The 461,373-nt window shown below is 40.6% G+C and carries 401 protein-coding genes, 17 tRNA genes, 3 rRNA genes, 1 other RNA gene, 6 pseudogenes, 2 CRISPR repeat arrays and 4 other annotated features (2 of these 434 running past the window's edge); of the genes and pseudogenes, 71 read left to right on the forward strand and 357 right to left on the reverse strand.

Features of this window, described 5'->3' with window-relative positions; all coding sequences use genetic code 11:
• Positions 1-209, reverse strand: partial view of a helix-turn-helix domain-containing protein gene (locus tag LPB68_RS04845; RefSeq protein WP_068659661.1) — the 5' portion only. The gene continues 25 nt to the left of window position 1, outside the view; 209 of the gene's 234 nt are visible here — the first part of the coding sequence; its start codon is at positions 207-209; the stop codon falls past the left edge of the window.
• 220 nt (positions 210-429) lie between these two features.
• On the opposite strand from LPB68_RS04845, the gene LPB68_RS22215 reads away from it, so the two are divergent.
• The 3 genes from LPB68_RS22215 (at position 430) to LPB68_RS04860 (ending at position 2,901) form a co-directional block, all read left to right on the forward strand.
• The gene (locus tag LPB68_RS22215) at positions 430-1,332 is read left to right on the forward strand and encodes a helix-turn-helix domain-containing protein (protein WP_082865763.1); all 903 of its coding nucleotides are present in this window, start codon (positions 430-432) and stop codon (positions 1,330-1,332) included.
• Positions 1,333-1,549: 217 nt separating this feature from the next.
• On the forward strand, positions 1,550-1,789 hold the full coding sequence (locus LPB68_RS04855) for a helix-turn-helix transcriptional regulator (protein WP_068659659.1): 240 nt from the start codon (positions 1,550-1,552) through the stop codon (positions 1,787-1,789).
• 509 nt (positions 1,790-2,298) lie between these two features.
• A complete protein-coding gene (locus LPB68_RS04860) occupies positions 2,299-2,901 on the forward strand; it encodes an Ltp family lipoprotein (protein ID WP_232510259.1) in 603 nt (200 codons plus the stop codon).
• Between the two features lie 137 nt (positions 2,902-3,038).
• On the opposite strand, the gene LPB68_RS04865 is transcribed toward LPB68_RS04860, so the two are convergent.
• Positions 3,039-3,371 carry a YolD-like family protein gene (locus LPB68_RS04865; RefSeq protein ID WP_068659656.1) on the reverse strand — a complete coding sequence of 111 codons (333 nt, stop codon included), beginning with the start codon at positions 3,369-3,371 and terminating at the stop codon, positions 3,039-3,041.
• Positions 3,372-3,508: 137 nt separating this feature from the next.
• On the opposite strand from LPB68_RS04865, the gene LPB68_RS04870 reads away from it, so the two are divergent.
• Positions 3,509-3,712 (forward strand): hypothetical protein, encoded by a 204-nt coding sequence (locus tag LPB68_RS04870; protein ID WP_068659654.1) that lies wholly within the window; start codon positions 3,509-3,511, stop codon positions 3,710-3,712.
• A 93-nt stretch (positions 3,713-3,805) separates the two neighbouring features.
• Here the strand turns inward: LPB68_RS04870 and LPB68_RS04875 are convergent, their stop codons facing one another.
• From LPB68_RS04875 to LPB68_RS05025, 35 genes are all read right to left on the reverse strand, one after another.
• Positions 3,806-4,864, reverse strand: a complete 1,059-nt coding sequence (locus tag LPB68_RS04875) for a hypothetical protein (RefSeq protein ID WP_068659652.1) — start codon at positions 4,862-4,864, stop codon at positions 3,806-3,808.
• Positions 4,864-5,394 (reverse strand): DUF6932 family protein, encoded by a 531-nt coding sequence (locus LPB68_RS04880; RefSeq protein ID WP_068659651.1) that lies wholly within the window; start codon positions 5,392-5,394, stop codon positions 4,864-4,866. The genes LPB68_RS04875 and LPB68_RS04880 overlap by 1 nt, the downstream gene beginning before the upstream one ends.
• Before the next feature lie 176 nt (positions 5,395-5,570).
• Positions 5,571-6,176 carry a lysozyme gene (locus LPB68_RS04885; protein ID WP_068659649.1) on the reverse strand — a complete coding sequence of 202 codons (606 nt, stop codon included), beginning with the start codon at positions 6,174-6,176 and terminating at the stop codon, positions 5,571-5,573.
• Positions 6,173-6,580: a phage holin family protein gene (locus tag LPB68_RS04890; RefSeq protein ID WP_068659647.1), complete on the reverse strand. Its 408-nt coding sequence runs from the start codon at positions 6,578-6,580 to the stop codon at positions 6,173-6,175. Before LPB68_RS04890 ends, LPB68_RS04885 begins: the two co-directional genes overlap by 4 nt.
• Positions 6,581-6,663: 83 nt before the next feature.
• A complete protein-coding gene (locus LPB68_RS23085) occupies positions 6,664-6,804 on the reverse strand; it encodes a CD1375 family protein (RefSeq protein ID WP_198402171.1) in 141 nt (46 codons plus the stop codon).
• A 55-nt stretch (positions 6,805-6,859) separates the two neighbouring features.
• Entirely contained in the window at positions 6,860-6,991 is a 132-nt protein-coding gene (locus LPB68_RS23650) for a CD1375 family protein (protein WP_252100556.1), read from the reverse strand.
• 1 nt (position 6,992) lies between these two features.
• Positions 6,993-7,394, reverse strand: a complete 402-nt coding sequence (locus tag LPB68_RS04895; protein WP_068659645.1) for a hypothetical protein — start codon at positions 7,392-7,394, stop codon at positions 6,993-6,995.
• Positions 7,395-7,415: 21 nt separating this feature from the next.
• Positions 7,416-8,957, reverse strand: coding sequence for a tail fiber protein (locus LPB68_RS04900; RefSeq protein ID WP_068659643.1), 1,542 nt, complete (start codon positions 8,955-8,957; stop codon positions 7,416-7,418).
• 8 nt (positions 8,958-8,965) lie between these two features.
• Positions 8,966-9,517, reverse strand: coding sequence for a phage tail protein I (locus LPB68_RS04905; RefSeq protein ID WP_068659641.1), 552 nt, complete (start codon positions 9,515-9,517; stop codon positions 8,966-8,968).
• Positions 9,517-10,635, reverse strand: coding sequence for a baseplate assembly protein (locus LPB68_RS04910; RefSeq protein ID WP_068659639.1), 1,119 nt, complete (start codon positions 10,633-10,635; stop codon positions 9,517-9,519). Before LPB68_RS04910 ends, LPB68_RS04905 begins: the two co-directional genes overlap by 1 nt.
• Entirely contained in the window at positions 10,632-10,937 is a 306-nt protein-coding gene (locus LPB68_RS04915; protein ID WP_068659637.1) for a hypothetical protein, read from the reverse strand. The genes LPB68_RS04910 and LPB68_RS04915 overlap by 4 nt, the downstream gene beginning before the upstream one ends.
• A 2-nt stretch (positions 10,938-10,939) precedes the next feature.
• Positions 10,940-11,536, reverse strand: a complete 597-nt coding sequence (locus LPB68_RS04920) for a phage tail protein (protein ID WP_068659636.1) — start codon at positions 11,534-11,536, stop codon at positions 10,940-10,942.
• Positions 11,537-11,740: a hypothetical protein gene (locus LPB68_RS04925; RefSeq protein ID WP_068659634.1), complete on the reverse strand. Its 204-nt coding sequence runs from the start codon at positions 11,738-11,740 to the stop codon at positions 11,537-11,539.
• Entirely contained in the window at positions 11,740-12,669 is a 930-nt protein-coding gene (locus LPB68_RS04930) for a phage late control D family protein (RefSeq protein ID WP_068659632.1), read from the reverse strand. Before LPB68_RS04930 ends, LPB68_RS04925 begins: the two co-directional genes overlap by 1 nt.
• Positions 12,670-12,894 (reverse strand): LysM peptidoglycan-binding domain-containing protein, encoded by a 225-nt coding sequence (locus LPB68_RS04935; protein WP_198402170.1) that lies wholly within the window; start codon positions 12,892-12,894, stop codon positions 12,670-12,672.
• Positions 12,887-14,794: a phage tail tape measure protein gene (locus tag LPB68_RS04940; RefSeq protein ID WP_068659630.1), complete on the reverse strand. Its 1,908-nt coding sequence runs from the start codon at positions 14,792-14,794 to the stop codon at positions 12,887-12,889. Before LPB68_RS04940 ends, LPB68_RS04935 begins: the two co-directional genes overlap by 8 nt.
• A 120-nt stretch (positions 14,795-14,914) precedes the next feature.
• Positions 14,915-15,259, reverse strand: coding sequence for a hypothetical protein (locus LPB68_RS04945; protein WP_068659628.1), 345 nt, complete (start codon positions 15,257-15,259; stop codon positions 14,915-14,917).
• A gap of 36 nt (positions 15,260-15,295) precedes the next feature.
• Complete coding sequence (locus LPB68_RS04950; protein ID WP_068659626.1) at positions 15,296-15,823, reverse strand: phage major tail tube protein; 528 nt, start codon at positions 15,821-15,823, stop codon at positions 15,296-15,298.
• Positions 15,820-17,262, reverse strand: a complete 1,443-nt coding sequence (locus LPB68_RS04955) for a phage tail sheath family protein (protein ID WP_068659624.1) — start codon at positions 17,260-17,262, stop codon at positions 15,820-15,822. The genes LPB68_RS04950 and LPB68_RS04955 overlap by 4 nt, the downstream gene beginning before the upstream one ends.
• Before the next feature lie 17 nt (positions 17,263-17,279).
• Positions 17,280-17,828 (reverse strand): hypothetical protein, encoded by a 549-nt coding sequence (locus LPB68_RS04960; protein WP_068659621.1) that lies wholly within the window; start codon positions 17,826-17,828, stop codon positions 17,280-17,282.
• The gene (locus tag LPB68_RS04965) at positions 17,825-18,397 is read right to left on the reverse strand and encodes a phage tail protein (RefSeq protein ID WP_068659619.1); all 573 of its coding nucleotides are present in this window, start codon (positions 18,395-18,397) and stop codon (positions 17,825-17,827) included. Before LPB68_RS04965 ends, LPB68_RS04960 begins: the two co-directional genes overlap by 4 nt.
• 1 nt (position 18,398) lies before the next feature.
• A complete protein-coding gene (locus tag LPB68_RS04970; protein ID WP_068659617.1) occupies positions 18,399-18,722 on the reverse strand; it encodes a hypothetical protein in 324 nt (107 codons plus the stop codon).
• On the reverse strand, positions 18,712-18,876 hold the full coding sequence (locus LPB68_RS22670) for a hypothetical protein (protein WP_157756215.1): 165 nt from the start codon (positions 18,874-18,876) through the stop codon (positions 18,712-18,714). Before LPB68_RS22670 ends, LPB68_RS04970 begins: the two co-directional genes overlap by 11 nt.
• Positions 18,860-19,192 carry a DUF7210 family protein gene (locus tag LPB68_RS04975; protein WP_157756214.1) on the reverse strand — a complete coding sequence of 111 codons (333 nt, stop codon included), beginning with the start codon at positions 19,190-19,192 and terminating at the stop codon, positions 18,860-18,862. Before LPB68_RS04975 ends, LPB68_RS22670 begins: the two co-directional genes overlap by 17 nt.
• 15 nt (positions 19,193-19,207) lie before the next feature.
• Positions 19,208-20,242: a major capsid protein gene (locus LPB68_RS04980; RefSeq protein WP_068659613.1), complete on the reverse strand. Its 1,035-nt coding sequence runs from the start codon at positions 20,240-20,242 to the stop codon at positions 19,208-19,210.
• 14 nt (positions 20,243-20,256) lie between these two features.
• The gene (locus LPB68_RS04985; protein WP_068659611.1) at positions 20,257-20,640 is read right to left on the reverse strand and encodes a hypothetical protein; all 384 of its coding nucleotides are present in this window, start codon (positions 20,638-20,640) and stop codon (positions 20,257-20,259) included.
• Positions 20,640-21,734, reverse strand: a complete 1,095-nt coding sequence (locus LPB68_RS04990) for a head maturation protease, ClpP-related (RefSeq protein ID WP_068659609.1) — start codon at positions 21,732-21,734, stop codon at positions 20,640-20,642. Before LPB68_RS04990 ends, LPB68_RS04985 begins: the two co-directional genes overlap by 1 nt.
• 16 nt (positions 21,735-21,750) lie before the next feature.
• Positions 21,751-23,289 (reverse strand): phage portal protein, encoded by a 1,539-nt coding sequence (locus LPB68_RS04995; protein WP_198402173.1) that lies wholly within the window; start codon positions 23,287-23,289, stop codon positions 21,751-21,753.
• Positions 23,290-23,354: 65 nt separating this feature from the next.
• Complete coding sequence (locus LPB68_RS05000; RefSeq protein WP_068659605.1) at positions 23,355-23,588, reverse strand: DUF6148 family protein; 234 nt, start codon at positions 23,586-23,588, stop codon at positions 23,355-23,357.
• A 24-nt stretch (positions 23,589-23,612) separates the two neighbouring features.
• Positions 23,613-25,481, reverse strand: coding sequence for a phage terminase large subunit family protein (locus LPB68_RS05005; RefSeq protein ID WP_068659603.1), 1,869 nt, complete (start codon positions 25,479-25,481; stop codon positions 23,613-23,615).
• Positions 25,453-25,986: a hypothetical protein gene (locus tag LPB68_RS05010; protein WP_068659601.1), complete on the reverse strand. Its 534-nt coding sequence runs from the start codon at positions 25,984-25,986 to the stop codon at positions 25,453-25,455. Before LPB68_RS05010 ends, LPB68_RS05005 begins: the two co-directional genes overlap by 29 nt.
• 302 nt (positions 25,987-26,288) lie before the next feature.
• Positions 26,289-26,465 carry a hypothetical protein gene (locus LPB68_RS22675; protein ID WP_157756213.1) on the reverse strand — a complete coding sequence of 59 codons (177 nt, stop codon included), beginning with the start codon at positions 26,463-26,465 and terminating at the stop codon, positions 26,289-26,291.
• Positions 26,458-26,739: a hypothetical protein gene (locus tag LPB68_RS05015; protein ID WP_068659599.1), complete on the reverse strand. Its 282-nt coding sequence runs from the start codon at positions 26,737-26,739 to the stop codon at positions 26,458-26,460. Before LPB68_RS05015 ends, LPB68_RS22675 begins: the two co-directional genes overlap by 8 nt.
• A 740-nt stretch (positions 26,740-27,479) precedes the next feature.
• On the reverse strand, positions 27,480-27,713 hold the full coding sequence (locus LPB68_RS05020; RefSeq protein WP_068659597.1) for a hypothetical protein: 234 nt from the start codon (positions 27,711-27,713) through the stop codon (positions 27,480-27,482).
• A 29-nt stretch (positions 27,714-27,742) separates the two neighbouring features.
• Positions 27,743-27,813: transfer RNA gene (locus tag LPB68_RS05025), tRNA-Gly, on the reverse strand.
• 407 nt (positions 27,814-28,220) lie between these two features.
• Between LPB68_RS05025 and LPB68_RS05030 the strand changes: the two genes are divergently transcribed.
• Complete coding sequence (locus LPB68_RS05030; protein ID WP_068659595.1) at positions 28,221-29,369, forward strand: site-specific integrase; 1,149 nt, start codon at positions 28,221-28,223, stop codon at positions 29,367-29,369.
• Positions 29,370-29,697: 328 nt separating this feature from the next.
• Here the strand turns inward: LPB68_RS05030 and LPB68_RS05035 are convergent, their stop codons facing one another.
• The 3 genes from LPB68_RS05035 to LPB68_RS05040 all read right to left on the reverse strand — a co-directional run bounded on the left by LPB68_RS05035 (position 29,698) and on the right by LPB68_RS05040 (position 31,316).
• Positions 29,698-30,099 (reverse strand): NucA/NucB deoxyribonuclease domain-containing protein, encoded by a 402-nt coding sequence (locus LPB68_RS05035; protein WP_232510267.1) that lies wholly within the window; start codon positions 30,097-30,099, stop codon positions 29,698-29,700.
• A 329-nt stretch (positions 30,100-30,428) separates the two neighbouring features.
• The gene (locus tag LPB68_RS23090; RefSeq protein WP_198402169.1) at positions 30,429-30,575 is read right to left on the reverse strand and encodes a hypothetical protein; all 147 of its coding nucleotides are present in this window, start codon (positions 30,573-30,575) and stop codon (positions 30,429-30,431) included.
• Between the two features lie 72 nt (positions 30,576-30,647).
• The gene (locus tag LPB68_RS05040) at positions 30,648-31,316 is read right to left on the reverse strand and encodes a uracil-DNA glycosylase (RefSeq protein WP_068659591.1); all 669 of its coding nucleotides are present in this window, start codon (positions 31,314-31,316) and stop codon (positions 30,648-30,650) included.
• A 222-nt stretch (positions 31,317-31,538) separates the two neighbouring features.
• Here LPB68_RS05040 and LPB68_RS05045 point away from each other — a divergent pair, with 222 nt between their 5' ends.
• The gene (locus LPB68_RS05045; protein ID WP_237087918.1) at positions 31,539-32,324 is read left to right on the forward strand and encodes an ABC transporter substrate-binding protein; all 786 of its coding nucleotides are present in this window, start codon (positions 31,539-31,541) and stop codon (positions 32,322-32,324) included.
• 147 nt (positions 32,325-32,471) lie between these two features.
• Here LPB68_RS05045 and LPB68_RS05050 read toward each other — a convergent pair.
• A tRNA-Leu gene (locus LPB68_RS05050) sits at positions 32,472-32,557 on the reverse strand.
• Positions 32,558-32,759: 202 nt separating this feature from the next.
• On the opposite strand from LPB68_RS05050, the gene LPB68_RS05055 reads away from it, so the two are divergent.
• Positions 32,760-33,518, forward strand: coding sequence for a spore coat protein (locus LPB68_RS05055; protein ID WP_068659589.1), 759 nt, complete (start codon positions 32,760-32,762; stop codon positions 33,516-33,518).
• A 115-nt stretch (positions 33,519-33,633) separates the two neighbouring features.
• On the opposite strand, the gene LPB68_RS05060 is transcribed toward LPB68_RS05055, so the two are convergent.
• The 14 genes from LPB68_RS05060 to lspA form a co-directional block, all read right to left on the reverse strand.
• A complete protein-coding gene (locus LPB68_RS05060; protein WP_257786625.1) occupies positions 33,634-35,091 on the reverse strand; it encodes a SulP family inorganic anion transporter in 1,458 nt (485 codons plus the stop codon).
• An 84-nt stretch (positions 35,092-35,175) separates the two neighbouring features.
• Positions 35,176-35,249: transfer RNA gene (locus tag LPB68_RS05065), tRNA-Ile, on the reverse strand.
• Positions 35,250-35,292: 43 nt separating this feature from the next.
• A tRNA-Met gene (locus tag LPB68_RS05070) sits at positions 35,293-35,366 on the reverse strand.
• A gap of 70 nt (positions 35,367-35,436) precedes the next feature.
• Positions 35,437-35,601, reverse strand: a complete 165-nt coding sequence (locus tag LPB68_RS23095; protein ID WP_198402168.1) for a hypothetical protein — start codon at positions 35,599-35,601, stop codon at positions 35,437-35,439.
• A 157-nt stretch (positions 35,602-35,758) separates the two neighbouring features.
• Entirely contained in the window at positions 35,759-36,400 is a 642-nt protein-coding gene (gene pyrE, locus LPB68_RS05075; RefSeq protein ID WP_068659585.1) for an orotate phosphoribosyltransferase, read from the reverse strand.
• Positions 36,397-37,134 (reverse strand): orotidine-5'-phosphate decarboxylase, encoded by a 738-nt coding sequence (gene pyrF / locus LPB68_RS05080; protein ID WP_068659583.1) that lies wholly within the window; start codon positions 37,132-37,134, stop codon positions 36,397-36,399. The genes pyrE and pyrF overlap by 4 nt, the downstream gene beginning before the upstream one ends.
• 11 nt (positions 37,135-37,145) lie before the next feature.
• Positions 37,146-40,367, reverse strand: coding sequence for a carbamoyl-phosphate synthase large subunit (gene carB / locus LPB68_RS05085; protein WP_068659581.1), 3,222 nt, complete (start codon positions 40,365-40,367; stop codon positions 37,146-37,148).
• Complete coding sequence (gene carA, locus LPB68_RS05090; RefSeq protein WP_068659579.1) at positions 40,360-41,499, reverse strand: glutamine-hydrolyzing carbamoyl-phosphate synthase small subunit; 1,140 nt, start codon at positions 41,497-41,499, stop codon at positions 40,360-40,362. The genes carB and carA overlap by 8 nt, the downstream gene beginning before the upstream one ends.
• Positions 41,500-41,582: 83 nt before the next feature.
• Entirely contained in the window at positions 41,583-42,872 is a 1,290-nt protein-coding gene (locus tag LPB68_RS05095) for a dihydroorotase (RefSeq protein WP_068659577.1), read from the reverse strand.
• Positions 42,873-42,975: 103 nt separating this feature from the next.
• Positions 42,976-43,887 carry an aspartate carbamoyltransferase catalytic subunit gene (locus tag LPB68_RS05100; RefSeq protein ID WP_068659575.1) on the reverse strand — a complete coding sequence of 304 codons (912 nt, stop codon included), beginning with the start codon at positions 43,885-43,887 and terminating at the stop codon, positions 42,976-42,978.
• A 2-nt stretch (positions 43,888-43,889) separates the two neighbouring features.
• Positions 43,890-44,468, reverse strand: coding sequence for a bifunctional pyr operon transcriptional regulator/uracil phosphoribosyltransferase PyrR (gene pyrR / locus LPB68_RS05105; protein ID WP_068659573.1), 579 nt, complete (start codon positions 44,466-44,468; stop codon positions 43,890-43,892).
• Between the two features lie 430 nt (positions 44,469-44,898).
• The gene (locus LPB68_RS05110) at positions 44,899-46,152 is read right to left on the reverse strand and encodes an LL-diaminopimelate aminotransferase (RefSeq protein ID WP_068659572.1); all 1,254 of its coding nucleotides are present in this window, start codon (positions 46,150-46,152) and stop codon (positions 44,899-44,901) included.
• 95 nt (positions 46,153-46,247) lie between these two features.
• Positions 46,248-47,156 (reverse strand): RluA family pseudouridine synthase, encoded by a 909-nt coding sequence (locus LPB68_RS05115; protein ID WP_332455193.1) that lies wholly within the window; start codon positions 47,154-47,156, stop codon positions 46,248-46,250.
• A gap of 47 nt (positions 47,157-47,203) precedes the next feature.
• Positions 47,204-47,695 carry a signal peptidase II gene (gene lspA, locus LPB68_RS05120; RefSeq protein WP_068659566.1) on the reverse strand — a complete coding sequence of 164 codons (492 nt, stop codon included), beginning with the start codon at positions 47,693-47,695 and terminating at the stop codon, positions 47,204-47,206.
• A gap of 225 nt (positions 47,696-47,920) precedes the next feature.
• Here lspA and LPB68_RS05125 point away from each other — a divergent pair, with 225 nt between their 5' ends.
• Positions 47,921-48,652: a TraR/DksA C4-type zinc finger protein gene (locus LPB68_RS05125; protein WP_068659564.1), complete on the forward strand. Its 732-nt coding sequence runs from the start codon at positions 47,921-47,923 to the stop codon at positions 48,650-48,652.
• 2 nt (positions 48,653-48,654) lie between these two features.
• On the opposite strand, the gene LPB68_RS05130 is transcribed toward LPB68_RS05125, so the two are convergent.
• The 38 genes from LPB68_RS05130 to LPB68_RS05315 form a co-directional block, all read right to left on the reverse strand.
• Positions 48,655-48,951: a DUF5665 domain-containing protein gene (locus LPB68_RS05130; protein ID WP_232510265.1), complete on the reverse strand. Its 297-nt coding sequence runs from the start codon at positions 48,949-48,951 to the stop codon at positions 48,655-48,657.
• A 159-nt stretch (positions 48,952-49,110) separates the two neighbouring features.
• On the reverse strand, positions 49,111-52,200 hold the full coding sequence (gene ileS / locus LPB68_RS05135; RefSeq protein WP_068659560.1) for an isoleucine--tRNA ligase: 3,090 nt from the start codon (positions 52,198-52,200) through the stop codon (positions 49,111-49,113).
• A 923-nt stretch (positions 52,201-53,123) separates the two neighbouring features.
• Positions 53,124-53,391 (reverse strand) — a binding site (T-box leader).
• Between the two features lie 76 nt (positions 53,392-53,467).
• Positions 53,468-53,953, reverse strand: coding sequence for a DivIVA domain-containing protein (locus tag LPB68_RS05140; RefSeq protein ID WP_068659557.1), 486 nt, complete (start codon positions 53,951-53,953; stop codon positions 53,468-53,470).
• Between the two features lie 152 nt (positions 53,954-54,105).
• Positions 54,106-54,888, reverse strand: coding sequence for a YlmH family RNA-binding protein (locus LPB68_RS05145; protein ID WP_068659556.1), 783 nt, complete (start codon positions 54,886-54,888; stop codon positions 54,106-54,108).
• A 7-nt stretch (positions 54,889-54,895) separates the two neighbouring features.
• Complete coding sequence (locus LPB68_RS05150; RefSeq protein ID WP_082865760.1) at positions 54,896-55,168, reverse strand: YggT family protein; 273 nt, start codon at positions 55,166-55,168, stop codon at positions 54,896-54,898.
• Positions 55,169-55,172: 4 nt separating this feature from the next.
• The gene (locus LPB68_RS05155) at positions 55,173-55,616 is read right to left on the reverse strand and encodes a cell division protein SepF (RefSeq protein ID WP_068659555.1); all 444 of its coding nucleotides are present in this window, start codon (positions 55,614-55,616) and stop codon (positions 55,173-55,175) included.
• A 2-nt stretch (positions 55,617-55,618) separates the two neighbouring features.
• Positions 55,619-56,308: a YggS family pyridoxal phosphate-dependent enzyme gene (locus LPB68_RS05160; protein WP_068659550.1), complete on the reverse strand. Its 690-nt coding sequence runs from the start codon at positions 56,306-56,308 to the stop codon at positions 55,619-55,621.
• Positions 56,309-56,321: 13 nt separating this feature from the next.
• Positions 56,322-57,167, reverse strand: coding sequence for a peptidoglycan editing factor PgeF (pgeF, locus tag LPB68_RS05165; protein ID WP_068659548.1), 846 nt, complete (start codon positions 57,165-57,167; stop codon positions 56,322-56,324).
• A 48-nt stretch (positions 57,168-57,215) separates the two neighbouring features.
• Entirely contained in the window at positions 57,216-57,512 is a 297-nt protein-coding gene (locus LPB68_RS05170) for a YlmC/YmxH family sporulation protein (RefSeq protein WP_068659547.1), read from the reverse strand.
• 220 nt (positions 57,513-57,732) lie between these two features.
• Positions 57,733-58,515, reverse strand: a complete 783-nt coding sequence (gene sigG, locus LPB68_RS05175) for an RNA polymerase sporulation sigma factor SigG (RefSeq protein WP_068659546.1) — start codon at positions 58,513-58,515, stop codon at positions 57,733-57,735.
• A gap of 79 nt (positions 58,516-58,594) precedes the next feature.
• Positions 58,595-59,320: an RNA polymerase sporulation sigma factor SigE gene (gene sigE, locus LPB68_RS05180; RefSeq protein WP_068659544.1), complete on the reverse strand. Its 726-nt coding sequence runs from the start codon at positions 59,318-59,320 to the stop codon at positions 58,595-58,597.
• Positions 59,321-59,380: 60 nt separating this feature from the next.
• The gene (spoIIGA, locus tag LPB68_RS05185) at positions 59,381-60,358 is read right to left on the reverse strand and encodes a sigma-E processing peptidase SpoIIGA (protein WP_068659542.1); all 978 of its coding nucleotides are present in this window, start codon (positions 60,356-60,358) and stop codon (positions 59,381-59,383) included.
• Positions 60,359-60,587: 229 nt separating this feature from the next.
• On the reverse strand, positions 60,588-61,703 hold the full coding sequence (gene ftsZ / locus LPB68_RS05190; RefSeq protein WP_068659540.1) for a cell division protein FtsZ: 1,116 nt from the start codon (positions 61,701-61,703) through the stop codon (positions 60,588-60,590).
• Positions 61,704-61,761: 58 nt separating this feature from the next.
• Positions 61,762-63,027 (reverse strand): cell division protein FtsA, encoded by a 1,266-nt coding sequence (gene ftsA / locus LPB68_RS05195; RefSeq protein ID WP_068659534.1) that lies wholly within the window; start codon positions 63,025-63,027, stop codon positions 61,762-61,764.
• Between the two features lie 205 nt (positions 63,028-63,232).
• Positions 63,233-64,003 (reverse strand): cell division protein FtsQ/DivIB, encoded by a 771-nt coding sequence (locus tag LPB68_RS05200; protein ID WP_068659533.1) that lies wholly within the window; start codon positions 64,001-64,003, stop codon positions 63,233-63,235.
• A 58-nt stretch (positions 64,004-64,061) separates the two neighbouring features.
• Positions 64,062-65,372, reverse strand: a complete 1,311-nt coding sequence (gene murA, locus LPB68_RS05205; RefSeq protein ID WP_232510257.1) for a UDP-N-acetylglucosamine 1-carboxyvinyltransferase — start codon at positions 65,370-65,372, stop codon at positions 64,062-64,064.
• Positions 65,362-66,267 carry a UDP-N-acetylmuramate dehydrogenase gene (gene murB, locus LPB68_RS05210; RefSeq protein WP_068659531.1) on the reverse strand — a complete coding sequence of 302 codons (906 nt, stop codon included), beginning with the start codon at positions 66,265-66,267 and terminating at the stop codon, positions 65,362-65,364. Before murB ends, murA begins: the two co-directional genes overlap by 11 nt.
• Before the next feature lie 159 nt (positions 66,268-66,426).
• A complete protein-coding gene (gene murG / locus LPB68_RS05215; protein ID WP_068659530.1) occupies positions 66,427-67,536 on the reverse strand; it encodes an undecaprenyldiphospho-muramoylpentapeptide beta-N-acetylglucosaminyltransferase in 1,110 nt (369 codons plus the stop codon).
• A gap of 5 nt (positions 67,537-67,541) precedes the next feature.
• Positions 67,542-68,639 (reverse strand): stage V sporulation protein E, encoded by a 1,098-nt coding sequence (spoVE, locus tag LPB68_RS05220; protein WP_068659529.1) that lies wholly within the window; start codon positions 68,637-68,639, stop codon positions 67,542-67,544.
• A 48-nt stretch (positions 68,640-68,687) separates the two neighbouring features.
• On the reverse strand, positions 68,688-70,112 hold the full coding sequence (gene murD, locus LPB68_RS05225) for a UDP-N-acetylmuramoyl-L-alanine--D-glutamate ligase (protein ID WP_068659526.1): 1,425 nt from the start codon (positions 70,110-70,112) through the stop codon (positions 68,688-68,690).
• A 2-nt stretch (positions 70,113-70,114) separates the two neighbouring features.
• On the reverse strand, positions 70,115-71,080 hold the full coding sequence (gene mraY / locus LPB68_RS05230) for a phospho-N-acetylmuramoyl-pentapeptide-transferase (protein ID WP_068659525.1): 966 nt from the start codon (positions 71,078-71,080) through the stop codon (positions 70,115-70,117).
• A gap of 35 nt (positions 71,081-71,115) precedes the next feature.
• The gene (locus LPB68_RS05235) at positions 71,116-72,501 is read right to left on the reverse strand and encodes a UDP-N-acetylmuramoyl-tripeptide--D-alanyl-D-alanine ligase (RefSeq protein ID WP_332455192.1); all 1,386 of its coding nucleotides are present in this window, start codon (positions 72,499-72,501) and stop codon (positions 71,116-71,118) included.
• A gap of 2 nt (positions 72,502-72,503) precedes the next feature.
• Complete coding sequence (locus tag LPB68_RS05240) at positions 72,504-73,988, reverse strand: UDP-N-acetylmuramoyl-L-alanyl-D-glutamate--2,6-diaminopimelate ligase (protein WP_068659518.1); 1,485 nt, start codon at positions 73,986-73,988, stop codon at positions 72,504-72,506.
• An 82-nt stretch (positions 73,989-74,070) separates the two neighbouring features.
• Positions 74,071-76,002 carry a stage V sporulation protein D gene (locus tag LPB68_RS05245; RefSeq protein ID WP_068659513.1) on the reverse strand — a complete coding sequence of 644 codons (1,932 nt, stop codon included), beginning with the start codon at positions 76,000-76,002 and terminating at the stop codon, positions 74,071-74,073.
• Positions 76,003-76,098: 96 nt separating this feature from the next.
• A complete protein-coding gene (locus LPB68_RS05250; protein WP_068659512.1) occupies positions 76,099-78,390 on the reverse strand; it encodes a penicillin-binding transpeptidase domain-containing protein in 2,292 nt (763 codons plus the stop codon).
• A gap of 17 nt (positions 78,391-78,407) precedes the next feature.
• Positions 78,408-78,833, reverse strand: coding sequence for a hypothetical protein (locus LPB68_RS05255; RefSeq protein WP_068659510.1), 426 nt, complete (start codon positions 78,831-78,833; stop codon positions 78,408-78,410).
• 50 nt (positions 78,834-78,883) lie between these two features.
• Entirely contained in the window at positions 78,884-79,834 is a 951-nt protein-coding gene (gene rsmH, locus LPB68_RS05260) for a 16S rRNA (cytosine(1402)-N(4))-methyltransferase RsmH (RefSeq protein WP_068659509.1), read from the reverse strand.
• Between the two features lie 19 nt (positions 79,835-79,853).
• Complete coding sequence (mraZ, locus tag LPB68_RS05265; RefSeq protein WP_068659507.1) at positions 79,854-80,291, reverse strand: division/cell wall cluster transcriptional repressor MraZ; 438 nt, start codon at positions 80,289-80,291, stop codon at positions 79,854-79,856.
• Between the two features lie 166 nt (positions 80,292-80,457).
• Entirely contained in the window at positions 80,458-81,726 is a 1,269-nt protein-coding gene (locus LPB68_RS05270) for an adenosylhomocysteinase (protein WP_068659505.1), read from the reverse strand.
• Positions 81,727-81,749: 23 nt separating this feature from the next.
• Entirely contained in the window at positions 81,750-83,384 is a 1,635-nt protein-coding gene (bshC, locus tag LPB68_RS05275; protein WP_068659503.1) for a bacillithiol biosynthesis cysteine-adding enzyme BshC, read from the reverse strand.
• Positions 83,385-83,613: 229 nt separating this feature from the next.
• Positions 83,614-84,549, reverse strand: coding sequence for an ABC transporter ATP-binding protein (locus tag LPB68_RS05280; RefSeq protein WP_068659501.1), 936 nt, complete (start codon positions 84,547-84,549; stop codon positions 83,614-83,616).
• Positions 84,546-85,541 carry an ABC transporter ATP-binding protein gene (locus LPB68_RS05285; RefSeq protein WP_068659499.1) on the reverse strand — a complete coding sequence of 332 codons (996 nt, stop codon included), beginning with the start codon at positions 85,539-85,541 and terminating at the stop codon, positions 84,546-84,548. The genes LPB68_RS05280 and LPB68_RS05285 overlap by 4 nt, the downstream gene beginning before the upstream one ends.
• A gap of 11 nt (positions 85,542-85,552) precedes the next feature.
• Positions 85,553-86,503: an ABC transporter permease gene (locus LPB68_RS05290; protein ID WP_068659498.1), complete on the reverse strand. Its 951-nt coding sequence runs from the start codon at positions 86,501-86,503 to the stop codon at positions 85,553-85,555.
• A gap of 3 nt (positions 86,504-86,506) precedes the next feature.
• Complete coding sequence (locus LPB68_RS05295; RefSeq protein WP_068659497.1) at positions 86,507-87,439, reverse strand: ABC transporter permease; 933 nt, start codon at positions 87,437-87,439, stop codon at positions 86,507-86,509.
• A gap of 195 nt (positions 87,440-87,634) precedes the next feature.
• Complete coding sequence (locus LPB68_RS05300) at positions 87,635-89,317, reverse strand: peptide ABC transporter substrate-binding protein (RefSeq protein ID WP_068659495.1); 1,683 nt, start codon at positions 89,315-89,317, stop codon at positions 87,635-87,637.
• A gap of 146 nt (positions 89,318-89,463) precedes the next feature.
• On the reverse strand, positions 89,464-89,853 hold the full coding sequence (locus LPB68_RS05305; protein ID WP_068659491.1) for a DUF3397 domain-containing protein: 390 nt from the start codon (positions 89,851-89,853) through the stop codon (positions 89,464-89,466).
• Between the two features lie 4 nt (positions 89,854-89,857).
• Positions 89,858-90,838 (reverse strand): ketopantoate reductase family protein, encoded by a 981-nt coding sequence (locus tag LPB68_RS05310; protein WP_068659488.1) that lies wholly within the window; start codon positions 90,836-90,838, stop codon positions 89,858-89,860.
• Positions 90,839-91,093: 255 nt separating this feature from the next.
• On the reverse strand, positions 91,094-91,744 hold the full coding sequence (locus tag LPB68_RS05315; RefSeq protein ID WP_068659486.1) for an RsfA family transcriptional regulator: 651 nt from the start codon (positions 91,742-91,744) through the stop codon (positions 91,094-91,096).
• Positions 91,745-92,069: 325 nt separating this feature from the next.
• Here LPB68_RS05315 and LPB68_RS05320 point away from each other — a divergent pair, with 325 nt between their 5' ends.
• Together LPB68_RS05320 and LPB68_RS05325 are read left to right on the forward strand one after the other, a co-directional pair.
• On the forward strand, positions 92,070-92,306 hold the full coding sequence (locus tag LPB68_RS05320) for a DUF2626 family protein (protein WP_068659484.1): 237 nt from the start codon (positions 92,070-92,072) through the stop codon (positions 92,304-92,306).
• 177 nt (positions 92,307-92,483) lie between these two features.
• Entirely contained in the window at positions 92,484-93,584 is a 1,101-nt protein-coding gene (locus LPB68_RS05325; protein ID WP_068659482.1) for a coiled-coil domain-containing protein, read from the forward strand.
• 12 nt (positions 93,585-93,596) lie between these two features.
• Here LPB68_RS05325 and LPB68_RS05330 read toward each other — a convergent pair whose 3' ends face one another.
• Together LPB68_RS05330 and LPB68_RS05335 are read right to left on the reverse strand one after the other, a co-directional pair.
• Positions 93,597-94,853 (reverse strand): extracellular solute-binding protein, encoded by a 1,257-nt coding sequence (locus LPB68_RS05330; protein WP_068659481.1) that lies wholly within the window; start codon positions 94,851-94,853, stop codon positions 93,597-93,599.
• A gap of 200 nt (positions 94,854-95,053) precedes the next feature.
• On the reverse strand, positions 95,054-96,385 hold the full coding sequence (locus LPB68_RS05335) for a PhoH family protein (RefSeq protein ID WP_068659480.1): 1,332 nt from the start codon (positions 96,383-96,385) through the stop codon (positions 95,054-95,056).
• A 116-nt stretch (positions 96,386-96,501) separates the two neighbouring features.
• Between LPB68_RS05335 and LPB68_RS05340 the strand changes: the two genes are divergently transcribed.
• On the forward strand, positions 96,502-97,062 hold the full coding sequence (locus LPB68_RS05340; protein WP_068659479.1) for a YhcN/YlaJ family sporulation lipoprotein: 561 nt from the start codon (positions 96,502-96,504) through the stop codon (positions 97,060-97,062).
• 95 nt (positions 97,063-97,157) lie between these two features.
• Here LPB68_RS05340 and LPB68_RS05345 read toward each other — a convergent pair whose 3' ends face one another.
• The 12 genes from LPB68_RS05345 to LPB68_RS05400 all read right to left on the reverse strand — a co-directional run bounded on the left by LPB68_RS05345 (position 97,158) and on the right by LPB68_RS05400 (position 107,422).
• Positions 97,158-97,610, reverse strand: a complete 453-nt coding sequence (locus tag LPB68_RS05345) for a pyridoxamine 5'-phosphate oxidase family protein (RefSeq protein ID WP_068659478.1) — start codon at positions 97,608-97,610, stop codon at positions 97,158-97,160.
• Positions 97,611-97,684: 74 nt separating this feature from the next.
• Complete coding sequence (locus LPB68_RS05350; RefSeq protein WP_068659477.1) at positions 97,685-98,788, reverse strand: LCP family protein; 1,104 nt, start codon at positions 98,786-98,788, stop codon at positions 97,685-97,687.
• Between the two features lie 55 nt (positions 98,789-98,843).
• Positions 98,844-99,140, reverse strand: coding sequence for a YlaH-like family protein (locus LPB68_RS05355; protein ID WP_068659476.1), 297 nt, complete (start codon positions 99,138-99,140; stop codon positions 98,844-98,846).
• Positions 99,141-99,183: 43 nt separating this feature from the next.
• A complete protein-coding gene (gene typA / locus LPB68_RS05360) occupies positions 99,184-101,025 on the reverse strand; it encodes a translational GTPase TypA (protein WP_068659475.1) in 1,842 nt (613 codons plus the stop codon).
• 174 nt (positions 101,026-101,199) lie between these two features.
• A complete protein-coding gene (locus LPB68_RS05365; RefSeq protein ID WP_068659474.1) occupies positions 101,200-101,694 on the reverse strand; it encodes a hypothetical protein in 495 nt (164 codons plus the stop codon).
• A gap of 191 nt (positions 101,695-101,885) precedes the next feature.
• Complete coding sequence (locus LPB68_RS05370; RefSeq protein ID WP_068659468.1) at positions 101,886-102,545, reverse strand: TerC family protein; 660 nt, start codon at positions 102,543-102,545, stop codon at positions 101,886-101,888.
• Positions 102,546-102,637: 92 nt separating this feature from the next.
• The gene (gene thiI, locus LPB68_RS05375; RefSeq protein WP_068659839.1) at positions 102,638-103,864 is read right to left on the reverse strand and encodes a tRNA uracil 4-sulfurtransferase ThiI; all 1,227 of its coding nucleotides are present in this window, start codon (positions 103,862-103,864) and stop codon (positions 102,638-102,640) included.
• The gene (locus LPB68_RS05380; RefSeq protein WP_068659466.1) at positions 103,864-105,021 is read right to left on the reverse strand and encodes a cysteine desulfurase family protein; all 1,158 of its coding nucleotides are present in this window, start codon (positions 105,019-105,021) and stop codon (positions 103,864-103,866) included. The genes thiI and LPB68_RS05380 overlap by 1 nt, the downstream gene beginning before the upstream one ends.
• A 128-nt stretch (positions 105,022-105,149) precedes the next feature.
• Positions 105,150-105,863 carry a lytic transglycosylase domain-containing protein gene (locus LPB68_RS05385; RefSeq protein ID WP_068659837.1) on the reverse strand — a complete coding sequence of 238 codons (714 nt, stop codon included), beginning with the start codon at positions 105,861-105,863 and terminating at the stop codon, positions 105,150-105,152.
• Between the two features lie 154 nt (positions 105,864-106,017).
• Positions 106,018-106,449, reverse strand: coding sequence for a protein-disulfide reductase DsbD (locus tag LPB68_RS05390; protein WP_232510256.1), 432 nt, complete (start codon positions 106,447-106,449; stop codon positions 106,018-106,020).
• A 55-nt stretch (positions 106,450-106,504) separates the two neighbouring features.
• Complete coding sequence (locus LPB68_RS05395; RefSeq protein ID WP_068659463.1) at positions 106,505-106,726, reverse strand: DUF1540 domain-containing protein; 222 nt, start codon at positions 106,724-106,726, stop codon at positions 106,505-106,507.
• Between the two features lie 192 nt (positions 106,727-106,918).
• Entirely contained in the window at positions 106,919-107,422 is a 504-nt protein-coding gene (locus LPB68_RS05400; RefSeq protein ID WP_068659461.1) for a YpuI family protein, read from the reverse strand.
• Between the two features lie 223 nt (positions 107,423-107,645).
• Between LPB68_RS05400 and LPB68_RS05405 the strand changes: the two genes are divergently transcribed.
• Positions 107,646-109,568: a S8 family peptidase gene (locus tag LPB68_RS05405; RefSeq protein ID WP_068659460.1), complete on the forward strand. Its 1,923-nt coding sequence runs from the start codon at positions 107,646-107,648 to the stop codon at positions 109,566-109,568.
• A gap of 76 nt (positions 109,569-109,644) precedes the next feature.
• Here LPB68_RS05405 and rnpB read toward each other — a convergent pair.
• The 31 genes from rnpB to LPB68_RS05555 form a co-directional block, all read right to left on the reverse strand.
• Positions 109,645-110,055, reverse strand: an RNA gene (gene rnpB / locus LPB68_RS05410) — RNase P RNA component class A.
• 80 nt (positions 110,056-110,135) lie between these two features.
• Entirely contained in the window at positions 110,136-111,251 is a 1,116-nt protein-coding gene (locus tag LPB68_RS05415; protein WP_068659459.1) for a Nif3-like dinuclear metal center hexameric protein, read from the reverse strand.
• Positions 111,227-112,000, reverse strand: coding sequence for a tRNA (adenine(22)-N(1))-methyltransferase (locus tag LPB68_RS05420; protein WP_068659456.1), 774 nt, complete (start codon positions 111,998-112,000; stop codon positions 111,227-111,229). The genes LPB68_RS05415 and LPB68_RS05420 overlap by 25 nt, the downstream gene beginning before the upstream one ends.
• Positions 111,997-112,818 carry a hypothetical protein gene (locus tag LPB68_RS05425; protein WP_068659834.1) on the reverse strand — a complete coding sequence of 274 codons (822 nt, stop codon included), beginning with the start codon at positions 112,816-112,818 and terminating at the stop codon, positions 111,997-111,999. The genes LPB68_RS05420 and LPB68_RS05425 overlap by 4 nt, the downstream gene beginning before the upstream one ends.
• 160 nt (positions 112,819-112,978) lie before the next feature.
• Positions 112,979-114,115, reverse strand: a complete 1,137-nt coding sequence (gene rpoD / locus LPB68_RS05430) for an RNA polymerase sigma factor RpoD (protein ID WP_068659455.1) — start codon at positions 114,113-114,115, stop codon at positions 112,979-112,981.
• 46 nt (positions 114,116-114,161) lie between these two features.
• Positions 114,162-115,982, reverse strand: a complete 1,821-nt coding sequence (gene dnaG / locus LPB68_RS05435) for a DNA primase (RefSeq protein ID WP_068659454.1) — start codon at positions 115,980-115,982, stop codon at positions 114,162-114,164.
• A gap of 41 nt (positions 115,983-116,023) precedes the next feature.
• Entirely contained in the window at positions 116,024-116,518 is a 495-nt protein-coding gene (locus LPB68_RS05440; RefSeq protein ID WP_232510255.1) for a YaiI/YqxD family protein, read from the reverse strand.
• Positions 116,519-116,679: 161 nt separating this feature from the next.
• Positions 116,680-118,755 carry a glycine--tRNA ligase subunit beta gene (glyS, locus tag LPB68_RS05445; RefSeq protein WP_068659452.1) on the reverse strand — a complete coding sequence of 692 codons (2,076 nt, stop codon included), beginning with the start codon at positions 118,753-118,755 and terminating at the stop codon, positions 116,680-116,682.
• On the reverse strand, positions 118,748-119,635 hold the full coding sequence (gene glyQ, locus LPB68_RS05450; RefSeq protein ID WP_068659451.1) for a glycine--tRNA ligase subunit alpha: 888 nt from the start codon (positions 119,633-119,635) through the stop codon (positions 118,748-118,750). The genes glyS and glyQ overlap by 8 nt, the downstream gene beginning before the upstream one ends.
• Before the next feature lie 346 nt (positions 119,636-119,981).
• The gene (recO, locus tag LPB68_RS05455; protein WP_068659450.1) at positions 119,982-120,737 is read right to left on the reverse strand and encodes a DNA repair protein RecO; all 756 of its coding nucleotides are present in this window, start codon (positions 120,735-120,737) and stop codon (positions 119,982-119,984) included.
• Positions 120,738-120,770: 33 nt separating this feature from the next.
• Positions 120,771-120,920: a YqzL family protein gene (locus LPB68_RS22220; protein WP_082865758.1), complete on the reverse strand. Its 150-nt coding sequence runs from the start codon at positions 120,918-120,920 to the stop codon at positions 120,771-120,773.
• A 105-nt stretch (positions 120,921-121,025) separates the two neighbouring features.
• The gene (gene era / locus LPB68_RS05460) at positions 121,026-121,922 is read right to left on the reverse strand and encodes a GTPase Era (protein WP_068659448.1); all 897 of its coding nucleotides are present in this window, start codon (positions 121,920-121,922) and stop codon (positions 121,026-121,028) included.
• A 59-nt stretch (positions 121,923-121,981) separates the two neighbouring features.
• Positions 121,982-122,392, reverse strand: coding sequence for a cytidine deaminase (locus tag LPB68_RS05465; protein ID WP_068659446.1), 411 nt, complete (start codon positions 122,390-122,392; stop codon positions 121,982-121,984).
• Positions 122,393-122,544: 152 nt separating this feature from the next.
• Positions 122,545-122,913 carry a diacylglycerol kinase family protein gene (locus LPB68_RS05470; protein ID WP_068659444.1) on the reverse strand — a complete coding sequence of 123 codons (369 nt, stop codon included), beginning with the start codon at positions 122,911-122,913 and terminating at the stop codon, positions 122,545-122,547.
• Positions 122,913-123,410, reverse strand: coding sequence for an rRNA maturation RNase YbeY (gene ybeY, locus LPB68_RS05475; RefSeq protein ID WP_068659442.1), 498 nt, complete (start codon positions 123,408-123,410; stop codon positions 122,913-122,915). Before ybeY ends, LPB68_RS05470 begins: the two co-directional genes overlap by 1 nt.
• A gap of 3 nt (positions 123,411-123,413) precedes the next feature.
• Entirely contained in the window at positions 123,414-125,675 is a 2,262-nt protein-coding gene (locus LPB68_RS05480) for an HD family phosphohydrolase (RefSeq protein ID WP_068659440.1), read from the reverse strand.
• Positions 125,676-125,689: 14 nt separating this feature from the next.
• The gene (locus LPB68_RS05485; protein WP_068659439.1) at positions 125,690-126,661 is read right to left on the reverse strand and encodes a PhoH family protein; all 972 of its coding nucleotides are present in this window, start codon (positions 126,659-126,661) and stop codon (positions 125,690-125,692) included.
• Between the two features lie 6 nt (positions 126,662-126,667).
• Positions 126,668-127,861: a sporulation protein YqfD gene (gene yqfD / locus LPB68_RS05490; protein WP_068659437.1), complete on the reverse strand. Its 1,194-nt coding sequence runs from the start codon at positions 127,859-127,861 to the stop codon at positions 126,668-126,670.
• Positions 127,858-128,151 (reverse strand): sporulation protein YqfC, encoded by a 294-nt coding sequence (yqfC, locus tag LPB68_RS05495; protein ID WP_068659435.1) that lies wholly within the window; start codon positions 128,149-128,151, stop codon positions 127,858-127,860. The genes yqfD and yqfC overlap by 4 nt, the downstream gene beginning before the upstream one ends.
• Positions 128,152-128,506: 355 nt before the next feature.
• On the reverse strand, positions 128,507-128,932 hold the full coding sequence (locus LPB68_RS05500; protein WP_068659434.1) for a hypothetical protein: 426 nt from the start codon (positions 128,930-128,932) through the stop codon (positions 128,507-128,509).
• Between the two features lie 22 nt (positions 128,933-128,954).
• Entirely contained in the window at positions 128,955-129,950 is a 996-nt protein-coding gene (floA, locus tag LPB68_RS05505; RefSeq protein ID WP_162274306.1) for a flotillin-like protein FloA, read from the reverse strand.
• Between the two features lie 31 nt (positions 129,951-129,981).
• Positions 129,982-131,352 carry an NfeD family protein gene (locus LPB68_RS05510; RefSeq protein ID WP_068659432.1) on the reverse strand — a complete coding sequence of 457 codons (1,371 nt, stop codon included), beginning with the start codon at positions 131,350-131,352 and terminating at the stop codon, positions 129,982-129,984.
• A gap of 138 nt (positions 131,353-131,490) precedes the next feature.
• Positions 131,491-131,934 (reverse strand): GatB/YqeY domain-containing protein, encoded by a 444-nt coding sequence (locus tag LPB68_RS05515; RefSeq protein WP_068659426.1) that lies wholly within the window; start codon positions 131,932-131,934, stop codon positions 131,491-131,493.
• 15 nt (positions 131,935-131,949) lie between these two features.
• Positions 131,950-132,123 (reverse strand): 30S ribosomal protein S21, encoded by a 174-nt coding sequence (rpsU, locus tag LPB68_RS05520; RefSeq protein WP_044876085.1) that lies wholly within the window; start codon positions 132,121-132,123, stop codon positions 131,950-131,952.
• A gap of 139 nt (positions 132,124-132,262) precedes the next feature.
• Complete coding sequence (locus LPB68_RS05525; RefSeq protein ID WP_068659830.1) at positions 132,263-132,622, reverse strand: histidine triad nucleotide-binding protein; 360 nt, start codon at positions 132,620-132,622, stop codon at positions 132,263-132,265.
• A gap of 242 nt (positions 132,623-132,864) precedes the next feature.
• Positions 132,865-133,404 carry a hypothetical protein gene (locus LPB68_RS05530; protein WP_068659424.1) on the reverse strand — a complete coding sequence of 180 codons (540 nt, stop codon included), beginning with the start codon at positions 133,402-133,404 and terminating at the stop codon, positions 132,865-132,867.
• 250 nt (positions 133,405-133,654) lie between these two features.
• Positions 133,655-137,077 (reverse strand): AAA family ATPase, encoded by a 3,423-nt coding sequence (locus LPB68_RS05535; RefSeq protein WP_068659422.1) that lies wholly within the window; start codon positions 137,075-137,077, stop codon positions 133,655-133,657.
• Positions 137,074-138,255, reverse strand: a complete 1,182-nt coding sequence (locus LPB68_RS05540) for an exonuclease SbcCD subunit D (protein ID WP_068659420.1) — start codon at positions 138,253-138,255, stop codon at positions 137,074-137,076. The genes LPB68_RS05535 and LPB68_RS05540 overlap by 4 nt, the downstream gene beginning before the upstream one ends.
• 26 nt (positions 138,256-138,281) lie before the next feature.
• Positions 138,282-142,235 carry a helicase-exonuclease AddAB subunit AddA gene (addA, locus tag LPB68_RS05545; protein ID WP_068659418.1) on the reverse strand — a complete coding sequence of 1,318 codons (3,954 nt, stop codon included), beginning with the start codon at positions 142,233-142,235 and terminating at the stop codon, positions 138,282-138,284.
• The gene (gene addB, locus LPB68_RS05550) at positions 142,232-145,756 is read right to left on the reverse strand and encodes a helicase-exonuclease AddAB subunit AddB (RefSeq protein WP_068659416.1); all 3,525 of its coding nucleotides are present in this window, start codon (positions 145,754-145,756) and stop codon (positions 142,232-142,234) included. Before addB ends, addA begins: the two co-directional genes overlap by 4 nt.
• A gap of 219 nt (positions 145,757-145,975) precedes the next feature.
• Entirely contained in the window at positions 145,976-147,349 is a 1,374-nt protein-coding gene (locus tag LPB68_RS05555; RefSeq protein WP_068659414.1) for a class I SAM-dependent rRNA methyltransferase, read from the reverse strand.
• Between the two features lie 131 nt (positions 147,350-147,480).
• On the opposite strand from LPB68_RS05555, the gene LPB68_RS05560 reads away from it, so the two are divergent.
• Positions 147,481-148,458, forward strand: a complete 978-nt coding sequence (locus tag LPB68_RS05560) for a Na/Pi cotransporter family protein (RefSeq protein ID WP_068659412.1) — start codon at positions 147,481-147,483, stop codon at positions 148,456-148,458.
• A gap of 9 nt (positions 148,459-148,467) precedes the next feature.
• Here the strand turns inward: LPB68_RS05560 and LPB68_RS05565 are convergent, their stop codons facing one another.
• The 18 genes from LPB68_RS05565 to gpr all read right to left on the reverse strand — a co-directional run bounded on the left by LPB68_RS05565 (position 148,468) and on the right by gpr (position 167,302).
• Positions 148,468-148,899, reverse strand: a complete 432-nt coding sequence (locus LPB68_RS05565; protein ID WP_068659410.1) for an NUDIX hydrolase — start codon at positions 148,897-148,899, stop codon at positions 148,468-148,470.
• Between the two features lie 164 nt (positions 148,900-149,063).
• Positions 149,064-149,828 carry an RsmE family RNA methyltransferase gene (locus tag LPB68_RS05570; protein WP_068659408.1) on the reverse strand — a complete coding sequence of 255 codons (765 nt, stop codon included), beginning with the start codon at positions 149,826-149,828 and terminating at the stop codon, positions 149,064-149,066.
• A 28-nt stretch (positions 149,829-149,856) separates the two neighbouring features.
• The gene (locus LPB68_RS05575; protein WP_068659407.1) at positions 149,857-150,540 is read right to left on the reverse strand and encodes a site-2 protease family protein; all 684 of its coding nucleotides are present in this window, start codon (positions 150,538-150,540) and stop codon (positions 149,857-149,859) included.
• 2 nt (positions 150,541-150,542) lie between these two features.
• Positions 150,543-151,514, reverse strand: coding sequence for a 50S ribosomal protein L11 methyltransferase (gene prmA / locus LPB68_RS05580; protein ID WP_068659406.1), 972 nt, complete (start codon positions 151,512-151,514; stop codon positions 150,543-150,545).
• Positions 151,515-151,671: 157 nt separating this feature from the next.
• Positions 151,672-151,857, reverse strand: coding sequence for a YfhD family protein (locus LPB68_RS05585; protein WP_068659404.1), 186 nt, complete (start codon positions 151,855-151,857; stop codon positions 151,672-151,674).
• A 31-nt stretch (positions 151,858-151,888) separates the two neighbouring features.
• Complete coding sequence (locus tag LPB68_RS05590; RefSeq protein ID WP_068659402.1) at positions 151,889-152,257, reverse strand: hypothetical protein; 369 nt, start codon at positions 152,255-152,257, stop codon at positions 151,889-151,891.
• 89 nt (positions 152,258-152,346) lie between these two features.
• Complete coding sequence (locus LPB68_RS05595; RefSeq protein WP_068659400.1) at positions 152,347-153,822, reverse strand: amidase family protein; 1,476 nt, start codon at positions 153,820-153,822, stop codon at positions 152,347-152,349.
• A gap of 190 nt (positions 153,823-154,012) precedes the next feature.
• Positions 154,013-155,131: a molecular chaperone DnaJ gene (dnaJ, locus tag LPB68_RS05600; RefSeq protein ID WP_068659399.1), complete on the reverse strand. Its 1,119-nt coding sequence runs from the start codon at positions 155,129-155,131 to the stop codon at positions 154,013-154,015.
• Positions 155,132-155,350: 219 nt separating this feature from the next.
• Positions 155,351-157,201: a molecular chaperone DnaK gene (gene dnaK, locus LPB68_RS05605; protein WP_068659397.1), complete on the reverse strand. Its 1,851-nt coding sequence runs from the start codon at positions 157,199-157,201 to the stop codon at positions 155,351-155,353.
• A gap of 70 nt (positions 157,202-157,271) precedes the next feature.
• Positions 157,272-157,838, reverse strand: coding sequence for a nucleotide exchange factor GrpE (gene grpE, locus LPB68_RS05610; protein WP_068659395.1), 567 nt, complete (start codon positions 157,836-157,838; stop codon positions 157,272-157,274).
• A gap of 80 nt (positions 157,839-157,918) precedes the next feature.
• Positions 157,919-159,475, reverse strand: a complete 1,557-nt coding sequence (locus LPB68_RS05615) for a TCP-1/cpn60 chaperonin family protein (protein WP_068659393.1) — start codon at positions 159,473-159,475, stop codon at positions 157,919-157,921.
• A gap of 12 nt (positions 159,476-159,487) precedes the next feature.
• Positions 159,488-160,519, reverse strand: a complete 1,032-nt coding sequence (gene hrcA / locus LPB68_RS05620; protein WP_068659391.1) for a heat-inducible transcriptional repressor HrcA — start codon at positions 160,517-160,519, stop codon at positions 159,488-159,490.
• Between the two features lie 108 nt (positions 160,520-160,627).
• Complete coding sequence (locus LPB68_RS05625) at positions 160,628-161,089, reverse strand: N-acetyltransferase (protein WP_068659389.1); 462 nt, start codon at positions 161,087-161,089, stop codon at positions 160,628-160,630.
• A gap of 74 nt (positions 161,090-161,163) precedes the next feature.
• A complete protein-coding gene (gene hemW, locus LPB68_RS05630) occupies positions 161,164-162,363 on the reverse strand; it encodes a radical SAM family heme chaperone HemW (RefSeq protein WP_068659387.1) in 1,200 nt (399 codons plus the stop codon).
• A gap of 158 nt (positions 162,364-162,521) precedes the next feature.
• Positions 162,522-164,336, reverse strand: coding sequence for a translation elongation factor 4 (gene lepA, locus LPB68_RS05635; protein ID WP_068659385.1), 1,815 nt, complete (start codon positions 164,334-164,336; stop codon positions 162,522-162,524).
• A 110-nt stretch (positions 164,337-164,446) separates the two neighbouring features.
• A complete protein-coding gene (locus LPB68_RS05640) occupies positions 164,447-164,872 on the reverse strand; it encodes a hypothetical protein (protein ID WP_068659383.1) in 426 nt (141 codons plus the stop codon).
• Between the two features lie 29 nt (positions 164,873-164,901).
• Entirely contained in the window at positions 164,902-166,176 is a 1,275-nt protein-coding gene (locus LPB68_RS05645) for a stage II sporulation protein P (RefSeq protein ID WP_068659381.1), read from the reverse strand.
• Positions 166,177-166,300: 124 nt separating this feature from the next.
• A complete protein-coding gene (gene gpr / locus LPB68_RS05650; RefSeq protein WP_068659379.1) occupies positions 166,301-167,302 on the reverse strand; it encodes a GPR endopeptidase in 1,002 nt (333 codons plus the stop codon).
• Between the two features lie 158 nt (positions 167,303-167,460).
• On the opposite strand from gpr, the gene rpsT reads away from it, so the two are divergent.
• Positions 167,461-167,733 carry a 30S ribosomal protein S20 gene (gene rpsT / locus LPB68_RS05655; RefSeq protein ID WP_068659377.1) on the forward strand — a complete coding sequence of 91 codons (273 nt, stop codon included), beginning with the start codon at positions 167,461-167,463 and terminating at the stop codon, positions 167,731-167,733.
• Positions 167,734-167,817: 84 nt separating this feature from the next.
• On the opposite strand, the gene holA is transcribed toward rpsT, so the two are convergent.
• The 6 genes from holA to LPB68_RS23345 all read right to left on the reverse strand — a co-directional run bounded on the left by holA (position 167,818) and on the right by LPB68_RS23345 (position 174,793).
• Positions 167,818-168,837 (reverse strand): DNA polymerase III subunit delta, encoded by a 1,020-nt coding sequence (gene holA / locus LPB68_RS05660; RefSeq protein WP_068659375.1) that lies wholly within the window; start codon positions 168,835-168,837, stop codon positions 167,818-167,820.
• Between the two features lie 293 nt (positions 168,838-169,130).
• Positions 169,131-170,369 (reverse strand): anti-sigma factor family protein, encoded by a 1,239-nt coding sequence (locus tag LPB68_RS05665; protein WP_068659373.1) that lies wholly within the window; start codon positions 170,367-170,369, stop codon positions 169,131-169,133.
• Positions 170,366-170,914 (reverse strand): RNA polymerase sigma factor, encoded by a 549-nt coding sequence (locus tag LPB68_RS05670; RefSeq protein WP_068659371.1) that lies wholly within the window; start codon positions 170,912-170,914, stop codon positions 170,366-170,368. The genes LPB68_RS05665 and LPB68_RS05670 overlap by 4 nt, the downstream gene beginning before the upstream one ends.
• A gap of 109 nt (positions 170,915-171,023) precedes the next feature.
• Positions 171,024-173,561 carry a DNA internalization-related competence protein ComEC/Rec2 gene (locus tag LPB68_RS05675; RefSeq protein WP_232510254.1) on the reverse strand — a complete coding sequence of 846 codons (2,538 nt, stop codon included), beginning with the start codon at positions 173,559-173,561 and terminating at the stop codon, positions 171,024-171,026.
• 139 nt (positions 173,562-173,700) lie between these two features.
• Complete coding sequence (locus tag LPB68_RS05680) at positions 173,701-174,219, reverse strand: deoxycytidylate deaminase (protein WP_099458701.1); 519 nt, start codon at positions 174,217-174,219, stop codon at positions 173,701-173,703.
• A gap of 37 nt (positions 174,220-174,256) precedes the next feature.
• A complete protein-coding gene (locus LPB68_RS23345) occupies positions 174,257-174,793 on the reverse strand; it encodes a ComEA family DNA-binding protein (protein WP_068659366.1) in 537 nt (178 codons plus the stop codon).
• Positions 174,794-174,971: 178 nt separating this feature from the next.
• Between LPB68_RS23345 and comER the strand changes: the two genes are divergently transcribed.
• Entirely contained in the window at positions 174,972-175,817 is an 846-nt protein-coding gene (gene comER, locus LPB68_RS05690; RefSeq protein ID WP_068659363.1) for a late competence protein ComER, read from the forward strand.
• On the opposite strand, the gene leuS is transcribed toward comER, so the two are convergent.
• Positions 175,798-178,233: a leucine--tRNA ligase gene (gene leuS / locus LPB68_RS05695; protein WP_068659361.1), complete on the reverse strand. Its 2,436-nt coding sequence runs from the start codon at positions 178,231-178,233 to the stop codon at positions 175,798-175,800. The two genes, comER and leuS, sit on opposite strands and share 20 nt — an antisense overlap.
• Positions 178,234-178,321: 88 nt before the next feature.
• Positions 178,322-178,543 (reverse strand) — a binding site (T-box leader).
• Positions 178,544-178,701: 158 nt separating this feature from the next.
• Here leuS and LPB68_RS05700 point away from each other — a divergent pair.
• Both LPB68_RS05700 and LPB68_RS05705 read left to right on the forward strand, forming a co-directional pair.
• Positions 178,702-178,860, forward strand: a complete 159-nt coding sequence (locus LPB68_RS05700) for an asparagine synthase (protein WP_068659360.1) — start codon at positions 178,702-178,704, stop codon at positions 178,858-178,860.
• A 193-nt stretch (positions 178,861-179,053) separates the two neighbouring features.
• Positions 179,054-179,566, forward strand: coding sequence for a DUF3231 family protein (locus LPB68_RS05705; RefSeq protein ID WP_068659358.1), 513 nt, complete (start codon positions 179,054-179,056; stop codon positions 179,564-179,566).
• 103 nt (positions 179,567-179,669) lie between these two features.
• On the opposite strand, the gene LPB68_RS05710 is transcribed toward LPB68_RS05705, so the two are convergent.
• From LPB68_RS05710 to LPB68_RS05765, 12 genes are all read right to left on the reverse strand, one after another.
• Complete coding sequence (locus LPB68_RS05710) at positions 179,670-180,440, reverse strand: class I SAM-dependent DNA methyltransferase (protein ID WP_068659355.1); 771 nt, start codon at positions 180,438-180,440, stop codon at positions 179,670-179,672.
• 43 nt (positions 180,441-180,483) lie between these two features.
• The gene (locus tag LPB68_RS05715) at positions 180,484-181,392 is read right to left on the reverse strand and encodes a CvfB family protein (RefSeq protein WP_068659353.1); all 909 of its coding nucleotides are present in this window, start codon (positions 181,390-181,392) and stop codon (positions 180,484-180,486) included.
• Positions 181,389-181,745, reverse strand: a complete 357-nt coding sequence (gene rsfS, locus LPB68_RS05720; RefSeq protein ID WP_068659351.1) for a ribosome silencing factor — start codon at positions 181,743-181,745, stop codon at positions 181,389-181,391. Before rsfS ends, LPB68_RS05715 begins: the two co-directional genes overlap by 4 nt.
• Positions 181,742-182,320, reverse strand: coding sequence for a bis(5'-nucleosyl)-tetraphosphatase (symmetrical) YqeK (gene yqeK / locus LPB68_RS05725; RefSeq protein WP_068659349.1), 579 nt, complete (start codon positions 182,318-182,320; stop codon positions 181,742-181,744). The genes rsfS and yqeK overlap by 4 nt, the downstream gene beginning before the upstream one ends.
• The gene (locus LPB68_RS05730) at positions 182,304-182,894 is read right to left on the reverse strand and encodes a nicotinate-nucleotide adenylyltransferase (RefSeq protein ID WP_068659347.1); all 591 of its coding nucleotides are present in this window, start codon (positions 182,892-182,894) and stop codon (positions 182,304-182,306) included. Before LPB68_RS05730 ends, yqeK begins: the two co-directional genes overlap by 17 nt.
• Positions 182,895-182,911: 17 nt before the next feature.
• On the reverse strand, positions 182,912-183,202 hold the full coding sequence (gene yhbY / locus LPB68_RS05735) for a ribosome assembly RNA-binding protein YhbY (RefSeq protein ID WP_068659345.1): 291 nt from the start codon (positions 183,200-183,202) through the stop codon (positions 182,912-182,914).
• A 22-nt stretch (positions 183,203-183,224) separates the two neighbouring features.
• On the reverse strand, positions 183,225-184,118 hold the full coding sequence (gene aroE / locus LPB68_RS05740) for a shikimate dehydrogenase (protein WP_068659343.1): 894 nt from the start codon (positions 184,116-184,118) through the stop codon (positions 183,225-183,227).
• Positions 184,119-184,195: 77 nt separating this feature from the next.
• Positions 184,196-185,323 (reverse strand): ribosome biogenesis GTPase YqeH, encoded by a 1,128-nt coding sequence (yqeH, locus tag LPB68_RS05745; protein ID WP_068659341.1) that lies wholly within the window; start codon positions 185,321-185,323, stop codon positions 184,196-184,198.
• A 2-nt stretch (positions 185,324-185,325) separates the two neighbouring features.
• A complete protein-coding gene (locus LPB68_RS05750) occupies positions 185,326-185,847 on the reverse strand; it encodes a YqeG family HAD IIIA-type phosphatase (protein WP_068659339.1) in 522 nt (173 codons plus the stop codon).
• Between the two features lie 102 nt (positions 185,848-185,949).
• Positions 185,950-188,157, reverse strand: a complete 2,208-nt coding sequence (locus LPB68_RS05755) for a DUF4129 domain-containing transglutaminase family protein (protein ID WP_068659337.1) — start codon at positions 188,155-188,157, stop codon at positions 185,950-185,952.
• A complete protein-coding gene (locus LPB68_RS05760) occupies positions 188,144-189,400 on the reverse strand; it encodes a DUF58 domain-containing protein (protein ID WP_418303818.1) in 1,257 nt (418 codons plus the stop codon). Before LPB68_RS05760 ends, LPB68_RS05755 begins: the two co-directional genes overlap by 14 nt.
• Before the next feature lie 5 nt (positions 189,401-189,405).
• Positions 189,406-190,365: an AAA family ATPase gene (locus LPB68_RS05765; protein WP_068659333.1), complete on the reverse strand. Its 960-nt coding sequence runs from the start codon at positions 190,363-190,365 to the stop codon at positions 189,406-189,408.
• 421 nt (positions 190,366-190,786) lie between these two features.
• On the opposite strand from LPB68_RS05765, the gene LPB68_RS05770 reads away from it, so the two are divergent.
• The gene (locus LPB68_RS05770; RefSeq protein ID WP_068659331.1) at positions 190,787-191,860 is read left to right on the forward strand and encodes a M42 family metallopeptidase; all 1,074 of its coding nucleotides are present in this window, start codon (positions 190,787-190,789) and stop codon (positions 191,858-191,860) included.
• Between the two features lie 123 nt (positions 191,861-191,983).
• Here the strand turns inward: LPB68_RS05770 and LPB68_RS05775 are convergent, their stop codons facing one another.
• The 3 genes from LPB68_RS05775 to sigK form a co-directional block, all read right to left on the reverse strand.
• On the reverse strand, positions 191,984-192,703 hold the full coding sequence (locus tag LPB68_RS05775) for a hypothetical protein (protein WP_068659329.1): 720 nt from the start codon (positions 192,701-192,703) through the stop codon (positions 191,984-191,986).
• Positions 192,700-193,548, reverse strand: a complete 849-nt coding sequence (locus tag LPB68_RS05780) for an ATP-binding cassette domain-containing protein (RefSeq protein ID WP_068659327.1) — start codon at positions 193,546-193,548, stop codon at positions 192,700-192,702. The genes LPB68_RS05775 and LPB68_RS05780 overlap by 4 nt, the downstream gene beginning before the upstream one ends.
• A 147-nt stretch (positions 193,549-193,695) precedes the next feature.
• Positions 193,696-194,397 (reverse strand): RNA polymerase sporulation sigma factor SigK, encoded by a 702-nt coding sequence (gene sigK, locus LPB68_RS05785; protein WP_071193205.1) that lies wholly within the window; start codon positions 194,395-194,397, stop codon positions 193,696-193,698.
• 288 nt (positions 194,398-194,685) lie between these two features.
• Between sigK and LPB68_RS05790 the strand changes: the two genes are divergently transcribed.
• Both LPB68_RS05790 and LPB68_RS05800 read left to right on the forward strand, forming a co-directional pair.
• A complete protein-coding gene (locus tag LPB68_RS05790) occupies positions 194,686-194,919 on the forward strand; it encodes a hypothetical protein (protein WP_068658888.1) in 234 nt (77 codons plus the stop codon).
• A 124-nt stretch (positions 194,920-195,043) separates the two neighbouring features.
• Positions 195,044-196,167, forward strand: a pseudogene (locus LPB68_RS05800) (IS3 family transposase).
• A 42-nt stretch (positions 196,168-196,209) separates the two neighbouring features.
• Here LPB68_RS05800 and LPB68_RS23850 read toward each other — a convergent pair.
• From LPB68_RS23850 to LPB68_RS05830, 7 genes and pseudogenes are all read right to left on the reverse strand, one after another.
• A pseudogene (locus LPB68_RS23850) lies at positions 196,210-196,305 on the reverse strand (transposase-like zinc-binding domain-containing protein); the annotation flags it as partial.
• 368 nt (positions 196,306-196,673) lie between these two features.
• Positions 196,674-199,250, reverse strand: coding sequence for an AraC family transcriptional regulator (locus LPB68_RS05805; RefSeq protein WP_068658893.1), 2,577 nt, complete (start codon positions 199,248-199,250; stop codon positions 196,674-196,676).
• Positions 199,251-199,397: 147 nt separating this feature from the next.
• Positions 199,398-200,912 carry an extracellular solute-binding protein gene (locus LPB68_RS05810; RefSeq protein ID WP_232510239.1) on the reverse strand — a complete coding sequence of 505 codons (1,515 nt, stop codon included), beginning with the start codon at positions 200,910-200,912 and terminating at the stop codon, positions 199,398-199,400.
• 52 nt (positions 200,913-200,964) lie between these two features.
• Positions 200,965-201,843, reverse strand: coding sequence for a carbohydrate ABC transporter permease (locus LPB68_RS05815; RefSeq protein ID WP_068658895.1), 879 nt, complete (start codon positions 201,841-201,843; stop codon positions 200,965-200,967).
• A gap of 60 nt (positions 201,844-201,903) precedes the next feature.
• A complete protein-coding gene (locus LPB68_RS05820; RefSeq protein WP_068658898.1) occupies positions 201,904-202,884 on the reverse strand; it encodes an ABC transporter permease in 981 nt (326 codons plus the stop codon).
• A gap of 1,022 nt (positions 202,885-203,906) precedes the next feature.
• Entirely contained in the window at positions 203,907-205,022 is a 1,116-nt protein-coding gene (locus tag LPB68_RS05825) for a glycoside hydrolase family 88 protein (protein WP_068658899.1), read from the reverse strand.
• Positions 205,023-205,058: 36 nt separating this feature from the next.
• Positions 205,059-206,198, reverse strand: coding sequence for a DUF2264 domain-containing protein (locus LPB68_RS05830; RefSeq protein ID WP_068658908.1), 1,140 nt, complete (start codon positions 206,196-206,198; stop codon positions 205,059-205,061).
• A gap of 111 nt (positions 206,199-206,309) precedes the next feature.
• On the opposite strand from LPB68_RS05830, the gene LPB68_RS05835 reads away from it, so the two are divergent.
• Entirely contained in the window at positions 206,310-207,131 is an 822-nt protein-coding gene (locus LPB68_RS05835; RefSeq protein WP_068658902.1) for a helix-turn-helix domain-containing protein, read from the forward strand.
• Positions 207,132-207,964: 833 nt separating this feature from the next.
• Here the strand turns inward: LPB68_RS05835 and LPB68_RS05845 are convergent.
• A pseudogene (locus tag LPB68_RS05845) lies at positions 207,965-208,165 on the reverse strand (RNA polymerase subunit sigma-70); the annotation flags it as partial.
• A 583-nt stretch (positions 208,166-208,748) separates the two neighbouring features.
• On the opposite strand from LPB68_RS05845, the gene LPB68_RS05850 reads away from it, so the two are divergent.
• Positions 208,749-210,683 (forward strand): amidase family protein, encoded by a 1,935-nt coding sequence (locus LPB68_RS05850; protein WP_232510252.1) that lies wholly within the window; start codon positions 208,749-208,751, stop codon positions 210,681-210,683.
• Positions 210,684-211,011: 328 nt separating this feature from the next.
• Here the strand turns inward: LPB68_RS05850 and LPB68_RS05855 are convergent, their stop codons facing one another.
• Complete coding sequence (locus LPB68_RS05855; RefSeq protein WP_068659317.1) at positions 211,012-211,998, reverse strand: glycoside hydrolase family 43 protein; 987 nt, start codon at positions 211,996-211,998, stop codon at positions 211,012-211,014.
• A gap of 144 nt (positions 211,999-212,142) precedes the next feature.
• Positions 212,143-213,741 carry a helix-turn-helix domain-containing protein gene (locus LPB68_RS05860; RefSeq protein ID WP_068659315.1) on the reverse strand — a complete coding sequence of 533 codons (1,599 nt, stop codon included), beginning with the start codon at positions 213,739-213,741 and terminating at the stop codon, positions 212,143-212,145.
• 151 nt (positions 213,742-213,892) lie between these two features.
• On the opposite strand from LPB68_RS05860, the gene LPB68_RS05865 reads away from it, so the two are divergent.
• Together LPB68_RS05865 and LPB68_RS05870 are read left to right on the forward strand one after the other, a co-directional pair.
• On the forward strand, positions 213,893-215,137 hold the full coding sequence (locus tag LPB68_RS05865; RefSeq protein WP_068659313.1) for an outer membrane protein assembly factor BamB family protein: 1,245 nt from the start codon (positions 213,893-213,895) through the stop codon (positions 215,135-215,137).
• On the forward strand, positions 215,130-216,071 hold the full coding sequence (locus LPB68_RS05870) for an alpha/beta hydrolase (RefSeq protein WP_157891906.1): 942 nt from the start codon (positions 215,130-215,132) through the stop codon (positions 216,069-216,071). The genes LPB68_RS05865 and LPB68_RS05870 overlap by 8 nt, the downstream gene beginning before the upstream one ends.
• Before the next feature lie 85 nt (positions 216,072-216,156).
• Here LPB68_RS05870 and LPB68_RS05875 read toward each other — a convergent pair whose 3' ends face one another.
• From LPB68_RS05875 to LPB68_RS05905, 7 genes are all read right to left on the reverse strand, one after another.
• Complete coding sequence (locus tag LPB68_RS05875) at positions 216,157-217,350, reverse strand: sugar ABC transporter permease (protein WP_082865757.1); 1,194 nt, start codon at positions 217,348-217,350, stop codon at positions 216,157-216,159.
• 2 nt (positions 217,351-217,352) lie between these two features.
• Positions 217,353-218,864, reverse strand: coding sequence for a xylose ABC transporter ATP-binding protein (locus tag LPB68_RS05880; RefSeq protein WP_068659311.1), 1,512 nt, complete (start codon positions 218,862-218,864; stop codon positions 217,353-217,355).
• Positions 218,865-218,939: 75 nt separating this feature from the next.
• Complete coding sequence (xylF, locus tag LPB68_RS05885) at positions 218,940-220,022, reverse strand: D-xylose ABC transporter substrate-binding protein (RefSeq protein WP_068659309.1); 1,083 nt, start codon at positions 220,020-220,022, stop codon at positions 218,940-218,942.
• 204 nt (positions 220,023-220,226) lie between these two features.
• Positions 220,227-221,807, reverse strand: coding sequence for a response regulator (locus tag LPB68_RS05890; RefSeq protein ID WP_068659307.1), 1,581 nt, complete (start codon positions 221,805-221,807; stop codon positions 220,227-220,229).
• Positions 221,808-221,823: 16 nt separating this feature from the next.
• On the reverse strand, positions 221,824-223,269 hold the full coding sequence (locus LPB68_RS05895; protein WP_068659305.1) for a sensor histidine kinase: 1,446 nt from the start codon (positions 223,267-223,269) through the stop codon (positions 221,824-221,826).
• A complete protein-coding gene (locus tag LPB68_RS05900; protein WP_232510251.1) occupies positions 223,266-224,255 on the reverse strand; it encodes a sugar-binding protein in 990 nt (329 codons plus the stop codon). The genes LPB68_RS05895 and LPB68_RS05900 overlap by 4 nt, the downstream gene beginning before the upstream one ends.
• Positions 224,256-224,378: 123 nt before the next feature.
• A complete protein-coding gene (locus LPB68_RS05905) occupies positions 224,379-225,122 on the reverse strand; it encodes a glycoside hydrolase family 16 protein (RefSeq protein WP_068659301.1) in 744 nt (247 codons plus the stop codon).
• Between the two features lie 147 nt (positions 225,123-225,269).
• On the opposite strand from LPB68_RS05905, the gene LPB68_RS05910 reads away from it, so the two are divergent.
• From LPB68_RS05910 to LPB68_RS05930, 5 genes are all read left to right on the forward strand, one after another.
• On the forward strand, positions 225,270-226,190 hold the full coding sequence (locus LPB68_RS05910) for an ABC transporter permease (protein WP_068659299.1): 921 nt from the start codon (positions 225,270-225,272) through the stop codon (positions 226,188-226,190).
• Positions 226,191-226,211: 21 nt separating this feature from the next.
• A complete protein-coding gene (locus LPB68_RS05915; protein WP_068659297.1) occupies positions 226,212-227,096 on the forward strand; it encodes a carbohydrate ABC transporter permease in 885 nt (294 codons plus the stop codon).
• A 92-nt stretch (positions 227,097-227,188) separates the two neighbouring features.
• On the forward strand, positions 227,189-228,853 hold the full coding sequence (locus tag LPB68_RS05920; RefSeq protein ID WP_068659295.1) for an extracellular solute-binding protein: 1,665 nt from the start codon (positions 227,189-227,191) through the stop codon (positions 228,851-228,853).
• Between the two features lie 119 nt (positions 228,854-228,972).
• Positions 228,973-230,811, forward strand: a complete 1,839-nt coding sequence (locus LPB68_RS05925; RefSeq protein ID WP_068659293.1) for a sensor histidine kinase — start codon at positions 228,973-228,975, stop codon at positions 230,809-230,811.
• Between the two features lie 3 nt (positions 230,812-230,814).
• On the forward strand, positions 230,815-232,386 hold the full coding sequence (locus LPB68_RS05930) for a response regulator (RefSeq protein WP_068659291.1): 1,572 nt from the start codon (positions 230,815-230,817) through the stop codon (positions 232,384-232,386).
• A gap of 253 nt (positions 232,387-232,639) precedes the next feature.
• Here LPB68_RS05930 and LPB68_RS05935 read toward each other — a convergent pair whose 3' ends face one another.
• The 11 genes from LPB68_RS05935 to LPB68_RS05985 form a co-directional block, all read right to left on the reverse strand.
• Positions 232,640-234,667: a serine hydrolase domain-containing protein gene (locus LPB68_RS05935; protein ID WP_068659289.1), complete on the reverse strand. Its 2,028-nt coding sequence runs from the start codon at positions 234,665-234,667 to the stop codon at positions 232,640-232,642.
• 385 nt (positions 234,668-235,052) lie between these two features.
• A CRISPR array of direct repeats spans positions 235,053-236,567; the repeat unit is 33 nt; unit sequence ATTTCAATCCACGCACTCCATACAGAGTGCGAC.
• 159 nt (positions 236,568-236,726) lie between these two features.
• Positions 236,727-237,017, reverse strand: coding sequence for a CRISPR-associated endonuclease Cas2 (gene cas2 / locus LPB68_RS05940; RefSeq protein ID WP_068659287.1), 291 nt, complete (start codon positions 237,015-237,017; stop codon positions 236,727-236,729).
• A 10-nt stretch (positions 237,018-237,027) separates the two neighbouring features.
• Positions 237,028-238,059 carry a type I-C CRISPR-associated endonuclease Cas1c gene (gene cas1c, locus LPB68_RS05945; protein WP_068659285.1) on the reverse strand — a complete coding sequence of 344 codons (1,032 nt, stop codon included), beginning with the start codon at positions 238,057-238,059 and terminating at the stop codon, positions 237,028-237,030.
• Entirely contained in the window at positions 238,056-238,715 is a 660-nt protein-coding gene (gene cas4 / locus LPB68_RS05950; RefSeq protein ID WP_068659283.1) for a CRISPR-associated protein Cas4, read from the reverse strand. Before cas4 ends, cas1c begins: the two co-directional genes overlap by 4 nt.
• Positions 238,702-239,580 (reverse strand): type I-C CRISPR-associated protein Cas7/Csd2, encoded by an 879-nt coding sequence (gene cas7c, locus LPB68_RS05955; protein WP_068659281.1) that lies wholly within the window; start codon positions 239,578-239,580, stop codon positions 238,702-238,704. The genes cas4 and cas7c overlap by 14 nt, the downstream gene beginning before the upstream one ends.
• Positions 239,561-241,594 carry a type I-C CRISPR-associated protein Cas8c/Csd1 gene (cas8c, locus tag LPB68_RS05960; RefSeq protein ID WP_068659279.1) on the reverse strand — a complete coding sequence of 678 codons (2,034 nt, stop codon included), beginning with the start codon at positions 241,592-241,594 and terminating at the stop codon, positions 239,561-239,563. The genes cas7c and cas8c overlap by 20 nt, the downstream gene beginning before the upstream one ends.
• Positions 241,591-242,319, reverse strand: coding sequence for a type I-C CRISPR-associated protein Cas5c (gene cas5c, locus LPB68_RS05965; RefSeq protein ID WP_068659277.1), 729 nt, complete (start codon positions 242,317-242,319; stop codon positions 241,591-241,593). The genes cas8c and cas5c overlap by 4 nt, the downstream gene beginning before the upstream one ends.
• Positions 242,320-242,334: 15 nt before the next feature.
• Positions 242,335-244,770: a CRISPR-associated helicase/endonuclease Cas3 gene (locus LPB68_RS05970; protein ID WP_068659275.1), complete on the reverse strand. Its 2,436-nt coding sequence runs from the start codon at positions 244,768-244,770 to the stop codon at positions 242,335-242,337.
• Between the two features lie 802 nt (positions 244,771-245,572).
• Positions 245,573-254,191: a CRISPR direct-repeat array (repeat unit 32 nt; unit sequence ATTTCAATCCACGCACTCATATAGAGTGCGAC).
• 496 nt (positions 254,192-254,687) lie between these two features.
• Positions 254,688-256,985, reverse strand: a complete 2,298-nt coding sequence (locus tag LPB68_RS05975) for an MMPL family transporter (RefSeq protein ID WP_068659266.1) — start codon at positions 256,983-256,985, stop codon at positions 254,688-254,690.
• 41 nt (positions 256,986-257,026) lie between these two features.
• Positions 257,027-257,587, reverse strand: a complete 561-nt coding sequence (locus tag LPB68_RS05980) for a TetR/AcrR family transcriptional regulator (protein ID WP_232510249.1) — start codon at positions 257,585-257,587, stop codon at positions 257,027-257,029.
• 219 nt (positions 257,588-257,806) lie between these two features.
• The gene (locus LPB68_RS05985; protein ID WP_068659264.1) at positions 257,807-258,562 is read right to left on the reverse strand and encodes a YheC/YheD family protein; all 756 of its coding nucleotides are present in this window, start codon (positions 258,560-258,562) and stop codon (positions 257,807-257,809) included.
• A gap of 148 nt (positions 258,563-258,710) precedes the next feature.
• On the opposite strand from LPB68_RS05985, the gene LPB68_RS05990 reads away from it, so the two are divergent.
• Positions 258,711-259,580, forward strand: coding sequence for an aldose epimerase family protein (locus LPB68_RS05990; RefSeq protein WP_068659262.1), 870 nt, complete (start codon positions 258,711-258,713; stop codon positions 259,578-259,580).
• Positions 259,581-259,671: 91 nt separating this feature from the next.
• Here LPB68_RS05990 and LPB68_RS05995 read toward each other — a convergent pair whose 3' ends face one another.
• The 6 genes from LPB68_RS05995 to LPB68_RS06020 all read right to left on the reverse strand — a co-directional run bounded on the left by LPB68_RS05995 (position 259,672) and on the right by LPB68_RS06020 (position 269,476).
• Positions 259,672-260,097, reverse strand: coding sequence for a PaaI family thioesterase (locus LPB68_RS05995; protein ID WP_068659260.1), 426 nt, complete (start codon positions 260,095-260,097; stop codon positions 259,672-259,674).
• Positions 260,098-260,170: 73 nt separating this feature from the next.
• Complete coding sequence (locus tag LPB68_RS06000) at positions 260,171-261,841, reverse strand: AMP-binding protein (RefSeq protein WP_198402166.1); 1,671 nt, start codon at positions 261,839-261,841, stop codon at positions 260,171-260,173.
• 27 nt (positions 261,842-261,868) lie between these two features.
• Positions 261,869-263,650 carry an acyl-CoA dehydrogenase family protein gene (locus LPB68_RS06005; protein ID WP_068659257.1) on the reverse strand — a complete coding sequence of 594 codons (1,782 nt, stop codon included), beginning with the start codon at positions 263,648-263,650 and terminating at the stop codon, positions 261,869-261,871.
• 33 nt (positions 263,651-263,683) lie between these two features.
• Positions 263,684-264,868 (reverse strand): acetyl-CoA C-acyltransferase, encoded by a 1,185-nt coding sequence (locus tag LPB68_RS06010; protein WP_068659255.1) that lies wholly within the window; start codon positions 264,866-264,868, stop codon positions 263,684-263,686.
• A gap of 25 nt (positions 264,869-264,893) precedes the next feature.
• On the reverse strand, positions 264,894-267,293 hold the full coding sequence (locus LPB68_RS06015; RefSeq protein WP_068659253.1) for a 3-hydroxyacyl-CoA dehydrogenase/enoyl-CoA hydratase family protein: 2,400 nt from the start codon (positions 267,291-267,293) through the stop codon (positions 264,894-264,896).
• Positions 267,290-269,476, reverse strand: coding sequence for a (Fe-S)-binding protein (locus tag LPB68_RS06020; RefSeq protein ID WP_068659251.1), 2,187 nt, complete (start codon positions 269,474-269,476; stop codon positions 267,290-267,292). The genes LPB68_RS06015 and LPB68_RS06020 overlap by 4 nt, the downstream gene beginning before the upstream one ends.
• Positions 269,477-269,671: 195 nt before the next feature.
• Between LPB68_RS06020 and LPB68_RS06025 the strand changes: the two genes are divergently transcribed.
• From LPB68_RS06025 to LPB68_RS06040, 4 genes are all read left to right on the forward strand, one after another.
• Complete coding sequence (locus tag LPB68_RS06025) at positions 269,672-270,253, forward strand: fatty acid metabolism transcriptional regulator FadR (protein ID WP_068659249.1); 582 nt, start codon at positions 269,672-269,674, stop codon at positions 270,251-270,253.
• A gap of 24 nt (positions 270,254-270,277) precedes the next feature.
• The gene (locus LPB68_RS06030; protein WP_068659247.1) at positions 270,278-271,048 is read left to right on the forward strand and encodes an electron transfer flavoprotein subunit beta/FixA family protein; all 771 of its coding nucleotides are present in this window, start codon (positions 270,278-270,280) and stop codon (positions 271,046-271,048) included.
• 22 nt (positions 271,049-271,070) lie between these two features.
• Positions 271,071-272,045, forward strand: a complete 975-nt coding sequence (locus LPB68_RS06035) for an electron transfer flavoprotein subunit alpha/FixB family protein (protein ID WP_068659245.1) — start codon at positions 271,071-271,073, stop codon at positions 272,043-272,045.
• A gap of 167 nt (positions 272,046-272,212) precedes the next feature.
• A complete protein-coding gene (locus tag LPB68_RS06040; protein WP_068659243.1) occupies positions 272,213-272,848 on the forward strand; it encodes a 3'-5' exonuclease in 636 nt (211 codons plus the stop codon).
• Positions 272,849-272,905: 57 nt separating this feature from the next.
• Here the strand turns inward: LPB68_RS06040 and LPB68_RS06045 are convergent, their stop codons facing one another.
• Both LPB68_RS06045 and LPB68_RS06050 read right to left on the reverse strand, forming a co-directional pair.
• Positions 272,906-273,283, reverse strand: a complete 378-nt coding sequence (locus LPB68_RS06045) for a PH domain-containing protein (RefSeq protein WP_068659241.1) — start codon at positions 273,281-273,283, stop codon at positions 272,906-272,908.
• Between the two features lie 56 nt (positions 273,284-273,339).
• Positions 273,340-273,798 carry a hypothetical protein gene (locus LPB68_RS06050; protein ID WP_157891907.1) on the reverse strand — a complete coding sequence of 153 codons (459 nt, stop codon included), beginning with the start codon at positions 273,796-273,798 and terminating at the stop codon, positions 273,340-273,342.
• 195 nt (positions 273,799-273,993) lie between these two features.
• Here LPB68_RS06050 and trhO point away from each other — a divergent pair, with 195 nt between their 5' ends.
• The gene (gene trhO, locus LPB68_RS06055; protein ID WP_068659237.1) at positions 273,994-274,899 is read left to right on the forward strand and encodes an oxygen-dependent tRNA uridine(34) hydroxylase TrhO; all 906 of its coding nucleotides are present in this window, start codon (positions 273,994-273,996) and stop codon (positions 274,897-274,899) included.
• A gap of 14 nt (positions 274,900-274,913) precedes the next feature.
• Positions 274,914-275,555: a helix-turn-helix transcriptional regulator gene (locus tag LPB68_RS06060; protein WP_068659236.1), complete on the forward strand. Its 642-nt coding sequence runs from the start codon at positions 274,914-274,916 to the stop codon at positions 275,553-275,555.
• A gap of 240 nt (positions 275,556-275,795) precedes the next feature.
• Here the strand turns inward: LPB68_RS06060 and LPB68_RS06065 are convergent, their stop codons facing one another.
• Positions 275,796-276,770: a diaminopimelate dehydrogenase gene (locus tag LPB68_RS06065; protein WP_068659235.1), complete on the reverse strand. Its 975-nt coding sequence runs from the start codon at positions 276,768-276,770 to the stop codon at positions 275,796-275,798.
• Positions 276,771-277,185: 415 nt separating this feature from the next.
• Between LPB68_RS06065 and abc-f the strand changes: the two genes are divergently transcribed.
• A complete protein-coding gene (gene abc-f, locus LPB68_RS06070; RefSeq protein WP_068659233.1) occupies positions 277,186-279,120 on the forward strand; it encodes a ribosomal protection-like ABC-F family protein in 1,935 nt (644 codons plus the stop codon).
• 63 nt (positions 279,121-279,183) lie between these two features.
• On the opposite strand, the gene LPB68_RS06075 is transcribed toward abc-f, so the two are convergent.
• Positions 279,184-279,801 (reverse strand): 50S ribosomal protein L25, encoded by a 618-nt coding sequence (locus LPB68_RS06075; RefSeq protein WP_068659232.1) that lies wholly within the window; start codon positions 279,799-279,801, stop codon positions 279,184-279,186.
• Between the two features lie 200 nt (positions 279,802-280,001).
• On the opposite strand from LPB68_RS06075, the gene LPB68_RS06080 reads away from it, so the two are divergent.
• Entirely contained in the window at positions 280,002-280,619 is a 618-nt protein-coding gene (locus tag LPB68_RS06080; protein ID WP_068659231.1) for an acetate uptake transporter, read from the forward strand.
• A 101-nt stretch (positions 280,620-280,720) separates the two neighbouring features.
• On the opposite strand, the gene ptsP is transcribed toward LPB68_RS06080, so the two are convergent.
• The 10 genes from ptsP to LPB68_RS06130 all read right to left on the reverse strand — a co-directional run bounded on the left by ptsP (position 280,721) and on the right by LPB68_RS06130 (position 293,379).
• Positions 280,721-282,436, reverse strand: a complete 1,716-nt coding sequence (gene ptsP, locus LPB68_RS06085; RefSeq protein ID WP_068659229.1) for a phosphoenolpyruvate--protein phosphotransferase — start codon at positions 282,434-282,436, stop codon at positions 280,721-280,723.
• Positions 282,429-282,704 (reverse strand): HPr family phosphocarrier protein, encoded by a 276-nt coding sequence (locus tag LPB68_RS06090; RefSeq protein ID WP_068659228.1) that lies wholly within the window; start codon positions 282,702-282,704, stop codon positions 282,429-282,431. The genes ptsP and LPB68_RS06090 overlap by 8 nt, the downstream gene beginning before the upstream one ends.
• A gap of 92 nt (positions 282,705-282,796) precedes the next feature.
• Positions 282,797-284,842 carry a glucose-specific PTS transporter subunit IIBC gene (gene ptsG, locus LPB68_RS06095; protein WP_068659227.1) on the reverse strand — a complete coding sequence of 682 codons (2,046 nt, stop codon included), beginning with the start codon at positions 284,840-284,842 and terminating at the stop codon, positions 282,797-282,799.
• A gap of 240 nt (positions 284,843-285,082) precedes the next feature.
• Positions 285,083-285,937, reverse strand: coding sequence for a glucose PTS transporter transcription antiterminator GlcT (gene glcT, locus LPB68_RS06100; RefSeq protein WP_068659225.1), 855 nt, complete (start codon positions 285,935-285,937; stop codon positions 285,083-285,085).
• 174 nt (positions 285,938-286,111) lie between these two features.
• On the reverse strand, positions 286,112-287,626 hold the full coding sequence (locus LPB68_RS06105) for a flotillin lipid rafts scaffold protein FloT (protein WP_068659272.1): 1,515 nt from the start codon (positions 287,624-287,626) through the stop codon (positions 286,112-286,114).
• A gap of 8 nt (positions 287,627-287,634) precedes the next feature.
• A complete protein-coding gene (locus LPB68_RS06110) occupies positions 287,635-288,171 on the reverse strand; it encodes an NfeD family membrane protein (protein WP_068659223.1) in 537 nt (178 codons plus the stop codon).
• 163 nt (positions 288,172-288,334) lie between these two features.
• Positions 288,335-289,498 carry an iron-containing alcohol dehydrogenase gene (locus LPB68_RS06115; RefSeq protein ID WP_068659220.1) on the reverse strand — a complete coding sequence of 388 codons (1,164 nt, stop codon included), beginning with the start codon at positions 289,496-289,498 and terminating at the stop codon, positions 288,335-288,337.
• A gap of 113 nt (positions 289,499-289,611) precedes the next feature.
• Positions 289,612-291,201, reverse strand: a complete 1,590-nt coding sequence (locus LPB68_RS06120; RefSeq protein ID WP_418303819.1) for a UDP-glucose--hexose-1-phosphate uridylyltransferase — start codon at positions 291,199-291,201, stop codon at positions 289,612-289,614.
• A gap of 11 nt (positions 291,202-291,212) precedes the next feature.
• On the reverse strand, positions 291,213-292,199 hold the full coding sequence (gene galE, locus LPB68_RS06125; RefSeq protein ID WP_068659217.1) for a UDP-glucose 4-epimerase GalE: 987 nt from the start codon (positions 292,197-292,199) through the stop codon (positions 291,213-291,215).
• A gap of 1 nt (position 292,200) precedes the next feature.
• The gene (locus LPB68_RS06130; protein WP_068659215.1) at positions 292,201-293,379 is read right to left on the reverse strand and encodes a galactokinase; all 1,179 of its coding nucleotides are present in this window, start codon (positions 293,377-293,379) and stop codon (positions 292,201-292,203) included.
• Between the two features lie 171 nt (positions 293,380-293,550).
• Between LPB68_RS06130 and LPB68_RS06135 the strand changes: the two genes are divergently transcribed.
• Positions 293,551-294,414: an AraC family transcriptional regulator gene (locus LPB68_RS06135; RefSeq protein WP_068659213.1), complete on the forward strand. Its 864-nt coding sequence runs from the start codon at positions 293,551-293,553 to the stop codon at positions 294,412-294,414.
• An 84-nt stretch (positions 294,415-294,498) separates the two neighbouring features.
• On the opposite strand, the gene LPB68_RS06140 is transcribed toward LPB68_RS06135, so the two are convergent.
• Entirely contained in the window at positions 294,499-295,236 is a 738-nt protein-coding gene (locus LPB68_RS06140) for an NAD-dependent protein deacylase (RefSeq protein WP_068659211.1), read from the reverse strand.
• 50 nt (positions 295,237-295,286) lie between these two features.
• Positions 295,287-295,952, reverse strand: coding sequence for a bifunctional 2-keto-4-hydroxyglutarate aldolase/2-keto-3-deoxy-6-phosphogluconate aldolase (locus LPB68_RS06145; RefSeq protein ID WP_068659209.1), 666 nt, complete (start codon positions 295,950-295,952; stop codon positions 295,287-295,289).
• Positions 295,953-296,282: 330 nt separating this feature from the next.
• Between LPB68_RS06145 and ilvD the strand changes: the two genes are divergently transcribed.
• A complete protein-coding gene (gene ilvD / locus LPB68_RS06150) occupies positions 296,283-297,968 on the forward strand; it encodes a dihydroxy-acid dehydratase (RefSeq protein WP_068659207.1) in 1,686 nt (561 codons plus the stop codon).
• 146 nt (positions 297,969-298,114) lie between these two features.
• Here the strand turns inward: ilvD and LPB68_RS06155 are convergent, their stop codons facing one another.
• Positions 298,115-299,485, reverse strand: coding sequence for a polysaccharide deacetylase family protein (locus LPB68_RS06155; RefSeq protein ID WP_068659205.1), 1,371 nt, complete (start codon positions 299,483-299,485; stop codon positions 298,115-298,117).
• Positions 299,486-299,657: 172 nt separating this feature from the next.
• On the opposite strand from LPB68_RS06155, the gene LPB68_RS06160 reads away from it, so the two are divergent.
• The gene (locus LPB68_RS06160; RefSeq protein ID WP_068659203.1) at positions 299,658-300,818 is read left to right on the forward strand and encodes an AI-2E family transporter; all 1,161 of its coding nucleotides are present in this window, start codon (positions 299,658-299,660) and stop codon (positions 300,816-300,818) included.
• On the opposite strand, the gene LPB68_RS06165 is transcribed toward LPB68_RS06160, so the two are convergent.
• From LPB68_RS06165 to cymR, 15 genes are all read right to left on the reverse strand, one after another.
• Entirely contained in the window at positions 300,764-302,563 is a 1,800-nt protein-coding gene (locus tag LPB68_RS06165) for a peptidoglycan D,D-transpeptidase FtsI family protein (protein ID WP_068659202.1), read from the reverse strand. The genes LPB68_RS06160 and LPB68_RS06165 overlap by 55 nt on opposite strands.
• Positions 302,564-302,698: 135 nt before the next feature.
• Complete coding sequence (locus LPB68_RS06170; protein WP_068659200.1) at positions 302,699-304,858, reverse strand: methyl-accepting chemotaxis protein; 2,160 nt, start codon at positions 304,856-304,858, stop codon at positions 302,699-302,701.
• Between the two features lie 195 nt (positions 304,859-305,053).
• On the reverse strand, positions 305,054-306,313 hold the full coding sequence (locus LPB68_RS06175; RefSeq protein WP_068659198.1) for a peptidase U32 family protein: 1,260 nt from the start codon (positions 306,311-306,313) through the stop codon (positions 305,054-305,056).
• Between the two features lie 29 nt (positions 306,314-306,342).
• On the reverse strand, positions 306,343-307,275 hold the full coding sequence (locus LPB68_RS06180; protein ID WP_068659196.1) for a peptidase U32 family protein: 933 nt from the start codon (positions 307,273-307,275) through the stop codon (positions 306,343-306,345).
• 14 nt (positions 307,276-307,289) lie between these two features.
• A complete protein-coding gene (mltG, locus tag LPB68_RS06185; RefSeq protein ID WP_068659194.1) occupies positions 307,290-308,327 on the reverse strand; it encodes an endolytic transglycosylase MltG in 1,038 nt (345 codons plus the stop codon).
• 105 nt (positions 308,328-308,432) lie between these two features.
• The gene (locus LPB68_RS06190) at positions 308,433-308,744 is read right to left on the reverse strand and encodes a DUF1292 domain-containing protein (RefSeq protein WP_068659192.1); all 312 of its coding nucleotides are present in this window, start codon (positions 308,742-308,744) and stop codon (positions 308,433-308,435) included.
• Between the two features lie 4 nt (positions 308,745-308,748).
• Positions 308,749-309,054 carry a DUF1292 domain-containing protein gene (locus LPB68_RS06195; RefSeq protein WP_068659190.1) on the reverse strand — a complete coding sequence of 102 codons (306 nt, stop codon included), beginning with the start codon at positions 309,052-309,054 and terminating at the stop codon, positions 308,749-308,751.
• Between the two features lie 11 nt (positions 309,055-309,065).
• Positions 309,066-309,482 carry a Holliday junction resolvase RuvX gene (gene ruvX / locus LPB68_RS06200; protein ID WP_068659188.1) on the reverse strand — a complete coding sequence of 139 codons (417 nt, stop codon included), beginning with the start codon at positions 309,480-309,482 and terminating at the stop codon, positions 309,066-309,068.
• A 9-nt stretch (positions 309,483-309,491) separates the two neighbouring features.
• Positions 309,492-309,752 carry an IreB family regulatory phosphoprotein gene (locus LPB68_RS06205; RefSeq protein ID WP_068659186.1) on the reverse strand — a complete coding sequence of 87 codons (261 nt, stop codon included), beginning with the start codon at positions 309,750-309,752 and terminating at the stop codon, positions 309,492-309,494.
• A 151-nt stretch (positions 309,753-309,903) separates the two neighbouring features.
• A complete protein-coding gene (gene alaS, locus LPB68_RS06210; protein ID WP_068659184.1) occupies positions 309,904-312,537 on the reverse strand; it encodes an alanine--tRNA ligase in 2,634 nt (877 codons plus the stop codon).
• A gap of 385 nt (positions 312,538-312,922) precedes the next feature.
• Complete coding sequence (locus tag LPB68_RS06215; RefSeq protein ID WP_418303831.1) at positions 312,923-313,981, reverse strand: AI-2E family transporter; 1,059 nt, start codon at positions 313,979-313,981, stop codon at positions 312,923-312,925.
• A 199-nt stretch (positions 313,982-314,180) separates the two neighbouring features.
• Complete coding sequence (locus LPB68_RS06220; protein WP_068659180.1) at positions 314,181-314,390, reverse strand: hypothetical protein; 210 nt, start codon at positions 314,388-314,390, stop codon at positions 314,181-314,183.
• A gap of 12 nt (positions 314,391-314,402) precedes the next feature.
• Positions 314,403-314,924, reverse strand: coding sequence for a PRC-barrel domain-containing protein (locus LPB68_RS06225; protein ID WP_068659178.1), 522 nt, complete (start codon positions 314,922-314,924; stop codon positions 314,403-314,405).
• 36 nt (positions 314,925-314,960) lie between these two features.
• Positions 314,961-316,112, reverse strand: a complete 1,152-nt coding sequence (locus tag LPB68_RS06230; RefSeq protein ID WP_068659176.1) for a cysteine desulfurase family protein — start codon at positions 316,110-316,112, stop codon at positions 314,961-314,963.
• A gap of 17 nt (positions 316,113-316,129) precedes the next feature.
• Positions 316,130-316,549 (reverse strand): cysteine metabolism transcriptional regulator CymR, encoded by a 420-nt coding sequence (gene cymR, locus LPB68_RS06235; protein ID WP_068659174.1) that lies wholly within the window; start codon positions 316,547-316,549, stop codon positions 316,130-316,132.
• Positions 316,550-316,834: 285 nt separating this feature from the next.
• On the opposite strand from cymR, the gene mnmA reads away from it, so the two are divergent.
• Positions 316,835-317,971, forward strand: coding sequence for a tRNA 2-thiouridine(34) synthase MnmA (gene mnmA / locus LPB68_RS06240; protein WP_068659172.1), 1,137 nt, complete (start codon positions 316,835-316,837; stop codon positions 317,969-317,971).
• 88 nt (positions 317,972-318,059) lie between these two features.
• Here mnmA and LPB68_RS06245 read toward each other — a convergent pair whose 3' ends face one another.
• The 10 genes from LPB68_RS06245 to LPB68_RS06290 form a co-directional block, all read right to left on the reverse strand.
• A complete protein-coding gene (locus LPB68_RS06245) occupies positions 318,060-319,367 on the reverse strand; it encodes a replication-associated recombination protein A (RefSeq protein WP_068659170.1) in 1,308 nt (435 codons plus the stop codon).
• A gap of 135 nt (positions 319,368-319,502) precedes the next feature.
• Positions 319,503-319,802 carry a CD3324 family protein gene (locus LPB68_RS06250; protein WP_232510250.1) on the reverse strand — a complete coding sequence of 100 codons (300 nt, stop codon included), beginning with the start codon at positions 319,800-319,802 and terminating at the stop codon, positions 319,503-319,505.
• Positions 319,803-320,130: 328 nt separating this feature from the next.
• The gene (locus LPB68_RS06255; RefSeq protein ID WP_068659165.1) at positions 320,131-322,302 is read right to left on the reverse strand and encodes a HelD family protein; all 2,172 of its coding nucleotides are present in this window, start codon (positions 322,300-322,302) and stop codon (positions 320,131-320,133) included.
• 127 nt (positions 322,303-322,429) lie between these two features.
• Positions 322,430-323,728: an NCS2 family permease gene (locus LPB68_RS06260; protein WP_068659163.1), complete on the reverse strand. Its 1,299-nt coding sequence runs from the start codon at positions 323,726-323,728 to the stop codon at positions 322,430-322,432.
• Positions 323,729-323,852: 124 nt separating this feature from the next.
• Positions 323,853-324,608, reverse strand: a complete 756-nt coding sequence (locus LPB68_RS06265; RefSeq protein WP_068659161.1) for a tRNA threonylcarbamoyladenosine dehydratase — start codon at positions 324,606-324,608, stop codon at positions 323,853-323,855.
• A 19-nt stretch (positions 324,609-324,627) separates the two neighbouring features.
• Complete coding sequence (aspS, locus tag LPB68_RS06270; protein WP_068659159.1) at positions 324,628-326,406, reverse strand: aspartate--tRNA ligase; 1,779 nt, start codon at positions 326,404-326,406, stop codon at positions 324,628-324,630.
• A gap of 42 nt (positions 326,407-326,448) precedes the next feature.
• A complete protein-coding gene (gene hisS, locus LPB68_RS06275) occupies positions 326,449-327,693 on the reverse strand; it encodes a histidine--tRNA ligase (RefSeq protein WP_068659157.1) in 1,245 nt (414 codons plus the stop codon).
• A gap of 550 nt (positions 327,694-328,243) precedes the next feature.
• Complete coding sequence (locus tag LPB68_RS06280; protein WP_068659155.1) at positions 328,244-328,693, reverse strand: hypothetical protein; 450 nt, start codon at positions 328,691-328,693, stop codon at positions 328,244-328,246.
• Between the two features lie 407 nt (positions 328,694-329,100).
• Entirely contained in the window at positions 329,101-329,550 is a 450-nt protein-coding gene (gene dtd / locus LPB68_RS06285; protein WP_068659153.1) for a D-aminoacyl-tRNA deacylase, read from the reverse strand.
• Between the two features lie 47 nt (positions 329,551-329,597).
• Positions 329,598-331,778: a RelA/SpoT family protein gene (locus LPB68_RS06290; RefSeq protein WP_068659150.1), complete on the reverse strand. Its 2,181-nt coding sequence runs from the start codon at positions 331,776-331,778 to the stop codon at positions 329,598-329,600.
• Between the two features lie 285 nt (positions 331,779-332,063).
• Here LPB68_RS06290 and uraA point away from each other — a divergent pair, with 285 nt between their 5' ends.
• Complete coding sequence (uraA, locus tag LPB68_RS06295) at positions 332,064-333,371, forward strand: uracil permease (protein WP_068659147.1); 1,308 nt, start codon at positions 332,064-332,066, stop codon at positions 333,369-333,371.
• A gap of 222 nt (positions 333,372-333,593) precedes the next feature.
• Here uraA and LPB68_RS06300 read toward each other — a convergent pair whose 3' ends face one another.
• The 6 genes from LPB68_RS06300 to LPB68_RS06325 form a co-directional block, all read right to left on the reverse strand.
• Positions 333,594-334,112 (reverse strand): adenine phosphoribosyltransferase, encoded by a 519-nt coding sequence (locus LPB68_RS06300; RefSeq protein ID WP_068659145.1) that lies wholly within the window; start codon positions 334,110-334,112, stop codon positions 333,594-333,596.
• Positions 334,113-334,289: 177 nt separating this feature from the next.
• A complete protein-coding gene (gene recJ, locus LPB68_RS06305) occupies positions 334,290-336,695 on the reverse strand; it encodes a single-stranded-DNA-specific exonuclease RecJ (protein ID WP_068659141.1) in 2,406 nt (801 codons plus the stop codon).
• A 54-nt stretch (positions 336,696-336,749) separates the two neighbouring features.
• Positions 336,750-337,700 (reverse strand): cation diffusion facilitator family transporter, encoded by a 951-nt coding sequence (locus tag LPB68_RS06310; protein ID WP_068659139.1) that lies wholly within the window; start codon positions 337,698-337,700, stop codon positions 336,750-336,752.
• A gap of 173 nt (positions 337,701-337,873) precedes the next feature.
• Positions 337,874-338,770, reverse strand: coding sequence for a protein translocase subunit SecF (gene secF, locus LPB68_RS06315; RefSeq protein WP_082865753.1), 897 nt, complete (start codon positions 338,768-338,770; stop codon positions 337,874-337,876).
• A complete protein-coding gene (gene secD, locus LPB68_RS06320; RefSeq protein ID WP_068659137.1) occupies positions 338,760-340,013 on the reverse strand; it encodes a protein translocase subunit SecD in 1,254 nt (417 codons plus the stop codon). The genes secF and secD overlap by 11 nt, the downstream gene beginning before the upstream one ends.
• Before the next feature lie 147 nt (positions 340,014-340,160).
• Positions 340,161-340,418, reverse strand: a complete 258-nt coding sequence (locus LPB68_RS06325; protein WP_068659135.1) for a post-transcriptional regulator — start codon at positions 340,416-340,418, stop codon at positions 340,161-340,163.
• A gap of 200 nt (positions 340,419-340,618) precedes the next feature.
• Here LPB68_RS06325 and spoVB point away from each other — a divergent pair, with 200 nt between their 5' ends.
• Positions 340,619-342,199 (forward strand): stage V sporulation protein B, encoded by a 1,581-nt coding sequence (spoVB, locus tag LPB68_RS06330; RefSeq protein ID WP_068659133.1) that lies wholly within the window; start codon positions 340,619-340,621, stop codon positions 342,197-342,199.
• Between the two features lie 7 nt (positions 342,200-342,206).
• On the opposite strand, the gene LPB68_RS06335 is transcribed toward spoVB, so the two are convergent.
• The gene (locus LPB68_RS06335; RefSeq protein ID WP_418303820.1) at positions 342,207-342,968 is read right to left on the reverse strand and encodes a YetF domain-containing protein; all 762 of its coding nucleotides are present in this window, start codon (positions 342,966-342,968) and stop codon (positions 342,207-342,209) included.
• A gap of 196 nt (positions 342,969-343,164) precedes the next feature.
• Between LPB68_RS06335 and LPB68_RS06340 the strand changes: the two genes are divergently transcribed.
• Positions 343,165-343,554, forward strand: a complete 390-nt coding sequence (locus tag LPB68_RS06340) for a TIGR04086 family membrane protein (protein WP_068659129.1) — start codon at positions 343,165-343,167, stop codon at positions 343,552-343,554.
• Between the two features lie 101 nt (positions 343,555-343,655).
• Here LPB68_RS06340 and yajC read toward each other — a convergent pair whose 3' ends face one another.
• Genes yajC through ruvC form a run of 7 tightly spaced genes read right to left on the reverse strand, consistent with a single transcriptional unit; the run spans position 343,656 to position 350,483 of the window.
• On the reverse strand, positions 343,656-343,958 hold the full coding sequence (yajC, locus tag LPB68_RS06345) for a preprotein translocase subunit YajC (protein ID WP_068659126.1): 303 nt from the start codon (positions 343,956-343,958) through the stop codon (positions 343,656-343,658).
• 31 nt (positions 343,959-343,989) lie between these two features.
• A complete protein-coding gene (tgt, locus tag LPB68_RS06350; protein WP_068659124.1) occupies positions 343,990-345,129 on the reverse strand; it encodes a tRNA guanosine(34) transglycosylase Tgt in 1,140 nt (379 codons plus the stop codon).
• A 41-nt stretch (positions 345,130-345,170) separates the two neighbouring features.
• Complete coding sequence (queA, locus tag LPB68_RS06355; protein WP_068659122.1) at positions 345,171-346,199, reverse strand: tRNA preQ1(34) S-adenosylmethionine ribosyltransferase-isomerase QueA; 1,029 nt, start codon at positions 346,197-346,199, stop codon at positions 345,171-345,173.
• Positions 346,200-346,206: 7 nt separating this feature from the next.
• Complete coding sequence (locus LPB68_RS06360) at positions 346,207-348,315, reverse strand: SpoIID/LytB domain-containing protein (protein ID WP_068659119.1); 2,109 nt, start codon at positions 348,313-348,315, stop codon at positions 346,207-346,209.
• Between the two features lie 26 nt (positions 348,316-348,341).
• Entirely contained in the window at positions 348,342-349,349 is a 1,008-nt protein-coding gene (ruvB, locus tag LPB68_RS06365) for a Holliday junction branch migration DNA helicase RuvB (RefSeq protein ID WP_068659117.1), read from the reverse strand.
• 19 nt (positions 349,350-349,368) lie between these two features.
• On the reverse strand, positions 349,369-349,983 hold the full coding sequence (gene ruvA / locus LPB68_RS06370; protein ID WP_068659115.1) for a Holliday junction branch migration protein RuvA: 615 nt from the start codon (positions 349,981-349,983) through the stop codon (positions 349,369-349,371).
• Positions 349,980-350,483 carry a crossover junction endodeoxyribonuclease RuvC gene (ruvC, locus tag LPB68_RS06375; protein WP_068659113.1) on the reverse strand — a complete coding sequence of 168 codons (504 nt, stop codon included), beginning with the start codon at positions 350,481-350,483 and terminating at the stop codon, positions 349,980-349,982. The genes ruvA and ruvC overlap by 4 nt, the downstream gene beginning before the upstream one ends.
• Positions 350,484-350,713: 230 nt before the next feature.
• Here ruvC and LPB68_RS06380 point away from each other — a divergent pair, with 230 nt between their 5' ends.
• A complete protein-coding gene (locus LPB68_RS06380) occupies positions 350,714-351,778 on the forward strand; it encodes a branched-chain amino acid aminotransferase (protein WP_068659111.1) in 1,065 nt (354 codons plus the stop codon).
• 63 nt (positions 351,779-351,841) lie between these two features.
• Here the strand turns inward: LPB68_RS06380 and LPB68_RS06385 are convergent, their stop codons facing one another.
• The 39 genes from LPB68_RS06385 to LPB68_RS06575 form a co-directional block, all read right to left on the reverse strand.
• Positions 351,842-352,537 carry a BofC C-terminal domain-containing protein gene (locus tag LPB68_RS06385; protein ID WP_068659109.1) on the reverse strand — a complete coding sequence of 232 codons (696 nt, stop codon included), beginning with the start codon at positions 352,535-352,537 and terminating at the stop codon, positions 351,842-351,844.
• A 179-nt stretch (positions 352,538-352,716) separates the two neighbouring features.
• Positions 352,717-352,790, reverse strand: a tRNA-Pro gene (locus tag LPB68_RS06390).
• Between the two features lie 5 nt (positions 352,791-352,795).
• Positions 352,796-352,875, reverse strand: a tRNA-Leu gene (locus LPB68_RS06395).
• Positions 352,876-352,898: 23 nt separating this feature from the next.
• Positions 352,899-352,975: transfer RNA gene (locus LPB68_RS06400), tRNA-Arg, on the reverse strand.
• Positions 352,976-352,989: 14 nt separating this feature from the next.
• A tRNA-Gly gene (locus tag LPB68_RS06405) sits at positions 352,990-353,064 on the reverse strand.
• Positions 353,065-353,070: 6 nt separating this feature from the next.
• Positions 353,071-353,155 (reverse strand) — tRNA-Leu (locus tag LPB68_RS06410).
• Positions 353,156-353,171: 16 nt separating this feature from the next.
• Positions 353,172-353,247, reverse strand: a tRNA-Lys gene (locus tag LPB68_RS06415).
• A 17-nt stretch (positions 353,248-353,264) separates the two neighbouring features.
• Positions 353,265-353,342 (reverse strand) — tRNA-Asp (locus LPB68_RS06420).
• 13 nt (positions 353,343-353,355) lie between these two features.
• Positions 353,356-353,432, reverse strand: a tRNA-Met gene (locus tag LPB68_RS06425).
• 15 nt (positions 353,433-353,447) lie between these two features.
• Positions 353,448-353,523, reverse strand: a tRNA-Val gene (locus LPB68_RS06430).
• Between the two features lie 31 nt (positions 353,524-353,554).
• Positions 353,555-353,629, reverse strand: a tRNA-Glu gene (locus tag LPB68_RS06435).
• A gap of 4 nt (positions 353,630-353,633) precedes the next feature.
• Positions 353,634-353,709: transfer RNA gene (locus tag LPB68_RS06440), tRNA-Asn, on the reverse strand.
• 65 nt (positions 353,710-353,774) lie between these two features.
• Positions 353,775-353,891, reverse strand: a 5S ribosomal RNA gene (gene rrf, locus LPB68_RS06445).
• A gap of 163 nt (positions 353,892-354,054) precedes the next feature.
• Positions 354,055-356,983, reverse strand: a 23S ribosomal RNA gene (locus LPB68_RS06450).
• A 380-nt stretch (positions 356,984-357,363) separates the two neighbouring features.
• A 16S ribosomal RNA gene (locus LPB68_RS06455) occupies positions 357,364-358,919 on the reverse strand.
• Together the 16S, 23S and 5S rRNA genes with 11 tRNA genes alongside form the textbook arrangement of a ribosomal RNA operon.
• Positions 358,920-359,394: 475 nt before the next feature.
• Positions 359,395-360,804 carry a LysM peptidoglycan-binding domain-containing protein gene (locus LPB68_RS06460; RefSeq protein WP_068657290.1) on the reverse strand — a complete coding sequence of 470 codons (1,410 nt, stop codon included), beginning with the start codon at positions 360,802-360,804 and terminating at the stop codon, positions 359,395-359,397.
• Positions 360,805-360,979: 175 nt separating this feature from the next.
• Positions 360,980-361,861 carry a prephenate dehydratase gene (gene pheA, locus LPB68_RS06465; RefSeq protein WP_068657288.1) on the reverse strand — a complete coding sequence of 294 codons (882 nt, stop codon included), beginning with the start codon at positions 361,859-361,861 and terminating at the stop codon, positions 360,980-360,982.
• Positions 361,858-362,826, reverse strand: a complete 969-nt coding sequence (gene thrB / locus LPB68_RS06470; protein WP_068657286.1) for a homoserine kinase — start codon at positions 362,824-362,826, stop codon at positions 361,858-361,860. The genes pheA and thrB overlap by 4 nt, the downstream gene beginning before the upstream one ends.
• Before the next feature lie 100 nt (positions 362,827-362,926).
• Positions 362,927-364,213: a homoserine dehydrogenase gene (locus tag LPB68_RS06475; RefSeq protein WP_068657284.1), complete on the reverse strand. Its 1,287-nt coding sequence runs from the start codon at positions 364,211-364,213 to the stop codon at positions 362,927-362,929.
• Between the two features lie 42 nt (positions 364,214-364,255).
• On the reverse strand, positions 364,256-364,693 hold the full coding sequence (locus LPB68_RS06480) for an ACT domain-containing protein (protein ID WP_068657282.1): 438 nt from the start codon (positions 364,691-364,693) through the stop codon (positions 364,256-364,258).
• 194 nt (positions 364,694-364,887) lie between these two features.
• On the reverse strand, positions 364,888-366,198 hold the full coding sequence (gene obgE, locus LPB68_RS06485) for a GTPase ObgE (RefSeq protein WP_068657280.1): 1,311 nt from the start codon (positions 366,196-366,198) through the stop codon (positions 364,888-364,890).
• A gap of 13 nt (positions 366,199-366,211) precedes the next feature.
• A complete protein-coding gene (locus LPB68_RS06490; RefSeq protein ID WP_068657279.1) occupies positions 366,212-366,952 on the reverse strand; it encodes a Spo0B domain-containing protein in 741 nt (246 codons plus the stop codon).
• A 184-nt stretch (positions 366,953-367,136) separates the two neighbouring features.
• Positions 367,137-367,448 carry a 50S ribosomal protein L27 gene (gene rpmA, locus LPB68_RS06495; protein WP_068657277.1) on the reverse strand — a complete coding sequence of 104 codons (312 nt, stop codon included), beginning with the start codon at positions 367,446-367,448 and terminating at the stop codon, positions 367,137-367,139.
• 17 nt (positions 367,449-367,465) lie between these two features.
• On the reverse strand, positions 367,466-367,798 hold the full coding sequence (locus LPB68_RS06500) for a ribosomal-processing cysteine protease Prp (RefSeq protein ID WP_068657275.1): 333 nt from the start codon (positions 367,796-367,798) through the stop codon (positions 367,466-367,468).
• A 14-nt stretch (positions 367,799-367,812) separates the two neighbouring features.
• A complete protein-coding gene (rplU, locus tag LPB68_RS06505; protein ID WP_068657273.1) occupies positions 367,813-368,124 on the reverse strand; it encodes a 50S ribosomal protein L21 in 312 nt (103 codons plus the stop codon).
• 12 nt (positions 368,125-368,136) lie between these two features.
• Positions 368,137-368,222 (reverse strand) — a sequence feature (ribosomal protein L21 leader region).
• A gap of 58 nt (positions 368,223-368,280) precedes the next feature.
• On the reverse strand, positions 368,281-369,525 hold the full coding sequence (locus LPB68_RS06510; protein WP_068657271.1) for an Rne/Rng family ribonuclease: 1,245 nt from the start codon (positions 369,523-369,525) through the stop codon (positions 368,281-368,283).
• An 86-nt stretch (positions 369,526-369,611) separates the two neighbouring features.
• Positions 369,612-370,472 (reverse strand): site-2 protease family protein, encoded by an 861-nt coding sequence (locus LPB68_RS06515; RefSeq protein WP_068657269.1) that lies wholly within the window; start codon positions 370,470-370,472, stop codon positions 369,612-369,614.
• On the reverse strand, positions 370,465-371,235 hold the full coding sequence (locus LPB68_RS06520; protein WP_068657267.1) for a M23 family metallopeptidase: 771 nt from the start codon (positions 371,233-371,235) through the stop codon (positions 370,465-370,467). Before LPB68_RS06520 ends, LPB68_RS06515 begins: the two co-directional genes overlap by 8 nt.
• A gap of 168 nt (positions 371,236-371,403) precedes the next feature.
• Positions 371,404-372,198 (reverse strand): septum site-determining protein MinD, encoded by a 795-nt coding sequence (minD, locus tag LPB68_RS06525; protein WP_068657265.1) that lies wholly within the window; start codon positions 372,196-372,198, stop codon positions 371,404-371,406.
• A 3-nt stretch (positions 372,199-372,201) separates the two neighbouring features.
• Positions 372,202-372,864: a septum site-determining protein MinC gene (gene minC / locus LPB68_RS06530; protein WP_068657264.1), complete on the reverse strand. Its 663-nt coding sequence runs from the start codon at positions 372,862-372,864 to the stop codon at positions 372,202-372,204.
• An 83-nt stretch (positions 372,865-372,947) separates the two neighbouring features.
• Complete coding sequence (gene mreD, locus LPB68_RS06535) at positions 372,948-373,478, reverse strand: rod shape-determining protein MreD (protein WP_068657262.1); 531 nt, start codon at positions 373,476-373,478, stop codon at positions 372,948-372,950.
• Complete coding sequence (gene mreC, locus LPB68_RS06540; protein ID WP_068657260.1) at positions 373,478-374,353, reverse strand: rod shape-determining protein MreC; 876 nt, start codon at positions 374,351-374,353, stop codon at positions 373,478-373,480. The genes mreD and mreC overlap by 1 nt, the downstream gene beginning before the upstream one ends.
• Positions 374,354-374,407: 54 nt before the next feature.
• Positions 374,408-375,430 (reverse strand): rod shape-determining protein, encoded by a 1,023-nt coding sequence (locus tag LPB68_RS06545; RefSeq protein ID WP_068657258.1) that lies wholly within the window; start codon positions 375,428-375,430, stop codon positions 374,408-374,410.
• Positions 375,431-375,469: 39 nt separating this feature from the next.
• Positions 375,470-376,159: a RadC family protein gene (radC, locus tag LPB68_RS06550; protein WP_068657257.1), complete on the reverse strand. Its 690-nt coding sequence runs from the start codon at positions 376,157-376,159 to the stop codon at positions 375,470-375,472.
• A gap of 41 nt (positions 376,160-376,200) precedes the next feature.
• Positions 376,201-376,803, reverse strand: coding sequence for a Maf family protein (locus LPB68_RS06555; RefSeq protein WP_068657255.1), 603 nt, complete (start codon positions 376,801-376,803; stop codon positions 376,201-376,203).
• 22 nt (positions 376,804-376,825) lie between these two features.
• On the reverse strand, positions 376,826-377,068 hold the full coding sequence (locus LPB68_RS06560) for a DUF4321 domain-containing protein (protein ID WP_068657253.1): 243 nt from the start codon (positions 377,066-377,068) through the stop codon (positions 376,826-376,828).
• 117 nt (positions 377,069-377,185) lie between these two features.
• Positions 377,186-378,364 carry an SPOR domain-containing protein gene (locus LPB68_RS06565; protein ID WP_068657251.1) on the reverse strand — a complete coding sequence of 393 codons (1,179 nt, stop codon included), beginning with the start codon at positions 378,362-378,364 and terminating at the stop codon, positions 377,186-377,188.
• Positions 378,365-378,567: 203 nt separating this feature from the next.
• Positions 378,568-379,662, reverse strand: coding sequence for a TIGR04053 family radical SAM/SPASM domain-containing protein (locus LPB68_RS06570; RefSeq protein WP_068657250.1), 1,095 nt, complete (start codon positions 379,660-379,662; stop codon positions 378,568-378,570).
• A 21-nt stretch (positions 379,663-379,683) separates the two neighbouring features.
• Positions 379,684-379,962, reverse strand: coding sequence for a hypothetical protein (locus LPB68_RS06575; RefSeq protein WP_068657248.1), 279 nt, complete (start codon positions 379,960-379,962; stop codon positions 379,684-379,686).
• 215 nt (positions 379,963-380,177) lie between these two features.
• On the opposite strand from LPB68_RS06575, the gene LPB68_RS06580 reads away from it, so the two are divergent.
• Entirely contained in the window at positions 380,178-380,606 is a 429-nt protein-coding gene (locus LPB68_RS06580; RefSeq protein WP_068657246.1) for a YlbF/YmcA family competence regulator, read from the forward strand.
• Positions 380,607-380,680: 74 nt separating this feature from the next.
• Here the strand turns inward: LPB68_RS06580 and LPB68_RS06585 are convergent, their stop codons facing one another.
• Positions 380,681-381,217, reverse strand: coding sequence for a hemerythrin domain-containing protein (locus tag LPB68_RS06585; protein ID WP_068657244.1), 537 nt, complete (start codon positions 381,215-381,217; stop codon positions 380,681-380,683).
• Positions 381,218-381,350: 133 nt separating this feature from the next.
• The gene (locus LPB68_RS06590) at positions 381,351-382,688 is read right to left on the reverse strand and encodes a radical SAM/SPASM domain-containing protein (protein ID WP_232510200.1); all 1,338 of its coding nucleotides are present in this window, start codon (positions 382,686-382,688) and stop codon (positions 381,351-381,353) included.
• A 283-nt stretch (positions 382,689-382,971) separates the two neighbouring features.
• Between LPB68_RS06590 and LPB68_RS06595 the strand changes: the two genes are divergently transcribed.
• Together LPB68_RS06595 and LPB68_RS06600 are read left to right on the forward strand one after the other, a co-directional pair.
• Positions 382,972-383,205 carry a DUF2249 domain-containing protein gene (locus LPB68_RS06595; RefSeq protein ID WP_068657241.1) on the forward strand — a complete coding sequence of 78 codons (234 nt, stop codon included), beginning with the start codon at positions 382,972-382,974 and terminating at the stop codon, positions 383,203-383,205.
• Positions 383,206-383,220: 15 nt separating this feature from the next.
• Positions 383,221-384,264, forward strand: a complete 1,044-nt coding sequence (locus tag LPB68_RS06600; RefSeq protein ID WP_232510199.1) for a tellurite resistance/C4-dicarboxylate transporter family protein — start codon at positions 383,221-383,223, stop codon at positions 384,262-384,264.
• Positions 384,265-384,440: 176 nt separating this feature from the next.
• On the opposite strand, the gene murC is transcribed toward LPB68_RS06600, so the two are convergent.
• From murC to LPB68_RS06700, 21 genes and pseudogenes are all read right to left on the reverse strand, one after another.
• Positions 384,441-385,814 carry a UDP-N-acetylmuramate--L-alanine ligase gene (gene murC / locus LPB68_RS06605; protein ID WP_068657239.1) on the reverse strand — a complete coding sequence of 458 codons (1,374 nt, stop codon included), beginning with the start codon at positions 385,812-385,814 and terminating at the stop codon, positions 384,441-384,443.
• Positions 385,815-385,821: 7 nt separating this feature from the next.
• Positions 385,822-387,198: a bifunctional folylpolyglutamate synthase/dihydrofolate synthase gene (locus LPB68_RS06610; RefSeq protein ID WP_082865677.1), complete on the reverse strand. Its 1,377-nt coding sequence runs from the start codon at positions 387,196-387,198 to the stop codon at positions 385,822-385,824.
• A gap of 40 nt (positions 387,199-387,238) precedes the next feature.
• Positions 387,239-389,905 (reverse strand): valine--tRNA ligase, encoded by a 2,667-nt coding sequence (locus LPB68_RS06615; RefSeq protein ID WP_068657236.1) that lies wholly within the window; start codon positions 389,903-389,905, stop codon positions 387,239-387,241.
• Between the two features lie 60 nt (positions 389,906-389,965).
• Positions 389,966-390,246, reverse strand: a binding site (T-box leader).
• A gap of 141 nt (positions 390,247-390,387) precedes the next feature.
• Positions 390,388-391,590, reverse strand: a complete 1,203-nt coding sequence (locus LPB68_RS23350; protein WP_082865676.1) for a LysM peptidoglycan-binding domain-containing protein — start codon at positions 391,588-391,590, stop codon at positions 390,388-390,390.
• Between the two features lie 234 nt (positions 391,591-391,824).
• Positions 391,825-392,733 (reverse strand): RluA family pseudouridine synthase, encoded by a 909-nt coding sequence (locus LPB68_RS06625; RefSeq protein ID WP_068657232.1) that lies wholly within the window; start codon positions 392,731-392,733, stop codon positions 391,825-391,827.
• Positions 392,730-394,031 (reverse strand): glutamate-1-semialdehyde 2,1-aminomutase, encoded by a 1,302-nt coding sequence (gene hemL, locus LPB68_RS06630; RefSeq protein WP_232510198.1) that lies wholly within the window; start codon positions 394,029-394,031, stop codon positions 392,730-392,732. Before hemL ends, LPB68_RS06625 begins: the two co-directional genes overlap by 4 nt.
• 69 nt (positions 394,032-394,100) lie before the next feature.
• Positions 394,101-395,102, reverse strand: a complete 1,002-nt coding sequence (hemB, locus tag LPB68_RS06635; RefSeq protein WP_068657230.1) for a porphobilinogen synthase — start codon at positions 395,100-395,102, stop codon at positions 394,101-394,103.
• A gap of 178 nt (positions 395,103-395,280) precedes the next feature.
• Complete coding sequence (gene cobA, locus LPB68_RS06640; RefSeq protein WP_068657228.1) at positions 395,281-396,831, reverse strand: uroporphyrinogen-III C-methyltransferase; 1,551 nt, start codon at positions 396,829-396,831, stop codon at positions 395,281-395,283.
• A 4-nt stretch (positions 396,832-396,835) separates the two neighbouring features.
• Positions 396,836-397,792, reverse strand: a complete 957-nt coding sequence (gene hemC, locus LPB68_RS23355) for a hydroxymethylbilane synthase (RefSeq protein ID WP_068657295.1) — start codon at positions 397,790-397,792, stop codon at positions 396,836-396,838.
• A gap of 66 nt (positions 397,793-397,858) precedes the next feature.
• Positions 397,859-398,443 (reverse strand): annotated as a pseudogene (locus LPB68_RS23360) (precorrin-2 dehydrogenase/sirohydrochlorin ferrochelatase family protein); the annotation flags it as partial.
• 8 nt (positions 398,444-398,451) lie between these two features.
• Positions 398,452-399,279, reverse strand: coding sequence for a cytochrome c biogenesis protein CcsA (ccsA, locus tag LPB68_RS06650; protein ID WP_068657226.1), 828 nt, complete (start codon positions 399,277-399,279; stop codon positions 398,452-398,454).
• A gap of 16 nt (positions 399,280-399,295) precedes the next feature.
• Positions 399,296-400,690 carry a glutamyl-tRNA reductase gene (gene hemA, locus LPB68_RS06655; protein WP_068657224.1) on the reverse strand — a complete coding sequence of 465 codons (1,395 nt, stop codon included), beginning with the start codon at positions 400,688-400,690 and terminating at the stop codon, positions 399,296-399,298.
• Positions 400,691-400,849: 159 nt separating this feature from the next.
• Positions 400,850-401,371 (reverse strand): hypothetical protein, encoded by a 522-nt coding sequence (locus LPB68_RS06660; protein ID WP_068657222.1) that lies wholly within the window; start codon positions 401,369-401,371, stop codon positions 400,850-400,852.
• A 126-nt stretch (positions 401,372-401,497) separates the two neighbouring features.
• Complete coding sequence (yihA, locus tag LPB68_RS06665) at positions 401,498-402,163, reverse strand: ribosome biogenesis GTP-binding protein YihA/YsxC (protein ID WP_068657220.1); 666 nt, start codon at positions 402,161-402,163, stop codon at positions 401,498-401,500.
• A 15-nt stretch (positions 402,164-402,178) separates the two neighbouring features.
• Positions 402,179-404,515 carry an endopeptidase La gene (gene lon / locus LPB68_RS06670; protein ID WP_068657218.1) on the reverse strand — a complete coding sequence of 779 codons (2,337 nt, stop codon included), beginning with the start codon at positions 404,513-404,515 and terminating at the stop codon, positions 402,179-402,181.
• An 84-nt stretch (positions 404,516-404,599) separates the two neighbouring features.
• Positions 404,600-406,336 (reverse strand): ATP-dependent protease LonB, encoded by a 1,737-nt coding sequence (lonB, locus tag LPB68_RS06675; protein ID WP_068657215.1) that lies wholly within the window; start codon positions 406,334-406,336, stop codon positions 404,600-404,602.
• Between the two features lie 198 nt (positions 406,337-406,534).
• Entirely contained in the window at positions 406,535-407,650 is a 1,116-nt protein-coding gene (gene ispG, locus LPB68_RS06680) for a flavodoxin-dependent (E)-4-hydroxy-3-methylbut-2-enyl-diphosphate synthase (RefSeq protein WP_068657214.1), read from the reverse strand.
• Between the two features lie 122 nt (positions 407,651-407,772).
• Positions 407,773-409,047: an ATP-dependent protease ATP-binding subunit ClpX gene (clpX, locus tag LPB68_RS06685; protein WP_068657211.1), complete on the reverse strand. Its 1,275-nt coding sequence runs from the start codon at positions 409,045-409,047 to the stop codon at positions 407,773-407,775.
• Positions 409,048-409,058: 11 nt separating this feature from the next.
• Positions 409,059-409,649, reverse strand: coding sequence for an ATP-dependent Clp endopeptidase proteolytic subunit ClpP (gene clpP / locus LPB68_RS06690; RefSeq protein ID WP_068657209.1), 591 nt, complete (start codon positions 409,647-409,649; stop codon positions 409,059-409,061).
• A 246-nt stretch (positions 409,650-409,895) separates the two neighbouring features.
• Positions 409,896-411,227 carry a trigger factor gene (gene tig / locus LPB68_RS06695; protein ID WP_068657207.1) on the reverse strand — a complete coding sequence of 444 codons (1,332 nt, stop codon included), beginning with the start codon at positions 411,225-411,227 and terminating at the stop codon, positions 409,896-409,898.
• Positions 411,228-411,471: 244 nt separating this feature from the next.
• On the reverse strand, positions 411,472-412,362 hold the full coding sequence (locus LPB68_RS06700; RefSeq protein ID WP_418303821.1) for a hypothetical protein: 891 nt from the start codon (positions 412,360-412,362) through the stop codon (positions 411,472-411,474).
• Positions 412,363-412,568: 206 nt separating this feature from the next.
• On the opposite strand from LPB68_RS06700, the gene LPB68_RS06705 reads away from it, so the two are divergent.
• Positions 412,569-412,642: transfer RNA gene (locus LPB68_RS06705), tRNA-Arg, on the forward strand.
• A gap of 427 nt (positions 412,643-413,069) precedes the next feature.
• On the opposite strand, the gene LPB68_RS06710 is transcribed toward LPB68_RS06705, so the two are convergent.
• The gene (locus LPB68_RS06710) at positions 413,070-413,258 is read right to left on the reverse strand and encodes a sporulation protein Cse60 (protein ID WP_068657203.1); all 189 of its coding nucleotides are present in this window, start codon (positions 413,256-413,258) and stop codon (positions 413,070-413,072) included.
• A gap of 66 nt (positions 413,259-413,324) precedes the next feature.
• Positions 413,325-413,774 carry a GreA/GreB family elongation factor gene (locus LPB68_RS06715; protein ID WP_068657201.1) on the reverse strand — a complete coding sequence of 150 codons (450 nt, stop codon included), beginning with the start codon at positions 413,772-413,774 and terminating at the stop codon, positions 413,325-413,327.
• Between the two features lie 262 nt (positions 413,775-414,036).
• On the opposite strand from LPB68_RS06715, the gene LPB68_RS06720 reads away from it, so the two are divergent.
• A complete protein-coding gene (locus LPB68_RS06720; protein ID WP_068657199.1) occupies positions 414,037-415,650 on the forward strand; it encodes a GMC family oxidoreductase in 1,614 nt (537 codons plus the stop codon).
• Positions 415,651-415,706: 56 nt separating this feature from the next.
• Here LPB68_RS06720 and LPB68_RS06725 read toward each other — a convergent pair.
• A tRNA-Arg gene (locus tag LPB68_RS06725) sits at positions 415,707-415,780 on the reverse strand.
• A gap of 207 nt (positions 415,781-415,987) precedes the next feature.
• Positions 415,988-416,119, reverse strand: a complete 132-nt coding sequence (locus LPB68_RS23660) for a hypothetical protein (RefSeq protein ID WP_257786627.1) — start codon at positions 416,117-416,119, stop codon at positions 415,988-415,990.
• 311 nt (positions 416,120-416,430) lie between these two features.
• On the opposite strand from LPB68_RS23660, the gene asnB reads away from it, so the two are divergent.
• Positions 416,431-418,275 carry an asparagine synthase (glutamine-hydrolyzing) gene (asnB, locus tag LPB68_RS06730; RefSeq protein ID WP_068657197.1) on the forward strand — a complete coding sequence of 615 codons (1,845 nt, stop codon included), beginning with the start codon at positions 416,431-416,433 and terminating at the stop codon, positions 418,273-418,275.
• 104 nt (positions 418,276-418,379) lie between these two features.
• Here asnB and LPB68_RS06735 read toward each other — a convergent pair whose 3' ends face one another.
• The 3 genes from LPB68_RS06735 to LPB68_RS06745 all read right to left on the reverse strand — a co-directional run bounded on the left by LPB68_RS06735 (position 418,380) and on the right by LPB68_RS06745 (position 420,924).
• Positions 418,380-419,003 (reverse strand): XTP/dITP diphosphatase, encoded by a 624-nt coding sequence (locus LPB68_RS06735; protein WP_068657195.1) that lies wholly within the window; start codon positions 419,001-419,003, stop codon positions 418,380-418,382.
• A gap of 1 nt (position 419,004) precedes the next feature.
• Positions 419,005-419,763, reverse strand: coding sequence for a ribonuclease PH (rph, locus tag LPB68_RS06740; RefSeq protein ID WP_099458667.1), 759 nt, complete (start codon positions 419,761-419,763; stop codon positions 419,005-419,007).
• Between the two features lie 93 nt (positions 419,764-419,856).
• Entirely contained in the window at positions 419,857-420,924 is a 1,068-nt protein-coding gene (locus LPB68_RS06745) for a GerMN domain-containing protein (protein ID WP_068657191.1), read from the reverse strand.
• Positions 420,925-421,062: 138 nt separating this feature from the next.
• Here LPB68_RS06745 and LPB68_RS06750 point away from each other — a divergent pair, with 138 nt between their 5' ends.
• Positions 421,063-421,641 carry a phosphatidylglycerophosphatase A family protein gene (locus tag LPB68_RS06750; protein ID WP_068657189.1) on the forward strand — a complete coding sequence of 193 codons (579 nt, stop codon included), beginning with the start codon at positions 421,063-421,065 and terminating at the stop codon, positions 421,639-421,641.
• A 91-nt stretch (positions 421,642-421,732) separates the two neighbouring features.
• Here LPB68_RS06750 and LPB68_RS06755 read toward each other — a convergent pair whose 3' ends face one another.
• A complete protein-coding gene (locus LPB68_RS06755; protein WP_068657187.1) occupies positions 421,733-422,722 on the reverse strand; it encodes an MBL fold metallo-hydrolase in 990 nt (329 codons plus the stop codon).
• Between the two features lie 430 nt (positions 422,723-423,152).
• Between LPB68_RS06755 and LPB68_RS06760 the strand changes: the two genes are divergently transcribed.
• Entirely contained in the window at positions 423,153-423,962 is an 810-nt protein-coding gene (locus LPB68_RS06760; RefSeq protein ID WP_068657185.1) for a TerC family protein, read from the forward strand.
• 53 nt (positions 423,963-424,015) lie between these two features.
• Here the strand turns inward: LPB68_RS06760 and LPB68_RS06765 are convergent, their stop codons facing one another.
• From LPB68_RS06765 to LPB68_RS06785, 5 genes are all read right to left on the reverse strand, one after another.
• The gene (locus LPB68_RS06765) at positions 424,016-424,768 is read right to left on the reverse strand and encodes an ABC transporter permease (protein ID WP_068657183.1); all 753 of its coding nucleotides are present in this window, start codon (positions 424,766-424,768) and stop codon (positions 424,016-424,018) included.
• A complete protein-coding gene (locus tag LPB68_RS06770; RefSeq protein ID WP_068657181.1) occupies positions 424,762-425,535 on the reverse strand; it encodes an ABC transporter ATP-binding protein in 774 nt (257 codons plus the stop codon). Before LPB68_RS06770 ends, LPB68_RS06765 begins: the two co-directional genes overlap by 7 nt.
• Positions 425,519-426,484 carry an ABC transporter substrate-binding protein gene (locus LPB68_RS06775; RefSeq protein ID WP_082865674.1) on the reverse strand — a complete coding sequence of 322 codons (966 nt, stop codon included), beginning with the start codon at positions 426,482-426,484 and terminating at the stop codon, positions 425,519-425,521. The genes LPB68_RS06770 and LPB68_RS06775 overlap by 17 nt, the downstream gene beginning before the upstream one ends.
• Before the next feature lie 230 nt (positions 426,485-426,714).
• Positions 426,715-426,939: a helix-turn-helix domain-containing protein gene (locus LPB68_RS06780; RefSeq protein WP_068657179.1), complete on the reverse strand. Its 225-nt coding sequence runs from the start codon at positions 426,937-426,939 to the stop codon at positions 426,715-426,717.
• A gap of 184 nt (positions 426,940-427,123) precedes the next feature.
• The gene (locus LPB68_RS06785) at positions 427,124-427,975 is read right to left on the reverse strand and encodes a YhcN/YlaJ family sporulation lipoprotein (protein ID WP_068657177.1); all 852 of its coding nucleotides are present in this window, start codon (positions 427,973-427,975) and stop codon (positions 427,124-427,126) included.
• Positions 427,976-428,387: 412 nt separating this feature from the next.
• Here LPB68_RS06785 and LPB68_RS06790 point away from each other — a divergent pair, with 412 nt between their 5' ends.
• Positions 428,388-429,461: a glucose-1-phosphate thymidylyltransferase gene (locus LPB68_RS06790; RefSeq protein ID WP_068657175.1), complete on the forward strand. Its 1,074-nt coding sequence runs from the start codon at positions 428,388-428,390 to the stop codon at positions 429,459-429,461.
• Positions 429,462-429,572: 111 nt separating this feature from the next.
• Here the strand turns inward: LPB68_RS06790 and LPB68_RS06795 are convergent, their stop codons facing one another.
• Both LPB68_RS06795 and LPB68_RS06800 read right to left on the reverse strand, forming a co-directional pair.
• On the reverse strand, positions 429,573-430,652 hold the full coding sequence (locus LPB68_RS06795; protein ID WP_068657173.1) for a glycosyltransferase: 1,080 nt from the start codon (positions 430,650-430,652) through the stop codon (positions 429,573-429,575).
• A 31-nt stretch (positions 430,653-430,683) separates the two neighbouring features.
• Positions 430,684-432,492, reverse strand: coding sequence for a glycosyltransferase (locus LPB68_RS06800; protein ID WP_068657172.1), 1,809 nt, complete (start codon positions 432,490-432,492; stop codon positions 430,684-430,686).
• A 184-nt stretch (positions 432,493-432,676) separates the two neighbouring features.
• Here LPB68_RS06800 and LPB68_RS06805 point away from each other — a divergent pair, with 184 nt between their 5' ends.
• The 9 genes and pseudogenes from LPB68_RS06805 to LPB68_RS06845 all read left to right on the forward strand — a co-directional run.
• Positions 432,677-433,693 carry a CotS family spore coat protein gene (locus LPB68_RS06805; protein ID WP_157891908.1) on the forward strand — a complete coding sequence of 339 codons (1,017 nt, stop codon included), beginning with the start codon at positions 432,677-432,679 and terminating at the stop codon, positions 433,691-433,693.
• Positions 433,686-434,759: a glycosyltransferase gene (locus LPB68_RS06810; RefSeq protein WP_068657167.1), complete on the forward strand. Its 1,074-nt coding sequence runs from the start codon at positions 433,686-433,688 to the stop codon at positions 434,757-434,759. The genes LPB68_RS06805 and LPB68_RS06810 overlap by 8 nt, the downstream gene beginning before the upstream one ends.
• A 5-nt stretch (positions 434,760-434,764) precedes the next feature.
• A complete protein-coding gene (locus LPB68_RS06815) occupies positions 434,765-435,610 on the forward strand; it encodes a glycosyltransferase family 2 protein (RefSeq protein ID WP_082865671.1) in 846 nt (281 codons plus the stop codon).
• 20 nt (positions 435,611-435,630) lie between these two features.
• The gene (locus LPB68_RS06820; protein ID WP_068657165.1) at positions 435,631-436,416 is read left to right on the forward strand and encodes a GT-D fold domain-containing protein; all 786 of its coding nucleotides are present in this window, start codon (positions 435,631-435,633) and stop codon (positions 436,414-436,416) included.
• A gap of 2 nt (positions 436,417-436,418) precedes the next feature.
• Positions 436,419-437,750: a UDP-glucose dehydrogenase family protein gene (locus LPB68_RS06825; protein WP_068657163.1), complete on the forward strand. Its 1,332-nt coding sequence runs from the start codon at positions 436,419-436,421 to the stop codon at positions 437,748-437,750.
• A complete protein-coding gene (locus tag LPB68_RS06830; protein WP_068657161.1) occupies positions 437,747-438,712 on the forward strand; it encodes an NAD-dependent epimerase/dehydratase family protein in 966 nt (321 codons plus the stop codon). Before LPB68_RS06825 ends, LPB68_RS06830 begins: the two co-directional genes overlap by 4 nt.
• A gap of 78 nt (positions 438,713-438,790) precedes the next feature.
• Entirely contained in the window at positions 438,791-439,966 is a 1,176-nt protein-coding gene (locus tag LPB68_RS06835; protein ID WP_068657159.1) for a YheC/YheD family endospore coat-associated protein, read from the forward strand.
• Between the two features lie 117 nt (positions 439,967-440,083).
• The gene (locus LPB68_RS06840; RefSeq protein ID WP_068659106.1) at positions 440,084-440,425 is read left to right on the forward strand and encodes a transposase; all 342 of its coding nucleotides are present in this window, start codon (positions 440,084-440,086) and stop codon (positions 440,423-440,425) included.
• Positions 440,419-441,261: pseudogene (locus tag LPB68_RS06845) on the forward strand (IS3 family transposase); the annotation flags it as partial. The gene LPB68_RS06840 and the pseudogene LPB68_RS06845, both read left to right, overlap by 7 nt.
• Before the next feature lie 79 nt (positions 441,262-441,340).
• Here the strand turns inward: LPB68_RS06845 and LPB68_RS06850 are convergent.
• The 4 genes from LPB68_RS06850 to LPB68_RS06865 all read right to left on the reverse strand — a co-directional run bounded on the left by LPB68_RS06850 (position 441,341) and on the right by LPB68_RS06865 (position 447,458).
• Positions 441,341-441,646 (reverse strand): hypothetical protein, encoded by a 306-nt coding sequence (locus LPB68_RS06850; RefSeq protein ID WP_068654598.1) that lies wholly within the window; start codon positions 441,644-441,646, stop codon positions 441,341-441,343.
• Complete coding sequence (locus LPB68_RS06855) at positions 441,643-441,987, reverse strand: alpha-helical endospore appendage domain-containing protein (protein ID WP_068654596.1); 345 nt, start codon at positions 441,985-441,987, stop codon at positions 441,643-441,645. Before LPB68_RS06855 ends, LPB68_RS06850 begins: the two co-directional genes overlap by 4 nt.
• Positions 441,988-442,014: 27 nt before the next feature.
• Complete coding sequence (locus tag LPB68_RS06860; RefSeq protein ID WP_068654595.1) at positions 442,015-442,311, reverse strand: nucleoside-diphosphate sugar epimerase; 297 nt, start codon at positions 442,309-442,311, stop codon at positions 442,015-442,017.
• A 323-nt stretch (positions 442,312-442,634) separates the two neighbouring features.
• Complete coding sequence (locus LPB68_RS06865) at positions 442,635-447,458, reverse strand: WIAG-tail domain (protein ID WP_068654593.1); 4,824 nt, start codon at positions 447,456-447,458, stop codon at positions 442,635-442,637.
• A gap of 224 nt (positions 447,459-447,682) precedes the next feature.
• On the opposite strand from LPB68_RS06865, the gene asd reads away from it, so the two are divergent.
• Positions 447,683-448,489, forward strand: coding sequence for an archaetidylserine decarboxylase (gene asd / locus LPB68_RS06870; RefSeq protein WP_068654591.1), 807 nt, complete (start codon positions 447,683-447,685; stop codon positions 448,487-448,489).
• A 46-nt stretch (positions 448,490-448,535) separates the two neighbouring features.
• Here the strand turns inward: asd and LPB68_RS06875 are convergent, their stop codons facing one another.
• From LPB68_RS06875 to pdxR, 3 genes are read right to left on the reverse strand one after another with little or no spacing between them, the layout of a single operon-like run.
• Positions 448,536-449,384 (reverse strand): SDR family oxidoreductase, encoded by an 849-nt coding sequence (locus LPB68_RS06875; RefSeq protein ID WP_068654589.1) that lies wholly within the window; start codon positions 449,382-449,384, stop codon positions 448,536-448,538.
• 38 nt (positions 449,385-449,422) lie between these two features.
• A complete protein-coding gene (locus tag LPB68_RS06880) occupies positions 449,423-450,214 on the reverse strand; it encodes a helix-turn-helix domain-containing protein (RefSeq protein WP_068654588.1) in 792 nt (263 codons plus the stop codon).
• Positions 450,215-450,266: 52 nt separating this feature from the next.
• Positions 450,267-451,727 carry a MocR-like pyridoxine biosynthesis transcription factor PdxR gene (pdxR, locus tag LPB68_RS06885; RefSeq protein ID WP_068654586.1) on the reverse strand — a complete coding sequence of 487 codons (1,461 nt, stop codon included), beginning with the start codon at positions 451,725-451,727 and terminating at the stop codon, positions 450,267-450,269.
• Positions 451,728-451,872: 145 nt separating this feature from the next.
• Between pdxR and LPB68_RS06890 the strand changes: the two genes are divergently transcribed.
• The 3 genes from LPB68_RS06890 (at position 451,873) to LPB68_RS23365 (ending at position 454,129) form a co-directional block, all read left to right on the forward strand.
• Complete coding sequence (locus LPB68_RS06890; protein ID WP_068654584.1) at positions 451,873-452,487, forward strand: pyridoxamine 5'-phosphate oxidase family protein; 615 nt, start codon at positions 451,873-451,875, stop codon at positions 452,485-452,487.
• 98 nt (positions 452,488-452,585) lie between these two features.
• On the forward strand, positions 452,586-453,881 hold the full coding sequence (locus tag LPB68_RS06895; RefSeq protein WP_068654600.1) for an aminotransferase class I/II-fold pyridoxal phosphate-dependent enzyme: 1,296 nt from the start codon (positions 452,586-452,588) through the stop codon (positions 453,879-453,881).
• A 131-nt stretch (positions 453,882-454,012) separates the two neighbouring features.
• Positions 454,013-454,129, forward strand: coding sequence for a YjcZ family sporulation protein (locus LPB68_RS23365; RefSeq protein ID WP_232510129.1), 117 nt, complete (start codon positions 454,013-454,015; stop codon positions 454,127-454,129).
• A gap of 66 nt (positions 454,130-454,195) precedes the next feature.
• Here LPB68_RS23365 and LPB68_RS06900 read toward each other — a convergent pair whose 3' ends face one another.
• From LPB68_RS06900 to LPB68_RS06910, 3 genes are read right to left on the reverse strand one after another with little or no spacing between them, the layout of a single operon-like run.
• Complete coding sequence (locus LPB68_RS06900) at positions 454,196-455,413, reverse strand: ABC transporter permease (protein ID WP_068654582.1); 1,218 nt, start codon at positions 455,411-455,413, stop codon at positions 454,196-454,198.
• 2 nt (positions 455,414-455,415) lie between these two features.
• Complete coding sequence (locus tag LPB68_RS06905) at positions 455,416-456,162, reverse strand: ABC transporter ATP-binding protein (RefSeq protein ID WP_068654580.1); 747 nt, start codon at positions 456,160-456,162, stop codon at positions 455,416-455,418.
• A gap of 56 nt (positions 456,163-456,218) precedes the next feature.
• Positions 456,219-457,598, reverse strand: coding sequence for a DEAD/DEAH box helicase (locus tag LPB68_RS06910; RefSeq protein WP_068654578.1), 1,380 nt, complete (start codon positions 457,596-457,598; stop codon positions 456,219-456,221).
• A 217-nt stretch (positions 457,599-457,815) separates the two neighbouring features.
• Between LPB68_RS06910 and LPB68_RS06915 the strand changes: the two genes are divergently transcribed.
• Positions 457,816-458,157: a transposase gene (locus tag LPB68_RS06915; protein WP_068659106.1), complete on the forward strand. Its 342-nt coding sequence runs from the start codon at positions 457,816-457,818 to the stop codon at positions 458,155-458,157.
• Positions 458,151-458,993 (forward strand): annotated as a pseudogene (locus tag LPB68_RS06920) (IS3 family transposase); the annotation flags it as partial. The gene LPB68_RS06915 and the pseudogene LPB68_RS06920, both read left to right, overlap by 7 nt.
• A 53-nt stretch (positions 458,994-459,046) precedes the next feature.
• Here the strand turns inward: LPB68_RS06920 and LPB68_RS06925 are convergent.
• Both LPB68_RS06925 and LPB68_RS06930 read right to left on the reverse strand, forming a co-directional pair.
• Entirely contained in the window at positions 459,047-459,820 is a 774-nt protein-coding gene (locus tag LPB68_RS06925) for an SDR family NAD(P)-dependent oxidoreductase (protein ID WP_082865522.1), read from the reverse strand.
• 41 nt (positions 459,821-459,861) lie between these two features.
• Positions 459,862-460,320: a chemotaxis protein CheX gene (locus tag LPB68_RS06930; protein WP_068653967.1), complete on the reverse strand. Its 459-nt coding sequence runs from the start codon at positions 460,318-460,320 to the stop codon at positions 459,862-459,864.
• A gap of 356 nt (positions 460,321-460,676) precedes the next feature.
• Between LPB68_RS06930 and LPB68_RS06935 the strand changes: the two genes are divergently transcribed.
• On the forward strand, positions 460,677-461,373 hold the 5' portion of the coding sequence (locus LPB68_RS06935; RefSeq protein ID WP_068653968.1) for a LysR family transcriptional regulator. 206 nt of this gene lie beyond the right edge of the window; only the first 697 of its 903 coding nucleotides appear in the window; the start codon lies at positions 460,677-460,679; its stop codon lies off the right edge, out of view.

The raw sequence follows: 461,373 nt of genomic DNA on the forward strand, positions 1-461,373 counted from the left end.
TGTATTTCCGACATCAATAACGTGTTTAAGTCGATACTAAGACATACGGCTAACTTAGATAGAGAATCAACGCTTGGCATATATCTTCCGTTTTCGATGTCGGAGATATAATTGCGGGATAATCCAGTCTCTTCAGACAGTTCGTACTGTTTCATCTTTCTTTCTTTTCGCTTTTTCCTGATAGCTTCACCGAGAAGTTTTTTATCCATCGTGTTCTCCTCCTTCCTATGCCTGTATTGTATTGTATTTCCGACATAGCAGTAAAGGACCATTTTCCAGTAAATTCAAGCATTTCAAAGATAAAAGCACTATAATACTTGTATTTCCGTCTATATCCTTATATTTACTTGTATTTCCGTCATTATTGAACTTGTATTACCGACATAGCAAGGATAGAATAAGGTGAATCCATTGTGAAGGAGTTTCTTTATGTCTATTGGTAAGAATATTAAGGAATTTAGAAAACAAAATAAGCTAACTCAAGTCGAGCTAGCTAAGAAAGCTAATATGTCCAGATCTTACCTAGCTGACATTGAGGGAGATCGGTATAACCCAAGTTTAGAAACATTGAGAACTGTGGCTGATGCTTTAGGGGTGAGTACTTCAAATATACTTGATGGGAAGGAATCTCTAGGGCATTTCATTAAAAGTAATCGTGAAGCTTTAGGGCTTTCTGCTTCTAACGTAGCAGAAAGAGTAGGCATAAATGAAACCCAACTTTTACGAATTGAAAATGAAGAGAGAGATTACTTTCTTAACTCACAGATAATTAGAAGATTAGCTGGGGTCCTTGATATTTCCTATACTCAGCTGTTCGAAATTTCTGGTTTTTTGTCTGATTTCTCCGAACAGGAGAAGAATGAGTTTTTATCAGGCTTATACAAGCAAGACTACTTAAACGAGCAGCTTCGCAGTACTTTTGAATTGTTTGACTTTTCCGGAGGAGAAACCGAAGAGTTGATGCAGGAATTTATTGACGAGCTATCCAAAATTATTACATCATCAAAGAAGAAGATCACCTTTAGTTTTCATCTGACTGAACAAAAGAACTATCAGGAACTCATCAATAAGATTTCTGACATCGATGATATCCCATTCAAATCAAATATAATAGAATTGTTATCTTCCCTTGCAAGCAAATACCATATAGCATATTCAGCAAACCCCCTCCCTTTTAAAAGCGAGAGAGAGTTTGTTGGAAATATAGACTTGTCTGATAAACAATTAACTGAGAAGTACACTATAGTTGTTGACGGACGGGAATTGACTGAAAAGGAAATGCGGAAAGTAATTGGTCTTGTTCGGATGGAACGGGAGTTTGAAGAAGAATAGCAATTTCTTTCTTAAACTTTACAGGGTCTTCACCTAAAACAATTGCTAGATCGCACAGACTGAGTATTGTCTTCTTGATAGGCATAAGCCATCACTCCTAGTTGTATTATGTACCGTGGTGAGACGTTGAAATGATAATACCATAAACAAGAACAAAAAACGAGAACAAATGTTCCTTTATACCACAATATATATTTTCTGAGGAAAGGAGAAACAAATGGCATATCTCCTCGGGGAGTGCCTGTTACTAGATCGGTTAAAAGAAAGAAATATGACCCAGTCTAAATTCGCTCGGTTCATGGGATGTTCGCGTCAGTTCGTTAGTCAGCTCGTTGCCGGAGAAGCTTTCATGACTCTGGAGTTTGCTATAAACGCCGCTTATATTCTTGAGTGTAAGACAACTGACTTCTACATATTAAAGACGGGCAAACCGAAAAGACGTAACAGGAAAGAGTAGACTTCTCTACTCACCCTCGGAGAATTTGTCCAGTTAAACTTGACAACCATTGCCACTATTGTAATTCCTAACGATGGAAAATGATACCGTATTCCTCCAATTTTAAACTTGTAATTATATCCAAACCACCCCCTTTCATGTGAACACAAAAAAAAGCCGCTACATATCAAGATAAGAAAAGTTATCTCCAGTCAATCCATTGCGTTCTATTGACTAAAATCAATAGACCAGGATTTTTTTAAAAAAAGAGATAGTACTTCTTAAACTTGAATGTAGCGGCTTTGACATATATTCATAAGCTCGCTTTAACTCAACAATTATAACTCATAGAATGATCCCTTGTGCGCATGCTAGGGATTAAGTGGTTAGAAAGTAACTAATATAGTATTTTCATATACTACCAGATAGATCCTCCATTTGTAAAGTATCTCTTAAAAATGGTGGTAGTATTTACCTAGTTCTGATAGACTAGGTTTGTCATATATTATCATAATTTAGGGGGAAATACATTGAAGAAACCAGTTTATAAAAAATGGTGGTTTTGGGTCGGTATCTTTATTGTGATCGGAATTATAGGGAACATGGGCGAAAAATCAGATACTACAGCAAGCGAACCAACGACTACCCAAGCCAAAAACACCGTTGTTGATGAAGCGGAGAAAAAGGCTGATGACACTGCTAAACTAGAAGCAGATCAAGCGGCCAAAGATAAGGCAGATCAAGAAGCTAAAGATAAAGCCGATGCCGAAGCCAAGGTTGCTGCTGAAGAATTAGCTGAAAAGGAAGCCCAGGCAAAAGAGGATAGTATCCCTAGGGAACATAAATCAGCTTTAATCAAAGCGGAATTATATGCAGAAACTATGCACATGTCAAAGGCAGGTACTTACGATCAGTTGACTTCTGAATATGGAGAGAATTTCCCTCCAGAAGCCGCTCAATATGCTATTGATAACATTGTATTCGATTGGAAAGAAAGTGCATTAAAAAAGGCGCAAACATATGCAGAATCTATGAGTATGTCAGACTCGGCTATTTACGATCAATTAATTTCGGAATACGGGGAAAAATTCACTGCGGAAGAAGCACAATACGCGATAGATAATTTAGAATAAGATAAAAAAGCGACCTATCGTCGTGATTGTGATATGCTCCCATCATTGTAAACAGTAGAAAATCAAATGTTAATAAAAACAATCCCACTAACCTATATGGCTGAGGGATTGTTTTTATTGATTTCAGACGAAAGACTTTACACCTCAGCTGATATGATATTTTCGAATTTAATCCATTCCCACTCACCATCGAATATGAACTTGATCTCTTGGCGGTATATATTAGCCGATTCAACTATCCCTCTTAGCTCCTTATTCTCGAACGGTCCATATACCTGGAGCGTAATAGTTGCATGCTCATTTAAAGATTCGCCAATCGCTCGTTCTACTGTTTCCCATTGTTGTTCATCTAAGTTTGGTTTCTTCCTTCTGTGAATCTCCTGCGCTTGCTTTATAACTGCTTCTTTGTGCTGTGGGATAATCATCCGCATTGATTCATACAGTCCATTTCCCTCAAGTCTTTTACTCATCTCATACACTCCCTTAATAAGAACGTTTGTTTGCATTATAACCAAACAGGCGTTCGTTTATCAATGTCAGAATATCCTAAGAAGGGTTTTAAAGTTATAGGAAAATAAGTTATCTTAATTATTTGGAGGTGCGTCGAATGGATGTGAAGGGTGAGTTACATAAAGCTGTAGAAAAGAATCAGAGCGTGTCCTTGAGGCTTGCTAGTGGCGAGTTTATAACAGGAGTGGCAGAAGTGTCCAATGATCCCGAACGTGTCAAGGTGCGAGCGTCAGAAGGTCCTATGTGGGTGCCGTACGTGGATGTGGAGAAGGTATCGAGGGTTATAGATATGTTTCATTGAACGTACAAGGACCCTGCCAGTGAGCGACCAGCAGGGTCTTTACTTAACTGATAAAGGTTTGGGTTAATCTCTGACACTAGTATAAATGATAATTTAATTATGAATGTTCGTTTCAGTAATTTCCTCTATCTCCAACCTTAATAATTTGTTATTACTTGAATAGATAATAAACCCAGTTAAATCCACTCTTTTATTTAAAAACATTTCTAAATCCTGATCTTCTTTAACATTTGTGAAATAACATTTTATCTCGTCGTGGGTAGTTTCTTCGTAAACTAAGGGGCGAATAATCAGACTCCTATCGTCCAAATCCATTCCACGAACTGTTCCACTTCCGGTAATGTATTCTTTATCAGGAACAAGCCGCTTTGCTTGTTTAGATAAAAGTTTTCGAGTCTCTTTGGTTGTGTTGATATAGCGCTGACTAACGTTTAAGTTTTGAATCTCAAATGAGACGGTTTCAATATTCGACTGAGCACTTGGTACAACTTGTTTCGCGTAATGAATTATCTTAAGAAGATCTTTTTCCTCATACTTTTCAGTTAATTCATTAAATATTTCTTCATTTTCTGCAGAAGCAATTGCCGACAACAATAGATTCATGGATTCAGTAATAATTTCATTTTGAGCGGCACTCTCTTTAAATTTTTCCCAAGGATCTTCTGCAAATGTAAAGATATCAAGTTGACCCTCTTCAGCCTTTAACTTCATTTCTGGTTTTTTAAGCCCTAATTTCAAACTACCTGTAGCAGTCGCTGTTAAATCGAAAGAATCAGAGAACCCATTAAACTGAGATTTGAAATCAATTTTCCGCACTTTAGAAATAACATTGATCGCTTGTCTATTAGCGCTAGCTAGTTTATTTAGAAAATTACCAACTGAACCAATAGGGCCTTTACCATTATGAAACTGCTCCCCATCTATCCTAATCCAAAGGTCAACCTCCTTGTCATCTGGATATAGTTTACAAGCTACTTCATCCTGAAGGATCTCGCTTAGTTGTTTCTCTAAACTCCCTACTAGATATTTCGCAGATGGCTCATAAAAATTCAAAAGATCGTTATTGTCCTGATACGATGCTTTAATCCTATTTAGATTCTCCCTAGCCTTTTTCAAACTCTCCATGATTTCTGACAAGGAGTTTTTAACCATTAGATATCACCTCCATCAAGATATACTTTAAGTATACCCTTACTCTGAGGAACTATTACCCAGTCAGGATCCCTTTCTGGATCCCTGTCTCTAAGTTTTCCGTTAGCCCCACCTGTTCTAAAAAAATCCACCCAATGGTTCAAGGAATCCTCTGTATCTGCCAGCAATAAATGTGTGCCAAATAGCGACCGAATTGCTGTTTGATTTTCAGGAGACATAAATAAAAAAATTGCATGTTTATCATGTTCATCTAATGTTTTTAGAGCTTCTTCAATTACTGGAGGGGGGATTAAAGCTGCAAAATCTACATCCCCAGGCTCTTCTCTACCAGTAACAAAACTACCGTCTATAAGGAGAGCTTTTGGTTTTAATCCAAGTCCAATCAATCTGTTAATCAGATTTTTGAATAGTCCCCATAAATATATTCTTTTCTCAGAAAACAAGAACCTTTGTTCGATTTCCTCTATTGTACACTCATACAGCCCGTCTGGTAAATGATAATTATCGAAGAAGTCAGGTATATTTTTCAAACAAAACAGCCCTTCTCTGAATATTAGCTATGTACTTAGGATTATTTTCCTATTCACCAAGTTTCCATCAGATTAGAGAATATGTCAATTGTATTATGCAGACTTAATAAAAAATTCCCACCGACCGAAGTCAGCAGGGTTATAGCATTCAAAATCCCAAGCGCTTGCTAATTTACCTATCCATTTTGTTTAGCTTGTCCAGAAGCCACTCGCAACACATCTGCCAATCTACCAATCTCTTTTTTATCTGCTACTGTCTTAGCCACTCCATAAGCTGGCTTAAGATATTTATCAATAATTGCATCAGCATCTACCTTTTTCACTTCTTTGTCCTCCTTAATATCATCCTTATTAAATAGGTCTAATTCCGCTTTACGCCTCCGCACCAAGCCAGCTAGTACATTTCCACCAGCCTTGTCATACTTGGTGATACTGTCGGCTATTTGTGCGATCGTCCGACCTTTGCATAAGCTCCGCAAATTGCCTGCACCGCAGTTGTAACAAAAGCTAGTTAACGCATCAAACTGATTTTGCGTGAGTTTGTCTGTAACTGGCACGTAAGACACGTTATTAACATATGCCTCATATTTGGCAAGGTCAATTACAAGCATCTTATCCGCTTGTGCTTGTGTGATCGTCTGCCATTGCTTTACGTCGGCACCATAATGCCCCCATCCGATTGTGTAATATGTTTCGGTCGCAACTGGCTTGTACGCTGTGAGTCGACACCCTTCAAACGATTTGATTAGACTTATTCCTGTTTGCGATATTTTGCGACTCATTGCCCTACCCCCTTATCGCCTGACTTACCTTTAAGGACCTCAACCGCCTGTTTAAGTCCTGGTGGGATTGGTGCATCCAATCTTCCGGCATTTTCGATTAGGCTCAACAATTCGTTAGCCAAGTAAAAAAATATGGCTGCATCTCGGAATAAGTGCGACCCACCTAGAGCCTGATCCGTAAGATGCGCCACGGCCACAATCGCAAAGATAACCATCTTACGTGCAATGCCCCACAACCCAATATTACTTTTAAGCTTGCCCTCTTTAGCTGCAGCTGCAACCCCTGTAATATAATCTAAAACGACAAACACCAATAAAATAGTAAGCAATGCTGACCAACCCCCAAAAAAAAATGATGCTACTACGCTGGCTACAGGTATAACAGCCTTTAAAAAATTATCCATTCTAATCCCCCTATCTTTGTATAAAAATAGCCCCCGAGGATCCGAGGGCAAAATAAAAACACACTGCATAAGTGTGTTAGAGTTTAAACTGTTTCAGATTCAAAGTCATAACCTAGTGCTACAAGGTCTGCTCTCACCATTTCTTTAACTGTACCTGGTACTTGGCTAAATGTGCGACGCCCAGCAACGATTAGCGATACATATGTCGATGCGATTACTTGCATGATATCACCTCCCCTCACAAAGATTAGGCAAAATAAAAGAAGCTGTTCCTTTAGCCTATTGAGCAAGGAGATCAGCTTCTTTCAATAACTCATATTCAGTTCTAATGCTATCCGGTACACTTTCCTCTGTCCGCCTTCCGGCTTTAACTAACTCAAAGTAGGCTTTTGCGATGGCTGTTTTATCCATGTCACATCTCCATTCCTGACAACATCATTTCGTAAAGCGTAGTAATTGCTTCTTTATTATCTAAATCAGCAGATTTCAATAATTCAACTTCTTCAGTTAGTGGTTTACGATATATTGGTACTTCCGGCACTGGATTGTTTGGGTCGGGATATGAAAATTCTAATTTTAATGTTTCAGGGTTAATTTTACACCTAGTAGCCTGTTCAAAATCTTCTGAATATTGACCATATTCTAATTCGATAACCCCGACGGAATCAATAGTTCTTTCTTTCAATAGAGTATATCTATCAAAATCACTTTCTATTGTCGCTTCTACTTCATATCCGATTCGTTCCCTTGTATCAATAATTATTTCACCCGTCGACTTGTCATAATATAATCTACGTCCTACATATTGTTCCATAAAAATCCCGCCCTCCTTTATTTAACTAACGAATAATATCTGAATACCAGTATAAAAAGTTGCACCATTTTTACTCAGTACGGATAGGATACACCCATCATTAAGTACATCACTCGCACTAGCAATGTATGCATTGTCACTAGTCCCCCCGGCATTACCCAATGTCCATACTCCGAATTCCTTACTAATTGAACTCAATCTAGGGGTAGCGCCATAAGTTGCTGTAACAATGATACTAGTCGGAACAAAAGGAACACCATGGAATTCTAGTCTGTCACTTCCGTACCCCGCGGCCACGGTTTGATAAGAACCGACATTTATAATATGTGTTTTTCTACCCTCCACCAAAGTACCAACCGTACCGAATATATCTTTACCACTCCTAATATTGCCAGGAACAAAGTCAGGGTCTACTAGGTATACTGTAGAGTCTCCCCCGTTATAGTACCCTTCGGGTGCGTACAGGTATAAAGCACCGCCACCACTTACGGGGCTTTTTAAAGTAGCATTGTTACCGCTCCTAATAGGGATACTACCCTGTACACCGAATATATTTTTGTCAGCTCTGAAACTTGAAGGAACATATTCGGGATCGACTGCGATTATCGCACCATACCCGTTTGTATTTATACCTTCTTTGTAATACCCCGTATTAGGTTCGAATACCAAACTACCTTGACCGTCACCCTTCACGCTTTTAGCGTTAGCATACCCACCGTTGCCCGGATACCCTGAGTAATCAGGCATTGTTCCTACACGGTTATTACCTGATTCGTTACTAAATGTTTTACCTGCTAACACATCCACTAAGACTGCGTTACCAGTTGCTTTAATAAGAGCCGTTAATTTTGCAATCAATGAATCCCATGATTCGCTTGTAGTAGCCGATACCCCTTTGGCAACAAGCACGGCTACTACTTCCGCTTTTCGCTCATTGCCAGCTGTTTTTCCCGCGGTGGCTTCAGCCATGACAAGCCCCAAGGCTTTCTCGGTAGGGGCTATGTTTTCTCGTATTCCATCTGTCGCGTTAGAGAGCTGGACAATACCAGGTTGCGTTAGAGAAGCATCATTAATGACTATGCCTGCGAGAGCTTCATCCAATTCCTGCTGTGTAACATAAACGAGAGATTGGTCAATTGTCGCAGTGACTGTCGTAGCATCACCAACGAGTACATTCACATTGAAACTCTTCTCGATCACTCCGTCACCATTTGGTGGCAAGTAATCGGCGGTGTCCCCTGCGTTACCGTAGAAGTAAAGAATTTCTCCCTCGTCCGGATCTAAAGCAAACACACCAAATTCTCTAAAATCAAATCCCGTAACGATATCAGTATTTCTTATTACCGTACCGATCACCGCTCGAATTGAACCAATTGGTCGATTCAACGTTGTGATATCCAGTGTCTTTTTTTGACTTACCAATGCGGTCAGTGTTGCTATGGATTGACCCCCTAATGCTCCGTCACCTATAGCGATTCGTGTATAGTTTAACGCTTCTCCAGCTTGGGCTTTAGCTTGTAAAGCCCGTCCTTTGTTTGTCATTGCTGTTGCCCATGATGACATTTCCTCACCTACCCCACTAAGATATATTCTCCAACATGTACTGCTCCACCGATGTATAAGTTCAGAGGTGTTGACTCTTCCAATATCACAACTTCCAGCCATGCGCTTTTTCGTTTCACTGAATTTACAGACTTAATAAACTGTGTCGCTTTTTCATTTGTCGCTTCAGGATTGTTCGTGATCACTCTGAAATAGCCAGGTTCTCCACCGTATTCAAACCATTCTTCTACTCTTCCATCACCAAAGTAGATTTCAACAATGCGTTGAACAGCTGCTGGTGTACCTCTGATCTGAGCGAGATAAAGTACGTTGTCGATAGCCTCTCGCTTTGTCTCGATACTGGCATTAGCATCATACCAATCAGCCCCGAATTGCCAAGCCAAGACATCCAGTGCTTCTTCGGGTAGTTGATCGGTTTGGCTATAAATCATCACCTTAACGATCTCACTTGCAATCCGTTTGAATTGGCCACCTAATGCCGCAGACAATCCAATCACAGTTTCATCATCCCGCATGTATTTAGTTTGTAACTTAAGCAAATCTAAGGTTTGAAGATCCATTAGATCAGCCCCCCATAGGTCACTGCACGTACCCCAGTGCGCTTAGCGACTTCGTTCTCTGCGATCTCTGTATAGACTGGTGATGTCGGTACTACACGGTAAGCACCTGCAGCGTAAATCCGTGAAATCTGATCATCCGGAGTGATCGCTCGACCTAGCTTGCTATACTGCCAAATCTCGTATAAATCAGCCGCCCCACCTACGCCCTCTACAGCGGCTCTTATACTTGATTCTTCGGCTGATTTATCCTTGGCAATGTAATACGTTAGGTCGGTTGTGTATGTTACCTCAGTGGGCACTAGGGCGCTCACCTGATCATTTAACGGCCGTCTATTCTTAGGGCTAACTTGAGCTAGCACTTTATCAAGCACAGCTTGAGTTGGTAACGCTCCGCCTTTCATGAGCGGATAAATATTGATCACATTCGGACTGGGTGAAGTGACAGCAACATCAATAATATTCACATCAGCTGACTTGGCAAAAAAGATATAAGCATCTTCAGGACCTGCAACGCTAAATGATGCAGGAGCTAGTCTCTGACGCTCTCTATACGCTTCGTCCGTTTCTTCATCTGAACCACCTAAACTCGTATCTATGTTTGAGACACTTACAACGAATGGAACAGGATCAACCAAAAGGTTTATTTGTCCAGCAACGAAACCATTGTATTTTTCACCGCCCAGTGTGGATGTCGTTTCTACCATTCCTTCTGTCGTTCCTGCCGGTATAGTGAGTACTGAAGATGTGGAGAAGTATATTTCTCCATCCGGTGTAACTCTTGTACCAACTGGAATACTTACTGGTGTTGGCTGAATAGCTGATAAAATGAATTTCATTGTTACTGTTGCAAACTGTGCTAATAGTCTTTCAGCATTAATACGAGATCCAAGAGCATCTAAAATTTCATCAAAAGCGAAAGGTAAAAGATTCGAGTTACCTGTAAAATTAATATCATTCTTCAATGCCACAACCACCGGAAGCATTTGCAATAAAAAGAAACGTCTAGGATCTCCTGGATAAAGTGCTTGTCCAGTAGCCCGTTGATAATCTACGATGAGCTCCTGTTCAATACGCTGCGCATCCGTATCGACAAATTGGACTGGTTTAAAATCCGTCATACATCTATCACCACCTCGAAAATTAAAGTTCCATCCTCTGATAATCCTGCAAAGATCACATCTTCCACGGTTGCTCTTGGCTCACACTCATCAATCAAAGTGTATATCCGCTCGACTACAATGGGCACAGCTTCAGGAGTGGGCATATCTATAAAACTACCAGGGATACCGATTGTTCTGTCATAGGCGACTTCATAGGTAAATGTATTGATGAGTGTAAATACATTTTGGACGATCTCAGCTGCACCTGTAGCCGCCCAGTCAATGTTCTGAGTATCTGTTGTGTTAATCGTGACTAACATATCTATCCCCCCATCGAATAAATCCTTGCTTCAGATGCATTCAGACGAGCTTGTGCAACATTTATGTTAGTACGCTTCGCCGTTGGTTTATCGATATACGTAGTAGGTACAACGTTAAGTTTTGCACCACCAGAACTGGAAATTGATGTTCTTGATGAACCTGAAGAGTTTGAAGCCGCTTTTGCTGCTTGTGCTGATCCTGCCCGAACATATTCTTCGAAACTGAGGTTTATCTTAGCTGAAATGATTGTCCCTTTGTTATCGATCACTGTGTCACTCGTAGCAACGGATTTTAGGAGCCATTTATTTTTGCCAAGTGGCTTGGTCCCCAAAACAAAAAAGCCTGGGGATTGTTTATCACGTATCGCTTCCCATGCTTCTATTTGTTTTCTAACATCCGTCTTCATATCTGCTCTCAACGGAATATCAAAACTCATCGTATTAAGCGCCTGACCTTTGATATAAGTACTAGGCTTACTCTTTAATTTTTCTTGCGATTCGGTATTAAGCGATCCCGACCATTCAAGACCATCTAAAGTATAAACTTTGGTCGAGCTCACCATAAATATCTTCCCTTGAAATGATGCGATAGCCATCATCTACACCTCCCTGCGAACAGCTATAATCATTCCGTCAACAAGTATGTTTGAGAATAGGGCAACGATTGCGATATCGTTGATTTGTGGTGCCACATGATCTGCATATGGTAACTCTGCAGTTACTACACTGTCCAAATTCTTAAAAGTCACCCTCGCCTTACGCGTGACAGTATCCATGGAGCTGATCTCGCCCTTTCTGATCATCAATAACCCTCCAATGGCTTTCGTAGCTTTACTTTGGTTTTGTTATTTATTAAATCGTGGACTAATCTATCGGTAAAATATACTCCATCAAACATGCCGACATCAGTAACTTGAATAGTTGTCCCTGCTGCATAATTAGTATTTAAATTTACCGCTAGCGATCCGGTAAGCATGTGCTTGTTAAAACTTCGGATAATGCCTTTAGCCCAACGGTTAGCTTCCGCTTGATTACTTGCAAAAATATTGCGTTTAAGTGTAGGTCCGTTAGTTCCTGAAGCTGTATATTCACCTTCGATATAACCACTCAGTGCCTGACTACTGACTATGCATTTACCGTAGATATCCGTTGATTTGTCTATAAACTCAAAGTCACCGTTGATGTTCGATTCTCGAATGATGGACAGTTCAGGATCCGGAACTATCTTCTCTTGCGTGGCTTCATCATAAATCACGATAGATTTGTTATTAATCTTTAGAGCGTAGCCTTCAAGTGAGCACCGATCAGCAAGGAAAGAAAAGTCAGCTTGCTCGATCTGATCAACTCTCTCATATAGATGATTAGTAACTCCGTAAGTTTTAATAGTAAATCCGTGCCGAGCTGCTATTTGCGTGACAATTTCCAAGAAGCGGACGCTTTCCCATCCTTGCGATCGTGCTGATTTACTAGTCTGAGGTATAGATAACGCAGCAAGTCCAAAGCTACCAGCTGTTTGCATGATCTGATCGATGTACATTAATCCAGTATCATAACCGCTTTCCTTAACTTGTAGAGTATCGTTCTTAGCGGGTTTCCACTTACCCCAAATCCCCTCGGTATCTGAAAATTTGAGCGTCAGACTATCAGGGATACCGCCGGAATTGTCGATCATTTGAATGGATGTAGGGTGAACGGAAGAGGTGATATCCGTACCGTTATAGATTATCTGCACCTAATCACCCTGTTTCCAAGGCGGTAAGGTGGATGCAGCTGCATCCTCGATGATCGGGATAAACAACTCCTCACCACCTGCAAATGAAATGATTGAGCGATACCTTAGATTTGCTTGAATGATTTTCGAAGAATGTCGTTCGTCATTATAGAAATCTAAAGAAATAGCGTCGAAAGTATCTCCCGCCATAGTTGTATAAAGATGTCCTTTCACTAAATCATCCAAAGCTTACCCTCCTTTTCGACTCCCACCATGCATCAGCACGATCGAAGAAGTCATCCCCTGCTTCTTCCAAATCTTTAGATACATCACCTGAACCAGAGCCACTATATACTGGTGCAAAGACGAAAGTCGGCCTTTCACCGCCTCCTGTGTCAGCACCGATTGCTTTGGCTGTCTGATTTAACAAACTTAAGCTTCGTGGTGTACGTTTCAGTGGTATAGCTGCTTCCGGTCCTGCTTCACCGAATATAGAAGGTTGATTCGTAAATCCACCTTTTGCAAAGGCGGGAATCATCGGGATATTAATACCGAACTCTTGTCCACCAGCCCATTCAGGGAGTTGGAATTGGATTTTGTTCAGTCCGGCAATCAATTTATTTATTCCACCAATAGCCATATTGATGAAACCCTTAAATGCTGCAGTTGCTCCATCCCATAGTGTGCTAAAAAAAGAACCAACCATTTGGAAAACTGGCAACACTTTGTTCTGCCATACATCAACCATCCAAGTTGATACCTGATCCCAGTTCTGCCATAGTAGGATGATTCCAGCAACAAGTGCTGCGACCGCTAATATAACAAGCCCAATTGGTGACGTAAGGAATGCAACGGCTGAAGCAAGTGCAGTAGTAACAGTAGCTCCGATTCCAGCAGCAACATTCCACGCGGATCCTGCTGCAACCATAGCCCATGTTGCAACTGTGCTCGTACCTTTCACGACTGCATCCTTGAGATACAATGCATTAAGATATAATGTTATTGCTTTATCCTTAGATTTTGCAATTCCGAGAAATTCGTAAGCCTTGGTAATGCTTTTGATCCCAGCAGCTATTCCAGAACCAATCTTCCATAATGCCATCGCCCCCACAATTCCAAGTATTATCGGTTTAATGAGAGACCAATTGCTAGATATAAATTGACCTACATCTGTAGCCTTGTTATATACCTGACCCAATATTGCAATAAACTTGCCCACACCACTTACTATTCCTGGTATCGAATTGATGATAGTATCTGAGACTTTGGCAATAATATCTTGCAGTTTACCCATTTTCTCAGGGCTACTCGCAAAACTATCGATTAGCTGATTGCCTTTTTCATATAGCTTAGTGAATGCAGGGAGGGCTGCTTTCATGATGTTTGCAGATAGCTGCTTAAAACCTTCCCCGAATAACCTTTGTTGGTTAGCATAACCGTCCTGCGTTCTAGCGAAGTCACCCTGCGCATCCGCACTCTGCTGTAGCAAGTAGTTGTACCGGAGCATGACTTGATCACCTTGGCTCATCTTATCCCAGCTTGTCTTTATCCCTTGTGCGAGAGCGTAGGCTTCTAGGTTAGCTACACTCATGTTGATGCCAAGAGCCCTCAGTGGTTCTGTTTCACCCGATATACCAGACTTAATCTTCTCGAATGCTTCAGCAGGATCTAAGTTGTAGAAGGATGCAAAGTCCCCTGATAGTCCGGTGAGATTTTCAGACATTTGAATCAAGTGGTCGCTTGATATCCCCGAGCTTTTCATCAGTGCCCCCAAGGTCCCGGTATACTGTTTGGCTGATAGTTCGGATAGTCCAAAACTCTTTAGAGCTGTATTGGCAAAAGCATTTATTTGTTCTGCTCCTTTGCCAAAGGTCACATCCACCACGTTCTGTACTTCTGTGAGATCAGATGCGAGGTCGAGACCTTGTTTCGCTACTGCTACAAGACCGACCCCAATAGCGGCTGCTCCAATTGTTGCTGCCTTAGTAGCGATACCGAAAGCTTTACTAGCTATATTTCCAAATTTTGCAGTACTATTACCGAGACCATTAACCTTCTTGTCTGTATCCTTAATTGCCTTCGCCAAGGATGGATCGATCTTCCCAGCCAAAACGATTAAAGCTTGTAGATCACGTTTACTTGCCACGAGTCCTTTCCGCCTCCTTTTGTTGGCGTTCTGCTTCATCCGCTAATGATTCGTAAAACTCATGTAACTCAATCATGCTCATCTGCATGCACTCCGTACGAGTGGCGAAGTGATTAAAAACTAATTGAGTAATGCATCCTGAGATGTATCCGTCGCTGATGAGTCCTCCGAATCGATAAAGAAAAAATCTCGCACCAGAGCCTCCGCTTTCACAGAATCTTTTGCACTCATTCGGAGTACATCATCTGCTTCGATGGAAGGATTCTCTTTTTTAACAGCAGCCGCAAACAAGTACAAATGGTAATCTGAATCTAGTTCCTGAACCATGACCATGTTCCCGGCCTTTTTATATCCTTTCGTCGCTTCTGCCTTTTCCCTAGCTGTCATATCCTCAAGGTTGTAAGATAACTCCGTTACAGACTCACCATTAATATTTATAGCCTTGCTCAATTTAAATTTTGGCAATGTAATCCCTCCTCGAATTGTAAAAAAACAGCCCTCCTATTGGAGAGCTGTTCGAATGTTGGCCATATAGTCAACGCCATTTACTGCATACTTATAATTGAATTTATCGATTAGAAGAACTTCTTTCCCATCGATGATTTTACGTAGATAGTAGACTTCATACTCACTCGATCCGTCCGCTCCAGCGTTGACCTCAATCTTACCCATGTCGTATGTCTTATTTACTGCTGACATAAACACTTTATTCTGTTGAATACCTATCTTCGAGTTACTGGAATCAAATAGATCAACTACCCAAATGACCTCGAATTTGATTTCTCCCGGTCTAGACAACATCGGATATTGAGCAGTATCAGCCCGATTATTTACGGTAAACGTCATGGATCCAATCTGTCCGTAAGTCGGCATGTCGATCTCGCCCATAATGCCAGCACCTTTGATCGTATCAGTTAACTTTTCAATACTCGGTAGCTGCAGGTCGGAGTTGTCATCAATTACTACGAGATTTCCAGTTGTGTCAGTCGCCTTTAATTTGTACTGGATCGTTTTGTTGGTTATTTTCATTCGCTCTCACCTCCGAACAGTGCTGTTATCCCTGCGGTTGTATAACAGATACGGAATGTGAGTGACTTAGCAACTGGTGTAGTAGTGGTTAGGATGTCAAAGATAAAATCACCCTCCACAATAGAACTTGTTGGATTACTAGTCTCATTGAAGCTGATCGCACCAGCTAGAAGCTTACCGTCTGCAATTAGTCCACTCAACCATACGCCTGAGTCGTTTAAGATTGTATCCACCTTACTGCGATTTAGAGGACCATCCACATCAGCGCCATAACGACGTTGGAACGAATTGGTCAAGTATCGCAACATCCGGATGGAAGCATCAAACATGTTTTCAGGATCAGTTTCTACTCCGTATGCAAAGTTCGCATTGTGAGGACCCCACAACACCCATATACCGTCGCGGAAGTTGAATGTTGTAATCCCCTTGGTGTTGAGTTCGTTAGCTTGTAGCTCGTCAAATGCGATTACTGATCCATCACCCAAGACGGTTGCAGTTACATCAACTCGTTTATTGGAAGGTGACTCAAATGGCACATTGTCATTGGCGAAATCCGTTTGTTGCATCCGCACACCCATGATTGTAGAGGACCAAAATGTTCTCCCTGCCATACTGACCTTTGGCCAACCAACTTTCAGAGGAATATCCGTGTAACCGTTAGTTTCTTTCCAAGTGATTGCTTCAGCGATCGTGGTTGAAGTTGCTCCTACATCTAAATCAGCAAGTACAACAGCGTCCCAGTGACCGTTTATCTTTTGAGATTTAGTAATTAGTGCTTCTTTGATCTCTTTCGTCTGTGACCAACCAGGAGCCGCTAGAAGCGTTGGAATTTGATTAAGTGTCTGATAAATAAGATCGATCGTTGAAATGCCAGATCGAACGCCATCGAGATTACCGCCGATGACATCAGCAGGCAATACTTTAGTAATATCCATCTTGTTGTACGTGGTAGGTGTCGGATTAACAAGTGTCATGGTTGGGAGTGCTGTTAACTTAACGCGTCCATCTGCCAAATATTCTGCCTTGTAATCCGTTCCTTGCACCTTGCCAATGATTTCAATAGTGCTCAACACTGCTTGTCCAGTCAGATAACCCACTCCGTTAACGATGGCTACATCTTCTGTTTCTACAGTCGAGTGTACAGTCGGATCCATAACGTTAATAACGATGATCGGGCCAATAGGCTGAATACGATTTTTGAAGTGAGCATATACAGCTTCAGATAATGTAAAAGTGGACCAGTCATCTGAATATCCGATCTTTGCAACTGCATCATCGTAGTTGTTAAGTACCAATGGTACGTTTACTGCGCCTGCAGGATTGGCCAGTCGTTGAATAGGAGCTGTACCGATATAGACTGGTAATGTTCCAACCCCTGAAGGTGGTAATGTGTCCGTGCTAGGCTCGATTGAACCGTATACACCATGTTTATAAGACATTTAGCTCACATCCTTTCTTAATCTATTAAATAGTTTGGTACGTTCACGAATGGTAAAGTGACTGTTGTTGCTCTAAAGGTTAGCCAACCGACCCAATATCCAACAGGCTGTTGTTGATACATTCCCCATCTAAAAGGCTTCTGTGCGGATGTTTCGCCACCACCAATGAGGTAGTTTGATGATAATTCACGTCTGCAGATGGTCATTAAGTTGAGAAGGTCCTGATATCCCTTGTAATTCGGAATGATTACACCGGACTCAGGATATAGACCGGGGTTATAAACAACGAACGTGATCCGGATGTTAATGCCTGCATCGGATCCATCATCTTCACCATCATCCATGCCGACTACCATAGCTGGGATAGCACTCTTTACCCCATCAGGTAATTGCAAAGGTACATCTTCAAGTTGGTTAGGCGGAGGCAACCAGCCAATAAACGCATTAGGGTGCATCAGTTGATACTCTCTGATGTCATCATCGTTTGGCACCATGAGCTTGATCTTGGGGCTGACATTCACTTCACAAAAGGTTTTTATAGCTTCAAGTATCGTGTTGTCGATCATTTCGCTTTCACCTTCTTCAACCTATATTCGATCTCATGCTCAATCCGTTTTGCCAATATCTCATTAGCATCCTTTTGAATCTGATTCGACACATTTAAAGAGTCAATCATCTGTGGCACTGACAATGTACGTAGTACCTCGACCGGATATCGATCTTTACCCATCCGTTTTAAAACTTGATTTTTCCCATTAAGAGTCTGAACAAATGCTCTAGGATCAGTGTTTATCTGCTTTAATCCAGCTGATTTTTTCACCTTCACTTTTACCTTCCTCACCTTTTTGCCTGATTGGCTGATGCGAAAATGAGAAAAGGAAAGTGTGCGCCCCTCTGATTTTAAGAACGCCCTTAAGTTACCTTTTCTAGCTTTATTCTTGGTGATGGTTTTCTTCACATCAGATACTTTGATGTTGTATTCTTTTGTAACGATTCGACCCAGTTTCGTGTTGATTTGATCTAGTGTCCGATTAACTGCTGACATTGCAGCTGCAGGCATCTGCTTCTCAAAATCTTTCAGACCTACAACGACCCTGTTCAATTGTGTAGTATCGATCACGATTTTACTTCCCAAGTTACTCCCCTCGGTTCTGAGTCAACATAATCTCAAACACCCCAGTGTCTTCACCTTTTACATCATCGATCCAATACTGTTTTTTACCAAATATTTGAGAGTTGCCAACCTTGGGTTTTTGGTCACCGTATGCAGCTACTGGAATAAAGTAAAGGAGCATCCCGGTTGTTATACCGAAATACTCCTTGTCAGAACGTTTCTTTAATTGATCGTCGTCGATCATGACTGGTTTAGTTACTCCGTCAATCTCGACTTCTTCGCTAAATTCATCCACATTGAAAAAGGCCTGCGTAACGTCCAGAGCGGCTTGCTCTTTAAAGTTCACGGGAAGCCTTCTTCTTTGTCTCAGCAACGACAATAATACCCTTACGAATCTCAGCCTTTACACTCACTGGGTCAGCATCAAAAGAGGAGCCCTCACGATAAAGGACTCCTTCAATCTCAGCGTATCCGCGCACTACATTATAGGTTGTCTTCATCGACATTCACCTGCAATTCGAACCACTCAGAGTATTGCTTTATACGATCTTCTGCTTTTGTAGATGGTTCAATCTCTAGAGTTTCGAGCAGTTCTTTTTGCTCATCGGCTTTCAGCTTGGTGAAATCTTCAATGGTAGCGAGATCATCTGAAATCGGTAAATCAAGAGCTCCCATTCCTTCTTCACTAGCCATGAATTCACCGACTTTGAGATTGATCAGACGCTCACCTTCTTTTTTTGTTAGGTCCGTTAAAATATCTCCCGGACTGTAACTCTCCCCGTTGTGACGAATCTTTCCAATCGCTTTAATATCCAATACAATCATTCCTCCTTAAAGTACTTTCGCAACAACCCAGCCAGCTACGTTAGCAGGGACAGCAAGTGGACGAGACATCATTTGTAACCAACGTTGAGCAGGTTCTACAGTCACCCATGATTGTGGTGTGATCTTACCCAATACCCGCACAAACTGTTCTGACTTAGGATCCATGATCACGTTCGCTCCATAGTGGAAAGTGAACTTATCACGACTAGAGAGTATCGCTAATGTGCCTGCAGGAATGAATGGAACGTCTGCTCCTGCATCATTGGTGTACGTCCCTACGTAACTGTAGACATCCAAACCGACGTCACGAAGACGACCGTGGAAGGTAACTCCGTCAGGAAGTAAGGTTGTGTCGATAGTTCCGACATCAACACCTCTATTTTCTGCAAGCTTTAAAACTTTAGGATGACGCATGATAGAAACAGCTACATCATAATCAGCCAGTACGATGTCCGGTGTTGGTGCATTCGCATCCATAATAACTCTACGTTGCGAAGCCAAGAAAGCGATTGGATCAGAAGTCGGATCACTAAACAAATCAGTGCCGGACAGTGTCACGATGTTTTCAAAATCATATTCAATAACCTGGCTCACACCTTCGCCAACCTGCGTAACTTTACCAGTAAACATCAGTTCTGATGCTTGCTGGACTAAACGACGAGTAATAGCATCTTGGAGTTCGATGATATCCTTTGCTAGTAACTTACGAGCCCGAACTTCTGGCTGATCTGGATTAAACAAATCCTCACCTGCAGATCGTGTCTTGAGATCAATAGCCGTGATCGGTCTAGATGGTTTAATCAGAGCAGGCTTGTATTGATTCGCTGTATAACCAGTGCGTAGAATAACTTTACCTGGTTGTAATTCAGATACGTAAGGGGCAATTGGTTTGCTACCCTTCATTGTCTGCACTTCAACAGTTTCTGTTTCGAAATTCTCACCATCTTGGAAGAACTTATCCAAAATGTACGTGCTAGGCGATGGTAATTGTCCAATAACTTTCAATAGCGTTGGTAGTGCATAAATATCTTTAATGGCCATCTCTTAGTTCCCCCTTATTTCACTACTCGTTTAGTATGGATCTTAGCGTTGTTCAATGCTGCTTCATGCGTTGTGATTGTATCGGCACCGCCAAATTTCAGAGCTTCACGATTAAACTCGCCAGATACGTAGATCGTCGCGCGTTGCTGATTAACAGTCGCATCAACTTCCACATCCGCTAATACACCTACTGGAATTTTATCATCTGCTCCTACTGCTGCTGAATCTACAATCGTGCAAATCCAAGTTCCATCAGTGTGGAATCCTGTGCGGGCCATTACAGTACCGCGATCAAATAGAGCACCTACTGCGGTATTAATAATTATCGATTGAGTGACGATCGGTTGGACCATCCCAGCAATCAGATCGTCGTAACCATCAATTTCGTATGCTGCCATTATTTACGACCTCCTCTTAAGTTTTTGATTTCTTCAATCATGGCGTCAGCTTCGGCTTTTTGCACAGCTTCGGCGCTTGGATTTTCAGGTGCTTCATCAGGTTCAACATTAGTCACTCCACTATTCTTGGAATCATTCAATCGGCGTTTGCCTTCATCAGTCAGACGTTCAGCGGATGCTTTAACGATTTCCAGCGCAGTTTCTCCCGCCGTCTTTCCATCTTTGATAGCATTAGCAACAATCTCCGCTGCACCTGGTGCATTTGCTAGCGCGTTAAGGGCAGTAATACGACCTCGTTCCTTTTCTTCGCCTTGCTTAACTCCTTCATTCATAATGGAGTTGTATAGATCAGAGTGTTCAGCTTTTAATTTTTCTAAATCCATTGATCGATCATTCCCTTCATTGGTTGATTGAGCTAGATTGATAGGTTCAATTGATGCTGTAGATTGCAAATCAATGATCCCACCGTCTTTAATCATGTTCTTTAATAGCTCATTTTTGAGTTTGTCTAGCACATCTTGTGGCAGCTCCATACCACTAGGATCGCTGTTGGAAACCTCGATTTCATCATCAAACAAAATCCCATCAGCAAAACCTAATTGAACTGCTTTTTCAGCAGACATCCACGTAGTCTTGTTCATGAGATCTAACACTTCTTGTTCAGACAGCTTTGTTTTTGATTGATAGACTTTAGCGATTGATTTATCTATACCTTCCAACAATTCCAAACTGGAGCTATGGTCGCCTTTATCGCCTGAGGTATTAATTGATGCGTTATGAACCATTACTGTACCTAGTGGAGAAATCAAAACTTCATCAGAAGCAGAAATAAAAAAAGTTGCCGCGGAAGCTGCAACACCTGTGATTTTTGATGTTTTCTTACCTTTGTATTCCTTTAATGCCGCATAAATTTCACCTGCTGCATACACGGATCCGCCACCACTATTGATGTACAACTCAACATCATCACCACCAGCCTTATCAAGCTCGCTTATGACACGCTTTGGCGATATAGTCTCTATCCCTAGCCAATCGTAAATAAATGAATTGCCACCACTTACAACAGGCCCGTTAAGCTTAATTTTCTTCGCCAATATCTTTCACCCCCCTTCATTCATCGTCGTCACTATCATCTTCATTATCTAGTTGTCCACCCCCTTCCACGAGTCCGTATTGCTCGCGTATTCTCTTCTCATATGCAAGTTGGCGGATGTTACTTTCGTACTCGGTACCAGTCAATTCAGCCGCTTCACGCTGGTTGGTGCTGTATCCGTTAGTGACTCTAATAACAGCAGCGTTCGCTTCTTTGACAGGATCTAGTTGGCCTTGTGATGGTCCATGCCAATCTGCACGAGTGTATGATTTGAATAATAATGGATCATCAAAGACACCAGGTGCATTGATTCGACCTTTTATCACAGCTTCAGCGAACCACTCTTCATAGATAGGTTGGCAAAAATCAGCGGCCATCCAAGATCGACGCATCCTAAACATCTTCCAAGCTTCCAGCATGGCCGCTCTAGATGCTGAATAAGATGCTGTAAAGTGTTTCAACAACAGTTCATATGGAATCTCTAGCGACGCCCCTACTTGGCGTAAGATAGATGTGACGAACGGATCGAATAATGCATTCGGTCGTCCAGGGTTAGCTATATTAGCCTTTTCGCCCGGCCGAAGGAATTGAACAGCTCCGTTGCCTAGTTGTAAGTCGCCTTCATCAATTTGTGGTACCGGTTCACCCGTTGGGTTATCTTCCAAGTTGGTTGATGATCCAAGTCCAAACTCATCTGGGTCCTCACTCTCTGATTCAATAAACACCGTGAACATTCCACTGATTACAGCTGCCATTAACTCCGCTTCAGTGTACCTCTCCAATTGCTTCAAGGACTCGATCACCGGTGCGAGTATCGGTACACCTCGACGTTGTTCAGGTCGTTCAGCTTCCATGAGATGAAGAACGTTTCTGCGCCCACTCTCAACTCCAACTACATCAACTTTTTGCCAATCCATCGCTGTTGCAATTGATGAACCTGGGTGCTTATTAGAAAACCAGTATGAAACGATCATGCCATCTTCATCCACCTCAACACCACTACTCAGCTTGTTATTCATCGAAGCGCTCTTTGTAGTTGGCGAGCTGCACCGATCCGCTTCGAGCAGTCGAATGCGCAAATCATAAGTAGCATGTTTACGTGGCAACAATGGGAGCAAAGCAAAAGTATCACCGCTCATCATCCACGAAAGGAAAGCAAGTTGTTGAAGTTCGTAGAAATTATGAAGTCCAGTCGCATCGCAGTCTTTAGAATCAGCCCAAAGAGCAAATTCCCGCTCGATCTGTCGCTTCAAATTACCCGCTTCTTCTTCTGATAGGCGCAAAAAATCGGCATCAAAGTTAGGTTTAAGTCTTAACCCTGTGCCGATTATATTAGTTCGTAATGTTTTAATAGACCCATTCGCGAGTGAACCGCCCATAAACAGATCTCTTGCTCTTGGTCTTAGTGCTTCAAGGTTATCCTGGATGTCCTCTTCTGCATCCCCTGCTACTGGATTCCATGAAACTAGAGATTTCTTTCTTCGACTCGCTCCATGGTCGCCGTATCCTTGGTTAAATACTTCTCTTACAGCGCGTTGCCGAGTTATTTCTGTCATAGCCTTTTCTCGCTTGAGCGCCGTTGAAGGAGATATCATTTCAACCAAGCGATCCAAGCGGCCCATTAATCGATAGGAACATACCGACGGACCCTACTAGGTAGTTTAGAACCGTTTTGTTTCTTACCGAGGGTATCCGCTTCTTTTCTCCAGAAGTTTATTCGTTCACGAATTTGCATAAGGTTAGCTCTAGTTAACTCGCGACTACCTATCTTATAACTTTGTCCAGTAGTCACAGCTAATTCGGCTGCTAGCCACGCATTAAGATGCTCATTTGCTGTTTCAAGTGTTATCGACATTTCCTTTTCACCTCCTCTCAGGTATTAGACACTGCTTTTCGTCCCTCTTCTACGTGGTTTTGATGGTACTGATCCACTAGTTGATACAACCCCAATTACAGGTAGATCAGCATCAAGATTCGGATTCAATATTTCGATAGCAGCTCTATTGTAAACAGCTAGATCCAGCGGTTCATTCCTTGTCCGGACCTTAACCCAAACATAATAAGGAACACCATTCTTAACTCTTTTCTGCATTGCTTCAGCTGTTAATCCATCAAAATAATCTTGATTATATCCGCGGTTATTATCTTTCGTTGTAAGAGGGAAGTGACAGTAACCTTGTGGCTTGTCACCATACTCGTCAACCAGCGGAATTTTAAGAGCACTCATTACTTTTGATTTACCCTCGTCAACACCAAGTCGTACAACAGTCGCTCGGTACCTGTTATTTGTCGATGTCCCATTAATAAGTGGCTTGTACGTTCCATCGCCCGAAGCTTCCCCTTTGATTGCAAAAACCCTTCTTGATGATCGTGCTTTACAAAACTTGTACACCTCACCAGTAAAGTGACCACCTGAGTCCATGCAGGTTAGTGCAATTTTGAATTTACGACCCTCTGCATCTTCCCAAGTCCTTTTTAGGAACTCATCGAGATCGTTCCACACTTGCGACTGTTTTAGATCACCGTAGATAACCTGGTATTGAATTCTCCATGACTCGTGATCTTTTCCCCATCCTTGGACTTCTACTTCAAAGCGATTATCTTGAGTATCCACTGCTGCAGTCAGAACCTTTACTCCTTCTGGTATATCGGAATGATACATTTCACGGCGATTGAGAAGTATCTCTGAATCCATCTGTTCGCCTTTTTCTTCCCATGACTCAGCCATAGAGGTGTTGAAGAAGGTTTTAAGCATCTCTTTACCACCACGGTCTGCCTTTTTGAAGTCTTCGACGATACTGAACCAGTTAGAAAATGTACTTGCGAGCTCATTCAGATGGAATCCACGGGTACTTTTGTGTTCGCGCTGTGCAATCCACTTCGCTCTCTTGGCATAATCCTTTTTCCATTCATTTTCTGCATGCAAGGCTCCACAACTCTTGCAAGCATGTTCAACTTTGGTTGCCGTGTTCGTTTCTTTGTTGTATTCGAATTTAATCTGTGCCCATTTGAATGGTTGATATTCTTCACAGCTCGGACAAGGTACACACCATTCCTCCATAGAGCTGTCTTGATATGCGCTCTCGATTCGAGATGCTCCTTTGATTGTTGGAGTGGATACGAGAATGATCTTTCTGTTTGGAAAAGTCTTAGTACGAACTGTAGCTAAGTTAACCGGATCTCCTTCAACTCCTGCCGAAACTGGGTATCTATCTATCTCATCGCATAACAGAATTCGAATAGGTTTGGAAGCCAAAGAAGCAGGGCTATTAGCGCCAGCTAAGTTGATACGGCCACCAGGGAAAGACTTATAAAGTAATGTATTGCTAGAATCCTTCGTCTTTCTACTGGTGACCAGCTTGTTCAACTGCTTTGAATCCCGGTACATTGGAGCTAGCCTATCCTTCGAGAACTCTTTAGCAAGTACCAATGTAGGCTGGACCATCATAATAGGTGCTGGCTCATGCCCTGTGTAATAACCAGCCACGTTATTTTGAAAATCGCTCTTTCCTGTTTGACTCGCCCACATCATAACGATCGTATTTATTTCAAGATCGCTCGTCGCTTCCATTGGAACGCGTTGATAAGGTGCGCGATCAGTTCTCCACTGACCCGGCTCACTTGATGACTCAGGAGATAGGATTCTATGTTTATCAGCCCAATCAGCAACACTCATTGGTTCAGGTGGCGCGACCAATCTCACAACTTTCTGTAATAACCTAAGAGTCTGCTTCTTCTGCTCCTTCATCGTTACGATCACCACCATTCAACGGGTCGTAATCTGACAGGTTAAGTAATGCCGACGTTATTTCCTCACTCATAAGGAGCCGAATTTCTTTGGGATCTGTCAAATATGAAAGCTCTGAAGATAATCTTGTAGGAAGTGCTGAGAGTCTCTTTCTGAATTCGACAATCAGATCGCCCCAAGCTTCCTGTACATCTTCTGTGGTGTGGAGATTCCCGCGCATTTCATCTAAATCTAGTTGAGCCATTTCCATCTTGATCCGTTCATGCTCCGTCTTATGATCGACTAGGCGGGGCTTGCCGTCATTTTCTTTACCACCTGATGAATACTCAACGTACGTTTTAATAGAATCTCCAAGAATGTACTTCCCTCTAGCTACCTGTTTCAAAGTTCCATCACTGGTTAATTGCCTGATCCAGCGAGCAGATTTACCGACGATGGCAGCCAACTCTCCGGTTGAAATCTCTCTTTCATTTAATGGTATTACTTCCGCTTTGGTTTTCGCCATCGTCCTCTCCTCACTTCCGCTTTTCATGCGAATTTTATTAGTTTTATTTTTCAAGTCATTTAATGAAGAAATAATCTAAAAACACATCAATTAGGCAATTTTGAAATGGAAGCGGAAGTGAAATTCAAAATTAAAATCTAGGGCTGTTTCGGGCTCGCAAGCACCCGTGATCGTTTTTATATGCTCAGAGGGACCCATTGATCTATTTCAGGCATCATTAAAGCATAATTAATCCGTAATCACCGTCATATTCAGCATGATTGATCTATTTAATAGAACAATCACATCAGACACGAAGAACTTTATTCATTGCCATTCATATCGTTGTATTCAACAGGCTGATCTATGAACAATACTTCTCTAATGATCCCCATAAATAGTACACGTTCTTCATCTGCTAACTCACTGAACTTATCGATCTCAATGATCTTCTCACTCTCTCGTTCACCCATACGTAATGTAGATTGAATTCTAATCATTATCAATCACCCCTCTCATACGTTCCACCGATAACTCATTAGCGATTTCCATTGTAGGCAGGACGATCATGGTAGGCACCACATTGCCATATGTTCCTCTCTTCCGATCTATCTTTTTCTTATCTATATACAACGTGCAGTACATGAGCACACTCACCAACCAGTTCGCGATCGGCGCAACCTTCTTATATATTTCATCCTTGATGGGCTCGAATGCCATCTTTACCTCATGGATCGATTCTTCATATGATTGTTCTTTAGGCGTTCTCACCATCTCTTTATCTCTCCTCTCTATACCTTCCTTGTATAAATGGACAAAGAAAAAGCCACTCCTCTTTAGAAGTGACTTGTGTATTCATATCTACTTTATAGCACTAAAGTTACATAGACGTGTTAAAAGATTTAAGTTCGAAAGAATGTAAAGAAGGCGACATTGCCCCGCCCTGCCTATCGGCATTCCCCACGCTAGCCCCGATCTAAAACCGCTTCGCATCGGTGCCCATATTTTTTTTAATTCTCTTTCTCCACGACACTTAAGTTCAAGTGCACACGTAACGCTACGCTCCGTGTTTAAGATCTCTATACTTAGTTACTATGGTGTAAGTACAAGATCATTATAACGAGATTTGAGAAAAGTGCCTAATTCGATATTCAGCGATTTACACGTGATAATAAGGCGAACGCTAGTTCTTGCGAATGTATGCTCTATTTTCTATTGTTTCTTACAACTGCACTTGGTTTACACTGACTACCTCGCTTATCGTAATACCAACCCCTAATAGGACGTGCATCGCAATGTTGGCAGTTCCTATGACCTTGTGACTTCTCCTTGCAATGAGAGCAGATAAAGACGTCCTTCGGTTCCGTAAACACTTCTCTAATAAAGTTAAATAGTCCCACCAAATCACATCCTCACAAGCGTACTAGGACAAAAGAAAAAGCCACATAAGCGAGTGGCCAACGCAGACGATTAGATCACCATACCCTTCTGTTAAAACGGATATTAAAAGGCTACTACATAACAGTTACTGAGATTAAATCAATTTCATCGCCACCGCAATTCATTTCAGGGAACGTTGGGTCACAATACTTCCGAATACCGTTAGCACGGTTGCAATCACATGAACCATTCCCATCTTCCCAATAAAATTCTGCAGTCTCTCCTGTAATCTCCTCTGGGCCATATTCTGATTCGTCCACAAATCTATACGTGGTCTCTTTATACTTTAAAACAATCTCAACTGACATGATTACACCTCCTGGTATTAAAACATTAAAGCGATCTACGAGACTCGAACTCGTATCATCAGATTGGAAGTCTGAGGCACAACCTTTATACCAAGACCGCATAGACGCGCCTTCCAGCATTTAACCTTCAGGCGCTACATTCATCCCCTTCAACGTATTAGCACAATATATTGATGGGTAGAAAATCAAAAGAGAACAGTTACCCCGCTTTTACTACCCTTGCGACTTTGTAGGACTTGCCTCTATTCGCCTACAGCCGTCAAACAGGTACATGATTGTGTCGGGTGCTGCTCTCTTTCTTGATTTCCTATGCTATAAATATAACACCCCAAAAGCCTAGCGTTTCATAGTCTTTCCACAATATTAACTATTTTTTTTAACAATTGTTTCCGCGACTCTATCAGTTACCAATAAGATTTATATTAACTTTACTGTGAATATGATGTACCCTTTAGGAGAATGATATAAAACCATATGTAGCTGATCTATAAGAGGAGCGTGCAGTCATTGGCGATTAATAAAGATAAAAATATAAAGAGTAAACCTTGGTATTTCACAATTGAGGTCCCAGAGAATGGTGAACGTAAGCGTAAAAAGTTCCGCGGATTCAAAACAAAGAAAGAGGCTGAAATAGCACAGAGAGAGCTACTTGCAGAGCTAGGAAAGGGACTCGACTTGGATGCCTCTAAGACTCTTTATAGAGATTTCATGAGAGATTACCTTAATGACAAGAAAACTAGCGTTAAGTCAAGCACATTAGCCACCTATTCAGCATTAGTCAACAATCACATAATACCTGCTCTTGGAAACCTTCCACTTTCAGACATTAAACCAAGACACATCCAAAACCTTTATAACGATTTATTTGAGTCCGGTCATCTTGCTGATGAAAACATACAAAAGGTTCATTCGATTATTAATGAATCTTTGAACAAAGCTGCCGGCTGGGACATGATTATAAAAAATCCTACTGCAATAGTGGACAGGCCAAAAGCTAGAAAAAAAGAAATGCTCTACTGGTCTGAAGAGGAATCACACAAATTCTTAGCAGTTGCCCGCAATGATAGATACTACCACGCCTTTTTGTTAGCACTCACTACTGGCATGCGTCAGGGAGAGATACTTGGCCTTCGTTGGAAAGATGTGGACTTTGAGAGAAGGACCATATCCATCGTTCAGATTCTTAGTCACAATGGTAAAGAATTTCAAACTGGAGCTAAAACGGATTCTGGTTCTCGCTCTATTGGTGTTGATCGAAGTACGATTGCTGAGCTTCGAGGTCTTCAAAAAAGATGTCGTGAAGAAAAAATTAATGATAAACGTATCTACCAAGATAACGATCTAGTGATATGCACTACGGTCGGAACTCCTCTCTCTCCTCGCAACTTGAATAGATCATTTTCTCGTCTAATCGAAAACAATGTTGATATTAAAAAGATTAGATTCCACGATCTTCGACATACGCATGTAGTTATGCTTCTTAAAGCTAGAGAAAATAATAAACGAATTGCAGACCGGATGGGCTGGTCAAGTGTTAAAATGATTGATCGTTACGCTCATATCATGCCAGACATGCAACAAGAGACAGCCGACCTATTTGGAGCAGTGTTTTATAAAAGTGGTGCCGAAACTGGTGCCGCAAAAGAGGTAAACTGAGGATTTTAGAGGAAGATAGGAACGGAATACGAACACCCTAAAACCGCATAATAGTAGGGTATTGGAGGTCATCGGAAGAAACAGGAAGAATGTGCCGATATCTTGACAGGGTAGGGGTCAATGGTTCGAATCCATTACAGATCATCACTTTAAAACGCTAAAACTCCTTATATCATAAGGAGTTTTTCTTTTTGTCGGTTATCGGAGAAGTTGAAAAAAATCGAAGAAAATTGAAATTGGGGACGGATTGGGGACGGGATTTTCCTTGAGATTGCTTACAATAGAATTGACCATCTGAAATATTGATAATAAAAAGAAAAACTAGACGTTAATCTGTCGTTAAATCGCGGTTTATCTTATCAGGAAAAATAAATTCCACGCGACTTCCATCTGGATAATTCTCAAGCTGATTACCAACCCAGCTTCCCGCCCCTCGATTGTCACTCGGCGTTATGTATGCAATATCAGCACCTGCTCCGCCTTCCTTACACATGGCCATTGGCCACTCATCCCGGTCATAACCTTTCTTAGTAGGGATACCCTTCAACGATTCGTCACGATTATCTTCCGCTCCTGCCCGATCAATGGTACAGATCGCAGAATATCCAGCTTCAATAGCTTCCTGTATGTGGGCTGCCGTTTTGGGATAACGATCAACTGGAAACTCTATGTAATAATCAGCTTCCGTTTCAACTACAATAACATCTTTAGCCTTAGGTATCTCAATGATATCGAAATAATATAATCCTACTAAAACTACTAATACAAGAAATAGACGCGATAATGAACGTTTTAACTTCCTCAATCTGTGAACTCCTCTCATGTAAAAAAGCCTCTGTGTAATTTATTAATATATCATATTTCTAGTTTTGTTTCCATGCATGTGCCTTGCCTATTTCTTATTTCTATGTCTTTTGTTATGTTGATCAGCTCAAATCCCAGCTATAATAAAATTACATCATGCAGTTTGTTGGAGGAGTTATAAAACTCTATTAACATCAAAACAACCTTCAACCCACTACTAAAAGTGGAATTGAAGGTTGTTTCTCATACTCATTCCTAATCTTGACTCTTCTCATACGCAATCAATGTCACTTCTTTACCCGTTAGATCGTATAGGCGTGCTTCCGCTTCTTGGATCGCCTTCAACGTCTGATCATCCCCGTTTAATGGTGCAATTTGATACTGATCACTTTGAATATTCATATTTTCCCCTGCCTCACTAATCATTTTCTCCTAGGTTTCCCAAGTTGATTTCGACTATTCATTTTCACTCTATTATCTTTTAGGGATACGCCAGTTAATCGGCAATACTCCAACAGATTCTAGAAATGCATTACTCTGCGAGAAAGGTTTACTTCCGAAAAATCCACGATAGGCAGCCAACGGACTCGGATGACTTGATTTTATCACCTTATGTTTACTCATATCGATCAGCGACGTTTTCTTCTGCGCATGACTTCCCCATAGAATAAACACCACGGGTTGCACACGTTCATTTAATTTCTGAATAATAGCATCCGTAAAGTTCTCCCACCCCATGCCCTGGTGAGAAGCTGGTTGCCCCTCCTGCACGGTGAGTACGGTATTTAACAAAAGAACCCCTTCATTCGCCCAATCCTCAAGAGAACCATGATTAGGAGGCCCCACCTGCAAATCTGTCGCTAATTCTTTATGAATATTTCTCAGAGAAGGTGGAATAGGTACTCCGTGCATAACCGAGAAACTTAGTCCATGAGCTTGTCCAACACCATGGTAAGGGTCTTGACCTAATATTACAGCTTTCGTCGTGTGATATGACGTCAGTTTAAGCGCTTGAAACAGATAATCTCTGGGAGGAAGTATTGTATGATGTTCATATTGATCACTTATTTTTTGCTGTAATTCAATGAAATAAGTCTTTCTTATTTCGTCTTGCAATTGTGTATCCCAATCATTACCAAACAATCTAAATATCCCCTTTCACATTCTTCTTCATTACTAAAAAACAAGCCAACTCCTGCATTTAATCAATCTAAACTCTACGCACCTGACAAAGGATCGTCAATAGTTTAAAAAACTGCTATATTGTAATTGATAATGATTATCAAATACGAAAGAGTGATAGAGATGATGCATACCCTGCTTTCCAGCGGTTCCTTCCCGCATCCCCATAGCTTCCATATTCCCATGAATGAAATCCCAGTTGAGCCAAAACGCATCGTTGCCGAGGAATACCTAGGAAGCCTGATTGCTCTGGATGCTATTCCTGTAGGTGCTCCCGGACTGACTTTGGAGAATATGTACTTCAAAGAAGCGCTTACTAGCGTAACCGATACCGGAACCTATGGGCAAATGTCGCCCGAGAATATCATCGCACTTGAGCCCGATCTTATTATTTCCGGCATGGCCGACAGCTACGATACCTTAAGCCGAATTGCCCCTACCATCATCGTGCCTTACGGAAATTTAAAAGATGCACATGAAGAGTTAACCTATTTCGGAGAACTACTGGGCAAAGAACAGGAAGCCAAGGACTGGCTGGTTCAATACGACGAACGTATTGCTGCAGCCAAGGCCAAGGTGGAAGCATCCATCCCTGCTGATGCCACTTTCAGCATCCTTGAACGTGCCGACAAGTCCATTCGGGCCTATGGAGACAACTTTGGACGCGGAGGACAACCTGTCTATCAGGCGTTTGGATTCAAGCCTCCCGCTGATGTTGCAGAGGAAATCATGGACAAACAGTGGGCGGAAATTTCAAACGAGGTGCTTCATGAATATGCCGGGGATTACCTCATCGTGACCGACAACGTCCTAACCCTGCAGGACTACAAGGATGATCCGATCTGGGGCAGCCTGCCCGCGGTCAAAAACAATCATATTTATGTTTGGAAAGAAGAAAGATCCTGGTATTATGATCCAATTGCTGTTCTTTCCCAAACGGAGGAACTCGCAGCTTGGCTCACTGCCTGACAATAATTATCATAAGCGGGTTAATCGTCTGTAATTGACGATGTAGCCCATTTTTAACCAATGAAAAAAGGAGAGAACTCGTTAAGAGTCCTCTCCTCTGCTGTTTCAAACACAAGGATTTTCGAAAAAAACCTTATCAATCAAGGATGCCGAGGACGGGGGTCGAACCCGTACGGTACTCACGTACCGCAGGATTTTAAGTCCTGTGCGTCTGCCTGTTCCGCCACCCCGGCATATATATTCGAATGTCTAACTTTTTTTAAAAGTAACGTTCGAATTCAACTTTTTTATTATACGTTATATTATTGTTAATTTCAACTTTTTTCTCAGAAAAATTTATACAGCATCAAGATCATCCATAAATCATCATACATCACACCTTCATACCTCCCATCATACATTATGGATAATCACCTATGTAAAGGAGCAGATTTAATGATCGAACAGAAATATAATGCCCCTCGTTTCAGCTCAATTCTCGAAGAACAATCCTTACGACAAGAACTTATTCTTGATCACACCATTGCAGATGTTACTGGAGATCGTCTTCGCGATCAAATATGGTTAACAGGCATGAAGAAAGAACCCGAAAGTCCACATATAACTAATATTGCTATTATCATTCAAGATGCTGCTACTTCACAAACGTATCGAATACAACCGAAAGAGAACTCGGGATATAATCCCCGCTTATTCGTAGGCGATTTTACAGGAGATGGCGTCTCAGATATCCTAGTAACGATAGATAGTGGTGGATCAGGAGCAACGACATATGACTATTTATACACTTTCGTTCAAGGAAAACCTCAACTTCTATTCAGCTCTGATGCATATAACGAGTATTGGAAGTATACTGTATCCTTTCTAGATGGATATCGTCTCCGAATAATCAATAGCAACACATCACGAGTATATACGTTAGACATCACCTCTCGAGGTAAAGAATACTTGGATGAAATCTATAATACTGATGGAACGTTAAAGTCGCCCATTGAAGGCTGGGTAGACCCGCTCAGTGGCTTATATCCAGTTGACTTCGACGGTAACGGGGTATATGAGTTACTGGCATTCCAAGGTGTAAGCGGACGATATCATGCCGACAGCTTTGGTTATATACAGAATGCTCTGAAATGGCAAAAGAACGGCTGGATATTACAAAATCAATGGTTAGCGATCTACGGGGCACCTGAATAGATTCAAGCAAGTAGAAACGGATATAACGTCCTTTTCAAGGACGAAATCCGTATCTGCGGAAATATAAGAAAAAAGAAGAGGAACTTGTTAACCAAGTTCCTCTTCTTTGCTCGTATCAATGTCCACTCGGAACTGATAAGCCTATCTTATCTATGAGAATTCGACTTTCCTCATTCAGTCCCACTATTTTAACGTGTTTACCCATCTGCTCATATTTCGTTATCACTTTTACTATCGCTGTTACCGCGGATTGATCCCATATATGTGAACGACTGAAATTAATAATGATATGATCAGGATCTTCTATATAGTTGAATAGACTAACAAAGTCTGTCATCGTCCCAAAGAACATTTGACCTCTAACCTTATATTCCTTATGTCCATCCTGCCCGATTGATTGTTCCAGCGTAATCCTCCCTATTTTCCAAGCAAAAAATAAAGCACTTAGCAATACACCTGCAAAGACCCCATAAGATAAATTATTCGTCATTACAACGATGACTACTGTAACAATCATAACCAGTGCATCTGTTCGAGGTATGCGATTTAACTCCTTCAGTGAATCCCAATTAAAAGTACCAATACAGACCATGATCATCACCCCAACAAGTGCAGCCATTGGAATCTTGGTAACTACAGGACCTAGTACGATAATGAGGAATAACAGAAATACTCCTGCAACCAAAGTGGATAAGCGCTTACGCCCACCAGACTTCACATTAATAACTGATTGACCAATCATCGCACAGCCCGCCATACCACCGAAGAAGCCTGTAACGACATTGGCTATACCTTGTCCCTTAACTTCTCTGTTCTTATTACTGGATGTATCCGTCAATTCATCTAGAAGCGTCGCAGTTAGGAGTGACTCCAGAATACCCACAATAGCTAAAGAGATTGAATAAGGCAGGATAATAAGTAACGTATCCAGTGAAAAAAGAACCTGTGGGATATGAAGGAGGGGTAATGCGTTCGTAATAGCTCCCATATCTCCAACCGTACTAATATTTAGTCCCAAACTGATCGAAATAATAGAGACCACAATGATTGCAACTAACGCAGAGGGAACTGCTTTGGTGAAGAGAGGAAATATGTAGATAATGGCTAACGTTAAAGCTACCAATCCATACATGACCCAATTTTGTCCTTTAAAATGTGTCAGTTGAGCAATGAAGATCAGAATGGCTAGTGCATTCACGAATCCATTCATAACTGAATGTGGGATGAATTTGACCAAATGACCTATTTTCAATAAGCCTAGGACATATTGGATGATCCCCGTAAGGATTGTTGCTGCGAATAAATACTCAAGCCCGTGATCCTTAACCAAAGTTACCATCAGTAGTGCCATCGCACCGGTAGCTGCTGAGATCATACCTGGTCTTCCGCCTACAAAAGAAATCACAACAGCCATACAGAACGAGGCGTACAGTCCTACCATTGGGCTAACACCTGCAATGATAGAGAATGCGATCGCTTCTGGTATTAGTGCTAATGCAACTGTCATCCCAGATAACACATCTCTTCGTGTATTTCCAAACCAGGTTGAACTATTTAATTGTATTGTTGTCAAAGTCATAACCTCCACACAATGAATTACATTTCTCAAAAAAAAGACAAACAAAAAATCCTTACAATAGCAAGGATTTCTTAAAAGTGGGCCTTGAGGGACTCGAACCCCCGACCAATCGGTTATGAGCCGACCGCTCTAACCAACTGAGCTAAAGGCCCTTAATAATGTATAATCCCGTATGAACAATGGCAATTTATTTAATTGCGGGGGCAGGATTTGAACCTGCGGCCTTCGGGTTATGAGCCCGACGAGCTACCGTGCTGCTCCACCCCGCGTCAGTAAATTATTCAAACAGCGACAAGAATTAATATACAACATTAACACCACATATGTCAAGTTTTTTATTCAAAGAATGAAGCGAACACCAAATCTCCCTTTGCGTGAACGGAATATTTCTACAGAATTTGGTTCTTCATATCCATAAATCCAACCATCTTGTTCTAACCTTTGGGCAAGACAACTCGCTTGAAATTCACTCCGATATAACTTTGCGAAATAGATCCACTTCATTTCTTCTCTCCTCTTTCCCCTAAAGATTGAAAAATGATGTTGGAGATATTGTTACCTAGTTCATTCAGATCAATGCACTTCATCGGAACTTATCATAATAAAAAGGATACCAACCCAATGATTGGGTGATATCCTTTTCTGCAAACCATAATAATTACTATACACCGAAGGACGAGGGATCTTCTCTCCAAGCCTTCAACACCGTAATATCTCCTGCTTCAATCTTTCCTTGTTCAAGAGCAACTTCCATTAATGCTCCGTAGTTAGACAGACTCTGAAGTGGAATGCCAGCTTCTGCAAAAGCATCTACAGCTTGATCCAACTGGTAGCTAAAAATCGCTAGAACAGCCATTGGTTGGCCCCCTGCTTCCTTAACCGCTAATGCAGCTTTCAATGAACTACCTCCAGTGGAGATCAGATCCTCAATAACAACCACCTTCTGGTTAGGCTTGATATGCCCCTCGATCTGATTCTGTTTACCATGCCCTTTAGCCTTATCACGAATATAAGCCATTGGAAGATTTAGCTTCTGAGCTACCCAAGCAGCATGAGGGATACCCGCTGTTGCTGTTCCAGCAATAACTTCTGCTTCCGGATACTGCTCACGAATCACTGTTGCGAATGATTCTGCAATATAGTCACGAATCACTGGATATGACATCGTTAGGCGATTGTCACAATAGATCGGTGATTTGATACCAGAGGTCCATGTGAATGGTTGTTTGGGACTTAAAGCAACTGCTTCAATCTGTAGTAAATAACTTGCAATGGAACCAGGGATTTCCGCTACTTTACTCATGCTTCCATCATCTCCTTAATGATTTGTTCTGCTGCTTCACGGGGATTATTAGCCGCTGTAATAGGTCGTCCAACAACGATATAGTGACTTCCTTGCTGGATTGCTTCACCAGGTGTTAACACTCTTGATTGATCTCCTATTGCACTTCCTGCTGGACGAATGCCAGGGGTCACAGTAATAAATTCTTTACCACATGTTTTACTAATCAATGGTACTTCTTGGGCAGAAGCTACGACTCCATTCAATCCCGCTGAAGCTGTAAGTTTTGCATATTTAACAACAGCATCTTGTATAGTACCTTCTATACCAATCTGTTCATTTAGTACGGTTTGACTTGTGCTAGTCAATTGAGTAACAGCAATAATGATGGGCTTCGATAAAGTATCATCACTTACTAATGCTGCCGTCATTCCCTCATAAGCTGCCTGCAACATTTGTGTTCCACCAGCTGCATGAACATTGAACATATCCACACCAAGCCGGGTGATGCTCTCGGCACCACCCTTAACGGTGTTAGGAATATCATGCATTTTCAAATCCAAGAAAACAGAGTACCCTCTATCCTTTAATTCGCGTACAAAATCCGGGCCTGCAGCATAAAACAGCTGCATCCCGACCTTCATATAACATGGAATTCCTTGAAGTTGCTCTACTAAACCAAGTGCCTGAGTAGCATCTGGATAATCCAGTGCTACGATCAGACGACCAGCCATTTCCTTATATGCTTGATTCATTCGTATTCTCCTTATTGCCCAATAAATGATGGCATAGCTTGGGATGAGAAATTAATGGTATCTAGCATGATTAGTAATGCTCTAACAGTATCTAGAGAAGTCATACACACAATGCCATTCTCTACAGCTTCACGGCGAATTCGGAATCCATCACGTTGTGGTAGTTTACCCTTCGTAAGTGTATTAAAGACAAAGGATGCTTCTCCAGTACGGATTAGATCAAGAATGTTTGGTGTTCCTTCACTCAACTTATGAACGGTAGTTACATCAAGTCCAGCTGCATTTAGAGCGTCTGCTGTTCCACCTGTTGCATATATTTTGTAGCCTAATCTCTTGAACCCAGTCATCAATTCTACTGCTTCATCTTTATCTTTATCAGCTACAGTGACAATGATTGACCCAGTGGATGGTATCTTCATACCAGCTCCAATCAAGCCTTTGTATAATGCCTTCGCATATTGAAGATCACGACCCATAACTTCTCCTGTTGATTTCATCTCAGGCCCAAGCGTGGTATCAACTCTACGTAGTTTGGCGAATGAGAATACCGGTACCTTCACCGACACATATTTACTTTCAGGCCACAGACCTTCTTGATAGCCCAAATCTTTCAGCTTCTTACCAAGAATAGCTTGCATAGCTAGGTTAGCCATCGGAATTGTCGTTACCTTGCTCAAGAATGGAACGGTACGTGATGAACGTGGGTTCACTTCGATCACATATACTTCATCTTTGTAAATAACAAACTGTATGTTGACAAGTCCAATCGTCTTCAATTCTTTGGCTACTTTTATCGTGATGTTCACGATTTTCTCTTTCAGATGCTCTTCTAAATGTTGCGGTGGATAGACAGCAATCGAATCTCCTGAGTGAACCCCAGCGCGTTCGATATGCTCCATTATTCCTGGAATTAATACCGTCTCACCATCACAGATCGCATCAACTTCTACTTCTTTACCAAGCATATATCTATCAATAAGTACGGGATGTTCTGGATTAATCTTCACTGCATACTCCATGTAATTCAACAGTTCTTCATCAGAATATACAATTTCCATTGCACGTCCACCTAGTACATAAGAAGGACGAACTAATACAGGGTATCCAATCTTATCTGCAGTTGCAACGGCTTCATCGACAGAAATTACTGTTTTACCATTCGGTTGAGCTACATCCAGACGGGTAAGTAACGCTTCAAATTTCTTACGATCTTCGGCTTCATCAATGCTTGCTAGACTAGTACCCAAGATATTCACACCAGCGGCACTCAATGGTGCTGCTAAGTTAATTGCCGTCTGTCCTCCGAATTGTACAATTACACCAACTGGCTTCTCCTGCTCAATAACATTCATAACATCTTCGAAGAATAAAGGTTCAAAATATAGTCGATCCGATGTATTGAAGTCCGTGGATACCGTTTCAGGGTTATTGTTGATAATAACAGCCTCGTAGCCTGCCTTTTGAATAGCCCATACAGCATGCACAGTTGAATAGTCGAATTCAATCCCTTGCCCGATACGAATCGGTCCTGATCCTAAGACCAGAATTTTTTCCTTCGATGATTGAATAACTTCATTCTCGGTCTCATAAGTGGAGTAGTAATAAGGTGTGGACGCTTCGAATTCTGCCGCGCAAGTATCCACCATTTTGTACACTGGACGAAGGTTATGATTTAATCTAAAATCACGTACTTCTACTTCAGATGTATGATGTTTAGTTGACGTATTCTGTTTACGAATCTCAGCGATAGATTTGTCAGTAAATCCAAGTCTTTTCGCTTGATACAAAGTCTCATAAGTAAGTGTTTCTTCTTCTTGAATACGAGTCTCAAACTTAATGATCCCCTCAAGTTTGTCAAGGAACCACCAATCCACTTGTGTTAAATCTTGAATTTGTTGCAGTGTATAACCACGACGGAAAGCTTCGGCGATGAGGAAGATACGCTCGTCATCTGGTTTCTCAAGACGCTCATTCAGAACATCTTCAGTTAGTAACTCTGTTCCCTCTAGATTAAAGCGGTGAACACCGATCTCTAATGAACGAACAGCTTTATGAATGGACTCCTCGAAAGTACGGCCGATAGCCATAATTTCTCCAGTTGCCTTCATTTGTGTTCCTAACTTACGGTTCGCATGAACGAATTTATCGAAAGGCCAACGTGGAATTTTACTTACGATATAATCCAATGCAGGTTCAAAGCAAGCATATGTTTGTCCTGTTACAGGGTTAATAATTTCATCTAAGGTGTATCCCATCGCAATTTTTGCTGCCATTTTGGCAATAGGATACCCTGTCGCTTTGGAAGCCAGTGCAGATGAACGACTCACACGTGGGTTTACTTCAATGACATAATATTGAAAACTATGAGGATCTAATGCAAATTGTACGTTACATCCACCTTCAATATTCAGTGCACGAATAATTTTGAGTGAAGCCGATCTTAGCATTTGATATTCACGGTCAGATAATGTCTGGCTAGGTGCTACAACAATACTATCACCAGTATGCACGCCTACAGGATCGAAATTCTCCATGTTACATACCACGATACAGTTATCATTGGCATCACGCATAACTTCGTATTCTACTTCTTTAAGTCCTGCAATACTCTTCTCAATCAGACATTGTCCGATAGGACTATAGCGAATACCAGATACGACGGTCTCACGAAGTTCTTCTTCTGTTGCACAGATTCCTCCTCCTGTACCACCAAGTGTATATGCAGGACGAACGATTAGTGGATATCCGATCTCAGTTGCGAACTCAAGCGCCTCTTCTAAAGTAGTTACAATAGAACTCTCAGGTACAGGTTGTTCAAGCTCATTCATTAAGTCTCTGAATAGATCACGATCCTCAGCTTTTTCAATCGATTCTAGCTGTGTTCCTAACAACTTCACATTCTCTTGTTCAAGAACACCTGCGCGTGCTAATTCAACTGCCATGTTAAGCCCCGTCTGACCACCAAGTGTTGGCAGCAACCCATCTGGACGTTCTTGACGAATAATCTGTGTAACAAATTCTAATGTAATAGGTTCGATATACACTTTATCAGCCATATTCGTATCCGTCATAATCGTTGCCGGGTTACTATTGATCAGAATAACCTCGATACCTTCTTCTTTCAAAGCTTGACAAGCTTGTGTTCCTGCATAGTCAAATTCAGCTGCTTGACCAATGACGATTGGGCCTGATCCGATCACAAGTATTTTCTTTAGTTCATTATTTTTAGGCATGTTGTAGAGCTCCTTTCACGCTTGCAGCTAATTCAGCTTGACGCGGTTTAGCAGGGTGATTTAATTTATGATCCGCGATCATTTTGAGAAATTGGTCGAACAAATAGCTACTTTCTTCTGGCCCAGGTGACGCTTCCGGATGATACTGTACAGAAAATGCCGGATGAATACGATGTTTCAATCCTTCAACTGTCTTATCATTATTGTTGATATGTGTGATTTCTAAATCTGTTCCTTTTATTGATTCTTCATTTACGGCATAACCATGATTCTGTGATGTTATGAAGCAACGATTTGTCGCTAAATCCTTCACAGGATGATTCCCCCCGCGGTGTCCGAATTTCAATTTCTCCGTATCCGCACCTGATGCTAAAGCAAATAGTTGATGTCCAAGACAGATTCCAAAGATCGGATATTCTCCAATCAACTGGGACACAGTACGTATCGCTTCTGGAACATCCTTCGGATCCCCAGGTCCATTAGATAACAGCACTCCATCAGGACGCAAATGACGGATTTGTTCAGCTGTAGTGTCATGTGGTACCACGATCACATCACAATGACGAGTATTAAGTTCACGCAGTATCCCATTTTTCGCTCCGAAATCCACTAATACGATCCGCTCTTTCGTCCCAGGACTAGTGTAAATATTCTTAGTTGAGGTAATAGCTACCTGATTTCTTAAAATTTCACTACCAATTAATCTTTCTTGCAATTCCTCAACGGAAGCTGCCGAAGTGGTTAGAATCCCTCTCATTGTACCGTGGCTACGAATCATTCGAGTTAACATACGAGTATCAATATCACTGATTCCAACAATTCCATGTTCTTTCAAAAGTGCATCTAAGCTATACTCTGCACGCCAGTTACTTGGAATTGGTTCATGGCGACGTACAACGAATCCATGAATAAAAGGTGCATAAGATTCGAAATCATCGCGTGTAATTCCATAATTACCAATCAAGGGTTGTGTCATCGTTACAATCTGTCCACAGTATGACGGATCAGATAGTACTTCTTGATACCCTGTAATACCTGTATTAAAAACAACCTCACCTGTAGATTCACCATCTGCACCAAATGCCAACCCGGTAAATAGTGTACCATTCTCTAATAATAATCTTGCCTGCATTCTATTCCACTCCTTCTGTCATTTGCTCAAGTTCTATATATATCAGCTAATCTTATCGATTCACGTTGTGTAATACTTCAATCTTACTCTGACCAGACAAGCTTTCCATCAACCCAAGTCTTCACTGGCCATCCCTTTAGATTCCAGCCTGCAAAAGGAGTATTATGACCCTTAGATAGAAATTGTTCTGGATCAACACTCTTCTCAGCATCTAGATCAATCATCGTTAGGTCAGCTGGTCTACCCGCTTCAAGTAATCCTGAATTCAGACCAAAGACTTTTGCAGGATCAGCAGTCATTCTTTGTACTAAGAAAGATAAATCCCATAACCCAGTTTCTACAAATTTCGTATATAGAAGAGGGAAGGCAGTCTCAAATCCGACAATACCAAACGGTGCAAGTTCCATCCCTTTAGCTTTCTCTTCAGCGCTATGAGGTGCATGATCTGTCACGATGATATCAAGTGTTCCATCAAGCAACCCTTCAATACAAGCCTCAACATCTCGTTTCGAACGAAGAGGAGGATTCATTTTCCAATTGGCGTCCAATCCAGGGATATCTTCTTCTGAGAGAACCAAATGATGTGGACATACTTCGGCAGTCACATGAATTCCTATTGATTTCGCTTGCCGGATTAATCGAACTGATTGTTCTGTACTCACATGGCAGACATGATAATGAACACCTGTTGCTTCTGCTAGCAGAATGTCGCGACCCACATGAATGGCTTCCGATTCATTCGGGATCCCTTTTAGACCATGTTTCTTCGCAAACTCACCTTCTGCAACACAAGCTCCAACAACGAGTGAATCGTCTTCACAATGGGCAATAACAGGCATTTGTAGACCTGCCGCAATTTTCATAGCATCCTTCATCATTTGCGCATTTTGTACACCTACACCATCATCTGTAAAACCAATGGCACCCGCTTCTTTTAATGCTGCGAAATCCGTTAGTTCACGTCCAAGTTCGTTCTTAGTTATAGCTGCATAAGGTAGGACTTTAACAATTCCTGCCTGATTGGCCTTTTCAAGAATAAGCTTAATGACATCAGGATGATCCGTTACTGGTCTTGTATTAGGCATACAAGCAATCGTTGTAAATCCACCCTTGGCAGCTGAACGACTTCCACTTTCAATTGTTTCTTTATGTTCGAAGCCTGGTTCACGTAAATGCACATGCATATCGATAAAACCTGGAGTAATTAGTTTTCCTTCTGCATCAATGATGTCTGATGCACCATCCTGAATATCCGACAATTTCACCTGAGCATCGACTAGAGATTTAATGACGCCATCCTGTAGTAGAATATGTTTTTTTTCTAAATTCCCTTGATGATCAAGAACACTCGCATTTGCAATAATGGTTAACATGACTACCTCCGCTCATTGATTGCGCACTTTGGCTTCAATCTATTGTATAATAAAAATTCATATTTGTGTATATTTATTAATAAAATCGTGATATTTTATCAGCCTAACCCCTTATAGCCCGCTCCATAACCGCCATCCTAATCGGTACGCCGTTACTCATTTGCGGGAATATCATCGATTGAGCACTTTCCACAACCGCATCATCTATCTCTACATTCCGATTCACCGGAGCTGGATGCATAATAATCGTATCCTTAGAGAGCTTGGCTGCTCTTGCTTCAGTAAGGCCATACTGTTCTCTATAGTTTTCTGCTGACTTCAGCAATCCAGTGGCATGGCGCTCTAATTGTACTCTTAGCATCATTACAACATCGGAGTGCATAGCTTCATCCATCGTGACATATGGAGCATATTGTGCAAGCTCAGGTGCTGCCATACTTTCTGGTGCACAGAAGTTAACATGAGCCCCAAACTTCTGTAACGCCCACAGATTTGATCTTGCGACACGACTATGGCGAATATCGCCGATAATAGATACTTTCAATCCTTTTAGTTCACCGAACTTCTTACGCATTGTATATATATCAAGTAAAGCTTGGGTTGGGTGTTCGTTACTTCCATCTCCAGCATTGATTAATGGAACCTTTACTGTTTCCGCTAACTTCTGTAGAACTCCATCTGGCTTCATGCGTATGACACCTGCATCAATCCCCATCGATTCAAGTGTTCGCACCGTATCATAGATGGATTCTCCTTTTTCCACACTAGAGGCTGCGGCAGAAAAGTTCAGTACTTGTGCTCCAAGACGTTTCTCCGCCATTTCAAAGGAAAACCTTGTTCTTGTACTATTCTCAAAAAACATATTAGCTACAAAATACGAGCTTAGAATCGGAGTAACCTTCTCTTCCTGTGCTTCCCAGTATGCCGCTCTATCCAGAATCGAGCCAATTTCATTTCTGCTGATATCTTTAAGTCCAAGTAAGCTGCGGTCCTTGAGATTAATAGTGCTCATCATGTCTACCGCTCCTCCCTATTCTGCGAGATTGTTACTTGATCTTTTCCATCAAACTCTATTAGTGCAACTTCAATCTCTTCCTGATTAGAAGTCGGTACGTTCTTACCAATATAATCCGGCCTTATCGGAAGTTCGCGATGTCCACGATCTGCTAATACCGCTAGTTGAATCATCCGTGGACGACCACAATCCATTAGAGCATCCATCGCAGCACGAATTGTACGTCCTGTATAGAGGACATCATCGAACAATATAATGGTTTTATCCTGAATGCTTACATTACCTAAACTGCTCTTTAATTGATTCAGTGCTAGATTTCCATCTTGCACCACATGGGCCTGTTCTTCTAAACGATCATCCCGATATGCCGTTACATCCAACTCACCACAGATGATTGGAGTTCCTTCAATTTCCTCAATTCGTTGAGCGATGCGTTGTGCTAAGTAAATTCCACGTGTGCGAATTCCAATCAGAATACAATTCTCAATTCCTTTGTTCTTCTCTATAATCTCATGGGCAATTCTTGATAATGCTCGTCTAATTGCTGTCTCATCCATAATCACATGTACTTCTTTAGCCATTATTCATTACCCCTTTACAGGAATTCCTTCATTAGTTCCCGTGACATACAAAAAAACTCCTTGCCCTAAAGGCAAGGAGTTTACTTCGTTATTCAATCCAATAGCTATTGGATTGAATAAGAGGACGCCCATCAACGACACGTATACGAATATACGAGTGTCATGCGGTGAACCTCGGTTCACGTAACCTTGCCAGTCTCACGGGACTGAATTAAAGGTGCTATTCATCTACGAGAATTATGACAGAACCAATGAATGATGTCAACCGCAGTCCGCAAAAGTCGAATAGGACAAGTAGAAACGGCAATGCCGTCCTTTTTCAAAGACGGCACCCGTTTCAGCGGAAATATAAGGAATAGAGTATCAAGTGAAACTTATACTTTCTTATATTTCAAAAAAAGGGTATCTACCAATGGCAGACACCCTTCTATTAAAATTCAAATTCAACCTGGCTTAAGCGACGTTTAATTTCACTGATTACTCTCTTCTCATCCTCTTCACCATTCGCAATAAAGGTAACTGAGAAACGAACAAAGTGGCCAGCATCATCCCACGGTACTGTCGAAATGAGTTGTTCACGAATAAGAAATTGTGAGAAATCTTCACCCGATGTAAATCGTTGCCCACCTTTGACACCCTTTGGTGCTTCTACATATAAGAAAAATGAGCCTTTAGGTTTCTCGGCTGAGAATCCTAATTCATTCAAAGCGTCCACCAATAAGTTATGACGGCGAGAGTATTTAAGTGCAATTTGTTCAGTGATCTCAGGGCGAGAAAGACCATATGCTGCCGCCTTTTGGATGGCTATGAACTGACCAGAATCATTGTTATCTTTCACATCACTGAAAGCTTTAACAATAAGGGGATTTCCAGCTACAAAACCAATTCGCCAGCCCGTCATATTATATGACTTAGAAAGGGAATGAAGTTCAATCCCTACATCCTTAGCCCCTTCAACAGAAAGAAAACTGAGTGGTTTCATGCCATCATAAGTTAAGGCAGCATAGGGTGCGTCATGTACAACAACTACATCATATTTTCTAGCCCATTCTACCACTTCAGTGAAGAACTCCACGGTCGCACTAGCCCCAGTTGGGTTATTAGGGTAATTCAAATATAAAAGTTTGGCACGACGTGCAATATCTGCAGGAATATCGTTTAAATTCGGTAGGAATTTGTTTTCCTTCTTCAATTCAACTGTAAATACTTCTCCACCCAAATACTTCGTATGTGTTCCCAGTACCGGATAACCTGGTACTGTCATTATCGTGATATCACCTGGATTGATAAAGCAAGAAGGCAACATAGCTAATGCTGGCTTCGATCCAATCGAGTGTACGATTTCGTTAACTGGATCAATACCATCTACACAGAATACTTCCTGTAAATATTTCGCAGCGGCCTCCTTAAATTCCGAAATACCATTATCAGCATAGCCTCTATTCTCCGATTTAGCCGCTTCTTCAGCTAATTTCGTAACAATCGATGCATCCGCCATCTCATCGGGTTCTCCCACTCCCATATCAATTAATTCTATGTTGGGGAAATCTTTCTTGGCAGATGCTTTAGCACGCTTTATCTTTTCGAATTTATAGATTTCTGTACCTTTACCATAGTTGGAACCACCGATTCGATCGGCAAAATTCGTTTGTATATACGTTTGCTGATATTGTTCAATACTCATGTTAATTCATCTCCTATTTAGGCGAAATTCTATCCCTAAATATGAAGGAATCCATGGCAATATGCCATGGATTAATCTTCTTATCATTTGCACTTTTAGCGACTACGTAGACTAGCAAGTAGATCTTGTAGGTCTTGTGGTATATCAGCATTGAATTCTAGATATTCACCACTTGAAGGATGATTAAATCCTAATACAGCTGCATGTAACGCTTGTCCACCAAATTTGATTCCTTTTCCTCGTCCATATATGGGGTCCCCAACCAAAGAATGACCAATAAACTTCATATGGACACGAATCTGATGAGTTCGTCCTGTTTCAAGCTTAAGTTCTAGCAATGTATAATCACCTAGACGTTCCTGTACTGTAAAATGTGTCACGGCTTGTTTACTATTCTTCTCCTTAACCGTGTACATTTTGCGATCTAGAGGATCTCGTCCAATAGGTGCATCAACGGTCCCTTGATCATGACCAATACTTCCTTGTACCAACGCAATATAGCGTCGAGTCACTGTATGTTCCTTTAATTGTGCTGCTAGAGAGGCATGTGACTTGTCATTCTTCGCAGCCATAATCAATCCGGATGTATCTTTATCTATACGATGGACGATGCCTGGACGTAATTCACCATTAATACCCGATAAATCCTTACAATGATACATTAGAGCATTAACTAACGTACCTGAAGAATGACCTGGTGCTGGATGTACAACCATCCCTCTTGGCTTATTCACAACGATAAGATCTTGATCTTCATATACAACTTCAAGCGGAATATCCTGTGCTATGATTTCGACTAATGTTGGTTCAGGAACAATAACTTCAATTTGATCCCCCACAGATAGCTTATAATTCGCCTTAACCGTATTTCCATTCACTTTCACATGGTCACCATTGATCCATAATTGAACCTGTGAACGGGAAACATCTTCACCCCATACTTCAGTAATATACTTATCAATACGCTCTTTACCAGAACCTTCTTCAACTATAAATTCTCTGATATCTAAATCAGGATTAAATACATCATCTTCGTTGGTCTTGTTGTCATTCACGCTTCTTCATTTCCTTCCGTATTCGGATTCGATGGATTTCTTTTCATATCAAGGAAGGAGTCCAGAATAATCAATCCAACACCTACAACAATACATGAATCCGCTACATTAAAAATAGGGAATGTATAGTTGCCAAAGTTGAACATCAAGAAATCTACCACTTCACCTGCAATGACACGGTCAATAAAATTACCTATCGCCCCACCTAGTACCAAACTAAGTGCTAAAGGCAATAATTTATTACTTGTTTTCATCACTTTTTGTAAATACCAAATAATAGCTATAACGACGATACTCGTAATCAAGATAAAAAACCAGCGTTGATCCTGAAGGATTCCAAAAGCAGCACCACGATTACGATGTGATGTTATCAGAAAGAAATTGCCAATCACCGGTATTTGTTCGGACAATTCCATCCGGCTGGCAACCAAATATTTCGTTCCTTGATCCACTAAAAAAGCAACTAACGCGATTATGTAATATACCACAGCTACAAGTCACTCCAATCCTATGATTTCCACCATTCACACGAATCATAAAATTCATTATTATAAACCGAATGACAGACATGTTCATTGTAGCACAGGCGGTCTAAAATCGTCCATAAAGGACCAAAGGCGAGAACATTTTCCTAATTAAAACAGCATCGATACGCACACTCTATAGCAAGAGAAAAAATGAGCCTCTCCCAAGATTATAGAAAGGAGCTACCTATGACACAGTCGCTATCATCAGCACAAATAAATCATCTACGTCAAATGCTCGAACTTGAAAAAGAGGATATCACAAACCGTACGAAAAATAATGAACATAATGGACTTGAAGATTCCTTACGTTATCAAACAGGTGAACTATCCAGTATAGACAACCATCCAGGTGACGTTGCAACAGAACTCTATTACCGTAGTATGGATATTTCACTTCTAGAACACGATGACTTACAATTAGATCGAATTGAGAATGCATTGACTCAAATGAATGAAGGTACCTATGGAACTTGTACAATTTGTGGTCAATCCATACCCTATGATCGACTACTCGCTGTTCCTGCTACGCGATACTGTAAAGAACATTCACCAAGACAACAAGTATCAGATGACCGTCCGGTTGAGGAAGAAATTCTAATGCCTCCTTTTGGGCGTACTAGCTTGGATGAGCGGCATGACCAGAATGGATTTGATGGTGAAGATGCCTGGCAAACTGTAGAGCGTTGGGGCACATCTAATTCACCAGCTATGGCTGAGGACAATCAAATTGAAAGTTATGATGACATGGCCATTGAAGCTGATGATGAAATCGAAGGATGTGTTGAGTCCTTAGAAAGCTTCGTCTCCGCAGATATTGAAGGAAATCCAACAGGTATTGTTCGTAATCATCACTATCACAAGTATATGTCGAGCGATGAGGGCATTGATACTCTTACACAACAGGATATGATTCCTTAAAGTCAATAATTTAATTCCAATTGTCTTTGTACAATGCGTACAATATCAGCTATATAATCTCCAACAATAGGTAAATTTAATGCTCCAAGTAATTGCAAAACATAAATGATCGTCGCTGCAAAAAAAGTAAATCCAATTGCTATTCCTACACCACGTGCTGTACCTGATAGTATATTAAGCCATATTAGTCGCCATGGCCGATGTAATAACTCTGTATATTGGGCTATACGTGATCTTTCTAATTGGTCTGCTACCTTCATCATTAGATTATAGGTATCTTCTGAACGATCCTGTTTAATGGTCGTATCTTTTGTAACATCTGCCACATTGTTTGCTCCTTTTGGCGCTCAATGATGAAGAAGAAACGAGCCTTAACCCGTGCGGGAATCAATTTTCCCGAATCGGCTTAAGGCTCGTTTGTCTTTAGTTAACACTATTATGTTCCAAAAGATCACGTCTTAATCTGCAATATAGATACCAACGGTTTTACCAGCAATCTCAACTTGTTCCATCGTTTCATTCGAACCAAACAATAATTCACTCACTAACACATTTTCACGTAATACATGATTAAATGTAGTAATAGCTTCTTTCAGTTCGTCATCAACAGCTAACGTCAAGACAACACGCTTCTCAATCGGTAGATCCAATTTCTTGCGATAATCCTGAACCGCACGGATCACTTCGCGCACCCATCCTTCTTGTACTAGATCAGGTGTAATCTCAGTATTTAATGCTACTGTAATCCCGTACCCTGAAGCAGAGGCAAAACCAGATCTTGCCTGCTTATCAATTAACAATTCTTCAGGCGTAATTTGTAATTCATCACCTTCAGGAGAAGTTACATTTAGAATGCCAGATTGTACCGCTTCACGCGTTTCCTCTGCAGTCATACTCTTGAAGTGATTTTGCAGGAATCCAACATTTTTACCATATTTTTTACCGCCAATTTTTAAATTAAGCTTGAGTGTTAGATCAACAAAACCGCTATCATCGCTTTCTGTAACGATATTCTTCACATTGATTTCTTCTTTGATAATATCCTCATATCCAGGTAGATTAAAACCATGATCAATCGAAACAATCAGTTCTGACAACGGCTGACGAGTCTTAATTCCTGTCTCATTACGAACGTTTCGTGCAAGCTCAACAATACGACGTGCTGTCTCCATATCGCGCTCTAAAGCCTCGTCAATCAGCTCTTCATTCGCCTGAGGATAGTCATCTAGATGAACACTATCCACTCCACCAAGATTCAGATAAATATCTTCAGCCAACATCGGTGTGAATGGCGCGATCAACTTCGCCGTCGTCATCATCACTTCCGTTAATGTGCGGTAGGCATCCAGTTTATCTTCCGTAAGTCCACTTCCCCAGAAACGATCACGCGAACGACGGATATACCAGTTACTTAGTTCATCCACAAAACCTTCTATTGCTTTCGAAGCATTTAAGAAATCGTTCACAGCTAATCCTTTATCTACCGTCTTAATCAAACTGTTCAAACGAGATAAAATCCAGCGATCTAGCTTATGATTCGATAGTTGGAATGGATGTTTAGCAGCATCAAAACCATCTATACTTGCATATAGCGTTAAGAATGCATGGGTGTTAACTAGCGTATCCACCAACTTAGATTTGGCTTCCCCTACGATTCCTTTGGAGAAGCGTTTGCTATTCCAAGGTGCACTATCAGATAGTAACGCCCAACGGAAAGCATCCGTTCCATACTCTTCAATAATTTCCCACGGATCAATAACATTTCCTTTAGACTTAGACATCTTCTGTCCTTGCTCATCTAGCACATGTCCAGTCGCCATAACAGCTTTATAAGGAGCTTTCCCTGTTAGAAGCGTAGATACAGCTAAAAGACTATAGAACCACCCACGCGTCTGGTCAATCCCTTCACAGATCATGTCCGCAGGATACTGTTGCTCGAACGTTTCCTGATTCTCAAAAGGATAATGTTGCTGAGCAAACGGCATTGAACCGCTATCGAACCATACATCAATTACTTCTGGTGTACGAGTCATGATGTATTGCCCACAAGAACTACGTACTTTCACATCATCGACATACGGTTTGTGTAACTCTAAATTCTCAGGAACATCACCAATCGCACGGGCTCTAAGCTCTGCAATATTGTGTGGTGCGAACTGTTCTCCCGTTTCTTGACATATCCAAATATTCAGTGGTGTACCCCAATAACGGTCACGACTAATATTCCAATCCACCAAATCCTCTAGGAATTTACCGAAACGCCCTTCACGAACATGGCCTGGATACCATTCAACCTCATTATTGTTAGCAATCAATTGATCCTTAATCGCTGTTGTCTTAATAAACCAACTGTCCATAGCATAATACAATAGTGGTGTATCACAACGCCAACAGAAAGGATAACTATGCTCATATTTTTCTTTACTATATAGCATGCCACGTTCAGAAAGCATTTTGACAATATCGATGTCACAATCTTTAACAAAACGTCCAGCCAAATCAGTTACTTCATCAACGTAGCATCCTTGTAGATTCACGACATTCACAAAACTGATGTCATTCTCTTTACATACTCTATAGTCATCTTCACCATGAGCTGGAGCTAAATGAACGATACCTGTACCACTAGCATCTGTAACAAATTTCGCACCCAGAATCACATTAGATTTCTCTAATTGCGTGTAACTAAATGGTGCATCATACATTTGGCCAACTAACTCTGAACCTTTAAGCGTGCCGATGACTTCATACTCACCATGCATCACATCATCCACTAGCTTCTTAGCTACGATATATACGCCATCTGCTTGCTTCACACGCGCATATTCCATTTCTGGATTCACAGCCAGCGCTACGTGTCCAGGTAAAGTCCAGGGCGTTGTGGTCCAAGCTAGAACATACTCACCACTATCATGTAACTTGAACTTCGCCGTAGCACTCAGATCTTTAACATCCTTATAACCTTGCGCAACTTCATGCGAGCTAAGCGATGTCTGGCAAGAAGGGCAGTACGGGCTAACGCGATGACCACGATATAACAAATCTTTGTCATGCACCGTAGCTAGAATATTCCACACACTCTCGATGTAATTGTTATCCAATGTGATATATGGATCATCCATATTCGTCCAGTATCCGATCGCTTCAGTCAATTCACGCCATTGCTTCTCATAGACAAATACACTTTCCTTACACTTCTTAATAAAAGCTTCTACGCCATACTCTTCAATCTCATGTTTATGCGTAATTCCTAGTTGTTTCTGCACACCTAACTCAACAGGAAGACCATGTGTATCCCATCCTGCTTTACGTACGACACGATACCCTTTCATCGTCTGATACCGACCAATGAAATCCTTGATTACCCGTCCCAGGACGTGGCCAATATGTGGCTTACCATTCGCTGTAGGTGGTCCCTCGTAAAATACAAAATTAGGTTTTCCTTCACGGTGATCTATCGATTTACGAAACGTTCCTTCATCATTCCACTTCTTCAAAACGCGCAATTCTCTAGCGCGTGCCTTTTCTTTGACATCGACTCTATTCATGAATGATCATTCCTTTCAATATGGACTCCTGTAGATACCCAAAATTTCGTCGTAATTCTTACATAGATTGTTTTAAGTTTATTAGGAACGTATCCTCGCTTACCGCCTTTCAAGGAAGTCCATCCCCCTAAGTCCCCCTTGCTAAGGGGGATTCCGAGGGCTAGCCCTCTGGACACCCAAAATTTGGTCGGAATTGTTACATAGATTGTATTAAGTTTATTTGGAGCGTATCCTCGCTTACCACCTTTTGCTAGCAAAAGGCCCGCTTACTTACATTTGTCTGTTGCGACTTCCACTCTTTCGTCCGTTGCCCTGCACCGAAGTATCAACTTCTCATAGGTGGAAGACACCGTTGACGTTCCCGTAGGGGAGTCGAGAACGGGGAATTCTACCTACTCGAATGTAACTCGAGTGCGTCACTGACCCTCTTTCGTCCGTTGCCCTGAACCGAAGCATCTCCATCGTCGTAGGTGGAAGATCCCGTTGACGTTCCCGTAGGGGAGTCGAGGACAGGGATTTCCACCTACTCGAATGTAATTCAGGGCGAAACTGTCCCTCTTTCGTCTGTTGCACTGCGTCGAAGCATCTCCTTCGCCATAGGTGGAAGATCCCGTTGACGTCCCCGTAGGGGAGTCGAGGACAGGGATTTCCACCTACTCGAATGTAACTCAGGTGCGACGCTGTGGCCCTCCATAGATAGTGAGTGCGGCCGCGCGAAGTGGCTAGGCACTCCTCGTATGGAAGGTGACCGAGTGATCCCGAAGGGGAGTCGAGGAAGTACCGCTCGCACCTCCACCGTCACTCCTCTCCACCCACTAACTCCTTCCACCAAACTTTCAGGCGTCCAGAGGGCAGGCCCTCTGGGGTCCCCCTTCTTAAGGGGGATTTAGGGGGATCAAAACAACATAAATAAGCCCCATCCCCAAAGGGACGAGACTTTAGCTCGCGTTACCACCCTAATTTCGCTCATTAAAAAAACTTAATCAGCGACTCCTCAAGTCTATGATGAACTTACCAACATAGAGCCGTTATAACGTTCGGCAGTCCGGTTCAGCTTACACACGTTAGTGACGTTTCAGCTTCACTTCTCCGGGAGGATCTTCCACATAAGGTCTGAACATTGGCTCTCAGCAATTCGCCAACTCTCTAAAGAACAGCTCCTCAAGGTACTTATCCCATCATCAAATCTATTTAGTCCAATCAGAAAAATCATATTATGAGTATAGTTATAGCTTTTTTTCGCAAAAAAGTCAAACCAGTAGAACCCTTATAGTAATTCCTTAACTTCTTCACGGCTTTCTAATGAATCCCAACCATCCATACTAAGTAATTCCAATTGTGCTTCAACCAACGTACGGAAACGTGTGCGATAAATGGAAGCCTGTTTCTTTAGCTCTTCCACTTCCATTGCAATTTTCCGTGATTTGGATAAGGACTCATTAACAATTCGGTCTGCATTCTTCTCGGCTTCTTTTAGAATTAACTGAGATTCCTTCTTGGCATTACTCTTCACATCATCTGCTGCTTCTTGTGCAACAATGATTGTCTTAGATAGGGATTCCTCAATATTAACGAAATGATCTAATCTCTCTTGAAGAGTAAACATCTGGTTCTGTAATTCCTTGTTCTCCCGAATAACACTCTCGTAATCCTTAATGACTTGGTCCAAGAATTCATTAACTTCATCTTCATCATAACCGCGGATACGGCGGCCAAATTCTTTGTTATGTATATCCAATGGTGTTAACGGCATGGGTGTGCACCTCCTGAAAATTTCGGTATTCAAATTTAACCGATTAACGATATATACTATTCTTGCAAATTATAATCTATAAAGATTGGATCATCATTAATAGTTCTTGGTTTACTCAATTCGACAAGAAGTGTTTACTTCCTGCAAAGTTCTCACACAAATTTTCCGACTTTGACGCGATGACGTCCTTTTTTGGTAATTCCGTCTAGCTCTAATACCTTAAACCGGCCAAATCCTTGCAAAGAAATAACATCACCTTCTTTTAATATAACGGAAGGATCCTCCACAACTCTCCAATTGACTCGACATCGTCCAGCTTTGATAGGAACAAGGATTTTACTACGACTTAATTGGTATGCATCTGAACAAATCCCATCTAGACGCAAGGAAGCGACCGTAATCTCCATAGTACTGAGCGAGGACTGGCTTGTCCGCAATGCTGCTAGCGGCAAAATCTCACTCTGTACATGAATACGGTGCACTTGATTTAGCTGCATTTGAAGATATGCTGCAATATCTTCTCCAACTACCGAGTGGCAACCATCATCCAACACATGAATATCACCAATCTTGCTACGTTTAATCCCTAAATTTAGAATAGCCCCCATGTAGTCACCATGGTCAAGTTCTAGAAATTTCTGATCTCCAGAATAGATACTGAGCACCGCTAAACCCATGTCTTCGTCGTCAAGATTACGATAATCAGGTGCAACAATCGCTCGGCATCTTTCCGCTCCTTCATAACCACCATCAAGGCGAATATGCACATCCGGATGTCGATTTACTAAAGTTTGTAATATGAAAGCTTGCCGGGGATCCAGGAAATCAGTAAGCTTTAATTCATGATATTCACCAGCATTTATAACCCATTCCCATGCTTTGTCAACAAATTGTCTCTCGTCTGGGTGGAAATGTTCTAGAATTTCTTTTACCATACTACACCTAAGAGAATAGAGCGCGGATAATAAATACTAATCCACCTTGAATAAACTGTAAAACAAATAATGCAATGATTGGTGAAATATCAAGCATTCCCATAATCGGCGGAATGAATCGGCGGAATGTAGATAAATAAGGTTCAACCAACTTCGTCAACAATTCTCCAATAAAATTTTCACGCAAATTCGGAACCCATGACATTAACACGTAAATCACGATCATGTAAAAGTAAATATTAAACAACAAATCAATAATTCTTTCTACTTCGTACAAAATTTATTCACCTCATTCTGTTATGTTCAAGTTCTTCGGCCAAAATCTCAGTTATATTACCTTGAATTTCGACTGTATCTGGGGTACATAAGAATATGTTACCACCAATTTTTGAAATACTTCCACTTAATGCATAGACGGTTCCACTTACAAAATCAATAATACGTAATGCTTGATCATTACGTACGCGTTGCAGATTCATCACAACGGTACGATGGGAGCGCAAATGATCAGCGATCTCTTGGGCTTCATCATAAGAACGTGGTTCATATAATACCACTTTAACATTTTTTTGAGAATGAATACTAACTACATTATTTCTTTGGTTCTTACGTGGCTCTGTATTAGCTACTCCATAGTCCTCTTCATCCATCGCAAGTGGTTCACGCTCAACAACTTCTTCTTCCTCCTGTAAACCCATGAAGCTCATAAATCGATTCATAACACCCATCCTTAACCCTCCTCTTTCCCTACTAGAATAGATCCTAAACGTATCCATGTAGAACCTTCTTCAATCGCAACTTCGAAATCATTCGACATTCCCATAGACAATTCAGTAATAGGTTCACGTGTAAGGGATTGACGATTAATTTCATCTCTCAATTCCCTTAGACCGCGGAATACCGGTCGTGTATCTTCGGGATGCCCCTCAAACGGAGCCATCGTCATCAATCCAACGACTTGAATATGATTGAAATCCTTAATCTCATTTAGAAAAGATGCTACGTTCTCAGGGGCTAAACCATATTTGGTATCTTCTCCCGAGATATTGACTTGTACAAATGCCTTTATTTCTATATCTAATTGACTTGCTTTCTTCTCTAGCTCTTGTGCTAATGAGAATCGATCAAGCGAATGGATATATTGAAATTTATTGATAATATCTTTTACTTTGTTCGTCTGAAGATGACCAATGAAATGCCAAATCCCTTCATGCCCTAATGCATTCCATTTCTCTTCAGCATTCTGCCAGCGATTCTCTCCAATATGGAGGAGTCCATGATTTAGAACTTGAGCCGTCATCTCTAACGAGACATACTTTGTGACAGCAACCACATGAACATCATCTGTTGATCTTCCACTTCTTATGCAAGCATCGTTAATACGAGTTTCTACGTCGTTCATTCGCTCTTTTAAAGCCAAAGACAAACCCACCTCACTTTATGCCAATCCAGCTAGCCATGCGCCCTGTAACCCCTCCATCTTTACGATAAGAGAAGAACAAATCATGATGACAACTTGTACACCAAGATGTACATTCGATATGAGTCGGCAATATTCCTGCTTTCATCATAATCTGTCGATTGATTTCTTTCAAGTTTAGCATCGATTTACCGTTATCTTTATACTGATACCAGTTAGTAACATGTTGATTATTACCCCTTGTATCCTTCTCTAATTCATATACCCGAGACATTACTTTATCATCTACCTCATAACAACACGCACCAATAGAAGGTCCAATAGCTGCTCGGATATCATTGATATTACTACCATAGTCTTGCTTCATCTTATCCACCATATTTGCTGCTATCTGAAGTACCGTCCCTTTCCATCCCGCATGAGCAAGCCCAACGACCTGCTTAATGGGATCTAAGAAATAGAGCGGTACACAATCTGCATAAAAAGAAGTTAATAGTACACCAGGTACATTCGTTAATAAGCCATCTGTATTCTGAAATGCAGTTGATCGATCTTTTTTTCCACGGCCTATATCAATGTGGTTGACCTTCTCAATATGATTACTATGAACCTGTTCACCACATGTCCATGAATCTAATGAAAATCCAAGTGTATCAACGATCCGCTGACGATTATTTATCACATCTATCGGATCATCATTAACATGAAAAGCACAATTCAGACTATCATAGGGTGGTTGGCTTGTTCCTCCGCTTCTTCCAGTAAAGCCAACAGTTATGCTGTGGAACTCTTGCCATGGATCCAGCATATATAGAGCAGGAATATCTTCTTTACGACTTTTCAATACAAATGGTTCCATAAAATTCACCTCTGCTCCAGTTTAACATAAATTTTTCCCTAGAACCTATTAGTAAGTCCGACGATCAGTTCGCTCTATTCGCTCAGTATCTTTCTCATCTTTAACAGCCTTTATTTCATCCATTTTTACAAGTACAACATCCGACCCAATCTTTACAATTTGATGCCAAGGAATGATTAGATCACTCCTCCCGCCGAAGAGCCCCATTAATCTTCCGTAATTTGGTACGACAATCGCTTCTATCCGTCCTTCACGAAGGTCCAGCTCTAAATCACTAATTTGACCTAAACGTTTCCCATCAATAATGTTAATAACATCCTTTGTTTGAAAGTCAGAGATCTTCATCAACACTCCACCAACCCTTTTTCAATTTTGAAAAAAGTTATATGGTTAATATATGTAAATACCTGTTCTCTATAACCGATATTCACTATCTATTCAATAAGAACAAATTACAGATGTTAGCAGACTCTTATATTCAGAAAAAAAGCGATCCCGGAGGATCGCTCTTCATATAGCTTATAGCGTCATTGTTATGACGAAATCGAAGACAAATTATCATATCTCAAGATTTAACATATTTTTGCATTTGTTGTATGGCCGATTTCTCTAATCGCGATACTTGTGCTTGTGATATACCTATTTCATCAGCAACTTCCATTTGCGTTTTCCCTTCAAAGAATCGCATGGAGAGAATCATCTTCTCTCTCTGACCTAGTCTATGCATAGCCTCTCTAAGGGCGATTTCCTCTATCCAAGAGACATCTTTATTCTTATCATCACTAATCTGATCCATGACATAGATCGGGTCACCACCATCATGATAAATAGGTTCGAACAACGATACGGGATCTTGAATCGCATCTAATGCGAACACGATATCTTCCTTCGGAACATTGAGAGCAGCTGAAATTTCGAATATCGTTGGTTCTCTACAATTCTGATTCGTCAAGGAATCACGGGCTTGAAGTGCCTTATATGCGATGTCACGTAATGAACGTGATACCCTTATCGGATTATTATCCCGCAGATACCGTCGAATTTCCCCAATAATCATGGGTACTGCATACGTCGAGAATTTTACATTTTGCCCTAAATCAAAATTATCAATAGCCTTCATTAGTCCGATACAGCCAACTTGGAATAAATCGTCGACGAATTCACCACGATTATTGAACCTTTGAATCACACTCAATACTAATCTTAGATTTCCATTGACTAACTTCTCTCTAGCTGAACGTTCATTATTTTGTTGAAGGGCATGAAACAACTCCCGCATTTCCACATTGGTTAGAACTGGAAGCTTCGCTGTGTCTACCCCGCAAATTTCAACTTTGTTTCGGGTCATGATGATTTACCTCCCAAGGAGAAACATTAATGTACATTATCTCCTCAGAGGCTCATTTTATTCCTAATCATTTCTTCAACTAGACCATCTTATTAAATTCTTTGCGTAGTCTTTTGATAATTCTCTTCTCTAATCGTGAGATATAGGACTGAGAAATTCCTAACATATCCGCTACATCTTTTTGTGTCTTCTCTTCCCCATCCTGTAAACCAAATCTCAATTCCATAATGGTCCTTTCTCTTTCAGTCAATTTCTCAAGTGCCTTATGCAATAATTTACGGTCAACTTGCTCCTCGATATTACGATAAATGATATCATTCTCTGTACCCATAACATCAGATAATAATAGTTCATTTCCATCCCAATCAATATTTAGCGGTTCATCAAAAGATACCTCGCTACGAATTTTATTATTTCGTCTTAAATACATAAGAATTTCATTTTCAATACAACGAGAAGCATATGTGGCAAGTTTTATTTTTTTCTCTGGATCAAATGTATTAACAGCCTTGATGAGTCCGATTGCCCCGATCGACACTAAATCTTCTATATTAATTCCAGTATTTTCAAATTTACGAGCAATGTATACGACCAATCTTAAATTACGTTCAATTAACATTGCACGAATCGCCGCATCACCCGTTGATAGCTTTTGCAGTAAATATTCCTCTTCCTCACGTGTTAAAGGTGGGGGAAGCGCCTCACTACCACCTATGTAATATATCTCTTCACTCTTTAATCCAAATAAAAAAAGAACCCGATAATATTGAAGTTGCGCAACCAATTTCCATTTTACTAATCTCATTTGTTTCCTCCTAAGAGTTTTCCGTAGGAAAACTTTCATCGTAACATCCAATTTTCTCATTTAGATAGCTGGCGGGATGTGATTGGTGGGTATAACTCTTGGACTCTCCGAATGATTCTCTTCTTGAACAAGATCTGGATGAATAATAGCTCGATACGCTCTTTCATTAGAAAGGGTCCCACTATCAAGTCCAATCAGCACTCTAGTATTTTTACTAACATGTCCATTCATGCTAATCTCAACTGAATCCGGCTTTAATGCTAACATGAATGCAGCACCTCGATTCACTCCACGGTATGGAACTAATCTCAGACGGTCTTGCCACATAAAATCTGATGCTTGACCTAATTCCATAATTAGTTTGTCCGCTTCACCATTAGCAAGTTTCCCTTTCCATGCTTCAGGTAGATGATCTTCCCACAATGAATACTCCATCACCATCACAGGTATTCTTGTCAAGGGATCACACAATTGATTGCCTGTATCTAACAACCCTGTACAATTGACCTGCTGTTCACCCATAATTACTTTTACATCTGCTAAATAGACTGTTCTACTATCTAATTTACGCTTTGAAGATTGAACGAGCTTATACCCATAAAGGACGATTACAAACATAGTGATAGTAAATCCAAATCCAATCTTTATTTCAAATGACATTCCTCCCGAAGTCGTAAACCATATTCCGTTCCAAAGTTCACCTGTATTTTGCAGCAAATAATGAATCCCAATAATTCCACCAGCTGCAGCAAAATTAATCATATAAAAAGCACCTATATTCCTTATATAATGTTGCAAACTGCCAAAACCGAAAGCAATCCACAACATCACTAGAGAAAGTCCGAACTTTATAAGAAAGGTATACATGAACGAAAGATCTGGTACGAACATCATAATGACATATAGGGCACCTAATAATGCTGATAGCAGGATTCGCCACCAAGGTACTCTAATCTTACGCATCCAACCCGTCAACCATATAACAATGGCATCAATCAATAGATTAACGATAAAAATAAGATCGATATAGACAACCATGATCCTCACCTACCTGAATATTTAATCTAAGAGGAAGGAAGTCTGCAGTTTTCAAAGTTTCTCTTTTTGAACTTGGGTGATACTTTTAGTATAGAAAGAGTTCATTCCAAAGTCTGTCTAATCCTGGGAGCAAAGGATATGTTATTTTTGTCGAAAGAAAACATAAAAAAGCCTAATTCACCCTTAGGGAAATTAGACTTCGGTTGATTTCTATTCTTCTAATAACAATTTAATCATTATTCGAGCGTGATCGATTCCGCAAAAATGTTGGAATATCTAGTTGATCACTACTAGGTTGGTTGCCAAATGGACGCAAATTATTGTTGCGATTCTCAACTGGCTCACTCTCAGAAGCACCTGGTTTACGAACTTGAGCATGTGGTGCAATTTGTTTATGCTCAAAACCAGTGGCAATCACTGTTACTTTAATATCGTCCTTCATCTCTTCATCGATAATGGCACCAAATATCATATTCACATCTGGATCTGAAGCAGAAGTAACAATCTCCGCAGCTTCATTCACTTCATAGAGCGATAAGTTAGAACCACCCGTAATATTCATAATAACACCACGAGCACCTTCAATTGAAGTTTCCAACAATGGACTCATAATAGCTTTACGAGCCGCTTCTGCCGCCCGATTCTCACCATTTGCTATTCCTATTCCCATTAATGCTGAACCACGTTCTGTCATAATAGTCTTCACGTCTGCAAAGTCAAGATTGATAAGACCTGGTACTGCAATAAGATCTGATATCCCTTGTACTGCTTGACGGAGAACATTATCTGCTTCTCTAAACGCTTCTAACATCGGTGTCTTCTTATCTACAATTTCCAATAGACGATCATTAGGAATTACAATTAAAGTGTCTACTTTTTCTTTTAGTGCTTCAATTCCTAACTCTGCTTGTGAGAAACGTTTTCTGCCTTCAAAAGTAAAAGGTCTAGTAACCACCCCTACTGTCAGTGCTCCACATTCTCTAGCAATCTCAGCAATAACAGGAGCAGCACCCGTTCCAGTTCCGCCACCCATTCCTGCAGTGACAAACACCATGTCAGCACCCTTCAATGTATTCGAAATAAGCTCTCGAGATTCCTCAGCAGCTTTCTTACCCACTTCAGGATTAGCACCCGCTCCAAGACCTCTTGTAAGCTTGTCCCCAATCTGAAGTTTGTGTTCCGATTTAGCCATATGTAGTGCTTGAGCATCTGTGTTAACCGTGATAAATTCTACACCTTGTACACCATTCTCAATCATTCGGTTGACAGCATTACTACCTCCACCGCCAACACCTATCACTTTAATCTGAGCTAAACTCTCCATTCCAAAATCAAATTCCAACATACTGTCCCATCTCCCCCTCGTTGTGCATGGATGGCTCGTTCACAGTTATATGAACACCTTATATAAACTCACTAAACATATTTTTTAAACGTTCCACCAACCCTGGTTTCTGTGGCTTACCTTGATTAGACGCAGGATTCACCTTATTGTTACGATTAGGTGGCTTCTTGGTGTTCAACGTCGAGTTATTACGCACACGATAGTTTCGTAGAACATTATGAAGTATCCCAACACCGCTAGTAAAACCTGGATCTCTCACCCCAATATAATCTGGAACAGCAATCCGTACAGACGCAGAGAGTTCACCCTGTGCTACCTGCAGAACGCCAGGCATCGTAACTGTTCCACCAGTCAGGATATATCCACCAGGAAGTTCTTTATAACCAAGACGTTTAACTTCTTGATGAAGAAGATAGAATATTTCTTGAATTCGCGGTTCCACAATGGCTGCCAAATCTTGTTGACTAAATTCTTTTTCCACATTACTTCCAATACGTGTTACCTTAAAGACAACATCTGGCGCAGCATCATCTACTAATGCGCATCCATACTTCAATTTAACCTTTTCAGCTTGATCCGTCAATGTACGTAAACCATAAGCAATATCATTGGTTACATACTCTCCACCAATAGGTAAAGTCGAAGTAGCAACCATAGTTCCTTCTTCGAAAATAGCAATACTCGTAGTACCAGCACCAATATCAACTAGTACCGAACCCATAGTCTTTTCGTCTTTCGAAAGAGCCATTTGACCAGCTGCTAATGACATTAAAACCAGATCTTTAATTTTCAGACCAGATTTCTCTACACAACGTAAAAGATTATGTATGGCTGTTTTGGCACCTGTAATAATAATTGCCTCAACTTCCAAGCGTACACCGATCATTCCGCGTGGATCTTGAATCCCCTCAAGACCATCCACAACGTATTGCTTTGCAACGACATCAATAATTTCACGGTCAGGAGGTAAAGCGACAACTTCTGCGGCTTTTAATACCCGTTCAATGTCCTCTTCTCCAATTTCCCGATCCTCGTTCGATACTGCCACTACTCCGTGGCTTGATTGAAGTCCAATATGATTCCCTGATATGCCGACATATACTTCAGATATTTGGATACCAACCATACGTTCCGCGTGATCTACTGCATTACGGATAGATTGTACAGTCTGGTCAATATCTACAATTGCACCTTTGCGTATTCCTTCTGAGTCGGCAGATCCAACTCCAATAATATTAAAGGTTCCATTATTTACTTCCCCAATAATAGCACGAACTTTGGATGTACCGATGTCCAAACTAACAATGATATCATTGTTGCTCAACTGTGGCACCTCCTGTTCCTTCATAAATGTTAGAAATGTTAGGTTATTTGTAAATATACTCTCTACTTATTCAACACATCTTTAATTTTCCCTCTTTTTTCTACATTTTTTTTAAAAGGTAAAAAATGAGAAGGATTTATTTGATACTAAAATATACTGAGAGAGAAGTTGAACTTGTCCATAAAATTAATTGTAGCATTTTTTACTAGTTATTAGAAGTACTTTCCCCATTTTCCAGTTCACTATTTAATGGAAGAAACGGTACGTATGAATCTGCTTCTAACATCGTAATAAGTCCTGGCTCCTCTGTCTCTATCACTTGATTAAGATATTCAACTTTGTCCTTGAGAATAGATACAGCCGTGATCACTTCAAATTTAGAACGTGTGTACAATTTGATACGATCTGGAAAGGAAACCGTTGGTGATGGGATGATCTCAGAGATATCTGAAATTAATTGATTGGGAATCTCGCCAAGTGCTTGAGTCAGTTGCAATTTAAACGGGTCAGAAGGATCCCACTTCGTTAATATAGGCTTTTCCACTGCAATACCAATAGAATCCACAGGAATCATAGCCCCACTCGATAAAATAGCCATAAGAGTTCCTCTTTCACCCACTTCATAAGCAACTGTTGGATACTCCTGAATCTGTATTATTATTTGACCTGGAAAATTCTTATTCACCGTAACATGCTGAACCGAGTTGATAGTCATCAATTTTTGCTTCAAAGTTGAAGTAGAGACTCCAAAAAATTGACCATCAACATTAAATTCACCGGTTAGTAACATTTGCTCACGTGTAGTAAACGTATTACCCTTAAATTGAATTTCTGAGATTCGGCTTAACGGTGACCTAAAGAAAAGAACTGCAAGTATAACCACAAACAATAACATTAGTATTAGAATAATTTTGCGACTGGTTTTCATTCTTTTTGGTTTATTAGGTTTAAGTGCGGGTATTATTAATTTTGACATATCAACTCTCCATAAAATGCCTCTTATCCCCTCAGCATTAGAGGGGATAAGCAGGACCTTAGTTCGCCAAATCTAACTGTTTGTGCACCGGAGTATGTCGTTGAATATCAGCTCCAAGCTTCTGGAATAATACTTCAATTTGATCATATCCTCGATCTATATGGTGCACTTGCTCTATAATTGTTTTTCCTTGTGCAGCCAAACCGGCAATAACTAATGCAGCGCCTGCCCTCAAATCTGTTGCTTCGACTGTAGCCCCGTACAACCTTTGAACTCCACGAATAAAAGCACAATTAAGATCAATAGAAATATCAGCACCCATAACAGTTAATTCATTAACATGTTTAAATCTACCTTCGAAGACCGTCTCTTTCATCACACTAAATCCATCTGACAAAGCTAACAATATCATAAACTGTGATTGTAAATCAGTTGGGAATGATGGGTAAGGCGATGTAACAATCCGCTCCACTGCTCGAGGGCGGCTCATACAACTTACGGTCATTATATCATTGCAGACACCTATTTGAACACCAGCTCGTTTCAAGACATGTATAAGTGACGTCAGATGCGCAGGATTACAATGAGTTAACGTCACATTACCTCGAGTTGCTGCAGCAGCTATCATAACGGTTCCTGCTTCAATTCGATCTGGAATGATTTCATAGGTACAAGGAATTAGTTTCTTTACCCCTTGGATTGTAATCGTGTCGGTTCCAGCACCGATGATGCTACCACCCATTTGATTCAAGAAATTCTGCAGATCCTGAATTTCTGGTTCTCTTGCTGCATTCGTTATCGTAGTAGTCCCCTCAGCCAATGTTGCAGCCATCATAATATTCTCTGTTGCACCAACACTTGGAAAATCCAGATGAATATCAGCTCCAACCAATTTACTAGCCTTGCATAGAATCTGTTGATCCTTCTCCTCAATGACTGCCCCTAATGCCCTTAATCCTTGTAAATGTAAGTCAATTTTCCGTTCTCCGATCGCACATCCACCAGGCTGATATATACTTACTTCACCAAATCGGCCAAGTAAAGGTCCCATAAGAAAAATGGATGAACGCATTTGTTTCATTAAATCTTCTGGCACATGAAACGAATTGGCGGACGACGTATCCACAATGATCATTTCTTGCTCATGCCTTGCTTGACATCCGAGCCTATTAAGGATGCTCATCATGACTTCAATATCCAATAGCCGAGGGACATTATGCAAGTGGACTTCACCATCAGTAAGTATACATGCAGCTAGAATGGGCAGTGCTGCATTCTTCGCACCATGGATACGTACGCTTCCTGATAAGGTTCTGCCTCCCTCAATCACCAATTTGTCCAATGCTTCACCTCCGAGTTTACCGTTCACCCACTATAAACACCTCTGGTACTAATGAAATACCATACTCAGTAGCTATTTTCTTCTGAATTTGGTGCATAAGGGTGAGCACGTCCTCTGCTGTCGTTTGACCCGTATTCACAATGAAATTGGCATGCTGTAATGATACTTCTGCACCACCGACTCGAGTTCCCTTTAGACCTGCAGATTCAATCAGCCTTGCTGCAGAATCATTAACAGGATTACGGAACACGCTTCCTGCGCAGGGTGACTGTAGCGGTTGAGTGCGGCAACGACGATCTTTAAAGGAAGCTAATGCGGCCGCAATTTCTCTTCGTTCTCCATAACGAAGAACAAGTGTTGCGTCTACTACAATTCCCTTGTAGTCATGTAGAACTGAATGGCGATAAGCGAAATCCATATCTTCCACAGCATAGTTCACCAATTCCCCGGTTTCTAGTACAATCGCAGCGGATTTGAATATACGTGACACATCTGACCCATGGGCTCCGGCATTCATGTATACGGCTCCACCAATAGAACCAGGAATACCACCTGCAAACTCTAACCCTGTTAATCCTTGTTTACCGGACAGCATGCTTAATTTGGACAATGAAAAAGCACCACCAGCATTCAAGATTTCCTTCTGAAAGTTAGCATATTTAAATCCTGAACCCAGTTTGATCACAACTCCTCGTATGCCTTTATCAGTCACAAGGATATTGGAGCCGTGTCCAATCTGTATCCAAGTTATATGATGACGATTAAGTAACATGAGCAATTCTTGCAACTGGTTTCTATTCTCAGGCACGATGAGTGCATCGGCGGGCCCACCGATATGCCATGTCGTATGTCTTGTCATGGGCTCGTTTAAATAAATTTCCCCGACATTAGAGTTTGCGAATAGCGATAACCATTGATGCAAGATAAATTCCTCCTTCACTTAATCGCATGATGACAACTTTCAATGAGTTAGGAAAATCTAATGCTTCTGCTACGATATTGCCGTGTCCTTGGGCGATTATCACGATTATACGGTATCTTATGTAAGCCCACTTAAGTGTGTGACAATCACTACTTCCATTTAGAACAATCTAGATAAACGTCTCATTTCATTTGCTATCAAATGAGCTGATTCAGGTTTACCTAAGCTACTAGAACATTGAGACATGGCTTTGTGAAGCTCTAAATTCCCCATAATCTTATCAATTAAGCGAAACAATCGTTCAGCAGTCAGTTCTTGCTCTAATATCACCTGTGCAGCTCCAACTTTCTCAAGTGTTCTTGCATTAGCCTCTTGGTGATTATTCGTAACATTTGGTGAAGGGATCAGAATTGAAGGTATGCCTAATGAATTAATTTCTGCCAAAAAGGAGGCTCCTGCTCTATTTACAATCAGTGATGTTGCTGCTAATACCTCTGGCATATTATGTACATATGGAAGTACATGCAGATGATTCGGCATACTCCCGAGTTTACTTCTTATACGCTCCCGAGTCTCATCGAAATAGAGATCTCCTGTGACATAAACAAAATGCAAATGCTTTAGTGTATACAAAAGAGGGGCCATTTCAACCATTGTTTCATTTATTGCACGTGCTCCCCGACTTCCTCCAACGATTAGCACTACTGAACTATCCATAGGTATGCCTAAAGAAGCGAATCCACGATTCCGATTCGCTGAATATACTGTTGTAGCTCTTGGATTGCCAGTATATATGACATTTCGTGCTTTTGGAAAAGAAGATTGTGTATTCTCAAAACTAACTGCAACTGTATCAACATACCTACTTAGGAATGAGTTCGTTAATCCAGAAATAGCATTCTGTTCATGAATCATACAGGGGATACCTAGCTTTGCTGCAGCATAAACCACAGGACCACACACATATCCACCCGTACCTACAACAACATCTGGCTTGAACTTCGTTAGAATTCCTTTTGAGACCTGAACTCCTTTTAAAAAACGTACAATTGTTTTTACATTGTCTATCGATATTTTTCGTTGAAAACCTGTAATATCGATCGATTCAAACGGGATATTCTCCTCCGGAATAAGCTTGCTCTCCAACCCACGTTTTCCACCAATATATAGAAATTTAGAGCCAGGCTCTTCTTCTTCGCACTGTCTTGCAATCGCAACTGCTGGATAAATATGCCCTCCGGTTCCACCACCGGATAGAACAACCTTCATGAAGTTCACCTCGCATATCGTGATAAGTTAAGTAAAATTCCTAGAGCAGTAAGCATTAGGGTTAACGATGACCCGCCATAACTGATTAATGGTAATGTAATCCCTGTGACAGGCATTAAACCGATTACAACACCAATATTAACAATTACTTGAATGGCGATCATACCGACAATACCCACAGCAAGTAAACTACCAAAGCTATCAGGAATCGTCATCGCAATTCGCATCCCACGCCAGATTAAGATTAAAAATAATAGTAAAACGATCATTCCACCGATAAATCCAAGTTCTTCGGCCAAGATTGAAAAGATAAAATCAGTTTGTGGTTCCGGCACATAACTATATTTTTGACGACTCATACCAAGTCCTAACCCGCCTAATCCACCAGGACCAATCGCATAGAGAGATTGTATTATCTGGTATCCTGATCCTAATGGATCTGACCATGGATCGAGAAAAGCGGTAATTCGCTTCAACCGATAGGGTGCCGCTAGAATTAGTCCTACAAATCCCACAATACCTACTAGACCTAGCATTCCAAGATGCTTCATTCGTGCGCCTGCCGCGAATACAATCAACATCGAAGCACCAAACATAACACTTCCAGTTCCCAAATCCGGTTGTAACATAATAAGTCCAAATGCTGTACCGATTAACGTGAGTGGCGCAAGTAACCCTTTACTAAACAAAGTGATATTGAATTTCTCCTGACTTAACCAGTGGGCTAGAAATAGAATCATTCCCAGCTTCATAAACTCTGAGGGTTGAATTCCAAAAGAGCTAATTCCTAACCAACTCCGAGCACCACCACGTACATTACCAATTCCCGGAATAAGTACTATGACTAGCATAATAAAGCAGATCACAAGACCTGCTTTAGCGTATTTAGTCCATATTCGGTAATCAAGATTTGCTGTTACAAACATCGCAGCAATACCTAATCCCGCAAATAACAACTGTCGTTTGACGAAATAGAAGGAGTCCCCATAGTCATGGAAACCAAGAACCGATCCTGCGCTATAGACCATGACTATTCCAATCGAGAGGAGACCCAAAATGCATAATAGGATCCATAGATCTGGGCTTGAGCGTGATTTATTCATGAGAAGCCACCTCTTACTGAGAAAGTAGGGGCTTATCCACACACCCCCCTACTTAAGATTATGCACAGCCTCTTTAAAAATGCTTCCTCGAACCTCATAGGAAGTAAACATATCCCAGCTAGCACAAGCGGGAGATAGAAGTACAATATCCCCCTTCTGGGTTAGAGATGCTGCTTCTTTAACCGCTATATTCAACGTCGTAGCTGCATCCTCAACAGTATCAACTAAAGAAATAGTCTTTATCCCTGCCAACTTAGCAACTTTAGCTATTTTCTCCTTGGTTTCTCCGAATAAAATAATAGCTTTAACACCGTCTTTAAGAACAGGAAGTAATTCCATATAATCCGATCCACGATCTAACCCGCCAGCAATTAAAATAATAGGTTCCTTAAAAGAGGTAAGTGCCATTATTGTAGCTTTAGAATTTGTTGCTTTAGAATTGTTGTAATACGGACTTCCATCAATTTCTTTTACGAATTCCAATCGATGTTCCACACCCTGGAATGATGAGAGTGGTGCAGCAAGCTGTTCAATAGATACACCTGCAGAAATTGCAATAGCGCAAGCTGCAAGAGCATTCTCTACATTAAACCGACCTTTGATACCAATATCCTCTACGGGGATGATCTTTTTCATTATTCCATTTTCATCACGATATATAATGCTTCGTTCCAAGGAATCATCTGTATTCGTAATAAACGGAGGACTAACAAATATACCTTCTTGCAACTCTTCATTCATAGAGAAAGGGAAAAGTTTTCCCTTTAAAAGAGGAGCTAGGTTCCGACAGGTTGGATCATCCCAATTGAGGATCGCAGTATCTCCTTCTTGTTGATTCACAAATATATTAGCCTTAGAAGTTATATAATCTTCCATATCGCCATGATAATCCAAGTGTGTCTCTGCTATATTTAGAAGACAGCCAATACGGGGTCGGAATTGTTCCGTTCCCTTCAATTGGAAGCTACTTAGCTCCACAACCATCCATTCCTGTTCTGTAGCACCTTGTACAGCTTCACATAGAGGGACTCCAATATTACCAGCAACAATAGGGGATAAACCAGCTGAATGAAGAATTTCGCCCACCCATGTAGTTGTTGTCGTCTTCCCATTTGAACCCGTAATACCTATGATAGGCGCTTCACTTAAATAATAGGCAATCTCAACTTCCGTAACAATTTCGATTCCTAGTTCTTTTGCTTTAAGCAAAGGTGGAGCAGAATAAGGAATACCCGGATTCTTCACTACTAATGATATCCCTGCGTGAATAAGATCATCGGGATGTCCACCACAAATAACAGGAATGCCCAAAGAATCTAGTTCAGATGCTTCGGGACATTGATCTCTATCTTTTTTATCGTTCACCTTCACAATGGCTCCAATTTGATGGAGAACTTTGGCTACCTGCAAGCCACTCTTCGCTAGACCGAGAACTACGACTTGTTTGCCTTTGTATGTGTCTGGATGATTCATGATTACAACCCCTTGTTAATATAAAGTCCGAGAACTGCCAGTACGACTCCAACCGACCAAAATGTGATAACAACTCGCCATTCCGACCAACCTGAGAGCTCGAAGTGGTGATGTATAGGACTCATTTTGAATATACGCTTGCCTCTAAGTTTAAATGACCCAATCTGTAGCACAACGGAGAGCATTTCAATGACGAATATGCCTCCAATAATAAGAAATAACAACTCACTTTTAGTCACGATGGCAATCGCAGCGATCGCCCCACCAATACCTAATGACCCTGTATCTCCCATGAATACTTTTGCTGGATGGGCGTTGAATACAAGGAAACCTAATACTGCCCCAATCATAGCCGCTGCACATAAAGCTGCCGGCATGGATGTCGCTTGTATGGCAACTAAAGCAAAAGCACTAAATGCAATGGCGCTAACACCTGACAAAAGCCCATCTAGTCCATCTGTAAAATTAACAGCATTACTAATCGCTAGTAACATAATGATGATAAATGGATAATAGAACCATCCGCCCCAATCCCATCCCCATGATGTTCCAGGAATACCAATCGATGTATCATGTCCATTCTGAATAAGCAGATAGCAAACAATTCCTGAGAACAATAATTGTCCAAGTAATTTTTGCCGAGGTGTTAACCCTAAAGAACGTTTAAAAACTATTTTGATATAATCATCAAGAAAACCGATTAATCCAAATCCAAGTGTTGCAACTAATAATACATAAAAGTCCGTATTTATAACTGAAAACTTTAAATATGATAAAGTAAAAGCCAATAAAATAACGATCCCACCCATGGTTGGTGTACCTGCTTTGGCTAAATGACTTTCAGGCCCATCATGTCTAATCTGCTGTCCAAATTTCATCCGACGCAGCAAAGGAATGAGTATAGGTGCTGCAATCACTGCCAGAATAAAAGATACTCCGATCGTTAGTAGTAATAATTGAATGTCCACAGTTTCACCCCTTAGGTTCTTCAGATCCCCTGATATTACTCTATAAGAGCATTTACAACTTCCTCTAGCTTCATCCCACGCGAACCTTTCACAAGAACAATGTCTTTGCAATCAATATTCTCTTTAAGATGATGAATTAATTCAGCTTTGTCTGTGAATGCAAATACAGTCGAATGATGTAAATTCGCAATTGCTGCTTTGGCAGTATGTGATGATAACGGCCCAAATGTATATAGTAAATCCAATTTCTCAGTCGTAATATATTTACCAATTTCAGTATGGTATTCGGCCTCTTGCGTACCAAGCTCAAGCATGTCCCCGAGCACTGCAATTTTACGTCGATATCCCTTCATACTCTGAAGAACATCAATCGCCGCTTTCACCGATGTAGGACTAGCATTGTATGCATCATTCAGCACGGTCAATCCATTCTCAGATACGATAGGCTCAATACGCATACCCGTTAACTTCAAATGTGACAATCCTTCTCTTATGTTGTCTTCACTTACAGCGAAATGGCGTGCCACGGCAAGAGCAGCTAATCCGTTAAGAACATTGTGGCGCCCAAGTAATGGAAGGTCTAATCCAAGTTCTTTATGAACATATGAGGTAAATATAATTCCTTTGCCATGAAACATCATTCCAGTGGGATAATCGTCATTATCGGAATTAAAACCAAACGTAAATGTCTTTAAGTCCTTCACTGTTGATGATTCAGACAACACATGAGGAATTAAGGGCTCATCACCATTATAAATGAGAAGTCCTCCCTGCTTCATCCCACTTACGATTTCTAATTTTGCTGCAGCAATTTCTTGACGTGATCCCAACTGTAGGAGATGGGATTCCCCAATATTCGTAATGATCGCAACGTCTGGATGGGCAATTGATGAGAGCTTCTCTATTTCACCACGTCCGCTCATTCCCATCTCTAGCACTACAATATCTACACCTTCACTCATACCAAGAATGGTGAGAGGAAGACCAATATGATTATTAAAGTTACCTTCTGTCTTATGAACCTTGTAAGTCGTCTCTAGTAACGCTGCAACCATATCCTTCGTTGTTGTCTTACCGTTGCTACCTGTAATCCCTATAATTTTACATCCAATTTCATGTAAATATGCCTTTGCAAGTCTCTGTAAAGCTTCTAGAGTGTCATCTACCGCAATAACAGCACCCTCAGGATTTGGAAATGCACCATGATCCCTCTGCCATAATGTGGCCCCTGCGCCCTCTACTAATCCCTGGGCCGCAAATTTATGACCATCAAATCGTTCTCCTACGAGAGGTACAAATAAACTTCCCGCTGTCATATGGCGAGAATCTGTCGTAACACCACTTATATGCTTATCTCGATCCCGATGATGAACGACAGTTCCACCACACATCATAGCTATTTCACCCAATGTTTTATTAATCACTAGCGTATACCCCTTATCGCTTCCTTGGCGACGACACGATCATCGAAATCAAGAGTCATCTGTCCAATTTTTTGATAGGTCTCATGACCTTTCCCCGCAATCAATACTACATCTTCAGGGCTTGCCATATCAATAGCCTTTTGAATAGCTGCACGCCGATCTACAATAAGTTGGTAACTATCGCTAGATACTTGATCTTCAATAAGTCCAAGTTCGATATCCTTTAGTATAGCTTCTGGATCTTCTGTACGAGGATTATCAGAAGTTACGAAGATCATATCACTATATTTAGCCGAAATTTTACCCATTAGTGGGCGCTTTGTCTTATCACGATCACCACCACAACCAAAGACTGTGAGTACACGTCCTTGTGCGAACTCCTTAACTGTCTTCAAAACATTCTCAAGACCATCTGGTGTATGAGCATAATCGACAATTACTGCAAAAGGCTGACCAGCATCTACCGATTCTACTCGTCCATCAACACCAGCTAATGTTTCAAGACTTCTTTTTATTTCCTCTAACTCAATTCCTTCAAGTAATGTTGCTGTAATTGCAGCGAGAGCGTTATAAACGTTAAATTTACCCACCATTTTAAGTTTAATATCCGTACTTCCTCTGAAAGAATCGACATGGAATTCAGTACCTTGTGAGCTAATTGAAATCTGAGTTGCCCGGACATCTGCACCATCTTCCATACCATATGTAATCACTTCTGAAGAAGTTAACTTCTTGAAATAAGAAGATGCAGGATCATCTGCATTCAGTACAGCAAACTTTCGTTTATCTGGACTACCCTGGAAGGCGTTACCCATTCTCGCAAAAAGCAATCCTTTAGCCGACCGATAATCCTCCATACTGTGATGATAATCTAAATGATCCTGTGTAAGATTGGTAAATACCGTTGTATGGAAATCAGTCCCTTTTACCCGCCCTTGTTCCAATGCGTGGGAAGACACTTCCATCACACAGCAACGAGTACCACTAACTGCCATATCATGAAAAGAACGTTGTAATTCCAATGCCTCTGGAGTTGTTCCTGACATTGGAAAGGTTCGGCCTCCATAACTCATTTGAATAGTTCCAATCAACCCTGTTTTTACACCATGATCATTCATAATCTTCTCTATCAGATAAGAAGTTGTTGTTTTTCCATTGGTACCTGTAATTCCAATCACCTTCATTTGCTTGCTAGGTGAGCCAAAAAACGAATCTGCAATTACAGCCATAGCAAATCGGCAATCCTTCACAATAAGTTGTGGTAATTCAATATCCAATTGATGATCTACAACAAGGGCTACAGCACCATTCTCTTTAGCTTGTTCGGCATAAAGATGTCCGTCTACTGTATGACCGGGTAAACAAATAAATAAATCTCCCGAGCTTACTTTACGAGAATCTGTCTGTATACCGGATACTGTAATATCACCACTTCCGACAATTCGTTTAATCGTTAAAGTAGATGCTAGTTCATTAAATCTCATCAATAATCCCTCACTTATTTCAATTATCGTCCTATGGACGAATATCATGCCCTTTATCGTTCTTATCTTTCATTCATTGTCTTCATTTGGAAGGAGCATCTCCCATGTATATACGAATGGTCGAACCTTGTTCTACTCTACTACCTGGTTTGGGTGCTTGACTAACAACCGTTGTACCACTGCCTGATTTAGAGAGCATGAAATTCATATTAAGTTCCTCATACAGATCCTGTACTGATGCACCCACAAGATCAGGCACAGTCACGATCGGAGTCTCTCCATATTTATATTCCTTACTCAGTTGATCTTGACGTTCTGGTACTTTCATATAATGGAGTGAGTCTTCTATAATATTCTGTACAATAGGCGCAGCAACTACTCCACCAAACTGTACTCCCTTCGGGTTATCTACAGCCGTATATACGATGATTTGAGGGTCATCTGCTGGCGCGAATCCGATAAAAGATACAATATGTTCTGTTGCTGAATATCGACCATTAACGACAATTTGTGCCGTTCCTGTCTTCCCACCTACTCGATACCCATCAATAAAGGCTGGTCGACCTGTTCCTTTAGCTACAACGCTTTCCAGTGCCTCTCTAACTTTAAGGGATGTTTCTTCTGAAATGACCTGCCTAATCAGTTCTGGCTTATTTTCTTCGACAATCGTATTGGTGTCCGAATTAATCCATGCTTTTGATATATAAGGCTTGTATAGATACCCACCATTGATTGCAGCTGAAACTGCAGCTACTTGTTGTATGGGGGTTACAGATACACCCTGACCAAAAGATGTAGTTGCTAGTTCCACAGGACCCACTTGTGATAGTTTAAATAATATTCCATTCTCTTCTCCATTGAGGTCAATACCAGTCTTGCTACCAAAGCCGAAATCCCGAATATATTTAAAGAGGCTTTCTTTACCGAGCCTTTGACCTAAAGCTACAAAGCCAGGATTACATGAGTTTTCCACAACTTCGAGAAAAGTCTCACTACCATGGCCACCTTTTTTCCAGCATCTAAGTGTAGCTCCTCCTACTTTAACATAACCAGGGTCAAAAAAAGTGTCATGTTCCAGATCCACTTTATTCTCTTCTAATGCCGCTGCAAGAGTAATAATTTTGAAGGTAGAGCCAGGCTCATAAGTCATCCATATGGGCAGATTTCGATTATAAACTTCAGATGGGTATTCCTGATACTTAGCTGGTTCATAACCCGGTCTGCTAGCCATAGCAAGAATTTCACCCGTTTTAGGATTCATCGCTATGGACCAACTAGCACGTGCTTGAGTTTGTACCATAGCTTGATCGAGTTCTCGTTCCATAATAGATTGAATTGATTTATCAAGAGTTAGTTCAAGATTTAATCCATCTTTTGGCTCAGCATACTTCTCTGAAGATCCTGGCATTAATCTACCACCGGCATCAGATAAATAGGATATATTTCCATTCAAACCTTTTAAGCGATCCTCGTATTTCAGTTCAATACCTGTGATGCCTTGATTATCAATCCCAGTAAATCCAAGGATATGTGCAGCTAGGTCACCATAGGGATAATACCTTTTATTGTCCTCCGCGACAATGATACCCGGCAGATTCAAATCACGAATTTTCTGAGCAAGCTCCATCGTCATTTTGCGTCCACCGGGCTGTAGTTTTTCATTCATAGATTTTTTTTTAGTTATTTTTTTTAGTAAACTCTCCTGGGACATTCCTAGTAGAGGAGATAAGGCTGCAGCTGTTTTTTCCGGTTCTTTAATCTGTACGGGTATCGCCCACACGGTTGGTGAACTGATATTGTATGCTAATGCTGTTCCGTTTCGATCAAGAATCTCCCCTCTTTTAGCGGTGAACGGAAGATTTCTGCGCCACAAATCCTCTGCTTTCGCCGATAATTCTTTACCTTGTCCAAACTGTACATAAGCGAGCCTGGCCATTAAGGCGGTGAACAGAACACAAATAAACAATAAGCTCCATAGTAGTCGCCGTCTGAGCGTCACATTAGAAACTTTCATCATATAACCTCCCTAGTAATCCTGTCTGAATTTCATGTTTGGCATTCATAACATGGATATTCACGATTACCAGGGGTTAGAACAAGCTCCATCTCCCTACTCTTCTTCCTTTACAACATCTTCTGTTTCACTATCTTGTATTTCACTATCTTGTATTCCGTTTTCTTGAAATCCGCCTTCTTCCTTTGCTACATATAAAGGTTCCAACGTTAATTGTACTAGACGATCACCTTGATCCTCTATTACTTTTTGTTCAACAACATATCCTTCACCTTCAACGCTAATTTTCAACTGCATCAACGTCAATACCTGAAGGGCGTCTCTCAAAGATTCACCTTTTAAATCTGGAATTTCCATGTTCACACTATCTTCTGTTAGAAGATAGATTCGTTGTCCAGCATTCATTATAGAACTCACAGCTGGATATTGTCGAATCACTTTTTTACCTTTTCCTAAAGTTTCATAAGCGATACCACTATCAAGTAATTCGCTCTTCGCGGACTCCAGACTCTTGCCTATCAATGCCGGGGTCGTGTATTGAACTGACTGTACACTACTACTCAGCTTCTTTTTAGTTTCAGTAGAGCCACTCTTAGATTCAGCGGACAGTGTTGTTGGGACATTCATATACTGAAGGGTTTGACTTACAATTTTTTTGAATACTGGCGCTGCGGCTGCTCCACCACCTACATTTGCGTCATTTGGCTCATCCAAAATAACAATCAAAGCAATTTTCGGATCATTTACTGGTGCATATCCAACAAAAGAAACAACAGCCTTATCGTAATCATAAACACTTTTGCCATTTTCATCTTTTACGAGTTTTACGGCAGTTCCTGTTTTTCCAGCGACTCTATAGCCATCTATATACGCATGACGACCTGTCCCAATCTCTTGGTCAGCGACGACTTGTTCTAAATAACTACCCGTTTCCTTTGCTGTTTCTGGCGAAACCACCTGTCGTACCTCTGATGGTGGTGTTTCTGTGATCTCTCCTGTATTAGGATCATGAATTTCTTTGATAATATGCGGAGTTAGTAACTTACCTCCATTTGCAATAGCAGCAATTGCTGTCAGTTGTTGGATTGGTGTGACATTGACCCCGTGGCCATAAGACGCCGTTGCTACCTCAACATTACCCGGTAGATTAATTGGCCATGTAGCTTCACCATACATCTCAATTCCTGTTTTTTGTCCAAACCCGAAATTATTAATATATTGGAGTAACCGTTCCTTTCCTAACATCTCTAGTCCCATTTTAACAAATGCCACATTACTTGAACGCTTAACACCTTCGAGGTAGGTAATCGTCCCCCAACCTGCACGTTTCATATCATGTAGTACTGTCCTCGTATCTTGCACCCTGATCTGTCCAGATAAATAGGTATCCGTTGGATTGATTAAGTTCTCCTCAATTGCACCTGCCAAAGTAATGATTTTAAATGTTGAACCGGGCTCGTATAATGATTTAACCGCATGGTTATAGAAATTTTCTGCTTCTGGTGTTTCCCAGTATGAATTAGGATTGAAATTAGGTAGATTAGCTAAACCTAGAATCTCCATCGTGTTAGGATCGGCTGCAATCACTGTCATACTAATTGGATTATACTTCTCATACGCCTCTTTCATGGCATCTTCAATATAATATTGGATGGTATCATCAATCGTTAGTTTGATATTCTTACCATTTACAGCTGGCTGATAGACTTCGTCTGCGTTTGGTAGTTTATCTAACTGTCCGTCACTTTTATAATTAATAGATCCATTTATACCCTTTAGTTCATCATCATAAAAGGCTTCGAGTCCTGTAATCGCATTACCATCACGGTCAGCATAGCCAATTATATGTGCTGCAAGACTATTTTTAGGATAATATCTCTTCTGCTCTTTTAGTAAACCAATACCCGCATCAGCGACTTTACCTTCGTCCTCTAACTGTACCTTTATTTCATCTATTAATGTAGCAACTTCATCTCGCTTCGCTTGATCGATCTTCCAACCTTCGGTACGGACTTCGCGACTAGTTCTAAGCTTTCCATCTTCATCTTTTGCTTTGACGTGATCTCGTAATTCATCTTCATCTTTTCCAAGAATTCGATGCAACCCAGCAACAACCACATCTTCGATTCCATTCTCATGAATCACCTTAGGATTCACTGTCACGGTATATGCAGGTGCATCAATGGCGAGCGCATCACCATTTCGATCGGTTATCGTTCCGCGAGTAGCCATAATGACATCTTTTTTAGACCAATTTTCAACTGCAGTTTCATGCCAAAAGTCGCCATTCACCACTTGAATCCAAAATACTTTAGTTATTAAAATAGCAAAAAGGAGGGTTATACATCCTCCTACCAGTAGTGTCCGTAACTTTATTCTTTTTACCATAGTTATCCTCACATCCACTATTTTTCTGCTGTATCTACATCAGGAACCTTCGTTTCACTGCTTTCCATTGAACTCGAAACACGAGGAACATGAATGATACTTGCCTCTTCAGGTAATACATACCCAGATTTAATCGCTATATCAACGACACTCTCCTTAAGGGTCTGCCGCTGAACTTCCAATTGAGATATTTTCACTTTGTTACTTGTAATCATATCCGCCATACGTTGACTTTGTTTATTCAAGTCATAAATATGGGCATATCGCCAAATAATTAGGCTAGCTATAGCAACAAATGAGATAACTGTTACCAAGTATAATAGTTTCTCCCTAATTGGAAGGGACGTTCTTCGTGTAACAACTTTGGTCTGCTCACGATATCCAGGAGAAACTCGTTCATTCGGTTTTGGTTTTACTGCTAAATTTCCACGCGTATACGCCATGTAACTTTTTCCTCCTTGAGCTCTCCATTAGATGATTTATCTGTATTACATTATAATTTTTCTGCAACCCGCAGTTTAGCTGATCTCGAACGAGAATTTTCCTCAAGTTCCAATTCACTTGGAGCGATGGGTTTACGATTAATAAGTTTGACTTGACCAATATGACCACACACACACATTGGAAAATCAGGTGGACATGTACATCTTGCAACATAGCTACTTAGAATCTGCTTACAAATCCGATCCTCTAAAGAATGAAAAGTAATGACAGACACTCTACCCCCAGGTGCCAAACAGCGTACTGCTTGATGTAATCCCTCTTCAAAAGCTCCAAGCTCATCATTTACAGCTATACGTAGTGCTTGGAAACTCCGCTTCGCGGGATGTCCACCTGTTCTTCTTGCGGCAGCTGGTATACCTTCTTTAATAATCTCAACCAATTCTCCCGTTGATTGAATACGTTGTTTCTCACGTTGTGCAACAATCAATTTAGCAATTCGGCGTGAGAACTTTTCCTCACCATATTGGAATAACACTCTAGCGATTTCTTGCTCTGACCATGAATTGATAATAATGTCTGCTGTGAGTTCTGAGGATTGATCCATCCGCATATCTAACGGTGCATCATGGTTATAACTAAAACCGCGCTCACCTTCATCTAACTGAGGTGAAGAGACTCCTAGATCGAATAAAATACCATCTACTTGAGGAATTCCGTCTTTCTCCGGGATTGATTCTCCCTTTAATGTCTCCTCTAAATAACGAAAGTTTGTTTTCACTAATGAAATACGATCGCTATATGGTGCTAATTTGGTCTTTGCATGTTCTAGTGCCCAGTCATCTTGATCGAGGCCGATTAACCTTCCGAACTCTCCAAGCTTAGATGCGATTAAGGAACTATGCCCTGCACCACCTAATGTACAATCGACATAAATACCATCTTTCTTGATATTTAGTCCTTCTGCCGCTTCTTCTTTAAGCACCGTAATGTGATGAAACAAGATGTTACCCCCCAAACAATTAAAAATCAAAATTAAAGTCGACTAATGTCTCTGCAATATCATTAAATGTTTCTTCAGATTGTTCGTAGTATTCACTCCAAGTGGACTTACTCCATATTTCCATACGATTGGAGACGCCAAGTACAACACATTCCTTGTCCAATTTAGCGTAATCTCTAAGGTTACTCGGTAAGTTTACCCTACCCTGTTTATCCCATTCGCATTCAGTAGCACCTGAGAAAAAAAATCTAGTGAAAGCACGTGCCTCGGATTTCATCAGAGGTAGCGTTTTAAGCTTCTGCTCTAATAATGTCCATTCATCTCTTGGATATACGAATAGACAATGATCTAAACCACGAGTAACTACAAATGAGGTCCCCAGAAGTTCACGGAATTTAACCGGGATGATAATCCGGCCTTTATCATCAATGCTATGTTGATATTCTCCCATAAACATTGGTTCCTTCACTCCTTAACTAAAATCCCCCACTTTGCACCACTTTACACCACTTAACAATACTAGATTCGCCACAAGAAATCAAAGTCCTTTTTTTATTCAAAAAAAAACAAGCCCCAAATGTATTGGAGCCTTCCTAATATTTACTATTGTAATGGAAGATAAATCAGTTGGTGTTCCAACTGTCTAAGTAGGTCACTTGTTCTGTACTTAAAGTATCCAACGTAATTCCTAAACTCTCTAATTTGAAGCTCGCTACTTGTTCATCAATCTCAAATGGCACACTCAGAACCTCTTTACCTAATTGTTCGTAATTTTCATTTACATATTTAAGAGACATTGCCTGCAATGAAAATGTCATATCCATGATTTCTGCTGGATGACCATCACCTGCACCTAAATTCACTAATCGCCCTTCAGCAATTAAATACATTTTACGACCATCCTTAAATTGATATTCCTCAATATTCCTACGAACGGTTCGTACAGAACTTGAACGAGCAAGAAGTTCAGGTTTGTTCACTTCTACATCAAAATGTCCCGCATTTGCAAGGATCGCTCCATCCTTCATGACGTCATAATGCTCACCTGTGATCACATCGCGATTACCTGTAACGGTAACAAAGAAATCTCCAAGTTTAGCGGCTTCAACCATAGGCATCACTTCAAATCCATCCATATGTGCTTCTACAGCCCGAATTGGTTTCACTTCAGTTACAATAACTTTCGCACCGAGCCCCTTCGCTCGCATGGCAACTCCCTTTCCACACCAGCCATATCCCACAACAACAACTGTCTTTCCAGCTACGACTAAGTTCGTTGTACGATTAATCGCATCAAATACAGACTGACCCGTTCCATAGCGGTTATCAAAGAGATATTTACAGTAAGCGTCATTGACGGCAACCATAGGTAGTTTCAATATCCCGTCCTTCTGCATAGCTTTTAATCTTATAATACCCGTTGTCGTCTCTTCAGCCCCACCCCGAATGTTAACAAGAAGATCCGGACGTTCCGTATGCAGAATAGTCACGAGGTCGCCACCATCATCAATAATAAGATCCGGTTTAATCTCCAACAACCGAATTAACATTTCTTTATATTCCGCAGGCTCTGGATTATGTTTGGCAAGCACGGTCACACCATCTTCTACTAATGCAGCACATACATCATCCTGTGTAGACAGAGGATTACTACCTGCAATTGTAACTTCAGCCCCACCTGCTTGTACAACCTTAGCTAAATACGCTGTCTTCGCTTCTAAATGAAGTGATATTGCTACTTTCAACCCTTTAAAAGGTTGTTCAGCTTCAAACTGCTTGCGTATTCGATTAAGCACCGGCATATGAGCCTCAACCCAATCAATCTTTAAATGCCCTTCCGGGGCTAATGCCATATCTTTTACAATACTGTTCTCTAATGATCTTGAATTCATTGTAGTCCTCCTAATGATAGATGTTATATTAAAATAACGCGGTGCTCTTCTAAGTAATCTACAGTCGTATCCATCAAATCTTTAATCAAGGATAAGCCGTAGTGGTTCAAATATTGATAAATGTTATATACTCTCTCCTGAGGTTTCCCCATAGGAAATAAAGTGGTACCTATTCGATCCCATTGAAGTAGTGCAGCCGCATGTTTTTGTTCTAGTGCTTCCTTTGATTTATGTTCTAAAAAGGAGATTTGATCGATGATCTTCCCCTTATTATTCTGTCCCAAAGTTAATAAGCCCTTTTCAAGTTTTCCCAGATCGTTTATTAATGGCTCATACAATTTTTCAAAAGCACTTCGTGCCTCCGCAAATGTCTCATCGATATTTAATGTATCCTGGTCGGATAACCATTGTTCACGTCTCTCAGCTAAACGATATTGCACATCCTGAAATGTAATTCCGTATTTATCCATATATTTCAGCTGCGTACCATCAAGTAATGTGAACGACATTCTAGGCAATATAATAGGCATTTTCAAATTGAGTATTTCAAAAGCTTGCCGAGTAATTGCCCAGTAAGCAATCTCTCCTTGTCCTAACACACTTGCTAGAACCGGAAATAAAGAATCTTGCATGATCGGTCGCGTAAGCACATTATTACTGAACCGTTCAGGATGAACCTGTAACATATCCAATAACTGTTCCTCAGTAAAGGTAACCAACCCTTTACGGTCCATAAATTTACCGTCTTGTTTCATTAGAAGTAATCTATTCCCGTTGTGAATATAGAATAGATTAGCACCATCATCCGATACATCAGCTTGCAAATTATAACCTAATGAGACAATGTGATCAGCCGCTGAACGATAAGCGCGTCCCAATTCATCATTTCGTTCGATCATAGCTTGGAATATAGGTGCTTCCAGTTTTCGCAAGCTTGGGTCAGCAGAATCTAATAACACTAGACCATATTCTCCAAAAAGATCACCTAATAGATTTGCAAAAGCATTACTCAAATTATCTGTATTTATAATACATCGTTGGATTTTAGTTAAAATACTACCTTTTACATCACTATCAGGTAAACTTTCTGACAATATTCTAATCGATCGTTCCCATTCTTCTGTTGAAACCGGCGTGTAACTTACCGATGATCGTGAATTTGTATATTTATGTAATGCTAATTTAGATGGTTGTTGCATTTCATCTGTCATTATATAAGTATGATTCACCTCATCCCAATCATGATCTTCACCGGCGATCCAGAATACGGGCACTACAGGACGATTCAGACGTTTTGTTGCTTCTCTTGCAGCTTGTATAATAGTGATAGCTTTATATACAACCAGTAATGATCCAGTAAACAATCCACTTTGTTGGCCACCCGTAACAACCAGTGTTCCAGGCTTCTCTAACAGTTGTAAGGATGTATATACTGCAGCATGGGAATTATGCTTCTCATTGTACTGTTTTAATATATCAACTAAGGCATGTCGGTTTACACGTCTGTCTTCTGTATTATCCAACCACTGTACTCGATCAATCCAAGTTATATCTTGATGATAATCCTCACCGTACAGTGGTACAACTTTCTCATAGTGATGAATATAATCATTTGCTAGTGCCGACCCTGCTTGTAAGGGCTCAGTAACTACTTCCATCGGGTATGCCTCCTATTCATAAACATAAAAGAAATCTAATGATACTTATCTAAAATTCTTACTTGATTGTATCTAATATGGTCGTTTCCGTCAAAAAGAAGTTGACTACAATCAATTACATAATCGCCTAGGCAGCTTATGTAATTGATTATATGGAGTTACTTTCATTCTAAACACTAAAAAGACCGCCGGATTATCCGACGGCTTTCTCGATTATAACTTTTATCAATCAAGCATAAGGTGTTGCAACCCAATGCCCTTTCGATACTTCAACCAACTTCGATTCTGACAAGTTAAATTGACTGCCATCATTTGAACCTTTGGCTGAATGGATAGGGCCTGAAAGATCATCATTCATGATAATCCGCTTCTTGTTCGCTTCTACCTCTGGATCTGGAATTGGAATAGCTGATAGTAGTGTTTGGGTATATGGATGAATAGGATTGCTATATAATTCTTCACTTTCAGCCAATTCAACTATTTTCCCTAAATACATAACAGCTACACGGTCACTGATATGCTTAACCATAGATAAATCATGCGCGATGAATAAATAGGTCAAACCTAAACGGTCTTGTAGATCTTTAAGAAGATTTACAACCTGTGCTTGAATAGATACGTCTAGCGCAGAAATTGGCTCATCACAAATAATGAACTTTGGATTCACTGCAAGTGCACGAGCTATTCCAATACGTTGACGTTGTCCCCCGGAGAATTCATGCGGATAACGGGTAGCGTGATCTGGATTAAGTCCTACCATATCCAACAATTCTTCAATCTTTTTCTTACGTTCTTTATGACTATCGGTTAACTTATGAATATCAAATGCCTCACCAATAATATCAGATACCGTGAATCTAGGGTTAAGCGATGCGTAAGGATCCTGGAATATCATCTGCATATCCCGACGCATAGCCTTCATTTTATTCGGTGAAAGGTTATATATATCAGTACCATTAAAATTAACACTACCTGCAGTTGGTTCATATAGTCGAAGGATTGTGCGTCCCGCTGTCGACTTACCACAGCCAGATTCTCCTACCATTCCTAATGTTTCACCTTCATTGATAGTGAAGTTAATATCATCAACAGCTTTAAGTACACTGCCTTTGCCTACATTGAAATATTTCTTTAATCCATTGACCTGAATTAATGGTTGACTCATAGCGATTCACCCTCCTGAGCCATGGGATGCAAATTCCAACAACGTGCAAAGTGTGTCTCACTAAAAACGGTTGACTCTGGAGACATAGTTTCGCAGACTTTCATTGCCTCGTCACAGCGAGCACAGAACGAACAACCAAGTGGTGGTTTGATCAAATCTGGTGGTGTTCCAATAATCGGAATAAGCGGCTCACCTTTCTTCTGATCAAGTCTTGGCATCGAACGTAAAAGTCCCTTTGTATAAGGATGTTGTGGATTCTTGAATATTTCCATAACCGTACCTGTCTCTACCACTTCACCTGCATACATAACGATAACCCGATCACACATCCCTGCTACTACCCCAAGATCATGTGTAATTAGAATAATGGATGTCCCTAAACGTTGTTGCATTTCTTTCATTACATCCAGGATCTGAGCCTGAATCGTCACATCTAAAGCTGTAGTTGGTTCATCCGCAATCAGAAGTGCAGGTCGGCATGCTAGCGCAATAGCTATCATGACACGTTGACGCATCCCTCCGGAGAATTCATGTGGATACTGACTAAAGCGAGCTTCCGCATTTTTTATCCCAACAAGCTTCAACATATCAATAGCTTCTTTTTTGGCTTCACTCGCGGACATATTCTGATGCTTCATCATAACTTCCGTAATTTGTTTACCTACTCTAATCGTAGGGTTTAAGGAAGACATGGGATCTTGGAAAATCATGCCGATGTCTTTACCACGAATGGCTTCCATCTGTTTATTTGTTTTATTTAAAAGGTTTTGTCCTTGAAAAATAATTTCGCCATTTTTAATACGTGAAGGCGGTGAAGGAATTAAACGCATAATTGTCTGAGCAGTTACACTTTTACCACTACCTGACTCTCCGACGATTGCCACCGTTTCACCTTTTCCAATTTCAAAGTTCATACCGCGCACAGCCTGAACTTCTCCGCCATTCACATGAAATGATACATGCAAGTCTTTCACTTGTAGGATCGGCTCCATGGTTCCACCTCCTATTTCTTTAATTTAGGATCTAGTGCGTCACGTAGACCGTCACCGAAAATATTAAAACAAAGCATAATTAAACTTATTAGAATGGCAGGGAATAACATCCGCCATGGATAATACATCCAACCTGTGAGTGCATCATTAATCATGGATCCTAATGATGACACTGGTGCTTGAACACCAAGACCCAAGAAACTCAAGAAAGCTTCTGAGAATATAGCACTTGGGACAGATAATGTTAATGTGACAATGATAGGTCCAACCGCATTAGGAAGAAGATGACGGAAGATTAGACGGCCTGATCCTGCCCCCATGGAACGAGAGGCTAATACGAACTCTCGATTCTTCAATTGAATAATTTCCCCGCGAACTATCCACGACATATTAATCCAACCCGTAATGGTCAAGGCAATGATAATCGTACCTAAACTTGGTTCTAGTACGACCAACAAGAGTATAGTTACCAGTAGGTAAGGAATCGAGTATAGAATTTCTGAGAATTTATTCATAATTTCATCAACACGTCCACCGAAGAAGCCCATAATCCCACCATAAATAACACCAAATATAAGGTCTATCATAGCAGCTGCTAAACCAACGATAAGCGAGATTCTTGCACCCATCCATGTCCGAACAAACATATCACGACCCAGTTCATCTGTACCGAACCAGTGAATAGAAGAAGGAGCTTGATTGGTATTTAACAGATCATTAGAATAATAGTTAAATTCAGAAATAAATGGTCCAATAATAGATGCTAGAATAATTAAAATCAATATAATTAGGGAAGTGATAGCCAGCTTATTCTGACAAAGTCTTAGCCAGGCGTCTTTCCCTGCTGATAAACTTTCTCTCTGAATAACTTCAGACTGTTTCTCATCGGTACCTATCTTACGGAAGTCTTCAGGTGTTAGTGATACTTGATCTGAAGAAGTATTAGTCTGATTAATAGCCAACCGTTAGCCCTCCTTTCTGCGGGTAAATGTAATACGTGGATCAATCAATACATAAGCTATATCTGTTATAAATCTAGCTAGCATCAGAATTACTCCATAGAAAATAGTGACACCCATAATCATTGTGTAGTCACGGTTAGTAATCGAATCGACGAATACCTTTCCGATTCCACCAATACCAAATATTTGCTCAATGACTACAGAACCCGTAATAATGTTAGCCGTCATAGGACCTACATAAGTCACAACAGGCAATATTCCGTTACGGATGACATGCTTGAACATAATCGTAAACCAGTTCAGACCTTTAGCTTTGGCCGTCTTAATGTAATCAGCATGCAACACTTCAAGCATACTCGAACGCGTAAGACGTGCTATAAATGCTATAGGCTGTGCAGATAATGCCATAACCGGTAGAACATAGTCAATCGGTTTATCGAATCCTAGCACATTAAACCAACCGGCCTTTTCCGCCAAATAAAACTGTAATAAGGATGCGAGTACAAAGCTAGGTACAGCCATTCCTAATACAGCCAAAATCATGGCGACATTATCGATTAGCTTGCGATGATAAAGGGCTGCTAACATTCCCAGAAGAACCCCTACTATTACTGCTACGACAATGGCAACAGCTCCCAGTTTCAATGAAGTTTGGAAAGTGTCACTAATAATATCGGTAACTTCTTGATTCAATTTCTTCATAGATATCCCGAAATCGCCAGTAGCAATATCACCTAGATACTTCAAATATTGTTGATAAACTGGCTTGTCCAGTCCATATTGTTCCATTAGACGGGCTCTAATCTCTTCTGAAACTTTCTTTTCAGATTGAAAAGGGTCACCCGGAATGGCTTTCATGAGAAAGAATGTTGCAGATATTAGAATGAATAGCGATAGAATCATATAGAAAAATTTATTGGCAACATAACGCACCATTCCCACTTACACCTCCGTTAACAAAGTACAATCAATATCATATTTATTCTAATAGAAAACAAGGATTAATTCTATTCACTTTATTTGCCTAAGAATGTAATCCTTGGATTATTCGTAATCACAGACAAAAAAATCGGGATATATATGGTGTTCCACATATACATCCCGAAGTTACTTATTAACTTCAATCTTGCACTACTCGAAGTAGGCTCGTGAAAAGTCAATTGCACCGCTAAAATCAATGGAAATCCCTTTTACATTTTCCTTCGTAAGCGATACATTCGTGTAGTAGTAAATCGGCATAAGAACTTGTTCATCTTGAATCAGAATTTTCTCTGCTTTAGACAAACTTTCCATACGTACAGCGTTATCTTGTGATGCTTGTGCATCTTTAACTAATTGATCATATTCAGCATTTGCAAATCCAGAATCATTGTTACCGCCACCTGTTGTCCACATGTCGATAAATGTCATTGGATCATTGTAATCAGCTGACCAAGCAGCACGTGCGATTTGATAGTTCAAGTTTTGACGTGTTTCTAAGAAGACACCCCACTCAAGGTTTTCAGTCTTAACAGTCACGCCTAGATTGTTTTTCCACATATCAGCTACTGCCAAAGCAATCTTCTTATGACCTTCAGTGGTATTATAAATCAATGTAACTTCAGGAAGTGTTGTGTAACCTTCTTCAGCCATACCTTCTGCAAGTAATTTTTTCGCTGCTTCTACATCTTCTGTAAAGTAACCAGCATCTTTATACTCATTGCGGAATTCATCGGCATTACCTTTAATACCCGGTGGCACGAAACCATATGCAGGAAGCTCTCCACCAAGGGTTACCTTTTCTACGATTGCTTGACGATCGATTGACATTGTAAACGCCTTACGAATTTTAGCATTATCAAATGGTTTAGCAGTCACGTTAAATTCATAGTAATACGTGCTTGCGATCCCTTTTACTTCAAATTCATTAGGCAAATCTTTCTTTACACTAGGAATGGAATCCGAAGGGATTTCACCGGTAGGTTTACCTGCATAATCAAGTTGTCCACTCTTATAACTGGAAAGCTCAGCAGCTCCACTGTTTACCAGGGATGCTTCGATTTTTGTAAATTTAATGTTATCTTTGTCCCAATATTTATCATTTTTAGTGAACTCTAGCTTTTGACCAGTTGTCCAGTTTGAAAGAACAAATTCACCATTCGTGATCATTGTTGCGTAATCCGTTGCCCACTTATCATTATCCTTCACAGAACTATGAACTGGGAAGTACGTATAGAAGGAAGTTAGACCCAAGAAATATGGTGTTGGGTTTTCCAAAGTTATTTCTAATGTATAATCATCAGTTGCTTTAGCTCCAACTTGAGTGAAATCTGTAATATCTCCAGCATTATATGCGTTAGCATTTTTGATGTAGCCTAATTGGTAAGCATATGGTGGAGCTGGTGTTGTAGCAGGGTCTAGCACACGTTGCCATGCAAACACGAAATCATTAGCTGTTACAGGATCTCCGTTGCTCCAAACGGCATCTTTACGAAGATTAAATTTATATTGCAATCCATCGGGAGAGATTTCCCATGATTCAGCTGCAGCTGGAATTTCTTTACCAGATTCATCCATGCGCACTAAACCTTCATACATTAAATTAAGAGCTGTATTCGCTTGGCTGTCTTGCGCTTGACCTGGGTCAAATGTTGGTGGTTCAGAAGCCATGTTAAAATGGAACACTTGATCTTTCGCTTCCACCGGTGTTTCTGTCGTTGCATTACTTCCTGTGTTTGATGCTCCCTCATTCTTGTTGTTAGATCCACAAGCTGCAAGAACTGTACTTGCGATCATGATGAGAATAAGCATACTAAGCAAACGTTTCTGTTTCATCTGATGTTTCCCCCTAGCAATATAGTATATGGTTATTGATTATACAACCAGTGGTCAAAAAAATCTACACTTCATATCATAAAAAATAGGATATTTTCTGAAAGTGGCAATAATTTCATCATTTCGACCGTATTCTATGTCACCTTTCATGACATAGAATTATAAATATATCTAAATAACACAATTAATGTAAAAATAGCATAACTACACATCATTAATATGAACGTCATTCTCCATACAGCTTTAATCATCCGCGTAAAATCTACTTTCCCTTTAATCCGATTTTGAGCACCACCAATCATTCCAACTGCTAATAATAGAAATAGTAATATAAGATAAAAACCGACTTTAGAATCAAATGTATTATTAAATAAAGCCGATACTGAGATAATTAAAAATACTGTTGTCACATCCATAGCAATAAGAAGAGCATTCCGCTTATTATTCTTCCACTTAAGATGACCAAAATACACTAATAAGAATGGAATAAATGGTAAAATACTAAAGATAATAAATGAATCACGCAACCATTCCAAGATTTCACTCCTCCTTCTCTTTCATTCCTTCAATTAACTCGACCATCATTTGATGATAATTGGCATGAATTCCTTGTGATTCTGCTAATGAAACGATACTTCCATTAATCCACTGGATTTCCGTTGAGTGGCCTACTTTTACATCTTTATACATTGATGACGTATTGCTAGAAGTCATCTTACATACATTCATAATTTGATCCCATAAGTCTATATCCCAAACAATACCGCAAGCATTATATACCTCTATTCCTTCATCGAAGAGTTTTCTCATCAAGTCTATTCTTTGAGACGAGACTAATAATTCTCCATTTTGAATTCTCCATATTGCCGTGAGAGGGTTTATCACTGCATTAATTAATAATTTTCTGTACATATGGTTAACGATTTCTTTCGACAAATCACATTGAAATCCTGCTTTTTGGAGTTCTGATAACAGTGCTTTCTCGTCTATATCAGAATTCATTCCCTCTTCTAATTCCTTATGTACTTGTGATCCAACCATGGTCATACCGTGTCCTGCATGAAATACCTTGTTATGAGAATCTTTTCGCGCTGCTTCAGTTGTAATCGCTGAATATATACGACAATGTGGTATAGCTCCTTTTAAAAGTTCAATATGACCTACGCCATTCTGAAAACACAGAATTCCTTTTATTTCTACTAGTCGATTATAATCTAATCTCGTTAATATCCTAGAAACAACTTTTTCAATTTCCTTTTGTTTGGTCATCAGAAATATCCAATCACTAGGAGTTTCATCCCATTTAGATATACTTTCTTCTAATACTCCAGCTTCAACAGCGAGTGGGCCCAATTCAATAACAGAAGAGCCCTCATTACTGTTTATTAATATGCCTTCTGAATTCAGTAAAACTGCTTGTTCTTGGCCCCTACACCATACACGAACTTCATTGCCTACAGAAGCTAGTTTGCCTGCAAAGAGTAAACCAAGTGACCCTCCACCAATAATATCAATTTTCATCCCTAATTAACCCCATTCCATTTTGCTTGTCGCCCAACTCGCCCATCATATTATATCATTAGTTCTATATACAAGATGAGACGGATATAAGAAATAGAGTATCAAGAATCAATTTCATAATTACGCAACTCGATTTAGCTGCATCAGCGATTATGAAATTGATTCAAGTGATCCTTATACTTTGTTATCATTTGAAAAAACCCGTACAAAGTCAAAATACGACTTTATACGGGTTACTTAATCGATAGATAGCTATCACTCTAAACGTTCCAAATTTCCATTGGCATCCATTTTAAATCTAGATTTACTTTCTTCCTCTTCCTCATTTAAGAAAGCTAACCGACGTGCACGATCCATGATTTGAATTAGCGCCTTATAATCATCATTGACCACACGATAATCTGTTTGTACATCATTTACTTGCTTAGATAGTCTCTCATTAATATGTCGTAATTGTTCCAATTCTTCATCTTTTTCACGGAGTTCTTTCTCAAGCATTTTCAATTGTCTACTATTTTCCTGAACGTTACCTTTCCATTGTCGTAGGAATCTAATTATAGCTTCGATAGACAATGTCTCTTCATTAATACCATCCACTTTGTAATAGTCACTATCATCTTCAACTTTCATTAAGCTTGCAACCTGTAACCCCATTGCTGATGGTTGCTTCCTATAGTAACTTCGTTTCTGTCTCTGAGCTTTAGCGATACTTATAGCTTCTTCATATTTTTTACGAACAGAACTATTCCATCTGAATCCACAAGCCGCAGACGTTCTGCCAATTCTCTCGCCAACCTCCTCAAATGCAGATAACTGTGTACCTCCATCACGAATATGTCGCAACGTTACCTCTGCCAATATTAAATCATCCTCAATGCTCCATGCATCCTGTCTTACGGCTGTCATGCAATCATACCCTCCTAACAACGTCCTAAAATAACCATCTTCTTAACCGGCAATACCCGGTAATGAATAAGGTATAAAAGCTGCTTAATTCAATTCTATGCCTCTCGTAGAGTTCATAGAATCTATTTGATACTATTTTGTATTTCCATTTTATTCATCACTCATACACCAACATTCAGAATGATCTATAATTTAAGAAACAAAAAATTCTATAACAAACATCACAATAACATGAATTTTTTACATTTTAGCATTTACACTCAATTCTGTAACCGCTATAATAGACCATAGATAACGTTGACCGTACATAGAAAGGGGTATGAATGTGGGACGCATGTTTCGTGTTCTAGGATTTTTCACACTCGCAATTGGGCTTATGGCATTTGCTGGCGGCTTGGTTGAAATGGCTTTTTTATTCTTTCTGCAGACTGCCTTCTTTGTAATTCTAGGTTATATGAAATTCACTGAGAGAACTTATATACTTCTCTTTTGGGCTTATATGATCGTGACTTTTACTGGATTCAGTTACTGGACCGTATTCGTCATGGATATGCCCGTCTAAGCCTTTAGTTTTCATGGTTCTGCTAGCAAGCAACCGCTCCACTAGAAATTTAAAAGGCATTTCTGTCCATCTATTGGGCAGAAATGCCTTTTTTATATAATATGAATCAAGGTATAATAACTAAAATGAAATAACATTACATATAAATACAAAATGACATAGAAAGGAGGCAGACATTTGAACAAAAAGAAGGATCGTTTCGTAATTCTCTTATTTATCATCATATTGCTCATATACTTCATCAGCCTCCCAAATAGCACGATACATGCAGATCCAGTACTACCTGTTAATGAAGAAACACGACAATTACTCGAAAAAACCTTATCTGTCGTTGAAATCGATCATGAAATTGAACGAATCGACAAGACACAGCAAGCCCTAGAGCAAGAACAACTTAAATTACAATTAGAACTTCTGCAAAAAAGCAGTCAAATCAAAGACAAACAAGAACGTGCTGGCGAAATTATTCGCTCCTACTATATGGGTGAACGAGATTTTTTATATTCTGCGTTCCTATCGATTAATAACATCAGTCAATTATTGATGATATACAGCTATTACGATCTCCTCATATCCCGTGATCAGGAAATTCTTAATACTTATCAAGTACAATTCAACGATTTGCAAACAACACAACAGAAATTAATACGTAATACAACTGAGTTACGTGATATCAAATCACAACTTATACAACAACGAGAACGTATAGTTGTTTTTCAGGAATCCATAGATGGAAGTTTAAAAGAAAGTAATAATCCAGAAGCTATGCAACAAATGATGGATGAATTTATTTTGTATTGGGAAAATGTGGGATTATACGAAGTGAAGCGACATTTCAAAGCTCTAGCCTCAGCTATGCAGGATTTACCTGAATTTATTCAAAATACGAAAGGCATTATAAGTATCAAAGGTTCTACCTACACCATAGATATTACTGAAGAACAATTAAATACATTCCTTCGTACTAAAAATGAGCTATTCAATCATTTTTCCTTTCGTTTCAAGAATAATTCTATCATTGCTTCAGGCAAGAATGGCAATCTGTTATTATCAATTGAAGGCAAGTATAGCATTATAAATGAACCTCAGAACGGAATTATGTTTCAAGTAGACAAATTACTTTTTAATAATCTCCAACTGCCAGATACAACTAGTAGAGCTCTTGAAGAAGAATTTGATCTTGGATTCTACCCACAAAAGCTTATTTCATTTCTTAAAGCTACAGATGTACTAGTATCAGAGAATCATTTACTCGTCACGTTGAAGATTTCTATGTAGCCTTTCTGCATCCTATTCAATTACTAATGGTTCTATAATAGACTTTGTAGTAAGTTTTTCTTTAAATTCTACGACTGATATTTGACCCGCGAGCATTTGATCTATATAAGAATGTAATTCATTCCATGAATCACTGGGTACTTGACCTGTTTGCGCTGTTTCATCACTTGGTACCTTTAATAGATCTAAACGAAATGGAATTTCTGCTTTATAGCTCAGTTTAGCGTCCTCATAAATCATACTCAAAGACGGTAATCTGGCCGTCTTTTCAAACCATTGCTCCTGAATTGTGGATTCGGTCATATAAGCTATCCATTCCGCAGACTGCTCACTTAAAGATGTATGTGAGGATACTGCAAAGGATCTGCTACGTAGATACATTGGTGAATTATTATAGAAATCATCCGGTAGTTCAACCTTCAGACCCTCTTTCCACGATGACTTAGCCTCCGAGAAGGTAGTTAAATATAGCGACAAATCTCCTTCTTGAAGTAATTTCCAAGCCTCCTGGTTATCTTTGTTCACTATATACATAAAAGGAATTGCTTGTTCAAGCCATAGTAATGCATCTTCATCAGGTTGTAGTATATCTACATCCATCCCACCTAATAAAGTAGCCATGGCATAAGGAGCCGCTTCTTCAATTCCAAGTAAATATTGCTTATTTCCCTCTGCTTGCTTGATCAACAAATCAGCCCATTCTTTTTTGGTGTTAGGCGGTTCTACCAATCCCATTTCATTTAAAGTCTTCGGTTGCCATACGAATACATAAGGATCCATATCAAATGGTGTAGCCCACTGATAACCATTCCATTCCACCGTAGGCAACAATGTTCTCAGAACATTGCTACCTGTTGCATTTTTGAGATATGATTCTACGGGTAACAAGTAACCTTTTGTTGCAAAGGTATGTACCCACTCATTCTCGATAAAAAGAACATCTGGCCCATTTCCCATAGCAAAAGAACTCAATGCTTCGGCATATGCGATATCAGCATCCACATTGGAAAGTTCAACTTGGATGCCCGTATCTTCAATGAATTGCTTATTCAATTCGGTTAGCACTTTGAATTGTTCTTCGCTTATATGTACAGATATTACTATAGGGCTTTGATTCTGAACTTGATTTGGTGAATCTAGTGCTAAAGGATTCAACGTGATATCATTATCTTTTCGTTCATTTCTTGGTGTAAAGTCAAGACTTGGAGACAAACTCGTTAAGGATAGTAGCAGAATTGCGAACAACAACCAATAATTTCTTCGCTTCAATCGCCTCTATCTCCCCTCTCATCCATATGTACCTATATTAACAAATTAATAGTCCACTTGTCCTAGCTTTATTTCATAATCTTTTAATTTTCTCATAAAAAAGCCTAGAGATCATGTGAAAACAATCTTTAGGCTCTCTATTTTCAACTTAATCAACTTTGTTATTGCTTGGGAAATATATTTTTGATTATCTTATACTCTTAAAGCAGATCTGCAGCCAATTGAGCTAACTTTGATCGTTCACCCTTTTCTAATGTGATATGACCGCTAATTTGCTCTTCTTTGAATCGTTCCACAATATAACTCAATCCATTACTAGACGCATCTAGATACGGATGATCAATCTGTTCTGGATCACCCATTAATATGACCTTGCTCCCTTCACCCGCACGAGATACTATCGTCTTCACTTCATGTCTTGATAAATTCTGCGCCTCATCAATTATAATAAACTGACCTGGAATTGATCGACCTCTAATATACGTAAGTGCTTCTACTTGTATACTCCCTAAACCCATCAATATTTTATCAATATCACCTGAACGTTTCGTCTCAAATAAAAACTCTAAGTTATCGTAGATCGGTTGCATCCATGGTCTTAATTTCTCCTCTTTTTCACCTGGTAAATAACCAATATCCTTCCCCATAGGGACAACCGGTCGAGCGATGAGTAACTTTTTATATTTATGCTCATCTTCCACTTTTGAGAGACCAGCAGCTAAAGCAACCAATGTCTTACCTGTCCCAGCCTTGCCAGTAATAGTGACTAATGGAATATCATCATTCAAGAGTAATTCTAATGCCATACGCTGTTGCGCATTTCGAGCACTTAGACCCCATACTGGCTCGTTCCCTAAATAAAGAGGCTCAAGTCTCGTGCATTCGCTATTCACCTTAAGAAGCGCAGATTTCCCACTACCCATTTCATCTTTTAAAATAATAAATTCGTGGCTGTATAAGGAATATGATAATTGGAGAGTATCAATTGTTAAAAAACGATTGCTGTAAAACTCATCAATTATCGCCGGATGAACCTTGATCGTAGAGTACCCAGAATATAGATCACTGGCACTCGCTGTACGGTCGGTAAGATAATCCTCTGTATTGAGACCAAGAACATCCGCTTTGATCCGCACAAGTACATCTTTGCTTACAATAACTACTGGTATTGGCTCAGCTTTCTGTTCTTCTTCTAATTGATAATTAAGCGCTACAGCTAAAATACGATTGTCATTATTTATTTCTCCAAATGTCTCCTGCATTTTAAGAAAACTTCGATGATTTAATTCTACTTTTAGAATTCCACCATTCGGTAACTTCACACCACTATGCAAATGTCCATGTTCTCTAAGGCCATCAAGTAATCTGGATACCGTTCGGGCGTTCCGTCCAATTTCATCTGCATTCCGTTTTTTTGAATCGATCTCTTCCAGTACAACAGCTGGAATAACTACATTATGTTCCTCAAAGCTAAATATGGAGTTGGGGTCATGCAAGAGCACATTCGTATCTAATACATAAATCTTCTTCATCTTAATCCCTCCATAGCGCATTTATAATGGATACATAAAATTGTCCGTCCTGGACATCATATAGTTACGTTACAAAGATTCAATTAAGACTAACTCCGTGAAAGGACGGATGACATATGCGACTATGTCTATGTTTTATTGTATTACTATCGCTCTTAACTAGCTGCGGTACAGCTTCAGACAATGCATCACCCTCTCCTAGGAATCAACAACAGAATCAAGAGATGGATACCTTAAACATCAGATCAGCAACTGATGACATGACGGATCAATCGCAGGATTTATCGTTAAAGAACCATTTAGAAGCATTAGCAGAACGAGTATCAGGAGTTGAAAGAGCTCATTGTGTGGTCATAGGTGATACAGCCGTCGTTGGAATTGATGTTGATGGTGACTTACCACGATCTCGGGTAGGAACGATTAAATATTCGGTAGCTGAGGCCCTTAGGGCAGATCCTCAAGGCATGAGATCACTTGTTACAGCCGATATGGATTTATCTCATCGTTTAGACGAAATAGGCAAGCATATTCGACAAGGCCGTCCTATTTCTGGATTTTCGTCTGAACTTGCAGATATTGTTGGACGGATCATTCCTCAGCTTCCAAAAGACGTCAAATCACAACAAGATCCAGCATCCCCACAATCACCTGCAACGAATCAGAATATTGCACCCTAATATTGTTAACAACGCTTTAGATGACCTCCTCATATCTCTGTGGGTTAACTGTAGTGTATGCTCATTAAATGAAAAAAAAGCCTAGTGAATGTTCACTAGGCTTTTTGCATGGCAGAGAATACTTGTCCGTCCAACTTCTCTGAAGCACGCTGGTCATATGTTTTAATGTATTGAGGGGCAGAAGATAACTTCGCACCATAGAAAAGTGCATTACGCACTGCTTCTACACTAATGTCGAAACAACAGAGTTTAAAAGGCACTTCTGGTAAGGGATCTAACGCGATAGAAGCTCTACCATTGATAGCATGAACCTTACCTTCTGCAAACACTGTGATAGTAACTAAGGGATTATTCTTGATATTCTCAACTAGTCGAGATCGATGATCCAGCGCCAACCGCAATGTGGATGCATTCAACGCATAAATCCACGAAATCGCACTAGAAGTTGGACCGCCAGTTACTGCATCAACAGTGTTAAGCAGAACAAATGTCTCTGATTGCAATTGCAACAATAAATCATCTGTCATTTGTGTGACGGATTCGGACATATATCCACCCCCTATACGCTACAATTCGTAATGCTCTATTGTATTATATCACAGGTTGAAAATGACATTCAATATTATGGATTTATAGCTTCCGACTCTTCACTACTTGACAATGTTGATAATGAATTACCTGCAATTTCATCTTTTAAAGCCTGCTTAGCCTTATCCACTACCTCATCATCTAAATAGACATAAGGGCTTTTCCAATTTCCAGTAACAGGCATAAATTTCACATTGTCTTTAGATATGTTCCAATAGGTAGCGATCATATTCTTTAGTTGAGCTTGTTCCATGTCGATTTCCATATTCTCATCAACGGCATCAATCACTTTTCCAAGCTTAGTCACACCACTGAATGTTTGCATCTGGTCAATTAATGAATGAAGCACTTCATTTTGACGCTCATTACGACTGAAATCGTCAGACTCCTTCGTTCTAGGCTTACATCCTGAACTAGACTTACGATACCGAACATAACCCAATGCATCTTCTCCATCCAGCTTAGCAGGCCCCTCAGTGAGATCAATATCAGTGCCATCTGCATTATCTTTATAACACATATCCATACTGATATTAACATTTACACCACCAAGCGCATCCACAACATCACTAAACCCTTGGAAGTTAATGACCATCGCATAATCAATTGGAATATCCATGTACTTAGCAAACATAACCTTCATTTCATCCAGTGCAGGAATACCTGAGTCGCTTGCTACATCTAGAAAATTAGGATAATAAGCATTAGCCTTCCTAACTTTGTATCCATCTAAATCAATTCGAGTATCCCGTGGAATCGAGACTACTGTAGCTGACTTCGTCTCTGGATTAAATGCAGCAACCATCATGACATCTGTTAAATGTGTACCTGTTTTTGGACGATAATCAGTACCTAAAAGTAGCATAGTGACCGGTTTGATTTTCGCAGAAGCTTCAGGTGCTACCTGATTATCATTACCGGTATCTAGAATAGTATTATCTACCTTAAGTGCCATCGAACCTACATAAACTGCAACCGCTAAAATAGCCAAAATAATTACAATAAGTAAAAATTTCAAGAAAGATTTGAAGGGACTCTTTTTCTTCTTATGTTTCTTATTTTTACTCTTTACTACGTTTGGTTGTTTATTGACACCAGCACGTTTTCTTGGTGGTAGCTGAGTATTACTCGGACTCATATAAAACACCTATTTCATTATTTGGAGTTCAAAATATTCCCCATTATTTAAGTTATTACAAGTTCTTAGAGGATGTATCAGTTTTCTTCTTCTGTCTACCCTCTACAAAATAGCGAACACGTACTAAGAGCATCAATCCAACAGCAACTAATAAGCATTGGATGATGGGGAGCTTGTCATGTTGAAAAATGAGAAGCATCCCTGAACCTAAAGCCATCAAGATGTATAATATTATCTCCTTCAGTAAAGGCAACTTCTGATGCGCGCGAAATACTTTATTGTATACGTAAGTGATCAGTACGAAGATGACAATATAAGCAACCAAAGGATGCTCTGCAAACCATGACTGCATGTAGGTTCTACTCCTCTCATAATGGGGTTATAATTAATTAATTTTATGAATTTGAATTTGCCGTTTTACGATGTTTCTCTGCGCGTTCACGTTCACTCTTGTTCAAGATCTTCTTACGCATACGAATTGATTTAGGCGTAATCTCACATAGCTCATCATCGTTCAAGTATTCCAAAGCTTGTTCCATAGAGAAGATAATCGGAGTTTTCATTTTCACTGTTTCTTCTTTATTAGCAGAACGAATGTTATTTACAGCTTTTTCTTTACATACGTTTACGACGATATCATTATCACGAGTATGCTCACCCACAATCATACCTTCATAAATTTCTGTACCTGGTTCGATAAAGAGCGTTCCACGATCTTCGATACCCATCATAGCATACAATGTTGAGTTACCATTCTCACTTGAGATAAGGACACCTTGATGACGTCCACCAACTTGACCTGAAACGACAGGACCATAGCTATCAAAAGCATGGTTCATAACACCATAACCACGAGTTAATGTTAAGAAATGTGTACGGTAACCGATTAGTCCACGTGCTGGAATAAGGAATTCCAAACGCACATTTCCTGATCCTGTATTAACCATGTTAGTCATTTCAGCTTTACGTTGACCTAAGCTCTCCATGACCGCTCCCATGCTTTCTTCAGGAACATCGATTAACAAGCGTTCAATAGGTTCCATCTTCTTACCATCAATCTCTCTAACGATAACCGAAGGTTTAGATACCTGTAATTCATATCCTTCACGACGCATATTCTCAATTAGAATCGATAGGTGAAGTTCACCACGACCTGAAACTATGAAAGCCTCCGGAGTTTCTGTATCATCAACTCTTAGACTTACATCTGTTTCCAACTCTTTATATAGACGTTCACGTAATTTACGGGAAGTTACCCATTTACCTTCACGTCCAGCAAACGGGCTATTGTTAACAATAAATGTCATTTGCAATGTAGGCTCGTCAATTTTTAATACTGGCAATGCTTCAGGATTATTCGGATCTGCAATGGTTTCACCAATATTAATATCCTTAATACCAGCAATAGCAACAATATCTCCCGCTCCTGCTTCCTCAATCTCTAAACGTTTCAATCCTTGGAATCCGAACAACTTCTCTATACGAGCTGTTTTACTTTTTCCATCACGCATAATTACTGTTACGGATTGACCTTGTTTAATAATACCACGATTAATACGTCCAATCGCAATACGACCCAAGTATTCATTATAATCCATTAAGGTTACTAGGAATTGAAGTGGTTCGTCCATTTTTTCTGTTGGTGCTGGAATATGATCAAGAATAGTTTCATACAAAGCAAGCATATTATCATCTTGTTTTTCAGCTTCCAAACTTGATGTACCATTCAAAGCCGATGCATATACTACTGGGAAATTCAATTGGTCATCAGAAGCCCCAAGTTCAATAAATAAGTCTAATACTTCATCAATAACCTCAGCAGGACGTGCTGCTGGACGGTCAATTTTATTCACAACAACGATCGGTGTTAGATTTGATTCGAGTGCTTTACGCAATACGAATTTAGTCTGTGGCATACAACCTTCATAAGCATCAACTACCAACAAAACACCATCAACCATTTTCATTATACGTTCAACTTCTCCACCAAAGTCAGCATGGCCAGGAGTATCCATAATGTTAATAGTGAAATCTTTATACGTAATGGCTGTATTCTTAGCTAAGATAGTTATTCCACGTTCACGTTCTAAATCATTGGAATCCATTGCACGTTCTTGATGTTGTTCATTCTCACGAAAAATCCCCGATTGTTGTAGTAATTGATCGACTAGCGTCGTTTTACCGTGGTCAACGTGGGCAATAATTGCTATATTTCTAATCTGTTCTCTTGATTGCATGGTTAATATCCATATCCCTTCATTCTTAAGTCTCTACACTCTTTGCAACGTGTCTCACAAAAGAAGCGTCTGGCGATAATGCCGACGCTTCATCATATCTTTTATATTATAATTATTTTTCTGAAATAATCAAGTTTTTTCCTTGAAAAAGATTCATTTTTTTACATCCAATGCTTACCACTTGCTCTTATTCCCTCTTCTGCCCCAGATTAACCAAGCACCACATCCAATAAGTATCAAAGCCAATATATATGTTCCACCTGTTCTAAAAAGACTGAAGAAAAAAAGAACCACAGAGAGTAACCCCAGACTAATTGCTACCCATAAAAGGGTATCTGATCGTAAATTCTCATATAAGTAATATTCATACAAGCCTATAGCGATACCGAGAACTAAGCCAGGCCATATATGCGCCATCAATCCCCATCCCCAAATATTGCAGATCGTGAATAGCAATCCCCACACGGTTAATATTCCAGCTGGAATTAAAAAGATAGGTTCACTTCGTCGAGAAAAATACAATACATGTAAAGCCAAACCTGCAATAAGTATAACTAATGGCCAGAGAAAGCGCCCAATGAAGCCAAATACACCTAAATTACCTAACAATATTACTAATCCAGCTACGATAATTAACAAACCCAGTTTCATATCTTTTTTTGAAGACATACGTACACCCTCTTTTCTTATGATATGCGCATTCATGTCTGATTTCGGTTAAACATATTTTCATGATTATTGTATATGATTTCCAACATAAAAACCATATCTGTTCATGCACAAAGAAACCTAGCGGTTAATCCACCGTCAGGTTCCTCTCTTTAGAATTATTTATCGATCATTATTTCCCTATAAAAAGGCTACACTCGATGTATCCTTAATTTTCTATAGCCCCCAGCAAGGATAACAACGATAGCTAAGCCTATTGGTAAGATCGAATGACCATCAGGCCAGACCACTCCAATATACCCACCTAAGCTAGCGTCCTGTAGAATCATTTCACCCGCGGTGTATCCTAATATTCCAGCACCGAAATAAACAAGAATTGGGAATCGTTGAAGCCAATTCACAATAATCGTACTGCCGTAAATCACAATAGGTATACTAATGGCTATTCCAATTACGATTAAAGCAAGATCTCCATTGGCGAGCCCTGCTATGGCTAGTACATTATCAAGACTCATAATAAAATCTGCTACGAGAATTGTCCGTATCGCTTTTGATATTGTTGGTATTTCGCCTATCCGTATCTCATCCTTCTCTTCGGACAATAAATGAAACGCTATCCACAGTAACAATATCCCTCCTACAGCTTGCAAATAAGGGATTTGCAGCATCAATACTGCAACGAAAGTAAGAAGACATCTTAGGACAACGGCTGCCATAGCCCCCCACCACACTGTTTTCTTCCGCTGAGCAGGGGGAAGATCCTTGCTTGCTAAAGCAATAACAACAGCATTATCACCGCTCAAGACTAAATTAATGATCATAATTTCCAACAGTACCCACAAATGCTCCATCGTACAACCCCCTCCATTCATACATTTATGAATGAAATGGAGCTTGTATGCTTAACCCAACATTATTTAATTACTCTTCATACCATTTTTCGTTAGAACCAATCCTCTTGAATTAGTTTCTCAGTAGATAACCTTCCTCCATTAGTAGGAGTTAGAACCACTGTCTCAGTTCTTTCTACAGCATCCTGAAGTAATTCTGGAAGCTTGACAATTGATTGTTCTAATCGTTCTACAATACGAAGGTTGGGATTAGTAGCTGGTGAATCTGCAACGAATAATGTACAGCAATCTTCATAAGGTTGAATAGAAAGTTCATATGTTCCGATATCTCTGGAAATCTGAATGATTTCATTCTTATCCATCATGATTAAAGGTCTCAGTATAGGAAGATCTGTTGCACGACCTACAACATTCAAGCTAGGCAGTGTTTGGCTGGCTACTTGACCCAGACTATCTCCTGTTACAATCGCTAATGCCCCTTCTCTCTCGGCAAGCGTCGTTGCAATTCGTAACATTGCTCTACGCATTAGAGTGATGATTAATTTATCCTGGCCCATTCCTGTGAACGAAGTTTGTGTTTCTGTAAAAGGAACAAAATGAAGTTTGATTTCTCCTGCGTAACCAGACAAAACTCTTGCAAGATCCTCAACCTTATCTTTTGCCAATTGACTCGTAAATGGATAACTATAGAAGTGAACACATTCAATCGTAAGTCCTTTACGCATAGAACTCCAAGCTGCGACAGGGCTATCAATTCCGCCGGATAACAAAAGCATCGCTTTACCGTTACTTCCCCGAGGGAAGCCACCTACAGCAGGAATAACCACGTAGAAAATATATGTTTCTGTCTCTCTGATTTCTACGCGTAGCTCAAGTTCAGGATGGTTCATCATTACGTTAAGCATTTGAAATTCCTTTAATAAGTGCGAACCCACGAGATGGTTCATTTCATGTGAAGAATGAGGGAACTTTTTCCAAACACGTCGAGCACTCACTTTAAAAGTAGTGTCATTTTGTATATTCATATCTTGCAAATATTGATGACTTGTCCGAAGTATATCTTCTAAATCAGATTTACATACAATGACTGGGCTAATGGATGCGATACCAAATACTTTCTTTAATGCTTGTATTGCTTCAGATGCTGGTTCACCATTCAGATAAACGTAGATTCTGCCGAATTCATTCCTTAGTTGTACAAGTGGGAATGGTGATAGTACAGATTTCACATGAAGAAATATTGATTTCTCAAATCTTCTGCGATTTTTCCCTTTTAATATTAATTCTCCGAATCGTAATAATAACATATCATAGGTCATCATTTACCCATCCTTCCTCTTTGAAGTGGCTCTAGTTGCTCAACTGAAATACGAAGAGCTTGCTGTAATAATCTCAGTTCATCTTCCGTATGCATGTCACCCATACTAATTCGAATTCCACTTGATGCTTCTTCTATACTCAATCCCATCGAAAGTAATACACGACTTGGTTCAGACTGTTTGGAAGAACAAGCCGATCTAGTTGACACAAGAATTCCTTGTTCCTCTAGCGTATGCAATAACACTTCTGACTTCATACCAGGGTATGAGAAATGAACAATATGTGGTGCCGACCCATCATGACTATGCAACTTCAATCCTTTAATCTCTTGAATGGTCGTATGAATTTGATCTCGCATAGTTGAAACATTGCTGTTGAAGGACTCTTGTTGCTCGCTTGCCTTCCGCATTGCTTTTGCCAGCGCAACGATAAGAGGTACATTCTCCGTACCAGCACGCAACCCAGATTCCTGTGCCCCGCCTGTTAGGATCGGGGTTAACTTCAACCCTTCTCGAACATATAGTAGACCTATCCCCTTCGGCCCACGAAATTTGTGAGCAGATAACGTATACAGGTCAACTTGCCATTTTGTTAAATCAACAGGTAGTTTTCCAAAGCCTTGTACACCATCGACATGGAATATAGTTCTTGGATTACATCGTTTGATCATATCTCCAATTGCCTCTATTGGTTGGATGGCACCTATTTCATTATTCACATGCATGATACTAACGAGGACTGTATCTTTTCTTATAGCCTCTCTTATGGACGCTGGATCTACACATCCTTGAGAATCAACGGGAAGAAAGGTGACCTCAAAACCCCATTGTTGCAATTGCTGGAAACTTTCATAAACAGATGCATGTTCAATTTGTGTGGTGATCAAATGTTTTCCACGATTCATATATTGTAGCGTAGCACCTTTTATAGCTAGATTATTCCCTTCAGTCGCACCAGAAGTAAATATAATCTCTGATGGCTTAACATCCAGTGCTCTGCTACAAACCTCACGGGCATGCTTGATCAACCTCGAAGAGTCCTCACCCCACTGATGCATAGAGGATGGATTTCCATAGTGCTGTTCCATCACTTCTGCTATCGTCCGTATGACATCTTCATAGGGAGGTGTGCTTGCTGCATGATCCCAATAGAACATAGTGGGATTCTCCTTTCTTTTCTGCAACACAAAAAGATCAGTTATCGGAGAGGGTGCCAATCAAATTCTGATTCTTCACCCGATGCCTCCTCCATGTGATCTCTTAATGAAACATATGTAGTTGTCTATTATAATTCGAATTTCGAACGAGCATTCTGTACTTTAGTAATATAATTTCTAGTTTCTGACGGGAGTAGATTCAAATTATTCATTAACTCTTCATCGTTGGATATTCCAAGGCGTTGAACTCTTCCTGGACCTGCATTGTAGGCAGCAAGTGCTAAATTCACTTCCCCATCAAAACGTTTCAATTGTTGTGATAGGTATCTCGTACCTGCATCAATATTTTCCGCTGGATTAAATGAATTTTGAACTCCTAATCCTTCGGCCGTTCCATCCATTAATTGCATTAATCCTTTAGCTCCTGCAGAGGATACAACTTGGGGATTAAACGAAGATTCTGTATCTATAACCGCTTTGATTAACGATTCCGCTATCCCATATTTATGACTTGCCTGTTGAATCAAATCATTATATTCTGTTGGTGATGATTTCCCAGTTATATCCATCTTTACCTCAGAGACATTCAGATGATTCTCACTCACATCTCCAAGCTGTTGCCATAGAAGACCATCACTCCAAGTAACTCCAGCATTTAATGATACAACTTCATTATCAGACGTCAATTCAGAAGTAGTCATGATCTGATTCAACAATACATCGAAATCAGAACCCCCACTTTGCGAATTAATAATATCTTGTAGAAGTTCATTTTTATCCTGGACAGTGGCATTTTGTTGTAGATTCATCAACTGTTTAGCCGTTACTGTATCGATCTGCATTACTTTATCCCAACTTCCATCATAATATGCTTTTTCTATTTTATCATGAGAGCGGTTCATATGCTACCTCCTTCAGTAAAAAAAGCGAATTTCCGTACCTCATGTCGAGGCTTGGAAAATTCGCTTAGTGTTACTTATTAGAGCTTGTTTTTGATTATCTACCAAAAGGTGCAAGCAACAAATAACTAAGTGTGGCTAAAATTCCTAGCCCCATAGCCCAACCACCTGTCACTTTTTTGCCTTGAGAAAAAGCATAAAAACCAATAATCGCTGCAACCGGACCAAGAACAATAGACCACATAAATAAAGACACTACACCAAAAGCTAGACCTACATATCCTGCTACTTGCCCAGTTCTGTTATCTAATTCATCAACATCTGCATCTTCACTTTTACTAAGTTCCTTATTGTTATTACGTACATGGACAGGGGTTGATGCAATCTCTGCTGCATACTCCTCCTTATCACGATGAGCTAAGCGTGGATAATCGGCACGTTTATACAAATTTTCATGGAGTGAATTCTTTTTACGATTAGTATCCATTGGATCAACCTGAGACCCTGTATCATCTTTATGATCTGTCATACCAACACCTCCTGCTAGATTAAAAAAAGGGAATTAATTAGACATTAAATAAACTTTACTTAGGTTTAAATGTTAAGCAACAAGTCGCCGATGATGTTTGAGCCTGATCTCGATGATTACCATGATATGGCTCATCCCCAAATTCTTCATTCAGATTAGCAGTAGCATGGGAATCAATTTCAATCATTATTTTCTCTGCACGACAAATGTTCTTTTCTCCCCAGTAGTTGCAATTACTCACACTGCATTTAACTAATGTTTTGGGCTCATTGTTCATTAATATCACCTCTTCTTCATTGTCTCCGACAGGCTAACCTAATATGCTGAAAAGCAGTTGTAAGTTGATGTCAACACACAAGAAATAATCCAAAAATGACTCTCTTCACCCAATAAAATAAAAAAGACCATCCACTCCTATAAAGGAGAAGACAGCCGCTATACAAATCATAATTGATTATAATATTTCACACTAATTATTTTGGCTTTGCATCCTACGTTCTGTTAAGTAGTCACTTTCGTAATATGTAAGATCATCCCTCAGCTCTTCATACACTTTTGTGATGTCTAGAATAATGTCACGCGCCTCACGAACAATTTTCTTGCGGAAACGAATAGCATCTTGCCCTGTATAGGCATACCGACCATCTTCAGAATAACTTTCATTCTTAGGATAAAAGTAGTTGTTGATACAATGATGGTAAACATTATAAAGTGCTTTCTCAGCAAATGTAATATCAAAATTAGCACGACGTAATACAATACCCAATTTTTCATATGAGACTTCAGAGAATACAAGTAAGTGGCGTAGATCAGAGAGAAATCCTTTGTAGAATAATATCATTTCATCATCTTGTTGCTCAGCAATTAACTGTGGCAATGTGTATTGATTCAAAAATATCTCTGTTCTTTCAATAGCTGTCTTTAATTTCCCTCTTGTGTTCTCACACAATTTTTGAATATTGGCTGCTGACATAATTGTAAGCTCCCCCTTATAGTCCCTAGGTCAAATGATAAAATCAAGAAAACTAAAGTATCGTTTTTCCTTGTATTATCCTATCATATATTACTTTGAAACGGTATCCCTTTTACCTTCAATTTATACTTCAAAATGTTAGTTTATTTTGATGATTCCGAATAAAAACAGAGCATCTAACTAACGATAATAATGAGATCAGATTGTTATTGGAGGTGTATATATGTCCCGACGAGCATGGACAATTGCAGGGATCGTTGTAATTGCAGGAATGGTAATCACACTTGTGAATGTACCTCGTTCAGATACAGAGTTAAGTTCGTTAAGTTCACGTTCAAATTCAACCGCAAATCAAGCTGCAAACCATTCAATAGCAAGTTCTCAACAAGAAAATACAATGAAACATCAGATGTTGAGTCATGACATTTCATCCACAGATACTTTAACGCGTATGGATGCGAAAGAGCATCTGACAACTATGGCAGGACAATTTAACAATACCAATCAGAAGCAAATAAATGCTTACATTCAAGAATTACAAAAAACTCATCCCCATATTCAAATGTTAACTTGGATTGATTTATCTAAACCGAATTCCACTCCCAACCGAGGAAAAAGTTTAACTTGGGACACAAACAAAAATAAACAATTTAATAACTATTACGAGAAAGCAAAAAGCCATATACGTAATAACCGATCCTACGAGTCTCCGTCATTCCTAGTGAAAGATATCCAATATTTCATTATGGCTGAACCTTCCACTAGCAAAAACAAAGGGATCATTGCGTTATTTAGTCAACAAGTTCTAAGCGAGGTTACCAATCATCAGAAACGTAACTTAAGATTAATACCCTATCCTAAAGAAGGGAACTATCGGATCGAATCTGTCGATACCAATACACTACGTGATATTACAGTTAAGACCGGCCATGATAATGAAAAAGCAAGTCATTATTATGAGAATGAGATCGTTGTTCATTTCCGAGAATCAATCTCAGATAAAGAACTAATGCAGATTTCCAAGGAGGTCCATTCGAAGTGGGTACGAAAAATGGGATATGCCTATGTTTTTCATGCTGATGATATGAATTATTCACAATTAAAAACGTACTTCACAAAAAAATACAAACCTAATTACGTTGAACCCCATTATCTTTATTTAACAAATGAAGTACGAGATAAGAACACTTCTAATTCACCAATTGTTCCTAATGATTTACTGTTCTCTACGTATCAATGGAATCTTCCTGCAATTGAAACCAGTAAAGGGTGGGATTTATCTAAAGGGAGTAATGATGTCATCATTGCCATTATTGACACTGGTGCCGACATTAACCACCCTGATTTGAAAGCAAATTTAGTCGATGGGTATAACGTTATTGATCCGTCCAAACAACCCATTGATGACGTAGGACATGGTACACATGTTGCTGGAATTATTGGCGCAGTAGTTAACAACAAAGAAGGCGTCGCCGGAATTAGCTGGTACAATAAAGTAATGCCTGTTAAAGCACTCGATAGCTCTGGTGCAGGTACAACATACGCTGTAGCAGAAGGAATCATCTGGGCTGCTGATCATGGAGCCAAGGTTATGAACATGAGCTTAGGTAATTACGCTGACTCTACATTCCTCCATGATGCGATCAAATACGCCTATGACCGGGACGTTGTTATTATCGCTGCAACTGGGAATGACAATACGGAACGTCCTGGATACCCAGCTGCCTATCCTGAAGTGTTCGCTGTTTCAGCGACAGACTCCGATATGAATCTTGCTTCATTCTCTAATTATGGAGATTATGTTGATGTCGTAGCACCTGGAGCAAGTATTGCAAGCACCTATATGGGCAATCAATACGCTGCTCTATCTGGAACTTCCATGGCTAGCCCCCATGTTGCTGCATTAGCAGGGCTCATCCGATCTAGGAACCCTAATCTTAACAATGAAGAAGTCATGAAATTGATGCGTGAAAATGTTGTAGATTTAGGCGATCAAGGAAAAGATATTTATTTTGGATATGGACAAATCGATATATATCAAGCATTAAATGCAGCAGGAAATGGTTCATCTCCACTTCAGTTTTGGCCACAACATGTTCGTAATCAGATGCAGTCTGTGATTAAGAAACATCAATCCATTAAGTAAAAATAAAAATGGTGTTATTCCTCAGTCATAAACTGATAGAATAACACCATTGAATTTAAATCATATAAGTTGTAGTTATGAAAGTTTGCCGTAAGCCGGGTCCTGTGTTCTTCGTGGTACATACGGGAACTACCCTCCCACTCTAAACGACAATCATCTATCTAGGCCGAACATTGCTGAGCGGCTCAAGCGACCAACCTAAACGCACCTCGGGCTAAGGTTGCTTATCTTTATAGAGAAGCTGCGTTCCATTAGGTCTTGCTCCAAGTGGGGTTTACCAGGAACGAAGTCACCAGCGTTCCTCGGGGTCTCTTACACCTCGGTTCCATCCTTGCCTGTGCTGCTTACACAGCCATCGGCGGTCCATTTCTGTGGCACTATCCTTCAACTCGCGCTGACTGGACGTTATCCAGCACCCTGCCCTATGGAGCCCGGACTTTCCTCTCGTGATGCCTTAAGCATCACCAGCGATTGTCTGTCAAACTTTCGGGACAACACTTGATAGTATACAGCGAATTAGCTGAGGTTACAACCCTAACTCATTTACAACTTTGGGAAATTTCAGTATTACATAAATTGAAATGGCTCTGTATTCACTTCAGACACATGTACTTTCGTCTCTACTTTTGCCTTTTGTAGCTTATCCCTCATCCAATCTGCGACTTTAGCTTTCATTATTTTCTCCGCGTTATGCCCTGGATCAATAATTGCAATACCAGCCATTAATGCATCCTGTGCTGTATGATAGTCAATATCTCCTGTAACGAGGACATCTGCACCACGATATATAGATGGTGATACATATCTACTTCCAGATCCTCCAAGGACAGCCGCTTTACGAATCGTACGATTCAGATCACCTACTACTCTCACATGATCCACTTGAAGATTCTTCTTAACAACCTCTACGAACTCAGACAACAGCATAGGTTTGTTCAACTTACCTACACGACCAAGTCCTAGAGTTCTACCTTTTAGATTCATTGCATATAGGTCATAAGCAACTTCCTCATACGGATGAGCTTTCAACATAACCTGTATGACTTTACTCCGGATTCCCTGAGGAACAATCGTCTCAATCCGTATTTCTTCCACTCGTTCAATTTCCCCTAGTTTGCCGATAAAGGGTTCCGTACCCTCTAACGGCATAAAGGTTCCATATCCTTCAATATTAAAGCTGCAATGACTGTAGTCTCCGATCATACCTGCCCCTGCACCAAGAATAGCATCTAGAACTTGTTGATGATGAGTCTTAGGCACGAATACGACCAATTTAGATAACTCCTCGGTATGAAGATCTTCTAGAGGAGATCCATTCTCAATACCCAGTGCTTCAGCCATCCAATCATTCATACCACCTTCTGTTACATCCAGATTGGTGTGGCTGATATAGACCGCTATGTCATGCTTGATTAACTTCTCATATAATTTGCCCATAGGCGTATCTGTCTGTAATTGCTTCAAGGGTCTAAAAATAATGGCATGATGCGCAATGATCAGATCGACTTGGAGCTTAATCGCTTCCTCAATCACATCATCATTTATATCTAATGCAATGAGAACATTGTGAATTTCCTTCTGCAACGTTCCCAGCTGGAGTCCAATTTTGTCATCAGGCATAGCTACATGCTTGGGGGCTAATTGTTCCATGTATTGTATTACAGTTTGTCCTTTTGCAAACATGAGAGTACCTCCTTAATCTGCCGAATTTCTTGTGTAATAACTTCAGATTTCACCTCAGCCGAGGGTAAGGATGAAGTTGCTAAAGATTTCAATACTCGATCCAATTTATCAAGCTCTGACATCCATTTTGCTATAAAGATTGGATTATTTCCCTTTAACAACCATGGTCCCAATCGGATCATCATATCTTGATCAACCTTCACTGACCCCTTACTATTGTTCAAGAAATACTCTTTATATACGTCATCATTAGAGAGTAGCGTTTCTCCATTATTCTTGGGGACAGCCGTTAATATTTCATAGACTTTACGATCCTCTTCCATAATGTGCTCCGAAATTAATATCCAACGGTTATCTAATAACCAACGTCGAACTAGATCTTCCCCTACATTGGGTTGTAACACTAGCATCTTAACCCCTTGAAGCTTAGATATCCCTTGTTCCAATATACTGGAGATCAGTCCACCACCCATCCCGGCAATTGTGATTACATCCACTTCACCGGGTTCTATAACATTGAGCCCATCACCAAGTCTTACAGAAATCTTATCGATTAGTCCAGCTGACGCCACTTGTTTAGCAGCTGCATCCCGTGGCCCAGGATTAACTTCTCCAGCTATTGCACTTAACACCTTTCCCTTTTGAACTGCTGCTACCGGCAACATAGCGTGATCCGACCCTATATCTGCCATCGTACTTCCATCTGGAATTTGCTCCATAATATACTGCAATCTTTTTGATAATTTCATGACGACACCCACACAATCCATTTTTTTCTAAATATAAACAACAGGAACAAAGCGACAGCGAGTTTAAATACACAAAGTAATACTATATCAGATGGCATTTGATGCCTCAGTAGAATAAGGTCAATTTCAGGCATAAACCAAATACTCAATCCTACACTGAAATATACTTGTGATAACATCTTCTTATATTTATGTAACAACCCGCTTAACCCTATGAACAGTAAGACAAGTGGAATCCATAATGCTTGCAACTCCCCCCATGAAATAGCTGGAAGCTGCCGAACGAAGACCACGGCATACAGTAGAAGCCATCCACCTATACCACAATAATGTAGTATCCCTATTCTTAAAATATACCCTATTAAGAGCCATATCAACCCACAAGAAGTAACCAACACCATTGACCATAATTCCTCATACATAGAGTGAAGAGCTATTATCCATACGCCAAGAACAAGCATCAACAGACTTCCAGCTCCAGCTAGTATCAGACTGATCATTCGAGATCTATTGTTATATATACCTGCGAATAAGTAACAAACTACGACCATAATCACCAAGGTTGCTATTTGCAATGATAAGGAAAAAGAGCTAAAATAAAAACCAATAAAACAAATGAAGGAAATAATTCCAAAAGCAAGAAACCAAGGTTTGCTATTTCCATTTCGCAATGTTGCCAACGTTAATGAGTGTGATTTCATATTCTTTGGTTCTTGATATAAATTACTAAGAAAGTCACAATATTGGTCTGGTAAAAGTCGACTTTGACGCCAATGCTCGATCTCATCTATTATGATCTTTTTTCTTTCTTGCTTCATAGACTTGCCCCGTTTCTGACCAGTAAATACATGAAACACTATTACTTCCAACGAAGTATAGGAATAGCTTTAGAATGTTTCCACATGGTGTTAGACAAGGATCTCGTAAAAAAAGGACCTTGCTGAGCCAAATAAGCTACAGAAGGTCCAATCAACCGTTTTATTCCAGAAAGTCCTTCAGCCTTTTACTACGACTTGGATGGCGTAATTTACGAAGTGCCTTGGCTTCGATCTGACGAATCCGTTCACGAGTTACACCGAAAACTTTACCAACTTCTTCGAGTGTTCTTGTTCTACCATCGTCCAGGCCGAAACGCAACCGTAGGACATTCTCTTCCCGCTCTGTTAGAGTGTCTAGCACATCTTCTAATTGCTCTTTGAGAAGTTCATACGCAGCAGCATCGGCAGGCGCCAAAGCTTCCTGATCCTCTATGAAATCTCCAAGGTGAGAATCGTCTTCTTCACCAATCGGTGTTTCAAGGGAAACCGGCTCTTGAGCAATCTTCATAATCTCACGAACCTTCTCAACACTTAATTCCATTTCAGCTGCAATTTCTTCTGGAGCTGGTTCACGTCCTAATTCTTGCAACAGTTGACGAGATACACGAATCAGTTTGTTAATGGTTTCCACCATATGAACTGGAATACGAATCGTCCGCGCTTGGTCAGCAATCGCGCGTGTAATAGCCTGGCGTATCCACCAAGTAGCATAAGTACTAAATTTAAAACCCTTTCCGTGATCGAACTTCTCTACGGCTTTGATAAGTCCCATGTTTCCTTCTTGAATCAAATCAAGAAAGAGCATCCCCCGTCCAACATACCGCTTCGCTATACTGACTACAAGCCGCAGGTTAGCTTCTGCTAGACGTCTCTTAGCTTCTTCATCACCGTTCTCAATACGTTTAGCTAATTGGACTTCATCTTCAGCTGACAATAACTGAACACGTCCAATTTCCTTTAAGTACATGCGAACTGGATCATTGATCTTAATCCCCGGAGGTAACGATAGATCATCTACAAAGTGAATTTCTTCCCCATGTTGTTCTTCAGAGTCATCATTAGGACGTAAACTATTTGATTCCTCTTCATCATTCTCATTAACCACTTCAATCTCTAGATCACTCAAATGTTCATAGAATTCTTCCATTTGCTCCGGATCTTGGTCAAAGGGTGATAATTTCTCCATAATCTCTTTCATATTCAACGTCGATCTTTTTTTACCTTGTTCAACCAATTGATCTTTTACTTGATCAAGTGTCAATTCTGTCTCTATTTCAGTACGTTGATCATTCGCCATAATTCGACTCCCTCCTCCCTAGAAACAATCAAACCATAACGATCATTCACTGTCTCTCTAGGGCTATAATCTCACTTGCTATTTGTGCCGCACGTAAAAAATCACCTGAACGTTCTGCGCTTATCATCTCTTCTTTTTTCAGTTCTATTTGTAGTTGCTGTGGGACTTTATGAATTTCTCGAATGTAATCATCCAGAACCTGAACATTCCATTCTTGGGGTGTATCCATCATGGAGATAGAACTTAATGTTTTCTCTAATCGATCATCATGAAGGGATGAAATAAACCGACTTATATCCGGGTGTTTACCCTGTGCATAATAGGCATATAGATAAGCAGCTATAGCTGCATGATCATCAATATTAAAAGCCTCTCCGAGCCGTTCACCTACATATTGTGCAACTTCAACATCTTGGAGCATAAGTGATAAAAGTCGACGCTCCGCAGTATGGTATGCGGGTAGTAAAGTTGGAGCAGAAACCTTCTCTTTTTTATGCCTACCATTATTCCACCCAAGTTCAAAATTATCCCCATCTGATATGTTTTTTTGCATTGTCTGGCGAATCAGATTGCAATCTTGCTTGAGACTTTCGTAAGAGAGTTGGTGTTCTGATGATAATTCCCTCAGATACACTTCCCTTTCTGTCGAAGATGGTAGAGCTGCGATAATCGGAAGGACTTCCTTCATATAAGCGATTTTCCCATCTTCTTCTAGCAGTATATGGTTTTTTTTCAGATATATAAGTTTAAATTTTGTAGTTGATACAGCACCGTCAATTATTTGACTCATAAATCTTTCCGAACCATATTTACGTACGAAATCATCAGGATCAAGCCCATCACTTAACACTGCAATTCTAATCCTTATTCCCGCACTCTCAAGCAATGGAATATTCTTCATTGCTGACGATTGTCCAGCTCGGTCACCATCGAAACATATCAATATTTCATCGGCCATCGTTTTCATCATCGCAATATGACCTTCCGTTAAGGAAGTACCCATCGTTGCCACACCGTTGTGTACCCCTGCTTCCCATGCTGCAATAACATCTCCATAACCTTCAAAGAGGACGATTTGCCGTAATTTACGTATAGCACTTTTAGCCTGGTGTAGATTGTACAATGTTCGACTCTTGTTAAATAGCTTACTTTCAGGTGAGTTCAGATATTTTGGCTGTGCATCTCCGAGCACTCGACCAGCAAATGCAATAACTCGTCCATTCTTATCGTTGATTGGAAAAATGACTCGATCACGAAAACGATCAATATAACCAGTGCCATCACTACGAGGGGATAATAATCCACCCTTCTCCATTTCCTCAAGATCAAAAGAACGTTTAGTTAGAAACTGCACCAAAGTATTCCATGAATCAGGTGCATAACCCATTTGGAATTGATCAATCGTCTTGTCATTAAATCCCCGCGAACGTAAATAATCCATTGCGGGTTTACCATGTTCCGTATTCTTAAGCAAATAATGAAAAAATTTGGATGACCATTCGTATGCTTGTAACAGTCTCTCTCTCTCTGGGTTAACTGAGATAACTGCTGACCCTTGTACTTCCGGCATCTCAATATTACTTTCTTCTGCCATGACCTTAACAGCTTCAGGGAAGGATAGTCCTTCGATTTCCATCGTGAATTTGATGGCATTTCCACCTTTGCCGCAACCATAGCAATAGAAAATTTGTTTTTCCGGTGTTACAGTAAATGACGGAGTTTTCTCGGAATGAAACGGACATAACCCCTTCATATACTTGCCTTGCTTCGTAAGATGAACGTATTTACCAACTGTATCGACGATATCATTGTGCTCCAATACGGAGTCGATCACTTTTTCCGGAATGTTTCCTTGTCCGGCACTCATCTTTACCACCTTCATCTCTTTTAGCACGTAAATATTATTCGCTATGGTTGGACGTTCTCCTGCAAACCTTCTAAAATTCTTGTCAAATTGTGTTGAAAAAAAATCTTGTCTTCTGCTGTAATTGGTTTAGGCCCTTTAGAATGTTTACCCATTCTCCTAGCCTTCGCCTGATGATGCCTACGATCTAACATTAATTCAATATCATGATCCCCATATTGTAATCCACGGTTTGAGATAGCATAACAACCTTTAGCTAAAGCAAGTGCTGCTAGACCATAATCTTGCGTTACTACAACATCTCCACGACTAATGTGATTAGCAATGTAAATATCCGCACTCTGATCACTGCGGTCAACTTGTACAGCAGTAACACCCTCTTCTTCTCGAATGAAATGATCATAAGATGAGACCATAATAACGGGAATAGAAAAACGGCGTGCAGTAACAGCAATTTCTTGTTTAACAGGACAAGCATCTCCATCGACGACAATGTGACATTTTATCTTAGCAGTCAGAATATCACCTATTCTACCCAAAATTTAATTCTTAAATAGTATATACGCGTTGTTATAGCAAAAATCCTTCTTAGTAACCACTTGTAAATAATTTCTAGTTCTAAAAGAGCTATATACGGAACATATCCTTCTACTCTTGAGTAAAAGGTTGTTCCGTATATATTTACCCAATTATATGATCATTACCACACTATTTTTGTGAAGTCCGCAAATTTTTTAAGATCTTGATCTATCGCAGCAAGAAGTGCTAAACGATTGTTTCTGATTTGTTCATCTTCTGCCATAACCATGACAGTGTCGAAGAATGTGGTAATTTCATTGCGGATTTCTCCTAACAACTGCAATGACTTAGAACCATCTCTAAGTTCTAATGCATCTTGATAAGCTGCCACAATTGATTTCCAAGCTGTATATAACTCTTTCTCCCCTACCTCTTGGAAAAGAGACTCGTTAATCATCTGTTGCTCAGCTTTACTTCCAAGATTACTAACACGGTTAAATGACTCTACTGTCGTCTTGAAATCTTGCTGATTGCTCACTGCGTCCATTAGTGCTTCACCTCGTGAGACTACGGAAGCTATATCATCGAAATCCGCTGTAATGACGGCATCTACTACATCATAACGTAAATTTTCCGAAAGAATCTTTTTCACGCGGAGTTCAAAGAACTCAATAACTGCTTTACGTATTTCATCAGAAGAAAGTTTCAATTTACGGAGACTCTCATGAACATCAAGCGCGATGTTTATTAGTTCCGATAATGTTATAGGCAGCTTTTGGGCAAGCATAATTTGAACAATCCCTTGTGCTTGACGACGTAAAGCATATGGATCTTGTGATCCAGTTGGATTAATCCCAATCGAGAAACACCCAATAATTGTATCGATTTTGTCAGCAATACTAACGATAGAACCTACTAGAGTTGCTGGCGTATCATCTCCGGCGAATCGAGGTTGATAATGTTGGAATACTGCCTTAGCAACATCTTCTTTCTCACCAGCTCTACGCGCATAATCTTCACCCATCACGCCTTGTAATTCAGGGAATTCATAGACCATTTGCGTGACTAGATCGAATTTACAGATTTCAGCGGCACGGCTAATGGAATCTTCATTATCCTGAGATACCTGTAATTTAGAAGACAATCCATCAGCAATACGACGGATACGACGAACTTTATCTGCAATCGTACCTAGCTCATCATGGAATACGATATTTTCAAGCTTCATCAAGGCATCCTTAATATGAAGCTTCTGATCTTCTTTGTAGAAGAAATCCGCATCAGACAAACGAGCCCGTAGTACCTTTTCATTACCTTTCGAAATCACATCCAAGGATGTATTATTCCCATTACGTACGGTTACAAAGAATGGTAGCAATTGATCTTGTTCATTCAATACTGGGAAATAACGTTGATGCTCCCTCATTGAAGTAATCAACACTTCTTGTGGGATTTCTAGAAATGTAGGTTCAAAGGTTCCAAATAATACAGTAGGTGTCTCGACTAGGAATAAAACTTCTTCTAGAAGTTCATCTTTTACGGCAATTTTCCATTGCTTCTCATTAGCAAGTGCCTCTATCTGATTTACTATCATCTCTTTACGCTCATCAATATCGGCAATAACAGACTGATTACGAAGAATCTCTAAATATACTGAAGGATCTGATACTACTGCTTCATCACCTAAGAATCGATGACCACGTGTTATATTCCCAGATTTCACTCCTGTTATTTCCATGTCTATCACTTCATTACCGAATAACGCTATCATCCAACGTATAGGTCTAACAAATTTAAATTCGTAGTTACTCCAACGCATATTTTTAGGAAATGTCATCGAAGATAAGATACTTAATAAGGCATCCGCTAGAATACTTGAAGTTTCCACACCTAAACTACTCTTCGTCACATAGATATATTCAACCCCATTAAGCTCTTGAAAAGTAAATTGTTCAGGATCAACTCCTTGACTTCGAGCAAAACCTAAAGCTGCTTTACTCCATTCACCATTAGCATCTTTAGCTATTTTACGGGAAGGTCCTTTTACTACTTCTTCAATATCTTCTTGTTTCTCAGACACATCTTCAACTAAAACGGCTAACCGACGTGGTGTTGCATAAGCATGTACTGAACCATGCGATATTCTCGATTGATCCAACCAATTCATCATACGTTCCTTTAACTGATCTACAGCAGAACGAATGAATCGTGCAGGTATTTCTTCTAATCCAATTTCAAATAATAGCTCTTTAGTCACGGTTATCGTCTCCTTTCTTACAGAGTGGGAAGCCTAGTCTTTCACGTTCTTCTAAATACGTAGCAGCCACTTGGCGTGCCAAGTTTCTAACACGCATAATATAACCTGTACGTTCAGTTACACTTATCGCTCCACGTGCATCAAGCAGGTTAAATGTATGTGAGCATTTCAGTACATAATCATAAGCTGGGAACACCAAATTTTGCTCCATTGCCTTATTAGCTTCTTCTTCGTACATATTAAATAAAGTGAATAACATTTGGACATTAGACACTTCAAATGTGTATTTAGAATGTTCAAATTCTGCTTGATGGAATACATCTCCATACGTAATTCCGTTGACCCATTCAAGATCAAAAACATTCTCTTTATCCTGAATATAAGAAGCGAGTCGCTCCATACCATATGTAATTTCCACAGCGACCGGACTTGCATCAATACCTCCAACTTGTTGGAAGTACGTAAACTGCGTAACCTCCATACCATCAAGCCACACTTCCCAACCAAGACCCCATGCTCCTAAAGTTGGTGCTTCCCAGTTGTCTTCCACGAATCTAATATCATGCAGTAAAGGATCAATACCCAATCGACGTAAGCTTTCCAAATAAATTTCTTGAATATTATCAGGTGATGGTTTTAGAATAACTTGGAACTGATGATGCTGGTAAAGTCGGTTAGGATTCTCCCCATAACGACCATCCGCAGGGCGACGTGAAGGCTCTACATAGGCTACATTCCATGGTTCTGGACCAATAGAATGTAAATAAGTCATAGGGTTCATCGTACCCGCACCTTTTTCGGTATCATATGGCTGGACAATAATACAATTCTGATCAGCCCAGAACTGCTGTAGCGTAAGAATCATCTGTTGAAAATTCATTTTGCCTCGCTCCTTTCAAATTCCCACTAATTTCACAATCATTCATCAGATCTGAACAGCAAAAAACCCTCGTGCCTACGTCTGCTGTACAGACATAGGGACGAGAGTTTATATTCCCGCGGTTCCACCCTACTTGATTGCGCTGTTAAATCAAATACTTACAACACAATCCACTTTTATTATTCATTTCATGCTCCCGAGTTGCCAATTTACGATTTTCTTCCACTAGGCTTACACCGTCCCCAGCTCGCTGATCATTTCAGAGGAAATATCGTAATTATCTCGATCAATGCATGTTACTTTTCATTATAATCTTAATATATACTAATGGATTTTGTAGCATTCGTCAAATGTCATACTTCTCCATCTGATCCAGGAAATTTCTAGATTTTAGATTAATACCAAGTTGCATATCTATAAAACCCCTCATGACCTTTTTCAATTCAACTTTAGTTTCTTCCCTAACCGTAATATTACCTAGTTGCCTTAGGTCAAGTTGTGCAAATATACGCAACATTTTTAGCGATCGCGGATATATTTTTATAGCTGGTGGGTCTAAATGACGGCAGTGTTTGCACAAAACTCCTCCTAACCGAGGGCTAATGAGAAGATCTTCATCACTGCGCTCAGACCCACATGAAATGCATACATCTAATTCTGGGCCATAACCGGCGGTTTGTAGTATTTTCATTTCATATAAATTTAGTACAATTCCAGGGTCTTTCCCCTCTTCCAATGCTGCAAGACAGGCCTTTAACTGTTGGAACCAGAAACTGCCTGTCTCTTCATCTTGAAGAATACGATCTAGAAGTTCACAAGCATATGAGGCATATGCAGCCAAGTAGAGATCTCCACGCAAACGGAAATGAGATTGCGAAATTTCACCTGCATTCAAAGTGCCTAATCCAGTACCATTTCTAAAGAAAACATATTCTCCTAATGTAAACAGTTGCGTCAAAGCAGCATGTCGGCTCTTTACTTTCTTTGCCCCTCGAACAAGAACACCTATTTTCCCCGCATTTTCGGTGCAAAGCGTAATGATTTTGTTCCCTTCACCGTAGTCCATGCTGCGGATGACAATCCCTTCCACCCTGTAAAGCATGCTTCTTCCCCCAACCATTCCCGGAGCAATTTCTCATTCGTTCTCATCATAATCAACCATCTCATCCACCATGACATCTGAAGTGATCAACACTGAATTTGTTGTATTAGCTGCTTCTTTAAATAACAAATAAGCATCAACATCTCCAGTCATCGCAAAATACTTCCACGAAAAATCTCGCATTCGTATTCATCCTTTCCTTAGGAAATGCGTCTGCATCTTCTAAGTTAGGATGTACGATGTTTAATCTAATATGTGTTGCAATTCCTGCCAACCTATATCAGAGCGTTAACTTTCACGATGGTAGCCAAGATCTCGAAGAACGCGATCCTGATTGCGCCAATCTTTTTTAACTTTTACCCATAATTCAAGGAAAATTTTGGACCCTAATAAATTCTGAATATCATGTCTAGCCAATTGTCCAATCTCTTTCAATAGCGCACCTTGCTTACCAATAATAATGCCCTTCTGAGAGCTTCTTTCAACAAAAATCACTGCTGAAATATGCACTGTTCCATTTTCTCGTACCTGCATATCCTCAATTGTAACAGCGATAGAATGAGGAACCTCTTCTCTTGTTAGCTTAAGGATTTTTTCTCGTATAAGTTCAGAACAGACAAATTGCTCAGGGTGATCTGTAATCTGATCTGCTGGATAATATTGTGGCCCTTCAGGTAAATATTTCTCCAACTGCTCAAGTAAAGTGCTAACATTATTACCATTCTTAGCAGATACAGGAATAATCTCAGCAAAATCATAGAGCTTACGATATCCTTCAATAAGAGGCAACAATGCTTCTGGCTCTATTCGATCAATCTTATTAAGTACAAGAATAATCGGAGTTCGAACATTCTTTAATTGTTCAACAATGTATCGGTCCCCGCCACCCATTCCTTCAGAAGCATCTACAAGGAAACACACAGCTTCAACTTCACCTAATGTATTCAAAGCTGTTTGGTTCATCAAGTCCCCGAGCTTAGACTGGCGTTTATGAATCCCTGGCGTATCAAGAAATACGATTTGTATTTTCTCTGTTGTATATACACCATGTATTTTATTACGAGTCGTTTGTGGCTTATCCGACATGATGGCAATTTTCTGGCCGATTACCTGATTCATTAATGTTGATTTACCTACATTTGGTCTTCCCACGATTCCTACGAAACCTGATTTAAATTTTGCCATATCCTTATTGCCCTCCTAAAAGATCTTCCCTCTATCACAATTCATTTCAAATATTTTACTTACTTAACGTTTTCTAAATCTGATGGTCCGAAATATCCCGGAAGTAATTCACTCACCGTTGTTTCAAGAACATCACCCTTTAGATTACCAAGAATGACTAACATATCGGGGTCACACAATTCTATCATTACTTGACGGCATACACCACAAGGTGCAATTGGACCTCCCGTATCTCCTACAACGGCCATTGCTTTAAAGCTACGAGCTTGATGTCCATCGGCAATCGCTCGAAACATTGCTGTACGTTCAGCACAGTTGGTAGGTCCATAAGCAGCGTTCTCAATATTACATCCATGGTGTACTTTGCCTTCACTATCTAATAATGCAGCCCCTACACCAAAATGCGAATATGGAATATATGCCTTTTCACGTGCTTTGATCGCTTCTTTTAACAATGTAGCTGAATCCATATGAACCCTCCTAAAAGTTTTCGAGCATAAACTTCATGACATACTCCGAGAAAACTCACGTCGAAAGCATATACTAAGCTTTTTATAGCAACACATCTTGATATACTTCGTAAAACTCGCATCTATACATCCCATGACCCTATTATGTACGCCTATCCACCTAACAAATCCACAATGGGTTTATAGAATACAACAATACCCACAACTACTGCAAAAGCCGCAGTAACTAACACAGCTCCTGCGGCAGTATCCTTCGCCGCCTTAGCTAAAGGATGAATATCTATAGACGTCATATCCACAACAGCCTCTATAGCTGTATTAAACATTTCAGCCATCAGCACCAAAGTGATAGCCAGCAGTAGAAACAACCAATTCATAGCCGAAACGCCTAGAACAGCAGCAAGTAGTATAACAATCACAGCTACTATTCCATGCACCTTCATGTTTCTCTGTGTTGCCATTGCGTGTCGAATGCCTTCCGCCGCAAACCCAAAAGAAGATAAGAAGGATTTCTTAGCCATTATCGAGTTAACCCCACTTTAACTAAAACAGCTTCCTGCTTACCCATCATTTCATCCTCAGCTTCTTTTTCCTGATGATCATAACCTAGTAAATGCAAGAAACCATGCACAAATAGAAAACCTATTTCACGTTCTAAAGAATGACCATATTCTTCGCTTTGCAATTTCGCTCGGGGGATTGAGATGATGATATCGCCTAATACTTCTGGAATACCCTCAATTTCTTCCCCTTCTTCCAATTCATATATTATTTCTAGTTCCTCGTCAACGGTATCATTCATTGCAAATGAGAGTACATCCGTTGGACGATCAATCCCACGATAATCTCGATTTAATTCATGAATTTGTTCATCATCCACAAACGTTAGAGCCACTTCACCATCGATTACACCTTCCATCTCACCAGCCTTTTGAAGTGCTTGTTCTAGCAAAGTGATTAAAGAATCTTTTATATCGTATTCCGTTTGCTCGTTACTCCAAGCCAATTGTAAACTCATATTTTAGACGCCCCTTTTATCTGCTTCGTCATGATTATTCGTCGTTTTTTTAATCTCTTCCGGGTATTCAATTCTAGAATGGAAAATACCCATCACACTTTCCTTTAATGTCTTACTAATAATATCCAGTTCCTTTAGAGTTAGATCACAATCATTAAATTGATGATCATCCATACGTCCCTTAATTATTTTTTCGATCATTGACTCTACTTGTTCAACTGTAGGATTCCTCAAGGAACGAACGGCCGCTTCCACACTATCTGCAATACCTACGATAGCTGATTCTTTAGACTGTGCCTTTGGACCTGGATATCTGAAATCGAGATCTGTGAAATCAGGCTCTACTCCTTGTTCCTCAGCTTTCTTTAATGCCTTGTGATAGAAAAAATGCAGGAAAGTCGTACCGTGATGTTGTTCAGCTATATCTCTAATTAATTTTGGTAGCTTATGAGTTTTCAACATTTCCACACCATCTCTTGCATGTGCAATAATGATGGATTTGCTCATCTTAGGATCCAAAGTATCGTGTGGATTCTCCATATGATTCTGATTCTCGATGAAATAGTTAGGACGCTTCGTCTTACCTATATCATGATAATATGAACCCACTCTACATAATAAACCATTCGCTCCAATTGCCTCAGCTGCTGCCTCTGATAAGTTCCCCACCATTACACTATGATGATAGGTCCCTGGTGTCTCAGTAAGTAATTTACGAAGTAGAGGGTGATTCGGATTAGATAGTTCTACAAGTTTCAGTGCGGACAAGATTCCAAATGTCACTTCAAAGAATGGCATCAGCCCTATGACAAATACAGATGTTAACAAACCACTCATAAAGGCAAAAGCGATCGTATAAAGTGTTTGAACTTGACTCCATTCTGTTCCATCAATCAGGATCAAAACAAATACAGTTATGGATCCAAACAGACTTACCATGATCCCCCCTTTTAGTAAGGTAGACCGTTGACTTGCCTTATGAACAACAGAAATCGCCACAAATGAAACAACCATTGTGAAAAATCCAAAATGAAAATCAAAGATTTGTCCTTGAGTGACATTTAATATAATGCTAGATAATATGCTGAATAACATAGCACAAAAGAAAGCTAACGACGAATCCATCAGTAAGGTTACTAGAATTGCCCCCAATGCAACAGGAGCTAAATAACCTACGTAAGGATGAATACTATCCTGAACGATACTCACAAGACTCATAGATACAACGGTAATAATAAAAATCAATACAAGCATAAGTAATTGTGAATTATCATATTTATATTTATTTGTACTGGATTGACGAATGTACAAGTGTAAGCCAAGCGTCAATAAGAGTGAGAACATTAAAAGGCCGATTTGTGGCCAATAATTCACCTCATTCTTAAGAAGCTTATTCTCATCCAATAACGTATATAACTCTTCTGTTATGAGTTGTCCCTTACTCACAAGAATATCGCCCTGTTTGATATAGACCGTTTCTGTATTTTCACGAGCTGCTACTTGTGCTTCCTTAGTTGCTTCTTCATCGTAAAATTTATTAGCTGTCAATGTCACACGTGCTAATTCTTGAACGATTTCACGTGGTATTTTGTTTCTTAGCGAGCTTGTACTAACCAGTTCTGCAACTTTTGCTCTAGCTGTCTGACCATCCACGATCTGGTCGTTACTTAATCTAGAAACTATTTCTCTTGCGACAGGTTTCATTTCTTGTATATCTTCACTTGTAAGTCTAGGTATTTTTATGAAAGTTTCCTCAGGAATAGCATATATCTGCTGACTAATGACTTTTATCATTTCATCCAGTAGTTTGTCTGAATACGTTCCTAAGTTACGATTACTCTTAACGAAATTTTCTACAAAATCCTCCGCACGCTGCGGAATTTCCTGACGATAGATCGAAACTTTATCTTGATTGGACACTTGATCATCTTGATTGAGTCCATCAATTCGATCCAGGATTTGAACAATTAACGTTTCATTCCGGATTGGAATAATACTATAAATAGACTGAACTTGTTCAGCTGCTTTCTCTTGTGCATTTAATGTCGCCTTGCTGTTTGGAATTTGTACTGGGGCCGTAATTTCTTTTTCACTGTATGAGCCTAAACGGATATCATAGCGTTCAGGTAAAATTTTTGGTGCAAGCGTAGCATAGAATAATACTACTAGAAACAGAAACAAAATATAGCGCGCTAACACGCTATACTTGTAGCTAATATCCTTATATGAGAATGATTTGCCTGTTGAATGTTCCTTCGAATCCATAGAGTCAATCCCCTCTATCCTTGGTTTTCTACAGCTCGCTCGTAGGCAACTATAATTTTCTGTACTAATGAGTGGCGGACAACATCTTGTTCAGTAAAGTAGATAAAACCAATATCCTCAATTGAACTTAATATGGAATTGGCTTCAATTAATCCTGATTTCTTACCTCTTGGGAGATCAATTTGAGTTACATCACCCGTTATAACCATCTTGGAGCCGAATCCAAGACGAGTCAAGAACATTTTCATTTGCTCTGGCGTTGTATTTTGCGCTTCATCCAGAATAATAAAAGCATCTTCTAAGGTTCGCCCACGCATATAAGCAAGTGGGGCAATCTCAATTAGCCCTCGTTCAAGCGCTTTTGCAGTCTGATCTGGACCCATCACTTCGTACAACGCATCATAAAGTGGACGTAAATATGGGTCAACCTTCTCTTGCAAATCACCTGGTAGAAATCCAAGATTCTCTCCCGCTTCGACTGCTGGTCGAGTTAGAACAATCCGTTTTACTGAACCTTCTTTTAAGGCAGCAACAGCTAGTACTACTGCAAGGTAAGTCTTACCTGTACCCGCAGGTCCAATTCCAAACACAATATCTCGTTTCTTAATCGTCGTTACATAATGCTTCTGTCCTATCGTCTTAACCCGAATAGGCTTTCCTCTATAAGTAGTTGTGATCTCACCTTTGAACAAATCAAGAAGTTGATCAGCCCTGAAATCTTTTGCTAATTCAATCGCATACATCATATCTCGTGAAGTTAGGTTATAACCATTGCGAACCAACTGAAGTAACACATCAAACAATTGCTGAAGCATTTGAACTTCGCGGTCCCCACCACTTATCGTAATCTCAGCTTCTCGAGAATCAATTTTTGCGGGAATTTGAGATTCAATCATTTCTAGAAACATGTCCTGTGGTCCAAAAACGGCTAGTCCTTCTGAAGCATTCTGAAAAGATATTCTTATACTATTTGTATGTTCTGACAAATATCCTCATTCTCCTTGGCTATATACTATGGGAAGTTCCTCTGTAATAAACTCTTCCACTTCGAAGAGTACCTTCATATAAACTTTACCATTCTCTGTGTTCTCATGCAAAATTTTTCGACTAATGATCTTAGAATCACTGCCGTATTTTGCTAGTATATCACGAATAGCACCGTCTAATCCTTGCCTTTTTGCTTCTTCTAAAGTAATGACCTCACTTCTTTCCTCCATTTCCATCACATGCTCTGTCATCCATCCTATAGGCAGCTTAGTCGATCTCCAAGTGAGCGGATCTTGTTCAATAACAACACTATATTTTTCAAAAGAGACTTTTCCATACCCCCATAACTGAATTCCACGATTACCAAGAACAAGATAACTTTTATCTTTACTTTCTCCTGTGTATACTTTTCTCTTCTGAACTAGAGGTGCTTCAATTAGGTATTCATGCCATACTAATCCCTTCACCTCCCCTTTAGCAACAACGGGTTGAGAATTCTCTGTATCACCTAATAATCCAGAAATCAAAACTTGTCCTTTTTTAACTCTATTATTCTTCGCAACCATGGGTCGTCCCTGTTCTGCATATATATTTGTAATAACTGCATCTGTTCTACTGATCAAATGCCTTGGGCTTAACAGTGGTTGGGCTTCAGGAATAGCTGATTCTACAACTTGGATTGTAATCTTGGTTCCTTGACGACTCACCCCAACCCATGCAGTACCAGGTAACTGTCTATTTAATTGCTGTGAGAGCTTGTCCAGATGCTTCACACGATAAACCCATTGCAAAGGGTATATTCCCCCCTGCTTAGCTACAAGTAATACATCATCCTTAGAGATCTTCTCGTTCCCAATCACTTTCACTTCCCAAACGAGAGATGATAGCAAGAGAAGTATAGCGAAGAAAGTGATCAATCCAATAGCAAAAAAACGTCTTTTCTTCAACCTCTCCAATTCAAATGGAAAACCTCTCCGACTCATTACATGCACACGGCAGCCTGTCCGTCGCAATAAGGGTCGGAGATCATGGAAATCTTCTACTAAAATTTTCATATTAGCACTCTGAAGTGAAGATGGTTGAACATCCCAAACTGATATCCCAGCATGTGTTAATTCATTAATAAATGATTCCATATGGCCATTCCTAACAGCTATTTCAACGTACCCACGCCAATATATTAACGTTGGAATCTTCAATGACTTCCCTCCACTCCTATATACTTTATATTCATAATAGTCCCCTCAACCAGTACCTCCTGAGGTAAAATAGAACGAATCATAAGTTCCGAACCTTCAATTTCAAGCGATCCCTCACTCAATGAAAAGATCAGCTTATCTGGTGAGAAATGTCTCAATCCGAGATGGTTCTCGATGAAGAGCTCTTTATTGCCAACCATCGTTATGCGTGGCATATTGAAAACAATGTCTTTAGGCAAATCCAGCTTCTCATATGTCCAATTACGAAGTTTACGACTCATCCGGGTCATACGAAGGTCTTCCCCCTTCCTATTCCTTCTAACGATATGCAAGGATAACCATTTTTATGAGCCCAATTACTCGCGATTATATATATTACAAAGGTTATTGAAATTATCTAGACTACCCATGCAAGGGATGCCTCTCGAACGATTAGAGGGCCTCTTTTAGGCGACTTAGCGTATTCCCGCTTCAACCATCACTCTACAGTCTAAAAGTCATTTAAAGGACTATTGAGCTTGTATTATAATCCATTCTTACATTTATATTATTACGTACTGAGTTCTCCTCATAAATTATGAACAAAAAAAGAGGATGCCCCAGCCATTATAATGGCATTTGGAACATCCTCTTTTTGTAATTACTCTACAATTTTCGCTTGTTGAATGCATTTTTCGAACGGGGCGGGCCTAATATTTCAGACCAGATGACACCATTCACAGCTTGTTGGGCTACTTCTGTTAAATGATTTTTATTTCCACCTTCATCAGAGGTAGCATAAGCATCCCACTCATCAACAGACGAGTTAGAAATATGATCTAGTTCTGAATAATCCCTCATTTGAGATATCCCTTCACCAGTCATAGAATAAGGTTGTTGCGTACGGTTTCCCACCAAAGTTCTTTCGTTAGTATTGTCGCTTTCCCTACTAGGTTGAGGATCTAATGAACCTTCTCCTGTTCCGCCAAACGTTGGCATACTGTTTGGGTTATCCTTTGATTTAGTTTTCCCTTTGTTCATAATCGAAGAAATCACACCCAAAGCAACGACCAAGAGCCAAATATAATCCATGGGATACATCATTCCCTACATATTATTTTTTTGGAGCACCAGAATTATCTCCGCCATCTCCCATTTTACCTATGGATCCTCTCATTTGTGTATCTGCTTCGATATTTTTATAATTCATATAATCCATAACGCCAAGTTGCCCAGAACGGAACGCTTCTGCCATAGCAAGTGGCACATCAGATTCAGATTCCACAACCTTCGCACGCATCTCGATGACACGAGCTTTCATTTCTTGTTCTAACGCTACGGCCATAGCTCGACGTTCTTCCGCCTTCGCCTGGGCAATACGCTTATCAGCTTCTGCTTGTTCGGTTTGTAAAAATGCACCTATATTTTTACCGATATCAATATCAGCAATATCAATCGATAGTATTTCAAATGCAGTACCTGAATCTAAGCCTTTTGCAAGAACCGTACGTGAAATCATATCTGGATTCTCTAATACTGCTTTGTGAGAATCACTTGATCCGACTGTTGTTACTATACCTTCACCTACACGGGCAATAATTGTCTCTTCACCCGCACCACCGACCAAACGATCAATGTTCGCGCGTACAGTTACACGAGCTTTTACTTTGACTTCAATTCCGTCTTTAGCTACCGCTGCAACTGTAGGTGTTTCAATGACTTTCGGATTAACACTCATTTGAACAGCTTGGAGAACATCACGCCCAGCCAAGTCAATAGCAGCTGCACGTTCAAATTCCAATGGAATATTCGCACGTTGTGCAGCGATCAATGCATTAACAACACGATCTACGTTACCACCTGCTAAATAATGACTTTCAAGTTGGTTAATATCTAATCCCAGACCTGCTTTTGTAGCTTTAATCATAGGATTGACAATTCGACTTGGCGTTACACGTCGAAGTCTCATCGCCACAAGCGTAATAATGCTAATACGCACCCCTGATGATAATGCTGCAATCCATAACATGACAGGGAAGAAGCTGAAAAATACACTTAGTACGATGATTGCAACAACTGCAATCAGCAAGATAGTAATCAATGGATCCATATTAATTTACCCTCCAATTATTTCATTTATTTTATTTTACAATAGATTCAACAACAATACGCGAACCTTCGACTTTTACAACATGAATGATTGAGTTCGTATCAATAAACTCTCCATCTGCGACAACATCTACGCGTTCACCATCAATCAGTGCCGTTCCACTCGGACGAAGCGGAGTAACACTAATTCCTTCTTTTCCAAGTAAACTATCTTTACTAGCAGTTGGGATATATCCCATCTCTTTAGACAAAGTATCCTTGAGTATAAATCGATTCCATATTCCACGCTTTTTGAATACATTTGCAACTATAATAATGACGATTATCGCCGATACAATTGCTATTCCCAGCGATAAAGCAACATGCGATGCACTATAGGCTGCTCGGACAACACCAACAATAAGACTTATTGAACCTATCAATCCTAATATTCCAAAGCTTGGAATGAACAATTCTATTACCAGCATCACAATTCCTATAAGAAAAAGAATCCATGTCTCTGATCCAGCGAACCCTGCTACAGAGTTACCGAAGAAATAGAGTGAAAATCCAGCAATACCCAGAATACCAGGCACTCCAAAGCCAGGAACTAACAATTCAATAATTACACCTGCGATCCCCATAAAGAGTAGCAATGTCATCACAACACGACTTGTTAGAAATTCTGCCAATTTCTCTGAAAACGTATGTTCTACACGAAACACATCTTCTGTAGAGTAGCCCGCAAATGTAATTGCCTCCTCAACAGTCTTGGCAGTCTGTTCTGAATACCCAACCTTTAAAGCTTGATCACTAGTCAGTGAGATAATGTCACCCTGACTCTTGGTATAATTGATTTCAGGCATTTCAACAATCATGTCCAAATCAGCCATACCTTCGGCGATTTTAGAATTACGCCCATTTAATTCAGCTGCACCAGCCAGTTTTGATTTCCAATAAGAGATCAACTTGGGATCAGTAATATACTCACCCGTGGATCCATTGATTAACGATGCTGCGCCAATCATACTTCCTGGAGCCATCATGATTTGATCCGCATTTAGGGCAATATAACTTCCTGCCGAAGCAGCATTACCATGTATGTATGCCACGGTTTCTATCTCACTTTGACGAATCAATGCTCCAATTTCTTCAGCTGTATCAATTCGACCACCAGGTGTATTGATTTCCAACACGATGAGGGATGCATCCATACTCTTCGCTTCCTCAAAACCGCGTTCCATAAACTTTTCTAATCCTCTTTCAATATTCTGTTCAACTGGGATGATATATACAATCCCTCGGTTACCCACCTCTTTCGTCTCCGTTGTTGCATGAACTGTTTCTCCTAGTGAAGGGATGAACTGACCTGCAAATAACACGAACAAGATGAGTGATAATCCTATTTTTCTAATAAAATTCATAACTATACCTCCTTTCTCAATTCTTAATGTACCAACCTCTTTTAGATTTAATCCGAGATAACGTTTACTACGTCTATTACCCCATATGGTTCCAAATAAAAAACACCCCTTACGTTCAAGGGATGTTTCGGTTATGTTTTATTGCAGAAATTGTTGAACCACTTGGTTCACAAGTTTTCCGTCAGCGAGTCCCTTAACCTTAGGCATCAGAGCACTCATCAATTTCCCCATCTCGGCTTTCGAAGAAGCACCGGTTTCCTGGATGGTCTGCTGTACAATAACTTTAATTTCTTCTTCAGTAAGCTGTGTGGGAAGATACTGACCTACTAGCTCGATTTCTGCTTTAGCATCTGCTGCAAGATCATCGCGGCCTGCTTTTTCAAATTCATGGAGGGCATCTTTGCGCTGTTTGATTTCACGACCTAGGATATCAAGCACTTCGGAATCATCCAAAGTTCTTTTCAAATCTATTTCAAGATTCATGATTGTCGAACGAATCATTCTAATAGTGGAGAGTTTGAATTTATCGCGACTCTTCATTGCTTGCTTCATGTCTTCGTTCAATCGCTCGCTAAGACTCATGGTTGTTAAATCCTCCTAAAACTTTCTCTTACGAGCAGCCTCAGATTTAAGCTTACGCTTAACGCTTGGCTTTTCATAATGCTTGCGTTTCTTCACCTCAGCTAATACGCCATCTTTAGCGATGGAACGTTTAAAGCGACGAAGTGCAGCATCGATTGTTTCATTTTTACGAACTTTCGTTTCAGACACCAGTTTTCCCTCCCTCCGACCAGACCGTCCAAGAGTATTAACACGGTTCATCATTCTTTATTATAGGTGAAAGTGAAATAACGTGTCAACCTTACAACTTTTTTTCATTGACTACCCCTTGATATACCTGACAATATCGTTACTTGTGAGAGCTAGATATCCCCGTCAGCGTACCTAATCTAGCCCCTCCAAGGAGGTGATAATGAAGATGATGTACCGTTTGTTCCCCATCTGGGCCGCAGTTGTTAATAAGTCGATAACCCGATTCTGAGACACCCATATCACTCGCCACCTGCTGAGCAACCTGATGGATTTCAGCAATAAGCGACATATCCTCATGACTAACCTCATTCATGGATGGAATATGTTTCTTTGGAATAATTAACACATGCGTTGGTGCTGCAGGTGTAATATCGTGAAATGCCAATATATTTTCACTCTCGAACACTTTTTTAGAAGGAATTGTACCTTCAACTATTTTACAAAATAAACAATCCACCGAATTCGCCCCCTGATCGTTCATAACATTAACACCATGTTCACTCATAAATAAATCATAATCAATATACCATACAGCCACTTTCCTTACCAAACTATCTATAGGTTCTAACAGTATTAAATATACACAAAAAAAGCAGACCAAATATAATCTTGGTCTGCTAATACATAATAATGATGGTTTCCAAGTAGAAACGGCAATTATGAAATTGATTCAAGTGAAACTTATACCTTCTTATATTTTTAAAAATAAGGAAGAAGTGCGAGTGTGGTAAACAATGTCAGTGGTAATATCACACGATTAAACCGTCGTCTTCCATACGGGTATCCATAGAACGGAGCTGGAGCTGGATAATAACCATAACCAGGGAAAAATCCTCTTGTATCCACACCCGGATATCCTCCTGTTCCAGTACCCCACGACTGTCCACCACATCCACATCCTGATTGATTTCCATAACCCTGTTGTGGTCCATAACCTGCAGATTGAAGCATGGATGGATTCTCATAGCTAGTAGGCTGTATCATTGATGGATTCTCATAACCTGCAGGTTGAAGCATGGACGGGTTCTCATAACTTCCTACAGGAGCATTATTACCATGATATTGGGCTGCTTCAACCTGTTCATTGTTCATTTCATGCCCAACAGGTACGGCTAAGTAAATATTCTCATCATCGACATTTTCTATAAAACCATCAACCGCTCTTCCATCTTGGATCATCACTCTCACATAGCGATGTATATGTTGCTGACACAATTGCTTGGCTTCAAATTTTTCCATTTCTTTAATTCCTCCCAAATATTTCATGATCTACTATCATCATATTCAGGTCTAGGCGAATGGATACAAAAAAAAGAAGAAGTACCCAGTCAGCTAGCATAAAGCTGCTTGACGTACGGACCTATGTTATAGAAAATTTCTATTTCATAAGTCCGTCGAGGTACTTCTTAAGTGATGTCGGCTATTAACTGTAGTATAACAACCGCTTGTTACTGTTACTGTGATGGACGTCACATTTCGAGCTGGGTTTTTACATATTTTCTAACACCAATCGCGATCCGCCTCCAGCATCTTCTGCTGGTAATACCACCAGTTTACGAGGTAGGCGCGCTCTCAATTCGGGCACATGACTTATGATCCCTACTGATAAGTGGTCGCTATGAAGACGTTCTAGTGAGGTAATCACCATCTCAAGCAGTTCAGAATCCAACGTACCGAAACCTTCATCCAAGAAAAAGAATTGCAACGGGTATTGACCACGAAGCTGAATTTGAGCGGACAGCGCAAGCGCTAAAGACAACGATGTAAGGAATGTCTCTCCTCCAGATAATGTTGATACGGGGCGACGTGTTCCTCCGTTTGCATCATCACGAATGACAAAACCACCTCCAGAATCTACTTCCAAGGCATAACGTTGTCTAGTTAGATAAAGAAGACGTTGTGAAGCGGCTTGACTGACTTGCATCAACTGCTCTTCTGCAATATACTCCACGAAGGCATTTCCCCGCAAACAAGATTGTAATTTTGAAAGTTGCTCACCCTTCATCTGACGTTCTACGCGCATATTCTCTAATTCTATCCATCTGGCGTGTCGATCTAATACATCTTCCAAATCGCGCTCAGCCCTTGCTTTCCATTGAATTGCAGCTTCATCTGTATTTCGGCATTCATCTAAAACAACCTTGCAGGTTTGCCATTCTTCTATGGTTAACGTAGTACCGGAAAGTTTCTCATTTAGACTCGCTAGCTGGAATGTAATTTCACGTTCATTCTCACGATGCGCTGTAACGATATTCGCATATTGTTGCTCTTCTTCCTGCTGTAAACAGCAGGCTACAACCTCTTCTGCACTTGATAGTTTAGATGATGCTAACATTTCCTCCCAACGACTTGTAGCCGCCATGTAATGTTCCCTTGCAGAATCAAAAGCTTGCTGTGCTATAACAGATGCTTTGATATCTTCATGTTTCGTATCCTCAGCAGCACGTCTTGCTCGATGAGATTGTTCTGCTGTAACCTTTAGGGCTTTAAGTTGTTGGATACATTCTACAAGTAAACTTTCCGCTGAATACTCCCCAACTAGAACAAGCAGCCGCTCCTCTATTCCTTTTAACTGTTCATGTTTTCCTTGTAACTGTGTATTCCATTGAATAAGTGCTTTATCTAGTTCTCCTATTTGTTGCTCTATGGATTGGACCGTTATCCGCTTGCCCTCTAGAAAAGGAATACTGATCTCTATGCGTTCTCGAATGAGCTCCGCTTCAGCATCTTTATTCTGCATAAGCTCGAATTTTTCTGCGATCTCAGACATTGGAAGTTCAGGGAATTCATGATGCCATGCTTGTTGTAATTTCGTGAATTCTACAGTTAACCTCTCAAGTTTAGATTTCGTTTCAGTATGAATGTTTAATAACGCATCCGCCTCTGCCCTGGACTTCATGACTTTCTGTTGAAGTATGTCATGACTCTGCTTCATGTGACTGGCTTCCTGCCGCAAAGCTGAAGTAGCAACTGACAGTTGCTGCGATCCATCTTCCATCTGATAGATTCTATCTGTCCAGTATTTTTCAGAGAAAACAGAACCTGCTCCATCATTCATTTCAGGTAGTGAGATCCCTACAGCGGTCTGTGATACATCTTGTTCAGGAAATACAACGGCAGCTTGCTCCATTAAAGTTTTATTCTCATTCATTAACTGACGTAGCTTTAACCTAAGCTCTTGAAGCTGTGCCTGAACTTGACGAAAAATATTCATCTGCTCGTTCTTTATGAAGAGACTATCCGAACTTTCTGTTGCTTCCGCTGGAAGTGGATGATGTTCTGATCCACACACAGGACATGGTTGTCCCATCTGTAACTGTAAGGCCAAACTCAGTGACAAAGTATGCGTCTCTAGACTCTTAATCTCTTGACGCAACTGTTCCTCTTCTATTGATAGTCTTCGGAGTGCCCCATTGACTACTTCTTCGTGTCCCATGATGTCAGAGAAATTCGTAATAAGCCTATCAGCGAAAAGTTTATGATTTGCTTCATCGTTTAATAATTCTCGCTCGGAACTTTCTAATATGGAACTCATTTCAGTTATTCGTTTGCCCTGCTGATCGTATTCCTTCAATACGACCTGTTGCTGTTCATCACTTGTTTGAATTAGATGTTTACGCTGAATAGCTTTATGCATCATTTCCCGCTCTAGTGATCTAGTCTCCAATGTCTTTAGGCTATCCTGTAATTCCGCCTGTTTTTTCTGACCCTTCAGGAGTAATTCCTGATCTTTCAACAGCTGTGCATGAAGTTCAGACTGTGTGCTTATGACATTCGTTTTCTTAAGTTCGAGGTCTTGACATTCGATTCGAAGTACATCTCGTTCCTGCTGAACCTTAACAGCTTGCTCCAACTGATCTTGTCTAATCAACAGCTTAGGCTCTTCTATAGATAGTGTAAGCTGGGCTGCATCATCCGCTTCATTGGAACGAAGTGAAAGTTGTTCAGATTCTTGAGCTTTATTCTTCAATGTGATTGCTATTGTTTCACGGTTTAAATGCTCTTGTTTACTCTCCTGCATCTGAGTCAGTAAAGGCATTAGATGCTGGGCAACACTTGCCTTCGATAGCTTATCCTCTAGTTCCTTTATTTCCTTTTCTAGCGATGTAAGTTGTAATAGCTGCTCTTGTTTACTATCACGTTCTATTTGCCATTCCCATACTTTCCCTAATTTATCTGCTTGAAGCATAATCTCTTGAAGGCGGTGACGAGAAACTTCCGCATGAGTCACCGCTTCTGACAATTGTTTCTTAGCCTCTTCAAGAGCCTCCTTACCAGCGTTCCCCAGTCCTTGTTGCTCTGCCTCCATATTTCGAAGAGATGCTTCATTCTCCTTCACACGACGGCTCAGCTTCTGACCTAATTGATCACCGTACTGTTCCAAGTGAAATAATCGTTGTAGCATTTGCCTTCTTTCACTACCTTTTAAAGACAAAAATTCTGCAAATTTCCCTTGTGGGAGAACGACTGCACGTGTGAAATCATCCATTTTGAGTCCGATTTTATCTTCTACACAGCGAGTAACATCTGCTAATTTGTCAGCTAACACCTGATCTCCATCTGCAGTAACTTCAATAAATCGACTGATCGTATTGCTTATCGAAAGTTCATTCGATCTTTTAAAACGACGCTCCACACGATATTGCTGTGATCCCTCAGAGGAATTCAATTCAAAAGTAAAGGAAACAAACAAAGCATCCTCTGAATGATTCATGATGCCTTGTGTCCCGTTGACGGCCCTCTCAACCTTGCCATACAATGCGAGGGTAATTGCATCGAGTAAAGTAGATTTCCCACTACCTGTAGGTCCGAAGATTCCGAATAGTCCCATTTGCGTAAGATCACCGAAATCAATCTGTTGCATTTCACGATAACTCTGTAATCCAGATAGCTTTAGCGTGATTGGCTTCATTCATTATCCCCTTCTTCCTGTACGGTGGTATTCTCTTCTACAAGCTCGAGGAACAATTGTACAAGCCCATCATCAGGCTCTGCTCCTCCTGTCTGGCGCTGATAGAACTTACGGAATATCTCATGTAATGGTAATTGCGAACGCTGGATCTCCATTTCTGCAACTTCCATTTCCGGGTAAATAGGTCGAATGTGCACTAACCCTTCCCGGCTCTTGCGCAGTCTCTGAATCTCTCCAAGAGACAACGCATCATTTAGAGTGATTTCCAAATCTATAAAAGCACGAGCATCTAGATCCTCATCCAACCAACGATACACTTCTTCTATGCCTCCCTTAGCCCTCCAACGAACTAATGGCCGTCCACATGATAGATATAATTCTTCAAAAATTGGTTGTTGACCTGGTGAGATATCCAGCATGGCAACAGATTTCGCTTGCCCTGCTTCAGAAAAACTATAGGCAAGTGGGGATCCACTATAACGAGTCATCCCTTCCCCTTTCACAGCCTGCGATCTATGAAGATGTCCTAGCGCTGTATATTGAGCTCCTATTGAAAGAGCAGATGGGTCGACAGTATAGGCACCTCCAACCTGTATAGGACGCTCTGAGTCTGTTTCCAAGCCCCCTAGCACGTATATATGACTCATCGCCAAATTAATTGTATTCGGTGTAAATCCACGAGCCAACATCTCCATCAATTTACCAACACGTGCACTATATGCTTGGCGTAGATCATCCTCATTCCCTTCTACGACTAATAGTTCATTTAGTCGAGCTTCGGATGGATAAGGAAGTGCTGCGATTTTGGCTATCTCCCCCGTTCGAGGTGCATGGACGGTCACTGCATTCGCCATAGGAAGTCCAACTAATGTAATCCCTTGTCGAGTTACTAATGGGGATACGGAAGATACTCGCTCAGGTTGATCATGATTACCTGCAATTGCGACAAAAGGTCTCCCACCCTCTGTTAGCCTAGCGCAAGCCTCATAGAATAGTTGCTCTGCCGCTGCCGGAGGATTCACAGAATCATAAACATCTCCAGCCATTAATATCAGATCTGCTTGTTGATCATCAGCCATTCGCACCAACTCATCAACGAAATCCTCTTGCTCTCTCAGCCGACTTCGACCCTCTAATGTACGACCAAAATGCCAATCACCGGTATGCAATATTCGCATATCCTCTTCCCCCCCTCTAATCTTCTCTATAGCTTGGCCCAATGTGATCCATCGAAGAAGTACAGCCATTTCTCACTAATAGGCTCACCCATAATATCCTCTAACGCTTTGCCATAGAGTTCAAGTTGGAAGCGATATTGTTCTACTAGAGCCGGTACTCCACCACGCTCATCCAGAACACGATCTGTCTTGTAATCTACAAGAACCAACTTTCCATTCTCTCTGAAAATACAATCTACAACCCCTTGAATTAATACCGTTTCATTCTCTAACTGGTTTGAAATCATCGCAGATTCCTGTTCATTAGACATGGATAGACTCTTCACAAAACTCAGCCCATGATGGGCATCAGCTGCGGAAAGCGCGTAACTAAATGGCATCTCCCGCTCCACCCATGTCGCTGAGAGCAGTCTTCTTCCAATCTCACTATGAAACATTGCTACTATTTCTTGAGGTGAAATGATATCCGCCTGTTCCTGCGTTACAATCTGTAGATCTGTAAGTCTAAAGAGTGTTTCCTCTACTACCTTAGAATCTACTACACCTACTTGCAATGGAATATGCTGCATAAGTGTGTGATAAACGGTTCCCCGCTCTGTAGGGCTCAACCTCTTCTTCTCCATAAATTTAGGTCGACGAAGTTGTAAAGTGGAATCTTGTCGTATTGCCTTTTCCTCCATCCAATCGTAAGAAGGAGTCTCTTGTAAAGAGAGAAGTTTCTTCATTTCAGTTACGGATGTTTTCGCTGAAAGTGTACTTGTTATCGCATACGGATATTTCCAATCCAGCTTATTTTCAATGACTGCCGAACTAGCCTCGGTCGTTATGCCATGATCCTCGATGATCCATAACGGGATTGATTCTTTGTTCTTCAATGCCTGCATCATTAACTCACGATTCTGCGACATTCCCGCTTCCCCGATTGTATCCACATGTAAATCTTGTGACAGTTCATCAGCCGATAGAACAGATACACGCCACTTAGAAGGATCATCATTCAATACAGGAGATGATAGCTCTGGAACCCCGCCGATTTGTCTCAAATTGTCTGCATCTGGATGACGAATTAATGCAGGACCAATCCAATCCAAATAACTACGCCCCTTAGATAAAATATAATCAGGAAGCATATACTGTTGATGACTCTGAACCTGTGTCCATGACAATACTTTTTTAATAAGATCCTTAGCCGTTCCTATAAGAATCAGCTTTTCTTTAGGACGAGTTAATCCCACATACAGTACCCGCATTTCTTCAGCTAGTAGTTCTTGCAGTGAACGCCGGCGTATTGCTAGATTAGGTAATGTTGGATAGCTCACACGCATCTCTTGATCCACAAATTTCGGTCCGAATCCTAGATCCTTATGCATGAGAAATGGTGAATTCAAATCTTGCTGATTGAAAGTTTTTCCTATCCCTGCCAGGAATACTACTGGGAATTCTAGCCCTTTACTCTTGTGGATCGTCATGATTCTTACTGCATTATCTTGCTTATCAATCCTACCTGGACTACCTAAGTCTGAACCATGATCACGTAGCCTAGCGATAAACGTTAAGAATCGAAACAGACCACGAGATGATGTTGTCTGTTCATACTGAACAGCTCGATCGTAAAGTGCCATGAGATTACTCTGACGTTGTCCTCCACCCGGAAGTCCACCAACCCAATCCATATAGCCAGTATCTCTATAGATGTTCCATATCAAGTCACCTAGACTTCCTCGACGTGCTTCATTTCGCCAACCCTCTATTTTTTGAACAAATTTGAGTATTTTACTTTGTAGTTCTGGATGAATCTCTATCTCAGACGTTTTTTGATCATCATTTACATCCAATGATCCCGTTTCTTTGTTCGAATCGTGCTCCGAAGCTGCTATCATAGCATTATAAAAAGATCCTTTAGCAAACAGACGAACCTGAGCTAATTCTTCCTCTGTTAAGCCAACAATCGGTGATCGAAGTACGCTGGCTAGTGGAATATCTTGCAATGGATTATCTATCACCTGCAGCAACGATAGCATAACCTGGACTTCGATGGCTTGAAAATACCCTTGATTCTGTTCACCATCAGCAGGAATCCCTTGGTTTCTCAGTTCCTCCATAATTAGAGGTCCCCAAATATAAGCAGAACGTAGTAGGATCACTATATCGCCATGGGCAACGGGACGCATGATTTGTAATGATTTATCGTATATAAGCAAAGGTTCTCCAGTTTCACCGATCATTTCTTTGACCTTCATCGCGATTGCACGAGCTTCAAGTTGAGCCGTCTCCATCTCCACTAACTCGCCTTCTTCTAGTAGGGTGTTCTCTTCTCCCTCTATAACCTCATCTTCACCTGATCTTACTATTTTCCCACGATCAATCAATAAAAGTTCTGGTGTATATCTTAATTCCTCTACTCCATCGGAAGAGTCAGGAAATGAAGCACCGTATACTAATTCTGCACGATCATTATAGGTAATCTCGGCAACAGTCTCATTCATAATTTGTCTAAAAATAACATTAGTTGCATCCAATACTTGACGTCTACTGCGGAAATTACGAGCAAGATCGATAACCATTCCTTCGTTCATATCCACGTTGTATTTGACGTATTTATCAAGAAAAAGTCCAGGATCCGCTAGCCGGAATCGATAAATGCTTTGTTTCACATCCCCAACCATGAAGCGGTTCCCAGGCTGATCTTTGGCAATCAATCGCACGATATCTTCCTGAACACTATTGGTATCTTGGTATTCGTCCAATAATACCTCATCGAAGTGATCTCTATATTCAATCGCTGCATCTGATGGAAGAAGTTGATCCATAGATGAATCAGGATGCCGTAATATTTGTAAACAGTAATGTTCTAAATCACTGAAATCCACGAGCCCGCGTGACTTTTTCTCTTCTTGATAACGCTGGCCGAAGAGGATGACAACCTCAGATAATTGTTCCATGATTGGAGCAACCTCGTGCAGTTCTGACAGAAAGGTATCTGCCGAGCGTCCGAATAATGAATTTTTGAGCTCATTCAATATTTTCTTAACGCTATCTCTAAGTTCTTTGACACGATTCTGTAGATCTGGATCTGTCTCATCTTTCCGGCAACTTTTTAATTTACTGAATGAAATCGTTTGGAAGGCATCATACAGAGCATTCCATGGGAAATCCTCCAGACATTCTCTGAGTGATTCAACCATTTCTAAATCATCTCGTAAATTATCCACATAAGGATCAGGCCCACCTGGTAGCATGGCTATTGAAATAGCTTGTTGCAATAATCCTGCAGCCCCTGCTAAAGACAATTTTGCATCTTTAATAATACTCTGCACCCAAGGGCTCCCATCAAGCACGGAGAGATCAGTAATAGAGAAATTAGACGCCATCTGGAGTAACCAAGCATCCGGCCAAGAATGACTGCGGGAGAAATCATATAGTTTTTGAACAAGAAAGTATAACGCATCATCACTCCGTTCACCGCTGAACCAGTCCGCAAGACGCAAGAATATCCCATCGTCCTCCGCTTCTCCATACTTTTCTTCAAATATTTGCTCAAGTATTTCCTGACGCAGCAATTCTGCTTCATTCTCATTGAGAATTCGGAACCCTGGATCTAAGGGAATCCATTGATAATAGCGACGAATAACTTCTAAACAGAAGGAGTGGAGTGTTGTAATCGAAGCTCTGCCTAAAAGAGCAAGCTGGCGTCTTAAATGCTCGTTATCCGGTTCTTTCTCCAGCTCCTTATCCAATGCTTCACGTATCCGCTGGCGCATTTCAGCTGCCGCTGCTTTCGTAAATGTAGCAACAAGTAACCGATCGACACTAAACCCTGCTTCCTCATTCATGATTTTACGAATAATTCTCTCTACTAATACAGCTGTCTTACCTGAACCTGCTGCTGCAGCAACAAGAATATGATCACCACTAAGCGAAATAGCTTTCCACTGATCATCACTCCACATACTACCTACAGGCTTAACTATTTCGATCATAATGTATCCCCTCCTTGCTTGTCAGTCAGCATGTCCCATATTTGTTCTTTGTTTGGTTTTCCCAAAACACGGTAATGACTACCCTCAATAGATTCATCGAAATGACACACAGATTTATACGGACAAAATGTACAAGCAATTTCATTCTGAATCCGATAAGGCTCCACCTTCACTTCACCCTCGGTAATCCGTGTTCCAATATTTGTGATATTACTCCTAACCGTAGCCAAAAGACTTCCCCACTGCTCCTTGCTTGCCACAGCGGCGCTACTATAAAAGCTACCATCTGATTTCAACGCAACCGGTAGAATAGTCGAATAACCTTTATCTAATGAGGTATCCATTTGGGCAATAACATCACGATCTGCGAGAAGGAGACCCTTCATTTTGAAACGTTTGAGCAATTCATCAGCTGCTTGCTCCGCACTCATTCCATTCGTTGATTGCAACAATGGATCATGCACATGAAAATACAATGTTCCCGCTGGAATAGCTGTTCTCCCTAACCATTCTTCTGAATATGTCAACAATACGTCTAGATAGGTCAGCAATTGAAGTGACAATCCATAATAGACCTCATGTAGTTTAAGATCGTTCCGACTAGACTTATAATCTATAACCCTTAACATGATTCCTTGCTCGCCCTGAGCCATATCTACTCTGTCTATTCGACCTACAACTTCCATCATCGAACCATTCTCCAAAGGGAAATTCAGCGCTGGAAGTGTCTTCCCTGTACCGAAATCAAGTTCAAGTCCTACAGGTTCAAAATTACCTCTTCTTGCATGTTCACCAAGAATCATAGAAGCTCTTCCAACAATGTTTTTTAGTTTTCTAGATATATATGCATATCGCTTAGAGCTTAGTAAGATTTCCCCCTGCAAAAGTGGCGTCAATCGATCTACAGCAATATTAGCCTCCGATCGACATTCTTCAAGTGTTAAACTCCCCCAACTTACTCTTCGACTCTGTAATTGTGTCGCGATATCACTAAGTGCAGAATGAAACAATTGGCCAATATCAGGAGCCTTTAAACGATACATCTGGCGTTCTTTCAGTTTTAGCCCATGAGAAGCAAAATGTGAGAATGGACATGCAACAAATTTCTCCATCCGTGACACACTTGTACGAATTCTACTGCCATAAAGCCTACGACTCGTTTTCCGGGCTAGTGGTGCTCCTTCGTTCACATAAAATAATGAACGGAGTAACATTAACATAGGTTCTCGCCACTGCTCATGCTGTAAGTACCAATTGTATGCTTCCCACCACAAATCAGAAATTTCACTACCGTTCTTCCAATTTCGAAGCTGTATAATGAGTTGACTCAACGTAAGTTTCGGATTAGTAACAAAGTCTAACTGTTCTTCGCGAGTTTGCCCTCGTTGTGCTTGTCCCACAAGTGACTGTTCCTTTAGGAATGGGAACATCTTCTTCACATGCCGAATGACTTCCGAAGGTAATAGTGCCTTGCCTTCTTCATCAGCTGACGCATAAGAAATCCACACATGTTGACTTGCTGATGTTAATGCATTGTAGATCAGGAATCTTTCATCTAGTAGTTTACGAGAAATGCTTGGAGCTAGCTCCATTCCAGTATCTGATAGCAGCAATCGCTCCTGTTCCGTTAATACACCATCTTCCTGAAGAATAGCAGGGACAACGCCATCATTAAATCCTAGAAGAAATGCATATTTCACTCCATTAGTACGCGTACGATCCATATTACCTATTAGAATCTGATCAATGGAAGGCGGGACTAAGGACAATTTCAGTTCCGTCAATCCTGTATCCAATATTCCCATAAATAGATCAAAACTGATGTGCTCCTCACCCATCAATTCTACAATCTGGTCCAGTAAATCTAGAACGGCTCCCCATAACTGACGATGTTCTTTGGCAGCCTCTGGTTGACCCGCTTCTAATGCTTCATGGCTTAGAAGATCAAGCTTATGCGGAACCTGAGCCTCTTCCAATAATAAATATACTGCTGTACATAAATCTTGAGCTGACTTCGCTGTCTTTACACGATTCTCAAAAGATAACAGCGGACTGCTAATCGTTGCACGACAGCGTTCCATCAAGGCAAGCAATTCTTCCCCCTGCTGCTCCCGATCTATATTAGCATCCCCTTCAAGCGAAAGACTTGGAGTTGCCCGCCATGGCTGTCCATCTGTCCAGCGATATCCATGTATACCACATGCTAATACGTAATTCTCTAATTTATCCATGTCTTTGCGATTTACAGACCCATCTAATGGCAATAGTAAATCTGTTTTAATACAGCGAAATACATCCTCGTATTTCCAACGTCTTTTTACAATATCAAGTGCTGAGCGAATAAACTCCACCAAAGGATGATGTAACTCACTCCGTTTCTGATCGAGGAAGAATGGCACATCATAATCACGGCAAAGAGGTCCTAGTATAGGCTCATAATCTCCTATTTGCCGCACAAAGATAGCCATTTCTCTATATCTAACTCCTTCTTTACGAACGAGCCGAAGCATTTCACGTAGTGCTCCCTCAACTTCTGCACGCCGATTAACAGCAGCATGTATAGATATGCCATGAGACTCTAGCTGCTCTGTTTGTTGATCTTCCCGCCAAGGAATTCGACGATCATATCCACGTTCGAGATGCGCAAGCTCTGGGCTATTCACAAATTTAGGAAGGTTATTTGGACTCAAAAGTCTATCGCTAGTCTCTATTCCTAATTCTCCAGCCATTCCCTTTAACTTTGCATAGGTTGTGGCGGACGGATGAAATAAATCTAGCTCATGTGGGAGAATCCCCATTTCGTATGTTTTATCTAGCGTGAGCGCTATGGTAACAGAAGAAGCATGTAACATTAATTGTTGCAAAACGGTATACTCTTGTGGTGTGAACCCATGAAAGCTATCGATCCAAATATCTGCATCTTTCACGTATGGAGAATTCGGTATTGCTTCTGCTAATGTCATTAAATAATCTTCATTATCCATGTACAAGGGCGATAGTTCATGTTCAAAATCTCGATAAAGTGTTACGATATCTCCTAATTTATCGCGTAGGATAGGTGTACCCAACCCATTAGAATTCATCAAGGCGAGCTGTTCTGAAACATTCGAAGCATCAATGCAGTACCGTTTCATCTCTGTATACAGTTGGCCTAATCTTCCCACGAACCCCACTTGATCACCTGAAGGACCGAACAATTTCAGCTCCTCTTTACGTCTTTGAATAATTTTATAGAGCAACATTCGTTTACCTTCTTCACTGATGCCCACACGTGCCGATCCACCCGTCTCTTGCATGACCCGAAAAGCCAAACGTTGAAAACTTAGTACCTGCGCGCGCGCAATCCCTCTGACTGAACCTGATGTTACCAATGCATTCTCTGCTTGATAAGAACCCTGTTCCGGTACAACCAATACCATGGGATTACCTTGTGATGATCGGCTTAATTCTGCCGATATTTGTTGCAATATATTCGTTGTTTTGCCGCTTCCCGAACGCCCTATGAGGAAATGAACCACCATGGGATGCCTCCTTTATCTACAATCTATCGTATACCCTACTGGGTTAAATTCTATAGAAATCTACCTTCACTATTATATCATATCCTATACCTCAAAGAACGTATGTTTGGTGGGAATGACTTGGTATAAGAGTTAAAAAAACAAATAGGTTGTCCCTTGCCATTTTCATGGCTTATAGGACAACCCCTTGTTTCTAACTTCATGTTATAAGTGTTACTGTTATTTACTACGCACTTCAAAAATAGCAAATTTCAAATAATGTCCTTCATCCACACCTAGAATCTGCGGATGGTCTTTACCTGCTGCTCGCCACTCAATAAGGCGGAGGATCTTCCCTGCATCTAATGCTGCTTCTTGAATGGTCTCAAGAAATAAATCAGGACGCATATGATAAGAGCAACTTGCTGTTACAAGGTATCCTCCTTCATTGACAAGTTTCATCCCATGTAGATTAATATCTTTATATCCACGACAAGCGCCCTTCACCGCACCCTTATTCTTTGCGAATGCAGGTGGATCCAGAATAACTACATCCCAAGTTCGACCTCCATCTGTAGTCATCGGTTTGGATGTATCCAATTTGTTTTTCCCAGTTCCTGCATGGGAACGCTTAACCCTTTCCTCAACACCTTTGACCTGTGTACGTAGATATTGGAAAGCATCATCGACAACAAATTCTACTCGATCCGTGAATCCATTTAAATCTACATTCGCTTGAGCACTTTCAATAGCATGTTGTGAGATATCTAGGCAAGTGACCTTCTTCGCTCCATATTTACAAGCATGCAAAGTGAAGCTTCCTGTATGTGAGAAACATTCCAGAACTGTAGCTCCATCCCAGTAAGGAAATGTAACGACACTGCCACTCTTATTCACAGGTAGTTTCTTCGTAATGCCATCTTGCTCGACTTCATGTAAAGAGATACCACTTTTTCCACCCCAGCCTGTCATTAGCGGTTCAATGGATGCACGATTTTCTCTTTGATCAAAGAAATATCCTGTCTTCTGCCCTTCCTCAATATCTACTACGATTTCCAATCCATTCTCACGAACATTCACATGCCGTGGACATTGGCCGTATAATGAACCTTTTATTTGTTCCAAGCCTTCCAATTCACGAACAGATACATCACTACGTTCATATATACCTACAGGATTCATGACATCAACTAATGCTGCCACAAGCTCATTCCGACATTTGTCCATGCCAAGAGTTAGCACTTGAACTACCAACACATCACCGAATCGATCTACGATTAAGCCAGGAAGAAAATCTGCTTCTCCGTAGACTAAGCGATAAGCTGTCTCCTCTGGGATAAACCGTTCACGGTGCTGAAGACAGTTGCGGAAACGCTCAGTAAAAAAGGCTTGATCCATGTGATCAATCGGTGTATACGACACGATTCTTACCGTTATTTGTGATGCAGGATTATAATATCCTGTTCCAATATATCTTTTTTGATAATTAAGTACTTCTACTAATTGCCCAGCTTCTGGTTCGCCTTCTACGGTTGCAATTTCACTTTTGTATACCCAAGGATGCCCTTGTTCCAATCTCTTCTTCTGACTACGTTGTAGAATAACGGATGCCATTTACCTTCACTCCCTAATATGTACCTGTTACCGATGTTGATCATCACAGGCTCTGTTAATATTGTTATGTTTGTCCAACGATGAACATATAAGTAATGGAAAGACAAGAATCACTAAAGGAGAACTTATCTATGTTCCATACTATTCTCTTCCCTATATTATATGGGCTTTCCATATTTCTAATCGGTATGAAAGTGATGGAGATCGCTTTAGCACGCTGGGCAGGTCCTGTATTAGTTTCACTTTTAAGCAAGGCAACTTCGTCGCCTATCAAAGGTATGCTGTTCAGTACTCTTATTACAGCCGTTTTACAGAGCAGCACGGCCGTAACTGTCATTACCATAGGTCTCGTAAACGCGGGTCTTCTCACCTACGCTAGAACGCTAGGTATCATTCTCGGTACCAACATTGGGACTTGCCTCACCACCGAACTAATGGGTCTACAATTAGGACAGATCGCTATCCCATTGTTACTCTTGTCTATCGTAACATGGGGTGCCGCGGTCATTCTCCATGATTATACACCTAGGAAATTACGTTATTTCAAGCATGTATTCGAACCCCTACAATATATCTCCCTTGTGATTGCTGGATTTGCTCTGATCATGTTCGGAATTCATGTCATGCAATCGATCGGACCGACTTTAGATTCTTATGGCGTCTTCGCATGGTTCATCGAACGAGCCTCTCAGAATGTCCTGTGGGGAATTATTGCTGGTGCATGTCTAACCGCACTCATTCATAGCAGTGCAGCTGTAATCGGTCTGGCCATGGGACTTGCCAGTTCTGGTGCCCTTCCTGTAGAGATTGGGATCGCCATCGTCCTAGGATCGAATGTAGGTACTTGTGTAACAGCTGTTATAGCAGCAGCTAGCAGTTCTCCATCAGGTAAATTTGTCGCTTGGACTCATGTGATATTGAATGTAGGCGGTGCAGCATTATTCATGCCCTTCATTCAACAATTGCATGACGTTTCTTCTTGGATATCCAGTGATCTTGGAAGACAAATTGCCCATTCGCAAACGATATTTAATATCCTCTGCTCACTTATTGCCCTTCCTATATGTTATCTTCCTATTTGGAAGAGAATCCATCACTCATCATCCTAAATTGGCTTCTTATACGCTTATACCTAATAAGGAAAGCGCCTTTCTGAGAATGATGTCATTGTTACGATAGCCAGTTTGCTGCTGACGATGCCATGCTTCTCTCGCATTATACCATGACACATCATTGATCTCTTCTAGTTGAGGTTTTAGCTGACCACTTGTAGCCTCTACTAGATAATAATGAACTTCCTTATTCACTGATCCATGTACAGGATTCTGGTACGTATAAGCAATAATATCCACCGGGGCAATAATTTCACCTAGAATCCCTGTTTCCTCTTCAATTTCACGTAAGGCTGTTTCTTCAACCGACTCGCCTTGCTCCATCTTTCCTTTAGCAATCGATACTTTACCATAACGGTCTATTATAAGTTGAACATAAAGCTCATTATTCTCATGCTTATAAACGACGCCACCTGCTGAAATCTCTTTATGCGCCATACTGATGACTCCTTTATATCGATAATACTTTCTTACGAATCAATTTCATAATTACGCAAACCTATTAGGCGATTATGAAATTGATTCATATTTAAATATAAGGATTTCATCTCCTTCAATTAGGAAATGAAATCCTTGTCATATCATAGAAATTGATTACTATCCTAAACTCCACCCATTTCACCAAAATCGTATAATATACAAGTAAGAGCAACCATGCCAGCAGTCTCACAACGTAGAATTCGACGACCAAGTCCTACGCTTACTGCTCCCGCTTCCTCGGCTTTAAGACACTCTTCCTCAGTAAACCCACCTTCAGGTCCAACGATGAGCAACACTTTTGGCGTACCACTTGCTTCAACACTTGGTATAAAAGACGTTAATGCATCACGTAACTGTAATCCATGCTCTTTCTCATAGCAAAAATAAACTGCATCATACTCCGAAAAAGATTTCATCAACTGAGACCATGTCAGAGGTGATTCTATGGTTGGAACTATATTACGGTGACTTTGCTCTGCAGCTTCTTTAATTATTTTACGCCACCGATCTAGTCGCTTCTCTTCTTTCTTTGCATCATATTGAACAATTGTACGTTGGGATAGAAAAGGAACAAAAGATACAGCACCAATCTCAGTACATTTCTGAATCACCGTTTCCATCTTATCCCCTTTGGGAAGGCTTTGCGCCACCGTAACCTTCACACGAGCTTCCTGTAACATGTCGAGATGCTCAATAATATTAGCGGTTACTAGACCTTGTTCTAACAAATCTAGTTCGACTAATGCTTCACGAGATACGCCATCACTAACAAAGATCTTATCTCCTGCCTTACCTCTCATGACTCTCGTAATGTGACGAGCGTCATCACCTGTAATTTCAACCGTATTCTCCATGAATTGTTCCACAGGAACAAAATATCGTTGCATGTCTCATCAACATCCTATCATTACATAATTAAGCTCCAAACATCAGCATAAACATTTTAACAAAACTTATATACATTGAATTTGCCGCTTGGTAGAGCGGTGTAATCGTATACGCCTGCAGCCCAGGAATGATCAGAATCATTAGAAATATCAATAATGCCCACTGTTCAAAATGCACTAGCTTTTGTCTAACATCACGAGGAGCGATATCTTCAAGAATCCGGTAACCATCCAAGGGTGGTAATGGGATAAGGTTAAATAGGCTCAGAAAAAAGTTCATCATAATAATAAAGTAAAAAGTCATTGCTATCGCTTCTGCTAGTTTCATATTCGAAATGGAACTTAATACATCAAATTGCACAAGTCCTGCATAAACAAGTGATCCTAGAATACCTAAAATGAAATTACTAAGGGGTCCTGCTAGAGATACAATCGCTCCCATCAGACGGGGACGCTCAAAATTGTCACGATTAACGGGAACCGGTCTTGCCCATCCAAATCCAGCAATCACTAACAAAATAATCCCAAACAAATCAAAATGAACTGCTGGATTTAACGTCACCCGCCCCAATAACTTGGCTGTAGGATCACCGAATTTATTGGCGAAGTATGCATGTGAAAATTCATGTACCGTAAATGCTAATACGATCGCAATTAGGAAAAAAGGCATTTTATCAATCGGATGAATCAATATTTTATTTAGAAACTCCATATTTACCTCTTTCTAGCTACAAATGCAATCCACTCTTCCTCACGATTCACATCGATGATCTCAAAGTTAGATGCTATTAGAGCCTCTTGAACAACTTGTTCTTTATTCTTGTAGATTCCAGATGTTATAAATATCCCTTCTGGTTCTAATACTTGGTAGACATCATCAATAAGTAATAAAATAACTTCTGCTAATATATTCGCAACGACCATCTTCACGGGTACAGTTACTCCTAGATTAATACCTTCTTGTTGATGCTTGAATACTGACAGAAGGTCACTTTCTTTAACCGTTATACTTCCTTCCATTTCATTGAGGGTCGCATTTTCCTTCGCACTATGTACAGCTACTGTATCCAAATCAAGAGCTAGGACATGTTTTGCTCCAAGAAGAATAGCACCAATTGCTAATATCCCAGAACCTGTACCCACATCAATAATCTCTTCTCCACCTTGAATCACATTCTCTAGTGTTCGTAAGCATAGCGTGGTTGTTGGATGTGTTCCAGTTCCAAATGCCATCCCTGGGTCTAAGTGAATGATCTTCTCACCTTCAACTTCAGGAGTATATTCTTCCCATGTTGGCTTAATCGTCAAAGTGTTAGAGATACGTATTGGTTTGAAGTATTGCTTCCAAGCATTAGCCCATGCATCTTCATCCACAATTTTTAACTCATAACGCACTTCACCAGTATCTATATCATATTGACTTAGTTCCTCAATCCGTTGCTTCAATATAGGAACAATCATATCCATATCCGATTCCTCGGAGAAGTAGCCTTTTATCTCAGCTTGCCCTTCTGGAATGTCGTTTAAAGGTTTATCATAGAATTCCCCATACTTCGTATCCCGAACTTTATTAAGTGTTCCTGATTCTTCAATTGATACACCACCAGCTCCTGCCTCATGCAGGAAATTAGAAATCATTTCGACGGATTCTTCTGTGGTTTGTATCGTAAATTCATGCCATAACATTATGTGAATATCCCCCTCGTACGTTTGCGTATGTATCATTGTACTATACAAAGAGAGCCGTGTACAAAATTTTATGACATATATAGTAAAACAGCCATGTTATCCTTATTTGGACAACACAGCCTGGTTCAAATCGTACCCTGAGATGAAATCGAAATTACGTCGACGGCCTCATCTTTCTTATCTGTCTTTGATCCGCATCCTCACTTCGGACTAACGCCTCAACATCATCCGTATCCGCGAGGAGCGCAGAGAATTCAACATCTTCCTCTTTCATTGACATAAGTTCAATAGTTTTCTCTGTCTTCGTCATAATCGTATCTTTACGTTTGTTTTTGGACATCGATCTATCCCTCCCTATGTTCAGTAGACATCTAAACTAAGCCACCAGCCTCTTGAATTACGCGCATAGCTTGGTCAAATGATGACTCCTCAATAACAACGGTTAATAAAATATCAAATCCTGAAATACCATCTTCTCCTCCATCACTCATCCCACTAGCAGCAGGTGAAGCTGCAGCTAGAACTCCCGCTGAGGGGTTCGTTATAGAAGCATTCTGTGTAAGTCCTGCTAGACTCATGTCCCCAGATAAAAGATTCATCGGTTGATTAAGCTCACCACCTGGATACGCGCTGAATCGGTCAATTGACATATCTACAACTTGCAATGATTGTAACTTACGTGATATTTTTTCAGCTTCTTCAGGGGTTTTGAAATAGGCTAATATATTTTTCTCGGCCATCCATACTCACCTATGCCTTTAAGTTCAAATTTTTATCTACGAGCATATCAATAGGTTGTCACATCACTCTTTTTATTATGCATTTATATCTAACCTAATGAAGGTGGGAAGCGATGATGAGTTGCTTGTTCAAAGCTATAGGCTATTTTGATCAAAGTAGGTTCACTAAAGGCTTTTCCAGAAAAGACAACACCAAACGGTCCCTTTGTACGATCGCCATCTTTGTCGATGACGCCATTTGTGGAATAACCTGCTGGTACGCAAATCAGGGGATATCCCAGTCGTGCGGCAATATACATACCATCCACATCACCCGGTAACATTAATGCATCTAGGTTATATTTTTCTAATACATTATCGATTCCTTCACTAAGCGCTAATTCATTGTATTCTTGTTGTTTCTGCAGATAAGTTTGCTCGTTCAATGTATTTTCTTCCGACTTGATGAGAGTGTCTTGCCCATATTTACAAGCGGTCTTAGCGTGGAGATTATTATATTCAATTAATTCTTGCAAAGAGTGAACTGGTACAGATTCACTTCGTTGTGATAAGTACTTATTCAGACCCTTCTTAAATTCATAACAAATGACATCATTATTCCAATTATTGTGTTCAACATGAAGACTAACCGGATCTACTATTGTCGCACCCGCATTTTCCAATGTCGATATAGCTGCTTCCATAATAGAAAGTCTTTCCTCATCTAAATCTTTATAATAATGTCTTGGAATTCCTATTCTTGCACGGCCTAAAAAGTTCTCATCTAAGAATTGAGTGTAGTCTACATAAGAGTGATTCTTGCTCGATAATGTAGCAGGATCCTTATCATCAACTCCTGTTAATACACTTAGAATAATAGTCGCATCCGTAACCGTTCTAGCTATAGGTCCGGGAGTATCTTGTGTAGAGGAAATGGGAATGATTCCAGCTCGACTAACTAATCCTACCGTCGGTTTGATCCCAACCAGGAAATTCTGACATGCAGGACCGACAATAGATCCAGCCGTTTCTGTTCCAAGCGCTGCGGCTGATAGATTAGCTGCAGTAGCTGCCGCTGATCCTGAACTTGAGCCATTTATGAAAAACTCACCAGGGCTATAAGGGCTTAGAACAAGTCCCCCTCGTGAACTATATCCCGCTGGCATCTTACTAGACATGAAATTGGACCATTCTGTCATATTTGCTTTTCCTAGAAGAACAGCTCCTGCTGAACGAAGTTTAGACGCTACGAACGAATCTACCGTAGCAAATGAGTCTGATAAAGCTATTGATCCTGCACTGGTATGCACTTTATCCGCTGTATCCATATTATCCTTCAATAAGATAGGAATACCATGCAATCTTCCACGACTCCCTGTTTCTTTACGTTCTCGATCTAAAGCTCTCGCTATATGTAAAGCTTCTGGGTTTATTTCTAATATCGAATTAATTGAAGAATCGTATTTATTAATTCGATCAAAATATACTTGAACGAGTTGTTCAGAACTTATTGAACCTGCTTCCATCGCAGTTTGCATACCCGTTATATCCGCTTCAATAATCCATTGTTCTAGATCCATATTCATTTAAACAGTTCTCCTATTAAAAATAAATTAATATCATCCTAAATTTAGCACAATTACCCAACTTCAAGATATGGAAAGTTTGATTATAATCCGTCTCTACCGAAATATACGAAATAGAGTATCAAGTGAATCTTATACTTTCAAAAAAAAAAAGCCCGACCACAAGGGCCGAGCTTCTAATCTATTACTATTAATCACCACGGAAAGCTTTCTTTACTCGATCAAAAAAAGATTGTTCATGTTCATGTGTCTTTTCTCCGTCTAGAGAAGCAATTTGTCTAAGTAAATCTTTTTGCTCTTCGCTAAGATTACTTGGTGTAATAACGACAACTTTAACATGTTGATCACCTTGGCCGATACCGCGAAGACGAGGAACACCTTTCCCTCTAAGACGGAAGAATGTTCCAGTTTGTGTACCTGCCGGAATCTTGAGCTTCACCTTTTCGGTCAGTGTAGGAACTTCAACTTCATCACCTAATGCAACTTGAGCGAAAGTTAGAGGAATCTCGCAATAGATATCATCACCTTCACGTTCGAAGAAATCATGAGATTTCACGCGAATGACGATATATAGATCCCCTGAAGGACCACCGCGTAATCCACCTTCACCTTCACCTGTCATACGCAATTGAGCTCCATCATCTACACCTGCAGGGATCTTGACGTGAATCTTACGTTGCTTCTTAACTTTACCTTGTCCTGAACATGTTCCACAACGTTCTTTGATAATTTTACCAGAACCACTACATGTCGAACAGCTACGGCGATTAACCATACGTCCAAATGGTGTATTTTGAACAACCTCTTCTTGTCCACTACCATGACATACATGACAAGTTTGAGGTTTAGTTCCTGCTTTTGCTCCAGAACCATGACATGTATCACAAGTTTCTGTACGTGGAATCGTAATATCACTTTCTTTTCCAAATACAGCTTCTTTGAATTCAATCGTCATTGTATATTGTAGATCGTTTCCTCGTTGAGGTGCGTTCGGGTCACGTCTACCACCACCACCGAAGAACATGTCGAATATGTCACCCATACCACCACCGAAATCACCGGAGAAGCCACCGCCCATCCCTTGATTAGGATCGACATGACCATATTGATCATAACCCGCTCTTTTCTGACCATCACTTAGAACATCATACGCTTCCTTAACTTCCTTAAACTTGGACTCCGCATCTTCAGCCTTGTTTACATCCGGGTGATATTGGCGTGCCAGCTTACGATATGCCTTCTTAACTTCTTCATCCGATGCATTTTTACTGACACCGAGCACTTCATAATAATCGCGCTTTTCAGCCACTCTTCCACCCCCACAACATCTTGTGTCTATCATATTTTTGTTATATGAATCAACTTCATAATTACACAAACCTATTTAGATATAACTATTTATTTACAGAATGAATCGTTTGATTATGAAATTGATTCATTCCAAAGAGAAAGCCAAAGCTTGGGATTATCCAGCTTTGACCTTCCCATTTTCACTTCAATAATTTTTATGAAGGAAACCTTCTATAGGTTACTCTGATTTCTTATCTTCGTCAACAACTTCATAGTCTGCATCAACTACATTATCTTTCTTAGCTCCGCCATTAGCTGCATCTCCAGCTTCACCATCAGCACCTTGTTGTGCCTCAGCTGCTTGTTCATATAGCTTCACAGAAAGTTGTTGAACAATTTCTGTCAACTCTTCAGTAGCTTTATTAATTTCTTCTAGGTTATCTGTTTCAATCGCTGCTTTCACTTTTTCTTTAGCTGCTTCAGCTTTTTCGACTTCGGATGCATCTGCCTTATCGCCTAAATCTTTAATGACTTTATCTGTTGAATAGACAAGTTGATCCGCATTATTCTTCGCTTCAATCATCTCTTTACGTAGACGATCCTCTTCTGCATGCTCTTCAGCATCTCTCATCATACGTTCAACTTCTTCATCACTCAATCCGCTTGAAGATGTGATTGTAATCTTCTGAGTCTTGTTCGTACCTTTATCTGTTGCAGATACATTAACGATTCCGTTCGCATCAATATCAAATGATACTTCGATTTGAGGAACACCACGTGGTGCTGGTGGAATGTCACCAAGCATGAAGCGACCAAGTGTCTTATTACCTGCTGCCATTTGGCGTTCACCTTGCAAGACATGAATTTCAACACTAGGTTGGTTGTCAGCATAAGTAGAGAACACTTGGGATTTACTTGTAGGGATCGTTGTATTACGTTCGATCATCTTCGTAAATACACCACCTGCAGTTTCAATACCTAGAGACAATGGTGTTACGTCAAGTAGGACAACATCCTTCACATCACCAGTTAATACACCCGCTTGAACTGCAGCACCTAGAGCAACAACTTCATCTGGGTTAACACCTTTATGTGGATCTTTACCTGTCAATTTCTTAATTGCTTCTTGAACTGCAGGAATACGTGTTGATCCACCAACAAGAACGATTTTATCAATATCATTTGGAGTCATACCTGCATCACTAAGTGCTTGACGAGTAGGTCCAAGGGTACGCTCTACCAATGTTGCTGTTAATTCATCGAATTTAGCACGAGTTAAATTCATTTCTAAATGTTGAGGAACTCCGTCAACAACAGTAATAAACGGTAAGGAGATCGTAGTTGTCATAACACCAGACAATTCCTTTTTCGCTTTTTCGGCAGCATCTTTAAGACGTTGAACAGCTGATTTATCCTTACTCAAGTCAATTCCTTGATCCTTTTTGAATTCACTTACAAGGTGATCAATAACCAATTGGTCAAAATCATCTCCACCTAGACGGTTATCACCACTAGTAGCTTTTACTTCAAAGAATCCATCGCCTAATTCAAGAATAGATACGTCAAATGTACCACCACCAAGGTCATACACTAGGATTGTTTGATCTTCAGTCTTTTCCATACCGTATGCAAGTGCTGCCGCTGTTGGTTCATTGACAATACGTAGAACTTCTAATCCAGCAATTTTACCAGCATCTTTAGTTGCTTGACGTTGGCTATCGTTGAAATATGCAGGAACTGTAATAACGGCTTGAGTTACCGTTTGTCCAAGATAGGCTTCTGCATCAGCTTTTAGTTTCTGTAGAATAATTGCAGAAATTTCTTGTGCAGTGTAATCTTTATCATCAATTTTCTCTTTGTGATCTGTACCAATATGACGTTTAATAGACATAATCGTACGGTCAGGGTTTGTGATTGATTGACGTTTTGCTGTCTCACCAACAATACGTTCCCCATCTTTCTTAAAACCTACAATTGATGGTGTTGTGCGTGCACCTTCTGGGTTAGGAATAACTACTGCTTCTCCGCCTTCCATAACCGCAACACATGAATTTGTTGTTCCTAAGTCAATCCCAATTACTTTACTCATCGTAAAATTCCTCCTTTAATTTTGAACACTGGTCATTCGCTTCATATTCATAGCGCATCTATTCAAACAGCTATTCGCTGACTTTAACCATCGCTGGGCGAAGCACTTTATCCTTTAACATATAGCCTTTTTGAACAACTTCAACAACGATACCTTCTTCATAATCTTCACTTGGCACTTGCATAATTGCCTGATGATATTCTGGATTGAATGGTTCCCCTACACTTTCCATTGGAACTAAACCTTCGGTTTGCAAGATACCTTCCAATTGGCGGTATATCATATTCATCCCTTTGGAGAAGGACTCCAGTTGCGTATCAGCGACTTCGACAGATATTGCTCGCTCAAAATTATCTACAATCGGTAGAAGTTCGGTAATCAATTTGATCGAAGCATATTTGGCCGTATCTTCTTTTTCTTTCTGTGTCCGTTTACGATAATTATCGAAATCAGCTTGTGTACGTAAAACACGTTGTTGAGCCTCATCTGCTAGTGCTTGTAGACGATCCAATTCAGTTATTACAATGGGTTCTTGCTCTAGCGAAGACTCAGTATCTTCCTCAACTACTTCTACAATGTTATCTGTATCTATTTCCTCTGAAGCCTTGTTTATGTCCTCTTGGTTCTCTTCTTTCATATTGTCTTCACCTCCTTAACCTAGTCTAAAATAAGTTCACTTGATTATGTTAAACGAGTTCTATTAGAATAACGGCAATCTCAATCATTCAACCGTACATCCTCTTCCCTCATCTTAATCACATTATGAATACGAAGCACTGCCGTAGCAACTTCAGCAGCTGCTTTAAGTCCATGCAACTTCACTAGCGCTGGATCAACGATTCCCTCAGTCTCATAATTAATAACGAGTCCTGTATCACAATCAATCCCCATACTATCACAATCCTCTGACAGCTGAGCTGCGCGTGCTTCCTCTAACTTTTCGAGAGGGTTATAACCTGCATTCAACAAAATTTGAGCCATAGGTTTTCTAAGAGCTGTCGCTACAGCAGCAAAACCAAAGGCTTCCATACCTTTAATGGTCTCACGTTGACGTTCCAATTCATAGGATACAGCCAGTTCTGTTGTACCGCCACCAGGTAGCACGCCTCCTGATACAGCAGCTTGTAATGCTGACGCTGCATCCCCCGCGATACGTGCAGATTCACCAACGATTTCTGATGTACTAGCTCCAACAACAACTGTCACAAACGGCTCTTGACTATCGACTTGTGCCTGCATGCGAACACGCTCTAGCTCCTCATCATATGCCACTCGTGGAGAGAATCCTAATATTCGTTGCAACTGCTCCGAAGACTTATGAAGTGCAGTACGCTTAACAGGGATTGCTCCTGTCATCTCACACACACGACCTAGATCAACTCGACTTACTCGTTGAATCACTAAGATATTATGATCGAGACAGAATTGTTCTGCGTCTGGATGGACACCACGTTCTAATAAGATAACACCTACACCAAGTTCACTTAAGCTTAGTAATTCTCTACCAAACTGTTCTCGCAACTCCATATATCGTGCAAATCCAGCTTCCGTGGTTAATACTTCTTCATCAAGTGTCTCAGGTTCAAGCGCATCATGAAGAACTAATATTCGGACATCTTTTTGTACATAGTTTCCACGAAAATGCAGTGGTTTCTGACGTAAAAGTAAACCTTCGTATACTTCGTTATCCGCCTTTTCAATCGCAATCACACAATTTGCCAAGTTGAATGATGGATCTATCAAACGTTCTAACCCTACTTTGGAAGCAGCATCCATGATAAGTTTCACAATATCTCTGCGTTCTCGACCCGCTATGTAGGCCGTCTTCTCTAAGAAAGGATCACTAAGGCCCTTGATCTTCCTTGATCGACGACTCAGTGATTGTAAGGAAAATTCAATACCTTGCTGCATACCAGATACAACTTTAGAAGCTGGAACTCCCTTCATAATCTGAGCAACACCTTCTTGTACCAGCGCACCCGCTAGTACAGTCGCTGAAGTTGTACCATCGCCGACTTTTCTTTGCTGTGATCTTGCCACTTGAATAAGTAGGCTAGCGGCAGGATGACTTACATCTATTCTGTCCAAAATTGTAACGCCGTCATTGGTAATGATTACTTCACCTCTAGTACCCACGAGCATTACATCTAGCCCTTTAGGACCGAGTGTGCCTTCGACCGCAGAAGTAATGGCACGGACTGCATTACTATTGTTAAGCAAGGTTGCGTATCGTTCCTCACCCTCGCGAACTGATTGCTGCTGTCCTTGACTCATCGACTCCACTCCCTATTTGTACCAATGTGACAATAACGTTGTCAAATCCTTCGATATCACTCCCAGAATACTCATCACTCTACCATACTCCATTCTAGTAGGTCCTAATATTCCTATCGTACCTAAGGACTTTCCTTCTAAAGAATATGTCGCTGTAATAAGACTACAATCAGCAAATGCTTCATGATCATTTTCTGTACCGATCTTCACATGAATCCCACTTCCACTAGCAATCGGATTCATCATCTTCATCAGTGTAGGTGTTTCTTCCAGAAGATCTAGAATGTTCTTCACCTTATCTACATCTCTGAACTCCGGTTGCGTAAGCATATTCGTCGTACCACTAAGGTAAACATGGTGTTCATTCTCATTACCCAATACTGAATCCAGAACAACAAGTAATTCCTCATAATGGGACGTGTATCTCTCCAGTTCTTCTGCAAGTTCAGAATACAAACGGGATTTCAGCTTATATAATGGAACATTTACAAGTTTACTATTAAGCAGATTCACCACTTTCTCCATTTCTGAAACAGATACTCCTGGTGGTATAGCTACCGTCTTATTTTCAACTTGTCCTGTACTAGTTACAATAATAGCAACCGCAGTTGTTTCATTAAGTGGCAGAAGTTGGAAGTGTCGTAGCGATGTGTGGAATACTTCTGGTCCTAATAGAATTGACGTATAATTGGTCATATGAGAAAGAATCATTGCTGATTGTTGGATGACTTGTTCCATCGCATTTAATTTATCAGCATAAAAAGATCTAATCTTATTTCGTTCAATAGGATCAATTGCAACCCAATGAGCCATATGGTCTACATAATAACGATAACCTTTATTCGATGGAATTCGACCAGCGGAAGTATGAGGTTGTTCAAGAAATCCCAATTCCTCAAGATCCGCCATTTCATTACGGATTGTTGCTGGACTATACCCTACATCGGCCCTCTTAGAGATGCTGCGAGAACCGACAGGTTCGGCAGAACGAATATAATCGTCAACAATAACATTCAATATCATTCTTTGACGTTCAGTTAACAATTCCTTCCCCTCCTCGCAGCAAGTTTATTCAAAACATCGTTAGCACTCACAAGCGTTGAGTGCTAACCGCTAATACAAAAATACCAAACTGACCTAATCGTTGTCAAGTCAGTTCAGTATCTTAAGGACAGCTATCTCATCACAACAATGTTGTTTACTACAAAAAACGCAGTCAGTCCACACCTTTTCCGGAAATATTTCTTTCTCTACCACGTCAAACCCATTCTTAGTAAAAAAAGAAACTGCATATGTTAAGGCCATGATCTTAGGAATTTGCTGTTGTCTTGCTTCTTCTGTTAAAGCAGACACAAGTAAAGACCCAATCCCCTTACCTTTATAATCTTCAGCTATGCCTAACGAACGTATTTCAACCAGGTCATTCCCAAGTTGGCATAATGATCCACAACCAACAATCTGACCTTCAACTTCCGCTACAAGAAACTGATCCATTTGCTTCTCCAGTACCTTGCGAGAACGTGGGAGCATAATTCCCTTTTCAGCATAACCCTGAATCATCTCAACAAGATAATCAATATCTTCAGGTGATGCTTTTCTGCATACAGCCGACATCCCACTCTCCTCCTTACACATGTTGCAATATAATATGAATAAATATACAACAACACGTATAAAAGTTCAAGATATTAATGTCCCGTTATTGATCCTACAAATTCACCAAATACATCATTCCCAAATAATATCCCTTGTTCGCTTAATCGATACCCCGCTTGCGTTGATTCTAGGAGACCAACATTTAGCATCTTTTTTAATTGTTTAGCGAAAATAACATCCATCTGCTCCTCGAACTGCTCTTCAAAATGAGCCTTAGATATACCTTCCATCACTCGAAGCCCAACCATTAAGAAATCCTCCATGGCTTCTTCTTTCGATATAGGGATGCTATCCAAGCGCGGGAGTCCTTTTTGCACACCCTCAACATAGGGATTAACTCCTTTGATATTCATATGGCGTTGTCGCCCTACGTAACCATGTGCACCTGCACCAAGACCATAATAATCTTCATTTAGCCAATACGTCAGATTATGTCTACTACCAAATCCAGGTTTCGCAAAATTACTAATTTCATATTGATTGTATCCTGCTTGTTTCATGCGGTCCATTAATAAAAGGTACATCTTTAGCTCTTCATCTTCATGAGGTAATGGTAATTGATTCTTCTGATACATCGTATGAAAGAGCGTATTCTCCTCCACCTTTAAGCTATATATAGAATAATGGTTCAGATTAAGCTCTAACGCCTTTGTTACGCTCTCTGAGAGCATTTCTAGCGTCTGATTTGGAAGTCCGAACATGAGGTCAATTGACATATTGTCAAACCCAGCTTTGCGAGCATTTTCTAGACTGTGATAGACATCATCTGTATTGTGAATCCGCCCAATCCCTGAGAGTAACTCATTCTGGAAAGCTTGGACACCGAAACTCACACGGTTCACACCACCTTCACGCATGACTGTTAATTTCTCAAGATCCGTAGTTCCAGGATTCGCTTCCATCGAAAATTCAATATCATCTGACCAATCAGGGAAATGAGTACGTACCGAATTTAAGAAATATTTCATTTCATCAGGTTTCAGAACAGTCGGAGTTCCCCCTCCTACAAAAATACTATTAATCTGTCCTGGAGGTGTTTCTTTAACGGTTAACTCCATTTCACGATCTAAGGCAATCAAATAGTCCATGACCGGCTGGTCCTTTAATACATATGAATTAAAATCACAGTAAAAACACTTATTCGTGCAAAAAGGAATATGCAAATAAACCGCTTGTGGTGGCTTACGGCTTCCCAAATGTGCTTTCTGTACTTCATGCTGTTGTTCAGCCATATTTTCAACTCCTAAAAGTTTTTGTAGGATTACTTCCTGAATAGCATCGCAAAAACTACTTCGGAAGCATAATCTTTGTTTTTGTATCATTAAAGGGGAGCCATATCGGCCCCCCTTTGATTAGATTGCTCTAATTTTCATTTAGCACAGTCGGCTGATCAGTCGTCAATTTTCAATACTGCCATAAATGCTTCTTGTGGAACTTCAACACTTCCGACCTGTTTCATACGTTTCTTACCTTCTTTTTGTTTCTCAAGCAGTTTACGTTTCCGTGAAATATCGCCACCGTAACATTTAGCCAATACGTTCTTGCGCATTGCTTTTACAGTTTCACGAGCAACTACTTTTGTACCTACCGTTGCCTGAATGGGCACTTCAAACATTTGACGCGGAATAATCTCACGAAGCTTCTCACAAATAATACGTCCGCGATTGAAAGCTCGATCACGATGTACGATGAATGATAGAGCATCGACTTGTTCATTGTTAAGTAAAATATCCATTTTGACAAGATTAGATTTACGGTATCCGGATATTTCATAATCAAACGATGCATAACCCTTCGTACCAGACTTCAACTTATCAAAGAAATCATAAACAATCTCTGAAAGTGGTACTTCATAAATAATAGTTACACGATTCGCATCTAGATACTCCATGTTGATGAACTCTCCACGTTTGTTCTGACAAAGTTCCATAACCATACCCACATAGTCATTAGGCACAATAATCGATGCTTTAACATAAGGTTCTTCGACATGGTCAATCTTACCGATCTCCGGATAATTGGATGGGTTGTCAATCTGAATGATTTCCCCATTAGTCATTGCAATACGGTAGATAACACTTGGTGCAGTTGTGATAAGTGGAATATTGAACTCACGTTCAATCCGCTCCTGGATAATCTCCATGTGAAGAAGTCCTAAGAATCCACAACGGAAACCAAACCCAAGTGCACTGGAAGACTCCGGCTCAAAGCTTAAAGACGCATCATTTAATTGAAGTTTCTCTAGCGCTTCACGTAAATCAACATATTCCGATGTCTCAATTGGATATAGTCCACAATAGACCATCGGATTGATTGTCCGATATCCAGGCAATGCTTCTAGTGTCGGATTCTTCGCACTCGTTACCGTATCCCCTACACGTGTATCCCCTACATGCTTGATCCCGGCAACTATAAATCCGACATCTCCCACCCTCAGTTCATCCACAATAGTCATACTAGGCATGAAAGCGCCGACCTCAATTACTTCAAATGATTTATCGGTTGCCATCATTTTAATCTTCATTCCTGCTTTGATACTACCATCAACTACTCGAATATAGACGATAACACCCTTATAAGCATCATAATGTGAGTCAAAGATCAAAGCTTTTAGAGGTTTCTCAGGATCTCCTGATGGAGATGGAACCTGAACAACGATCTGTTCTAAGATCTCCTTGATACCAATTCCTGACTTCGCTGAAGCTAATACAGCTTCGCTTGCGTCCAAACCGATAACATCCTCGATCTCCTGTCTCACTCGCTCTGGATCTGCACTTGGTAGATCAATCTTGTTAATAACAGGTAAAATTTCTAAGTTATTATCAAGAGCTAAATAGACGTTAGCAAGGGTCTGAGCTTCTATACCTTGTGCAGCATCTACGACAAGCAATGCACCTTCACAGGCTGCAAGGCTTCTAGAAACTTCATAAGTAAAATCTACATGTCCAGGAGTATCAATTAAGTTCAGAATATACTCTTCGCCGTCATCTGCCTGATAGGTTAGATTTACAGCTTGCAACTTAATAGTAATACCTCGTTCACGTTCAAGATCCATCTTATCTAGCACTTGTTCTTGCATTTCACGCGAAGACAATGCACCAGTATATTCAAGAATACGGTCGGCCAAAGTCGATTTACCATGGTCTATATGCGCAATGATACTAAAATTACGAATCTTTTTTTGTCTCTTAAATACGTCCGTCATGCCTTACCCCCACAACCAGCCTGATGTTTCAATCACTTCATTATATCAGTTGTAGATTATACGGGCAATCCCAGACAATTGCAAAATAAGATTACATCCTAAACAAATTCTTACTCCGTAATTGTGTTGAATAAGGAGACTACGAAATGAATGCTTTTTTGAGAGGCCTTTTGTAATAAATTCGCTGTCTTATCTGCTATTTTATCTACTGATGATTCAGAATTCTGCGGAAGCAAAATCTCCTGTGGAGTTGCATCTATATAACTGGGAGCTTCGATCTGCTCCCTATCTAATGATTTAATTTGCTGTGCATCTACAATAATTGGATCAAATGTAATGGTATATGATCCCGCTACTTCCGGATTAGGATTGATCTGTGGCACAGGCAAGGAAATTTCTTGTGTAGCGGTGGGTTTTACAACCTGATCTAACTGAGAAATTGTAGAATCATTTGAATTCGCAAACTGTATGCCTAAGAGAATTCCTAACCCCGTCCAAATTCCAATAAGCCACATTTTTTTACTTAAACGAGACATATTATCCCTCCTCAGTTATTCGATTCAAATTAACTTCCGCCATTTATTCCCGAATCAGATTTCACCGTACTTGCTTTCTTAGCTTTCTGATCTTCAAAATATACATCCGCTACAATATTAGCCAATACCCGCGATGTGCGCTCCAATTCATCCTTTGTACTATCAATCCCACCCATTTCAATGATAATGCTATTAGGAGAGAGCGATTGATTATATTCACCATTCCCTTGACTAGCTGTTTTCCCCCAAATTCCACGAGAAATTCCTGGGTGGGTAGCTTCAAGACGTTGATGAATAGAATTTGCGTAAGCTTCATTCTGACGCCATTGTTTATTCTCATGACCGATAATGAAATACATTTGTGCGTAACTCACGCCATTAATGACAGTAGTCGTCTTATCATGCCGCTGCGAATCTCGATGTATATCGAGCAAATAAGTTATTTTATCATTCTGTGCAAGTGCTGTTTTAACAGCTTCTCGTGAATATTTATAAGAAAATTTATAACTGTAGTCCTTAATATAAGAAGGGTAATCATCTTTCAAATGCATTACACTTACCCCTTTGGTTTTCAATTCTGCTGATATAAAATCTCCGACTTGTATCACATTTTGATTAGGAATTGCCGAACTAGGATTGGTACTAACTGTACCTACTAATGGATTAAAAGCTTCACGAGGATGTGAGTGATAGATTAGTACCTCACTATTCCCATTGGATGATTCAGAAGTACCCGCTGTATCTGGTGTAGGTATTAACTGATCCGGGGGTTCCTGCTGTCCTTCTGGCTTAGTTACAGGTTCTTGTATACTTAATCCTTCATTTGATTTAGCACTTGCTACAGCTTTAGTAGAATCTGGATGATAGTCTTCTGGCCCCTCCATATTCTTATTCCCAGTTGCACTGCGAAGTAAAACAGAATTATTACTATCCATACCCGGTAATTCTCGTGCTAATAAGCTTTTGGGGTCACGTGGATTTACACTCGTTAGTAATTGAAACACGAATGTAATCATTTTTTCACCGGATAAAGTGGAAGATTCTTTAGAATTATTTAAATGGGGTAGTTCCATTCCCAACATATCCACAAAAAGCTCATTAGTCAGTGACGACGCAAATCCTTTCATAGATGACACTGGGGATGAGCTATATTTCAACTCTACCATTCCTCCCAGACCCAACAATACAAAGAAAATCATTGAGCAAAAACTCAAAAGTAGGAAAGTACGTCCCATCGTTAGAATCGATAGCCATTTCGCTCTCCATTGATGAAGATTCCAAATTTGAAACCATTCTCTTTTCATTCTAGTATCCTCCTGAACTCTCTTATACTTTAAATCTATGAAGTAGAGAGAATCACTAGAACCAGAAATGCAAAAAAGAAGCTCCGCTAGATTCGGAAGCTCCTTCTTCTCAATTAATTAAGGATCAATGTGTATAATCTCCAGCATTAGTTGGATCTACTGCTTCATGTAAAGCTGCATTCAAACCGGTTGCCACGATATTGGCCATATCTTCAATAAATTCATCTATTTCTTTTGGTGTTACAATAAGGTCATGTCCTAGTGGTTCTAACACCTCTTTCACTAAGCCAAGGCGTTCATCCTCTTGCATATCATCCAACATCCCCATAATGTCTCGGGTATGATTAGTTTCTCGATCCAAATGCTTCTTCATCATATCAATAGCATTATTCACAATTGTAGAAGCATAACAAACCGTTGGTACTCCTATGGCGATGCAAGGCACACCCAATATTTCTTTCGTTAATCCACGTCGCTTATTACCTATACCGGATCCAGGATGAATTCCAATATCAGCAATTTGAATCGTGGTGTTTACTCTTTCAAGCGATCTGGAAGCTAGTGCGTCTACTGCAATGATCAAATCGGGCTTCGTACGATCAACAATTCCTTGTACAATTTCACTTGATTCAATCCCCGTCACACCCAATACTCCAGGAGCAATTGCACTTAATTGACGATATCCAGGGGCAACCTGATCTGGCACTAGTTCAAAATAATGACGTGTAACTAACATATTCTCCACGACTAGCGGTCCAAGCGAATCGGGAGTTACATTCCAATTCCCCAGGCCGACGACTAAGACCGTATTCGTCTTTTGAACCCCTATTAACGTTAAGAAGTCTTCGAACTCACGTGCCAATGCCACAGCCACTCTGCCCTGTAATCCAGTATCTCCTCCACGAAGTCCTGGAACTTCAATGGTCACATAATGACCTTTTACACGACCAATCGCTTTCGAGCCTTCATCATTAAGCACATTTAATCGAGTAATTTTTATACCATCATTCTCTGAAACCTCCTCATCTATCCCGGAAATAGGGGCATTATATCTCATCTCTGCCATTTCCTTAGCATCAACTGCAAGATCTGTACGAACGTTGTATTTTTGCAAATCTAATGTCATCTTTATATACCTCCTTCTTCTTTATGTGATAGTGTGCGAGAGGAAGTGGATGTTTATACAAACCCTTTTAAGTATTGCTTTTTAATGTGTCACATGCTAAAATATTTTAAGTTGTGAAGTATGTCGATCTATCGAATGTCTTTCAGGAGGTGAATGCAATGCCAAATATCAAATCCGCTATCAAACGTGTGAACACTAACGACAAACGTCGTGCGCTCAATGCTTCCCAAAAATCCGCGCTTCGTACAGCTGTTAAATCTGCTGACAACGCGCTGGCAAATAATGAAGTTGAAGCTGCAAATGCTGCTATTCAATTGGCTTCCCAAAAGTTGGATAAGGCTGTAACTAAAGGCTTGGTCCACAAGAATGCAGCTGCTCGTAAAAAATCTCGCTTGGCGAAAAAACTTAACGCCCTTAATGCTCAAGCATAAGATGCGCTATTCATACGGCAAATGCAAAAGTCCTGAACAGCAGGTAGCTGATCAGGACTTTTTAGCATTCTTTTTTAGCTGTCATTAGACAGCCAGTCGTAGCAGAAATAGTTCTAGTCCAAGTACTTTATCTATTCTTCCTGTCTTCATTTGGTAATCTAAATCTGTCAGTCTGCTCAAAATAGACTTCAGAACATCCGGCTTGTATTTTCGTGCCTGTTCACCCGCTATCTTGACCGCATAAGGATGAAGTCCAAGTTGTGATGCAATTTGAGCTTGCGAATAGCTTTGGCCCATTAATTCCTTCACTTGTAGAATGATCCGAAACTGTCTTGTTATTAATGCTGCAATTTTGATAGGCTCTTCCCGTTGCTTCAGTAATTCATAATAGATACTAAGCGCTTCTTCTAATCTCAAATTAGCCATATTCTCAACCAGAGCAAACACATTCTGTTCTGTACTACGAGAGACTAACTGCTCCACAGTATTAGAATCTATCGTGCCACCAGCACCTACATATAAGCAAAGCTTGTCTAGCTCAGCAGATAAGTTCTGCAACTGCGCACCTGCGTTTCTGATAAGGATGTCAGCGGCTCCTGTAGCCAATATACACCCTCTTTGCTTCGACTCTCTCTCAATCCACCCAATTAACTCGTGACCGCCTAACGGAGAAAAGGAGAGCACTATACCTGCAGAATTCAGCGCCTTGACTACTTTTTTTCGCTCGTCTAACTTTTCATGATGCACCAGAAATATTAAAATGCTGTATTCTGCAGGATTTTTCAAATATTCCAAAAGTGCCTCAATCCGATGTTCAATCTTACCGCCTTCTTTACCAGCTGTGAAAACAGAGGCATCTCGGACAAAAATCAACTTGCGCGGTACCATAAAAGGCAGTGTTTCTGCTTCCTCAATTACATCCTGTATGGAACTTTCACTTAAATCATAATTCACAAGAGCAAAATCTCTGTCTTCTTTTTGAATTAATTCATCCACCAATAAGGTAGTGAACTCTTTTATTTGGTATTTCTCTAATCCATAAAGTAGATATACAGGAGATACATCTCCATGTTTGATCGCTTTCGTCGCTGCTTTGATATCCATGGCAGATCCCTCCCTCTTTCTTTAATGAACAACATCTTTATCAATTCTACCAAAAAAAAGACTTTCCAACCATAACAAAGGAACCTTGAGCTCTCACTCAAGATTCCCTTGTTCCAGCACATCTATATAAACACCACCAACAAAAGCTCTAGAAACTTTCATGACGGTGGTCATAACGACTTTAGTTTCAACATTTATTTAGATGGCTGAAAATCCACTTGCGTTTCTGCTGATTGTACTTTAATATATCATATTCACAATTTCGATAATGGTGCATTCATTACGAAGGGATATTAAGGTGTTGTTATCGATTTGTCAGCATTAGGATAAGAATGAATCGATACTTTACCATTTAACTCTACTTGGTAAGTAAACACAGTACTATCTGTTGACCATACACCTTCAATCCAAGTTCCCGCTAGATCCACACTTTGAATAACAGTCTTTTCACTCTCTGTTTCAGTTGGCAATCGATAAATCACTAGTTTCTGATTGTCCAGATGATTCTCCAGAACAGCAGTCATTGTCCCATCTGGTGAATCCCATGTAAGGGGTATAGAAGCTGTAGCTGTAGGTGTATCTGCCTGTAAACCAAACTCTGAAATATCACTCATAATACGACTGTTTTTGGGAACCGTGTCCATCTTAGGTGCTATAGAATCTTCAGCTAATGGCGCTTCCTCTTTTTTCACAGTATCCGCATCATTTTTTAAAAGATCAGATTGCTCCGGTTGTGTCTTTTTAGACATTTCTTGCATTGGTTGTTCCTTCACTTCATCTGTAGAGGGATTAGCTTCATCTGACCTCATTTGACTTGTGTCTTGTTTCAATGAGTCTGGTGATTCTTTTTCATTAATATTTCCTGATGATTCACTACTCTGAACTTTATCGGCATCCGTATCAAGCTCTGGATTCGTAGATTCCATAGCGTAAGTTTCTTGCTCTAAAGAACCCTTGTCATCTGTTGGAGTTAATATTTCGTCAACGATTCCTGTAGAGAATATTTCATCATCTGCCATATTTTCAGTTCCATTCTCAGCAGCAGTCTTCATCGATCTATCGTCCGAACTTACTGTTGACTCTGCGTTAGCTGGGACCTTCTCTTGATATCCAATCTGCGCATCCGACAATTGTTGCGGGGAATAGGTAAAGATAGCTACTCCTATAATCCCAACAGCAGCAGCTGTACCAATTAACGTTCTTGATATACTCGTATTAAAGAATCGTTTCTTATGGATATTTATAGGGACTACTGGAATCATTTCTGAAGCTTGTTGTTCTGCCGAAGAAGATTTCTCATGTCTTGCACGATCTATTGCATCAAGCTGAGGCATAATAGCATCCACTAAACTATATTTGGGCACAACATGAGGAAGCTCCTCCAATTCGTGCGATAGTGCCTTAAGTATACGAAAATCGTCTGCACACCGTTGACAGTTGGCAATATGTCCTAACATTTTCGCCTCCTCGTCTACACTAAGGTCGTTATCCAAATATCGGTGCATGCTTTCTACCATATCCGAACAACTCATCCTGACACACCTCCCTTCTGATAGTCTTGTAGTAGACTTTGTAATTGCTGTCTTGCTCTAAATAGATATGATTTCACTGTGTTCAATGGAAGATCCAAGCTTTCAGCAATCTCGCTATAGGAGAAATCTTGTAAATATCTAAGTACAACAACGCTCTTATGATGTTCTGGAAGTTTATTAATTGCCTCCCGAATATCATCTGCCATATATGATGTCAGAACCACATGCTCTACATCCTGTTTATCTTGAAAAACAAAATCATGCTCATCTATGGATACCGTTGGTTTATTACGTCTAAATTTATCTATGCAAATGTTAGTCACAATCCGTTGAACCCAAGTCTTAAATTGTGCCTTTTCTTCATAGGAATCAATTCGAGTATAAATCCGGATTAAAGCTTCTTGAGCAGCATCCAATGCATCTTGTTCATTGTTAAGGATATAATAGGCTGTACGATACACATGTTGTTCAATATCACGTAATAGGGTGATTAGAGCGTCGCGATCGCCCGATTGAGCGGCTCTTATGAGTCCAAGCTCCACCACAAAGGATCCCCCTCTCCCTGTAATCTTACTGACGCGTAAGACCAGCATATTGTTGCATTTCGCAATTCTTTTTTTCAACCGCCTCATTACAAGTTTCGCAAGATCAACATTACCTCAATTTATTCTTAACCCATACATCATCATGAAGAAACTTCATTTGAATCTCGCCCTGTTGATCTGTACGAAAGATCCTCATGCCCTGTGCCGTAATACGAGCAACTACATCAGAATGGGGATGGCCATAAGAATTATTGACTCCCGCAGAAATCACTGCGATTGCTGCTTTCCATTGGGAAAGCCATTCTTCTGCTGTTGATGTTTTGCTCCCATGGTGAGCAACCTTCATAATATCGACTCCTTCTAATACATTAGCTGTTTGAAATTTGTCATGAAGTATATTCATTTCGCTGGCTATATCCATATCTCCTGTTAGTAGCATCCGAACACCATTCATTTCTACAATAAATACTAATGATGAATGATTTTGTTCTTTAACAATGGGTAATTGTTGTTGCTCTTCATTCGTCATTTCTGGAGATAAGAAAGTTAGCTTTGAATTGCCATCTAACTGCAAGACCATCGTATTATGAATCGCATAGATTGGAATATCTTTTGCCAGAACCGTAGATAATAAGTTCTCCTGATTAGCTGCACCTGTAAGTGTACCATTAAATAAAAAAGCTTTCACTGGAATATCATCCAATACAGCCTGTAAGCCACCCATATGGTCCTGATCTCCATGGGTAAGTATGACAGCATCAAGTTGATGAACACCTCGCTTTTTCAACAAGGGCACAACCACTTTCGCTCCCACTTCGAAAGGATCCTTTCGATTCTTCCAATAATCCTCTGGCTTTCGGAAGTTTATCGTTCCTCCTCCATCCACTAGAATATGTTTTCCTTCAGGTGTTGTAATAAGGATACAATCCCCTTGCCCAACATCTACAAAGGATACGAGTCCCGCTCCATTCAAAGACTCTGATTGATAACCTAAATATAATAAAATTACGAATGTAAATACAAGTGGTGCGACGATATATTGTCTCCATGTTAATTTTCTCGATCGTGAATTTATTAGTTGTTGATGTGGAACCAGTACATCGTCAAGTGGAATGGTATCCTCTATGTAGATAGGATGCGGCTGAACGTATTCAATCCATATTTTAATGAGCCTAAGTAGTACATATAATAATATATAATAACAACAAATCCACAATATAGATGGCGATGGCCATATCGTAATAAATGCTTGGTGTAAATTCATCCATTCTACGAAGGTAAAGGTGACATTATCCAGGCATTGAGCAACCCAAGCCAGCCCTTTGCCCAATGGCATCCACAAAATTCCTAGCACCAACGACACCATTCCTAGCGGCAGGACTACAAAAGAAATCAGTGGGACAAGTAGTAAATTTGCAACAACTGATAATAAAGAGAATTGATTGAAATAATATATGGTCAAAGGAAAAGAGACAAATTGAGCAATAACGGTCACACCTAATACAGGCGCAAATTTACGCGGGAGTTTAGAAAGCATTGGCATGATGAGTGGAACATACACCATGAGTCCTAAAGTTACGATAAAAGAAAGTTGGAAACTCACATTTACTAATAAATATGGATTCCATAACAACATGAATAACGCAGCTGCACTGATAATGTGAAGTCCATCCTTCAATAAACCTTGTCTTGCGGCATATAAAGCAATCATACTCATAATACCAGAGCGAACAACAGAGGGACTGAACCCAGTTAGTAGTACATAACATGGAACTAGTAGAATAACGATCGTTAGTTTTGTTTCACGGGTCAGTCTGAATAACGATAATAGAATCAATAGACAGGCTACATAAACAGCAACATGTGTGCCCGAGACCGCTAGAATATGGGTTAATCCCAACTGCGAGAATTGGCTATATGTTGTCGGATCTACATCATCTTGCATTCCGATAATTAGACCTTTCATGTACCCTGCATGTGGCTCTTGAAATAACGCTTCAATCTTAGTTCCTATCTTCTCTCGCAATACATCATTTAAGCGAAATAGTGATAACAAACTCCATGAAGACGGTGGAATAAGTTCAACATTATCCAATCCGTTCACCTTAAGAATCCAGTGAATTTCCCTTGTACGCAAATAATTACGATAATCAAAACCATCAAAATTACGAGAAATAGCAGGAATCTCAAGCGTAGCAGTCATCTTAACAAGATCTCCACGTTGCCACCTCATAGCTTCCTGCTGCTCTTCTTCTGTTAAGAGTTTCACTTGAACAAGTACCTTTTCAGATATGACGGATGAATTAACTTCAGACAAATCTATATTCATGTTTACTCGATCCCCGTCCACTTCTACTGCCGTTGTCACTCTACCTTCAGCTTGGACAACTATGCCAGCAAGTGCAGATACCTCCTGTTGCATAACTTCGGGTAATGTAGTGACATTGGAATAATCATGCCACTCCCAATAACCAGCGGATAAGATGAGTGTACTCCAGATCATGACTATGGTTCTCCATCTTTCTTGAAACAGCACCATAGCAGATAACAATATAAGCGTCAGCCCAACCCCTATCCACCCTAATCTATGTCCTGTATATAAACAGGCTGTTGAACTTCCTACGATCCAACATATTGCAAATAGCAATAGAGGTCTCCCTTGCATTCATATCACGCTCTTTCTCGTCCAAAAATTTAACATAGCCATCTTAGCAAACAAACAAAAAAAAGAATCTCCTTTGCGTTAACAAACAGTCGCAAAGGAGATTCTTTCTCCATCAAATTATTTAGTTCGATACACTTGTTAATGTTTCATTAGGTGGTTCGTATAATTGCAATTGGCGGAATATGATCTCTTTACTATTGAGCATCGAAGTGACCTTATCCGTATCTTTTGGGTATGAACGGTGAAATACAATCTCAACAACCCCACTATTCGCTAACATATTCGCGCATGTCCAACATGGTTCATCCGTTACATAAACCGTACTTCCTTCTCGATCTATACGGTCAGTGAATAGTAATAGGTTCTGTTCAGCATGGATGGTACGTATACAACGTTGCTTCTTTACCATCTTTTCTTCCCCATCCACTTGAACAAGGGACACTTCCTCTGAAATCATACAACCTGCCTCTGAACAATCAGGCATCCCCATTGGTGCACCATTGTAAGCTGTCCCTAATAATTTCTTTCCTTGCACAAGTACAGCACCAACATGTCGACGTCCACAACGAGAGCGAGTAGATACCATATAAGCAATATCCATGAAGTACGTATCCCAATCTTTTCGTGTATCTATCATGATCTTCTCTCCTCTTTAATTGTTTGTAGTTATTATTATCCTACAATTCAACATTTGAAGCTATTTTCTCCAACATTTTCACTCCGATTCCTTTGACTTGATCCAAGTCAGATATTTGTCGGAAGGGTCCTTTGTCATTACGATAATCTATAATTGCCTGTGCCTTTTTCTCCCCAATACCTGGAAGAGACATCAATTCTGCCACACCCGCTGTGTTGATATTTATTTTATTGCTATCCGGAACATCCGCTAATACGGACTTTGATACGGCCTCTGATGCGGATTCTGACATAGGTTCTGACATAGGTTCTGACTCAGAAAGATTTGTCACCTTGGATTCAGTTTCTGATTGTTGTTCTACTACTATTTGTTGCTCCGGGGTTGATTTGGATTCGCTAACATTACTTTTATTCGTATTTTGTATTAATTCGTCATCATCATCTAAAGCTTGTGCAACGTGAACATTCAATGGTTCCCAGTCTTGTATGACCTCGCGATCACCTATACCAGATAACAATATATAACCACTACTTATAAAAGCTGTCAAAACAAATAGCAGTTTGTACGTTCGTCTCACTCACAACACCTCCATCATACTTAATTTGGATTAGCGTCTTACATAATCAACAAGAATTAAGATTAAAAACACTTGATTTGATCTGTTAATTCGTCATGAGGTAAAGGTACTAACGCATATGTTATGAAGTAGGAATATGTCATGAAACAACAATATGGTGAAAGGAGGGATTGTCTTAATGAAAGTAGGAATAATAGGTACTGGCAGTATGGGAAGCGTCTTATTAGAAGCTTTCATTGAATTTCGTGCTCTGCAACCTCATCAACTTTTCATAAGTAATCGCACTCTGAAAAAGCTTCTCGTTCTCTCTGAGCGTCACGAAGGTCTAAACATATGTCGTAACAATATTCAGACTGTAAGATGCAGTGATGTAATATTCGTATGTGTTAAACCACTTCAATTCGCTTCATTAATTCAAGAAATCAAAAACGATGTTCGACCCAATCAGCTAATCGTATCTATTACAAGCCCTGTGCAAATATCTCATCTGGAAAATAGTCTTGATTGCAAAATTGCAAAAATCATTCCAAGTGTTACGCATAAGATCGGTAGTGGTGCTTCATTAGTTATGTATGGTAACCGTCTTGATGAGAAGGATAAGCAAATTCTACATGATCTTCTCTCATACATCAGCAAACCTATGGAAATAAAAGAATCGCAGGCACGCATTAACTCTGATTTTTCCAGCTGCGGGCCTGCTTTTATTAGTTTTTTCTTAACCAAATGGATCGATGCTGCGGTAGAGATGACAGGCAGTTCCCGCGAGGAGATTACCTGTCTTGCAAGTGAGATGCTCCTGGGTACCGGTAAACTGTTAACCCAAGGAGGCGTTACCCCCCCTCAGCTTCAAGAAATGGTAGCTGTTCCTGGAGGAATAACCGCACAAGCTTTATCTCAACTTAACCATAGCTTAGATGGCGTTTTTCACCGTTTGATTTCGACAACACATCAAAAATATGATGAGGATCTAGAAGAGTTAGATAAATTGTTCGATGGACCTAAGATCAACCGACCACAATATTAACTAATTTACCTGGAACAGCAATCACTTTACGAATGGCTTTACCGGCAATAGACTGCTCAACACTAGGAAGTGATAAACTGTACTTCTGCATCGCTTCTTGATCCATATCCTTTGCTACCATCACGCGTTGTACAATCTTTCCATTTACCTGTACAACGATTTCAATCTCAGCATCCACCGTCCAAGCTTCATTAAATGTTGGCCATTCTACGTATGAAATGCTACCAACATGCCCAAGGCGCTGCCACAATTCTTCGGAAATGTGCGGTGCCAATGGGGATAGAAGTTGCACAAATTGTTCTACGCTTGAGCGCGGTAATTGTTCAGTTTTGTACGCTTCATTAACAAAAATCATTAATTGACTGATCGCTGTATTAAATCGTAAGTTTTCGAAATCTTCGGTAACTTTTTTGATCGTTTTATGCCATATTTTTTTGAATTCATCACTACCTTCACCGTCAACAATCTTACCGTTGAGGTTACCTTCGTCATTTATGAACAAACGCCATACTCGTGCAAGGAAACGATGGCTACCTTCTACACCATTCATACTCCAAGGTTTAGTCGCTTCAAGTGGTCCCATAAACATTTCGTATATACGGAGTGTATCCGCGCCATAACCTTCTACGATTTCATCTGGATTCACGACATTACCACGAGATTTACTCATTTTCTCATTATTCGTACCTAGAATCATTCCTTGGTTCACAAGCTTATGGAAAGGCTCTTTCGTATCCACTATGCCCAGATCATACAAAACTTTATGCCAGAATCGAGCATATAGTAAGTGTAGTACTGCATGTTCCGCTCCACCAATATAAAGATCGACCGGAAGCCATTGTTGTTGCTTATCCTTAGCACAAAGCTCTTGATCGTTATGCGGATCAATGAAACGTAGATAATACCAGCAACTTCCAGCCCATTGAGGCATTGTATTCGTCTCACGGCGAGCTTTCATCCCGGTCTCAGGGTCTATTGTTTCTACCCAATCGAGCACATTAGCTAATGGCGATTCTCCAGTACCTGAAGGCTTGATATGTTCTACATCTGGTAGAACAAGTGGTAATTGATCCACCGGAACAGTCTTCATGGTTCCATCTTCTAGATGCAAGATAGGAATAGGCTCTCCCCAATATCTTTGACGGCTAAACAACCAATCACGCAGGCGATATGTGATTTTACCTTCGCCTTTACCATTGTCTTCTAACCAAGAAATCATTGTTGCGATTGCTTCTGCATTGTGTAGACCATTCAGCAATTCAGAGTTCACATGCTCTCCGTCTCCACTATATGCTTCCTCTTCTACATTTCCACCTTTGACCACTTCGATAATATCCAATCCGAACTGCTTCGCAAATTCCCAGTCACGTGTATCATGCCCTGGAACAGCCATGATAGCTCCTGTTCCATATCCAGCAAGGACATAATCTGCGATCCAGATCGGCATCTTCGCACCATTGACTGGATTTATTGCATAAGATCCAGTAAAGACACCTGTTTTATCCTTCGCCAGATCAGTCCGTTCTAGATCACTCTTATGTGAAGCCTGCGTTTTATAAGCTTCAACTGCTTCTAATTGCCCTGGTGTCGTTATGCGTTCGACCAATTCATGTTCTGGAGCTAGGACACAGTAACTTGCACCGAATAGCGTATCTGGTCTTGTTGTAAACACAGCTAGATGAGCGTCATGACCTTGAATATCAAATCTCACTTCTGCTCCTTTAGATTTACCAATCCAGTTGCGCTGCATATCCTTTATGCTCTCAGACCAATCCAACTCTTCTAAATCATCCAATAGACGGTCAGCATATTCAGTAATCTTCAGCATCCATTGTCTCATAGGTTTACGAACGACAGGATGGTTGCCACGTTCACTTAATCCATTAATCACTTCTTCATTCGCTAAAACTGTTCCTAACGCTGGGCACCAATTGACAGGTACTTCTGCTACATAGGCGAGTCCTTTATTAAACAACTGAATAAATATCCATTGTGTCCATTTATAATAATCCGGATCCGTTGTGCTGATCTCACGATCCCAATCATATGAGAATCCTAAAGATTTAATCTGACGACGGAAATTATCAATATTCTTTACTGTAATTTCTCTTGGATGTTCACCCGTATCTAAAGCATGTTGTTCTGCGGGTAGACCGAATGCATCCCAACCCATGGGATGTAGAACATTATAACCACGCTTGCGTTTATAGCGAGATACGATGTCTGTAGCTGTATACCCCTCTGGATGACCCACGTGAAGACCAGCACCAGATGGATAAGGAAACATATCCAACGCATAAAATTTAGGTTTAGTAGGATCCTCACCTGTTTTAAAAGTTTGATGTTCTTCCCAATATTGTTGCCATTTCGGCTCAATCGCTTGTGGTTGATAGCCTTGCCCTTGTTGTTCACTCATGACTAAAATTCCTCCTTCATTAACGTGTATAATCATTCTTCAAAACCTTTTACCTCATCAAAAAACCTCTCATCCTTAGCGTTTGATCGCTAGGGACGAGAGGTTAGATTCCCGTGGTACCACCCTAGTTAGCGGAATACATTCTTTGTCTTCCACTCACTTTGAACCCTTAACGCGGGTAAGACGATGATATTTTATATTCATATCATGACTCCGAGGCAAGTTCGTTTCAATCTATCAACCGGCTTGCAGCAACCACCGGCTCTCTGGATGATATTTCGAAATTAGTACTCCTCATCAACGTTTAACATATGCATTTTGATGAATCATATTATACCTAACCCAAGAAAGTAAGTCAATTGATTCTACGTGTGAATCAGACGTTAATATTGCTACTTATGAATAAATCCATCCGGGAAAACAGATACTAATTCTTGTCTTTCCAAAACCACTTAAGGGAGTGTTCAAATGCGCGAAGGAATGATTCCTACAGTTCTTGGAACCGTTGTGTCTGCGTCAGGTGCTGCATTACTTGGTAGCAAGTATAAGCTTGCTGCATATGGTGTACTAGGCTTTGGACTTGCCCACATCATCCTGGGAAGTATTGATCTTGTAGAACATCGTTAAGGAATGGAAAGACATAGAGTACAGAAAGTACAGGCCTTGGATCAAAGGATCCAAGGCTTGTTTATTATAGCTTTTTTTGCAAATCATAATAACAAGCAAACATTGGAGAATCACTTCCCACATATCTCACAGCCACTTGGACAACATAAATAATGCTTTATAAATAATAATGTGACTACTAAGGAGAGTGTCTATGGGCATTTTAACAGGAAAAGATGAACCTTTGCATTATGGCGAAATATTCTATGTTTGGCAGTGCTCTTTGATGACAAAAGCGGCGATTTCGTCCTATCAAGCTTTCTTGAATCATGCAGGTGATCATGATCTCAAAAAGATCATTGAAGATTTCATCAATCAATCCAAGAAAGAAATGAAACAATGCGATGATGTCTTAATGGAGAATGGCATTGCTCCACCTCCAGTACTTCCTGAACGCCCGAAGGTGAATCTCGAAGATATCCCAGTTGGAGCAAGGTTCTCAGATCTAGAAATTGCTGCATCGGTCGCTTCTAGTGCTTCTCTGGGTCTAGTCTCAGCGAGCCAAGCTATGGGGATGAGTATTAATGAAAATATAGGGGCTATGTTTGCCAAATTTCATTCTGAGATGACTGTACTTGGTAACCGTATCCTTAATTTAAATAAGGAAAAAGGTTGGATCGTACCTCCACCACTTCAATTGAAAAAACCTGAACTTGTCGAAGCATAACACTCATACCTTCTCTCTGACCCTGCCAATAAGGCAGGGTTCTTTTATATTAACATTAATAAAAACAGCCCTATCTCCAAGAGAAGGACTGCTTTATTTATTTCTATTTAATCGCCACATAGAACAGTCTTTGCGCGCCATCTCCCGCTTCGTTCCATTCAAAATCTGCGTAAATCTTGATGTCACTAAATCCAGCTTTAGCTAACTCAACTCTCATCCATTCAGGATCATATGCCCGCTGAATATGAATTTCTTCAAACCGACGATAGTGATCTCCACCTTGTTCTTCACGTACAAAGATTCGTAAATGGTGCTCTATCTCGCATCGTTCAACATCTAGATCACATGTCCAGATATATGAAACGGACCGTTCATCAAGCACAAAAGGTTGCTCGTCATCATAACCTTTTAGCGTATTGGGATGGTGCACATCGAATAGAAATGTTCCACCAGGCTTTAATCCTTCGTAAGTTCGAGCGAACAAGGATATAACGTCAGATTCCTCAACTAGGTAATTGACGCAATCGCAGAAAGAAATAACGGAATCCACGGGTTCTGGCAATTCCCATTCTTTCATATCCTGTTGTACCCAACGAATACTACCTTCACGATATAGACGATTACCGCGTGGCGTTCCATCCATTTTACCACGGGCTACAGACAACATATCTGCTGAGATATCAATACCCGTAACTTCAAAACCAGAATTAACTAAAGGAATCGTAATACTCCCTGTTCCACAACCTAATTCGACAACGCTATGAGGCATTCCATGTTTCTCCCAAGCCGTTCGTGCAAAGCGTATCCAGTCAGGGTATGGCATGTCCTCCATTAACTCATCGTAGACATATGCAAATTTCCGATAGGATGACATATTAGCACCACCCTTCCCATGAAATAATATTCAAATACTTAAATTAAGATGGTTCATCCTCATTCACATTCGACTCTGGATTTACTAGGTATGTCCAATTCTCTTTTTGTGTTATTAGACCTTCCTTTAGCAATTTGCCTATTGCGCGTTTGAAGGCTGATTTACTAATGCCGAATCGCTCTTTAATGATGTCTGGTGGAGTAGCATCGGAATAAGGCATTCCTCCACCTGGACGATCTTTAAGTGTAGCCAATATTCGATCAGCGTCTAGATCTCTGCCAATTTCCTTTAAAGGAGCCATGGAAAGATTCACTCGTCCATCTTCTCGAATATGACTTACGCGAACTTGCACTTCTTCACCAAGTCGAAGCATCTGGTTACGCTCTGTAGAATGTATTAAGCCAATACTCCCGAAGCCAATTACTCCGCCATCAACAATGACGAATGTACCCATTTGGAGTGGTTTATACACAGTTGCCGTTACCCATTGATTCATCCATGAGGAAGGTGCTGCAAAGGTTAGTGGTTCAAGTTCATACTCTCCTGCTAGCTTAGCCAATAAGCGACCTTGTTTATCGTGCTCCATCGTAACAAAGACGGAATCACCCACAAGTGGATGCAGTTCTTTAATCTCTGGTAATTCTCGAATAGGTAATAATAGCTGGCGCCCTAGTCCCATTTCGAGGAAGCATCCTAATCGTGGATTAACATCAGCCACAACAAGTTTTGCTAATCCCCCTAATGTTAAATAAGGTTTTTTCATCGTAGCAGCTAAGCGATCCTGCGTATCGAAAAAGATAAATACCTCTAGGATATCTCCCGGTTTTATTTCTCCTACAATCTCCGTGTAATGGAGTAACACATCGAAATCATCTCCATATAGAAAAAAGCCATATGGAGATACTTCACGGGCCACTTCAAGTGATACAACTGTACCCGCAACTAAACTCATACGATCTCCACGACTTTAGCATCAGACCATAGTTTCTCAATGTTATAGAATTCACGTTCATCACGATGGAAAATGTGTACGATTACGTCACCTAGATCCATTAGTACCCAACGTGCGCTGTCCATTCCTTCGATTCCTCGAATAGTTGTTCCTGCGCTCATCGCTTCTTTACGAATATCGGTAGCGATAGCTTGGACCTGTACATCGGAATTACCATGACAAATGACAAAATAGTCTGCAACCAATGAAATTCCTTTTAAATCCAGTGCTACAACATTCATAGCCTTTTTACCTTGGGCGCTTGATACGACCAAATCCAACAACTTTTTAGGTTCAATAAATTTTTGATTCATGAATTCGCCTCCAATTGCTTAATCAAATCATTACGTGCTAATACGGTTAAGGGAAATATAATTTCCCGACGTGACACTAACAAACTGATCGTAGAATCAAGACCAGCCAGTAAACCTTCTTCTAAACTATCGTTGGCTAGTTTTCTAATATTATTCACTCCGGGAAAGTCTCTTCCCGGTTCAATATAATCAGCCAGACAAACCACCTTATCCAATAAGGTCATACCTATACGTCCTGAGGTATGGTAACGGATCGCATCCAATACTTCTAGATCCGTTATTCCATAATCATGATTTGCTACAATGGCTCCGACTTCAGCATGCCACAGTTGCTTGTTATACAATAATAATTCACTAGATGATTGATGTTCTTCTAGAACATCTTTTAACTTCTCTATTGGCCAATACTTAGCAACATCATGCAGAATGGCAGCTAAATCAGCTTTTTCAGGATCCGCCCCATATTGTTCTGCTAACTTGACTGCGGACTCCATAACACCCTGGGTGTGCTGCCAACGTTTAGCAGGCATTTGAGCAGATACTGCTTCAATAAGCTCATCACGGCTGTATCCCATAAATTCCGCTCCTTACGATATAATCATACACAACTTCCGGAACCATATAGCGGATTGAATGCCCTGCCTCCGCTTTTTCCCTAATATCAGAAGATGAAATATCTACAAGCGGCATATCCGCAAGTAGTACTTTTGATTGTAAGTAGGATGGTAATGCATTCAGATCCAGTGGTGAACCTGGGCGACCCACCCCGATAAACGTTATCAGCTGGGATAAATCCTCAATCCGATCCCAGTGAGGTAAGTAATTAACCATATCTGCCCCAATAATAAAATAGAAGTCAAATGCTGGATAAGTAATCTTCAGCTCTTCTATCGTATTAATGGTATAAGATATGCCTCCTCTTTCCACTTCAATATCTAAAGTCCGGAAGGATGAATGACCCTTTATAGCTTCAGTTACCATAGCTAGTCGTTCCTCACCCGTCGCTCCAGCCTTATCCTTGTGTGGAGGAATGTGGCTTGGCATGAACCAGACCTCATCAAGTTCATAAGCATCTCTTGCAGATTCCGCTGCGAGCAAGTGGCCGATATGAAGCGGATCAAAGGTCCCCCCCATGATTCCGATCTTCATGCTGAATCCTCCCCTACTTATGGCAGTTGAATTTCTTTGTTATCTTTTGACTCTTTATATAATACAATCACTTTCCCGATAACCTGAACCAATTCAGCGCCAGACTTTTCAGCCAATTCAGCTCCAATTTCATTACGGTCTTCAAGGCAAGTGTTCAATACTGTGACTTTCATAAGTTCTCTCTTCTCAATCGCTTCAACAATATGCTGAATCAAGTGATCATTAGTTCCATTCTTACCCACTTGAAATACAGGATTCAAATGATGTGCTAGTGAACGTAAATAACGTTTCTGCTTTCCGTTTAACATGTAATATCCAAACTCCTTCAATTCAATTATTCTCTTGTACATTTACAGCTTCATGTTGAAGACTCTTCAACACGGCTTCTCTCATTATCTCAATTGGTGCAGGTAACCCAGTCCAATACTCCAGGGCGTATGCTCCTTGGTTCACAAACATCCCTAGTCCACCGTGGGTGATGCAACCTCTCTCATGACTTTTCTTCAACAATTCAGTCATGAGCGGATTATAGATCAAGTCGCTGACGATAATGCCAGGAGGTATTGATACTGGATCGATTGGCGAATGAGCTGTGTGTGGGTGCATTCCAATAGAGGTCGTATTAATTACGATGTCCATACTTGACATGTAAGACTTGGCCTCATCTATAGAAACACCCGAAATATTAGCTATTGAACTCCACTCTTTTGCTAATTGAATGGCCTTGTCCTCCGTACGGTTAGCTATGACAATACGCTTGGGTTCTTCTTGAGCTAATGTGTGAACAATACCACGCGCCGCACCACCGGCTCCTAATACTATGATTGATTTGTCTTTTAGACGGACACGAGTCTCTTCTTTTAACGAACGAACATATCCGATTCCATCCGTGTTATACCCTGTAAGGTACCCGTTCTCGTTCACAATAGTATTCACTGCACCAATGATCTCAGCGGATTCATCCAATCGATCAACGTAAGCCATCACATCTAATTTATGAGGAATGGTAACGTTAATCCCTCGGAAGCCCAGATCTTTCATTCGTGTAATGGCTGGACCCAATTCTCGAGGGCTCACATGTAGAGGGATATATTCCCCTTTCAATCCAAGCGAAGCCAGGGCAGCATTATGCATCACTGGAGATTTCGAGTGAGCAATAGGATCCCCAATCACCGCAAGGCGCAAAGAGTTATTATGTTCTGAAGATAAATTGCTCCATAACATAAGCCTATTCCACCACCTCTCTGCTAAATATTCAATATGACCATCCGTTCATCCCTATCGCTATCTTACGATAACGCTTAGATCAGGGAAGGTCTTGTTAATACTTTAACACCACGTGGCGCATGGATTGCGATTATGGCACCTTGATCACTATTAATCTTGATCCAACCAAGACCCGAAATAAACACATCGGAATAAGCACCCTTTTTAATACTAAATTCATGTCTCGTCCACTCGGGAAGTTTCGTTAAATTCTCTTTATTAGGTGGGGTGAGCATTTCTCCTGCATGTTCTTCGTATAACGAATCAGCACGTTCTAACTTCGTACGATGAATTCCTGTCTTAGGACTGAGGAAACAAGTGAACGATTGCCGATCACCTTTGACAAAGTCAAAACGAGCCATAGCCCCAAAGAAAAGGGTCTGACCTTCATTCAATTGATATACCATCGGTTTCAATGGATTCTCTGGCATCGTCGCTCCAAGATCCTCACGGCTCACAAGCTCACTGAAACGCCATGGGTATACAATACCTGGTGTATCGATAATGTGATGACCATCATCAAGAGGAATATTAACCATATCTAATGTTGTACCTGGATAACGTGAGGTCGTTAGTTCTTGTTCCAAGTCGCTATAATCTCTAATGAGACGATTAATCAGAGTTGATTTGCCGACATTAGTTGCCCCAACAACATAGACATCCCGATCTCCACGGTACGTTGCTATGGTCTCAAGCAATCGGTCAAATCCTTGGTTCTTCTTCGCGCTACAAAGCACGATTTCTTCCGTCTTAAGTCCACTCTCTTTACTTTGTTGCTGCACCCAGTTCTTAATCTTATTCCAATTCGTCACTTTGGGAAGCAGATCAATTTTATTCACGGCAAGAATAACAGGGTTATTACCAACAAAACGTTGCAATCCAGAAATCATACTTCCTTGGAAGTCGAACAAATCCACAATATGAATGACTAATGCATTCTTATTGCCAATTTGGCTCAGTAGCTTCAAGAATTCGTCTTGATCCACCGTCACAGAAGATGATTCATTGTAATTTTTAATACGGAAACAACGCTGACAAATAATCTGTTCTTGTTCAAGCGCTTTAGTCGGTACATAACCGGGTAAGTCTGTTTGTTGTGTTTGTAGCGATATCCCACAACCACTGCATCTCATGGCTTCTTGCTCGCCAATAGGTTCTTTCATGCTTATTGTTCCTCCTCGAGCCATAATCCTTTTTTGCGAAGCCGCCTAAGCACAATCCGCTCGACTCTTCGATTAATTCTTGTTGTCCATCCTTCATCCTGAACTGAGATGGGTCGAACTAATACGGTGAATAGCCCGAGCCGATTCCCACCGAACACATCGGTCAGCATTTGGTCCCCTACCATAATTGTCTCTGTATTCGAAAGTCCCATCATCTTCATTGCCGATTGAAAAGGCTTAAGTGAAGGTTTCCGGGCTTCATGCACAAATTGAATGTCCAATGGCGTAGCAAAAGCAGATACTCTCGCCAGATGATTGTTGGAAACAATAATCAATTGAAACCCTGTTTTTTTCACTAGTTCAAACCAAGCGATTAATTCAGGATGGGCAAGCGGCGCCTTGGCACCCACAAGCGTATTGTCCAAATCCGTGATAATCCCCCGGTATCCCTTTGCATATAGATCTTCCAAATCGATATCAAACACTGTATTCGCCCGTAATTTAGGCATCAGCATTTCAAACAAGTCCAGTCACCTCAGTTTCATACGACAAACTATACCATAATATGATGCGCTATTACAAAAAAAACCGCCCTTTTTACACATGTAATTAGGACGAAGTTATTGCTATATTTTTCTTTTTGTTGTTAATTCGAGGTTAAGCTGCTTACCAATCCTCTGAACTTCACGCCATTCCCCCGCAGCTACAGACTCAGGGCTATACTTTGCCTTCTCAAAAAGTTGAAGTAGGTTCTGCAATAGCGGCCCTAGTGCAGGTTCATATTGTTGCCACTTCATGACAGATTCACGCAACGTTTCATGCATTTGACGCTTCATCCCACGTTTATGCAAGTAAGCGATCCATCGTTCTGTCTCGACTACCACTTTTTCACCTGAAGTTAACTCCTTACCATGTCGAAGTCTTAGCCATAAGAAGTACATTGAATGACGGGAGCGCCATACCACATATCCGAGCCATAATAATAAAAGAGTCACTGCAGTAATACTTATTCCTTTGATCCAAGCAGTAGTGATCTTCGATTCTGTTGATCGTATTTTTTCATCATTAGATAGCTCTTGATCTTCTTGTTGATTCATTTCATTCAGCTCTTCACTATCTAATTCCGTTAGAAGTGGCATATTAAAACCAGGTGTAGCTTCAATCGGAATCCAACCATAGGGACCAAAGTATACCTCTGCCCAAGAGTGAGCATCCGCATTGGAAACGGTATATACTCCAGTATTCATATTGCCTTGTTGCATCATCCGGAAATCTTCCATCTCAGGCTGACTCCCCGGTGCATAACCTTTAACCCAACGAGCCGGTATATCAAGTGACCTCGCCATCATGACAATGGAAGTTGAGAAATAGTCACAGTAACCTTCACGAATTTCGAATAAAAAACTATCGACAAAATCATTACTAATTTTACGTGTAACATCTGGTGTATTCGTATACTCATAATTGGTTTGTAGATAGGCTTGCAACAATGCCATCTTATCGTAAGGTGTCTCTGCTGATTGTGTCACAGAAATCGCAAGTTCTGTAACACGTTCAGGGAAACCAGTGGGTATTTGCAAGTATTCCTCTTCTATTGATTCATTATAAAGTTCATCATAAGACTGCTGACTTAATTCCTCAACTGGAATGATAGGAACCTTGGAAGTAATGCTGTATGTTGAGGGATAGGTTGAATCATTCATTTGTTCATTCCAAAATAGTGCAGATTGCGCACTGTTCCATTGAAGTCCTTTCATTGCTTGCTCACCATTAATCGTTTCAATCGAGGAAATTTGATATGCTCCAAACAACACAGGATATACCGTATCACTAAGGAGTGTCATCGTCTGCTGTACTTCCTCCGTCTGGACTATAGGCTCCAAATCGCTCTCCAACGATTTCCCAACTTGAACATTGGAATAGGAATCATCGCTTGATTCATTCTCCCAACCAGTACCTGAATATAGTCTTCTCGTCTCACCACGCCAATAATTCCGGCTTGGTGAATTAACAGTCATGACCAAAGAATAATCGAACTCAAAAGCGCCACCTAGCTGATTATCTTCACGACTGTATCCAGATATGGAGGGCTGCGCATTAACCTCTTCAAGAAATGCTTGTTGTGCCGGTCCACCTGGACTCGCTTTCCACTCTCTCCAAACCGTGTAAGGATCAGTGATTATAGGCGATATACTCGGCATATTAATACCTAATAGAAAGATCACAGAGAACACAAGTACAATATGGGCTGCCATCTCAAAAGGATAATGAAGTAGATGCTTCCAACCCTGAGGGTATTTCTGTTTAAACTTCTGAAAATGATGACTAACCAACCAACCTAGCATTGCAAATGCCATCCATGCTGCTTCATCCCATAGAATGATAGATGTGAAGGAATCTAAGATTGCCAATGCAATCATATTTAGTCCCATAAATATAATAATCCAGAGCTTACTCACAATAAATTTTGCTATGAATAAACATAATACAGCCGTAATAAGGACAAACCAGATATAAGGGTATGAAACAGTTATAAATTGTTCAATTCGATGATTCAGTTCACCTACAGGACTGAACACAGCAAATTCAATGAGTGTACGGTAAAGCAATAGAAGTATCAGCGTACATTCTATAAGTATGCGATAGACTCTTTTCAAGGGTAACAATATTTCTATGATTGCTATGATAATAACTGTTCTTTCTACCAATAGAGTAGTCTCTTCAAACCACACAGGTTCTGTAAATGACAACCACTGTTTCACAACAATCCAAATCCAAAGGAAGGTGAACGAAGCTAACCAATCATATCTCCAAAGATGCTTAAGCTTTGTCATATGAATTCCCTCCTATTGCACTTGGTAATTCCTGAAGTGTAGAAAAAGAGCTCCCTAGAATCCCTCGTGTCCTTAGTATAGAAATCCAATCATTCGTAAGATCCTTACGGTTAAGACTTTGAACATACAAGTGAGATGGATTCATTCCATGCGAGGTTGCCCAACGAATCAATTCCATCACAGGTTGTCCTTTCATTGGGCTAATAAGAACAAAATATGACCCTTGTGGAAATAACCGTGCTGCTGATTCCAACTTCGGAAATAATTTACCTATTCCATCAGCTTGAATATCTACTAAATGATGTAGCATCTTTTGCCGTTCTAATATAGTTCCTGCTGGGACAAAAACATTCAATTGTTTCCCCAGTGTACACAACCCCATGCCGATTCGTTCACGATTGCCATATTCTAATAGAGAGGTTACGGTAGATACAGCTAACTCAAACTGTTCATTTGTTGCATAATGTGCAGCTGTTGCGTCCAGAATTAGCATTGTTTTGGGAACTGATTCATGTTCAAATTCTTTCGATTTCCATGTTCCTGTCCTCGCTGTAGCATTCCAATGAATTCTTGTTAAACGATCGCCATAAACATAATCACGAACGCCATTGATTTGTGTCGTTTCTCTGCGAGATGTTGACAAGGCCGTCTGAGGCCCAGCCATTCTAGAATTTCGGTCAAAAAGATTCCAATAGGGTATAAAGACACTTCGTGGCATCACGCGAAATTGACCCGGAGCATGAACTACACCTTTATGTTCCATGATTCCAAAGATATCTTCGCTCATGCATACTGTATCAGTAAAATGATATCTCCCTCGCTCTAAGGAAGGTGTCTGAAACATAAGTTGTGCAGTTCCGCGAAAACTTGGAATAACACTTTCCTCGAAAGACCATGACTGACCATCATGTCTTTGTAATACTTCTCTTACGATAATATAAGGAAATGGAAGGAATCCAGGAATATTCAAATCAAGTTTCACTTGCATTTGATCTCCAGCATGTAGAAGGGTAAATGGTTCATCATTAAATGAAAGCCGCCGACTTACCGTTGCTCGGCTAACTCCGCTATACCCACCAAACAGCAAGTAAATCATCAATAGACTGCTCATACCGAACAGCATGGAGGATAACTTCCCTCCTTGAAATAATAGATAGAATAGCGTAACAACCCATACAGTAAGCATCGCCCAATGTCTACGTGTTCTTAATCCTTTTCTTATGGCACTTAGGATACGATTCACCCCTTTTAACGTTCCATCATGGCCACTGGCACCGGTGTCTGTTGAATAATACTTTGAAGGACCGCTTGTGTGTGGATATTCTCAAGACGTGACTCTGGTCGGAGCAGAATTCGATGGGACAGAATATATGGAGCAAGCGTCTTAATATCATCGGGTAGTACATAATCTCTCTCTTGAAGGAAAGCATAGGTTTTACATGCTTGCACAAAAGATAATGTTGCTCGTGGACTAGCCCCAAGCAGGATGGATGGATGTTCTCGTGTTTTACGAATGATTGCAAGCATATAATCTGCGACAACATCACTCACATGCACATGGCGAATTTCCTGCTGAATAGTAGCAATCTGCTCCATATGAGTAACAGGATTTAAATGATCTACAGGTTGTCCCATTTGGTGCTGCAACATGATATTCTTCTCAGTAACCACATCGGGATATCCTAGGTTGATCTTCATCATGAAGCGATCAAGCTGGGCCTCTGGAAGAATATATGTCCCTTCGAAATCGATTGGATTCTGTGTCGCTATAAGCATAAAGGGATGTGGAAGATCATGCGTCTCCCCATCCACCGTAACATTTCGTTCCTCCATGACTTCGAGAAGGGCAGATTGAGATTTTGTTGTAGCACGATTAATTTCATCAACTAGTAATATATTTGTCATAACCGGCCCAGGCCGGAAATAGAATTGCTGATCTTTCGGATGAAAAACAGAGACACCTGTTATATCACTTGGCAGAATATCCGGATTACATTGAATACGTCGGTATTCACCACGAATCGATTTGGCTAGTGCCTTCACCAACTGAGTTTTCCCCGTACCTGGAACATCTTCAATCAGAACATGCCCTCCTGCAAGTAGAGCAGTTAGTAGCAATTGTATCTCTAAAGATTTACCTAAAATACATGATTCCAAATTTACACGAAGAGCTGAAATAATCTGGGTAGACTCCTGAAGTATGGGCATATCGTAGTCAAACCTCCTAATTCTTACATTTAATCCATTGTACATGATGATTAGATGTAAGTATATTAGGCAGAATTCCCAAAAAGGTCGTAATCCTTTCCAAACATGCAGGCGACCGCCTTTAGACGATTATAGAATGCGGTCGCGTACTACAATTCATATCAGCTATTAATGAAAGAGACAGATCAGTACAATGACTAACAAAATAAACAACACATAGATCACAATACGTTTTTTCAACGTTAACTCCATGATATGTGCTCCTTTCTATTGCTCAGTACGTAGTATACACCCAATGTCATGTTATTCGTTCTACACCAGAATCGTGCATGTCTAGATTGTTTGGACGTGGACAATCAACAATACAAAGTTCATACTAAGACATAGAAAAACATATATGATCGAAAGGAAGTTTACTTTCATGAACCAAGAAACAATGGATTTATTTCGTCAATTAACAGAATTTCCAGCCGCATCAGGGTTTGAAAGAGAATTGCGTGCTTGGGTAAAAGAAGCCATGTCTTCATATACAGAAGAGTTTGTGCAAGACAGACTTGGAAGTCTCTTTGGTGTACTTCGTGGGGATGAGAATGGTCCTAAAGTGATGGTTGCTGGCCACTTCGATGAGGTTGGGTTTATCGTAACTGGCATTACGCCAAGTGGTATGATCCGCTTTCAACCACTTGGAGGATGGTGGAGCCAAGCAGTCTTAGCGCAACGTCTGCGGATTATTACAGACAATGACTCAATTATTGGAGTAGTTGGCTCCACTCCAACTCATCTACTAGATGAAGCTCAACGTAGCAAACCTGTAGATATTAAATCGATGTATCTTGATATTGGTGCTGATAACCAAGAAGAAGCAGAGTCCTTCGGAATTCATCCAGGACAACAAATTGTACCGATCTGTGATTTCACACCACTCGCTAACCCTAAGAAAATCATGGCTAAAGCATGGGATAATCGCTATGGTCTAGGTCTAGCCATTGAATGTTTAGAAGCACTCCACAAGGAAAAACTTCCTAATACATTGTATGTTGGTGCGACCGTGCAAGAGGAATTAGGTTTACGAGGGGCGCGTACTTCAGCTAACTTGATCCAACCAGACATCTTCTTTGCTCTAGATGCTAGTGCAGCCAATGACATGACAGGTGATAAACAAGCTTTCGGACATCTCGGTCAAGGTGCGTTGTTGCGAATCTTTGACCCTAGTATGCTTACGCACCGTGGTCTTGTTGAATACGTACAAGATACAGCAGAGACCCACAAAATTAAATATCAATATTTCGTTTCACCAGGAGGTACAGATGCAGGGCAAGTTCATCTAAGCGGTATCGGTGTACCTTCTACCGTCATCGGAATTTGTTCTCGCTATATCCACACATCTTCATCGATCATCCATACTGATGATTATGATGCAGCGAAGGAATTATTGATTACATTAGTGAAAAATCTTGATCGTACGACCTTGAATACAATCCTTGAACGAAGTTAAGAAGTGGGACAAGGAATGAACATTCATATAGAAAGATCCGATAGTAGCTTTTGAGCTGCTATCGGATCTTTTTGTGAGCTAATATACAATTTCTATCAAAGAGTATGAGTCATCTTCCCATACTTAGGTTTTTGGAGAATCCAGTTTACGCTTATTCATTACAATTAGGAATACTAGACTTAAGACAGTTCCGTATAAGAAAATGACTCCAATAGCAGAAATTTTCATCGTAAACATGATTTCATCGTAATGAGAAAGTACATATATTGAACGTTGTAATGGTGGAAGCAGGATGGAGAGCTTACTCCACCCTTCAGGAAGTGAATTCTCAATTCCCTGTGCACTAAAAGAGATTGTAATGACAAGACACAGCATTAAAAAGGATAAAAGACGGGAACGAAACAACTTGACAGTAAACCAGCAAGCTAATGAAACCCCAAGCCACGCTACAGCCGAATGATATCCAACCGCCATAAATAACTCTTCCAACGTTGGGTTCCTATCAAATTTATGAAAAACTGCAGGATAAAAAACTGCAAAAATAGTAAGAGGGAAAGTAAAACCCCAACTATAAAGCATCTTGGAAATATATAGCTTTAGCAAACTGCCTGAGTGAAGTACGGTTACCAATTCCTGATTTGGAGTCTCGATATCAATAATCGAGTAACACAGCGATGCAGATACAATAAATAAGAAAGATGTTGTAAATGCATAACTATCCATAACGGGATTAGGAACCATACTATATACAAAAATAAGTCCAAGCATAAAAACAACAGTTGGTGGCCCATAACGATATGAACGCATAAAACAGATATGTAAAAAATAGATAAGTGAGGTCATGATAGCGCATCCCTTCGTCTAAGGTAGATGATTACGCCGCCATTATTCAATAACATTAGTACAAAATCTCGGTAATCCTCCTCGAAAATAGTATACCTGTAACCTTTGTCTTCTAATGTCCAGATGACCTCTGGAAAAGAGGTTGTAAGCTCAAAATGAACCCGTTGATTAAACTGGCATTCAAGTTCGTAAAATGCAGTAAACTTTAAAGACTGTTCTGTTCCCTCTAGTAGGCGGCCTTGACGAATCCAGAAGGTACGGCTTATTAATTGTTTAGCCAAGAGGGGATCGTGTACCGCCGCTAAAATCGCTGTCCCCTGCCCTCTTAAATTTTTTAGAGAAGTAAGAAGATGCTCTATAGACTCTGTATCCAATCCCGAAAAGGGCTCGTCCAGAACGAGCAAGTCTGGCACTTTAAGGGAGGCCTGCATCAAGTTTACCTTTTGCAACATTCCCTTAGAATAGTGCAACATATTTGGACTTTTTATTGGCTCAAGATTAAATAGTTCATGCAACTCCTTAATGCGAAGGTCGAGTTGTTTATTGGAAATCCCGGCTATCTTACCCATGTGGGTCAAGTATTCCGTCGATGTCATCTTTAGTTTAGACATCCGATCAGGTGTATAGCCAATTATTAATTTTGAGTTCCTCAGTTCCCTTTCCCCTGAAGTGGGATTAATAAGACCTGCAAATATTTTTAGAAGAGTACTTTTTCCCGATCCATTGCTACCCCTAAGAATAATGCTTTCTCCTTGATTTATAGTCATCGATATAGACGAAAGAACTGTTCGTTTATCATATTGCTTAGTAATATTATTCAAAGTAACCAAAGAATCCGAGTTCAACTTTACCACCTCGTTCTCCATATTACCATAATAATACATGAGAGGTCAGATATAGAAAATTTCAATTATCATATAACAAAATCGAATCGGCTTCTTACTACAAAAGAAAAAGGACTGCAAATAGTTGCTGCCCTTAAGGTCATATACTCACCGCTTCGCCTTATAAAACTCATGATACAACTTCATCAATGCCCTTTTCTCTATCCTCGAAACATAACTCCGACTAATCCCAAGTTCTTTTGCAATTTCTCTTTGTGTCCGTTCTTCTCCACTCTGCTCGAGTCCGAACCGCCCTTTGATGACTTCCTGTTCGCGCGGATCTAAAATATCCAGATTACGATACACTTTACTTTTTTCAATCTTCAATTGAACTAGATCTGCCACGTCATCTGCTTCACTACCCAGAATGTCGATAAGAGTGATTTCGTTTCCTTCTTTATCGGTTCCTATAGGATCGTGTAGCGATACGTCCTTGCGAGTTTTCTTGAGAGATCTCAAGTGCATTAAGATTTCGTTTTCAATACACCGTGCAGCGAATGTAGCTAATTTCGTCCCTTTACCCGTTTGAAAACTTTCAATTCCTTTGATTAGTCCGATGGTTCCGATGGAGATCAGATCCTCGAGATCCTCTCCTGTGTTGTCAAACTTCTTAACGATATGCGCTACCAACCGCAAGTTATGTTCAATAAGCATATTACGTGCGTAGCCGTCCCCTTCGGCCATTAATTGTAAGTATTTGCTCTCATCCTTTTCGGATAGTGGCTGGGGAAAGGCATTATTCTTGACGTACGAGACCAGTAGTGTTAGCTGTTTAACAAACAGCGCAATCGCTGAGATCAATCCAGGCATTGAACCGAACACCCCCAAGTTGGTTTCCATTAGACAGGAAGCCACTGGCCCCCGATCTAGACGAACATTGAAGTCTGTTCTTTAGTCTATGTGGGCGACGGCCTAGAAGTGCATGTACGGGAAAACGAGGATATAAAATAAAGCCTCCATTGGGTATGAAGACTTTATCTATTATTAACTTATTTACAATTTCATTTTATTACGATAGGGTTTCTTATATCGACAGTTAAAGTATATTTCGGTATTTTTATAATCCTATTTTTTTAATATGTTAACGAAGGATCAATCATGGAAGAAATCGTCTACTCTAAGGCTATTAGTATGAATGTAACTACTTACCAAATACTAAATGATAAAGGAGAACAACTAGTATCTTTACTCCAACAGTTCTTTGATCAGTTTTTAAGTTACATTCATGAAGACTTAGAAATTCATATTGATACTCCACCAATCTATTGCTTAGAGAAGTTCCCTCATTTACTTGTACTATTATTTCATAGTACGCGAACATCTCATCAATGACAGGTACGTGTAAATCAACAACTAGCTGTACACAATAGATAGGAAGATCGGGTTGGAGCTAGTATAAAGTAGTGGACACAAAAAGGAGGACTGCTAAAATAATATTGAAAGGTTGTGTCCAACTATGGGAACCAAGCAAGGAAGATATAGTGATGAGTTCAAAGCAATGATCGTTGAACTCCATCGTAAAGGGAAAACAGCATCCGAAATTATGAGCGAATATGGTCTAAGCAAAACGGCGATTTACAAATGGATTAATGAAGGTAATGTAGACAAAGAACAGATCTCCGTCGTAGAGGTCAAAAAGTTCAATTCCAGAATTAAAGAACTTGAAGAGGAAAACGAGATCCTAAAAAAAGCTATGACCATATTCGCCAAAAGATAAGTGTTCGTGAGGTTGTGGATGTAGCCGTATCCCAATCTGACAAACATAGCAAAAGTAAGTTGTGTCAGGTGCTAGGGATTGGACGTAGCAGCTACTATTACTGTACTCAAAAACGCCCTGAAGGTCGCTTGAAGCAAGAGAACAATCAGTTGAGACAAGAGATCATCCGGATCTATCACGAACAAGATGGTGTCTATGGAGCGCCTAAAATTAGAGAAGAACTTCTTAACCTACAACTCTCATTTAAAGTAAGTGAGAAACGAGTACAACGGATTATGAGAAGCCTGGGACTCCGACCTGTGGTGATCAAAAAATACAGACCCTACAGGCGAAAACCTCTTGAAGCGAGACTTTAAGGTAAGTAAGAGAAATAACAAATGGGTAAGTGACATCACCTATATCCACGTTCTTAATAAGGGTTGGTGCTATTTAGCTTCGATTATGGACTTATCTACAAAAAAAATTGTTGGTTGGTGTTTCAGTGAAACAATGGATAAAGCCTGTGTGTTATCTGCACTTCATCAATCTGTATCCACTCAGAAGCCTGCTAAGGGAGTTATCCTCCATTTAGATCGAGGCACAGTCAATATACGAGTCATGAGTATCGAAAAGAGCTCAAGGCACTGTGAATAAGGCAGTCCTTTTCGGCCAAGGGTTGTCCCTATGATAATGCTCCCATTGAAAGTTTCCATGCCATATTAAAGATGGAAAGGGTCTATCGAACGGTCTTTACTTCATTTGAAGATGCTCGTATAAGGCTATTCCAATATATAGAGGGTCGCTATAATCGTAATCGCATTCATTCTGCTATTGGGTATAAAACTCCCCAGCAGATGGAAGATTTCTTGTCCCTATCCGCCTAATATAGTCTTTCTTTTTGTGTCCAGTCTATTGATAGAGGTCCAGTATCGATAGCGACCACGGTACTTACCGTTACGCTTCACACTCCTGCTTCCACAATGAAGGCAAGCCAAACCACCCGAGAACTTTGTTTCTCGAATATCACTAAGCAACCCCTGATCATTAACCTTTTTAATTTTCTTGCTAAGGAAAAAGCAACTGGCTCTAATCAGTTGCTTTTCATTGAAGTCGGAATCAGTGATTAGCTTGGGTGAATCCTATGCACAGATGGTAACTCATGAGGTAATAGAGGGATAATACAGGGGAACGCAAGGTGAACTCCAGTACGGGGTCGTTCTCCTTTGCTTTTGTTCAATGTAGATTAAGCGACGTACCAACGTATCGGCATAATGAATGAAACTAATTCTGGATTAAGTTTTTTTGCCAAGCCGTATTCGTACATCGCATGCTTGCTCTTCTAAAAGTTAATACGACAGACAGATAAGCAAAAAGTTTGATTACGCGTTTTTTATCCGTTTTTCTTCATTCGGTACTGCCCGGGTGTCATGCCTTTCTGCTTGCGGAACAGCCGGATAAAATACGAGGGATGATACCCGACCGACTCGGCGATCTCGTTCACTTTGAGATCGGTCGTGCACAGCAGCTCGCAGCCCCGTTCAAGACGAAGTTCCATCACATAATCGACGAAGTTTTTGCCATGTGCCTGCTTGAATGAGCGGCTGAGCGTATAAGAACTGACGCCAAAACGTTCCGCGCAGCTCTCCAGCGAGAAATCTGCCGTATAATCACGTTCGAGCTCCTCCTTAACTCGTTCCGCGAGACGATCAGTATACAGCCGCTCGGAGCCGTCAATCCCGCGGCAATAAGGTTCCAATACCTGTGTACGCACAAAGGCGGCCATCGCTTTAGGCTGACGTATAGTGGCAAGACGTTCATACAGTCCCATACGGTCGACGTTCTCGGATTGAGCGCCGTTTTCCATCATCGTGTGTAGCAGACTGCCGAGCAAACGCAAAGTCAGATTACGCATTTCCGGATTCGAGGCCGTTCGGCGCGCCAGCTCATCGATAAATTCATCCGTCAGCTCGGCCGCTTCCTCGATTTGGCCAAGTTTGACGCAGCGGAGCAACTCACGTTCGAGCTCGAGTGGATAAGTACTCTGCTCATCTACTAGATCCGGCATCCCTTCGTCGAGATGCAGAACCCGACAATCTTCGTCGTGCGGAATATGACGCAGCGCACCTCGCAGGGAATGAAGCAGCTCCGGCACTTCCAGAATTTCGGAGGCACTGCCTATGCACACCAAGGTTTGTAGCCGAAGCACAGAGCGTACCGTGCCCGCCAACTCTCCCGCCAGCGTTTTCCACAGTGCGATCAGTGGCTGTCCATCGCTTTCTTCATTTGCAGCATCACCTTGGATCTTTCCGGCTGAACTTTGCAAACCGTGCATATATTCTCGATCCGTCTCGGCCGTAACGCAGCTTTCATCTATGGAATAAGGAATCAGTACGACAGCGGTCGAATCCTGAAAGTTCACAACGATTGCACGTTTCATACGCTGCTCCACAAATTCACGGGCTACGTTGGCTGCAGCGAACGTCATCAGCAGTTCATCTTTTTCATGGAACTTCGATTCCGGCGTAGATAGCACCCCGATCTGCATCAAGAAAACTGACAGCCGCTCGTCGGGATGGATCGACCATCCGAATCTTTCCATTCGCGATAGCAGTTCCCGCTCGCTCAATGTCTGATAATGCCCCTGCATCAGCTGTATCAAAAAGGCGGATCTCAATTCGGGATACGTGTGTTCGAGCCGGGCTTCGGCTTCTTTTTTGGCGTCAGCCAGACCGCGCCAACTCGTCTCGATATAATCCAGCTCGTCGTATGGATGCATGGCGTTCTCTATTCCGGTACCGCCAGGTCCGTTTTTGGACCGCTGGCTTATGCGGGTTTTTCGAAGCAGCCCGCTCAGGGCTTTTTCTTTTTCAGACTTTTCTGCCGTCCCGGCAGCCCTGTCCGCCGGTAAAAACTGGCTGCCGAGGATTTCTACCAATCGACCGATCGGCCGGTGCAACCGATGCGAAGCCAACCAGGCGACCAACAGCGCCAGTAGCATACCGGCCAAACTGACACCCAACAGCGAACGTGAGAGCAGCACGACAGGGCGAGTTAGCGCTTCTAAAGGCGACACTATCACATAAGTCCATTCGACCCCCGGACGCTGCAGTTGGCTATGGGAGACGGAGTAGGTTTTGCCATGCCATTTGAACAGATAAGAGTCCGGTGTGTCCGAGACCTGAGTTCGAAGCTCTTCACGCAGCGTGGATTCGAAAGTCGGGGTTCGCATCGGATCGTCCGACGGCACATCCGACATGCGGATTAAGGGTGATCCGGAACTTGCATATAGAAACGAAGCGCCTTTATCATCGAACGATGCCCGGCGCATCCGTTCTTCAATCTGATCTCTGTTCAGGTTTAATAGAAGAGCTCCATAAGGATCTCCGTAACTGGGCAGCTTCCGGACCAATACGACCTCTCCGTTCTCGGAAGCCGTCCAGCGAAAATCATCCAGCCAATACAAAGCGGACGGGGCATCGATAATATTTTGAAACCGCTTACTATCTTCTGTGAACGAAATCTTCCTTATCCCGTCTGTATCCGACAGCAAAAGCGGCTCGTTGCGAGCAATCAGCAGCTTTGCATCTTTCAGCTCAGGATATGACGCCTTCATCAGTCCCAGAAAGCGATACAGCTCTTGGGTTCTCTGGTATTCCATACGAAGATCTGCTCTTCTCAGATCGCCGTCAAGTCTCGGATCTACTGACCAACGGGCCGCAGACTGTTCCACCTGCACGAACAGTTCGTCCATACTTTTTGCCGATCGTTCAACGAGTGTCCGGTGGCTGCTCATCACCTCGCGTTCAATATGCTCGGTACCGAGCACATAAGACGAGAAACCGATAACCGCTGTCGGGATGCTCGACATGCACAGCGCCAGAATCAGGCTGTAACGATAAAAACGTCCTTTTCCTTCCCGGCTTCGACTCAGCAACCGAAAATTATGCCAGCTTCGAATATCAGTCACTCCCCTTCCCCCGTTTTCTCTAAAAAACTATTAACAGTCTACACACTACATAATTTTATGAAAAAAAGGGAATAACTACAAGATAGCCCCCGTTTCGGAGGCTTTCCTGTTTACATTCTTCTTTTTCGGAATGACTCCTCCAGCCGCTTATTGCGCCGCTTGACGGGCGACATAAGCCTGGTTCAGCTCATCCGTAATTTTTTGCAGATCCGAATCGTTTTTCAATTTCTCGACATAATTGTCCCAATCCGACAGCGACTGCTTGCCGAGTATAATTTTGGTTTTCATATCCTGAAGATTCTTCGCCAGCTCAGGTCCCACCGAAATATTCGTTTCCGAATACAATCCAATCGCTTTGTCAGGAACACTTATTTCCGCACGCTCATCGATAATCTTTTTGTTCCGATCCAAGATCTCCTGCGGCATACCGCCCCGATACGCGCGCATATATTTGTCATAATACATGAAGATTTGACCAAGTGCCTGCGAGGCAACGATATCGGTCTTGGCCTGCTCCGTCGCCAGCTTGATTCCGTTCTCTTCGGTATAATGAACGCCTTCCAGACCGTAGCTGGCCAGCGTTCCGCCTTCTTCCGACGCGCCGTAGTCCATCAGTTCAAGCAGTTTTTTCATTTTTTCTTCCGATACCGTTTTGGGAATCACGAACATCCCGAAGAATCCGCCGTCTTTGTTGGTCCAGCCGTTCATCGAGGTGAGCGGCAGAAAATCCGCGTCCGGGTTGCTCTTCAAATTCGCTTCCATCGGCTCCCACGCTGCTTCGACGGTGTTGACGGCGGCGCCCGCACGGCCCGCATTCAGTTGGTCCTTGGTCTGGCTCTCTTTCAGAACGGCGAGATCTTCCGAAATCAACCCTTCAGCATAAGCTTTGCTCAACCATTCCAGACCCTCGCGCATTTCCGGCATCAGGTTAACGTTGACCAGCTTGCCGTCGACATCTTTCCAATCTCCGGTATTTTGTGTGAATGCGCTGACGATTGCCCCATAGCTGCCGATATTATTTTGATTGACCAATCCTGTGAATCCGATCGTATCGTCTTTACCGTTGCCATCTGGATCGTTTTTCGTAAATGCATTGAGCACTTCGTAAAATTCGTCTGTCGTTTCCGGAATTTCCATGCCTACATTGTCCAGCCAGTCTTTACGCAGGAACAGGAATGGGCCTCCTTCGACCGGACGTACCCGAGGAATCCCGTAGTTTTTGCCGTCGGCCTGCTTGGTGTTTATCCAAGACTCTTCCGGAAATCCCGACAGGTTAGGGTAGTCTTGAATATAAGACGTCAGATCCCAGAATGCGCCCTGCTGCACCATAGTACGTACCTGAGCCGAGAAGGGATCGTCGACCAGCATCAGATCGGGAATTTCGCCCGACGCCAACGTAACGTTTACCTTGTCGGCGTAGCTGTTCGGCGATACCCACGTGATATTGAGATCGGTATTCGTTTTCTTCTCGATCTCTTGAACGATTACATTGTCTGCTCCGGGCGGTTCAGGTGTAAAATACATCGACATGATGCTGATCGGCATCGGCTTTCCATCTTCCGGCACGCCGGACGCCGCATTTTTACTGCCACAGGCCGCTGTAACCAGGGACAGCGCCATAATGGACACCAACCCCAATTTTGTTCCCATTTTCTTACTCATTTGAATCTCCCCTTTTATTCGGATAGATAATTAATTTTGCCTGTACCTGCGCTTACTCTTTCACCGAACCGACCATCGCGCCTTTTGCGAAATGTTTTTGCAAAAATGGATAGACCATCAAGATCGGAACGGTTGCGATTACAACGGCGGCCATTTTCAATGTTTCCGACGGAATCTGCTGCTCGGCGGTCATCTCGACCGCTGCCGTTCCTCCCGACGCCGTCGACGAGTCGATCAGCATGTTTTGCAGTAGGACTTGAAGAGGCTGCTTGTTGAAATCGTTGATATAGAGCAACGCAGTGAAGAAGGTGTTCCAGTACGCTACGGCGTAAAATAGGCCAAATGCGGCCAGCGACGGCAGTGACAGCGGCAGAATGATACGCCACCAGACGCCGATATCGTTGCAGCCGTCGATACGTGCTGCTTCTTCCAGGCTGGTCGGGATACTGTCAAAGAAACCTTTCATCAATAATACATACCACCCGCTGGTCAGCGCCGGCAGAATCAACGACCAGATACTGTTGATCAAATTGAGATCACGGATTAACAGGTACGGCGGAATAATACCGGGATTGAAAAGCGTTGTCAGCAGAATCAACAACATCATCACCCGCCGCCCCTGCAGTCGTCTTCGCGACAGGGCATAAGAGAGACAGGATGTCACAAATAAACTGAGAACCGTGCCGACGGTAGCCAAAAATGCACTGTTGCCCATTGCACGCATAAAAGAATCGGTGGACAACAAATATCGGTAAGAATCGAGACTCCACTTTTTCGGGAAAAGCGTCGCTTTGTTGCGAATGAATTCTGCCGGGTCGCTGAACGACACGACCAGCACGTAATACAAAGGAAACAACGTGACCAGACCAATCACAATCAGAAAAAATAGATTGGTCGCATTGAATAGACGATCGTTTTTGGACTGGAGCATAAAACACTCGCGCCTCCTTTCATTTCTTCAAACCGGTTGGAACTTCCTATGAACCTTTTTTTAATAAACGCCGTCTTCGCCGAATTTCTTGGCTAGCTTGTTCGCTCCGACAACCAGGATCAGACCTACAAGCGATTTGAACACGCCGACAGCAGTACTGAAACTGAGTTGACCCTGCTTGATACCAAGCCGGTACACATAAGTATCGAATACATCTGCAACTTCGGATACGGCGCCGTTCGTCATCAAGAAGACTTGCTCGAAGCCAACGTCCATAATATGTCCAATCCGCAAAATAAGTAGGATGATTACGACCGAACGGATGCCCGGCAAAGTAATATGCCAGATCTGCCGGAAGCGTCCCGCTCCGTCGATCTTCGCTGCTTCGTTCAACTGAGGATCGATCCCGGCCATCGCGGCAAGGAACAATACCGTACCCCAGCCTGCATCTTTCCAGATCGACTGGACCGTCAGCAGACCCCAGAAGTAATTGGAATTGGTCAAAAAGTCGATTTTGTTCAGACCGGCCGCCACCAGAAGCTGATTGATGATGCCTTCACCGGTAGACAGAAGAAGAAACGTAATGCCGACGATAATGACCCAAGACAGAAAATGCGGCAGATATACGATCGACTGGATCGTTTTACGGAACTTGTTGCCGCGCAGCTCGTTCATCATGACCGATAACAAAATTGGCAGTGGGAAGAAAAAGACCAGCGACAGCAAATTGATCGCCATCGTGTTTCGGAACAAGATCAGAAAGTCGGGATTCGAAAAGAAACGGATGTAATGTTCGAAACCGACCCACGGACTTGCCCACATACCCTGATAAGGCGAATAATCTTGAAATGAGATCACGATTCCCCACATTGGCACGTACTTAAATAGGATAAAGAACACGATGCCCGGCAGCGCAAGCAGATACAAAAAGCGATCGCGCTTGACGCCGTTCCAGATACTTCGTCTTCGCTCCGTAGCCAGGCTCTTTTTGTATGCGCTTTCTATTTTTGTTTTGCCGGCTGTGTCCATTTGGGAATCCATATTCCCCACACCTCCATCTGCTGGTTTACCGATCACCCGGATCATCCGTACCGGCATGCTTAGGAGCGGTTAATGTCAGCATAGGGGCTGAGAAGGTTTCCGGCAATCGACGCTTTTTGCGGCAATCTATTTAACGAAGTAAAGGCGTATCATATATTGTGTGCGCTAACGAAAACCAAGAAGAAAAAGTCCGAAAACAAGCTAATCCTCCTTCGAATTTCCGGGCATTGACCTTTCTTGCAAACGTTATCAATTCGCTTAACTTCGCGGATTACGGCATCTTTTCACCTCTGAAGTCGATAAAGTGTACCCTATTTAAATTGAATCACCTACTTCAACGTGACGCATACAGCTTCACATCCTCTAGCAGGAAGCATGGCGCCCCGTGCTTCCTGCTGAGACACTTCCAAAGGCTAGCTTTCCTTATTTATCAGAGAATCGCGGACAAGTCTCCTGCGATCGGACACACGAAGAGCGAAGGGTGGAATCGCTCTCATCCCTCTCCGCTTCCGCCGCTTTTGAGGAACACGTACATCTGCCGATCTTCGTCTGTCTGATAGTCGTTGATGCCTCCCTCGACAAGGAACGTCTCTACCGCCAGTTTAGCGCTTTCCAGATCGTAGCTTTCTCTTACACTGAGCGAAAGTGCGCACGGATTGTCCACATACACTATTTGGGTCTCTTAATTAAGTGACAGCACGAAGCCTGTACTCATTGATACGATCAACGTTACGACAGTCATCAGGAATATGATTCTAACATTGTCTTTAATCTTGTAAGTCAGTTCTGAAATCCACAGCAGATTCGTCCGTGCCCATACGAATGCCGGCTACGTTTGAGCGTCCGCATGAACCGCTGATAAAGATCATAAAAGTTTCTTGAATCCGTTATAAGTATAAGTTTTTTATGGAACCGCTTACATTGATGGAGAAATAAAAAAGCTCATGTTGGTTTCGCTTCTTATAAAATGGAATAATAATAATTAGACCATTATACAGCAGAAACCAATACAAGCATTTACTCTACCAGAAGCGATCTCGGTAACCCATCAACAAGGAGATTCCTTCCGTAAAGTAATAATCTCCGTAAATCAATGGGACATCGACATTTTGCTTTCCGGGGTAATTACTCGTTCCATGTAATATAAGACCTTCCTCAGTTTCCGATTCCCAGGCTCCATAATTTGTATATAATGAATGCAGTATTTTTTTCGCGCTTTCTCTATAGATCCTTGCCTCGTCTCCGTCAACCTGGTCTGCTAAAAGCAGAAGCCCACAAGCTGCGCAGGCTCCAGCCGATGAGTCACGGATCGTAGAGGCCTCTTCAGGCGAACGGAAATCCCAAACAGGAACATGATCTTCTGGTAAATTAGCTAAAAAGAATTGAGCCGTTTTTTGGGCGGCATTCAAGTATTGTTGGTTGCCTGTGTAATGATAGCTCAAGCTCATACCATAGATCGCCCATGCCGCTCCGCGTGACCATGCCGATTCAGGTGAGTAGCCTTGTCCTCCCTTCACTTCAAGCTTTTCTCCGGTATCGGGGTCAAAAGATACGATATGGGCAACCGATCCATCAGCCCGATAAAAATGCTTCAACACGGTATCTGCATGCTTGGTTGCGACGTACTTGTATCGCGGATCTCCTGTTGTGCTTGATGCCCAATACAACAGTGGCAGATTCATCAGACAGTCGATAATGGCCCAACCTGCAAGATCTTTACCATTCCACGCACGGATGAAGTTGCCTTGGACGTTAAAGCGCGCAGCGAGAAGATTGGCGGCAAGTAAAGCCCTTCGCTTTGAATCATCTGTTTCTAAAATCTTATATCTTGCTCCACTTGTTAGAGTCCACATGAAACCAATATCGTGATCTATTGTATTGGAATCGGTCAATAAAACATCCAACTGGCGCTCGCATGATTCTGCGGATGCTTTAATATCCTCATCTTGCGTATCTCGATAAATAAGCCACAGCAATCCAGGCCAGAAGCCAGCAGTCCACCAGGAGGCTCGTTCCAATTGGTATTCTCCATTTTGACTTGCATGGGGGAATCCATCTCCGATGCGCTGATGAACACGCATCACTTTTGCCTTCGTTTGATTCCATGCTTCTTGTACCCAATTTGTTTCGACCGTCATCCATAATCTCTCCCTTCCTATCGTGAACGCCTACATTTAACCTGAAATTGTTTTATCTAACTGGACTGTTCCACCAGACCATGCTTTCAGCGCAGTCCACTCTGCCTCTCCTTGCCAGAATTCAGCTTCTGGTGATAGTCCCAACGCTAGAAATACCGTCGTACACAGATATAAGCTACCTGTCGAAATATACGCTTCTCCAATTTCGGGTTGACTGCCGACAAAGCCAATGCGAAGCCAACCGTTATCATCGAATGTACCCGGCATCTGAATCTGCTTCCTGATTACGGCCGTAAGTGCGCAACGGACTTGAGCTGGTAACAGTTCTTCTGGGAGTTCTTCTCTAAGGGACATTAAAGACAGATGCTGGAATGCCCCAAAACGATAAGCAAGTGATCTGCCCATTAGAGGGAAGGTCCCTTCAGGCGATATTAACCGTTCCAAAATGGCTGCATAACGTACTGCTCTTTTCAACACATTGACTTGTAGTGTAGCCCAATCTCCAAATTGATCTCCTATTGCATCCAATATGTCGACCAACATGGGTTGAATGACAAAGCTGTTGTAATAATCCCAGTGGAACGCAGGCCCATCCCCATACACACCGTCCCCTTTGTACCATTGCTCATGTTGTCTTAAAGCATAATCTACACGCATACGATCCCAATCTTCTACGCCCATGCGGAACAGAGCGGCTTCAATCATGGCGCTAAATAAGAGCCAATTGCTAAAAATAGGACGGATCACACGCGTAGATATCAAAGCTGAAATTAGATTTGCTTTCACTTTTTCATCAAGCAATACATACAGCTCGTTTGGAGCACGGAGAACTGCATTGGCAAGAAAGGCTGCGTCAACTAAAGGCTGTCCACCTTTTACGAAATTCATATAATCCGGGGAAGTTGGATCAGTAGCTGCCTCGATGGCTTGCCTCGCCATGACTGCCATGTTAGATCGAATTTCTCCCTCCTCTCCAGAACGTGGCCCATGTTCAAGCCATGGTGCCATTCCGGATAAGGTACGTCCTAATGCTTCCAAGTATGTGTAATTGGACCGATCACCTTCTCTCGCTTCGATAGGCATATCTAACACCATCCGACGTTCTGATAATGATTTTAGAACAGGCTGTGTAATTTGAACTAAGGTATCCACCCAATACTTCCTATCGTTCCACATATGTTCCCCTTTCACCAAGATGTAGTTTATAAAAGTATAGACCATTGTATACTCCTCCACAATAAACTATAATCATCAAAAACTGACCTATCGTGCTAGGAGTGTGAACGGATGCTAAAGTTAATTTCATGCGGTTATCATACCATCCACCATGAAGGAATTATAAGAAATCGTCCGAAAGGTTCTGGTCATTATACTTTTGTATTTTTTAATAGTAATGCAGAGGTAAAATTAAATGACCACACGTTGATCGTCGAAAAGAATACATTTGTCTTTTTTCAACCTGATACCCCGCATGCTTACTGTGAAATAAAGAGTCCTTTCATTAATGATTGGTTTCATTGTTATGGCGAAAATATGAATGAATTTCTTACAGAATTAAACTTCCCTCTGGATACTCCCATTGAAGCATCTGATCCGCTACTGATTTCTAGGTACATCATGGAACTACAGAATATTAACCGGTTTAACGGATCGTTGCGTGAGCGTATTATAGACTGCGATCTTCGGTCCTTTTTCATGAAATTAAGTGATTTGCGGGAACGAACGGCTCCTCATCAACTGAATCGTTATTACATCCGATTTAACGAATTACGTAGTGAACTCTATCGTTCTCCTCTCCAGAACGTTTCTGTGACTGAACTGGCTGCACGGTTAAGTTTGAGTAAATCTTATTTCCAACATATCTATAAGCAGTTATTTGGTTGTTCCGTAATGACGGATATGATAAGCGGGAGGCTTGAGCATGCGAAATATCTTTTGGATCACAGCGAGATGTCAGTAAGTCAAATTGCTAGTACCTGTGGTTACGAAAATGACACTCACTTCATGCGCCAATTCAAAAAGTTTGTTGGCATTTCACCAAGGCAATATCGATTTAGAAGTGAGGATTTATCTACTGTAGAAGATAAACAACCGTTTCCCACTGGATAAATGGTGAACGGTTGCTTAGAGCGTACTTTTTCTATCTACTTGATAGCGAAATGTATCGATGTCCCTGTCAAGTAGATTTTCTAAACTCTATTCCTCTCTTCTTAACGAATCAGCGATACTTACTTTGCTTAACCTATACATCGGTGCAAATGTTGCTAAGACGGTCGTAAAGCTGCATTTTAAAGAAGTTGGAGGCTGTGACCTCCAAAGAAGCAGTTAATAAGGTGAGAAGAATAGGCTCCTTCGCAGACCGATTGGTCAATCGATTGCTTCAGGCAATGATCCTTTTTCTATCCATGGTTCAGTCTACTTCCACACTTATCAACTAATGTGTTGTTTGGTAGAGCCTAGGGGATGAGGTCGATGTCGCGGAGTTGATTTCATTATGAGGGACAAAACGGGCAGATTCTCGGAAATCCAAGTCAAATCTCTTCGGGGAACCTGTTACGTTTTGCTCAAAAAAGCAAGCCTGAATAAGGGATTAACATTTCAAACAAAATTACGACATCCTGGGGATTTCGAAGAGAGCATCAAAGACTTTTTTCCTTCCCCGGCAGAATCCGAAGGCTTTTAAGAGGCCCCTGCCATTGGCACGTCGAATCTGCCCGCACGAGCCCAACTGCGCGGCAATCTTACCCTACAGCGGACCAACTCCCACCCTCCCCCTACGGGGCAAATTTCCGCGCCCAACAAGCGGCTAATGCCAAAACTTTCGCCCTACTTATGATACGGTTCCCCTTGATTAATCTTCGCTGTAAACAATTTTGTAGTAAACAACTCGTCCCACATCACAAACCGCACCTTTTCCTGACATCGTTTCGTGTTCACAATGTCTTAACGATATGCGCTACCAACCGCAAGTTATGTTCAATAAGCATATTACGTGCGTAGCCGTCCCCTTCGGCCATTAATTGTAAGTATTTGCTCTCATCCTTTTCGGATAGTGGCTGGGGAAAGGCATTATTCTTGACGTACGAGACCAGTAGTGTTAGCTGTTTAACAAACAGCGCAATCGCTGAGATCAATCCAGGCATTGAACCGAACACCCCCAAGTTGGTTTCCATTAGACAGGAAGCCACTGGCCCCCGATCTAGACGAACATTGAAGTCTGTTCTTTAGTCTATGTGGGCGACGGCCTAGAAGTGCATGTACGGGAAAACGAGGATATAAAATAAAGCGCCAGGTGTAGTGGCGGCTTTTGAAAAGAATTACAATATATGATCATCAGTCCAAATATCGTGTGTCATAAATCCATAGTCTATTTCTTGACTTAATCATCTCATTCAATATATTCAAATTAATAACTATCTCTTCCAAACTATTGGGTACTATAAGGGACATGATATTATATCCGTCAGCAGCATCGTTATTAATCAATTACTCCTATTGGTCTGCGGGAGTTCTGAAGTCTTTTTAAAGTTCTAATACCATTTCATTTCACTAAATCCTTTATGTAACAAAAGATAACATCATTGATATAAAATCCAATTAATTTTAATAATAATTCCATTATATAGCATGAAATCTAACATAATACTCTTTGACAAACTCTATAACTCTATGATAAGTTAGGTTATATTACATAGAGGAGTGATAGAAACAATGAAGAAGAAAATAATGATGCGAACAATTAGCAGTGTACTGACCAGCATACTTATGCTTGCACCACTGGCAACGCCCATTCATGCAGCTAACGCCACAACTAGTCAAAGCACCGAGATAACCTCATTCCTCGCACAGGACTGGACTCCGAAAGACTTTATCACTTCTTCAAACGGAAAAAGTGTCGTAACATCCACCGAATTCGTCAATCTGTTGAACACTGCTGCCGATGCCGCAGGTTATGATCAAGATATAGCATATAAATCGGGAGATGTAGTCACACGCGAAACAGCTGCCGTCTTGCTCGATCAAATTATTGATGTGCCTTATTCACAGAATCTCGCATATAATGACGTAAAATCAAGCTCTTATCTACCCTCTATTGAAGTCATTTCCACCTCTGGTCTTATAAAAGGATTTTCTGATAGTAGGTATGGCTATGAGCAAACACTAACCAAAACGGATGCAGCCGTTATCGCATATCGCCTCTATCAGTATCTGCAACCATTCAATCCTGTAGAAGCTTCGATCACCTCAATCCAGAGCGCAATGGAAACCGGCAGATTGACTTCGGAAGAACTCGTCCAACTTTATCTCGATCGAATCGAGCAATACGACGATAATGGACCGAAACTCAATTCTATAATCAAAGTGAATGATCAAGCCATATCACTAGCGAAGGAGCTGGATGCTGAACGCAGTGATCAAGGATCTCGTGGTCCTCTACATGGCATTCCTATCATATTGAAAGATAACTTCGATACCGCAGATATGCCAACTACTGGCGGATCACTAGCACTTAAGGATAGTGTACCGGCAGACGACGCTTACCAAGTCAAGAAGCTGAGAGAAGCCGGGGCTATCATTTTGGCCAAAGCGAATTTACATGAGTTTGCTTTTGGCTATACTACAACAAGCTCGATCAGTGGGCAGACTCTTAACCCATATAATCTGACAAGAGTGCCGGGCGGTTCTAGTGGCGGTACAGGTGCTTCGATAGCAGCGAGCTTTGCTACTGTTGGCATGGGCTCCGACACCGGTGGTTCGATTCGTGTACCTTCCTCCTTCAACAATCTGGTCGGCATACGTCCTACCATCGGATTGTCGAGCCGAGATGGCATTATGCCACTAGCTTTAACCCAAGATACAGGAGGTCCTATCGCTAGAACTGTAGCAGATGCCGCAGCAGTACTCGACGCAACAGTAGGTTATGATCCTAATGATGTGACGACAGCAAGTAGCATAGGCAATATCCCAGATTCTTATCTCGACTATCTTGATTCGGAAGGACTTAAAGGTGCAAGAATTGGCATTGTTCGCGATGTATTCGGTACGGATAGCGAGATCAATACCGTGATGACGAATGCTATTCAAGAGTTGAAACAAGGTGGAGCAACGCTCATCGACAATGTTTCAATTCCGAACTTTACGCAAATCAATAGTTTTGGAAGCTTGAGTGCTTGGGAATTCAAGTTCCAATTCAACGACTATTTGACAACGCTTGGTGATAACCGTCCATACAGTACATTATCCGATATTATTACTACCGGATTGTTCGACCCTTCCATTGCGCAGCAATTGAAAGATCGGAACAATATAGGATCACTGGAAGATGAGACATATAAAGATATTGTGCTATATCGTACCCGTCTGGCACAGCAAGCGATTCTGAAAATGATGGCGGACAACGACCTTGACGCCCTGATCTTCCCAACATCAGCCAAACAAATTGTGAAAATTGACGGAGACCAAACCATTGGCGACGGCTTTAAACTCAGCTCATTCACAGGGTATCCAACTGTAACGGTTCCGGCAGGATTTACAACCGATAACATGCCTGTAGGCATGGACTTCATCGGCCGTCCGTTCAGCGAACCGACTTTGATCAAACTTGCTTACTCTTTCGAGCAAAGTACGCAGCATCGCCGCACTCCTGTACTAACGCCATAACAGCCTCCGATACAATAACCAATAAAACCCTGAGGAACTTAAACTCCTCAGGGTTTTATTGCGATACATAGTATTAATTTCCTCGTACTCACGATTGATATGGTTCCTTGTTAAACACTCCATGTAAAAAAAGTGGAATTCAATTCCCGGTCAATTTTGAAGTAACTCAAATCATTTTGTGATCAAAACCCGGTCTTCAAGGTTTGAGAGACTTGTCACCGATCCTTCGGGTGTACTGACAGGAAGGCCGCCGCATGCCGAATAGCGTTAAAAAACCGTTCAACGATCTTTGTGATCGTGAACGGTTCAGAATTATTTTGCAAATTTTTTATTCAGCATACGGATCTATCGTTTGAATTGTTCCGTCAGCATTATACTTTAGTTCCGTATATTTCACGCAACGTTTGTGATTGACGCCATCAGACAGCGAACAGTCATGATAAAAGAGGTACCATTTATCTTCAAACTGGACGATGGAATGATGCGTGGTCCAGCCGATAACAGGAGTAAGAATTGTCCCCTTGAATGTATACGGACCCTGCGGGTTCTTGCTAATTCCATAAACCAGCTTGTGTGTAGTCCCCGTCGAGTAAGATAGGTAGTAATATCCATTGTATTTATGTACCCATGGCCCTTCAAAATATCTCCGTTCCTCATCACCCGCAAGAATCGGATTGCCTTCTTCATCCACTATCGAAATTTCAAACGGTTTGTCCTTAAATGACAACATATCCTCACTTAGCAATGCCACGAGTGGTCCTAACGCAGGCTTGTCTGCTGCGGGTCCCTCAGTTTGCGACGAGTCGAAGCTGCCTGTCTGCCATTTTTCCAATTGCCCTCCCCAGAGACCACCGAAATACATATAAGCTTGGTCATCTTCATCAACAAACACGGCAGGGTCTATGCTATAACTGTCCTTGATATAATTTGGCTCCGGCTTAAACGGTCCTGCAGGTGAAGAAGCCGTTGCAACCCCAATTCGGAAGATTCCGTCTTGATCGCGTGCTGGAAAGAACAAATAGTATACATTGTTCTTGTAAGCAGCATCTGGCGCCCAAAGTTGGCTTGAAGCCCATGGAATATCACGCAAATGAAGAGCTTCTCCATGATCCACGACAGGAGAATCGAAATTCTCCATAGATAATACATGGTAATCCTCCATAGCATATTGGTCCCCATTATCGTTATCTGGCCCATCATGATCGAGATCGTGTGAAGGATAGATATAGATTTTACCTTCAAATACATGAGCAGACGGATCGGCGGTAAAAATGTGGTTCACTAGTGGTTGGTTTGGTTTGGTGTATGGTTTCATAGTATACTCCTTTTTAGCTTATTTGCATGTTACCCGCGATAGGATCGCGATAAATATTTATGCAATCGCTTACATATCTTGCTTCTATTTTACACTATCCTACTCTCCTCTCCAATACTCATACTAAAGAACTTACTCTAATAATTATAGATAAAAGCCTATCAAATCTCGGAGCCATGAGATGACGAAGTCTTTGTCACGATGAAGTGGATGGATTCGCTCCCAAATTTCTTCATAATACCCTTGAAAAGCGCCTACTATTGTAGTCTCAGTAATAGCAAGTAACTCTACATGATCTCTATCGTAATTTCGTGGCATAACGCCGATTAGAACGGTATGATCCCCTTTAATATCCCATTCGGTATTACCGATTAACTGAGATTGACTGTCACTGATGAGAGCGATTTCGAAGCTATCATAATCTTCCAACAACCCTATCATATGATTAAGGTGGTTAGCGATATCCTCTCCCTCGGGATAATAGTATGGATTCTTGTCGTACCTACCAAGTTTCACAAGACGCTCAAATATACTCATAGGGTAGATATGACGCATTCGATAATGTCCGATGTCTCGATAGAATGATTGAAGACTATCCTCAATTCTCCTCAAATGAACCAGTCGTATCTCATCGTCGACAATTGACACTTGGATGTATTTCTTAATGATGTCCAGTGGTAAGGTCAAAAAAGACAGATCCTGCATATACAGCAGATGATTGCCTGACTTTCGATCCTTCATCGAATTTAGCTCGAAGAATTCCTCAATTTCAAGACGTCGTAAGAGCGGTTCAACATTCGCGAATAACTGTCCCGTATAACCTGCTATCACATCCACCGCATCTATTCCATCAAGATAGATACCAGAATCGATCTCTGTATGATTGCCTGCGGCAAATCCGAGTATTGCACCCTTTCCCTTCACCACCATCATTTCAAAAGGGGGATTATTCAGTCCATACTTGCCAAAATGGTACAAGAAGTAGCTTCCAGGGTAGTTCGTCCAATCGAGTATTTCTTCAACTAATCGGAATGAACGATTGACATTCTTGGTCAAGCGACTAACGTGCTTAACCGTCCATCCACTATTCAATGCTTGAACAACTGTCTCGTACCAGTATCTGCGAAGCTCTGGATAACCTTCGAATAAATCCCGCTCGCTTTGAAAAGTGAGGAGTAGTTCTCCAGATTTCTCTATTGACGAATCCTCTAATGCTTCCTTCAACATGGCGATTGCAGCCTTCAGAATGCCTTCCCTTCCTTGGATAACTTTGGGAATATGCTCCGTCGGGAAAGTGAATTTCTCACTCGTGGGTGGCAGTGACTCTGCAGTACCACGAATATGAAGTTCATCCGTATCTGACGTATGTTTCCTTTTACCAGTTGGTCGATAGGAGTTTCCATTCGCAAGTCCTAGCGATAATGAATACACCTGTGACCGATGTAGGAGTTCTTGGACAACTTCATGAACAGGTCGATCCCGTTCCTTAGATTCCTGGTCATTGCTAGCGAAATCAAGGATAGCAATAAGTTGCGCTTCCCGATATGCTTTATCTAATCCTTCGCAAAGTGCTTCTGTCATTCGTTCAGCATACCCAGAGTTTAGTGCGGGGGTTCGTTCACCACGAATCCATCTTCTAACATAGGATGAATCTACCATCAGGGTCCTCCCAAGTTTGGCCGCTGACCATTCACGAATGGCAAGAAGCTCCGCCAAACAATCTCCGAAAGTTATGTTCTTCATCTAACTTCCCCCCTTCTATTGATCATATCATAGCTACTGAATAAGTAATGATTGACCGGGTCACAATTGTCCTGTCCTGATTATACTACGATAAATTTCTGTTATGCTGTCTTCAAGATACTATTCAGTACGAAAAGGGGAGAATGTGAAAATGGGTGTAAGAATTCAGAATACATGTTTATTATTAAGCCTTCTTATGGTCGCGTGTCTTACTCTAAGCGGTTGTGCAAATAATAGAATCGGTAATAAAGAAGAAGTTTCCATGTTCCGAGCGGATCTGCAGCACAGTGGTATGTATGCTTCCAAAGGTCCAGATCAGTTCAACGGAGTGAAATGGAAATTCAAGACAGAGGGTCCTGTTCGTTCCTCACCTGTAATACTCGATGGAATCCTATACATAGGCAGCGATGACCAATCGGTATATGCCATAGAGGAAGAGTCAGGGACTCAGAAATGGTCTTATAAGACAAGAGGTGCTATTAAATCGTCCCCTGCCATTGCGGAAGAAACTGTATATGTCTACAGTGATGACGGTACTATCTATGCGCTACATCTGGCAGACGGCACAATGAAATGGAGCTATGATACCGAAGTGAAGGATGAGATTCGAGATAAAGTCGACTATTGGAAGTCATCCCCAGCAATTGCCGACGGTGTATTGTACATTGGAGGTGGTAACAATACGTTCTTTGCCATCGATACTGCCACTGGGACGTTATTGTGGAAGAAATCAGCAGCTTTAAACGACTACACATGTGAATCATGTCCTCCCCCATTTCTTCATTCATCTCCAGCTGTTTATGACGGAGTTGTATTTGTAGGAGTCGCGGGATATGACGTGGGCAAGCAGGTGGAGCCTGGAACCGTCATTGCGTTTGACAAGGAGAGTGGAGAACAGTTGTGGATATCTGACATACTAAACGGCGCGGTAGATTCCTCACCCGTTGTCGATGACAAGGCAATTTATGTTGGTATGCGAAATGGTGGGCTTCAGTCACTGGATCGAAAAACCGGCAAATCCATATGGAAAACCAATTCAATTCCGTATATATTAGCTTCCCCGGCACTTGATCAACAGACGAAGACCTTATACAGTGGCAGTTCGGATTCACATGAGTTGGCAGCAATAGATGCAGAGACAGGTGAGAAGAAATGGTCTTTTAAGACGGAAGGACCTATTCACTCTTCACCTGCTACAGATGGAGCAACCATATATGGCGCAGGCGGAAATCACAACTCTGACAAGAATCTCGGTGTAATCTATGCTCTAGACGCAATTACTGGTGAAGAGAAATGGACGTTCAGAACAGACGCGAACATCTACTCATCTCCTGCGCTAAATAACGGCATTTTGTACATTGGTAGTGATGATGGGAATGTCTATGCGATTGAATAAACGTGAAAATAATCTATATGTAGGGAAATTAGCTATGTTATTGATTCTATCCTTCTTAATGGGATGTTCCTCGACTGGTAACACCAAGGGGATTCCTTCTAGCTATAGTAGCCCTGAAATGAAAGCAAATGAGGATTCGCCAATGAAAATCTCTAAGCTTGAATCAATCACTATACCAAGTAAAGCACTTGATAAAGACATGCGTGCAACTATCTATTTACCACCTGGATATCAATCGGACCAGTCCTACCCCGTACTTTATCTTCTTTATGGTTATGGTGGAAACGAGAATTCCTGGTTCACATACCTACACATGGGAGATGCTGCGGACCGGCTAATTGAGTCGAATCTCATAGATTCGCTAATTATTGTTTCACCTGATTATGGTAACAGCTTTGGAGTAAATTCCGATCCGATGGACGCCCCCGTACCCGTAGGCGTAGATGCTGGATTCTACGAGGATTATCTCATTCATGAGTTAGTCCCTTACGTCGATCGAACCTACAGCACAATGAAGGATAAGCAAGGACGATGGATCGGAGGCATTTCAATGGGTGGATACGCAGCATTGATGCTGGGCTTCACCTATCCCGAGATGTTCTCCAAGATCGGAGCTCACAGTGCTGCACTGTGGACTTACAATTCAACAGATCAATTCACAGGTCAACGAGATTGGCTATATGCGAATCCGGCATTACGTGAATTACGTGATCCATTCCTGTTGTCAAGAAGTAACGAGTTGAATGAGATGACCATATTCTTGGACGCTGGTGTAGAAGATCCATTAAGTGAGAAAGACGAATTACTTTATCAACAATTACAAGAAGAAGGAATTTCTGCCCAATGGGAAACTTCCCCTGGAGGGCATGACTTCGCTTACTGGTCAAGTCGATTAGATGATTATCTACTCTTCTACGCTGAACTGAAAATGTAAGTGGGTAATTCTATAGCCTGCCATTAGAAGACCCTAAATGGCAGGCTATTGTTCTTCATCACATAATAAAACAGAAAAAGAAATCTTATTTTACTCCCTTACGGCGGTTAGAGATATCAAGCCAAACAGCAAAAACGAGAATCGAGCCCTTAACCACGTACTGCCAGAATGATTCCATTCCCATCAGTGACATCCCGTTATCGAGAGTGGTCATAACCAATGCACCTATAATGGCACCTATAATTGTCCCAGCACCACCCATCAATGATGTTCCACCGATGACGCAAGCAGCAATCGCATCCATTTCCGCCATGTTGCCGGCAGTGATTGTCGCAGATGCTAGGCGGGAGGTCAGGACGATTGCCGCAATAGAAGCGAGTAGTCCATTGAACACAAAAATCAACATTGTCTTCCGTTTAATATGAATACCTGAAAGACGGGCAGCTTCAATATTGCCGCCAATGGCATAAATATGACGCCCAAACGTGGTCTTCGTCGAAATAATGTAAAAAATGATCGCCAATACAATAACGAAAATAATTGGAAACGGAATCCCTTTGTAATTATTCATAACGACTACAAACGACACAACTAGTAATGCGAGGACAGAGACCTTTATAATATCTACTCCGAGTGGTGCGATCTCGAAGCCGTATTTTTGCCGGGAACGCCGTTTAGTATAAGCAGTCCATAGCATAATCCCCACTGCCAGTAAACCAATAATGATACCAAATCCTTTAGCGAAATAAGCGTTCCCCAGCAATGCAATCACCGGATCAGATACTGGAATCGTTTTGGACTGGGTAACACCCATTAATACGCCGCGGAACACCATCATGCCACCCAACGTAACGATGAAGGCAGGAATCATTTTGTAGGCAACAAGCCATCCCTGAAGCAGACCAAGCACAGCCCCGGCAACCAGTGTCCCAAGAATAACAATAATCGCCGGCAGTTCCAGCCAATTACTCAATATAGCGGCAATTCCACCCGTTAACCCTACGATAGAACCTACAGAAAGATCAATATGCGCCGCCACAATGACGAGTACCATCCCTATAGCCAGTATGGAGGTCACAGACATTTGTGTGAATAAATTAGATAAATTTCGTGAAGTTAAAAAGGTAGGATTTAAAATCCCAAACAGTACCCATAGTAACACCAACGCTCCTACCATGGTATATGCACGCACGTCCATTTCGCCAAACAAGCTGCTCCAGAGCGATTTTCGGGTCACAGGGATATCTACTCTATCTTGAAGTTCCTTTTGAAGCTGCATCATTATTTCCCTCCCGTAGCGGCTAACATTATATTTTCTTGGGTGGCCTCATGCCATGGAAATTCTTTAACGAATTCTCCTTCGCACATCACCATAATCCTGTCACTCATACCCAGCACCTCAGGCAACTCCGATGAAATCATAATAATGGCTACACCTTGATCTACCAGCTGGTTCATTAAATTATATATTTCGTATTTCGCTCCAACATCGATCCCTCGGGTAGGTTCGTCCATAATCAGGATTTTCGGATCAGACATTAGCCATTTTCCAATAACAACCTTCTGCTGATTCCCTCCCGAAAGTGTTCCTACCAACGTTTCCAGCGAAGCTGTTTTCGTCTTTAGATCCTGCACATACTTGCGTCCCCATTTAATCTCTTCATTCTCATTAATAAAACCTAGCTTTGATACCTTCCTCATCGTGGGCATCGTAGTATTTTGTTTCAGATCCATGCCCATCACTAATCCTTGGCGTTTGCGATCTTCAGTCACTAGAGCAATTCCTGCCTTAATAGCTTCAGCAACGGATTTAATCTTCACCGTTTTCCCTTCGATTTGTACTTCTCCCTCAGCCCTGCCCTCATAAGCACCGAAAAGACTAGTAACAAGCTCCGTACGTCCCGCACCCATGAGTCCAGCTATTCCTAGAATCTCACCTTTACGTAGTGTGAAATGTATATCCCTAAGCACTTTCTGATTTCGCTTTTCAGGATGCCACACGTTATATTGGCTAACCTCAAGCATAATTTCTCCCGGTGTATGGTTTACTCGCGGATATCGCTCCGTCAGTTCTCTGCCAACCATTAAGGATACAACCTTATCGTCATCCGTTTCCTTCCGATCAAGAGTCGCTATCGTACGTCCATCGCGTAGTACCGTGATGGAGTCTGCAAGAGCAAAAACCTCAGGCATCTTATGCGAAATGTATACACAGGAAACACCTTCACTGCGCAACTGATTCAATATCCCCATGAGGATGGAGACTTCACTTTCCGTTAAAGCAGCTGTTGGCTCATCTAGAATCAGAATTTTTGTATGCTTGGAAAGTGCTTTTGCGATTTCAACCAGTTGCTGCTGGCCAATCCCAAGATGACCAATTTTGACGTTTGGGGATATATTCAGTCCCACCTTTTTCAACCAAACAGAGGCATTATGATACAATTCATCCCACTGAATAACTCCGCGCCTACATGGCTCAGCTCCCAGAAAAATATTCTCACCTACCGTCATCTCTTTGACGAGCGCGAGTTCCTGATGAATGATAGCAATTCCGGCTTGTTCAGCGTCCGTTATTTGATGGAAATGCCTGCTCTGACCACCAATGATAATCTCACCGCTATAGGTACCGCTCGGATAGAGTCCGCTAAGTACCTTCATCAGCGTTGATTTCCCAGCACCATTCTCACCGCAAAGGGCATGTATTTCTCCCTGCCTAACCTTAAAGTTCACATGATCTAGCGCCTTAACACCGGGAAACTCTTTACTGATGTCTGCCATTTCCAATACATACATTATTCAAGCACCCTTTCTGACCATGAATCAGCAGAGAGCGGAACCTTATGGTCCCGCACCCGCCATTCTACTAGGTTATTGTTTAGGCCATTGGTCCTTAGGAACGTTCTTGTACACTTCCTCAAGTTTGTGGAAGCCATCTTTGATCAGAACGTCCAAATTGTCCTTGTTAACCGCAAGGGGATCGAGCAGTATGGAAGGGACATCAATCTTCCCGTTATTTACAGTTTTTTCAGTAGTGATCTCTTCGCCCTTGGCAGCAGCCATAGCCATCTCTGCAGCTTTTGTAGCAATCGCATTAATCGGCTTATACACGGTCATCAACTGTGTTCCTTCTGCAATACGTTGCACAGCAGCTAAATCCGCATCCTGTCCGGACACTGGAATTTTACCAGCCATTCCTTGAGCAGTTAATGCCTGAATCGAACCTCCAGCAGTACCATCGTTAGCTGCAACCACGCCTTGCACGTCATTGTTATTCGCAGTTAAGGCATTTTCCATATTCTTAAGGGCCTCTTCTGGCTTCCAATCCTTGGAGAATTGATCATACACAATCTTGATATCACCTTTCTCTTCAAGTGGCTTCAAAATATTCATTGCGCCTTCCTTGAACATATGAGCATTATTGTCCGTATCCGCTCCGCCAATATAAACGATGTTGCCTTTCGGAGCCTGTTCGATAACAGCTGTCGCCTGAAATTCTCCTACACGTACATTATCAAAAGAGATATAGTAGTCCACATCTGCATTGTTAATCAGTCGATCATAAGCAATAACCTTGATGCCTTCCTTATGTGCTTTCTCTACAATCGGTGCGGTTGCTTCAGCATTGTGCGCAATAACTACGAGTACGTCTACTCCCTGAGAGATTAATTGCTCTGCTTGACTCATCTGCGTAGCATCATCTCCGTTAGCCGCAAGAACCTTCACTTCGCCTCCAAGCTCTTCTACTTTAGCAGTGAAAATATCGCGATCCTTTTGCCAACGTTCCTCTTTCAAAGTGTCCATAGACATTCCAATAACAATTTTATCTCCGTCTTTCGCGGCTGTTTTTTCCTTATTTTGATTATCCCCATTGGAGACCAATCCACAGCCTGCAAGTGATGATGCCAATAATAGAGCTACCCCTAAACGAATTACTTTGCCGTATTTTCTCACTCTTTCATCGCCCCTTTTCACCAGTTAAAATAATTGGTTGCGCTTACAAATAAAGCTTAGCATGGGACGCAATGCTGTGGCGTGTTCATTGCCAGCACTTCTTTACTCTCTATCTGCATTACATTGCTACCTCCTGTAATGAAACCCAATTGTGAGTCTTTCACAGGACAATTGGGTTATACAACACAAAAAAGTCCTTGTAGGTTAACAAGGACTTTTCTTCACTAATTGCTGCCGGTATTCACTTGGCGTAATTCCTGTTGCTTTCTTGAAAACTCTGCTGAAATAATTAGGATCCTTATAACCTACCTCGTAACAAATTTCTTTTAGACTGAGACGTTCTCCCACAATCAATAACTTTGCCTCCTTAATACGAAGCCGGGTAACAAAGTCAATAAAATTCTCTCCTACATGCTGCTTGAATAATTTACTGAAATAATGTGGGCTAAGATTCACATATTCTGCACTTTGCTCCAAAGAGATGTCTTCTTTATACTTTTGATCAATATAGAGAAGAGCCCTCTGGAGCACAAGAGACCGACTCTGCTCCCTCTCTTCCCTCAGACCGTCGATGAAGGAATCGATCCACAATAATGCACTTTTCCGAAGAGCATCTCTATCCTCTACTACACTCAGAGATGTAATCAGATCGGCCCCATCACCTGATTGAATCCCACGACACAGGAACAAAAGAAGCCCTATTACTTCTCCGCGCAAGGTAGAAAATGAACTGGCCACTGTTCCTTCCAAAATCGCAAATAGAGAGTCAAATCGCTCCGCACTCTCCTGTTTGTTGTGCCGCAACAGAGCATCCAGTAGCTTCTTCTCATCATCCAATGAGATCATCGTTTGCCCTGAACTCTGGGTCATATCATCATAATGCCGTACATTTAGCAGCTCGTTATCCTCTGCGCACACACGAACTGCTTCCCGGTAGGATCGACTCATTCCGTCCCAGCCCTCTCGAACCGATCCAATCCCTACCGAAAGGGACAACTGGAATCTCCCCTCTATAAAGCACCTAATACGTTCACCCCAGTCTAAGGAATTAACACGCTGGGAATAACCTGGTCTGCCAGGAGGAAGAGGGTTAAATAATGCCATCTGATGTCCAACCAAAGGCCCGGTGATAGTGGAAAGATTGGGCTTCGTGAAATGCTTAACAGCTTCATAAATTTCCCGCTTGAGCAGTTGAAAATCCTCCCACTCCTTTTTAGATTGCCTAGAAAAAGATAACACCATTGCATAACCCTTAACCCACTGTAAATTTAGCAGACTAGCCAACTGTTCGAGCTCCACCTCCTGCACCGACTCCAGCATAAGTATGAGTGTGAGTTCGTTCTCGGCTAGCGGGATCAGCTGCGATAATTTCTCCTGAAGCTCTAGTTGCTCATTTCGGAGGCGGTTCTCTTCTTCCTTCTCGGAAATCAGCAGCTGTAATACTTGAAGCACTTCCTCTCGCCTGGCTGGTTTAAGTAGGTAGTCCCGGACTCCAAGAGCCAGCCCCTCCTTCGCGTAAGAAAAATAATCGTGAGCCGTTATCATTACAATTTTGGTTGAAGGAACAATTGTTGAAATTTGACGTACAGCCTCAAGTCCTTGAATGCCAGGCATCTTAATATCCATAAAGATAAAATCAGGTCGTTCCTCTTCCGCAATCTGAATGGCCTTCCTTCCATTTTCCGCATGAAGAAAGTGGAAGGTATCAGGCAAAATATGCCTAATCATCAACTCCAGACCTTCCCGCTCCAGCGCTTCATCATCTGCAATAAGTAAGTTGAACATGAGTCATCGTCCTTTCTTATCCATGTAATGTGCTAACCCCGCGATAGGGAATCTTGAACAAGACAGCTGTCCCTTCACCTTCAACGCTATCGATTTCGATACTCTGCTCTCCGTTGAAAAATAAATGCAGTCTTTTGAATACATTTTGTGTCCCCAGACCAGTCGATTGGCCCTTCCTACCAAAACTAGTAGTATCCTCTCGGAAAGATTTGAGCAGCAGCATAACGGTATCCCTGCTCATCCCCACACCGTTATCTCGAATCTCAATACCCACACCTTCATTCACATATCCAATTGTGAGTTTTAGCTCTGCGCCTTCCTCCATCTGCTCTATACCATGTACAAATGCATTTTCCAGTATAGGCTGCAGTGTCAGACATGGAACCATTACATCCAGTGCTCTCTCATCAATTTCCATTACAAAAGAAATCCGGTCACGAAACCGCGCCCTCTGAATGTTGATATATTCTGTCACATGTTCGACCTCTTCACGCAGCGGCACCGCCTGATCCAGCTTTTGCAGGTTATACCTCAATAGACGAGATACAGATACTGTAAGATCACTTGTCTTCGTCGCTCCCTCAATATAAGCCAACTTGGCAATAGAATTAAGGGTATTAAAGAGAAAGTGCGGATTAATTTGGCTTTGCAGCATTTTCAGTTCAAGCTCTTTGACAAGACGGTCCTTCTCCAGACTTTTGATGTTATCAGCCATCAAACTTTGAATATTATCGATCATGCCATTAAAAGTTCGGCACAAGATACTGATCTCATCATTGTTAATACTTTCTGGTGCCTTTGTGTCCATCCGACCCTTCGATATTTGCTTGGCAGTTGCCACCAGTCGTCGGATCGGTCCCGTTATACTACTCGACAACCATACTGCTAGAATAATGCTAAGAACTGCAACAGTAATGACCAGTTGAGCCCCTAGCTTATTCAATTTGTCTGTGGTGGACATAATCTCCTGATAAATCGGCTTGTACTGATCAAGCTCAATGTCAACCAATTCCTGAGCTTCCTCACGTATAAAGCGCTCAGTTTTCTCCGCTTCAATATATGCCCCTGCCATGGTATTAGAATCTTGGTCATCGATCTTACCAATCATAGTCTCAACTTGCTCTAGAAACGTATCAATAATATTACGGTAATTCACAAGTGGCAGGTCACTTCCGCCAATCGTTTCCAATACATCGAGCTCTTGCCGCAGCTGCTGAACACCACTCAAATGTTTCTCCACCTCAGGGGAGCTATCCTCATCAACCTGCATAATAAACCGGTTCATCGACCGCATAATCTCCCCAACCTCATAAGACACTTCCTTGTATAGTAATATACGATTCATCATTAAATGATAGCTTTCCTGCACATTCTTACCGCTTTGGAACAAGAAAAAGGAAACCGTGCTCATCAAAAGAACCAGTAGCGGAATACAAATCAACAGCTTTTTGCGAATACTCACAGGCCACCGCCCTTCTGAGCATTATGCTTATCCAGCACCATAACCTCTGTATAATATTCAGATCGTAAGTCTTTTCCTTGAAAATGCTCATGAAGTAGTCTGACTGCTGTGTCACCCATTAAAAATGGCTGCTGTGCTACAGTCGCCTTAATCTCACCCCTTAGAATGGCGGTCAGCGTCTCTTCCTGATTATCAAAACCAATGATCGTAGGAAAATCCCGTTCCAAACTCTTCGTAGCCTGAAGAACACCGAGAGCATCTGTTGCACTAGTACCCACCATAATATTAATGTCTGGGTGCATCCGCATCATTTCCGCTGCTTGTTGAATCGCTTCCATATGTGAAATGTTGGAGCTGCGAACATCCACAATTGTCAGATCTTCATATTGCTCCACGATGTTTTTTAACCCTTGTAGCCGTTGCAGCTGATTCTCAGCAAGCTCACTCCCTATAATGACACCTATTTTTCCAGATCCACCTGTAGTCTCTACAACAAGACGTCCCAAGCTTTCGCCTGCCGCCTCATTATCCGTACCTACGTAAGCCAGCCTTCTGCTAGCCGGAGCATCCGTATCGATGGTCACAACAGGAATTCCACGTTGCACAGCTTTATCAATGACTGGGGTAAACCTCTCACCATTTAACCCTTGGACGATAATCGCATCTACTCGGGCAGCAATCGCTTTTTCCAGTAAATTAATCTGCTCATCCATGTTGTTGCGGACCGGACCGGTAAATTCAATATCAATCCCATATCTTTCCGCTGCCTTCTCTGCACCCTTCTCAACCATTTCCCAGTAAGGATGATAACGTTCCTGCTCAATCAGAACGATATGATAACGGTGTCCCAGATTTCCGGGGTGACCATGTAATTCCTGAACGATACTACCCATCTTACCGGATTGATGTGCAAATCCAATAAATTCATACGCTAGAAATAAAAATAATACAACCACACACGACATCCATTTTTTATCCACAATCATCCACCTCATTCATATCCTAACTGTCAATGGAAACGGTTGCAACAAAAATAATAGACGATTTTAACCTTCAAAAAAAACAACACCTCACATGATCATTTGGAGGTGTTGTTTCATCAAATACAACTATTGATACAGCCATATGCCTGAAACCGTCATGATCGCGGGCAGCGTAGCTTCATCCACCGGCACATTGTCAAACCAACCGCCCACGGCAAGGTTGAGCACCAGATAAAAAGGTTCGTCAAAAGGCATAATGCCCGGCTGTAGACGACGCTCGGCGAAGCAATATCCATCCACCAGCCAACGGATGGAGTTGGCATCCCATTCTAACGTATAATCATGAAATTCATTAATTGTTCCGTTTTCAAACTGGTAGGAGAACTCATCAGTGACTTTATTGTCCCAATCCTTCCCGTAGTGCAACGTTCCAAATATCTGATGGGGCAGGCGCCCTTTTGCTTCCATGATATCGATCTCACCGGAGGCAGGCCAAGGACCGTAAGCCTGATGCTGCGGAAGCAGCCAGATGGCAGGCCATAGCCCATGCCCAACCGGAAGCTTTGCGCGTACGATTAACTTGCCGTAGCAAAAGGACAGATGGTCCTTTGTGTTCAAACCGGCCGAGGTATATGCAAAGTGCCGCCCGTCTGTTTCGATGTTTTCTAGGCGCGCACATAGGTTTAAGCCCGATTCATCGATATACAGGTTATTAGCATGACCCGTATAAAACTGCTGTTCCCCATTGCCCCAGCCCGTGCATATAGGATTGCCATTGTTATCAAGCAAGTCGTTACCAAGGAGAATGTTCCATGCGCTCAAATCGGTATTGCTATTTAAAAAATCCTGCTCCCATATAAGCTTGTTCATCCTGTTCACACTCCTTTCATTTAATCACAGCATACTTAATTTTAACGCCGAATCAAACAAATCTAAAAAAATGGGATAGAGTCAAAAATCATGGCCTTTTTTTCCTATGCCCATTTTCATACGATTGAAAGGAAGGAGGCACAGAATATGTTCCAATACAGGGCAGGACAAATAAAGACATTTTTTAGGCAGTGGCAATTGCAAAGCATGGTAATCCCAGGCATTATCTGGATGATTATCTTTTGTTATATCCCCATGTTTTGGCTGATCATTTCATTTATGGACTACAGCATTGCGAAGCCCCTGCTGGAATCACCCTTTGTAGGGCTGAAACACTTTCAGGATTTTATGACGGATGACCGTTTCTGGCGATCTATCCGCAATACGCTGGGGATGAGCATCATCAAGCTAGTGCTAGGCTTTCCAATTCCTATTTTATTTGCCTTACTGCTTAATGAAATTCGAAATTTTCGCTTTAAACGCACTGTACAAAGCATTTCGTACCTGCCGCACTTTATTGCCTGGACAATTTTTGGAGGCATCATGCTCAACTGGTTGGGCGAGGGTGGTGTGATCAATCAACTGATGATGGCACTTGGGCTCCAGGAGCGCGAAATCCTGTTTATTAGCGACGCTAAGTACTTTTGGTGGATTACCTATTTCTCCGATACGCTGAAAGAAGCCGGTTGGAGTGCCATCATCTACATAGCTGCAATATCCGGCATTGACCCGGCGCTATACGAAGCGGCGGAGTTGGATGGCGCAAACCGCTGGCAGCGAATGTGGCATATCACCATTCAGTGCATTCGTCCGACCATTGCCATTTTGTTTATCCTCGCTGTCAGCGGGATGTTAGGCAGCAACTTTGAGCAGATCTTTATGTTGGAGAACAACATGAATATTAAAATGGCTGAGAGCCTGGATTTATATATCTATAACATGGGCTTGGTATCTGGGCGCCATTCCTTCTCAACGGCCGTTCTGTTTGCTCGCTCCATTGTGGCACTAGGGCTGTTATTTTTGGCCAATTACGCATCCAAGAAACTTACGGGCGATAGCATTTTTTGATAAAAGGAGGAAGGCTGACACATGGAAAAACGCAGAAGGTTTCGGCGCATCGGAATATTTGAGATTTGCAACACTCTACTGATGCTGGCTGTTTGCTTCATAACGTTGTACCCAATGTGGTTTGTATTCGTAAACTCCCTTAATGCACCGGAGCATGCCATGCTGGGTACGGTCAATTGGTTACCAAAGGAAATATCGCTAGCTAGTTACAGTGTTGTGTTCAATGATAAAAGTCTGATGCACGGATTTTACATCACCACTCTGCGTACGGTGATAGGGACAGTTGTGCATGTATTGTTTACCGCCATTGTGGCTTACGGAATGAGCAAATCCAATCTGATTGGCCGTAAGCTATATCTCAAAATCGCCTTGATTACGATGCTGTTCTCAGGCGGGCTGATTCCCTCGTTTATCTTGATGACGAAGTTGGGCCTGTACGATAATTTTTGGGTATTCATCATTCCTGCCATGTACACTTTTTTTAATATGATCATTTTTATGAGCTTCTTTCGTACCATCCCCGACAGCCTAGAGGAATCTGCGAAGGTAGATGGCGCATCAGATTATGGCGTCCTGTTCAGAATCGTATTACCCAACAGCATGGCCGTAATTGCCACCATAGCGCTTTTTTCAGCCGTCTATCATTGGAATGATTATTACCAGGGCGTGATTTACATCCACTCTCAGGACCAGCTACCGCTGCAAACCATGCTGTACAAAATCATTGCTGAGAACTCCATGTCTTTCATGCAGCAGCAAGCCATGGCACAATTCGGTGCAAGGCTCCCTGGTAGCTCCATTAAGTTTGCATCCATGATGGTGGCCACGATCCCTATTCTGCTAGTCTATCCTTTTATTCAGCGTTATCTGGTCAAAGGCGTGATGATTGGTGCCATTAAAGGGTAAGTATCATACGTTTCTTTATGCCATCGTTTAGAGAGGCGTATGAGACCTATATACAAAAAATACAGCAGTAGCAAAGAAAGGATGATCATGTAATGAAGCGCAACCTCATCAAGCTAGGCATGACCATAGTTCTGGCAGTAATCCTGACGCTAAGCATGGCCGCTTGTACCAATTCTGAGAATAGTGAAAATACACCTACCTCACAGCCTACGGATAGTACGCAACAGCCGCAGGGCGAGTCAACGCCGAACCCCGATGAACCTGCATGGCAGCTGGATACCAGCCCTGTAGATTTAACCTGGTTTGTAGGCGCAAACTGGTATGCCCACACCTGGGGGGAAAGCTTTACCTCCAAATATATAACGGAAAAGACAGGTGTTAATGTCAAATTTGAAGTACCCTCCGGCGAAGCGAATGAGCATATTACCCTAATGATGACCTCTGGCAAGCTACCAGACTTGATTTCGATGGGCTCATGGGAAACTGCTGTCAAAAAACTATGGGAAGGTGACCATGTGTATGCCTTAAATGAATTGGCAGAACAGTATGATCCCTACTTCTTCAAGGTGGCGGGCGACGGTACACTGAAGTGGTATCGTCAAGAAAATGGCAATACTTATGGTGTCCCGAATGATTCATACAGCCCCAACCTGATGCATGAAACCGGCATGACGGCCGCCAACCAAACCTTTTTGCTACGAAAAGATCTGTACGAGGATATGGGCAGACCGGACTTAAGCACCCCGGAGGGCTTTCTTGGCGCACTTCAACTGCTAAAGGATAAGTATTCCGAGTACAAAGGCCAGCCCATCAGCCCCTTCTTAGCACAGGGGAATGTTCCTTACGGGATGACCGATTACCTGCAAAACCTACTGGCTGTTCCGCATGAAAAGGACGGCAAAGTATACGACCGTATTACCGATCCGGATTATATCACCTGGTTGAAAACCTTCCGCACTGCTTACGAGCGCGGGCTAATTAATGTGGATTTTCTAGTGGATTCTGATACGCAGGTAGAGGAAAAAACGAATAACGCCCGTTATTTCATGATGATTCGCGAGTGGACGGGTATGACCGCTGTCAACCCTATGCTGGCCGCAAGTGAAAACCCGGATTCTTATTACATCGCAGTGGATGGGCCACAGAACAGTAATGGTGATAGCGCCAAACTGTTCCCAGGCAACATGGATGGTTGGATGGTTACCATGATTAGCAAATCCACCAAAAACCCTGAACGAGCCATCCGCTTTTTGACCTATCTGACCAGCGAAGAAGGCCAAAGGGATCTATTCCTTGGTAAGGAAGGCGAAACGTGGGAAATGACGAATGGCAAGCCGCAGTTGAAGACTGAAATGGTAGAATTACTCGAAACCGATATTGAGAAGATGGAAAAGCAATACGGAATCCTAGATACCTACTGGATGATGCGTAACCCTGTAATCGTCAATCAATGGAGACCGGAGAAAGCTCCTGTCATTAAACAAATGGAGGACTTTGCCAATGGGCAGGCCGATATTGATAGCGGCATCTACAAGGGCTTAGATCCACTTGGCGATTCAGATGTAGCGGTAACCTGGTCACGTATCTCTCAAAATTGGGAAGAAGTACTACCTGAACTGATTACCGCCAAAGATGACGCAGCCTTTGATAAAGTCTTTGAGAATTTCCTTGCCCGCCGCGAGAGTTACGGCTTTGACAAAGTGATGGAATACCGCCAATCCGAACTGGATATGCGAAAAGCCAAAATGGCGGAGTAACAATACCCATATCATAATTGCTGCCGTCCACCGAAATGGTGGACGGTATTCCTTGCTTTTATGCCTTCCAGATGATTTGTAATATATGGTATATTACAGAAGTGGGGGGGGGCATTTAAATGAAATATTTTCTGACTAAGATGAGAAAGCTTTACCGCAATTCCCGCATATCTCAGAAGTTGTTTTTAGCCTTTAGCATGATGATTGCCATCCCTGCCATTCTGGTATCCTTTTTATTTATCCGCACGCAGGAAACCCAGCTATACAAGGACGCTATGGCAACCGGCAGCAGCCATGTCTCACGGCTGAACGACCAGCTGCGTAGCAGAATGGATATACTTGAAAGCGCTTCCTCTACCGCGCTGACTCAAAACTCATTTGTGGATTTTATTCACTCGAATATGCGCGGGGATGGTCTGCGTCTCGTTAAATTTAGAAAAAATCAATTTGAGCAGATGCATAATATCATCCAAAGCTACGATATGATAAGCGAGCTCAGCTTTTACGTCGATAACCCGAATCTGTATGAAATTTGGCCCGAAATCTACCATTATGACAAGTTTCAGCCGCAGGATTACTGGCTAACGCTTCGGGATGAAGGTGGCTCGGCATACCGTCTATTTGCTTATAAGGATGGTGAGCATACACTATCCTACTACCGGCTTGTACGCCTTCAGGGCCAGCAGCACAAACTACCCACCATTATGGAAATTCGCACCCAACACAGCCTGTTTTTCAGCGACCTGTTGGAGGAGACCGAAGGAGATTTCTTTTCTGTTGTGATGGAAGAAAGTAATCCTTCTCGGTATGTATACAATCCACAGCATGTATTTTCTCAAAATGCGGGTGAGGAGCTGAACGAAATCCTCGGAAGTATTTATCGGCAGTTGGATGCACTAGAGCAAAAAGTGCCCATTAAGGTCAAGGTAGGAGACTATACTTATTACGCACTCTACCGTTACATCGCCCCGCTGAATTCTTATGTGGTGGATATTGCCTCACATGAGGCACTGATGGAGGGTCCGCGCAACTGGTATATCTCTGTGGTAGCGATTATATTGTGCGTGATGTTACTGATCTTGCTGCTTGTATCACATACGACACGGCGCATTTTCCGCCGGTTGGATAGCGTGCTATCTTCTATGCGCCAGGTACGAAAAGGCCAACTGGATGCGAAAATTGATACCGGTCTCGATCTAAACGAAACTGGTGATGAAATCGATGAGGTAGCCGTCAACTACAACAAAATGCTTGATGAAATCAAACGCCTGATGACGCAGGTGGTGGATAAACAGTTGATTGCCAAAAATGCGCAGCTACACTCGCTACATTCACAGATCAATTCACACTTTTTATATAACGCGTTGGAATCCATCCGTATGCTGGCAGAGGTGCAGCGTCAGCCAGCTATTGCCGATGCACTGGTATCGTTAGGCTCGCAGTTGCGCTACAGCATGCAGTGGCGCAGCGATACCGTTGCCCTCAGCGAGGAGCTTGCCAACATACAAAGCTATATTCAATTCATTAACTTTATGGAAGGTGGCAGTATTGTTTTGACAGCGGATCTCCCCCAGGAGATGCTTCGCTATGCTATTCCTAAAATGTGCATGCAGCCCATTGTTGAAAATGCCGTTCATCACGCGGCGCCCTCAGGCGGCAGTGTAATCATCCAAATTACTGTAGAGGTGGAGAATGACAGCCTGCTGCTAATCAAGATACGTGATGATGGCGCAGGTGTCGACCCAGAGATGCTAGACAGTTTGCAAGCTGTGCTGCGGGGCGACTCCGATACTCCAATCGTCACAAGCAAGAACGGGCTGGGCTTGGAAAACGTACATAAGCGCCTGCAACTTCATTATGGCAAGGGCCGTGGTCTTTGGATTGACAGTGTGCAGGGCGTTTATACCTGTGTAACCTTACGCTTGCCTTGGGAAAATGTGAATCTTGGAGGGTGGTAGAGTATGATCAATATTCTGATTGTGGATGATCAAAAGCACATACGCGATGGCCTGCAGGCCATGCTGCGCCAATTCCCTCTACAGCTTGACAATATTTACTCTGCTGCGAACGGGATTGAGGCGTTACCAATATTACGTCAGCATAGCGTCGAACTGGTGATTACCGATATCATGATGCCGGATATGGATGGATTGGCGTTAATGGCACAGACCAAAGAAGAGTGTATCAAGGTGGATTACCTGATTATCAGCGGCTATAGCGATTTCGCCTATGCTCAAAAAGCCATTGAGCTTGGGGCAAAGGGATACCTACTTAAACCTGTGAAGCGAGATGATCTGCAAACAGCTATTGAGCATCTATCGCAGGAGATAACAACACGGCAGGCACTGTCACGCAATATGGAACATATATCCCGTCGCGCCCAGGAGACAGACCGTAAAGAATTGCGCATGTTTATGCAGGGTGCGGTGAGTGATGAGGCGTGGATCCTCCAGACCCAGCAGCTAAATCCAGAACTTTGGCACAACTACCGCCTTTGCCTGCTACGAGAGGAATTATGGATTAACCAACCGGGGGCCAACAGTGCCCATACTATAGAATCCATTGCCTACCGCGTATATGGCAGACAGGGTTGTATCTGCCTGCAACACAGCCCGTACCTGATACTCGCGATTGATGCGGCCGCAGATGCGGGTGCTTTACCTGCCGCACTCAAGCTTGGACAGAGTGATGCCATCACTGCGATGACTGGCCCGCAGCAAGGTTTGAAGGCGCTACCCGACAGCTACACACAAGTGTCCGAACTATACCGACACAGTTACCTGTTTCCAGATAAGCGTTGCATCTTGCCAACGCATATTGAGCGGCTGGAGCAGCAATGGGAACTTCCCTATGAGAAGCTATATGCCCTGTTCCATTTAATCGGCGCCCATAATAGCGGTAAAATTATTCAGGAAATTTCCTTGATCTTCAACAAAGATGTGCTGCAACGCTATCACATCCGATACACTCAGCAGCTGTGCCGCGCCATTGTGCAGATGCTGGAAGAATATGAGCGTGTTATCCGCCCCTACATGGGGGAGGAAACGTTGGATATAGAATGTTTGCGTAATCTATTTCATTATCCGGGCATCCGTGATTACCTTCAGGCGTTGCAACAACAGCTACTTCGACTGAACCAGTTTTATAATGAGTATAAGTGCAGCTACCGCAACACGCAGGACTTAAATGAAGCTGTCCGTTTTATACACGAAAGTTATCATAAACCGCTAGACTTGGCGATGGTATCTAACCACGTGTCGCTAAATTATGCCTATTTTTCAAACCTATTCAAGAAAAATATCGGTAAAGGATTTGCTGAATACCTGCGCGATGTCCGCCTGGATAAAGCCCGGCGGTTGCTGGCCGAGACCGATCATAAAATCGTCGAGGTAGCTGCTATGGTAGGGTATGAAAGCTACAAAAGTTTTACACGGGCATTTCGCGATGTCATGAACATGCAACCCACAGAGTACCGGCAGCAGATGCGACGGAAGCTTGAAAGAGAAGGGAAATATCAGGATACAGCTCTTTGAATCGGGCGGATCATTCTTTGTTAAAACCCATTGCTTCTTGCCCATACCGATTACTTTTCTAAGTAATTGCCAATAGTTTGTTTCGTAATTTACGTAAATACAACCATGATAATGGCCGTAATTATTGCCATTATCATGGTTGTAGCAATATAAGTATGATTTGAAGCAAACTTAAATAAACCATTCACTATATATTTGTGTTTATTTTCTTGTACTCCATCGACAATAAAATCAGTAAATTATCTCATTATATTTATTGTAGCAACGACTTCCCTGGAAGTAGTAGTAAGTACATCATGGCCGCCATTTCCTGGTTATTTAACTCGTCTTTTGAATTGTAGTCGATGGTACCGTCCGTCACTTTAACTTCGGGACCATGTATTTTCAAATCGATCAATAATTTGACGGACTCCTCCGCCCATTTTGAAGTTCCAGGTGCCAGTGTAGTCTTACTCTCCACATTCCGATACCCTGAGATTTGGAGCAACTTGTTGATAATCATAGCCGCTTCCTCTCGCTTGATTAAGCGTTTCGGCTCAAAGTTTTCCTTACCCGTGCCAGACAATATTCCCATTTCGAATGCTGCCTGAATCCCAGTTTTATACGGAGAATCCTCGATATCCACAAAAACAGGCTTACTGCTCGAAGGCGGAATATTGAAAATTCGCACAATCTCGTTAACGAACGCCTCCCTCGTCACCTTCTCTTCCACGCCAAACGGTTTCGACGGATCTCCTGCAATGAAGCCTAACGACTGCAGACCATAAATATAGCGTGCAAAAGGATGGTCGTTTGGTACATCTGCAAACCCTAGAGCTGCGGGTATCTTTGCCGCATAGCTACCAGGATTGCTATATTTGACATAGACGATGTTTCCTTTATCATCGACCTTGAACGCCATTGGAATGCCTGCTTCATCAACGAACAGCAGCTCCCCCACCTGCTTCAGCTTCACTCTCACACCAGCATTGTTGCCACTCGTAAGGGTTCCGTCCTCGTTGGTCTGAATGGACGTTAACATTCTAGAAATACGAAGATCTGAATAAATTCCCTCAAATTTCTTTAACTCCAACTGGGACTGAGCTTTGAATCCTGCCTCTCCGAACTTCGATTCTCCAGGATAGAATTGGTTCATAAACTCGCTGAATAGTCTAAGAGTTAGTCCTGATTCCGAGGTAATAGTAACAAACACTCCCGTATTCTGGTCGGGAATCATAAACAGATACGATTCGAATCCCGGAATACTCCCACCTTTTGCTATGATATGGCGTCCGTTCGAATCAGTCAGCATGGGCGCTTCGAATCCATAGGTCATATCGGGCACATCGGTATTAATCGATAAGTGATACGTCTCCATAGCTTGTAATGAAGTCTGCGACAGAATAGCTTTGCCGTTAGGAGCCTTGGCATCGTTCAAGAAAGCAATCATAAATCGAGACATATCCTCGGCGGTCGTGATCATACTGCCTTCCGGAAGAACATCCGGCGATAGTTTATAGTCTGGTAACTTATTGCCGGATATATCGTAGGCAATCGGCAACCTGTCAACCAGCTCCTTCGTCATATCAAATCCGCTGGATGTCATGCCAAGTGGTGCGAACACATGCTTAGTCATGTAATCGTTAAAGGGTTCTCCACTTACTTCCTGAACGATATATCCCACAAGTCCTGAGGCAAAGTTGTCATACATATACGAGGTTCCTGGTTCCCTAACAACAGGTGGAAAAACTGAAAAAATTGATTCTTTTAACGTAATTGGCTTTTGAGTTGTATCAAACAGTATGTTAGCCTCCGTTGGATCCCGGACTTCGAATCCCGTGGAATGTGTAAGAAGCATTTCGACCGTCACCTGCTTGTTGAACGGATTGTTCAGCTCATAGCCCCCGAGGTACTTTTCAATATTGTCATTTAGCGAGATCTTGCCTTGATCGACTAATTGCAAGAGTGCAATAACCGTAAATACTTTGGAGACAGAACCAACACGAAACGTCGTATTTGCTGAATCAATCGCATTCCTAGACGTCCTGTCGGTGACACCGTATCCTCTCTCAGCCAACACATTTCCGTCTTTCACAACGGATACAACGATGGCGTCCGAATGGTTCTGAACAGCATCACTTGAAAAAAAGCGATCCAGGAATGTTTCCATCTCTTGAGAATTGAGGGATTGAATTTCTGTCCCCGATACTTTCGCTAATTCAGTACCTGCTGATACAACTGACGGGATTCCCAGCACTAAAGTCAGCGCGAGAACGAAAGTAGCTGTTTTTTTCATATACATTTCACCATCTCCTTGTTAACACAATTTTATATCAATGGAATAATAATACAAAATTGATTATACCATGCATTTAAAATCCCGAAACCAGACTAAGGTCCTGTTCGAAAGCCGATTACTGCACAAAAGATGCTGTTACTTAGGGTACGATTCACCTTATACTCTATAACGGCTAAATGGAAACAGGATGAAGCAGCAATTTGCTACTTCATCCTGTTTAGATAATTCCTTTGCTTTAAGCTGTGCCACTAGCATTAATTAAATTTCTACGTATTCACATAGAGTGCGACTAATATTGCGTGCATCTTCCTGCATGTTGTTCTATTTCAATCCACGACTAATATAGAGTGCGACATTCTTTAGCCTTAGCTGGCACATCGTTTATATAATTTCAATCCACGCACTCCATACAGAGTGCGACATACCGCGATGATTACTATAATCAAGATTCAGAATTTCAATCCACGCACTCCATACAGAGTGCGACAAACCTGAACCAGTCACGCCTGCTGAGCCAACCATTTCAATCCACGCATTCCATACAGAGTGCGACCGGGAGATCGTCGTGTGATCCAGTTCCGTATTGCTCATTTCAATCCACGCACTCCATACAGAGTGCGACCTGTTCGTATTCGGATCTTTCATTTGATCAAAGGATTTCAATCCACGCACTCCATACAGAGTGCGACTGTACCGACAGGAGCAACAGAAGTACAGATATGATTTCAATCCACGCACTCCATACAGAGTGCGACTTGATACACCTGTTGATATTTACCAATATACAATATTTCAATCCACGCACTCCATACAGAGTGCGACTGAATCTTAATAATCCTGACACAACCCCCGCAAAATTTCAATCCACGCACTCCATACAGAGTGCGACGCTTATAGAGGACAAACATGTAGGTTCAATTCCTATTTCAATCCACGCACTCCATACAGAGTGCGACGTGCTGCAGGTGATGCCTGGCGTGAAAATCGTTAACAATTTCAATCCACGCACTCCATACAGAGTGCGACGGAAGAGGAAGAATTAGTAACAGAAACCCAGGAAATTTCAATCCACGCACTCCATACAGAGTGCGACGATATCGGGTGTGTGGTTGATATTAAGAGTGGAAAATTTCAATCCACGCACTCCATACAGAGTGCGACATTTACAAGAGACAGCACATCTTGCGGAAGTGGAATTTCAATCCACGCACTCCATACAGAGTGCGACGGTGTAATCGTCAAATTCAAACGCCCCACGCAAGGGATTTCAATCCACGCACTCCATACAGAGTGCGACTTTCATTACAAGCACAAGAACAAAGAGAAATCAATTTCAATCCACGCACTCCATACAGAGTGCGACACCTACCGCACGAAATAATTATAATGTGGTAGTGATTTCAATCCACGCACTCCATACAGAGTGCGACGGTATTGGTGCATGAGTCGTCCGCAAAATTCTGGATTTCAATCCACGCACTCCATACAGAGTGCGACTACTGCGACATTAATATTCTGTTGAGCAAGCGATATTTCAATCCACGCACTCCATACAGAGTGCGACTCTTTTCCTGCGTCTCCACTTGGGGTTGGTTGTTTGGATTTCAATCCACGCACTCCATACAGAGTGCGACTGCACCAGTCACTAATATTAAGTCCAATATCATACCATTTCAATCCACGCACTCCATACAGAGTGCGACAAAAGATGATAGTCGTGCATTTACACTTTATATATTTCAATCCACGCACTCCATACAGAGTGCGACTGGAGGATAACTTTATACTGGAGGTCTCATAATATTTCAATCCACGCACTCCATACAGAGTGCGACGAAACGGAAGCAGACTAGTATCAAGATCGTAAGTCATTTCAATCCACGCACTCCATACAGAGTGCGACTGCGAAAAAGTGATGGAAAAAGTGGGTTTTTAACTGTTTTACAGTAAAAATTAGTGAGTATACCTTTTCACCTTTTGCATTTAGTTATAATATTTTCCAAATAAGGGCTATTTTTTGGTCTTTTCTGGTGCGAACCCCCCAGGGAATTCATGGTTCGCACTAGAAAATCAATGGTCCTTCAACGTCTAAGCTCGGCTTGGCGCCGATATGATTGACCTTACGTTTATGGTTATTTCCTAGTATATAAAACCTTAAACTATCGACCGTTGGATCAATTAATTCTTCTAATTCTATTTCTAGCTTTTTTAATTGTGTTGCGTCAACAATGCATTCGAAGACTGAATTTTGTACACGTACCCCATAGTCCTCACATTTCTTAGCGACTACCCTCAGTCTTCTTGTTCCACCATCGGATATCGTGCTGACATCATACGTAATCAATACTAGAATGGCCGTTCACCTACTTCCATAAAAATGGCGGGTATGCATCAATATCTCCTCTAATGAAACGAGCTAACAGAAGAGCTTGAGCATGCGGAACAAGTCCCCAAGAGATTTTTTCCTTTAGAAATGGATGTGTAATCTTCTCTTCCTTTTTGTCTTTCCACAGTTGTAATATCTTTTTACGCGCATCGTCCGTCATAAGTACGGCACCACTTTCTTTTTTCAGAAAATCAGATGCTTGTACTTGTTTCAAATTAATTAACGATAGCACGAATCTGTCTGCATACACACTTCTCAATTCTTCCATCATATCAAGCGCGAGTGACATTCTGCCTGGACGATCTCGATGTAGAAAACCAACATAAGCGTCTAATCCGACGCCTTCCAATGCGGCTCCAACCTCAGTAGATAGTAAGGAATAAGCAAATGATAATAGGGCATTCACATTATCCAATGGTGGTCTTCTATTTCTACCTTTGAAGAAAAAATCCTGCTTCTGCTGTAGAATCATATCGTCCAATAAAGAAAAATATGCGCTTGCTGCATTTCCTTCGACACCCCGTAACACTTCCAAATCATCAATAGTCATTAATTGTTTCATTGACTCTGTTAAATGTGCGGATACCCTTTTGAATTTCTCAACATCAATCCGCAAAGCATGATCTCTTGTCATTCGCTCTAAAGTCCATTTCGCATTGTACAACTTTCCAACTAGAAAATGCCTGGCAATATGCGCGCTTTTCTGCTCATCATCTGAAATTCTATATTGCGTTTTCCTTAAGACGACATTTCCGTTAGACGGCCCGATGACTCTTGCACGAAATCGACCGTTACTCGTTAGAAAGACGATAGCAATATTCTGTTCTACACAAGCAGCCATAAGCGCAGGACTTGCCCCTTGATGTCCAAATGTACAAATGGCTTCCAAATTATGTAGAGGTACTCGACCAATCGTTTCATCATCTTTGATGATCAATACGTTCTCACCTTTTAAAGCAAGATAAGCATCTGGCGTTGTCACATATATCGTATTTAACAGCCTTCTCATTCTGCCAACATCCTTTTCATATAACGTGCGACAGATTCCTTCGTCAGTAACTCTGGCAAGCAAATATGACGTAAGGAGCAACTTTGACAGTGTTCTCCTGTTTTCACACGAGGGGTATGCCGTCTCGCATAATATTCATGCATACGTTGTGCTATCTTTCTTACATTATTCTTCAGATCTTCTGTTATCTCCACTTCTACCCGCCGCCGAGTCTCATGATAAAAGAGTTCACCGCGAGGAACCTTGCAATATAGCATATCCTCTAAACATATCGCCTGTGCCACGAGCTGCGAAATATCAGACTGATCTTTTTTCGGTCGACCTCTTTTATATTCAACAGGTACGGGTAAGTATGATCCTTCTTCATTCTGTAACGGTACGCCATTGGGGTCTTTATGAAATTCAACGACATCACAAATCCCTGTAAGTCCTAATTTAGAAGAGTGCACGGGAAGCCCGCGCACATATAATACATCTTTACGCTTTTCTCTAATAAAAGGGTCATCCGCTTTCTCATGTAGATGGCTCCCTTCAATCGTTAGAACATTCTCTTCCCATTCTTGTTCAATATGGATTAGCGCCCATTGTCTTTCACAGAATTCGAAATGCTGAATCCCTGACAATAAGAGAAACTCAGATGCATCATAGTCCGTCATATTCTTTCACAGGTAAACCCTCTAGTTGCTCTACTGTGATCGTATAGTCATCTATTGAATTTGGAATTTTATCGTCAGCATTTAACTTTATTTTAATAGAACGATGTACTTTGGCCGATGAAAATTGACCTAATTTCGAATTGTGTTCCCACCAGAATACTTTATTCACTTCCATACTACCGTCTGGTCTTGCTGATGAAGAATCATTTGCGAATAATGTAATAAATGCCTGTTTCAACTTCTCACTATCTTCATCGGAGAATCCCGTTCTCTCAGCTAATTGTGGATTGATACTACCGCAGAATAGATATACTCCGAAATCAACGCGATGCTTCATTCCCATAGTATCAGACGTTTTCTTACTTGGGTCCTTCTCATTTGTCGTAGAGTTAACACTCTTCGTAATTTGCATACTCGTAATTTCAACTGGGCTAATGCTCGTCGCTGCATGAATCGAAACAGGACCTCTTACTCCTACTGAAACATCCGTTCCTTTAAAAGCGAATACTTGCCCGAATGCGCGAACATCATACCATGCCTTGCTAGCAAACATTTCAACTAATTCCTCTTTATTCGCTGCTTTGTTATTCTTCGCAAAATACGGCGCTACATCTTCATTGCCTGACACACGGTCATAGATACTACGATATCCATCCGCACGACGTTCATCTGACTGTACTAAGATAGATTCCCCTGCATCTTGTAATCGATTGCGAAGTTTTCTCTTAATCGCTACGTCAGATACTTCTCCATGTCCATCATAATCTTGACGCGGACGATTACCATTCAAAGGATCTCCGTTGGGGTTAGCTTTATCTACTGTAAATACAATAGCGAAGTCGATTTTATTCTGAATTGTTGTCATCAATATTCTCCTCTTTCTGTTCTTTTTTAGTGTAAAGATCCTTCACTTGGCTACTGTATCCGAGTAAGAACAACGGTCCTAAAGCCTCATTATTCATATCATCAACTTGAATAAGCGCTTCAATCTCTCGAATCAACTTATTATAATATGAAATATTCTCACCTTGACGGACTTGATATGGATGAAGTTGTTTACGAATCGTCATCCATGTGCGAGCAGGACGCTGTGAGAATGCGTTGAAATAGCGCGTCGCATTGGTTGCACGTTTTTCACCTCGACGGTTAAGTTCTTTACGCTCTAGCACTTCGGCCACACCTAGCAATCTTCCAAATAAATAATCACGCGACGGATTGTCAATTTCTAACGTCATACTGATGTCCTCCTTTTCATATTGTTTGCGGATCAATGCACAAGCAATATTCAATGTTCTTTGCCATTCACCTGTCCGGCTTAATAAGTCATCCTTGAAGCTCAGCGGATTCTTCACTCGGTTAAAAATCGTTCTAACGATATCTTTAGGTATCGCCGCATGGTCTACAATGCAAGGTAGTAACCGCGTAAACAATTCCTTTTTTATTCTAGGATCTGCTCTCTCACCGTAGACCGCCTCAACAATATGATAAGTTGAAGGTGTTCCGACGTAATCTACTATTTTTTTGTTAGCCGCATCATAATAAATCTGATACCACTTGCACGTACGATGCCAATAAGATAATTCATCTAGAAATAACGCACTATCCAGCTCTTGGTAATAAACGATAGCCAATCTTCCGGTTGTCGCAGCATCGACAGCCATCACAACAATTTGCTTAACGCCTTCGATTTCGAAGTTGTGTTTCATTCCCTTGAACGCTTCCTGGACTTGTTCTGCAATGACAAGATTCGTATAATCTCGTTCAGTCTCATCGTTAGATAACAGATCACGTTCCAGTTCGAGCTCCAATTCGTCCAATTCCTCTGATACGTCTGATGCGTCTAATGCGTCTAATTCGTCTGATTCATTCGAGTTCTTTACTACATCCCATGTTCCCTGGAATGGTTGAACTACCGCAGGATTTTCAACCCCAAATGTAATGAAATTCCGGGTATCCGCACGATATCCTTGCCGTTGAATGAGCCATCTTAATGCACTATGTGCCTTTTGAGATACATCATATCCGATCTGCACAGCTTGACTGGGTTTATCGAAACGACCGCGATATGTAAACCCTTTGTCATCATTAGATGAGATTAACTTGGACATATCCCCCGCATTACGCAAGCGAGATCCATGCTGTTCTGATAATGTTACAATCTCACCGCTAATATAACAGAGACCTTTGGCCTCAGTTCCGTCCATTGTATGAGCAAGGTAGTTCTGAAATATTTGAAAGAGTTCTTTATCTTCCCATACAGGAAGATCAGTCGACTGTTCTCTTAACAGATTAAAGCGCACAAGTGACTCACTGCTATCCCCCGTTACGACTTTATAAATATCAGGTTTCTCCATCCCATATTTCGTAGCATCGCTGCTTGTCCATTTTTCGATTAACTTGCCATTCTCATCTACAAACAACACCTTCGCTTCCACAAGATCGCGGATAACATTGCCTTTCTTGACGTAGTTGTATATTAGTTCAACCTTCGGATGACTGAATTCGCTCGTTGCCCAATCTTCCATCTGGGCGATATATTGTGGGTAATTATCTGCACGTTTCTGCGCTCCACCATACTTCATATAATCTGCTGCTACATAAAACAACTTATCATGTAGGAAGTGTCCAGCTACCTTTGCTCCTGCGCGATTAGCAGAGTTTAACGTTGCCGGTACAATAGTTCGAGCCTCCTCTTTTTGCACAACCTTTGCATCAAAAAAGTTACCCTCACGATCTAATGTCACTTCAATTTGTGCACTTTGAGTTACATGAGAGATTGGCAACAACGTGAAGCGTTGACCTTCTCCCCGTGATTTAAACTCTCCCACTTCTTTGACATTATTGTCGTACACATCATACAAGCGCTTCATCCAGCTCATTTATTCACCTCCCCTTGGAACATTTCGGAATACTCTTCCTCCACAGATTTCAGATTCGTACCTAGCATGAATGCCTTCAACTCCTGCTCTTTAATCGAACGCACAGTAAGGCAATCTTCAGGTCTGTCGAATTGGATAATCCCGTTCTTCATCACAGGAATACAAATCCGTGCTTCTAATTCTTTTCTGCCAGTCTCATCCGGGTAGTTAAATCCATGGAACATGGAACCGAAATTAATCTCCCCATATTTATCGTAGTAACTCTCACCGCTTCCGAATTCACAAGCTTCAACATAACCTTGACACTCTCGACTTCCAAGATAAATATCTCGCCGTCCCCCTCGTTCAACTGAACGCTTCGCGACGTTATGATGTTTATTCTCATTCCGATCATGTTCAAGGTCAGGACGATGCTCATTGAACTCAAAGTGAGCGCGAACTTGATAGGATGGGTTGCGTAAATAAGTATAATAAGCTAGCTCATTGGACGATTCATGATGTTTCGTCGGCCGTAAGCCCTTCACTTCCGTTTGGATTGCATTCATGACTTTAACTTCATCTATATACCAAATTATAGTAGGTTTCCAGTAGATGGATTCAACAATCCCTTTCAGCGCTTGGTATGTTGGAATTTGATAGGTGAACTTCTCTCCGCCAATTTTGGTAACGGGATCTGTAAACAGAGCGTATTTACCATGGACAATAAATTCAATACTATTTCGCATGTTTTCTCACCTCCTTCAAAAGATAGATTGACTCAGTTCTCCTTCTCCAGTAAGGGACAGACCGAATTCTTTGTGATAACCGCCGTCCTTAAGCGCATATACCCCCTCCGTATGAAGTGGAAAGATCAAATCTTCTTTAACTAACTGACGTAACGTATGACTGTACACATTGACACTATATAGCTGAGCTTTTTTTAACAATAGATTCAGTTGATCGTAATCACGGATCTCCTCATTCAAGTCTGCTATTAAATCCCGGCCTTCAGCATGATATGGAACTAATATCCCTGTCGTCGGGGCTTCAATCACTTCGAAACGAGATTCAAGCGTCTTATACATTGATCGCACTGACGTCCTCGGACTTCCCTGTGGTACAGCTTCGAAATACTTCTTGCTCTGATCAATCAATTCAATGAGAGGAATATTAAGCTTAAAATCTATCATTCGGATTTCTCGTGCTGCCTTCGTTAAATAGAAGTCAAAATAAGTCTGAATCGCTGCTGGACTAAGCAGATCTTCAGCTAATTCACTTCGAGTTAGGACATCTTGTTCCGTCACCTTTTGGCCAAGTGCAATTTCAGGCAATTTAGACAGCTCTTCGTCATGGGCACGTATAATATATACAAATCCATTGGCATACTCACCGTTACGATTACAGCGACCTGCCGCTTGGGCAATCGAATCTAATCCAGCAAGTGAGCGAATCACACATTCAAAGCTAATATCTACTCCCGCCTCAATGAGTTGCGTACTTACGCAGATCACTTTCTCATCGCCTGACTTAAGCTTCTTCTTTACTTCCTGTAGAATATCCTTACGATGCTGCGGGCACATCGATGTGCTTAAATGATATACGCTGTATCCTGATGATTCCTTCAACTCATGATACACATTTAGAACTGCCTTTTTTGTATTTAAAATAATAAGTAATGATTGCTTATTTTCCAATTCATCTAACGCAAAGTCGCAAATTTCGTTTGCATTCCAACCTTGCGTCTTCACTTTACTTTTGATCGAGACACGTTGAAACGCTTTCACAACATCAGGCAAATCCCTCACCATTTCAGCATCTACATCCATCAGTAGTGGATATGCTGTTGCTGTGAGCGATGGCTGCGTTGCTGTGCACAAGATAATACTGCTCTTACCAAAGTAATGTAGAAAGTTCACGGCGCTATTAAATAAAGGAATATGCTTGATAGGTACAGATTGTACTTCGTCGAAGATGACAATGGCATTAGTCAAATTATGTAGTCTACGTGCTTTACGAGTACCCTTGCCATAGAATGTATCTAAAAATTGTACCATCGTGGTGAAAATAATCGGATGATCCCAATTATCTCGTGCTAACTGCATTTGTTTTAGTGATGGCTTTTGATAAAAATCTAGTTCGTCATCGCTCTCAGCATCATCGATTACATTCGCATGATGTTCCAAAACCATGTCTTTGTTCTTAATAATTTTCCGAACGGCATCCGCATTTTGTTCCAGTATAGTTGTGTAAGGTACGACATAGATGATCCGATCCTTGGCTTGTAAATGCGCGTGCTTCAACGCATATCGCAAGCTTGCAAACGTCTTCCCACCACCTGTCGGAATCGATAGTTGATAAATAGACGAAGGTTCTTCTGCTAGACGATCGCATTGTTCTGACATCACTGCACGTAGCTCGTTGATCGGATGTGACGCTTCTGGACCTGCTACCCATTCTTGTAATTGATCAATCAAATGATCATAACTCTCTTTAAAAAACAACTGATTCGATGGATATAAATCCGAATGATCATCTTCATCAAATCGACGAGAATCTGTACGATCCGCATCAATAAGACAACTAAAGATATACTTCATCAATATACTATAGTAGACATACCGAGAGATGTGACTTTTCCCCTGCCATTGCTTCGATAGTTGTTGATATTGCAATAGAAAGCTCTTCATTTCCTTCAATGAAGCCTGATAGAGTTCTTCGACTTTCTCTTGATTTCCTTGAACGTTTAAGAATGTTGTGCATACTTCTTCGTAATGAGGAAGGTCTTCCCTACATACTCTTTTAAAAAAATCAGATTGACTCCCATCCGTCTGCAAAAAGTTCTGTAATCCCGAATGATGTGAGAGAATAACCATCCCTACCATTTCGATCACCATATTGGATATACTCTCGCTTAGCTTTTCGGGAGAATCAATATAATACCGTTCATATAAATACTTCGCCCCTGCCGACGAATGATCAATTTTCACAGAAGGTGCTCCTAGCTTTTTCACAGCATTTTCAATATATGTACTGAACGCTTTCGTATTCTTCCCCATGTCGTGTAAATAACCAGCAAGCTCCGCCATCGACTGAACGTTCACCTTCTTGCCGAATTCCTTCGCAATATCTGAGACTGCTTCTAAATGCTCTTGCACTGTTTGTTCTTTATAATCAGACTTTCTCATATGAGCTATCATGAACACACCGCCTTATTCACTAATACTTAGAACTAATTATGGTCCCACGCTGCCATGGCTTCTTCACTACTTTACTAGTACAAAAAGGGCATTAATCTTTGTAATCGACTCTTAAAGTCCAAGAATGAAGTTTGTTTATCTTAATTAAATTTTTTGTAACAATATAGGACCAATAACTCATAAATACTAGGTAAATTATACCATGAGCCAATATTTTATCCACTATTTATTACTTTTTACTCGTACTTATCGCCAGAAAGCGTGTCAAGATCATGTATGTTAGTTTATATATTCAAAAAATAATAAACTAACGCACATGAAATTCAATACAACTATAAACCACTCATGTCCTCACGCTTCCATAATCCCTGGTATCATTTGTTTCAGCTCCTGCACATGTGAAACACACCAATCATTCCATGAGACTGCCACAAGTCAAACCGTATATCAATAGCTAAGTTTAAAGACTATTCGTCGGGAGAAGCTTTCTAAATTTATATTCGACGTACCTAAGAAGCGACTGGTGCTACCTGTTATTATTTAGCCCTACAATAACAAAAGTTCACTGACAAATAGATGTCAGCGAACTTTTGTTATTGTAATTATTCATTTAGGGTAAATATTGAACCCTTATGCCCCTTTAAAAATCCCCAAAAATACCATTTATTAATTTTAATATCTTCTCATAGATATTGACAACATCACATTTGAATTAATCTGAGTTAAGTTTGGAAACTCCCAGGATACACGAACTCATATAGAGTGCGACCAAGCGCTACGGGAACGGACGGGGCTATCTGTAATTTCAATCCACGCACTCATATAGAGTGCGACTATGCTGGACAGAGGGACCTTCTGAGCGCCTTGCTATTTCAATCCACGCACTCATATAGAGTGCGACGGAGTTGAGTTAATGACTTGGGATGTGCAATTAGCATTTCAATCCACGCACTCATATAGAGTGCGACACTCTCAATACTGGCTATGTTTCCCACGATTGAAATTTCAATCCACGCACTCATATAGAGTGCGACGGCACTTCAACTTCCCAGTCTTTCCAAGAAAACATAATTTCAATCCACGCACTCATATAGAGTGCGACAATTATTACACTATTTCAATTGCTTCATCATCAAAATTTCAATCCACGCACTCATATAGAGTGCGACCCACATCCCGATTATGATTTTTCTGTACATAATACAATTTCAATCCACGCACTCATATAGAGTGCGACGAGAAAAGCTATTTATAATAACTTCCTAAAACTATGATTTCAATCCACGCACTCATATAGAGTGCGACCGTTCTTTTAATTTTGAACCAGCATATTTCATAATTTCAATCCACGCACTCATATAGAGTGCGACAGTATTTGCTTTTAATGGTAAAAAGCAAAAGACAATTTCAATCCACGCACTCATATAGAGTGCGACCAATTAAATCTTTGAATAATATTTTTGTATCAGATTTCAATCCACGCACTCATATAGAGTGCGACATGTCTTCAGGCATGCTTTCAATCACATCGAAATCATTTCAATCCACGCACTCATATAGAGTGCGACTTCAATCCTCGGATACATTTCACGAAACAATAAGTATTTCAATCCACGCACTCATATAGAGTGCGACTATCATTCCGTGGAATAATACGTTCTACTATCAATTTCAATCCACGCACTCATATAGAGTGCGACATTATCGGAGATGGCGGAGGTCACGCGAGTTACACATTTCAATCCACGCACTCATATAGAGTGCGACTAAATCATCTGGCTGTACTAACAAGTGTGGTACAACATTTCAATCCACGCACTCATATAGAGTGCGACGCATATCCACCACCAGCTTTACTTGCATATTTACTATTTCAATCCACGCACTCATATAGAGTGCGACGCTGTGCCATAGTATAACGTCTGTCCGTCCAAGTATTTCAATCCACGCACTCATATAGAGTGCGACATAAAGGAAAAATCAGATGAAGAGGTAGCTACTATTTCAATCCACGCACTCATATAGAGTGCGACCTAGAAATGGTCGTGATGCTACATATAGGATTGTATTTCAATCCACGCACTCATATAGAGTGCGACCATCAGGATCGAGTGTGTACAACCCGATTTCTCGATTTCAATCCACGCACTCATATAGAGTGCGACCGCTTTATCGTCAGATACGATCAAGACATTGAAAATTTCAATCCACGCACTCATATAGAGTGCGACAAAGTAGAGATAAGAGATATGGATATCCCTACAGATTTCAATCCACGCACTCATATAGAGTGCGACAGTTTGTCGATTGCTTCAGTAGCTCGATCTTTTGAATTTCAATCCACGCACTCATATAGAGTGCGACTTAATCGTTATGAACTCCCCGACACTGATAGCTATTTCAATCCACGCACTCATATAGAGTGCGACTTTCATATTGTCTACAACCTTGCCCAGTCATTTATTTCAATCCACGCACTCATATAGAGTGCGACTCCGATGATTAGTGAAGATGGAGATGCTGTAGAAATTTCAATCCACGCACTCATATAGAGTGCGACCAAAGCTCAGAGTAACTCAAATATGTACATCCAGCAATTTCAATCCACGCACTCATATAGAGTGCGACCACAGGCGAAGATATTTATTTTGATATCCAAGTTACATTTCAATCCACGCACTCATATAGAGTGCGACCACAGGCGAAGATATTTATTTTGATATCCAAGTTACATTTCAATCCACGCACTCATATAGAGTGCGACGATATTATTTTTGCATGTATTCCACGATTAATAAATTTCAATCCACGCACTCATATAGAGTGCGACAAAACTATATTTCATTTCATGTTAAAAACCCTAATATTTCAATCCACGCACTCATATAGAGTGCGACATTCATGATCAAAATTACTGCATTAGCCAAAGTAATTTCAATCCACGCACTCATATAGAGTGCGACTTACCCACTGGAAAAATTCACACTAAGAGACAAGGTATTTCAATCCACGCACTCATATAGAGTGCGACTCGAAAGGGGACGTTGTAAATGGCGAATATCAGCATTTCAATCCACGCACTCATATAGAGTGCGACACGTATTACAGACGACAGCCGTCTGAGCGTTGAGATTTCAATCCACGCACTCATATAGAGTGCGACGTTTATTAAATAATAAGAATGAAAAGAAGGTGGAATTTCAATCCACGCACTCATATAGAGTGCGACAAATAAAGAGAGTCGTCCGAAACGTGATGATTTTATTTCAATCCACGCACTCATATAGAGTGCGACCAAATAGTTTACTATTATCATTAGCTAAAACAAAAATTTCAATCCACGCACTCATATAGAGTGCGACAATTGGATAGATTGCCAGCTGGTAACTCGGATATTATTTCAATCCACGCACTCATATAGAGTGCGACTTAAATACGTGGAAAGCTAACCAGACATCAATAATAATTTCAATCCACGCACTCATATAGAGTGCGACTTAATCCTAAAATGATAAAAATAATTGAAGAAATATTTCAATCCACGCACTCATATAGAGTGCGACGCATTGAGGATTTTCCAATAATTCCATATGAAGCAATTTCAATCCACGCACTCATATAGAGTGCGACGTTATTTAACAGTAACTAATGTAAGTACATCAATATTTCAATCCACGCACTCATATAGAGTGCGACCGGATCTGATTTCAACTCTTGGTATTCAGCTTTGATTTCAATCCACGCACTCATATAGAGTGCGACGCATGGACCCCGAAAACGAGGTACTAGATAAGTCATTTCAATCCACGCACTCATATAGAGTGCGACTCTGCATTAGTCGGTGCATTCGTTTATTTTTATAATTTCAATCCACGCACTCATATAGAGTGCGACGTATACATTTAAAGTCACGGGCGTTGATAAATTCGATTTCAATCCACGCACTCATATAGAGTGCGACATTTTTACCTTACCAACACCGTTTATCTTCAATCGATTTCAATCCACGCACTCATATAGAGTGCGACCAATAGAGAATGAAAATTATAGATTCCTGAATATATTTCAATCCACGCACTCATATAGAGTGCGACGGGCTTGTTTCTTCTGATTGCGTTAAACCCCCACCATTTCAATCCACGCACTCATATAGAGTGCGACGATTTTACGGTGTAACCATGGTTTACGAGTTCGGATTTCAATCCACGCACTCATATAGAGTGCGACTACCCCAATTATCCATTCCAGCAGCAGCGGCTTTATTTCAATCCACGCACTCATATAGAGTGCGACGGTACTGGAATAAAAGGTGATAAAGGTGATACTGGTATTTCAATCCACGCACTCATATAGAGTGCGACCTACAATTGCATATTTCAGCGCATTATCACTAGCTATTTCAATCCACGCACTCATATAGAGTGCGACGCCTGTAAAATCACCTGTTACAAGTCCTATTTTGATTTCAATCCACGCACTCATATAGAGTGCGACCAAAAGAAAGACAAGCTCTACAGCAAGCAATGGGAATTTCAATCCACGCACTCATATAGAGTGCGACTATCATTAACGTTGTTCATTGCATCAAACATCATATTTCAATCCACGCACTCATATAGAGTGCGACAGCTTTACGAGAATATTTTCCGTTTACATCTAGATATTTCAATCCACGCACTCATATAGAGTGCGACTGTTCCATTGGCTTTAATGTTACCTATGGATTTAGATTTCAATCCACGCACTCATATAGAGTGCGACATGAACATTTCCTATTGCGCTCGGGATGGAACTATTTCAATCCACGCACTCATATAGAGTGCGACCGGATACAGTCGAAGTAACATATCTACGTGGACAAATTTCAATCCACGCACTCATATAGAGTGCGACCAAAGCGCCCATGTATCTCATTGTGGCATTCATGATATTTCAATCCACGCACTCATATAGAGTGCGACGTTCGCGATGACTGCGTTAATTAACGTACCTGCGGATTTCAATCCACGCACTCATATAGAGTGCGACGTCATCCTTCGTTTCCTTGGCTCCGGATGCTACCGATTTCAATCCACGCACTCATATAGAGTGCGACGGTTACAAGTTATCGATCTATTAGAGGAGTACGCATTTCAATCCACGCACTCATATAGAGTGCGACTACCTTGGATTGAGCGACAACGTGAGCTACTTTGTGATTTCAATCCACGCACTCATATAGAGTGCGACGGGATAAGGTTAAGGGTTGGACTACCAATCTTATAATTTCAATCCACGCACTCATATAGAGTGCGACCAGGTCGGTCGGCAAATAGCCGCGGGACATTCAGTGATTTCAATCCACGCACTCATATAGAGTGCGACAAAAATAAGGGGGTTCAGGTGTGGAGTATGAAATGATTTCAATCCACTCACTCATATAGAGTGCGACCAAGTTAGCATATCGCAAAACATACCAGTGTTAAATATTTCAATCCACGCACTCATATAGAGTGCGACACAGTTAGACTAAGTTCAAAAGTTAAAGTATTGGTTATTTCAATCCACGCACTCATATAGAGTGCGACATGCTGAAAAGGTTTGCCCTGCTACGGTCAATCGATTTCAATCCACGCACTCATATAGAGTGCGACAATTTTACAGTCTGCCAAAGGATTATTAGCCCAAAAATTTCAATCCACGCACTCATATAGAGTGCGACAACGACTGCTGTGATTGGTAGCAATGTTTTAGGAATTTCAATCCACGCACTCATATAGAGTGCGACAATAAACAAGCTGTTTTGAACTGGACGAGAAATACAATTTCAATCCACGCACTCATATAGAGTGCGACTTCAAGTAATCTTGGCGATCCACATTTTCCGCAAAGATTTCAATCCACGCACTCATATAGAGTGCGACAGAATAGGCAGTGCAGGGGCACCCTGCTTATACAATTTCAATCCACGCACTCATATAGAGTGCGACTATATGACAAAATAGCTTGCGTAGCGCATAAGGCATTTCAATCCACGCACTCATATAGAGTGCGACTTAAGGACGATGAATGAAGAGCCGATTCCGATTGAGATTTCAATCCACGCACTCATATAGAGTGCGACATTTTCAAAAATAAAATAGCCCCCTAACTATTAAATTTCAATCCACGCACTCATATAGAGTGCGACGCATTGAGGATTTTCCAATAATTCCATATGAAGCAATTTCAATCCACGCACTCATATAGAGTGCGACTGATTTAATTGATTAGTAAATGATACATAATCAATTTCAATCCACGCACTCATATAGAGTGCGACTTTATAGTACAGCAAGCGGTGAAATATTTAGTACAATTATTTCAATCCACGCACTCATATAGAGTGCGACCAAACATTTGCAGGACTTGGCATATCACTAAACAAATTTCAATCCACGCACTCATATAGAGTGCGACAATCGCGCTACGTTTACTTATCTAGCAATGTTAAAATTTCAATCCACGCACTCATATAGAGTGCGACTACCAATTCCAAAGTAGGGGAGGTGGAATTAAAATATTTCAATCCACGCACTCATATAGAGTGCGACAGGAAGAGGTGGCAAGGCTAATGTCGATATTCGATTTCAATCCACGCACTCATATAGAGTGCGACAGAGTTAGAGAAAATTCACGATGAAGCCAGGAGATTTCAATCCACGCACTCATATAGAGTGCGACATTTACTCCTGATCCGACGGAGAGCGATCAGGAAGAATTTCAATCCACGCACTCATATAGAGTGCGACTTGTATGCTTAAAGTGATTGATTCTAGTGTAAAGGGATTTCAATCCACGCACTCATATAGAGTGCGACAAAGATGGTCAGATTAAGTTACCTAGCAATCATGAGATTTCAATCCACGCACTCATATAGAGTGCGACCCAAAGGCATTCTTTGATGGAGCCAAGTTACAAATTTCAATCCACGCACTCATATAGAGTGCGACGGAAACCTGACACACTGCCCCAAAAGGTCGATAATTTCAATCCACGCACTCATATAGAGTGCGACTCTATAAAAGTGAATCTAAATAATTCAATGAGAATTTCAATCCACGCACTCATATAGAGTGCGACGACGCTACGGCACTTAGAGAGATGCAGGCGCTACAATTTCAATCCACGCACTCATATAGAGTGCGACAGCACGACCTAGGCACGTTTGATGACAGTTAAAAGCATTTCAATCCACGCACTCATATAGAGTGCGACGGGAAGAAAAAGGAAGGATCCAGCTGAGATTATATTTCAATCCACGCACTCATATAGAGTGCGACAGCATCCCGAATTTCAATAGTTCCTTTATGATTACATTTCAATCCACGCACTCATATAGAGTGCGACTCATGTCAGAATCTACTTGTGTCGCTTCTAATAGTGATTTCAATCCACGCACTCATATAGAGTGCGACAATACTATTAAATTCTAAATACTTAGCTTTACGAATTTCAATCCACGCACTCATATAGAGTGCGACCTAAAGTTAAATTTGTAATAGACCCAAGAATAATATTTCAATCCACGCACTCATATAGAGTGCGACTCTATGAGGTGCGTGACAGAGTAACACGTATTGAAATTTCAATCCACGCACTCATATAGAGTGCGACAGCACCAATACTGTTCCCTAAACTGTAGTTGAGAATTTCAATCCACGCACTCATATAGAGTGCGACTAAAACCCCTAATCAAATACAATTAACCTATGAAATTTCAATCCACGCACTCATATAGAGTGCGACATATTCCAGATGGACGTTGTGATAATGACCAAACGATTTCAATCCACGCACTCATATAGAGTGCGACTGAGGTCGGCATGGCTTATCTGAGGGAGGTAATGATTTCAATCCACGCACTCATATAGAGTGCGACTAAGCAGTGTTCAATTGGAATTAGTCGAGGTGAAGGAATTTCAATCCACGCACTCATATAGAGTGCGACACATTCATAGATACATCGTGTCCGATCTTGGAAATTTCAATCCACGCACTCATATAGAGTGCGACAAGCAATGGTGTAGTAAACGTGATGAAGATTGTGTATTTCAATCCACGCACTCATATAGAGTGCGACCAAACAATGACTTTGAATTAGGTGGATATCAATATATTTCAATCCACGCACTCATATAGAGTGCGACTTTATCACAAAGGGACAAAGATCAGGCGTTACAAAATTTCAATCCACGCACTCATATAGAGTGCGACCCGGCTCAAACAATCAACAAATCACCGGTTCACGATTTCAATCCACGCACTCATATAGAGTGCGACCAAAGAGTGGCGGTCAATTAGACAAGGTTAATCCTATTTCAATCCACGCACTCATATAGAGTGCGACAAACTCAAGAGGCTTGGATTGCTCCAACGTTGTTATTTCAATCCACGCACTCATATAGAGTGCGACAAATCTTGATTTCGTTACCGATCCACTCAAGCAAATTTCAATCCACGCACTCATATAGAGTGCGACGAATCTAAAACAACTGAGATGGTAGATCAATGTATTTCAATCCACGCACTCATATAGAGTGCGACTGGCACAACATGGGTTGAAGGATTGTTGCAAGCAATTTCAATCCACGCACTCATATAGAGTGCGACTGTACCGCGTGGGTGTGCCGAAGAGCATGAGGAATTTCAATCCACGCACTCATATAGAGTGCGACGCTAGTGTATCTCCTAACTTAGTACTGACCATCATTTCAATCCACGCACTCATATAGAGTGCGACTTGAAAGGAAAAAGTGTAAGCAATCTACGTATTCATTTCAATCCACGCACTCATATAGAGTGCGACCGTGAGTGTGATGTTCTCCCATCTTGGTTGATGGATTTCAATCCACGCACTCATATAGAGTGCGACACGTAAAACCCTGCTGCCGACCTTTCAGAACCAAATTTCAATCCACGCACTCATATAGAGTGCGACATTCATTGAGGGCATTTCAGCCTATACTTGAACATTTCAATCCACGCACTCATATAGAGTGCGACTTCTATTATGGAAAAGGGGGTATTTTTTATGGAATTTCAATCCACGCACTCATATAGAGTGCGACCTAAACGATAACCGAGAAGGGAGGTGAGAAAGACATTTCAATCCACGCACTCATATAGAGTGCGACGGACTTAGACAAGATGATTAATGATGCTATTAAATTTCAATCCACGCACTCATATAGAGTGCGACGCAAAAATAGTGGATCAAAGAGATAAATTTGAGAAAATTTCAATCCACGCACTCATATAGAGTGCGACAATTAGTAAAGGGTGTAACTATGCCAAGACCACGATTTCAATCCACGCACTCATATAGAGTGCGACGAGAGCCTAGAGTAGTGAAAATGACACTACCATCGATTTCAATCCACGCACTCATATAGAGTGCGACTCCGAAAAGATGATCAAAGAAGTAAGTTTTTTACTATTTTACTGTAAAAACAAGTGAATCTACCCTTTTTCTTTTCGTCTTTAATTATAATATTTACCAAATATGGGCTGGTTATTGACTTTTTCAGGTGCGAACCTCCTAGGAATTTCATGTGTGCTTCTGGTTCGCACTAGAAAATCAAATGCCTCCAATGATATTTAACTTCACTTTTCTCCAAGGTCTTGAAACTTATATTTATCATTGTTTCTAATATTTTATAACAATTATCTAAATAAGGTAATGATTATTTGAAAGAGATAGCCAACCGAATCTCTTGAGACATGTGATTCCTATATATTAGAAGCCAATACTATTAATTTACTACCATATATTTCTCACAAGGAAAAGCTTGAATTATACTCTGAATTTCTTTATAACGATTCGTGACAATCCCACTTACATTTGACTTCCCACCAAAAAAAACAGGGATTCCTCAGAATCCCCGTCCCCTACATAATCAACTCTCTTGATCTTTGCGCAATATTTCATTCGGTTTATCTAACTTAGCGATTAATTTGTCTCCTTCGACATCTAAGTTTGGCAAGATACGATCTAACCACTTGGGTAACCACCAAGCTTTTTCACCGAAAATAGCCATAACAGCAGGAACCAATGTCATTCGTACAAGAAACGTGTCAATAAAGATACCGATCGTTAACGCAAAACCGATCTGTTTGATCATGATATCATCGGTAAATATAAATCCAGCAAAAACAGATACCATAATGACTGCCGCACCTAGCACCACACGGCTTGCTTGATTGTATCCATGAACAATGGACTCCTTACCCTTATGCCCATGAACGTATGATTCGCGCATGGAACTAACAAGGAACACCTGATAATCCATAGCCAGACCGTAGAGAATACCGGTCGTTACAATCGGCATAAAGCTAAGCAACGGTCCACCCGTATCGAAACCGAATACATCATTCAGCCATCCCCATTGAAACACTGCTGTGGTGATACCGAATGTTGCCAGTATACTTAGTAGAAAACCAAGCGTTGCTTTAATGGGTACAACAATTGAACGAAAGACTAACATGAGAATAATCAGCGAAAGAATAACTATAATACCAATATAAATTGGAAAAACATTGCCCAACTTAACCGACATGTCAATATTTACAGCTGTAAATCCGGTAACGCCTAACGTAACTCCCCCACCCGTCTGTAGGTCAAGTTCACGTAATTGCTGTACCAATTCTTTCGTTTCTATATCCGTAGGTCCCGTATCTGGAATTAGACTGAATATAGCCAAATTACCATTCTCATTGATACCTAAAGGCGATACTTGAGATACGTTGTCCTGACTTTGAAGCTCCATCACGAGACCCATCAGATGTTCGATTGTAAGCTTTGAAGATGAGTCCTCTAACTCTGCAACCAAAATTAGTGGTCCGTTAAATCCTTCACCAAATCCCTCTGAAATCGCATCATAACTTTGCCTAGCCGCCGTATCTAAATTCGCTGTGGCCGCTCCAGGGATACCCATATCCATTTTCAGTATCGGTGTCGCTGCAATCCCTAGGATTACAATAACTACAACAATGACTAGCCAGCGAAACTTCACAACACCTCTGACCCATCTATCAGAAAATCCAATACGTGTTGCATTTGCTGCTTTTAGCTGATTCTTGTTACGAGCTTTTGGAGAACATATCTTCTCGCCCACTAAACCAAGCAAAGCCGGTAATAACGTCAACACAAGTAACATATTAACCAAAACTGTTGCTGCAGCTACTAATGCCATGGTCGATAAGAACGAAATACCCATAACCAGCATGCCACACAAAGCAATAATAACAGTTAATCCTGCGAAGAATACCGCACTTCCAGCAGTACCAGTCGCTCTGCTTGCTGCTTCCTGAGCACTCAATCCCTGATCAAATATCAACCGACGTTGGCGATTAACAATGAATAAGCAATAATCAATCCCAACTGCCAGACCAATCATAAGTCCTAGAATAGCTGAAACATTCGTCATTTCAATAAAACTCGAAATTGAGAACGCTCCCCCGACCCCTATAGCAATACCTAAAAGTGCTGTGAGTAACGGAAGACCTGCAGCGACCACAGACCCTAAAGTCATCAATAACACAATCGCAGCCACAATCAATCCAATCACTTCTCCGGATCCAATTCCAATCTCCAGAGATAGCAGTGATTCACTAGGAAGTACGGATATTTCTTCTTCTTTCTCAAGAGCGGTTACGGTCTCAATAATCGTATCCTTCACATCTTGAGGAATAGCTGTCAACTCATCTGTAAACTGAAATTGGAATAATGCAATTGTACCGTCGGCAGAGAGCAACACTCCTGGAAGTGGCATACCATCCACGATCATGATACCGTATGGAGGCAAATCATCTGGATTTGCATTCTGCATCATCATGGCATTCAAATCATTAGCTCCTGATGCGAGCTCTGCAGTGTTAACTACATAATCTAAATGATATACCTCTGAAATGATCTTACCAATCGCAGCACCACGCTCTGGTGTATCCAATCTTTGATCATCAGAAGCCTTAAATACAACACTACCTTGCCCACCTGAAGCAATCGGAAGCTCATTGGATAACTGGTCCAACACTCGCTGTGATTCCGTACCTTCTATTTTCATCTCGTTGCTTATATGAATGCCGTTTATGCCTAACAATGTTGCGACAAGACCTACAATGGCCAACCAACTTACAATGAAATACCAAGGCTTTCGAAAAGCCTTATTACTAATTTTGTATAAAAATGTGGACATCTCTCTATTTTCCCTCCAACTATCTTAATAAGTATGTGTGTTTAAAAGCCGTTCTTTAAATATTTGTAAATTTTCTCCATATACTGATGGAATGCACTATTGGATGACGGTTGATCTGGAAACTCTACATGAAGACTTCCATCGATGACGGGCAACATAGCACCATAAACTGCCCCTACTAGAAGATGAATATATACTTCATCAACCTTCCCATTCGTTATGATGATTAACGTTTTTTGGGCGTCAACATGCAAGCGATATATTACATCAAGAAAGTAAGGTTCCATAGATGGATTTTTTTTGCAGATCAATGCGAGTTCACGAATTTTTTTTAAATAATCTACAGTAAGCTGCGTTTTTATCAATTGGAAAAGGATATCGATCGGTGGGGTATCTTCAGATAAATTCTCTAACAATTGTTCTATTTCAATCGTGTCATTAAATATAGTAGCTCCTGATGCAACGGCTTCTTCCTTACAGGAAAAATAATTGGTAAACGTTCTTCTAGAATACCCTGCTCGCCCTACCACATCTTCAACGATGAACCCATCAAGACCGTGTTCGAGAGCAAGTTCAAAGGCAGCATTGGCAAGAGCTCGCACCGTCGCTTCCTTTTTTATGTACCTTAGACTTGTTTTAATCGTGTAACTCCTCCTTTCCGCTTTTTCCCAACTAACAGTTAGTTTACAATATTTTTGCCCAAAGTGCAATTTTGCGCATTACGCAAAAAAAAAAAAAAAACAAGAGACGAACTCTCTAAATATCTGGAGTTCGTCTTCACAAGAATATTCGGGTATTCAAAATACTATCTCTCTTCCATCTTATTTATATCTCCCATATTGCTTAGCATAAGAAATGATTTGTTGGTAGGCCTTTTTATCCTTCATCATCTTTAAGGGGTAGAATTGGGGTCTTGTATTTACTTCCAGAATCCACGATTCACCTTTGGGGTCCAACGCCACGTCCAAGCCAAGTTCCCTGAATCCCTTTATCTGTCGGTCGAAATGATTTCCTACCGTTACACCCATCTTCTTCAATTTAGTTTCCATACGCTGAATTTCGTCTTTATGATATCCTGCACCTGACATTGTTTCATAGAAGTACCCAATTTTCCCACCTTGATTGTAGTTTGTAGCAACCTTTTCCTTCTTTCCGATCTTTGTGAAAATGGAACTGCTAATCCATGCACCCTTATTCGTCTTTTGCACCATGACACGAATATCAAAGGGTTTACTATTCGTACTAGCCAGCTTAATCCCCTTTTGCAATAAATAAGATTTGTTACTGGCATAGCGACATAACTTATCATATAACCGATCTATTGATTCATAAGTAGATTTGACTGTATTTACTTGGATTTGGTAACCCTTCTTGATTCTTTTCATGCGAATAACATTGAATCCCCCGGAACCACCCGTAGGTTTGAAATAAACAGTGGAATAAGAAGCAAACATTGAAATCAAGTTCTTTTTATTAAAAAGTAATGTTTGTGGAACATGCTTCCTTAGATCCGGATGCTTCAATATCCAGTTTGTTTTTACCCATTTACTTTTGATTGAAGCGCTGGTGTATTTCATCGCATAAGACCTCCTATTCATTACATAGCATATGTTATGGGGAATTAGCCTGTCACCGCTTTTGCCCAACATCTGAATTATCCCATTGATTGATTAAATTTAATTAGGTAATATTGGGACAATATGGTTCAACTATAGGAGGAAGATTATGTTTACTTGTTACGCTAAGCAAGATCAATTTGAAACGTATGTACTAGCAAGCGAAGATCGTCAAATTTATATTGAAGTGGTTCCCGAACGAGGCTGTATTATCAGTAAATATATGTACAATAACGAATCAATTTTTTATCTTGAGCAAGAAACATTGGAAGACCTATCGAAAAACATACGTGGTGGCAATCCTATTTTGTTTCCTATTAGTAGCTACTTAGTTGATGAGACTTATTATTACAAAGATACAGCTTATCAATTAAAGCAGCACGGCTTTGCGCGTAATCTAGTAGGCCAAGTTATTCATACTTCCGCTGATGACAACAGTGCTTCAATCACCCTTGAAATGGTAGATAATGAAGAGACTTTGATTCGATATCCTTTCCATTTCAAACTGATCATGCAATATACACTTAACGAAAATGGTTTAAGTATTCAGGCTACTATTCATAATATGGATGATAAAGTGATGCCGTTCTACTTGGGTTACCACCCTTATTTCTATGTAGCGGATAAAGAAAATCTTGCATTACAAGTTCCGTCATCTACTTACAAGGAAATGATACCTAATAGTATAGTAGAAGATAAGTTTAACTTTAACCAAGACGAATCTAACGTCATTTATGATCAATTACAATCTAATAGCTGTGAGATGATTGATCATACAAGACAACTGAAAGTAACGATCACCTCAGAGGATGTATATCAGTATATTGTACTTTGGGCACTACAAGGAAAACCCTTTGTATGTATAGAGCCTTGGATGGCTCCTGTAAATGGTATGAACGTTGGACAAGGTATTCAATTACTTGAAGCCAACCAATCGCACACATCCACCATCCAAATAAAAGCAGAATCATTGATTTAACTTTTTATATGTTAAAAATGCACAACAAGTGGCATCTCCGAACTAAGAGTTTCCTGTTCGGAGATGCCACTTTCGAATTGTAATATTAAGACTAAGGTTTCGAAATTACACGGAATGTTCCCGTACCAAAAGCACATAATTCTCCGTTCTCTGTACGCACATAAGCTTGAGTATTAATCAATTTACGCGAACTATGAATAATTTCAGCTGTTACAAAGACTTTTCCTTTCTCTACGGGTGCAACATAGTTTAATGTTAAATTCGTTGTAACGATGTTATTCTCTGGCCTAGCAATCATTCCTATCAAACCCATCGCAGAATCAATTAAAGTTGCGTGTACACCGCCATGCAGTATACCTATTTGGTTTAAATGATGAGGCAGTATATCAATTGAAACAACTACCTTCTGCTCCTTTAATTCTTCAAATACACAACCTACGAACCCCCAGAATGTAGACTTGGCAAGCTGTTCCCATTCTCCAAAATTAGGATGAATATTATCCGAATTGTCCTTCATAAATACACCTCCTCAACCTTACCCTTTTCAATATACTCTTACAGGAATTAACAAGCGTTAAAGGTTATTTATATTACTTAGGCATCTTATCGGCGTCTTCATCAATCAATTTCCGTCGAAGAACTTTACCTACCAATGTCTTAGGAAATGATTGACGAAATTCGTATACTCTAGGAACTTTATACACTGCTAACTTCTCCTTACACCAACGTTTTAGATCCTCTTCATTCGCTGTTGCGCCCTCTTTAAGTATAATATATGCTTTCACCGTCTCACCACGATATGGATCTACCACGCCAGCTACAACAGCTTCTTCTACATCGGGATGTTCGAACAGCACTTCTTCCACTTCTCGTGGATATATATTATACCCACCTGCGATAATCAGATCTTTACGTCGATCCAGTATATAGAAGAAACCCTCGTCGTCCATCCGAGCCAAATCTCCTGTATATAGCCATCCATCACGAAGCGCCTTCTTTGTTTCTTCAGGTTGTTGCCAGTATCCCTTCATCACCTGCGGTCCTCGGATAATCAACTCTCCAATATCACCTTGTGGCATCTCATCTCCCGTATCCGGGTGTACGATACGTGCTTCAGTATCAGGAAAAGGGATGCCGATAGAACCAACTTTTCGCTTCTCCCATAGGTTGTTCGCATGTGTTACCGGTGACGCTTCTGTCAGACCGTAACCTTCAATTAATGTTCCTCCTGTCATCCTCTCAAAACGCTCCTGAACTTCAACCGGTAAAGAAGCAGCACCACTAATACATATTTTCACTGAGGAAAGATCGAATTTCTGAATATCAGGATGATTGATCACGGCAATATACATGGTTGGTGCTCCAGGAAATACAGTCGGCTTCAATCGATTCATCGTCTTCAACACCTGACCAATATCAAAACGTGGAATTAATATTAATGTACCAGCCATAAGAACGGATTGGTTAAGCAACACGGTCATACCGAACACATGGAAAAAGGGTAGGGCTGCAAAATAACGTTCCTTACCTATTTGAGCACGGTAGAACCAGAGCTTACTCTGATGCGTATTGGCTACCAGATTCATATGAGTAAGCATCACACCCTTAGCGAAACCCGTAGTCCCACCCGTGTATTGAATGAGTGCAAGATCCTCATCAGCATCCACTGGAGTATCGTTTGGCTCAGCTGTCGACTGTTTCAAGAAAGGGAGGAATGGTAATACACTATTCCCATATGAGATCGGGTCGCCCGTCTTTTTATTCTTCAGGGGATATAGTAAATTTTTCGGAAATGGCAAGTAATCCTTAATTGAGGTTACTAGAATATAGTCCAATGGTATTTTCTCTGTCGATTTCTGCACCCGATCGAATAGAATGTCCAGCGTTACAATCATCTTAACGCTCGCATCATTCAATTGATGCTCTAATTCTCGCGGCATATAGAGTGGGTTCGTCATCACGACGATACCGCCCATAAGTAGCGTCCCATAATATGCGATGACGGCTTGTGGGCAATTCGGTAACATGACAGCTACTCTGTCTCCTTTACGAATACCCAGCTTAAGCAGGGCATTCGTAAAGCGATACACCGAATCTAATAAAGCTTTATACGAAATCTTATTCCCTAGAAAGTCTAGGGCGATCTGGTCCGGATATAATGCTGTAGACTGCACCAGAAATTGGGCCAAATTCTGCTTCGGATAATCAAATGTTGCGGGTACTTCAACCGGATAATGTTCCAACCATGGTTTATTTGACACGCTATCCACCCCATTCTCAAGAATCCGTTACACCACGTACTTTTCCGCTTCGATGACTTTGGCAGCAATTTTCCGTTTTAATCCTAACGTATTAACCTGTGTTTTTCTTGTCAGTTTTTTCAATACTGAGAGCCCAGTACGAAGTGTATCTCCTGATTCCATGGCAGCTAGCGTTTCTTTCGCCCAACATTCAATCCGCTCAAATTCCTCGTGTATAAAAGCCACTGTCATATCTATCGCATTGGTCGCTTTAGCCTCACCAACTTGATCGATCAACTTCCTAGTTCGTAAGAGAGCGCTTTCCATTGCGAACACCGTAATCATCATATCAGCCAGATGGCTTAATACTTCTTGTTCTTGCTCTAACTTCATTTGATACTTTTGTAGGGCTTGCGCACCGACCATGAGGAATATTTTCTTCGTCATGGATAGCAGGTGTGTTTCTTGCTCCAATGTGCCTTCGAATAATTGACCAGGAACTAATCCTAATAATTCTGATTGCAACGCTTGTGCCTTCTGCATTAAAGGTAATTCGCCTTTCATCGCCCGCTTAATTAATGTCCCGGGGATTAGCAACCGATTAATTTCATTCGTCCCTTCGAAAATACGATTGATGCGCGAATCTCGATAATTACGTTCAATCCGATATTCTTGAATGAATCCATAACCTCCATGAATCTGAACACCCTCATCTACGACGAAATCAAGTGTTTCTGATCCAAATACTTTGTTAATAGAGCATTCTAATTGATATTCTGCAATGGCTTTAGCCGATTGATATCCAACATTCGGACTATCATAATCCACTTCAGCTAATCCGATATCAAATAGGCCCGCCGTCCGATATACCATACTTTCCAGCACAAACGTCCGCATGTTCATTTCCGCCAGTTTCTTGCCAATAAGGGGAAACGAGGATATCTTACGGTCAAATTGCGTGCGTTCATTGGCATATTTTGCAGCTAGCTCGATTGAATCTTTCGCAGCTCCGACACATCCAGCAGCTAATTTGAAGCGGCCAATATTTAGAATGTTAAAAGCGATCAAATGCCCTTTGCCTACTTCCCATAACAAGTTCTCTACTGGAACTTTGACATCCTCCAGGATCAGTGGACACGTAGAAGAACCTTTGATTCCCATCTTCTTCTCTTCTGGACCGATACTAACCCCTTCCATCGTTCGTTCTACGATAAAGGTACTGAACTCCGTGCCATTGACTTTCGCGTATACGATGAATATATCAGCAAATGCTGCGTTTGTAATGAATTGCTTACTTCCATTTAAAATGTAATGCTGACCATCTTCAGTCAACGTAGCCGATGTTTTGGCACCAAGAGCATCCGATCCAGAAGAGGGCTCCGTTAGACAATAAGCTGCAATTTTCTCACCTGTAGCCAACGACGGTAGATACTTCTGCTTCTGCTCTTCCGTACCGAAATATACTATCGGAAGCGTGCCAATCCCTACATGTGCACCAAAAGATAATGCGAATGATGAAGCCTTCGTAAGCTTCTCATTAATCAACGTGGCGCTCACTTTATCTAGGCCTAAACCACCATAATTCTCTGGAACTTCCGCGCCAAGCAAGCCGATCTCACCAGCTTTTTGCAGCAACTCCACTGTTAATGCGTAGTTCAATTTCTCCACTTCTTCATCCTTGGGGGCAATCTCAGTAGCCACGAATTGTTCCGTTGTCTCCGCTATCATACGATGTTCTTCCGTAAAGTCCTCTGGTGTTACGATTTGTTGGTAATCAATATCCTCAATCATGTAACTTCCGCCTAATACTTTGCTCATCGTCTTACTCATTGATTTCCTCTCCTTTGCCCTCACGAGTGATTTTTATTGCGGATGAACTTCAAATACGCCTGCTGCTCCCATTCCTCCTCCAATACACATGGAGACCACTCCATAACCACCCCCACGCCGTCGCAGTTCATTGATCAGAGTCGTGGTCACTTTTGTCCCTGTACATCCTAGCGGATGTCCAAGTGCAATCGCTCCACCATTCACGTTAACCTTCTCCTCATCAATCCCAAGTTCACGAATCACATGCACACATTGGGAAGCGAAAGCCTCATTTATCTCAAATAAACTAACATCTTCAAGCGTAATTCCAGCCATCTGCAATGCCTTGGGAATAGCTTTGATGGGTCCCACTCCCATGATTTCAGGCTCTACCCCTGACAATGCAAAAGATCGAAACGTTGCTAGAGGTTTCAATCCAAGTTCGTCAGCTTTCTCTTTACTCATCATCACGACCGCGGCTGCACCATCACTTGTCTGAGAAGTATTACCAGCCGTAACCGTGCCTCCTAATTTGAAGGCAGGTTTCAGCTTACTCAGTGTCTCAACAGTTGTATTAGCCCGAACACCTTCATCCATATCGAAGATGAAAGATGTAACCGCGACCTGACCATTCTCATCCACACGCTTTAACTCCACTTGAATAGGAACAATCTCATCCTTAAATTTTCCCTCCGCAATCGCTCTTGCTGCTTTCACATGTGATTGTGCAGCAAATCGATCCTGATCTTCACGCGACACATTAAATCTCTCCGCGACGTTCTCAGCAGTATGCCCCATGCCGATATAGACTTCTGGCATTTCCTCAACAATCCTCGGGTTTGGTGAAATCTTAAAGCCTGTCATCGGAACATGACTCATACTTTCTACTCCACCTGCTATCATGATGTCAGCATTCCCTAACATAATCCGTTCGGCTGCAAAAGCGATTGACTGTAATCCTGAGGAGCAGAACCGATTTATTGTCATAGCCGGAACCGTAACCGGAAATCCAGCATACAGCGACATGATACGAGCAAAGTTTAATCCCTGTCCCCCTTCCGGCATTGCACAGCCGATGATGATATCCTCTACATCCTCTTTTCTAAGACCGGGTGCTCGATTGATTACAGCTTCTAGAACGACTTTTCCCAATTCATCCGCACGTGTCTGCACTAGACTTCCTTTCTTAGATCTGCCAATCGCGGTACGTGCCATGGATACAATTACAGCTTCTTTCATAGAAATCCTCACACTCCCCGGAATGTTAATTTCGTAACGCCTTACCTTTCGTCAACATATGTTGCATCCGCTGTTGGGTCTTCGGTTCTCCACACAAGCTCAAGAATGCTTCCCGCTCCAAATCGAGCATATATTGTTCGCTTACAAGACTGCCTGCTGGAACATCACCACCGGCTAGTACATGAGCCAACTTCTTGGCAATTAACAGATCGTGATCGCTAATATAGCCACTTTGCTTCATTCCAATAGCACCAAGTTGCAAGACAGATTTACCTTCTGAACCAGCAACTCGAATTTTCCCTTCTACCATCGGTTCATAACCTGCTCGACTCATCTGAAGAACAGCCTGTTTAGCTTCGTATATTAAATGATCCTGACTCGCAATAATGCGATCTGTAGATCGAAGATATCCTAACTTTTTAGCATCATGGCCGCTGCTTGAGACTTTAGCCATACCAACCGTTTCAAATACATGGTTCAAATAAGGTTGAAGATCCGCTTCTGGATGTCCGTCTACACGTTGACTTATCCTCATTGCAAATTCCTTGCATCCTCCACCCGCAGGGATGAGACCAACACCTGCTTCAACTAAGCCATAATACGTCTCGGCCCCAGCAATCACTTGATCGGCAGGCATACATGCCTCTACGCCTCCGCCCAAAGTCATTCGATGTGGTGCGGCCACAACAGGCTTCTCAAACCTTTTCACTTTGTACATGGTGTTCTGGAACAATCGAATAATACCATCTATTTCATCCCACTCTTCATCCTGTGCCTCCATCAACAACAGCATGATATTAGCGCCAACACAGAAATTCCGCCCCTGATTAGCAATCACCATTCCTTCAAAGTTATTTCGTACTTCCACTAAACTTTGTTGGATCATCATCAGAATATCTGCACCAATGGCATTGTTAGGCGAATGAAATTCCAAGCAAGCTACACCGTCACCAAGATCGATCAGACTCGCACCATTGTTTCCTTTCACAATCTTGTTCTGTTCCTTCAAGTTGCTCAGTGAAATGATCTTTGCTGGTTGTTCAACCAACGAATATCGTTGATCTACAACAACATATAAAGCCCCTTGATCCTTCTGATAGAACGATTGATTCCCCTGTGCAATCCATTCTTTCACCCATAGAGGGACAGTCAATCCTTCCTTTTCCATTCGTTCAACAGATCTAACTAATCCCAAAGCGTCCCATGTCTCAAACGGACCCAACTCCCAGTTGAACCCCCACTTCATCGCTTCATCGATTTCATGAATTGAATTGGCAATTTCGCCGACCTTTTCAGCAGAGTATATCAGCACCTGCTTTAGAATATTCCACGCGAATTCAGAATAGCGATCACCGGTTACGATTAATGCCTTTGTTTTCGCTCTAGCTCCTTTTGCTAGTTTGGCTGCTTCAAGCGATCCAGAAGTCACCTTTTTCTGAGGATGGTATTCCATCGACGATAGATGAAGTGAATTTATTTCACTCCCGTTTTCACCCTTTTGTTTCAAATAGAACCCTTGACCAGACTTCTCACCAAGCCAGCCCCTGGCGACCATGCTACTGATCGCGTCAGGTGTTGCAAACGCCGCTTTTTCCGATTCATCTGTAATATTACGGTACACGTTATCTGCCACATGAATGAATGTATCTAGTCCTACGAGATCCAACGTTCGGAAGGTAGCACTCTTGGGGCGCCCCATCGCAGGTCCAGTAACCGCATCCACTTCCTCCACAGTAAATCCATTCTTCAACATCTGTTGCAATGTAATAAGAAGTCCATATGTTCCAATTCGATTCGCGATAAAATTAGGAGTATCCTTTGCAAGCACAACGCCTTTACCCAGAACATTCTCGCACAATAACTTCATCTGTTGAACAATCTTTGGATCCGTCTTTGTCCCTGGAATAATTTCTAACAACTTCATATATCGAGGTGGATTAAAAAAGTGTGTTCCAAGAAAATATTTCTGAAATGCTTCGCTACAATCAGCAACCATCTCTTGAATAGAAATCCCTGATGTATTAGAACTGACAATTGTTCCGGGCTTCCACTGGCGCTCAATTTGACTCAATAAATCCTTTTTCACTTGTAGATTCTCGACGACAACCTCAATCACCCAATCCACTTCCGAAATCTGCGAAAGGTGGTCCTCTAGATTCCCAGGCGTAATTCGGTCTGCGAAGTCATCGTCGTAAAGAGGCGATGGGTTCGTCTTTCTTAATCTCGCAATAGCTCCAGTAGCCAAACGATTTCTAACCGCAGGATGTTCTAGGGTATATCCTTTCTTATCCTCTTCAGCAGTCAATTCTTTCGGCACCATATCTAACAATAAGCACGGTATTCCAACGTTAGCTAGATGAGCAGCAATACCAGAACCCATAATTCCCGAGCCAATGACAGCTGCCTTGCGAATGGATTTATTCATCTTGTTACCTCCAGTTCAGATACTTGTTTGAAGCGGATTGGGTGATCCCCAAATACAGACTGTTCCAGAATTTCTGCGATATCCTTCGCTTTAACACGATCTTCCACTTCCTTCATCTTGGTACCATCTTCCATCATCGTAAGACAGTAAGGGCAAGCACTACTAATGACCGTTGGATTCACTTCTAACGCTTGCTCGGTACGAGCAAGATTTACCCGCTTACCCGCTGTTTCCTCCATCCACATCATGCCACCACCGGCACCACAGCACATCCCGTTCTCACGAGTTCGCTTCATTTCAGCCAATTCAACTCCTGGAATAGCTCTCAGAATATTACGTGGTTCATCATAGACATTGTTATAGCGTCCTAGATAACATGAATCATGATACGTAATTCGTTCCTTCACCTCATATCGCGGTTTCAATTTCCCTGCCTGAATAAGCTGATCCAGTAACTGTGTATGATGGACGACTTCCACCCCTTCGAGTCCAAATTCAGGATACTCATTCTTTAATGTATTAAATGTATGAGGACAGGCCGTGACGATCTTCCGAACATTGTATTTCTGGAAAATCTTAATATTGTCACTGCATAGTTGTTGAAATAACATTTCATTACCCATCCGACGGGGAGTATCACCTGAATTCTTCTCCTCGTTTCCCAGAATAGCGAAGGAAATGCCAGACTCATTCAATAATCGGGCAAAAGCTCTAGAAATCGAGCGGCTTCGAAGATCAAAGGAACCCATGGATCCAACAAAAAATAAGTATTCAAAATGAGGATTCTCCTTTACCGTTGGCACTTTAATCCCTCCGATGTCCCCTGTCCATGCAGCACGATCATTTCGGTTCAGTCCCCACGGATTCCCTTGTCTCTCGATATTCTGCAATGCACGTTGCCCCTCATGAGGAACATTACCTTGCATCAAGACCAGATGTCGGCGTAGATCAATGATTTTATCCACGTGTTCGTTACTTACTGGACATTGATCTTCACAATTACGGCAAGTCGTACAGGACCAAATTTCCTCTTCCGTTATGACATCACCTATTAGCTCCATCTCTTCAGGTTTCTTGTTCTGTATAGTCCATGTTGATTTATGCCAGTCTAGTGTCGGAGAGATATTCGTAATGCCACTGTCGTTCGCTTGCCAATCAATAGATTCTTTCTCTTCCGTAACTAAGGCATGGTTTCCACTTGTAGTGAATAAATATTGTGGCGCCCAAGGGGACTTGCTTGTGATCACAGTTCCTTTCTCCACCATATGATCACGAAGCTTCGTAATTAGGTGCATAGGTGAGAGAACTTTACCCGTATTACTTGCAGGACAGACATCAGTACAACGTCCACATTCCACGCAAGCGTAGAAGTCGAGCATTTGTTTCTGTGAGAAATCCTCAATTTGACCTACGCCGAATGACTCTGCTTCTTCATCTTCCAAATCTAACTTAGTGAGCTTACCTACAGGTTCGCTACGACGAAACCAAATATTTAGGGGGGCAGTTATAATATGGAAATGCTTCGACTGTGGCACATAGACTAGAAATGACAAAAGAATCAGCAAATGCATCCACCAAAAACCAATAAACCAACCATAGGCCGTAGAACTAGAAATCCCCGTAAAAACTAGCGCAACGATAGACGAGATCGGAGCGTAACCGCTAAACTCTAAATCCAACCACAACCGTTCGAAACTTAAACTAAGGACGACAGATAACATCAAGAAGAAGATAAAAAATACTACGATACTAGGCTTCCAACCTTTCTTCAATCGAGTCAGCTTCTCCCCATATCGCCGATAAGTGGCATAACCCATCGCAACCAAGATAAGAACCACAGTTACTTCCTGCATGAGTCCGAAGGCGTCATACCCTGGAATCGGTAAGTGTTTGCCTACGGTTAACCCTTTTACAATCAAGTCCAAGGCACCCAACTGTAAAATAATGAATCCATAGAAGATCATAATGTGCATGATTCCACTTTTCGGATCCTTCAACAATTTCTTCTGCCCAAATACCTGTGATAGGAACTCAGTCAACCGACCTTCACCCAATTGTCGGAAGTCGACTGGTGCGCCAAGCTTCAGATATAGGTAGCGATGGTACACAACCTTATAGAATAAATACAATCCGTACCCCGTTACCGCCAAAAACAAAATAAAATTAATCATCTGCCAGCTCATGGTCCCTCTCCTTTCTGGATGTTAATAAACACACCATTCCCAATGAAAGCGATTACAAAAAATCAATTTAATAACACTAAATTCAACGAATGAGAACTCATAACTCATTGACTTCATGCAGCATTTCCCATATGATTAGTAAAAATGAATGAGTATTCATTCATTTGATTCAAATACTATCACCGAGGTGTCTCCATGACAAGTAGAAAACAAGAAAAATTTGATTTAATTTTGGAAGCTGCCCTAAAGGTCATAGCAGAGAATGGATTTCATGGATCACAAATATCCAAAATTGCTAAGGAGGCAGGTATAGCAGACGGTACTGTCTATCTTTATTTTAAAAACAAAGAAGATATTCTCATTTCCCTCTTTCAACAACGATTAGGTGACTTGGTCAGTATGTTCAACAATAGCGTGCAAGAAGCAAATTCGGCAGATGAGGCGTTACGAAAAATTTGTGAGATCCATTTCACTGAACTGGAGCAGAATGTGAATCTCGCCTATGTAACTCAGATCGAGCTTCGCCAAAGTTCGCTTGAACTTCGTAAAGCAATCGGACTTTCTGTGAAACCCTATATTCAATTGATCGAGAAAATTCTAATACAGGGAGTACAAGAAGGAAGTTTCCGACCTGACCTCGATATCAAGTTAACACGCTTATTATTATTTGGGGGTATGGATGAGGTGGTCAACTCTTGGCTGATCTCCGGTCGTAAATATTCATTGACAGCTCAGATAGACAAAACGGTTGAATTTTTCTTGAAAGGTTTGAAATAAAATCGGTAGAGAGGAGTTTGTCAGATGAATATCTATGTCATTCTTAAACAAACTTTTGATACGGAAGAAAAGATTGTTATTCAGGATGGAAATATATCCGATGATGGAGTCAAATATGTCATCAATCCATATGACGAGTATGCCATTGAAGAAGCATTACGACAAAAGGAACAACATGGAGGCAACATCACCGTTGTCTCCATCGGTCCTAGTCGTCTAGCAGAAGCATTAAGAACCGCTCTGGCAATGGGAGCCGATGAAGCGGTACACGTCTCTGATGATGCCATCCACGGTGACGAGTTCAGCGTCTCCAAAGTATTGGCTGCCTATTTCAACGATCAATCCTATGATCTTATTCTAGGAGGGAATTTCTCTATTGATAGTGGTGGAGGCCAAGTAGCAATCCGTCTCTCCCAACTCTTAAATATTCCACACGTCTCCTCCATCATTAAGTTGGATGTTATTGGAGCGCAAGCTATTGTCCTTCGTGATTCCGAAGGGGATACCGAAAAGCTCGAGGTTACCCTTCCTGCTCTATTCACTGCACAACAGGGTCTGAATGATCCTCGTTACCCCTCTCTACCCGGCATCATGAAGGCGAAAAAGAAGCCTTTTCATCATCTCACCCTAGATGATTTAGGTCTTACAGAAACTGAAATTTATGCGCGAACAGAACGTCTCTCTCTCTCCCTTCCTCCTAATCGTAAGTCAGGCCAAATTCTACAAGGAGAACTTCACGAACAAGCTGCCCAGCTCGTTCAACTTCTTAAACATTCTGAAGTGAAAGCAAACTAATAAGAGTAAAGGGGATGTCCATATGAGTAAATCATACGTAGTCATCGCAGAAGTACGCGACGGTAAGCTACGCCAGGTTACTTTGGAGGCGCTTCAATCAATAGGTTTGGCAAAGGAACACGAAGACACCGTTGCTGCCGTTGTATTAGGACATCAAATTTCAAATATTGCCGAGCAGTTATCCCAATACGTTAGCGGTCAGATTCATGTCGTCGACCATAAGGATCTAGAGTTTTACAATGCTGAAATTCATTTCTCAGTTATTAAGGAAGTATTGGACACTTTGAGTCCACATGCCGTTTTCTTAGGACATACCGCTTCAGGACGTGACCTAGCTCCTATGATTGCAGCCTATCTAAATGCGGGTCAGCTTTCTGATGTCATCTCCATTGAGAAGACTGAGTCAGAGGTTCGTTACACCAGACCTTTATATGCTGGTAAAGCCTTTGAACAGAAAATATTCACAGAGGGTCCCCAAGTCATTACTATCCGTCCTAATAATATAGCGGTCGCTAATATCTCTGACGCTCAAGCTGAGATTATAACCGTTGAATATTCTCCCCCTTTGTCTCTTCGTACGATCGTGAGAGACGTTATTCGTAAAACTTCAGGCAAAGTAGATCTAACAGAAGCTAAGATAGTCGTGTCCGGTGGAAGAGGTGTGAAGAGCATGGATGGCTTCAAGCCACTCCAAGAGTTGGCTGACGTATTAAATGGTGCGGTTGGAGCCTCTCGTGCAGCCTGTGATGCAGGATATTGTGATTATGCCATGCAGATCGGACAGACGGGTAAAGTTGTGACTCCTGAAATCTATATCGCATGTGGGATTAGCGGTGCCATTCAACATTTAGCCGGTATGAGTCAATCTCGCATCATCATCGCTATCAATAAAGACCCTGAAGCACCGATATTCAAATTGGCCGATTACGGAATAGTCGGTGATTTATTCGTCGTCGTCCCTCTTTTGACAGAAGAATTCAAGAAAGCTTTAGCTTAATCACTCAACAAGACCCGTTACTTCTCATATTGAGAGCTACGGGTCTTACTTATTATTGGAATTGGAACGTTTTATAAGATTGTATTATCTAGTCTCACAATATAGTATTAATGCTAGAGAGTAGCTTTAATACTATATCCGATATGAATAATAAGGAGTTTTTACATATGGATTTTGTTGCAATAGACTTTGAAACGGCGAACGCTAACCGATCAAGTGCCTGTTCTCTAGGCCTTGTAGAAGTCCAAGATGGGATTATTACATCAGAACAAGTCTGGTTAATTGATCCTGAACAAGATTTTGATTATCGAAACATACAGATTCACGGGATCACTGCAAATATGGTTCAAGGAATGCCTACATTCCATGAACTCTGGCCAACCATTGAACCACTCCTACAAGGAAAGCAGGTTGTTGCCCATAATGCCTCATTTGATATGAGCGTACTACGTTACTGCCTAGATCAAACTGGTGTAGATTACCCTACCTTTCAATATTACTGTACCTATTTACTAAGCAAAAAAATGTTACAAGACATGTCATCCTATAAATTAAACGTGATTGCTGCCTATTATGGCATTGCGCTCAATCATCATGAAGCATTAGATGATGCTCGAGCTTGTGCAAAAATTTTATTGAAACTACTTGAACAAGAACAACACTCTGATCCATACCAACTCGCCAAAGCTTATGGATGTAAGATAGGAACCATGCTTGCTGGAGGTTATACTCCATTCTCCGCTCCTACACAGAAACGTGCGAAGAAACCATCTGCAAGAAGCTACATATCAACAACTTTCTAAACTAAAAGCCCCTTTCAGAGAAATACTTTGAAGGGGGCTTTTAGTTTATGATGACAACTATTTCAAGATATACAGTGACAATACACTCTGAACCTCATAGATGCTTACATTCTTATTAAAAGTTTTTACAATAGGTACTGTGCTGCTGGAAATAAATATTTTGAGTTCTGCATCAAGATCGAAATGCCCCGCAGTCTCAATAGAATAATGCGAAATACTTTTATAAGGGATAGAATGATATTCCATCTTCTTCCCGGTAAGACCTTGCTTATCGATCAGAATCAGTCGCTTGTCGGTAAATATAAACATATCTCGAACTAATTTATATGCTTTCTCTATCCGTTCTTGTGGAGCCAATATCTGAGCATATTCTTTCTGAACCTCCGCCAAATTCACTTGGGATGCGTTCCCCATCAATCCATCTAAGAACCCCATCAGCTTTCCTCCCCATCATTATGGATATCCATTATTACCATCCCATTTTATAACAATTAATCACCATCAAACATACCCGCTTCCAAATAGTTGATAAATTGACGTAAATGATTAGTTGAACTACGTGATATTTCCCCTGATTCGAACATACTTTGAACTTCATCTCTTTCAATCTGAATTGCTTTAAATTGAAATTCTACTCGATGGATCTGAAATTTTTCATCTTCCTTTATATCTATAGATGCTCTACTACTGAGTCGTAGTCGTTCAATTGTCCGATTATATTGCAGCATAACTCGCAAAGATGCTTCTTTATTAACTTCGTTTCGGTTCTTCTTGATGGCTCTAATGGCTGCTTGTGAGGTGAGAATTTTGAGTTCTTTTAACGAATCAATATCGTAAGAAGCTACTTTCTTTGCTTTCTCCCTTTGCACCATGTTAAGTACAAATCTTCTAATCCTCAACATAGATATCATAAAGTGAATTTTTAAACGATGAGATAATAAATTTTCCATTTGATCAAGGTCTCTTCGAAACGATCTGCAACTTCTTGAGTGACTTCATCTTCGGCTAGTAACTTTTCCATCTCATCTCGTTCAGCTTTGCTTGAATCTCCATTATTATACTTTTTATACTTTTATATTGACTAAGTAGGTGAAGGTCATCTACAATTAGTAGAACAAAAATTTAATAGGCAAGGTGATTTAGTCATGTCTCAAGAGCAGTACAACATATTATTATACTATAAATTTGTAAGTATCCCCAATCCAGAAGAGTTTACTGCAGAACATCTCAAATACTGTAAAGACCTTGGCGTCAAAGGTCGTATTATTATAGCCGAGGAAGGAATTAATGGCACCGTATCAGGGACTGTAGAGCAAACTGAACAATATATGAAGGATTTACATGCAAACCCTTTATTTGCTGATATGGTATTCAAAATAGACGAATCGCATGAGCATGCGTTCAAGAAGATATTCGTACGATACAAGCAAGAATTAGTAACTTTCCGATATGATAAACATTTAGATCCCAATACAATTAGTGGAAAAAGGTTATCCCCTACCGAATTCCACGAACAGCTCCAACAAGATGATGTCATTGTAATCGATGGTAGAAATGATTATGAATATGAGATTGGTCATTTCCGTAATGCGATCCGTCCAGATGTAGAATCATTCCGTGAGTTCCCTGAATGGATCAGAGCCAACTTAAGCGAATTCAAGGATAAAAAAGTACTCACCTATTGTACTGGTGGAATTCGTTGCGAGAAACTTACGGGGTTCTTGATGCATGAGGGCTTCAATGATGTTGCACAATTAGATGGTGGAATCGTAACTTATGGTAAAGACCCAGAAGTACAAGGAAGACTTTTCGATGGTAAATGTTACGTCTTTGATGAACGCATATCTGTACCGATTAACCATACTGATGAAGACATCGTTGTTGGTAAATGCTACCACTGTGGCAAGTCAGAAGATCGATACATTAACTGTAGATATAAGCTTTGTAATGCGAAGCATGTTTGTTGCGAAGAATGTGAAGCTGAACATCGTGGTTTCTGCTCAGAAGAATGTGAGGATCATTTTGAGAATATTTCAAAATCCCAGGTTTAATAATGGAGGGCTATATGAACAAATCTATTGAACTCTCCACTCGGGAACAAATTCTTCACATGTTGAAGACTAAAGCTCCGCTTACAGCAAAAGATATTACGAATGAACTACAGATTACTGAAATGGCCGTTCGTCGTCACTTAAGTACACTTGATCGGGACGGATACATCGAATACAGTATGCTTCGACCTATGATGGGAAGACCTACAGCTACCTATCGGCTGAGTGAGTTAGCAGAGGCTTTCTTTCCCAAAACATATCATACACTGACCCTTGATTTACTTGAAGAGCTTAAAGAGGAATCAGGAGAAGATATGATTAACCTGCTCTTTGAACGTCGTAAGATCAAGCTTGAACAGAAATACGAGCACGCCATGGCGGAGCTTCCATTATCTGAGAAGGTACGCCAACTTACACAAATTCAGAATGATAATGGATATATGGCCGAATATGAAGAAGATGCTGATGGAACGTTTGTAATCAAAGAACATAATTGTCCGATCTCCCACATTGCCAATCAATACAATCATGCCTGCCATTGCGAACTTGAGTTATTCCAATCTCTTCTTCAAGTTGATGTACAACGAACGGAATGCTTATCAGCGGGTGGTACCAAATGTGCCTATGTTATTTCTAAGTCTAAAGTTAATTCCTAATCAAGCTGAGACGGATACCGTCCTTTTAAAGGACGGTATCCGTCTCAGCCGAAATATAAGGGTATAAAGTATGAAGTGAAACTTATACTTTCATATATTTTGAAATAGAAGGGAGTCTCCATGGTCGTAATGACCGTAGTGACTCCCTTCTTTTTATTGTATGTGAATCAATTTCATAATCGCATAGGTTTGCGTAATTATGAAATTGATTCATATCTATAGCAATTCACTCAGCTACAATTACAATAACTCTTTACGTAATTGTTCTGCAGATTTCGGTGACAACAGACCTAGAGGTATATCAAAAACTGTCTTGGCCCCCGTCTGATCCTGCTTCGCCAATTTGTATGCAGCACGCGTATATGCTACTAGAACACTTGCTGTAAATTCTGGGTTACTTTCAAGCTTCAATCCAAATTCAATAATCTGTGTGTTGTTATCTCCTGTAGTTCCACTCCGAAGCACATGACCTCCATGAGGCATAGCCGAGTGCTTGTCCTTTAATTCTTTTTCACTAATAAAAGTTACCGTTGTATCATAGTCAGCGAAATAATTAGGCATTTCAACGATCTCTTTCTCAATACGAAGCTTATCTGCACCTTCCTCAGCTACGATGTAGCAATCGCGTAAGTGCTTATCGCGCGTGGATAGCTCTGGGTTCTCACCTGCACGTACTTTGGCTACAGCCTCATCAACAGGAATGGTGTATTGAATACCATTCTTTACACCATCAACCCGACGAATTGCATCAGAGTGTCCCTGGCTTACTCCACGACCCCAGAAAGTATATTCTTTTCCTTCTGGTAAGATGGCTTCAGCCATCATTCGATTTAGCGAGAATAAACCTGGATCCCAACCTGTAGATATGACACTAACATGTCCATTCTCTCTCGCTGCAGCATCCACTATTGCGAAATATTCGGGGATCTTAGCATGGGTATCGAAACTATCTACCGTATTAAACATTTTGGCGAAGCTTGGTCCTTGTTCTGGTAAATCTGTTGCAGAACCTCCACACAAAATCATAACATCAATAATTTCTTTATATTTTTCAGCCTCTGAAATATGAAGAACAGGAACACTAGCACTCACACCTTGTGGTTCACGACGAGTAAAGATTGCAGCTAATTTGAAATCAGAATTTTGACGAATTGCCTTTTCTACACCTTTACCTAAATTACCATATCCAACAATTCCTACTGTTATCTGTGTCATATAATCCTCCTAAAATAATGTTTACAAAAGTACACTTCTATAGACTGTTACCTATTTTGAACTAATCCATACTAAAGTGTCAAGATTTACGCTTAATTGTCACTTGATTTTCAGTGACTTTGAATATAAACTAATCTTATCTTATTGAAATGGAGGTGAGGTAAGAGTGAAACGCAATGATGTGAATGAGAAGATCAACCAATTGCCGATGGCAATGTTCGGCATTTTTTACAATGTAATAACTGACGCTACCCGTCTGTCTACTTACAGTAAATCTCATTCAAATCAAAATTGCGAAATGCCACTCCTACCTTGACTTCAGCGGAACGAAATGAATCGTTGATAGATCTAGCCACAGGGACATTTCCCTGTGGTTTTTTGTTGTTCAGTGGCTTATAACTGGAGGAATAATAATATGATGATTCAATGTAAAAATGTCCAAAAATATCACGGTGCCCAGCTTGTTCTCAACGATATCACTATGGATATACGTGTTGGCGAGAAAGTGGGATTGATTGGGCGCAACGGTTGTGGTAAGACTACTCTTCTTCACCTTCTCGAAGGAAATGATCGTCCTGATCAAGGACAAATCGCCATACGAAGAGGTGCAAAAGTTGGCTTATTAGATCAAATTTCTACCGAGACTACGGGTAGTACCACTTATGAACAATTATTATGTAACTTTAAGGAACCACTGGAATGGCAAGCTAGAATGAAAGAAATAGAACTGTTGTTATCCGTACCACAACATGCAGGTAGTGAATTAATATATAATGGCTGGATTCAGGAATATGGCACTTTGCAGGAGCGATTTCAACAATTAGGTGGTTATGAGATGGAGTCATCTATTGATCGCATTGCCAATGGACTCGGAATCCCAACAGATCAGTATCATAGACACTTCTCTTCTCTTTCTGGTGGTGAAAAGACAAAGGTTGGTCTAGCTTCTCTCCTCCTAAAGAAACCAGATATCTTACTTCTTGATGAACCAACCAATCATTTGGATATGAAAGCTATTGAATGGCTTGAACAGTTCATTATCGAATATCCTGGGAGTGTTGTTGTTATTTCACATGACCGTTATTTCCTAGATCATACAATTTCCAAGGTCATCGAGATTGAAGATGGTGAAGCCATAACCTATCATACCAATTACAGTGGCTATATGAAGGAGAAGGAAACACGCCTCCTGCTACAATTTGCCGATTTCCAAGAACAGCAGAAAAAAATCAAGAAAATGAAAGAAACGATCAAGCAGCTCATCGAATGGGGTAATCGCTCCAATCCACCTAACCCTGGATTTCACCGTCGTGCTTCATCGATGCAGAAAGTACTGGACAGGATGGATAAATTAAAGCGGCCTGTTATGGAACGTAAAACGATGGACCTCCAATTATCCCAAGAGGATCGTTCTGGAAAACAAGTATTAATACTGAACGAACTATGTAAAGCATATGGAGACCGTACTCTTTTCAAACAAGTTCATGAGATTCTGCACTATGGTGAATCTGCTATGCTCATCGGAGATAATGGTAGTGGCAAGAGTACCCTTCTAAAAGTAATCCTTGGAGTAGAGTTACCTTCAAGCGGAGAAGTCACTCTTGGATCACGTGTAAGTATTGGTTATTTAGCGCAAGAAGAGACGCCACAACACCAGAAACAGAATGTTCTTCAATTTTTCCGTGAACAGGTTGGCATGGAGGAAGGAGAAGCTCGGGCCCAATTAGCACGTTTCCTATTCTTTGGGTCGGATGTATTCAAAGATGTTAGGAGCCTTTCAGGTGGGGAGTGGACACGACTGAGATTCACCATTCTGATGTTCCAGAAGCCAAATCTACTCATCCTTGATGAACCTACCAATCATTTAGATATCGATTCTAGAGAAGCTCTAGAAGAAGCTCTGGAGGAATATCCAGGCACCCTTCTCGCTGTATCTCATGATCGCTACTTCATTAACCGCTTGGGACGAAAAATATGGATTCTAGAGCAGACATCCCTTAGTGTCATTAATGGGAACTTTGAGGATTACAAAGCGTTTAAAGCTAAACAATTTACTTCTACTCCTGCTCAAGTTCAAGTTGACAAAACCAAATTGAGGAACACTGACAGATTAGCGACCAAATCATCCAACAATCATCGTAATTTAACAGCTAAAATTTCAGAATCATGGGAATTACAAATTGCTGAACATGAGGGTAGAATTCAACAACTAGACGACCAGATGTTAAGCCCAGACATCTCTCGTGATGCAATACAACTTCAAGTTCTACAACAAGAGCGTGAAGCGATTCAGGTACAACTTGAGCTGTTGTACGAGCGATGGATGGACATCATGCACAGTGGCGAGTAGTAGTCTATAAACACCATACCCCCAGCCGCAATGGCTGGGGGTATATATTTCATGATCCTATTCTTAAGCTTGTGCTTCTGTATTTACGGGTACAACCTCATCAGTCATTTCAGGATTAGCTTCAAGAACAGCTCTTGGAGCAGTAACTGCAGCAAGTAATAAATCTTCACCAGATGCTATTAATGTTAGACCCTTAGGCAACTTCACTTCAGAAGCCATCAGTTTGTCACCCATCTCTAAGTGAGAAATATCTATTTCAAGCGTGGAGGGAAGTTCTGAAGGTAAGCCTTCAACTTCAAGTTCAGTTACCAAGTGTTGAAGTACTCCACCTGAATTACTACCAGAAGCAACACCCTGATATTCAATAGGAATTCTTACACGTAAAGGCTGGGACTCCGAGATTTGAAGGAAATCTACATGGCTCCATTTGCCATCTTTCTTCTGGAAATCCTTGATAATTACGGATAAATCCTCTGATCCATTAATTTGTAATTTGAACATTTCTGAACGCCCAGTACGAGCCAACTTCATTATATCTTTATAATCAATATGAACCGAAAGGCTCTCAGCATTCAAACCATATACGACAGCAGGAATTCTTCCACTTGCTCTTAATGCTTTTAATACAGACGTTGGTTCGTTGTCATGTCTTTTTTGAGCGGAAACTGAATGCGTAGTCATTATTTGTTCCTCCTATAGTCTATACATTGTCGAACACCCATTTTAAGGTATACTTAACTTTTACCCCAAAATGGGTGTTTTCAAACATTTATATAAGATCATAATGACTGTTTTCCTGTTATTATGTTATGATATGAAGGTTGTTCGAGCTTTCACATTTGCTCCTTATACAGCCATATTATTAACAACTGGAGGCAACTATGTCATCACAAACGAAACAATCCGTACAAATCGTGACAGCAGACCCTAGTGGGATCGGTCTATTTGGACTAGCCATGGTCACTCTTGTCGCATCTTCACAAAAGCTTGAACTTACACAAGGGTTAAGCTTCATTATTCCTTGGGCTATTTTTCTTGGGGCTTTTGCCCAAATTTTTGCTAGTATTCAAGATGCTAAACACAATAATACCTTTGGAATGACCGCTTTTGGTGCTTATGGTCTATTTTGGCTTGGAGTGGCTAGCAGTTGGTTAATGAAACTCGGAGTATTTGGTCCACAGTTAGCCGCTGATATCGATGGAAAGCAATTAGGATTTGCCTTCCTAGGTTATTTAGTATTCACCTTGTTTATGACTATTGGTGCTATGGAAACTCATAAAGTACTTTTCACTATTTTTGTATTAATCGATTTTTTATTCTTGGGATTAACATTTGATGCTTTCGGTATTGCGCCTCACGTCTTCCATACTCTTGCAGCATATGCTGAAATGGGAATTGCCATAGTATCCTTATATGGCTGCGGTGCTTCTGTTCTTAATGCTCATTTTGGACGGAGTTTCCTACCATTGGGTTCTCCTTTCGGAATTTTCAAAAAGTAAATAGAGGTTCAAGTGAAACTTATACTTTCTTAGATTTTAAAGAAGGAGTGACCCATACACGGGTCACTCCTTCTTTTATTTATTCGATTTTATGATTTCTCTTATTTATCCAAAGTAGCCTTCACTAATTCAACAACTTCTTCTGCAGTTGATTTCGTTAGTGATTCTTTAGCTAATGTCTTCATATCGGACATAGTTAATTTAGAAATCAGACTTCTTGCAGGGAGAATTGAAGATGCGCTCATGCTGAATTCATCAAGTCCCAAGCCTAACAAGAGTGGGATTGCTGTCTGATCCCCAGCCATCTCGCCACACATGCCGACCCATTTACCTTCATGATGTGCAGCTTGTATAACCATATTAACCAAACGTAGGATGGAAGGATTATAAGGTTGATATAAATACGATACGCGTTCATTCATCCGATCTGCAGCCATCGTATATTGAATAAGATCATTCGTACCGATACTAAAGAAGTCTACTTCCTTTGCAAACTGATCTGCTAGTACAGCAGTACTTGGAATCTCAACCATTATACCAAGCTGGATATTATCTGACACAACAGTACCTTCTGCCGTCAATTTCGCCTTTTCCTCTAACAATACTTCTTTAGCCTGTCTGAATTCACCTAAAGTCGCTATCATCGGGAACATGATGCGTAGGTTACCATGAGCGCTTGCCCGTAGAAGAGCTCTAAGCTGTACACGGAAAATATCTTGACGATCCAGACACAATCGAATGGCCCTGAAACCTAAGAATGGATTCATTTCCTTCGGCATTTCCAAATAAGGTAATTCCTTATCTCCACCGATATCTAAAGTACGAACAACAACAGGTTTACCATCCATTTTTTCTAGAACAGTCTTATACGCATTATATTGAACATCCTCAGAAGGAAGCTTATCTCGACCCATGTAAAGAAATTCTGTTCTATATAAACCAACAGCTTCTCCACCATTCTCTAGTACGCCTTCAACATCTGCTGGTGTTCCAATGTTAGCTGCTAATTCAACTTGAGTTTTGTCTTGAGTTAACGTTGGTTCATCACGTAGTTTTTTCCACTCTGCGATTTGGACGTCATATTCTTGTTGTTTAGTGCGATATTGTGCAACCATTTCCTCAGAAGGGTTAATGAAGACATCACCTGTTAACCCATCAACGATAACTAGATCTCCATTTGCAACTTGACTTAGTACATCTTTGGTGCCAACAACCGCTGGAATTTCTAATGAACGGGCCATAATCGCTGAGTGAGAAGTTCTTCCACCAATATTCGTAGTAAAACCTTTTACATATTTGCGGTTTAATTGGGCTGTATCTGAAGGTGTTAAATCTTCTGCAATAACAATGACTTCTTCATTAATATCAGCCGCACTAGCTTGAGTTATACCAAGTAGGTGCTTAAGAATTCGCTTCGTTACATCACGCATATCCGCCGCACGTTCTTGCAAATAAGCACTTTTCATGTTCTCGAACATTCCAACGAATTGAGTTGCAATCTCATTAAGAGCATAACTTGCATTAATGGAATCTTTAGAGATGAGATCCTTCACCGGATTAATAAATTCTGGATCGCTTAGAATAAGGAGATGGGATTCGAATATTTCTGCTTTCTTCTCCCCTAATTCTTGAAGCGTCCGCGCTTTAATTGCCTCAACTTCTGTTCTTGATTGTTCTAATGCCTCGTCCAACTTTTTCAGTTCAGCCCCAGTATCCTCAACCTGTTCTTTTTGTACTGAATAATCAGGGTGAACCAAGATGAACGCTCGGGCAATAGCAATTCCTGCAGAAGCTGCAATGCCCGAAATTTTATTCATGAACTTCGCCTAACCCTTCACTGATCATCACTTCTTGAAGCTTAGCCAAAGCTTCTGCTTCTTGCTCACCTTCTGTAATAAGTGACATTGTATCACCTTGTTCTAATCCTAATGAAAGAACACCTAGAATTGATTTCAAAGTGACTTTTTTACCATTAGCTTCAGCATAACATTCCGTTGTAGTAAATTTTGTCGCTGTATTTACCAAACCTGTCGCTGGGCGTGCATGAATTCCGTCTTCGTCCACAATTTTGAATGTTTTTTGCATATTATTCATCCTTCTTTCGTTAATTTAATTTATTTCAGTGCTTATTTAATAATAATCTAATAAGCACTGATTTAATCATTTAATTATTTAATCTACTTATTAATCGTAATAATATTGCCTTCTCCAGCTTTCAATACACCTGTCTTATTCAAGGTCACTGATGCGCCTTCAGGTAAGTTAGAGAAGATAATCGGTGAGATAATGGATTTGGCGTTCTCTTTCACATATGCCAGATCCACTTCCATAATAGGTTGTCCCGCAGATACCAGGTCTCCCTCTGCCACTAATACAGTAAATCCATTACCCTTCAGTTTGACTGTATTCACACCGATGTGTACCAATACTTCCTTACCACCGTCAGACATAATACCTATGGCATGCTTACTAGGGAATACATTAAATACTTTACCATAGACCGGAGAACAAATTTTACCATCATGTGGTATAAATGCAAAACCATCACCCGTCATTTTCTGTGAGAATACTGCATCGGGTACATTTGAGATATCCATCAGTTCACCGTTAGCAGGCATAACGATATCTTCAACCACAATCGCGTTGCCTTCTTCGCCAGCAGCTTTCTCCTCATTAGGAGTTGGTTTACTGACTTCAATTACAGGTGTACGTCCAGCCATAATATCTTGCATTTGTGTCTTAATGGTATCAGAACGTGTACCAAATATCGCTTGTACATTGTTACCCACTTCTAGAACACCTGCAGCACCAAGTTGTTTCAAACGATCTTTATTGACGCCAGATTTATCCTTGACCTCAATCCGTAGACGTGTAATACATGCATCCAGATGCTTGATGTTTGAAGAACCACCGAAGGCTTCCAGTATGTTCTGTGGAAGTTCTTCGACTGTTCCTTTTGAAGGACCAGTATCATCATCCGTGCTATCCTCACGGCCCGGTGTTTTCAAATTGAATTTCCGTATTATATAACGGAATCCGAAATAGTAAATGACCGCTAAAATCAAACCAACAACAATGACTAGCCACCACGATGTTCGGTTCGGTATAATACCGAAAATTAGAAAGTCGATAAAACCACCAGAGAATGTCATCCCGATCTTAACATTCAATATTTGCATTGTCATGAAAGAAAGACCTGCAAAGATTGCATGAACTCCGAATAACACTGGAGCAACAAATAAGAATGAGAATTCAAGGGGTTCTGTTATCCCTGTTAGGAAAGAGGTCAATGCCGCAGATCCCATAATACCAGCTACTAATTTCTTATGTTCTGGTCTAGCTTCATGATATATAGCAAGTGCAGCTGCTGGAAGACCGAACATCATGAACGGGAACTTCCCAACTTGGAATGTACCTGCTGTCAATTCTACACCATCTCGTAACTGATTGAAAAAGATACTCTGATCTCCTCTAATAAGAACTCCCGCTTGGTTAACATATTCTCCAAATTCAAACCAAAATGGCGAATAGAAAATATGATGCAATCCAAATGGAATAAGAGAACGTTCAATCACTCCGAAAATAAATGCCGCGAATGTTGGGTTGGAATCCACCATAAAGTGAGAAACTGAGTTTAATCCGGTTTGAATCGGTGGCCACACAACCACTAGAATAAGACCTACGATTAATGATGCGACAGATGTCGCGATCGGTACAAATCGTTTTCCTGCAAAGAAACCTAAGTAGGAAGGTAACTCGATTTTGAAGAATCTATTGTACATAGCCGCGGCCACAATACCTATGACAATCCCTCCGAATACCCCTGTACTTAATGTGGGAATCCCCAGTACGTTGGAATAACCTGCAACTGTCCCTACCATAGCTGGAGTTACGCCAACTGCAGTTCCTAAAGTTACATTCATAACTAAGTAACCAATAATCGCTGCGAGACCTGCTACGCCTTCCCCGCCTGCCAAACCAATGGCAACCCCAACTGCAAATAGCAACGCCAAATTATCAAAGACGATTTGACCGGCATTCATCATAATCGTTGCGACCGATTCCACCCAAGCAGTATCCAACGCTGTCGCAAATTTCAAAAAGTCAGGATTGATTAACATATTACCGATCCCTAACAGAAGGCCTGCTGCTGGAAGAATAGCAACTGGTAGCATCAAAGCCTTACCTACTCTTTGTAAAACACCAAAAAGTTTTTTAAACATCTTCCCTACACTTCCTCTCAATTATTTGAGTAAAGCAAAAAGGCACGAGTTATGTTGCAGTACTTTTATTTGCCCTCTAAGTTAAGGTTAGATTACCCAAACTAAGTAGAGAACAATCAAAATACTGAAATTAACTCATGCCTGATCGAATCAGTTACACGTAAATTATATTCACCTGTAGAACTACGAATTGTATCTTATCAGATTATTTATTACTTTACAACCTGAAATTATTCTTTATTATCGAATTTGAGCATTTCTTTTCTCATCAGCCCTTTGAAGATGTACCGTTAGATAACTCACCTCGGAGGGGGAAACAGGCATACGTAATCTTTGCTCCATGATTTTGGTCATTTTCCAAGCCAACGAGTATAACTCTGGATACTCTTGATATAGTAATTTATCCAGGGAACCTACATCTTGATCTATATGACCACTACGAACTCGTTCAATAGCAAAGCGTAAATGCGTAAGAAGTCTTGAATAATCCAATGAATCACGTGGGATTGTATATTCCATACTTTCTTCTACAACCTGAACTAAATCAGCTACTAGTTGAGAATGCTGCTTCACCTCAGTAATATGCTGGTCTGTAAGAGCACTATGGATATGCAATGCCACAAAGCCAACTTCATCATCTTCAAGATCTACATCAAATCTCTTACGAATTAAATCAACCACATATTCCGCCATACGATACTCATCAGGGTACATTTCTTTAGTTTCGAATAAAAACGGATAGTGGATCGCAATTCCTTGCTCAGAACGTTTAATAGCAAATGAGATATGATCTGTTAATGCAATCTGAATATGTTCATTCAGAGGAACTTTGCTGTGCTCCATAATATATAGAATACCTTCATTGACTACTTCAATGAGGTTCTCAGCTATTTGTGGAATTAATTGTTTATATTGCTCTTGTTCTTGCTGGTTGGTTAAGATAAACATTTTTTCAGCGATAGTCAACGCCAAGTCGTCACCTGACTTACGATTGAAACCTATCCCTTTACCTATAACTACAACTTCCCTATACTTCGGATGATCAGCAATTATTACATTATTATTCAATACCTTAGATACTTGAATACTGCTCATATTTGCACCTCATTTATATGCCCTTAAAATAATAAATTCTATCAAAAAGAGGCCCTTATGTCCATACAATTATGATTATAATAATTACCAAAAAAACAGAGCTCCAGTAGCCAGTCCGGAGCTTCAGTTCAATACTTATATCTACGATTGAATCAATTACATAATTACGCAAACCTATTTATCTAATGGTTCTACCGTAACGGAAGGCAACAACTCAGGTTCTGATGCGATTGGTTGTGAGATTGATTTCTTTTGAGTGAACCCTTTGATCAGATTCTCGATATCCAAACCAGATACATTTTTTAACATCGTAGGTGCAGTAGCCATTAATTCAGTTACATAATTACTAACCCGTGCCGCACCTTCACCTTTACCTGTATCTACAACGGTTAGCGTATCGATTGATGCAAGTGGTTGTGCAATCTTACCTGCCAATTCAGGCAACATCTTCGTAACCAGATCGAGTATTGCTGCTTCCCCATACTTTTGGAATGCATCGGCTAGCTTTTCCTTCGCTTCTGCTTCAGCTAATCCTCGTAAACGGATAACATCTGCATCAGCTGTACCTATCGCACGTTCCGAATCAGCCATCGCCTCACCTTCCAGTCTCTTCTGCGTAGCGGACGCTTTGGCTTGCGTTTCGATGGAATACTGCAATGCATCCGCTTCTAACATTCTGCGTGCCTTATCTGCTTCTGCCCCAATCTCAACGGAATAGCGATCAGCGTCCGCCTTCTTCTTCACATCAGCATCATATTGCATTTGGCGAACTAGAATTTCTTTTTCCTGTAAATCAACTTCACGATTCTTCCGAACCAGTTCTACTTGCATTTGTTCTTCCACCATAATCTGTTTAGCACGTGCTTCTTGAATATGGTAGGCTTGATCCGCATCAGCTTTGGCAGTATCCTGCTCCTTCTTAAAGGATGCCACTTTCAATTCTTTCTCTTTGGACGCTTCGGCAATATTAGTATCTCTCAATAATTCTGCCTTCTGACCTTGTTCTTCTGCATTAGCCTTCTGAATACGAGCATCACGAACTGCATCAGCTTCAGCAATTTCTGCATCACGCTTTACCGTAGCAATACGCGGTTTACCTAGTGCTTCTAAATAACCATGCTTATCGCGCAAATCTTTTATCGTAAAGGAGACAATTTGTAATCCCATTTTTTTAAGATCACGAGCTGCGACACCTTGTACTTCTTGTGCGAACTTATCACGGTTCTTATAGACTTCTTCTACGGTCATCATACCTAAGATGGCTCTTAAATGACCTTCCAACACTTCCTGTGCTTCACTTCGAAGTGCTTCAACTGGTTTACCGATGAATTGTTCAGATGCCGTCACAACATCCTCAATAGACCCACCGACCTTAATAATTGCAACACCATCAGCCATTACAGGTACTCCTTGCTCTGTATACACTTCTGGAGTTGATACATCAAGCTTATGTGAGAGGAGAGATATGAATTGTGACTGTTGAAATACCGGTAGAATAAATGCTCCACCACCACGAATAATCTTAATTCTACGTCCATCTTCTTCTGAAATATTCTTACTCCCAAGAAAAGAACCTGTGACGATCATGGCTTCATCTGGACCTACCGTCCTATAACGAGCCCAAAATGCCAAACCAAGAACAATAATAACACCAATAACAACTGCAGGAATAATCAAATAATCTGGTATTGATTCCACTAAACTTCATCTCCTCTAGTATTATCAAATTCAGTAACGCGTAATACACCATCTGCTTCTTCTACAATAACTACACGCGTTCCAACTGGTATTTCATGTTGTTCAAAACTTGATGCGATATGTAATACATTCGTTGCTCCAATCTTTACCATTACTTCACCATAACCAATTGCAGGTAGTGGAATTGTGATCTCACCAATTTTCCCAACCAGATCATGGATGGAATAACCCGTTGAGTTCTCACTATTCTCCATTGGCTTAACATAAAAGAAATATACGAGAACTGCGATAAATATTGCGACTACAATAGATATAATAAGATTAGGTACTAAATTCAACTCCGTGTAACGTGTCAGCAATATACCCGCTCCACCGAATACGGTGATAGCACTTGCAACGACAGTCGGCTTCAGAATATCTAGAGACAAGAAGTCAAGTATCCCATCAAGCGCTGTACTGAGTAGATCACCAAGTACTACAGTGACTAAGGCAAATAACACCCCCCCTACCAGACAACCTAAATAAAGCGCCTCCATCATTCATCCTCCTGACATGATTCGTATGTCACTACTTGCTTATACGCAGTAACCTACCCATTTGTTTCAAATATTTCCTGAAATTCAAATAAAGAGTGTATATGAATAGTCATGACAACTACACATTTACACTCTTTAACCAATCAATATTACTCTCTTGTACTTATAGCGACATATTGTATATCTTAATAACATCCGCTTTTTCTAATTTACTGAAATTACCGAAAGGACCAAAGCGTACAGCTTTTTCAGCCATAATATCGATCTTACTATCATCAATATCATAATCGGCTAAACGATTTGGTGCGCCAATCGAATTCCAGAATGTCCGTAAAGCTTCAATTCCTTCTGCACAAATCTGTTCATCACTTTTACCAGATGGATCAATATCAAACACATGTGTAGCAAGTCGTTTGAAACGATCTACATCCACATGTTGGTTATGTTTCATCCAATGTGGGAACAGAATAGCTAATCCTCCACCGTGTGGAATATCATAAACAGCAGATACGGCATGTTCAATATTATGTGTTCCCCAGTCTCCAGACATCCCCATATTTATAACACCATTCAAAGCCATCGTACCGCAATACATAATTGTTGCACGTAACTCATAATTCTCAAGATCGTTTATAAGTTTCGGAGCTGTGTCAATTACTGTTCGAAGAATCGTCTCACAGAATCCATCTTGAACAGGCGTATGATCCTCAGGATGGAAGTAATGCTCCAATACATGAGACATAATGTCTACTACCCCATATACAGTCTGATCTTTCGGTAGTGAAAATGTATGTACTGGATCAAGAATGGAGAATGCCGGATAAGCATATGGACTACCCCAACCCATTTTCTCTTGTGTCTCTTCATTCGTTATGACAGAGCCACCATTCATTTCCGAGCCTGTTGCAGCCATCGTCAATACTGTTCCTAATGGAAGAGCGTCCTGTGGGCTAGCTTTACGCTCTAGGAAATCCCACATGTCCCCATCATATTTCGCTCCTACAGCAATTGCCTTAGCACAATCGATGACGCTTCCGCCACCTACAGCAAGAATTAATTCAATACCTTTTGTTTTACATAGATCTACACCTTTATGAACTGTCGATAACCGTGGATTAGGTTCTACTCCACCTTGTTCAGTTACCTCAACTCCAATTTCATTCAACAATGCAATTACATTGTCATAAAGACCACTACGCTTAATACTTCCGCCACCATACAGGAATAATACCTTATTTCCGTATTTAGGGATCTCCGTTTTGAGTGCAGTTAGCTTTCCTCTTCCGAATATAAGCTTAGTAGGATTATTAAATTCAAATGCTATCATCAATATCTCGCCTCCTATAATCATTACTGGTCTATAGTATAAACTATTCCCCAATACGCAACAAACCGCCCCTCCATATTTAGGAAGAACGGTTCATTACTGAAATTATATGCTTAAGCTTGTATGTTATATCCCATATGTTCCAAGAATCGTACGAAGGCTTGCTGCCCTACCTCTGTTCTCTTATAGACACCTGCGTGACCTAGTATCTCAACAAATTTATCCCCAACCTCATGTTGGACTAATTGGACAGCTTCATCTTTACTAAATTGATTACCATGTTCATCTATAAGTTCTTTAATCCAATCCAGATGTTGAGTTAACTCTGGAACCTCTCCGGCAATAGACGCAGAATGCAATCTATCATCACCACTGAGAATATGAGCAACCAAGTCTAATTCATTCTTCAATCTTCCTGGTAATATTGCCAATCCCATAACTTCAATCAAGCCGATATTTTCCTTCTTAATATGATGCATCTCCGAATGCGGATGGAATATTCCATCTGGGAATTGTTCATTCGTACGATTGTTACGTAGCACCAGATCCATTTCATAGGCACCATCTTCTGTACGATGCACGATTGGAGTAACGGTGTTATGTCGAACATTCTCACCAGATTCATCCTTTGTAAAGGCTAGGACATCAGCTTCAACATCACTATATTGCTGCCAAATTTCATAGATATTGTTGGCACTTTCGAGCAAAACCTCACTATCTTGTGAAGTAATTCGAAGTACGGACATTGGCCACTTTACAATACTCACGGTTACTCCAGGATAATCTTTATGCGTGAATATCAGTTCTTTCGGTGCATTCTGAATCGGGAACGTGTGACGTCCTCCTTGGAAATGATCATGTGTCAGAATTGACCCGCCAACGATAGGTAGATCTGCATTCGATCCTATGAAATAATGTGGCACAACATCAACGAATGACAGTAGTCTTCGCAATGTATCCTTTGTTAGTTTCATAGGGACATGATCACGGTGAAACACAATGCAATGCTCATTGTAATATACATATGGAGAGTATTGAAAGTACCATGGTTCTTCGTTCATCTCCAACGGAATGATTCTTAGATTCTGACGGGCCGGATGATTAATCCGACCGGCATATCCAACATTCTCCCTACACAATTGGCATTTTGGATAGATAGGTGGTGGAAGAAGCTTCGCCATAGCGATCTCTTTCGGATTCTTCTCAGGTTTTGAAAGATTAATCGTCATCTCAATATCGCCATAGGCTGTTTCTTGCTTCCAATATACATTTTTAGCTACACGATCCATACGAATATAGTTAGAATCGATACTTAATTTGTAAAAGAAATCCGTTGCAGCTGCAATCCCATGTTCTTCTGAAATGGTCTCAAATTCTGCAATCACGTCTGAAGGACGAGCCATTAGGAATCCCATGATTTTAGCATCTAATAAATCTCGATAAGTATCACTATTCTCAGGAATTAACCCAATTTGATATCCATAATCAATCAACACATCAATTATAGCTTGTGGACTTTCCTCATGTTTATAATCTACTCGATCTAAGAATGGTTCGCTGAATTGGAAGAGTTCCATCAGAATATTCCGACTATAATCTACATCCTCTTGTTTAATTAGACTATGCTCTAATGCAAAACATACAATGGTCTCAATGGCATATAGAGCTTTATTCTGTTCAGGAGTTCTAGTTGTGTTACTCATGTTCATCCCCCTTATTCTCCATACCCTTGTGGATGGGATTGATGCCAGCTCCAAGCACTTTGTATAATGGTCTCAAGCTGATCATATGCTGGCTTCCATCCTAGAACGGTACGCGCTTTTTCCGAAGAAGCTACTAATATGGCAGGATCTCCTGCACGACGTTCCTGTACCACTACGGGAATTTCAAGTCCAGTTACCTTTTTCGCCGTTTCAATGACATCTTTGACAGAGAATCCTTGTCCATTCCCTAGATTAAATACGTTACTCTCTTGTCCACTTCGCAAATAGGATACGGCACGGTAATGGGCATCTGCTAGATCACTCACATGGATGTAATCACGTACACAAGTGCCATCAGGTGTCGGATAGTCTTCACCAAACATAGCAATATTGTCCCGTTGTTTCAGGGCGGCTTGTAGTACTAGTGGAATCAGATGACTCTCTGGACGATGATCTTCACCAATACGTCCACTCTCATGTGCACCGGCTGCATTGAAATAGCGTAATGCTACATATTTAATGCCTAGTACTTTATCGAACCATGACATCATACGTTCCATCATGAGTTTTGTCTCACCATATACATTAGTTGGTTCTGTGCGATCACCTTCCATAATAGGCACTTTCTCTGGTTCACCATAAGTAGCCGCAGTAGATGAGAACACAATCTTACGCACATTCGCTGCATCCATCGCTTCAAGTAAGCATAACGTACCAAAGACATTATTATCATAATATTTAGTAGGGTTCTTCATACTTTCTCCAACAAGAGAATTGGCCGCGAAATGGATCACCGCATCGATCTTATTCTCGCTGAATAACTTGGTAAGGAGCTCCTTATCTCTTAAGTCACCTTCATAAAGTTTACCTCCAAGCAATGCCTCACGATGACCCGTCTGTAGATTGTCAATTACTACGACTTCTTCCCCAAGATCAAGTAATGCCGCCACAGTGTGAGAACCGATATACCCTGCTCCACCTGTTACTAGAATGGCCATATTAGTTATCCCCCTTAAGTTCTTTCACTCCGTCGCCGACACCGCACACATAGAACTCGCCCTTAATACCCGCAGCAGCTCTATACCGTTCACCTACCTGTTGCACGAATTGATCAACAGAATCCTCATGGACTAATGATACAGTACAACCACCAAATCCAGCGCCTGTCATACGCGAACCCAATGTACCTGGTATCTTGCGTGCTTCTTCAACCATCACATCTAACTCTTTACAACTAACCTCATACAAATCTCGAAGGGATTCATGGGATTGATTCATGTATTGTCCGAAAGTCTTAAGATCATTACTACTAAGAGCTTCTACTGAATCTAGCACACGTTGGTTCTCTTCGATAACATGTTGAGCCCGACGTCTGACGATATCATCTTGAATATGATCTTTAACGGTTTCGAATTGATCTGGTTTGAGATGTGCTAGATATTCTAATGTTGGAATTTCCTTCTTCAGAATGTCCAATGCTTCTTCACATTGCGAGCGACGCTCATTATATGCAGAATCTACAAGACCTCTACGTTTATTCGTATTCCCAATAACAAGCTTGTATGAACCCGTACGGAAAGGAACATGTTTATACTCCAATGTGTCGCACATCAGTAGAATTGCATGATCTTGTTTACCATTTGCTACCGCAAATTGATCCATAATACCGGAATTCACACCAACGTACTGATTCTCAACTCTTTGTGACAGACGTGCAATTTCTATCGTATCTGTTTCCTTACCTGCCAATGACAAGAGCGCGTACGCTGTCACTACTTCAATGGATGCTGAAGATGATAGTCCTGCACCATTAGGGATTTCTCCATAAAAGTACAAATCATATCCTTGCGTAAATTTGCACCCCATCTTGCTTAATTCCACGAACACACCGATCGGATAATCGATCCATTCACCACTCTTCTTATCCCCTAAACCATCAAGATCTAATGTCGCCTCAAATGGAATATTACCTGAAGCTAGATGAATCTTGTGATCATCTCTTTCACGGACGATAAGTGTTGTCCCGAATTCAAGGGCAGCTGGCAGAACATAACCACCATTATAATCAATATGTTCACCAATCAGATTCACTCGACCTGGTGCATTAAATATTCGTACTGGATATTTACTTTCTCCATTTTTAGCAATAAACGTTTCTTTCAATTGATCTAAACTCACTATTCATCACCAATCCTTTCAATATCGTTTTGACTTACACTTAGTATAAAAGATATAGTTCATTCTGATAATGCAATCATGTGTGCTTAATATGGATAAATGTGACCTTTTCAACTATAATAATACGATATTAAACCTAATTAAAATCTGAACGTAGAGAGGAATAACAACCTGATGTCACTGCAGTACTCATATGCTGTATCTGCCAATCCCGTCTCTCATGATGGTAACTCACTTCATGTTCTTTTTGCAGGTGAAAGCCAGACGGAACCCTTACATGCACTAGGCCCAAAAATATATGATTACTATTTACTACACTATATAGAAAGTGGACATGGTTTATTTAGAACTGAGCAGCATACCTTTGAACTAAGTGAAGGATCATGTTTTCTCATTCATCCTGGTCAATTAGTCAGCTATGTCTCTGATGATGAGCATCCCTGGCGCTACCGTTGGACCGCTTTTATTGGGCAAGAAGCACAACAACGTGTAGAAGCATCCGGGTTTGTATCCAATCATTCGGTGTTCACCTCCACGAAGAAGCAATCCATCATCCCAATGTCAATTGCAAGTATGCAAGAAGCCTTTTATTCCAAAAAGGAAAGTGCCCATATGGTTTCATTGGGTCATCTGTATCTCATTCTCGCTGAAGCTCAAGATAATTTATCTAGCCAAACACGTCTTACCGGAACAAAGTCCCAAGTACAGCGAACCGTTAAACAGATGATACTCTACATGTCTACCCAATTTGCCCATCCTGTATCCATTGAGCAAATGTGTGATAGCCTTGGGTACAATCGGGCATACCTCTCCCGAATTTTCAAGAAAGAAACAGGTCTTTCTCCTATCACTTATTTATTGAAACTGCGGATTGATAAGTCACGTCAACTACTACGTGAACGCCCTGAACTCTCCATTGAGCAGATTGCCTCATCCGTTGGACTGACTGATGCACTCTATTTCTCACGGCAATTCAGAAGATTCTGTAATCTATCGCCAAGCGCTTATCGTAATCAAACTGGATCACATCTTTAAGATACAAGTTAGAAATCATGATTGACTTTTATATCATATGAAAGCCTGCTCACTTCCTATAAAGAGGATGAGCAGGCTTTTTAGCTATATCAATTGACTCATCTTTTCCATCACTTCACCAATTGGATCTGTAATCAGTAAATCAGCTTGATGATCGTATATTGTAGGTTCGATATTCAGAAGAACGGTTCGACTTCCTTTGAAATAAGAAATTAGATGTGCTGCTGGCTGCACAGTTAATGATGTTCCACCAATGATGAGTAAATCAGCTGATGAGATGGCATCCATAGATTGATAAAGTATTTGTTGATCCAATGATTCTTCATATAGAACGACATCAGGCTTAATCACAGCGCCACATGAGGAACAACGTGGTACTATATCTTCGCTACCAATAATGACTTCTAACCCATAGTAGTAGGAACATCCCATACAATAATTACGGTGAATTGATCCATGTAATTCTAGAACCTTAGTGCTTCCAGCTTTTTGATGTAATCCATCAATATTTTGTGTAACAATAGCCTTTAACTTCCCTCGTTTCTCGAGATCAGCCAGTACATTATGGCAAGCATTAGGTTTAGCATGCTCATGTATCATCTTACTACGGTAGAAATCATAGAATACTTCAGGATGTTCTATAAAGAAATGATGACTGAGCATGACTTCAGGAGGATAAGGAGAATGCTGTTCACTTTGATATAACCCTGCTGCAGAACGAAAATCGGGAATTCCACTTTCTGTTGACGTTCCCGCTCCTCCAAAGAATACAATCTTACTACTTTCTTGAATCCATGAGACCAACGTATTTACCTTTTGCATTCTCATTCACCTCCTACGTTCATTAACGAATGTTAACAAAATAATTGCTATTATTTCGCTTTTGCCAAATCGAATGCTTCCATATACTGTTCTGCTCTGTGGCGTACTTGACTCATATCACCCGTTCTGGTCGCTTCTGCTGTAAGATCTGAACCAATACTCACCGCAACAGCACCTGATTTAATCCATTCTCCGAGATTTGAGAGCGATACACCACCTGAAGGCATAAAGTTTGCCTGAGGCATTGGACCTTTCAATGTTTTTATAATAGAAGGATCAAATAGATTACCTGGGAACAATTTCATGATATCCACACCAAGCTCCAATGCTAGTTGCACTTCAGCTACAGTCATCAGCCCAGGAATGATAGGAATACGATACAAATTACATATTTTTACCGTTTCTTGATTTAGGGATGGCGATACTACGAATTCAGCACCCACAAGCATGGCAGAACGCGCTGTCTGCGGCTCCAATACTGTTCCAGCACCGATAATTGCAAATTTGGCAGGATCGGTCGCATTCCAATGGTAGACTCTGCTCAATTTCTCAATCGCATGTAATGCCCCAGGGACAGTCAGTGTCACTTCAATCACCTTAATTCCGCCTGCAATCGCTTGTTCGGCCATTTCTACTACTTGATCTGTAGAATTTCCACGTAATACTGCAACTACACCACAATCGGTGATTTTTGTAATCAATTGAATTTTTCTCACAATAAGCCACTCCTTTGTAATCGTTTGCATAGATTATGACCTGTTCATATTATTTCTATTCTTATTGTCGAACGGATGCCATCAACTTGTCAATCCTTCAGCAACTACAGTACAACCATCTATTAGTCGAATCCATCGATTTCCTCTGATTAATTAGACACGGCCTAAGTATATCCTTAGAGACGGTGTTATGTTTTGGGCTTGACATCTGCTAGAAAAAGCAACTATTTTATGATAGACTCATGTATAAGCATTTATATATTCACTCTGTTGGGAAACCGTGTTAAAGCGATGAATAATAATAGAAAGAAATTGGGGGAATTAGACATCATGCGTCCAAAAAAAATGCGTTCAGACATGATAAAGAAGGGCTTTGACCGTGCACCTCACCGTAGTTTATTACGTGCAGCAGGCGTGAAGGAAGAAGATTTCGGTAAACCTTTTATCGCAGTGTGTAACTCTTATCTTGACATCGTTCCAGGACATATCCACCTTCAAGAATTCGGCAAGATCGTTAAGGAAGCGATCCGTGAAGCCGGAGGTGTTCCTTTTGAATTTAATACCATTGGTGTAGATGATGGGATTGCTATGGGGCATATCGGTATGCGCTACTCACTACCGAGTCGTGATATTATCGCCGATTCAGTAGAAACGGTTGTTGCAGCACACTGGTTCGATGGTATGGTTTGTATCCCGAACTGTGACAAAATCACACCAGGTATGATGATGGGTGCGCTTCGCGTGAATATCCCAACCATCTTCGTTAGTGGTGGACCTATGAAAGCTGGTAAAGACAGTACCGGTCGCTCCATTTCCCTTACTTCTGTATTTGAAGGAGTTGGTGCTCACCAAGCTGGTACTTTATCCGATGAAGGTTTGCTAGAACTAGAACAATTTGGTTGTCCTACTTGTGGATCATGTTCCGGTATGTTCACAGCCAACTCCATGAACTGCCTTGCTGAAGGACTTGGACTTGCCCTACCAGGTAATGGAACCATTCTTGCAGTTGCTGAGGAACGGAAGGATTTCGTTAGACAGTCTGCCACACAATTGATGGAATTAATCAAGCTTGATATTAAGCCTAGAGATATCGTAACTTTGGATGCAATTGATAATGCCTTCGCACTAGATATGGCCATGGGTGGTTCTACCAATACCGTATTGCATACCCTAGCGTTGGCTCACGAAGCTGGTATTGATTACCCAATTGAACGAATAAATGAAGTCGCTAACCGTGTGCCTCATTTAGCTAAACTTGCTCCTGCTTCAGACTGGCATATTGAAGATCTTCATAATGCTGGTGGTGTGAGTGCTATTATTCATGAACTTCTGAAGAAACCAGGTGCTTTTAACGGAGACTGTATTTCGGTATCTGCTAAAACACTACGCGAGAATGTTGAGGGTTGCGAGATCATAGATGAGAATGTCATCCATCCTCTTGACAATCCACACTCCGAACGCGGTGGACTAGCTGTTCTTTTCGGTAATCTGGCTCCAGGTGGATCCATTATTAAAGTAGGTGCTGTTGATGCTTCGGTAGGTGGGTATCATAAGGGTCCTGCTATCTGCTTCGATTCTCAAGATGAAGCACTATACGGAATTGCCAATGGTAAAGTAAAAGAAGGTCATGTTGTTGTCATTCGTTATGAGGGACCTAAGGGTGGTCCAGGAATGCCAGAAATGCTTGCACCTACTTCTCAAATCGTCGGTATGGGACTTGGTGCCAAAGTTGGTCTTATCACCGATGGTCGCTTCTCAGGTGCCTCTCGTGGAATAAGTATTGGACATATTTCTCCTGAAGCTGCTGAAGGTGGTCCTATCGCCTTCGTTGAAGATGGTGATATCATTGAGTTAGACCTTAACAATCGCACCATTCAACTTGAAGTTGATGATGCAGAATTTGAACGCCGTCGTGCAAATTGGAAAGGTTTCGAACCTAAAGTGAAAACAGGACTTCTTGCTCGTTACTCCAAACTGGTAACGAATGCAAGTTCCGGTGCTGTACTTAAAATCTAATCATTGAACTTTTACTTTTTTTATATTTTGATAAAGGGAGTGCCTCTTTTGTAGAATATTCTACGCTAGAGGTACTCCCTTTTTATATTAATTATGAAATCATATAACATTATAAGACAAGGTCCTAGTCGATACATGAATTTTAATCAGTGTGTAACATTGGCTAATTCAGGACTTTCAACAGGAATATCTTGGGGTACTATTTCTAAATTACTCTTACGATGAGAGCCACTCACCGAGAAATGCTCATTTAGATAATCCACAGGCATAATGATCATTTTCGGTACCAACTTACTAGGGGATTCCTTCAATCGTCCCTTTCCTGCTGGATGTATAATGCTCATCAGAATTTTCAAATATACATTCGTCGATTTAGCAAACCAACCATTCGGTAAATCCCGTATACTAAATCCGAATTTCTCCGGTCCACGGTTGATCATACTCACCCCATAAAGTGCCTTAGCATTCCTGAATTCCGGATTGTCCATAAGCTGATAGGCTAATGCCGGTAATTCTTTCTCCATAGATCGAATCATTTGAATCGCTAGATGTACTTCTGAACGAGAATTCATACCTATATGGAATAACTTCTGATTATCAAAATGCAGTTCAATGATGGATGATCCATTCTCTAATATTGAGCCATTGTCTAAAGTTACTGGTTTACCTTTATAGGGCCGAAGCCGATAATGAAGAAATGGATCTACTGGAGTTACGGTCTTGAGTCGGAATATGAAATGAAACACTACTTCCCATAGTAACCACGCCTTAACAACTACATTCTTGGCAATTGATTGTTTCTTTTCTATTACATTGTCATTAGATTGAATCATCTCGTCAATTCGAATACTTTGCATTTGACGACGATTTGCTTCTTGCAGAACTCGTTCTAATGCGATAAGCATTTGTTTAGGAGCATCAGGATCAGCACCCATGGTTGATCCGCAATCATGTAGTAGCATAACTTCTCCAGGTACAAGTTTGTTCAACATTCGCTCTGTTAATTTATCTGCACCAGTCTTCTCCCGCCAATCTCCGAACATAGATGACCATAATACTATTTTATATTGATCAAGTTTATAGAAATCAAACATATTTACAATTCCCCATGGTGGACGATAATAGGTTGTTCTCTCGCCCGTTATTGAAAAAATGATCTCAGCCGTCATTCTAATTTGTTTACGTACAGTTCGCGGTTGCATAACCCAATTCGACTTATGTTTATAGTTATGAATTCCAATAAGATGTCCTTCTTCATGTATCCTCTTTAATAAATCGGGATTTTGTTCAGCATGACTCCCTACTACAAAAAAGGTCGCTTTCGCATTATATCGCTTGAGTAAATCTAAAAGTTGGGGTGTATAACGTGGATCAGGTCCATCATCAAAAGTTAACGAGTAATCTCTTTCACTTTTCCCCTTCTGAAATGCTCTAAACCCAAATATACGAGTAATTATACCTGGAATAAATGCGTAGAAGATTGAAATATAAAATAACCAAAGCAACAAAGTCTGCATAACATTCACCTTCTTTTTCTGATTGACTTTGTTCAGCTATTCGGAAATATAAGCAAAAATCACTATCTCTTATTTTACCATAATTCTAAATCAATTAGGCATATTTTTAATAAACATGTACACAGATATGGATTATGTAATATCATATTCAAAAAGGAGATGAAATTACTTAATGCTACCACTATATAAAAAATATTGGCGTACAATCTTTGATATTGCTCTAATCGCTCTTACCATTTTTCTAACCATGTTTATTTTCAGTAAGTTATATCAACTTGCTGCACCTGTGTTTTTATCTTTCATTATTTTTTTAATGATCGAACCATTAGCTAGATTTCTACATAAAAAAGGACTAAATAAAACATTGTCATCTGCTATATCTGTCCTATTGTTTATACTCGTGATTCTTGGCATCTTATTAGGAGCTGGACTCATCGTCATCTCGCAAATTTCAAATCTTCAAGATAACTTACCTTATTACACCTTAATGATTCAAAGAGAATTCACACATTCCATGGGATATTTACATACCAAACTTGACCTGCTACCCCCGGGCATCCTGGAAAAATTAAATGAGTATTTTGCGTTATTAACTGATTTCGCTTCCAACTTTATGGTCAATTCATTTAAGTATCTCGTTTCAATATTCAGTTCCTTCTCATCTTTCCTAGGAAATTTTGGTATCGCTATTATTTTAGCCTTTTTTCTGAGTTCTGAAATAGATAATTGGCGACGAATTGCACGAGAGAAATCACCTAAGACGATCAAGAATGCTTTTACTTTTCTAAAAGAAAATGTATTTATATCTATCGGTTCATATCTAAAAGCCCAGTTAATCATGGTCATTATTTCTTTCGTTATTTTATATATCGGATTCTTAATATTAAATACTGGAAATTCGCTAACCCTAGCACTAATCTGTGCACTTCTTGATATTCTACCTCTTGTCGGGGTACCCGTAATCTTCATACCGTGGATTATCTATTTATTTGTTGTGGGTAAGGTTGGTCTTGCCATCGGTCTAAGTGTACTTCTCATTATTGTTTTAGTCACACGTCAGTTGTTGGAGCCGAAAATTGCCGGAAATTCAATTGGTGTAACTTCAGCGTTCTTAATGCTCTCTTGTATGTTCATATCACTATCTCTATTCGGAATTGCTGGTTTAATTCTCTCACCAATACTTCTTATTCTAATCAAAGAGCTACTACAACAAGGATTCCTCCAACGCTGGATTAGACTTCCCCAGGAAGAATTCGAAGTATCCCCTTTTGACATGAGTCAACCTGCAGTCGCAGATACACCATCGACAGAAGATAATACACCCATAATTTGACCAAATAATGCTGTCGCCTTGTTGTTCACATCAGGATCAACATTCTGGAACAATACGGCGACAGCGTATTTCGGTTGTTCAACAGGTCCATATCCTATAAACCACTGATTATTCTTAGGACTTCCTTTCAATATAACTTGTGCTGTTCCAGATTTGCCAGCTAGTGTCCACTTAGCTCTAGACAAGGCTTGGCCAGTACCATCTGTAACCACTCTTCTCATCCATACACAGAGTAGCTTTGCTGTAGCAGGTTGAATACTGTTGAATGTTTTCGGATAAGCATGCGGTTTCAATATTTGCATAACTTGTCCATTATGATACGAGATCCTTTCTAATATCCGTGGTGTTTGAACTTGACCTCCATGAAGTAAGGTTACCACCATATTAGCTGCTTGTAATGGTGTCATCGTTACATCTCTTTGTCCAATCCCCGTCTGAGCTCTCACACCTCCATCCATTGTTGTAGAAGAGGCGAAAATCTCCCCCGTCTCTTCATGATCTAATGGTATTAGTGAAGAATATCCTAGGACATCATGATCTTTCCATCCGATTCTTCTACCGACTCCCAAGGCTCGCGCAGTACGTGTTATTTGGTCTGAGTTCAGTCTCTCTGCTAACGTTGCAAATACTACATTACAAGATTTCGCATATGCTTGTTCCAATGTTAATTTCCCATGGCCTCCATCCTTCCAACAGGACAATCCATATCTTCCGTAATGACCATTACAATGAAATTCCTCATTAGGTGATGTTACCCCTGCCTCCAATGCGGCTGCTGCAATAACCGTTTTGAAGATAGATCCTGGAATCGCAGCTTGTAATGCTTTGTTATTCCATTCCCCTTGTTCTGGATCAATAGCCATTGGATTATAGAAAGGAGCAGATACCATAGCAACAATATCTGCGTTATTTGTGTCTAGTACAACGACCGCCCCTCGTTTCATTCCTGATTGTTCTGTCAGTCTCTCAATTTGTTGCTGAATTTGCTTATCAATCGTCGTTGTCAATCGTAATGGATAATATGAATTATTAGGCGCCTTTACATGAACTCCAATATCGGATAATACATTACTCCTGCTATCAACCGTATAATATGCAACTGTTGGTCCAACACCTTTTAATAATGGTTCTAATGTCTTCTCTAAACCTGATGCTCCATATTTCTTTATTACTCCCAAATCACTAGAGTTGGCAATTTTGGGTTGTTGTGATAAGTAACCCAACCATTGCATTCCTGAGGGAGTACCTCTATACCTCTTTCGATATGGCAGTACTTTAATTCCATTCACATTTAGATCAGTAATTAGATTAGCTTGTGCTAATGTAAGAGAAATTGGAGTTTTTTCATTCACCTTAAGCAAGAACATAGGCTCTTGGAGATTTTGCCATAATTCATGAAAAGATTGAATGTCTATCCCTAAAGATTCTGCGATCTTCGTAATTTTTGAATCTACCGCTTCTCTCTTGATGGAGTCCCTATTTATAGGGAACAACACGACTGCTGGAATCGTTTCACCTGTTAATGACTCCCCATGACGGTCTGTAATCGTCCCTCGACCTGAATCTAACACAATTGCTCGTTCCCTTTGAAGCATAGACATCTCCTGGAGCGTATGATTGCTATTAGGTAATTGCATAGTACGCATAAAAAACTGGATATATGCCAAACGAAATACTAGAATCGCAATGCAAGCTGTTATTAGCATTAAACTGTAAAAGATTCTTTTCTTTTGTTGAGAGATCATCGCTGTTCCTCTTCCATAGTTTTTCAATTATTATGTCCTGATCAATAATTTTCAGACCAAATATAAAAAAGTGGGTTGTCCTAAGTCATCGTAATGACTTATGAGACAACCCACTTTATATACTTACATTAGGTCCTAAACAGTAAATCTTGATAATGCTTCTTTAAGTTCTTTCGATACATTCTCCAATTTACTGGATAGTTGCACCAATTGATTACCGATACTTTGTTGTTCATTGCTAAGTGAAGCAACTTCTTCCGAGGTTGCCGAAGATTCTTCAGCAACTGCACTGACATTGGACATCGCATCAGACAAAGTGGTTTGTGTCTGATTCAGTCCTTCAATGGACTGCGTTACCGAATCCAAACGTTGAATGAAGTCACCCATTTGCCCTTGAACTGAGACGAAAATTTCATTAGTATCTTTTACAGCTGTCATTTGTTGCTGAAATAATGGATATGCCTCAGAAAGAGCATCTACCGTTTCATTCATCTCACCCATGATTTGATCTGTAATTTGACCCACCATAGCAATAGACTGTCTTGACTGATCTGCTAATTGACGTATTTCATCAGCTACCACCATAAATCCTTTACCAGCTGATCCTGCACGTGCGGCTTCGATAGTAGCATTAAGAGATAGAATATTCGTCTGTTTCGTAATGTTTTGCAACACTTCTAGTACCTTATTAACTGACATTGTAGTTTCTTTCAGACCATCCACTTTCTTCATTAGTGAACGCGTCATATCCTCTGTCTGTTGTGTTTTATTCAGTAGGTCACTTAATTGCTTCGTACCTAACTCACTGGAATTTTCTACATCACGAGCAGCTCTACCCATTTCATCATTTGAAGTAATTACCGTTTGCATTTGTTGTGAAATATGATCTGTCAACTCATTACCACGTTCTGCCTCTGTTGCGAGACTGCTAGCTCCATTCGCGATTTCTTCCGTAGCAACAGCGATTTCACGTGCAGAAAGTGCCGTTTTATTAGAAGCATCTGATAATTCAAGAGCCGTATCAAGAACATCCTGAGCCGTATTATTCGTCTGGTTCACTAGATTAGTGATATGTTCCATCATCATATTGAAACTACCTGCTAGTTCTCCGATTTCATCGTTAGATTTATGTTTGGAGCGAACTAGAAGATTTCCTTTTGATCCTTCAATCATAAGATCCTTCAGATTAACAAGTGGCTTAGCAATCATTCGAACTAGCAATAATCCGATTAGAACTGCAATAATTGCAACACCTATTGCTGCCCATATTGTAAAGGTTAGAATGCCTTGAGCATCCTTTACCAATTCAGATGTAGGGAGTGCACCTATCAATTTCCAACCCGTTGTTTCAATCGTGTTATGCACAACCAGGAATTCAGTGCCTGATTCATCTGTATCATTCAGATCTCCTGAGATCTCTGCCGCATCGATTATAAAGTTAAAGTCTGTTTTCGAGCCAGCCACATCATTCACACTAGAAGCAACAATCTGACCATCGGTCGTATCCATTTCTAACTTACTGCCGTTACCCAGGTCAATTCCTCTCAGTTGCTCTTCTAGTACATCCGGTTTAAATTCAATGACGATAACAAATGGCTTCGTCACACCCGTTAAACTTTTAAGTGAACGTGCTAACCTAAAGTGCTTCGTGCCATCAGCAGCTACTTCTGTAGGAAGCCATGTAGATTTATTCTTATCCTGTAGTTCACTAAACCAAGTCTCTGAACGTACCGTTTCAACATCCGTAGAAACGCTCCCACTTGTGATTGCTCTCATCTCAGGGTCCGGCGGAACGACGAATAGCCCCTTAATTGAACTATTGGCATTCACTTGATTGTTCAATTTATCATTAATCCCATTCGTTATTTCAAATATCTCATAGTCTGTCTTGCCAGGTTCAGATAGAGCTTCTACTAATGTCTGCATTTCTGAATCAAAGAATAATTGCATTGCAATATCTTCAAATTGACCAAGAATAATATCGATTTTTTCTGAAGTTTGAATAATGGTTTGCTTATTAGCGTTAGCTGCTGTATTTTCAATAGTATTTTTTGCTTTAACATAAGACATAATCCCTACGAGTAAAACAAAAGCTACAATTGCAGTGAAAAAAATTAGAAATAGCTTAACTCCTACAGATTTCGACGGATTAAATTTCTTGAATTGATTCAATATATTATTATCATTATTGTTTTCCTTTGGTTTTTTATCCCTTTTAAACTTATCCTTTACTTTCCCCCCCATCTTCTTTATTTCCTCAAGAGAATTCTGAACTTGTTTCTCTTTCTTCTTCATGTACATTCACCTGCCAGTAAGTTATGTATAACGTTTCATAAAAATGTAAGCGTTATATTAGTAATACATATCTATTCGACAAAATCTTTGATACTCCTTTTTATTAAATAAAGTTATTGTGGAAATAGCAGTTTTTGTCGAAAATAACAAAAAAGTCTGACGATAAATTCATCGTCAGATCATTTAAAATACATATTATAGTTTCTTGCATCGCATCATATCATAGTAACTTACAGGTTGGTCAACCTTTATAACAACATTTTGCAGTGGATGTCTAGCTGCATCCAGCTCTTTACCATTCTCATCCCAAATCTTATCTACCACTTGCTTGAAGAATCTTCCACCCGGTCCAAAGAACTCTATTTGTTGCCCTGGTTTGAAATAATTACGCTGTTGTATCACTGCCGTACCGTTCTCTGCATTATAGTCGAGTACCAATCCAGCAAAATCATACGGAGCAGCTTTTTCTTCAGGTTCATAAATATGATCTTCATGATCCGGAGTATCATGGAAAAACCCAGAATTTAATGGGCGATTCGCAGCTTTATTTATCTCATCAACCCATTCAGGCTTCAGTACATAATGTTCTGGATCTTCCATATAAGAATCAATGGCTTGACGATATGCATTTACCACAGTAGCGACATAATGCAAAGATTTCATTCGTCCTTCAACCTTGAAACTATCAATACCCACTTCAATAAGTTCAGGGATACTATCTAACATGCATAAATCTTTAGATCCCATTGAGAAGGCATTATCTTCAGGTTGATACATCGGAAGTTGTGTATCATTTTCTTCGAACAAATCATAACTCCATCGACATGACTGACAGCAACCTCCGCGGTTAGAATCTCGATCCGTGAAATGATTTGAAAGTACACAACGCCCCGAATAAGACGAACACATAGCACCATGTATGAATGCTTCTATCTCAATATTTACATGCTCTTTAATCTCAGCAATTTCCTTCAGACTGACTTCGCGTCCTAATACAACTCTAGGTAGTCCCTCTTCTTTCCAGAACTTCACCGCTTGCCAATTCACAGTAGACTGCTGCGTACTTAAATGTACTTCTATTTCTGGAACTGCACGCTGTGCAACTTCAATAATAGCTGGGTCCGCAGTAATAATGGCCGAAATTCCAACTTCATGAAGCTTGAGCAAATATTCTTCAATACCCTCTAAATCTTCGTTATGTGCATATATATTGGTAGCAACAAACACCTTAGCTCCATATTTTTGCGCGAATTCTACACCTTCACGCATTTCATCAAAACTAAAATTGTCTGCATTTGAACGTAAGCCATACTTTTGCCCACCAATATAGACTGCATCAGCTCCATAATGGACTGCAAATTTCAGCTTTTCTAAGTTACCTGCAGGTGCTAATAGCTCCGGTCTATCTAGACGATTTCGTTTACCTCTATATCTTGGTTGAGTCTTTACTTCCATTTTCTGAACCACCTCACATATGACTGTAATCAATATACTTGTTCTTTATAGTAGAACCCAAATGTTAATTCTCGTTCTGGGTCTTGTAGTTTGCGAATATTGTCCACATATTCTTCTTTAAATTTATAATTTGCTTCGTCTGCTAAATAATCATCGATCACACGTTTATATGAACTAACAACGGCTTCATTATATGCCAAAGATTTTAAAATACCTTCAATTTTAAAGCTATTCACACCCGCTTCTATAAGCAAATGCAAATCCTCCAAGATACAAATATCATCTGAACTCATAATATGTGTTCCGTTGAGATCCTCGTAGATCGGATACTTTTCACCAGGGCGATCTTCTTCTGTAAGGAATAACCCACGTTCTTTACCCAGGCTACCATCGTCAACAGGTCTACCTTGATGCAACATATAATTTCCTACTAAGCTGCGCTTAGAGTGGTAAATATTCGTCATTCCATGGACCTGAACTTGTGACTCCACTTCTAAATGACCTTTCATTCCTGTTACTTCATCCATATTAAGTTCTCTGGCGAATATTGCTCGAGTAGCACCTCTTCGACCCCAATAGTTCGCTGTTGCATAATTGGTTGTGGTCATCTCTGCATTCCAATGAAGCTTCAGTGTTGGTGCATTAGATTTGACAGCAAATAGCACAGCAGGATCATTAAACTCAACTGCATCTACACCAGCTTCTGCTAATTCCTTCACGTAATCAGGAAGGGAGTCTATGATATCATTCGTTATTATACTGTGGAGACTCACATATACTTTTGCATCATGAGCATGTGCTATTTTTACAGCTTCACGTATCTCATCTAGCGTGAAACTACCCGCAAGTCTCGTCCCAAAAGTATCATTTCCTATTAAAAAAGCATCGGCACCTGCGTTAATCAATGGCGTAATTTCTTGTAATGAACCCGCAGTTACCATAAGCTCTGGTCTATTAACCATAAGTTGCACCTCTTTTATTGTGTCGTACTCTTACTTTTCTCGATATTCTTCAAATGCTCTTTATAGGTTTTGCCGAATAAATGTTCTTGTGATCCGTCCTTCTTGGTTACATAGTAGAAATATTCAGTAGATTCCGGTTGAAGTGCTGCTTCAATTGAAGCCAAGCTAGGATTACTTATAGGACCAGGTGGAAGGCCTTCAACTAAATATGTGTTATATGGGCTCTCAATCTCTAGATCCTTATAAAATAATCTTTCCTTCGGTTGATCCAAAGCGTATTGAACTGTGGCATCAATCTCTAGCTTTTGGCCTTCGTTCAAACGGTTATAAATCACACCCGCAACGAGTGATCGTTCATGATCTACAACAACCTCACGTTCTACAAGCGAAGCTATGGTGAGTAGTTCATGTAATGTTAAATCCCGGTCCTTCAGCTTTTGCTCAAAGTTTTCGATAGTATTTATTTCTTTTAGTAATTGAGCTGTCATCGTCTTTATAATTTCTTCTTCTGTAACACCTTTTTTCAATTCATAAGTTTCTGGAAAAAGATAGCCTTCTAACACATGTTTTAATTCTGCATCTGAACCGGATGGAATGGTATCAACTAAAGCAGCGTCAGCAGTTGAAGGATCGTCTAGAAGCTTTAACATCACTTCACCATCCACAATTCCCTCTTCTTCTAACTTATTAATCAATTGTTCAACGGTAAATCCTTCAGGTATAGTAAATCGAATCATATCTTCTTTAACAACATCACCATTATTGAACATAGCTATTAATTCATCGTTGTTCGTTCCTGGTGTAATCCTATAGGTTCCAGCTTGAAATCGACTTCCCTGATCTTTATATTTCAAATAAGCAATAAATATTATATCATTCTTTATTAAAGCTTTCTCTTGTAATAATTTTGCAATTTGGGTAGTACCCATTCCACTTTCGATCGTAAATTCAACAATTTCGTCTGAGTTCTCAACTGGTTGTAGACTGTTCCAAATTACCATCGCAGACACACCCATTACTAAAACTAATAGAATACATATAATTCCAAACATTTTAGTTCTAGCCTTCAATAATTCCCCAGTCCCTTCACAGCCAAAAAGAGTGGACTAATCCACCCTCCTGGCACTTCATATTAGAATACGTTATTGTAGATGTTCCTAGATATCGGTATCATGTGGGAAAGTCATTTCATCATAAAGCTCAGCGATGTTCTCCCATTCCTCATCATCATCAATGGTAACAAGCTCTAATTTGCCTTCTGCAGAAGTTACGATTTTAAGAATATCATATTCATCACTGTCTTCATCAACATTCAGCAAAACAGCATAGCTTTCATCACCAACAACAAATTCGGCTGTCAGATCATATACGGAGGTTGTTCCATCTTCATCTTCCAACTCTACTGTCGGACCGAAAGTCTCCTTTAATCGATTACTCCAGTTAGCCTGATGATTAGAGAATTCACTCATCGTTCTATTCGCCCCCGTCAAGTTCAGCTACAAGCGTATTAAAGGTCTCTTCAACGATTGCCCATTCCTCGTCATTATCAATCATATATAACTTGATATCGTCCCCTACTTCATCTTCCTCATAACGGAATGCATATACTTCATCCGTCTCTTCATCTTCAGAATCCATAGGTACAACCATCATATACTTTGCATCAGAACCATCAACTTCGAATTTCATAATAACTTCGAATTCCTCTTCATTCCCTTCATCATCAGGAATATAGATTATTTCTGGTTCTTCTTCATTATTAATTTTGTCATTAGCCATTTATATCACCCTCACCTTATACTCTTAGAATCCAAATAGTTTTGCAAAATCAAACTGGCTGCCATCTTATCAACGACCTGTTTACGCTTCTTTCGACTAACATTGCCTTCAATTAACGTTCGTTCTGCGGATACTGTCGTTAACCTTTCATCCCATAAATGTATAGGTAATTTGGTAAGTTCCTTCAATTTATCTGCGAATTCTATACAAATATCACCTCGAAAACCAACAGTCCCATCCATATTTTTGGGTAAACCAACGACAATCTCAGCAATGTCATACTCACGGACAATCTCAGCAATTCGCTCAAATTCGATATTTTCACGACGCCGTTCTATAACTTCAAGCCCCTGAGCAGTCCAACCAAACATATCGCTGACAGACACTCCAATCCTGCGATCCCCATAATCCAACCCCATGATTCTCATCCAGTTCTCCTAACGGTGATTGGCTAAATAAAACCGAACCAATTCTTCAATCAATTCATCTCGTTCTTTCTTTCTCACCAGGCTCCTAGCATTGTTATGACGCGGTATATACGCAGGGTCTCCGGATAAAAGGTACCCAACGATCTGGTTAATTGGATGATATTCCTTCTCTACCAGTGCATCGTATACCGTTAGAAGAATCTCCTTCGAAGATGCTTCCAACTCATCACCATTAACATTGAATTTGACTGTCTTATCCATAGAATCCATCACAACACCTCGCTTCTTTATAACATGTCTAGGAATATTCTAGCAAACAACATTTTGAATATTTGTATCTTCCACTATCATAACATATTCATTATGGTGTATGGAAATCTATAGGTGAAAAAAAACCGAATTTTTAAGTATGACTAGGATTTTAGTTATTCGAACTCTGTATTACCAGTTCATGAGCCAATTTCATAGCTTCATCCAATTTACTAACATCCTTGCCCCCAGCTTGTGCCATATCTGGACGGCCACCTCCGCCACCACCACAGACAGAAGCAATCTCTTTGACAAGTTTGCCTGCGTGGAATCCAGCCTTCACTAAATTCTGTGGAACAGCAACAACAAAATTCACTTTATCCTCCATCGTTGCTCCTAACACAATTATCGCATTTGGAAGTTTACCCTTCAATTCATCCGCAAGAGAACGTAGCCCATCCATACTGCCACTATTTACACGAGCGGCTAATAGATCAACACCATTCACTGAAACTACTTGGTCACTAAGTTCCCCTGCCTCAATCATACTAAGCTTACTTTGTAGTGATTCATTCTCCCTACTTAATTCTTTAAGCTGAGTGTGGATTGCATCAATACGTTTCGGTACATCTTGAAGATTGGATTTCAGTAATTCTGCAGATTGTTTCAGTATGTCTAGCTGCCCTTCCATATACTGATAAGCCAACCGGCCTGTAACAGCTTCTATCCGTCTAACACCTGATCCAATTCCACTTTCACTAACTAATTTCAACATTCCGATTTGTGAAGTATTACTTACATGACAACCACCGCAGAGTTCTAGACTATATTCTCCAACTTGTACAACTCTAACAATATCACCATATTTTTCACCGAATAGAGCCATCGCACCCGAAGCCTTCGCTTCATCTATTGTTTTATACTCAATATTTACATCTATGCCGTTCCAAATTTGTTCGTTAACGCGACGTTCAATATCAATAAGTTCTTCTTCCGATATGCTACCGAAATGCGAGAAGTCAAACCGTAGACGTTGAGCATCAACCAATGAACCTGCTTGGTTAACATGATAACCTAATACTTCCTTTAAAGCCTTATGCAGTAAATGAGTTGCCGTATGGTTCTTCACTATGTCAGAACGTTGTTCACGATTAACTTCCGCTTTAAACATTTCTCCAACTTTCAATTCTCCATTATCAACAAGAACACGATGTACAGGTTGACCTAATGGTGCCTTAAACATCCCTTCAACCTTGGCAGTACCATGTTCTCCTATCAGCAATCCCTGATCGCTTACTTGTCCCCCACTCTCTGCATAGAATGGTGTTCTATCAAGTATTACCTGACATGAATCTCCAGCTTGCACACAGTCTACCAAAGCATCATTAACAAGGATAGCCAAGATTTTAGACTCTGATACGGTGCTATTATATCCAACAAATTCACTTTTTATTGTTATATCTCCAAGGATTCCCCCTTGAACCTGCATGCTACCCCCATCATGCCTTGCAGCACGAGCGCGTGTACGTTGTTCTTGCATTGCTGTATCGAAGCCTTCGCGATCCACACTTAATCCATGCTCAATAGCATAATCTTCTGTCAGATCAAACGGGAAGCCATACGTGTCATAAAGTTTGAAAGCATCCGCACCGCTTATAGCAGTTTTTCCTTCTTTCTTCGCTTGAATACTGATTTCTTCTAGAATAGATAGTCCATCAGATAACGTCTCATGGAAGCGTTCCTCTTCGGTGAAGATAACCTTTTCGATAAATTCGCGTTTTTCAACAACCTCAGGATAATAAATACCCATGATATCTCCAACGGTTTTCGTTAATGTATATAGGAATGGTTTATCAAGACCTAATACCTTTCCATAACGGACAGCACGGCGAAGTAGACGGCGAATAACATAACCACGACCTTCATTCGAAGGAAGCACCCCATCCGCAACAGCAAATGAAACAGTGCGAACGTGATCAGCGATAACTTTTAAAGCTATGTCATGTTCTACACTATCGTTGTATTTCACTTTGGCTAAAGCTGCTGTTTCTTGAATGATAGGCTGAAATAAATCAGTATCAAAATTTGAATCTACATCCTGAAGGATTGAAGCAAACCGTTCTAATCCTGCACCTGTATCGATATTTTTATTAGGAAGTGGCGTATAGCTACCATCTTTATTGTGGTTAAATTGTGAGAATACCAAATTCCATACTTCTAAATACCGTTCATTCTCACCGCCAGGAAACATTTCAGGATCCGACATATCACTTCCATAAGCCTCACCACGGTCATAGAAAATTTCTGTACAAGGACCACATGGACCTTCCCCAATATCCCAGAAATTATCTTCCAACTTCACAATCTGAGCCTCAGTCAAGCCGATCTTCTCATGCCATAGTTTATATGCTTCTTCATCCTCGGGATATACCGTCACAGATAACCGTTGTGGGTCGAACCCGATCCATTTCTTATCGGTTAGAAATTCCCATGCCCACGTAATCACTTCTTCCTTGAAATAGTCACCAATGGAGAAGTTACCTAACATTTCAAAAAATGTATGATGTCTACGGGTTTTACCGACATTCTCGATGTCATTGGTACGTATACATTTCTGTGAATTAGCAATCCGCGGATTTTCCGGTTTCTCCCGTCCATCAAAATATGATTTCAGTGGTGCCATACCTGCGTTAATCCATAATAGGGATGGATCATTATGTGGGACTAATGGAGCACTCGGCTCAATCTTATGCCCTTTCTCTGCGAAAAACTCTAACCATTTCGAACGTATCTCACTTGCTTTCATATTTTACGCCTCCATTATATAGATCTAGCAAATTCATACCTATAAACACAAAAAACGCCCCTGAATATTCAGGGACGATTAACTCGCGGTACCACCCTGGTTATCGTTAAGTACAATACAGCTACAGTAACTGCTTGTTCATCTAACGATCGCCTTTGTTACGGCTGCTAACGGGGTCCACCCGGTGAATTTAGATCACACTCCGAAATTAGCTTTCCGTCGGCCACACTTTCAGACTCTCTCAGCCTTCATGAACTAGCATCATAAAGGAGTCTGTTCTCTGGGCAAGGAACACCGTCGTACTTCATTTCATCATAGATTTGTCCATTTATTGCTTATTATCAGTACAAGTATATAGAGGTCACAAGCTTCTGTCAATGCAACATTACACTGTTTTTCGCTTGATATAATATGTGAAGAGATGCTGTATGATAACTTTGAGAACGGCTAATAAAGGAACAGCAATAATCAATCCTACGATCCCTGCCATTTCACCACCTACCAACAAAGCGAATATTATAAGAACAGGATGTAAATGCAATTTTCTTCCTACAATTTGTGGGGAGATAACATTGCTCTCCATCATTTGACATAATGTATTTACTATTACTACCATCAATACCATCTTGAAAGACACCGTAGATGCCATTACAACTGCTGGAGCTGCACCAAGGAAAGGTCCAATATATGGAACAACATTGAAAACTGCTACAACACTGGCAAGTAAAAGTGCATAGGGCATCCCAATGATCATATAGCCAATATAAGCAAGTACACCAATAATCAGACAGACCATGAATTGTCCCCGCACATAACTTCCCAGAGCATCATCAATCTCTTTTAGTACAACTAAAATTGTTTTTCTACCTGATCGTGGCAAGTAGGATACAACCATTCGTTCGAATACATCGAAGTCCTTTAATATATAGAATATTAGAAAAGGTACGATGAATATGTTGAGCACCACATTAATTGTGTTACCAATATTATCCATAAAATCAGATATCCCATGTGCCAATCGATCCTCCCATTGAAAGAACCAATCCATTACACCAGCCCTGACCCCAGATGGTAAAAGATTAGAATTCAAATTCGTTACAAAACTTTGGGCATGCATAGTCATCTCTGGCAAATGCTCATTCAATTCTTCTAATTGTTCGATAAACATTGGAATCACATTCATCAATATAACCACTAAGCAAGTTATGAATACTGCATAAATTAATAGTACAGCTACTAAACGTGGCACCTTCCGATTCTGTAACATGCACACAACTGGATTAAGAACATATGAAATGATCATTGCCACTATAAACGGAGCAAGGATTATTTTGATAAACTGATAAGCATGAATGAACAGTGGTCGTAACAGCCACATGAAATATATGATAATCAAACCAAGTAGCACCCATATCATCAAGCGAAACCATTTATTATGCGACATCGAATCCAAACAATTCTCCTCCTTTCGGACTGGACTAGCTTATTAATGTAGTATATGTCCAGAACTCGGAGAATAATCTATATTAAAGATAGAACACAAGAAAAACACCCCATTTTCAATGCCTATATCCAGACATTTAAAATAGGGTGCTTTAATGATATGTAGAAAATATACTTCTCAAGACGAACATTTGCAGATGTTAAGAAGACACATGCATTTGTGGGAAGTCCTGAAGTATTTCCTCGCCGAAGAATAAATCATCCAACGAGCTCAATGTCCCATCTTCCTCAACTTGATAGACGGACATTTTCTCTCCGTTAACCGTTAATTCGATAAAACATCCCCAACAATAGAACTGGTGGGAACCGATCTTTCCAATATCTTTTGAATTGCAATTTGGACATCTCATTTATTTGATCACCTATCCGTTTACAGAATGAATAGCGTTATCCAAACACCCCTCACTCATTGAAGGTACTAACACAGAACTTTCTCCAATGATCATATTGGAAGTACAAGGTAGCCACTTTCGGCCTTCGATGATATCGGTGACAAAACCATCACTAATCTCTAGGCCTATTATTGTATTGCCCATTTTCTGGTCGAAATAAACATCCGAGATACGTCCAAGCATAAGCCCATCTTCCGTAATTACTGGTAAATCGCATAGTTTTTTCTTCCCCAGAGCATAAGACAACTGTATGTCAACGGCTTTCATTTTACGAACAGCGAGTTGATTACGAATCATAATGGCATCCTCGCCATATGCAATGATGTCCTCCCAAGAAATTGTGTTTGACATCTTGGAGTAGAGTACTTTACGCTCAAGCTCAATACCTAGAATTGTCCAATTGTTACCTAACATAAAGTCATGAATTTTGCCAATCTTCTTACCCTGCTCTATATCAAACACCGGAAGTCCTAACATTTCTTGAAGCTTCAAGGCAAGAACCCTCCTTGTCCATCATCAAAAAACCGTCTATGTTCTGTTACGTACCCGTCGAAGAATGGTTCCAATAATTTGTGCAACATGCTCTATCTCTTTTGTAGTATTACCCAATCCGAAGCTAAAACGAATCGCTGATCGCATAATAGAGTCAGAAAGTTTCATTGCTTCGAGAACATGCGATAACTCCAACGAACCGGAAGTACATGCAGATCCACTTGATGCTGCGATTCCTTCCATATCTAAACTCATCAATAGTGTTTCCGTGTCTACCTCTGGAATACTAATATTGAGAATATGAGGCAAGAATTGTGTAGGGTGTCCGTTTACAATAAAGGAATCATCACCAATGACCTGTTCCAATGTAGCAATCATTGTTGTTCTAAGTTGTAAATAGTACTCTCTTCTTTCTTGTATCTGTTCATGTATCAGCTCAATTGCTTTTGCAAACCCTTCAACACCTGCAATATTTTCAGTACCTGCACGACGTTTTTTTTCTTGAAGCCCCCCATAAGATTGAGCATTTAGTTGTATACTACGACGGACATAAAGAGCACCAACACCCTGTGGTCCATTGATTTTATGAGCAGAGAAGCTCATTAGATCAACAGGTAAATCCCTACAAGATATTGGCAAAGTTTCTAAAGCCTGCACTGCATCCACATGAAATAAGATACCCCGACTTTGTGCTAGCTTCCCAATCTCTTCTATCGGTTGAATGGTACCCACTTCGTTGTTCCCATACATGATACTGATAAGAATAGTCTCATCAGTCATAGCTTTCTCGACATCTTCAATCCGAATTTGGCCGGTAGAATCTACAGGAAGGTACGTTACTTGGAATCCCTGACGTTCTAATTCTGAACATGAATGGAGAATCGCATGATGCTCTATTGAAGAAGTGATAATATGCCTACCCTTATGGCTTAATAATGAAGATACCCCAAACAAGGCTAAATTATCACTTTCTGTTCCTCCACTTGTAAATACGAGTTCATCTGGATAACAACCTAGCAATCGACTCGCTCGATCCCTTGCTCCGTTCAGTGATCGCTTCGCACCTCTTCCAAATGAATGGACGCTCGAAGCATTCCCATATTGCTCCATCATGATCTTCATCATGATCTGTGCTACTTCTGGATGAATAGGTGTTGATGCTGCATGATCTAAATAAATTGGGTTCATAGTAATTCCACCACCTATTAAATATAGAACATATAATTATCAACATTGCTCTTCACTTCGAAAGAAATAAGATCCTGCAATGTTGTAGAATCTAATGCATTGGCAATTCCATCCCGAATTCTAAGCCACAGATCTCTCTTCGCCGGGTCATCCTCTTCGGTGAAATCCACTGGTGAGATCGGTCCTTCAAGGACACGAATAACATCCCCTGCTGTAATTGTTGAAGGTTCACTAAATAGAATATAACCTCCATAAGCTCCCCGAACGCTTTTAACTAATCCAGCATTACGTAATGGTGCAATCAACTGCTCTAGATAATGCTCTGACAAATTGTTCTTTTCAGCTATACTTTTGAGTGATGTAGGGCCTTCTCCAAACTTCACCGCTAGCTCCATCATAATTGTTAAACCGTAACGTCCTTTTGTTGAAATTTTCATTAACGGCACCTCTTTCTATTATTCTAAAAATAATGTATGATTATTTATTGTTCATTTTAATTGTTCTTCGGAGGTATATAGGACATTATCATAATGATGTATTTATTCCTATCTATTCCGATCATTACCCTTTGCTTATGTTAACATATTCAATCCTTATATGGAAAACAAACTATGACAAACCAATGAATTGCCCGTCCTACGTGGACAAGCCAATTGTTATTATAGAATAAGGGTATGTTATTATAGAGATGGACACAATTTTAGTAAAAGATGGTGAAATAGATGTCAAGAGAAAATAATAATACACGTGTTGTTGTTGGAATGTCCGGTGGCGTTGATTCATCAGTAACCGCCTTACTTTTAAAACAACAAGGTTATGATGTCATCGGTATTTTTATGAAAAATTGGGATGATACTGATGAATTCGGTAATTGTACTGCAGAGGATGACGCAGAAGATGTACGCCGTGTTTGTGAACAGATTGATATCCCCTACTATACAGTAAACTTTGAAAAAGAATACTTTGATAAAGTATTTACCTATTTTCTAGATGAATATAAGTCTGGAAGAACACCTAATCCTGATGTTATGTGTAATCGTGAAATCAAATTCGGGGAATTTCTGAATAAAGCACTCAATTTGGGGGCAGATTATGTAGCTACAGGTCATTATGCTAGAGTAGTTGAAAAGAATAACATTCATCAACTACTACGTGGTGTAGACAGCAATAAAGATCAGACTTATTTCCTAAATGCTTTGAATCAAGAGCAGCTCTCCAGAGCAATGTTTCCTATAGGTCATCTTCCTAAACCAGAAGTAAGACGTATTGCCGAAGAAGCTGGTTTATATACGGCCAAGAAAAAGGATAGTACAGGTGTTTGTTTCATCGGTGAACGTAATTTCAAAGAATTTCTAAGTCAATACCTTCCTGCCCAATCCGGGAAAATGGTCGATATTGCTACCGGTGAGGTCAAAGGTGACCATGATGGACTTATGTATTATACCTTAGGACAACGACAAGGTCTAGGTATTGGAGGCTCAGGTTCAGGTGAACCTTGGTTTGTAGCAGACAAGGATCTCGATCGTAACATTCTCTTCGTGGTGCAGGGTGACAGTCATCCTAGTCTTTATTCCACGGGGCTAATCGCTACAGGACTCAATTGGATCGCTGGGAAAAATTCCATACCCACTGAATCATTTACTTGTACAGCCAAATTCCGCTACCGTCAGCCTGATCAAGCTGTTACATTAACTTGGCTACCAGATGGGAATGTTCATGTTATCTTTGATAAACAACAAAAAGCCATTACTCCGGGACAAGCTGTTGTATTCTACCAAGGTGAAGAATGTCTTGGTGGTGGTACGATCGATAAAGTAGAGAAAGTCCCATATACGATTCCTCCATTGAAAGAGAAATAAAAGAACAAAAAGAACAATCTAACGAAACAAAATGCCCTGCTCGTTATAAATCGAGCAGGGCATTTTATTATAATATCGTACTGTATGTTTACTGATCACGCCTACGTTCTTGATTAAGTTTGATCTTCGATTCATTCCCTTGTTCTGTCGCTTGATAGAATACGCGGCGTGAGATTTCCTTAGGTAAATAATCCTGCTTAACATAATGATTTGGGAAATCATGCGGATACTTATACCCTGCGTGTCCTAATTTAACAGCGCCTTTATAATGAGTGTCTCGCAAATGCAGTGGTACCTCCGCTGATCTAATATCTTCTATAGCATTCATAGCTTTAGAAATGGCCAAGACTACCGCATTGGATTTAGGGCTTTCTACTGCAAATAATATCGCTTGCGAAATATTCAATTTCCCCTCAGCCCATCCATTATTCCGAAAAGCATCAAGCGCGCTCACTGCTTGAACCATCGCTTGTGGATTAGCAAGCCCAATATCTTCACTGCATGCCGCGATCAGTCTTCGTATGAAAACCATCGGATCCATACCAAGCTTCTCAACTCCATAAAGAAACCAGAATATTGCGGCATCACTGGAACCACGAATACTCTTATGAAATGCCGATATGACATCATATTGTGTAGATTCGTCTGCTTTAACGATAGGTCGGCGTATCGACTCTTCGGCCACTTCAATCGTAACATGAATTATCCCATCGTCTTCTGGGGTTGTTGTTAGCACTGCAAGTTCCAACGCATTGAGGCCTCTTCTAATATCTCCATTAGCCATCGCGGCAATATGCTCCAATGCATCTTCATCAACGTTCAGTTTCATGAAGCCAATACCCTTCTCAGCATCTACTAATGCTCTTTTCAAAGCGATCAAAGAATGCTCCTTGGTTAACGAATTCAACTGAAAAAGCGTCGACCGGCTCATTAAGGCCCCATTAACGTAATGAAAGGGGTTCTCTGTTGTAGCCCCAATAAATATAATAGTCCCCTTCTCAACTGCAGGTAACAATGCATCTTGACGAGAACTATTAAAGCGATGAACTTCGTCTAAGAATAGAATCGTTTTACTACCATATAAAGTCTTACTACTTTGAGCTTGCTCAATAACTTCACGAACATCTTTAACTGTAGCCTCTACGGCATTTAGTCGCACAAAAGCAGCCTTTGTATGGTGGGAAATAATATGAGCTAACGTTGTTTTACCCGACCCAGGAGGACCATATAAAAGAATAGAAGAAACTTGATCCGCTTCAATCGCACGTCGTAATAATTTACCAGGCCCAATAATATGTTCTTGTCCTATATATTCATCCAGATTCACCGGACGCATCCGATCAGCCAACAGCCGTGAATCCATAACCGAATCTTGTTGAAATGTGAATAAATCCATTATCTTCACGCCCTTACTATTATCCATAGAATTAAGATATCTTAGACTATCATATCACAATCCGCATGAACTCAAGAAAGACCATCCAGCATCAATTGCTAGACAGTCCTTCGATTTAATTCTACCATCATACTGCTAACGCTCCACAGGAGCTTTATTTAGCTCAATTCGCATTTTGACAATCACCTTACGTATACTATCTTCGGACAAATGATATACTTGCTGAAGATCTTCTACCGACCGACCTTCTGTATATAAATGATAAATCTCTTGATTCCTGTGAGTTATCATCTTCCTCGTACCGCTAAGTTCTCCCCAGCCTATGCGCTGGTTGTTCTTCTTCGGAATATAGATTAATTCCCCTTGAATATGTTGTTGAAGTTCCTTCAATAATTCAGGTGGGAGTACATCCCTGCCATTTTTGTAATTTGCGATAATCAACGTCCTCCTTAAACGATTGCTTTTGTCCTGCTCCATTTAAGTTAATTTGATAAAAAATCATTGATTTCGCCTCCTTTTCATTTAGATTGTTCCAACTCAATCCATTATACCCCTTTGAATCCAAAATTTCCTTAAAAAAATAAAAAAGAGAGACCGCTTATGGCGGTCCCTCTTCATGAGGCTTCCGCTTACGCGGAAACCACCTCGTATGCTTTGATCAAATCAATCAGCCTCCTTTCACGGCGTAATGGTCGGTCCGACACCCTTATTAACTCATATTATGGGATATACCAACAAGTGAAAGAATAACTATAACTGTTTATTATTCAGGCCATCCTTGTATAGCAATATCCTCTTCTGTGTTCCTCAAATAACTAGGAACATCTTTACCATGCAGTATCCACAATTCATGGAGTGCACGAGTACATCCCACATACATGAGTTTAGCATCCCATGAGTTATGACCGTAATGGTCTGTATCGGCATCGGCAACAATCACTGCATCGAATTCCAAACCTTTAGAGAGATAAACTGGAAGCACAGAGAACCCACCTTGATACACTTGTTTACTTCCATCGATCAAATGGAGATCTGCAACATTATTAACAAGTTGTTCATGTAGTTCTCTAGCTTCTTGAAGGGTTCTTGTCAATATCGCTATTGTCCGATACTCCTTCGCAGACAATCTATGCAGAGCATCTTGTAGGTTATCTGTTCTTACTCCCATATCTTGATTATAAGAAATCAACCGTACTGGATCTCCACTACGGAACACTGGAACAGCCATAAGGTCACTCTGGACACCTTTTTCAAGAATCCCATTCGCAAATTCTATGATCTCCATCGTAGAGCGGTAGCTTCGTGTTAATGCAAAATAGGCAGTATCATCTGGTTGGAATAACGAACTCATCTCTTCCCAGTGATGAACTCCTCGATAAGCATGAATTCCTTGCGATAAATCGCCTAATATTGTAAACGAATGTCCTCTTACAAAAAAATCTAATACCGCGATTTGAAATGGAGAAAAGTCCTGCGCCTCATCTATGACGATATGATCAAATCGCTGCTCAGTCGTAATATCATTTAGAAGATAATGAATATATAAGAGTGGAGATAGATCCTCTTCACGAATAATATCTTTCTTCAGATCTTGCTGGGTGGACTTCAATACCTTATCAGGAATCCCTTTATGCAATTCTTCTGAACATCCGGTCGGAAGCTTTAGTGTACGAAATATTTGTTTATATAATGTCAACGGCTCATATTTAGGCCACTTTACAGCATAGCTTTTCTCACGTTGTGTTGCTTTTTTCTTATGTTCTTTATAGATTTTCTCAGATGGAGATTTCTTGAGTTCCATTTCAACCCAGCGATGTATTCTTGCCATTACACGCTCTTTCCGCTTAGCAAGTGGGTAAGGTTTATATTCTTCATGGTACCAGTATAGAATCTTATCACGTGACAATACTTTACCTTCCCACGGTGTAAAATCCCCTTCTGGAACGGAAGTATGTTCTAAAGACTCAATCAAGCTTGAGATCATCTTCATGAGTATTAATGACCCTTTAAATCTTCCAGGTACATCATCATTCAATTCACTAGTTCCACCTTCACGCTCGAACCAATAATGAAGCGTTTCTGATGCATCAGCTAAAGGGAAATTCAAATCAAGAATATCCATAGCCCAATCGGCAAACGTACTCTGTTGTATATCTCCCACACCTAATTCAGGCAGAACATCCGATATATAATCTAAAAACATATGGTTAGGAGCAAAAATGATCATTTTTTCAGCCGTAACCTGCTCTTTATACTGATACAGTAGAAAAGCAAGCCTATGAAGTGCAACTGTTGTTTTCCCGCTTCCAGCAACCCCTTGAATAATCAATGCTGTGTTCTTCGCTGCACGAATGATCTGATCCTGTTCAGCTTGTATCGTTGATACGATATCACGCAGACGATTATCTTTGTTCTCTCCAAGACGATAGACAAGGAATTCATCCGACACAGCAGGTTGCTCACTCTCGCGATTATATGTATCAGCAACTCTCTCAAGAATCTGTTTACGAATAACTACATTTCGTTTCAGAAACACAAGTCCCTCGATTAAACCTTCAGGCGCCTCGTAGGTAGTAGATTCTTCACCACCAGTGAACGAATAGAATAGGCTAGCAACAGGCGCTCGCCAATCAATAACAAGTGGTTGCTCTGCTACAACTTCTCGATCCACACCTATTTTTCCAATGTACAAAGGTTTTCTTTCTTGATCTTGTTTACCTTGGAAGTCCAATCTGCCAAAATAGGGCTCCTGCAAGCTTTTAGCTAGTGCAATACGTTTCTCTTCCCTAGACGCCTCAAGAATTTGCTCTGTGAAATCATGCCCTGTGTAGACATCGATACCCTGTAGTCTTTCTAGTTGACGATCTATTTCTGATATCGCTTCATTCAGCCTTTTCTCTTCCTCTTGATAGGCACTTTGAAAATCTTCTCCCAATTTCAGTTACCTCCTAAAAGTTTTATGGAGCAATACTAACAGTACTTTCTACGCAACAAAAGAAGCTAAGTATAACATACCAGTAATACAGAAACCACTGTCCAAATGTAGCTCATAAATTCTCTTTTTACATAAGTGCATTTATAACAAAATTCGCTATAAATAGCACAGCAATCCCGTATAATACGGGTGATACTTCTCTACCTTTATTCTGCGCAAGCTTAACAATGGGATAGGCAATGAAACCAAAAGCCATTCCATCAACAATACTATAAGTAAACGGGATCATTACCATGATCAAGAAAGCAGGAAAAGTCTCAGTAAGATCAGAAAAATTCATTTCTTTTACATTCTGTACCATCAGTCCACCAATAATAATAAGAATAGGTGCAATCGCGCTATCTGGGATCCATGTTAATAGTGGGATAAAGAAAAAGGTAGCACCAAACAAAATAGCAGACACGAGAGAGGCTAATCCTGTTCGCCCACCTGCTGCAATTCCAGCAGTAGATTCAGCCGCTGCCACCACCGGACTTGATCCAAATATACCAGCAAATATATTGGTTAATGCTAAGGCACGAAGAGCACCCTTAAAGTTCTGTGGTCGACCGATAATTGTAGTCTGAGAAGCAACAAGTCCGATATTCTCAAATACAACAATTAGAAGCAAAAGAAAAACCGCAATCCAGAATACTAAGCTTGCAATATTACCCCAGGATAACGTTGCAAAAACATCACCATATTCTTGAAATGTACCGCCTGACTTCGCTCGCGTAGTCGTTGATCCTGCTCCAAGGAGATAGGCAAGTCCCGTTCCAGTGAGCATGGTGATCAACAACCCACCTTGAACTCCCCTTACAAAAAGAACCATCCCAAGCAGAAGTGTCACACAAGAGACGATAACAGAAGGATCAGTGAAGTGACCAATAGCCACAAATGTCGTCTGGTGAGCAATGACTATTCCACTCTTCTGCAGTCCTATAAATGTCAAAAATAAACCAATCCCAACCGTTATCCCATGTTGAAGATTTGCTGGGATCGCATCACTAATGGTTCGATATAATGATGTAAATGCGACGATCGCAAATAATATACCTGTAACCGTTACTACTGCCAGTGCCTCCTGCCACGAAAGCTTCAACGAATGAACCAAAGTATAGGTGAAAAATGCATTAATTCCCATGCCAGGAACGACAATGATAGGTGACTTCCCACCAAAAGCCATCAGTAGACAGCCCGTTATGGATGTCAATATAGTACCAACCATAGCAGCCTTCAAAGGCATCCCTGCATCATGAAGTATCGTTGCATTCACCATCACAATATATACTACGGAGAAGTAGGATACCATGCCGGCAATCCATTCTCTCTTCCAATTATCATCTGAGGTAAGGCCCAAACTCCTATGCCAAAAGCTCGCTTTCATATACACTCCCCTATTCTTAAAACTATATTGCATCATTACTCATTCTGTATTCCAACACCACAAAAATGACGTGATGCCGAAATCGGCAACCACGCCAAGCTGTTCACTTATTAATATATCATCTTCAAGTATTTATTCCTTTATTCGCAAGAAGATCACGCATCGCTACACTAGACATAATTAGTCCTACAACTGGAGGTACAAAAGAATTACTTGCTGGAGGTTGTTTAGCTTTACGTCTTTCAGGAGCATTCTCCGGCACAATTTTCTGAGTAATGTCTTCAAGTGGCTTCATGGGTGTCTCCGTGGAGAAAACAACCTTCACACCTTTCTTAATACCATCCTTGCGTAATGTGGTGCGAATTATTCTTGCAATAGGATCCACCGTTGTCTTCGATATATCTGCTACTTGAAATCGTGTTGGATCCATCTTATTCGCAGCACCCATACTTGAGATCATCGGAATCTTTCGCTTGAGGCATTCTTTTATAATATGAATTTTATAAACGATAGTGTCAGACGCATCTATAATATAATCCAAGTCATATTTGAATAATTCTTCATATGTTTCATCCGTATAAAACATATTGAGTGCGATCGCTTCACATTCCGGATTTATCAATTTTACCCGTTCAACCATCAATTCCGTCTTCTGCTGACCAACGGTCGTGAGTAGTGCATGGATTTGGCGGTTAATATTCGTAATGTCTACAACATCTTTATCTATCAGAATAATCCGTCCAACACCCGAACGAGCTAAGGCTTCCACTGCAATGGATCCAACGCCTCCGATGCCTAGAACAGCTACCGTGCTATTCTTCATCACTTCAAGTCCTTCAGTTCCAATCGCGAGTTCAGTACGTGAGAATTGATGCAACATTGATTCGTTGCCTCCTTTACTATTTCTTGTCATCACCCGGTTTTTTTGCGAGCTTAATATGAAGTTGTTCTAACTGTACATTTTCTACAGGAGATGGAGCATCCATTAATAGATCTGTTGCACTTGCTGTTTTTGGAAATGCAATCGTCTCACGAAGATTAGTACGTCCCGTTAGAAGCATTACAAGTCGATCGAATCCAAAGGCAATTCCGCCATGTGGAGGAGTTCCATATTCAAATGCATCCATAAGGTATCCAAATTTATCATTAGCCTCTTCCGGTGAAAGAGCGAGTGCGTTAAACATTTTTTCCTGGATGTCACGTTTAAATATCCGCATGGATCCCCCACCAACTTCATAGCCATTTAAGACAATATCGTAGGCTTCTGCACGCATCTTAAGAGGATCAGTGTCGAATAAATGTAAATCTTCATCCTTCGGACGAGTGAACGGATGATGTTCTGCAATATAACGTTTTTGATCTTCATCATAGCTCAAGAGAGGGAAATCTAATACCCATACAAATTTGAATTCCTTATCATCAATCAGTCCTAATTGACGACCAATTTTCAGACGTAATGCACCAAGCACATCTGCAACAATCTTTGTATTGTCAGCTGAGAATAACAAGAGGTCTCCCTCTTCCGCCCCAGTACGTACTTTTATAGCTTCAATTTCTTCTTCTGATAAGAACTTCACGATAGGCCCTTTGAATTCGCCTTCTTTGACTTGAACCCAAGCCAAGCCCTTAGCGCCATAACGTCCAGCGAATGTTCCTAGCTCATCAATATCTTTACGGCTCCAAGTTCCGCATCCTTTAGCATTAAGACACTTCACTTGTCCACCTTTTTCAATAACCGAAGCAAACACCTTGGCACCACTATTAGCTACGATATCACTTAATTCCACAAGTTCTAAACCAAAACGTAAATCAGGCTTATCAGACCCATACTTACTCATAGCCTCAGCATGACTGATGCGTTGGAAAGGTAAAGGTATTTCTACACCAATGGTTTCTTTGAAAAGTCGTACCATCAATTGTTCCATCATATTTAGAAGTGTATCCCGATCTATGAATGAAGTTTCAATGTCGACTTGTGTAAATTCTGGTTGACGATCTGAACGAAGATCTTCATCACGGAAACAACGAGCGATTTGATAATACCGTTCAATACCACCCACCATCAGTAACTGCTTATAGATTTGTGGAGATTGTGGTAATGCGAAGAACTCTCCTGCATGTACACGACTTGGTACTAAGTAGTCTCGTGCACCTTCTGGTGAACTCTTAGTCAAAATAGGTGTTTCCACATCGATGAAACCTTCTTCATCTAAGAAGTCACGGAATATTTTGGCAGCCTTCGAACGCAACATAAGTGTTTTTTGCATTTCAGGTCTACGTAGATCCAAGTAGCGATACTTCAGACGTAAAGATTCATCTACTTCAACGCCATCTTCAATGAAGAATGGAGGTGTCTTTGATCCATTTAGGACATCTATTTCAGTAATATGAACTTCAATTTTCCCTGTTGGAAGGTTATCGTTCACAGTCTCTGCATCACGTTCTACAACCTTACCTGTAACAGATAATACATATTCGCTACGTACTTTATCAGCAATAGCTAGTGCATTACCGGAGTAAGCAGGGTTAAATACGATCTGTACGATCCCGCTACGATCACGGAAATCAATGAACATAACGCCTCCAAGGTCGCGGCGAGTCTGTACCCAACCATTCAGTGTGACAGTGTCTCCAATGTTCTCTGACGTTAATTTACCACATTGATGTGTTCTACTCATTCATCATCATTCCCCTTATATATAATTAGCCAATATGGCAATTCAACCTAGTTTTAGATGCATTTCATCCAATTTCACTGTAAGCTGCTCACCAGTCTCCATTGATTTTAGTGCTATTTCACCGCGCTCGAGCTCATCATCACCAAGAATAGCTGTAAAGCGAGCTTTTAATCGATCCGATGATTTCATTTGTGCTTTCATCTTCCGACCCAAGTAATCTCGTTCCGCCGAGAATCCCATTTGGCGAAGTTTGAATAACTGTTTAGTAATTTCCTTATCGGCTTCTTCACCTAAACTAACAAAATACACATCTAATGGTTTTAGAACATTAAGTTCTACCTGTTGCTTCTCAAGGATCAGCACAATTCGTTCTAGACCAAGTCCAACACCAATTCCTGGTTGATCAGGACCACCTATACCACTAACAAGTCCGTTATAACGTCCTCCACCGCCAATAGTATCAATAGCACCAATACCCTCAGCCTTGAATTCAAAAGCGGTATGTGTATAATAATCCAGTCCACGAACGAGTCGAGCATTAACGACATAATCCACTTCCATGGCATCTAAATGCTGTTTCACCTTCGCAAAATGCGTACTGCATTCCTCATCTAAACTATCTAGTATCGAAGGAGCATCATGAAATTTATCTTGATCCACCTTACAATCGAGAACACGCATTGGATTACGATCAATCCGTGATTGACAGTCTTTACATAACTTGTCTTTCATCGGATTTAAGTAGACTAGAAGTGTTTCACGATAAGCTGTACGAGTCTCAGGTGTACCTACAGAGTTAACTTCTACCTTCACACCCTGAATTCCTAATTCTTTGCAGAATTGATAACCTAGAGAGATAACTTCTGCATCAATTGCTGGATCCGTTGCCCCGAAAGCTTCAATCCCGAACTGATGAAATTGACGATATCGTCCTGCTTGTGGTCGTTCATAACGAAACATAGGTCCGATATAATACAACTTGCTTACATCGGGTTCACCATACAACTTATTCTCCACATACGCTCTGACTACGCCTGCAGTTCCTTCAGGACGCAATGTCATACTACGGTCACCTTTATCGTTGAATGTATACATTTCCTTCTCTACGATATCTGTTGTATCCCCAACACCACGTACAAATAAGTCTGTCTGTTCAAAAAGCGGCGTGCGAATCTCACGATAATTAAAGCGTTGGCACAAATCTCGCGCTTTCTGTTCGACATATTGCCACTTTTCTACCGCACCTGGCAATAAATCTTGTGTTCCTGTCGGTTTTTGAAAAGCCATTGCAACTACCTCCATATACATAATTAACCAATTTATAAAACAAAAAATCTCCCGCCCTGTTCATAAAGAACCAGGGACGAGAGATTATCATTCACATAATCACCCGTGGTACCACCCACATTTTCAGATATTAATGCTATTTCAGGATCTACTTCAGATCTTGGTTAGCTATCTGCTCATACGATTAACGCCCGTTCAGCGCAGTATGGCTACCTCAAAATTACGAATGGTCTATATCGACACTTTCGTTTGCTTCGCCAACTGTTCTCGAGGAAGTCATTCATCCAGTCATCAAGAGAATCCTTACAGCCAAGGGATTCTTCTCTGTTCTTGTGGGGCTTGGATTACTTAATCCCGTCATTGAATCAATTTTCAACTATTTTTTGATTGTAATGAACTAGCGCGCTAAAGTCAATAGCTGACATCTTTTTACGACAGAAAAAAACCTACAATCGATATTGTAGGTTCAAAATTATATTTTAAAAGGGGGTCATGGGTTTATTATAGTCAGACTATGTTAAGAGAACATGAATAGTGTATTACAGTAATGTTACGTTTTTGGAAGCGCTTCAATATGAGCGCCATTTTGACGTAGTTTTTGAATGATTTCATCATAATGTTCGTCTTCAACCTTGGCGACTAGTACATATTTAAGATTATCGTAATCATTGGTATCTACATCACCTGCATCCGTTAAGTCTCCAGTCTTATTTATATTAGACTCCGATTCCACGTCTGATCTATCATCAATGTCATCCATTATTGGAACAATATTATTTCCCGCGATTCCACCCGTACCTGGCACACCCAATGAGCCTGCTGTATTTATATTACCAGAAGGATTAAATGCTACTAAAGGTAATTGGAGATTACGGTTACGTCCAATCGTAGTTTCTAGTCTACTTACTTCTAAATTTTCTGTTTTATAGCCGATAAGACTTGTTTTTGCACCTTCTGCCTGATCTTCTGTTTGAAAATAAGCTTGGATTTGTTCTGACATGGGAAATCCTCCTTTTGTATGCAAATCATAACTCGCGCTATAAGCACTGCTTGTTATTACCCAAACACCCTTCTTTTATAACAGTATAATCCCTCACATAATCTTACATTCAAAAAAGACAACCCATAATGGTTGTCCATTTCCATGTTTAACATTTAATTTATCCATCTAGTGTCTAGGAATGTGATTTCTCCAATGCTCTTTGGGATTAACCATCCCGAGTGGAGTTGACATCAGGTTCGCAGAACGTTCATCACTCTGCATTATCTCCCTCAGATGGCCGATTGTGAGTACAGAATATGCTTGAAATGAAGATTGTTTAGGGGATTGGCGCATGTTGTACATACTCCTTTGTAGATGAGAATGAACTTAATCTCTTTCCTCATCATCCCCGCTGGAGGCATAATCTATGCGTCTGCCCTGCTATCAATAATCAAAGTTACTGGTCCCCAATTCGTAAAGGAAACATCCATCATCTCGCCAAATCTTCCAGTTTCAACTTGAATCCCTTTTGACTCAAGTTCGTGGTTAAAAAAATCATAAAGTCCTTCAGCTATATCTGGTTTGGCTGCAGCCATAAAATTTGGTCTCTTACCTTTACGACAATCGCTATATAATGTGAACTGAGATACTGATAATATTGCTCCACCCGTATCTTTAACGCTAAAATTCATTTTGCCATGTTCGTCTTCAAAAATACGTAGACCCACGACCTTCTCTGCTAAATACTTAGCGTCCTTCTCAGTGTCTTCATGAGTAACACCCACTAGAACCATAAGACCTTGGCTAATCTCACCCACAATATTTCCATCCACTGCAACAGAAGCCTTTTTGCAACGCTGGATAACGACTTTCATAAGATCTTACTCTCTCCTTTTATCAAACATTCAACCCTATCCAACGATTATTGGATAATTCGGTTTACTGTATATATATCCTTCACCCTTTTAATTCGCTCAACGACTGAATGAAGATGGTCCGTATTACGTATAAGAATTGTCATATGCATCTGTGCCATTTTATTCTTATCCGATCGACCTGTTACAGCTGAAATGTTGGTCTTTGTTTCAGAGACTGCCTGAAGCACTTCATTCAATAGACCATTACGATCATGACCGGTAATCTCAATATCCACACTATAATTGGCTTCAATTTGGCCTTCCCATTCCACCTCGATCACGCGTGCTGCTTCCTCACCATCGATATCATTAGGTATATTAGGGCAATCCGTGCGGTGAATAGACACACCTCTACCGCGTGTGACATACCCAATGATCTCATCCCCTGGTACAGGGTTACAGCATCTTGCGAACCGTATCAGTAAGTTGTCAATCCCTTTTACACGCACACCATTTGTAGGACGATTTCTTTTATCTACAGTAGCAGGCTTGATTTCCTTTTTCTCTGTAGTCAATTCGATCAGATTGGCTTCTTCTTGCTCTTTTCGCATCTTCTCTGTTAATCGGGAACATATTTGAGACGCGGTTATCCCACTATATCCAATAGCTGAGAGCATATCCTCTATATCGTTAAAAGCAAACTTTTTAGCTACTTCTATGAGTTTATCATCGGTCAACCAGTCTGAAGGTTCCAATCCGAGACGTTTAAGTTCACGTTCTATAGATTCGCGACCTTTCTCAACATTCTCTTCACGTCTTTCTTTCTTAAACCACTGTTTGATCTTACTCTTGGCATGAGAAGACTGAGCAATCTTGAGCCAATCTTGGCTAGGACCATAAGAATGCTTAGAAGTCATAATTTCGACAATATCTCCAGTTTTCAACCTGTGATCTAAAGGTACAATCCGACCGTTAACTTTAGCACCTATAGTTCGATTTCCAACTTCAGTGTGGATACGATACGCATAATCTAATGGTACTGAACCTGATGGTAACTCGACAACTTCGCCTTTAGGTGTAAATACGAAGACAAGATCAGAGAAAAAATCCATTTTAAGTGACTCTACAAACTCAAATGCATCTTTAGCCTCGTGCTGTAGCTCAAGTATTTCACGAAAGAATGTCATCTTGTTGTCGAAATTGCCAACCACTGCTGTTCCTTCTTTATAAGCCCAGTGAGCTGCAATACCGAATTCAGCAGTCTTATGCATTTCTATCGTCCTAATTTGTACTTCGGTAGGTTCACCGTTAGGGCCAACTACAGTAGTGTGCAACGATTGATACATATTAGCCTTTGGCATTGCTATATAGTCTTTAAATCGTCCAGGCATTGGTTTCCACAAGGTGTGAATGATACCTAATGTGGCATAACAATCTTTAATATTGTCCACAATAATACGAATTGCAAGTAAGTCGTATATTTCATTGAATTGCTTATTTTTCGTAGTCATTTTGTTATAGACGCTGTAAATATGCTTAGGTCGACCTGACAGGTCTCCATCGATACCCATCTCACTTAATTTTTCTTTTATCTTTTCGATCACATTCTCAATAAATTCTTCTCGTTCAGCACGTTTCTTGTGGATGAGATTCGCAATGCGATAATACTGTTGTGGATTTAAGTATCTTAGTGAAAGATCTTCCATCTCACCTTTAATTGCAGAAATACCAAGCCGATCAGCAATAGGGCAGAAGATTTCTAATGTTTCGTATGCAATTCGACGTTGACTTTCTTCTGATTGAAATTTCAAAGTCCTCATATTGTGCAAACGGTCAGCTAATTTAATGACAATAACACGGATATCCTGAGCCATAGCAATAAACATTTTGCGGTAATTCTCATTCTGTTGCTCTTCTTTAGAACCAAACTTAATTCGCTCGAGCTTAGTAAGCCCGTCTACAAGCATTGCACAAGGTTCGCCAAATTTATCGTGTATTTCTACTAAAGACACCGTTGTATCTTCAACGACATCATGTAATAGAGCAGCAATAATGGACAAAGTATCCATCTGCATATTCACGACAATTTCTGCAACCGCTAGCGGATGCAGAATATAAGGTTCGCCCGACTTACGTAATTGACCGTAGTGAGCTTGGTCCGCAAATTCATAGGCTTCACGAATGCGGTTTAGATCATTTTCTTTTATATAGGCTTCAGCCTTTTCAAGTAATCTTTCTATGCCCATTCTCGTTCAATCCGTTTCCCTTCTATATAAAATGGAACCCGCATGTTCATTAAACTTTGCAGGTTCCCTCCGTGTGATTTTTTATTAATTATGACGCTTGCGACGCAATACGTCAACACTTCATGCAATTACTGGTAATAGCTACCATGAAAGGGTCTTTCTCGTCAAAAAAACGAATATTCGTGGTGATTATCGAAAATGATATTGTAAATTCTCTGAAATCTATTTAATCTATATAAAGCTGATTGAGACAATTCATTAAATAACTATTGGGAGTGAACCACATTGCAACGAGAAATTCAAGTAAATGAGAAATTACCCTTGGGTTCAGGCTTTCTTCTTAGCCTACAACATTTATTCGCTATGTTTGGTAGTACCGTATTAGTACCTAATCTATTCGGTGTAGACCCGGGTATGATTTTACTTATGAATGGGATTGGAACATTATTCTACATTTTCATTTGTAAAGGTAAAATACCTGCTTATTTAGGTTCAAGCTTCGCATTTATCGCACCTGTTACCGGAGTCTTGATTGCTCATCCTGAAAATGGATATTCTCTAGCTTTAGGCGCATTTATTATCACAGGTGTTATTTTTTGTATTGTTGCTTTAATTGTTAAGCTTGCAGGCACACGTTGGATTGATGTCGTCTTCCCTCCAGCTGTTATGGGAGCGATTGTTGCAACAATCGGGCTTGAGCTTGTTCCTGTCGCTGCAAGTATGTCTGGCCTTATTGCTCCCGAGGGGGCTACTACATGGAGCCCAGATCCTGCTACTATCATTATATCCATGACAACGTTAGGAGTTACAGTTATTGGAGCACTTATGTTCCGTGGCTTTCCGAAGATCATTCATATATTGATTGGTATTGTTACTGGTTACATACTTGCCTATTACATGGGTGAAGTAAACACAGCAGCTATCGCTGAAGCTAGCTTCTTCGCTTCTCCGCAAATTACAACACCAAGCTTTGATTTATCTGTCATCCTAACGATCATACCCGTCTCTCTAGTCGTTATCGTTGAACACATAGGTCATTTACTTGTAACGAGCAACATTGTCGGTAAAGATCTCAACAAGGAACCAGGACTACATCGTTCTCTTCTAGGTAATGGTCTCTCCACTATTTTATCCGGATTTGTTGGATCAACTCCGAATACAACTTATGGTGAGAATATTGGTGTTATGGCACTTACGAAAGTTTATTCTGTCTTTGTTATTGGCGGAGCTGCTATCATAGCCATTCTACTATCTTTCTCAGGAACATTTTCATCTGTTATCTCTAATATTCCACCTGCTGTTATGGGGGGCGTTTCCCTCCTATTATTTGGGGTTATTGCTGCTTCGGGGTTAAGAATATTTGTTGAACAAAAGGTTGATTTCTCGAAAGCATCTAATTTGATCTCAGCCACCCTAGTACTCGTAATTGGCTTGAGTGGAGCAACACTAAGCTTTGGTGGTGTAGCACTCAAAGGTATGGCACTAGCTACAATAGTAGGGATCGTACTCGCTCTGTTCATCAAAATATTAGAAGTACTTGGACTATCTAACGAAAAAGATGACTCGGCTAAAGGTAACGGATCTACACACTAGAGTCCTAACAATCTATAATTAACACTTAATAACATGAATTTATGATGAGAAGGAGATTTCCCGTTCGATTGAGAACGGGAAATCTCCTTTCTTTTTTGAAGCTTTATATTAACCCATTGATTTGACACATGCGAAAAACAGGTATCATTTACACAATTGGATTGTGTAAATGATACCTGAAACCAAAGTCCCCCACATCATATTTCCCGGGAAACTTATTTTTTAAGATTCATAAGAGAGAAGTGTTAACACTTCAACATCCGTTAATTTCTCACGACCATTCAAATGTGTTAGCTCAATTAGGAAGGCAGCACCTACAATATTCCCACCTAATTGGCGAACTAAGTTTACTGAAGTCGATATGGTCCCACCTGTTGCCAATAAATCATCAGCGATTAGGACATTTTGTCCTTTTTGGATCGCATCTGTATGCATAGCAAGACTGTCATTACCATACTCCAGATTATAACCCGCTTCGATTGTCTCGTAAGGAAGTTTACCCTTTTTACGAATTGGAATGAAACCCACACCCAATGCGTAGGCAAGCGGAGCTCCCACAACAAATCCTCGGGCTTCAGGTCCCGCGATCACATCGATTTTCAAATGAGCAACAAGCTCTTTTAGTTCGTCAATAGCTTTTTTGTAGCCTGCGCCATTCTGAAGCAATGTTGTAATATCTTTGAAACTGATGCCTGCTTCTGGAAAGTCAGGAATGACGCGAATATAATCTTTTAAATTCAAGTTAATTTCCTCCTAAAAGTTTTTGAGCATTACTTCTTATGGAATACTTCGAGAAAACTTTCTTCGTAAGCATAATCCAAGTTTTTGAGCATTACTTCTTATGAAATACTTCGTGAAAACTCTCTTCGTAAGCATAATCCATGTTTTTGAGTGATTATTGAGCAACAATACTTGTTATTATGAGACCCCTTTCAAAAGGGATAGCATCCAATCGGTTAATTGAACAGTATTTGCATCAACCAATTTCTGCTCCATCTCCGCAAGCTCAATCAATTCACGGAAATGTGATGATTGTTCTAGGTCTTTCTTAGATGGTGCAGATATTAGTGAAATCATATCATTGCTCCGTTCTATAAAAGACAACTCTTCGAATACATCCATCATCTTAGAAAGCATCCTAATTGAGACTGAAGCTTGTTGGCTTATTCTGTCTAGCACTGTTTTCTCAGATACGGGCTCTGAACATAAACGGATCAACATAATATACAAATTCTTAAATAAATCTCGATCAGGAACTTGAAGTTTCCCTTTAACATGGCGCTTCACGTCATAGAGAAGAATAATGTTGTGTAATGACTTGAAACCAGACATCATCTTCTGCAGTTGTTCTGGAGTTCGGGGTAATTCCAATACAAATAACGTCGTAATACCATCTATATCATCATGAATAGCGATGGCATTCTTAGCTACTATTTCACCGTTCTTATCATAACCCCAAAGAGATAGTTCGTTCAAATGATTTCTCGCACAATTTAATGTCTGTTCTCCACAAATGGCTGCTATATTGATATTATCACTACGATGTCGAGAGCCAAACAGATGTAAGAATCGTTTTAAATTCTCTTCAACATCTAGAACTTCACGCAAATCAAAGATCTGTGGCTCAGATATCCTCAAGTCATGGAGCATAAGCTGCAATTTTCGTGAGCCATTCCACTCATTAATTGTTAACTCACCAATGACATCCATTGAAGCACCAACAGTTAGTAGTTCTGCTAAATCACCTTGTCCAAAAGCAACAGCTTCTAGTCTACTATGGCCTTGCTGCATCGTGAGTCTAAGATGCTTCTGATCACGACCCATCTTACGAGACTCTTGCATTACTACATCCTTGATGATGAAACGAGGAACAGGATTAGCCATCCCAAAGGGTTGTAGCGATTCCATCTCTTCGATCACTGTTATTGGTAAATCTGCTAACTTCCATTCCCCATCAGCTATTGTAACTGGAATTAAATCTTCCGGTGTTATGATCGATTGAGCATATTGATTAAGTGCTTGTTCAAATTCAGCTAGCTGACCGATATGTAAGCTCATTCCAGCAGCTGCAGCATGCCCACCATAATGATCCATTAAATGTTTACATGACGATAGGGCTACATACATATCAAATCCTGGAATTGATCTTGCAGAACCCTTACAGTTTCCAGTTTCCTCATCAATACCGAGAATAATAACTGGGCGATAATACCGTTCTAATATTTTTGAAGCTACAATGCCTACTACACCAACATTCCATCCTTTACCAGTCAGTACGATAACAGACGGCACACCACCAGACTGTATCTTCTTTTCAAGCTGACCTAGTGCCTCCTGAACAATATCTTCAACCACAACCTGGCGCTGTTTATTCAAGTCATCTAATTCATGAGCTAGTCCTAGTGCTGCTGAAGGATCGCTAGATGTCAATAATGAGACTGCTCTTCCTGCGTGATCCAATCTGCCACTTGCATTTATTCTTGGTGCCATACTAAAGCCAATATTGGTGGATGTCAGAGTCTTATGATCAATCCCACATACTTCGATCAATGCCTTAATCCCTTCAAAAGAGGATTTACGCATACATGTTATCCCTGATTGAACCAAAATTCGATTCTCACCTGTCAACGGCATTAAATCCGCTACTGTTCCTATTGCAACAAGTTCAGTCCACTCTATAGGTGGTTCCCCTAACAAGGCCTGACATAGCTTATAAGCAACTCCTACTCCAGCAAGCCCTTTATAGGGATATGGGCAATCCGATAGCTTAGGATTAATGAGAGCATAGGCATCCGGAAGAATATCCGGTGGTTCGTGGTGATCAGTAACAATAACATCTATCCCCAGCGAATTTGCATAAGCAACTTGTTCTACAGCGCTAATCCCTGTATCTACAGTTATGATGAGAGAAACACCTTGCTGATGTGCCCAATCTAGAGCATGATTATGTAGTCCATAACCTTCATTGGAACGATGAGGAATATAAATATCATATGAAGCACTCATATAACGCATGAGATAGATCATCAATGAGGTACTAGAGACTCCATCTGCATCATAATCTCCATATACTAAAATATGCTCTTTACTTTCTACAGCTTGATGAATTCTAGGTACAGCCTCTTTCATTCCCCGCAACATAAAAGGATCATGCAAATCATCCATACTACCTTTCATAAACTTGTTAGCCTCATCAATAGTTCGAATTCCTCTAGTAATTAAAAGTGAGGCTAATAATGGAGATATCGATAATGCCTTCACAAATTCCTGTATTGTATCATTATTGTATGGCTGAGGCTGCCACTTGTATTTAGAATGAATCACGATAATTCACCTTTCTTTACCCAGCTTGTTCATATCCGGTCTATTGAATGGATTTTATTGGAGCAACGTGTGCATTTCCTGATTATTTAAATCGTGATTGGACTTATACGGATATCCTGGATCATAGGGAGCAACTTGTATATTGACATCACTTACATGTAGAAAACGGTTCATCAGCAATTTCTTTACACGTTCTGCAATATCATGTGCCTCATATACTGTAATCCGTGGATTAACGCTAACTTTTACATGAAGGATAATATAATGTCCAGACTCTTGTATTCTTAAATCATCCACTGTAATAATTCCATGAACTCGCTGAATTGTATCAATAAAGTTAATAGTATTCTCTTCTGCTATCTCCTCCTGAGCAAGCCTACCATAAACAGTATCCATGGTAAGGAGATATCCTTTTCTAATTACTAATCCAGCAACGATAATACCCGCAATAGAGTCCATGTATAACAATCCAGGCCAACCATACATCTCTCCTGCAATCGAAAGAAATACCCCAATAAATACAATCAATGAAGTGATTAATCCTAATCGGTGGTTCATGACATGACCTAATTGCAATTGCTTATCATCATTATCTTTTTTCGCTAATCGATATTGAAATTGAAAGATAGCTTCTCTCACCGCAAAAGAGACAAAAATAGCAACAACTGAAAATTGACCTGGTGCTTTGAGATTACTTTTCGAAAGATCCTGAATGGCTTGAGTAGCCATTTGTACTCCTCCAATCAAAACAACTATTGAAAATAATATCATCACAATAGATTTGATTTTCCCGGATCTACGTTTATTCGTAGCATGAGCCCTCTTCCAAGGAGTTTTATTAGCAAGTGAAGTGAAGGCTTCCGTTACTGAATACAATGCATCTCCAAGTAAAGCCTTGCTATCCGAAAAATAGCCAACGACTCCTTTGAATACAGCAAGCATTAATTCAGTGATAATTCCTGTCCAAGTTGCAGTTTTAATTGGTGCTGAATGTTGTATAGCCACATAAGTCCTCCTCTAGCAACTTCATTGCCGATAATGCCAGTCGAGATTCAATACCCTTCCCATCTATCCGCACGGGTGGTTTAACATGATGAACTCTCATATGTCTAATCATATAGAAAGCCGCGTCGATAATGACCGCGGCTTTCTTCTTAATTAAACCCAATATTTGAACTTTATGATGCTTTGCCGACTTTTGTATTCTTTTGTTTACCCTTAAGAAGTAACCAGAATGGGCTCGCGATAAAGATAGAAGAGTAGGCACCGAATAATAACCCGATGACCATCGCCAATGAGAACATCTTAATCGATTCTCCTCCAAACATGAATAGGAAGAACGCTGCTATAAAGACCGTAAGTGCGGTATATAATGAACGCTTAATCGTTTGATTAACACTCTTATTCACTACAACTACAAGATCTTCATCTGTTTTCAACTTAGCGAAACGTAAATTCTCACGTATCCGGTCAAATATAACAATCGTATCATTAATGGAATAACCAATAATAGTCAACACAGCCGTTATGAAGATTAATTCTACTTCCAATTGGAATATAGAGAACACGGTGATGACCAAAAATGCATCATGCACAAGCGCCAAAATAGCTGCAAGTGCGAACCGCCATTCAAAACGAATGCTGACATAAATAATAATACCAATACAAGATAGAAGAACCGCATAGATGGCATTTCTAGCAAGTTCTTTTGCCATTTGAGTATCCACTGTATTAACTTCAAATGAAGCTGTGCTGTCTAGTTTGAGAATAGCTTCTTTCAATTGTTTATCGTGATCCTCTGTCAGCACTTCATTAAAGCGAATATTAACCCGATTTTCACCCGGTGTAATACTCGTTCCTTCAGCGACTCCAATCTCTTCAATAATCGGGTTAATATCGCTTATTGTTAGTGATTTTGAGAGTGATACGTCCACATTAGAACCAGCTTTGAAATCGACACCAAAATTCAATCCAAAGACAGAAAGGCAAATAACACCAACGATTGTAAGGACTATAGAAATCATATAGAAATATTTACTAACATGAACAAAATCGAAATCCTTTTTAAAGTGCACGAATTTCACTCTCCTTCACACCAAATTGCTTCGGTTTTTTAAGTAGGCCTGACTTAACCAAAAGGGTAATCAGCCAGTGAGAGAAGTATACGTTCGTAGCAATACTTAATACAATCTCTATAATCAATACTAATGCGAAACCTTTTACTGCTCCAGATCCATAAGCGTACATGACACCCGCAACAATAATCGTCGTAATATTAGAATCTAATATTGTACGGAATGAATTCTTGTTACCCGCCTTAACTGAAGACATAACACTTCTTCCGTTACGCATTTCTTCCCTAATCCGTTCATTGGTAATGATGTTAGCATCTACAGCCATTCCAATTCCTAGAATAAACGCTGCAATACCTGGTAACGTTAAGGTGAAATCCGCCAGAACGAATACTAGAATAAGTAGCCAAGTATGCAAAATCAAAGCAAAACTTGCTAATAATCCAGGTAAGCGATAAATTCCGATCATGAAAATAAGTATAAGTACAGATGCAGTAAGTCCTGCAATTATCGTTTTATCTAGAGACTGCTTACCAAGGGTAGCACCTACACTTTGAGAGTATTTCTCTGTTAAGCTCAGTGGTAATGCTCCTAGATTAATAGTATCTCGAAGATTATTAGCTTCATCAATACTATAACTGCCTGTAATTTGTGCTTTCCCATCAGTTAATTCTGCTTGTACCGTGGGTGCAGAAAGCATCGTTTCATCCAAGAAAATAGCTAATTCTTTGCCAATCAGACGTTTAGTAACTTCAGCAAATTTATTCTTATCATTCACTTGGATACTGATTTCAGGTTTATTCAAAGTGTTATAGACAACTTCAGCACCGTTCTCTTTGAAATCACTTCCTAAGAGCTCCACTTGGGTGAAATCAGTCTGTTCTATACCTCCATTTGGCGCACTACGAAAGGTAAGGTTCGCAGGTTCTTTCATTTTCTTTCTAACCTCAGCTTCGTCGGTTACCCCAGCGATTTTCAGCCGAATTCGATTAGATCCTTCTGTTGTCACTTCTGGTTCACTAGTTCCCAGTACATTGGCCCGTTTTTCTAAACTTTGAGCTGTACTATTCAACGACTCCTGAGTGACTGCTTGTCCTTCAACTAGAGGTGTAGCCTCATAGAGAATTTCAAATCCTCCCTTAAGGTCGAGGCCCAAACGGACCTTATCAAGTAATCCCGGAGTAGAAACAAGCATTACTCCAGATAAAACAATTACTGTTACAAAAAAACTGATGATTCTCTTCATTCCGTTCTTAGTTCCCCTTTCGTTCTCAATATTCCTATTATAGCTATGCGTTAAAATGCAGTCAATTTATCATAACTGAAAACTTCGTTTCATTACGTTATGCAATACTCCATTTTCTTCGATAACAACGGCAAAAAGGACCCATTCTTAATCAAAAGTGGACCCTTTATATGCTGATATTGTCATAAAATTCATAAATGCTGTGACCTTCAATGAAAGAATATCATTGACTAATTTATGAAGCGAGGGTTCTCCCTCCTTATCATATCTTGAACCAACACAGTTCCAAATATCTTTACCTGTCACATTCTCATATCCAATAAGTCTGAATTCCTCAGCTTTGCTGTTACACATCATTTGAATATTTTCATCTAACTGGGCCGTGCTCATTCCTTCCATATCCATGCGTACCTCATCCTCTCTATGATGCCTGTACCGCTTACCGACTAATTCGACTTCTAAACTCTAATTCCTTTTTTAAATGAAACACAAAGCTTAGCATGAGAATGGACAGGTTGAGCATATCCATATAGTAAGCGTCATGTAGGACAACCGACACAACCGACACAACCGACTAGCCTTGACTTGGAAAGAGGGAGTGAACATTGAACAAATATCAAAAACAGACATTTATCCAAGGTACATTAATACTATTATCAGCAGGGATCATTAATCGAATCTTAGGATTTATCCCACGAATTGCTCTGCCTCGAATCATTGGTGCAGAAGGTGTTGGTATTTACCAACTCGGATATCCTTTTTTCCTTGTCATCATGACATTAATTACTGGAGGAATCCCACTTGCTGTCTCTAAACTAGTGTCTGAAGCAGAAATAGCTGATAATCCGCAGGCTTCTCGAAACGTTCTACGCATTAGTTTTGGTTTAACATTTGGACTTGGCATCCTATTTATGTTTCTCTCCATTTGGTTTGCACCCTGGGTTACGCAAGTCATTCTAACAGATCCAAGAGTATATCATACTTTTGTCAGCATGAGTCCCATGCTAGTTATTGTTGCTATATCCTCCGTGTTCCGCGGATACTTCCAAGGTAAACAAAATATGATTCCTTCAGCCGTTTCCTCTATTGTAGAGACGGTGGTTCGGATTATTTGCGTTCTGTGTTTTTCATTTATGCTTCTGCCTAAAGGAATTGAATTTGGTGCTGCCGGTGCAATGCTGGGTGTTATGGCTGGTGAGTTTGTAGGCCTACTTATATTATTATATCACTATCATGCAGATGACAAGCATAACACATCATCTAATTCAGCTGGTAAGTCTCTGGAAGTTCCCAGAATGGAAGGCGGCGTACTTCGCCGTTTGCTCAAAATTACAATTCCAGTTACCGCTGGCAAACTAGTAGGTTCCTTTTCCTATTTATTCGAATCCATAATTACTGCACAAAGTCTAGCCTTAGCTGGGTTTGCTACTTCTGTCGCAACGGCTCAGTATGGTGCGTTGCAAGGTATGATCATTCCCCTACTACTATTACCAGGAGCACTAACAACATCTCTTGCAGTTTCTCTCGTACCTTCTTTATCTGAGGCTGCGGCACGTAATGAGCATGCCACTATCCACAAAAGACTTAATCAAACTATTAATATTGCGCTCGTAACCGGAGCACCATTCTCTGTGCTAATGTTTATCCTATCTGCTCCATTATGTTTATTACTGTACAGCAATCAGGAAATTTCGGGTATGTTACAGCTTATGGCGCCATTCACCTTATTTATTTACATACAGGCTCCTCTACAAGTAGCACTTCAGGTATTGGATCATCCAGGTAAAGCTTTACGGAATACATTGATTGGAGCAATTATTAAGTTATTCCTTATCTGGTACTTATCCTCACAACCAGAGTATGGTATTTACGGTGCCGTCATTGCCATTATTATTAACAGCATTATTGTTACCTTACTACATGGTTTCAGCGTAACACGACTACTCTCGTTCAAATTCAATATTTTAAATATGTTAAAAATATGTTTTGCTATGCTTTTGATGGGTATAGGAGTTCAACTCGCTTATACTCAACTACCTTTTCACCAACATACATGGTTACAATTTCTTATCTCATGTGTCATTGGATTCGCAATATATATGGTGATAATTTTTAGAATCAAGCTCGTTTCTATACGTGATATTGAAAAAATACCGATTATCGGACAATGGCTCCCATTCAAGTAACCCTGTTCTACTTTGATGGGTTTCCGAACTTATTATCTTTTAAATCAATATAGATTTGATTGTTATGATCAATACTACACAGAAAAATATCCTTAAAGTCACTTACTCCTTTAGATTGAATCTCGTTCTTTAACCAGAATCGTGACTTATTAATTAATATTAAATTTTCATCCATGACTCTACCATCCATAATTAATGGAATTGGTAACCCTTGATTATTCACCTTTCCTCTAGGAATAAGTATTTTTTTTCTACTCTTCAATTTCTTAGATCTTGTATAAGACTCTTTACTGTATCGGTCAGACTCCGAAGTAATCTCTTTTGGAAAAACCGTAAGTTGGCCCGTCGTCTCTAATATCGCAAACTCCACATTCGCGATGTTATCGATATCTTTTTGACGAATCTGAAACATTAGATCATCCAGATTATATCGTTGATTCTTCATCGCTTCTCGATGTATCTTTCCATTGGATATGAGTACCGTGGGTTTACCATCAAACAATAGCCGCAATTTCCTACTTTTCAACCCAATTTGGGCGATAACGATTTGTAACAGTACAAGTGTAACCATCGGAATAATTCCGTCCATAACCGGTCGTTTAATATCATCAATCACAAAAACGGCAATTTCCGCAATCATGATAGATATTACTAGATCGAATATGGAGAGTTTTCCAATTTCTCTTTTTCCCATAATTCGAATCGTGGCATATATCACAACATACATCAGCAATGTTCTCAAAATATATGTCATAAACTCAGATGGCACTTATACCCGCTCCCTTAATCTAGTTTCGATTGAACATATTATATTGTTATTGTCACCTTATATCAGACAACCCATTCAAATATCATGACTTTCAATTCATGGAATCATTCATTTCGATGAGTTGTTATTGTAATACTAGGGCAAGCCTCATCATACAATTACAGTAATAAGTGGAGTAAGAGGGGGTACTAATAATATGCAGTTTATCCGTCAGTTCATCTCATTTAGAATTAACAATTCGATTCTAGCCGGGCTATGTTATGCATTCTCTTGGATGATGCTAGGGGCGTTCATTCTATCATTATTATTATGGTTGTCCGGCATGCAAGAACATGAGCTTGCTAAGTACACCTATATCATTCACGGAATTTCCTCCGCAATAGGTGGAATTGTATCTGGGAAACGTTCAGGAAGTAAAGGATGGGTTCATGGGGGAATAACTGGATTGTTATACGGAATTATTATTCTACTTATTGGTTTTCTCGCATTAGATAACTCTTTTACTACGAATGATTTGATTGGCATTTGTGTCAGCATTATTATTGGGGCAACTGGTGGCATGTTCGGTATAAATTTAAAGAAATAATAGTCACCAATGACAAATAGAGGTTGTTCATCAGTATAATTACTAATGGACAACCTCTATTGTGTTGAGAATAATCCGATTGGATCTCAACTATTTACTATCTACTCGTTGCGTACACCTTGACTTATAGAACTACGGTCAAAAGTTAGCTTAGTTGCATCATTTACAAGAAGTACAATCGTATCATCTGTGATTTCTACAATCGTACCATGAAGTCCACCAATTGTTACTACTTTGTCACCCTTAGAGAGTGCTCTCAACATAGCAGTACGTGCCTTTTGTTTCTTCTGTTGAGGACGAATTAACAAGAAGTAAAAGATCGCAAACATTAAAACAAACGGCCAAATTAGTGAAACGATACCTGATGCTCCACCAGCCCCAGCATCTGCTGCAAATTCAAACATTTTTTTTCCCCCTTAAAATGATTGCATTATCCTAGAACCCTTTTAGGTTCTCGTAAAGACCATACTGCTCGAAAAACTCATCTCGAAAATCAAGGAGTCTATCTTCCATAATACTCTGTCTCACTTTTCGCATTAAATCTAGCAAGAAATGCAGATTATGGTATGTAGTCAGTCTCAATCCAAAAGTCTCATCAGCTTTAATTAGATGTCTCAAATAAGCTCTTGAGTAATTTTTGCAAGTATAACAATCGCATGCTGGATCTAGTGGTCCAAAGTCACGGGCATACTTTGCATTACGAATTACTACTCTTCCTTCGCTTGTCATCGTTGTCCCATTACGAGCAATCCGTGTTGGTAGAACGCAGTCAAACATATCAATTCCACGAATAGATCCTTCAATCAGAGCATCGGGAGATCCTACGCCCATTAAATATCGAGGTTTATTGCTTGGAAGAAGTGGAACTGTGTAATCCAAAACATCGTACATCAGCTGCTTCGACTCTCCTACACTGAGTCCACCAATAGCATAACCCGGGAAATCCATGGAAGTCAAATCTTGGGCACTTTGTCTACGTAAATCCTCATACATCCCACCTTGAACAATACCAAATAGTCCTTGATCATGACTTCGAGCATGACTTTCTAGACAACGCTCAGCCCAGCGTGTTGTTCGTTCAAGTGATTTCTTAACGTATTCGTATTCTGCAGGGTATGGAGGACATTCATCGAAAGCCATCATAATGTCAGATCCAAGTGCATTCTGGATTTCCATAACAACCTCTGGAGATAAGAATAACTTATCACCATTTAGATGTGAGCGGAAATGAACGCCTTCCTCCGTAATCTTACGCATTTCACTAAGACTAAATACTTGAAATCCACCACTGTCCGTCAGAATGGGGCGATCCCAATTCATGAATTTATGGAGGCCACCTGCTTCGCGAATAATATCGTGACCAGGGCGAAGGAACAGGTGATAAGTATTACTTAGAATAATCTGTGCATCCATTTGCTTAAGTTCTTCCGGACTCATCGTTTTGACCGTAGCTAACGTGCCTACGGGCATAAATGTCGGTGTCTCAATAATACCATGTGGAGTATGAACACGACCTAAACGAGCTCCTGATTGCTTACATGTTTTAATATGTTCATAAGTGATTGCAGCTGTCATAATGTATTTGTATTCCTTCCTTATATGTCATTCAACTTCGATTAGTAAATAAACATCGCATCCCCAAAACTAAAGAAGCGATATTTCTCTTTCACTGCTTCTTGATACGCTTCAAGAATATGTTCTCGGCCCGCCAATGCACTTACAAGCATCACCAACGTAGACTTTGGTAGATGAAAGTTCGTGATCAAAGCATCAACAACCTTAAATTGATAACCTGGATACATGAAAATACTTGTCCATCCACTACTTTCCTTCAATGGTCCACCTGCACATTTCTGTCCTACAGTTTCTAGTGTACGAGCAGATGTTGTTCCTACAGCAATAATTCTTCCACCGTTTTGATGAGTTTTATTCAATAAATCTGCTGTTTCTTGTGATAAAGAATAATACTCCTCATGCATCACATGGTCTTCTACTTTTTCTACAGACATCGGACGGAAGGTCCCTAGTCCTACATGAAGAGTAATGAATGCCACGGATACCCCTTTGGCACGAATCTCTTCAAGTAACTCATCTGTGAAATGAAGGCCTGCTGTAGGTGCTGCAGCTGAACCTTCATGACGCGCATACACGGTTTGATAACGTTCACGATCTTCAAGCTTATCTTTAATATATGGAGGAAGTGGCATTTGACCTAACCGATCAAGAATCTCGTGAAATATACCTTGATAAGAAAAAGCAAGAACTCGAGCGCCCATTTCGCCTTCAGATTCAATGACTGCTTTAAGTTCATCACTAAAAGTAATAACATTACCTTGCTTAAGCTTTTTGCCAGGTTTCACTAATACTTCCCAGCGATCCTGACCTAAATTTTTAAGTAACAGAATTTCAGCTTTAGCTCCTGTTTCCTCTTTCACTCCGAAAAGTCTAGCAGGAATAACACGCGTATCATTCAGTACCAATGTATCTCCAGACTTAAGGTAACCAGTAATCTCCTTAAAGGAATGATGCTCAATTGTTCCTTTTTCTTTGCTCAACGTTAGCAGTCGTGATGAACTTCGATCTAGAAGTGGTGTCTGAGCAATCAATTCTTCTGGTAGATCAAAATTATATAATTCTACATCCATGTTGTCGTCATTCCTTAACAATAGTGACATTTTGATAATAGTGTTTCAAAATATCCTGATAATCATTCCCTGCATCTGCCATGCCTTTGGCTCCCCATTGAGAAAGTCCAAGTCCATGTCCGTTTCCTTGCCCAATAAATTTAAATTTCTCACTTGCATCCACTACAATCGCCTTAGAATCACCATTCATGATGACTGTCGTATTCCCATTTAAACTATTAATTCCCGATGAAGAGATCACAGAAGTAGATGAATTAGTTGCTTGTACCGTTGCACCATCTGAACCTAATACAGTATAACTTCCAGTGGATACAATATCAAATAATGTACTCGGTAATCCATTTAGTGCTGATCTAAATTGATCTGGATACCTAACATTTAAAAATTGACCATTCACCATTAGTTCAATAACCCGGCCAGAAGGTCCCCTTTTCGTAATTTCTAATGTACGGATCGTAGTAGGTAATTCTGATAAAGACCTTCCTTGCATAGTCTTAAGTAACTCTGCTGAGGTATAAGGGCCTCTGATCCAAGAGTATGAGTTCGATTCTGTAACTTTATCAAGAATAACTGCCATATCCCCAGGGTTAAGTTTACCAATTGGTTCTACAGTTGATTGAATTTGGGGTATGGGGCGGACATTCGTATTTGTCGCTGTTACGGTTAGTTGAGTTAGTCCTGCTAAAGTTGTACTGGTCAATTCTTTCACATTATCTGCACGAATGTAACCTGTAAGTCCATTATTCAGTAATACATAATACCACATTTGCAAACTATTCTCGGCGGATAAATCCCCTTCACTTGTGACACTTGAGAAAGTATTATTGTTGCTATTCCATACTTCACTAGAATCTGCAGTAACTCCACCACTATTAGATGAGAAGATCGTCTCAACCACCTTACCATCTTTAACCAGAATTTCTCCCTTTGTATCATCGACAGCTTGTGTAATACTAGGTGCTTCCGTACTTATTCCGTTATAGACTTGGCTTAATGTCGTATCAACCACATCTGCCACTTTAAATTTGTTTTTTTGGAATATCGCATAACTTCTTGCTGCTACCGCTTGGGATTTCAGTGCTGCTGCTGGCCATGATGAAGGAGTTTCTCCTCCGACAACGGAATACAAGTATTGTTCTAAGGGTAGTTCATTTATCAACGATAGCTGACCATTATATGAACTTATTTCCAGATTCCCTCGATAACTACGTTTTGATCTCTCCATAACTTTCATCGTATTGTTTTGATTTGGAATCCATACCTTTGTAGATTCACCGCTAATTTGATAATGATCAACTGTCTTGAGAGCAGTTGTATTAAGTCCAACGTCCTGACGTAGAATCAATGCTGGAATGGATGAATCTACAGTCGATAATTGGATCCCTGGTATAACTAAATTGATATCTTGTTGGAGTATCGTTAATTCACTAACGTTTATTGCCTCGCCTACCCACACCCCATATTGTATTCCACCAGTAAGTGGATATTGGACTGCGACCCTAGCGTCATACCCAGCATTAAACATCATATTTTGTTGTTCAATAGCTTGATCTATCGTAGTAAAATTCCCTACTGATAAATGATTATTTCCTTTTAACGATGGGACTTGTCCATTCAGATTAGCGCCTACTGTTTGATTAACGCGATTCACAGCATCTGTGCCTGCTTGTTCAGTAGCATACATGCCAGTATACAATTGATATACAGGGAGTCCACCTAATGATGAACTAAATAGAATTGGTTTATCCACGGTAGATGATAATTTCTGTGATACCTCCATCGCCATTTTCCAATCTGTTGTCTCCAATACTTTTACACGAAAGGAATCTAAGCTAAATCGAACTTGATTATTAGCTGGTAAGGACACCATCTGCTGGTACCCAGCCGATCCTATGACTCCGGCATTCCAAGGTGACTCAGATTCTAGAGTAACCGCTGGAACAACTGATTTATAAGTGCTTCCCAAATCAAGAAACATAGCCACTCTTATCGTATCTGGAACAAATCCTGCTGCCATAACTCCAGTTGGACTATTCAAGCAACTCAAGCCAATAACTACAATTAGCAACCATTGTGTCAAACTCTTCAAGACTTTTTTCTTTCTATCACGAATCATCGGATGTTTCCTCCTGAGCTAGTCATTTAATTCTGTTGAGGTGGTTGTGGTAATCCTAAATGTTGATACGCTGTGGAAGTTACCATTCTACCGCGTGGAGTTCGTTGTAGGAATCCAATCTGCATCAAATAAGGTTCATAGACATCTTCAATCGTTTGACTTTCTTCCCCTATCGTAGCCGCGATCGTATCTAACCCTACAGGTCCTCCACGAAAGCTCGTAATCATCGTATGAAGTATTTTATAGTCAATCTGATCTAAACCTCTTGGGTCTACTTGTAACATATGGAGTGCCTGATCCGCAATATCCCTTGTAATCATCCCATCACCACGTACTTGCGCATAATCACGTACACGTTTTAATAACCGATTAGCAATACGAGGGGTTCCCCTTGCTCTTAGAGCAATTTCATCCGCTGCATCCCCGATAATTTCAATCCCAAAGATTTCAGCACCTCTTGACACAATATAACTCAACTCATCTACGCTATAGAACTCTAGACGGCTAACTACACCGAAACGGTCTCGAAGTGGTGCTGATAATAGTCCTGCACGTGTTGTAGCTCCTATCAATGTAAACGGTGGTAAATCCAAACGGACAGATCGAGCACTAGGACCCTTACCGATCATTATATCTAATGCAAAATCCTCCATCGCGGGGTACATGACTTCTTCTACCGTCCGATGTAGACGGTGAATCTCATCAATAAATAGTACGTCCCCCTCTTGTAGATTAGTTAGTAATGCAGCCAAATCCCCCGGACGTTCAATAGCAGGACCTGAGGTTGTTCGTAAATTCACACCTAGCTCATTAGCAATAATATTGGCTAGCGTCGTTTTACCAAGGCCTGGAGGGCCATATAGGAGCACATGGTCTAGGGCTTCGTTACGCATCTTAGCTGCTTCTATATAAATTTTCAGATTTTCCTTCACTTGATTCTGACCAATATACTCTGCCAAATAGCGAGGGCGAAGACTAAGCTCTACTGCTTGATCTTCCATCATCAAGTTTGCTGAAATAATTCGGTCTTCCATTTATTATCGCTCCTCTTCCTTAGCCCGCATAGAGCAGTTTGAGCGCCCGTTTCATTAAGACGTCTACCGTTTCTTCATATGTGACATCGTCTTTGATCTTTAACCAAACTCCGTCAAGTTCCGTTTCTGTGTAACCTAAAGCTTTCAATCCTTCCCTAGCTTCAGACCAAGCCGAGCCGTCCCCAACTTGCGGTTCTGGAACTGTAAATAATCCTCCTGAAATCACATTTGTTGCGAATCCATCCAGCTTGTCCTTCAAATCAAGAATCATCCGCTGTGCAGTCTTCTTACCTATGCCCGGAAGCTTCGTTAAGAATGTTATATTCTCTTGATATATCGCAGACACCACAAGATCAGGGTTACCCCCACTTAATATGCCAAGTGCAACCTTTGGACCAATACCCGACACCTCAATTAGCTTACGGAACAATTTCTGTTCTTCCCTTGTTGGGAACCCGAATAATAATATGGCATCTTCTCGTACATTATAGTGTATGTAGATTGTTAATTCGCCTTCCATCTTAGCAAAGACAAATGGATTCGGACAAAACACCCGATAACCTACACCACGGACATCAATAACTACATAGTCATTTTCTAAATGGACAACGGTACCTTTTAAGAAATCAATCATTTCCCCAATACCTCTTTTAACTTCGAATTTAGTGTGGAAGAATGGGCATGGCATATAGCTACAGCCAGAGCATCAGCAACATCATCCGGTTTAGGAATTTCCTTCAGGTGAAGATATATTCGTACCATTTCCTGGACTTGTTTTTTCTCTGCCTTCCCATATCCTACAATAGCTTGTTTTACTTGTAAGGGCGTATATTCAGCGACTGGTAGTCCCTTTTGCACCGCAGCCAGAATCATGACACCACGTGCTTGGCTTACAATCATTGCCGTCGTTACATTACGATTGAAGAAAAGTTTCTCGAATGCAACGGCATCTGGCTTATATTTATCTATTAATTGTACTATACCTTCATATACATGTAGCAACCGATCTTCTTCTGGTGTATGGGCTTCTGTCTGAATACAACCATATTGAACCGGAGTGACCTTACTTCCTACCTTGTCTACAAAACCAAATCCGACAATGGCGATACCCGGATCAATCCCTAAAATGCGCAAGTTAATCTCTCCTTCATCATAAAGCGAACATATGTATTCGTTATCTTATTATATGAAAAACTAAGCACTAAGTCTATTATCAAGTAGAAAGCTCTTTCGTATTACGTAATCCTTTTCATTCTATAGGCGTTACCTATTATTTTAATAGATATAATTGGATTGACCAATTGTTTTTCAATTCATTATAATGAAAGAAGTATATTTCTATTAAACTCAGGAGGAGTTAAAATATGAAGGACATTCAAATCTCCATTAGAGAAGATCTTAAACAGAAGCCAGATCAAGATCATCTTGAATTTGGACAACACTTTACGGATCATATGTTTTTATTTGATTACAATTCCGAACAGGGTTGGCATGACCCTCGTATTGTCCCATATGGCCCTATCGTATTAGAACCAGCGGCGATGGTATTACACTATGGTCAAGCTGTGTTCGAAGGTATGAAGGCATTCAATACAAACAATGGCAACGTTCTTTTATTCAGACCCCAAAAGAATATGGAACGTTTAAATCAATCAAACCGCCGTCTTGAAATTCCAGAAATCGATGAAGAATTCATTCTACATGCTATTCAGACCCTAATAAATGTAGATAAAGAATGGATACCTTCTGGCAAAGGTACTTCTTTATATATTCGTCCTTTTATTATAGCGACTGAACCATGTCTTGGCGTAAGAGCTGCTCATAACTATCAACTACTAGTGATTTTATCTCCAGTTGGTGCTTACTATAGCGAAGGACTAGAGCCTGTTAAAATCAACGTAGAGTCCTCCTATTCCCGAGCTGTACGTGGTGGGTTAGGAACTGCCAAGGCAGCAGGTAACTATGCAGCAAGTATCAAAGCACAGACTGAGGCTAAAGAAGCAGGATATTCCCAAGTACTCTGGTTAGATGCACTAGAAAGAAAATATGTTGAAGAAGTTGGCAGCATGAACATATTCTTTAAAATTAATGGTACAGTCATTACACCAGAGTTGAACGGTAGCATTCTAGCAGGAGTAACTCGTGATTCCATCATTGAACTTTTGACTAATTGGGGAATAACAGTCGAAGAACGTCGGATTTCGATGGATGAAATCTACCAAGCCCATAAGGATCATACTTTAGAAGAAGTATTCGGAACAGGTACTGCGGCTGTCATTTCTCCTGTTGGTGAATTATTCTGGGATGATCGCCAAATAATCATTAATGATGGTTGTATTGGAGAACTGTCTCAACAGCTTTATGATACTATCACTGGGATTCAAACTGGAATGGTCCCTGATACACTTCAGTGGACAGTACAAGTATAAAACAAAAGAAGAGATCTCCCTAAGTTGGGAGATCTCTTTTTATCATGGAGAATTTTATGTTTCTTAATCTGCTCGCTTCATTACATTCTCCGAATATTCTTGTGCATAATCACTGAAAGTGGATATAACACTATTGTATTCATCAATATCTTGAATTCGAATTCCTTCATATAATTGTTCTAATACACCTTCAGGAAGTGCCGATTCCATCGAATTAATATCAAGTTGAAAAAATGTCTTTAGTACCTTTTCTTGTTTAGGAGGTCCTTCGAATAAAGTTAGATTCCCTTTATCATCCATACTTATATAAGCTTTTTGTTTACATGCAGGTGATAGATCCTCAATTGATTCCACTAACCATACATCTTCATCTGCAGTAAAGTAGCCTTTCCAAGTGGGATTATCCCGCAATAGTCCAGCAATATCATCTGAACTCATCTGATCAATAACACTTTCTTCACGACCACATATATAGTTTTTTTGAATAACTACCTTATGAAATTTTCCAGTGTTATTTAATCTTTGTAAAAATTGAGAATCGTCTTCGGTTTGATCCATCCATTCTGTTTGTTGTAGGTATTGTAAGGTTTCTACCGCAATTTGCGGCTTCGAATTTAATAATGATTGAATTTTTTCAGATATCTGCATACTCCACCATATCATCGTTGCTATGATTAGGCATATTGCTATGGTCCCTACTTGACGCTTCCACCATTTCCAATTTCTCTTTATCCTTTTTTTTAGCTTTGAAGCGTTCATGCTAATCCCCTTCTATCTGCTTACTTTTCTATATTGTGACCGAGCAATAGTACATTTATACTAAGAAGCAGATATGGAAACAATTAGAGCAATATCCTCCATTACATATGAAATAAAATAAATTAATTTATATAAACGCGAAAAGAACCATCGAATATATTCGATGGTTCTAAACTTAATCGGGACGACACGATTTGAACATGCGACCCCCTGGACCCAAACCAGGTGCTCTACCAAGCTGAGCTACGTCCCGATATATGCCGGTGAAGGGACTCGAACCCCCACGGTTTCCCTCACGATTTTGAGTCGTGCGCGTCTGCCAGTTCCGCCACACCGGCGCATTGAATGAATAACAATAAAATGGTGCGCCCTAAGAGATTCGAACTCCTGGCCTTTTGATTCGTAGTCAAACGCTCTATCCAGCTGAGCTAAGGGCGCAAATATAATAAAAATGGAGCGGACGACGGGAATCGAACCCGCGACCCTCGCCTTGGCAAGGCGATGCTCTACCGCTGAGCCACGTCCGCAACATATGGTGCGCGTGGAGGGACTTGAACCCCCACGTCGTGAAACGCTAGATCCTAAGTCTAGTGCGTCTGCCAATTCCGCCACACGCGCACACTTGTAAAGAAAATGGTGAGCCATGAAGGATTCGAACCTTCGACACCCTGATTAAAAGTCAGGTGCTCTACCAACTGAGCTAATGGCTCATACAAAGTAATTATAATGGCGGAACCGACGGGATTCGAACCCGCGATCTCCTGCGTGACAGGCAGGCATGTTAGGCCAACTACACCACGGTTCCTTATAATTTAAATTGGTTGCGGGGGCAGGATTTGAACCTGCGGCCTTCGGGTTATGAGCCCGACGAGCTACCGGGCTGCTCCACCCCGCGTCATTCAGTAATTTATGGTGGAGGCTGAGGGGATCGAACCCCCGACCCTCTGCTTGTAAGGCAGATGCTCTCCCAGCTGAGCTAAGCCTCCATAAATACATTAAATATTTCAGCCATAAAATTGGTGACCCGTAGGGGACTCGAACCCCTGTTACCTCCGTGAAAGGGAGGTGTCTTAACCACTTGACCAACGGGCCGTTATGGCTCCCCGAACAGGACTCGAACCTGTGACAACTCGATTAACAGTCGAGTGCTCTACCAACTGAGCTATCAGGGAATATAATGGTTTGTTCAACATTCTTCACATGACTATGTACGTAAATTATGTCTTACAACATTATTGCTTGGCGACGTCCTACTCTCCCAGGACCCTGCGGTCCAAGTACCATCGGCGCTGGAGGGCTTAACGGTCGTGTTCGGGATGGGTACGTGTGGAACCCCTCCGCTATCGCCACCAAACGTGATTTTTCGAAGCTTACGCTTCTCGAAATCGCTGCGAGAAAATATGAGCCCTTAGAAAGGACATGCAGCTATCAGATGTTTGATCACCTGAAAACTAGATACGAACGAATCTGCATTGAAACTTTTCACTTACGGAAGTATTTCTACTCCGTAAAGCTTTTAGGATAAGCCCTCGACCGATTAGTATTGGTCAGCTCCGTGCATTACTGCACTTCCACCTCCAACCTATCTACCTCGTAGTCTTCAAGGGGTCTTACTAATTGGGAAATCTCATCTTGAGGGGGGCTTCACGCTTAGATGCTTTCAGCGCTTATCCCGTCCGCACGTAGCTACCCAGCTATGCTCCTGGCGGAACAACTGGTACACCAGAGGTGCGTCCATCCCGGTCCTCTCGTACTAAGGACAGCTCCTCTCAAATTTCCTGCGCCCACGACAGATAGGGACCGAACTGTCTCACGACGTTCTGAACCCAGCTCGCGTACCGCTTTAATGGGCGAACAGCCCAACCCTTGGGACCTACTTCAGCCCCAGGATGCGATGAGCCGACATCGAGGTGCCAAACCTCCCCGTCGATGTGGACTCTTGGGGGAGATAAGCCTGTTATCCCCAGGGTAGCTTTTATCCGTTGAGCGATGGCCCTTCCATGCGGTACCACCGGATCACTAAGCCCGACTTTCGTCCCTGCTCGACTTGTAGGTCTCGCAGTCAAGCTCCCTTCTGCCTTTGCACTCTTCGAATGATTTCCAACCATTCTGAGGGAACCTTGGGGCGCCTCCGTTACTCTTTAGGAGGCGACCGCCCCAGTCAAACTGCCCACCTGACACTGTCCCCGAACCGGTTTACGGTCCTAGGTTAGAACCTAGATACGATCAGGGTGGTATCCCAACGGCGCCTCCATAGAAGCTTGCGCTCCTATTTCTCAGGCTCCCACCTATCCTGTACAAATCGTACCCAAATTCAATATCAAGCTGCAGTAAAGCTCCATGGGGTCTTTCCGTCTTGTCGCGGGTAACCTGCATCTTCACAGGTATTAAAATTTCACCGGATCTCTCGTTGAGACAGCGCCCAAATCGTTACGCCATTCGTGCGGGTCAGAATTTACCTGACAAGGAATTTCGCTACCTTAGGACCGTTATAGTTACGGCCGCCGTTTACTGGGGCTTCGGTTCATAGCTTCGGGTTTCCCCTAACCACTCCCCTTAACCTTCCAGCACCGGGCAGGCGTCAGCCCGTATACTTCGCCTTACGGCTTCGCACAGACCTGTGTTTTTGCTAAACAGTCGCTTGGGCCTTTTCACTGCGGCCCCCTCGTGCTATTCACACTACCGGGGCACCCCTTCTCCCGAAGTTACGGGGTCATTTTGCCGAGTTCCTTAACGAGAGTTCTTCCGCGCGCCTTAGAATTCTCTTCTCGCCTACCTGTGTCGGTTTGCGGTACGGGCACCTTCTCCTGGTTAGAGGCTTTTCTTGGCAGTGTGAGATCATGACCTTCGCTACTATAATTTTCGCTCCCCATCACAGCCCAGCCTATTAGTGTGCGGATTTGCCTACACACAAGCCTCACTGCTTAGACGGACTATTCCATCAGTCCGCGTCACTACCCTGCTGCGTCACCCCATTACTCATAACGGATTACGGTGGTACAGGAATTTCAACCTGTTGTCCATCCACTACGCCTTTCGGCCTCGCGTTAGGTCCCGACTTACCCTGAGAGGACGAGCCTTCCTCAGGAAACCTTGGGCTTTCGGCGGATCAGATTCTCACTGATCTTTTCGTTACTTATACCGGCATTCTCACTTGTATAGTGTCCAGCGCTCCTCACGGTACACCTTCAACCTCTATACAACGCTCCCCTACCCCAGATGCAAAGCATCTAGCCATAGCTTCGGTGGTGTGTTTAGCCCCGTTACATTTTCGGCGCAGAGTCACTCGACCAGTGAGCTATTACGCACTCTTTCAATGGTGGCTGCTTCTAAGCCAACATCCTGGTTGTCTGTGCAACTCCACATCCTTTTCCACTCAACACACACTTGGGGACCTTAGCTGATGGTCTGGGCTGTTTCCCTTTCGACAATGGATCTTAGCACTCACTGTCTGACTCCCGGATATAAGTACATGGCATTCGGAGTTTGACTGAGCTTGGTAACCCTTGCGGGCCCCGCACCCAATCAGTGCTCTACCTCCACGACTCTTCATCCGAGGCTAGCCCTAAAGCTATTTCGGGGAGAACCAGCTATCTCCGAGTTCGATTGGAATTTCTCCGCTACCCCCACCTCATCCCCGCATTTTTCAACATGCGTGGGTTCGGGCCTCCAGTGCGTGTTACCGCACCTTCACCCTGGACAGGGGTAGATCACTCGGTTTCGGGTCTACGTCCACGTACTATATGTCGCCCTATTCAGACTCGCTTTCGCTGCGGCTCCGGCTTCTCACCTTAACCTTGCACGGGAACGTAACTCGCCGGTTCATTCTACAAAAGGCACGCCATCACCCATTAATAGGGCTCTGACTTTTTGTAAGCACACGGTTTCAGGTTCTATTTCACTCCCCTTCCGGGGTGCTTTTCACCTTTCCCTCACGGTACTGTTTCACTATCGGTCGCTAGGGAGTATTTAGCCTTAGCAGATGGTCCTGCTGGATTCATACGGGGTTTCACGTGCCCCGCACTACTCGGGATACGTCTCGGAGGGAATACACTTTCAGCTACAGGGCTTTTACCTTCTATGCCGGGCCTTTCCAGACCTCTTCGCTTAATATATTCCTTTGTAACTCCATGTGAGACGTCCCACAACCCCAAGGAGCAAGCTCCTTGGTTTGGGCTAATCCGCGTTCGCTCGCCGCTACTGACGGAATCACTATTGTTTTCTCTTCCTCAGGGTACTTAGATGTTTCAGTTCCCCTGGTCTGTCTCTACCCACCCTATGTATTCAGGTGGGAGTGACTGCGTATTACCACAGCCGGGTTTCCCCATTCGGACACCCCCGGATCAAAGCTTGCTTACAGCTCCCCGAGGCAGTTTCGTTGTTCGCCACGTCCTTCATCGACTCCTAGCGCCTAGGCATCCTCCGTGTGCTCTTAGTAGCTTAACCTCAATTTTTCTCAAAGAGAAAATATTGTAGCTACTTTTACACTTTGTTTTGTTAACAAGTAACAAAACGTAAATATAAAAGTGATGAATTTGAAATTGATGAAATCCAATTTAAAAATCATCAAGAATGTTTCAACTTGCAAATTCGTTCGTTATCTAGTTTTCAAGGATCAAGTTCCTACCGCTTGTTCAGCGGAAGAATATCATATCATTTCTTCCCTCACCAGTCACCCAGTAAGTATTGGAAAAGATATTACTTTGAAAGATTGCTCTTTCAAAACTGAACACGAGTGAGTGTCGACTTTGCATTGCAAAGTCTATTTACGCCGACTTACATCGGACGCTTTGAATGTTTCCGTTGCAGGAAACGATTCTCCATAGAAAGGAGGTGATCCAGCCGCACCTTCCGATACGGCTACCTTGTTACGACTTCACCCCAATCATCTACCCCACCTTCGGCGGCTGGCTCCCTTGCGGGTTACCCCACCGACTTCGGGTGTTGTAAACTCTCGTGGTGTGACGGGCGGTGTGTACAAGACCCGGGAACGTATTCACCGCGGCATGCTGATCCGCGATTACTAGCAATTCCGACTTCATGTAGGCGGGTTGCAGCCTACAATCCGAACTGAGACCAGCTTTGTTGGGATTGGCTCCACCTCGCGGTTTCGCAGCCCGTTGTACTGGCCATTGTAGTACGTGTGTAGCCCAGGTCATAAGGGGCATGATGATTTGACGTCATCCCCACCTTCCTCCGGTTTGTCACCGGCAGTCTGCTTAGAGTGCCCACCATAATGTGCTGGCAACTAAGCATAAGGGTTGCGCTCGTTGCGGGACTTAACCCAACATCTCACGACACGAGCTGACGACAACCATGCACCACCTGTCTCCTCTGTCCCGAAGGCCGCCACTATCTCTAGTGGATTCAGAGGGATGTCAAGACCTGGTAAGGTTCTTCGCGTTGCTTCGAATTAAACCACATACTCCACTGCTTGTGCGGGTCCCCGTCAATTCCTTTGAGTTTCAGTCTTGCGACCGTACTCCCCAGGCGGAGTGCTTAATGTGTTAACTTCGGCACCAAGGGTATCGAAACCCCTAACACCTAGCACTCATCGTTTACGGCGTGGACTACCAGGGTATCTAATCCTGTTTGCTCCCCACGCTTTCGCGCCTCAGCGTCAGTTACAGCCCAGAGAGTCGCCTTCGCCACTGGTGTTCCTCCACATATCTACGCATTTCACCGCTACACGTGGAATTCCACTCTCCTCTTCTGTACTCAAGTCACCCAGTTTTCAGTGCGACCCAGGGTTGAGCCCTGGAATTAAACACCAAACTTAAATGACCGCCTGCGCGCGCTTTACGCCCAATAATTCCGGACAACGCTTGCCCCCTACGTATTACCGCGGCTGCTGGCACGTAGTTAGCCGGGGCTTTCTTCTCAGGTACCGTCACCTTGAGAGCAGTTACTCTCCCAAGCGTTCTTCCCTGGCAACAGAGCTTTACGATCCGAAAACCTTCATCACTCACGCGGCGTTGCTCCGTCAGACTTTCGTCCATTGCGGAAGATTCCCTACTGCTGCCTCCCGTAGGAGTCTGGGCCGTGTCTCAGTCCCAGTGTGGCCGTTCACCCTCTCAGGTCGGCTACGCATCGTCGCCTTGGTGAGCCGTTACCTCACCAACTAGCTAATGCGCCGCAGGCCCATCTGTAAGTGGCAGATTGCTCCGCCTTTCAGTGTCTCCCCAGGAGAGGAAACAAGTTATCCGGTATTAGCTACCGTTTCCGGTAGTTATCCCAGTCTTACAGGCAGGTTACCTACGTGTTACTCACCCGTCCGCCGCTAAGTGATTTGAAAGCAAGCTTTCAAATCACTCCGCTCGACTTGCATGTATTAGGCACGCCGCCAGCGTTCGTCCTGAGCCAGGATCAAACTCTCCATATAGGATGAATTTCAGATCGACTTTGCAGTGATCTTAATTTCATCAGGAGTTCGTTTCAAATTAGCTTTGCAGCGATTTGGAACGAACTATGAAAAGAGCGATTCGCTCATTTTGAAACAAACTGACGAGAAATTTCTTTCTCTATCAAATGATTTCTCATTTGTTTTGTTCTCACTTTCGTGAAAACCACTCACTCGTTGTTCAGTTTTCAAAGATCAATTTCTTTCGTTATTGTTGTCAGTTGTTCTCGGTGACAACTTTTATATAATATCATGTTTTTTGAGATAATGCAAGAAGAATTTTTATATTATTAATCTCTTGTCTTGCACTCTTCTAAACTATCTCTTCCATCCAATATAGATTTAATGGGTGGATAAATAATTTAACATATTACAACCCCGTTTTGCAACTGGTAATAATACACAACAAATCAAGACAAGCGATTTATTAATTCGCCTGTCTTGATTTGTTAGATACTTAATTTTTTATCCATGGATTACGGTGTCTTTTTGAGATGCTCTTTTTTTTGTTTGTCTTGCTTGGAGCAGTTTTCCCTACCTTATTTGCCGATTTGTCATCTTCTTTTTTCACGCTTGAAATTTTCACAGTCTCCAGTTTTTTATCAGTAACTACTTTTTTAGTATCCACAGAGGATTCGGCTTGAACTTTATTAGTCTCAATGTTTGATTCCTGAGTAATTTGTTGATTTACCTTTAAGATATCTTCTTCTCTACTATGGCAACCGCAATCTTTTATGGTTTGACTTTCTACCTTTTGTGGATAAGGCGAAATATTTGCTCCATATGACATATTCGATGGTGATAAATTGTTACTCTGTACGAAAGACGGTGGAAATGTCCACTCGTATGGATGAGTGCAAGAATAAATATTCGAATCGGTTATCGGTACCATTTCTGTTGGAGCCGTTAAATTAGGCATTGCTGACAGATTATCAGAATAACCACCATAAGTATTTTCTACGGACGGAACACCATAGGGCGATATATTCGGGTTACAATTGTATGGAGAGTCATAAGTCATTTGTGTATACGCAGGGAAGCTCGACTGAACATATTGAGGTTGTTGCCAATATCCTTGATACTCATAATAAGGTTGTTCACATAACGGTTGTTCGAACTGCGGTTGAACTTGTGCATTACTTTCCGCTAAACCAGGATAGATTGCATTTTCCGTAAAGCCTGGGTTCACTTGAGATTTCTCCATGATAGGAGTCTGCGCTACTACTTCCTTAGTTGGTACTGGGAATTCAAAATATAAATGCTGTGACATTTCCACTTTTTCTTCTTTCATAGCAATTGGCGCAACTGGATTCTCTTGTACAGGAGTTGGAATCTGTTGGATTGGAGCTGGTATTTCTTGAATAGGAGAAATATTAACTGGTAGCTGTGGAAGTTGCGGAATGACTGGGGGTTCACTTTGTATTGGAGCTGTTTCTGTTTTGATCCCAGTAAATGTTTTCCCCTCTTGTATAATACCTTCTTCCTTTACGTTACCTTCTGATGTTGCGAAGTAAATTTCATCTTTCAAAGCTAGCTCAGGGATATTCACAATCTCTCCAACAAGTAGGGCGTTCGGGTTCTTTAGTTGGGGATTGGCATCGATCATATCCTTAAGCGATACTCCCCATGCTTTAGATATTTTCCACAGACTATCTCCCTGCTTCACAACATGCTTATGGACAGCTTCTTCAGATACAGGTACAGAAACAGAAACAGACTTCGACGGAATTTTGACTTTATCACCTACGTTCAACAGGTTTGAATCTGTGAGCTGCGGATTAGCCTCGATTAACTTATCCAATGAGATTCCATACTTTTGGGATAAGTCATACAGGGTATCGCCCTTCTTAACCATGTGTATTTTCACGTGGCAAAAACCTCCTAAACTTCTTTTAGGCAGAATATTAGCCGCCTTCGCTACTATCATCTTATGCAGAGTTTTGGGCGGATGACATCATTAACAACAAAAAAAATCCATCCATGTTGTTACACGGAAGGATTTCTACTATTTAGACTACGATATTCAATACTTTTAGTTCTACTTACACCCTTACATGACTCTCAAATTTATAGCATGGATAAGAACCTAGTACCCTCACCTGGCAACCCAATGCTTCAATCTCAGCTATGGCAGCTTGTAACAAAATTGAATTAACTTCATCCAAGATATCAATATAGAAATAATAATTACCAAGTTTCTTTTTTGTAGGGCGGGATTCAATTCGTGATAAATTAAGTCTTCTCCATGCAAAAGCGGACAGAACTTGATGAAGCGCACCTGGAAAATCTTCTGGCAATGTCACGGTAACACTCGTTTTGATTTGCTCGTTTGGCCGTACAAAACTTATAGGTTCAGGACCAATGAGAACAAATCTGGTAAAGTTATTGTCATGATCCGTTACCCTTTTAGCCATCACATCCAATTCATGTGTTGCCGCACCAAGCGCCGTACCTATAGCTGCCCATCCCTGACCGGGATTATTTTTCACGATATGAACCGCTTCTGATGTACTCCCCACGTTTTCTACTTCTGCTTGGGGAGCATATTTACGAATAAACTGCTGACATTGTGCCGACGCAACCGGATGAGATAAGATCTTAGTGATTTTGCTGTAATCTAACTCTCCTGAATCTGAAAGAAACTGTTCCTGTTTACCAATCAAATTTTGAATAGATGGATACACCCATTCTGCCTGCATCGGAATATCAACCTCATTTACAAGCCAATCCATATGCAAACTTACTGAACCTTCTATTGTATTCTCGATCGGGATAACACTGTAATCACTTTTCCCCTGTACGGTCGAAAGAAACACATCAGATATCAGCTTGTAATATAATAATTCTACAGGTTCATCTCCGAATAAATGAAGTACAGCCTCATGTGAGACGGATCCTTCTGGTAGTAACGCTATTTTCTTCATACTTCAACTTCCCCTTTTATCAAGTCCACGAATAGGTCAGATTCCACTATTGCAAGGTTAGTAGCACCCTCAGTAGATGGATTAAGCCATCTTGCAGTTGCTAGAATACCATATGACTTCATCGTATCCAACAAATAAGATTCCAAATCTTTTTTATGAAGATTCTGACGATCCACTATAGCCAACAACGTTGGACCAGCTCCACTTAATGCAACACCAAGTGCACCACGATTAGGAGCTTCTTCCAAAATAGATACCATTCCAGGCACTAAACTTGCACGATATGGTTGATGTAATCGATCAGACATCGCCTTTCCGATTAGATCAAATCTTCCACTAGAGAGAGCAGCCACTAACAATGATGATCGACTTATATTATATACCGCATCTTCTCGACTAATATGACTAGGTAATACTTGTCGAGCCTCCGAGGTAGAAAGTTGAAAATCCGGAATGATAACCAACACCTCTAAATCCGCATGTGGCTCGAGTTTAATATGATCAGCATGTACTCCATCCCATACAGCAGTAATAATACCGCCAAACAAAGACGCACCTACATTATCTGGATGTCCTTCTAGACTTGTAGCCATATCAAACAATTTCTCATTGGAAAGTGGTGAACCAATTAAAGCATTTGCTGCAACCATACCTCCAACAATAGCCGAGGCGCTACTACCAAGACCCCTCGTTAAGGGGACTTCGGAATACATAGATATCTCCAGTTCAGGAATAGACACCCCTACCTCATCAAAAATAAGTTGTGCTACACGATACATTAAATTATTTTTGTCCTTAGGTAACCCCTTCATATTATCACCATACAAACGAATACAAGTAGACTCCGACTCTTTCATCTCTACCCATGAGTATAAAGATAAAGCCATACCTAACGTATCAAATCCCGGTCCTAAGTTCGCTGTACTTGCAGGAACTTTAATACGAACACCTTTAGTTCTATTCATGCACTTTCCTCCTTTGTAAGCAAGAGGCCACTTTTTTCGAATTCACAAAACTTAGCACTGACATTCCTATAACTCCTTTGTATAAATAAATCAAGTAAATTTATCCTTCTACTCGGTATACACTTTTTATTGTACGAATAACACTAAGACCTTCAAAATGCTCTAGCACCTTGTTCATACTATCTTTACTAACATCATGAGTAACAATAATAATTTCTGCAAAAGGATTATGTTCATTTGGTTGCTGTACAACTGACTCTAAACTCACATCGAATTGAGCAAATGCCTGTGTGATCTGTGCAAGCACTCCCGCTTTATCTTCAACATGTAACAAGATAAAGTTTTTATATTTAATTTGTTTATCATTCTTAAGTTTTTTGACCTTATAAGGAACGATGGCTTTCAAGCCATTCACCCCAAGCTTCAAGTTCTTAATAACAGCTATCAAATCAGATACCACAGAAGTTGCTGTAGGCATAGAGCCAGCACCAGCTCCGTAGAACATCGTCTCTCCAACCGCTTGACCATATACATATACTGCATTAAATACACCATTTACCGAGGCAATTGGATGATTACGACGAACCATTGTTGGTTGAACACTTATACTGATATGTTCATCTTCACAATCCGCAATCCCAAGAAGCTTCATTTCATAACCGAGACGTTTAGCATATGCAATATCTTCTTTAGTTACTTGAGAAATCCCACGTACACTAACATCGTCTAACTCAACATTCGTTCTAAAGCCAAGAGTTCCTAGAATAGTCATTTTACGCGCAGCATCTATTCCCTCAACATCTGAAGTGGGATCTGACTCTGCATATCCAAGACGTTTCGCTTCTTCCAGCACATCGTCATAAGAAGCACCTTCTTTACTCATCTTAGTCAAAATAAAATTGGTTGTGCCATTCACGATGCCCATTATTTTCAAGATCCGATCTGAAGAGAACCCTTCAATCAGTGTACGAATAATAGGAATACCACCGGCTACACTTGCTTCATAAAATACATCACACTGATTCTCCTGGGCTTTAGCAAGTATTTCCGAGCCATACAAAGCCATTAAATCTTTATTCGCGGTAACTATATGCTTCCCCCGCTCTAACGCTTCCAAAATATACGCTTTAGTCTCCTCAACACCACCCATAACTTCGACGATAACATCGATCTCTGGGTTGCGAATAACATCCCATGGATTCTCTGTTAATTTAGCTGGATCAACATAAATATCTCTTTCTTTCTCGCAATTATTCACTGCAATCTTCTCTATGATAATAGGGGATCCTACCTGACTACTTAAATCTTCCTGATTGCCCTCTACGATTCGAACAACACCTATACCGACAGTACCTAAACCCAATAACCCAACTTTTATCGGTTTCATTAAATATCCTCCTATACCACTTCATTCAACTTAAAATTATTATTATCCTTGTCCGATCATGCGAACGCGTTTCACTCCTGGAACTCCTTCTATACCTTCAAGTAAAGTACCCATTTCTTCGCTCATCCTGGAAATCTCTACAGATATGACGACATTGGCAACCCCTTGTAAAGGTATACTTTGATGCATCGTCAAGACATTTCCCCCAAGAGTAGCCACAAGGCTTAACACTTTTGACAACATTCCAGAACGATGTACTAAATCAATAGATATTGTAACAATTCTTTCACGTTCCAAATGATTAATAAGATGAATACCATCTTTATATTTATAAAATGCACTACGACTTAGTCCAACTTGTTCTACCGCATCTTGTACCGTCTTTACATCTCCTGAATCGAGCAGTTGCTTCACTTGCATCGTCTTCATGATGGCTTCAGGCAAAATATCCTCGCGCACTAGGTAATAGCGTTCTTTCAAGAACGTCCTCTCCTTAAAGACTACTGTTTGTGTATAGTGGACATTATAATATAAGTAACCATTAAGGGTCAATAGACTTAAGTACCTAAGATACCTTTATACATAGAGTATCAAGTGAAACTTATATTTTCTTATTTTTCAAAAAAACCGTATACGATACTTTTATAAGTAACGTACACGGTTCTAATTTTCTTCTAATAATAACTACTACCCTCAACAAATTCGAACTCAAAATCTCCAAGTCGAACAATCGTACCATCTACTGCCCCACGTTTGCGAAGTTCATCATCCACACCCATACTTCTAAGAATTCGACCTAATTTGAGAACAGCTTCATGAGAATTTAACTGCATTCTCTTCATCATACTTTCTATTTTTTTACTTTCAATGATGAATGCTTCATTTTCTCGAACAATCGTAAATGAATTATCTTCTTTCTTATCTAATTTATATACTTTTCTTTCCTTGATTTCTGACACGTCTTCAATAACAGTTTCTTCCGGAATTTGATCAATCAAGTCTGTTGCACGGTAGAGTAACTCTTGTACACCTTGACGTGTTAATGATGAGATTGGCATGATCTCCAGATCAGGTCGCACTTGGTTGACTTGTTCGCGGAAAGCCGTCAATAACTCTTCTGAATCCGGCATGTCCATTTTGTTCGCCGCAACTATTTGCGGACGTGTTAACAACACTGGGTTATATAATTGCAACTCTTCATTAATTTTAACCCAATCTTCATAAGGATCTCTACCTTCAGAACCAGACATATCCACTACATGAATAATGACACGTGTCCGTTCTACATGACGAAGAAATTCATGCCCTAGACCTATCCCTTCATGTGCGCCTTCAATAAGTCCAGGTAAATCCGCCATTACAAAACTGCGGCCATCACCTACATCAACAACACCTAAATTCGGAGTAATTGTCGTAAAATGATATGCACCAATCTTAGGAGTTGCGGCTGATACAACAGACAACAAGGTTGATTTACCCACGCTTGGGAATCCAACCAATCCAACATCTGCCATTATCTTTAATTCTAACACTATATAGCGTTCCTGGCCTTCTTCACCATTCTCAGCTATTTCAGGTGCTGTATTCTTAATTGTTGCAAAGCGAGTATTCCCTCTGCCTCCACGTCCACCACGTGCTACAACAACCTGTTGACCATGTCTAGTCAAGTCAGCAATCACTTCACCTGTATCATCATCCATCACAATTGTACCTGGTGGAATCCGAACAATCATATGATCTGCATTTGCACCATGTTGACTTTTATTCCGTCCCTTTACCCCTTTATCACCCTTAAAGTGACGTTGGTAACGGAAATCCATCAAGGTACGGAGACCTTCATCAACACGAAAAATAACATCTCCACCTCTACCTCCGTCACCACCTGCTGGTCCACCCTCTGGAACATACTTCTCACGTCGAAAAGCAACAATACCATCTCCGCCGTCACCAGCTTTGACATAAATCTTCGCTTTATCTACAAACATTACTTCACCTTCCTCATCTATCACACAGTACGCGCAACTGAAAAGAGAATGCAGATGATTTTAATTGCTCCATCCGGATTCTGTTTCTGCGTACCACATTATGAATTTCCTGTTCTAAATCTCCATAGTTACTAATTACATGGTCACATTCAAACAAAGCAACTATTTCTCCATTCTCCTCATAAAGACTGAGAGTAAGTTTACGACACTCTTCCCAAGATATCTTTCCCTTGTATTGATAAATGCGAATGCACTCTACAATAGCAGATACCCAGTCCTCAGCGTCATTTCCCATTATTCTACCATTAAGATGTAAATCATCGGCAACATGGACTTCTAATTCCACATTACTACCAATGGTCCGAAAAGATTGCAGATAAAAAACTAAGGATGGAATACCAAGCTTCGCAATCTTACCCTCAAGCTCCATCCGTTCTTTTATTCTTCCCACACATTCGATTGATTTATCATACTTTTTAAGTTGAATATAACCATACATAATTTGCAAGTCATTCATCCAGTCATGACGATGATGATTCAAGCTCTTGATGGCTGTCTGTTCAACACTCTGAATGATCAACCTTTTTTCTTTTTCATTCTGCCTATGAATAAATGTGATTATGATTCCAAGGAATATTGCCACCCAAAGTACAAGCAAAACATATGCTAAGAACGATGAATATCGAATAACAAGAAATATAGGAATCCATATGGATATAACAGCTAAAAGCCATAACCTTGTCCACGACTTCACAACATCGCCTCGTTCCTAATCACCTATTGGCTAATTTCACCACTTCATAGTATAGCACAATTATCCTTACTAATTCATCCCATAAGCTATAAAAAAAAGCCCCCGGCACTTAAAGGCCGGAGGCTTCCTTATTAAAATATAAGAAAGTATAAGTTTCAACCTATACTCCCTGATACGATAGCAATTAAGCTTCTACTGCTGCCGCTACAGGAGCGATATCTACCGGGTAAACGCTCACTTTTTTACGATCGCGGCCCCAACGTTCAAATTTCACAACGCCTTCCACTTTAGCAAACAAAGTATCATCACTACCGATACCAACATTTGTGCCTGGGTGAATTTTTGTTCCGCGTTGGCGAACTAGGATACTTCCGCCAGTAACCGTTTGTCCGTCTGCACGTTTCACACCAAGACGTTTCGATTGGCTATCTCGTCCATTTCTTGTGGAACCCACACCTTTTTTAGATGCGAACAATTGAAGATTCAACTTAAACATGTTGTCAACCTCCTTCTTTATATAATGACTTCTTCTATTCGAATATACTCACCGTATGATTCAGCAATACTATTTAACATAATGACCATAGATTCAAGTAGCAGTTGCACTTTACTTTCAGTAGACTCATCCTCTAGAAGAGGAATTATCCCACTTAAGAAACCATTATGCATCTCACAATCCAAAGTAATCTCAGTCAACGCTTCAATCGAATTAACTGTTCCAACAGTAACGGCTGATACTCCAGCACATACAATGTCTTCTCCAGCTTTCGCGTAATTCGCATGTCCTTTAATCTTAAAACTGTGAATCAACCTGCTATGATTACGAAAGATTCGCACGACAATCACTTTATCGCACCTACTTACGCTTGAATTTTTCCAATTGTTACTTTAGTGTATGGTTGACGATGACCTTGCTTCTTATGGTAGTTCTTCTTAGGTTTGTACTTGTATACAACAACCTTATGACCTTTACCATGTTTCTCAACCGTAGCGGCTACAGTTGCACCTGAAAGTAATGGCGTACCTGCTACCAAACCATTGTCATCACATACTGCTAGTACACGGTTAAAAGTAACCTTTTCTCCGTCTTCTGCATGTAGTTTTTCAATGAACAACACATCGCCCTCTTGAACTTTGTATTGTTTACCACCTGTTTCGATAATTGCGTACATATCTTGCACCTCCTCATGTCTCAGACTCGCCTAATCTAGGTGGCAGCACTGTAAATATACTGCGCTTCACGACCCGATCGGTGCGGTTACAGCATGTGCAGTCCATTTAAGTACCCGACACATACTAACACATAGTACCATACTCAATTAATAGAGTCAATGAATTATATTTGCGGTTATTCTACCTGTACCGGAACAAGTTTCACACGTTTTATCTAGCAATACTGATGTATCTTCGCGAACTTTTTTTCGTGTCAATTCAAGTAGTCCTAGCTTCGTCCAACCGACAATTTGACTCTTTGCTCGATCTTTTTTCATTACTGCCTCCAAAGCCTCCACCACATTCTGACGATGGATTTCTTGCTCCATATCAATAAAGTCAATAACGATAATACCACCAACATCACGCAATCGAATCAATCTTGCAATTTCTTCTGCTGCTTGTATATTGGTCAGTGTAACCGTTTCTTCTAAATTATAGCCACCCGTATACTTGCTAGTATTCACGTCAACGACAGTTAATGCTTCCGTATGGTCCCACACAATCGTCCCACCACTGGCAAGGGATACTTTTCGAGAAAGACCTTTATCTAATTGTTCAAGAACACCATACTGTTTAAAAATAGATTCTGATGATTCATGCACTTTCACTGGCAAATGAATACCCTGACCCATTTCTGACAAATATCGCTCCACTACAGCTGCTTCTTTAACATTATTAATTATGAGTTCATCCTCTGTGGGGTTCAACACATCACGAATATGACGTTGAACAATGCTTAGGTCCTGATGGAGTAAGCTAGGTGCCTCAGCATTTTTTGCCTTTCCTTGAATATTACTCCATAGTTGGCGTAACAAATCGAGATCACTTTTAATCGCGTCAGTGGATTCATCTTGCGAAACTGTTCTGACTATAATTCCTTCTCCACGAAAACGTAATTGTTCACATAGAATTTTAAGCCTTGTACGTTCATTTTCTCGTAGAACTTTCTTCGATACAGCAACATAATCTGCTATGGGCATATATACAATCCAACGCCCTGGTAATGAATAGTGGGTAGTAACTCGTGGTCCTTTGCCCCGGAGGGATTCTTTCATGACTTGAACTACAATCTCTTGTCCAACTTTCAACAATTCTTCTATCGAAGGTTTAACCTTCGGCTGCTTTTCAAGATGGGGGTGCAGCACATCATCAACATAAAGAAAGGCATTTTTTTTATGGCCAATATCCACAAAAGCTGCCTGCATACCTGGTAAAACATTAACGACACGACCTTTGTAAAAGCTTCCAACTAAACTTTCGCTTTGACTACGTTCCGCCGCAAACTCCACAAGCTTTCCTTCCTCTATGAGAGCCATCTGTGTGAATTTAGATTCACAGTTAACGATCATCTGTTTCATGGCTTCACCTCTGCTAGAAGACATTTCATTTGATCTATATGAAATCTCTTAAATTTTTAACAATACCAATTTATCCATATACAGTCTTAAAGAATACGACGCTTAGTAGAAAAATATGCTGATATTAATTTTTGTTCAGGTAATACAGCAACAATATTTCCATCTTCATCCACAATATAGATTAAATGATATTTCTCTCTCTTAAATAGACGCAAAATAGGGTCTAAATGTTTCGCAGCATCTGTAACAATAGGTTGTACGAGAGTGCCGTTTAAAGCATACCTGGCATATAATGGACCTCTATTCATTAAAAATCTCATAAATCGATAAGTAATATTTCGATAATCTACAAAATTTGAATACAATAAAAATACGCCTATCATAAGTAAATTAAGCTGCAAAACACCTTTTTCCATTATTAAAGGAAGTAGAGCGAATAGAATAACACCTATACTAGCAACTATACTCACTCTTAATGACCATACTAACATCCAGTGATATGGGAAATACCTACTAATTAAAGATTGCATTATTTTCCCACCATCTAATGGCGGAATAGGCAGTAAATTGAATAATGCAATAATCATATTTCCATGAATAATATATGCAATATATTCACTGTTCCCCCACCCCAATAACATGAAACCCATGCCAATCATCATCATGATCCCATTCTGAAGTGGTCCTGCTACTGCAATCATGATTTCCTTCCAAGCGGTTAGTTGACCGTGGTCTTCAATCGATACCACTCCTCCAAATGGTAACAATTGTAGGGATACTACCTTTATCCTAAATAACAGGGCCACACTTAAATGTCCCATTTCATGTATGAGGACAATAGCAAACAATGTGATTAACTCCAGAAAATTACCCGTTAAAATTGACATTAACATCACAATTACGAATAGGGGATGTAGGTTTAACGTTATCCCGAATATTTTAATCAAAAGACATCACTTCTAATGGATCAAGGTAAACATCACCTTGTCTTAGGGAAAAGTATAATGTTTGTCTAGGTTCATTGGTTAACCAGCCTAGACTATCACCTGCTTCAACCCAATCATTCACCTTCAGCGTACTATCTAAGTGTCCATATACCGATACCAATCCACCTGTATGTTGAATGGCTAACTTCACTCCAGATTGAGACTCCTTCAGCACTTCTAATATACGTCCAGTAGCAACACTTTTCACCTGTGAAATAGCATTTGAATCTTCATATGGACTGATTTCAATACCTTTTTGATCAACTAAGAAAGATGTTGTTACTAGTCCATGCATAGGGACTAGCCAAGCCTGTGAGGCAATAACTTTCTGAGGGTTATTTTGACTCTCTGTAAAAATAGGTATTATTGCAGGTGCTTCGCCAAAATGAGATACATACCAAGATTCTACCGCTTGAAAATCCATTTCTCTGTTTAAAGATTGTGCAATATATTGTTGAATGCTAATTGCCCACGTCTCTTCTGATCGATAGATTCCAAAGACTATGCCAAATAACAGACCACTCCAGAGTACTCTCCGAATGAAACTTGGAAAGAAATAATGATGACGACTTTGTTCCATTTTCCACAATCGTTCAGGATCACGTTCGCCAACTATACCGTGTTCATTTACCCATTTCTCCCCATCATTACGAATCTGATTATTATCCAGTAATTCTTGAATCCGTTCCTGTCGCTGTTGCTTCAATGGTGATTTATTATCCATAAATATTCATCCCCCTTGCGAGGCTACTTTTATCACTTATTTTATGAGAGATGTCTAGCTTTTTAGAACAAGCTATCTGATATCATAAATACACAAAAAAAAGGACTGTTTATTTATCGCCCTGTATAAGGCTATAAATAAACAGTCCCTTAACTTTTTATTCTATGTTCATCCCATACCAAGAAACTTTTTAAAACGTTTGAAAGCACCCTGTTTGTTGTCCATTTGCATTAAAGGTACCGTATCACCCAAAATACGCCGTGCGATATTACGATAGGCAATCGCTGCTCTAGAATCAGGATTCATCACAGTTGGTTCTCCATTATTAGCAGCCTTGATCACATACTCATCATCAGGAACGATGCCAATCAAATCAATATTCAAGACTTGCAGAATATCTTCAATCTCTAGCATATCACCCGACTTCATCATATTAGGTCGTATTCGATTCACTACGAGCATAGGTGATTTGACATGAGAACTTTCCAGTAGCCCGATAATACGATCTGCATCACGAACTGCAGCATTCTCCGGAGTTGTAACAACAATAGCCTTATCTGCTCCAGCAATAGCATTCTTGAATCCCTGCTCTATACCCGCTGGGCAATCAATAATGACATACTCATAATCCTTTTTAAGTTCAAGAATGATATCTTTTACCTGCTCTGCTTTAATAGAGTCTTTATCTTTGGTCTGTGCTGCTGGCAACATATACAACTCATCGAATCGTTTATCCTTCACTAGTGCTTGTCCTAACCGACAACGACCCTCAATCACATCAACCAAATCATAAATAATGCGATTCTCAAGACCCATAACTACGTCTAGATTACGTAGTCCTATATCGGTATCCACCAAGCATACCTTTTTACCAAGCAGAGCAAGTGCAGTTCCTATATTAGCTGATGTGGTTGTCTTGCCTACTCCGCCCTTGCCAGAAGTGACAACTATAGCCTCTCCCATGTACTACACCCCCTTAAACATGTTGAAATCTCTCCGCAAACGTACAATGTTGCTCATCTTATCAATTTGCATTACACCATCCTGTAAGTAAGCAAATTCCATGCGTGTCTCTCTAGCTTCCCACTCATCAGGAGGACGACTAATCATATCTGAAATTCTTAGCTGTGTTGGAGCGAAGTGTGAAGCTGCGATCACAGCTTCATCATTCCCGTCAACGCCCGCGTGAGCCATCCCACGTAATGCACCTAGAATATAAATATCTCCGGTACATGTCACAGAACCACCCGGGTTAATATCACCAAGAAATAAAATATTTCCATGATGATGAAGAACCTGACCTGAACGTACGATTCCACTCATCACTGTTATATTGCTTCCAAGGTCTTCCTCTGATTTCTGTTCTATTGACTCAACAGAACGAACCAGCAGATTACCTTTTTGTTTCATGATATCTAGAATGAGTTCTTTCTGATCGTCAGTCACAACCCTCATACCCAGCTTGATATCTACATGTATAATGGGTCCTGCCAAAATATTTGTATGGCTGTGCTCAAGTTTATAGCGAAGCTCAGTTAGTAGATCCTCAAAATCACATTCAGCATCAAGAAGGAATACCAGGCCATCCTTAATACCTTTAATCGTGACGTGATTGGACTTTACAGTCATATACCTGTCCCTCCCATCTTCTTTCATTTCGTGCCTAAAGACCTAAGTTCCTGCTTAGACCTGTAAATTGATAGATTTCCGGTCTAAGCTACCTTCTCTTTTTGGCTAAGTTTACTAACTTTCTCTAGTTGAGATCGTAGAGGAACATAGATTACTAATCCAAAGACAAAATGAACAAATAGGTTAGGAAGTATGTGATGCACTAAAGCCCAATCGTATGTTGAATGATTCATTTGAAACAGCGTATATATTCCAAATAATACGCTATCCAACAATAAACTTCCCAAGAGAATAACCGACATCATAATAGGCATCGGAGCTCGTGGAGATTGGAATATAAAGCCCATACAGTAAGCAGAGAATCCCATTGAAAAAGAATAGGGCCCCATGATCTGTCCATAAAAAACAATATCATGTAGCATTCCGAATATGATCCCTAACACCAACGCCGTGTGGCGATGGTAATAAATCGAAACAAAAAGAATAACGATATATACTAAATTCGGCACAATTCTAGACTGCCATGTATCTGGAGTAATCCATGGCACAATAGTACCTTCCAATACAAAAAGTAAGAACAGTAACATAATAAGGACGGGTCTGCGCATAATCACTATTCAAGAACCTCCGGTGTAAACACTACAAATAATTGCTTCCAGTCAACAAAACTTGCAGTAGGCGAAATCGTTGCTGTTCTCAACGAGCCCATTTTCCCTACTTGAACACTATCTACAGTTCCAATAATCATCCCTCGGGGATAGAGCCCTCCACTTCCGGATGATACAATAGTATCCCCTTCCTTCAATGGATCCTCCTCTTTGATTCCTGTCATGAGAAGTGTACCGGTCTTCTCGTCGTAACTTTCAATAATCCCAAAAGTTTTATCCTGATTATTCATAGCCGTAGCAGCTATTGCATTTGTATTAGGATCTTTCACATCCATCGTTGTAATTAGTTTCACCGTTGATGTGAAGTTGCTGACTTTACTAATAACACCCACAAGGCCATCAACAGACGTAACTGACATATTAACCTTCACACCGTCGCGTTCCCCAATATCTATGACGAGCGATCGATTATTAGTATCCGTATTGACACTAACCACCTGTGCAATATGATACTCATAATTATATTTCTCTCGTTGAGCCAACGTAAATTCAAGATCGATTTTAAGTTCCTGATTCTCTGCTTCTAAGAAGTTAAAATTTGCTTTCTCACGTGTATACTGGGCTAGTGCAATTTTTAACTGCTCATTCTCTTCATAAATATCTCTCATATTACCAATATCTTCAAACAAGCCCGCTATATAGCCAGCGGGCTTATAAAAAATGTTCTGCACAAAACCAACAGTATCTCTTAGGAATTTCTCAGGCCAAGACAATGTCGCTCTTGATCCCAATGTGAATCCCATTAAAGCTATAAACACTACGAGCCCAATCAATACAACGAATAGTCGTTTGTTTCCGAGCAATTTAAACAGTTTCAACACCCTCTAACATTGCTGATTTCTCTCCCATATCAGGGGTTGATACACATCAATAACCTATCGTTTTGATCTCGAACTAGATTTAAACAAATGGATATTCTCCAAAGCCTTACCTGTACCGATAACGACACAATCCAATGGATTCTCCGCAACAATAACCGGCATCCCTGTCTCTTGAGCAAGTAACTTGTCCAAGTTACGTAGCAAAGCTCCACCACCTGTTAATACAATCCCACGATCCATAATATCTGCTGCAAGTTCCGGAGGACATTTCTCAAGAGTTACTTTAACAGCTTCTACGATAGAATTAACCGTATCCCCTAAAGCTTCACTTATTTCATCAGAAGTAATCGTAATCGTCTTCGGTAATCCCGTTACTAAATCACGACCACGTATTTCCATCGTTTCTACCTTATCCAAAGGAAGCGCAGATCCAATATCCATCTTCATTTGTTCAGATGTCCGTTCACCAATCATCAAATTATATTGGCGTTTAATATATTGCATAATGGATTCATCCATATCATCCCCTGCAACACGAACAGAACGACTTGTTACGATCCCGCCAAGAGAGATCACAGCTACTTCCGTTGTTCCACCACCAATATCTACAACCATACTACCTGTTGGTTCCCAAACCGGAAGATCAGCGCCGATAGCTGCTGCAAATGGTTCTTCAATAATATAAGCTTCACGTGCACCTGCTTGTTTCGTAGCATCCTCAACAGCACGCTGTTCCACAGCTGTGATGCCCGAAGGCACACAAACCATTACATTAGGATGACGCTGAAACATTGAACGTTGTTTCTGTGCTTGTTTTATGAAATATTTAATCATTGTAGCTGTGATATCGAAATCAGCAATAACGCCATCTTTCATTGGTCGTATCGCCTGGATATTCCCAGGGGTTCTTCCAATCATTCTCTTAGCAGATTCACCGACAGCCTCAATGCTCTTCGTATCCAATCTAATCGCAACAACGGAAGGTTCTCTTACTACAATTCCCTTACCTCGGATATAAACAAGTGTATTTGCCGTCCCTAAATCAATACCTAAATCTTTCGTGAAACCACCAAACATGTTGTAAACTCCCTTTCTGTGTCAATCTAAACAAGTATATTACATCAAGCCTTGCTCTTTCAAACTAATATAATCTCCATCACCTATAATGACATGATCCAATACATCTATCCCAATAAGTTGGCCTGCTTCTACTAAACGAGAAGTCAACGAAATATCTTCAGGGCTAGGAGTTGGATCCCCACTCGGATGGTTGTGTGCACATATAATCGATGCACTACTACATTTAATAGCAGCCCGAAACACCTCGCGCGGATGAACAATGGAGGCGTTTAAACTACCCATTGAGAGCGTTTCTTGGGCAATGATATGATTCTTCGTATTCAGAAATAAACATACAAAATGTTCCTTTTGTAAATACCGCAATTGTTCACTGAGTACATCCACTGCATCTTGAGGGCTACGAATAGTAACCTTCTCACTCATTCGAGCTCTTGCTAATCTTTGACCCAATTCAATCCCGGCTTTAAGCTGAATAGCCTTCGCATTTCCAATGCCTTTAATTTGAGTAAGTTCATCAATGCTGAGATCTACTAGATTACGAATACTACCCACTTTATTCATGATGCGTTGGGCCAGGTGAATAGCCGATTCCTTATGGGATCCTGTTCGTAATAGGATAGCCAGCAATTCAGCGTGACTTAAAGACTCTGCCCCATATTGCATCATGCGTTCTCTAGGTCGTTCTTCATGGGGGAGGTCGCGCAATAACAATGTGTGCGACTCCATACTATTCCCCTTTTCTCTTTCATTTCAAACAGCCACAGAGCTTATAGTACTTCCATGCCTAATTCCGATAACATGTCGGAAAGGAGAGAAAGCGGCAACCCAACGACATTAAAGTAACATCCATCAATTTTATCAATAAAGGTTGCTCCAAGTCCTTGTATTCCATATGAACCTGCTTTATCAAGTGGTTCACCACTATTTACATAAGCTTGGATCGTTCGATTGGACAAGGTTTTCATAGTTACAGAAGTAACTTTGTGTTCGACTAAAGTTCTTCCTGTCAATACATCAATACAGGCTACACCAGTATATACTTGATGAGTTCTTCCCTGAAGTGATAATAACATACGCAACGCATCTTGGTCATTGATTGGTTTGCCAAGCACCTCATTGTCTAATAACACAATTGTGTCACTTCCAATAATGATCGATGGCTCTGTCTCCCTCACGGAAGATTGATATACCGCTTCTGCTTTACGGAGAGCTAGTCCTTCGACAATCTCACGAGGGCCCCAAGTCACAGGTGTATCTTCATCAACATGACTGGGCTGGACAACGAATGGAACACTTAAAGAAGCGATTAATTCCTGCCGACGTGGTGATGTCGATGCCAGAATAATTAAATGTGATGTTTGTGATGTCAAATCAATTTCTCCTTAATCCCAATTATAGCTTTCGATATAGCCACACAGAGATAATCATGCAAAATAAACTAAGCAAACACAATTTAAATTGAATGGTAAAATCATAGCTAATAATATTGAAATCGGCTTGTGGTGACCATTCAATCTGCGTTGATGTAGTCAAAAATGAAAGACTTTGTACAGGTTCAAGCGCTTGAGCAATCAAAGCCCCTACTAGCCAACCAAGCACAAGAAACAATATCAGCATTCCTACGTTTCGTTTCATTTATATCTTCCTCGCCATTTTTTGACACTCACATTATTATACGGTTAATTCTATTCCAATACAAACAAAAATCCATCAGAGAAACTATTTCCAATTTCCCTGACAGAAATCCAATTTCTAACTATTCATCATCATTTCTATTATTTGCTTCTGTCCCATAATATATTTCATCATGTAAGATTGTATTTCCCACAAATGTCCCTTTGATGTATTTTTGTTATATTCCACCACAGATGTTAGCGCACTATTCATAGCCAGTTCCATCTGTTTACCAACAGCTACGGCTTCAGGACCAAGTCCAGATTGTAATGTCTTAATAGATTCTGTCCATTTACGGTGCATTTCGGTTAACGCTACTGTCTCACTATTACTAATAGGGGTAGGACGTTCTATCCCAAGCAACGATGAAGAGTGAGCAGATAGAGAAGAAATGAGGTTAGTACTTACGGTGAAATAGCTACTCAAGCTTTCTGTATCACCTGCAAAATATAGTTCACTCGCTGAAGGAAGTGTAATTTCTCGCACGTAAAGTTCAACCCCCTGCGCCTTTAACTGATTACTTAACAATTTCGCTTGTTCACGATCAGTAGAGATACCTGCATAAACCCGATTTTCCTGGTCTGGATCATCACCTGCAGCTAAACCAATCTGCTCAAGCTCTTGTTTGGCTACTCCCACACGCTCAGCATTACTGAAGACACCATACTGCAACATATAATACGTTTGTGGTTCTAAGTTTACTGCAATCATTGTGCGTGAGCTTTCGGTCTCCACGGGTAACATATTAGTGGCAGATACCGATTCTATATTTGAATTATTGATTGAATCTTTTGGAAAAATACTTCCTACATCAATAAAAGAGAGTACCACAAAACCAAACAACGCTCCTGTCATTACAGCTGCGGTTACAGTTCCGAATATTTTCCATAATGAAGTAGGTCGACGAGTATGATACTCTGAATGCTGCTTATCAGTGTCAGAACTCACCCTATCTTCAAGTCGAACCTCCATATCATCTATATCAACATACTCATCTTCTCTAAAATCTATATTTTGTTGTCGTTGGTTCATCATATCATCCCATGCATCATTTTTGCTGAATGGATCCCCCCAACCCTCCAAAGGCTCCGGGACAACCGATAGTCTTGGATAGGTCATAATATCATTACCTAACTGAACCTCTTGCTCGCTTTTAACGATCCGTTCCATTGGTTTGCCTGCGTCAGTTAGATTATTATTCCTCTCCGTGTTCCGCTCAACTTCGTCAAATCGAAATGTCATTCTTCCCTTATTCATCGTAACACCTCACCTTGTCTCATCTTCTATTATTTAGATATATGATAGATTACAGAAAGATATGTTCATTATGAGTTGGAAGTTTCTTTTTTATATGTACAAAAAAGCCACTCGTACATATACGAATGACCACTTTAATTCCACCTATTTATGTTATTATCTCGGTTATCCCTTTGACTCAAATGATGCGAATATTGGCTCGGTTATTTTTTCCATCCCTTCGGTATATAGGAACAATAGGGATCGCTTTCCAAATAATCTCCAGTAACTGCATATGCCCTAGCTCTGGAACCTCCGCATAATTGCTTAAATTCACAAACCCCACATTTTCCTTTTAAAAGCGATTTATCACGCAACTGTTGCATGATAGGAGAATTCCGATAAATATCCACCAACGATTGTTCCCGAACATTTCCACATACAACTGGAAGAAATCCACTTGGATAGACATCGCCAGTATGGCTGATAAATACAAACCCATCTCCATCATTGACACCTTTTTGAGCGCGACCTAGAAAATCGGATCGTTTTACTACACCATTATCATCAGTTTGATCAACTCCTATCCGTTGTTTCTCCTGTAGAAAAACTCTCCGATAGTGAGGTGCTTCCGTTGCTTTAACGCCATAAGGCATACTTTGTTGCACTTGGCATAACCATTTCATCACTTCTTCATGTTGTTCAGGAGTGATTATATCTTTTTCCATCCCTCGACCTGTTGGCACAAGGAAAAATAAACTCCAGAGTACCGCTCCCATATCTTTAACCTTCTCAGCGATAGCTTGAAGATCATGCAGGTTGTAATTCGAAACGGTCGTGTTCACTTGAACAGGAATTTGCAATTCTTTTAAATATTCAATCCCTCTCATCGTGAGATCATACGATCCCTTCGTTCCACGAAAATGATCGTGAATTTCAGCACATGACCCATCAAGGCTAAAAGCCCAGCGCGACAATCCGACATCCTTTGCTTTTCTGACTGCAGTCGCTGTTACCTTTGGTGTTGCACTTGGTGTCATTGATACGGAAAGTTTCCTCTCATCGATTGCATAGCGCGCAAGATCGAACAAATCGGGGCGCATTAATGGGTCACCGCCGGTAAAAACAAATAGAGGATGATCTAATTGAGCAATGTCATCAATAAGCTTCTTCCCTTCAGTGAATGTGAGCTGGCGGGGGTCTGCCTTATATTGTGCTTCAGCCCGGCAATGCAAGCATTTCAAGGCACAGGCCCGAGTTACTTCCCAGATGACAATAAACGGATTCACATTATAATCTCTTTCTTTAAGGGGTAACATGTACTCACACCTTCGCTATATTTATTTCTGATTACTTCCAGTCTTTGCAAGTGGGTTAAAATCTTCTCCAATAATTTTAAATGATTGCTGACCTTCATATAATTCGCTCACGAAAACGTCCAAATCTGCAGCATTCACCGCAACAAGAAAAAGACGGTCCATAACATCCAGATCAGAAATTGCTCTTACCTTTAATTCCACATCCTCTGGTATTGACCCAAATCGTGTATTTAATATTCCTAATAAATCTGTCATGTCAGATTTCAATGCATTATTTCTCATGATTTCTTCATACGCCATCTTTAACACTCCTCTAGAGATGAATCAAGATAACCTCGATTCTATCTGTTTTCCATCCTATTCGATCTATCACAAATATCTTATCATTCCAAATATACTTAATTTGTGAGACCAGTCACATTTACAAAGTACTACTCGTTGTAGAGTAAGTGAGTGCACAAAAAGTTATCGAGTAGTTACAGAAATTTCCTATGCAAAAAGAGGAGGATACAATAATGAGTATTATTAAAATGGATTCAAATGTAGTTTTGGAGAAGATGAAGGAGTTATGTACTGATCTGCTCCAACAAGAAGGATATAAGGAAATGAGACAAATGATAGATCAGTTTGCATCAGATGAACAATCAACTAAACAGTATGAACAATTCATAGAGAAACACCACATGATGCAACAAAAAGAGTCTCAAGGATTGGAGTTAACAGAGGCGGAATTCAAGGATTACGAACAGGAAGAAAGCGACCTATATAAAAATGATGTCATCCGCAAATTTCTGTATGCACAGCGTGAATTCAGCCAGCTCCATAGTCTAGTTAGCCAATATTTCACCAAAACAATTGAACTGGATCGAGTACCCGAAGCTAAAGAATTGAAAAAAGGTGGCTGTGGCTGCGGTGGGAACTGCGGTTGTGGTGGCGGACATTAATTATAAGGAAAACAAGAACAACGGTAACCCCATTAATTTGGGATTACCGTTGTTCTTGTTTTATTCACTTTCTTTTATATTTCAGTGTTCATCACACGAGGAAACAACACTTGATCCTCCAAATAGATATGTTGAATCATATCAGACTCTAATTCCTGCAACTTTTGGTAAGTCAATCGGAAAGTTGTGCTTGCACCCTCCGGAAGTGAATAATCGTCAGTCACTGCACGGATTTGTTTGAGAATATCATCACTAGATTCATGTTCATCCTCAAGCGCCTCGATCATACGCAGACTTTGCTGAAGCTTAAGGATAGTAGGTTCTTGCTCTAATTTCTTGATTGCTGGAAACATATCCATTTCTTCCTTGGGTAGATGGATTAGCAATTCCTTGTGTACTTTAGTGAACAACTTACGAACCTTGATTAGTTCGGGATGTTGTGTGCCGTGTTCTTGCACAATTTCAAAGATATTTTGCGCAATCTCGGGTAGTGTTGTATATAAATAGCCATGATGCACCTTTACAATATGATCAATTAATTCGCTAAACGTGGCTTCCATATACCATTGCTCTGGTGATGCGGTAGACGAAATTATATTTGTATTATTCATCCCAGTTGTACCTCCTTAACAATTACTTGTAGTGTCTATTACTTCAAATTCCCGGGAACTGATTTCAAAATTTTACCTGACTTCGCTGCTTGCGCAGGCGAAACTGCTGGACGAATAATCTTCATCTTTCTTTTCACCTCCATCTATCTGGTTCTGCATTTTTCCAAAGTAAATGAAGAACTTGCTTGATTTGGCGCTTCTCATGCGGACAAGGACGCTTTCCTGTTCTAATGCGATATAACGGACAATGATTACCTTGACAAGCAGGTCGAAAAAAACATGCCTGGCATACCGCATCTTGTTCTTCACCAGAATCAGTCCATCTCGCCACTTTGTCAGTATCAAGCTCCATGCTTCCGTCTGCGTGCAACCGTCCTATCTGGTTAGCCTCATCCTCGAGTGCAATCGAACATTTATATAATGACCCATTTGCACCGACCACAAGCGAATTTGGCTTCGCCGCATAACATACTGCACCCGACGGCATGAGTATATCTGCAATGGTCTCACTTAGTTCCAGTCCTTGCTTCATACCCTTATCCGTCATTTCCCACAGATGGGTATCCGCCGCAGTCCGATCACAGACAGGAATCAGATTATCCTGTGGTCCACCCCAGCGACCGACAGGTCGAACCAACAATTGAAATCTTTTATCTCCTGCAAATGATTCACAGAGTTGCTGAAGCAACTCTGGCACATCTTCGACATTGTCCTCATCAAAATTGACACGAACATCGATGGTATACGATTCGTCTATTTCTCGAAGAGTTTTCAAATTGTCCATGATCTTTTCGAATGTTCCACCACCACCAGCTAACTTTCTTCTTTGATCATGAACACTACTTTTACCGTCTAATGTAACCATAAACCGGCGAACATTCCGATACAGTAGTTCTTTAAACCGTTCTTTCGTTAAAAAGTATCCGTTTGTAGACATGTCGGCAGAATAATCGATCCCCATGCTTGCACAACTCTTCATAAAGGAATCAGACAATTCAATAATTGCATCGAACGCCAGCATTGGTTCTCCTCCGAACCAGCTAATGCTTAGATGTTCGATACGCTCGGTGACCTGATGAACATAAGCCTTTAGTCCATTAATTATCTCTCGTGTCATCGCGCCACGAGGAAACGTCTGGTAACAATATGTACACCGAAAATTACAAGCCTCTGTAGGCATAATTACTAAATGCATCGACTTTGTCTCTTTCAGCGTATCGTGTAACTGCCGAGCATTTCCAAGTTCATCTGTTCCAGCCTTTACTAGAAATCCTGCTTCTTTCATTCCATTCTTCAGTGGGGATGATATTTCCGGTAGATGCATCCCTTTAGCTAGTAAGTTACGAACCTCTTCTTCCTCATTAGGTTCAATAACGACGATAGCTCCAGAATAAGAATTATAGAGTAATGAACCTTTCCCTTTCAAACGTACACTTCGAGTATATCGGGAAGGTACCCAATTATTATTCAAGATATCTCACAACCTAATCTCTCTTTCGATAGTTCTGTAGAAGAACTCTTCGACCAAATCAAACTCTCATCTTAACTTTCATCAATGGAGATTGTTGTCGATAAATTTATCACAAAATACAACTTAAAGTAGTGATATCGATCACGACTAAATGAGTTTGAATTTCCGCTGGGCTAAGCAATGATTCAAAACCTAATTCTCCTGTGACTGGACTCACAAGGCCGATACAAGCTCTATTCTATAATCAAACCGCAAGCACTATAATTTCTAGGAGGAATACAATATGAGTCAATATACGGCTACTATCAACGCTACAGAATATCCACCACATTTGAAACACAAAGTTATCTTCGAAACATTTAACAACTTGAAACCATCTGAATCCATGTTGCTTGTGAACGATCATGATCCGAAACCACTTCGCTTTCAATTTGAATCGACGCATCCCGGACAGTTCACTTGGGACTACATCGAGGCAGGACCCGTAACTTTCCAAGTTAAAATTAGTAAATTGTAAATTGGAGTTGGTAGGGTGATTAATTATATAAAACATACAGCGGCTAATCTTTTTCCAGGTTACTTTTCCGTCATTATGGCTTCAGGAGCACTGTCTATTGCGACATTTTTACTCGGAATGCAACCTATTTCAAAGATTTTATTATATTTCAATATGATTGCCTACGTAATCTTATGGTTTTTCACCCTTATCCGACTTATCAAATACTATCCTAGATTAAAAGCAGATATGACAAGTCATACTAATGGACCTGGCTTTTTCACACTCATTGCTGGGTCCTGCGTTTTTGGAAGTCAACTTGTTATTGTCGCAAATAATTATTCAGTCGCTATATTTTTATGGTTTCTGAGTATTTTATTATGGATATTTATCATGTATACGTTTTTTTCTGCAGTTACCGTGCGGAAAGATAAACCTTCATTGGCAGAGGGGATTAACGGGGCATGGTTAATTGCGGCAGTCTCCACACAATCTATATCGATTTTGGGAACCTTATTGTCTTCGCATGTACAGAATGGCAAAGAGATCATCCTATTCTTCACTCTATGTATGTACTTATTGGGATGCATGTTATATCTGAATATCATCGCTCTCATTTTTTACAGGTTTACCTTTGTTGAACTCAAATTTGCTGCACTTACTCCACCTTACTGGATAAATATGGGTGCTGTGGCCATTGCTACATTATCGGGATCAACCTTAATCCTTCATTCACAAAATTGGTCACTACTCAATGAGATTATGCCCTTTATAAAAGGGTTTACTCTGTTTTTCTGGGTCGCAGGTACATGGTGGATTCCTTTACTATTTATTCTGATGATTTGGCGCTATCTCTATCATCACTATCCATTAACTTATGAACCACAACTATGGGGGATGGTTTTCCCACTTGCCATGTATACCACTAGTACATATCAATTATCTAAAGCTTTAGATATATCATTTCTTACTTCCATTCCACGCTATATGGTCTATGTTGCAATGGCTGCCTGGTTGTTTGTATTTATAGGACTAATTCGTCATCTTTATCTTAGTGTAAAAACACATTATCACTTCTAATATATGAAATAGAGTATCAAGAATCAATTCCATAATTACGCAACCCGATTTAGCTGCATCGGCGATTATGAAATTGATTCAAGTGAAACTTTCTTATATTTTCAAAAAATACACGTAATATCTTTATAGATATCACGTGTATTTATGATTACTATGTGCTTGTTATCCTCACATAATTACAAATTATTCAAATCTTTTGCTAACTCCGATCCAACCTTCCAGATGTCTCCTGCTCCCATAGTAAGAATAACATCCCCGGATACCACTCTTTTCTTCAAATCTTCCAGCACCATTTCCTTCGTTGGAATGTATCTTGCTGTGGAATTACTATTCTGCACAATAAGTTCCACTAATTTGGAAGAATGGACACCTTCAATTTGCTTCTCTCCCGCTGGAGAATAGATATCCGTAATAATTACTTCATCTGCTTCACTAAAGGCGCGGCTAAACGCATCGAGCAGAAAGAAAGTACGTGAATACCGTTGAGGTTGGAATACTGCAATAATTCGTTTACCCGTTGCCTTTGCGGCACTAATCGTAGCTTCAATCTCAGTTGGGTGATGCGCGTAATCATCGATGATGATTATGCCATCCTTTTCACTAATCACCTGGAACCGTCGTTTAGCACCGTTGAACTCCAATATTTCTCGCGCAATAGATGCAAAAGGAATACCCGACTTCAAACAGACAATAATCGTTGCCATCGCATTGTATACATTATGAAGACCAGGAACAGACAATTCTACGGTTCCAAGCTTCTCTTCATAATGACTCAATACGAAGGTAACTTTACGATCTCCTAGAACAATTTCACTTGCCATATATTCCGCATCTGTCTTAATACCAAAGGTAGTAATAGAACTCTTTAGTTGCGGTAGAATAGATCTAATATTCTCATCATCTGCACATACAACGGCTACACCGTCTTCTCGAACTTGATTTAGAAATTGAACGTATGCTCCCTTTAGTTGTTCAAAGTCACTATTATAATTCTCTAGATGATCCGCTTCAAGATTTGTGACTACTCCAATCCAAGGATGATATTGTAAGAAGGAGCCGTCACTTTCATCCGCTTCAGCTACAACATGTTCGCCTTGGCCAGCTTTCGCATTCGTACCTACATTCATAATTTCTCCACCGATAATATAAGTAGGGTCAGTACCACATTTCTCCATTACCAAGGCAATCATTGATGATGTTGTCGTCTTCCCATGTGCTCCCGCAACAGCTACTCCCTTCCGTTCATTAAGCAACCTAGCTAGCATTTGCGAACGATGTAACACTGGAATATTGAGTTGCTCTGCTTCTACTACTTCCACATTATCCTTGGATAGTGCCGTTGAGTATACGACGATGTCAGCACCATGTACTTGTTCAGCCGTATGTCCAATGTAAACCTTTGCTCCTTTGGCAACCAACTTTTCTGTTAATTCTTGTGAAGCAACGTCTGAGCCTGTAACTGTAAATCCCATTTCTAGCATAACTCTTGCGATGGCACTCATCCCGTAGCCACCGATACCAATAAAATGAATGTGTTCTGATGTATTCAACAGTTATTCACCAACCTTTTTCAGAATCGGATTGATTTAAGAGAGATCCTCGTACGTCGGCAATTAAATATAATGTACCGGATACTACTCCAAGATCTTCCTCTTCCGTCCGTAACTTTAATTTCTCTAATGCTAATCTCCAATCAGATTCCACAATAATCTCTAAAGTGGGCTTTGCATATATAGGCTTCAATTGTTCCACAATCTCTAATAAATTGTTCGCGTCCATTTTTTTACGAAAATCTGGTTCTGTTAGAATAAGTGTATCAACTAAAGGAAGTATATGCTTCAAGTATGATTCATGATGCTTATTAGCCAACATCCCCATCATCAAATTTAATGATCGATATTTATAATACTGTGGAAGACTCTTAGCCAAAGTTTGTGCGCCTTCCGGATTATGCGCTCCATCCAATACAATTCTCGGATGATTTCCTATTTGTTCTAATCGTCCAGCCCATGTGGTATCACGGAATCCCTTAAGGATATCTTCATCATCCATGACATAGGCCATATATTGACGAAGTACCTCTAGTACCATCATCGCTCCTGCAGCATTCGCCATCTGATGCTCACCCTTCATTCCGATAGCAAGATCCATCGAACGGAAGGGTCCCGTAAAGTGGAAAGATTGAATGCTATCTTTAACACCTATACCTTCATATTTAAATTGTTCTCCAGCAAGGTATAACGTTGAATGGTTTCGATCAGCTGCCGATTTGATAATATTCACTACTTCAGGCTGCACGGCACAACTAACGACAGGAACACCAGCCTTAATGATACCCGCTTTTTCTGTAGCGATGAGCGAGAGAGTATCACCTAGAATATCTGTATGGTCTAATCCAACATTCGTAATCACAGAAACTACGGGAGTGACAATATTTGTTACATCCAGTCTTCCCCCAAGCCCTGTCTCCCATACGACAATATCCGGAACGCATACCTTGGCATAGTACAAAATAGCAAGGGCCGTGGATACTTCAAACATCGTCGGTGAACCTTGGTCAGTCTGGGCAATATTCTCAACAATTGGTTTCAATCGATTCGCAAGATCAAGTAATGTTTCTTCTGGGATATCTTCGCCATTATATTGAAATCGATTCGTGAATTTCGTAATATACGGTGAAGTAAACGTGCCTACTGAATAACCTGCTTGTAACAGAGTTTTAGTCAAAAAAGCACATGTGGATCCCTTTCCATTCGTCCCTGCTACATGAATGAATTTAAGACGTCGCTGAGGTTCCCCAAGCTGTTCCATCATGATTTCCATACGTGATAATCCTGGTCGAATCCCAAACGGAATTAATCCATTAATCCAATTAACTGCTTCATTATATGTTGTTAAGGGAGCTGTAAGCTCCGCTCCATAATATTCTCCCAATCTTTTCACCTTCAGGTCTATTTAATGTTTGATGAATAGTTTACCCTCTAAGCTCTTCAATTCTAGCCAATACTTTACTTCGCTTATCTGAATAATCAGCTTGTTTCGCACGTTCCTCTTCAATAACTTTCGCTGGTGCCTTCGCAACAAAACCTTGATTACTCAACTTTTTATCAACTCGTTCAACCTCAGCATTTAATGTTTGTACTTCTTTTTCAAGGCGTTCAATTTCTTGAGCGATATCAATCAATCCAGCCAGTGGTAAATATAATTCGGCACCTGTTACTACAGCTGTCATCGATTTCTCTGGAGCTTGAATGTCCATACCTATTTCAAAACTTGAAGTATTACAGAAACGCTTCACGTAATTCTCATTACGGCTCACAATGCCGAATATATTCTCATCACTAGCTTTAACGATCAGCTCAACTTTTTTACTCATCGGCACGTTCACTTCTGCTCGAATGTTACGTACAGTACGGATGATATCCATTAACGTGTTCATTTCATTCACTGCTTCTTGATTCTCAAAAGATTTATTATACTCCGGCCACGAAGCCAATGTAATGGTATCTCCTTCATGAGGTAGATGCTGCCATATCTCTTCAGTAATGAACGGCATGAACGGATGAATCAAGCGTAGAGTACGATCTAGAACATAAGCTAGCACGGATTTCGTACTATTCTTAACTACTTCATTCTCACCATATAATGATAACTTAGCAAACTCTATATACCAGTCGCATAGGTCATCCCATATAAAATTATATAGTAATCGACCCGTCTCACCGAACTCATAAGCATCTATTAGACGCGTAATATCGCGTGAAGTTTCGTTTAGACGATGTAGAATCCAACGATCTGAAGTCTGTAAATCTCCACTAATATCGATATTCTCAAAAGTAAATCCTTCAAGATTCATCAGTGCAAATCGAGATGCATTCCATATTTTATTCGCGAAATTACGAGATTGCTCCACTCGTTCCCAACGGAAACGAAGATCTTGACCAGGAGTACTACCTGTTGAGATCATATAACGCATCGCATCTGCACCATATTGCTCAATTACTTCTAATGGATCTACACCATTTCCGAGCGATTTAGACATTTTACGCCCTTCAGAATCTCTAACAAGCCCATGCAATAATACGTCTTGGAAAGGAATCTGGTCTGTGAATTCAAGCGCTGTAAAGATCATTCTCGCTACCCAGAAATATATAATATCATACCCTGTTACGAGGACATTAGTTGAATAGAATCGTTTCATATCTTCTGAATCATCTGGCCATCCTAGTGTGGAGAAAGGCCACAACGCTGAACTAAACCAAGTATCAAGCACATCATCGTCCTGTCTAAGTTCGGCTCCACCACACTTAGAACATACCGTCACTTCATCTTGGGAAACATGTAGCTCACCACATGATTCACAATAGTATGCTGGAATACGATGGCCCCACCAAAGTTGTCTTGATATACACCAATCGCGTACATTTTCAATCCAATGCAAGTAAATTTTCTCGAATCGATCAGGTACAAAGTTTACACCTTTACCTGACTTTTGTACTTCAATTGCTCTTTCTGCCAAAGGTTTCATCTTCACAAACCATTGTGTAGATAGATATGGTTCAACGACAGCACCGGTACGTTCACTATGTCCCACCTGATGTACATGATCTTCGATTTGGATCAGTACACCCAACTCTTGTAAGTCCTTAACGATTTCTTTCCGGCAGTCATTACGATCTAGACCTTCATACTTGCCTGCTAAATCATTCATCGTACCTGTATCGTCCATAACGATGATTTGTTCCAGTTGATGGCGAAGTCCTACTTCGAAATCATTCGGATCATGAGCTGGAGTAATCTTCACGGCTCCACTGCCGAATTCCTGGTCAACATATTCATCAGCAATAATCGGAATTTCACGATTCACGATAGGTAATAAGACCATCTTACCAATCAGGTCTTTATATCGTTCATCCTTAGGATGAACCGCAATGGCAGTATCCCCTAGCATCGTTTCCGGTCTAGTAGTTGCTACAACTATACGCCCACTTCCATCTTTTAGCGGATAGGATAAATGGTAGAGATGTCCTTGAACTTCTTTATACTCAACTTCGATATCCGATAAAGCTGTCCGAGCAACAGGATCCCAGTTAATAATATATTTACCACGGTAAATAAGACCCTTATTATAAAGCTTAACGAATACTTCTTTTACCGATTTGGATAAACCTTCATCCAATGTGAACCGTTCCCTAGAATAATCGAGAGACAATCCCATTTTGGCCCATTGCTCATGGATCGTATTCGCATAATGATCTTTCCATTCCCACACTTGTTCAAGGAATTTTTCTCTACCTAGATCATAGCGAGATAATCCTTGTGCACGAAGCTTCTGCTCCACTTTAGTCTGCGTTGCTATCCCGGCATGATCGGTTCCAGGCAGCCAAAGAGCATCATATCCTTGCATTCTCTTGGCGCGAATAAGGATATCTTGCATAGTGAAATCCATAGCATGACCAATATGAAGCATCCCCGTCACATTGGGTGGTGGGATAACAATCGTATAGGGTTTTGCGTCTGGACGTTGACCCGCTTTGAAGTATTCACCGTCTACCCAATATTGGTACCATTTCTGTTCAGCGGATTTCGGATCATATGTCGTTGGCATTTCAGTCGTTGTCTTCGTTTCTTTATCTGTCATCTTTATAAAACCTCCAATACATCTTCTAAATATCCAGAAACATCAAAAAACCTTTCGTCCTCAAAGGACGAAAGGTTACTCTTTCGCGGTACCACCTTTGTTTCGTGTAAATTGAACGTTCAGCTTAGTACAAACAAATAAGCTTACCGTTAAACAAATCACGACACTCATACAGATAACGGCTGCAACCGGTCTGTTCTAGTCACTTGATATGTTATCAAAGACTCAAACAAACAACTCCAGGGCGACTTTCGCTTAGCTGCATCCTACGGAATCTTTCAGCGTTACAATTCCGCTCTCTGAAGGGCATACCAACTACTCTTCCCATTCATAGTCTATTCTCAATATTATATTTTATATAATAGCGTGCCAAGAGCACATAGTCAACTTCTTATAGTCGTATACAAAGAGGGACCATCTCGATAGTAGCAGTATCCTACAAAGAGATAGTCCCTTTCACTATTCCAACTGTTGTTATACATTTAAGGAATATAAAGAATTTGGCCTTCTTCGATCGTTTGATCTGATAAGCGATTGTGTAACAGCAGTTCTCTTGGACTCATTTGATAACGATCAGCAATCATATCAATCGTCTCTTCCCGTTGTACAATACAAAGTCGAACTTTACTGAATGGCGTTTTATCAGATGAACCTCCCAGAAAGAGATTTTTCCACTCCACATCTTCATTATTGACTTGATCCTCATTTTCTTTAAGTTCAAGTGACTTTTCTTCGTCAAGCTGCTGCTCCAGATCTCTCAGAGATCTTGCACGACTAGACGTTAGAATTGACGAGAATCCAACATTATCTTTCCTAGTAGGCGTAACTTCCTTCTTGCTACCTAATGCAACTTTTAATTCCGCTTTTTCATCTTTTGCTTCTATCTCGTCCGGTATCAAGAATTCATTTCCCTCAGCAGGCTCTTTCTCCAACAAATCATTCTCTATGGTAGTATTGGGTGATGAATCTACCGGAATATCACTCTGAAGTGAATCTTTAGGTTCATCATTCGGTAAAGAATTCAAGGCTTTCTTCTGTTCTTCAGTTTCAATCTGCCACACGTTCGAGAAGTCTTGTTGACGAGCAAGAGCATCCTCATCTTTATGTAGCTCAGTTGTGTAATCTTCTTCATTTTCGTTCAGATCATCTTGAACAAATGATTCAATTGATGACTCACCAAACTTCCCTAATTCATTGTCCAGTGAGATCCGATCAGCGATATTCTCAGTTGATAGTGGAAGAATATCTGGGTTCATCTGCCAATCTGGAGCATGTACCACTGTGAAATCTTCGGCATTCCATAAGTTATTGTCAATACGAGGTGATTCAATTCCGCGTAAAGATAACACACCCGTAATGTTCAGACTTCTCTTAGACAAGAGATCTACATCGAAATTCTCAATTTCAACAGCAATTTCATCTAAGGAAGTTACACGATTGAGTGGTACTGTTATTTCAACTGGGATAAAGTGCTCGATCTGTTGCGTTTCAGCCTCCTCGCCTTCAGATCTGTATAGACCTGATAGTAATAAATGTCCTCGAAGGGTTGCTTGATCCTCCTGGCTAATCACCGAAATATGCGGTAATAATTCAATCTCTTCTAGCTCCGCAATTCCAGCCACATCTTCAGACAATTGAATGCGTTCATAAATATCAAATCGCAAACCGTAGGACTGGTCAAACACAGGTAACGTCCTCCTTTTTAGCATATTCTAACCATGAATCAACTCATGGCAAGAGCCCATTATTCTTAACTCATTCTATTTATATGCTTCGGAGAAAAAACGCATGCCATTTTTAAAATATATGGCTAAAGTTCAATTTCACTCTTCATTCCGTCTTCTATAACAAAAAAACAAAGAGGAAACGGCTATACCGTCCTTTTTCAAGGACCTCATAACCGTTTCCTCTAACTCTTATCATTTGACTTCTGCTCGTAGAAGTAACCGAAGATCAACCATATCCTTAGGCCAGTCATCATTAATTTCAATAAAATCACCAGTAAATGGATGAGAGAAACATAACTGTTCTCCGTGTAACGCTTGCCGTCGAATATGAGAACTACTACCACCATATAATGTATCACCCAATAAAGGATGTCCTAAATGGCTTAAATGAACACGTATTTGATGCGTACGACCTGTATCCAATTCAAGTTTAATAAGACTTGACCCTTTGTATCTTTCTTCCACACGCACATGTGTGATCGCAGATTGACCTGTGGGAGATACTCTCCGCCTCTGAGCATGATGACGATCCTTGCCAATTGGTAGGTCAATCACAGTTAGACTCGAATCAACTTTACCTTCAACAAAAGCGACATATTTCCGCTCAATTTGTTTCGCACGCATATCTTCATCTAGATTCAACTGTGCCCACTCATTTTTAGCATAGAGCACAGGTCCTGACGTATGCTGATCAAGTCGATGAATATGTCTTACCGCTACATTATCACCCATACTCTCAAAGTGAGCAGCAACGATATGATCTAATGTCACTTCACCAGCACGACCATCCGGATGAATCATCATCCCTGCTGGTTTATGAATAACTAAGCAGAAATCATCCTCATAGAGTACTTTTAACTCCTGCCATATCGAGTTTATCCCTATAGGTCGGGATGGAAATATAGCTAATCTCAACTTATCTCCATTCCATTGAATTCCCTTCTCATGTTTGAGTCGACGCAATAGCTTTTCAGGCATACCTACAACGTTCAATAGCCAAGTCATTGTAGCAGTCTCACGGTCGTCTGATTCACGAATCACTTTGCCAGGAATAAGCTCCAGCCATTCACCTCTACGACTCCAACTACCTTGGTAACTCATAGGTTTTTGAGTGCCTTATAGTTAGCTTCGATACTTTGATCAATATCCTCAACGCTATGCGCTGCTGATACAAACATTCCTTCGAATTGAGAAGGTGCAACACTTACACCATGATTAATTAGCCCTTCAAAATAACGCTTGAAATGATCAACATTACTACTCTTCGCAGTATCAAAGTTAATAACGGGTTCTGAAGTAAAGAATGGACATACCATCGAACCCACTCGGTTGATTGTAACCGGAATACCAAGTTCACTTGCATTCTGTTCGAATCCAACTTGTAGTCGAGCAGCCCGTTCTTCTAATTGGTTATATACTTCTGGTGTAAGTAACTTAAGTGTTGTATATCCAGCTACCATCGCTAACGGATTACCACTAAGTGTTCCTGCTTGATATATAGGGCCTGATGGAGCTACTTGATCCATGATTTCGCGTTTCCCACCATAAGCACCGACGGGTAGTCCACCACCAATAACCTTACCTAAGCAAGTTAGATCGGGGGTTACTCCAAATAATCCTTGTGCACAGTTGATATCCACACGAAATCCAGTCATAACTTCGTCGAATATAAGGACGCTTCCATATTGAGTCGTTAAATCACGTAAACCTTGAAGGAATCCTGCTAGAGGTGGTACAACCCCCATATTACCAGCAATCGGCTCAACTATGACGCACGCAAGCTCTTCACCGAAACGTTCAAACGCAAGCTTCACTGATTCTAAATCATTATATGGAACTGTTATCGTGTTAGCTGCCACTCCCGCTGGTACTCCTGGGCTATCAGGTAATCCTAAAGTCGCTACACCAGACCCCGCCTTGATTAACAAGCTATCAGCATGTCCATGATAAGAGCCTTCAAATTTCAAAATCTTACTTCTTCCAGTAACACCACGTGCCAGACGGATCGCACTCATCGTTGCTTCTGTACCTGAATTAACCATTCTTACAACTTCAACTGACGGCACACGTTCACATACGAGCTTCGCCATCTCTGTCTCGATCAAAGTCGGAGCACCAAAGCTTGTCCCGCGCAGGGCTGTTTTCCGGATTGCAGAAATAACCTCTGGATGGGCATGTCCCATAATCAAAGGACCCCAAGAACCGATATAATCGATAAATGAGTTTCCATCAATATCATAGATACGAGATCCTTCACCACGTTCAACGTAAATTGGAGTTAATCCTACTCCTTTAAAAGCACGCACAGGACTATTAACTCCACCAGGTAAATAGTGTTTTGCTTCTTCAAAAGCAGCTTTAGAAGCCTCTTCATTTCGTTTTCCAGACATATTGCTCATACTTTACACCCCTATTTCCTTAAAGTAAAAATATTATGGCATCCTTCCAATCTATGATCGGATAACTACCTACTTTTCATTGATCCAACCTGCAACATCTTTAGCGAAATAAGTAATGATTATATCTGCACCTGCACGTTTCATCCCTGTAAGCATTTCTTGAACAATAGCTTTCTCATTGATCCAACCCTGTTGTGCTGCGGCTTTGACCATAGAATACTCACCGCTAACGTTGTACGCAACCAAAGGTAGATCAAATTGATCCTTAATCATACGCATGATATCCAAATAGGCTAGAGCAGGTTTCACCATAAGCATGTCCGCACCCTCAAGTACATCAGACTCAGCTTCTCTTAATGCTTCTCTTGCATTAGCAGGATCCATTTGATATGTTTTACGATCACCAAATTGTGGAGCAGAATCAGCAGCTTCACGGAAAGGTCCGTAGAACGCAGAAGCATACTTCACAGAATAAGACATGATCGGAATGTTCTGGAATCCCGCTTCATCAAGTCCACCTCGAATAGCTTGGACGAATCCATCCATCATATTAGAAGGTGCGATGATATCCGCTCCCGCTTTCGCTTGAGATACCGCAGTCTGAACAAGTAGCTCTAACGATTCATCATTGAGTACGTCACCATGGATATGACCATCTCGCTCAAATGTATGTACCATACCGCAATGTCCATGATCCGTAAATTCACATAAACAAGTATCTGCAATAACTAACAATTCAGGGTACCACTCTTTAATAAGACGTGTCGCTTCCTGTACGATCCCATCCTCTGCAAATCCAGAAGACCCCATGCTATCCTTCGTTTCCGGAATCCCAAACAATAACACCGCAGGAATACCTAAGCTCGCAATATTGTCGACTTCATTCTTTAACGTATCCAGAGAGAAATGATAAACACCTGGCATAGATGATATTTCATTCTTAATATTCGTACCGTATGTAACAAAAATAGGTTGTACCAAGTCCTGCACATTTAGAACCGTTTCACGTACCATACTGCGTATCCCCGCAGATTGCCGTAAGCGGCGATGCCGCACGAGTGGAAAATTCATGTTGTTGACCTCCTGAAAGTTTTGTAAGCAATGCTTCCCTGATTTATCTTCGAACAAAACTACCTCGGAAGCATATGCTTTTTTCTAGCATATCCTTCTTGATTAACTTCGAGAAAAATAGCATCGTAAGCCTAATCTAAGTTTTGTGAGTAATGCTTCCTACTACCATATTTTCATCTTAGTTTTGTATCGCATTCCAGCGACATAAAGATTGAACAAGACTCTCAATGGTCGCTTCTTCTGCAATCATGCTTACAGTCAAGCCTGCTTCAAGCGCTGTCTTAGCCGTGATTTCCCCAATACAGAAAGTTTCAACACCTTCCAATTGCTTAACAGGGTCTTCAATCCCCATCCGCTTCATAATCGCAAGAAGGTTGGTTACCGTTGATGAGCTAGTGAACGTAACTGCATGAATACCACTTTCAGCAAACATTCTTAACAATTCACTATCGTCATCACCTGAAATAACGGTATGATAGGTAACCGCAACGGTTACTTCAAGACCCATCTCCGTCAATTTGTCTGGAAGCCACGCTCTGCCTTTATCCCCACGTGGTAAGAGCACCTTCTGACCTGCCTTCAAGTGTGATCCTAACATCTCTATCATGCCTTCAGCTTGATATACATCTGGGATTTGTTCAGGAAATAGAGCATGTGCTTTCAAAGCATCAGCCGTAGCCGGTCCAACAGCTACAATCTTCGCATGATGTAATGAGCGAATGTCACGTCCTTGTTCCTGTAAATGTTGAAAGAAAAACTCAACCCCGTTCACACTCGTAAAGAATATCCAATCATAGTCCTGCAATTTAGCAAAAGAGGACCTCAAGTCTAAGATTTCCTTAGGATCACTTGGCTTTACGATATTAATGACTGGAAACTCATAAGGTTCCCCACCTAACTCTTCAATTCTATTGGCTAACTCGCTTGCTTGGGAACGAGCACGGGTAACAAGCACACGTTTGCCGAAGAGTGGCATATATTCCGCCCACATCAGCTTCTCCCGTTGCAAGACAACATCTCCTACAACAATTACAGCTGGAGGTTGGAAATTAGCTGCTTTAACCTTATCTTCAATATCAGCAAGTGTTCCTGTAATTGTCTCTTGCTCCGCACGAGTTCCCCATCGCACGAGTGCCACAGGGGTATCTGATAGGCGACCATGCCTCATCAATTGCTCACTAATATAACCTATCTTTGCAACACCCATCATAAAGATGAGTGTCCCCGTAGCATTGGCTAATTTATCCCATTGAATCATAACATCAAGCTTATCCGGACTTTCATGACCCGTAATAATAGAAAGGGATGATGCCAAATCACGATGAGTCACGGGTATACCTGCATATGCTGGTACACTGATTGCTGAAGTAATTCCCGGAATAATCTCATATCGAATTCCATTTTTCCTTAGCAGATCCGCTTCCTCACTCACACGACCAAAAATAGTAGGGTCTCCTCCTTTTAACCTTGTCACCGTTTTTCCTTCTAAAGCAAGATCCACCAACAATTGATTAATATCTTCTTGTTTCATCGTATGCCGATCAGGTAGCTTACCAACATATACTTTCTCCGCACCCGATTTCATAGATTGAAGCAAACGAGGATTAGCCAACCGATCATATACAACAACGTCAGCCTTCTTTATACATTGCAACCCTTTAACCGTTATTAAACCAGCATCTCCGGGCCCTGCACCTACCAAATACACTTTACCTGATGTTATCGACATTACGTTACCCCCTTACTTGAGCCAATATACCCTCTGCTCCCTGTGCAATTAACTTATTGGCCACTGCAAGACCAAGCTTCTCGGGATCTGTTCCCGTTAATGTTTCTTTCAAAATAATCTCTCCTTCCGGAGATCCAACCATGCCTGTTAATTGTATTAGTTTGGAATCCGTTTGGAAATGATTTGATGCATCTTGTACCCATATAGCATGTGCCCCAATAGGAACCTGACATCCGCCATTTAATGCACTAAGAAATCTACGTTCTGCTGCTACAGTCATCGAAGTTAGTTCGTCATTATATAAAGAAAGAAGTCTACGAAGGTCTTCATCATCTGTTCGGCATTCAATACCTAGTGCGCCTTGTCCGACAGCAGGAAGACATATATCAATTGAAATATAGGATGTAATACGATCTTCCCAGCCCATCCGATAAAGACCAGCTGCTGCTAGTAATATTGCTTGGAATTCACCTTCTTCAAGCTTACGTAGTCGAGAATCAATATTACCGCGAATCGATTCTAATTGTAAATCTGGTCTGTAAGCCTTCAATTGGCTTGAACGCCGTAAGCTACTCGTACCCACCTTGGCACCTTGTGGTAGTTGATCCAGATCGAATCCTTCCTTAGAGATTAGAACATCCCTAGCATCTACTCGAGTGGGTACAGCTGCGTTCAAAAGACCTTCAGGTAACTCAGAAGGCATATCCTTCATGCTATGAACTGCCATATCAATTTCACGATCAAGCATCGCCTGCTCAATTTCCTTAACAAACAATCCTTTTCCGCCAACTTTGGAAAGAGTTACATCAAGAATTCGATCCCCTTTTGTAATAATCTTTTTAACTTCAAATTGAAAATCAAATCCGTGTTCTTGGCTCAGATTCTCTAAAGCCTGAATCACTTGTCCTGTTTGGGTTAAAGCTAACGCACTTTGTCTACTTCCTACGATAACCTTACGCATTTGTTTCTCCTCCTTATTATTCATAATCCACATATCTATCTGAGCGTCACTCCACTCCTTATAGGTACCTTGTTGAATATCCTTAAGAATTGGACTCCGTGCTAATCTGCTCAACAATCTACCGCGTTGTTCAGGAGATGTTATCCTTGTTTTGATCTCAGTACGCATTCGATACAAAAATTCGAGATAAACCTCGTACTCCTCGCCGTACTGTTCAGCCAAATGATCACAAATGCTACTTGCTATAGCTGGTCCAGCACCTAAAGTCGATACAGCTATTGTAAGTCGGCCACGCTTCATTACCGCAGGGTTAATAAATGTACCTTCATTGGCATCACTAGCTACATTAACGAGAATCCCTTTTCCCTTCGCTTCCATCGCTATGGTCTCATTTACTGATTCTAGATCGGTTGCCGCATGAACAATCCAATACCCATAAGTATCACCATCATTAAAATCTCTTTGTTTCCATTGTAAATGACCCTCTTTAAAATACTCAAATAATTCTTGCGTGAGCTCCGGACTAATCACAGTTACCTTAGCTTGTGCTTCAAGTAGGTTCTTGATCTTTCTCTCTGCGACCTTTCCACCACCTACAACAAGACAATGGCGATCTTCGCAATCCAATAGTATCGGTATATATCCAGCCACCGTTCAACTCACGCTCCTGTCCACCAATGAAATTTAGACCATGAATTCAGTAGCAGATTGATGATAATAACGACGTAACCAATTAAGGCCCATCTAGATATAATTACACCAGAATTTTGTTTTGATCTTCTTTTAACGAAATACACGATGTAGATACATAATCCTACGACTGTAGTAACTACTTTAGAATCTAAGAACAATTCTAATCGACCTTCAGATAGAATGGAGAGGATTGCTACGATCAATGATACACATAAAAGTGGCATCCCTAGAACAATCGCAAAGTAGGAATATTTATCCATGGACTCAAGACTTGGTAAACGTCTAACTGTGTCATTCCACTTCTTATCTTTTAATTTCTTATGCAAGAAGAGATACATTCCAGCAAATACGGCTGCAACAGTAAATGATACCACACTCAGATTTGCTAAAATAATATGAAAGACTAATAATCCATGCACGCCTTGCCAACCACTCATCGGATCATTGCTAAAATCAAACCATAAGTGATTGAGTACTAGAACACTGAATCCAATTACACTTAAGAGTAAAACAGCAAATTCAGACTTTTTAAATAAGCACATCAACAATGATGCAATTACAAGAATAAATGAAAACATAAATAAGAAATCATAAAGAGTAAAAATGGGAATAATCCGTTCTTTCCAAATCCGAATCCCAATAAAAATCAACTGAAAAATAAATACAAAAACAAGAAACCCTGTGCCCATCCACTTCGCTCTCAAATTGCGACGAATGCAATCAGAGAAAAAGAACAGAAGGCTCAGGGCATAGATATAAATGCCTGCATCATAAATTCTACTTAATAATTCCATCCTTAGCCACCCACCTTTACAGGCTGGCCGGCATCAATGATACCTTAGAATGGGATGACTTGGTCTCATCAGATGGATTATTGCTTGTACTAATTAATGTACGTTTAGATTCAACCATTAATTCATCATCCCCTTTCTCACTTAACTGTGACTCTAGAGCAAATAATTGAGTGAATAATTCTAGAGCTTCATCACCATTTTTCTCACCAGTAAGTTCTTTTATTCGATTGATTGGATCATGTAACATTTGATTCACAATACTCTTAGTCAATCGACGGATCACCTTTCGTTGATGATCATCCAATTCTGGTAGCTTATTAAAAAGACTTTCCATGGTTTCTTCATGAATTATATTGGATTTCTCTTGTAATGCACGTATAACAGGTCTAACACCCAATGTCTTTAACCATTGATTGAACACTATAATCTCTTCTTCAATCATAATCTCAATCTTGGATGCCTCCGTACGCCGCATTTCTATGTTATTCTCTACAATTCCCTCCAGATCATCAATATCGTATAAGAATACATTATGGATATTTCCGATAACAGGATCTATATCTCTTGGCACAGCTATATCGATAATAAACATGGGGCGTGATTGGCGACGTTTCATACTTTCCTTCACCTGATCAGCCGTCAGAACATATTTATCTGCGCCTGTTGAGCTAATTAGAATATCAACTTCATCTAAACGTGCAATGGCAGCATCCAATGTACACGGTGTACCATTGAATTTCTTTGCCAGTTCTTCCGCACGGGCCAATGTACGATTCGCAACAATCACTTCAGCTGCTCCATTTGCATATAAGTGCTTTACAGTTAACTCACTCATTTTGCCAGCACCAAGAATCAATACCTTTTTATCAGTAAACAGCCCAAAAATACGTTTTCCTAGTTCAACCGCTGCATAACTAATGGAAACAGCACTTTCTCCAATATTCGTTTCCGTATGAACTCTTTTACCTAAGGTAACTGCTTGTTTAAACAACATATTAAACCACGTACCTGTTGCATCATTTTTCTGTGCTTGTAAGAAGGCTGTACGTACTTGGCCTAAAATTTGTGTTTCACCTAATACCATAGAGTCTAAACTACATGTTACTCGGAACAAGTGAGAAATGGCCTGTTTGTCTTCATATATATATAAATGTTTAGTAAATTCTTCGCGAGAAATACCGAACCACCGCTCCATGAAACTACGTATAAAATAACCGCACATTTCCATTCGGTCTACAACGACATACATCTCTGTACGGTTACAAGTTGCTACAATGACACCTTCCAAAACAGTTTTAGTACTCTTTAAGCGTTGTAATGCTGCTGGTAAATCCTGATCTGTGAATGTGAATTTTTCTCTCACTTCCACAGGCGCCGTGCGATAGTTCAACCCTACAACGACGATGTGCATGTACTAAATCACCTGCCTCAAATGGTATTAAATATCTGGAAATGGAACATCTATAAATCAATAATATGTTTGTAATTTCAATATGTTAATTATATCACAACATATAAAATGATCATGACGATTTTATGACATGTTTATGAATCTGTGCACCAATAAGTTCTACTGGGAAATAATATCATCCAATTGCTGACCAATTGTAGCTAATTTATCAGCTTGTGTTGAAGTCATTCCACGATCACTATCAACAAGAATAGCATATATAGAGACAATTTCAGCAAATTTCGCACTAAATTCGACTAATATATTTTTTTCTGACATACTTAGTGGTCGATCTCCACCAATCTGCCAACCTGTTATCATATTAACTAATTTCTCGATAGCTGGCAAATAAACAATTTGATCTTCCCCAAAAACTTTAACCATCCGCTCATGTCCGAAACTCGCGGAATAAGCAGCTAGCTTCAACCGATCTAACTCATTTGTATTATTTATTTGAACAGATTCCATTAATGATGAATTCAGTATTTCCATTTCAAAGTTGACAACCTCAAAAAGCATTAGAGATGCATCTTTTTTCTTCTCATCAGGTTGAAACAATTGATAACTCTCAAATAATAGGATTCCAATTAATAATAAAAATAAGCACTTGAATAAAAAGTCTTTATTCTTTCTTCGACGCAAGGAACGTCCACCTCCAAAAAATACATCTAATTCGATTTAAAAATAAGCTACCAATCTATCCTATGCGACTTAGGCAAAAAAAAGGAACCCTTTCGTTAGACGAAATAGGTTCCTTTATCATAAATCTTAATCTTCAGTATGTTCTTCAGTAATTTCCTCAGTGTCCTCAGTTACAATTAGTCCATGATCTTCAAGATCATCTTCTGAAGCTCTTATATTCGCCTTAATGATACCCCATAACTCATCTTTACCTAAACCTGTATCTGATGAGAACAACACCATTGGATGATCAATACGCAGACCTAATGATTGCTTCATTTGTTTAATTTGTTTAGCCCAACGACTACGAGGAAGCTTATCTGCTTTCGTTGCTACAACACAGATAGGGAGGTCATAATGTGAAACCCAATCGTACATAATCATATCATCTTTGGATGGTGGATGCCGCAGATCAACTACAAGGAGCAATAACTTCAATGTTTCTCTTTCCAATAAATATCGCTCAATCATCTTACCCCATGCCTGTCTTTGTGTCTTCGACACTTTAGCGAATCCATAACCTGGGAAATCGACTAGGTATAATTCATCATTAATCCCATAATAATTTAATTGCTGTGTTTTACCTGGGGTTGAACTTGTTCTTGCTAGATTTTTGCGATTAATCATTTTATTAATTAATGATGACTTCCCCACATTCGAACGGCCTGCCAGAGCAATCTCTGGCCAGCCGTCGACCGGGTATTGATCAGGGCCAACAGCACTAATCACGAACTCGGATTTCGTTACCTTCATAATAATAATCCCTCTCTAATGCACTCCCTTATATTCCACAAGCGCATGTTGCAGAACCTGATCCATATGCGACACAGGTATAAATTCCACTTCATTCTTTATGCTGTCCGGAATTTCACTTAAATCCCGTTCATTATCTTTGGGGAGTAAAATTTTCTTATAGCCAGCACGATGTGCAGCTAGTGATTTCTCTTTCAGGCCTCCAATTGGTAAAATTCGTCCACGGAGTGTAATTTCGCCAGTCATAGCAACATCTTTAGAGACAAACCTCTTACTCAAAGCGGAAATCAGTGCAGTAGCAATCGTAATTCCTGCAGAAGGTCCGTCTTTAGGAATAGCTCCTTCAGGAATATGGATATGAATATCATTCTTCTCATGGAAGTTAGAATCGATGCCTAGCACTTCAGCTTGGGAACGAGTATAACTAAAAGCTGCCTGAGCAGACTCCTTCATTACATCACCCAATTGTCCTGTTAAGATTAGTTTACCTGAACCAGGCACGACTGTCACTTCAATCATTAATGTTTCTCCACCGACCTCGGTCCAAGCAAGCCCTGTTACGGTACCAATTTGATCTTCAAGATCCGCTATACCATGTCGGAATTTAGCACTTCCGAGATCATCTTTTATCTCATCAGATGTCATGTTGATACATGCATGATGTTCAGAAACAATTTTCTTTGCAGCCTTTCGGCATAACGTAGCAATCTGTTGCTCTAGATTCCGAACACCTGATTCACGTGTATATTCACGTATCACTTTCAACAAAGCGTCCTCATTAATCTGAAGTTGATCTGGTTCTAATCCATGGTCACGTTTTTGTTTAGGCAACAAATACCGGTTAGCAATCTGAAGTTTCTCTAATTCTGTGTAGCCAGGAATATGGAGAATTTCCATACGATCCAGTAACGGTCTCGGTATATTGTGAATTGCGTTCGCAGTCGTAATAAACATAACTTGAGAAAGGTCAAAAGGAATCTCTATAAAGTGGTCACTAAATGTATTATTCTGCTCTGGATCAAGCACTTCAAGCAAAGCGGATGAAGGATCTCCTCTGAAATCAGAAGCCATTTTATCAATCTCATCTAAAAGGAATACCGGGTTCATCGAGTTAGCGGATTTAATTCCCTGAATGATACGACCTGGCATCGCCCCTACATACGTACGACGATGTCCCCGTATCTCAGCTTCATCCCGTACACCTCCAAGTGAAATACGCACGAATTTCCGATCCAAAGATCTAGCAATGGATCGTGCAAGTGATGTTTTACCAACACCTGGCGGACCAACAAGGCATAGAATAGGTCCCTTCATTTGCTTCACAAGTTTCTGTACTGCCAAGTATTCCAGAACACGTTCCTTCGGTTTTTCGAGACCATAATGATCTTCGTTTAAAATCTCTTCCGCTCTCTGGATATCTAATTCATGCTCAGTCATATTATTCCAGGGCAAACCAAGTAACCAATCCACATAATTACGAATGACACCACCTTCTGCTGAACTAGTAGGCATTCGCTCAAGACGATCGATTTCTTTATCAACTTTTTCCTTCACTATCTCAGGAAGTTCTTTATCATTTAACTGCTCACGAAGCTCATCCACTTCGGTTGCACGACTTTCTTTCTCACCTAATTCCTTCTGTATTGCCTTCATTTGTTCACGAAGATAATATTCCTTTTGTGTTTTCTCCATTTGTTTCTTAACACGTTGACTAATCTTACGTTCTAATTCAAGTACTTCACGTTCGTTATTAAGAATATCTAATAACTTCTCTAGCCGTTGCCGAACATCAACCGTCTCGAGTATTTCTTGTTTTTCTTTAATTTTTAATGATAAGTGACTTGTTATTACATCCGATAATCGGCCTGGTTCTTCTATATCTGAAACAGCTGCCAATGTCTCTGGAGTCACTTTCTTAGATAGATTGATATAATGCTCGAACTGACTTAGAACTGTCCGCATCAAAGCATCTACTTCAGGATCATCACTCTCTAATTCTGGAAGCTCACGTGCAACCACTTCGTAATACTCTTCATTATCTGTATATTGAAGAACTTCTGCTCGTACTACTCCTTCAATAAGAACACGAATAGTCCCGTTTGGAAGTTTCAACATTTGTCTCACTTTTGCTACTGTACCAACTCGAAATATATCCTCTTCTGTTGGCTCCTCTATGTTCACCTCAGATTGAGAACAAAGGAGAATTAAATTATCTTCTATCATTGCTTTCTCTAATGCCTTAACTGATTTCTCACGACCCACATCTAGGTGAAGCACCATACTTGGGTATACAAGAAGACCTCTCAATGGCAATAAAGGAAAGCGACGACCTTTGGGTTTACTTCCTCCCATTGTTTTCGCACCTCCAGTTGCACTCTTTATATATCTTCATTATTTTAACAAATAAATAATGGAAACACCAATATTACACGGTTCTTAGAAACTCCCAGAATCCGTTACTTTACCTGGAGTTATCGATTTTGCCTGCAAAACAGAAGACGATGTCCCTGAATAAATACCCGCAATATTTGGCAGCAGCGCTTCTTCTAAATGATTCACCAATTCTTTTCCAAATACATTCTGAAATACTTCTTGAATGGTCTCTACAGGGATAACTTGTAAGCCATTGAGGTTTGCAAACAACGTTTGCCAATTATCCTTTGGTATAATAACCGTTGTAGCACCGGCTTGAAAGGCAGCCTCAACTTTTGCAATAACGCCGCCAATGGGTTTTACTTTACCATGAATACTAAGCTCTCCTGTCATTGCAATTCTATGATCAATCGGTATGTTCTTCACTGCTGATACAATTGCAGTTGCCATAGCAATACCGGCCGAAGGACCATCTATCGGTGTACCACCAGGAAAATTAATATGCAAATCGTAATCACAGGCTGAAAGTCCCATTAAACGAAGAACTGTAAGAACATTTTCAACCGAGCCTTTCGCCATACTTTTCCGACGAATCGTCCGTGTTCCGCCGCCAATCTCTTCCTCCTCAACTACACCTGTTATATTTATTTTCCCTTGACCCTTAACACTTGTAGAAGCTGATACTTCAATCTCAAGCAATGTACCAATGTTCGTTCCATATACCGCGAGTCCATTGACTATTCCAACCTGAGGATGGGTTGGTATTTTACGATCAGGTCTTGGCTGAAGTTGGCTACTATTCGCTACCCATTCCACATCAGTTGCTTCTAATGTATCGCGTTTCTCAGTTAATGCTAAGCCAACACCTAGTTGAATAATATTTACGGCCTCTCTTCCGTTAGTAGCATACTGCTTCACCACTTCTACAGCTTCAGGGCATGGTTGCAACCCTAATTTCTGAATTGCATCTTCAGCGATCTTACCAATCTCCTCTGGAAGCAGTGGTCTGAAAAATATCTCCATACACCGCGAACGGAGGGCTGGTGGAATCTCGTGTGGAGATCGAGTCGTAGCACCAACAAGGCGAAAATCTGCAGGTAAACCATTTTGAAAAATATCATGAATATACGCTGGTGTGTTAGTATCCTCAGAGTTATAATATGCACTCTCTAGGAGAACCTTGCGATCTTCTAGAACCTTTAGTAATTTATTTAATTGTATCGAATGTAACTCGCCAATTTCATCTATAAACAGAATTCCACCATGCGCTTTAGTCACAGCACCAGGCTTAGGTTGGGGGATCCCAGCAACACCCATCGACCCTGCGCCTTGATATATTGGATCGTGAACGGAACCTATAAGTGGATCTGCAATCCCTCTCTCATCAAAACGTGCTGTTGTTGCATCAATCTCTGTAAATTTAGCATCATTCTTAAACGGAGATGCAGGATTTTTCTTAGCCTCTTGCAATACTACCCTTGCAGCAGCAGTCTTACCAACACCTGGAGGGCCATAGACAATGACATGCTGTGGATTGTCACTACATAATGCCGCCTTCAAGGCGCGCAAACCATCTTTTTGACCTACGATATCATGTATCGTCTGTGGACGTGTTTTCTCCGAAAGGGGCTTGGTCAATGAAATAGAACGCAGTTTCCGTAACTTATCTAATTCTTTTCTTGACTCTCTATCAACAGCTGTACGATTTGTTTTCTGACCACGGAGTAGATTCCAGAAATATATCCCGATTACAACTCCAAAGAATAATTGAATCAACATAAATATCATACTTAAATTCATGCTTACCCTCCCATTTCTATAACTAGCAATAAACTGTTACTTGGTAGTATAGCCTTTTCCACATGCAATAAACGCGATATTTACGATTTTTAAACAGAATCATGTACTAAATCAAGTGAAACTTATACTTTCTTATATTTCAAAATAAAAAAGCTACTAGCCTTATTTATGGCTTGTAGCTTTTTCATTTAAAAATACTTAAGATTGATGTTGATGTTGATGTTCACGACCAGGAATTTCTCCTGTAGCTTCGAATACTTCCACGATATGATCAATTTCTTTCTTCAATTCGCTAACTAGTTCAGCCTCTGGAACCTTACGAATCATCTCACCATAACGGAAAAGCATCCCTTCTCCACGTGCACCTGCAATCCCAATGTCCGCTTCTCGAGCTTCTCCTGGCCCATTTACAGCACATCCAAGAACAGAAACTTTAATTGGAACTTTCAATTTTGAAATATACTCTTCCACTTCATTCGCAATAGAGAACAAATCAATATCAAGTCTTCCACAGGTTGGGCAAGAGATCAATGTTGGTGCATTTGAAATAAGTCCAAATGATTTCAAGATCTCACGTGCTACCTTCACTTCCTCAACAGGATCTGCACTCAGCGAAATCCGTAACGTGTTCCCAATCCCCATAGAGAGTAATGCACCAATACCAGCCGAGCTCTTAATTGTACCTGAGAACAACGTTCCAGCTTCTGTAATACCTAAATGCAGAGGATAGGGGATCACTTCAGCTGCTTTACGATAAGCTTCAATAGCCATAGGTACATCTGATGCTTTAAGAGAAACAATAATGTCGTGGAAATCCAATTCTTCCAATATCCCAATATGATAAAGTGCACTTTCTACCATAGCTTCCGGTGTTGGATAGCCATATTTCTCAAGTAAATGATTCTCAAGTGAACCGGCATTTACTCCAATACGAATAGGAATGCCGCGCTCTTTACATGCTTTAACGACTTCTTCCACCTTGGATCGTCGACCGATATTCCCTGGATTAATCCGCACTTTATCAATACCATTCTCAATCGCAGCTAACGCTAATTTATAATTAAAATGAATATCTGCAACAAGCGGTATATGAATTTGTTTCTTTATTTCTTTAATCGCAGCAGCTGCTTCTTCATTATTAACAGTAACGCGCACCATTTGACAGCCAGCTTCTTCTAAGCGCAATATTTCAGCTACTGTTGCTTCCACATCAGCAGTCTTTGTTGTACACATACTTTGGATAATAACCTCGTTATTACCACCAATAGTCAAGTCTCCAACTTTAACAGGTCTAGTATCTTTTCTTGAGAACATAGTCAACCTCCTCTTTAACGCTAAAACTCCACCCCTAACCTTGACGTCAATTTATGCACGTACAAGGTAGAAGTGGAACTTCAGCAATCAAATCACATCAGCCTAGTGGTGAATGTAACAATTTAGGCGCTTTCTTCCTGTTTCTTACGATCTTCGTCATTATCAAGATTCTTAATGTTCAATTCCGGTATCATTCGATCCTGTACCACTTGTTCTGTGATGACACAGTGTTCAATATCTTCACGAGATGGAACCTCGAACATCATATCCAACATAATGCCTTCTATAATAGCTCTCAATCCACGAGCACCTGTATTGCGTTTAATTGCTTCTTTAGCAATAGCTATCAATGCTGCTGGTTCAAACTCAAGGTTCACATTATCCATTTCAAGTAGCTTCTGATACTGTCTAGTCAAAGCATTCTTAGGCTCAGACAGAATACGAACTAATGTATTCTCATCTAAAGGTTCCAAACTTGAAATGACAGGTAAACGGCCTACAAATTCAGGAATTAGTCCGAATTTCAAAAGATCTTCTGGAAGAACCATGGATAGATATTCGCCTGGCTTCAAATCTTTCTGAGCTTCTCCTCCTGCATTAAAACCAATAACCTTTTTACCGATACGACGTTTGATTAATTGTTCTAATCCGTCAAAAGCACCACCACAGATAAATAATACATTTGTCGTATCAATTTGGATGAATTCTTGATGAGGATGTTTACGTCCACCTTGTGGCGGTACAGATGCAACGGTTCCTTCAAGAATTTTCAATAACGCCTGTTGTACACCTTCACCTGATACGTCACGAGTGATCGATGGGTTCTCCGATTTACGAGCCACTTTATCAATCTCATCGATATAGATGATACCACGTTCTGCCTTCTCCACATCATAATCTGCTGCTTGGATAAGCTTCAGTAGAATATTCTCAACATCCTCACCCACGTACCCAGCTTCTGTTAATGAAGTCGCATCCGCAATCGCAAAAGGAACATTAAGTATTTTAGCCATCGTCTGAGCAAGTAATGTTTTACCTGAACCTGTAGGACCTAATAATAGAATATTACTCTTAGAAAGTTCTACATCATCAATTTTACTTTGTGTATTAATTCGTTTGTAATGGTTATATACCGCTACTGACAATGACTTTTTAGCTTGATCCTGACCAATCACATATTGATCAAGGATTGCACATATATCTTTAGGCTTCGGAATATCTTTTAAATCGACTTCTTCCGCATGACCAAGTTCTTCCTCTACAATTTCAGTACATAATTCAATACACTCGTCACATATATAAACGCCAGGACCTGCAACCAATTTACGAACTTGTTCTTGCGTTTTACCACAGAAAGAACATTTCAGTTGGCCTTTCTCATCATTAAACTTAAACATATTACCACCCCTTAAGATTTGTTCGGTGATGTAAGAACTCGATCAATAAGACCATAAGCAGCCGCTTCTTCGGCGCTCATGAAGAAATCACGATCCATATCGATCTGGATTTTTTCAAGGGATTGACCTGTACGTTCCACATATATTTGGTTGAGCTTTTCTTTTGTCTTCATGATCCAATCTGCATGAATCCTAATATCTGATGCCTGACCTTGGATACCACCCAAAGGCTGATGAATCATCACTTCGCTGTTGCTCAGTGCAAATCTCTTACCCTTCGCTCCTGCCGTTAGTAGCAAGGAACCCATACTAGCTGCCATTCCCACACATATCGTGGAGACGTCTGGCTTTATAAATTGCATCGTATCGTATATACCCATTCCCGCTGTAACCGAACCACCCGGTGAATTAATATATAAACTAATGTCCTTCTCAGGGTCTTCAGCAGCAAGGAATAATAGCTGTGCTATTACAAGATTGGCAACATCATCATCAATGGCATTACTTAGAAAAATAATGCGATCCTTAAGTAATCTTGAGTAAATATCGTACGAACGTTCACCACGACTGGTTTGTTCAACAACCATAGGTACCAGACTCATTTAGCCAACCTCTTTTCCATTTTAAGATGTAATTTAATATCTTATCAATATTTTAACATGTTAGAAGCACGATGTCATTTTTTCAACTACAGCAACCGAAATTGATTTTTTATAAAATATGTATTCGTTAGAAAACCCATTCACTATGTGAATTATCCATATTTTGGATTATGTTTAGTAAAAAATAAGGCACGTAAAATAATTACGCGCCTTATCATCTGTATGGCAGCCTAGGCAGCAGCCTTCTTATTTATCATCTTCGGTAACTACTTCTTCAACTTCCACAGGAGCAACTTCCTTACTGTTAGACACTAGGAATTCAACAGTCTTACGTAGAGAAATCTCTTCGCGCAAACTGTTCAATGATCCATTAGCTTCTAAAACACTACGAAGTTCTTCAGGTGTGCGTTTGTATGATACAGATAATGTTTCCAATTCTTTAGTAACATCTTCTTCAGAAACTTCAATCTTTTCATCCTTAGCAACTTGTTCAAGAACTAAGTTGTTACGAACGCGTTTCTCTGCATCACCTTTCATTTGCTCTTGAAGATCATCTGTCGTTTGACCAGAGAAACTCAAGAACATTTCAAGGTTCATACCTTGTCCACGAAGACGATTATCGAAATCACGTACCATATTTTGTACTTCGCTTGAAATCATGGATTGTGGGATATCAATTTCTGCTAATTCAGCAACTTTATCCACTACAAGCCCTTCACGAACACCTTGTGCTTCTTCATTTTTACGAATTTCTAATTGTTTCATAAGATCAACTTTGTACTCACCCAGAGTTTCGAATTCACTTACATCTTTAGCGAATTCATCGTCCAATTCAGGAAGATGTTTACGTTTGATTTCATGAATTTTCACTTTGAAGATTGCTTGTTTACCAGCAAGATCTTCAGCATGGTAAGTATCAGGGAATGTAACTTCAACATCCTTAAGGTCGCCAGTAGCTAAACCTACTACTTGTTCTTCAAAGCCTGGGATAAACGTATTGCTTCCCAACTCCAATGAATGACGTTCAGCTTGTCCACCTTCAAAAGGAACACCATCAACGGATCCGTCGAAGTCAAGAATCGCGATATCACCATTCTCAGCAACACCATCTTCGATAACTGCTAGCTCAGCGTGACGTTCTTGCAAACGAGTTAATTCTTGGTTAAGTTCTTCTTCAGTAACTTCAACTTTTTGTGTAGGAACTTCTACGCCTTTGTATTGGCCCAATGTTACTTCAGGTTTAACAGTAACTTTTGCTTTGAACTTAAATACTTCACCTTTAGCAAATTGATCAATATCAATTTCAGGACGGTCTACAGGGAAAATATCCGTTTCATCCACAGCTTCTGTATATACTTCTGGAAGCAAGATATCAATAGCGTCTTGATACAAGCTTTCGATTCCATAACGTGCTTCAAATACGGAACGTGGTACCTTACCTTTACGGAATCCAGGTACATTGGCTTTCTTAGATACTTTTGTAAAAGCCTTATTTAGTGCCTCGGTTACACGTTCTGCTTCTACTTCTACTTCAAGAACCCCAAGGTTCTTCTCTATTTTTTCCCAGGTTGCTTTCATTTTATGCTTTCCCCTCCAAAAATAATTCACATAGTTTATCTAAAAAATAAGAAAGTATAAGTCTCAATTCATACTTAGACCTTATATTTCCCGCGGAAACAGTTACCTTTCCTATATTAAGAATGGCTTGTAACCACTATTTACACTAATTGATTCACGCACAGAACAACCATTATAGTATAAACAACATTGTATTCTTTTTCAAGAGCAGGTTCAAGTCATTATCTTAAAATAACGATTTTGGTCAATATGCTACACCAGTTGTAACAAATTGCTTCATCACACGGTAGGCTTGCTCGAATCGAAAGCGATAATTCTCTGTAATCCCATATATAGAACGAGTCTCCTCTTCATTACGATCTCCAGTCAGACTCTCAGAAACAACCTGATGGAGCGTACCCGCCCAAATATCCATCACTAAATCATCTTCAGTCAGCATTGATAGATAGACATTCGTACCGTATATCACTCTTATGAATTGTGACCATAGTTCTTGAGCGAAGTAGTAAAGCGTTGGATCCTGAATTTCAGTATATTGAGCAACTCGATCTACAATTTGCTGTATATTTAATGGGAATTCATTATCTTTAATCGGGATACCTTCAATATCTACTTCAATCTCTTCCGTGCCTCTAGTTAGAGTAACGCATCCTTGCATACCTCGTTTATGAAGCGTCTCTAAGACTTGGTACTGAAGTAAAGGATGAATCTTCGTCGTCTGCAGCCAATTCACCAATGATTCATCAATAGAATTACCTTTTAAATGCGAAAGCTGCCCTAATGCTAACAAAGTCTGTTCTGACAAATCTTCCTCCATAACAATTTTCAACAGTTTATTGGCATACTCCGCATCTTCCGCAACTTTACCCTCGACATTCATTCGAGCAAGATCCTCTTCATTTATATCAACTTCGATATCTAAATTTGACTGTTCATTCTCTTCTTCAGAAATATATTGAGGAAAGGCTGTCTCCAACCAATCAAGCAAAGCTCCCCATTCGTCTATATATCTTTCTTCTTGACCTTGACATTGAAGTAGAAAGCGAAGTAAACCCATAGCTTCAGCATAACGTTCACTTTCCAGCATATTCGTTAACTGTATCTGATAATAGTCCAATGTTTTTGGAAAAAGCACAAGATTATCTTTACTAGAGGGAATATTATTAATAATTGCTCCTCCTCTCTTTAAATTTCTCCATTAATTGTAGATTATATCACAGCCCGTTCAAAATCAAAAAAAGGTACTCTTTAAGTGATTTCGTATTACAAATCTACATTATCAAAATTAAAACTTGATATACAATTATAAACGTGATATATTATTTAATGTTGAATTTTCTTGTCTCAGTAGCTCAGCTGGATAGAGCAACGCCCTTCTAAGGCGTCGGTCGGGGGTTCGAATCCCTCCTGGGACATAATTAAAGGCTCTCCTACGGGAGAGCCTTTTGTGTTCCTGAGGGTGAGAACCCCATTTATGTAAAGCTATAAATAAAAGCTGCTTTTCATTTGGAGACAAATGGAAAGTAGCTTTTATAAGAATCAATTTCATAATTTCAATAGATTTGGGTAATTATGAAATTGATTCAGATTAAAATTCAGTTCACCAAATTACCGATATAATCCCACAAAAGGGAAGAAAACGTATACACAAGCAGAAACGGCAAAACCGTCCTTTTCAAGGGCGAAATCCGTATCTGCGGAAATATAAGAATTAGAGTGTCAAGAATCAATTTCATAATTACGCAACCCGATTTAGCTGCATCGGCGATTATGAAATTGATTCAAGTGAAACTTATGCTTTCTTATATTTTTAAAAATTAGTAACTTATTATTATGTCTACATTATTCTAATGTTTTATAAACGATAAGTATTGTACTTCTTTGACGCTCCGTTTTAGTCACTGAACTCTTAATGACGGATCCATAACGAATGGTTATTACTTGCTCTTCTTTCAAGCCTGCTAAAAATTGATTTGCCTTATTCTCAGCATATGAATTATCTGAATCAACAAACTCTTTGACCTGTATCATAGGATACCCTCCTTCATAAAAGTAACTATCCCTAATATACACCAAACTATAATCTAATACAGCATGCTATTTATCAATATCGCCACAATTCATATATTTAATCCCTTGTATTCTTACTCCGATATGACCCGAAGGAACTTTAAATTCATACGATTCGTTTATTCTAGTCATTAATAATTGTAAACCCATCGGTGATAAGAATGAAATCCAATTCTTACTTGGATCTGCTCGATGTGGAAACACAATGGTATACATCTCCTCGAAACCATCATCCGTATATTGCAGAGTTACCTGACTGCCAATAAGCACCATAGAATTAAAAGAATCTTCATTATTTTCAGAAATAATCTTTTCAACTAAATCTGTATATATAATAAGGACTTCATCTACCCTCTTCTTTTCTTTAGCATCTTCTGGAATATATTGCATCAAGAAAAATTTCTTTTCCTCATCAAAAAAAACAAGTTGATTGATCAACTGAGTATTTGAGATTTTAGTAATCAAACTATGGTTCATAAAACATTTCACCTCCTAATTGACAATTCTTCCTGTCCATTTCAATATGCGGTATTTTCATTAGATATCCCTCCATAAAAATATAGACCTCGTCTAGGAGGTCTATATCGTATCTTATCAAATATTCACTATTTTTCCAATTGGAAAAATAAACAGCTTAATCGCTTCTAGTTATACCATTTTGAAATCTCACTTTACTTTGGAACCTATTACATAACACTGTAATATCCTACAATAGCCTATTTAAAGGGAGAGATTGTTTTTGGAGATTACGAAGTTAACTTTTGATTACATTGTTATCGGCACAGGTCCTGGGGGTGCTGTTATAGCCAAGATCCTCTCTGATGATAAGAAAACGTCCGTACTTGTTTTGGAGGCGGGAGAGAATAACGATAAAGATGAACCCATTATGGATTCTACATTTGCTCCTGAACTAGAAGAACGCTTTTTCCCAAATTACTTTTGGCAAGGCGAAGGTGTTCCGCAGAGCGAATTGGATGATCGGGCTTTTGAATGGACGACTGGACGTCTATCAGGAGGGGGGTCTTCCATTAATGGAGAGCAGTATGTACGACCTACATCAGCAGTATTCAAGGAATGGGAGAAGTTACTTGGTCCAATATGGTCACCCCGCAGAGCAATTTCCAGGTTCAAACAGTTAGAAAAGTATAATGGAGAAACTAATAACGCCGGAGTACATGGTTTTCATGGTCGGATTGATATCAGGCAAGCACCATCAACCCCAACATCTATGGCGACAAAATTAACTACCGCAATTGCGCAAGCTACTGGGTTCCCAGAGATTAATGATTATAATGATCCTAAATCCCCCTTGGGTCCCTTTACACGTTGGCAACTGTATCAAAAGCCAAATGGTCGAAGAGAAAGCTCATCAACCGCATTTTTCTCATCCGACATTATGACAAGTGCGGGTCGAGGAGTTCGTGGTCGAAAACTAAGAGTATTGTTTAACTCAACGGCTCTGAAGATCCTTTTTTCCGCTAAACGTGCTATTGGAGTCGAGTTCTTAAAAGAAGGTAAGCGTATCAAAGCTTATGCACGTCAAAAGGTTATTATTTCTTCTGGAATTAATAGCACTCAGCTTCTAATGCTATCCGGAATCGGACCAACAAAGTTATTAAAGTCATCGGGAATACCTGTAATCTTTAGTAATCCGAATGTCGGAATCAACTTAAAGAATCATACTCTTAACTCCGCAATATTTACTACCAACAGGAATGATAATGCTCTACCACATAACGATCCAAATGCCCTTTATACTGGTGGAGCCTTCTTGCCAGATCCAAGTGGTTTAGACCCTACGCGTCGAGCGGTTCAATTAATCGGTATCGGTTCTGATACGCTGTTAACTATAGCAATTCTATTCTTGAGACCCAAGAGTCGTGGAACCATTAAAATTCAAAATAATGACCCTCTGAAAATTGTATTGGCTGACGAAGGATTCCTTGCTAATCCATCAGATATGGATTCAGTTAAAAATATTTATAAAATCTATATTCAGAATATAGCATCTGAACTGGCAAGAATAGATTCTTCATATCAGTTGGTTTCACCAACTCTTGATATTATAAATGATGATCAAAAGCTCGAGGAATTTATTATTCAGAATTTCGAACATAATCACCATCAACAAGGCTCTCTTCGGATGGCCCCGTTAAACAAAGGTGGAGTCGTCGATCGGACGGGGAAGGTACATGGTGTGAATAATTTAATAGTAGCTGATGCTTCCATCATTCCTTATACAGTAGATGGGAATACCTCTGCTGCTGCGTTCCTTATTGGTTATACTATTGCTAAGCAATTACGTAATGGCCAATCACGTCGTCGACCCATCAAAGAATTAGATGAAGAATAATAGGATTCTCACCCCCGGGAACACAAAAAGCTCTCCGAAAGGAGAGCTTTTAATTATGTCCCAGGAGGGATTCGAACCCCCGACCGACGCCTTAGAAGGGCGTTGCTCTATCCAGCTGAGCTACTGAGACATGATATATTATATGCAACATTACGGCGACCTCATTCACAATCTAGATGATTAAACTTCTGTGAATAAGCAAACTTTCTAAACTTTGAAATACACTTATAAATGATATCCCAATTAAAAAGGGTGCGTTATTTATTATAGCGCACCTAAAAAAATAATCAATAGTTAAATTTTTATTTTTATTTTGACAATAAAATAAGTGGAATGATTACAAATTACCACGACGCCAGTTTATTTTATCTTCATTGTGATGAACACGATTCTTAGCTATTACTTCTTCGGCAAATTCTTGATTGTGAACATATTTATTTCCTTTGTTCTTCTTATATTTATCAGCCATCAGTATCACCTCCTATCGTTATTATGGTTTTACTGATGACTGGATATGAGTAATATTATTTGGATAATGCATCTTCTTGACCGTTACATAATATTTGTATTTCATCACGACAATATCCCACTTTTTCTGACTCTTTACTGTTCGTGTTCTCCTATTGTTTTGCATTAGGGACAGACATTTTATGCTGTCCTTCGGCATATATCTGTATGACTGTAAAGATCGTTGGACCTAATGTACCCAGCTTACGATCCATCACTTTGATGAATAGAAAGTTCAATTATCGTTAGTCAACAAAGAAAGGATGAACCGTCATGTGCGGAATAACCGGATTTATTCAATGGAACGGTGATTTGACACAAGATTCACAATTGCTCATGCGAATGACAGATAGTTTAGCTCAACGAGGTCCAGATGCATATGGAACGTGGATTTCAAACCCTTGTGCCTTTGGACATAGGCGTCTTAGTGTCATCGACCCAGAGAATGGTGCTCAGCCAATGATTATACATCGAGATGATGCCGTATACTCCGTTGTATATAATGGAGAGCTATACAATGCGGCTGAGCTTACGAACGAACTCCGCAAGCGAGGTCATCAATTCAAGACTCGTTGTGATACGGAAGTATTATTAGTTTCCTATATGGAATGGGGTCCCGATTGCGTGGATCGTTTCAATGGTATCTTTGCTTTTGTCATTTGGGATAGTATACAACAACAAGTCTTTTTTGCACGCGATCGTCTAGGCGTGAAGCCTCTGTTCTATAGTCATATCGATGAGACTCTTATATTTGGTTCGGAACCCAAAGCACTACTTCAACATCCTAAAATGGAAGCTGTTATTGGACCTGAAGGTTTAGCTGAATTATTTATCATCGGTCCTGCGCGTACCCCAGGCCATGGTGTGTATCGGAATATGCATGAACTTCGTCCCGGGCATGCGATGATATATTCTCGTAATGGACTTCGCTCTTACGCCTATTGGAAGCTTGACAGTCATGCCCATGAAGATGACGAACAAACTACCGCACATAAATTAAAGGAAATCCTGCAGGATACATTAGAACGCCAATTAATTTCAGACGTGCCCGTTTGCGCCCTTTTATCGGGTGGGTTGGATTCCAGTGCATTGTCTGCATTAGCTGTAGATTACTATAGTCGCACAGGGCAAGGACAAGTTCACACATATTCCGTTGATTATGTTGATAATGATAAGAACTTTAAATCTCACTCTTACCAACCAGGCTCTGATGCACCTTGGATCAAACGAATGGTTGATGAACTTGAAACTAACCATCATTATATTGAAATAGACACTCCCGAATTAGTGGGTGCGTTAGAAGCTTCCACAAGGACACGCGATTTACCGGGTATGGCAGATGTGGATTCCTCACTTTATTTGTTCTGTCAGGAGATCAAAAAAGATGCAACTGTAGCCATTTCTGGTGAGGCTGCTGATGAAATATTCGGTGGTTATCCTTGGTTCCATCGTGATGAACTAATAAACTCAGGTACATTCCCATGGGCCGTAGCTCCAGAAATGCGAGCGAATCTATTGTCCCCTGAAATTCGAAATTGGATTTCACCACTGGAATATCTAGGCGATAAATATTCAGAAGCAGTTAATGAAGTGCCTACACTAGCAGGAGAGACTGGTAAACATGCACAGATGCGAATCATGTCATATCTCAATATCACGCGCTTCATGCCTACATTACTGGATCGAAAAGACCGCATGAGTATGGGCGTCGGCCTAGAAGTACGTGTTCCTTATTGTGACCACCGATTAGTTGAATATGTATGGAATATTCCATGGGACATTAAGATGACAGGTAATCGTGAGAAAGGAATACTCCGTAAGTCCCTTGAGGGAGTACTTCCTAATGATGTACTATACCGTAAAAAAAGTCCCTATCCTAAAACACATAATCCAAATTTTCTTTCAGCAGTAAAACAACAAATACTCACCATCTTAGATGATCCGACTTCACCACTGTTACCTCTAATTGATGCCGTTAAAATTAGAGAATTAGCCTCATCATCTGATGCCTCTTCTAACCTACCTTGGTTTGGACAATTAATGTCTGGGCCGCAACTATTCGCTTATTTAGCACAAATCGATTATTGGCTTCGCACTTACCATGTATCGATACGCTAATGTGAAACTTAACCCTTCTTATATTTAATAAAAAGAAGGCTACCCTCGAGGGAGCCTTCTTCTGTTCTTAAATACATCAATATATAATCATCATATGATAAATCTCATTCATGTAATCGAGACATTAACTCGCGCAATGCGATCCCACGGTGACTGATTGATTGTTTCTCCTCAAGCGATAATTCAGCCATGGTCTTATCAAACTGTGAAACATAAAAGAGGGGATCATAACCGAATCCTCCATTACCCGCTACATCTGAAGTTATCCAGCCATCTACAGCACCAGATGTTTCTATATACTCACCTATCGAGGGGTTATACAGCACCAATGAACAGATAAAGCTCGCTGTACTTAATAAAGTTTGGTCCGTGTCCTCACCCTGTTTCAATTGTTCCAGTTGTTGCAACAGCTTTTGATTGTTCTCCTGATCCGTTGCATTCTCACCCGCATAACGAGCAGAATATACTCCAGGTTGTCCATCTAATGCTTCTACACATAAACCTGAATCATCAGCAAGTACTGGTAGGCCTAGCGCATCTCCAACCGTTTTGGCTTTTTTTAGAGCATTTTCTGCAAATGTATGACCATCTTCAATCACTTCTGGAAGTTCTTCATAATCGAACATACTCTTCACTTGTTTACCTATCAATGCAAAGGCATGTTCAAACTCTTTAACTTTACCCTTGTTTTTCGTTGCAACAATCACGATATCTTGGTCTAACTTCATCCTAGACACCTTTTCTTGAGCTACTAGATCCAATTAATTGTGAAATAGGGCCCAAAATGTCTTTTTGACGAGTAATAATTTCTTTGATTCCTTGTTCACCAAGCTGAAGCATTTCGTCTAACTCTTGACGTGAGAATGGGCTCTCTTCACCCGTTCCTTGTAATTCCACAAACTGTCCATTTCCCGTCATGACTAAGTTCATATCTACTTTTGCTTTGGAGTCTTCTTCATAATTCAGATCCAATAGTGTCTGACCACCCACAACACCTACGCTAACAGAAGCTAAGTAATCCGTTATTGGGAATACGGGTAGTTTATGTTGCTCAGATATCTTATTAACAGCTATGCAGAGTGCAACAAATGCACCTGTAATAGATGTTGTCCGCGTTCCTCCGTCGGCCTGAATTACATCACAATCCAATGTGATCGTACGCTCGCCTAGGGCCTGTAAGTTCACTACAGATCGGAGTGCTCTACCGATGAGACGTTGAATTTCCATCGTTCTCCCCGTTAATTTACCGCGATTAGCCTCACGCTGATTTCTTGAATGTGTAGCTCTTGGCAACATGGAATATTCTGCTGTTACCCAACCCTTACCTTGTCCTTTTAGAAATGGCGGAACCTTCTCATCCACCGTTGCAGTACAGAGTACTTTAGTATCACCCATTTCTATGTAGAGTGATCCTTCCGCATATTTATTAACATTTGTAGTTAAATTCATGATTCGAATTTGATCGTTATTTCGTTCATCGTGTCTCAATATTATCTTCCTCCTACATCATTAGCTTCCATTTGTGCAAACCTTATATTATCAAAATACTGGAATAAAAGCATCTTTTGTAGAAGGGGACGATTATATAGGAATTTCATTTATATACTGTGATCTCGATACAGGCTCACCATAATTTTTATTATCGTATCCAATTACATTAGTATCTCCATTCAATTGTATAATAACTTTTTTATCCCCAACATTCTCTGTAACCGTTAATACAATGGCCTGAAGAAACTCAGATGGAACTTTCTCCCCCTTAATGAACATATCATCTTTAAGAGCAACTGTTATCGTTCCGCTACTCTCACTCTTTACAGATTGTAAAGATGTTTCTGTCGTCATCACTTGTGTTAATCCTACTTTTGCTTGTGGACCACGGATAAGCTCATTAATCGCTGAATGAAGTGGGTCCTGACCAGTCTCTACCAACCGCGTGACAGGCACATAATATTGTATTCCTGTTGGCGACGTTGATGAGAAATATACTGTGACCGAGCTGGACCGCGTATAAGTTGCCCCTTCGCCTTTTTCCAGATTAATACCCATACTACGACTAAGTGGTTTATCCAAAGGTGTACGATTAATAGGCATTTCTGTGATCTTCTTACCCTCCACCCAGAATTGAACTTGCTTGATATTATCATGACTAGTTAATGTCCAGGTTACAGCCTCTAGTATTTTTCGTTCATTTGAGGCATCATATGCAGTAAAAGATTCATTAAATTCTACTACAGCAAGTTTCTGTTCCTTATCAACAGATATCATTTTAACTTCTGTACCCTCGGGTAATACTCCTGTGAATCCTTGGGGAAGATATGCAGCGTATGGCCCATTCTTAACCATTGCCTCAAGAGATTGACGAAGGGGTAAATTATCTTTATTATCCATAGGAGGAAGTCCTAAAGATACTGGGGCCAGCAGACCATGTTGTTCTGTCAAAAAAACCAGAGATGTTGGTGATAATTGTTCACTCTTTGCTTGTGGAAGACTATCATTTATTGACTGAAGCATGTCAGCTTCAACCTGTGCAGGTGGTGGATCAATTTCCATCGATTGACTACTGAAACCACTGCACCCAGCCACAATCATAGGTACAACTAATAATCCAGCAGCGGTGATGCTTCGAATTTTAATTTTTCTCAACATAAGTGATTTGCCTCCCTAACCAATTTATACAGTTTGTACTAGTATGTATACGAGCCCTTTTCAAAAAAATAACTACTTTTTATGTAATAGGGCATCGATCGGAAGGGATATTCTATTACAAAGGATGATGTGAAAGTTATGACCAACGAAAAAGGTTTATACCATCTAAATAGTAAATTCGTATCAGAGACAACTCATGAGTTGCTTCATAAAAGAGGCGTGACTATTCCCGAAATTGCCGAACTCGTCTTGTTCCTGCAACAGAAATATTATCCTGCTCTAACTATGGACGAGTGCATTCATAATGTTGAAATGGTTCTTAGTAAGCGTGAAGTTCAAAATGCTGTCATCACCGGAATTCAATTGGATATGCTAGCTGAAGAAGGTAAACTTATTTCTCCTTTACTGGAGATGATGGTCAATGATGAAGGACTTTTTGGTGTAGATGAAATATTGGCGTTCTCGATCGTTAATGTTTATGGAAGTATTGGATTTACCAACTATGGTTATGTAGATAAATTAAAACCTGGTGTATTGGAAAGACTTAATGATAAAACAGACGGACAAGTTCATACATTTCTGGATGACATCGTAGGTGCAGTTGCTGCTGCTGCCAGTAGTCGGATTGCCCATCGTAAACAAGCTGAGCGTGAGCTTCATGCTGCCGATCAAGGAATAGAGCTTGATCCTTTGAATGATGGCAAGTCTCCAGAATAATTTATTGTAATCGAATTCTTATCCTAACAATAATAACCCACCTAAATCATGTGTTCATGTGATTTAGGTGGGTTATATTAATTATTTCGATTTATTCCTCATAAGTATACTTAATCCTGTAATCTAGAGAAGACAAAATAATCCGCGCATGACCACGTCGCACTAACTCTTGCAGATGTGCAAGTACTTCACACATTGCAAACCGCATTTGATGAATAGAAAGCCTGTTTCCAAATAGTGATTCACAAATTTCATAGCCAGTTTGTGGAGAAGGATGTAGAAGCTTCTCAATTCGTTCCAACCGTTCTTCATGATGGTTAAGCAGCTCATCTAAACGTTCGTGATAGTTGATGAATACATCTCTATGTCCAGGAAAAGCTTGATTTACCTTATAAGTATTCAGATGGTGTAAACTATTCATGAAAGTAAATAACGGATCAGGATCACTACCCGGAATTAGACTGATATTGGGTGATATCCTTGGTAGAACAGCATCTCCACACATCATAAGTCCAAGTTCTTGTTGGAATAAAGAAAGATGTCCTGGAGCATGCCCACCACTTTCAATAGCCAGCCACGATAAACTACCCATAGTAAGGAAACTTCCGTCTGCGACTGTTGTGATATCAGGAATTGGTGTAACTTGAGGCAAAAATCCAAACAAATGCTGCTCGATCTGGACTGACAATGCTTCTGGCAATCCATGCTGCCCCAACCACTTCATTAATTGATTATTTATGTTGGAGTGGGTTCCCCACATGTACTGAGATTCATCAAAGGCTCTCTGCGACATATACACATGACAATCCGCTTGAGACTGAAACCATCCGGCTAATCCGAAGTGATCTGGATGATGATGAGTCACAAAAATCTCGTTCACATCATGAAATCCGAAATCTAAGTGCTTCAATACTTTTGTCCACTCTTCTTCTGTCGTGCGATTTCGTGGTCCTGGATCGATTATGGAGATACCAGCAGAGCTAGGCAATACATAACTATTTACCCATCGAAGTGGATAGGCCATGGATATTTTCACTTGAATGATTCCGTGATCCCACACATGAATCTCCGGTATGTTCATGAATTGTACGACCTACTTTCTTCCATCTTCACTGTTCATTAGATTCCTTCTGTTCTAATCTATATTACTATAAAAGTACCATCACCAGCTTATTCTGATTACTACAGTTTTATCTACTATTGACATTATTCAAAAATAAATATATGATTTCATTGTTCATTCAACAAATTATGCCATTAACTATTCATACCCGTAAAGGGGAGTAGCTACACAGTAAAGTCGTCAATACGAGATTATTCTCCGGCTTTATTGGCAATTGTTATCATAACAATTGTTAGCGAGACCTTTACCAAATTAGGGAAGCCCTTGTTGTTTAGAGGGATTCGCCATTTGGTAAAGGTCTTTTTTGATGCTTTTCATTAGAGGCACGTCTACTGACGTTTTTCTTATAGCATTTTGAAGCATACTAAAGAAATAAGGGGGAGAAGCAATGGATTTTGGATTAATATTGGAATATGGTTGGGTACTTCTCGTACTCGTAGGCTTGGAAGGTCTTCTCGCCGCAGATAATGCGTTAGTCTTAGCAATTATGGTGAAACATCTTCCTGACAAACAAAGAAAAAAGGCATTATTCTATGGCCTTGCTGGAGCCTTTGTCTTCCGCGCTGGATCATTGTTTATCATCTCATTCCTAGTCGACATCTGGCAGGTTCAAGCTATTGGAGCACTTTATTTATTGTTTATCTGTGTTAACAATATTGTTCGTAAATTATTTTCCAAAAAGGCAAAAGAAAAAGAAGCATCAAAAGCTACTTCTGAGGTGAAAGAAGCAACGAAGGCAAACTTCTGGATGACTGTACTTAAGGTTGAAGTTGCAGATATCGCCTTTGCGGTTGATTCTATTCTGGCTGCTGTAGCACTAGCTGTAGCGCTACCACCAAGTGGAATTCCTCATATCGGTGGATTAGACGGCGGTCAGTTCTTAGTTGTCTTTGCTGGTGGTTTCATGGGACTTATCATTATGAGATTTGCAGCATCTTACTTCGTCAAGTTACTGCATTCCCGCCCCGGTCTAGAAATTGCCGCATTCGTCATCGTAGGTTGGGTAGGGGTTAAGCTAGCGATCATCACTCTCGCCCATCCTTCATTGGGTGTTCTACCTGAGACATTTGCGCATAGCACAGCATGGAAAGCTACTTTCTATATCGTTCTGGTATTAATTGCAGTTGTTGGTTGGTTTGCTAGTAGTAAGGTTGATGTGGAAGAACATGCAAGTGTTGCCTCAGAGACTGAGAAATAATTACCTCATGAAATCAGCAAAGCCACCTTTTAAACAATAAAAGGTGGCTTTTTTTAGTTCCGCCATTTCATAAACTTTACATCCAAGTAATCCACAAGTAAGAATAGCCCGAAGCCAACGATGCTAAATAACAAAATACCTGCATACATTTCTGGGTAATCCAATCTTAACCATGCATCCATAATGAAATAACCCATCCCATGTTCTGTTCCATAAATCTCAGTAAAAAAAAGTATGGAAATAGCTGTTCCTAGTGAAATACGAATCGTACTAAGAATAACGGACAATGCCCCCGGTAACGTCACATGCCAGAATTTTTGCATATTACTTGCTCCAATACTCATTAGAACATCGTAGGTATTATTAGGAATAGCCCTCACTCCATCACGAACGGAAATAATGACTTGAAAGAGCAATATTAACATGATCATCAATATTTTAGAACCTTCACCCAGTCCAAAAAATAACATAACTACAGGAAGTAAGGCAATTTTCGGAACGGGATACGTTAAATAGACAACAGGGTCTAAAAGCTTATTCCAGAAATTCGATCGGCCCATGAGCAATCCAATCAATAATCCAAATATGAGTCCCAATATAACACCTATAAAAATCCGGGCTAAGCTGTATACAACATGAAGTCCGATTTCTCTTCCTCCTAGTTGAGCTAATGCAGAATAAACTGCAACTGGATTCGGAAGGATAACGTGATTCATAAGCCAAGATGCAATATACCAAACTACATTCATACAGAAAAATACGATTAATAATCTTGTCCCATAATTTATTTTACGTTTGTTCACCATTTATTTTGCATTACCTTTCTTACATTTCTGGTCTGCTGTATAAATTCATCACTGTTACGCTTATCCTCATGCTTCATATGAAATACAGGATTATCGATCAATTCAATTAATCCTTCTTTGTCCGAAGTCATAACAATAATTTTTTCGCCTAAGAGAATTGCTTCCTCTACATCATGAGTGACAAAAAGCGTCGTAGTTGGATTCGCTTGCCAATTGTCCACAAAAAGTTGCTGTAAGGTTTCTCGAGTCATCGCATCAAGAGCAGAGAATGGTTCATCCAATAACATGATTGTCGGTGAAATAGCAAAAGCTCTGGCAATTGCAACCCTTTGTTGCTGTCCTCCACTAAGTGATATCGGGTAACGACTTGCTAAATCAGCTATTCCCATCAATTCGAGCCAGTGTCTGATTTGTAGTTCCTGATCTTGATTATTTCTTCTCTCTGGATGACTAATATTCATCGCTATCTGGATATTAGAATAAACTGTCTTCCAAGGTAACAATCCATAACTCTGAGGTACGAGTCCAATCAAGGTTTCTTGATTGTGTATACTTTTTCCATTATAGAGAATCTCTCCATGATAGTCCTGTAATAAACCAGCAATCGCACGCAATAACGTGGACTTTCCACAACCCGATGGTCCAATAATCGTATATATCCCATATTCCGGTATGGTTAAATTGACACGACCCAGCGCTAATTGTCCTCCCGTATATTCAACCATTAGATCGGCAATTGTAAGCCCACTATTACTTAAATACGACATCTGAGATCACATCTTCAGGTTTAATATCTTTGGTAAGTAATCCTTTTTCTCTCGCCCATGTAAAAGCTGTTTCTACTTGTTCTACATCGACTTGATTTGCGAATAGATAGTCAGGTACAGTAATCTCATTCTTCAGGTCTTCTGGAAAACCAACTTCCTCTATAATTAGATCGATATATTCTGATTCCTCATGAGATTTCAGGTAATTCACTGCGTCATCATAAGCCGCATACATCGCTACAATTTCCTTTTCCTTAATATCAATAACTTCCTGTGGAAATGCTAATATAAATGGGTTAATTCCCGCTTCTGTCGTCGAATTCAATTGTTTCAGTCCATCAGCTTGCCCCATCGTTACATAGGGTTCTGGTAAAATAGCTGCATCTGCTTTATTGCTCTTCAAGAGTTCTAATCTGGTTGGTATTTGTGGCACTTCTGTAACTGTGATATCTTCTTCATTTAACCCAACTTGTCTAAGCATCATGGCCACTGAATATTCTGTTGAAGTATTCTTAGATAAAATGACCGTTTTACCTTTAAGATCTTTGACTTCATTAACATCATCTGCACCTGTCAATAAAGAAAACTCTCCAAATGTCGTACTCGTAATTTTAACATCTAAATCAGCTTCGTTATAAATGGCCATGGCAATTAAATCTGCACTGATCCCATCTAGTTGTTCTGCTTGAAAAGCCGCATCGCGATCTTTTGCGCTTTTGAACATTTCTAAATCTAATTCAACCCCATGTTCTTTATCAAATCCTTGTTCATGTGCGATGATGAATGGAATGGCATCTATTGAAGGCATCATACCTAGCGTCAACGTTGAAGAAGACTCCGCTGTTGCCGAACTTGTATTCTTTGAAGAATTACATCCTACCATTAACGAACTAATAGCAATGAGCACTATCATTAATGAAAAACCTTTTCTAATATTTCTTCTCTTCATAAATCTAGCCAACCCCCACATTTTTATGTAATCTTTCGCGAAACAATTGTGCATATATTCACAATCATATCGTAGAAAACTTCAATAACAGCCATTTTACACCTTTTGTTGTATTTTGTATATTAATAATTTGAATTATCTCCTTCTATAGAAAAATGAGAAAAAGCCTTCTTTGGTCTTTGAAAAAGACGAAAGAAGGCTTTAACGTGTCATTAACGAAGGCAAGTTAGCTATATTTTTAGCTCCCCAAGCTTGATTAGCTCGACAACCGCTTGAGAACGCCCTTTCACATTTAGCTTTTGCATGACATTCGAAATGTGGTTTCTCACCGTCTTTTCACTTATGAATAATAGACCGGCAATATCGCGTGTTGTTTTATCTTGAACGAGCAATTCAAAAACCTCACGTTCACGATGGGTCAATAAAAATTTGCTATTGTGTTCAATTCCCTTCAATGGTGTCACCCCTCCTTGCCCGGGTTTTTTATTGTATAACAAGGTAAAGGGATACAGTCAACTCATTCTATGAAATTGAGAGATTAATGGTGCTGTATTGCTTAAAAAATAGGCACTGATTGAACGCAAATAATGCCAAGAAACCTGAATCGTACAGGTTCTTGGCATGTATATACTTTAATAATTATCGTCCCATTGGGTTAGTCATTCCATTATTATTGTTACCATTGATATTTCCCGAAGGTGTAGGGAAAATTCGGTTAACTAATGTTTGAAATTCATCAGTGATACCACTAATTGGATTACCATTAGCAGTATCGTCTACGAAATTCCCTACACGGTCAACGAAATCTGGGTTCGCTGATACATATACATTGTTAATGTTATTATCACTACGCTTGATGATATCTGCAATCTGGTCTTTAATATCTTGTGTTACATTGTCACTTGATGCGTTATTTCCACCCGTTTGATTTCTTACAGATAAATGATTCCCATTATTATGATTCATCGTATTTGATCCGGTTCTAGTTCTTGTTCCATTGGTACCGTTCATTCCATCTGTACCGTTCATTCCATTAGTACCATTCATTCCATTGGTACCATTCATTCCGTTCATTCCGTTCATTCCGTTCATTCCGTTCATTCCATTGGTAACGTTTTGTCTAGCATTGTCCATTCCCATATTATTAGATGAAATTGAAACCGCAACGTAGGCATTATCATCCGTCAGCATCACTTTAGCATTATCTACCTGATTTAATTGCGATATCTTTTTTGAAAGCTCCTCATTATACCTTAAATTCACCATTCTGTTATCATTTCGTGTGAAAAGACCACGATCATTATTATTCGCAGTATTCATACCAAACCGATTTGTATCATTATTTCGATTTACTGCATTCGTATTGTATTTCACATTTTTTGTTTGTAAATTTTGATTATCCGCGTTTCTGGTACCACATCCCGTAACCCCAATCATACTCACGATGAGGGCAGCGGATAAGGACATACTTAACGTTTTGGATCGTATCATGAATTCATCCTCCATCTCTTCAATATAGGTGTTTACACTCAATAGGATGACCATTCTAACTTGCTGCTATGCTTGAAATAATTAGGAATCAAAGTCAATAAATCTTGTTACTCATCCCAAGATAAGTACCGTGCCAAAAGATAGCCTGCCCCCATACATTAATAAGAAGTAACGAACCCTCAAGTTCTATATCTCCATTGATTTTACTGTCCTGACAAGCTGAAACGGCTATGCCGTCCTTTTAAAGGACGGTATCCGTCTCTGCCGAAATATAAGTATGAAGAATCAATTTCATAATTACGCAAATCGATTTAGACACATCGGCGATTATGAAATTGATTCAAGTGAAACTTATACTTTCTTATATTTTGAACAAAGAATGCACATTCTTTTATAGGGGGAGGTTTTTTTATTGAAAGGGTTAATTTTATGTGCTGGAAAAGGTTCTCGCTTACGCCCCTTAACCTTCTCTAGTCCAAAACATCTCTTGCCTTTGATGAATAAACCAGTTTTATTCTACGGTATTGAATCATTAATCCAGACGGGTATTACGGAGATAGCTATCGTTGTTTCACCTAATTATCGAAAAAAATTTGATGATGAATTACAATCAGGGAAGCCTTGGAATATCAACATCACTTTAATCGAGCAGCTTGAACCAAGAGGTATGGCTGATGCTATTCGAGTTGCCGAGCACTTTATTCAGCATGACGACTTTCTAATATTTCTGGGTGATAATGTAATTGATGGATCGCTTCAACCCCTGATTGACAAATTTCAAACTGAGAATCTTGACGGATTAGTGTCTGTAAGCTATGTAGAATCTCCAGAACAATTCGGTGTTGTACAATTAGAAGAAGACAAAATAATACGCGTGGTTGAGAAACCAAAGTATCCTCTAAGTCATTTAGCCATTAACGGAGTTTATTTATTTCGACATTCCCTTTTTAATGCGATCTCAAAAATCACTCCTTCTGCTCGTGGCGAATATGAATTAACCGATGCTATACAACAATTGATTGATGATCAGTATCAGCTAGGGGTTTATCGTTCCCCCTATTGGTGGAAAGATACAGGAAATCCTAATGATTTAATTACATGCAATCGCTATTTTCTACAAAAAATGCAAGGTATTGATATCAAAGGCTCTATTGATTTAAATTCCATGATCTCAACTCCGGTCTCTATCGGTGTGAAATCCAAGATCATTAACAGCATTATTCGTGGGCCGGTCATTATTGGACATAACACAATTATTGAAAATTCCTATATTGGTCCCTTCTCTTCGATTGCTGACAACGTATCCATTTACAACAGTGAGTTAGAAAACAGCATTATTATGAAAAATACAGTTGTCGATAATATTCCTTATCGTATCGATGAAAGTATCATCGGTAGAGAAGTAAAATTGATGGGCAGTTCAAAAAGACCTCAAAATGTGCAATTATGGTTAGGCGATTATTCACATATCATTTTCCCTCAATAGATATATCAAGTGAAACTTATACTTCCTTTTATTCACACAAAAGGTCGTTACTCTCTACTTTTGTAGAAAGTAACGACCTTTTTCTCTGCCCACATCAGGTTTCATTTTATTTTATTTATTTTTTAAAATGACTTCGTCATAGTATTTTTTTTGTTTCTCCAATTGCAGCCTCAAGTTAAAATCTCTTTCCACTTTTTCTCGTGCTTTCTGCCCCATACCACTCCAAAGTTCAGGATGTTTAGCTAACCAATACATAGCCTTTGCTAGATCATGAACCGACCTCTCAGGTACCATAAGCCCCGACACCTTATTCTCCACAAGCTCTGGAATACCCGCATGAGTCGTCGAAATAACTGGCATTCCTGTTGCCATTGCTTCTTTTAACGTATTTGGAATTCCTTCCTGGTTTCCTTCTGCATCAGTACAACTTGGGGCACAAAAAATATGAGATTTGTAATAATGTTTCTGAATTTTACTGTATTCAATCCAAGGAATAATTTCAACACTTCCATCAAGTTCAAGATTTTTAATCAATTTACGGTACTGCGACTCGCATGGTCCTTCGCCAATTAGAATTAATTTAGCATCTATTTTCTTCTTTCTCACCAGAGAGAATGCACGAATCAAGTCTGAGAATCCCTTTTTCTCAACGAACCGTCCTATAGCCAAAAAGCGGATTTTTTTATTAACTTCTAGTTTACGGGGCTGAAATTGAAAGCGAGCTAAATTCACACCGCCATACAAAACACGAATTTTATGTTCTGGACAACCTAATTTTATAATTTCTTTTTTGAGATGTTCACATACCGGAAAAAATCGATCACCCATTTTAAACAACTTTTTCAATTGCTTTAGATTTTTTTCTTTCTTGGGATATGCGGTTGCATCTTTCCCACGAAAACCGACAAACAATGGGATCCCATGTTCTTCTTTAAGAAATTGAAATTTGGAAGTGAGTGTGCCATGGTGAATATGAACTCCTACAACATCATATTCCTTCAAAAGTTTCCGATCTTGTTTGATAGCTTCTATTGATAGAACAGATGTAAACGGTGTACCTGTATGATTTTGTTTCGATTTACCCATTACCATAATTCCGTTATATCCTTTAATATCGGTAATTTGCGCTGCTACATGTCCATCTGCCAATGAATATTTATGATGAAGAATAGCAGGATCATTTTTCCCCACGTATGATTTCCCCTTTATATTCAAATGAGTATTATTTATTTTTTTTCAGACTTAACAATGTAGCCTTATCCCACCGGTATAACCTATAAGCGTTTTTCCTAATCTTGCTATGCCTATTCCCTGATGGGATTGTCTTCCGATCATGTCTGCGGTATAAAACCAATGGTTTTTTCTGGCAGAACCCCCGATAATAAGAGGCTAAACGAAGCCACATATCCCAATCTTGTGAATAACGATATTTAGAATTAAAAAGTCCTACTTTTTCAAAACAACTGCGGTGTATGACTGCTGTCGATGTTCGGATGGTAAACGAACGCTTATACAATTTCGTTCGAAACTTATTCAAATCAGGGACTCCTTTAATATTGCTAATAAGTTGTTTTCTTTTCCCCTGTCTAGCAGCGTAGTACCAACTGTATAGAAAGTGACACTCCGGATGGTTTTCTAGAAACTCTTTGTTCTTTTGTAATTTATTAGGGAGATAGAAATCATCTGAATCTAGAAATGCGATGTATTTCCCTGTAGCAAGAGTAATCCCCTTATTTCTTCCTTCAGATGGTCCACGATTTTTTTGGTATACATATCGGACTTGTTCGCCAAATGATTTCACTATCTTTGAAGTGCGATCTGTTGAACCATCATCAACCACGATCAATTCATAATCTGTACAGGTCTGCTTCAAAACGCTTTTGATGGCTCTACCGATAAATTTTTCGCGATTATATGTCGGAATTATGACGCTGAATAGAGGGCTCTCACGCGGCTTGATTTCATGTTCCTGGATCACTTGTTCAAATAGTTGTTCTAATTTCTCCGTTTGCACTTGTCGATTAAAATCTGTCTCAATTTTAGTGCGGGCATTCTTTCCAAGCTCTTTCCATGATTCTGGATGCTCGATTAAATGAATTAATTTCTCGGCTAGTCCATCGACATCTTGTTCAGCTACGAGATGTCCCGACTTACCATCTTCAATAAGTTCTGGGATTCCTGAATGATATGTGGATACAACTGGAACTCCACAAGCCATCGCTTCTTTGATTGCATTCGGAATTCCTTCCTGATTCCCAGATCTGTCCTTTACGCTAGGAAGACAAAAAATATGTGTGTGTTCCAAATGCTCTGCAACTTGAGCATGCGAAAGAGCACCTTTAAATTCAATTTTGTGTTCGAGGTGTAGCCTTTTACTCAACTGTTTCAATTTGTTGCTTAATTCACCATCTCCGATTAAACATAATTTAGACTGCGGATAGACCTGCTGGACGCGCTGAAAGGCTTTTATTAATAATTCAGCTCCTTTTTTTTCGACCAACCTACCGACATATAGTATCTCTATCGGGTGATCCGATGGAAAAGATCGCTCTTTATAAACAAATTGATTAAGATCAATCCCACTATAATGAACCGTAATTTTCTCTACTGGACAACCGTGATTAATTAATTCTTCTTTCATTGCGTAACAGGGTACTGTGAAACAATCTCCTACGGAAAATAGGCGCTTCAACGATTTGCTTTGTTGTTTCATCCTTCTTGTACCAGGCGAATCACAACCATGAAAAGAAGTTACTAGCGGAATTTTCCACTTTTCTTTAAAAGGAAGCATTCTAATCCCAGACGGCCCGAACCTAGCATGAATTATTTGAAAAAAGCTGTTCTGCAACATCCGATCTAATTGCTGATACTTCGGGTCAACAATGACATTTTTATGCGGGAAGTAATTTCTGTTTTTCCTTTTTTCACAAAAAATATAAGGCTCAAAAGCTTTCATTTGCTTAATCTCACCGTAAATAAAAGTTTCACTAATGGGCAAATAAACGGATCGTACCACAGCGACGCGATGCAAACATATTCCTCCTTCTAGGTTCCAATGTTTATCTTTAATTTATGAGGACTTCGTACAGAACGTGTAGACACATGTGGATATATAGGTTTTATTCCACAAAAAGAATAGGTTTGCCCACTCTCTTTTGGTCGTAATGCATAGTGTGGTATGAAGAGCGATTAAGGAAGAAAGGAATGTGGGGGAAATGGATCAACTGAAGCAAGATTTGGAGAAAAACTTCGGATTTCAAATCGGAACCTGGGATGTGATCAAACACATAAAAAACTCTAGTTTTGTCGCTCGAGTGGTCACGAAAGAGGGCATAACCTATGCGCTCAAAAGCCTTTATGTCAAGCCAGAACGACAAATTTTTATCGCCCAATCAGAAAGCTTATTATCCCAAAGAGGAGTGAAATTAGCTCTTCCTATTTCGACTTTGAATGGGGACCTGTACATGATCTCTAATCGAGTCCCCTACGTTCTATATCAATGGATTGAAGGTAAAGGAAGTCGCTTACATGATCGGAATGACCTTGAATCCATTGTTCAAGTTATGGGCCGATTACACAATGCTTCTCGCGAACTGCAATATCCAGAAAGTATAAAAATTTATAATCATCTCAATTGGAAGAAAGAGTATAAGCAACGTATTAAGTCAATTGAAAGTTGGTTTAACAAACATAAGGAATCAAGTAACGAAAAAGATGTAATCATCAACAATAATATTTCTTTTTTTTATAAGATGGGAAAAAAAGCGTTAAAAGAGCTGCAAAAGAGCCGTTATCAAGACTTCATGAAAGAACTGATTTCTGCTAAAAGTTTAGTGCATGGCGACCTTCATCATCGAAACCTTATTTACAAGGACAATACATTAACACTGATCGATTTTGAAGATATACGCTATGATCTCCCTTCCAAAGATTTACTTCGTATTTACAGTATGTATACAAAAAAAAATCCATTTGAAAAAAAGACATTCCGCAGCATGATGAAAATATATACCAAAAATAATCCTCTACCCTCTGATGTAAAAAGCATTGTATCCATTGATTTATTCTTCCCTCATATTTTTGAACGAATGCTACGTAAGAAGAAATATTCCCGAATGAATAATGATCAACTTCGGTTTACAATTCAGCAAGAAAAAGAAAAGGCGTTATATGTGTACAATCATTATTTCAAGAAACAACGAAATAAAGAAAGGGGAGACAAAATTGATTAAAATAGCATTTGTTCGCCATCGCTATCTCCCACCTTCAGAAACATTCATTTACGAAGAATTAAAAAATATTAAATCGTTCAAACCAATCATGTTCACACGAAAAAAGATGAATTTGAAACTTTTCCCTTTTAAAAGAATTAAACGCCTACCCCACAGTCCAAGGAAAATTACTAAGGTATTCAAAAGGAACAAAATTAAACTGATTCATGCACGCTTTGGAAATTCCGGTGTCCGACTGATCCATGTGAAACAACGGCTTCGCATTCCCATGATCACCTCTTTTCATGGCTTTGATCTGCCTACAAAAAGAAATCCGCGAAAATCATATCATAGAATGCTACCTGTATTATTCCGAGTAGGTGACAAGTTCACAGTTCCATCTCGTCATATGAAAAATCAGTTAATTAGATGGGGATGTCCTAATCACAAAATTGAAATTATGTATAGCGGAATTGATCTAAAAAAATTTTCATACAAAAAACGTGATAACAAAACCGAAGAACTAACCATTATTACGGTTGGACGTCTGCATAAGAAAAAAGGACATCAGTATCTGTTACGTGCTTTCAAAAAGATACATGATCATTATCCATCTGCTCGATTAGTCATTGTTGGCGAAGGTAGAGAAAGAAAAAAAATCAAACGTCTTATTACCTCATTAAAGCTTAACAAATATGTAAAAATGAAAGGTCTTATTGCACACAATCAATTATCTGAGTTACTATACCGGGCTGATATTTTCTGCCTGCCTAGCTTAACGACCAAGGACGGGAACCATGAAGGGATTCCCAATGCAATTAAAGAAGCAATGGCCACAGGTTTACCTATCGTATCCACACGCCATGGTGGTATTCCTGAGTTGGTTACCGATGGGCAGGAAGGACTCTTAGTCCCTGAAAAAACGGCCAAGGGATTAGCAGACAAAATCAAATTTTTGATAGAGAATCCGTCGATCCGTCAGGAAATGGGAAGAAAAGGTCACGAAAAAGTGGAAAGTGATTTCGACTCTGCGAAACAAGTAAGAAAACTAGAGTCCATATATGCGAATTTAATCAGAAAGGGGTAAGCACATTGGATGACATCCAAGAGGTTAACCAGGTTCAGGTCATGAGTAAACAATCAGAAAGCCATTCACCTCTGATTACAGTAGTTATACCAACGTATAACCGCGCAAGGTTTATCACTCGAGGGATTAATAGTGTATTAGGGCAAACCATTAAAAATTGGAAGTTGTTAATAGTAGATGATGGTTCAAATGATCGTACAAGTGAAGTTGTTGCACCTTTCTTGAAAGATCCAAGAATCACTTATGTGAAATTAAAGAAAAACAGAGGCGTTTGCTTCACATTAAACTATGCGTTGTCTTTAGTTGAGACCAAGTATTTCTCTCAGCTTGATGCAGATGATTGGTATGAGTCCCATACACTCGCAACATGTCTAAAAAAGATGGAAAAGTCCAGTAATAAGACTGCCCTCGTCTATGCAAATGACAAGGTTTGGAAGACGAAAAGAAAACATAAGGTTAGGTATGTAAATACGAAGAAGAAACGCCAAATCAAAAATAAATATGATTTCATTACATTTCATGCGATGGTCTATCCTCGCTTTTACCGAACGAAGGCTCTACGGGCAGTTGGTGGTTGGTCGAGAAATGTGCCACAAAAAGGACGTTTCGCTGAAGACAGACAAATCCTTCTTAAACTAGCAGGATCATATGAGTTTAAATGGATAAACAAATCGTTGTATAACCGCTTAAAACATAAAAAAAATAATTCTAGAATTGAAAATCGCAATAAATATGCTCGTGTTACAAAATACCTGTACAAAAGTGCGCTAAAAAGATGGGGAAACCGATACAAACCTAAATTCAAATGGGTAAGTGGCCGCCTTAAAGTAGGTAGGCTAATAAAAAAATAGATTTAAAGTGAGGGAACTATGTGGGCAACCCTAAGGAAGAGAATTGGTTAACTACCTTGGAAGTCATTGCTGAAATCGAGATGGCATTGAATAAAAAGACCCCCCTTTCTGTAGTACGTGTCGGAGATGGAGAGAATATTACACTGTCCCAATACAAAGTATGGCCCATTCGTAAAACACTTTCCACTCGCTGGGCGAGAATTTCGCGAACTACCCATTGGAAAGGAGTTTCACTACCCAATGTTAGGATTCGCGATCGATTAATCACAGCAATCAAAAAAGCAGATATTGTGGGTATACCTTACTACAAAGACAAGGAGATATTAGCAGAACAACAATATTTACGTCCTTTAACAGATGTATGCTTCAAAAGATACGACATTCATCCCAAAAGACTTTGCCACACATTCGTCAATCGTCACATGGTTGAACACCAGCAATTTTGGGAGATGTTGAAGGGGAAAAGAGTGGTTGTGATTTCCCGCTGGGCCAATGAATTCAAAAAACTAGTCGTTAAATCTTACGATGAATTTGACATAGATATAGTCAAAACGATCTCTATTCATCGTTATGAACAAATCCCCAAAGTACTGTTCAAAATGAAGTCGATAGATTGTGATATTGTATTTATTTCTGCGGGAGTTAATGCGGTAATATTAGCTCAGAAATTAGCTGAGGAACAGGGACGAATCGCGATTGACTTCGGAAAGTCCGCGATCTTCATGGTGAATAGAAATCGAAAGGTTAATCCATGGGAACCCAAATATTTGGATAAATACGAGTATTCAAATGAAAGGGGAATCTAGCATTGAAAATCACCGTCATTGGTTCGGGATATGTTGGTACAACAACTGCGCTTGTATTAGCTGATCTTGGTCATGAAGTTATTAGCTACGATGTCGATAAGCTCAAAATAAAAAGGCTAAACGACGCCATATTACCATTCAGCGAACCTGGCCTCGATCGCTTGCTTCAGAAGCTTCTGCAAAGTGGCAGAATTATTTTCTCTTCAGATAGCCAAACTGCCATCACGCAAAGCGAAATGTTAATGATCTCGGTCGGCACACCTTCTACTTCAAGCGGAAATGCTGACTTAACTTATATACAACAAGTCTTGGAGGTCATTGCCACACACATCAACGGGCCCAAAATCATCATTACCAAAAGTACAGTACCCATTGGAACCAATCGCTGGATGAAGCAGCAACTTGAAGCGAAAATTGACACCAATAAATATCCCATTGAGGTGGTCTCGAACCCCGAATTTTTACGCGAGGGATCAGCTCTTCATGATTCATATCATCCTTCTCGTACGGTAATTGGTGGAGAAGAACATTCGGCGATAGAGAAAGTGAAACAGATCTATAGTTCCTTGGGTACATCATATTTCACCTGTAATTATGAAACAGCTGAAATGATCAAATATGCTTCCAATGGCTTTCTAGCCGTTAAAATCTCTTACATTAATGAGATTGCTCGGCTAGCTGATCTGGTCGGCGCAGATATCGAGGGAGTTGCGGCTGGAATGGGGATGGACCCGCGTATTTCCCCACATCATTTATACGCTGGAATCGGATACGGTGGTTCCTGCTTCCCTAAGGATGTTGATGAGCTCCTATATCTCGCAAAGCAAAAGAAAATAAATCTTGGTCTGCTGAAGCAAGGTAAACGTATCAATGATTCACAAATCGCTTGGTTTGTGCAAAAAATCGAATCTCATCTTTCATTAGAAGGTAAACGGATACTCGTACTCGGTGTAGCATTCAAAGAAGATACTGATGATCAACGGGAATCTCCTGGTGTTCGACTAATTGAACATTTGCTTGATAAAGGGGTTGATGAGATCAGGGTAATTGACCCTACTGTTACATCTCTAGAGCAAATTCACTGGTCAAAAAATCTCAATAATAATGATAGCCAGAGAGTTAATATCTTCACAAAAGAAGATGAGGCTGCAATCGGAGTACATGCTGTCGTCTTGACCACAACATGGTCTCAATTTGCCACTTATCCTTGGGCAGATTGGGTAACTAAGGTAGAATCACCTTATTTATTTGATGGAAGAAACTTTCTCAATCCTCAAGAAATGCAACATTATGGTTGGAATTATGTAGGTGTTGCAAGGAGTGTGCTTAAATGAACATTGTCATTACTGGTGCTGCAGGTTTTATCGGATCTCATTTAAGTGAAGCACTTCTAAAGAGAGGTCATACCGTCATTGGAATTGATGATCTGGAGCACACTACTAATCGGAACATCAAGGAAGACAATCTAAAGAATATCTTGGGACATCCTCAATTTCAATGGAATTCTACTGATTTATTGAAAATCGACTTGGATCATCTCATTAATAATGCTGATGTTATATTTCATTTGGCCGGTATAGCGGGTGTACGAAATAGTTGGGGATTATCTTTCAACGACTATTTACAAGCTAATGTCTTACTAACACAAAAAATCCTTGAAGCTTGTAAAAAGTCCGCAAGGTTAAAAAAAATAGTCTATGCTTCTTCCTCCTCTGTCTATGGTGGCGGATCTGGACCCTTCAGTTCTGAAGAGTCACCAACGAGACCGATATCCCCATATGGATTAACGAAATTAGCCGGAGAGCATCTCTGCTCTCTTTATTATAAACAGTACGGACTTCCCTATACAGCTTTGAGATATTTTACCGTATACGGACCAAGACAGCGACCAGATATGGGTTTTCACCGTTTCATGAAGGCCGCAATACTAGATCAACCATTAACGATTTATGGGAATGGTCAGCAAACACGTGATTTCACTTATATTAGTGACTTAGTTGAAGGCAATATTCAAGCGATGAACTATAAGAATCACGGGACAGTATTTAATATCGGCGGAGTCGAGACAGCATCAGTTAATGAAGTGATCACAACAATCGAGCGTCTTTCCGGTAAGAAATTGCAATTAAGTTATTTACCTGAGCAACCAGGCGACCCCTTTACAACACGCGGTGATATTTCATTTGCCCGTAATGAATTAGGTTATCATCCGATCATTTCGTTGGACGAAGGAATGACAGAACAATGGGCTTATATTTCTGGTCTTTATGGAAACGAAGTGGCATCTCCAAAATAGTCGTTTATCGGGTTTCCGATCAGAATGCTGGACATATGCTACTATAAATATTTCTTATTGTGATCGGAGGTGAAACGCTTGATTGGAATACTGTATTCAAAGACCATGCTTCTACATTTAATAAAAGGAAAACGTAGCTTTGAGAAACCTTCTTTCTATGTGGAAACTACCCGTGAAATAGGCGAAGAAATTATCTTTCTATCGCTGTCTGATATCAATTGGAGCAAAGGGACTGTTCGGGGCTGGAACGGAGTAGACCCAATTATTATAAGAAGATCCCTTCCCGATGTAATTATTAATCGAACGAGAACAAATCATCCTCATACAAAAATGTTGATCCAGCGTTTAAAAAGAATGGGCAAGATTGTTTTGAATGAACAGAACGTCATTTCCAAATTGGAAATTCATCATATTTTAACTAAAAACAATAAACTGGTACCCTATCTTCCGGAGACCGACTCAGTGACACATCATTCAGTGAGAGATTTATTAGAACATAACACCTCTCTGTTTCTCAAACCAAGTACAGCTTCTGTCGGAAACGGAATCATTCGCATCCGCAAAATTAATAATAAAACAGTAGCCGAAATCAATATACTAGGTCGAACTAAAATGTATAGAGTTGGTATCAATCAAATCATTACAATGGTTAAAAGAAAGAAACGAGACTACCTTGTACAGGGGGGAGTCTCTCTCATGAAATATAACGGAAATCCCGTTGATTTCCGAGTGTCTATGCAAAAGAACGGTAAGGGCCGCTGGCAATATACAGGAATGGTTGGGAGAGTAGCGAAAAAGGGATCCATCGTTACCAATCTTCACTGCGGTGGACAATCGCTAAAGGCAACAAAACTATTTGAACATTGGGGTTGGAATAGTGCCAGAATTGAGGGAGCGGTTGCAAAGCTAGGCTTACGGATTGCCAAAACACTTGAAAAAGAATTCCCGAACATTGCTGACTTAGGATTGGACATTGCCCTTGACGAGTCGCAACACCCCTGGATTATAGAAGTTAATTTCCGGGATTTACGAATTACATTTCGGGATGCCGGAGATAAGGAAACGTGGCGAAGCACATTTAAAACCCCCATTTACTATGCGGCATATCTTATCAAACAGATTAGAGAACAACAGAATACACGAGGATTGGATTTGAACAATAGTGATTTACCAGACGAACATGACATTTATCGAGATGAGAATGCTACACCAACGGAAACTGTACCAGAGTTACCTTCTGTTTTGGAATCATGAACCAAGGTTTATAATGAATAAACCCGCTAGTAACTGGTAATATCCCCTTTAAGTAGACACTCAAAAAAAACCGCATGTTATCATGTGGGAAAGAGTGAACTTGGAGGGGATATTTTTATGGCTAAAAAAGGACAAGTATTTCAACAGTATACGAATGAATTTAAAGAAGTAGCGGTCAAAGAATACCTTAAGGGATTAGCAAGCTTCAAAGTGGTGGCAGAAAACTTGGGAATTAGGAACTGCACACAATTAAAAGTATGGGTGAGAAAGTGGCGAGATGGAGAGGAATTCGATGTACGTAAAAGCTTATCTAATCCGTTAAAAGGACGAACACGTACGTCTTTTGCCTCTGTAGAGGAAGAGCGAGATCACCTGAAAGTACAGGTGGACTACTTAAAAAAGCGGTATCCAAATCTGGTAAAGGAGGCTTCCTCAGTCAGCAAGACAACTATCAAGTAATTGAAGAACTCCGTGAGTTACACGGTGTCACGCGTTTATTAACCATTGCAGGTGTACCCAGAGCCAGCTACTACAAATGGCGTGCAACGCGATCTAAGCGTATTGAAAGACAAGCGCGAGATCATGAAATCAAGGAGCACATGATGGCTATTCATTCCGTTCATTCTTACTTTGGATATCCACGTATGATGACGGCTTTATGGGAAGCAGGCTATCGTGTCAACCACAAAAAGGTAGCGCGGCTCATGAGGGAATTATCCATCCAATCCGTGATACGAAGGAAAAGACAACGATTCAATTATACACCTTCTGTCGTATATCCTAACCGATTGAAGCGTCAATTTCATGCTACAGGCCCTCAACAAAAGATGGTCACAGATATCACCTATATCTCCGATGGTACACGCTTTTATTACCTGTCTGCGATTCAGGACTTATTTAACAATGAGATCGTAGCTTGGCAAATATCAGATCGTAACGATGTTAAACTCGTACTAGATACGATCGACCAGTGGACAAGAAAAAGAGACGTATCAGAAGCCGTGCTCCATTCGGATCAAGGTTTCCAATATACGTCTCAAGTGTACAACACACGACTAGAAGCATTCAGCGTCAAAGGCAGCCACTCTCGCAAAGCAACCTGCCTGGATAACGCGTGCATCGAATCCTTCTTTTCGCATCTCAAAACAGAGAAGTTGTATCTTCTCCAGTGTAAGTCAGAAGCCGAGATACATCAAGCCGTTGAAGATTATATCTACTTTTATAACTATCAACGGTTTCAGGCTAAACTCAAACAACGCGCGCCGATTGAGTATCGGCACGCGCTGGCTGCATAGTTTTTTCATCTGTCTACTTGACAGGGGTATGACCAAACCCTAGCGGGTTTATTCTTTCTTAGTGTTTTCCTTTTTTTTATCATTCGATTTTCTCCCTCACACTACAGAGATTATTTAGTGGAGGAATTTGAGATGTATTGATCCAGGGTAATGAGGGAGTTCCATATTTATTGCGCTGAAGTGGTATTTTTGTAATCATCTGGCTCATAGAACTCTGATATTCTGTCAACAATCTAATATTTTCTTGTAAATTACGCGCTGTGATTTCTGAATGGGCAGATACGTCCGCTATACTACTAAGTATTCGAGCAAGCGCATGCTGGCTGAGGGCAATTGCATTTATAAGAGCTATTTTTGCATCGTTTTGTTTACTTATATAACTCATAATCCCAGATCTCCTTGATCATCACCACTACCAAAGAAACCATTCAAATCACCACTTTCTTCACCCACATCTCCTACATTTAATACCGCCTTCAGGTTATTATTCATTCCTTTCTCTACCTTGGTCAATCCATGAATTAGTTCAACAATCTGTCCATGTATTTGTAGAGATTCGTGAAGCTGTTTTTCATGACTGATAAGCGAATTTGAGTTTATAAGATTCAATGTCCAGTTACGAATCTTTTCAGCTTCAACCGCTTTAGCTTCCAGAATCTTCGAAATATCAAAATGTATTCTGGAAGTTGCTTCAAGCATCATTAAAAAGTCATGTTCTCTACTCATTTATGTCCTCCCTCAGTATAGTTCTCACTATTCTTCCTCATGACTTTCCTGATTTCCCAATTCTTTAATTACATAATTCAAATTGGTGGCTAATGATTCCTCTAAGTCTGCAAGACCAAATAGGTAGGAGATAATGCTTTTATTAACTTCTCTAGTATGATTTATTATTGTAGTGATACCTTCAAACTCCACTTTAGAATCCGGCAAATTATGAATGATCTGAGCCATATGAGCAGCCATCTGACGTTCAGCATCTAAGACCCTTGCCATTTGTTGCTGAGAATTTGACATATGATGTATCATTCCGTCGATTTTGGATTGCAAGGAAATACCTCCTAATTAATAATGAATTAAGCCCCGACTTCAATATCATATGCTCTCAGCGTGTGGACAGTTACGAAAATACGCAACTCGATTTGCTACTCAAGTAGAAACGGCTATGCCGTCCTTTTTCAAAGACGGCATCCGTTTCAGCGGAAATATAATGATAAAAGTATCAAGAATCAATTTCATAATTACGCAACCCGATTAGCTGCATCGGCGATTATGAAATTGATTCAAGTGAAACTTATACTTTCTTATATTTCAAAAAACTCCTTTACTATTAATGAAGTAAAGGAGTTTTAGATCCTCATTCAATTCTAAGCCTAAGGTGCTGTACCAACAGCTATCCAAGATAAAAACCCCATTGACTGAGAACCTTCAGGACGCCGAATAACTTCTAAAATTGCATAATCTACTTCCTGAGATTTCAGTGATGCGTAGAAATCAGGATGATTACACATGGCAACAATCACATAGTGAATATTTATGAATGGCTCTTCCAGAGAGACCGGGACTACTATACTACTTTCTTCGTCATTGAACATAAATGGTGTCATGCCGTACTGTTGCAAAGAAGGCTTCTCAGATCTACTATATACAGGTTTGAAAGCGAGATGTTCAAAATTAACAGCATTTGACGATAGATGTGTCCCTTGAATAGCAGCCTCCTGCACGTGATCCATACCCACTGCACCCTGAGCCAAATGCCATCCCTGTACGCTCTCCGCTTGTAGATTCTCTGTCGCGACCGCTCCTACTTGCAATGCCGTACTTCCTACTGCTGATGCTGCGATGTGATTGGTACCTATGGCTCCTGGAGCGATATGCCACTCTTGCACGCTAAGCGCTCGTATATGTTTCGAAGCGACCGTCTCCGCCTGCAGTGCCTTGATTCCTACGGATTCTGCCCCGATCTTTGATGCCGTTATCGCTCCATCTTGCAACGACGCACTGCTTACTGCTGATGTCGCGATATGATTAGTACCTATGACTCCTGGAGCGATGTGCCATTCTTGAACACTTGCTGCTTGGATGTGCTCCGAGGTAACTGCACCTGCCTTCAGCGCTTTGCTTCCTACCGCTTCCGCGTCAAGCTTCGCTGCTGTTATCGAGCCATCTTGTAGCTCCTCGCTACCCACAGATGATGCCGCCAAATGGCTACTACGTACCGCACCTTCCGCGATATGCCATTCCTGCACGCTATCCGCTTGTAGATGCTCCTCCGCTACTGCTCCTGACTGTAGCGCTGAGCTCCCAACGCTTTCTGCACCAAGTTTGGCTGCTGTTACGGCTCCATCTTGCAACAACGCACTGCCTATTGCTGATGTCGCGATATGATTGGTGCCTATGATTCCTGGAGCGATGTGCCATTCGTGCACACTTTCCGTTTGCAAGTGCTCCGAGGTAACTGCACCTGCCTTCAATGCCGCACTACCTACAGCCTCTGCTTCTAACTTCGTCGCAGTCACCGCACCATCTTGAAGTTCTTCGTGACCTACTACAGACGCAGGTAAATGGCTTCTGCCTATGGCTCTTGGTGCGATGTGCCACCCTTGCACACTTTCTGCTTGTAGGTGCTTCAAGGTAACTGCACCTGCCTTCAGCGCTTCGCTTCCTACCGCTTCCGCGTCAAGCTTCGCTGCTGTTACCGAGCCATCTTGTAGCTCCTCGCTACCCACAGATGATGCCGCTAAATGGCTATTACGTACCGCATCCTCCGCAATATGCCACTCTTGCACACTTTCCGCTTGAAGGTGTTCCTCAGTAACTGCTCCTAATTGCAGCGCAGAGCTTCCTACGGCTTCTGCACCAAGTTTGGCTGCTGTTACGGCTCCATCTTGCAACGCCACACTGCCTATTGCTGATGTTGCGATATGATTGGTGCCTATGATTCCTGGAGCGATGTGCCATTCTTGCACACTTTCTGCTTGCAAGTGCTCTGAGGTAACTGCACCTGCCTTCAATTTCTCGCTTCCTACGGACTCCGGAGCCAAGTGCCTTGTGCCTATTGCCTCCGTTGCAATATGCCACTCCTTCACACTATCTGATTGCAAATGCTCCGAGGTAACTGCACCTGCCTTCAGCGCTTCACTTCCTACCGCTTCAGCATCAAGCTTCGCTGCTGTTACCACTCCATCTTGTAGTTCTTTGCTACCCACAGATGACGCTGCCAAATGGCTACTACGTACCGTATTCGGTGCGATGTGCCACTCCTGCACACTTTCTGTTTGCAAGTGCTTCGAGGTAATTGCACCTGCCTTCAGTTCCGCACTTCCTACTGCTTCCGCATCAAGCTTCGCTGATGTTACGGTTCCATCTTGTAGCTCCTTCCTACCCACAGACGATGCTGCCAAATGACTACTACGTACCGCACCCGGTGCGATGTGCCACTCCTGCACGCTTTCTGCTTGAATATGCTCCTGCGCTACTGAACCTAACTGTAGCGCTGAGCTTCCTACCGCTTCTGCACCAAGTTTAGATGCAGTTACAGCCCCATCTTGCAACTTCGCACTGTCTACAGTTGATGTTGCGAGATGATTGGCACCTATGACTCCTGGAGCAATATGCCACTCCTTCACACTTTCTGTTTGCAAGTGCTTCGAGGTAACTGCACCTGCCTTCAGTGCCGTACTTCCAACGGCCTCTACGTCTATCTTCGACTCAGTCACCGCACCATCTTGTATCTCTTCGCTACCTACTACAGATGCAGGCAACCGGCTTCTTCCTATGGCTCCCGGTGCGATGTGCCATTCTTGCACGCTTTCTGCTTGAATGTGCTCCGAGGTAACTGCACCTGCCCTCAGTGCCGAGCTTCCTACCGCTTCCGCATCAAGCTTTGCTGCTGTTACCGCTCCATCTTGCAGCTCCTTCCTACCCACAGATGACGCAGCCAAATGGCGACTACGTACCGCATCCGGTGCGATATGCCACTCCTGAATACTTTCACCTTGTATATGTTCCTCGGCTACTGCGCCTAATTGCAACTCTGAGCTCCCTACGGATTCAGCACTAAGTTTTGCTTGTGTTACGGCTCCATCTTGAAGCACCACACTGCTCACTGCTGATGCACTGATACTGGTTTCTGTCACTGCACCTTTTGCTAAAGCATTGTTTCCTACTGCCCCTTTCGAGATATGCTCAGTTAAGATAGCTTCCGATGCAATCTTCGCAGAACTGATACAGCCGTCTGCAAATTTAGATGATGTCACCGATAAGTCCTGAATTTTATCTGTTGAGACACTTTCAGGTGATAGCTTAAGCGAGGTTACCGCATAGTCGCCTAAATGTTGTGAGAACACAATTCCATGTCCTAACTGCTCTGTCTTAACACTACCCCATGATAGTTTCCCTTCCGTTACAGATCGATCTTTCAAGTTTACACTATCCACACTTCCATCCTGTAAATGTTGGCTAGATATCGTGTTATCAGCAATATGAAAGGAATGAACAGCATTTTTTTGTAACTCTGTTGAGCCAATACTGTTGATTGCAATATGCTCATTAGTTACAGTCTTTGGTGCAATATGTTTTGAAATCACAGCCTGATCTTCTATTGCTTGACTTCCAATTGCTCCTGAACTTATTTTGGCAAACGTCACGCTTTTATCGGCAAGCTTCTCATTCGTTATCGCACCTTCTTGAACATGACGAGTTCCAACTGTGTCATCTGAAATATGTCTACTCTCAATGGAGTAATGGTCAATTTTATCGGAAGTAACCGCATGATCTTCTAGATGTAACTTCGCAATACTCGCTACATCAATATGTTCGCCTCTAATGGCTCTTGGACGAATATGACCCGTATTAATAACATTAGGTCCAACATGAATCTCTTGGATTGCTGATTTAGCGATATGCCTTGCCATAACCGCTTCATTTACAATTTTTTGCGGAAGAATACTCTGATCTGCGATTTTGGATGCTGTTATGGTCTGCTCCACGATATGATTCGTACTCACCGATTGCTCTGCCAGCTTGGTAGAACCAATGCTTTGGTCAGCGATGTGTCTGTTGGTAACTTCTCCTGGCCCGATTTGATTCCCGCTTAAGATTACTTCTGCTAAATGTAGTGCTGTGATAGCATTATGAGCTAGAATTTCTGAGGTTACAGCTCCTTGTTGCAAATGAATACTTTCAATAGAATCCGGAGCGATATGGCCTGATCCAACAATCTTAGATGCTAATTGCTCCTTGCCAATGGCTTCATATGCGATATGTTCTGCAGTTACGGATCGTTTACTTAAATGACGACCTTCAATCGTTTTGTCCTTTAACTTATCACCGGTTATTTCCCCAGTCCGAATCTTTGAAGATGTGACTGCACCTTCACTAAGCTTGGAAGTCGTAATAGAATCATTCATTAAGTGGTGGTCATGTATACTGGAACTAGCAATTTTGCTAGTTGTCACGGACTGATCCTGAAGCATTTCACTAGAAATAAATAATCGACTAAGATGGCGTAGACTTATTGAACCATCTGCTATCTTGCTCGCGTCAATGCTCTTATCGGCTAATTTGACTGAGGTGATACTCCCATCCATCATTTTATCCTCATCAATGGAACGATCACGGATTTTTTCACCCGTAATAGCGCTATCTGCAATATGATCCTCTCTAATCGAGTCTAACGCAATTTTGGATGAATTAACTGAACCGTCTGCTAGCTGAATATGAGTCACCGCATAGTCTGCCATGTGCTCACTTTCGATGATCCCCAGCTGTAGTTTGGAACTATCTATTGCTCTAGCTGCTATTTTGTCACCTGTCACAGCCGCATAACTAAGGTCGTCTGTATATATGAAAGCATGCGGGGAACTCGGCATTTTTTTCTCTGCCATAATCCGTTCTAGATAATCTACAGCTTCGATGTTTACATCCTTGTCTATTTCCTTGTTTATCTCAGCTTCTAATTCGTCAATATCATTCAAGGATTCGAAATTCGGGGTGGGAGTAATGGAGAGAGCAGCATCAGTGTGAACATCATATATAGGGACCTCCGTTGCTAAGGAATTTATGTTTGCTTCTTTTTTCTTTTCTTCTGACCGATTGGATCTACTCATTAAATCCAGTTCTTGTATTTCAGGATTATCCACATAATATAAACGCTTACTGACTTTCGATGGATTGTTTTTCACCTTTTTTTTCAATGTTGTCGCTCCTCCCTGACGTAACGATCTCCAGTATTCTATGCGGACAGCTAGGCTGATGCCACCATATTAAATGAAAATAGGCACTACCTTACGACAAACAAGAGGTGACTGATATACCAAGGACTATCGCACTCAGATTGGCAATCTATCTTGATTTAACCTCGAATCTATGTCAATATATTGCAGAGCGCTTACGAAGCATCTCTGAAGGGAGTAAGACCATGGCAAAGAGAATTTTACGGCTAATGACGGAGCTCTCCTCAAGAAAATCGATATCCCGAATCATGGGACACTTTTCCCACAGTAGAATTAGCCGTTACGTCATACCAATGTTTATACGAAACTATCAAATTCCCGTATCCGAAGCAGAAAAAAATATAGATGAATATCATTCTCTTAACGCATTTTTTACACGTCGTTTGAAACCTGGCATGAGACCTATTGATTCACAGGAACATTCACTATCTAGTCCAGTGGATGCACGAATCACAGCTATGGGTACAATATCTTCAGGGACTATACTGAATGTAAAAGGGCAGAATTATACTGTAGAAGAAATTCTCCATCATTCTCCACATCTCGAATTATACAAACATGGCTATGTATTTGTTCTCTACTTAAGTCCAACTGATTATCATCGTATCCATTCACCTGTGACTGGCGTGAAGAGGGAGAGTGAACATATTAAAGGCCGTGTCTACCCAGTGAATGATTTCGGTATGACACATATGCCATATGTGCTATGTCGTAATGAAAGGCTTATTACATACATTCAACACTCCTTAGGAGAAGTCGCTGTCGTTAAAGTAGGGGCAATGAACGTGAGCAGTATTCAGTATACCGATGAGTCTGTAAACAAATGGAATAAAGGTGATGATCTTGCTTATTTCGAATTCGGGTCTACCGTGGTTCTTCTGATAGAAAATGGTACATTTACGCCGCGAGAAGATCTTAAACCAGGAGATTCAGTACGAATGGGGCAATCGTTGGGGGAACTTCATTCTTCAAAACAGAAAGGTAATATCTAGTAGAAACGGCTAGTCATCCTTAAAAATAAGGGTAACCTAGCCGTTTTTACTTGTATAAATAATACAGAATTATTCGCTGGAACCAACGAGTAGGTAATACATATTTGGCAACCATCGTTAACGTTGTTCCTTTGGGGATTCGATAGCGAAAACCTGGCGATGGGATGGTGGCAATCTTCGCGATAAGTAAAGCGACATCCATAGGATCACCACCACTTGTTGCACTACGTTGTGAATATTGAAGAATACGATCAAGTAATCCTTTATAGGGTGAGGTAGAGATTGATTTTAATTGTGAAAAACTCTTCCCCCAGATAGGTGTTCCATAAGCTCCCGGTTCAACCAATACGACATCAATCCCGAACTGTTTCACTTCCATAGCGAGGCATTCACTGAATCCTTCTAGAGCAAATTTAGATGATGCATATGGGCCAAAACCAGGAAATCCAACTCCCCCACTAATACTACTCATCTGAATAATTCGTCCCCCGTTTCCTTCCCTCATTAAAGGTAGAACCGCTTGAGTAACAGAGACCATTCCCATGAAATTAACCTCGAACTGTTGCCTCCACACGGATAGGGGCACCTCTTCAATCATTCCTCCATAAGCTGAACCAGCATTATTGACTAATAGATCTAGCCGACCATACTGCTCTTGAATTTGCTGAACTACTTCATGAACTTGTTCTTCATTCATCACATCCAATTCAACCACATGGATAGAAGACTCCACCCCTGCCATACAAGCAGCCCTTATCAGTGAATCTTTATCTTCTAACCTACGCATTCCTGACAAGACGGTGAATCCTTTTCGCGCAAGTTCTACACTGATAAGAAGACCAAATCCGCTAGAACACCCTGTTACAAATGCAATCCCATCTATTGTATTGTCCATGACTCATGTTCATCTCACTTTCTAAGACCAATCCATTTTTAACGAATTTCTGATGGATTGTGACCCGTATATTGCTTAAATTGTCTGCTGAAAAAGAAGATATCTCGATACCCGAGCGTATCTGCCACTTCGGTAACATTCATACCTGCGTACAATAACAAATGCTGTGCTCTTTCGATACGCGTCTTAATAATATAAGATTGAACAGGTATCCCTATGATATCTTTAAATTTAATTGAGAAATAACGTGACGACAGCCCAGCACGAGTGGCCAAATCTACTACGCGATGTTGAACACCTGGGTGTTGTTGTATGTAGTTTGCTATTTCATGTACGGCTTCTGCTAATTGATTACTTACAACTTTCTGTACGGGCTGATCCTGTTCCTGATCTATTCGTAACAAATGAATCATCAGTTGCTTAAGAATAAGTTGTCCTTCTTCCTTAGCCGCATAAGTATTCACTAGAAACAATCGTACATACCGTGCCAGCATATATTCCAAATCAACCGTCTCACGTACCACTCTATAGGGAAGAGGAATCTCTGTTACAGATTCTAGAACATCAAAGTGAATATAACTGATGACCAGTGGCTTCTGTGGATTATGAACAGCACTCGTGTGATCCCCGGGCCGAAATAGAAAACAACTTCCTCTACCGATTTCATAGGTAATACCATTCCTAATAAGAGTACCTTCACCACTCCAGACATAGAAAAGATCATAATTAGGCAGCGGCTTTTCTCTTTTATGCCATCTCCAACTGGGCTCACATACAATTTTAGCTAATGCGGGTTTGATTTCAAAAGAAGATGGCGAGGCATGTAACATAACGTAATCCCTCCTTGATAAAATCTCAAAATTCGCTCTTCTTTATCTCAACCTATTCGAATAATTGTTGCACATCCTGCCAAGCTTTCGCAAGCCGATTTATTCCTTCGATCATCTGATCTTCGTCTAAATGTGCAAATCCAAAACAAGCTGCTAAGGGACCTGGAAAGATCCCATAGAATGAAGCATCCCTAAATTCAACATTTCTCAACTTCGCCGCATCAATAAATGCTTCATATTCTTCTGCTGATCGTTGCCACTTCGTATAGATATGTAGTCCAGCATCACTCGGAACAAGTTGAAATATTTCGCTTAGATGTTGTGACATTAGGTCACAAAGTGTATCATGACGTACTCTATATACACGTGTCATTCGTCGGAGGTGGCGCTTATAATGCCCATGGTTCATGAAATATGCTAAGGCCCTCTGCTCTAAAAGCCCTGGCGTAATGGGGTCGTATAACGCTTTTGCTTGAATAACTGGTTCAACAAGTGAATTCGGAAGAATAGCGTAACCTATACGTAATCCGGCAAACATCGTCTTTGAGAATGATCCTAGATAGACAACTCTACCTTCTTGATCCAATGCCTTCAAAGGTTCAATTGGACGCCCCCCGAAACGGAATTCACTATCATAATCGTCTTCGATAATGACTCCTTTATGTCTCTGCGCCCATTTCAATATCTCCCTGCGTCGTTCCAAGGTGAGTACAGCCCCGGTAGGAAATTGACGACTAGGAGTTACAAAGAGCACCTTAGCATTCCAGTCTTCAGGAATTACACCATCGCTATCTAATTCTCCTCGAAGAATGTCACCTCCACATGCTTGAACTCCCATACGAATGCCGTGATAACTTGGATCCTCAACAACAACTGCGTCCCTTTCATTCACTAGAAGCTGTATCAGGATCGCAATACCCTGCATAGATCCACTAAATACGACAATATTTGAAGACTCAACTGAAATACCTCGGGTAACCCGAAGATAAGTTGCGATAGCCTCACGCAATTCTGCATCTCCCGCAGGAGAAGAAGCTATCGATAAATTCTTGCCACTCTTACCACCTGCATGATTTAGTGCACTTCGCCACTCATCATAAGGGAAAGATTCCATAGGCATTCCTTCAAGCAGAAAGCTAATTTTGTTATCCTGTTCAACATATTTTTTGAGAGATCTTGGTTGACTCATAATCCTATTCCCCCAATAAGAAAGGGTAATATCCGCACTAACTAACTCCTGTTTCTTTGAGTCTGGAGATGGACCTGCATGAGCAACAAATGTCCCCTTACCAACTGTCATTTGGACGTATCCCTCAGCTAGTAACATATCGTAGCTTTGGGCAACAGATCCACGCGATATATGATAAAGATCTGCTACATATCGAGTAGAAGGTAGCTTAGTGCCTGAAGTCAATCTCCCCTCTAGAATAGCATCTCGTATTGCATAATAGATCGCTAGATATTTATATCGATATTCCTCTAAATAAGATGCTAATGGCAAAGCGAATTCCATATCATCACCTTCTTCTTATTCAAAATTATACTAAAGTGGACTATAAAATAAAACGAAAATTGGATCTTTTTACTAGCCAGCGACTACTATACGATAAAACTATGATGTATTCAATCTACCAAATAGAAGAGGAGAGCGTTAACATATGAGAAGACAGGAATTTAGTGTACAAGATGAGGTAGAAGTTAATCAATTCTTATCAGATATGAGTTTTGGGTTTCTCGGAACCGTCACCGAGGATGGTAGACCACGCGTCACTCCATTAAACTTTGTATACGATCAGGGATGCTTTTATTTCCATGGAAGTCGTGTTGGTGAAAAAATGAATCACCTTCGTTCAAATGATCAAGTAAGTTTTACCGTAGCTGATGAATATGCATTAATCCCTTCATACTTCAGTGATCCCGCAATGGCTTGCCCCGCAACAGCGTACTTCAAAAGTGTAACCGCAAGCGGAAACGCAGTGATCCTTGAAGATCTAGTAGAAAAAGGACGAATATTTACTTTGTTCATGAAAAAACTACAACCAGAAGGTGGATACGATCCCATTGACCCTGCTGATCCGCGATATGCCTCACGACTTCGCAGTGTAGTCATGGTGAAAATAATAGCTAACCATTTATCAGCAAAATTTAAATTTGGTCAAAATTTATCTGAACCGGCCATGAACAAAGTGATCAATGGATTGGAAACAAGAGATCGTACAAGAGATCAAGAAACGATTGATCATATGAAGAAATACTGTCCACACCAGCAGTAATTCAGGAATTATCAGTGACTGTTGCTGAACTAGGTGGTATAATATGTCCAGCGAAAACGGTAAATTCCTACATTACACAAACTGGAAGGATGGAAAGCATGAACCAACTTGCTGGACAGTTAAACGAGAACATTCAAACTGGAAATACACACGTTTATGACATGTTATCAACACTAGGAAGAGAGATTTATTTCCCTAAAGAGGGGATTCTTAGTCAATCTGCTGAAGCAACAGCCCATGCAAAAAAATACAATGCAACAATAGGAATCGCTACTGAAGGTGGAATTCCTATGCATCTAAAGGTAATTCAAGATAAGTTATCTGCATTCCAACCTAAAGATCTATACAGTTATGCTCCTCCAGCAGGAAAACCAGAATTACGAACTGTTTGGCGGAACAAAATGTTGCAGGAGAACCCTTCCTTACAGGATAAATCCTTTAGTAATCCAATTGTAACCAATGCGTTGACTCATGGACTTAGCATTGTAGCCGATTTGTTTGTGAATGAAGGCGATGCCGTTATATATCCGGATAAAAATTGGGAGAATTATGAACTAACATTTGGTGTACGTCGCCATGGTGAGTGCATTAACTATCCATTATTTACAGAAGAAATGACTTTCAATAGCAATGGACTTCGTGAAGCTTTATTAGCTCAACAAGACAAGGGAAAAGCAATTGTAGTTCTCAACTTCCCTAACAATCCAACTGGCTATACACCAGGCCTCAAAGAAGGCGAAGAGATTATTGCAGTGATAACAGAAGCAGCAGAAGCAGGAATTAACGTCGTTGTAGTAACTGATGATGCTTATTTCGCACTCTTCTTCGAGGATTCCATGAAGGAATCATTATTTGGTAAGCTAGCAAGCATTCACCCACGTGTGCTCGCAATCAAAATCGACGGTGCCACCAAAGAAGAATTCGTATGGGGGTTCCGTGTAGGATTCATCACCTATGCTTCAGACAATGAAAATTTATTAGCTGCACTTGAACAAAAAACACTAGGAATTATCCGTGCGACAATCTCAAGCGGGCCACATCCTTCACAAACATTTATTCTTGATGCACTAAAGTCACCTGATTTCGCAGTCCAAAAAGAAGAGAAATTCCAAATAATGAAGGGTCGCGCTAATCGTGTGAAATCCTTGCTCGACAATGATAAATACGATGAAGTGTGGGAGTACTATCCGTTCAACTCTGGATATTTCATGTGCTTGAAATTAAAGACTGTTTCCGCTGAAGCTTTGCGTACGCATTTGATTGAAAAATACGGTGTAGGTACGATCGCTTTAGGAGATCAGGATTTGAGAGTTGCCTTTTCTTGTATCGATGAAGAATACCTAGAGGATTTGTACCAATTAATCTATCAAGGTATACAGGATCTACAAGCATAATCTGACTTATGATCCACCCATAAAAACTAGATTTTTAATCCATTTGGGGTAATACCCAATCATCATTTCTTTCCCATTCATACAATACGGTGTAGTACAGAAGTACATCATGTTATGAAAGGGGAATGAACATGAGTGGAGTAGAAGAAGTCAGAGGCGGATATGGCGGCGGAATGTTTACTAGCACAGGTGCGATTTTGGTCCTTTTCATCTTGTTAGTTATTATCACTAAATCATTCTGGGTATAATCTAGTATCGTGTATTCTAGAATAAGAGACCGGGGAAATTCCCCGGTCTCTTTGTTTATTAAGATATTAATCATCATCGTTCTCATGCTTGGCCTTACGTGTGAGTACAGCTTTAATAAGAAAAGATATAACTATACCTGAAGCAAGCGTTCCAAATGTTAAACTTGCATGTTCCCAACCAGATCCCAATAAAGGTAACCATAGAATAAAGGCTAACAACAAATGAATCTGAAATACAAATATCGTTACATTCTGTTGTCTACTTATGGCTGGAACCGGATAAATATTTAACCAGAAAGACTCGCGATGATAACGTAGTAAAGAGGATAATTGTACTCCAATTAAGAACAGTAAGAACAAATAAATACCACTTCCGAGCAAACTACCGCGTGTCCACCATATCAATACAACTCCCAATATACCCGCACGCATGACAATGCCTAATATATCGCTACGAATGAAGCTTTTGGTAATAAGATACTTATATGCAGAGCTAGATCTCCAAGGCAGCCGATTTCCTGCATTTGATAGTAAACGTCGAGGGTATACTCGTTGCTGACGCTCTGGGACATTAACAAACCACCCTAACACCAACATTACTCGACCAATCTGTGATTGTTCTTTAGCAATAAGACGCTCCCAGGCAACTAAATGTTTCATTGGAATCGATAATGAAAGCACATAGGTTATTACGATCAGTAACACATAGATTAGACTCTTCCCTACAGGCTCCCAGATCCATGCCATCATCGCCAAAGCCATAACTGCCCACCGAAGTAACCGATATCCTCTAGAAGCTCGAGTTGATACCATAGAAATTTCTTTCCAAGCTCCATAGCTTGAAATAATCTTTAATAAGAAGATTAGGATTAGAAATGTCCAGAACGTCTTCGGTTCAACCTCACTTCGAATGTAAAGTGGCCATGACGTAAAGAATACCAGTGACAATACCAGTAATTTATACACCACACCACTAATCCAACTACCTGATAAATAACGCTTCATTTTCGATTCTTGTGGGAGGAGAAATACGACATCAGGAGACTGAAGATATGTACGAAAACTACTTTGAACAATTAACGGAAGTAGTATAACCAGCATAATCCAACGAATAGGTAACCCTATGGGAATATTTTGTACCAATGATGTATACCATGCGGAGAAAGCTATGAACAGGAATAGGAACATAACCGCTACACCGCTTTGCATGACATACCCTAGATAGGGTACAATCTCCCCCCAAAATTGACGACGTCGTTCATTACGAAGATTCCTCAGATCCATATTCAGACCCTACCTTGGACAAGATTATAGAACAATTCCTCCAGCGGGGCTTCAGGGATGCCCGCTTGTTCTGCAATTTGACCAAGTGTTCCTTGAGCGATGATACTTCCTTGATGCATGACAATAAAACGGTCACAATAATTCTCTATGGTCGAGAGAATATGTGAACTAAGTAGGATTGAGGAACCTCCCGCTTTCAATTCCATCATGAAGTCAAGCAAAGAGCGAATTCCCAATGGATCAAGCCCGAGAAATGGTTCATCAATAATATACAGAGATGGCCGTGCTACAAATGCACACATGATCATCACCTTTTGTTTCATCCCTTTAGATAAATGAATCGATAAACTATCCATTTTATCTTCCATGCGAAATAATGCCATTAACTTTTGAGACCGATCCTCGTAGTCATCCTTAGATACACTATATGCTCTTGCGGTAAATTCCAGATGCTCTTTAACAGTCATTTCATCATAAAGCATCGGAGATTCCGGAACAAAAGCAAGTGCACTGTGATATGCCTCTGAATCTTCTTCCCGCTTCTTCCCTTTGACACGAATATCCCCCTTTTGGGGTGCCATGAGTCCTAGAATATGCTTCATCGTTGTACTTTTCCCCGCGCCATTCAGCCCGATTAGTCCTATCATCTCACCTGTTCCTACTTGAAGCTCAACATCATGTAATACAGGGCGGTTTAAACTGTAACCTCCTGTTAAACCCTTAATATCTAAGACTGGTGTTTCACTCATTAACATCACCTCAGTTTTAATAGCGATCCTCAATCGGACAGATCATAGAAAGAACATTATGAACGTGGTGGTTTATTCTTCAACCATTTCGGTGCACCTTTATTCTTCCGGACACGTTCTCGTTCACTTTTGCTTGCACCTGTTGCAGCTCGATTAGATTTACGTGATACCTCCGCGCTTGGTGTTGGTAGAACTGGAACACTCGCTACACTCAGTACAGTATTCTTACTTGACTGCTTGGGCTCTGTGGACTCCATCTTTGCTGGCTTAGTATAGGTAGTGTTCCGTGGAATCTCTTCACCTGGTTTAATAACTTTACCCGATGACATTATCCGAAGTCCGATCGGAGTATGAAGCTCTTTTGTGAACTTCTTAATGATAAATGTCTGCCGGTCTGTAACAATCGAGAGCACAATCCCACTACGTCCCATTCTTCCTGTTCGACCTGCGCGATGTACATAATGTTCCGAATCTACCGGTGGATCGTAATTCACAACCAACGTTAATCCTTCAATATCTAATCCTCTAGCTGCTAAATCACTCGCTACTAGCAACTTGAATTTGCCTTTACGAAAACGATCTAGAACCCCACTACGTGCCAATTTATTAGCATCGCCATAAAGAGCCTGAGTACTGATGCCTAAATGGTTCATTTTCGCTTCAACTACAGCAATATCATCTGTCGCATTGACGAATACCAATGCCTTTTCAGGATTGTAATGACGAATAAGACGACGCAAAACATCTGGCTTATCCCGTTCTTCAGTAATAAAGTAATAATGTTCAAGCCCTGACGCCGTCATTTGTTCTGGAGCAATCCCAATAAGAACGGGTTCCTTCATTTCTCTACTTACGAGATCTGCAGACTCTTTACTAATTGTTGCAGATAGAAACACTAGTTGGCGATCGCGCATAGCACTGCGTATAATTTTGCTAACGTCACCTGCTGCACCTAATTGGAACACTTGATCAACTTCATCGACAACAATAGAATTAACATTGTGCATCTTAACTTTGCGTGTCTCGACTAATTCTCTTATTCTTCCTGGAGTACCCACAATTAATTGGGGATGAAGTCGCAACTTCTCCAATTGACGTTTAGTCGACGCACCACCTATGAGTGCCAGAACACGAACACCACTCTGTTCGCCATAACGTTCACTTTCACGTACAATTTGCATCGCAAGTTCTTGTGTAGGAGCAATAATCAGCTTTTGAATTGACTTCATTTCAGGATCAATCCCCATAAGCATCGGTAGTAAATATGCAAGTGTCTTTCCGGTTCCTGTCTGTGAATGGGCTAATACATCCTTTCGTTGCAGAACAGCCGGAATCACCTCAGCTTGTACAGGTGAAGGTACCTTTATTTCAAATTCAGCTAGTTTATTAATCATCTCGATTGGAATACCTAGTTCGTCAAAAGAAGTAATATTCATATGTGTCCATCCTTTTTGTTCAAATCATTCTTATACATTATATGCTAAAATAGACATCGCTCCAAATACTTATAAAAAATTATATGCAATGCAATCTATATACACAAAGATATTTAGCAAAAAACCGGCCCTCATGGTAATATCCCCTTTAAGTAGACACTCAAAAAAAACCGCATGTTATCATGTGGGAAAGAGTGAACTTGGAGGGGATATTTTTATGGCTAAAAAAGGACAAGTATTTCAACAGTATACGAATGAATTTAAAGAAGTAGCGGTCAAAGAATACCTTAAGGGATTAGCAAGCTTCAAAGTGGTGGCAGAAAACTTGGGAATTAGGAACTGCACACAATTAAAAGTATGGGTGAGAAAGTGGCGAGATGGAGAGGAATTCGATGTACGTAAAAGCTTATCTAATCCGTTAAAAGGACGAACACGTACGTCTTTTGCCTCTGTAGAGGAAGAGCGAGATCACCTGAAAGTACAGGTGGACTACTTAAAAAAGCGGTATCCAAATCTGGTAAAGGAGGCTTCCTCAGTCAGCAAGACAACTATCAAGTAATTGAAGAACTCCGTGAGTTACACGGTGTCACGCGTTTATTAACCATTGCAGGTGTACCCAGAGCCAGCTACTACAAATGGCGTGCAACGCGATCTAAGCGTATTGAAAGACAAGCGCGAGATCATGAAATCAAGGAGCACATGATGGCTATTCATTCCGTTCATTCTTACTTTGGATATCCACGTATGATGACGGCTTTATGGGAAGCAGGCTATCGTGTCAACCACAAAAAGGTAGCGCGGCTCATGAGGGAATTATCCATCCAATCCGTGATACGAAGGAAAAGACAACGATTCAATTATACACCTTCTGTCGTATATCCTAACCGATTGAAGCGTCAATTTCATGCTACAGGCCCTCAACAAAAGATGGTCACAGATATCACCTATATCTCCGATGGTACACGCTTTTATTACCTGTCTGCGATTCAGGACTTATTTAACAATGAGATCGTAGCTTGGCAAATATCAGATCGTAACGATGTTAAACTCGTACTAGATACGATCGACCAGTGGACAAGAAAAAGAGACGTATCAGAAGCCGTGCTCCATTCGGATCAAGGTTTCCAATATACGTCTCAAGTGTACAACACACGACTAGAAGCATTCAGCGTCAAAGGCAGCCACTCTCGCAAAGCAACCTGCCTGGATAACGCGTGCATCGAATCCTTCTTTTCGCATCTCAAAACAGAGAAGTTGTATCTTCTCCAGTGTAAGTCAGAAGCCGAGATACATCAAGCCGTTGAAGATTATATCTACTTTTATAACTATCAACGGTTTCAGGCTAAACTCAAACAACGCGCGCCGATTGAGTATCGGCACGCGCTGGCTGCATAGTTTTTTCATCTGTCTACTTGACAGGGGTATGACCACTCATGAGCCGGTTCTCTTCACTTCTTATTCAGCATCTTATGTGTTAACTTATCCGCCAACCGTGGGAACAATTGATACAATCTCATCCCAGCAGCGGCCAACCATGGAAGGTTAATCTCTTCTTGTTTATGTTTCATAAGTCTTATCATTTTATGGGCAACATACTCTGGCTTCATGATAAACCAATTTATATTGGATAAATATTTCCCTGAAGGATCTGCTAATTCAAAGAATGGTGTATCTATTGGACCTGGATTGACCGTTGATACCGTAATTCCAGTCCCTCTCAGTTCTTGGCGTAAGCTATTACTGAATCCATATACCGCATGTTTCGTTGCAGTGTACGAAGTGGAACGAGCTGTTCCAATCTTGGCTGCCATAGAGGCAACGTTAACGATTTGCCCCTCACCCCTCTCCAACATAAAGGGGAGAACAGCCTTCGTACATCGTACAGTTCCCATATAATTAACATCCATCATATCACTGAATTCATCCACTGGCATTTCCAGGATGGAATCAAACTTTCCAAATCCTGCATTATTTAGAAGAATATCTATTCTGCCATATCGGTCTATAATTTGCTTCATCACTTGTTGTACTTGTTCCTGTTTAGTTACATCCATCATAATGAGATCATGTACACCAGTTAATTGTGCTCCCACGGATTTCAGTTTGTCCAACGAACGGGCAGTTAATACTGGTATAGCCCCCTGATCTGATAGAAACTTCGCAGCTAATGCACCGATTCCGCTAGATGCTCCAGTAATAACTATTACTTTGTCTTTCAACATAATCCTTCGATCCTCCTCAGAAGGAGCCTAGACTCCTTCTTCTAAGAAATCATCACTTGAATATCCATTTCTCCTACTCCATCCATCATCAAAGGAATACTCAGCGCCTTTTTAGATTGCATTAAGGAACTACTCTCAAAATTAACAATTTTAGGAGGGGTAATATCAACCGTCACACCCTGATTGGAGAGAATCGTACTAGCATTACCACTTATCATATTACCAAGCTCAGAGATCGCGCTTTGTCCCATTTCGTCCATCTCAGTGAGAACAAAACCACCCATCATAATGGAGACAATCTTTAGAGCGACAGATTCTTTCAATCCAAATACAATATTTCCCGACATTTGCCCTGTCATCCCCACTTGTATCCATATATCACCTTTTACAAATTCAATAGTCTTAATACCTAAATTACCCGTTGAAGGAGATATTTGAATAACTTGTTCGATAACATTCCTAGCCGACTCTAGGAAAGGATTAATTATCTCTGCTTTCATCGTTTAATTGCTGCCCCTTTCCATTTGGGCTAATGGTCAAGGTACCAAAAGACCCTATATTATCGTAAGCTAATTATACTTTAAACCTAGGAATAAAACACTAATTTTAAAAGATATGCCAAGCTACTAGGTCCTATTGCCCATAATAACTTCATTATGAATCCCTATATACCTATCCCTATAAAAATCCTCATCATTATTTATCGGTATTTCATCCCTATTTATGAATGGCTATTTTCAAAAGATCAATAATAAATTCGCTCTTTCATTGCTCTGAATAAAAGTATCATCTATAATTTTAACTAACGAATATGAACGATCATATAGAAATAGTAAATATCTAGAGGAGGGATGACGTGAATATCAGTCAGTTAGAGACACTTGTAACAATCTCCAAAACCATGAGCTTTCGGAAGGCAGGAGAAGTACTCAATCTCACACAACCCGCAGTTTCTGCTCAAATAAAAAGTCTTGAGGATGAATTTAACACAGTCCTTGTTGATCGTAATCAACCGGTAACGTTAACAGATCGTGGTGAAGTTTTCCTAGAACACACAGAACGAATTCTTTCTATTGTAGAAGAATTGAAGCAACGGCTCTCGGATTTGAATGACACACCTCAAGGACATATTGTTCTTGGAACTACTACTTCCATTGCTATACAGATTCTACCGCGTGTTTTATCTTATTTCCAAGACCAGTTTCCACTCATCAAAACAACTATCCAATCCATGGCATCTTGTGAGGTATACAATAGCGTCGAGAATGGACAGATTGATGTTGGAATCGGATACCTCATTGAACGTAATCCAAACTTAATCACTTCTATCCTTTATTATGACACTTTCGAACTTGTAGTCTCACCGGATCATCACTTATCCAGTAAGCCTGTTGCTACCATTGAAGACTTACAGGATCTACCACTCATCTTATTAACAGGAGATACCGTTGGACGTAAATTTGTAGATGAGGTTCTCAAGAAACATAAAATAATTCCTAATGTCGTTATGGAACTTTCTAGCAGCGAGGAAATCAAACGAATGGTTGAACTAA

The sequence above is a fragment of the Paenibacillus crassostreae genome (genome assembly GCF_001857945.1).
GTDB classification, from domain to species: domain Bacteria; phylum Bacillota; class Bacilli; order Paenibacillales; family Paenibacillaceae; genus Paenibacillus_AQ; species Paenibacillus_AQ crassostreae.

Bases quoted from the DNA above. Each gene is read 5' to 3' on its own strand.
- LPB68_RS22215 (WP_082865763.1), top strand. From the start codon at position 430: ATGTCTATTGGTAAGAATATTAAGGAATTTAGAAAACAAAATAAGCTA.
- LPB68_RS04855 (WP_068659659.1), top strand. From the start codon at position 1,550: ATGGCATATCTCCTCGGGGAGTGCCTGTTACTAGATCGGTTAAAAGAA.
- LPB68_RS04865 (WP_068659656.1), bottom strand. From the start codon at position 3,371: ATGAGTAAAAGACTTGAGGGAAATGGACTGTATGAATCAATGCGGATG.
- LPB68_RS04870 (WP_068659654.1), top strand. From the start codon at position 3,509: ATGGATGTGAAGGGTGAGTTACATAAAGCTGTAGAAAAGAATCAGAGC.
- LPB68_RS04875 (WP_068659652.1), bottom strand. From the start codon at position 4,864: ATGGTTAAAAACTCCTTGTCAGAAATCATGGAGAGTTTGAAAAAGGCT.
- LPB68_RS04885 (WP_068659649.1), bottom strand. From the start codon at position 6,176: ATGAGTCGCAAAATATCGCAAACAGGAATAAGTCTAATCAAATCGTTT.
- LPB68_RS04890 (WP_068659647.1), bottom strand. From the start codon at position 6,580: ATGGATAATTTTTTAAAGGCTGTTATACCTGTAGCCAGCGTAGTAGCA.
- LPB68_RS23085 (WP_198402171.1), bottom strand. From the start codon at position 6,804: ATGCAAGTAATCGCATCGACATATGTATCGCTAATCGTTGCTGGGCGT.
- LPB68_RS23650 (WP_252100556.1), bottom strand. From the start codon at position 6,991: ATGGATAAAACAGCCATCGCAAAAGCCTACTTTGAGTTAGTTAAAGCC.
- LPB68_RS04895 (WP_068659645.1), bottom strand. From the start codon at position 7,394: ATGGAACAATATGTAGGACGTAGATTATATTATGACAAGTCGACGGGT.
- LPB68_RS04900 (WP_068659643.1), bottom strand. From the start codon at position 8,957: ATGTCATCATGGGCAACAGCAATGACAAACAAAGGACGGGCTTTACAA.
- LPB68_RS04905 (WP_068659641.1), bottom strand. From the start codon at position 9,517: ATGGATCTTCAAACCTTAGATTTGCTTAAGTTACAAACTAAATACATG.
- LPB68_RS04910 (WP_068659639.1), bottom strand. From the start codon at position 10,635: ATGACGGATTTTAAACCAGTCCAATTTGTCGATACGGATGCGCAGCGT.
- LPB68_RS04915 (WP_068659637.1), bottom strand. From the start codon at position 10,937: ATGTTAGTCACGATTAACACAACAGATACTCAGAACATTGACTGGGCG.
- LPB68_RS04920 (WP_068659636.1), bottom strand. From the start codon at position 11,536: ATGATGGCTATCGCATCATTTCAAGGGAAGATATTTATGGTGAGCTCG.
- LPB68_RS04925 (WP_068659634.1), bottom strand. From the start codon at position 11,740: ATGATCAGAAAGGGCGAGATCAGCTCCATGGATACTGTCACGCGTAAG.
- LPB68_RS04950 (WP_068659626.1), bottom strand. From the start codon at position 15,823: ATGAAAATAACCAACAAAACGATCCAGTACAAATTAAAGGCGACTGAC.
- LPB68_RS04955 (WP_068659624.1), bottom strand. From the start codon at position 17,262: ATGTCTTATAAACATGGTGTATACGGTTCAATCGAGCCTAGCACGGAC.
- LPB68_RS04960 (WP_068659621.1), bottom strand. From the start codon at position 17,828: ATGATCGACAACACGATACTTGAAGCTATAAAAACCTTTTGTGAAGTG.
- LPB68_RS22670 (WP_157756215.1), bottom strand. From the start codon at position 18,876: ATGAAGACAACCTATAATGTAGTGCGCGGATACGCTGAGATTGAAGGA.
- LPB68_RS04980 (WP_068659613.1), bottom strand. From the start codon at position 20,242: ATGGCCATTAAAGATATTTATGCACTACCAACGCTATTGAAAGTTATT.
- LPB68_RS04985 (WP_068659611.1), bottom strand. From the start codon at position 20,640: ATGGCAGCATACGAAATTGATGGTTACGACGATCTGATTGCTGGGATG.
- LPB68_RS04995 (WP_198402173.1), bottom strand. From the start codon at position 23,289: ATGACAGAAATAACTCGGCAACGCGCTGTAAGAGAAGTATTTAACCAA.
- LPB68_RS05000 (WP_068659605.1), bottom strand. From the start codon at position 23,588: ATGTCGATAACACTTGAAACAGCAAATGAGCATCTTAATGCGTGGCTA.
- LPB68_RS05005 (WP_068659603.1), bottom strand. From the start codon at position 25,481: ATGAAGGAGCAGAAGAAGCAGACTCTTAGGTTATTACAGAAAGTTGTG.
- LPB68_RS05010 (WP_068659601.1), bottom strand. From the start codon at position 25,986: ATGGCGAAAACCAAAGCGGAAGTAATACCATTAAATGAAAGAGAGATT.
- LPB68_RS22675 (WP_157756213.1), bottom strand. From the start codon at position 26,465: ATGATTAGAATTCAATCTACATTACGTATGGGTGAACGAGAGAGTGAG.
- LPB68_RS05015 (WP_068659599.1), bottom strand. From the start codon at position 26,739: ATGGTGAGAACGCCTAAAGAACAATCATATGAAGAATCGATCCATGAG.
- LPB68_RS05020 (WP_068659597.1), bottom strand. From the start codon at position 27,713: ATGTCAGTTGAGATTGTTTTAAAGTATAAAGAGACCACGTATAGATTT.
- LPB68_RS23090 (WP_198402169.1), bottom strand. From the start codon at position 30,575: ATGAATATTCAAAGTGATCAGTATCAAATTGCACCATTAAACGGGGAT.
- LPB68_RS05045 (WP_237087918.1), top strand. From the start codon at position 31,539: ATGAATGAAATCCCAGTTGAGCCAAAACGCATCGTTGCCGAGGAATAC.
- LPB68_RS05055 (WP_068659589.1), top strand. From the start codon at position 32,760: ATGATCGAACAGAAATATAATGCCCCTCGTTTCAGCTCAATTCTCGAA.
- LPB68_RS23095 (WP_198402168.1), bottom strand. From the start codon at position 35,601: ATGAAGTGGATCTATTTCGCAAAGTTATATCGGAGTGAATTTCAAGCG.
- pyrE (WP_068659585.1), bottom strand. From the start codon at position 36,400: ATGAGTAAAGTAGCGGAAATCCCTGGTTCCATTGCAAGTTATTTACTA.
- pyrF (WP_068659583.1), bottom strand. From the start codon at position 37,134: ATGAATCAAGCATATAAGGAAATGGCTGGTCGTCTGATCGTAGCACTG.
- carB (WP_068659581.1), bottom strand. From the start codon at position 40,367: ATGCCTAAAAATAATGAACTAAAGAAAATACTTGTGATCGGATCAGGC.
- carA (WP_068659579.1), bottom strand. From the start codon at position 41,499: ATGCAGGCAAGATTATTATTAGAGAATGGTACACTATTTACCGGGTTG.
- LPB68_RS05095 (WP_068659577.1), bottom strand. From the start codon at position 42,872: ATGTTAACCATTATTGCAAATGCGAGTGTTCTTGATCATCAAGGGAAT.
- LPB68_RS05100 (WP_068659575.1), bottom strand. From the start codon at position 43,887: ATGATGAGCACTATTAATCTCAAGGACCGCAGCTTACTTGGACTTAAA.
- pyrR (WP_068659573.1), bottom strand. From the start codon at position 44,468: ATGGCTAAAGAAGTACATGTGATTATGGATGAGACAGCAATTAGACGA.
- LPB68_RS05110 (WP_068659572.1), bottom strand. From the start codon at position 46,152: ATGAGTATTGAACAATATCAGCAAACGTATATACAAACGAATTTTGCC.
- LPB68_RS05125 (WP_068659564.1), top strand. From the start codon at position 47,921: ATGACACAGTCGCTATCATCAGCACAAATAAATCATCTACGTCAAATG.
- ileS (WP_068659560.1), bottom strand. From the start codon at position 52,200: ATGAATAGAGTCGATGTCAAAGAAAAGGCACGCGCTAGAGAATTGCGC.
- LPB68_RS05140 (WP_068659557.1), bottom strand. From the start codon at position 53,953: ATGCCGTTAACACCATTGGATATACATAACAAAGAATTTGGCCGCCGT.
- LPB68_RS05145 (WP_068659556.1), bottom strand. From the start codon at position 54,888: ATGGTAAAAGAAATTCTAGAACATTTCCACCCAGACGAGAGACAATTT.
- LPB68_RS05155 (WP_068659555.1), bottom strand. From the start codon at position 55,616: ATGGGTGTTATGAATCGATTTATGAGCTTCATGGGTTTACAGGAGGAA.
- pgeF (WP_068659548.1), bottom strand. From the start codon at position 57,167: ATGGAACCATTTGTATTGAAAAGTCGTAAAGAAGATATTCCTGCTCTA.
- LPB68_RS05170 (WP_068659547.1), bottom strand. From the start codon at position 57,512: ATGAAGATCTCTGACTTTCAAACAAAGGATGTTATTAACATTATTGAT.
- sigG (WP_068659546.1), bottom strand. From the start codon at position 58,515: ATGACCCGAAACAAAGTTGAAATTTGCGGGGTAGACACAGCGAAGCTT.
- sigE (WP_068659544.1), bottom strand. From the start codon at position 59,320: ATGAGATTAGTAAAATGGAAATTGGTTGCGCAACTTCAATATTATCGG.
- spoIIGA (WP_068659542.1), bottom strand. From the start codon at position 60,358: ATGGTTGTCTATATCGATCTTATTTTTATCGTTAATCTATTGATTGAT.
- ftsZ (WP_068659540.1), bottom strand. From the start codon at position 61,703: ATGTTGGAATTTGATTTTGGAATGGAGAGTTTAGCTCAGATTAAAGTG.
- LPB68_RS05200 (WP_068659533.1), bottom strand. From the start codon at position 64,003: ATGTCAAAATTAATAATACCCGCACTTAAACCTAATAAACCAAAAAGA.
- murG (WP_068659530.1), bottom strand. From the start codon at position 67,536: ATGAAGGTTGTTCTATCCGGTGGTGGAACCGGAGGGCATATTTATCCA.
- spoVE (WP_068659529.1), bottom strand. From the start codon at position 68,639: ATGAATAAATCACGCTCAAGCCCAGATCTATGGATCCTATTATGCATT.
- murD (WP_068659526.1), bottom strand. From the start codon at position 70,112: ATGAATCATCCAGACACATACAAAGGCAAACAAGTCGTAGTTCTCGGT.
- LPB68_RS05240 (WP_068659518.1), bottom strand. From the start codon at position 73,988: ATGAGATTTAATGAACTAGCATCTACTTTAACGATTAAACGAATTGTC.
- LPB68_RS05245 (WP_068659513.1), bottom strand. From the start codon at position 76,002: ATGAAAGTTTCTAATGTGACGCTCAGACGGCGACTACTATGGAGCTTA.
- LPB68_RS05250 (WP_068659512.1), bottom strand. From the start codon at position 78,390: ATGGTAAAAAGAATAAAGTTACGGACACTACTGGTAGGAGGATGTATA.
- LPB68_RS05255 (WP_068659510.1), bottom strand. From the start codon at position 78,833: ATGGCGTATACGCGTGGAAATTTAGCAGTAAAACCAAAACCGAATGAA.
- mraZ (WP_068659507.1), bottom strand. From the start codon at position 80,291: ATGTTTATGGGAGAATATCAACATAGCATTGATGATAAAGGCCGGATT.
- LPB68_RS05270 (WP_068659505.1), bottom strand. From the start codon at position 81,726: ATGAATTCAAGATCATTAGAGAACAGTATTGTAAAAGATATGGCATTA.
- bshC (WP_068659503.1), bottom strand. From the start codon at position 83,384: ATGGAAGTAGTTACTGAGCCCTTACAAGCAGGGTCGGCACTAGCAAAT.
- LPB68_RS05280 (WP_068659501.1), bottom strand. From the start codon at position 84,549: ATGAGTCAACCATTAATTCAGGTCAATGGATTAAAGAAATATTTCAAT.
- LPB68_RS05285 (WP_068659499.1), bottom strand. From the start codon at position 85,541: ATGGAGCCGATCCTACAAGTGAAAGACTTGCATGTATCATTTCATGTG.
- LPB68_RS05295 (WP_068659497.1), bottom strand. From the start codon at position 87,439: ATGGTGCGTTATGTTGCCAATAAATTTTTCTATATGATTCTATCGCTA.
- LPB68_RS05300 (WP_068659495.1), bottom strand. From the start codon at position 89,317: ATGAAACAGAAACGTTTGCTTAGTATGCTTATTCTCATCATGATCGCA.
- LPB68_RS05310 (WP_068659488.1), bottom strand. From the start codon at position 90,838: ATGAAAATTGATATTATTGGTGGAGGGTCACTTGGTTTACTCTTTGCA.
- LPB68_RS05315 (WP_068659486.1), bottom strand. From the start codon at position 91,744: ATGACAGCCGTAAGACAGGATGCATGGAGCATTGAGGATGATTTAATA.
- LPB68_RS05335 (WP_068659480.1), bottom strand. From the start codon at position 96,385: ATGAAGAAGATTTATGTATTAGATACGAATGTGCTCTTGCATGACCCC.
- LPB68_RS05340 (WP_068659479.1), top strand. From the start codon at position 96,502: ATGCGACTATGTCTATGTTTTATTGTATTACTATCGCTCTTAACTAGC.
- LPB68_RS05345 (WP_068659478.1), bottom strand. From the start codon at position 97,610: ATGTCCGAATCCGTCACACAAATGACAGATGATTTATTGTTGCAATTG.
- LPB68_RS05350 (WP_068659477.1), bottom strand. From the start codon at position 98,788: ATGAGTCCGAGTAATACTCAGCTACCACCAAGAAAACGTGCTGGTGTC.
- LPB68_RS05355 (WP_068659476.1), bottom strand. From the start codon at position 99,140: ATGCAGTCATGGTTTGCAGAGCATCCTTTGGTTGCTTATATTGTCATC.
- typA (WP_068659475.1), bottom strand. From the start codon at position 101,025: ATGCAATCAAGAGAACAGATTAGAAATATAGCAATTATTGCCCACGTT.
- LPB68_RS05365 (WP_068659474.1), bottom strand. From the start codon at position 101,694: ATGTCTTCAAAAAAAGATATGAAACTGGGTTTGTTAATTATCGTAGCT.
- LPB68_RS05370 (WP_068659468.1), bottom strand. From the start codon at position 102,545: ATGGAGCATTTGTGGGTACTGTTGGAAATTATGATCATTAATTTAGTC.
- thiI (WP_068659839.1), bottom strand. From the start codon at position 103,864: ATGACCTATGATATGTTATTATTACGATTCGGAGAATTAATATTAAAA.
- LPB68_RS05380 (WP_068659466.1), bottom strand. From the start codon at position 105,021: ATGTTCTATTGGGATCATGCAGCAAGCACACCTCCCTATGAAGATGTC.
- LPB68_RS05385 (WP_068659837.1), bottom strand. From the start codon at position 105,863: ATGCAGATCGATACAGTAACGGCTAAACAGTTGATGAATCTACAACAA.
- LPB68_RS05390 (WP_232510256.1), bottom strand. From the start codon at position 106,449: ATGACAGATCATAAAGATGATACAGGGTCTCAGGTTGATCCAATGGAT.
- LPB68_RS05395 (WP_068659463.1), bottom strand. From the start codon at position 106,726: ATGAACAATGAGCCCAAAACATTAGTTAAATGCAGTGTGAGTAATTGC.
- LPB68_RS05400 (WP_068659461.1), bottom strand. From the start codon at position 107,422: ATGTCAGCAGCCAATATTCAAAAATTGTGTGAGAACACAAGAGGGAAA.
- LPB68_RS05405 (WP_068659460.1), top strand. From the start codon at position 107,646: ATGTCCCGACGAGCATGGACAATTGCAGGGATCGTTGTAATTGCAGGA.
- LPB68_RS05415 (WP_068659459.1), bottom strand. From the start codon at position 111,251: ATGTTTGCAAAAGGACAAACTGTAATACAATACATGGAACAATTAGCC.
- LPB68_RS05420 (WP_068659456.1), bottom strand. From the start codon at position 112,000: ATGAAATTATCAAAAAGATTGCAGTATATTATGGAGCAAATTCCAGAT.
- LPB68_RS05425 (WP_068659834.1), bottom strand. From the start codon at position 112,818: ATGAAGCAAGAAAGAAAAAAGATCATAATAGATGAGATCGAGCATTGG.
- rpoD (WP_068659455.1), bottom strand. From the start codon at position 114,115: ATGGCGAATGATCAACGTACTGAAATAGAGACAGAATTGACACTTGAT.
- dnaG (WP_068659454.1), bottom strand. From the start codon at position 115,982: ATGAGTGCCGGACAAGGAAACATTCCGGAAAAAGTGATCGACTCCGTA.
- glyQ (WP_068659451.1), bottom strand. From the start codon at position 119,635: ATGAATTTTCAACAGATGATTCTTACGCTACAGCAGTTCTGGGCTGAT.
- recO (WP_068659450.1), bottom strand. From the start codon at position 120,737: ATGCTTTACAGGGTGGAAGGGATTGTCATCCGCAGCATGGACTACGGT.
- LPB68_RS22220 (WP_082865758.1), bottom strand. From the start codon at position 120,920: ATGCGAGATTTTTCGTGGAAGTATTTTGCGATGACTGGAGATGTTGAT.
- era (WP_068659448.1), bottom strand. From the start codon at position 121,922: ATGGCAAAATTTAAATCAGGTTTCGTAGGAATCGTGGGAAGACCAAAT.
- LPB68_RS05465 (WP_068659446.1), bottom strand. From the start codon at position 122,392: ATGGATTCAGCTACATTGTTAAAAGAAGCGATCAAAGCACGTGAAAAG.
- LPB68_RS05470 (WP_068659444.1), bottom strand. From the start codon at position 122,913: ATGGCTAAGAAATCCTTCTTATCTTCTTTTGGGTTTGCGGCGGAAGGC.
- ybeY (WP_068659442.1), bottom strand. From the start codon at position 123,410: ATGAGTTTACAATTGGCTTGGAGTAACGAGCAAACGGAATACGATATA.
- LPB68_RS05480 (WP_068659440.1), bottom strand. From the start codon at position 125,675: ATGGATTCGAAGGAACATTCAACAGGCAAATCATTCTCATATAAGGAT.
- yqfC (WP_068659435.1), bottom strand. From the start codon at position 128,151: ATGACCCGGATGAGTCGTAAACTTCGTAATTGGACATATGAGAAGCTG.
- LPB68_RS05500 (WP_068659434.1), bottom strand. From the start codon at position 128,932: ATGGATTATATTTGGCTCTTGGTCGTTGCTTTGGGTGTGATTTCTTCG.
- floA (WP_162274306.1), bottom strand. From the start codon at position 129,950: ATGGATCCATTGATTACTATCTTGCTGATTGCAGTTGTTGCAATCATC.
- LPB68_RS05510 (WP_068659432.1), bottom strand. From the start codon at position 131,352: ATGAATTTTATTAGAAAAATAGGATTATCACTCATCTTGTTCGTGTTA.
- LPB68_RS05515 (WP_068659426.1), bottom strand. From the start codon at position 131,934: ATGAGTCTTAGCGAGCGATTGAACGAAGACATGAAGCAAGCAATGAAG.
- LPB68_RS05530 (WP_068659424.1), bottom strand. From the start codon at position 133,404: ATGGAAAAATTTGAAGCCAAGCAATTGTGTCAGCAACATATACATCGC.
- LPB68_RS05535 (WP_068659422.1), bottom strand. From the start codon at position 137,077: ATGAAGCCAATCACGCTAAAGCTATCTGGATTACAGAGTTATCGTGAA.
- LPB68_RS05540 (WP_068659420.1), bottom strand. From the start codon at position 138,255: ATGCGAATATTGCATACCGGTGATTGGCATTTTGGTCGTACATTAGAG.
- addA (WP_068659418.1), bottom strand. From the start codon at position 142,235: ATGATCGAAATAGTTAAGCCTGTAGGTAGTATGTGGAGTGATGATCAG.
- addB (WP_068659416.1), bottom strand. From the start codon at position 145,756: ATGGTGGTTCATTTCCTCATAGGGCGTTCGGGAAGCGGCAAAACAACG.
- LPB68_RS05555 (WP_068659414.1), bottom strand. From the start codon at position 147,349: ATGGCATCCGTTATTCTACAACGTAGTCAGAAGAAGAGATTGGAACAA.
- LPB68_RS05560 (WP_068659412.1), top strand. From the start codon at position 147,481: ATGTTCCATACTATTCTCTTCCCTATATTATATGGGCTTTCCATATTT.
- LPB68_RS05565 (WP_068659410.1), bottom strand. From the start codon at position 148,899: ATGGCGCATAAAGAGATTTCAGCAGGTGGCGTCGTTTATAAGCATGAG.
- LPB68_RS05570 (WP_068659408.1), bottom strand. From the start codon at position 149,828: ATGCAACGATATTTTGTTCCTGTGGAACAATTCATGGAGAATACGGTT.
- LPB68_RS05575 (WP_068659407.1), bottom strand. From the start codon at position 150,540: ATGGAGTTTCTAAATAAAATATTGATTCATCCGATTGATAAAATGCCT.
- prmA (WP_068659406.1), bottom strand. From the start codon at position 151,514: ATGTTATGGCATGAATTTACGATACAAACCACAGAAGAATCCGTCGAA.
- LPB68_RS05585 (WP_068659404.1), bottom strand. From the start codon at position 151,857: ATGTCCAAAAACAAACGTAAAGATACGATTATGACGAAGACAGAGAAA.
- LPB68_RS05590 (WP_068659402.1), bottom strand. From the start codon at position 152,257: ATGGCCGAGAAAAATATATTAGCCTATTTCAAAACCCCTGAAGAAGCT.
- LPB68_RS05595 (WP_068659400.1), bottom strand. From the start codon at position 153,822: ATGAATATGGATCTAGAACAATGGATTATTGAAGCGGATATAACGGGT.
- dnaK (WP_068659397.1), bottom strand. From the start codon at position 157,201: ATGAGTAAAGTAATTGGGATTGACTTAGGAACAACAAATTCATGTGTT.
- grpE (WP_068659395.1), bottom strand. From the start codon at position 157,838: ATGAAAGAAGAGAACCAAGAGGACATAAACAAGGCTTCAGAGGAAATA.
- LPB68_RS05615 (WP_068659393.1), bottom strand. From the start codon at position 159,475: ATGAGTCAAGGACAGCAGCAATCAGTTCGCGAGGGTGAGGAACGATAC.
- LPB68_RS05625 (WP_068659389.1), bottom strand. From the start codon at position 161,089: ATGTCGGCTGTATGCAGAAAAGCATCACCTGAAGATATTGATTATCTT.
- hemW (WP_068659387.1), bottom strand. From the start codon at position 162,363: ATGGCTGAACAACAGCATGAAGTACAGAAAGCACATTTGGGAAGCCGT.
- lepA (WP_068659385.1), bottom strand. From the start codon at position 164,336: ATGACGGACGTATTTAAGAGACAAAAAAAGATTCGTAATTTTAGTATC.
- LPB68_RS05640 (WP_068659383.1), bottom strand. From the start codon at position 164,872: ATGTCTCGTTTAAGTAAAAAAATGTGGCTTATTGGAATTTGGACGGGG.
- LPB68_RS05645 (WP_068659381.1), bottom strand. From the start codon at position 166,176: ATGAAAAGAGAATGGTTTCAAATTTGGAATCTTCATCAATGGAGAGCG.
- gpr (WP_068659379.1), bottom strand. From the start codon at position 167,302: ATGACATTAGATTTGCAAAAATACAACGTTCGTACAGATCTTGCAGTT.
- rpsT (WP_068659377.1), top strand. From the start codon at position 167,461: ATGCCAAATATCAAATCCGCTATCAAACGTGTGAACACTAACGACAAA.
- holA (WP_068659375.1), bottom strand. From the start codon at position 168,837: ATGGATATCAAAGCAGCGACGAAAGCGATCAAACATGGAGATGTATCT.
- LPB68_RS05665 (WP_068659373.1), bottom strand. From the start codon at position 170,369: ATGAGTTGTTCGGATATGGTAGAAAGCATGCACCGATATTTGGATAAC.
- comER (WP_068659363.1), top strand. From the start codon at position 174,972: ATGAAAGTAGGAATAATAGGTACTGGCAGTATGGGAAGCGTCTTATTA.
- leuS (WP_068659361.1), bottom strand. From the start codon at position 178,233: ATGAGTGAACAACAAGGGCAAGGCTATCAACCACAAGCGATTGAGCCG.
- LPB68_RS05700 (WP_068659360.1), top strand. From the start codon at position 178,702: ATGCGCGAAGGAATGATTCCTACAGTTCTTGGAACCGTTGTGTCTGCG.
- LPB68_RS05705 (WP_068659358.1), top strand. From the start codon at position 179,054: ATGGGCATTTTAACAGGAAAAGATGAACCTTTGCATTATGGCGAAATA.
- LPB68_RS05710 (WP_068659355.1), bottom strand. From the start codon at position 180,440: ATGTCATCCTATCGGAAATTTGCATATGTCTACGATGAGTTAATGGAG.
- LPB68_RS05715 (WP_068659353.1), bottom strand. From the start codon at position 181,392: ATGAGTTTAGTTGCGGGTACAGTTGTATCACTTGAAGTGGCCCGTGAA.
- rsfS (WP_068659351.1), bottom strand. From the start codon at position 181,745: ATGAATCAAAAATTTATTGAACCTAAAAAGTTGTTGGATTTGGTCGTA.
- yqeK (WP_068659349.1), bottom strand. From the start codon at position 182,320: ATGGGATACAGCCGTGATGAGCTTATTGAAGCAGTATCTGCTCAAATG.
- LPB68_RS05730 (WP_068659347.1), bottom strand. From the start codon at position 182,894: ATGAAGATCGGAATCATGGGGGGGACCTTTGATCCGCTTCATATCGGC.
- yhbY (WP_068659345.1), bottom strand. From the start codon at position 183,202: ATGTTAAACGGAAAGCAGAAACGTTATTTACGTTCACTAGCACATCAT.
- aroE (WP_068659343.1), bottom strand. From the start codon at position 184,118: ATGTTATGGAGCAATTTATCTTCAGAACATAATAACTCTTTGCGCCTT.
- yqeH (WP_068659341.1), bottom strand. From the start codon at position 185,323: ATGAAAGAACCTATTGGCGAGCAAGAAGCCATGAGATGCAGTGGTTGT.
- LPB68_RS05755 (WP_068659337.1), bottom strand. From the start codon at position 188,157: ATGACAAAGCTTAAGCATCTTTGGAGATATGATTGGTTAGCTTCGTTC.
- LPB68_RS05765 (WP_068659333.1), bottom strand. From the start codon at position 190,365: ATGCCCATACTTCAGGAGTCTACCCAGATTATTTCAGCTCTTCGTGTA.
- LPB68_RS05770 (WP_068659331.1), top strand. From the start codon at position 190,787: ATGAACCAAGAAACAATGGATTTATTTCGTCAATTAACAGAATTTCCA.
- LPB68_RS05775 (WP_068659329.1), bottom strand. From the start codon at position 192,703: ATGACCTCACTTATCTATTTTTTACATATCTGTTTTATGCGTTCATAT.
- sigK (WP_071193205.1), bottom strand. From the start codon at position 194,397: ATGCCTGGATTGATCTCAGCGATTGCGCTGTTTGTTAAACAGCTAACA.
- LPB68_RS05790 (WP_068658888.1), top strand. From the start codon at position 194,686: ATGGAAGAAATCGTCTACTCTAAGGCTATTAGTATGAATGTAACTACT.
- LPB68_RS05810 (WP_232510239.1), bottom strand. From the start codon at position 200,912: ATGAGTAAGAAAATGGGAACAAAATTGGGGTTGGTGTCCATTATGGCG.
- LPB68_RS05815 (WP_068658895.1), bottom strand. From the start codon at position 201,843: ATGCTCCAGTCCAAAAACGATCGTCTATTCAATGCGACCAATCTATTT.
- LPB68_RS05820 (WP_068658898.1), bottom strand. From the start codon at position 202,884: ATGGATTCCCAAATGGACACAGCCGGCAAAACAAAAATAGAAAGCGCA.
- LPB68_RS05825 (WP_068658899.1), bottom strand. From the start codon at position 205,022: ATGACGGTCGAAACAAATTGGGTACAAGAAGCATGGAATCAAACGAAG.
- LPB68_RS05830 (WP_068658908.1), bottom strand. From the start codon at position 206,198: ATGTGGAACGATAGGAAGTATTGGGTGGATACCTTAGTTCAAATTACA.
- LPB68_RS05835 (WP_068658902.1), top strand. From the start codon at position 206,310: ATGCTAAAGTTAATTTCATGCGGTTATCATACCATCCACCATGAAGGA.
- LPB68_RS05850 (WP_232510252.1), top strand. From the start codon at position 208,749: ATGATGCGAACAATTAGCAGTGTACTGACCAGCATACTTATGCTTGCA.
- LPB68_RS05855 (WP_068659317.1), bottom strand. From the start codon at position 211,998: ATGAAACCATACACCAAACCAAACCAACCACTAGTGAACCACATTTTT.
- LPB68_RS05860 (WP_068659315.1), bottom strand. From the start codon at position 213,741: ATGAAGAACATAACTTTCGGAGATTGTTTGGCGGAGCTTCTTGCCATT.
- LPB68_RS05865 (WP_068659313.1), top strand. From the start codon at position 213,893: ATGGGTGTAAGAATTCAGAATACATGTTTATTATTAAGCCTTCTTATG.
- LPB68_RS05875 (WP_082865757.1), bottom strand. From the start codon at position 217,350: ATGCAGCTTCAAAAGGAACTTCAAGATAGAGTAGATATCCCTGTGACC.
- LPB68_RS05880 (WP_068659311.1), bottom strand. From the start codon at position 218,864: ATGTATGTATTGGAAATGGCAGACATCAGTAAAGAGTTTCCCGGTGTT.
- LPB68_RS05890 (WP_068659307.1), bottom strand. From the start codon at position 221,807: ATGTTCAACTTACTTATTGCAGATGATGAAGCGCTGGAGCGGGAAGGT.
- LPB68_RS05900 (WP_232510251.1), bottom strand. From the start codon at position 224,255: ATGATTGTGGATAAAAAATGGATGTCGTGTGTGGTTGTATTATTTTTA.
- LPB68_RS05905 (WP_068659301.1), bottom strand. From the start codon at position 225,122: ATGAACAAGCTTATATGGGAGCAGGATTTTTTAAATAGCAATACCGAT.
- LPB68_RS05910 (WP_068659299.1), top strand. From the start codon at position 225,270: ATGTTCCAATACAGGGCAGGACAAATAAAGACATTTTTTAGGCAGTGG.
- LPB68_RS05915 (WP_068659297.1), top strand. From the start codon at position 226,212: ATGGAAAAACGCAGAAGGTTTCGGCGCATCGGAATATTTGAGATTTGC.
- LPB68_RS05920 (WP_068659295.1), top strand. From the start codon at position 227,189: ATGAAGCGCAACCTCATCAAGCTAGGCATGACCATAGTTCTGGCAGTA.
- LPB68_RS05925 (WP_068659293.1), top strand. From the start codon at position 228,973: ATGAAATATTTTCTGACTAAGATGAGAAAGCTTTACCGCAATTCCCGC.
- LPB68_RS05930 (WP_068659291.1), top strand. From the start codon at position 230,815: ATGATCAATATTCTGATTGTGGATGATCAAAAGCACATACGCGATGGC.
- LPB68_RS05935 (WP_068659289.1), bottom strand. From the start codon at position 234,667: ATGTATATGAAAAAAACAGCTACTTTCGTTCTCGCGCTGACTTTAGTG.
- cas1c (WP_068659285.1), bottom strand. From the start codon at position 238,059: ATGAGAAGGCTGTTAAATACGATATATGTGACAACGCCAGATGCTTAT.
- cas4 (WP_068659283.1), bottom strand. From the start codon at position 238,715: ATGACGGACTATGATGCATCTGAGTTTCTCTTATTGTCAGGGATTCAG.
- cas7c (WP_068659281.1), bottom strand. From the start codon at position 239,580: ATGACAACAATTCAGAATAAAATCGACTTCGCTATTGTATTTACAGTA.
- cas8c (WP_068659279.1), bottom strand. From the start codon at position 241,594: ATGAGCTGGATGAAGCGCTTGTATGATGTGTACGACAATAATGTCAAA.
- cas5c (WP_068659277.1), bottom strand. From the start codon at position 242,319: ATGCGAAATAGTATTGAATTTATTGTCCATGGTAAATACGCTCTGTTT.
- LPB68_RS05970 (WP_068659275.1), bottom strand. From the start codon at position 244,770: ATGATAGCTCATATGAGAAAGTCTGATTATAAAGAACAAACAGTGCAA.
- LPB68_RS05975 (WP_068659266.1), bottom strand. From the start codon at position 256,985: ATGTCCACATTTTTATACAAAATTAGTAATAAGGCTTTTCGAAAGCCT.
- LPB68_RS05985 (WP_068659264.1), bottom strand. From the start codon at position 258,562: ATGAAATACACCAGCGCTTCAATCAAAAGTAAATGGGTAAAAACAAAC.
- LPB68_RS05990 (WP_068659262.1), top strand. From the start codon at position 258,711: ATGTTTACTTGTTACGCTAAGCAAGATCAATTTGAAACGTATGTACTA.
- LPB68_RS05995 (WP_068659260.1), bottom strand. From the start codon at position 260,097: ATGAAGGACAATTCGGATAATATTCATCCTAATTTTGGAGAATGGGAA.
- LPB68_RS06005 (WP_068659257.1), bottom strand. From the start codon at position 263,650: ATGAGTAAGACGATGAGCAAAGTATTAGGCGGAAGTTACATGATTGAG.
- LPB68_RS06010 (WP_068659255.1), bottom strand. From the start codon at position 264,868: ATGAAAGAAGCTGTAATTGTATCCATGGCACGTACCGCGATTGGCAGA.
- LPB68_RS06015 (WP_068659253.1), bottom strand. From the start codon at position 267,293: ATGAATAAATCCATTCGCAAGGCAGCTGTCATTGGCTCGGGAATTATG.
- LPB68_RS06020 (WP_068659251.1), bottom strand. From the start codon at position 269,476: ATGAGCTGGCAGATGATTAATTTTATTTTGTTTTTGGCGGTAACGGGG.
- LPB68_RS06025 (WP_068659249.1), top strand. From the start codon at position 269,672: ATGACAAGTAGAAAACAAGAAAAATTTGATTTAATTTTGGAAGCTGCC.
- LPB68_RS06030 (WP_068659247.1), top strand. From the start codon at position 270,278: ATGAATATCTATGTCATTCTTAAACAAACTTTTGATACGGAAGAAAAG.
- LPB68_RS06035 (WP_068659245.1), top strand. From the start codon at position 271,071: ATGAGTAAATCATACGTAGTCATCGCAGAAGTACGCGACGGTAAGCTA.
- LPB68_RS06040 (WP_068659243.1), top strand. From the start codon at position 272,213: ATGGATTTTGTTGCAATAGACTTTGAAACGGCGAACGCTAACCGATCA.
- LPB68_RS06045 (WP_068659241.1), bottom strand. From the start codon at position 273,283: ATGGGGTTCTTAGATGGATTGATGGGGAACGCATCCCAAGTGAATTTG.
- LPB68_RS06050 (WP_157891907.1), bottom strand. From the start codon at position 273,798: ATGGAAAATTTATTATCTCATCGTTTAAAAATTCACTTTATGATATCT.
- trhO (WP_068659237.1), top strand. From the start codon at position 273,994: ATGTCTCAAGAGCAGTACAACATATTATTATACTATAAATTTGTAAGT.
- LPB68_RS06060 (WP_068659236.1), top strand. From the start codon at position 274,914: ATGAACAAATCTATTGAACTCTCCACTCGGGAACAAATTCTTCACATG.
- LPB68_RS06065 (WP_068659235.1), bottom strand. From the start codon at position 276,770: ATGACACAGATAACAGTAGGAATTGTTGGATATGGTAATTTAGGTAAA.
- abc-f (WP_068659233.1), top strand. From the start codon at position 277,186: ATGATGATTCAATGTAAAAATGTCCAAAAATATCACGGTGCCCAGCTT.
- LPB68_RS06075 (WP_068659232.1), bottom strand. From the start codon at position 279,801: ATGACTACGCATTCAGTTTCCGCTCAAAAAAGACATGACAACGAACCA.
- LPB68_RS06080 (WP_068659231.1), top strand. From the start codon at position 280,002: ATGTCATCACAAACGAAACAATCCGTACAAATCGTGACAGCAGACCCT.
- ptsP (WP_068659229.1), bottom strand. From the start codon at position 282,436: ATGAATAAAATTTCGGGCATTGCAGCTTCTGCAGGAATTGCTATTGCC.
- LPB68_RS06090 (WP_068659228.1), bottom strand. From the start codon at position 282,704: ATGCAAAAAACATTCAAAATTGTGGACGAAGACGGAATTCATGCACGC.
- ptsG (WP_068659227.1), bottom strand. From the start codon at position 284,842: ATGTTTAAAAAACTTTTTGGTGTTTTACAAAGAGTAGGTAAGGCTTTG.
- glcT (WP_068659225.1), bottom strand. From the start codon at position 285,937: ATGAGCAGTATTCAAGTATCTAAGGTATTGAATAATAATGTAATAATT.
- LPB68_RS06110 (WP_068659223.1), bottom strand. From the start codon at position 288,171: ATGGAGGCGCTTTATTTAGGTTGTCTGGTAGGGGGGGTGTTATTTGCC.
- LPB68_RS06115 (WP_068659220.1), bottom strand. From the start codon at position 289,498: ATGATAGCATTTGAATTTAATAATCCTACTAAGCTTATATTCGGAAGA.
- LPB68_RS06120 (WP_418303819.1), bottom strand. From the start codon at position 291,201: ATGAGTAACACAACTAGAACTCCTGAACAGAATAAAGCTCTATATGCC.
- galE (WP_068659217.1), bottom strand. From the start codon at position 292,199: ATGGCCATTCTAGTAACAGGTGGAGCAGGGTATATCGGTTCTCACACT.
- LPB68_RS06140 (WP_068659211.1), bottom strand. From the start codon at position 295,236: ATGCAAAAGGTAAATACGTTGGTCTCATGGATTCAAGAAAGTAGTAAG.
- ilvD (WP_068659207.1), top strand. From the start codon at position 296,283: ATGCGTCCAAAAAAAATGCGTTCAGACATGATAAAGAAGGGCTTTGAC.
- LPB68_RS06155 (WP_068659205.1), bottom strand. From the start codon at position 299,485: ATGCAGACTTTGTTGCTTTGGTTATTTTATATTTCAATCTTCTACGCA.
- LPB68_RS06160 (WP_068659203.1), top strand. From the start codon at position 299,658: ATGCTACCACTATATAAAAAATATTGGCGTACAATCTTTGATATTGCT.
- LPB68_RS06165 (WP_068659202.1), bottom strand. From the start codon at position 302,563: ATGATCTCTCAACAAAAGAAAAGAATCTTTTACAGTTTAATGCTAATA.
- LPB68_RS06170 (WP_068659200.1), bottom strand. From the start codon at position 304,858: ATGAAGAAGAAAGAGAAACAAGTTCAGAATTCTCTTGAGGAAATAAAG.
- LPB68_RS06175 (WP_068659198.1), bottom strand. From the start codon at position 306,313: ATGGAAGTAAAGACTCAACCAAGATATAGAGGTAAACGAAATCGTCTA.
- LPB68_RS06180 (WP_068659196.1), bottom strand. From the start codon at position 307,275: ATGGTTAATAGACCAGAGCTTATGGTAACTGCGGGTTCATTACAAGAA.
- mltG (WP_068659194.1), bottom strand. From the start codon at position 308,327: ATGTTTGGAATTATATGTATTCTATTAGTTTTAGTAATGGGTGTGTCT.
- LPB68_RS06190 (WP_068659192.1), bottom strand. From the start codon at position 308,744: ATGAGTGAATTCTCTAATCATCAGGCTAACTGGAGTAATCGATTAAAG.
- LPB68_RS06195 (WP_068659190.1), bottom strand. From the start codon at position 309,054: ATGGCTAATGACAAAATTAATAATGAAGAAGAACCAGAAATAATCTAT.
- ruvX (WP_068659188.1), bottom strand. From the start codon at position 309,482: ATGAGAATCATGGGGTTGGATTATGGGGATCGCAGGATTGGAGTGTCT.
- LPB68_RS06205 (WP_068659186.1), bottom strand. From the start codon at position 309,752: ATGGATTCTATGGATAAGACAGTCAAATTCAATGTTAATGGTGATGAG.
- alaS (WP_068659184.1), bottom strand. From the start codon at position 312,537: ATGAAAGCAAGTGAGATACGTTCGAAATGGTTAGAGTTTTTCGCAGAG.
- LPB68_RS06215 (WP_418303831.1), bottom strand. From the start codon at position 313,981: ATGTCGCATAATAAATGGTTTCGCTTGATGATATGGGTGCTACTTGGT.
- LPB68_RS06220 (WP_068659180.1), bottom strand. From the start codon at position 314,390: ATGAGATGTCCAAATTGCAATTCAAAAGATATTGGAAAGATCGGTTCC.
- LPB68_RS06230 (WP_068659176.1), bottom strand. From the start codon at position 316,112: ATGAACCCAATTTATTTAGATCATGCAGCATCAACACCTATTCATCCA.
- cymR (WP_068659174.1), bottom strand. From the start codon at position 316,549: ATGAAAATTTCAACAAAAGGACGTTACGGTTTAACAATTATGATGGAG.
- mnmA (WP_068659172.1), top strand. From the start codon at position 316,835: ATGTCAAGAGAAAATAATAATACACGTGTTGTTGTTGGAATGTCCGGT.
- LPB68_RS06245 (WP_068659170.1), bottom strand. From the start codon at position 319,367: ATGGATTTATTCACATTTCAACAAGATTCGGTTATGGATTCACGGCTG.
- LPB68_RS06260 (WP_068659163.1), bottom strand. From the start codon at position 323,728: ATGAAAGCGAGCTTTTGGCATAGGAGTTTGGGCCTTACCTCAGATGAT.
- LPB68_RS06265 (WP_068659161.1), bottom strand. From the start codon at position 324,608: ATGTTGCATCAATTCTCACGTACTGAACTCGCGATTGGAACTGAAGGA.
- aspS (WP_068659159.1), bottom strand. From the start codon at position 326,406: ATGAGTAGAACACATCAATGTGGTAAATTAACGTCAGAGAACATTGGA.
- hisS (WP_068659157.1), bottom strand. From the start codon at position 327,693: ATGGCTTTTCAAAAACCGACAGGAACACAAGATTTATTGCCAGGTGCG.
- LPB68_RS06280 (WP_068659155.1), bottom strand. From the start codon at position 328,693: ATGTCAGAACAAATCCAAGCTTATTTTCAAACAGAAGATCAGGCAGAA.
- dtd (WP_068659153.1), bottom strand. From the start codon at position 329,550: ATGAAAGTCGTTATCCAGCGTTGCAAAAAGGCTTCTGTTGCAGTGGAT.
- LPB68_RS06290 (WP_068659150.1), bottom strand. From the start codon at position 331,778: ATGGGCATAGAAAGATTACTTGAAAAGGCTGAAGCCTATATAAAAGAA.
- secD (WP_068659137.1), bottom strand. From the start codon at position 340,013: ATGAAGAGAATCATCAGTTTTTTTGTAACAGTAATTGTTTTATCTGGA.
- LPB68_RS06325 (WP_068659135.1), bottom strand. From the start codon at position 340,418: ATGGATATGGAAGGAATGAGCACGGCCCAGTTAGATGAAAATATTCAA.
- LPB68_RS06340 (WP_068659129.1), top strand. From the start codon at position 343,165: ATGCAGTTTATCCGTCAGTTCATCTCATTTAGAATTAACAATTCGATT.
- yajC (WP_068659126.1), bottom strand. From the start codon at position 343,958: ATGTTTGAATTTGCAGCAGATGCTGGGGCTGGTGGAGCATCAGGTATC.
- tgt (WP_068659124.1), bottom strand. From the start codon at position 345,129: ATGACAGCTGCAATCACTTATGAACATATTAAAACATGTAAGCAATCA.
- queA (WP_068659122.1), bottom strand. From the start codon at position 346,199: ATGGATGTAGAATTATATAATTTTGATCTACCAGAAGAATTGATTGCT.
- LPB68_RS06360 (WP_068659119.1), bottom strand. From the start codon at position 348,315: ATGATTCGTGATAGAAAGAAAAAAGTCTTGAAGAGTTTGACACAATGG.
- ruvB (WP_068659117.1), bottom strand. From the start codon at position 349,349: ATGGAAGACCGAATTATTTCAGCAAACTTGATGATGGAAGATCAAGCA.
- ruvA (WP_068659115.1), bottom strand. From the start codon at position 349,983: ATGATTGATTTCTTAAAAGGTACCGTTGTCCATTTAGAAAATGACTAT.
- LPB68_RS06380 (WP_068659111.1), top strand. From the start codon at position 350,714: ATGAAGGACATTCAAATCTCCATTAGAGAAGATCTTAAACAGAAGCCA.
- LPB68_RS06385 (WP_068659109.1), bottom strand. From the start codon at position 352,537: ATGAACGCTTCAAAGCTAAAAAAAAGGATAAAGAGAAATTGGAAATGG.
- pheA (WP_068657288.1), bottom strand. From the start codon at position 361,861: ATGAAGAAAATAGCGTTACTACCAGAAGGATCCGTCTCACATGAGGCT.
- thrB (WP_068657286.1), bottom strand. From the start codon at position 362,826: ATGAATAGAACTAAAGGTGTTCGTATTAAAGTTCCTGCAAGTACAGCG.
- LPB68_RS06475 (WP_068657284.1), bottom strand. From the start codon at position 364,213: ATGAAACCGATAAAAGTTGGGTTATTGGGTTTAGGTACTGTCGGTATA.
- obgE (WP_068657280.1), bottom strand. From the start codon at position 366,198: ATGTTTGTAGATAAAGCGAAGATTTATGTCAAAGCTGGTGACGGCGGA.
- rpmA (WP_068657277.1), bottom strand. From the start codon at position 367,448: ATGTTTAAGTTGAATCTTCAATTGTTCGCATCTAAAAAAGGTGTGGGT.
- rplU (WP_068657273.1), bottom strand. From the start codon at position 368,124: ATGTACGCAATTATCGAAACAGGTGGTAAACAATACAAAGTTCAAGAG.
- LPB68_RS06510 (WP_068657271.1), bottom strand. From the start codon at position 369,525: ATGAAACAGATGATCGTTAACTGTGAATCTAAATTCACACAGATGGCT.
- LPB68_RS06520 (WP_068657267.1), bottom strand. From the start codon at position 371,235: ATGGATAATAAATCACCATTGAAGCAACAGCGACAGGAACGGATTCAA.
- minD (WP_068657265.1), bottom strand. From the start codon at position 372,198: ATGGGAGAGGCTATAGTTGTCACTTCTGGCAAGGGCGGAGTAGGCAAG.
- minC (WP_068657264.1), bottom strand. From the start codon at position 372,864: ATGACTGTAAAGTCCAATCACGTCACGATTAAAGGTATTAAGGATGGC.
- LPB68_RS06545 (WP_068657258.1), bottom strand. From the start codon at position 375,430: ATGTTTGGTGGTTTCACGAAAGATTTAGGTATTGATTTAGGGACGGCA.
- radC (WP_068657257.1), bottom strand. From the start codon at position 376,159: ATGGAGTCGCACACATTGTTATTGCGCGACCTCCCCCATGAAGAACGA.
- LPB68_RS06560 (WP_068657253.1), bottom strand. From the start codon at position 377,068: ATGAAACGAAACGTAGGAATGCTGATATTGTTTCTTGTGCTTGGTTGG.
- LPB68_RS06565 (WP_068657251.1), bottom strand. From the start codon at position 378,364: ATGAATAAGGGAAGAATGACATTTCGATTTGACGAAGTTGAGCGGAAC.
- LPB68_RS06570 (WP_068657250.1), bottom strand. From the start codon at position 379,662: ATGTTACCCCTTAAAGAAAGAGATTATAATGTGAATCCGTTTATTGTC.
- LPB68_RS06575 (WP_068657248.1), bottom strand. From the start codon at position 379,962: ATGGCGTATGAAGAAATCATGAGAAATAATGCATTGAAATCTGACATG.
- LPB68_RS06580 (WP_068657246.1), top strand. From the start codon at position 380,178: ATGAGTATTATTAAAATGGATTCAAATGTAGTTTTGGAGAAGATGAAG.
- LPB68_RS06585 (WP_068657244.1), bottom strand. From the start codon at position 381,217: ATGAATAATACAAATATAATTTCGTCTACCGCATCACCAGAGCAATGG.
- LPB68_RS06595 (WP_068657241.1), top strand. From the start codon at position 382,972: ATGAGTCAATATACGGCTACTATCAACGCTACAGAATATCCACCACAT.
- LPB68_RS06615 (WP_068657236.1), bottom strand. From the start codon at position 389,905: ATGACAGATAAAGAAACGAAGACAACGACTGAAATGCCAACGACATAT.
- LPB68_RS06625 (WP_068657232.1), bottom strand. From the start codon at position 392,733: ATGAGTTACCAAGGTAGTTGGAGTCGTAGAGGTGAATGGCTGGAGCTT.
- hemL (WP_232510198.1), bottom strand. From the start codon at position 394,031: ATGAGCAATATGTCTGGAAAACGAAATGAAGAGGCTTCTAAAGCTGCT.
- hemB (WP_068657230.1), bottom strand. From the start codon at position 395,102: ATGAATTTTCCACTCGTGCGGCATCGCCGCTTACGGCAATCTGCGGGG.
- cobA (WP_068657228.1), bottom strand. From the start codon at position 396,831: ATGTCGATAACATCAGGTAAAGTGTATTTGGTAGGTGCAGGGCCCGGA.
- hemC (WP_068657295.1), bottom strand. From the start codon at position 397,792: ATGCGTAAGGTTATCGTAGGAAGTAGACAAAGTGCGTTAGCTTTAACC.
- ccsA (WP_068657226.1), bottom strand. From the start codon at position 399,279: ATGGAATTATTAAGTAGAATTTATGATGCAGGCATTTATATCTATGCC.
- hemA (WP_068657224.1), bottom strand. From the start codon at position 400,690: ATGCACATCGTCGTTGTAGGGTTGAACTATCGCACGGCGCCTGTGGAA.
- yihA (WP_068657220.1), bottom strand. From the start codon at position 402,163: ATGAAGGTAACGAAATCCGAGTTCGTGATTAGTGCTGTTGGCCCTGAT.
- lon (WP_068657218.1), bottom strand. From the start codon at position 404,515: ATGGGAGGAAGTAAACCCAAAGGTCGTCGCTTTCCTTTATTGCCATTG.
- lonB (WP_068657215.1), bottom strand. From the start codon at position 406,336: ATGAATTTAAGTATGATATTTATGTTGATTCAATTATTCTTTGGAGTT.
- ispG (WP_068657214.1), bottom strand. From the start codon at position 407,650: ATGTTCTCAAGAAAAGATACTAGACCTGTTAAAGTTGGAGACTTGACT.
- clpX (WP_068657211.1), bottom strand. From the start codon at position 409,047: ATGTTTAAGTTTAATGATGAGAAAGGCCAACTGAAATGTTCTTTCTGT.
- clpP (WP_068657209.1), bottom strand. From the start codon at position 409,649: ATGAGTCTGGTACCTATGGTTGTTGAACAAACCAGTCGTGGTGAACGT.
- tig (WP_068657207.1), bottom strand. From the start codon at position 411,227: ATGAAAGCAACCTGGGAAAAAATAGAGAAGAACCTTGGGGTTCTTGAA.
- LPB68_RS06710 (WP_068657203.1), bottom strand. From the start codon at position 413,258: ATGATACAGGTCAAAGAGTTTGTTGATTCAGATAATTCATATGCTGAG.
- LPB68_RS06715 (WP_068657201.1), bottom strand. From the start codon at position 413,774: ATGAACCATAGTTTGATTACTAAAATCTCAAATACTCAGTTGATCAAT.
- LPB68_RS23660 (WP_257786627.1), bottom strand. From the start codon at position 416,119: ATGGCTGATAAATATAAGAAGAACAAAGGAAATAAATATGTTCACAAT.
- asnB (WP_068657197.1), top strand. From the start codon at position 416,431: ATGTGCGGAATAACCGGATTTATTCAATGGAACGGTGATTTGACACAA.
- LPB68_RS06735 (WP_068657195.1), bottom strand. From the start codon at position 419,003: ATGAAGTTAGACCAAGATATCGTGATTGTTGCAACGAAAAACAAGGGT.
- LPB68_RS06745 (WP_068657191.1), bottom strand. From the start codon at position 420,924: ATGTTGAGAAAAATTAAAATTCGAAGCATCACCGCTGCTGGATTATTA.
- LPB68_RS06750 (WP_068657189.1), top strand. From the start codon at position 421,063: ATGACCAACGAAAAAGGTTTATACCATCTAAATAGTAAATTCGTATCA.
- LPB68_RS06755 (WP_068657187.1), bottom strand. From the start codon at position 422,722: ATGAACATACCGGAGATTCATGTGTGGGATCACGGAATCATTCAAGTG.
- LPB68_RS06760 (WP_068657185.1), top strand. From the start codon at position 423,153: ATGGATTTTGGATTAATATTGGAATATGGTTGGGTACTTCTCGTACTC.
- LPB68_RS06765 (WP_068657183.1), bottom strand. From the start codon at position 424,768: ATGGTGAACAAACGTAAAATAAATTATGGGACAAGATTATTAATCGTA.
- LPB68_RS06770 (WP_068657181.1), bottom strand. From the start codon at position 425,535: ATGTCGTATTTAAGTAATAGTGGGCTTACAATTGCCGATCTAATGGTT.
- LPB68_RS06775 (WP_082865674.1), bottom strand. From the start codon at position 426,484: ATGAAGAGAAGAAATATTAGAAAAGGTTTTTCATTAATGATAGTGCTC.
- LPB68_RS06785 (WP_068657177.1), bottom strand. From the start codon at position 427,975: ATGATACGATCCAAAACGTTAAGTATGTCCTTATCCGCTGCCCTCATC.
- LPB68_RS06805 (WP_157891908.1), top strand. From the start codon at position 432,677: ATGGATCAACTGAAGCAAGATTTGGAGAAAAACTTCGGATTTCAAATC.
- LPB68_RS06830 (WP_068657161.1), top strand. From the start codon at position 437,747: ATGAACATTGTCATTACTGGTGCTGCAGGTTTTATCGGATCTCATTTA.
- LPB68_RS06840 (WP_068659106.1), top strand. From the start codon at position 440,084: ATGGCTAAAAAAGGACAAGTATTTCAACAGTATACGAATGAATTTAAA.
- LPB68_RS06850 (WP_068654598.1), bottom strand. From the start codon at position 441,646: ATGAGTTATATAAGTAAACAAAACGATGCAAAAATAGCTCTTATAAAT.
- LPB68_RS06855 (WP_068654596.1), bottom strand. From the start codon at position 441,987: ATGAGTAGAGAACATGACTTTTTAATGATGCTTGAAGCAACTTCCAGA.
- asd (WP_068654591.1), top strand. From the start codon at position 447,683: ATGGCAAAGAGAATTTTACGGCTAATGACGGAGCTCTCCTCAAGAAAA.
- LPB68_RS06875 (WP_068654589.1), bottom strand. From the start codon at position 449,384: ATGGACAATACAATAGATGGGATTGCATTTGTAACAGGGTGTTCTAGC.
- LPB68_RS06880 (WP_068654588.1), bottom strand. From the start codon at position 450,214: ATGTTACATGCCTCGCCATCTTCTTTTGAAATCAAACCCGCATTAGCT.
- pdxR (WP_068654586.1), bottom strand. From the start codon at position 451,727: ATGGAATTCGCTTTGCCATTAGCATCTTATTTAGAGGAATATCGATAT.
- LPB68_RS06890 (WP_068654584.1), top strand. From the start codon at position 451,873: ATGAGAAGACAGGAATTTAGTGTACAAGATGAGGTAGAAGTTAATCAA.
- LPB68_RS06895 (WP_068654600.1), top strand. From the start codon at position 452,586: ATGAACCAACTTGCTGGACAGTTAAACGAGAACATTCAAACTGGAAAT.
- LPB68_RS23365 (WP_232510129.1), top strand. From the start codon at position 454,013: ATGAGTGGAGTAGAAGAAGTCAGAGGCGGATATGGCGGCGGAATGTTT.
- LPB68_RS06900 (WP_068654582.1), bottom strand. From the start codon at position 455,413: ATGGATCTGAGGAATCTTCGTAATGAACGACGTCGTCAATTTTGGGGG.
- LPB68_RS06905 (WP_068654580.1), bottom strand. From the start codon at position 456,162: ATGAGTGAAACACCAGTCTTAGATATTAAGGGTTTAACAGGAGGTTAC.
- LPB68_RS06910 (WP_068654578.1), bottom strand. From the start codon at position 457,598: ATGAATATTACTTCTTTTGACGAACTAGGTATTCCAATCGAGATGATT.
- LPB68_RS06915 (WP_068659106.1), top strand. From the start codon at position 457,816: ATGGCTAAAAAAGGACAAGTATTTCAACAGTATACGAATGAATTTAAA.
- LPB68_RS06925 (WP_082865522.1), bottom strand. From the start codon at position 459,820: ATGTTGAAAGACAAAGTAATAGTTATTACTGGAGCATCTAGCGGAATC.
- LPB68_RS06930 (WP_068653967.1), bottom strand. From the start codon at position 460,320: ATGAAAGCAGAGATAATTAATCCTTTCCTAGAGTCGGCTAGGAATGTT.